The organism is Sphingobium sp. DEHP117, from assembly GCF_030867385.1.
In the GTDB taxonomy this organism is placed as follows: Bacteria; Pseudomonadota; Alphaproteobacteria; order Sphingomonadales; family Sphingomonadaceae; genus Sphingobium.
Map to the genome: position 1 here is coordinate 225001 of NZ_JAPFBJ010000002.1, position 448137 is coordinate 673137.

General features: G+C 64.1%; 454 protein-coding genes, 5 tRNA genes and 1 pseudogene (2 of these 460 cut by a window edge). 231 read left to right on the forward strand and 229 right to left on the reverse strand.

The features are described from left to right. Positions 1–1083 carry the 3' portion of an oligosaccharide flippase family protein gene (locus tag OOT33_RS08130; protein WP_307749512.1) on the forward strand. It extends 405 nt beyond the left edge of the window, so only the last 1083 of its 1488 coding nucleotides appear in the window; its start codon lies beyond the left edge, outside the window; the stop codon is at positions 1081–1083. Between the two features lie 151 nt (positions 1084–1234). Here the strand turns inward: OOT33_RS08130 and OOT33_RS08135 are convergent, their stop codons facing one another. Then, complete coding sequence (locus OOT33_RS08135; protein ID WP_307749513.1) at positions 1235–1663, reverse strand: CBS domain-containing protein; 429 nt, start codon at positions 1661–1663, stop codon at positions 1235–1237. A gap of 70 nt (positions 1664–1733) precedes the next feature. Here OOT33_RS08135 and OOT33_RS08140 point away from each other — a divergent pair, with 70 nt between their 5' ends. Then, positions 1734–2042, forward strand: coding sequence for a hypothetical protein (locus tag OOT33_RS08140; protein ID WP_307749514.1), 309 nt, complete (start codon positions 1734–1736; stop codon positions 2040–2042). Beyond that, complete coding sequence (locus tag OOT33_RS08145; RefSeq protein WP_307749515.1) at positions 2023–2400, forward strand: hotdog domain-containing protein; 378 nt, start codon at positions 2023–2025, stop codon at positions 2398–2400. The genes OOT33_RS08140 and OOT33_RS08145 overlap by 20 nt, the downstream gene beginning before the upstream one ends. A 2-nt stretch (positions 2401–2402) precedes the next feature. Here OOT33_RS08145 and OOT33_RS08150 read toward each other — a convergent pair whose 3' ends face one another. From OOT33_RS08150 to hisS, 6 genes are all read right to left on the reverse strand, one after another. Further along, positions 2403–3956, reverse strand: coding sequence for a hypothetical protein (locus OOT33_RS08150; RefSeq protein ID WP_307749516.1), 1554 nt, complete (start codon positions 3954–3956; stop codon positions 2403–2405). A gap of 10 nt (positions 3957–3966) precedes the next feature. Beyond that, a complete protein-coding gene (locus tag OOT33_RS08155) occupies positions 3967–5397 on the reverse strand; it encodes a DUF4139 domain-containing protein (protein ID WP_307749517.1) in 1431 nt (476 codons plus the stop codon). 103 nt (positions 5398–5500) lie between these two features. After that, positions 5501–6403 (reverse strand): DUF4167 domain-containing protein, encoded by a 903-nt coding sequence (locus OOT33_RS08160; protein ID WP_307749518.1) that lies wholly within the window; start codon positions 6401–6403, stop codon positions 5501–5503. Between the two features lie 279 nt (positions 6404–6682). After that, positions 6683–7567: a peptide chain release factor N(5)-glutamine methyltransferase gene (prmC, locus tag OOT33_RS08165; RefSeq protein WP_307749519.1), complete on the reverse strand. Its 885-nt coding sequence runs from the start codon at positions 7565–7567 to the stop codon at positions 6683–6685. Beyond that, positions 7564–8652, reverse strand: coding sequence for a peptide chain release factor 1 (gene prfA, locus OOT33_RS08170; RefSeq protein ID WP_307749520.1), 1089 nt, complete (start codon positions 8650–8652; stop codon positions 7564–7566). The genes prmC and prfA overlap by 4 nt, the downstream gene beginning before the upstream one ends. A gap of 191 nt (positions 8653–8843) precedes the next feature. Then, positions 8844–10145 carry a histidine--tRNA ligase gene (hisS, locus tag OOT33_RS08175; RefSeq protein WP_307749521.1) on the reverse strand — a complete coding sequence of 434 codons (1302 nt, stop codon included), beginning with the start codon at positions 10143–10145 and terminating at the stop codon, positions 8844–8846. A 102-nt stretch (positions 10146–10247) separates the two neighbouring features. Between hisS and OOT33_RS08180 the strand changes: the two genes are divergently transcribed. The 3 genes from OOT33_RS08180 to ppa all read left to right on the forward strand — a co-directional run bounded on the left by OOT33_RS08180 (position 10248) and on the right by ppa (position 13247). Continuing rightward, a complete protein-coding gene (locus OOT33_RS08180; RefSeq protein ID WP_307749522.1) occupies positions 10248–10652 on the forward strand; it encodes a GFA family protein in 405 nt (134 codons plus the stop codon). 80 nt (positions 10653–10732) lie between these two features. Further along, the gene (locus tag OOT33_RS08185; RefSeq protein WP_307749523.1) at positions 10733–12685 is read left to right on the forward strand and encodes a peptidase M61; all 1953 of its coding nucleotides are present in this window, start codon (positions 10733–10735) and stop codon (positions 12683–12685) included. Between the two features lie 28 nt (positions 12686–12713). Next, the gene (gene ppa / locus OOT33_RS08190) at positions 12714–13247 is read left to right on the forward strand and encodes an inorganic diphosphatase (RefSeq protein WP_307749525.1); all 534 of its coding nucleotides are present in this window, start codon (positions 12714–12716) and stop codon (positions 13245–13247) included. Between the two features lie 157 nt (positions 13248–13404). Here ppa and queF read toward each other — a convergent pair whose 3' ends face one another. Next, positions 13405–13851 carry a preQ(1) synthase gene (gene queF, locus OOT33_RS08195; RefSeq protein ID WP_307749526.1) on the reverse strand — a complete coding sequence of 149 codons (447 nt, stop codon included), beginning with the start codon at positions 13849–13851 and terminating at the stop codon, positions 13405–13407. Between the two features lie 106 nt (positions 13852–13957). Between queF and sseA the strand changes: the two genes are divergently transcribed. The 3 genes from sseA (at position 13958) to OOT33_RS08210 (ending at position 17057) form a co-directional block, all read left to right on the forward strand. Next, positions 13958–14800 carry a 3-mercaptopyruvate sulfurtransferase gene (gene sseA, locus OOT33_RS08200; protein ID WP_307749528.1) on the forward strand — a complete coding sequence of 281 codons (843 nt, stop codon included), beginning with the start codon at positions 13958–13960 and terminating at the stop codon, positions 14798–14800. Beyond that, positions 14797–16002, forward strand: a complete 1206-nt coding sequence (gene metC, locus OOT33_RS08205) for a cystathionine beta-lyase (protein WP_307749529.1) — start codon at positions 14797–14799, stop codon at positions 16000–16002. The genes sseA and metC overlap by 4 nt, the downstream gene beginning before the upstream one ends. A 287-nt stretch (positions 16003–16289) precedes the next feature. Next, positions 16290–17057, forward strand: coding sequence for a TorF family putative porin (locus OOT33_RS08210; protein ID WP_307749530.1), 768 nt, complete (start codon positions 16290–16292; stop codon positions 17055–17057). A gap of 243 nt (positions 17058–17300) precedes the next feature. Here the strand turns inward: OOT33_RS08210 and OOT33_RS08215 are convergent, their stop codons facing one another. The 3 genes from OOT33_RS08215 to tsaD all read right to left on the reverse strand — a co-directional run bounded on the left by OOT33_RS08215 (position 17301) and on the right by tsaD (position 20873). Then, positions 17301–18803, reverse strand: a complete 1503-nt coding sequence (locus tag OOT33_RS08215; protein WP_307749531.1) for an oligosaccharide flippase family protein — start codon at positions 18801–18803, stop codon at positions 17301–17303. 67 nt (positions 18804–18870) lie between these two features. Next, positions 18871–19842: an NAD(P)H-dependent glycerol-3-phosphate dehydrogenase gene (locus tag OOT33_RS08220; RefSeq protein ID WP_307749532.1), complete on the reverse strand. Its 972-nt coding sequence runs from the start codon at positions 19840–19842 to the stop codon at positions 18871–18873. Then, entirely contained in the window at positions 19839–20873 is a 1035-nt protein-coding gene (gene tsaD, locus OOT33_RS08225) for a tRNA (adenosine(37)-N6)-threonylcarbamoyltransferase complex transferase subunit TsaD (RefSeq protein ID WP_307749533.1), read from the reverse strand. The genes OOT33_RS08220 and tsaD overlap by 4 nt, the downstream gene beginning before the upstream one ends. A gap of 44 nt (positions 20874–20917) precedes the next feature. Here tsaD and hemC point away from each other — a divergent pair, with 44 nt between their 5' ends. From hemC to OOT33_RS08240, 3 genes are read left to right on the forward strand one after another with little or no spacing between them, the layout of a single operon-like run. Continuing rightward, a complete protein-coding gene (gene hemC / locus OOT33_RS08230; protein ID WP_307749535.1) occupies positions 20918–21856 on the forward strand; it encodes a hydroxymethylbilane synthase in 939 nt (312 codons plus the stop codon). Beyond that, entirely contained in the window at positions 21853–22554 is a 702-nt protein-coding gene (locus tag OOT33_RS08235; RefSeq protein WP_307749536.1) for a uroporphyrinogen-III synthase, read from the forward strand. The genes hemC and OOT33_RS08235 overlap by 4 nt, the downstream gene beginning before the upstream one ends. Position 22555: 1 nt before the next feature. Continuing rightward, entirely contained in the window at positions 22556–23440 is an 885-nt protein-coding gene (locus OOT33_RS08240; protein ID WP_307749537.1) for a hypothetical protein, read from the forward strand. Here OOT33_RS08240 and OOT33_RS08245 read toward each other — a convergent pair whose 3' ends face one another. Beyond that, complete coding sequence (locus tag OOT33_RS08245; RefSeq protein WP_307749538.1) at positions 23441–25504, reverse strand: prolyl oligopeptidase family serine peptidase; 2064 nt, start codon at positions 25502–25504, stop codon at positions 23441–23443. 243 nt (positions 25505–25747) lie between these two features. Here OOT33_RS08245 and OOT33_RS08250 point away from each other — a divergent pair, with 243 nt between their 5' ends. The 4 genes from OOT33_RS08250 (at position 25748) to edd (ending at position 31552) form a co-directional block, all read left to right on the forward strand. Beyond that, complete coding sequence (locus OOT33_RS08250; RefSeq protein WP_307749539.1) at positions 25748–27556, forward strand: M24 family metallopeptidase; 1809 nt, start codon at positions 25748–25750, stop codon at positions 27554–27556. Positions 27557–27649: 93 nt separating this feature from the next. Beyond that, positions 27650–29116, forward strand: a complete 1467-nt coding sequence (gene zwf, locus OOT33_RS08255; protein ID WP_307749540.1) for a glucose-6-phosphate dehydrogenase — start codon at positions 27650–27652, stop codon at positions 29114–29116. Continuing rightward, a complete protein-coding gene (locus tag OOT33_RS08260; protein ID WP_307749541.1) occupies positions 29109–29726 on the forward strand; it encodes a 6-phosphogluconolactonase in 618 nt (205 codons plus the stop codon). The genes zwf and OOT33_RS08260 overlap by 8 nt, the downstream gene beginning before the upstream one ends. After that, positions 29723–31552: a phosphogluconate dehydratase gene (gene edd, locus OOT33_RS08265; protein ID WP_307749542.1), complete on the forward strand. Its 1830-nt coding sequence runs from the start codon at positions 29723–29725 to the stop codon at positions 31550–31552. The genes OOT33_RS08260 and edd overlap by 4 nt, the downstream gene beginning before the upstream one ends. Positions 31553–31608: 56 nt before the next feature. Here edd and OOT33_RS08270 read toward each other — a convergent pair whose 3' ends face one another. Next, on the reverse strand, positions 31609–32208 hold the full coding sequence (locus OOT33_RS08270; protein ID WP_307749543.1) for a murein L,D-transpeptidase catalytic domain family protein: 600 nt from the start codon (positions 32206–32208) through the stop codon (positions 31609–31611). Positions 32209–32344: 136 nt separating this feature from the next. On the opposite strand from OOT33_RS08270, the gene OOT33_RS08275 reads away from it, so the two are divergent. Next, positions 32345–33484, forward strand: a complete 1140-nt coding sequence (locus OOT33_RS08275; protein ID WP_307749544.1) for a L,D-transpeptidase family protein — start codon at positions 32345–32347, stop codon at positions 33482–33484. Between the two features lie 170 nt (positions 33485–33654). Next, positions 33655–34716: an HWE histidine kinase domain-containing protein gene (locus OOT33_RS08280; RefSeq protein WP_307749545.1), complete on the forward strand. Its 1062-nt coding sequence runs from the start codon at positions 33655–33657 to the stop codon at positions 34714–34716. 26 nt (positions 34717–34742) lie between these two features. Here the strand turns inward: OOT33_RS08280 and OOT33_RS08285 are convergent, their stop codons facing one another. The 12 genes from OOT33_RS08285 to OOT33_RS08340 all read right to left on the reverse strand — a co-directional run bounded on the left by OOT33_RS08285 (position 34743) and on the right by OOT33_RS08340 (position 48368). Beyond that, entirely contained in the window at positions 34743–36515 is a 1773-nt protein-coding gene (locus OOT33_RS08285; RefSeq protein WP_307749546.1) for an SLC13 family permease, read from the reverse strand. Further along, positions 36512–36946, reverse strand: coding sequence for a DUF202 domain-containing protein (locus OOT33_RS08290; RefSeq protein WP_307749547.1), 435 nt, complete (start codon positions 36944–36946; stop codon positions 36512–36514). Before OOT33_RS08290 ends, OOT33_RS08285 begins: the two co-directional genes overlap by 4 nt. Positions 36947–37007: 61 nt before the next feature. Then, the gene (gene pstA, locus OOT33_RS08295; RefSeq protein WP_307749548.1) at positions 37008–37931 is read right to left on the reverse strand and encodes a phosphate ABC transporter permease PstA; all 924 of its coding nucleotides are present in this window, start codon (positions 37929–37931) and stop codon (positions 37008–37010) included. Then, positions 37924–39285 (reverse strand): phosphate ABC transporter permease subunit PstC, encoded by a 1362-nt coding sequence (pstC, locus tag OOT33_RS08300; RefSeq protein WP_373690565.1) that lies wholly within the window; start codon positions 39283–39285, stop codon positions 37924–37926. Before pstC ends, pstA begins: the two co-directional genes overlap by 8 nt. A gap of 79 nt (positions 39286–39364) precedes the next feature. Next, a complete protein-coding gene (locus OOT33_RS08305) occupies positions 39365–40933 on the reverse strand; it encodes a porin (RefSeq protein WP_307749550.1) in 1569 nt (522 codons plus the stop codon). 66 nt (positions 40934–40999) lie between these two features. Beyond that, on the reverse strand, positions 41000–42040 hold the full coding sequence (locus OOT33_RS08310; protein WP_307749551.1) for a substrate-binding domain-containing protein: 1041 nt from the start codon (positions 42038–42040) through the stop codon (positions 41000–41002). Positions 42041–42262: 222 nt separating this feature from the next. Next, positions 42263–42973, reverse strand: a complete 711-nt coding sequence (locus tag OOT33_RS08315; RefSeq protein WP_307749553.1) for an SDR family NAD(P)-dependent oxidoreductase — start codon at positions 42971–42973, stop codon at positions 42263–42265. A gap of 214 nt (positions 42974–43187) precedes the next feature. Continuing rightward, positions 43188–44501, reverse strand: coding sequence for a DUF3999 family protein (locus OOT33_RS08320; RefSeq protein WP_307749554.1), 1314 nt, complete (start codon positions 44499–44501; stop codon positions 43188–43190). Beyond that, entirely contained in the window at positions 44498–47323 is a 2826-nt protein-coding gene (locus tag OOT33_RS08325; RefSeq protein ID WP_307749555.1) for a DUF2339 domain-containing protein, read from the reverse strand. Before OOT33_RS08325 ends, OOT33_RS08320 begins: the two co-directional genes overlap by 4 nt. A gap of 163 nt (positions 47324–47486) precedes the next feature. Beyond that, the gene (locus OOT33_RS08330; protein ID WP_307750376.1) at positions 47487–47654 is read right to left on the reverse strand and encodes a hypothetical protein; all 168 of its coding nucleotides are present in this window, start codon (positions 47652–47654) and stop codon (positions 47487–47489) included. Beyond that, a complete protein-coding gene (locus tag OOT33_RS08335) occupies positions 47606–47839 on the reverse strand; it encodes a PRC-barrel domain-containing protein (protein WP_307749556.1) in 234 nt (77 codons plus the stop codon). The genes OOT33_RS08330 and OOT33_RS08335 overlap by 49 nt, the downstream gene beginning before the upstream one ends. A 76-nt stretch (positions 47840–47915) precedes the next feature. Then, entirely contained in the window at positions 47916–48368 is a 453-nt protein-coding gene (locus tag OOT33_RS08340) for a PA2169 family four-helix-bundle protein (protein WP_307749557.1), read from the reverse strand. Positions 48369–48730: 362 nt separating this feature from the next. On the opposite strand from OOT33_RS08340, the gene OOT33_RS08345 reads away from it, so the two are divergent. Continuing rightward, positions 48731–50341, forward strand: a complete 1611-nt coding sequence (locus OOT33_RS08345) for a methyl-accepting chemotaxis protein (protein WP_307749558.1) — start codon at positions 48731–48733, stop codon at positions 50339–50341. Between the two features lie 74 nt (positions 50342–50415). Here the strand turns inward: OOT33_RS08345 and OOT33_RS08350 are convergent, their stop codons facing one another. Beyond that, positions 50416–51537: a DNA topoisomerase IB gene (locus tag OOT33_RS08350; RefSeq protein ID WP_307749559.1), complete on the reverse strand. Its 1122-nt coding sequence runs from the start codon at positions 51535–51537 to the stop codon at positions 50416–50418. A 161-nt stretch (positions 51538–51698) separates the two neighbouring features. Here OOT33_RS08350 and tig point away from each other — a divergent pair, with 161 nt between their 5' ends. From tig to clpX, 4 genes are all read left to right on the forward strand, one after another. After that, a complete protein-coding gene (tig, locus tag OOT33_RS08355) occupies positions 51699–53273 on the forward strand; it encodes a trigger factor (RefSeq protein WP_307749560.1) in 1575 nt (524 codons plus the stop codon). A 21-nt stretch (positions 53274–53294) separates the two neighbouring features. Continuing rightward, complete coding sequence (locus OOT33_RS08360; protein ID WP_307749561.1) at positions 53295–54290, forward strand: glycosyltransferase; 996 nt, start codon at positions 53295–53297, stop codon at positions 54288–54290. 107 nt (positions 54291–54397) lie between these two features. Continuing rightward, complete coding sequence (gene clpP, locus OOT33_RS08365) at positions 54398–55033, forward strand: ATP-dependent Clp endopeptidase proteolytic subunit ClpP (protein ID WP_307749562.1); 636 nt, start codon at positions 54398–54400, stop codon at positions 55031–55033. Positions 55034–55172: 139 nt separating this feature from the next. Continuing rightward, positions 55173–56441 (forward strand): ATP-dependent Clp protease ATP-binding subunit ClpX, encoded by a 1269-nt coding sequence (gene clpX / locus OOT33_RS08370; protein WP_307749563.1) that lies wholly within the window; start codon positions 55173–55175, stop codon positions 56439–56441. Positions 56442–56746: 305 nt separating this feature from the next. Here the strand turns inward: clpX and OOT33_RS08375 are convergent, their stop codons facing one another. Then, positions 56747–58084, reverse strand: a complete 1338-nt coding sequence (locus OOT33_RS08375) for a methyl-accepting chemotaxis protein (RefSeq protein ID WP_307750337.1) — start codon at positions 58082–58084, stop codon at positions 56747–56749. 183 nt (positions 58085–58267) lie between these two features. Between OOT33_RS08375 and sdhC the strand changes: the two genes are divergently transcribed. The 3 genes from sdhC to sdhA are packed head-to-tail and all read left to right on the forward strand — an operon-like array spanning position 58268 to position 60883. After that, entirely contained in the window at positions 58268–58675 is a 408-nt protein-coding gene (gene sdhC / locus OOT33_RS08380) for a succinate dehydrogenase, cytochrome b556 subunit (RefSeq protein WP_307749564.1), read from the forward strand. A gap of 4 nt (positions 58676–58679) precedes the next feature. Next, positions 58680–59072 (forward strand): succinate dehydrogenase, hydrophobic membrane anchor protein, encoded by a 393-nt coding sequence (gene sdhD, locus OOT33_RS08385; protein ID WP_307749565.1) that lies wholly within the window; start codon positions 58680–58682, stop codon positions 59070–59072. Further along, on the forward strand, positions 59069–60883 hold the full coding sequence (gene sdhA / locus OOT33_RS08390) for a succinate dehydrogenase flavoprotein subunit (RefSeq protein ID WP_307749566.1): 1815 nt from the start codon (positions 59069–59071) through the stop codon (positions 60881–60883). Before sdhD ends, sdhA begins: the two co-directional genes overlap by 4 nt. An 18-nt stretch (positions 60884–60901) precedes the next feature. On the opposite strand, the gene OOT33_RS08395 is transcribed toward sdhA, so the two are convergent. Continuing rightward, on the reverse strand, positions 60902–62341 hold the full coding sequence (locus tag OOT33_RS08395; protein WP_307749567.1) for a sigma 54-interacting transcriptional regulator: 1440 nt from the start codon (positions 62339–62341) through the stop codon (positions 60902–60904). Positions 62342–62500: 159 nt separating this feature from the next. On the opposite strand from OOT33_RS08395, the gene OOT33_RS08400 reads away from it, so the two are divergent. From OOT33_RS08400 to OOT33_RS08415, 4 genes are read left to right on the forward strand one after another with little or no spacing between them, the layout of a single operon-like run. Next, positions 62501–62623, forward strand: a complete 123-nt coding sequence (locus OOT33_RS08400) for an aa3-type cytochrome c oxidase subunit IV (protein ID WP_307749568.1) — start codon at positions 62501–62503, stop codon at positions 62621–62623. A gap of 21 nt (positions 62624–62644) precedes the next feature. After that, complete coding sequence (locus OOT33_RS08405) at positions 62645–63769, forward strand: NAD(P) transhydrogenase subunit alpha (protein ID WP_307749569.1); 1125 nt, start codon at positions 62645–62647, stop codon at positions 63767–63769. Positions 63770–63816: 47 nt separating this feature from the next. Beyond that, positions 63817–64101: a proton-translocating transhydrogenase family protein gene (locus OOT33_RS08410; protein WP_307749570.1), complete on the forward strand. Its 285-nt coding sequence runs from the start codon at positions 63817–63819 to the stop codon at positions 64099–64101. Then, positions 64101–65549 carry an NAD(P)(+) transhydrogenase (Re/Si-specific) subunit beta gene (locus OOT33_RS08415; RefSeq protein ID WP_307749571.1) on the forward strand — a complete coding sequence of 483 codons (1449 nt, stop codon included), beginning with the start codon at positions 64101–64103 and terminating at the stop codon, positions 65547–65549. Before OOT33_RS08410 ends, OOT33_RS08415 begins: the two co-directional genes overlap by 1 nt. Positions 65550–65722: 173 nt before the next feature. On the opposite strand, the gene OOT33_RS08420 is transcribed toward OOT33_RS08415, so the two are convergent. Continuing rightward, positions 65723–66466, reverse strand: coding sequence for an alpha/beta fold hydrolase (locus OOT33_RS08420; protein WP_307749572.1), 744 nt, complete (start codon positions 66464–66466; stop codon positions 65723–65725). 446 nt (positions 66467–66912) lie between these two features. On the opposite strand from OOT33_RS08420, the gene OOT33_RS08425 reads away from it, so the two are divergent. Genes OOT33_RS08425 through OOT33_RS08435 form a run of 3 tightly spaced genes read left to right on the forward strand, consistent with a single transcriptional unit; the run spans position 66913 to position 71319 of the window. Beyond that, positions 66913–67977, forward strand: a complete 1065-nt coding sequence (locus tag OOT33_RS08425) for a serine hydrolase (RefSeq protein ID WP_373690566.1) — start codon at positions 66913–66915, stop codon at positions 67975–67977. Between the two features lie 44 nt (positions 67978–68021). Next, positions 68022–70844 carry a DNA polymerase I gene (gene polA / locus OOT33_RS08430; RefSeq protein ID WP_307749574.1) on the forward strand — a complete coding sequence of 941 codons (2823 nt, stop codon included), beginning with the start codon at positions 68022–68024 and terminating at the stop codon, positions 70842–70844. A 55-nt stretch (positions 70845–70899) separates the two neighbouring features. Further along, on the forward strand, positions 70900–71319 hold the full coding sequence (locus OOT33_RS08435; RefSeq protein ID WP_373690536.1) for a group II truncated hemoglobin: 420 nt from the start codon (positions 70900–70902) through the stop codon (positions 71317–71319). 3 nt (positions 71320–71322) lie between these two features. Here OOT33_RS08435 and ubiG read toward each other — a convergent pair whose 3' ends face one another. Beyond that, positions 71323–72060 carry a bifunctional 2-polyprenyl-6-hydroxyphenol methylase/3-demethylubiquinol 3-O-methyltransferase UbiG gene (gene ubiG / locus OOT33_RS08440; RefSeq protein ID WP_307749577.1) on the reverse strand — a complete coding sequence of 246 codons (738 nt, stop codon included), beginning with the start codon at positions 72058–72060 and terminating at the stop codon, positions 71323–71325. Positions 72061–72152: 92 nt separating this feature from the next. Between ubiG and OOT33_RS08445 the strand changes: the two genes are divergently transcribed. The 9 genes from OOT33_RS08445 (at position 72153) to OOT33_RS08485 (ending at position 83331) form a co-directional block, all read left to right on the forward strand. Beyond that, positions 72153–73409 (forward strand): aspartate kinase, encoded by a 1257-nt coding sequence (locus OOT33_RS08445; protein ID WP_307749578.1) that lies wholly within the window; start codon positions 72153–72155, stop codon positions 73407–73409. 20 nt (positions 73410–73429) lie between these two features. Then, complete coding sequence (locus OOT33_RS08450) at positions 73430–74425, forward strand: nitronate monooxygenase (protein ID WP_307750338.1); 996 nt, start codon at positions 73430–73432, stop codon at positions 74423–74425. Between the two features lie 74 nt (positions 74426–74499). Next, entirely contained in the window at positions 74500–74871 is a 372-nt protein-coding gene (locus tag OOT33_RS08455; protein ID WP_307749579.1) for a CZB domain-containing protein, read from the forward strand. Positions 74872–74967: 96 nt separating this feature from the next. Continuing rightward, a complete protein-coding gene (ptsP, locus tag OOT33_RS08460) occupies positions 74968–77241 on the forward strand; it encodes a phosphoenolpyruvate--protein phosphotransferase (RefSeq protein WP_307749580.1) in 2274 nt (757 codons plus the stop codon). 239 nt (positions 77242–77480) lie between these two features. Next, the gene (locus OOT33_RS08465) at positions 77481–78533 is read left to right on the forward strand and encodes a RodZ domain-containing protein (protein WP_307749581.1); all 1053 of its coding nucleotides are present in this window, start codon (positions 77481–77483) and stop codon (positions 78531–78533) included. Between the two features lie 91 nt (positions 78534–78624). After that, the gene (locus OOT33_RS08470) at positions 78625–79596 is read left to right on the forward strand and encodes a hypothetical protein (protein WP_373690537.1); all 972 of its coding nucleotides are present in this window, start codon (positions 78625–78627) and stop codon (positions 79594–79596) included. Continuing rightward, a complete protein-coding gene (gene tilS / locus OOT33_RS08475; RefSeq protein WP_307749583.1) occupies positions 79577–80539 on the forward strand; it encodes a tRNA lysidine(34) synthetase TilS in 963 nt (320 codons plus the stop codon). The genes OOT33_RS08470 and tilS overlap by 20 nt, the downstream gene beginning before the upstream one ends. A 54-nt stretch (positions 80540–80593) precedes the next feature. After that, positions 80594–82549: an ATP-dependent zinc metalloprotease FtsH gene (gene ftsH, locus OOT33_RS08480; protein ID WP_307749585.1), complete on the forward strand. Its 1956-nt coding sequence runs from the start codon at positions 80594–80596 to the stop codon at positions 82547–82549. A 92-nt stretch (positions 82550–82641) separates the two neighbouring features. Next, the gene (locus OOT33_RS08485; protein ID WP_307749586.1) at positions 82642–83331 is read left to right on the forward strand and encodes an amino acid racemase; all 690 of its coding nucleotides are present in this window, start codon (positions 82642–82644) and stop codon (positions 83329–83331) included. Here OOT33_RS08485 and OOT33_RS08490 read toward each other — a convergent pair. From OOT33_RS08490 to OOT33_RS08510, 5 genes are all read right to left on the reverse strand, one after another. Continuing rightward, positions 83328–83768: a hemerythrin domain-containing protein gene (locus OOT33_RS08490; protein WP_307749587.1), complete on the reverse strand. Its 441-nt coding sequence runs from the start codon at positions 83766–83768 to the stop codon at positions 83328–83330. The two genes, OOT33_RS08485 and OOT33_RS08490, sit on opposite strands and share 4 nt — an antisense overlap. Before the next feature lie 199 nt (positions 83769–83967). Continuing rightward, positions 83968–84474 carry a 30S ribosomal protein S9 gene (rpsI, locus tag OOT33_RS08495; protein ID WP_307749588.1) on the reverse strand — a complete coding sequence of 169 codons (507 nt, stop codon included), beginning with the start codon at positions 84472–84474 and terminating at the stop codon, positions 83968–83970. Further along, positions 84474–84953: a 50S ribosomal protein L13 gene (rplM, locus tag OOT33_RS08500; protein ID WP_307749589.1), complete on the reverse strand. Its 480-nt coding sequence runs from the start codon at positions 84951–84953 to the stop codon at positions 84474–84476. Before rplM ends, rpsI begins: the two co-directional genes overlap by 1 nt. A 131-nt stretch (positions 84954–85084) precedes the next feature. Then, a complete protein-coding gene (gene cutA, locus OOT33_RS08505) occupies positions 85085–85402 on the reverse strand; it encodes a divalent cation tolerance protein CutA (protein ID WP_307749590.1) in 318 nt (105 codons plus the stop codon). Next, a complete protein-coding gene (locus tag OOT33_RS08510) occupies positions 85399–86451 on the reverse strand; it encodes a COX15/CtaA family protein (RefSeq protein ID WP_307749591.1) in 1053 nt (350 codons plus the stop codon). Before OOT33_RS08510 ends, cutA begins: the two co-directional genes overlap by 4 nt. Before the next feature lie 111 nt (positions 86452–86562). Between OOT33_RS08510 and OOT33_RS08515 the strand changes: the two genes are divergently transcribed. Together OOT33_RS08515 and OOT33_RS08520 are read left to right on the forward strand one after the other, a co-directional pair. Continuing rightward, positions 86563–86928: a MerC family mercury resistance protein gene (locus OOT33_RS08515; protein WP_307749592.1), complete on the forward strand. Its 366-nt coding sequence runs from the start codon at positions 86563–86565 to the stop codon at positions 86926–86928. Positions 86929–86967: 39 nt separating this feature from the next. After that, entirely contained in the window at positions 86968–87723 is a 756-nt protein-coding gene (locus OOT33_RS08520; protein ID WP_307749593.1) for a sugar phosphate nucleotidyltransferase, read from the forward strand. Positions 87724–87729: 6 nt separating this feature from the next. Here the strand turns inward: OOT33_RS08520 and OOT33_RS08525 are convergent, their stop codons facing one another. The 3 genes from OOT33_RS08525 to OOT33_RS08535 are packed head-to-tail and all read right to left on the reverse strand — an operon-like array spanning position 87730 to position 90407. After that, positions 87730–88167, reverse strand: coding sequence for an HIT family protein (locus OOT33_RS08525; protein WP_307749594.1), 438 nt, complete (start codon positions 88165–88167; stop codon positions 87730–87732). Beyond that, entirely contained in the window at positions 88164–89243 is a 1080-nt protein-coding gene (locus OOT33_RS08530; RefSeq protein ID WP_307749595.1) for a CDP-alcohol phosphatidyltransferase family protein, read from the reverse strand. The genes OOT33_RS08525 and OOT33_RS08530 overlap by 4 nt, the downstream gene beginning before the upstream one ends. A gap of 45 nt (positions 89244–89288) precedes the next feature. After that, positions 89289–90407, reverse strand: coding sequence for a hypothetical protein (locus tag OOT33_RS08535; RefSeq protein WP_307749596.1), 1119 nt, complete (start codon positions 90405–90407; stop codon positions 89289–89291). 186 nt (positions 90408–90593) lie between these two features. Here OOT33_RS08535 and OOT33_RS08540 point away from each other — a divergent pair, with 186 nt between their 5' ends. Next, positions 90594–92378, forward strand: a complete 1785-nt coding sequence (locus OOT33_RS08540) for an ATP-binding cassette domain-containing protein (protein ID WP_307749597.1) — start codon at positions 90594–90596, stop codon at positions 92376–92378. A 130-nt stretch (positions 92379–92508) separates the two neighbouring features. Here the strand turns inward: OOT33_RS08540 and OOT33_RS08545 are convergent, their stop codons facing one another. The 3 genes from OOT33_RS08545 to OOT33_RS08555 are packed head-to-tail and all read right to left on the reverse strand — an operon-like array spanning position 92509 to position 94984. Further along, positions 92509–93048: a Smr/MutS family protein gene (locus tag OOT33_RS08545; protein WP_307749598.1), complete on the reverse strand. Its 540-nt coding sequence runs from the start codon at positions 93046–93048 to the stop codon at positions 92509–92511. Continuing rightward, on the reverse strand, positions 93048–94304 hold the full coding sequence (locus OOT33_RS08550) for an MltA domain-containing protein (protein WP_307749599.1): 1257 nt from the start codon (positions 94302–94304) through the stop codon (positions 93048–93050). The genes OOT33_RS08545 and OOT33_RS08550 overlap by 1 nt, the downstream gene beginning before the upstream one ends. Before the next feature lie 23 nt (positions 94305–94327). After that, entirely contained in the window at positions 94328–94984 is a 657-nt protein-coding gene (locus tag OOT33_RS08555) for a Tim44/TimA family putative adaptor protein (protein WP_307749600.1), read from the reverse strand. A gap of 205 nt (positions 94985–95189) precedes the next feature. Here OOT33_RS08555 and secB point away from each other — a divergent pair, with 205 nt between their 5' ends. From secB to OOT33_RS08585, 6 genes are all read left to right on the forward strand, one after another. Next, entirely contained in the window at positions 95190–95699 is a 510-nt protein-coding gene (gene secB, locus OOT33_RS08560) for a protein-export chaperone SecB (RefSeq protein ID WP_307749601.1), read from the forward strand. A 23-nt stretch (positions 95700–95722) separates the two neighbouring features. Then, complete coding sequence (murJ, locus tag OOT33_RS08565; protein WP_307749602.1) at positions 95723–97300, forward strand: murein biosynthesis integral membrane protein MurJ; 1578 nt, start codon at positions 95723–95725, stop codon at positions 97298–97300. 17 nt (positions 97301–97317) lie between these two features. Next, the gene (gene trpS, locus OOT33_RS08570) at positions 97318–98322 is read left to right on the forward strand and encodes a tryptophan--tRNA ligase (RefSeq protein WP_307749603.1); all 1005 of its coding nucleotides are present in this window, start codon (positions 97318–97320) and stop codon (positions 98320–98322) included. Between the two features lie 119 nt (positions 98323–98441). Then, on the forward strand, positions 98442–99077 hold the full coding sequence (locus OOT33_RS08575) for a DUF4136 domain-containing protein (protein WP_307749604.1): 636 nt from the start codon (positions 98442–98444) through the stop codon (positions 99075–99077). An 88-nt stretch (positions 99078–99165) separates the two neighbouring features. Further along, entirely contained in the window at positions 99166–100023 is an 858-nt protein-coding gene (purU, locus tag OOT33_RS08580) for a formyltetrahydrofolate deformylase (RefSeq protein WP_307749605.1), read from the forward strand. Between the two features lie 38 nt (positions 100024–100061). Then, positions 100062–100748, forward strand: coding sequence for a glutathione binding-like protein (locus OOT33_RS08585; protein ID WP_307749606.1), 687 nt, complete (start codon positions 100062–100064; stop codon positions 100746–100748). A 1-nt stretch (position 100749) separates the two neighbouring features. On the opposite strand, the gene dnaE is transcribed toward OOT33_RS08585, so the two are convergent. Beyond that, on the reverse strand, positions 100750–104355 hold the full coding sequence (gene dnaE / locus OOT33_RS08590; protein ID WP_307750339.1) for a DNA polymerase III subunit alpha: 3606 nt from the start codon (positions 104353–104355) through the stop codon (positions 100750–100752). Between the two features lie 197 nt (positions 104356–104552). On the opposite strand from dnaE, the gene OOT33_RS08595 reads away from it, so the two are divergent. Then, entirely contained in the window at positions 104553–105851 is a 1299-nt protein-coding gene (locus OOT33_RS08595) for an arylsulfotransferase family protein (protein ID WP_307749607.1), read from the forward strand. A gap of 152 nt (positions 105852–106003) precedes the next feature. Here OOT33_RS08595 and purH read toward each other — a convergent pair whose 3' ends face one another. The 3 genes from purH to rpe are packed head-to-tail and all read right to left on the reverse strand — an operon-like array spanning position 106004 to position 110016. Next, positions 106004–107593 (reverse strand): bifunctional phosphoribosylaminoimidazolecarboxamide formyltransferase/IMP cyclohydrolase, encoded by a 1590-nt coding sequence (gene purH / locus OOT33_RS08600; protein WP_307749608.1) that lies wholly within the window; start codon positions 107591–107593, stop codon positions 106004–106006. Positions 107594–107608: 15 nt separating this feature from the next. Continuing rightward, entirely contained in the window at positions 107609–109357 is a 1749-nt protein-coding gene (locus OOT33_RS08605; RefSeq protein WP_307749609.1) for a heparinase II/III family protein, read from the reverse strand. Further along, positions 109354–110016, reverse strand: coding sequence for a ribulose-phosphate 3-epimerase (gene rpe, locus OOT33_RS08610; protein ID WP_307749610.1), 663 nt, complete (start codon positions 110014–110016; stop codon positions 109354–109356). Before rpe ends, OOT33_RS08605 begins: the two co-directional genes overlap by 4 nt. A 254-nt stretch (positions 110017–110270) precedes the next feature. Between rpe and OOT33_RS08615 the strand changes: the two genes are divergently transcribed. Beyond that, a complete protein-coding gene (locus OOT33_RS08615) occupies positions 110271–111326 on the forward strand; it encodes a methyl-accepting chemotaxis protein (RefSeq protein WP_307749611.1) in 1056 nt (351 codons plus the stop codon). Positions 111327–111444: 118 nt separating this feature from the next. On the opposite strand, the gene OOT33_RS08620 is transcribed toward OOT33_RS08615, so the two are convergent. Further along, a tRNA-Thr gene (locus OOT33_RS08620) sits at positions 111445–111519 on the reverse strand. A 120-nt stretch (positions 111520–111639) separates the two neighbouring features. Here OOT33_RS08620 and OOT33_RS08625 point away from each other — a divergent pair. The 4 genes from OOT33_RS08625 (at position 111640) to OOT33_RS08640 (ending at position 112793) form a co-directional block, all read left to right on the forward strand. Next, a complete protein-coding gene (locus OOT33_RS08625; RefSeq protein ID WP_307749612.1) occupies positions 111640–111774 on the forward strand; it encodes a hypothetical protein in 135 nt (44 codons plus the stop codon). 166 nt (positions 111775–111940) lie between these two features. Continuing rightward, a complete protein-coding gene (locus OOT33_RS08630) occupies positions 111941–112213 on the forward strand; it encodes a hypothetical protein (protein WP_307749614.1) in 273 nt (90 codons plus the stop codon). 115 nt (positions 112214–112328) lie between these two features. Continuing rightward, on the forward strand, positions 112329–112535 hold the full coding sequence (locus OOT33_RS08635; RefSeq protein ID WP_307749615.1) for a cold shock domain-containing protein: 207 nt from the start codon (positions 112329–112331) through the stop codon (positions 112533–112535). Between the two features lie 66 nt (positions 112536–112601). After that, positions 112602–112793 (forward strand): hypothetical protein, encoded by a 192-nt coding sequence (locus tag OOT33_RS08640; RefSeq protein ID WP_307749616.1) that lies wholly within the window; start codon positions 112602–112604, stop codon positions 112791–112793. A 15-nt stretch (positions 112794–112808) separates the two neighbouring features. Here OOT33_RS08640 and murA read toward each other — a convergent pair whose 3' ends face one another. Further along, positions 112809–114092 carry a UDP-N-acetylglucosamine 1-carboxyvinyltransferase gene (gene murA / locus OOT33_RS08645; protein ID WP_307749617.1) on the reverse strand — a complete coding sequence of 428 codons (1284 nt, stop codon included), beginning with the start codon at positions 114090–114092 and terminating at the stop codon, positions 112809–112811. A 155-nt stretch (positions 114093–114247) separates the two neighbouring features. Here murA and OOT33_RS08650 point away from each other — a divergent pair, with 155 nt between their 5' ends. Then, positions 114248–114442, forward strand: coding sequence for a hypothetical protein (locus OOT33_RS08650; RefSeq protein ID WP_307749618.1), 195 nt, complete (start codon positions 114248–114250; stop codon positions 114440–114442). Positions 114443–114463: 21 nt separating this feature from the next. On the opposite strand, the gene OOT33_RS08655 is transcribed toward OOT33_RS08650, so the two are convergent. After that, positions 114464–115045, reverse strand: coding sequence for an HNH endonuclease (locus tag OOT33_RS08655; protein ID WP_307749619.1), 582 nt, complete (start codon positions 115043–115045; stop codon positions 114464–114466). 134 nt (positions 115046–115179) lie between these two features. Between OOT33_RS08655 and gluQRS the strand changes: the two genes are divergently transcribed. The 6 genes from gluQRS to OOT33_RS08685 all read left to right on the forward strand — a co-directional run bounded on the left by gluQRS (position 115180) and on the right by OOT33_RS08685 (position 119528). After that, on the forward strand, positions 115180–116046 hold the full coding sequence (gluQRS, locus tag OOT33_RS08660; protein WP_307750340.1) for a tRNA glutamyl-Q(34) synthetase GluQRS: 867 nt from the start codon (positions 115180–115182) through the stop codon (positions 116044–116046). 9 nt (positions 116047–116055) lie between these two features. Beyond that, positions 116056–116286, forward strand: a complete 231-nt coding sequence (locus OOT33_RS08665; RefSeq protein WP_307749620.1) for a twin transmembrane helix small protein — start codon at positions 116056–116058, stop codon at positions 116284–116286. A gap of 18 nt (positions 116287–116304) precedes the next feature. After that, positions 116305–116886, forward strand: coding sequence for a cob(I)yrinic acid a,c-diamide adenosyltransferase (locus tag OOT33_RS08670; RefSeq protein ID WP_307749621.1), 582 nt, complete (start codon positions 116305–116307; stop codon positions 116884–116886). 90 nt (positions 116887–116976) lie between these two features. Next, entirely contained in the window at positions 116977–117846 is an 870-nt protein-coding gene (locus OOT33_RS08675; RefSeq protein WP_307749622.1) for a 3-hydroxyacyl-CoA dehydrogenase NAD-binding domain-containing protein, read from the forward strand. An 86-nt stretch (positions 117847–117932) separates the two neighbouring features. After that, on the forward strand, positions 117933–118337 hold the full coding sequence (locus OOT33_RS08680; protein WP_307749623.1) for a hypothetical protein: 405 nt from the start codon (positions 117933–117935) through the stop codon (positions 118335–118337). A gap of 150 nt (positions 118338–118487) precedes the next feature. Next, the gene (locus tag OOT33_RS08685) at positions 118488–119528 is read left to right on the forward strand and encodes a rod shape-determining protein MreB (RefSeq protein WP_307749625.1); all 1041 of its coding nucleotides are present in this window, start codon (positions 118488–118490) and stop codon (positions 119526–119528) included. A gap of 17 nt (positions 119529–119545) precedes the next feature. Here OOT33_RS08685 and dinB read toward each other — a convergent pair whose 3' ends face one another. Beyond that, positions 119546–120625 (reverse strand): DNA polymerase IV, encoded by a 1080-nt coding sequence (gene dinB, locus OOT33_RS08690; RefSeq protein WP_307749626.1) that lies wholly within the window; start codon positions 120623–120625, stop codon positions 119546–119548. Positions 120626–120846: 221 nt separating this feature from the next. Between dinB and argB the strand changes: the two genes are divergently transcribed. From argB to OOT33_RS08715, 5 genes are all read left to right on the forward strand, one after another. After that, positions 120847–121752, forward strand: a complete 906-nt coding sequence (argB, locus tag OOT33_RS08695; protein ID WP_307749627.1) for an acetylglutamate kinase — start codon at positions 120847–120849, stop codon at positions 121750–121752. A gap of 193 nt (positions 121753–121945) precedes the next feature. Then, positions 121946–122236, forward strand: coding sequence for a YggT family protein (locus OOT33_RS08700; protein ID WP_307749629.1), 291 nt, complete (start codon positions 121946–121948; stop codon positions 122234–122236). Between the two features lie 4 nt (positions 122237–122240). After that, on the forward strand, positions 122241–122561 hold the full coding sequence (locus OOT33_RS08705; protein ID WP_307749630.1) for a DUF167 family protein: 321 nt from the start codon (positions 122241–122243) through the stop codon (positions 122559–122561). Further along, entirely contained in the window at positions 122558–123454 is an 897-nt protein-coding gene (gene folD, locus OOT33_RS08710; protein ID WP_307749631.1) for a bifunctional methylenetetrahydrofolate dehydrogenase/methenyltetrahydrofolate cyclohydrolase FolD, read from the forward strand. Before OOT33_RS08705 ends, folD begins: the two co-directional genes overlap by 4 nt. 68 nt (positions 123455–123522) lie before the next feature. Continuing rightward, a complete protein-coding gene (locus OOT33_RS08715; protein WP_307749632.1) occupies positions 123523–124143 on the forward strand; it encodes a MarC family protein in 621 nt (206 codons plus the stop codon). A gap of 33 nt (positions 124144–124176) precedes the next feature. On the opposite strand, the gene OOT33_RS08720 is transcribed toward OOT33_RS08715, so the two are convergent. Then, a complete protein-coding gene (locus OOT33_RS08720; protein WP_307749633.1) occupies positions 124177–124857 on the reverse strand; it encodes an OmpA family protein in 681 nt (226 codons plus the stop codon). A 146-nt stretch (positions 124858–125003) separates the two neighbouring features. Here OOT33_RS08720 and OOT33_RS08725 point away from each other — a divergent pair, with 146 nt between their 5' ends. After that, entirely contained in the window at positions 125004–126320 is a 1317-nt protein-coding gene (locus OOT33_RS08725) for a CNNM domain-containing protein (RefSeq protein WP_307749634.1), read from the forward strand. A gap of 4 nt (positions 126321–126324) precedes the next feature. On the opposite strand, the gene OOT33_RS08730 is transcribed toward OOT33_RS08725, so the two are convergent. The 3 genes from OOT33_RS08730 to purD all read right to left on the reverse strand — a co-directional run bounded on the left by OOT33_RS08730 (position 126325) and on the right by purD (position 129260). Continuing rightward, entirely contained in the window at positions 126325–126945 is a 621-nt protein-coding gene (locus OOT33_RS08730; RefSeq protein WP_307749635.1) for a ferric reductase-like transmembrane domain-containing protein, read from the reverse strand. Further along, on the reverse strand, positions 126945–127889 hold the full coding sequence (gene msrP, locus OOT33_RS08735; protein ID WP_307749636.1) for a protein-methionine-sulfoxide reductase catalytic subunit MsrP: 945 nt from the start codon (positions 127887–127889) through the stop codon (positions 126945–126947). Before msrP ends, OOT33_RS08730 begins: the two co-directional genes overlap by 1 nt. Positions 127890–127970: 81 nt before the next feature. Next, positions 127971–129260, reverse strand: a complete 1290-nt coding sequence (purD, locus tag OOT33_RS08740) for a phosphoribosylamine--glycine ligase (protein ID WP_307749637.1) — start codon at positions 129258–129260, stop codon at positions 127971–127973. A 6-nt stretch (positions 129261–129266) separates the two neighbouring features. Between purD and xseA the strand changes: the two genes are divergently transcribed. From xseA to OOT33_RS08765, 5 genes are all read left to right on the forward strand, one after another. Next, entirely contained in the window at positions 129267–130790 is a 1524-nt protein-coding gene (gene xseA, locus OOT33_RS08745) for an exodeoxyribonuclease VII large subunit (protein WP_307749639.1), read from the forward strand. Beyond that, entirely contained in the window at positions 130790–131014 is a 225-nt protein-coding gene (locus OOT33_RS08750; RefSeq protein WP_307749640.1) for a DUF2093 domain-containing protein, read from the forward strand. Before xseA ends, OOT33_RS08750 begins: the two co-directional genes overlap by 1 nt. 80 nt (positions 131015–131094) lie before the next feature. Continuing rightward, positions 131095–131910: a peptidoglycan DD-metalloendopeptidase family protein gene (locus OOT33_RS08755; protein WP_307750341.1), complete on the forward strand. Its 816-nt coding sequence runs from the start codon at positions 131095–131097 to the stop codon at positions 131908–131910. A 354-nt stretch (positions 131911–132264) separates the two neighbouring features. Continuing rightward, entirely contained in the window at positions 132265–135312 is a 3048-nt protein-coding gene (locus tag OOT33_RS08760) for a TonB-dependent receptor domain-containing protein (protein ID WP_307749641.1), read from the forward strand. Positions 135313–135480: 168 nt separating this feature from the next. After that, positions 135481–136158, forward strand: coding sequence for a TonB family protein (locus OOT33_RS08765; RefSeq protein ID WP_307749642.1), 678 nt, complete (start codon positions 135481–135483; stop codon positions 136156–136158). Between the two features lie 52 nt (positions 136159–136210). Here the strand turns inward: OOT33_RS08765 and OOT33_RS08770 are convergent, their stop codons facing one another. The 4 genes from OOT33_RS08770 to hflK all read right to left on the reverse strand — a co-directional run bounded on the left by OOT33_RS08770 (position 136211) and on the right by hflK (position 141618). Beyond that, complete coding sequence (locus OOT33_RS08770) at positions 136211–137827, reverse strand: helicase HerA-like domain-containing protein (RefSeq protein ID WP_307749643.1); 1617 nt, start codon at positions 137825–137827, stop codon at positions 136211–136213. A 99-nt stretch (positions 137828–137926) separates the two neighbouring features. Continuing rightward, positions 137927–139444, reverse strand: coding sequence for a Do family serine endopeptidase (locus OOT33_RS08775; RefSeq protein WP_307749644.1), 1518 nt, complete (start codon positions 139442–139444; stop codon positions 137927–137929). A 114-nt stretch (positions 139445–139558) separates the two neighbouring features. Next, on the reverse strand, positions 139559–140404 hold the full coding sequence (gene hflC, locus OOT33_RS08780) for an SPFH domain-containing protein (RefSeq protein ID WP_307749646.1): 846 nt from the start codon (positions 140402–140404) through the stop codon (positions 139559–139561). Then, positions 140404–141618 carry an FtsH protease activity modulator HflK gene (hflK, locus tag OOT33_RS08785; protein WP_307749647.1) on the reverse strand — a complete coding sequence of 405 codons (1215 nt, stop codon included), beginning with the start codon at positions 141616–141618 and terminating at the stop codon, positions 140404–140406. The genes hflC and hflK overlap by 1 nt, the downstream gene beginning before the upstream one ends. Positions 141619–141692: 74 nt before the next feature. Between hflK and OOT33_RS08790 the strand changes: the two genes are divergently transcribed. Next, positions 141693–142658: a P-loop NTPase gene (locus OOT33_RS08790; protein ID WP_307749648.1), complete on the forward strand. Its 966-nt coding sequence runs from the start codon at positions 141693–141695 to the stop codon at positions 142656–142658. A 4-nt stretch (positions 142659–142662) separates the two neighbouring features. Here the strand turns inward: OOT33_RS08790 and dnaA are convergent, their stop codons facing one another. Beyond that, positions 142663–144087, reverse strand: a complete 1425-nt coding sequence (gene dnaA / locus OOT33_RS08795) for a chromosomal replication initiator protein DnaA (RefSeq protein WP_373690567.1) — start codon at positions 144085–144087, stop codon at positions 142663–142665. Positions 144088–144606: 519 nt separating this feature from the next. Further along, positions 144607–144870, reverse strand: a complete 264-nt coding sequence (gene rpsT / locus OOT33_RS08800) for a 30S ribosomal protein S20 (protein WP_307749649.1) — start codon at positions 144868–144870, stop codon at positions 144607–144609. 177 nt (positions 144871–145047) lie between these two features. Between rpsT and OOT33_RS08805 the strand changes: the two genes are divergently transcribed. Beyond that, a complete protein-coding gene (locus tag OOT33_RS08805; RefSeq protein ID WP_307749650.1) occupies positions 145048–146184 on the forward strand; it encodes a glycosyltransferase in 1137 nt (378 codons plus the stop codon). Here the strand turns inward: OOT33_RS08805 and OOT33_RS08810 are convergent, their stop codons facing one another. The 13 genes from OOT33_RS08810 to OOT33_RS08870 all read right to left on the reverse strand — a co-directional run bounded on the left by OOT33_RS08810 (position 146185) and on the right by OOT33_RS08870 (position 157790). After that, positions 146185–146949: a metallophosphoesterase gene (locus tag OOT33_RS08810; RefSeq protein WP_307749651.1), complete on the reverse strand. Its 765-nt coding sequence runs from the start codon at positions 146947–146949 to the stop codon at positions 146185–146187. It abuts the gene before it with no gap. A gap of 116 nt (positions 146950–147065) precedes the next feature. Then, the gene (locus OOT33_RS08815; RefSeq protein ID WP_307749652.1) at positions 147066–147806 is read right to left on the reverse strand and encodes a Bax inhibitor-1 family protein; all 741 of its coding nucleotides are present in this window, start codon (positions 147804–147806) and stop codon (positions 147066–147068) included. A gap of 98 nt (positions 147807–147904) precedes the next feature. Continuing rightward, entirely contained in the window at positions 147905–148450 is a 546-nt protein-coding gene (locus OOT33_RS08820; protein ID WP_307749653.1) for a superoxide dismutase family protein, read from the reverse strand. A 136-nt stretch (positions 148451–148586) separates the two neighbouring features. Beyond that, positions 148587–149663, reverse strand: a complete 1077-nt coding sequence (locus OOT33_RS08825; RefSeq protein WP_307749654.1) for an OmpA family protein — start codon at positions 149661–149663, stop codon at positions 148587–148589. A 153-nt stretch (positions 149664–149816) separates the two neighbouring features. Beyond that, entirely contained in the window at positions 149817–150314 is a 498-nt protein-coding gene (locus tag OOT33_RS08830; protein WP_307749655.1) for a DUF2793 domain-containing protein, read from the reverse strand. 22 nt (positions 150315–150336) lie between these two features. Next, on the reverse strand, positions 150337–152541 hold the full coding sequence (locus OOT33_RS08835; protein WP_307749656.1) for a phage tail protein: 2205 nt from the start codon (positions 152539–152541) through the stop codon (positions 150337–150339). 3 nt (positions 152542–152544) lie between these two features. Further along, on the reverse strand, positions 152545–152955 hold the full coding sequence (locus OOT33_RS08840) for a peptidoglycan endopeptidase (RefSeq protein WP_307749657.1): 411 nt from the start codon (positions 152953–152955) through the stop codon (positions 152545–152547). Between the two features lie 75 nt (positions 152956–153030). Next, positions 153031–153858 carry a DUF2163 domain-containing protein gene (locus OOT33_RS08845; protein ID WP_307749658.1) on the reverse strand — a complete coding sequence of 276 codons (828 nt, stop codon included), beginning with the start codon at positions 153856–153858 and terminating at the stop codon, positions 153031–153033. After that, positions 153855–156173 carry a TIGR02217 family protein gene (locus OOT33_RS08850; protein ID WP_307749659.1) on the reverse strand — a complete coding sequence of 773 codons (2319 nt, stop codon included), beginning with the start codon at positions 156171–156173 and terminating at the stop codon, positions 153855–153857. The genes OOT33_RS08845 and OOT33_RS08850 overlap by 4 nt, the downstream gene beginning before the upstream one ends. 127 nt (positions 156174–156300) lie before the next feature. After that, positions 156301–156870: a tail tape measure protein gene (locus OOT33_RS08855; protein WP_307749660.1), complete on the reverse strand. Its 570-nt coding sequence runs from the start codon at positions 156868–156870 to the stop codon at positions 156301–156303. Then, entirely contained in the window at positions 156863–157069 is a 207-nt protein-coding gene (locus OOT33_RS08860) for a phage tail assembly chaperone (protein WP_307749661.1), read from the reverse strand. Before OOT33_RS08860 ends, OOT33_RS08855 begins: the two co-directional genes overlap by 8 nt. Continuing rightward, positions 157066–157386: a GTA-gp10 family protein gene (locus tag OOT33_RS08865; protein WP_307749662.1), complete on the reverse strand. Its 321-nt coding sequence runs from the start codon at positions 157384–157386 to the stop codon at positions 157066–157068. Before OOT33_RS08865 ends, OOT33_RS08860 begins: the two co-directional genes overlap by 4 nt. After that, entirely contained in the window at positions 157383–157790 is a 408-nt protein-coding gene (locus tag OOT33_RS08870; RefSeq protein ID WP_307749663.1) for a phage tail tube protein, read from the reverse strand. Before OOT33_RS08870 ends, OOT33_RS08865 begins: the two co-directional genes overlap by 4 nt. Positions 157791–157927: 137 nt before the next feature. On the opposite strand from OOT33_RS08870, the gene OOT33_RS08875 reads away from it, so the two are divergent. Beyond that, positions 157928–158233 carry a hypothetical protein gene (locus OOT33_RS08875; RefSeq protein ID WP_307749665.1) on the forward strand — a complete coding sequence of 102 codons (306 nt, stop codon included), beginning with the start codon at positions 157928–157930 and terminating at the stop codon, positions 158231–158233. 180 nt (positions 158234–158413) lie between these two features. Here the strand turns inward: OOT33_RS08875 and OOT33_RS08880 are convergent, their stop codons facing one another. From OOT33_RS08880 to OOT33_RS08945, 14 genes are all read right to left on the reverse strand, one after another. Then, on the reverse strand, positions 158414–158809 hold the full coding sequence (locus tag OOT33_RS08880) for a DUF3168 domain-containing protein (protein WP_307749666.1): 396 nt from the start codon (positions 158807–158809) through the stop codon (positions 158414–158416). Continuing rightward, positions 158806–159018 carry a hypothetical protein gene (locus tag OOT33_RS08885; RefSeq protein WP_307749667.1) on the reverse strand — a complete coding sequence of 71 codons (213 nt, stop codon included), beginning with the start codon at positions 159016–159018 and terminating at the stop codon, positions 158806–158808. The genes OOT33_RS08880 and OOT33_RS08885 overlap by 4 nt, the downstream gene beginning before the upstream one ends. Next, complete coding sequence (locus OOT33_RS08890) at positions 159015–159557, reverse strand: hypothetical protein (RefSeq protein WP_307749668.1); 543 nt, start codon at positions 159555–159557, stop codon at positions 159015–159017. The genes OOT33_RS08885 and OOT33_RS08890 overlap by 4 nt, the downstream gene beginning before the upstream one ends. 160 nt (positions 159558–159717) lie before the next feature. Next, a complete protein-coding gene (locus OOT33_RS08895; protein WP_307749670.1) occupies positions 159718–160890 on the reverse strand; it encodes a phage major capsid protein in 1173 nt (390 codons plus the stop codon). Between the two features lie 124 nt (positions 160891–161014). Then, entirely contained in the window at positions 161015–161428 is a 414-nt protein-coding gene (locus OOT33_RS08900; RefSeq protein WP_307749671.1) for an HK97 family phage prohead protease, read from the reverse strand. Beyond that, positions 161425–161736, reverse strand: a complete 312-nt coding sequence (locus OOT33_RS08905; protein ID WP_307749672.1) for a DUF6127 family protein — start codon at positions 161734–161736, stop codon at positions 161425–161427. The genes OOT33_RS08900 and OOT33_RS08905 overlap by 4 nt, the downstream gene beginning before the upstream one ends. Further along, complete coding sequence (locus OOT33_RS08910; protein ID WP_307749673.1) at positions 161733–162884, reverse strand: phage portal protein; 1152 nt, start codon at positions 162882–162884, stop codon at positions 161733–161735. Before OOT33_RS08910 ends, OOT33_RS08905 begins: the two co-directional genes overlap by 4 nt. A gap of 166 nt (positions 162885–163050) precedes the next feature. Beyond that, positions 163051–163764 (reverse strand): LuxR C-terminal-related transcriptional regulator, encoded by a 714-nt coding sequence (locus tag OOT33_RS08915; protein WP_307749675.1) that lies wholly within the window; start codon positions 163762–163764, stop codon positions 163051–163053. 90 nt (positions 163765–163854) lie between these two features. Then, on the reverse strand, positions 163855–165180 hold the full coding sequence (locus OOT33_RS08920) for a terminase large subunit domain-containing protein (RefSeq protein WP_307749676.1): 1326 nt from the start codon (positions 165178–165180) through the stop codon (positions 163855–163857). A gap of 162 nt (positions 165181–165342) precedes the next feature. Continuing rightward, positions 165343–165903: a hypothetical protein gene (locus OOT33_RS08925; protein ID WP_307749677.1), complete on the reverse strand. Its 561-nt coding sequence runs from the start codon at positions 165901–165903 to the stop codon at positions 165343–165345. 195 nt (positions 165904–166098) lie between these two features. Next, the gene (locus tag OOT33_RS08930) at positions 166099–166437 is read right to left on the reverse strand and encodes a type II toxin-antitoxin system PemK/MazF family toxin (RefSeq protein ID WP_307749678.1); all 339 of its coding nucleotides are present in this window, start codon (positions 166435–166437) and stop codon (positions 166099–166101) included. Further along, on the reverse strand, positions 166434–166667 hold the full coding sequence (locus OOT33_RS08935) for an AbrB/MazE/SpoVT family DNA-binding domain-containing protein (protein ID WP_307749679.1): 234 nt from the start codon (positions 166665–166667) through the stop codon (positions 166434–166436). Before OOT33_RS08935 ends, OOT33_RS08930 begins: the two co-directional genes overlap by 4 nt. Positions 166668–166698: 31 nt before the next feature. Continuing rightward, positions 166699–168237: a 2-polyprenylphenol 6-hydroxylase gene (gene ubiB, locus OOT33_RS08940; protein WP_307749680.1), complete on the reverse strand. Its 1539-nt coding sequence runs from the start codon at positions 168235–168237 to the stop codon at positions 166699–166701. A 52-nt stretch (positions 168238–168289) separates the two neighbouring features. Further along, entirely contained in the window at positions 168290–169021 is a 732-nt protein-coding gene (locus OOT33_RS08945) for a ubiquinone/menaquinone biosynthesis methyltransferase (RefSeq protein WP_307749681.1), read from the reverse strand. Positions 169022–169074: 53 nt separating this feature from the next. Here OOT33_RS08945 and mutM point away from each other — a divergent pair, with 53 nt between their 5' ends. Further along, a complete protein-coding gene (gene mutM / locus OOT33_RS08950) occupies positions 169075–169890 on the forward strand; it encodes a bifunctional DNA-formamidopyrimidine glycosylase/DNA-(apurinic or apyrimidinic site) lyase (protein WP_307749682.1) in 816 nt (271 codons plus the stop codon). A 99-nt stretch (positions 169891–169989) separates the two neighbouring features. Here the strand turns inward: mutM and OOT33_RS08955 are convergent, their stop codons facing one another. Both OOT33_RS08955 and uvrA read right to left on the reverse strand, forming a co-directional pair. After that, positions 169990–170340 (reverse strand): glycine zipper 2TM domain-containing protein, encoded by a 351-nt coding sequence (locus OOT33_RS08955; protein ID WP_307749683.1) that lies wholly within the window; start codon positions 170338–170340, stop codon positions 169990–169992. 75 nt (positions 170341–170415) lie between these two features. Beyond that, on the reverse strand, positions 170416–173313 hold the full coding sequence (uvrA, locus tag OOT33_RS08960; RefSeq protein WP_307749684.1) for an excinuclease ABC subunit UvrA: 2898 nt from the start codon (positions 173311–173313) through the stop codon (positions 170416–170418). A gap of 248 nt (positions 173314–173561) precedes the next feature. Here uvrA and OOT33_RS08965 point away from each other — a divergent pair, with 248 nt between their 5' ends. Then, entirely contained in the window at positions 173562–174113 is a 552-nt protein-coding gene (locus OOT33_RS08965) for a hypothetical protein (RefSeq protein WP_307750343.1), read from the forward strand. Here the strand turns inward: OOT33_RS08965 and queG are convergent. From queG to OOT33_RS08985, 4 genes are read right to left on the reverse strand one after another with little or no spacing between them, the layout of a single operon-like run. Next, positions 174094–175167 (reverse strand): tRNA epoxyqueuosine(34) reductase QueG, encoded by a 1074-nt coding sequence (gene queG, locus OOT33_RS08970; protein ID WP_307749685.1) that lies wholly within the window; start codon positions 175165–175167, stop codon positions 174094–174096. The two genes, OOT33_RS08965 and queG, sit on opposite strands and share 20 nt — an antisense overlap. A gap of 45 nt (positions 175168–175212) precedes the next feature. Then, positions 175213–177087, reverse strand: coding sequence for a hypothetical protein (locus OOT33_RS08975; protein WP_307749686.1), 1875 nt, complete (start codon positions 177085–177087; stop codon positions 175213–175215). Then, positions 177084–177485: a GtrA family protein gene (locus tag OOT33_RS08980; protein WP_307749687.1), complete on the reverse strand. Its 402-nt coding sequence runs from the start codon at positions 177483–177485 to the stop codon at positions 177084–177086. The genes OOT33_RS08975 and OOT33_RS08980 overlap by 4 nt, the downstream gene beginning before the upstream one ends. Positions 177486–177501: 16 nt before the next feature. Beyond that, positions 177502–179052 carry an FAD-dependent oxidoreductase gene (locus OOT33_RS08985; protein WP_307749688.1) on the reverse strand — a complete coding sequence of 517 codons (1551 nt, stop codon included), beginning with the start codon at positions 179050–179052 and terminating at the stop codon, positions 177502–177504. Between the two features lie 240 nt (positions 179053–179292). On the opposite strand from OOT33_RS08985, the gene OOT33_RS08990 reads away from it, so the two are divergent. The 8 genes from OOT33_RS08990 to proC all read left to right on the forward strand — a co-directional run bounded on the left by OOT33_RS08990 (position 179293) and on the right by proC (position 187035). Beyond that, positions 179293–179421 (forward strand): entericidin A/B family lipoprotein, encoded by a 129-nt coding sequence (locus OOT33_RS08990; protein ID WP_307749689.1) that lies wholly within the window; start codon positions 179293–179295, stop codon positions 179419–179421. A 194-nt stretch (positions 179422–179615) separates the two neighbouring features. Then, on the forward strand, positions 179616–181703 hold the full coding sequence (locus tag OOT33_RS08995) for an EAL domain-containing protein (protein ID WP_307749690.1): 2088 nt from the start codon (positions 179616–179618) through the stop codon (positions 181701–181703). Between the two features lie 34 nt (positions 181704–181737). Next, positions 181738–183789: a protein-disulfide reductase DsbD domain-containing protein gene (locus tag OOT33_RS09000; protein WP_307749691.1), complete on the forward strand. Its 2052-nt coding sequence runs from the start codon at positions 181738–181740 to the stop codon at positions 183787–183789. 2 nt (positions 183790–183791) lie between these two features. Further along, positions 183792–184547 carry a TlyA family rRNA (cytidine-2'-O)-methyltransferase gene (locus OOT33_RS09005; protein WP_307749692.1) on the forward strand — a complete coding sequence of 252 codons (756 nt, stop codon included), beginning with the start codon at positions 183792–183794 and terminating at the stop codon, positions 184545–184547. A gap of 153 nt (positions 184548–184700) precedes the next feature. Further along, positions 184701–185249, forward strand: a complete 549-nt coding sequence (locus OOT33_RS09010; RefSeq protein ID WP_307749693.1) for a tryptophan-rich sensory protein — start codon at positions 184701–184703, stop codon at positions 185247–185249. Positions 185250–185275: 26 nt separating this feature from the next. After that, positions 185276–185575: an accessory factor UbiK family protein gene (locus tag OOT33_RS09015; RefSeq protein WP_307749694.1), complete on the forward strand. Its 300-nt coding sequence runs from the start codon at positions 185276–185278 to the stop codon at positions 185573–185575. Positions 185576–185687: 112 nt separating this feature from the next. Beyond that, entirely contained in the window at positions 185688–186194 is a 507-nt protein-coding gene (locus tag OOT33_RS09020; RefSeq protein ID WP_307749696.1) for a YbjN domain-containing protein, read from the forward strand. Between the two features lie 10 nt (positions 186195–186204). Next, positions 186205–187035, forward strand: a complete 831-nt coding sequence (gene proC, locus OOT33_RS09025; protein ID WP_307749697.1) for a pyrroline-5-carboxylate reductase — start codon at positions 186205–186207, stop codon at positions 187033–187035. On the opposite strand, the gene OOT33_RS09030 is transcribed toward proC, so the two are convergent. Next, a complete protein-coding gene (locus OOT33_RS09030; RefSeq protein WP_307750344.1) occupies positions 187036–187524 on the reverse strand; it encodes a MarR family transcriptional regulator in 489 nt (162 codons plus the stop codon). A gap of 133 nt (positions 187525–187657) precedes the next feature. Between OOT33_RS09030 and OOT33_RS09035 the strand changes: the two genes are divergently transcribed. Further along, a tRNA-Gln gene (locus OOT33_RS09035) sits at positions 187658–187732 on the forward strand. 30 nt (positions 187733–187762) lie between these two features. Here OOT33_RS09035 and OOT33_RS09040 read toward each other — a convergent pair. From OOT33_RS09040 to OOT33_RS09070, 7 genes and pseudogenes are all read right to left on the reverse strand, one after another. Next, a complete protein-coding gene (locus OOT33_RS09040) occupies positions 187763–188626 on the reverse strand; it encodes an aldolase/citrate lyase family protein (protein WP_307750345.1) in 864 nt (287 codons plus the stop codon). Between the two features lie 2 nt (positions 188627–188628). Then, positions 188629–188817: pseudogene (locus OOT33_RS09045) on the reverse strand (MaoC family dehydratase); the annotation flags it as partial. A 13-nt stretch (positions 188818–188830) separates the two neighbouring features. Then, a complete protein-coding gene (recQ, locus tag OOT33_RS09050; protein WP_307749698.1) occupies positions 188831–190591 on the reverse strand; it encodes a DNA helicase RecQ in 1761 nt (586 codons plus the stop codon). Between the two features lie 247 nt (positions 190592–190838). Next, the gene (gene serA, locus OOT33_RS09055; RefSeq protein ID WP_307749699.1) at positions 190839–192416 is read right to left on the reverse strand and encodes a phosphoglycerate dehydrogenase; all 1578 of its coding nucleotides are present in this window, start codon (positions 192414–192416) and stop codon (positions 190839–190841) included. 109 nt (positions 192417–192525) lie between these two features. Further along, the gene (locus tag OOT33_RS09060; protein WP_307749700.1) at positions 192526–193659 is read right to left on the reverse strand and encodes a phosphoserine transaminase; all 1134 of its coding nucleotides are present in this window, start codon (positions 193657–193659) and stop codon (positions 192526–192528) included. Between the two features lie 150 nt (positions 193660–193809). Beyond that, entirely contained in the window at positions 193810–194127 is a 318-nt protein-coding gene (locus tag OOT33_RS09065; protein ID WP_307749701.1) for a PepSY domain-containing protein, read from the reverse strand. After that, positions 194124–194774: a ferric reductase-like transmembrane domain-containing protein gene (locus tag OOT33_RS09070; protein WP_307749702.1), complete on the reverse strand. Its 651-nt coding sequence runs from the start codon at positions 194772–194774 to the stop codon at positions 194124–194126. The genes OOT33_RS09065 and OOT33_RS09070 overlap by 4 nt, the downstream gene beginning before the upstream one ends. A gap of 67 nt (positions 194775–194841) precedes the next feature. On the opposite strand from OOT33_RS09070, the gene OOT33_RS09075 reads away from it, so the two are divergent. The 3 genes from OOT33_RS09075 to OOT33_RS09085 are packed head-to-tail and all read left to right on the forward strand — an operon-like array spanning position 194842 to position 197236. Continuing rightward, entirely contained in the window at positions 194842–195525 is a 684-nt protein-coding gene (locus OOT33_RS09075) for an extensin family protein (protein ID WP_307749703.1), read from the forward strand. Between the two features lie 49 nt (positions 195526–195574). Then, entirely contained in the window at positions 195575–196450 is an 876-nt protein-coding gene (locus tag OOT33_RS09080; RefSeq protein WP_307749704.1) for a TIGR00730 family Rossman fold protein, read from the forward strand. Positions 196451–196498: 48 nt separating this feature from the next. Further along, the gene (locus OOT33_RS09085) at positions 196499–197236 is read left to right on the forward strand and encodes a prephenate dehydrogenase/arogenate dehydrogenase family protein (protein WP_307749705.1); all 738 of its coding nucleotides are present in this window, start codon (positions 196499–196501) and stop codon (positions 197234–197236) included. Here the strand turns inward: OOT33_RS09085 and OOT33_RS09090 are convergent. The 10 genes from OOT33_RS09090 to OOT33_RS09135 form a co-directional block, all read right to left on the reverse strand. Beyond that, entirely contained in the window at positions 197227–197898 is a 672-nt protein-coding gene (locus OOT33_RS09090; RefSeq protein WP_307749706.1) for a cell wall hydrolase, read from the reverse strand. The genes OOT33_RS09085 and OOT33_RS09090 overlap by 10 nt on opposite strands. A 173-nt stretch (positions 197899–198071) precedes the next feature. Beyond that, positions 198072–198413: a DUF1491 family protein gene (locus tag OOT33_RS09095; RefSeq protein ID WP_307749707.1), complete on the reverse strand. Its 342-nt coding sequence runs from the start codon at positions 198411–198413 to the stop codon at positions 198072–198074. Further along, positions 198410–198946: a hotdog domain-containing protein gene (locus OOT33_RS09100; protein WP_307749708.1), complete on the reverse strand. Its 537-nt coding sequence runs from the start codon at positions 198944–198946 to the stop codon at positions 198410–198412. The genes OOT33_RS09095 and OOT33_RS09100 overlap by 4 nt, the downstream gene beginning before the upstream one ends. Then, complete coding sequence (locus tag OOT33_RS09105) at positions 198906–199373, reverse strand: PTS sugar transporter subunit IIA (RefSeq protein ID WP_307749710.1); 468 nt, start codon at positions 199371–199373, stop codon at positions 198906–198908. Before OOT33_RS09105 ends, OOT33_RS09100 begins: the two co-directional genes overlap by 41 nt. 158 nt (positions 199374–199531) lie before the next feature. Beyond that, positions 199532–200125 carry a ribosome hibernation-promoting factor, HPF/YfiA family gene (hpf, locus tag OOT33_RS09110; RefSeq protein ID WP_307749711.1) on the reverse strand — a complete coding sequence of 198 codons (594 nt, stop codon included), beginning with the start codon at positions 200123–200125 and terminating at the stop codon, positions 199532–199534. Positions 200126–200181: 56 nt separating this feature from the next. Beyond that, entirely contained in the window at positions 200182–200898 is a 717-nt protein-coding gene (gene dnaQ / locus OOT33_RS09115) for a DNA polymerase III subunit epsilon (RefSeq protein WP_307749712.1), read from the reverse strand. 28 nt (positions 200899–200926) lie between these two features. Further along, complete coding sequence (gene coaE, locus OOT33_RS09120; protein WP_307749713.1) at positions 200927–201523, reverse strand: dephospho-CoA kinase; 597 nt, start codon at positions 201521–201523, stop codon at positions 200927–200929. 3 nt (positions 201524–201526) lie between these two features. Continuing rightward, positions 201527–202354, reverse strand: coding sequence for a shikimate dehydrogenase (aroE, locus tag OOT33_RS09125; protein WP_307749714.1), 828 nt, complete (start codon positions 202352–202354; stop codon positions 201527–201529). Continuing rightward, positions 202351–202956, reverse strand: a complete 606-nt coding sequence (locus tag OOT33_RS09130) for a Maf family protein (protein ID WP_307749715.1) — start codon at positions 202954–202956, stop codon at positions 202351–202353. The genes aroE and OOT33_RS09130 overlap by 4 nt, the downstream gene beginning before the upstream one ends. Continuing rightward, entirely contained in the window at positions 202953–203810 is an 858-nt protein-coding gene (locus OOT33_RS09135) for a pyruvate, phosphate dikinase/phosphoenolpyruvate synthase regulator (RefSeq protein WP_307749716.1), read from the reverse strand. Before OOT33_RS09135 ends, OOT33_RS09130 begins: the two co-directional genes overlap by 4 nt. Positions 203811–204098: 288 nt before the next feature. On the opposite strand from OOT33_RS09135, the gene hemE reads away from it, so the two are divergent. The 12 genes from hemE to OOT33_RS09195 all read left to right on the forward strand — a co-directional run bounded on the left by hemE (position 204099) and on the right by OOT33_RS09195 (position 215800). Then, positions 204099–205148, forward strand: coding sequence for a uroporphyrinogen decarboxylase (gene hemE, locus OOT33_RS09140; protein WP_307749717.1), 1050 nt, complete (start codon positions 204099–204101; stop codon positions 205146–205148). Continuing rightward, a complete protein-coding gene (locus tag OOT33_RS09145; RefSeq protein WP_307749718.1) occupies positions 205145–205588 on the forward strand; it encodes a CopD family protein in 444 nt (147 codons plus the stop codon). Before hemE ends, OOT33_RS09145 begins: the two co-directional genes overlap by 4 nt. A 148-nt stretch (positions 205589–205736) precedes the next feature. Continuing rightward, the gene (rho, locus tag OOT33_RS09150) at positions 205737–206993 is read left to right on the forward strand and encodes a transcription termination factor Rho (protein ID WP_307749719.1); all 1257 of its coding nucleotides are present in this window, start codon (positions 205737–205739) and stop codon (positions 206991–206993) included. A gap of 23 nt (positions 206994–207016) precedes the next feature. After that, complete coding sequence (locus OOT33_RS09155; RefSeq protein ID WP_307749720.1) at positions 207017–207736, forward strand: YjbE family putative metal transport protein; 720 nt, start codon at positions 207017–207019, stop codon at positions 207734–207736. A gap of 51 nt (positions 207737–207787) precedes the next feature. Then, complete coding sequence (locus OOT33_RS09160; protein WP_307749721.1) at positions 207788–208054, forward strand: DUF6489 family protein; 267 nt, start codon at positions 207788–207790, stop codon at positions 208052–208054. A 66-nt stretch (positions 208055–208120) separates the two neighbouring features. Beyond that, positions 208121–209434: a tRNA uridine-5-carboxymethylaminomethyl(34) synthesis GTPase MnmE gene (gene mnmE, locus OOT33_RS09165; RefSeq protein ID WP_307749722.1), complete on the forward strand. Its 1314-nt coding sequence runs from the start codon at positions 208121–208123 to the stop codon at positions 209432–209434. Positions 209435–209500: 66 nt separating this feature from the next. Continuing rightward, positions 209501–211345, forward strand: coding sequence for a tRNA uridine-5-carboxymethylaminomethyl(34) synthesis enzyme MnmG (gene mnmG / locus OOT33_RS09170; RefSeq protein ID WP_307749723.1), 1845 nt, complete (start codon positions 209501–209503; stop codon positions 211343–211345). Continuing rightward, on the forward strand, positions 211342–212010 hold the full coding sequence (gene rsmG, locus OOT33_RS09175; protein WP_307749725.1) for a 16S rRNA (guanine(527)-N(7))-methyltransferase RsmG: 669 nt from the start codon (positions 211342–211344) through the stop codon (positions 212008–212010). Before mnmG ends, rsmG begins: the two co-directional genes overlap by 4 nt. After that, on the forward strand, positions 212007–212798 hold the full coding sequence (locus OOT33_RS09180) for an AAA family ATPase (RefSeq protein ID WP_307749726.1): 792 nt from the start codon (positions 212007–212009) through the stop codon (positions 212796–212798). Before rsmG ends, OOT33_RS09180 begins: the two co-directional genes overlap by 4 nt. Beyond that, a complete protein-coding gene (locus OOT33_RS09185; protein WP_373690539.1) occupies positions 212795–213784 on the forward strand; it encodes a ParB/RepB/Spo0J family partition protein in 990 nt (329 codons plus the stop codon). The genes OOT33_RS09180 and OOT33_RS09185 overlap by 4 nt, the downstream gene beginning before the upstream one ends. A 69-nt stretch (positions 213785–213853) precedes the next feature. Then, positions 213854–214435, forward strand: coding sequence for a nitroreductase family protein (locus OOT33_RS09190; RefSeq protein WP_373690540.1), 582 nt, complete (start codon positions 213854–213856; stop codon positions 214433–214435). 72 nt (positions 214436–214507) lie between these two features. Then, the gene (locus tag OOT33_RS09195; RefSeq protein ID WP_307749727.1) at positions 214508–215800 is read left to right on the forward strand and encodes a cation:dicarboxylate symporter family transporter; all 1293 of its coding nucleotides are present in this window, start codon (positions 214508–214510) and stop codon (positions 215798–215800) included. Here the strand turns inward: OOT33_RS09195 and OOT33_RS09200 are convergent, their stop codons facing one another. Both OOT33_RS09200 and OOT33_RS09205 read right to left on the reverse strand, forming a co-directional pair. Continuing rightward, positions 215801–216271: an Atu1372/SO_1960 family protein gene (locus OOT33_RS09200; RefSeq protein ID WP_307749728.1), complete on the reverse strand. Its 471-nt coding sequence runs from the start codon at positions 216269–216271 to the stop codon at positions 215801–215803. Between the two features lie 30 nt (positions 216272–216301). Continuing rightward, positions 216302–216772 (reverse strand): RNA pyrophosphohydrolase, encoded by a 471-nt coding sequence (locus OOT33_RS09205; protein ID WP_307749729.1) that lies wholly within the window; start codon positions 216770–216772, stop codon positions 216302–216304. Between the two features lie 152 nt (positions 216773–216924). On the opposite strand from OOT33_RS09205, the gene OOT33_RS09210 reads away from it, so the two are divergent. Then, positions 216925–217935, forward strand: a complete 1011-nt coding sequence (locus tag OOT33_RS09210; protein WP_307749730.1) for a 50S ribosomal protein L11 methyltransferase — start codon at positions 216925–216927, stop codon at positions 217933–217935. Positions 217936–217946: 11 nt separating this feature from the next. After that, entirely contained in the window at positions 217947–219014 is a 1068-nt protein-coding gene (gene recF, locus OOT33_RS09215; protein ID WP_307749731.1) for a DNA replication/repair protein RecF, read from the forward strand. Here the strand turns inward: recF and OOT33_RS09220 are convergent. Continuing rightward, positions 219001–219282 carry a DUF3297 family protein gene (locus tag OOT33_RS09220; RefSeq protein WP_307749732.1) on the reverse strand — a complete coding sequence of 94 codons (282 nt, stop codon included), beginning with the start codon at positions 219280–219282 and terminating at the stop codon, positions 219001–219003. The two genes, recF and OOT33_RS09220, sit on opposite strands and share 14 nt — an antisense overlap. Positions 219283–219361: 79 nt before the next feature. Between OOT33_RS09220 and OOT33_RS09225 the strand changes: the two genes are divergently transcribed. The 3 genes from OOT33_RS09225 to OOT33_RS09235 all read left to right on the forward strand — a co-directional run bounded on the left by OOT33_RS09225 (position 219362) and on the right by OOT33_RS09235 (position 223518). After that, positions 219362–220162, forward strand: coding sequence for an NTP transferase domain-containing protein (locus OOT33_RS09225; protein WP_307749733.1), 801 nt, complete (start codon positions 219362–219364; stop codon positions 220160–220162). Further along, positions 220159–221082, forward strand: coding sequence for an EamA family transporter (locus tag OOT33_RS09230; RefSeq protein WP_307749734.1), 924 nt, complete (start codon positions 220159–220161; stop codon positions 221080–221082). The genes OOT33_RS09225 and OOT33_RS09230 overlap by 4 nt, the downstream gene beginning before the upstream one ends. Before the next feature lie 84 nt (positions 221083–221166). Further along, positions 221167–223518, forward strand: coding sequence for a DNA translocase FtsK 4TM domain-containing protein (locus OOT33_RS09235; protein ID WP_307749735.1), 2352 nt, complete (start codon positions 221167–221169; stop codon positions 223516–223518). 6 nt (positions 223519–223524) lie between these two features. Here the strand turns inward: OOT33_RS09235 and OOT33_RS09240 are convergent, their stop codons facing one another. The 4 genes from OOT33_RS09240 to coaBC are packed head-to-tail and all read right to left on the reverse strand — an operon-like array spanning position 223525 to position 226356. Further along, on the reverse strand, positions 223525–223890 hold the full coding sequence (locus tag OOT33_RS09240) for a DsrE family protein (RefSeq protein ID WP_307749736.1): 366 nt from the start codon (positions 223888–223890) through the stop codon (positions 223525–223527). Next, a complete protein-coding gene (locus tag OOT33_RS09245) occupies positions 223878–224651 on the reverse strand; it encodes a molybdopterin-synthase adenylyltransferase MoeB (protein ID WP_307749737.1) in 774 nt (257 codons plus the stop codon). The genes OOT33_RS09240 and OOT33_RS09245 overlap by 13 nt, the downstream gene beginning before the upstream one ends. Further along, positions 224648–225112: a dUTP diphosphatase gene (gene dut / locus OOT33_RS09250; RefSeq protein WP_307749738.1), complete on the reverse strand. Its 465-nt coding sequence runs from the start codon at positions 225110–225112 to the stop codon at positions 224648–224650. Before dut ends, OOT33_RS09245 begins: the two co-directional genes overlap by 4 nt. Further along, positions 225109–226356, reverse strand: coding sequence for a bifunctional phosphopantothenoylcysteine decarboxylase/phosphopantothenate--cysteine ligase CoaBC (gene coaBC / locus OOT33_RS09255; protein WP_307749739.1), 1248 nt, complete (start codon positions 226354–226356; stop codon positions 225109–225111). The genes dut and coaBC overlap by 4 nt, the downstream gene beginning before the upstream one ends. Positions 226357–226466: 110 nt before the next feature. Here coaBC and OOT33_RS09260 point away from each other — a divergent pair, with 110 nt between their 5' ends. From OOT33_RS09260 to metK, 3 genes are all read left to right on the forward strand, one after another. Next, complete coding sequence (locus OOT33_RS09260; protein ID WP_307749740.1) at positions 226467–227111, forward strand: DedA family protein; 645 nt, start codon at positions 226467–226469, stop codon at positions 227109–227111. A 7-nt stretch (positions 227112–227118) separates the two neighbouring features. After that, a complete protein-coding gene (gene lnt, locus OOT33_RS09265) occupies positions 227119–228663 on the forward strand; it encodes an apolipoprotein N-acyltransferase (RefSeq protein ID WP_307749741.1) in 1545 nt (514 codons plus the stop codon). A 67-nt stretch (positions 228664–228730) separates the two neighbouring features. Further along, on the forward strand, positions 228731–229945 hold the full coding sequence (metK, locus tag OOT33_RS09270; RefSeq protein ID WP_307750348.1) for a methionine adenosyltransferase: 1215 nt from the start codon (positions 228731–228733) through the stop codon (positions 229943–229945). A 172-nt stretch (positions 229946–230117) separates the two neighbouring features. Here metK and OOT33_RS09275 read toward each other — a convergent pair whose 3' ends face one another. Then, entirely contained in the window at positions 230118–230525 is a 408-nt protein-coding gene (locus OOT33_RS09275; protein WP_307749742.1) for a DUF1761 family protein, read from the reverse strand. Positions 230526–230637: 112 nt separating this feature from the next. Here OOT33_RS09275 and OOT33_RS09280 point away from each other — a divergent pair, with 112 nt between their 5' ends. Then, on the forward strand, positions 230638–231345 hold the full coding sequence (locus tag OOT33_RS09280; RefSeq protein ID WP_307749743.1) for a tRNA (guanine(46)-N(7))-methyltransferase TrmB: 708 nt from the start codon (positions 230638–230640) through the stop codon (positions 231343–231345). A 153-nt stretch (positions 231346–231498) separates the two neighbouring features. Here the strand turns inward: OOT33_RS09280 and OOT33_RS09285 are convergent, their stop codons facing one another. Continuing rightward, on the reverse strand, positions 231499–231849 hold the full coding sequence (locus OOT33_RS09285) for a hypothetical protein (RefSeq protein WP_307749744.1): 351 nt from the start codon (positions 231847–231849) through the stop codon (positions 231499–231501). Between the two features lie 41 nt (positions 231850–231890). Continuing rightward, positions 231891–233552: an MFS transporter gene (locus tag OOT33_RS09290; protein ID WP_307749745.1), complete on the reverse strand. Its 1662-nt coding sequence runs from the start codon at positions 233550–233552 to the stop codon at positions 231891–231893. 152 nt (positions 233553–233704) lie between these two features. On the opposite strand from OOT33_RS09290, the gene OOT33_RS09295 reads away from it, so the two are divergent. Both OOT33_RS09295 and rsmD read left to right on the forward strand, forming a co-directional pair. Then, on the forward strand, positions 233705–234604 hold the full coding sequence (locus OOT33_RS09295; RefSeq protein WP_307749746.1) for a pseudouridine synthase: 900 nt from the start codon (positions 233705–233707) through the stop codon (positions 234602–234604). Beyond that, complete coding sequence (gene rsmD, locus OOT33_RS09300) at positions 234601–235140, forward strand: 16S rRNA (guanine(966)-N(2))-methyltransferase RsmD (protein ID WP_307749747.1); 540 nt, start codon at positions 234601–234603, stop codon at positions 235138–235140. Before OOT33_RS09295 ends, rsmD begins: the two co-directional genes overlap by 4 nt. 15 nt (positions 235141–235155) lie before the next feature. Here rsmD and OOT33_RS09305 read toward each other — a convergent pair whose 3' ends face one another. Then, a complete protein-coding gene (locus OOT33_RS09305; protein WP_307749748.1) occupies positions 235156–235545 on the reverse strand; it encodes a hypothetical protein in 390 nt (129 codons plus the stop codon). A gap of 160 nt (positions 235546–235705) precedes the next feature. Here OOT33_RS09305 and OOT33_RS09310 point away from each other — a divergent pair, with 160 nt between their 5' ends. The 3 genes from OOT33_RS09310 to cysK all read left to right on the forward strand — a co-directional run bounded on the left by OOT33_RS09310 (position 235706) and on the right by cysK (position 240271). After that, positions 235706–237985: a UvrD-helicase domain-containing protein gene (locus tag OOT33_RS09310; RefSeq protein WP_307749749.1), complete on the forward strand. Its 2280-nt coding sequence runs from the start codon at positions 235706–235708 to the stop codon at positions 237983–237985. Between the two features lie 67 nt (positions 237986–238052). Beyond that, entirely contained in the window at positions 238053–239357 is a 1305-nt protein-coding gene (locus tag OOT33_RS09315; protein WP_307749750.1) for an MFS transporter, read from the forward strand. Next, a complete protein-coding gene (gene cysK / locus OOT33_RS09320; RefSeq protein WP_307749751.1) occupies positions 239354–240271 on the forward strand; it encodes a cysteine synthase A in 918 nt (305 codons plus the stop codon). The genes OOT33_RS09315 and cysK overlap by 4 nt, the downstream gene beginning before the upstream one ends. A 129-nt stretch (positions 240272–240400) precedes the next feature. On the opposite strand, the gene OOT33_RS09325 is transcribed toward cysK, so the two are convergent. The 5 genes from OOT33_RS09325 to OOT33_RS09345 form a co-directional block, all read right to left on the reverse strand. Next, positions 240401–242203 carry an acyl-CoA dehydrogenase C-terminal domain-containing protein gene (locus tag OOT33_RS09325; protein WP_307749752.1) on the reverse strand — a complete coding sequence of 601 codons (1803 nt, stop codon included), beginning with the start codon at positions 242201–242203 and terminating at the stop codon, positions 240401–240403. Between the two features lie 43 nt (positions 242204–242246). After that, positions 242247–242666, reverse strand: a complete 420-nt coding sequence (locus OOT33_RS09330; protein WP_307749753.1) for a MerR family transcriptional regulator — start codon at positions 242664–242666, stop codon at positions 242247–242249. Between the two features lie 176 nt (positions 242667–242842). Then, the gene (locus tag OOT33_RS09335) at positions 242843–243376 is read right to left on the reverse strand and encodes a hypothetical protein (RefSeq protein ID WP_307749754.1); all 534 of its coding nucleotides are present in this window, start codon (positions 243374–243376) and stop codon (positions 242843–242845) included. Then, the gene (hisI, locus tag OOT33_RS09340; protein WP_307749755.1) at positions 243369–243734 is read right to left on the reverse strand and encodes a phosphoribosyl-AMP cyclohydrolase; all 366 of its coding nucleotides are present in this window, start codon (positions 243732–243734) and stop codon (positions 243369–243371) included. The genes OOT33_RS09335 and hisI overlap by 8 nt, the downstream gene beginning before the upstream one ends. 88 nt (positions 243735–243822) lie before the next feature. Beyond that, a complete protein-coding gene (locus tag OOT33_RS09345) occupies positions 243823–244248 on the reverse strand; it encodes an Rrf2 family transcriptional regulator (RefSeq protein WP_307749756.1) in 426 nt (141 codons plus the stop codon). A 94-nt stretch (positions 244249–244342) separates the two neighbouring features. On the opposite strand from OOT33_RS09345, the gene OOT33_RS09350 reads away from it, so the two are divergent. The 3 genes from OOT33_RS09350 to OOT33_RS09360 all read left to right on the forward strand — a co-directional run bounded on the left by OOT33_RS09350 (position 244343) and on the right by OOT33_RS09360 (position 245409). After that, positions 244343–244792 (forward strand): globin domain-containing protein, encoded by a 450-nt coding sequence (locus OOT33_RS09350; protein WP_307749757.1) that lies wholly within the window; start codon positions 244343–244345, stop codon positions 244790–244792. A gap of 150 nt (positions 244793–244942) precedes the next feature. After that, positions 244943–245122, forward strand: coding sequence for a hypothetical protein (locus OOT33_RS09355; protein ID WP_307749758.1), 180 nt, complete (start codon positions 244943–244945; stop codon positions 245120–245122). Further along, entirely contained in the window at positions 245119–245409 is a 291-nt protein-coding gene (locus OOT33_RS09360; protein ID WP_307749759.1) for a helix-turn-helix domain-containing protein, read from the forward strand. Before OOT33_RS09355 ends, OOT33_RS09360 begins: the two co-directional genes overlap by 4 nt. 65 nt (positions 245410–245474) lie before the next feature. On the opposite strand, the gene OOT33_RS09365 is transcribed toward OOT33_RS09360, so the two are convergent. The 7 genes from OOT33_RS09365 to OOT33_RS09395 all read right to left on the reverse strand — a co-directional run bounded on the left by OOT33_RS09365 (position 245475) and on the right by OOT33_RS09395 (position 254901). Continuing rightward, positions 245475–246677, reverse strand: a complete 1203-nt coding sequence (locus OOT33_RS09365) for a class I SAM-dependent RNA methyltransferase (protein ID WP_307749760.1) — start codon at positions 246675–246677, stop codon at positions 245475–245477. Between the two features lie 11 nt (positions 246678–246688). Next, positions 246689–248095 (reverse strand): NAD(P)H-hydrate dehydratase, encoded by a 1407-nt coding sequence (locus tag OOT33_RS09370; protein WP_307749761.1) that lies wholly within the window; start codon positions 248093–248095, stop codon positions 246689–246691. Continuing rightward, positions 248092–249960, reverse strand: a complete 1869-nt coding sequence (gene ilvD, locus OOT33_RS09375; protein ID WP_307749763.1) for a dihydroxy-acid dehydratase — start codon at positions 249958–249960, stop codon at positions 248092–248094. The genes OOT33_RS09370 and ilvD overlap by 4 nt, the downstream gene beginning before the upstream one ends. 102 nt (positions 249961–250062) lie before the next feature. Continuing rightward, a complete protein-coding gene (locus OOT33_RS09380) occupies positions 250063–250779 on the reverse strand; it encodes an N-formylglutamate amidohydrolase (protein ID WP_307749764.1) in 717 nt (238 codons plus the stop codon). Beyond that, a complete protein-coding gene (locus OOT33_RS09385; protein WP_307749765.1) occupies positions 250776–251606 on the reverse strand; it encodes a 4-(cytidine 5'-diphospho)-2-C-methyl-D-erythritol kinase in 831 nt (276 codons plus the stop codon). The genes OOT33_RS09380 and OOT33_RS09385 overlap by 4 nt, the downstream gene beginning before the upstream one ends. Continuing rightward, on the reverse strand, positions 251603–253240 hold the full coding sequence (locus tag OOT33_RS09390) for a tetratricopeptide repeat protein (RefSeq protein WP_307749766.1): 1638 nt from the start codon (positions 253238–253240) through the stop codon (positions 251603–251605). Before OOT33_RS09390 ends, OOT33_RS09385 begins: the two co-directional genes overlap by 4 nt. 8 nt (positions 253241–253248) lie before the next feature. Beyond that, positions 253249–254901 carry a 4Fe-4S dicluster domain-containing protein gene (locus OOT33_RS09395; protein ID WP_307749767.1) on the reverse strand — a complete coding sequence of 551 codons (1653 nt, stop codon included), beginning with the start codon at positions 254899–254901 and terminating at the stop codon, positions 253249–253251. An 80-nt stretch (positions 254902–254981) separates the two neighbouring features. Between OOT33_RS09395 and OOT33_RS09400 the strand changes: the two genes are divergently transcribed. The 3 genes from OOT33_RS09400 to moaB are packed head-to-tail and all read left to right on the forward strand — an operon-like array spanning position 254982 to position 258033. Beyond that, the gene (locus OOT33_RS09400; protein ID WP_307749768.1) at positions 254982–255767 is read left to right on the forward strand and encodes a uracil-DNA glycosylase family protein; all 786 of its coding nucleotides are present in this window, start codon (positions 254982–254984) and stop codon (positions 255765–255767) included. A 20-nt stretch (positions 255768–255787) separates the two neighbouring features. Next, positions 255788–257503, forward strand: a complete 1716-nt coding sequence (locus OOT33_RS09405) for a transglycosylase SLT domain-containing protein (protein ID WP_307750349.1) — start codon at positions 255788–255790, stop codon at positions 257501–257503. A gap of 2 nt (positions 257504–257505) precedes the next feature. Further along, a complete protein-coding gene (gene moaB, locus OOT33_RS09410) occupies positions 257506–258033 on the forward strand; it encodes a molybdenum cofactor biosynthesis protein B (RefSeq protein ID WP_307749770.1) in 528 nt (175 codons plus the stop codon). Between the two features lie 11 nt (positions 258034–258044). On the opposite strand, the gene flaF is transcribed toward moaB, so the two are convergent. Beyond that, positions 258045–258392, reverse strand: a complete 348-nt coding sequence (gene flaF, locus OOT33_RS09415) for a flagellar biosynthesis regulator FlaF (RefSeq protein WP_307749771.1) — start codon at positions 258390–258392, stop codon at positions 258045–258047. A gap of 186 nt (positions 258393–258578) precedes the next feature. Between flaF and motA the strand changes: the two genes are divergently transcribed. The 13 genes from motA (at position 258579) to OOT33_RS09480 (ending at position 267800) form a co-directional block, all read left to right on the forward strand. After that, positions 258579–259463, forward strand: coding sequence for a flagellar motor stator protein MotA (gene motA, locus OOT33_RS09420; RefSeq protein WP_307749772.1), 885 nt, complete (start codon positions 258579–258581; stop codon positions 259461–259463). Continuing rightward, the gene (locus OOT33_RS09425) at positions 259438–259779 is read left to right on the forward strand and encodes a hypothetical protein (RefSeq protein WP_307749773.1); all 342 of its coding nucleotides are present in this window, start codon (positions 259438–259440) and stop codon (positions 259777–259779) included. Before motA ends, OOT33_RS09425 begins: the two co-directional genes overlap by 26 nt. Then, positions 259776–260141, forward strand: coding sequence for a response regulator (locus OOT33_RS09430; RefSeq protein ID WP_307749774.1), 366 nt, complete (start codon positions 259776–259778; stop codon positions 260139–260141). The genes OOT33_RS09425 and OOT33_RS09430 overlap by 4 nt, the downstream gene beginning before the upstream one ends. Continuing rightward, complete coding sequence (locus tag OOT33_RS09435; protein ID WP_373690541.1) at positions 260132–262336, forward strand: chemotaxis protein CheA; 2205 nt, start codon at positions 260132–260134, stop codon at positions 262334–262336. The genes OOT33_RS09430 and OOT33_RS09435 overlap by 10 nt, the downstream gene beginning before the upstream one ends. Next, the gene (locus tag OOT33_RS09440; protein WP_307749776.1) at positions 262333–262848 is read left to right on the forward strand and encodes a chemotaxis protein CheW; all 516 of its coding nucleotides are present in this window, start codon (positions 262333–262335) and stop codon (positions 262846–262848) included. The genes OOT33_RS09435 and OOT33_RS09440 overlap by 4 nt, the downstream gene beginning before the upstream one ends. Next, entirely contained in the window at positions 262845–263711 is an 867-nt protein-coding gene (locus OOT33_RS09445) for a CheR family methyltransferase (RefSeq protein WP_307749777.1), read from the forward strand. The genes OOT33_RS09440 and OOT33_RS09445 overlap by 4 nt, the downstream gene beginning before the upstream one ends. Further along, complete coding sequence (locus OOT33_RS09450; RefSeq protein WP_307749778.1) at positions 263708–264766, forward strand: chemotaxis-specific protein-glutamate methyltransferase CheB; 1059 nt, start codon at positions 263708–263710, stop codon at positions 264764–264766. The genes OOT33_RS09445 and OOT33_RS09450 overlap by 4 nt, the downstream gene beginning before the upstream one ends. 1 nt (position 264767) lies before the next feature. Continuing rightward, positions 264768–265157 (forward strand): response regulator, encoded by a 390-nt coding sequence (locus OOT33_RS09455; protein ID WP_307749779.1) that lies wholly within the window; start codon positions 264768–264770, stop codon positions 265155–265157. Continuing rightward, entirely contained in the window at positions 265157–265696 is a 540-nt protein-coding gene (locus OOT33_RS09460) for a chemotaxis protein CheD (RefSeq protein WP_307749780.1), read from the forward strand. The genes OOT33_RS09455 and OOT33_RS09460 overlap by 1 nt, the downstream gene beginning before the upstream one ends. A 40-nt stretch (positions 265697–265736) precedes the next feature. Next, positions 265737–266027 (forward strand): hypothetical protein, encoded by a 291-nt coding sequence (locus tag OOT33_RS09465; protein ID WP_307749781.1) that lies wholly within the window; start codon positions 265737–265739, stop codon positions 266025–266027. A 7-nt stretch (positions 266028–266034) separates the two neighbouring features. Further along, a complete protein-coding gene (locus tag OOT33_RS09470; RefSeq protein ID WP_307749782.1) occupies positions 266035–266901 on the forward strand; it encodes a flagellar motor protein MotB in 867 nt (288 codons plus the stop codon). 3 nt (positions 266902–266904) lie between these two features. Further along, positions 266905–267339, forward strand: a complete 435-nt coding sequence (locus OOT33_RS09475; protein ID WP_307749783.1) for a hypothetical protein — start codon at positions 266905–266907, stop codon at positions 267337–267339. Positions 267340–267491: 152 nt separating this feature from the next. Next, entirely contained in the window at positions 267492–267800 is a 309-nt protein-coding gene (locus OOT33_RS09480) for a hypothetical protein (RefSeq protein WP_307749784.1), read from the forward strand. A 65-nt stretch (positions 267801–267865) separates the two neighbouring features. Here the strand turns inward: OOT33_RS09480 and fliP are convergent, their stop codons facing one another. Genes fliP through OOT33_RS09495 form a run of 3 tightly spaced genes read right to left on the reverse strand, consistent with a single transcriptional unit; the run spans position 267866 to position 269175 of the window. Next, positions 267866–268519 carry a flagellar type III secretion system pore protein FliP gene (fliP, locus tag OOT33_RS09485; protein WP_307749785.1) on the reverse strand — a complete coding sequence of 218 codons (654 nt, stop codon included), beginning with the start codon at positions 268517–268519 and terminating at the stop codon, positions 267866–267868. Further along, positions 268516–268938, reverse strand: a complete 423-nt coding sequence (locus OOT33_RS09490) for a flagellar biosynthetic protein FliO (RefSeq protein ID WP_307749786.1) — start codon at positions 268936–268938, stop codon at positions 268516–268518. The genes fliP and OOT33_RS09490 overlap by 4 nt, the downstream gene beginning before the upstream one ends. A gap of 3 nt (positions 268939–268941) precedes the next feature. Continuing rightward, the gene (locus OOT33_RS09495; protein ID WP_307749787.1) at positions 268942–269175 is read right to left on the reverse strand and encodes a FliM/FliN family flagellar motor switch protein; all 234 of its coding nucleotides are present in this window, start codon (positions 269173–269175) and stop codon (positions 268942–268944) included. 96 nt (positions 269176–269271) lie between these two features. Here OOT33_RS09495 and flgC point away from each other — a divergent pair, with 96 nt between their 5' ends. The 5 genes from flgC to flhB are packed head-to-tail and all read left to right on the forward strand — an operon-like array spanning position 269272 to position 272155. Beyond that, entirely contained in the window at positions 269272–269679 is a 408-nt protein-coding gene (gene flgC, locus OOT33_RS09500) for a flagellar basal body rod protein FlgC (RefSeq protein WP_307749788.1), read from the forward strand. 13 nt (positions 269680–269692) lie between these two features. Then, on the forward strand, positions 269693–270025 hold the full coding sequence (locus OOT33_RS09505) for a flagellar hook-basal body complex protein FliE (protein WP_307749789.1): 333 nt from the start codon (positions 269693–269695) through the stop codon (positions 270023–270025). Between the two features lie 4 nt (positions 270026–270029). Continuing rightward, a complete protein-coding gene (locus OOT33_RS09510; protein WP_307749790.1) occupies positions 270030–270293 on the forward strand; it encodes a flagellar biosynthetic protein FliQ in 264 nt (87 codons plus the stop codon). Between the two features lie 4 nt (positions 270294–270297). Next, positions 270298–271083, forward strand: coding sequence for a flagellar biosynthetic protein FliR (locus tag OOT33_RS09515; protein WP_307749792.1), 786 nt, complete (start codon positions 270298–270300; stop codon positions 271081–271083). 4 nt (positions 271084–271087) lie between these two features. Further along, positions 271088–272155, forward strand: a complete 1068-nt coding sequence (flhB, locus tag OOT33_RS09520; protein WP_307749794.1) for a flagellar biosynthesis protein FlhB — start codon at positions 271088–271090, stop codon at positions 272153–272155. Here the strand turns inward: flhB and OOT33_RS09525 are convergent. Beyond that, positions 272152–272622, reverse strand: a complete 471-nt coding sequence (locus OOT33_RS09525; protein WP_307749796.1) for a flagellar assembly protein FliX — start codon at positions 272620–272622, stop codon at positions 272152–272154. The genes flhB and OOT33_RS09525 overlap by 4 nt on opposite strands. Before the next feature lie 40 nt (positions 272623–272662). On the opposite strand from OOT33_RS09525, the gene OOT33_RS09530 reads away from it, so the two are divergent. The 3 genes from OOT33_RS09530 to OOT33_RS09540 are packed head-to-tail and all read left to right on the forward strand — an operon-like array spanning position 272663 to position 274502. Then, the gene (locus OOT33_RS09530) at positions 272663–273775 is read left to right on the forward strand and encodes a flagellar basal body P-ring protein FlgI (protein ID WP_307749797.1); all 1113 of its coding nucleotides are present in this window, start codon (positions 272663–272665) and stop codon (positions 273773–273775) included. Further along, positions 273775–274068 (forward strand): rod-binding protein, encoded by a 294-nt coding sequence (locus OOT33_RS09535; protein WP_307749798.1) that lies wholly within the window; start codon positions 273775–273777, stop codon positions 274066–274068. Before OOT33_RS09530 ends, OOT33_RS09535 begins: the two co-directional genes overlap by 1 nt. Next, positions 274065–274502 carry a flagellar protein FlgN gene (locus tag OOT33_RS09540; protein ID WP_307749799.1) on the forward strand — a complete coding sequence of 146 codons (438 nt, stop codon included), beginning with the start codon at positions 274065–274067 and terminating at the stop codon, positions 274500–274502. The genes OOT33_RS09535 and OOT33_RS09540 overlap by 4 nt, the downstream gene beginning before the upstream one ends. Here the strand turns inward: OOT33_RS09540 and OOT33_RS09545 are convergent. Then, positions 274499–275374 (reverse strand): sugar phosphate nucleotidyltransferase, encoded by an 876-nt coding sequence (locus OOT33_RS09545; RefSeq protein ID WP_307749801.1) that lies wholly within the window; start codon positions 275372–275374, stop codon positions 274499–274501. The genes OOT33_RS09540 and OOT33_RS09545 overlap by 4 nt on opposite strands. 81 nt (positions 275375–275455) lie before the next feature. After that, a complete protein-coding gene (locus OOT33_RS09550) occupies positions 275456–275617 on the reverse strand; it encodes a DUF1674 domain-containing protein (RefSeq protein ID WP_307749802.1) in 162 nt (53 codons plus the stop codon). A 108-nt stretch (positions 275618–275725) separates the two neighbouring features. Between OOT33_RS09550 and OOT33_RS09555 the strand changes: the two genes are divergently transcribed. Next, a complete protein-coding gene (locus tag OOT33_RS09555; protein WP_307749803.1) occupies positions 275726–277042 on the forward strand; it encodes a transcription antitermination factor NusB in 1317 nt (438 codons plus the stop codon). A 64-nt stretch (positions 277043–277106) separates the two neighbouring features. Here OOT33_RS09555 and OOT33_RS09560 read toward each other — a convergent pair. The 3 genes from OOT33_RS09560 to OOT33_RS09570 form a co-directional block, all read right to left on the reverse strand. Then, positions 277107–277181 (reverse strand) — tRNA-Glu (locus OOT33_RS09560). 68 nt (positions 277182–277249) lie between these two features. After that, the gene (locus OOT33_RS09565; protein ID WP_307749804.1) at positions 277250–277738 is read right to left on the reverse strand and encodes a GAF domain-containing protein; all 489 of its coding nucleotides are present in this window, start codon (positions 277736–277738) and stop codon (positions 277250–277252) included. Positions 277739–277741: 3 nt separating this feature from the next. Further along, positions 277742–279112, reverse strand: coding sequence for a class II 3-deoxy-7-phosphoheptulonate synthase (locus OOT33_RS09570; protein WP_373690568.1), 1371 nt, complete (start codon positions 279110–279112; stop codon positions 277742–277744). Between the two features lie 145 nt (positions 279113–279257). Between OOT33_RS09570 and uvrB the strand changes: the two genes are divergently transcribed. The 3 genes from uvrB to OOT33_RS09585 all read left to right on the forward strand — a co-directional run bounded on the left by uvrB (position 279258) and on the right by OOT33_RS09585 (position 282393). Beyond that, entirely contained in the window at positions 279258–281432 is a 2175-nt protein-coding gene (gene uvrB / locus OOT33_RS09575) for an excinuclease ABC subunit UvrB (protein ID WP_307750350.1), read from the forward strand. 88 nt (positions 281433–281520) lie between these two features. Beyond that, positions 281521–281778 carry a flagellar basal body rod C-terminal domain-containing protein gene (locus OOT33_RS09580; protein ID WP_307749807.1) on the forward strand — a complete coding sequence of 86 codons (258 nt, stop codon included), beginning with the start codon at positions 281521–281523 and terminating at the stop codon, positions 281776–281778. Positions 281779–281832: 54 nt separating this feature from the next. Beyond that, entirely contained in the window at positions 281833–282393 is a 561-nt protein-coding gene (locus OOT33_RS09585) for a hypothetical protein (protein ID WP_307749808.1), read from the forward strand. A 474-nt stretch (positions 282394–282867) separates the two neighbouring features. Here OOT33_RS09585 and OOT33_RS09590 read toward each other — a convergent pair whose 3' ends face one another. The 6 genes from OOT33_RS09590 to OOT33_RS09615 all read right to left on the reverse strand — a co-directional run bounded on the left by OOT33_RS09590 (position 282868) and on the right by OOT33_RS09615 (position 288281). After that, positions 282868–283068, reverse strand: coding sequence for a hypothetical protein (locus OOT33_RS09590; protein ID WP_307749809.1), 201 nt, complete (start codon positions 283066–283068; stop codon positions 282868–282870). Between the two features lie 185 nt (positions 283069–283253). Next, positions 283254–283925, reverse strand: coding sequence for a glutathione S-transferase N-terminal domain-containing protein (locus tag OOT33_RS09595; protein ID WP_307749810.1), 672 nt, complete (start codon positions 283923–283925; stop codon positions 283254–283256). Positions 283926–284009: 84 nt separating this feature from the next. Beyond that, on the reverse strand, positions 284010–284783 hold the full coding sequence (locus OOT33_RS09600; protein ID WP_373690542.1) for a TIGR02186 family protein: 774 nt from the start codon (positions 284781–284783) through the stop codon (positions 284010–284012). Continuing rightward, positions 284783–285697 carry a TSUP family transporter gene (locus OOT33_RS09605; protein ID WP_307749811.1) on the reverse strand — a complete coding sequence of 305 codons (915 nt, stop codon included), beginning with the start codon at positions 285695–285697 and terminating at the stop codon, positions 284783–284785. The genes OOT33_RS09600 and OOT33_RS09605 overlap by 1 nt, the downstream gene beginning before the upstream one ends. A 54-nt stretch (positions 285698–285751) precedes the next feature. Continuing rightward, positions 285752–286876, reverse strand: a complete 1125-nt coding sequence (locus OOT33_RS09610; protein ID WP_307749812.1) for a hypothetical protein — start codon at positions 286874–286876, stop codon at positions 285752–285754. Beyond that, complete coding sequence (locus OOT33_RS09615; RefSeq protein WP_307749813.1) at positions 286854–288281, reverse strand: glycosyl transferase family protein; 1428 nt, start codon at positions 288279–288281, stop codon at positions 286854–286856. The genes OOT33_RS09610 and OOT33_RS09615 overlap by 23 nt, the downstream gene beginning before the upstream one ends. A 127-nt stretch (positions 288282–288408) precedes the next feature. Between OOT33_RS09615 and nhaA the strand changes: the two genes are divergently transcribed. Next, positions 288409–289647 carry a Na+/H+ antiporter NhaA gene (nhaA, locus tag OOT33_RS09620; RefSeq protein WP_307749814.1) on the forward strand — a complete coding sequence of 413 codons (1239 nt, stop codon included), beginning with the start codon at positions 288409–288411 and terminating at the stop codon, positions 289645–289647. 279 nt (positions 289648–289926) lie between these two features. On the opposite strand, the gene OOT33_RS09625 is transcribed toward nhaA, so the two are convergent. The 7 genes from OOT33_RS09625 to OOT33_RS09655 all read right to left on the reverse strand — a co-directional run bounded on the left by OOT33_RS09625 (position 289927) and on the right by OOT33_RS09655 (position 297110). Beyond that, on the reverse strand, positions 289927–291204 hold the full coding sequence (locus tag OOT33_RS09625; RefSeq protein ID WP_307749815.1) for a class I SAM-dependent methyltransferase: 1278 nt from the start codon (positions 291202–291204) through the stop codon (positions 289927–289929). Between the two features lie 106 nt (positions 291205–291310). Further along, positions 291311–292255 (reverse strand): metal-dependent hydrolase, encoded by a 945-nt coding sequence (locus OOT33_RS09630; protein ID WP_307749816.1) that lies wholly within the window; start codon positions 292253–292255, stop codon positions 291311–291313. A gap of 45 nt (positions 292256–292300) precedes the next feature. Next, positions 292301–292654 carry an antibiotic biosynthesis monooxygenase gene (locus OOT33_RS09635; RefSeq protein WP_307749817.1) on the reverse strand — a complete coding sequence of 118 codons (354 nt, stop codon included), beginning with the start codon at positions 292652–292654 and terminating at the stop codon, positions 292301–292303. 1 nt (position 292655) lies between these two features. After that, positions 292656–293735, reverse strand: coding sequence for a thiamine pyrophosphate-dependent enzyme (locus OOT33_RS09640; protein ID WP_307749818.1), 1080 nt, complete (start codon positions 293733–293735; stop codon positions 292656–292658). Between the two features lie 158 nt (positions 293736–293893). Next, the gene (locus OOT33_RS09645) at positions 293894–295777 is read right to left on the reverse strand and encodes a 2-oxoacid:acceptor oxidoreductase subunit alpha (RefSeq protein WP_307749819.1); all 1884 of its coding nucleotides are present in this window, start codon (positions 295775–295777) and stop codon (positions 293894–293896) included. Between the two features lie 140 nt (positions 295778–295917). Continuing rightward, entirely contained in the window at positions 295918–296829 is a 912-nt protein-coding gene (locus tag OOT33_RS09650) for a pirin family protein (RefSeq protein ID WP_307749820.1), read from the reverse strand. Continuing rightward, positions 296826–297110, reverse strand: coding sequence for a BolA/IbaG family iron-sulfur metabolism protein (locus tag OOT33_RS09655; protein ID WP_307749821.1), 285 nt, complete (start codon positions 297108–297110; stop codon positions 296826–296828). Before OOT33_RS09655 ends, OOT33_RS09650 begins: the two co-directional genes overlap by 4 nt. Before the next feature lie 43 nt (positions 297111–297153). Between OOT33_RS09655 and OOT33_RS09660 the strand changes: the two genes are divergently transcribed. Further along, complete coding sequence (locus OOT33_RS09660; protein WP_307749822.1) at positions 297154–297777, forward strand: DnaJ domain-containing protein; 624 nt, start codon at positions 297154–297156, stop codon at positions 297775–297777. A 149-nt stretch (positions 297778–297926) separates the two neighbouring features. Continuing rightward, a complete protein-coding gene (gene cobS / locus OOT33_RS09665) occupies positions 297927–298931 on the forward strand; it encodes a cobaltochelatase subunit CobS (RefSeq protein ID WP_307749823.1) in 1005 nt (334 codons plus the stop codon). Between the two features lie 117 nt (positions 298932–299048). Here cobS and OOT33_RS09670 read toward each other — a convergent pair whose 3' ends face one another. Next, a complete protein-coding gene (locus OOT33_RS09670; RefSeq protein ID WP_307749824.1) occupies positions 299049–299696 on the reverse strand; it encodes a PEPxxWA-CTERM sorting domain-containing protein in 648 nt (215 codons plus the stop codon). A 232-nt stretch (positions 299697–299928) separates the two neighbouring features. Between OOT33_RS09670 and cobT the strand changes: the two genes are divergently transcribed. Genes cobT through cysS form a run of 3 tightly spaced genes read left to right on the forward strand, consistent with a single transcriptional unit; the run spans position 299929 to position 304006 of the window. Continuing rightward, entirely contained in the window at positions 299929–301758 is a 1830-nt protein-coding gene (gene cobT, locus OOT33_RS09675; protein WP_307750352.1) for a cobaltochelatase subunit CobT, read from the forward strand. A 17-nt stretch (positions 301759–301775) separates the two neighbouring features. Then, positions 301776–302438 (forward strand): nitroreductase family protein, encoded by a 663-nt coding sequence (locus OOT33_RS09680; RefSeq protein ID WP_307749825.1) that lies wholly within the window; start codon positions 301776–301778, stop codon positions 302436–302438. A gap of 41 nt (positions 302439–302479) precedes the next feature. After that, positions 302480–304006 carry a cysteine--tRNA ligase gene (gene cysS, locus OOT33_RS09685; RefSeq protein ID WP_307749826.1) on the forward strand — a complete coding sequence of 509 codons (1527 nt, stop codon included), beginning with the start codon at positions 302480–302482 and terminating at the stop codon, positions 304004–304006. 106 nt (positions 304007–304112) lie between these two features. Here cysS and ligA read toward each other — a convergent pair whose 3' ends face one another. The 8 genes from ligA to OOT33_RS09725 all read right to left on the reverse strand — a co-directional run bounded on the left by ligA (position 304113) and on the right by OOT33_RS09725 (position 312855). Then, positions 304113–306182: an NAD-dependent DNA ligase LigA gene (ligA, locus tag OOT33_RS09690; protein WP_307749827.1), complete on the reverse strand. Its 2070-nt coding sequence runs from the start codon at positions 306180–306182 to the stop codon at positions 304113–304115. Then, positions 306179–306586, reverse strand: a complete 408-nt coding sequence (locus OOT33_RS09695) for a DUF559 domain-containing protein (protein ID WP_307749828.1) — start codon at positions 306584–306586, stop codon at positions 306179–306181. The genes ligA and OOT33_RS09695 overlap by 4 nt, the downstream gene beginning before the upstream one ends. 73 nt (positions 306587–306659) lie before the next feature. After that, a complete protein-coding gene (locus tag OOT33_RS09700) occupies positions 306660–307115 on the reverse strand; it encodes a hypothetical protein (RefSeq protein WP_307749829.1) in 456 nt (151 codons plus the stop codon). Continuing rightward, entirely contained in the window at positions 307115–308779 is a 1665-nt protein-coding gene (gene recN, locus OOT33_RS09705) for a DNA repair protein RecN (protein WP_307749830.1), read from the reverse strand. Before recN ends, OOT33_RS09700 begins: the two co-directional genes overlap by 1 nt. A gap of 12 nt (positions 308780–308791) precedes the next feature. Next, positions 308792–309577, reverse strand: a complete 786-nt coding sequence (locus OOT33_RS09710; RefSeq protein WP_307749831.1) for an outer membrane protein assembly factor BamD — start codon at positions 309575–309577, stop codon at positions 308792–308794. A 79-nt stretch (positions 309578–309656) separates the two neighbouring features. Then, positions 309657–309992, reverse strand: a complete 336-nt coding sequence (gene clpS / locus OOT33_RS09715) for an ATP-dependent Clp protease adapter ClpS (RefSeq protein ID WP_307749832.1) — start codon at positions 309990–309992, stop codon at positions 309657–309659. Between the two features lie 202 nt (positions 309993–310194). Then, on the reverse strand, positions 310195–311010 hold the full coding sequence (locus OOT33_RS09720) for a phasin family protein (protein WP_307749833.1): 816 nt from the start codon (positions 311008–311010) through the stop codon (positions 310195–310197). A 108-nt stretch (positions 311011–311118) separates the two neighbouring features. Further along, positions 311119–312855 carry a class I poly(R)-hydroxyalkanoic acid synthase gene (locus OOT33_RS09725; RefSeq protein ID WP_307750353.1) on the reverse strand — a complete coding sequence of 579 codons (1737 nt, stop codon included), beginning with the start codon at positions 312853–312855 and terminating at the stop codon, positions 311119–311121. Between the two features lie 193 nt (positions 312856–313048). On the opposite strand from OOT33_RS09725, the gene OOT33_RS09730 reads away from it, so the two are divergent. Both OOT33_RS09730 and OOT33_RS09735 read left to right on the forward strand, forming a co-directional pair. Next, positions 313049–314263: an LL-diaminopimelate aminotransferase gene (locus OOT33_RS09730; RefSeq protein ID WP_307749834.1), complete on the forward strand. Its 1215-nt coding sequence runs from the start codon at positions 313049–313051 to the stop codon at positions 314261–314263. Between the two features lie 16 nt (positions 314264–314279). Then, the gene (locus OOT33_RS09735; RefSeq protein WP_307749835.1) at positions 314280–314750 is read left to right on the forward strand and encodes a DUF2721 domain-containing protein; all 471 of its coding nucleotides are present in this window, start codon (positions 314280–314282) and stop codon (positions 314748–314750) included. Positions 314751–315196: 446 nt separating this feature from the next. Here OOT33_RS09735 and pyk read toward each other — a convergent pair whose 3' ends face one another. Beyond that, positions 315197–316651, reverse strand: a complete 1455-nt coding sequence (pyk, locus tag OOT33_RS09740; RefSeq protein WP_307749836.1) for a pyruvate kinase — start codon at positions 316649–316651, stop codon at positions 315197–315199. Positions 316652–316756: 105 nt separating this feature from the next. Between pyk and OOT33_RS09745 the strand changes: the two genes are divergently transcribed. The 21 genes from OOT33_RS09745 (at position 316757) to gloB (ending at position 330379) form a co-directional block, all read left to right on the forward strand. After that, positions 316757–317056: a DUF1244 domain-containing protein gene (locus tag OOT33_RS09745; RefSeq protein WP_307749837.1), complete on the forward strand. Its 300-nt coding sequence runs from the start codon at positions 316757–316759 to the stop codon at positions 317054–317056. 123 nt (positions 317057–317179) lie between these two features. Continuing rightward, complete coding sequence (locus OOT33_RS09750) at positions 317180–317422, forward strand: DUF2312 domain-containing protein (RefSeq protein ID WP_307749838.1); 243 nt, start codon at positions 317180–317182, stop codon at positions 317420–317422. 77 nt (positions 317423–317499) lie between these two features. Then, positions 317500–317817: a heavy metal-binding domain-containing protein gene (locus tag OOT33_RS09755; RefSeq protein WP_307750354.1), complete on the forward strand. Its 318-nt coding sequence runs from the start codon at positions 317500–317502 to the stop codon at positions 317815–317817. A 74-nt stretch (positions 317818–317891) separates the two neighbouring features. Beyond that, positions 317892–318635: a YebC/PmpR family DNA-binding transcriptional regulator gene (locus OOT33_RS09760; RefSeq protein WP_307749839.1), complete on the forward strand. Its 744-nt coding sequence runs from the start codon at positions 317892–317894 to the stop codon at positions 318633–318635. Positions 318636–318869: 234 nt separating this feature from the next. After that, the gene (gene ruvC / locus OOT33_RS09765) at positions 318870–319358 is read left to right on the forward strand and encodes a crossover junction endodeoxyribonuclease RuvC (RefSeq protein ID WP_307749840.1); all 489 of its coding nucleotides are present in this window, start codon (positions 318870–318872) and stop codon (positions 319356–319358) included. Between the two features lie 35 nt (positions 319359–319393). Further along, entirely contained in the window at positions 319394–320020 is a 627-nt protein-coding gene (gene ruvA / locus OOT33_RS09770) for a Holliday junction branch migration protein RuvA (RefSeq protein WP_307749841.1), read from the forward strand. A gap of 55 nt (positions 320021–320075) precedes the next feature. Continuing rightward, a complete protein-coding gene (locus OOT33_RS09775) occupies positions 320076–320333 on the forward strand; it encodes a type II toxin-antitoxin system ParD family antitoxin (protein ID WP_307749842.1) in 258 nt (85 codons plus the stop codon). 1 nt (position 320334) lies between these two features. Then, positions 320335–320622, forward strand: coding sequence for a type II toxin-antitoxin system RelE/ParE family toxin (locus OOT33_RS09780; protein ID WP_307749843.1), 288 nt, complete (start codon positions 320335–320337; stop codon positions 320620–320622). After that, a complete protein-coding gene (locus OOT33_RS09785) occupies positions 320622–321173 on the forward strand; it encodes a hypothetical protein (protein ID WP_307749844.1) in 552 nt (183 codons plus the stop codon). The genes OOT33_RS09780 and OOT33_RS09785 overlap by 1 nt, the downstream gene beginning before the upstream one ends. Next, positions 321170–322192, forward strand: a complete 1023-nt coding sequence (gene ruvB, locus OOT33_RS09790) for a Holliday junction branch migration DNA helicase RuvB (protein WP_307749845.1) — start codon at positions 321170–321172, stop codon at positions 322190–322192. The genes OOT33_RS09785 and ruvB overlap by 4 nt, the downstream gene beginning before the upstream one ends. 56 nt (positions 322193–322248) lie before the next feature. Continuing rightward, complete coding sequence (gene ybgC / locus OOT33_RS09795) at positions 322249–322731, forward strand: tol-pal system-associated acyl-CoA thioesterase (protein ID WP_307749846.1); 483 nt, start codon at positions 322249–322251, stop codon at positions 322729–322731. After that, positions 322728–323426, forward strand: a complete 699-nt coding sequence (gene tolQ / locus OOT33_RS09800; RefSeq protein WP_307749848.1) for a protein TolQ — start codon at positions 322728–322730, stop codon at positions 323424–323426. Before ybgC ends, tolQ begins: the two co-directional genes overlap by 4 nt. Further along, positions 323426–323926, forward strand: a complete 501-nt coding sequence (locus tag OOT33_RS09805) for a biopolymer transporter ExbD (RefSeq protein WP_307749849.1) — start codon at positions 323426–323428, stop codon at positions 323924–323926. The genes tolQ and OOT33_RS09805 overlap by 1 nt, the downstream gene beginning before the upstream one ends. 17 nt (positions 323927–323943) lie before the next feature. Continuing rightward, positions 323944–324759 carry a TonB C-terminal domain-containing protein gene (locus tag OOT33_RS09810; protein ID WP_307749850.1) on the forward strand — a complete coding sequence of 272 codons (816 nt, stop codon included), beginning with the start codon at positions 323944–323946 and terminating at the stop codon, positions 324757–324759. Next, positions 324756–326078 carry a Tol-Pal system beta propeller repeat protein TolB gene (tolB, locus tag OOT33_RS09815; RefSeq protein ID WP_307749851.1) on the forward strand — a complete coding sequence of 441 codons (1323 nt, stop codon included), beginning with the start codon at positions 324756–324758 and terminating at the stop codon, positions 326076–326078. Before OOT33_RS09810 ends, tolB begins: the two co-directional genes overlap by 4 nt. Positions 326079–326125: 47 nt before the next feature. Further along, a complete protein-coding gene (gene pal / locus OOT33_RS09820) occupies positions 326126–326656 on the forward strand; it encodes a peptidoglycan-associated lipoprotein Pal (protein ID WP_307749852.1) in 531 nt (176 codons plus the stop codon). Between the two features lie 72 nt (positions 326657–326728). Further along, positions 326729–326956 carry an AbrB/MazE/SpoVT family DNA-binding domain-containing protein gene (locus OOT33_RS09825; protein WP_307749853.1) on the forward strand — a complete coding sequence of 76 codons (228 nt, stop codon included), beginning with the start codon at positions 326729–326731 and terminating at the stop codon, positions 326954–326956. Between the two features lie 4 nt (positions 326957–326960). Further along, positions 326961–327347 (forward strand): type II toxin-antitoxin system death-on-curing family toxin, encoded by a 387-nt coding sequence (locus OOT33_RS09830; RefSeq protein WP_307749854.1) that lies wholly within the window; start codon positions 326961–326963, stop codon positions 327345–327347. Between the two features lie 188 nt (positions 327348–327535). After that, complete coding sequence (locus tag OOT33_RS09835; RefSeq protein ID WP_307750355.1) at positions 327536–329170, forward strand: helicase HerA domain-containing protein; 1635 nt, start codon at positions 327536–327538, stop codon at positions 329168–329170. A 49-nt stretch (positions 329171–329219) separates the two neighbouring features. Continuing rightward, positions 329220–329654 carry a VOC family protein gene (locus OOT33_RS09840; protein ID WP_307749855.1) on the forward strand — a complete coding sequence of 145 codons (435 nt, stop codon included), beginning with the start codon at positions 329220–329222 and terminating at the stop codon, positions 329652–329654. Further along, entirely contained in the window at positions 329654–330379 is a 726-nt protein-coding gene (gene gloB / locus OOT33_RS09845; RefSeq protein ID WP_307749856.1) for a hydroxyacylglutathione hydrolase, read from the forward strand. Before OOT33_RS09840 ends, gloB begins: the two co-directional genes overlap by 1 nt. A gap of 168 nt (positions 330380–330547) precedes the next feature. On the opposite strand, the gene OOT33_RS09850 is transcribed toward gloB, so the two are convergent. Next, entirely contained in the window at positions 330548–332638 is a 2091-nt protein-coding gene (locus tag OOT33_RS09850; protein ID WP_307750356.1) for a RelA/SpoT family protein, read from the reverse strand. Positions 332639–332793: 155 nt separating this feature from the next. Here OOT33_RS09850 and OOT33_RS09855 point away from each other — a divergent pair, with 155 nt between their 5' ends. After that, positions 332794–333879 carry a histidine kinase gene (locus OOT33_RS09855; RefSeq protein WP_307749857.1) on the forward strand — a complete coding sequence of 362 codons (1086 nt, stop codon included), beginning with the start codon at positions 332794–332796 and terminating at the stop codon, positions 333877–333879. 4 nt (positions 333880–333883) lie between these two features. Next, the gene (locus OOT33_RS09860; RefSeq protein ID WP_307749858.1) at positions 333884–334687 is read left to right on the forward strand and encodes a LytTR family transcriptional regulator DNA-binding domain-containing protein; all 804 of its coding nucleotides are present in this window, start codon (positions 333884–333886) and stop codon (positions 334685–334687) included. A gap of 175 nt (positions 334688–334862) precedes the next feature. On the opposite strand, the gene OOT33_RS09865 is transcribed toward OOT33_RS09860, so the two are convergent. Next, the gene (locus tag OOT33_RS09865) at positions 334863–335300 is read right to left on the reverse strand and encodes a GtrA family protein (protein ID WP_307749859.1); all 438 of its coding nucleotides are present in this window, start codon (positions 335298–335300) and stop codon (positions 334863–334865) included. 64 nt (positions 335301–335364) lie between these two features. Here OOT33_RS09865 and OOT33_RS09870 point away from each other — a divergent pair, with 64 nt between their 5' ends. Further along, positions 335365–337257 carry a hypothetical protein gene (locus OOT33_RS09870; protein ID WP_307749860.1) on the forward strand — a complete coding sequence of 631 codons (1893 nt, stop codon included), beginning with the start codon at positions 335365–335367 and terminating at the stop codon, positions 337255–337257. 129 nt (positions 337258–337386) lie between these two features. Next, entirely contained in the window at positions 337387–338022 is a 636-nt protein-coding gene (locus tag OOT33_RS09875; RefSeq protein WP_307749861.1) for a glutathione S-transferase N-terminal domain-containing protein, read from the forward strand. Between the two features lie 72 nt (positions 338023–338094). Here OOT33_RS09875 and OOT33_RS09880 read toward each other — a convergent pair whose 3' ends face one another. After that, positions 338095–338553, reverse strand: coding sequence for a deaminase (locus tag OOT33_RS09880; RefSeq protein WP_307749862.1), 459 nt, complete (start codon positions 338551–338553; stop codon positions 338095–338097). A 179-nt stretch (positions 338554–338732) separates the two neighbouring features. Here OOT33_RS09880 and rpmB point away from each other — a divergent pair, with 179 nt between their 5' ends. After that, entirely contained in the window at positions 338733–339029 is a 297-nt protein-coding gene (gene rpmB, locus OOT33_RS09885) for a 50S ribosomal protein L28 (RefSeq protein WP_307749863.1), read from the forward strand. Positions 339030–339223: 194 nt separating this feature from the next. Here rpmB and OOT33_RS09890 read toward each other — a convergent pair whose 3' ends face one another. Next, positions 339224–340219 (reverse strand): esterase-like activity of phytase family protein, encoded by a 996-nt coding sequence (locus OOT33_RS09890; protein ID WP_307749864.1) that lies wholly within the window; start codon positions 340217–340219, stop codon positions 339224–339226. 154 nt (positions 340220–340373) lie between these two features. Here OOT33_RS09890 and OOT33_RS09895 point away from each other — a divergent pair, with 154 nt between their 5' ends. Further along, on the forward strand, positions 340374–340784 hold the full coding sequence (locus tag OOT33_RS09895) for a glycine zipper 2TM domain-containing protein (protein ID WP_307749865.1): 411 nt from the start codon (positions 340374–340376) through the stop codon (positions 340782–340784). A gap of 207 nt (positions 340785–340991) precedes the next feature. On the opposite strand, the gene OOT33_RS09900 is transcribed toward OOT33_RS09895, so the two are convergent. Genes OOT33_RS09900 through ftsE form a run of 4 tightly spaced genes read right to left on the reverse strand, consistent with a single transcriptional unit; the run spans position 340992 to position 343880 of the window. Continuing rightward, positions 340992–341708 (reverse strand): 1-acyl-sn-glycerol-3-phosphate acyltransferase, encoded by a 717-nt coding sequence (locus OOT33_RS09900; protein ID WP_307749866.1) that lies wholly within the window; start codon positions 341706–341708, stop codon positions 340992–340994. 5 nt (positions 341709–341713) lie between these two features. After that, the gene (locus OOT33_RS09905) at positions 341714–342244 is read right to left on the reverse strand and encodes an ElyC/SanA/YdcF family protein (RefSeq protein ID WP_307749867.1); all 531 of its coding nucleotides are present in this window, start codon (positions 342242–342244) and stop codon (positions 341714–341716) included. Then, the gene (locus tag OOT33_RS09910; protein ID WP_307749868.1) at positions 342241–343137 is read right to left on the reverse strand and encodes an FtsX-like permease family protein; all 897 of its coding nucleotides are present in this window, start codon (positions 343135–343137) and stop codon (positions 342241–342243) included. The genes OOT33_RS09905 and OOT33_RS09910 overlap by 4 nt, the downstream gene beginning before the upstream one ends. After that, positions 343134–343880, reverse strand: a complete 747-nt coding sequence (ftsE, locus tag OOT33_RS09915) for a cell division ATP-binding protein FtsE (RefSeq protein ID WP_307749869.1) — start codon at positions 343878–343880, stop codon at positions 343134–343136. Before ftsE ends, OOT33_RS09910 begins: the two co-directional genes overlap by 4 nt. A gap of 242 nt (positions 343881–344122) precedes the next feature. On the opposite strand from ftsE, the gene OOT33_RS09920 reads away from it, so the two are divergent. Both OOT33_RS09920 and OOT33_RS09925 read left to right on the forward strand, forming a co-directional pair. After that, entirely contained in the window at positions 344123–345016 is an 894-nt protein-coding gene (locus OOT33_RS09920) for an MJ0042-type zinc finger domain-containing protein (RefSeq protein ID WP_307749870.1), read from the forward strand. 121 nt (positions 345017–345137) lie between these two features. Continuing rightward, a tRNA-Leu gene (locus tag OOT33_RS09925) sits at positions 345138–345224 on the forward strand. Between the two features lie 78 nt (positions 345225–345302). Here OOT33_RS09925 and OOT33_RS09930 read toward each other — a convergent pair. Next, on the reverse strand, positions 345303–345596 hold the full coding sequence (locus tag OOT33_RS09930) for a hypothetical protein (RefSeq protein ID WP_307749871.1): 294 nt from the start codon (positions 345594–345596) through the stop codon (positions 345303–345305). A gap of 222 nt (positions 345597–345818) precedes the next feature. On the opposite strand from OOT33_RS09930, the gene OOT33_RS09935 reads away from it, so the two are divergent. Next, positions 345819–346223 (forward strand): hypothetical protein, encoded by a 405-nt coding sequence (locus tag OOT33_RS09935; RefSeq protein ID WP_307749872.1) that lies wholly within the window; start codon positions 345819–345821, stop codon positions 346221–346223. Between the two features lie 447 nt (positions 346224–346670). On the opposite strand, the gene OOT33_RS09940 is transcribed toward OOT33_RS09935, so the two are convergent. The 4 genes from OOT33_RS09940 to OOT33_RS09955 all read right to left on the reverse strand — a co-directional run bounded on the left by OOT33_RS09940 (position 346671) and on the right by OOT33_RS09955 (position 350400). After that, a complete protein-coding gene (locus OOT33_RS09940; protein WP_373690544.1) occupies positions 346671–346925 on the reverse strand; it encodes a hypothetical protein in 255 nt (84 codons plus the stop codon). Positions 346926–347000: 75 nt separating this feature from the next. After that, positions 347001–348224, reverse strand: a complete 1224-nt coding sequence (locus OOT33_RS09945) for an IS256 family transposase (protein ID WP_307749873.1) — start codon at positions 348222–348224, stop codon at positions 347001–347003. Further along, on the reverse strand, positions 348190–349275 hold the full coding sequence (locus OOT33_RS09950; protein WP_307749874.1) for a cation:proton antiporter: 1086 nt from the start codon (positions 349273–349275) through the stop codon (positions 348190–348192). The genes OOT33_RS09945 and OOT33_RS09950 overlap by 35 nt, the downstream gene beginning before the upstream one ends. A gap of 234 nt (positions 349276–349509) precedes the next feature. Further along, complete coding sequence (locus OOT33_RS09955; protein WP_307749875.1) at positions 349510–350400, reverse strand: LysR substrate-binding domain-containing protein; 891 nt, start codon at positions 350398–350400, stop codon at positions 349510–349512. A gap of 104 nt (positions 350401–350504) precedes the next feature. On the opposite strand from OOT33_RS09955, the gene OOT33_RS09960 reads away from it, so the two are divergent. Together OOT33_RS09960 and OOT33_RS09965 are read left to right on the forward strand one after the other, a co-directional pair. After that, positions 350505–351203 carry a pirin family protein gene (locus OOT33_RS09960; RefSeq protein ID WP_307749876.1) on the forward strand — a complete coding sequence of 233 codons (699 nt, stop codon included), beginning with the start codon at positions 350505–350507 and terminating at the stop codon, positions 351201–351203. Between the two features lie 72 nt (positions 351204–351275). Then, positions 351276–351836: an NAD(P)H-dependent oxidoreductase gene (locus tag OOT33_RS09965; RefSeq protein WP_307749877.1), complete on the forward strand. Its 561-nt coding sequence runs from the start codon at positions 351276–351278 to the stop codon at positions 351834–351836. A gap of 420 nt (positions 351837–352256) precedes the next feature. On the opposite strand, the gene OOT33_RS09970 is transcribed toward OOT33_RS09965, so the two are convergent. Then, positions 352257–353537 carry a hypothetical protein gene (locus tag OOT33_RS09970; protein ID WP_307749878.1) on the reverse strand — a complete coding sequence of 427 codons (1281 nt, stop codon included), beginning with the start codon at positions 353535–353537 and terminating at the stop codon, positions 352257–352259. 196 nt (positions 353538–353733) lie between these two features. Then, positions 353734–353809 (reverse strand) — tRNA-Thr (locus OOT33_RS09975). A 332-nt stretch (positions 353810–354141) separates the two neighbouring features. Here OOT33_RS09975 and OOT33_RS17885 point away from each other — a divergent pair. Beyond that, a complete protein-coding gene (locus OOT33_RS17885; RefSeq protein WP_373690545.1) occupies positions 354142–356226 on the forward strand; it encodes a hypothetical protein in 2085 nt (694 codons plus the stop codon). Positions 356227–356361: 135 nt separating this feature from the next. Next, on the forward strand, positions 356362–361026 hold the full coding sequence (locus OOT33_RS09985) for an NAD-glutamate dehydrogenase domain-containing protein (protein WP_307749879.1): 4665 nt from the start codon (positions 356362–356364) through the stop codon (positions 361024–361026). 8 nt (positions 361027–361034) lie between these two features. Here OOT33_RS09985 and OOT33_RS09990 read toward each other — a convergent pair whose 3' ends face one another. The 8 genes from OOT33_RS09990 to OOT33_RS10025 form a co-directional block, all read right to left on the reverse strand. Next, positions 361035–361718 (reverse strand): Fe2+-dependent dioxygenase, encoded by a 684-nt coding sequence (locus tag OOT33_RS09990; RefSeq protein ID WP_307749880.1) that lies wholly within the window; start codon positions 361716–361718, stop codon positions 361035–361037. A 130-nt stretch (positions 361719–361848) separates the two neighbouring features. Beyond that, positions 361849–364224 carry a TonB-dependent receptor domain-containing protein gene (locus tag OOT33_RS09995; RefSeq protein WP_307749881.1) on the reverse strand — a complete coding sequence of 792 codons (2376 nt, stop codon included), beginning with the start codon at positions 364222–364224 and terminating at the stop codon, positions 361849–361851. Between the two features lie 67 nt (positions 364225–364291). Continuing rightward, positions 364292–364573 carry a ribbon-helix-helix domain-containing protein gene (locus OOT33_RS10000; protein WP_307749882.1) on the reverse strand — a complete coding sequence of 94 codons (282 nt, stop codon included), beginning with the start codon at positions 364571–364573 and terminating at the stop codon, positions 364292–364294. A 169-nt stretch (positions 364574–364742) separates the two neighbouring features. After that, the gene (gene phbB, locus OOT33_RS10005; protein ID WP_307749883.1) at positions 364743–365465 is read right to left on the reverse strand and encodes an acetoacetyl-CoA reductase; all 723 of its coding nucleotides are present in this window, start codon (positions 365463–365465) and stop codon (positions 364743–364745) included. Positions 365466–365494: 29 nt separating this feature from the next. Further along, positions 365495–366523 carry a ferrochelatase gene (gene hemH, locus OOT33_RS10010; RefSeq protein WP_307749884.1) on the reverse strand — a complete coding sequence of 343 codons (1029 nt, stop codon included), beginning with the start codon at positions 366521–366523 and terminating at the stop codon, positions 365495–365497. Between the two features lie 3 nt (positions 366524–366526). Continuing rightward, the gene (locus OOT33_RS10015) at positions 366527–368797 is read right to left on the reverse strand and encodes a molybdopterin cofactor-binding domain-containing protein (RefSeq protein WP_307749885.1); all 2271 of its coding nucleotides are present in this window, start codon (positions 368795–368797) and stop codon (positions 366527–366529) included. Between the two features lie 49 nt (positions 368798–368846). Continuing rightward, positions 368847–369275 (reverse strand): CoA-binding protein, encoded by a 429-nt coding sequence (locus OOT33_RS10020; RefSeq protein WP_307749886.1) that lies wholly within the window; start codon positions 369273–369275, stop codon positions 368847–368849. Positions 369276–369330: 55 nt separating this feature from the next. Next, the gene (locus OOT33_RS10025) at positions 369331–370410 is read right to left on the reverse strand and encodes a branched-chain amino acid aminotransferase (RefSeq protein WP_307749887.1); all 1080 of its coding nucleotides are present in this window, start codon (positions 370408–370410) and stop codon (positions 369331–369333) included. 195 nt (positions 370411–370605) lie between these two features. Between OOT33_RS10025 and OOT33_RS10030 the strand changes: the two genes are divergently transcribed. Both OOT33_RS10030 and OOT33_RS10035 read left to right on the forward strand, forming a co-directional pair. Continuing rightward, positions 370606–371352 (forward strand): TSUP family transporter, encoded by a 747-nt coding sequence (locus OOT33_RS10030; RefSeq protein ID WP_307749888.1) that lies wholly within the window; start codon positions 370606–370608, stop codon positions 371350–371352. A gap of 89 nt (positions 371353–371441) precedes the next feature. Next, the gene (locus OOT33_RS10035) at positions 371442–372161 is read left to right on the forward strand and encodes an SIMPL domain-containing protein (protein WP_307749889.1); all 720 of its coding nucleotides are present in this window, start codon (positions 371442–371444) and stop codon (positions 372159–372161) included. A gap of 132 nt (positions 372162–372293) precedes the next feature. On the opposite strand, the gene OOT33_RS10045 is transcribed toward OOT33_RS10035, so the two are convergent. Beyond that, positions 372294–373054, reverse strand: a protein-coding gene (locus OOT33_RS10045; protein ID WP_307748392.1) for an IS5 family transposase whose coding sequence is annotated in 2 segments (ribosomal slippage) — positions 372294–372718 and positions 372718–373054 — 762 coding nt in all. Because the reading frame shifts where the segments join, the coding sequence is not laid out codon by codon here. Positions 373055–373082: 28 nt separating this feature from the next. Further along, on the reverse strand, positions 373083–373775 hold the full coding sequence (locus OOT33_RS10050; protein WP_307749890.1) for an alpha/beta fold hydrolase: 693 nt from the start codon (positions 373773–373775) through the stop codon (positions 373083–373085). A gap of 44 nt (positions 373776–373819) precedes the next feature. Between OOT33_RS10050 and thrS the strand changes: the two genes are divergently transcribed. The 3 genes from thrS to OOT33_RS10065 all read left to right on the forward strand — a co-directional run bounded on the left by thrS (position 373820) and on the right by OOT33_RS10065 (position 377113). Continuing rightward, positions 373820–375820 carry a threonine--tRNA ligase gene (thrS, locus tag OOT33_RS10055; RefSeq protein WP_307749891.1) on the forward strand — a complete coding sequence of 667 codons (2001 nt, stop codon included), beginning with the start codon at positions 373820–373822 and terminating at the stop codon, positions 375818–375820. Between the two features lie 130 nt (positions 375821–375950). After that, entirely contained in the window at positions 375951–376487 is a 537-nt protein-coding gene (infC, locus tag OOT33_RS10060) for a translation initiation factor IF-3 (RefSeq protein WP_307749892.1), read from the forward strand. Beyond that, on the forward strand, positions 376484–377113 hold the full coding sequence (locus OOT33_RS10065; RefSeq protein WP_307749893.1) for an alpha-ketoglutarate-dependent dioxygenase AlkB: 630 nt from the start codon (positions 376484–376486) through the stop codon (positions 377111–377113). The genes infC and OOT33_RS10065 overlap by 4 nt, the downstream gene beginning before the upstream one ends. On the opposite strand, the gene OOT33_RS10070 is transcribed toward OOT33_RS10065, so the two are convergent. The 3 genes from OOT33_RS10070 to pabB all read right to left on the reverse strand — a co-directional run bounded on the left by OOT33_RS10070 (position 377106) and on the right by pabB (position 380201). Beyond that, a complete protein-coding gene (locus tag OOT33_RS10070) occupies positions 377106–378308 on the reverse strand; it encodes an aminotransferase class I/II-fold pyridoxal phosphate-dependent enzyme (protein WP_307749894.1) in 1203 nt (400 codons plus the stop codon). The two genes, OOT33_RS10065 and OOT33_RS10070, sit on opposite strands and share 8 nt — an antisense overlap. Positions 378309–378400: 92 nt before the next feature. Continuing rightward, complete coding sequence (locus OOT33_RS10075) at positions 378401–379030, reverse strand: aminotransferase class IV (protein WP_307749895.1); 630 nt, start codon at positions 379028–379030, stop codon at positions 378401–378403. After that, the gene (gene pabB / locus OOT33_RS10080; RefSeq protein ID WP_307749896.1) at positions 379017–380201 is read right to left on the reverse strand and encodes an aminodeoxychorismate synthase component I; all 1185 of its coding nucleotides are present in this window, start codon (positions 380199–380201) and stop codon (positions 379017–379019) included. Before pabB ends, OOT33_RS10075 begins: the two co-directional genes overlap by 14 nt. A gap of 94 nt (positions 380202–380295) precedes the next feature. Here pabB and OOT33_RS10085 point away from each other — a divergent pair, with 94 nt between their 5' ends. Beyond that, complete coding sequence (locus tag OOT33_RS10085; RefSeq protein ID WP_307749897.1) at positions 380296–380673, forward strand: DUF983 domain-containing protein; 378 nt, start codon at positions 380296–380298, stop codon at positions 380671–380673. A 455-nt stretch (positions 380674–381128) separates the two neighbouring features. Here OOT33_RS10085 and OOT33_RS10090 read toward each other — a convergent pair whose 3' ends face one another. Beyond that, positions 381129–381347 (reverse strand): hypothetical protein, encoded by a 219-nt coding sequence (locus OOT33_RS10090; protein ID WP_307749898.1) that lies wholly within the window; start codon positions 381345–381347, stop codon positions 381129–381131. A gap of 390 nt (positions 381348–381737) precedes the next feature. Between OOT33_RS10090 and clpB the strand changes: the two genes are divergently transcribed. Beyond that, positions 381738–384317: an ATP-dependent chaperone ClpB gene (gene clpB, locus OOT33_RS10095; protein ID WP_307749899.1), complete on the forward strand. Its 2580-nt coding sequence runs from the start codon at positions 381738–381740 to the stop codon at positions 384315–384317. Positions 384318–384321: 4 nt separating this feature from the next. On the opposite strand, the gene gltX is transcribed toward clpB, so the two are convergent. From gltX to OOT33_RS10110, 3 genes are all read right to left on the reverse strand, one after another. Next, complete coding sequence (gene gltX, locus OOT33_RS10100; protein ID WP_307749900.1) at positions 384322–385650, reverse strand: glutamate--tRNA ligase; 1329 nt, start codon at positions 385648–385650, stop codon at positions 384322–384324. Between the two features lie 103 nt (positions 385651–385753). Further along, positions 385754–386491, reverse strand: coding sequence for a DUF3800 domain-containing protein (locus OOT33_RS10105; protein WP_307749901.1), 738 nt, complete (start codon positions 386489–386491; stop codon positions 385754–385756). A 2-nt stretch (positions 386492–386493) separates the two neighbouring features. Then, entirely contained in the window at positions 386494–388158 is a 1665-nt protein-coding gene (locus OOT33_RS10110; protein ID WP_307749903.1) for an NAD+ synthase, read from the reverse strand. Between the two features lie 108 nt (positions 388159–388266). On the opposite strand from OOT33_RS10110, the gene OOT33_RS10115 reads away from it, so the two are divergent. Next, a complete protein-coding gene (locus OOT33_RS10115) occupies positions 388267–389202 on the forward strand; it encodes a ribose-phosphate diphosphokinase (protein WP_307749904.1) in 936 nt (311 codons plus the stop codon). A gap of 138 nt (positions 389203–389340) precedes the next feature. Here OOT33_RS10115 and OOT33_RS10120 read toward each other — a convergent pair whose 3' ends face one another. After that, positions 389341–389577, reverse strand: coding sequence for a hypothetical protein (locus tag OOT33_RS10120; RefSeq protein ID WP_307749905.1), 237 nt, complete (start codon positions 389575–389577; stop codon positions 389341–389343). 94 nt (positions 389578–389671) lie between these two features. Between OOT33_RS10120 and hisN the strand changes: the two genes are divergently transcribed. From hisN to pheT, 8 genes are all read left to right on the forward strand, one after another. Next, a complete protein-coding gene (gene hisN / locus OOT33_RS10125; RefSeq protein ID WP_307749906.1) occupies positions 389672–390457 on the forward strand; it encodes a histidinol-phosphatase in 786 nt (261 codons plus the stop codon). Between the two features lie 18 nt (positions 390458–390475). Beyond that, entirely contained in the window at positions 390476–390907 is a 432-nt protein-coding gene (locus tag OOT33_RS10130; RefSeq protein WP_307749907.1) for an MAPEG family protein, read from the forward strand. After that, entirely contained in the window at positions 390897–391052 is a 156-nt protein-coding gene (locus tag OOT33_RS10135) for a hypothetical protein (protein ID WP_307749908.1), read from the forward strand. The genes OOT33_RS10130 and OOT33_RS10135 overlap by 11 nt, the downstream gene beginning before the upstream one ends. 157 nt (positions 391053–391209) lie before the next feature. Further along, positions 391210–391413 (forward strand): 50S ribosomal protein L35, encoded by a 204-nt coding sequence (gene rpmI / locus OOT33_RS10140; RefSeq protein WP_275486851.1) that lies wholly within the window; start codon positions 391210–391212, stop codon positions 391411–391413. 13 nt (positions 391414–391426) lie between these two features. After that, positions 391427–391789 carry a 50S ribosomal protein L20 gene (gene rplT, locus OOT33_RS10145; RefSeq protein ID WP_307749909.1) on the forward strand — a complete coding sequence of 121 codons (363 nt, stop codon included), beginning with the start codon at positions 391427–391429 and terminating at the stop codon, positions 391787–391789. A 195-nt stretch (positions 391790–391984) separates the two neighbouring features. Next, the gene (locus OOT33_RS10150; RefSeq protein WP_307749910.1) at positions 391985–392353 is read left to right on the forward strand and encodes a GIY-YIG nuclease family protein; all 369 of its coding nucleotides are present in this window, start codon (positions 391985–391987) and stop codon (positions 392351–392353) included. Beyond that, the gene (gene pheS / locus OOT33_RS10155) at positions 392350–393444 is read left to right on the forward strand and encodes a phenylalanine--tRNA ligase subunit alpha (protein ID WP_307749911.1); all 1095 of its coding nucleotides are present in this window, start codon (positions 392350–392352) and stop codon (positions 393442–393444) included. The genes OOT33_RS10150 and pheS overlap by 4 nt, the downstream gene beginning before the upstream one ends. After that, a complete protein-coding gene (gene pheT / locus OOT33_RS10160) occupies positions 393441–395825 on the forward strand; it encodes a phenylalanine--tRNA ligase subunit beta (RefSeq protein ID WP_307749912.1) in 2385 nt (794 codons plus the stop codon). The genes pheS and pheT overlap by 4 nt, the downstream gene beginning before the upstream one ends. A gap of 117 nt (positions 395826–395942) precedes the next feature. On the opposite strand, the gene OOT33_RS10165 is transcribed toward pheT, so the two are convergent. Together OOT33_RS10165 and crtI are read right to left on the reverse strand one after the other, a co-directional pair. Further along, on the reverse strand, positions 395943–396512 hold the full coding sequence (locus OOT33_RS10165; protein WP_307750357.1) for a TIGR00730 family Rossman fold protein: 570 nt from the start codon (positions 396510–396512) through the stop codon (positions 395943–395945). Positions 396513–396517: 5 nt separating this feature from the next. Beyond that, on the reverse strand, positions 396518–398026 hold the full coding sequence (gene crtI / locus OOT33_RS10170; protein ID WP_307749913.1) for a phytoene desaturase family protein: 1509 nt from the start codon (positions 398024–398026) through the stop codon (positions 396518–396520). A gap of 95 nt (positions 398027–398121) precedes the next feature. On the opposite strand from crtI, the gene dmeF reads away from it, so the two are divergent. Next, complete coding sequence (gene dmeF, locus OOT33_RS10175) at positions 398122–399051, forward strand: CDF family Co(II)/Ni(II) efflux transporter DmeF (RefSeq protein WP_373690546.1); 930 nt, start codon at positions 398122–398124, stop codon at positions 399049–399051. Between the two features lie 91 nt (positions 399052–399142). Continuing rightward, positions 399143–399583, forward strand: coding sequence for a hypothetical protein (locus OOT33_RS10180; protein ID WP_307749915.1), 441 nt, complete (start codon positions 399143–399145; stop codon positions 399581–399583). On the opposite strand, the gene OOT33_RS10185 is transcribed toward OOT33_RS10180, so the two are convergent. Beyond that, a complete protein-coding gene (locus tag OOT33_RS10185; protein ID WP_307749916.1) occupies positions 399580–400302 on the reverse strand; it encodes an SDR family NAD(P)-dependent oxidoreductase in 723 nt (240 codons plus the stop codon). The genes OOT33_RS10180 and OOT33_RS10185 overlap by 4 nt on opposite strands. 5 nt (positions 400303–400307) lie before the next feature. Further along, complete coding sequence (gene purF, locus OOT33_RS10190) at positions 400308–401777, reverse strand: amidophosphoribosyltransferase (protein WP_307749917.1); 1470 nt, start codon at positions 401775–401777, stop codon at positions 400308–400310. A 189-nt stretch (positions 401778–401966) separates the two neighbouring features. On the opposite strand from purF, the gene ccmC reads away from it, so the two are divergent. The 8 genes from ccmC (at position 401967) to OOT33_RS10230 (ending at position 408998) form a co-directional block, all read left to right on the forward strand. Next, the gene (gene ccmC, locus OOT33_RS10195; protein WP_307749918.1) at positions 401967–402710 is read left to right on the forward strand and encodes a heme ABC transporter permease CcmC; all 744 of its coding nucleotides are present in this window, start codon (positions 401967–401969) and stop codon (positions 402708–402710) included. 4 nt (positions 402711–402714) lie between these two features. Further along, complete coding sequence (ccmD, locus tag OOT33_RS10200) at positions 402715–402846, forward strand: heme exporter protein CcmD (protein ID WP_307749919.1); 132 nt, start codon at positions 402715–402717, stop codon at positions 402844–402846. Positions 402847–402853: 7 nt separating this feature from the next. Further along, entirely contained in the window at positions 402854–403306 is a 453-nt protein-coding gene (gene ccmE, locus OOT33_RS10205) for a cytochrome c maturation protein CcmE (protein WP_307750358.1), read from the forward strand. A 157-nt stretch (positions 403307–403463) separates the two neighbouring features. Continuing rightward, a complete protein-coding gene (locus tag OOT33_RS10210) occupies positions 403464–405398 on the forward strand; it encodes a heme lyase CcmF/NrfE family subunit (RefSeq protein WP_307749920.1) in 1935 nt (644 codons plus the stop codon). Further along, positions 405395–405925: a DsbE family thiol:disulfide interchange protein gene (locus OOT33_RS10215; protein ID WP_307749921.1), complete on the forward strand. Its 531-nt coding sequence runs from the start codon at positions 405395–405397 to the stop codon at positions 405923–405925. Before OOT33_RS10210 ends, OOT33_RS10215 begins: the two co-directional genes overlap by 4 nt. Next, positions 405925–406338, forward strand: a complete 414-nt coding sequence (locus tag OOT33_RS10220) for a cytochrome c-type biogenesis protein CcmH (protein WP_307749922.1) — start codon at positions 405925–405927, stop codon at positions 406336–406338. Before OOT33_RS10215 ends, OOT33_RS10220 begins: the two co-directional genes overlap by 1 nt. Then, positions 406338–406973 carry a tetratricopeptide repeat protein gene (locus OOT33_RS10225; RefSeq protein WP_307749923.1) on the forward strand — a complete coding sequence of 212 codons (636 nt, stop codon included), beginning with the start codon at positions 406338–406340 and terminating at the stop codon, positions 406971–406973. The genes OOT33_RS10220 and OOT33_RS10225 overlap by 1 nt, the downstream gene beginning before the upstream one ends. 93 nt (positions 406974–407066) lie before the next feature. Then, on the forward strand, positions 407067–408998 hold the full coding sequence (locus OOT33_RS10230; protein ID WP_307749924.1) for a KUP/HAK/KT family potassium transporter: 1932 nt from the start codon (positions 407067–407069) through the stop codon (positions 408996–408998). A 14-nt stretch (positions 408999–409012) separates the two neighbouring features. On the opposite strand, the gene OOT33_RS10235 is transcribed toward OOT33_RS10230, so the two are convergent. From OOT33_RS10235 to miaA, 9 genes are all read right to left on the reverse strand, one after another. After that, a complete protein-coding gene (locus OOT33_RS10235; RefSeq protein ID WP_307748849.1) occupies positions 409013–409954 on the reverse strand; it encodes an IS110 family transposase in 942 nt (313 codons plus the stop codon). A 460-nt stretch (positions 409955–410414) separates the two neighbouring features. Beyond that, the gene (locus tag OOT33_RS10240; RefSeq protein ID WP_307749925.1) at positions 410415–411377 is read right to left on the reverse strand and encodes a nitronate monooxygenase; all 963 of its coding nucleotides are present in this window, start codon (positions 411375–411377) and stop codon (positions 410415–410417) included. A gap of 60 nt (positions 411378–411437) precedes the next feature. Continuing rightward, entirely contained in the window at positions 411438–413111 is a 1674-nt protein-coding gene (gene leuA, locus OOT33_RS10245) for a 2-isopropylmalate synthase (protein ID WP_307750359.1), read from the reverse strand. A gap of 245 nt (positions 413112–413356) precedes the next feature. Next, positions 413357–413974: a YceI family protein gene (locus OOT33_RS10250; RefSeq protein WP_307749926.1), complete on the reverse strand. Its 618-nt coding sequence runs from the start codon at positions 413972–413974 to the stop codon at positions 413357–413359. A gap of 213 nt (positions 413975–414187) precedes the next feature. Then, positions 414188–415207 carry a ketol-acid reductoisomerase gene (gene ilvC, locus OOT33_RS10255; RefSeq protein ID WP_129404810.1) on the reverse strand — a complete coding sequence of 340 codons (1020 nt, stop codon included), beginning with the start codon at positions 415205–415207 and terminating at the stop codon, positions 414188–414190. Between the two features lie 84 nt (positions 415208–415291). Next, positions 415292–415801 carry an acetolactate synthase small subunit gene (gene ilvN, locus OOT33_RS10260; RefSeq protein WP_307749927.1) on the reverse strand — a complete coding sequence of 170 codons (510 nt, stop codon included), beginning with the start codon at positions 415799–415801 and terminating at the stop codon, positions 415292–415294. A 240-nt stretch (positions 415802–416041) separates the two neighbouring features. Next, positions 416042–416377: a hypothetical protein gene (locus OOT33_RS10265; RefSeq protein ID WP_307749928.1), complete on the reverse strand. Its 336-nt coding sequence runs from the start codon at positions 416375–416377 to the stop codon at positions 416042–416044. A 28-nt stretch (positions 416378–416405) separates the two neighbouring features. Continuing rightward, positions 416406–418151 carry an acetolactate synthase 3 large subunit gene (locus OOT33_RS10270; RefSeq protein ID WP_307749929.1) on the reverse strand — a complete coding sequence of 582 codons (1746 nt, stop codon included), beginning with the start codon at positions 418149–418151 and terminating at the stop codon, positions 416406–416408. A 129-nt stretch (positions 418152–418280) separates the two neighbouring features. Next, complete coding sequence (gene miaA / locus OOT33_RS10275; protein ID WP_307749930.1) at positions 418281–419240, reverse strand: tRNA (adenosine(37)-N6)-dimethylallyltransferase MiaA; 960 nt, start codon at positions 419238–419240, stop codon at positions 418281–418283. On the opposite strand from miaA, the gene serB reads away from it, so the two are divergent. Then, entirely contained in the window at positions 419239–420120 is an 882-nt protein-coding gene (serB, locus tag OOT33_RS10280) for a phosphoserine phosphatase SerB (protein WP_307749931.1), read from the forward strand. The two genes, miaA and serB, sit on opposite strands and share 2 nt — an antisense overlap. 24 nt (positions 420121–420144) lie before the next feature. Here serB and OOT33_RS10285 read toward each other — a convergent pair whose 3' ends face one another. Further along, positions 420145–420885: a hypothetical protein gene (locus OOT33_RS10285; RefSeq protein WP_307749932.1), complete on the reverse strand. Its 741-nt coding sequence runs from the start codon at positions 420883–420885 to the stop codon at positions 420145–420147. A 90-nt stretch (positions 420886–420975) separates the two neighbouring features. Then, positions 420976–421968, reverse strand: coding sequence for an SPOR domain-containing protein (locus tag OOT33_RS10290; RefSeq protein ID WP_307749934.1), 993 nt, complete (start codon positions 421966–421968; stop codon positions 420976–420978). 232 nt (positions 421969–422200) lie between these two features. Between OOT33_RS10290 and OOT33_RS10295 the strand changes: the two genes are divergently transcribed. Genes OOT33_RS10295 through OOT33_RS10305 form a run of 3 tightly spaced genes read left to right on the forward strand, consistent with a single transcriptional unit; the run spans position 422201 to position 424958 of the window. Beyond that, on the forward strand, positions 422201–422908 hold the full coding sequence (locus OOT33_RS10295; protein WP_307749936.1) for an AAA family ATPase: 708 nt from the start codon (positions 422201–422203) through the stop codon (positions 422906–422908). A gap of 11 nt (positions 422909–422919) precedes the next feature. After that, positions 422920–423441, forward strand: coding sequence for a hypothetical protein (locus OOT33_RS10300; RefSeq protein WP_307749937.1), 522 nt, complete (start codon positions 422920–422922; stop codon positions 423439–423441). A 17-nt stretch (positions 423442–423458) separates the two neighbouring features. Continuing rightward, entirely contained in the window at positions 423459–424958 is a 1500-nt protein-coding gene (locus OOT33_RS10305; protein ID WP_307749938.1) for a tetratricopeptide repeat protein, read from the forward strand. Between the two features lie 49 nt (positions 424959–425007). Here the strand turns inward: OOT33_RS10305 and OOT33_RS10310 are convergent, their stop codons facing one another. The 4 genes from OOT33_RS10310 to ruvX are packed head-to-tail and all read right to left on the reverse strand — an operon-like array spanning position 425008 to position 427901. Continuing rightward, positions 425008–426243, reverse strand: coding sequence for an amidohydrolase family protein (locus OOT33_RS10310; protein ID WP_307749939.1), 1236 nt, complete (start codon positions 426241–426243; stop codon positions 425008–425010). Further along, the gene (locus tag OOT33_RS10315) at positions 426237–427241 is read right to left on the reverse strand and encodes an aspartate carbamoyltransferase catalytic subunit (RefSeq protein WP_307749940.1); all 1005 of its coding nucleotides are present in this window, start codon (positions 427239–427241) and stop codon (positions 426237–426239) included. Before OOT33_RS10315 ends, OOT33_RS10310 begins: the two co-directional genes overlap by 7 nt. A gap of 60 nt (positions 427242–427301) precedes the next feature. Then, the gene (locus tag OOT33_RS10320; RefSeq protein WP_307749941.1) at positions 427302–427424 is read right to left on the reverse strand and encodes a hypothetical protein; all 123 of its coding nucleotides are present in this window, start codon (positions 427422–427424) and stop codon (positions 427302–427304) included. A 21-nt stretch (positions 427425–427445) separates the two neighbouring features. Further along, the gene (gene ruvX, locus OOT33_RS10325; RefSeq protein ID WP_373690569.1) at positions 427446–427901 is read right to left on the reverse strand and encodes a Holliday junction resolvase RuvX; all 456 of its coding nucleotides are present in this window, start codon (positions 427899–427901) and stop codon (positions 427446–427448) included. A 75-nt stretch (positions 427902–427976) separates the two neighbouring features. On the opposite strand from ruvX, the gene gatC reads away from it, so the two are divergent. The 7 genes from gatC to ppc all read left to right on the forward strand — a co-directional run bounded on the left by gatC (position 427977) and on the right by ppc (position 436519). Then, a complete protein-coding gene (gene gatC, locus OOT33_RS10330) occupies positions 427977–428279 on the forward strand; it encodes an Asp-tRNA(Asn)/Glu-tRNA(Gln) amidotransferase subunit GatC (RefSeq protein WP_129403687.1) in 303 nt (100 codons plus the stop codon). 118 nt (positions 428280–428397) lie between these two features. Further along, positions 428398–429873 carry an Asp-tRNA(Asn)/Glu-tRNA(Gln) amidotransferase subunit GatA gene (gene gatA, locus OOT33_RS10335; RefSeq protein ID WP_307749942.1) on the forward strand — a complete coding sequence of 492 codons (1476 nt, stop codon included), beginning with the start codon at positions 428398–428400 and terminating at the stop codon, positions 429871–429873. 43 nt (positions 429874–429916) lie between these two features. After that, positions 429917–430198 carry an AbrB/MazE/SpoVT family DNA-binding domain-containing protein gene (locus OOT33_RS10340; protein WP_307749943.1) on the forward strand — a complete coding sequence of 94 codons (282 nt, stop codon included), beginning with the start codon at positions 429917–429919 and terminating at the stop codon, positions 430196–430198. Next, complete coding sequence (locus OOT33_RS10345) at positions 430195–430614, forward strand: PIN domain-containing protein (protein ID WP_307749944.1); 420 nt, start codon at positions 430195–430197, stop codon at positions 430612–430614. The genes OOT33_RS10340 and OOT33_RS10345 overlap by 4 nt, the downstream gene beginning before the upstream one ends. Next, positions 430607–432109 (forward strand): Asp-tRNA(Asn)/Glu-tRNA(Gln) amidotransferase subunit GatB, encoded by a 1503-nt coding sequence (gene gatB, locus OOT33_RS10350; RefSeq protein WP_307749945.1) that lies wholly within the window; start codon positions 430607–430609, stop codon positions 432107–432109. The genes OOT33_RS10345 and gatB overlap by 8 nt, the downstream gene beginning before the upstream one ends. Before the next feature lie 543 nt (positions 432110–432652). Then, positions 432653–433720 (forward strand): trypsin-like peptidase domain-containing protein, encoded by a 1068-nt coding sequence (locus tag OOT33_RS10355; RefSeq protein ID WP_307749946.1) that lies wholly within the window; start codon positions 432653–432655, stop codon positions 433718–433720. Between the two features lie 66 nt (positions 433721–433786). Continuing rightward, positions 433787–436519, forward strand: a complete 2733-nt coding sequence (gene ppc, locus OOT33_RS10360; RefSeq protein WP_307749947.1) for a phosphoenolpyruvate carboxylase — start codon at positions 433787–433789, stop codon at positions 436517–436519. Between the two features lie 183 nt (positions 436520–436702). Here the strand turns inward: ppc and OOT33_RS10365 are convergent, their stop codons facing one another. Together OOT33_RS10365 and OOT33_RS10370 are read right to left on the reverse strand one after the other, a co-directional pair. Further along, positions 436703–437269: an opacity protein gene (locus OOT33_RS10365; protein ID WP_307749948.1), complete on the reverse strand. Its 567-nt coding sequence runs from the start codon at positions 437267–437269 to the stop codon at positions 436703–436705. Between the two features lie 265 nt (positions 437270–437534). Continuing rightward, positions 437535–437987, reverse strand: coding sequence for a peptidylprolyl isomerase (locus tag OOT33_RS10370; protein WP_307749949.1), 453 nt, complete (start codon positions 437985–437987; stop codon positions 437535–437537). Between the two features lie 146 nt (positions 437988–438133). Between OOT33_RS10370 and mgtE the strand changes: the two genes are divergently transcribed. Both mgtE and OOT33_RS10380 read left to right on the forward strand, forming a co-directional pair. Further along, a complete protein-coding gene (gene mgtE / locus OOT33_RS10375; protein ID WP_307749950.1) occupies positions 438134–439585 on the forward strand; it encodes a magnesium transporter in 1452 nt (483 codons plus the stop codon). Between the two features lie 31 nt (positions 439586–439616). Beyond that, a complete protein-coding gene (locus OOT33_RS10380) occupies positions 439617–440018 on the forward strand; it encodes a DUF1489 family protein (RefSeq protein WP_307749951.1) in 402 nt (133 codons plus the stop codon). 4 nt (positions 440019–440022) lie between these two features. Here the strand turns inward: OOT33_RS10380 and OOT33_RS10385 are convergent, their stop codons facing one another. The 6 genes from OOT33_RS10385 to OOT33_RS10410 form a co-directional block, all read right to left on the reverse strand. Continuing rightward, on the reverse strand, positions 440023–440574 hold the full coding sequence (locus OOT33_RS10385; protein WP_307749952.1) for a hypothetical protein: 552 nt from the start codon (positions 440572–440574) through the stop codon (positions 440023–440025). 4 nt (positions 440575–440578) lie between these two features. Further along, the gene (locus OOT33_RS10390) at positions 440579–441127 is read right to left on the reverse strand and encodes a demethoxyubiquinone hydroxylase family protein (protein WP_307749953.1); all 549 of its coding nucleotides are present in this window, start codon (positions 441125–441127) and stop codon (positions 440579–440581) included. Then, positions 441124–441615 (reverse strand): disulfide bond formation protein B, encoded by a 492-nt coding sequence (locus tag OOT33_RS10395; protein WP_307749954.1) that lies wholly within the window; start codon positions 441613–441615, stop codon positions 441124–441126. Before OOT33_RS10395 ends, OOT33_RS10390 begins: the two co-directional genes overlap by 4 nt. A gap of 132 nt (positions 441616–441747) precedes the next feature. Next, complete coding sequence (locus tag OOT33_RS10400; protein WP_307749955.1) at positions 441748–443097, reverse strand: S41 family peptidase; 1350 nt, start codon at positions 443095–443097, stop codon at positions 441748–441750. 93 nt (positions 443098–443190) lie between these two features. Next, positions 443191–444435 (reverse strand): peptidoglycan DD-metalloendopeptidase family protein, encoded by a 1245-nt coding sequence (locus tag OOT33_RS10405; RefSeq protein ID WP_307749956.1) that lies wholly within the window; start codon positions 444433–444435, stop codon positions 443191–443193. Between the two features lie 4 nt (positions 444436–444439). After that, positions 444440–444865, reverse strand: a complete 426-nt coding sequence (locus OOT33_RS10410; protein ID WP_307749957.1) for a 23S rRNA (pseudouridine(1915)-N(3))-methyltransferase RlmH — start codon at positions 444863–444865, stop codon at positions 444440–444442. Positions 444866–445011: 146 nt separating this feature from the next. On the opposite strand from OOT33_RS10410, the gene OOT33_RS10415 reads away from it, so the two are divergent. Then, complete coding sequence (locus tag OOT33_RS10415) at positions 445012–446214, forward strand: phytanoyl-CoA dioxygenase family protein (RefSeq protein WP_307749958.1); 1203 nt, start codon at positions 445012–445014, stop codon at positions 446212–446214. A 38-nt stretch (positions 446215–446252) separates the two neighbouring features. On the opposite strand, the gene rsfS is transcribed toward OOT33_RS10415, so the two are convergent. The 3 genes from rsfS to dxs all read right to left on the reverse strand — a co-directional run. Next, a complete protein-coding gene (rsfS, locus tag OOT33_RS10420) occupies positions 446253–446582 on the reverse strand; it encodes a ribosome silencing factor (protein WP_307750361.1) in 330 nt (109 codons plus the stop codon). Between the two features lie 100 nt (positions 446583–446682). Continuing rightward, positions 446683–447315, reverse strand: coding sequence for a nicotinate-nucleotide adenylyltransferase (locus tag OOT33_RS10425; protein ID WP_307749959.1), 633 nt, complete (start codon positions 447313–447315; stop codon positions 446683–446685). Between the two features lie 146 nt (positions 447316–447461). After that, positions 447462–448137 carry the final stretch of a 1-deoxy-D-xylulose-5-phosphate synthase gene (gene dxs, locus OOT33_RS10430; protein WP_307749960.1) on the reverse strand. The gene runs 1247 nt beyond the window's last position, so the window shows 676 of its 1923 coding nt (coding positions 1248–1923); its start codon lies beyond the right edge, outside the window; it ends in the stop codon at positions 447462–447464.

Consider the following 448137-nt stretch of genomic DNA (forward strand, 5'->3'; position numbering starts at 1 on the left):
CCGTTCATCTCGGTGCCGGAGGTGCTGATGGGCCGCAGCCTCGATTTCCGCCGCCCCGCCATCGTCAGCCTCGTCGCCTCGGCGGCGGCGGCGGCGGTCGCGCTCACCGGCGCGCTCTCCGGATGGGGTGTGTGGACCCTTGTCTGGGCGCCGATCACGCTCTTCTGGGTACGCGGCATCGGCTATGTGATCGCCACGCGCTTCCTGCCCATCCCCAGCTTCGACTTTCGGGGGACGGGCGGCCTTGTTGCATTCGGCGCGGCTATGCTGGGCAGCCAGCTGCTGTGGCTGGTCCAGACGCAGGCGGATATCGTGATCGGCGGGCGTGTGCTCCAGCCCCATGAGCTGGGCCTCTATGCCGAGGCGCTGTTTCTCACCCAGATCGTCGTCAGCAAGTTCATCCCACCGCTCAACGATGTCGCCTTCCCGGCCTATGCGCGGATGCAGGCGGACACCGGCGCTATCCGCTGGTCGTTCCTGCGCGCGCTGCGGCTGATCATGCTCGTCGCCTGCCCGCTCTATTTCGGCATGGCGGCGACGGCCGAGCCGCTGGTCCTCACCCTGTTCGGCGAGAAGTGGCGCGCGATGACGCCTTTCGTCGAACTGCTCGCGCTCGCCATGCCGTTCATGACGGTGCAGGTGATGTTCCCGCCGGTGTGCAACGCGCTGGGGCGGCCGGGTTTGTCCACGGCTATTTCCATGGTGGGAGCGATAGTGATGCCGCTGTCCTTCCTTGTTGGAATCCAACAGGGCGCGATCGGCCTCGCCTGGGCGTGGTTGCTGGCCTATCCGCTGTTCACGCTAGCGACGGTGCGAATCGCGGGAGCGCCGATCGGCCTGCGAATCATCGACCTGCTGCCCGCGATCGCCCCGGGCATGCTGTGCTCCGCCGCGATGGCGCTGATCGTGCTGGGCTGCGGGAGTTTACTGCCCGCATCCCTTGCGGCCCCGGTCCGTCTGGCAGTGCTGGTCGCGGCGGGCGGCGCGAGCTTCGTCGCGCTGCTGCTGATCTTCGCGCGCGGAACCGTCAACGACCTCGTGCGGCTGCTCGTGCGGCGGCAAGCGCCGGGGAACCAGACCTGATCCGAAACAGGCAGCTTCGCTGCGTTTCGGATATGCCGCACCAGCCCGCTCCCCCTCCCAACCTCCCGACAGGGTAAACTATGGGAGGTTGGGAGGGGGAGCGGGCTGGTGCGGAAACATGAAACTCCGCCTGCGGAGTTTCCAATAAACCCTACGCGCCCTGGATATAATCCCGCATGGCGGCAGCCTCCGCCTCGATCTTGTCGATTCGATATTTCACCAGATCGCCGATGGAGACGAATCCAACCATCTTGTCTCCGTCAATCACGGGGAGGTGCCGGATGCGCCGCCGGGTCATCAGCGAGAGTGCCGTGATGACCGGAGTCTCGGGCGGAACCGTGACGATGGGGCTGGTCATCACCGAGGCAACGCTCGCGCCCAGCACTCCCTCACCCTGTTCGCCCAGCGACCGCACCACATCGCGCTCCGACAATATGCCAACCACCTCGCCGCCGTCCACCACCGGCACGCAGCCGATTCGCTTGCCCACCAGCAGGCTCACCGCCTCCTGCACGGTGGCACTGGAAGAAAGATAGACCACATCATGGCCTTTGCCGGACAAGATGCTCGCAATCGTCATGGATGCCCTCCTACCTGTAAACGGTCTTTGTTTGCTTGATGATCCCACTTTCCTGCGCCAAAGGGAAGACATGTCGCGCAAAAATGCCCTGGACGATCCCATTATAGCGCAGACCGCCTGGGGCCGTTTTCGCAGGCTGATGCGGTGGATGGCCCTGTGGGGTGCGCTGCTCGTGGCGGCGGTGCTCGGCTATCTTTATGCTATGGATACGCCCATGCCGATCCACATGATCATCGCCACCACGGCGGGCGTGTGGTGCACTTTCATGCTCGGCACGGCACTGATGAGCCTCGCCTTTCTTTCCAGCGGCACAGGGCATGACCATCAGATCGAAGATTTCCTCAAGAAAGAAGCCGGATATGACGACGAACAGAGCTGATCCTATTTTGCGGGTGGTCCCCATGCCCGGAGACATCAATTCCAACGGCCATATCTTCGGCGGGTGGGTGTTGAGCCAGATGGACATAGCCGGCGGTATCACCGCCGCGCGCGAAGCGCAGGGACCCGTCGCCACAGTGGCGATCGACACCATGAAGTTCATCGCCCCGATCCTGCTGCAAGACATCATCTCGCTTTACGCGACCGTCGAGCGGCGCGGCCGCACCTCCCTCGCCATCCGCATCGATGTCATGGCGAGCAGGGGCCGGGATCGACGGGAAGTGCCGGTGACGAGCGGCCTGTTCACCTTCGTGGCGCTGGACGAAAATCAGAGACCACGGCCGCTGCCGGAGGTATAGGCTCAGCGCGCGCTGAAGGTGAGATCTATCCGTTTGCTGCCATGGGCAGGCAGGTTCACGCTGATGAGGCTGTCCGTCCCATCAGGCACCGGCTTTGGGTTGGCGCTGAGACGGTAGTTGCTGAAGCGGGGAACGCGCAATTCTACGCTCGCCGATGCGGGTAGCGCGTTGGTGAGCGTAATACGGATACGGCGTACATCTTCGTCGACAGAAAGCGTCTTCTGCTCGAACCGGACCTGATCGCTCCCCCCTGCATCCAGCTCCACCCGCTCGCCCACCGCCTTGTCGTCGAGGCTACTCTCGCCGATGAGCATATCCGCATCATCCTGGCTCTGCATGATCACTATGCCGCCAGAGGGGAGCGGCAGGCCAAGCCCTTCCTTCGCCTTGTTTTGCATGCGCAGCGTGACCGCGAGCCCCCCCTCGTCCTGTGCATTCCACGGCTCAATGGTGCGTGTATATAACCGCTGAAACGGCACCTTTGCTTTGCTCAGCAGCGCGACCTGCTTCTGCCCATTGGGCACGACATCGACCGGCACGGGCACGCGATAGAGCTTGAGATCGCCCAAGTCTTCCTGCTGGGCGGTGACGGCGACCGGCGCGGCCTGCAGTGACTCGGAGCGCTTCATCGCGGTGACGATGAGATCCGCGCCATCCTCATACATTGCTGGCGCCATCGGCGGAGCGGGCGGAGGTGGAGGCTGCACGCCCCATGCCGGATAGGTGCTCGTGCCGTCCATCGGCCAGCACTTAAGCGCGAGCGAAGGTGCTTCCGGCTTGGCGCCGAGAGCGCGGAAGTCGCTGGTCTGGTTGGGCTTGCCCGCCACCGCGAGCAATTGCGTGCCCTGATAGTCCGCGCCGTTGCCGTTGGCGACGGTGAGCCAGGCGGATAGGTCGAGCGTCTTGCCGTTTTCCGCCACCTTCGCGACATAGCTCGCGTTCCAGTCGAACCCGGTGGCGAGGTAAGTGAGCGTTACATCCGCTGTGGTTACGCTTGGACTATTGGTATGCACCGAAAAAGTGGGCTTGGCCGACAGACCCTCGGGCACCGAATCATAGACCAGCGACTCGGGGATACCGGAGCAGCGCAACGCCTCCACCCCCTCCGCCGTTTGCAGCACCACCGCACCTCCGGATCCGGAGCGGATGATGGCGTCAGATTCGCTTACCTTGCCTGTGGCGGGATTGGTGCGGCGGATATGGACGCGGTTGCCGAGGGTCCCGTCGAGCAGCGAGGCGGGCGAGAGCAGGCGCGCGTCGCGGTTTTTCTCTTCCACCCCGCCCGGCAGACCGGATACAACCGCGCTCACCGCGATCATGCCGTCCGCCACGCCTTCGAAGCGCACCACCGATTCGCCGGCGGGCAGGCTGACGCGCCGCTTTTCCGAGATCAGCGCATAGCCGTTTAGCCAGCCGAGGTTCATTGCCCCGTCCCCGCGCCCCATATCGCGATAGACGGTGACGGAGCTGGACACCGGCGCGCTGCTCACCACCACGCTCTGCGCAAGGGCGGGCGCACTCGTCAGCGCAAGCAATGAGGCGAGGGCCGCCCGCATCACGCGCGCCTCAATACCGCGTTTCGAAAGTCGCCGTCACCGTGGCGCTGCCATTGGCAGCGACGGGCACATGCCAGACCGTAGCGTTGGCATCCTTGCGCTCGCTCTTCATCGATTCGGCGGTGATGCGCGTATCCGCCCACCACCAGTCGAGGCCCGATTGCACCAGATCGACCGTGACGGCTTCGGGCTTGGCGTTGGTCAGCTCATAGCGCATCGTTGTGCGCCATTTGCTGTCGCCTAGCCGCTGGCGTTGCTCGACCACCGCTTTCACCTTCACGTCGAACGCCTCGCCAGTCCTCAAGGCAAGGCTGCTTCCCATCGGCGTGTGGCCGATGCCATTCTCGCCGATGAACTGCGGCGCTCCGGCAGCGTCCTTCATATAAAAGCGCACGGTCCCGGCGGGGAGCGCATCACCCAGCCCGCCCTGGCGGGAGGTGGAGAACTTGACCACGCTCGCCGCGCTGTGCGGCTCGTCATTGCCGGAAAGCCAGCCGTTCACGAACTCATAGGTCGCCTGTGCGGCCACGCCCTGCACATCGAGGAAGCTCACCTGCTTGGTCTGGTTGGTGGCGATCGTCGTGCGGCCGGAAATGGGATAGAGATAGAAGTCACCCAGGCGCTCGCGATTTGCGGATTCGGTTCCGGCGCGGACCATCGACGGGCGCGCGGGCGCATATTGGGGCCGCGCATAGGGCGGGTAGCCACCGCCATTCTGGTTGACCGCCCCCGCGACCAGCAGCATGTTGGCGTTGGTATAGGTGGTGCCGCTGTTGTTGGTGAGCGTGACCCAGCCCTGCACGTCAATCCTGCCCGCCTTGCTGTCAAACAGTGCGACATAATCGGCATTCCACCCGAGGCCGGGGGTGAGATAGCGGATCGAGGCGGGGCGCGTGCCTGCGCGGTCGCTATCGACCTTCACCGAAAGCGTCGGCTTGGCGCGCAAGTTTGGCGGCACCTTGTCGAAGATCACGCGCACGGGCAGGCCGTCGTCACGCAGCACCTCGATGCGGTTGCCGATCTGGAGCACCACGCCGCCATTGACCGCAAGCACCCGCGCCTGCTCGCGCGTTTCAGCGCCGGATGCGGGGTTGGTGCGCACGATCGTCACCACCTGCCCCACCGCCTTTTCCATCAGCTTGTCAGGGCTGAGCAGATCATAATCGAAGTTCTGCTCGATAATTGCGGCGCCCGGCGCGGCGAAGGAGAGGGTTTCCGCCCGGATCTGCGCCGAGACATCGGGAAACTCGATGCGGCTGACCCCTTGAGCGATGGCGAGCTGGCGCACATCCTGCACGAGGGCGAGATTGTTGTTGTAGATGGTGACGGAGACATCGCCCTGCGCGCTCGGCGCAACCGGGTTGGCGCTGTCCTGCGCGGCGGAGGGGACGGCGGCCAGCGCCAGAGACACGCCCGCGCCTGCCAACAGAAACTGCCTCATGCTCGCTCTCCCTCTTCTCGCGCTCACCCCCAAAACAAAAGGGCGGAGCTTTCTCGCACCGCCCTTTCATCATTGAAACGAGATTATCGCAAGATGAACGGAGTTATTCCGCTGCCTCCACCGTCACCTTGCGCGGGCGACCGCGGCGCTTGGGCGCGGGTGCTTCCTCCGCCGCAGGGGCGGGTGTCGGCTCGCTGTCATTATCTGCGCGCGAGATGGATGGCGGCAGAACTGCAAGGTCAAGCGTTGGCGCATCGCCGGTATCGGGTGCGGCGGCGGCGCGGGGCTTGCGGCCACGCGGGCTGCGGCGCGGTGCGGCCTGTTCCTCGACTGCTTCGGCCTGTTGCACCGGCGGCGCAACGCTCGGCTCGGCATCCTGCTGCGCGAGGGCTGGGCTTTCCTGCCGCTCGTCACGCTCGTTGCGGGCGGACCGATCCACACGCACGCGATTGTCGTAACCGCGTTCGCGCGGCGCGCGGGCCTCGCGCTGTTCGCCATAGTCCCGGTTGCCGCGATTATCGCGGTTATCACGAGCTTCGCGATTGTCGCGGTTGTCGCGCGGTTCCCGCTGTTCGCGGTAGCCGCGATTGTCCTGAGCCTCCGCACCGTTTCTGTCGTCGCGGTTGTCGCGTACTTCGCGCGCGTCGCGCATGTCCGCCACGGTGGGCTGCATCATGCCGAACTCGTCCTGGCCGTCCATGCCGTCGTCATCGAACGGCTCGTCGTTGCGGCGATAGCGGGCCTGCTGCTCTTCCTGGCGCGAGCGGTTGTCCGCGATCACACGGAAATAATGGTCCGCGAACTGGAGATAATATTCGGTGTTGACCCGATCACCCGCCAGCTGCGCATCGCGCGCGAGGTTGCGATATTTCTCAAGCAGCTGCGGCGCGTTGCCCCGTGCGCGACTGTCTATCCGGTTGCCGTTTTCGCCGTTGCGATTACCGCCGTTCGGGCGACCATTATTCCGGCCACGATTGCGGCGGCCGGCCTGACGGTTATTCATCAATGGTGGATCCTTGCTTTCAATGCCATCCTTAAACGCACTGCCCGGCGCATGACACAAACGCTGCGCGGGTTCGGGCCGTCCACGACCCGGACCTCCATCTCAGCACCAGATGTCCTCAAGAGAGCATCCGACTATTATGGGAGCCAGCCTTGCCCGGATCAAACGATCATCGGGCCTTGCCGCCTCGTCCTAGACGGTTCAGGTAAAGAAACCAAGAAAAAATGGCTTTGCGGCCGACAAATTCATATTCGCACCAGTTTGAGACAGCGTGGCCGTGTATCATTTTGATCCGAAACGCGTCGCTTCGCTGACGTTTCGGATGATCGGCTCCGGCCCTGTCGGCGCGCCCAAAATCAATAGACAGCGGGTATGCCCGGCGAGGTCGTTGTGGAGCGACACCTCAAGCCCCTGCGCCGTGAACAGCGCGGCGGCGCTAACCCCCTGATCATGGCCGATCTCCACCGCCGCCATGCCGCCGGGCGTGAGGTGAGCGCCCATCTGCGGCGCGAGGATGCGATAGGCATCAAGCCCATCCGGCCCGGCAAAGAGCGCGCCGGGCGGCTCGTAGTCCGCCACATCGGGGGGCAGGACGGCGCTGGTGGCGATATAGGGTGGGTTGGCAAGGATGAGGTCGAACCGTTCTTCTACCCCCGCAAACCAGTCGCCCAGCGCGAACTCCGCCCGCCCCTCCAGCCCACAGCGCAGCGCATTGCCGCGCGCCACCGCCAGCGCCGCCGGGCTGATGTCGACGCCAAGGCCGGTGGCGGACGGCCATTCGGATAAAGCCGCCAGCAACAGCGCACCGGAACCGGTGCCGAGGTCGAGGATGCGCTTTGGCCCCTCCCTCCCGGCGAAATGCGCCACCGCCACCTCGATCAAAGTCTCGCTATCCGGCCGCGGGGTGAGCACGTCGCGCGTGACGTTCAAGGTCATCGTCCAGAATTCGCGCGTGCCGACGATTTGCGAGACGGGCTCGTGCGTGAGGCGGCGGTTTATCAGCGCGGCGAAGCCCTCCGGCTCGTTCATGTCGCGCAGCCGCAGCAGCAGGGCTCCCCGCTCCAGCCCCGCAGCATGGGCCATCAACAGTTCAGCATCGAGCCGTGGCGTATCGGACACGGACGCAAGCCGGGAGGTGGCCTCGCGCAGCGCGTCGGCCGCGCTCACCCCACCCCATCCAGCTGCGCCAGCCGCGCGGCTTCGTCTTCGGCCATCAGCGCGGAGATAACCTCCTGCAATCCCGGCCCCTCCAATATCTCCGGCAGGCGGTGGAGCGTCAGGTTGATGCGGTGGTCAGTGACTCGGCCCTGCGGGAAATTATAGGTGCGGATGCGCTCCGAGCGGTCGCCGGAGCCGACCATCGCCTTGCGCGCGCCCGCCTGCTCGCTGTGTGCCCTTTCTCGTTCCAGTTCATAGAGTCGGGTGCGCAGCACCCGGAGGGCCTTTTCCTTGTTCTTGTGCTGGCTGCGCTGATCCTGCTGGATGACAACGAGGCCGGTCGGCAAGTGCGTGATCCGCACGGCGGAATCGGTGGTGTTCACATGCTGGCCGCCCGCGCCGGATGCGCGGAAGATGTCGATCTTGAGGTCCGTCGCCTCGTTAATCTGCACGTCCACGTCCTCGGCCTCGGGCAGCACGGCGACGGTGGCCGCGGAGGTGTGGATGCGCCCGCCGCTCTCCGTAACCGGCACGCGCTGGACGCGATGCACGCCGCTCTCGAACTTCAGCTTCGCGAACACGCCGACGCCGTTGACCGACGCCACCACTTCCTTGAATCCGCCCTGCTCGGACGGGCTGGCGGAGATGATCTCCATCTTCCAGCCCTGCTCGTCGGCATAGCGCTGATACATGCGCAGCAGATCGCCCGCGAAGAGCGCCGCCTCGTCGCCACCGGTACCGGCACGGATTTCGAGCATGGCGGGGCGGGCATCCGCCGCATCCTTGGGCAGGAGTTGCAGCGCGAGCGCACGCTCGGCCTGCGGAAGCTGGGCGCGCAGCTCCTGCATTTCATCGTTGGCGAGCGCGCGCATCTCGGCATCGGCCTCGCCGGAGGAAAGGAGGGATTCGAGGTCGGCGATCTCTTTCTGGCAGCCAGACAGCGCGCGGGCGGCCTTCACCACCGGCTCGAGCTCGGCATATTCCTTGGAGAGCTTGACGAACTCCGCCGCGTCAAGATCCGGCCGCGCCATCGCAGCCTCCGCCTCCTCATAGCGCCGCTCGATCTGGGAAATGGTGGCGGGGGAGATTTTCATGCTGCTCCTCTCCCCTCCCCTTCAGGGGAGGGAGCGGGGGTGGGGTATAGCCCCAGGCGCCGCCCTCCAAACAAGCGCCCCACCCCAACCCCTCCCCTGAAGGGGAGGGGCTTTTTGGAGGCTGACCCGCGAGGGCGGCGAAGCCAACCAAGTTCAGCATGACGGTGGGGAGACGTGGCGGTGACAGTCATTTAAGGATGCTCACTAGTCATTCCACCGACACCGGGACCAATAGCCAAAAGCACCTTTGTTAGGAATTCACGATCAGGGTCAGTCTTTAACTGGGTAAGTTTATATCTTGGCCCGCCGGTGGGATCGATGTTCTTCACATAAAGCGCAGCATCGGCGTTGTGCTTCCGAGCAACCTCCGCATGACGCTTAGCATTGCCACGATAAGCAATTATCGTAGCAAAGCCTTCACGACGAAGGTTGTAAGCGATATTCTGTGCATCGCCTTCCAATTCCGGCTTGTCCGGGATGACAGCAATCAGCGGCTCTGCTTTCAGATCGCCCACCAACATCGCCAGCCGCTCAATCCCCGCAGCCCAACCGACCGCAGGCGTCGCTGGCCCACCCATATTCTCGATCAGGCCGTCATAGCGCCCGCCGCCGAGCACGGTGCCCTGCGCGCCGAGGCGATCGGTGACGAACTCGAATGCGGTGTGGCGGTAATAGTCCAGGCCGCGCACCAGCCTTGCGTTGCGCTGCCAGGCCACGCCTGCGGCATCCAGCCCCGCCGTCACCTTGTCGAAGAACGCGCGTGCGTCATCGGTGAGGAACGCATCGATATCCGGCGCGGCGTCGGCGATGGGGCGGTCGCGCGGGTCTTTGCTGTCCAGGATGCGCAGCGGATTGCGGGCGAGGCGATCGACGCTGTCCTCGCTCAACTCCCCCCGGTGCGCCTCGAAATGCGCGACAAGTGCATCGCGCCATGCATCGCGGCTCTGCGCATCGCCCAGCGTGTTGAGCGTCAGCGTGACGCCCTCGTTGATGCCGAGTTCCTTCAGCAGCTGATCCGCGAAGCACAATAGCTCCACGTCCGCCAGCGGCTCGGCCGCGCCGATGATCTCGGCATCGACCTGATGAAACTGGCGATAGCGGCCCTTTTGCGGGCGCTCATAGCGGAACAAAGGCCCGTGCGTCGCCACCTTCAGCGGCGCATATTGCTGCCAGCCTTCGGTGATGTAGGCGCGCGCGATTCCGGCGGTGAACTCGGGCCGCAGCGTCACCGAATCGCCGCCGCGATCCTCGAAGGTGTACATCTCCTTCGCCACCACATCCGTGCTCTCGCCCAGTGAGCGCGCGAAAACCGCCGTCTGCTCGAACACCGGCACCTCGATGCGGCGGAAGCCATAGAGCTTGCGCACGCGCTCGAACGTCTCGACGACATGGGCAAAGCGATCCGCCAGGCTGTCCGGCGTGCCGCCGAGCATATCCTGCGTGCCGCGAATGGGGCGGGGCGTTTCGATGCGTGCTTTGTCTTTGTCTGCCATTGGCGCCCTCTAGCGGGAAATTGCGCCGATGGAAACAGGGGTGCGAGGGGCTTGCCGCGCCACAATGTTCTTGATATGTTCGCATCAAATATGGAGGTTGCGATGCAGTTGTCGGGTGGATGCCATTGCGGCGCGGTGCGCTATGAGATCAGCGGGACGCCGCAGCATGTGGCGCTGTGTCATTGCGCGGATTGTCGCAAAAGCGCGGGTGCGCCGATGGTGGGCTGGGCCGCGTTTGCCGAGGGCGAGCTTGCGGTGACGAAGGGCACGCCGAAGACCTTCAACTCCTCAGGCGCAACCTATCGCAGCTTTTGCAGCGAATGCGGCACGGGGCTGTTCTATCGCAATGGCGAGTTCCTGCCCGGCATCGTGGATGTCCAGTCCGCCACGCTGGACGATCCGGCCGCGCTGCCGCCCACGGCGCATATTCAGGTGGCCGAGCGCATCAGCTGGATGGCAACGGCGCATGGTCTGCCCACCTTTTCCCGTTTTCCCGGCATGGAGTGAGGCGACCAGTCGCGGCAGGGGTGGACGAGAGGGAAATCCCGCGTCATTCTGGGCTCCTGCACTCGAACAAGGCCTCCCCCATGCGTTCTTTGATCCCCCTGTCCCTGCTTCTATGTTCCGCTCCGATTGCCCTGGCGCAAACACCCGCCCCTTCACCCTCCGCCGCGCCGGCAACCCGCTCCGCCCCCGCTGCGCAGCCTATCATCGATACGATCCCGCCCGCGCGGGACATTGCCTACCCCGGCACGATGCGGCTGGAGGTTGATGCGAGCGACACCACCCAGCGCATCTGGCGCGTCAAGCAGACGATCCCCGTCTCCTCCTCCGGCCCGCTCACGCTGCTGTACCCTGAATGGCTGCCCGGCAAGCATGGCCCGCGTGGCGCGATCGACAAGCTTGCGGGGTTGAAGATCAGCGCGAACGGCAAGGAAATCGGCTGGCGGCGCAACCCGCTCGATGTCTATGCCTTTCACGTCAATGTGCCCGAGGGTGCGCGCGAGATCGTGGCGGAGTTCCAGTTCCTCAACCCCACCACGGATGCCGCAGGGCGCATCAGCGCCACCGACAAGATGCTGAACCTCAGCTTCGAGATGGTCTCGCTCTATCCGGCGGGCTATTATGTGCGGCAGATCCCCGTGGTGGCGAGCGTCACTTATCCGGCGGGCTGGTCTGCATACGGCGCGCTGAAGGGCAATGCGGCAGGCGCGGTGACGACCTACGAACCAACGGACTATGAGACACTGGTCGATTCGCCGATCTTCGCGGGCAAATATGCCAACTCGGTCGATCTGGGCAGCAACGTGACCCTCAACATGGTGGCCGACAGCAAGGAAGAGCTGGCCGCGACGCCGGATCAGCTCAATGCTCACAAGAAGCTGGTGGCAGAATCGCTCGCGCTGTTCGGGGCGCGTCATTTCGACCGCTACGGGTTCCTGCTCGCCATCACGGACGAGATGGGCGGCATTGGCCTCGAACATCACCGCTCGTCCGAAAACGGCGTCGACACCGGCTATTTCACCAAGTGGAACGACGGGCCGGGCGACCGCAACCTGCTGCCCCATGAGTTCACCCATAGCTGGAACGGCAAGTTCCGCCGCCCCGAACTGCTGTGGACGCCCGATTACCGCACGCCGATGCAGGACAATCTGCTGTGGGTCTATGAGGGGCAGACGCAGTTCTGGGGCTATGTGCTGGGTGCGCGCTCCGGCCTTTATACCAAGGAGCAGACGCTGGACGCGCTCGCCTCCATCGCCGCGCGGCTGGACCTTGCCAAGGGCCGCAGCTGGCGCGCGCTGGAGGATACCACGCACGACCCCATCATCTCCGCCCGGCGGCCGAAGAACTGGCTGAGCTGGCAGCGTAATGAGGACTATTACAACGAAGGCCTGCTGATGTGGCTGGAGGCGGACGGGATCATCCGGCGCGAGAGCAAGGGCGCGCGCGGGCTGGATGATTTCGCCAAGGCGTTCTTCGGCATGAACAATGGCGACTGGGGCGTTCTCACCTACACAAGGCAGGATGTGATCGACACGCTGAACAAGGTGCAGCCTTATGACTGGGCAGGATTTTTGAGCCAGCGCGTGGATCGCACGACGAGCGAAGCGCCCAAGAACGGCTTCACCCTGGGTGGCTATGCCTTGAGCTATGCCGACACGCCCAACAGCACCACCAAGGAGATCGAAAAGGCGATCAAGGGGCTGGACCAGACCTATGGCATAGGGCTGGCGATCAAGAGCGACGGCGAGGTCATCACCGCCATCTGGGACAGCCCGGCGTTCAAGGCAGGCCTCGCGCCGGGGATGAAGATCGTGGCGGTGAACGGCACGGAATATTCGGGCGACGCCTTCAGGGCCGCTCTGACCCAGGCCAAGGCCGACAAGAAGCCGATCGCCCTCATCGTCAAGCAGAACAAAAATTTCAGGGTTATCGGACTCGATTATTCGCTCGGCGTGCGCTATCCGCGCCTCACCAAAACAGGAGAGGGTGCGGGCAGCCTTGATAGGCTGCTGGAAAGTAAAACAACATCACCCTGAGTAGCAACCGAACGAAGTCAGGCCATTCATGCGTATCGACCTTATCCCGGTGGGCAGCAACCCGCCGCACAGCCTTAACGTCATCATCGAAGTACCCACGGGCGGCGAGCCGGTAAAGTACGAGTTCGACAAGGATAGCGGCGCGCTGTTCGTCGACCGCATCCTGCACACCCCGATGCGCTATCCGGCGAACTATGGCTTCGTGCCACACACTTTGTCTCCCGATGGCGACCCCTTGGACGCGCTGGTGGTGGCGCGCTCGCCGTTCGTGCCGGGCTGCGTCGTGCGGGCGCGGCCGATCGCTGTGCTGAACCTGGAAGACGAGCATGGCGGCGACGAAAAGCTCATCTGCGTGCCGGATGATGCGACCTTCCCTTATTACAAGGACGTGCAGCAGAAAGAGGACCTGCCCGACATCGTGTTCGCGCAGATCGAGCATTTCTTCACCCACTATAAGGATCTGGAAGCCGAGAAATGGGTGCGTGTCGGCCATTGGGGCGACGCCGCCGAAGCTCAGCGGATCACGCTGGAGGCGATCGAGCGCTATCAGGCGGGGAAGTAAGGGCTAACAGTCCAGCTCGTCATTCCCGCGAACGCGGGAAACGTCAGTTCGCCGAAGGCAATTCAGACGTGCTCACCTGCGACAAACTGGATCCCCGCGTTCGCGGGGATGACGTCAGATATCGAAAGCGCGTCGGAGAAATCCGGCGCGTTTCGATTCACCCCCGCCCTCGATATCCCGCCACGCCCTGATCCGGCACCCACACGTCCGCCGGGGCAGCGCCGCTTTGCCAGAACACGTCGATGGGGATGCCGCCGCGCGGGTACCAATAGCCGCCGATGCGGAGCCATAGCGGCTTCATCTCGTCGAACAGGCGCTGGCCGATACCCACCGTGCAATCCTCATGAAAGGCGGCGTGGTTGCGGAAGCTGCCCAGAAACAGCTTCAGTGACTTCGATTCGACGATCGTCTCGCCCGGCACATAATCGATCACCAGATGCGCAAAATCGGGCTGGCCGGTGACGGGGCAGAGCGAGGTAAACTCCGGCGCAACGAAGCGCACGAGGTAGCGCGTGCCGGAGCGCGGGTTGGGGACGTAATCGAGCACGGCCTCTTGCGGAGAAGCGGGCAGCGCGCTGGTCTGGCCAAGATGGATAGGGTTCATGGCCCCGGCCTATAGAACAACGCCGCGCGCGCGCAAAGGGGCTGGAAACGTGCCAGCCACTCCCCTATCGCTGTAAACGGACTGATGCGGATCTCAGGGGCGATACATGGACATTTTGGTAAGCACGGACTGGCTGGCGGAGAACATGGGGGCCAGCGACCTGCGCGTCGTTGACGCGAGCTATTTCCTGCCGGAGATGGGGCGCGACGCCGCAGCCGAGTATGAGGCGCAGCACATCCCCGGCGCGGTGTTCCTGAATCTCGCCGAACTCGTCGACACCACCAGCCCGCTGGCCAACACCGTGCCCCAGCCCGAAAAGTTCGCCAGCCGGATGCAGGCGCTGGGGCTGGGCGACGGCGGCCGCATCGTGCTGTATGACAACAGCCCGCTGCGCACCGCGGCGCGCGCCTGGTGGCTGTTCGAGATCATGGGCGCGCCCAACATCGCGATCCTCGACGGCGGGCTGGGCAAATGGCTCAGCGAAAAGCGCGAGACCGAGAGCGGCAAGCAGCAACTGCGCCACCGCCACTTCACCGTCTGGCGCGATGACAAGGCGATAGCGACCAAGACCCAGGTATTGGAGAACATCAGCACCAAGGCCGCGCAGACGGTCGACGCCCGCACCATGAGCCGCTTCACCGCCGAGGAGCCCGAGGTGCGCCCCGGCATGGCATCCGGCCATATCCCCGGCTCGGTCTGCCTGCCCTATTCGCGGCTGTTCAATGCCGACGGCACATGGAAGCGCGGGCATGAGCTGAAAGGCCTGTTCATCGAGGCGGGAGTCAATCTCGACAAGCCGCTCATCACGACCTGCGGCAGCGGGGTGACGGCGGCCTGCGTGTTGTTCGGCGCGCGCCTGCTCGGCAAGAAGGACGTGACGCTTTATGACGGGAGCTGGAGCGACTGGGGCTCCGACCCCGCCACGCCCAAGGCCACAGGCCCGGCATGAGCAAGGCGGACGACGACGGGGACGCAGTCGCCCCCGCCACGCAAGTGACGCAGGCCGGGCGCAGGGCGGAGTGGACCGGCATTCCCGGCCAGCCCGGCGGCGTCGTCAACCCGCCGGTCTGGCGTGCGTCCACCATCCTCTATGACAATGTCGCCCATCTGCGCGCGGCACGCAGCAACAGTCATGAGCGCTGGTATTATGGCCGGCGCGGCACACCAACGCACTGGGCGCTCGCCGATGCACTGACCGAGATGGAACCGGGCGCGGTGGGCACGATGCTGTTTCCCTCCGGCGTCGCGGCGATCAGCTGCGCACTGATGGCTGTGCTGAAACCCGGCGACCAGCTGTTGATGGTCGACAGCGTTTATGACCCCACTCGCGCCTTCTGCGACAAGGTGCTCAAACCCATGGGTATCGAGACGGTGTATTACGACCCGCTGATCGGCGCGGGGATCGCCACGCTGATGACCGAGCGCACCCGCGCCGTTTTCATGGAGAGCCCCGGCAGCCTTACGTTCGAGGTGCAGGATGTGCCTGCCATCGTCGCGGCCGCCAAGGCGCGCGATGTCGTGACCCTGATCGACAACACATGGGCAACGCCGCTGTTCTTCTCCGCTCACGGCCATGGAGTCGATATCTCCATCCTCGCCTGCACCAAGTATGTCACCGGGCACAGCGATGTGATGTTGGGTTCCGTCAGCGCCAATGGCGCGCTGTGGCCGCGCATCGAGCAGATGGGGCGACTGTTCGGCCAGATTTGCGGAGCGGACGATGCCTGGCTGGCGCTGAGGGGGCTACGCACATTGGGTGTCCGGTTGAAGCAGCATCAGGACAGCGCGCTCACCGTGGCCCGCTGGCTGGCAGAGCGTCCCGAGGTAGGCACCGTGCTGCACCCCGCCCTCCCCTCCTGCCCCGGCCACGCGCAATGGGTGCGGGACTTCAAGGGCAGCTCCGGCCTGTTCAGCTTTACCTTGGCGGGAGCGGAGGATGCGGCGCGCGTCCGCTTCATAGACGCGCTCCGGCATTTCGGCATTGGCTATAGCTGGGGCGGCTTCGAAAGCCTCGCGCTTCCGGTCGATCCGCAATATTGCCGCAGTGCGACAATCTGGAACACTCCCGATCCGCTGATCAGGCTTCATATCGGCCTGGAAGATCCGAACGATCTCATCGCAGATTTGGAACTGGCACTTCACCAAATCTGACGCCTATCCTTACTAGATTGTAATATAACGATAATTTTTGCATTTACTTTTCGTTAACCCTGTTTGCTCCATTCAACCCGCACCGGATCAAGCGTTGCAGAAAGGCAACATCTGTGTGTCTAATTGGATGGATGCGCACGATTTTATCTTGTGCGGCGCGAAGCTTCCGGCCATCAAAAGCGCGTTCGCGGTGACTGGCCCGCCCCTGATCAGGGCATTCTATAGAGGCAGCGGCCCGAACGCAGGTGGGACGATCAATTGATCGACTCTACGAAGGGAAAATAAATATGCGTAACATCATTCTTGGTATGTCGGCGCTCGCGCTGGCAGCTGTTTCTGCGCCTGCTTTCGCTCAGGAAGAAGCCACCCCGGCCGTGACGATTTCCGGCGGCGCGACCCTCGTGTCCGACTACCGCTTCCGCGGTATCTCGCAGACCGACAAGGGCTTCGCGGTTCAGGGTAGCATGACCCTGACGCACTCGTCTGGTCTCTATGCCAGCGTGTGGGGCAGCTCGATCGACGAATATGTCGCCGCTGCTTCGGATCAGGAAATCGATCTGATTCTCGGCTACAAGAAGAGCTTCGGCGCCACCACCGTTGATCTCGGTGTGCTTTACTACTTCTATCCGGGTTCGGGCGACGTGATCCCCGGTTACAACTCTGACTTCTTTGAGCCCTATGTCGCGGTCTCGCAGGCATTTGGCCCGGTCACCGCGAAGGTTTCGGCGGCATATGCTCCGAAGCAGAAGGCCCTGAGCATTGGCTTCGGCAAGGAAGACAACCTGTATGGCGCGCTCGATCTGTCTGGCGCTCTCGGTGACTCGGGCGTTTCGCTCTCTGCGCACCTCGGCCACAACTTCAGCGATGACAGCTTCCTCTCTGCTGGCAAGGACTACACGGACTGGTCGCTGGGCGCTTCCTATGCATGGAAGAACCTGACCTTCGGCGTTTCCTATGTCGACACAAACTTTGCCAAGGGCGCGCTCGTCAGCCCCTTCAGTGGCAAGGACATCGCCAAGGCTGGCGTTGTCGGTACGATCGGCGTTGCTTTCTGATCTCCTGATCAGAGATAAAGGCTAAAAGGAGGGTCGCGGTCCGCAGGGATCGCGGCCCTTTTCTTATAGCGCGCGGCGACAGATCGAAATCGGTCAGCGCGCTTTATCCGCATCGTTTTGGCGCAGGACCGGTTCCCCGCTCTACAGCATCGTGCCAAAAAGTGGGAACCGGTTTTTGGCAAAAACGATGCGACAATAAAAAGATAGAGCGCGCGTCATGCGTCAGATTTAACGCAGCGCGCTCTATGCCGCCTTTGCCTGCCTGCTGAACAACGCCCGGTCCTCTGGCCCAAAGCCGAAGCGCCAGATGACTGCGCAATAGACCGCCAGGATGGTCGGCACGCCGAGCGCCAGCTCCAGCCACTCCAGATCATGAGGAAGGGCGACGAAGGCGCTGCCCACGATCACCGCAATGGCGGACGCCATCACCAGCGCCGGGCGCCATGTTGCGATCGGCAGACGCAGCAGGCGCTCAAGCAGCCGGGACTTGACCACCGAGTTGAATCCAAGTGCCACCGCGAGCGCAAACGCCGGTGCCACCGCCAGCGCGATCTGCGGATAGCCGCCCTTGGTCATGATCACCAGCAGCAAAGACGTCAGCGCGATCTGGATAGCGATCATCCCCATGGAGAGCACCAGATTGCGGTGTCGCGCCATATAGACCAGCGCGCTTTCGCTGACCACCGCAGGTGCGGCCGCAACCTCTGCCAACAGCAGGAAACCAAGCGCGAGCGCGCCCACCGCAAATTCTGGCCCCACGAGCCCCATCACCGCCTCACCCGGTATGCCGAGCGCCAGCGAAATGCCGGCCTGCGCCGCCAATATCCAGAAACCGACCTGGCTCACCTGCCGCGCGATCGCCGCATAGTTATGCTCGGCCAGGTTGCGGGTGATGACCGGGCCGAGGATCGGCTCGAAGCTCGTCTTGAGCTTTTGCGGCAACGAGGCGACCTGCTGCGCAACATAATAGATCCCAACGGTTGAGGGCGACACGAACAGGCCGAGCAGCGCGAGATCGAGCCGGCGCGAGCCCCATTCCACCGCATCGGCAGCAGCCAGCGGGAGATTGATCCGCGCCATGCGCCCAATTCGCGCTGGCGAGGGCGCCCAGCCGCTCTCCCAGCGAAAATGTCGCGCAGCCGCATTTAGGGCAACCAGCATCGCCGCGATCATCGAGAGAACATAGGAAAGGATCAGGCCATCGCGCAGCGAATAGTAGGATAGCACCCACGCCGCGATGCTGATCGTCCACGGCTCGACCAGCGCACGTGCGCGCACCGTGGCCGCAATGTCAAACCGCCACGCACAGGCGGCGAGCGCCACATCCGTACAGGCGACGGCGATGATGATAAGCGGCAGCAGCCGGTCCAGGCCGTTCAGTCCGCTGTTGGGGAACATCACCTGCGGCACCAGCATCAGAATCCCCGCCGCCATCAGTGAGAACAGCAGGGTCAGCACCATCGCATCCGCCAGCACATGCGCCTCGGGCCGCTTGGTCTGCGCGAGCGCGCCTGCAAGGCCGCGCTTGAGGCCCATGGTGGCTATCTGCGCCGCGAACTCAACTATTATGATGGCGTAGGCAAAGCGGCCCAGCACATCCGCGCCATAGATGCGCCCGGCGATAAAAAGGAACGGGATGCGCGCGGCGAGGCGCAGCAGAAAGCCTGCGACATTGGTTCGCCCGCCCTTGGCCAGCGCGGCGATATCGCCCTCTTCGCGCTGTTGGCCCTCAAGGGGCGCGTTCATTGCCAAACCGATGCTCCCTGCCCCACTGTGACCGCATGATAGGCCAAGGCGAAAGCCAAGTATATCGTCATTCGCTGCGCAGCGGGCGCGAGAGAAGCGCGTCGATCATGGCTGCGAGCCCAACCCGCCCCTCGATCAGCGCGCAGACTCCCTCGACGATCGGCATTTCCACTCCTGCCCCGCGAGCAACATCGCGCAATATCGGCGCCGTATACGCGCCTTCCGCGACCGTGCGGCGGTTGCCGAGCAACTCCTGCGCTGCCCGCCCCTCGCCCAACCCCTTGCCGAGTGAAAAGTTGCGCGAATTGGCGGACGAGCAGGTAAGCACCAGATCGCCCAGCCCAGACAGCCCCGCCAGCGTCTCCGCCCGCGCACCAAGCGCCAGGCCAAAGCGTGTCATCTCGGCAAAGCCGCGGCTGATCAGGGCCGCGCGGGCATTCAGGCCCAGCCCGGCCCCTTCAGCCACGCCACAGGCGATGGCGAGCACATTCTTGACCGCGCCGCCCACTTCGGCGCCGATCACGTCGTCTGACAGATAGGGCCGGAACGTCGGGCGGGCGATGCGCGCCGCCAGCCGTTCCGCCAGCGCCGCGTCCGCGCAGGCGAGCGTCACCGCCGTCGGCAAGCCCGCCGCCACCTCATGCGCGAAGGTGGGGCCGGAGATGACGGCAAGCGGCGCATGGGGCGCGACTTCCTCGACCACCTGCGACATCAACTTGCCGCTGCCCGCCTCTATCCCTTTTGCGCAGAGGATCAGCGGGGCGTCAGCGCGCGGCAGCCGGGCAAGCGTCGCGCGCAGATGCTGTGCGGGCGTGACGATGAGCAGCGCGTCGCACGCCGCCATATCGGCAAGGTCCGTTGTCGCGCGGATGGCGGGCGAAAGCGGCACGCCGGGCAGATAAAGCGTGTTCACATGATCGGCGTTGATGCCTTCCGCGACCTCGGCCTCCAGCGCCCAGAGCACCACGTCACCGCCCTGCGCCATCACCTGCGCCAGTGCGGTGCCCCAAGCGCCCGCGCCCACCACGCCTATCTTCATGCCTTCACCCCTGCGCCGCGCACCTTTTCCGCCGCTTCGTCGAGCGGCCAGCGCGGTCTTGCGGGGACATCCATGCCATTGGTGAGGCCCAATGCAAAGCGTTCCGCGCCTGCCCAGCCGATCATCGCCGCATTGTCCGTACACAGCCAGAGCGGTGGCGCGATGAAGGGCAGGCCGTGGCTCTCCGCCAGCGCGGACAGGGCACCGCGCACGCCCTGATTGGCCGCGACGCCACCCGCCACCACCAGCGCCGTCACGCCATCGCTCGCCGCGAGCGCCCGCGCCGTGCGATCGACGAGGCAATCCACAACCGCCGTGCTGAAACTCGCGGCTATGTCTTCCGCGCGATACTGGCCGGACTGCTGCGCGCGCATCACCGCACTCTTGAGGCCAGCGAAAGAGAAATGCGGCTCGGCGCTGCCCATCAGCGGGCGCGGCAGCGGCACGGCCTTCGCGTCTCCAGCCTGCGCCGCGCGCTCCACCGCCGGGCCTCCGGGAAAGCCCAGGCCCAGCATCTTCGCCGTCTTGTCAAACGCCTCGCCCGCCGCATCGTCTATCGTCGTCGCCAAGCGCCGATAGCGCCCGACGCCCTCGACCCGCAGCAACTGGCAGTGCCCGCCGGAGACGAGCAGCAACAGATAGGGGAAGGCCAGCTCCGGCGCGGTGAGGCGCGGAGACAGCGCATGGCCCTCCAGATGATTGACCGCGATCAGCGGCTTGTTCGCGGCATGGGCGAGCGCCTTGCCCGTCACCAGCCCGACCATCACCCCGCCGATCAGCCCCGGCCCGGCGGTGGCGGCGATGGCATCCACATCCTTGAGCTTCAGCCCCGCCTCGGCAAACACCGCCTCGACCAAAGGCGTCAACACCTCCGCATGGGCGCGCGCCGCGATCTCGGGCACCACGCCGCCATAGGGTCCGTGCGCCGCCTCCTGCCCCGCCACCTTGTGCGCGAGCACGCGCCGATCATCAGTGACGAGCGCCGCCGCCGTCTCATCGCAGCTTGATTCAAGGCCGAGGATGATACTCATTTCCGCCTTCCCTCTAAAGACCGCGCGGATTAGAGCAAGCGGCTATGACACAGCCTCTTCCTTTGGGCCGCCCGTTGCGCCTTGGTTCCCGCGCATCGCCGCTGGCGATGGCGCAGGTGCATCTGGCGGCGGATGCGCTGTGCGCGGCGCATGGCTGGCACCGCGATGCCATAGAGATCGTGCCGGTGACGGCGAGCGGCGACAAGGTGCTGGACCGACCGCTGGCCGACATCGGCGGCAAGGCACTGTGGACCAAGGAGCTGGACCAGTGGCTGTTCGAGGGTCACATCGACGCCGCCGTCCACTCGATGAAGGATGTCGAGACGCTGCGTCCCGATGCGCTGGAGATCGCGGCGATGCTCCCGCGCGCCGATGTGCGCGATACGCTGGTGGGTGCGGAGTCGATCGCGGCAATCCCGCAGGGCGGGCGGCTGGGCACCAGTTCGCCGCGCCGTGCCGCGCAGGTGAAGCGGCTGCGCCCGGACATCGAGATTGTGCTGTTTCGTGGCAATGTCGCGACCCGGCTCGCGCGGCTGGAGCGGGGCGAGGCTGAGGCAACCTTGCTCGCCACTGCCGGGCTAGCGAGGCTCGGTGAGGCAGGCGTTGGCGTTGCGATCCCGGCCGAACAGATGCTGCCCGCGCCCGCGCAGGGGGCAATCGGCATCGAGACGCTGCGCGCAAATGACGCCGTGCGCGCGCTCGTCGCCGCGATCGATCATGCTCCGACTTCCGCCTGTGTGTGGACAGAACGCGCGCTGCTCAAGGGGCTGGGCGGCACATGCCACTCACCGATCGCCGCGCTTGCGGTGACGGATGGCGCGCAGATTCGCCTGCGCGCGGAGATACTCTCTGCCGATGGTGGCGAACGGGTGGCCAAGGATCGCCTCCTGCCCGGGCAGACCGCGCAGGAGATGGCCGAGGCGCTTGCGGAAGAGATGCTGGCGCAGGCGAGCGCAGGGCTGCGCGCCCTGTTCAATCCGTGACGCGCCGGGTCATTATCCTTCGCCCTCAACCGGGGGCAGACGCGACAGAGAGCGCCGCACGCGCCATGGGGCTGGAGACGCTGCTTTACCCGCTGTTCGAGATAGCACCGCTGGGCTGGCCCGCGCCGGAGCCGGACGCGTTCGACGCGCTGATGCTGACCAGTGCCAACGCAGCGCGCCATGCCGGACCGGACCTGATGCGCTATGCCGCGCTGCCGCTGTATGTGGTCGGTGAGGCAACCGCGAAGGCCGCGCACGCCGTCAGCCTCGAACCCGCGCACATCGGCGCACGCGACGCCGCAGCGCTGGTGGAAGATATGCGCCGGGCGGGCGTCAGGCGGGCGCTGCATCTGTGCGGTGCGGACGTCGTGGCGGCGGCGGTGGAGGGCGTGTCGATACGGCGAATTCCGGTTTACCACGCGCGCGAGGCGGGCGATGCAGATTCCCTCGCGGCGCAGCTTCGAGCCGATGACATCTGCCTTGTCCACTCCCCGCGCGCCGGGGCGCGCCTCGCTGCGCTGGTGCCGCCAGAGCAACGCGCGAACGTCTCGCTCATCGCGATATCGGGCAGTGCGCTGACCGCCGCCGGGACGGGCTGGGCCGATGCCCTCGCTGCGCCCGCCCCGACTGATCCCGCCATGCTGGCCTTGGCGCAGGAACTGTGCCACAAACCCGGAGACGCAGCCCGGAGGCGATGAGATGGACAGCGACATATCGACACCCGATCAGGCATCGCACTCCGTAGCGCCGCAACCCGCCGCGCCTTATTCCGCGCCGACGCCGACGCCGCGCAAATCTCGCGCGACGCTGATAATGGTGCTGTTGCTCATCGCCTTTGTGGGCGGCGCTATCGCCGCTATCTGGGGCGCGCCTATGATCAAAGCGTGGCTCGACCGGGCGAATGAGGGCGAGCAGGCCACGCTCGCTGCCGACACTGCTACGACCACTGCTCGAGACCTCAAAACAGCCACGGAGCTGGAGGCCCGGCTGGCGGCGGTTTCCGCCAAACTTGACACGATATCGCAGCAAGCCGCGAATGCCGGTGGCAATGCCGCGCGCGCCGAGGCGCTGCTGATCGCGTTTGCCGCGCGCCGGGCGCTCGATCGGGGTGCGCCGCTCGGCTATCTGGAGGGCGAGCTGCGCCTGCGCTTTGCCGATGCGCAGCCGCGCGCGGTCGCGACCATCATCAACGCTGCCGCCTCGCCGGTGACGGTGCCCGATCTCCAGATGCGCCTTGGCGAGCTGACGCCCGCCCTGGCGGGCACTGGTACGCGCGCCGACTGGTGGACGGCGGCGCGGCAGGAAATCTCGTCGCTCATCATCGTACGCAAGGCGGGTGCGCCCTCGCCCGAGCCACGCAAGGTGGTGGAGCGCGCACAGACGCTACTCGCCTCGGGCCGGGTCGATGCCGCGCTCAGTGAAATCGAGCGGATGCGCAACCACGACAAGGCGGACGCCTGGCTGCAAATGGCGCGGCAATATAACGAGGCCCGCCGCGCGCTCGACGTGATCGAGGCGGCGGCTATTCTGGAGCCCAAGCGCATTCCCCTGCCGGACGGGGACGAACCCGCGCCCGCCGGCTGATTATTCCGGCATCTGCCAAAGGATGAAGGCGAACTCCTCCGCCGTTTCGCGCAAACTCTCGAACCGGCCGGACTTGCCGCCATGCCCCGCGCCCATGTTGGTCTTGAGGATGAGCGCGTTATTATCGGTCTTCGTCGCCCGCAGCTTCGCGACCCATTTCGCCGGTTCCCAATAGGTCACACGCGGGTCGTTCAGCCCCGCCGTCACCATCAAAGGCGGATAGGCCTGGGCGCGCACATTCTGATAGGGGCAATAGGAGGCGATGAGGTCGAACGCCGATGCATCCTCGATCGGGTTGCCCCATTCGGGCCACTCGCCCGGCGTAAGCGGCAATGACGCATCGAGCATCGTGTTGAGCACATCGACGAACGGCACATGCGCGACGCACGCGCCCCAGAGATCGGGATCGGAGTTCAGCACCGCGCCCATCAGCTCTCCCCCGGCCGACCCGCCGGAAATGCTGATCCTTCCCCTGGCTGTGAAGCCGCGTTCGATCAGCCCCTTCGCCACATCGACGAAATCGGTGAACGTGTTGGTGCGCTTTTCGAGCTTGCCGTCGAGATACCATTGCTGGCCGAGGTCATCGCCGCCGCGGATATGCGCGATGGCATAGGCAAAGCCGCGATCGAGCAGGGACAGCCGCGCCGTCGAAAAGCCCGGCTCCATCGCCAGCCCATAAGCGCCATAGCCATAGAGGTGCAGGCGTCCGGAACCATCGGTCGGGAAACCCTTGGGGTAGACGATCGATACCGGGACCATCGTCCCGTCCCGCGCCGGAATCATCAGCCGCTGTGTGCCGTACTTCTCGGCTTCGTAGCCCGAGGGGATTTGCTGGACCTTCAGCAGTTCCCATTCTTCGGTGCGCAAATGATAGTCGTAGATCGTGTCCGGCGTGACCATCGATTCATAACCGATGCGGATTTTCTCGACATCATATTCCGGGTTGTCATCGAGCGAGGCGGTGTAGCTCGCCTCGGGGAACGGCAGGCGCTTTGCCTCATGGGTGGCATAGTCGCGCAGCTCGATCTGGTCGAGGCCATCCAAGCGCCCCTCGGTCACGTAGAAGCGTTTGAACAGGGTCACGTCCGTCAGGTAGAAATGATCGTCAGGCGCGATCACCTCCGCCCACTGGTCCGGCGCATCGAGCGCCGCCTTCACCAGCCGGAAATTGGGGTGGGTGTCGTTGGTGCGGATGTAGAGCGTGCCTTCATGCTCATCGACATCATATTCGCGGCCGGGCTGACGCGCCGAGACAAGGCGCGGGACTGCGAAGGGATCGTCGGCCGGGATCAGCCATGCCTCGCTCGTCACATGGTCGCCGGTGCCGATGACGATCCATTTCTCCGAGGAGGTAAGGCCGATGGAAACGCGAAAGCCCTCATCATCCTCGTGAAAAATCTCGCGGTCCTCGGCGATTGATGTGCCGACGATATGCACACGCGCATTATCCGTCCGCCAGTTCTCGTTGGCGAGGCTGTAGAGCAGCGCCTTGCTGTCTGACGTCCACACCAGCGCAGACAGCGTGCCGGGGATGACATCATCCAGCATCTCACCCGTTTCGAGATCGCGGATGCGCGCCTCGAACCGCTCGCCGCCATCGGTATCGACCGCGAAGGCGAGATAGCGGCCGCAGGGCGAGACAGACACCGCGCCGAGGCGGAAATAGTCATGCCCTTCGGCCAACGCCGGTTCGTCAAGGATGAGCTGATCCGCCCCGCCGGAAACGGGTTTGCGATACCATTTGCGATATTGCGCCCCGACCTCAAACGCGCGCCAGTAAATCCAGTCTCCGTCCTTCTGGGGAACGGAGCTGTCATCCTCCTTGATGCGGCCCTTCATCTCGGCGAACAAGGTATCGACCAACTCCTTGTGCGGGGCCATAGCCTGCTCGAACCATGCGTTCTCTGCCTCCAGATGGGCGAGCACATCCGCGTCTTTCACGTCCGGATAGCCCGGATCGCGCAGCCAGAAATAGGGATCGTCGATGATCTTGCCGTGCTGGCGGATTTCATGCGCGCGGAGCACGGCAACTGGAGGGGCGGAGAGCGGCTGGGAGGTGGTCATCAGGTTTCCGGTAGCTAGTGGGGTGGATTTGAAATTCGTTACATAATGGGGCGAGAGCAGAACGAATTTCAAATCCTTAAACCCCACTAGAAACAATAGTTGCTCGTGACCCTTTTGAATCTGAAGTCCGCTCTGCACCATCCCGATATTGTGGCGGGCTTCAGATTCGGGTCACTAGCGGGTAGCGGGATCGCACGCGCCTGCTTATGTTGGTGCGATCCGCCATGCTTCAAGGATGCCTGCTTGTCCACATCCGCCGCCAATTACGCTGACCGCCTTTCCGCCCTGCACTCCGAACTCGCGCGCCGCCAGCTCGACGGTTTCGTCGTGCCGCTGACGGACGAGCATATGAGCGAATATGTGGGCAGCTATGCGCAGCGGCTGGCGTGGCTGACCGGCTTTGGCGGCAGCGCGGGCAGCGCGGTGGTGCTGCGCGACAAGGCCGCGATCTTTGTCGACGGGCGCTACACGCTGCAGGTGCGCGATCAGGTGGATGGCGCGCTGTTTGACTATTGCGACCTGCCTGCCACGCAGCCTGCCGACTGGCTGGCGGCGGAGGCGCGCGAGGGCATGCGCATCGGCTATGATCCATGGCTCCACACACGGGAGTGGGTGGCGAAGGCGAAGGCGGCGCTTGCGTCCAACGGCGCGGAGCTGGTTGCGACGCAGGATAACCCTGTCGACGCGGTATGGCCGGACCGTCCGATACCCAGCCTGACGCCTGCCGTGCCGCATGGGTTGGAGTTTGCGGGTAAGGCGCATGAGGACAAGCTCTCCGACGTCGCAGAATGGCTGAAGGGCAGGGGCGCGGCCGCTGCCGTGCTTTCCGCGCTCGATAGCATCGCCTGGGCGCTGAACATCCGGGGAAGCGATGTGGCGCGTACGCCGGTCGCGCTGAGCTATGCCATCACCAAGGCCGACGGCACCGTCGATCTGTTCATAGCGCCCGAAAAGGTGACGGCGGAGCTACGCGCGCATCTGGGCAACCGGGTTGCGATCCGCAACCGGGCGGACTTCGCACAGACGCTTGCCTTGGATTTCGCAGGCAAGAAAGTCGCGGTTGATCCGGAGCGTGCCGTTGCCGCGATCTTTGAAGCGCTGGAGAGCGGCGGGGCGAAGATCGATGCTGTGCGCGACCCCGTCGTGCTGGCGAAGGCGATCAAGAACCCGACCGAGATAGAAGGGCATGACGCCGCGCAGTTGCGCGACAATGCCGCGCTGGTGCGGTTCCTCCACTGGATCAGTATCGCGGGGCCGGAAGCCGGCGAAACCGAGCTTTCCGCCGCCGCCAAGCTGCAATCCTTCCGCGAACGGACCGGCAAGCTTGTCGATCTCTCCTTCGATACGATCAGCGGCGCAGGCCCCAACGGCGCGATCGTCCATTACCGCGCGGAGGAGAAGACCAACCGCCCCATCGCGCCCGACATGCTCTATCTGGTCGACTCCGGCGGGCAGTATCGTGACGGCACGACCGACATCACCCGCACCATCGCCATCGGCACGCCGACCGAGGAGATGCGCACCCGCTTCACGCTGGTGCTGAAAGGCCATATCGCCCTCGCCCGCGCGCTCTTTCCGCTGGGCACGCGCGGGAGCCAGCTCGACGTGCTCGCCCGCCGCGCCTTGTGGGAGGCAGGGCTGGATTATGCGCATGGCACCGGCCATGGGGTCGGCAGCTTCCTCTCGGTGCATGAGGGACCGCAACGTATCGCGACCTTTGGCGGCGGCGATGAACCGCTCAAGCCCGGCATGATCGTCTCCAACGAACCGGGTTATTACAAGGCGGGCGAATATGGCATCCGCATCGAAAATCTCGTGCTGGTGGAGGCACGCGAAATCGCGGGGGCTGAAAAGCCGATGCTGGGGTTCCGCACCCTGTCCTATGTGCCGATAGACCGGGCGTTGGTGGTGGCGGAAATGCTGGATGCGGCCGAGCGTGCCTGGCTCGATGCCTATCACGCCGAAACGCTGCGCCGCATCGACCCCCTGGTGGAGGGCGACACGCGCGCCTGGCTCAGCCGGGCGTGCGCGCCCATTATTGAAGTGAATTAGCCTAAGCACGGCTGGCCAAGCCAGCATTTTCGGGGCAAAGCCACAACAGCACAGCACAGGCTCGCAGCGAGAAAGTGGACGAAGGGTACATCGATGATATCATCCTGCAACACGCTGATCCTCTTTGGTGCTACGGGGGATCTTGCGGCAAGAATGCTGTTCCCCTCCCTATATAACTTGCAGCAGGACGGGCTGCTGCCGGACGACTTTCTGGTGGTGGCGTCCGGGCGGTCCGAGCATGCCGACGACGAATTCCGCGCGCAGGTGGATGCCGCGCTGGCGCGCACCATCGATGCAGAGCGCTATGAGGCAGAGGCCTCCAAGCGCCTGACCGACCGCATCATCTACAGCGCGGTGGAGGCCGGGAATACCAAGCAGTTCGAGGCGCTGGCGCAGCGGCTGGCGGACCGGGACAAGGACCGCGTCGCCGTTTATTTGTCCACCCCGCCCGCACTGTTCGCGCCCACCGCACAGGGCCTGGCGGATGCAGGCCTCGTAACGCCCTCCACCCGCATCGCGATGGAAAAGCCGATCGGGCATGATCTTGCGTCCTCGCGCGCGGTAAACGACGCGATCGGGCGGCTGTTCGAGGAAGAGCGCATCTTCCGCGTCGATCATTACCTCGGCAAGGAGACGGTGCAGAACCTTATCGCGCTGCGCTTTGCCAACATGCTGTTCGAGCCATTGTGGAACGCACACGCGATCGACCATGTGCAGATCACCGTCGGGGAGACGGTGGGGCTTGAGGGGCGCGTCTCCTATTATGACGGCGTCGGCGCGCTGCGCGACATGGTGCAGAACCACATGCTGCAGATTCTCTCGATAATCGCGATGGAGCCGCCCGCACGGTTCGACTCCACCGCCGTGCGCGACGAGAAAGTGAAGGTATTGCGCTCGCTCCGCCCCTTCACGCCTGAAACCGCAAAGGCGAATAGCGTACGCGGCCAATATGCGGGAGGCGCGGTCACGGGCGAGATCGTCAAGGGCTATGACGAGGAACTGGGCAAGCCCTCCGACACCGAGACGTTCGTCGCGCTGAAGGCCTATATCGATAACTGGCGCTGGGCGGGAGTGCCATTCTACCTGCGCACCGGCAAGCGCATGCCCGCGCGCCACAGCGAAATCATCATCCGGTTCAAACCGGTGGCGCATTCGATCTTCGGCAATCGCGGCCTCGGCACCGGGCTGGAGCCGAACACGCTCGTCATCCGCCTGCAACCGCAGGAGAATATCCGCCTCAGCATCATGGCGAAGGAGCCGGGGCTGGACCGGGGTAATGTCAAGCTGCGCGAAGTGGGGTTGGACGTCTCGCTCGCCACCGCCTTTGCCGCGCAACGCCGCCGCATTGCCTACGAGCGTTTGCTGCTCGATCTGATCGAGGGCGATGCCACGCTGTTCGTGCGGCGCGACGAGGTGGAGGCGCAGTGGCAGTGGATCGACAGCATCATCTCAGGCTGGCAGCAGGCCGAGGTCAAGGTCGCCGGCTATGCGGCGGGCAACTGGGGGCCGAGCTCTGCCATAGCCCTGATAGAACGCGATGGAGCAAGCTGGCATGAGTGAGAAGGCTATCTGGGCCGAGGACGGCAGCGACGCCGCTATCATCGGCCGTCTTGCGCACCATCTGGGGAGCAACACGCCAACACGGCTGGCGCTGCCGGGCGGAACGACGCCCGCCGCCATCCTCGCCAACCCGGCCGCCCACGCGCTGGACTGGACCGGGGTGGAGGTCTGGCCGACGGACGAGCGCGATGTGCCGCCCGATCATCCCGCGAGCAACGCCGCCATGCTGGCGCGGGCGCTGACCGGAACCGGAGCGCAGGTGCATCCGTTGGTGGAGCATGAAACGCCGCCGAGCTTCGATCTGGTGTGGATCGGCGTCGGGATGGATGGACACATCGCCTCGATCTTCCCCGCCATGCCGCTCAGCGACGATGCCGCGCCGGAGGTCGTGAGCGTGATGCCCGATCCACTGCCGTTCGAAGCGCCGTTTGCCCGGCGTACGCTGACGATGCGGGCGCTTGGCGATGCGAGCGAAATCATACTGGTCATCCGCGGCGAGGCAAAGAAGGCCATGCTCGAAGCCGCACTGCGCCCCGGCTCGACCCTGCCCGTGGCGCGGTTTGTGAACATGGCGCGGTCCCCGGTTACGATTTACTGGAGCAGAAGTTGAGCCTCCACCCCGTCCTCGCCCGCGTCACGCGCCGCATAACCGAGAAGAGCGCGCCGACGCGGCGCAAATATCTCGACCTCATCCAGCGCGGACGCGAGGCAGGCACCAATCGCGGCCAGCTCTCCTGCGGTAATCTCGCCCATGCCTTTGCCGCAGCCGGCGACGACAAGCCCGTCATCCGCTCCGGCAGCGCGATGAACATCGGCATCGTCACCGCCTACAACGACATGCTCTCCGCGCATCAGCCCTATGGTCGCTATCCCGACCAGATCAAGCTGTTCGCGCGCGAGGTGGGCGCGACGGCGCAGGTCGCGGGCGGCGTCCCCGCCATGTGCGACGGCGTGACGCAAGGCCAGGCGGGCATGGACCTCTCGCTATTCTCGCGCGATGTGATCGCGATGGCGACGGCGGTGTCGCTTTCTCACGCCATGTTCGAGGGCGTGGCGCTGCTCGGCATTTGCGACAAGATCGTGCCCGGGTTGTTGATCGGCGCGTTGCGCTTTGGTCATCTACCGACGCTGCTCATCCCGGCGGGGCCGATGCCCTCGGGCCTTGCCAACAAGGAAAAGCAGCGCGTCCGCCAGCTTTATGCCGAAGGGAAGGTCGGGAAAGCGGAACTGCTGGAGGCCGAAGCCGCCAGCTATCATGATGCGGGCACCTGCACATTCTACGGCACGGCAAACTCCAACCAGATGATGATGGAGATGATGGGCCTCCATCTGCCGGGCAGCAGCTTCGTCAATCCGGGCACCAAACTGCGGCAGGAACTGACGCGCGCGGCGGTGCATCGGCTCGCGGGACTTGGCTGGGATGGGGGCAACTATCGGCCGCTCGGCCTATGCGTCGATGAGAAGGCTATCGTCAATGCGGTCATTGGCCTGCTCGCCACCGGCGGCTCGACCAACCATGCGATCCACCTGCCCGCGATCGCGCGCGCGGCGGGCATCATCATCGACTGGACCGACTTTGCCGAGCTGTCCGAAGTGGTGCCCCTGCTGGCGCGGGTGTATCCCAATGGCGCGGGCGATGTGAACGACTTCCACCACGCAGGCGGCGTGCCCTATGTGATCAGCGAGCTGCTCGACAACGGCCTGATGCATGGCGATATACTGACGGTCGCGGGCAAGGATTTGCACGATTATGCGCGCGAACCCGCGATGCAGGGCGACGCGCTCGAATGGCGCGCGGTGAAAACCAGTCGCGATCCCGCCCTCCTGCGCCCGGTATCTGATCCTTTCAGCGCGGACGGCGGCATGAAGCTGCTCTCCGGCAATCTCGGCCGCTGCGTGATGAAGACGTCCGCCGTCGATCCCGCCCGATGGACCATCGAAGCCCCCGCGCGCGTTTTCGCCGATCAGGACGATGTGCTGCGCGCGTTCAAGGACGGCGAGCTCAACCGCGATGTCGTGGTCGTGGTGCGATTCCAGGGGCCGCGCGCCAATGGCATGCCGGAACTCCACAAGCTCACGCCTGCCCTGGGCGTGCTTCAGGACAAGGGGTATAAGGTCGCGCTCGTCACCGACGGGCGCATGTCCGGCGCGTCGGGCAAGGTGCCTGCGGCTATCCATGTGTCGCCGGAGGCCAAGGGCGGTGGGCCGCTCGGCAAGCTGCGCGACGGCGATATCGTGCGGGTGTGCGCTCAGAGCGGCCAGCTTGAGGTAATCGTCGACGAGGACGAGTGGAGCTTCCGCGCGGCGGCGGACGAACCACCCCCGCCCTACGACACCGGGCGGGAGCTGTTTGCGATGTTGCGTCAAGGCTGCGACGAGGCAGAACGCGGCGCTTCCGCCATGCTTGCCGCTATGGATGCGGAAATCGCATCATAAAACAGCAACGTCGATCCCGGTGGGCTCCAACAGGAGGATAGCCGCCCTGGAGCGCGCTATACCTTGTCCACGTAGATGAGGCTGCCTTCCGGCAGCTTCGTGAGCACCATGTCGAGATCCCCCTCCGCAACCGCAAGACACCCCTGGCTGCGGCCGAGCATGCCATGGGTGCGCACCATGTCCGGGCTGACATACCATGCGCCGTGGATGACGAGCGCTCGGACTTCAGCGTTGCTGTTGCTGCTGTCCAGCCCCTTCAGGCGACGCGAGCGGCCGTGCTTGCCGTCATAGGTTGCGCCGGTGAGATATGCGCCGGATGATGACGCCTCCGATCCCGGTTCGTTCGAGAAGCGTTTGAGCCAGCCGCTATGAGCGGGGTCGGAACCCTTGCCGTGCGCAACGAAGATCGTCTGCCGTGCGCCGCTCTCCAGATCGAGGATATGAAAGCGGGCATCGCGCGACGGGCGGGAAAAATCGACGATACCGATCTTGCCCCGCGCGATCACCGAAGCACCATGCCGATCCAGCGCGGTGCGGGCACGGCTGAAAAGCGGAGCGTCAGGCTCAGCCACCGTCGCGGCCATCACGGGCTGGCGCGAAACGGAGAGACAGACCGCTGCCGCCCCGCCGATGCAGAAATTGCGTCGTGAGATCATGGACTCGATGATAGGCTATTTCGTTCCCAAAGTCCAAAATTGATCCATCGCGGATGCGATCTGTGATAGGATGAGGTTCGCTACTTCTATCGCAGATTGTCTACGAACCACTATGATCAGAGGGTTTTCCCGTTGCATGCTGTTCTGCCTGGCGCTGTGCCTCGCATGGCCCCTGCCTGCCCAGTTGGCTACGCCGCACTGGAAACCGGCGCAGGTTGAGCGCCTGATCCAGTGGCTCGAGTTCGCACGGGACGATGCACTGCGCACCGCTGAAACGCAGGTGCCGAAACTGCGCCAGGCGCAGGCGAGCGGGGACGCCGCCTATCTTGACGAGACGGCGACCGCCGCAGCGGTGAAGCTGCTCGACGACTATTACCGGGGATGTTGCGACGCCTCGCTCCGCACCGGATGGACGATAGCAGGCGATAGACCCCAGACCGACCCTCGCGCCCTCGTCGCCGACGCGCTCGGACACAATGCTCTCGACCGGCTGTTCATAGCCGCCAAGCCGCAACATCCCTTTTATCGCGCGCTCCGCCGTGCCTATGCGCAGGAGGCCGACCCCGCACGTCGCGCCACCCTTGCCGCCAACATGGACCGCTGGCGCTGGATGCCGCGCAACCTCGGTCAGCGCTATCTGCTCGTAAACGCCGCAGCTTTCGAAGCCACGCTCTGGCAGGACGGGAAGCCGGCCGGGCGCTGGGCTGTAATCGTCGGCAAGACAGGCTCGCCCACGCCCGTTTTTGCAGCACAAGTCACGGGCATAGTCCTCAACCCCTGGTGGGAGATACCACCGTCGATCGCCGCCGAAGGCATTGCCCGAATGGTACGCAACGACCCTGCGGGAGCGGCAAAGCGCGGCTATGTCTATGAAGGCGGCCGTTATCGCCAGCGGCCCGGCCCGGCCAATGCGCTAGGCCGCATGAAGCTGGTCATGCCCAATCCCCATAGCGTCTATCTGCACGACACGCCATCCCAGCGCCTGTTCGAGCGCGATGTGCGCACATTCAGCCATGGCTGCGTGCGGGTGGGCGAGGCGCTCGACATGGCCGCTGCCCTGCTCGCACCGACAGGGCAGTGGGACAGGGCACGCATCGATGCCGTGATCGCCACCGGCGAAACGCAAACTGCGGCGCTGGCGGAACCGATACCGGTCTACGTCGCCTATTTTACGGCCGAGCCAGACGATGACGGGACCATAGGCTTCTTTCCCGATATCTACAAACGGGATAGAGCCGCAGTTGCGCCAGACAGCGGGCAGCCCTGTGGCCTGTAAACGAGCCGGTCAGTGCCTTTCCGACGTTGGGACGCGTACAAATACTCCGAGTGAAGGATTATTTTGGTCCCCGATCCGATTTTGCGGTATTGAAGGGCGATCTTTCCAAGGGGTGGGGTTCATGCAGATCATGCCAAAGGCCACCATAGCGCGCACGGCATAGCGCAAACATGCCGGTTTCCATAATCGAACGCTGGATCGCACAGGGGGAGCGGGGCACGCTCGCCACCATCGTCTGGGTTATCGTCCTCGTGGGCTTGCCGATAGCTGTGCGCATGGCGATCCTGCCGTGGGTGGGATCAAGCCTATGGTTTCCGAGCTATTATCCCGCTGTGTTGGTGGCCGGCCTTCTGCTCGGCCCGGCGGGCGGGATCAGCGTGTGGCTGCTCAGCGGGCTTGCAGGCCTGTTCCTGATCGTTCTGCCGCTGTTCCGCTATGAGATGACACGGCAGGTCGTGGTCGCCATGGTGTTTTATTACCTCTGCTCCGGGCTGATCCTGGCGGTGGCGATCCTGTGCAGAACGGCGCTGCGCCGGTTGGAAGCCACGAAGATGCGGGACCAGCAAATGAAGGCGGAGCTTCATCACCGCATCAGAAACGTCATCGCGGTGGTTCAAAGCCTCTCTCACCAGAGCGCCAAGCGCGCCGACGGAGACTGGGAACGCTTTCAGGAAGACTTCGATGGCCAGATGTCGGCCTTGGGCGGCGCTCTGCGGGTGTTGGCCGCGCAGAACTGGCAGGAGGGTGGCCTGCCGGAACTCCCCCGCGTGGTGCTGCGCCCGTTCGCTTTGTCGAAACAGATATTGCTAGAAGGACCGCGTTGTAGCCTGACGGCGGATGCTATCGAGCCGCTGTCACTCATCCTGCACGAACTTGCTACCAATGCGCTGAAATATGGAGCGCTTTCGACGCCCGAAGGACGCGTTCACATTCGCTGGACGTCCATGCCGTCGGAGAGCAGCGGAGGAGCTTGCGAATTGTCGTGGCAGGAAACGGGAGGGCCGCGCGTCAAGGCGCCGTCACGACGCGGCCTCGGTTCGCAGCTGCTACGCCCGCAACGGGGAATACGTGCGGTCAGCCGGGCATTCGACCCCGAAGGCTTCAGCTGCGTCATAACGCTCGACATGGCCCGTTATGATCACCAGAAGCACGAAAATTCTCGGCTCTGGTCGCGCCTGTCATCGCTTGCGCGGTTCCGGCGAGGGGGCCAAGAGCCCTCGGATGATGTGTAACAACGTCGAGCGGCTATCCGCTATCGTTAAAGCGGCCAGACCCAGAGAATGAGCGGTGTCCCGACGACCACAACCAGCAGCGACAATGGCGCGCCCAGCCGGGCATAGTCGCCGAACCTGTAACCACCCGGCCCGAAGACAAGCGTGTTACACTGATGCCCGATCGGCGTCAGGAAATCGCAGCCCGCGCCTACTGCAGTCGCAATGAGAAACGCCTCGGGTCGATAGCCCAGCTCCCCGGCAAACACGGCGGCAATGGGCGCCATCACCAGCACCGTCGCCGCATTATTGAGAAAGGGCGTCACCGCCATGGCGACAACGAGGATCAGCGCCACCGCGCCCCACGAGGGAAGCTGCGCCGCCAGATGCGCGAGCCCGGTCGCGATCACGTCTGACGCGCCGGTGGTCTGGAGCGAGGCGCTGACCGGGATCAGCGCGGCAAGCATGATGAGGATCGGCCACTCCACCGCTTCATAGGCGTCTGCAACCGGCAACGAGCCGGTGATTATGACGAGACCGGCGGCGGCAAAAAATGCGACCGCGACCGGCACCGCCCCCGTTGCGGTGGCCAGCATGGCGGCAGCCAGAATCGCGACCGGGAGCCATCCTTTCCGCGCATTGCCCAGGCGGATCGATCGTTCCGCCAGCGGCAATGCTCCCAGTTGCCGCAGCCGCTGTGGCATAAGATCGAGGGGCCCTTGCAGGACGATGACGTCTCCCGCCTGCAAAACGATCTGGCCCGGCTTGTTGGTCAGATTCTCCCCGGCCCGCGAAACCGCTATCAGGTTGATGCCGAGGCGATCGCGCAGGAGGAGCCGCCCGGCCGTGCGGCCGATCAGCGCGGACTGGGTAGTGACTACTGCCTCGATCACGCCGATCGCCCCGCCCGAATCATCCCCTGCCTTTGGATTGTCGCTGCCCGCTAGAGCCAGCTGATCGGCTGCCATTACGCGCTCAAGCTCGTCTGGTTCGCCGCTCAGGATCAGGACGTCCCCTTCTCGCAAGGGGGCATGGTCGTCAGGAGGCTGCTGGGCTTCTGCGCGCAAAACGCTGGTGACCGCCACCAGACCGCCATGGCGTTCCAGAAACCGGGCCACGCTGTTCCCGCATGCCGGGGAGGTCGCAGAGACCGTGGCTTGCGTCGTGTAGCTCGAGATGTTGAGCGCTTCACCCATTGTTGGAGCAGCGCGTCTCTCTCGGGGGAGCAGCCTGTAGGCGAAGCGCAGAAAGACCAGCCCTACCAGCAACAAGCCCAGCCCGGTTGGCAGATAATCGAACATGCCGAATGGCTGCCCCGTCATTTCCTCTCGTACCCGGCTTACGATGATGTTCGGCGCGGTGCCGATGAGCGTCATCAACCCGCCCAGCAACGAGGCGAATGCCATCGGCATCAGGAACACAGAGGGGCTGGTGTCCTTCTTGCGCGCGATCTGTACCGCTGCCGGCATCAGCATCGCCAGCGCGCCGACATTCTTGATCAGCGCCGAGGCGAAACCGACGGAGGCCGTGAGCACCAGAAGCTGAGACCGCACGCGATGCACCCGACCCGTTACCCACGCCACCGCCGTGTCGATCAACCCCGAGCGCTGGATAGCGGCCGACATGACGAGCGCGGACCCGACGATGATCACGATATCGTCCGAAAAGCCGGTAAAGGCCTCCTCGGGCTTTACGATGCCAAGCGCCAGCGCAACCAGCAGCGCGATGATGGCGGTGACATCATAGCGGAATCTGCCCCACAGGAAGAGCGCCATCATGCCTGCGAGCGTGGCCACGGAAAGCCATTGCGGCAGCGTCATTTCAGCCACATGCCGACGAGCGCGGCAAGGCTCACGAGCAGCAGGAAACCGTTGACTAAAACAAAAGCCCATTCGGGCAAGCGTTTCGCATCCGGCCTTGGAGGCGAGACGCGCAGCATCTGTCGCCATACGCCTGCGACAAAGCAGAAGCCCGCAAATATCACCAATACGGTCCCGGTTGCCTGGGCCATCCAGTTTGGAACCATGCCCTGCAACAGCGCCGTGGCGCCGATGCCGGAGGCGAGGGCCGCAAGCCCGGTGCGTACCCAGGCGGCATAAGTGCGCTCGGCGGCGAGCACGGTGCGATCCGCAGCCAGCTCGGTGCGACGGTCCGCACTGTCCTGCTGTTGATTTGCGCTTTGCTCCAGCCGGTTGGCGCTCTTGGCTAACCTCGACTGCGCCTGTTCTGCCCGCGTCCGCTCACCTTCCATGACATCAGAACGCGGACGAGGCGTGTTTGTGCCGTCGCTAATTGCCTCGCAAGCAACGTCATCACCAGCGCTTCTCGAACCTGTTGCGTAGGTAGATGGCGGCTCCGTTCATGATCAGAAGGAACGCGAGCAGGACGATGATGGCGGCAGAGGTCTTTTCGACGAACGCGGTGTCGATCTCGTCCGACCAGAGGAATATCTGAACCGGGAGCACCGTCGCCGGCTCCGTTATGCCGGACGGCGGCGTGGGGATGAAGGCGCGCATGCCGATCATCAGCAACGGCGCAGTCTCACCCAGCGCGCGGGCCATGCCAATGATGGCGCCGGTGAGGATGCCGGGCATGGCGAGCGGCAGGACGTGGTGGAACACGACCTGAACCTTGGACGCGCCTATCCCCAGCGCCGCCTCGCGGATCGAGGGCGGTACGGCGGTGATCGCGTTGCGCCCTGCGATCACGATCACCGGCATGGTCATGAGCGCCAGCGTCATGCCGCCGACAAGCGGCGCGGAGCGCGGCAGATGCAGGAAGTTGAGAAAAATCGCGAGGCCAAGCAGGCCGAAAATGATCGACGGCACGGCGGCCAGATTGTTGATTGAGACTTCGATGATCGCGGTCCAGCGGTTTCTGGGCGCATATTCCTCCAGATAGACGGCGGTCATCACGCCGATGGGGATACTCAACGCCGCCGTAACCGCCATGGTGAGCAGCGATCCCTTGAGCGCGCCCCAGATGCCGACCTGGGCTGGGTCTGTCGCGTCCGAGGCGGTGAGGAACGTCCAGCTAAGACCATGAATACCGCCAGCCAGCATCACCCAGAGAAGCAGGCCGAGAAATCCCACAGCCAGCACCATGGCGAGCAGACCCACGCCTGAAAACAGCCGCTCAAACAGATAGCGCTTGCGGATGCGCCGGCGCATGGCCGCGGTCGACCAGTCCGTCGGCTGGCGTACTGTGTCAGCCACTATCTCGGAAATCTTATTCATATGCCTCGCGATAGCGTTTGACGATGGTCACAGCGATGACGTTGAGCAGCAGCGTGATGACGAACAGCACGAGGCCAAGGGCGAAGGCCGAAAGGGTCTTGGCACTCTCGAACTCCTGATCGCCGGTGAGCAGCTGGACGATCTGCGCCGTGACCGTGGTCACGCTGGCAAAGGGGTTGGCGGTGAGGTTGGCGGCCATGCCTGCCGCCATAACGACGATCATCGTTTCGCCGATGGCGCGGCTTACGGCGAGAAGAACACCGCCCACGATGCCCGGCAGCGCGGCAGGGACCAGCACCTTAAGGATCGTCTCCGCCTTGGTAGAACCAAGCGCCAGCGCACCATCGCGCATGGCGCTCGGCACAGCGGCGATGCTGTCGTCGGACATGGAGGAGATGAGCGGAATGATCATCACGCCCATCACTATCCCGGCGGCAAGCGCGCTTTCCGACGTTGGGCTGTCCATCCCGACGGCGACCGCAAGGTCACGCACCAGCGGCCCCAGTGTCAGCGCCGCGAAATAGCCGTAAACGACCGTGGGGATACCGGCGAGGATCTCCAGCAAGGGCTTGAGCCATGAGCGAAGCCTGGGTGCGGCATATTGGGTGAGGTAAATGGCGCACATCACGCCGATCGGCGTCGCGACGGCCATCGCGATGATCGCCCCGACGAAGATCGTGCCCCAAAAGAGCGGCACGGCGCCGAAACCGTTCGGCTCACCCGGCACGAGCGTCTCGGTGGGCGACCAGTGCGTGCCGAAGAGGAATTCCTGCACCGGTACCAGTTCAAAGAAGCGACCCGTTTCAAACAGCAGCGAGACGACGATGCCGAATGTCACCACCAGCGCCATCAACGAGGCGACGACAAGGCTGCTGACGACCACCTGCTCCACCTTGTGGCGGGCGCGAAAGTCGGGCTTGATCCGAAAATAGCCGAAAATGAACCCGGCAACCACGAGTGCGGCGGCGATCCCCAGCCCCAGAATAGTGTAGGTGTGGATGGCATCGCCAATGGGCTTTGCCAGTTGCTGCGCCATCGGGTTGAACGCGGCCTCCAGCGTGCCGTCTGCCAGACCCATCGCCTCGGAAATCAGGGCGTCGCGGTCCATAGCCGTCGTCGGCAGATTTTTCGCTGCCGGGTGGGAAAGCAGCGCGTGCATGACCAGCCGATCGGAAAAGAATGGCCAGATGAACAGGAAGAGCGCAGCAGGAGCAACGGTCCACAAAGCGAGGTAGCTGGCATGCTGCGAGGGGAGCGAATGGCCGCGCCGGTTTGCCCTTGCGAACATGGTGCGCGCGCGGTCGCGGCCCAAAATCCATGCCGCCATCCCGAGCGAAGCAATGACGAGGAACATGTTGAAGAGCGTCACAGCCGGCCTTTCGCAGGACATGAAGATGCCCGCCCGCACACGCGAACGGGCATCTTCGACACGATCAGAAGTCGAACTGGGCGCGCAGGGCCACAGCGTCAGTCGAATAGCTGCGCTTGTTCACCGGATCGGTGGAGGTTGGCTTCACAGAAGCCGCCTTGGGGCCGCCCTCCACTTCCGTGTGGATGTAGTTCAGCAGGAAGCGAACATAATCCGTCGGGATCCAGGTCAGGCCCAGCAGATAGCCGGTCTGGCTGCCGCCACGGGAAAGGCTGCTGGAGGCGGTCGCAACACCCGTGGTGAAGTTGTTGCTGAAGCCGTTTTGCAGCTTTTTGTCGTTGAGGTCGAGATAATCCACCCGGCCGATGATCTGGAACGCGCCCATGCCGCCCTTGTCGACCGGGTGGAGAACCTTGGTGCGATCCCATGTGCCGTTCTTGTAGCCGCGAGTTTCGCCGGTGAGGAAATAGCCCACCTCGAAATGGCCGCCCCAGAAGCTGGGGTTGCCACTGGCGACAAGTTGCGTGTTGGTGGCGAACTGATCGCGCGAGACCAGCCTGTCCCCCGCGTCATAGGAGCGGACCTTGACCATCTGTGCCTCGCCGCCGAGATGCAGTGACTTGAAAACGCCATAAGCCTCGATGCCGAAGATATCGTCACCCTTGGCGGCGAAGCTGCCGGTGTCGACAAACCTCTGGCTGGTCGTCTGGAGGAACGGGCGGGCACGATACTGGACTAGCTGGCCGTTGGAAGGCGAGCCGGAGCCAGACGTCAGCGCTGTCGCGCCGTTATTCTCCTGGAACTGGCGATGCTGGAAGTTCAGACCCAGATGCACGAAGCCGGGGCCGACATAGGGCGTGTAGGTGGCCCGGGCGGCCGCGATCCAGCCCTTGTTGTCGAGCGAGGCGTCGATCGAGTGCGCCGCGAACAGGCCCCCATCGATACGGAACAGATTGTCCTTGCTCTTGTATCCGACCCCGAGGCCAAGACGGCGGGTGTTGCCGAACGCATCGTTGACCTGCGCGCGCTCTATGAAGGACGACCAGCGCGAGCTGGTGATCTGCTCCATGCCGTCCAGCGACTCGAAGTTGCCAAGCGTCAGTGTGATCGGGCCCTTTTTGGGATTCCAGGTGAGCACGACATCGCCGAAACCGACAGAGGAGTTGGCGAAGTCCATTTCCGCCTTGTAACCGAACTCGCCGGGCAGCGTCCCCTCAACGCCCAATCGCACGCGGCGAACGCGGGTGTTGAAACCATAGTCACGCGGGTTCTGGAAATCCGGCGTGCCCATATACGCCGTGTCCATCATAAAGCGGCCACGCACCTTCCAGGTGAAGCCGTCGCCATCCGAAAACTGGGGGGCACCTTTCCATGCGGGAGCAGCCTTGGCCTGCGCCTTCTTCAGGTCATCAACCTGAGCCTGAAGTGCCTGGAGCTGTGCCTGTAGAAGAGACATCTGCGCCTCGGCAGCAGAGAGGTTCGCTTCAGCATCGGAAACCTTCTGCAAAGATGGATCGTCGGGCGATGGCGCATCCGCAGGCGGTTCGGCGTCCTTTGCCTGGGCAAAAGCGGTGATCGGCATCGCAAGCACAGCGGATGCCAGCAATATAGTCTTGTACAGGGACCGGTTCATGGTCTTCCCCCTTCTGATGATGTGAGGCTGCCCACGCGCCTATGGCCGGGCAGTCGATTTGTTGGATTATTTCAGCGTTGCGCCGGTCATGGGCGTCATGGACGTGGCGACACGCGCGACATGGCTGCGGGTGGCGTCCGGCGAAGCCACCAGACCAAGCGACATCAGATAGCCCTTGGGACCGTAGGTTCCTTCTTTTACATATTCGGCCACAAACTGGCGAATACCCGGAATGGCGTTGAGGTGCGCGTTCTTGACATAGATATACATCGCGCGGGCACCGGGATATTTGAAGCCGGAGATATTAGGATAGGTCGGGGCAACCCCATTGATGGAAACGCCCTCCAGCTTGCTCAGATTTTCTTCCAGATAGCTGTAACCAAACAAGCCTTGAGCATTGGGATCGCTCGCCAGCTTCTGGACGATCAGATTGTCGTTCTCGCCCGCATTGATGTAGGGCCCATCCTCGCGGACACCCATGCAGACTTTCTTATACTGGGCCTCGTTGCTCTTCTTCAGTGCCGCCATGGACGGGTTGGTGTTGCAGCCCACTTCCATGAGGAGTTCTTCAACAGAGCTGCGCGTGCCGCTGGTCGAGGGCGGCCCATAAACGCGGATTGGTACCGCCGGAAGGCTGGGATTTACTTCTTTCCATGTCTTGGCCTTGTTCGGCTTGCCGAACGGAGTGGCGGCGATCGCCATATATATGTCCTTGAGCGTCACATTGCTCAGCGCACCGCCCTTGGCCTGTGCCAATGCCAGACCATCGAGGCCAATCTGGATTTCGGTGATTTGCGTCACGCCAGCGGCCTGACACGACTTGAATTCCGACGCCTTCATACGACGCGACGCGTTCAGAATGTCGGGATGCTGCGCGCCCACACCCGCACAGAACAGCTTCGCACCAGCGCCCGTGCCCGTCGACTCAACGATCGGCGCGGGTACATTGCGATTTGCGGCTGCAAATTTCTCGGAAACTGCCTTGGTAAAGGGATATACCGTCGATGAACCGACTATGCGGATATTGCGGCGCATCTGCGCCTCGGCGGGAACAGCCGTGACTGCCACCGCCGCCAGAGTCAGCATCATGTGTGTCTTGAATTTCATATCGCACCCGATCTTGCGTGGGCGCTCCCCCAATGGAAGCGTACGCAGGCCGATAGTCAGCTATTGTTACGGGGAGGCGTCGTTTATGTGACGATAGTGTTACGGCGAGGTGATGACATCGCGATGTCCGATTTTTGCTAATGCCGAGTGCACAACTGCTGTGGCTGAATCGGCGAACTATCGAATGGGAAATTGACCGCGAGGGGGAAGCGCCCACAATGTTCAGAACGGGATTTCCTTACCCTCAAAGTCGAACAGACCACCGCTGTCGGAGGGTTTCAGTTCTTCGATGACATCGAGAAGTTGCAGGGCGGCTCGTTCGGGATCGAACAGCCGCCCAGGCTGCACGTTCCGCTGGAAAGGGCGGGACAGCGCAGTGTCCACCGTGCCGGGATGAAGCGCAACGATGATCGCCCGCGCATTGCTGCGGCTCTGCTCAATCGCCAGATTTCGCACAAGCATGTTCAACGCTGCCTTCGATGCGCGATAGCCGTGCCATCCGCCGAGGCGGTTGTCGGCGATCGAACCGACCCGTGCCGATAGCGCGGCAAAGACCGTCCTCTGGTTCTTCGGCATGATCGGCAGGAAATGCTTGGCCACAAGCGCCGGACCGATAGCGTTTACCGCATAGACTTTTGCCAGCCAGCCTGGATCAAGATCCCGCAGCGCTTTTTCAGGACCCAGGCTTCCCGCATGGAGCAAACCGGTCGCGACGATCACCAATGTCGGGGGCGGACCTTTGGCGACATGCGCTGCGGCCGCAGCGATACTGGCCTCATCCTCCAGATCGAGATGGTGCGGTCCAGTCCGCGAACGCGCGAACCCATGCACGACGTCGAACCCGCCTTCGTCGATCAGGGCCGCCTCGAAAGCTGCCCCGATGCCGCCGGATGCGCCGATAATGACAGCTGCACCGTTATCTGATCTTTTCACGGCTGCGTGTCTTCCATGAGGTTCGACCGGGCGTTCCCTGACAAGGCTTTGCCGCTGGTGGGGTGGATTTGAAATTCGTTACATAATGGAGCGAGAGCAGAATGAATTTCAAATCCTTAAACCCCACTAGAATCAATAGCTGCTAGTGACCCTTTTGAATCTGAACTCCGCTCTGCACCATCCAGATAATGTGGCGGACTTCAGATTCCGGTCACTAGCGTGTATTATTGGCGCGCATCAGCACGAATGCGGCGTAGCCCAAGAGCGCGACACCCGCCAGCAATGCCGCCCATAATGCCACGACGCGCAGTTGTGGCCCGGAGCCGGGCTCGCCATTTTCCAGCGCGACGGTGACGTTCTGTTTTGCGCCAACGACCTGCGCGGTGCCGAGCCGTTCCCTGCCGTTTGTGAGGCTTGCAAGCGGGAAGGCCGCAGGCGTTGCCGCCGCGTTGCCCACAAGCAGCCTGTAGGGCCCATCACCGTTAAAGGCGACCGCGAGCGCTACCGGTTCATAGGAAAGCACGATCTCCGGCACCCGAGAAAAGCCAGCACTGCGCCGGTCCGCCTCGATCTTGACCAAGCGAATCGGCCCGCCACCTGTTTCAAGCGTCACTCCGGCGCCCCCTTGCCTCAGACTCGCCATAGCCAGCGGCGTCCATGGCGCTTCGGCGGTATCGCGGCCAAGCATACGCACCGGCACCACACCGTCCTTGCCTGTCATCCGCAACTCGACGGCGGCGGGTTTCAGGCCGGGAGGGAAAGCGAGGGTGATCGTGTGAGGATCATTCAACTTCAGCCCCGTTACAGGAACGGAAACGCGCGGCCGTGGCGGCACGCTGGTGGTGAACAGCGTGGCACCGGTGATATCAAGCGCCTTGTCCTGCCAAGACACCTTCAGATAGCGATCATACAAGTCACCCGGCGGCAGCGCGAGCCGGTTCCCGCCCAACAGGTCCGGCCCGTCGCCTGGCCGGAACAGCAGACGCTCGGCCAGCGGCTCCCAGGTCTTCAGGTCTGGTCCGGTCGCGAGCGACACTGTGATCGGATGCTGCTTGGGCAGGGAGGCATCCAGCGCGATCGCGACGAGGGAGTCCTTGATCGCTCGGCTATCGAACACCACGCTGTGCACCGGGCCTTCTGCCTTGCTGCCGTCAGCCTCGATGCGGACGGAGTTGCTGCCCTGATCGACGCGGATCGACACAGGGGCGCGGCTGCCCTCGGCGGATTCCCCGCCGAATGGAAGGGCGGGGAGGTGGACGCGCGCCAACTGCGTCGCGTCCGGCGCGATGAAGGCCATCGACAGCGGCCTCCCTTGCGCATCCAGCACCCGGATGTCGCCCTTGTCCGCCCGCTGGATCGCAACCAGCGCCGCCGCCGGAAGATCGAGCCGCATGAGCTGTGCGCCGGGAGCCTCTAGCCGAAGCGAGAGGGCATAGTCATCCGCAGCGGGGGCGGCGCTCTCATTCTGTCGGTTGCAGCCTGCAAGCAGCAGCAGCGCAAGAGCAGCAGCAGCGGACCTGAACCTCACGCCTCAGCCTCCTTGCGCTCGGATGTGCGCGGCGGGATCGGCACGAAGTAGCCGATCAGCAGCATCAGCACGCCCACCGCGATGAAGGCGACAATCCGCGCCAGCCCCTCGATCCGCGACATATCGAGCAGCGCCAGTTTCGCCACGACGACCGCGAGCAGCACCGCACCTGCCAGCCAGGGCAGACGCTCTGTGCGTTGGCGTGCAAGGAACATCAGCCCCATCGCAATCAGCGTCCACAGGATCGAATAGCCGGACTGAACCACCTGGCTTCCGCCCAGCGCCTGCGCATCCCAGGCGATGCCGAGCAGGTGGTGCGCGGTCCGCAACCAGATGGTGTTCGCGATGATGAAGGCAAGCACCGCCAGCGCTGCAAGACCCGCCCGCCCCGCCAGCGCCCGCGCTAGATCCCCGGGGAGCTCCGCCGCTTGCAGCATGTGCCGCCATAGCGCCAGCGCCCCCAAGGCGAGCAGGGCAGACAGGTCGACCGGGTTCAGGACCGGAATATATGGCAGCGGATCGGTCACCCCCTCGGCAACCAGACAGGTGGCAAGCGCCCCGCCATAGACCAGCAGGGCGATGGCCAGCGCGCCATGCCACCAATAGGCCTTCGCATAGGAACCGAGCGGCCAGGCGAAACCGGCGCTATCGCCCGCACGCGCGGCTCTGCCGGCCCAGCGCACCAGCACAAACAGGATTGCGGTCGCACTGACGAGGTAGCTCACACCCGCCCAAGACGTATCCCACAGATCGCCGCGCTCAATGCCGAGCCAGAGCCAGTCGGCAACGATCGCCGTGGCGAGCAGCACGCCGCCGACATGCATCGCATGCGTCCAGCGTGACAGCGGCTGGCGACTAAGCAGCCAGGCGTGCAGACCGATCGCCGCAACCCAGCACGGCAGATCGGGGAGCATAACCATATGCCGCCCCTCGGCGATCGCGATGAGCAGCCCGAACGCAAGCAGGGGCAGGCTTAGCCGCCCCGGCCAGCGAGCGACGACCCAATCCCTCCGCTCGCCAAACCGGTCGGCAAAGGCCATCACAGCGAGGATGGCGATCAGAACCACATAGGTCTGAAGATGCGGTGCGAGCACAGCCGCTGGCAGGTCGCCCATTGTCGCAACGGGCGCGGCTCTTTCGGCCTCGATGCCGATGGCGACACACAGGAACGCAAACCCGGCCAAAAACCAAAGCTGGCGCAAGCCCCACTCGGCCCGCGCATAGCCTTTCGCCAACGCGGAACCACTGTGTTCGAGCGGGTTGCGCATCATCCATGCGGTGAACAGCATCGGTAGCGCTACCAGCATCGGCTGCAGGAAGCCGCCATTGGCGAGGGGGATCGCGGATATGGTGGGGCCGATCGCGCCAAAGGTCAGCAACGCAGCCAATGCCTGCAACAAAAGGCCGAAAAAGCGGGGCACCCAGCGCGCCTGGCGCGCGCCGACCCAGAAAGCCCCGGCGCCTTCCAGCGCCCAGACACTGGAGGTCCAGCGCATATCCAGCGCGAGAGGCACGGCAAGCGTAACGAACCCGATGCCGATCGCCAGCAGGCATTCGTTCAGCAGCCGCATCTCGGACTTGGCCCAGCGCGTCGTCACCGTTGTGACCGCGATATAGACCGCCCCAAATCCCAGAGCGGACCATGCCGCGCCAAACGGCTCGCCCCGCACCAGGGCGGCCTGCAACCCGAACCCGGCGAGCGCGGTGCCGAACAACAGCGTGGAGTCCGCGTAGTTGCCGAGCTTGCCGGGCGTGTTGTGAGCGTAGAGCAGAGCGGTGGCGAGATAGATTGCCATCGATACGATCAGGAAGCCTTGGCACAGCGCATAATGCCGCGCCTCATAGGCCGAGAAGCCCCAGGCGGACGCCAGCGCGAAGGTAGCGACAAACCCTAGCAGGTTGAGCGCTCGCCAGCTCTTCTTCCACGCGACGCCGAATATCGCGAGATTGAGCACGGTCATATATGCGAAGAGGCCAAGCGGCGTCTCGCTCTCGCCGCCGACCAGCACCGGCACCGCGAAGCCGCCCGCGAACGCGATGAACGCCATCGCCAGTGAATTCTGCATGACCGCGAGCGCGCAGCCCAGCGCTGCGAACAGGATCATCAGCGCAAATGCCGCGAGCGGCGGCACGATGCCATATCCGCGCGCGGCCGCGAACACCGTGAGATACAGCACTGCGATGCCGGCGCCCTGCAGCGATAACGCGAAGGGTGGACGGTCGGTCCGCTTTTTCAGCCCGATTGCCAGCAGCGCAACGCCGACGCCCGCCACCAGCGCCAGCCGCAGCTCAATGGGGAACAGGCCCGCCATCGCGGCAAAGCGCACGAGGAAAACGAGGCCCAGAAACAGGATGACGATCCCCGCACGCACAATGGTATTGCCGCCCAGCAGCCAGTCCCGCGCTCTGCCGAACAGTTTTTCGATCTGGCTCGGGGGGATGGCTTCATGTGTGGCCGCAATAGGTGCGCGAACCTGCGGCACAGACGGCGCAGCGCGTGGTCGCGTTGGCGTCTCCGCTTGCGGGGCGGGCGGAACCTCCACCGGCTCCCGGGCGGCGGGCGCAGGCTCGGTCAGTTTCACCGAGGCAGCGGCCGTCACTGTGGCTGGCGGTCGCGTGGGTTCGGTCATTGAGACGGGCTGCTGGCCCTCCGGCATTGCCGCTCGCACCGCGTCGGCGATTTCACGACGCAGTATTTTGCGCAGCCACGCTCCCATGCCGCCGCCCAACAGGCCGCCGAAGAAAAAACCGAATTCGGAGAATTCCCCCAGTATGAAACCCAGGAGCGCTCCTACGGCTGCTCCCCAGACTCTTATGCCCATCTACCAGACCTCCCCCGCTACGCAGGTAAGATTGGCACAATCAGCGAAAAATAAAAGCAATGCTTTGGTGGCCAGAGGTTGCTGGTCACTGTCGTGCACAGCTCGCGCTTGCCCCCTGCCACGTCGAATGGATATACTGAGCTTAGAGCGCCCAATCCCCCTACTACAGGCGGGTTTCCCGATCATAGTAACCGGATACGCGATCAACATATGCGTAATCGAATTCGGGAGGATTGTTAGACCAGCTTGGCCCGCCTTCCAGCACACGCCGATCGATCGTGATTACATACTCGTCCTGCGCCCGGTCATAGGTAATAAGCGGGAACGGCACCGGGTAGTAGCTTTTGTTGATGCCCAGAAAGCCGCGAGGCTGAGGATGGCGTAGACCGACTGCCCGCTTGCCTTGTCGACCACGAGCGATTTGACATGGCCCAGCGTGTCACCGTCGCGAGAACGCACGGTTAGACCGTCAATTCCCGCCACCAAAAGAGAGGCTGTCGCACTTTGACTGCCCATGATCAGCCTTCCTTACTGAGACCGGTGCTGTCATGGCGCGAGCGGACACTGTCTGGCCCCGCCCGCGCCAATCGACTCAGGCGCCCATGGAGTGCTTGAGCGCGCTCATTTCGTCGTGCCCCGCCTTCACGGACTGCCACGCCTCTTCAGCCGCACCCCGGGCGGCAGGCGAAAGATCAGTTTCGGCGAGTGCAGTTTCGAACTTGCCCTTCAGATAATCCTCGCCGCGTTCGATCTCGCCGACGATTGCCTTGTCATCCCGGCTCATGACCGTTTCCTTCAGGCTCTGAAAGACGCGATGTGCGCCACCGAGGATCGTCCCGTCGTCCTCAGGGTTGCCACCGGCGGCGGCCACCGCAGCTTGAAGCTTGGTGACGGCAGACTGCCGCTCGCGTGCCCGCGCATTGAATTTCTCGGCAAGAGCCTGATTATCAACATCGCCCGCAGATTTTTGGTAGCCATCAATGCTGTCGATCAGGGTAGCGATGAGGGTGTTGAGGACGCTTGCGTCCTTGGAGTTTGTGATCATGAGCTTTTCCTCGGAACGGAAGGGAACATAGTGAACGTTACGTCGCGGGTACCGTTCCTTCCGCGCGCGACAAACGCGACGGATTGATCGAGAGCTGGACTACACCAAAGGGAAGGGGGCGCGGAAGAATTTTTAAGAAAGTTTTCAGCAAATGCGCATATCCCAGGCACCGACCTGGGGCGAGGGCAAAACATATGAGATTCAAATCTCTAGAGTGGATCACTCTCAGCGTAAGCTTCCTTATTGTAATAGGGGTGACTGTCGCTGGGGGTGTCGGCATCTGGAATGCGAGAAATGCGGTCGGAACGGCAGAGCGTTTGCAAAACGCTACCTTGCTGATCCGGCATCATATGGAAGCCGACATGATGCACGATGCGCTGCACAGCGACGTCGCAACTGCGCTCGCGGCACGCGATCCCTCTCTGGGGGTTTCGGTAGCTGAGGCCCTGAGCTCCGCAGAAGCAAATATCCAGACGTTCAAGGAAAATGTCGCAGCCGCAAAGAAATATGCGACTGATCCTCAGACAGAGCAGGCGCTGGCCGCACTCGATGAACCGCTCAACGGCTATGTCGACGCAGTGCACCACATAGGAGCGCTGCTCAGTCAGAATCCGGATTTGGCAGCGGCAGATTATGTTCACTTCCAACAGCGCTTCGATGCGCTCAAGGTCGCGATGGAGGCGGCAACGGAAAAGGTGGAGGAGCACTACGCCTCCACCGTTGCCAACGAACGAAAAGCGGCTGATTTTGCCGTAAAAATCATGTCGGTTGTCAGCGCTTTGTCATTGGTGAGCGTGTTGCTCGCTGCATTTGGCGCGCGGAAGTTTGTCGTGCGGCCCGTAGCAGACATGGCTGGCGCGCTTCAAAAAATTACAAGCGGCGACCACAATGTCAGTGTGGCGGGGACGCACCGCCAGGATGAAATTGGCGTCCTCGCGCGCGCCGTGGATAACTTCCGCGAGATCGACCTCGCGCGCAAGCAGCTTGAGGACGAGAGCAAGCGCGAGAACATTGAGCGGGCGAAGATCATCGAAACGCTCTCAACAGCGCTGCGCGAGGTCGCGAACGGCAATGTGAGCCATCGCATCGAAAACAAGTTCAACGGCAGCTACGAAGAACTGCGCCTCAATTTCAATTCCGCGCTAGGCGCGATGGCAAGCGCGCTGCGGCTGGTTGCGAGTACGACCGAGACCATCAAGTCCGGCACGAGCGAGATTGCCCAGGCCGCTGTGGATCTGTCCCTCCGCACCGAACGCCAGGCGGCTACTCTGGAAGAGACAGCTTCATCCATGACCGAAGCGACCTGTTCCGTGCGCGAGACAGCAAACGCCGCAACAAACGCAAACAGGGCTATTCGGGAGGCGCGCGAAGCGGCGGAGTCCGGCGGCGAGATCATTCACGATGCGGTGGCGGCCATGGACAAGATCGAAAAATCCTCAAGCGAGATTTCGCAGATCATCACCCTTATCGAAAATGTCGCGTTCCAGACGAATTTGCTGGCGTTGAACGCATCCGTCGAAGCTGCACGCGCGGGGGAAGCCGGAGACGGTTTTGCGGTCGTGGCCGCGGAAGTCCGCGCGCTCGCGCAACGAACCGCCGATGCAGCCAAGAATATCAAGCTTCTGATTACGTCGAGCGCAGTCGAAGTGGGCATGGGGGTGGAGCTGGTCGGAAAGGCCGGTGCGACGCTGGCTCACATTCTTGAAAGCGTCCGTGACATCAGCAAGCAGATAAACGACATCGATCTGGGGGCGCAGCAGGAAGCCGAGGTGCTGGTGAATGTTGAGACTGCTGTCTCAAACCTCGACCGTATGACGCAACAGAACGCCGCCATGGTGGAAGAGACTACGGCCGCTGCAAACAGCCTGGCCCAGCAAACCGAAGCGCTCGCGAAACTCGTCAGCAATTTCCGGATCGACATGCCGAACAACCTCGTTTCCCTGAAAAAACGGGCCATTTCCAATGCGGCATAGCTGCAGCGGACTGCCACACTGAAACATTCCAACTGGGTTTCAGCTCGGACGGCGCTCTCAATTGCCACAGTCCCTCAGCGCGAGCGACCGGCCGACGCGTCTCTGCTCAGCCTCCGTTGCAAGAAGGCAAGGACAAGGGCTTCTTCGGGTCTGAGCCGCGCTATATCCCCCTGCAAGGCTTCCTCGACCTCGGTTCGCGCCTCCAGCACCAGCGCATCGCTGAGATAGCTGTCTATAATCTCCGGGTGGACATAGCATTTGCGGCAGACGGTGGGCGTGTTGCCGAGCTGCGAGGCGACTGCTTCGATGGCTGCACGCACATTGCGTTTGGCTGCGGCTTCGCTGTCGACCTTTTCATATTCCGAGAGCGCGAGGGCGGCCAGAACGGTGCCGTTCCATGTGCGAAAATCCTTGGCCGTGATGTCGGCTCCCGAGATGTCTTTCAGATAGGCGTTGATGTCGCTGGAGGTGACTTCACAGTGCGCGCCGTCTTCACCGATATACTGAAACAGATGCTGGCCGGGCAGATCCTGGCTTGCCTTGACGATCCTGGCGATGCGGCGGTCCTTCAGGCTCAGCTTCCACTGTTTGCCGCTCTTGCCCTTGAAATTGAAGCGTATCTCCGCACCCTCGATTGCGACATGGCGATCCTTCAGCGTGGTGAGGCCATAGCTCCTGTTCTGCCTGGCATAATCGGAATTGCCGACGCGGATCATGGTGTTCTCCAGCAGATTGACCACAGCCGCCAGCACCTTCTCGCGTGGCAGGCCCCGCCGCTTGAGGTCTGCCTCGATCCGATCCCGAATTTGCGGCAGTGCCCGGGCGAAGTCCACCATATGCTCATATTTCGTGCTGTCCCTCACCTCTCGGAATCGGGCGTGATAGCGATATTGCTTGCGGCCCTTGGCGTCGCGGCCGGTCGCCTGAATATGGCCGTTGGCCTTGGGGCAGATCCATACGTCGGTATAGGCCGGGGGAATCGCCAGGGCCTGGATGCGATCGAGCGTCTTCTGGTCGGCGACCGGCTTGCCCTTGGCATCGCGATAGCGGAATCGGGCGCCGTGCTTGTGGCGAGTGATGCCCGGACCATCATCGGTTACATAGACGAGGCCCGCATTCTCGGCGGCCTCCTGTGGGTCGACAATGCCGCTCGCCTCGCTCGCGCGCTCGTCTGCTGGGGCGTGTTTCACAGTCATGCCGGTCAAACCTGATCTCGGCTGACTGGTTCCCCGATCGGCGGAATATCGCCGGGCGGCGTGCTCACGGACGGGTCTGCCATTTCCCGCTGGCCTTCATGGCTCCTTTCGGATATGTGGCCGCCTTTCGTGAATTCCTCAAAAAGCTAGAGTCCTGGAAAATGCAGACCGTTGAGACGTTGAACGAAGGCCTGAAGCGCGCCTATACCCTAACCATTTCCGCAGGCGACATTGACGCGCGCGTGGACCGCGAAGTGGCGAATATCGCCCCGCAGATCCGCATGCCCGGCTTCCGCCCCGGCAAGGTGCCCGCGAACCTGATCCGCAAAATGCATGGCGAGCGTCTGCAGGCGGATGCGCTCAACACTTCGATCCAGGAAGGCGTGCAGAAGGTGCTCGCCGACAACAAGCTGCGCCCCGCGATGCAGCCAGCCGTCGAGCTGGACGAGGGCTTTGCGTTCGGCAAGGACGCCGAGGTGAAGATCTCGCTTGAGGTGCTGCCCGAGATCACTGCGCCCAAGGTGGAGGAGCTGGGCCTCAAGCTGGAGCGCCTCACCGTGGCAGTCGAAGATGCGGCGGTGGACGAGGCGGTGAACCGCATCGCCGAGCAGCAGAACGCCTTTGCCCCGCACAAGGACGGCGCCAAGGCCAAGACCGGCGACATCGTTGTGATGGACTTTGCCGGCAAGGTTGACGGCGTCGCGTTCGATGGCGGCACCGGCGCCGGCATGAAGATCGAGATCGGATCGGGCAACCTCATCCCCGGCTTCGAGGATCAGCTGATCGGTCTCAAGGTGGGCGACGAGAAGGCCGTCTCCGTCACCTTCCCTGAAGACTATAACGTCGACACGCTGAAGGGCAAACCCGCGACATTCGATATCACCGTCACCGCTCTGCTCGACAAGAGCAAGCCACAGGCGGACGATGACTTCGCCAAGTCGCTCGGGCTTGAGGGCATCGAACAGCTGCGCGAGCTGATGAAGGCTCAGATCGAGCAGGAGCATAACGGCCTCACTCGCACCCACATGAAGCGCAAGCTGCTCGATCAGCTTGCCTCCAGCCATGATTTCGATGTGCCCCCATCCATGGTGGAAGCAGAGTTCAGCCAGATCTGGGCGCAGCTGGAGCATGAAGCGGGCCACGAGGAAGACAAGGACGCCGCTCTTGCCGAGCTGGAGAAGGACAAGGACGAGTATCGCGGCATCGCGGTGCGGCGCGTGCGCCTCGGCCTGCTGCTGTCCGAGATCGGCCAGGCCAACGGCATCGCGGTGAACGACCGCGAGATGCAGATGCTGGTGCAGCAGGCTGCCCAGCAATATCGCCCGCAGGACCGCGAGCGCTTCGTGCAATATATTCAGAACGAGCCGATGGCCGCCGCCCAGCTGCGCGCGCCGCTGTATGAGGACAAGGTCGTCGACTTCCTGTTCGACAAGGCCGAGATCACCGAGCGTGCCGTGACCAAGGCCGAGCTCGAAGCCGCGATCGAGGCGGAGGACGGCGAGCCGAAGGGCCATGTGCACGGTCCGGATTGCGGCCACGACCATGACCACGATCACAAGCCTGCGAAAAAGGCCGCTGCCAAGAAGGCCGCGCCTGCCGAAGCCGAAGCCGATGCCGAAGCCAAGCCGGTGAAGAAGGCTGCGGCGAAGAAAGCGGAGAGCGCGGAGGGTAAGGCGGAGGCCAAGCCCGCGAAGAAGGCTGCTCCTAAAAAAGCCGCCAAGGCCGAGGCCGAATAAGCCTCGGGCCCAGGGACGCGCATGACCCCCGGCGGCGCATCGGACGGCCCGGCAAAATCGCCGGACGCCTCCCTGCCCGCCGGCCTGCGTATCGCGGTATTGTTGCCCTGCTATAATGAGGCGGGTGCCATCGGGCAGACGGTGGCACAGTTCCGTGCCGCTCTGCCCGCCGCCGCCATTTACGTCTATGACAACAACAGCACCGACGGCAGCCGCGAGCTCGCCGCTCGCTCGGGCGCGATCGTGCGGCAGGTGCGGCAGCAGGGCAAGGGCCATGTCGTGCGGCGCATGTTTGCCGATGTCGACGCCGACATTTACGTGATGGCGGATGGCGACGCTACCTATGAGGCGTCCGCGGCGCCCGGCATGATCGCGACGATGCTGGAGCATAATTTCGACATGGTGGTGGGCGCACGGCGCACGGAAGTGGAAGCCGCCTACAGGCCGGGCCATCGCCTCGGCAACGCGATGCTGACCGGCCTGCTGAAGAGCCTGTTCGGGCGCAGCTTTACCGATATTCTATCCGGTTACCGCATATTCTCGCGCCGGTTCGTCAAGAGCTTTCCGGTGCTGTCCTCCGGGTTTGAGATCGAGACCGAGATGAGCGTGCACGCACTGGAACTCGCCATGCCGGTAGCCGAGCAGGTGACGGCCTATGCGGCGCGGCCGGAAGGTTCGGTGAGCAAGCTTTCTACCTACCGCGACGGCTGGCGCATCCTGCGCACAATCATCACGCTCTACCGGGTGGAGCGACCGATCTGGTTCTACGGTTTCGTCGGCGGGCTGTTTGCGGCCGTCGCGCTCGGCCTCGCGGTGCCGCTGTTGCTCACATATTGGGAGACCGGCCTCGTGCCCCGCTTCCCCACCGCAATCCTCGTTACCGGCATGATGATCATCGCGGTGCTCAACTTCATGTGCGGCCTCATTCTCGACACCGTCGTGCGCGGGCGGCGCGAGGTGAAACGCCTTGCCTATCTCGGCCATACCGCCCCCGCAGACCTATCGACCCGGCAATAATCCCGCATTAACGGGTGCCCGTTAGGGTGGGTCGTGGGAAATCCCCTTGAACCTGCCTCGTTTTGGCACGATGTAGGCGAAGCACAACACACGTCTGAAAGAGCATCATGCACAACAGCACTTTTGACCCGATGGCCGCGCTGGTCCCCGTCGTTATTGAGCAGTCCAATCGGGGCGAACGCAGCTTCGACATTTATTCGCGCCTTTTGCGCGAGCGGATCATCTTCGTCACCGGCCAGGTCGAGGATCATATGGCCTCGGTCATCGTCGCCCAGCTTCTGTTCCTCGAGTCGGAAAATCCGAAAAAGGACATCTACATGTACATCAACTCGCCGGGCGGCGTGGTCACTGCAGGCATGGCGATTTTCGATACCATGCAATATATCCGCCCCAAGGTCGGCACCGTGTGCATCGGCCAGGCGGCGAGCATGGGCAGCTTTCTGCTGGCGGCGGGCGAGCCGGGCATGCGCATCGCGCTCGCCAACGCGCGAATCATGGTGCACCAACCCTCCGGCGGCGCGCAGGGCATGGCGTCCGACATCGAGATCCAGGCCAAGGAAATCCTGCGGATCCGCGCGCGGATGAACAGCCTCTATTCGAAGTTCACCGGCCAGCCGCTGGAGAAGATCGAGGCGGCGATGGACCGCGACACATTCCTTGAGGCCGAGGAAGCCAAGGCGTTCGGTATTGTCGACCAGGTGTTCGAGAAGCGCCCGGTGCCCGCTGAGACGGACGGGGTATAACGGCTATCATAAGGGGGCGTTAATCACGGCGCGATATTCTACCTCTTGTGATTTTTGGAAATCGCGGTCTAGGATGCCGCATTAGCCCGGCCAGAAAGGGCAACCCATTGGTGCCCCGGCCGGGTCAGGAAAGACAGGAATGACCAAGCTGACCGGTTCCGATTCGAAAAGCACGCTCTATTGCAGCTTCTGCGGCAAGTCCCAGCATGAGGTGCGCAAGCTGATCGCGGGACCAACCGTCTTCATCTGCGACGAGTGCGTGGAGCTGTGCAACGACATCATCCGCGAAGAGACCAAGAGCGGCCTCGTCGGCAAGAAGGACGGCGGCGTGCCCACACCGCAGGAAATCTGCGACGTGCTGGACGATTACGTCATCGGCCAGGCTCGGGCGAAGCGCGTACTCTCCGTGGCGGTGCACAACCACTACAAGCGGCTGAACCACGGCGCCAAGGGCGCGGACGTGGAGCTGGCGAAATCCAACATCCTGCTCGTCGGCCCGACGGGTTGCGGCAAGACCTTGCTCGCGCAGACGCTCGCCAAGACGTTCGACGTCCCCTTCACCATGGCCGATGCCACCACGCTGACCGAGGCCGGCTATGTCGGCGAGGATGTCGAGAACATCATCCTCAAGCTGTTGCAGGCGTCCGACTATAATGTCGAGAAGGCGCAGCGCGGCATCGTCTATATCGACGAGATCGACAAGATCAGCCGCAAGGCGGAGAACCCCTCGATCACCCGCGACGTGTCGGGCGAGGGGGTGCAGCAGGCGCTGCTCAAGCTGATGGAGGGCACCACCGCCTCGGTTCCGCCGCAGGGTGGGCGCAAGCATCCGCAGCAGGAGTTCCTGCAGGTGGACACCACCAATATCCTCTTCATCTGCGGCGGCGCGTTCGCGGGGCTGGAGAAGATCATCGGTGACCGGCTGGAGGCAAAGTCCATCGGCTTTGGCGCGCATGTCGCGGCGCCCGAAGAGCGCCGGACGGGCGAACTGCTGCGTCAGAGCGAGCCCGAGGATCTGCTGAAATTCGGTCTGATCCCGGAATTCGTCGGCCGTCTGCCGGTCATCGCGACGCTGGAGGATCTCGATATCTCGGCGCTGGTCAAGATCCTGACCGAGCCGAAGAACGCACTGGTGAAGCAGTATCGCAAGCTGTTCGAGATGGAGGAAGTGGAGCTCAGCTTCACCGACGACGCGCTGACCGCGATCGCGAAGAAGGCGATCGAACGCAAGACCGGCGCCCGTGGCCTGCGCTCGATCATCGAGGGTCTGTTGCTTGATACCATGTTCGACCTGCCTTCGATGCAGGGTGTGGCCGAAGTGGTGGTCGACAAGGATGTAGTCGATGGCCGCAAGGAGCCGGTGCGGGTATTCGCCGAGAAGGACAAGCAGGCCGAAGACGCGGCCTAGATTTGGTCCATGCCGGGCTGCAAAATGCACTTTTTTGTGCTTCCGGTGCTCACGACCGTTAAGGTCGCTACGCTCCGGTTCTCAAAAATAAGCATTTTCGCTCCAGCCTAGGGGCTGTGGGGATTCAGTTCAGATGGAGCCGAAAAGGGGGATTTTCGAGCATCGGAGCGCAGCGTACTCAAAGGTACGTGAGCACCGAAGCGCAGAAAATAGCACTTTGCAGGCCTATATGGGCTGAATCCCCACAGCCTCTAGACCAAATCGCCTTGCTGGTTTCAGAAGAGTGTGGCGTCATGCCCGGCTGCCTAGGCAACCTTACGGCTGAACTCGCTCGACGCCTCGCGCAGCTTGCCCAGCATCGTCTGTGCTGTCCCGAAGCCCTGTTCCAGATCGTCGATCTCGCACGCAACTATCTCGGTATCGCGGCGGATGGCGGCGATGGTACCGGACATTGAGTCGGCCGCCAACGCCGTTTCATCGACGGCGGCGGTGATCATCGTGACGGTCTGTGCCTGCTGCTCCATCGAGAGGCGGATGCGCTCGGCGTTGTCCTGTACATCGCTCACGGTTTCGCGGATGCGCTGGTTGGTATCGACCGACTGGCGTGTGGAATTCTGTATCGCGGCGATCTTGCCGGCGATATCATCGGTCGCGCGCGCGGTCTGGCTGGCGAGCGATTTGACCTCCTGTGCCACCACGGCAAAGCCGCGCCCGGCATCGCCCGCGCGGGCTGCCTCGATCGTGGCGTTAAGGGCCAGCAGATTGGTTTGCCCGGCAATGTCGCGGATCAAGCCAAGGATCGATTCGATCGCCTTGGCATGTTCCGACAAGGTGGCCGACATCGAAACCGCTTCACCCGCCTGAAGGCTTGCGCGCTGGGCGACATCGGCGGAATTTTCGACCTGCGCGCGCGTTTCATCAATGGCGCGGATGAGGCCGGCGGAAATATGCGCGGCCTCACGCATGGCGAGCGCAGATTGCTCCGCCGCGGCCGCGACTTCGGAAACCTTGTCCAGCATGCCGCGCGTCGCCTCTGAAGCATGCTTTGCCTGTTCGCGCAGCCCATCGCCAAAGCGTGACGCGTCGCCCACTTCACCCGCGATGCGCTTTTCGAAAAGCTCGCCATAGCGCTTGCGGTCGTCCATATCCTCCCGCGATTCTTCCTCGGCGATGAACGCGCACATCATCTCGGCCTCGATGAGTCCCATGCGCATCAGGCTTTGGAGCAGACGGTGACATTCCGCATGATCCTCCGCCAAGCGCGCGCGCAGGCTGTCGGCCACAGTCTCCTGCGCGGCACACAGCGCCGCGAGAATCGACCGGAAAGAGATTTTGTGCTTGCGGGCGTGGAGCACGCATTTCTGCACCGATTCAGCCCATGCGCTTTCCTCAAACGCCACGAATTTGACATGCATATAGCGTTCGGTTTCAATGCGTAGCCCCAGCAGCGCATCGGAGGAAAGGCGCGCATCCAGCCCTGAACGGCCAATGTAATGCGAATAGAACGCCTGAGCCGCAGCGACATCCTGCTCGGTAACCGCCCAGATCTGGCGAGCGTCCGCCGCAAGCCGCCCCTGCGGATCGAACTCTGCAAGCCTGTCCCGCATGTCGATATTGGCCGATTGTGCCTCGTTCACCGGCATGACGGTCCTATCCACCCTATGTTTCCAACATATCTAAGCCATTTTCAGGGACAATAATGGCCACAGGTTAATCTTTGATTATCCATAACCAACGGTTCGTCGCAGCGCTCAGAAGGTTTGCACCGCCGGTGAGTGCGCGCTAAAGGAGCCTGATTCTGGTTGTTACAGGGGAATGAGACCGGCATGGCTCAGGCACAAAAAGGCGCGAAAAATAGGCCCTTATCGCCACATCTGGGGATATGGCGCTGGGGCCCGCACATGGCGATTTCGATCCTGCACCGGATTACGGGAGATGGCATGGCGATAGTGGGCGCCATGGGCGTGGTGTGGTGGCTGGTCGCCGCCGCCAGCGGACCGGAAGCCTACGCCACCTTCATGAGCGTCGCCACCAGCCCCGTCGGCTATATCGTGATGATCGGCCTTACCTGGGCATTTTTCCAGCACATGCTTTCCGGCCTGCGCCACTTCGTGCTGGATGTGGGCGCGGGCTACGAGTTGCAGACGAACAGAACCTGGTCCGTGCTGTTGCCACTGCTCGCCATCGTCATCACGGCGGCAGTGTGGCTGATGATATTTGCGGGGAGCATCTAGAACCATGGGTAACGGCACCTCCATCGGCCGCGTACGCGGCCTCGGCTCCGCCAAATCGGGCTCGCATCACTGGATCCTCCAGCGCTTTACCGCTGTCGGCAATTTGCTGCTCGTCCTGTGGCTGATCTTCTCGATTCTTCAGATGCCCGGCCTTGATTATGAGAGCGTTGTCGGCTGGCTGGCGCAACCGCTGGTTGCGGTGCCGATGGCGCTGATGCTGGTCAGCGTGTTCTGGCACCTGAAACTCGGGCTGCAGGTGCTGATCGAGGATTATGTCCATGAGGACGGGCTGAAGTTCTTCGCGATCATGCTGCTCAATTTCTACGCAATCGGCGGGGCCGCACTGGGCATTTTCGCCATCGCCAAAATCGCATTCACGGGGGGCGCTGCGGCATGACCGAAGCCTATAAGATCATCGACCATATATACGACACCGTGGTCGTCGGCGCGGGCGGATCGGGCCTGCGCGCTACGATGGGCAGCGCCGAGGCGGGCCTCAAGACGGCGTGCATTACCAAGGTTTTCCCGACGCGTAGCCACACAGTCGCGGCGCAGGGCGGCATCGCGGCGTCGCTGTGCAACAACACGCCGGACCACTGGACCTGGCACATGTACGACACCGTCAAGGGGTCTGACTGGCTGGGGGATCAGGACGCGATCGAATATATGGTGCGCGAGGCGCCAGCGGCGGTCTATGAGCTGGAGCATGCGGGCGTGCCGTTCAGCCGCAATGCGGACGGCACCATCTATCAGCGTCCCTTCGGTGGCCATATGCAAAATATGGGCGAAGGCCCGCCGGTGCAGCGCACCTGCGCCGCCGCCGACCGCACCGGCCACGCCATGCTGCACGCGCTCTATCAGCAGAGCCTCAAATATGCGGCGGATTTCTACATCGAATATTTCGCCATCGACCTCATCATGGAAGACGGCCCGAACGGCAAGGAATGCCGCGGCGTAATCGCGCTGTGCATGGAGGACGGCAGCATCCATCGCTTCCGCAGCCAGGCGGTCGTGCTGGCGACCGGCGGCTATGGGCGCGCCTATTTCTCGGCAACCTCGGCACACACCTGCACGGGTGACGGCGGCGCGATGGTGCTGCGCGCGGGCCTGCCGCTGCAGGACCTGGAGTTCGTGCAGTTCCACCCCACCGGCATTTATGGCGCAGGCGTGCTCATCACCGAAGGCGCGCGCGGCGAAGGCGGCTATCTCACCAACTCCGAGGGCGAGCGCTTCATGGAGCGTTATGCTCCCTCCGCCAAGGATCTCGCCAGCCGCGACGTCGTCTCGCGCTCGATGGCGATGGAAATGCGCGAGGGGCGAGGCGTCGGGCCGAACAAGGATCATATCTACCTGCACCTCGACCATATCGACCCGAAGGTGCTGGCCGAGCGCCTGCCCGGCATTACGGAGAGCGGCAAGATCTTCGCGGGTGTGGACCTGACGCGCCAGCCGCTGCCCGTCTGCCCCACGGTGCACTATAATATGGGCGGCATCCCCTGCAATTATCACGGCCAGGTCGTCACCAAGATTGGCGACGATCCCGAAGTAGTCGTACCCGGCCTTTACGCCGTGGGTGAGGCGGCATGCGTCTCGGTGCATGGCGCGAACCGGCTTGGCTCCAACTCGCTGATCGACCTCGTGGTGTTCGGTCGCGCGACCGGCCTGCACCTGAAGGAAACGCTGAAGCCCAACGCCGCGCAGAAGCCGCTGCCGAAGGACAGCGCGGACCTCGCGCTCGGCAGGCTCGATCATTTCCGCAACGCTGCGGGTGGTTCCTCGACCGCCGAGGTACGCCTCGACATGCAGCGCACGATGCAGAAGCACGCCGCCGTTTTCCGCGACAGCGCGTTGCTGACCGAGGGTGTGCAGCGCATGGAGCAGGTCAACAAGCGCCTCGCCGATGTCCGCGTGTCTGATCGCAGCCTGATCTGGAACACCGACCTTGTCGAGACGATGGAGCTGGACAATCTGATGGCGCAGGCAGTCTGCACCATGGTCGGCGCAGAGGCCCGCAAGGAATCGCGCGGCGCCCATGCGCACGAGGACTTCCCAAACCGCGACGACGCCAACTGGATGAAGCACACCGTGAGCTGGTTCGAGGGCTGGGGCGGAAACGGCGGCAAGGTGACGCTCGATTACCGCCCGGTGCATGATTACACGCTCACAGACGACGTGGACTACATCAAGCCCAAGGCGCGTGTCTATTAAGCGGTTAGACGAGCGGGGCTACGCCACGTTGTCGATGCCCAGCTCGGTCAGTTTGCGATAGAGCGTTGAGCGGCCGATGCCGAGCCGCCGCGCGACCTCCGTCATCCGCCCGCGATAATGGCCGATGGCGAGGCGGATAACGTCTGCCTCGATGTCCGCGAGCTGGCGGATGTGGCCGGTCTGCTCATAGAGTGTGATTGCGCCGCCGTCATTATGATCGGCCGGGTCCGATGACGATGGCTGGCCTATCCGTTGCGTGCGCGCCTGTGCGGCGATCTGCGGAAAGTCCTGCGGCGTCAGATACTCGCCCTCGCAGAGCACCGCCGCGCGGAAAAGCACGTTCTGAAGCTGGCGGACGTTGCCTGGCCAGTCATGTTGCATCAGCAGGCCCAGCGCCTCGTTGGTGATGCTGAGGTTCTTGAGGCCATGCTGGCTGGCGAGGCGGGCGAGCAGATGCCGCGCCAATGCCGGAATATCGCTACTGCGTTCCCGCAACGGAGGCACGGTGACGTGCATGACATTGAGGCGATAGAACAGATCCTCGCGGAAGCGCCCGGCGGCGACTTCCTGCTCCAGCACCTTGTTGGTGGCGGCGATGACGCGCACATCGATGTGGCTCGGCATCCGCGCGCCGAGCGGCTGCACCTCGCCATCCTGAAGCACGCGCAACAGCTTCACCTGCGCATCGAGCGGCATTTCGCTCACTTCATCGAGGAAGATCGTGCCCATGTCGGCATCGACGAACTTGCCGACCTGACGTTCGAACGCGCCCGTGAATGCGCCGCGCTCGTGCCCGAACAGCTCCGACTCCACGAGGTTGGAAGGAATCGCGCCGCAGTTGACCGTGACCATCCGGTTGCGGTGACGCGGCGAGGCGGCGTGGATCGCCTGCGCGATCACTTCCTTGCCGACGCCGCTTTCCCCTTCGATCAACACCGGCACGCGGGCGCGCGCGGCCTTGGCTGCGATGGCGAGCGCGGCAAGGAAATGCGGCGCGCCGCCGACGATCTCGTTAAAAGCGAGAGGGGCGGAAAGCTTTTCGGTCAGCGGGCGCAGCTCGCCCGATCGTTCGTCGGCGCGGTCTAGCGTGGCATTGAGCGCGGCGAGCAGCCGATCCGGCGCGATAGGCTTGGCGAGATAGTCGCTCGCGCCCGCGCGCATCGCCTCCACCGCATCAAGCACGTCATTCTGAGATGTAAGAACAAGGATCGGCAGAGAGGGGCGCCGCTCGCGAATCTGGCGAATCGTTTCGATTGGTTTTATCACGGGATTCCAGTGATCTATCAAAACGGCATTAAGCTGCATTCCGTCGCGCGTGCCCAGCGTCGCCAGCGCGGCGTCCTGATCGCTGGCATAGATGGTGCGCCAGCCAGCACGTGCCGCCAACGCCGAAACCAGCCGCTTTTGCGCCGGTTCGTCGTCTATCAGAAGTAGTAGTGGCATGCCGCTCAGCGCCATTGAATATCCCGCATAGGTGACGCATCGGAATAGTCCCTTGAGGTAAAAACGATGTTAATCACCCGCTCACCGTGTGATCTTTCCTTGTCCGCAGCGAAGGATCACCCTAAGGGGGGTCGTTTCGGATGAAAAACGCGTCCAGAAAAACGGGGAGTTACCATGGCATCTGGCAATGACATGAAGATGGCGGAAGAGACCTATTCGGGCTTCATCGGCCTTATCAAATGGGGCACGATTCTCTCGGTCATCGTAGCGGTGATCGTTGTTCTGCTCATAGCCTGAGCATCGGCACGGGGAACAAGCGTGAAAATTGCGGTATTGAAAGAGCTCGCCGCTGGTGAGCGACGTGTTGCTGCGAGCCCTGAGACGGTGAAGAAGTTCATCGGTCTTGGTGCGAGCGTTGCGGTGGAGACGGGCGCAGGCGTTTCTGCGTCGATCTCCGATGCCGACTACGCGGCTGCAGGAGCGAGCGTGGGCGACCGCGCTGCGACTCTGAAAGATGCGGATATCATTTTGGGTGTGCAGGGCCCGGCGGTCGAGACGCTGGGCGGGCAGAAGGCTGGAGCGATGCTGGCGGCGGGTCTCAATCCGTTTGGCGAGCGCGCACGCGTTGACGGCTATGCAGCCGCAGGCATCGAGGCGCTGGCGATGGAGTTCATGCCGCGCATCACCCGCGCACAGTCGATGGACATTCTCTCGTCGCAGTCGAATCTGTCCGGCTACAAGGCGGTGCTCGATGCCGCAGCGGAATATAGCAAGGCCTTCCCGATGATGATGACCGCAGCCGGCACGGTGTCGGCCGCCAAGGTGTTCGTCATGGGTGTCGGCGTTGCAGGTCTCCAGGCGATCGCGACGGCGCGACGCCTGGGAGCACAGGTCTCCGCGACCGATGTGCGCTCGGCGACCAAGGAGCAGATCGAATCGCTGGGCGCCAAGGCGATCTTCGTCGAGGACGTCAAGGGCATCGAGGGCGAAGGCTCAGGCGGTTACGCCACCGAGATGAGTGACGAGTACAAGGCGGCGCAGGCGGCTCTGGTATCCAGCCACATCGCCAAGCAGGACATCGTCATTACCACCGCGCTGATCCCCGGACGCCCGGCCCCGCGTCTGATCTCGGACGCGCAGATCGCCAGTATGAAGCCGGGCAGCGTGATCGTCGATCTCGCAGTCGAGCAGGGCGGCAATGTCGAAGGTGCGGTCGCTGGCGAGGTAGTCGAGCGTCATGGCGTCAAGATCGTCGGCCACAAGAACGTGCCCTCACGCCTCGCAACCGATGCCTCGGCGCTGTTTGCGCGCAACCTCTTCAACTTCCTCTCCGCCTTCTGGGACAAGGAGAAGAACGCGCCCGTGCTGGACGAAGAGATCGGCAACGCCATCCGACTGACCAAGGACGGCAAGATCGTGAACGAGAGGCTGCTCGCTAACTGATAGAAGCCCCGGCCCCGTCAAGCGGGCCGATTAACGGGGGATACACAATGGATTTCATCTCCATACTTTCGATTTTCGTGATGGCCTGTTTTGTCGGCTATTACGTCGTCTGGTCGGTCACGCCGGCGCTGCACACGCCGCTGATGGCGGTGACGAACGCCATTTCGTCCGTCATCATCGTCGGCGCGCTGATCGCGTCGGCCGAGGGTGGCGAGGGGCTGGCCAAATGGCTCGGCCTCGCGGGCGTCGTCTTCGCCAGCGTCAACATCTTCGGCGGCTTTGCCGTGACGGAGCGCATGCTTGCCATGTACAAGAAGAAGGAGCGCAAGTGATGCAGCTCGGCATGATGATGGAAGCGGCGGCGGACGCCGCGCACAGCGTTTCGCCCTGGATCGCCTTTGCCTATCTGGTGGCGGGCGTGCTGTTCATTCTGGCGCTGCGCGGGCTGTCCAGCCCGGCGACCAGCCGCGCGGGCAACCGCTATGGCATGGCGGGCATGGCGATTGCGGTAGCGACCACGCTTTACACGCATGATGTCGTCGCGATTCCGGAAATTCTGGGTGCGATCGCCATCGGTGGCGTGATCGGCTTCATCATCGCGCGCAGGATCGCGATGACGGATATGCCGCAGCTTGTGGCGGCGTTTCACTCGCTCGTCGGCATGGCGGCGGTTGTGGTCGGGGCGGCGGCTTATCTCAGCCCGGCCGCGTTCGGCATCGCCGACCCGGCAACCGGCGAGATTTTCACCGCCAGCCGCATCGAGATGGGCCTTGGCGTCGCGATCGGTGCGATCACTTTCTCCGGCTCGGTCATCGCGTTCCTGAAATTGAACGGCAATATGTCGGGCAAGCCGATCCTGCTGCCGCTGCGCCATGTGATCAACCTGGGCACGCTCGCCGCGATCCTGGGCCTTGTCGGCTATTTCACGCAGGATCAGGCGCCCTGGGTGTTCTGGACCGTGACGGCGCTGAGCTTCCTTATCGGCTTCCTGCTGATCATCCCGATCGGCGGCGCAGACATGCCGGTGGTCGTCTCGATGCTCAACAGCTATTCGGGCTGGGCTGCTGCCGCGATGGGTTTCACGCTACACAACACGGCGATGATCATCACCGGCGCGCTGGTGGGCAGCTCGGGCGCGATCCTCAGCTACATCATGTGCAAGGCGATGAACCGCGGGTTCCTCTCGGTTATCGCGGGCGGCTTTGGCGCCGAAGCCGCGGTGTCGGGCGGCGAAGCGAAGGAGCAGCGCCCGTGGAAGCGCGGCTCTGCCGACGACGCCGCATTCCTGATGCAGCAGGCCGAGAGCGTCATCATCGTTCCGGGCTATGGCATGGCCGTCTCCCAGGCGCAGCACGCGCTGCGCGAGATGGGAGACCTGCTGAAGAAGGAAGGCGTCAGCGTCAAATACGCAATCCACCCGGTCGCGGGCCGCATGCCCGGCCACATGAACGTGCTGCTGGCCGAAGCCAATGTGCCCTACGATGAGGTGTTCGAGCTGGAAGACATCAACAGCGAGTTCTCCCAGGCCGACGTTGCCTTCGTCATCGGCGCGAACGACGTTACCAACCCGGCGGCCAAGACCGACAAGACCTCGCCGATCTACGGTATGCCGATCCTTGAGGTCGCGAATGCCAAATCGGTATTGTTCGTCAAGCGCAGCATGGGCGGTGTCGGCTATGCCGGCGTCGACAACGATGTGTTCTACATGGACAACACCATGATGCTGCTGGCCGACGCCAAGAAAATGGTCGAGGATATCGTGAAGGCTTTGGCGCACTGATCCAACAAAAAAAGGGGGTGCGGCCCGAAGGCACGCACCCCCATGAAGTGCCGAGGAGGAGGCGCGGGAAGACGCCTCTGACCGGGTGAAAGAGACGAGGTCTCTTCCGTGGTCGACTGTCTGGCTACTCCCTTCGCAAACCTGCTTCGTTGACCTGAATCAACAAGCGCGGATCAGACGAGAAATTTCCGCACCGCCTCCGCAAACTTTTCCGGCTGATCGAGCATGACCTGATGGCCGCTCGGCCCGATGCCCGCCACGGTCAGCTGCTTTACCCCCGCATAGGCCGCGCGATAGCGACGCAGCTGCGCGTTATCCAAGTCTGACCGGCCGGGCAGCGCGGGGACGACGGTGAGCGGGCAAGCGAGCGAGCGCAGCCGCGCCGCCAGATCCGCCTGCGCCAACTCGGTCAGCGCCTGCGCGATGACCCGGGGGTCACTATCGCGCCCACCCGGCGTCTGGCGCACCATATCGGCGAGCATCTGACGCCCCGCCTTGGTTCCGGTGAGATAACCATTGAGCTGTGTCGCGAGATAGCCGTAACCCTGCGCCGTGCCCCCAAGCATGGCAGACCCGTCGGGCAGCATGTCCACCACCATAAGCTGCGCCGCGCGGACATCCGCGCGCAAAGCCAGCATCAACCCAAGCGTGCCGCCCATGCTGTGGCCGATGATCACCGGCGCGCGCAGCCCCTCCGCCGCCACATAACGCGCAAGCTCGGCCACCAGCGGGTTGAGCAGCGGGCCGGTGGCGTTCGCCCCCGCCGGGCGCTTGGCAAAGCCGCTGACATGCACCAGATGCAATCTGTGCCCGGCAAGCCGGGTAACCAGAGACGACCAGATGGCCGGGCCGCTGGCGAGGCCCGGGATGAGAAGAATGTCGCGCCCTCGCGGCCCGCGCTCTCCACGCGTGATCACGGCCAGGCGCTCGGACGCAAATGGAACGGCTGCCTGGGCGCTGCTGGTTAATGAGGAGAGGGCGCCGCTTGCCACCACGGCGGCAGCGCCCCGAATCACACCCCGCCGCGACCATCGGAAATCTTTCGGTAAATCAGTCATCAAGTCGTCATCACACCACTGCCGCCATTTTAAACGGCGCGTTTCTCAAATTAACCGAATATTGGAGTCGTTCGTCGCATAATCCATGAATCGGGCGGGCAAAAGCGCCCTAAGCTGCTCGCAGGACACCAGCGATCGTGATATACATACGATAATCGCCGGGTCGTCGAGGGCGGAAATTCGGGTGTGCGGGTGGAATGAAAGTAAAACGAGGCGGGAAGGCCGATTATCGGTGTGGCGGCGGGCAGCGCAAGGGCGCGAGCCACTGGTCAAAGGCATTGGCGGCGATGGTGCTTGCCGGTGGCATGATGGCGGCGAGCACGTTCTCCACCAGCCAGGCGGTGCCCCCCGCCTCATTTTCATCACCGGTTCGCTATAGCGAGATATCGCCGCAGGAAAGCCGGTCCCGTGCGCCCGCAGCCCTGCGTGCGCAGATTGAGGCGCTGGGCAGCGGCTTCAACGGCACCGTGGCGATTTCTGTGCGCCCGATCGATGCCGACTGGGAGGCGGCCTATAACGCCGACAGCCTGATGCCGCAGCAGAGCGTCTCCAAGCTGTGGGTGGCGATGGCGGCGCTGGACGCGGTGGATCGTGGCAAGCTGACCTTGCTGGACCCTGTCACGCTGAAGCCCGACGACCTGACCCTGTTTCACCAGCCGCTGGCCGCAATGGTACGCACCACGGGCTATACCACCGACGTCGCGGATTTGATGACACGCGCAATGACCCAGAGCGACAATACCGCCAACGACGCGGTGCTGCGCCAGATCGGCGGGCCTGAGGCGATACGCGGCTATCTCGCCCGGCGCTTCATCCCCAACATCCGCTTCGGCCCCGGCGAGCGCCTGTTGCAGAGTGCGACGGCAGGCCTCGAATGGAACCAGCGCATGGCGTTCGGCGGCGGCTTTAACGCCGCCCGCTCCGCTTTGCCGCGCGCGGTGCGCGAGAAAGCGCTGAACGATTATCTCGCCAACCCGATGGACGGCGCGGCCGCGAGCAGCATCACGCTGGCGCTGGCCCGGCTGAAGCGCGGCGAAATGCTCTCCCCCGCGTCCACCGCCTATCTGCTTGAGGTGATGCACGAGGCCAAGACCGGCCCGCAGCGCATCAAGGGCGGCGTGCCGGCGGGCTGGAGCTATGCGCACAAAACCGGCACAGGGCAGGAGCTGTACCCCCGCGCCACCGGCTTTAACGATGTCGGCATCATGACTGCGCCTGACGGAACCAGCTATGCCGTAGCGGTGATGATCGCCAGTACGACCGTCTCTATCCCGGAGCGCTGGGCGGTGATGCAGGGTGTGGCGCGCGCTGTGGCCGCCTATCATGATGGCCCGGTAATGGACCAGAGGTTCAGCTACGCCACGAAATAAGCTTTGATTTGGCAGGGCCAGCGCGCTGGGCTATCCCCGCGCTCATGCCTGAGCAGAATCATCTCTACCTCGTCGACGGCAGCGGCTATATCTTCCGCGCCTATCACCAGCTTCCGCCGCTAACCAACCGCCATGGCGTGCCTGCGGGCGCGGTCTATGGCTATACCACGATGTTGTGGCGGCTGGCGAAAGACCTGCACGAGGCGGACGGGCCGACGCATCTGGCGGTGATCCTCGACAAGTCCAGCACCACGTTCCGCAACGAACTGTACGAGCACTACAAGGCGAACCGCCCGCCCCCGCCCGAGGATCTGGTGCCGCAATTCCCGTTGATCCGCGAGGCGACACGCGCTTTCTCGCTCCCCTGCATCGAGGAGCAGGGCTTTGAGGCGGACGACATTATCGCAAGCTATACGAGAGAGGCGCTGGCGCGCGGCTGGCACGTGACGATCGTCTCATCGGACAAGGATCTCGCCCAGCTGATCCAGCCCGGCGTCGACATGCTCGACACGATGAAGAACGAGCGCAGGGCCGACAATTATGTGATGGAAAAGTTCGGCGTCACCCCGGACAAGCTCGGCGATGTGCTGGCGCTGATGGGCGACAGTGTCGACAATGTGCCCGGCGTCCCCGGCATCGGCCCCAAGACCGCATCGAAGCTGATCAATGAATATGGCACGCTGGATGGCGTGTTCGCAGCATTACCGACGATGAAGCCGTCGAAGATGCGCGACAATCTGATCGAGCATGAGGGGATGGCGCGGCTTTCGCGCCAGCTGGTGGAACTGCATGCGCAGGTGCCGCTGCCCGATCCGCTCGACGACCTCAAGCTGGGCGAAATCCCGCCCGAGCCGCTGCGCGCCTTCCTGGAGGATCAGGGCTTCAACTCGTTGCTCGCCCGCCTGAACAATGGCAGCACGCCCAGCGGACGCGCGCCCAACATGCAGCCTGCTGCCCGGTCCGCCCCGGCCGCCGAAGGCGCCACGGCCCCTGCCCCACCCGTGCTGCCGCCAATCGACCGCACCCTATATGAAACAGTGACGGACCTTTCCGCGCTCGAGGGCTGGATCGCGCGCGCAAGGATCGAGGGTGTGGTCGCCATCGACACCGAGACAGACGCGCTCGATTCGGTCGCCGCCAATCTGGTAGGCATCAGCCTCTCCACCGGGCCGGGCAAGGCCTGCTACATCCCGCTGGCGCATGGCGGCACGGACATGTTCGCCGAGCGGCCCAATCAGCTGGAGGCAAAAGCCGCGCTCGCGGCGCTGAAGCCGCTGCTGGAGGACGAGGGCGTCCTCAAGATCGGGCACAACCTCAAATATGACATGAACGTGCTGGTGCGCGCAACCGAGGGCGCGGGGCTTGGCCTGCTGGACCTTCGCCCGTTCGACGACACGATCCTGCTCGCCTTCGACCTTGAAGCGGGCAAGGGGCTGGGCGGCGCCGGGATGGACGAGCTGGCGCGCCAGCATCTCGACCACGCCTGTATCGGCTACAAGGACGTGACCGGCACCGGCAAGAAGGCGATCAGCTTTGCCGAGGTGCCGCTCGACCGCGCGACTGAATATGCCGCCGAGGATGCCGAGGTTACCTATCGGCTGTGGCATATGCTCAAGCCCCGCCTTCAGCAGGAGCATGTCACCCGCGTCTATGAGCTGGTCGACCGGCCGCTGATCCCCGTCGTCTCGCAAATGGAGCGCGAAGGGATCAAGGTCAGCCGCGACTATCTTTCGCGCCTGTCCGGCGAGTTCGCCGAAGGGCTGGCGGCGCTGGAGGGAGAGATTCACAGCATTGCCGGACAGCCCTTCGCCATCGGCAGCACGCAGCAGCTGGGCGCGATCCTGTTTGACAAGATGGGCTACAAGGGCGGCAAGAAGGGCAAGACCGGCGCCTATTCGACCGACGTGACGGTACTGGAAAAGCTGGCGGCGGAAGGGGCGGACATCGCGCGCAAGGTGCTTGACTGGCGGCAGCTCGCGAAGCTGAAGTCCACCTATACCGACGCGCTTCAGGCGCAGATCAACCCGCGCACCGGGCGTGTGCACACCAGCTATTCGCTTACCGGCGCGCAGACCGGGCGGCTTTCCTCCACCGACCCCAACCTCCAGAACATTCCGATCCGCACCGAGGCGGGGCGGCAGATCCGCGAGGCGTTTGTGGCGGAGGAAGGCAAGCTGCTGCTCTCCGCCGACTATAGCCAGATCGAGCTGCGGCTGGCCGCGCATATGGCCAATGTGCCAGCCCTTAAGGAAGCCTTCGCGCGCGGAGAGGATATTCACGCCGCCACCGCGCAGGAGCTGTTCGGCGAGGTCAACCGCGACACGCGCGGACGGGCGAAGACCATCAACTTCTCGATCCTCTATGGCATCTCCCGCTGGGGGCTGGCCGCGCGACTCGAGATTTCGCCGGACGAGGCGCAGGACATGATCGCCCGCTATTATGACCGCTTCCCCGGCATCGCCGCCTATATCAACGAGACGCTGGAGAAGGCGCGCAATACCGGCTTCACCTGCACATTGTTCGGTCGCAAGACATGGTTCCCGCGCATAAAAGCTTCCGTGATGCACGAACGCCAGGGAGCGGAGCGCGCGGCGATCAACGCGCCGATCCAGGGCACTTCGGCCGACATCATCAAGCGCGCGATGGCGCGCATGGGGCCTGCATTGGCGCAAGCCGGGCTGCATGACGTGAAAATGCTGCTGCAGGTGCATGACGAGCTGGTGTTCGAGCTGCCCGAAGCGGATGCGGAGCGCGCCACGCCCATCATCCGCGATGTGATGGAGAATGCCGCCGCGCCGCTAGTCGATATTTCCGTGCCGCTGGTGGTGGAAGTGGGCACCGGCAAAAACTGGGGCGCGGCCCATTGACCGAAGTCAAGGATGGCTTTTCCCGGCCGGTGCATCAGGGCATGCTCGCAGGAGGATGACCTTGGACCAACCCACTACAAAGCCGGCAACGCCCTATGAAGCACTGGGCGGCAGCGACGTGATCGAGCGCATTGTGGCTCGTTTCTATGACCTGATGGACAACGACCCTGCCTATGCGGATCTGCGCGCAATCCATGCGGAGGATCTGGGGCCGGTGCAGGCGGGCCTGACCCAGTTCCTCAACGCCTGGACAGGTGGGCCGAAGGACTGGTTCGGGCAGGGCAAATGCGTAATGTCGCTGCACCGCGCCTTTCCGATTTCGGCCGAGATCGGTGACCAATGGGCCGACGCGATGGCCCGCGCCATTGCGGAACAGCGCACTATCGACCCCGATCTGGGCGAGGCGATGCAGATTCGGCTGGCGCAGATGGCGCGGGCGATGGTCAATCAGCAACAGGAAGCCGCCGCGAGCTGAGGATCAGCTATTCCTCCGTGCACAGAGGATATAGTTGAGCTGGATGTTATCGCTCAGCACAAATCCGGTGCGCGGATCAAAGGTGATGCCGCGCAGGTCGAAGCTCTCCAGCCCCGCATCGGCGAGCAATGACTCCAGCTCGGCGGGCGGCAGGAACTGATTCCAGTTGTGCGTGCCTTTGGGGATGAAGCCCAGCCCCTCACCCACCGTGATCATGGCGAGGCGCGAGAGCGTGGTGCGGTTGGGCGTTGAGAGGATCATCAGCCCGCCGGGCGCCAGCGCCTGCGTCAACCCGCGAATGAACAGCGCAGGGTCGCTCACATGCTCGATCACCTCCATGCTGGTGACGAGATCGAAAGCGCCTTCAATGCCGAGCGACTCGATCCCGGTGGCGCGATAGTCGATCGTCAGCCCCTGTTGCGCGGCATGGGCCTGCGCCGCCGCGATATTTTCCTCTGCCGCATCGATTCCGGTCACCTCGGCCCCAAGCCGTGCCAGCGGCTCGCACAGCAACCCCGCGCCACAGCCGACATCGAGCGCGCGCCTGCCGTCCAACGGTCGCAAATCCCGCCCGTTCCCGCCCCAGTGCGAATCCACTGCCGCGCGGATATAGCGCAGGCGCACGGGGTTCAGCTTGTGCAGCATCGCGCTGCTGCCCCTGGGGTTCCACCAATCCTCCGCCAGCGCGCCGAAATGCCGCGCTTCCGAAGGGTTGATCGTCGTCTCCGGGCTGCTTGCCATATCGGTCCTTGCTGACTATAGCGGCGCGGTTTTTCACAGCGGAGGGCGCTCGCCTCTCCGCCTCCTAACGGCAAATGGGTCTGGCAGCAAATATGGCGCGCATAGTCATGAAATTCGGTGGCACCTCGATGGCGGGGATGGAGCGAATTCGCAATGTGGCCGCGCGCGTCAAATATGTGGCCGACCAGGGCAACGAAGTGGCGGTAGTCGTGTCCGCCATGGCGGGCGAGACAGACCGGCTGGTCGGTTTCTGCAAGGAGGCCAGCCCACTCTATGACCCCGCCGAATATGACGTTGTGGTGGCAGCAGGCGAGCAGGTGACGAGCGGGCTGCTGGCGATGACGCTCAAGGCCATGGGCGTCGATGCGCGCAGCTGGCTAGGTTGGCAGCTGCCGATCCGCTCGGGCGAGGCACATGCCAAGGCACGGATCGAGACGATCGAGACGGACGCGCTGCTCGCCGCGATGGGCAAGGGGCAGGTCGCCGTCATCCCCGGCTTTCAGGGGATGATGGAGGATGGCCGCGTATCCACGCTGGGTCGTGGCGGGTCCGACACCTCGGCCGTGGCGGTGGCTGCGGCGGTGAAGGCGGACCGCTGCGACATTTATACCGATGTCGACGGCGTCTACACCACCGACCCGCGCATCGTCAGCCGCGCGCGCAAGCTCAAGATGGTCACCTATGAAGAGATGCTGGAGCTGGCCTCCGTCGGCTCCAAGGTGCTTCAGACCCGCTCGGTTGCCCTCGCCATGAAAGAGAATGTGCGGGTGCAGGTGCTCAGCTCGTTTGCGGACCCCGCTCAGGATGAATTGCCCGGCACGCTGATCGTCGGCGAAGAGGAAATAGAAGGAAGCGACATGGAACGTCAGCTCATCACCGGTATCGCGGTCGACAAGAATGAGGCCAAGGTCATCGTAACGCGTGTTCCGGACAGGCCTGGCGCGGTTGCGAGCATCTTTGGCCCGCTTGCTGACGCCAGCATCAACGTGGACATGATCATCCAGAATGACAGCAAGGACACCGCCGAAACGGACGTGACCTTCACTGTACCGCGCGCGGACCTCGCCCGTAGCGTCGACATATTGGAGAGCCGCAAGGCTGAAATCGGGTTCAACCGCCTGATCACCGACACGGAAATCGCAAAGGTGAGCGTAGTCGGCGTCGGCATGCGCAGCCATGCAGGCGTCGCGGCCATCATGTTCAAGACGCTGGCCGAGCGCGGCATCAACATAGAGGCGATCTCGACCAGCGAGATCAAGGTTTCTGTGTTGATCGACGAGGACGAAACCGAGCTGGCCGTGCGCGTGCTTCACACCGCATACGAGCTGGACGCGGAGCAGGCAGCTTGAGCCCTGCGCTCGGCGCGCTGATGGCGCGCGGCACCGCGCTGCTCGGATCCGAGGTCGCGATCATCTGCGGCGCGATGAGCTGGGTAAGCGAGCGGAACCTCGTCGCCGCCGTCAGCAATGCGGGCGGCTTTGGCCTCATCGCCTGCGGGGCGATGACACCGGAGCTGCTGGATACCGAGATCGCGGCAACCAAGGCGCTCACCGCCAAGCCCTTCGGCGTCAACCTCATCACCATGCACCCGCAGCTGATGGACCTTATCGCCGTGTGCGCGAAACATGGGGTGACGCATATCGTGCTGGCGGGCGGTTTGCCGCCCAAGGGCAGCATCGAGGCGATCAAGGCCAGAAATACTGGGAATGGCGGGGCGAAAGTGATCTGCTTCGCACCCGCGCTGGCGCTGGCGAAGAAGCTGGTCCGGTCCGGCGTCGATGCGCTGATCATCGAGGGCATGGAGGCCGGCGGGCATATCGGCCCGGTGGCAACGAGCGTGCTGGCGCAGGAGATTTTGCCGGAACTCGCCTCAGAGCTGCCGATCTTCGTTGCGGGCGGCATCGGGCGGGGCGAGGTGATTGCCTCCTACCTGAAGATGGGCGCGGCAGGCGTTCAACTCGGCACCCGCTTCGTCTGTGCGACCGAGAGCATTGCCCACCCCGATTTCAAGAAGGCGTTCATTCGCGCCAACGCCCGCGACGCGGTTGCCAGCGTACAGATAGACCCGCGTCTGCCGGTCATCCCCGTGCGGGCACTCAAGAACGCGGGGACCGAGGCATTCACCGCCAAGCAGCGCGAAGTGGCGCAGATGCTGGATGACGGCAAGGTCGACATGATGGCCGCGCAGCTCGAGATAGAGCATTACTGGGCCGGCGCGCTGCGCCGCGCGGTGATTGACGGCGATGTCGAGAACGGATCGCTAATGGCGGGGCAATCGGTCGGGATGGTGAGCCGGGAGGAACCGGTCGCCGCCATCCTTGCCGAGCTGATCGGGCAGGCTGAGGCCGCGCTTGCGGCAGGCTGAGCGACGTCTTCAGAAGATTTAAAGCATTTCCGGCTATGCGCCTTCCCACCGATATAGGTGAGGAAGGAAAAGACGTGGCAAACGTCGACATGGTAGAACAGATCAATAACGCCATCGGCGCCCATGGCGCGTGGAAGCTGAAGCTGCGGGTGGCGATGTCCAGCGGGGTCAGCGAAATCGACCCGGACAGGGCATGCCGGGACGACAAATGCCCCTTCGGCCGCTGGATCCACGGCGAGACCATCGACCCCGTAACCAAGCAGGGCAAGCCCTATCAGGTGGTGCGCCGCCTGCACGCGGAGTTCCACCAGAGCGCCGCCAATGTGCTGCGCCACGCCATCAGCGCCCGCACGGCCGAGGCAGAGCATCTGTTCACAGGCGAATTCGCTGAGCGATCGGACAAGCTGGTGAGGGCTCTCGCCAAATGGAAGGGTGAGCTGCTTTAGGCAAAGCGCCGTTTAGGCTGGCTTAAGTCCAAACTGGTCCGGCATGGGACCAGCAACCCCTTGGCATCTCAGTGCGCTTTCTGATAGCCATGCCCCATGCCTGACACACCCGCCGCCGCTGCCCGCCAGATACTCATCCGCCTGCATGAGGTGATGGCCGCACGCACCAACGCTCAGGTCAAGCTGAACAAGGTGGTGGAGATCATCGGCGAGGCGCTCTCCAGCGAGGTCTGCTCCGTCTATCTGCTGCGCGAAGGTGTGATGGAGCTGTTCGCCACCCGCGGGTTGAAGCAGGAGGCGGTGCACGTCACCCGCCTCGCGCCCGGCGAGGGTCTGGTCGGCACTATCGCCAAGAATGTCGAGACGCTGAACCTCGATGAAGCGGCGGCGCACCCCGATTTCGCCTATCGCCCGGAGACGGGAGAAGACCTGTTTCACAGCTTTGCCGGGGTGCCGATCGTCCGTCGGGAGAAGGCGGTCGGCGTGCTGTGCGTTCAGCATGTCGACCCGCGCCGCTATGAAGAGGTCGAGATCGAGGCTCTTCAGACTGTGGCGATGGTTCTCTCAGAGCTGATAGCCAATGCCGGGCTGGCCGATGAAGGGCCGAGTGACGTACGCATCGGAGGCACAGGGACGCAAATCGTCTCCGGCTTGCAGCTCGTCATGGGCATGGCGCGGGGACAGGCGGTGTTTCACCAGCCGCGCATCACCATCGAGCATACGGTGGCGGAAGACGTGGAGGCGGAGCGCGCTCGCGTCTATTCGGCCTTCACCAAGATGCGCGAACAGATTGACACCCTTGGAAGTACATCCGAATTTGGCGTGGATGGCGAGCATCAGGAGGTGATCGCAACCTACAAGATGTTTGCCTATGACGAGGGCTGGTCGAGGCGTATCAACGAGGCGATCGACAGCGGCCTTACCGCCGAAGCGGCAATAGAGCGCGTGCAGCAGCGCACCCGCATGCGCATGCGCCAGATCGACGACCCGCTGTTGCAGGACCGCATGCACGATCTGGAAGATCTCTCCAATCGTCTGCTGCGCATCGTCTCCGGCCAGCTCGGCACGGCGGCGCAGCTGGGCCTGCGGCAGGACGCCATCCTGATCGCCCGCAATCTCGGGCCGGCCGAGCTGCTGGAATATGACCGGCGGCGGCTCAAGGGGGTGATCCTGGAGGAGGGTTCGCTTACCGCCCACGTCATCATCGTTGCACGCGCAATGGGCGTGCCGGTGCTCGGCCGGGTGCGCGACGTGCGGCATCTCATCAACGAGGGCGACCTCATCCTGATGGATGTGACCGAGAACCGGCTGTTCATCCGCCCCTCGCCCGACATGGACGAGGCATTCGAGAGCAAGCTGCAGCTCGGCCAGAAGCGCCGCGCCAAGTTCGCCGAAATGCGCGAGCTACCCGCCGTTACCAAGGACGGCGTAAAGATCGAGCTGATGGTGAATGCCGGGCTGCGCGACGACGTCGCCGCGCTCGACGTGACAGGCGCGGACGGCATCGGCCTGTTCCGCACCGAGTTCCAGTTCCTCGTTTCCGCCACCATGCCCCAGCGCGAGCGGCAGCAGCGGCTCTATCGCGACGTGATGGATGCGGCGGGAGACCGCCCCGTGATCTTCCGCACGCTCGACATCGGCGGCGACAAGGCGCTCCCCTACCTCCATCATGACGACGACATGGTGGAGGAAAACCCCGCCATGGGCTGGCGCGCGATGCGCCTCAGCCTGGAGCGCGACGGCTTGATGAAGGCGCAGGCACGCGCGCTGCTGGAGGCAGCGGCAGGACGCACGCTGTATGTTATGTTCCCGATGATCTCCGAACCGTGGGAGTTCGAAGCCGCCCGGGCGCTGTTCGAGCATCAGCGGCAATGGCTGATTGAACGGCGCAAGATGCTGCCTGCCAGCATTAAATATGGCGCGATGCTGGAGGTGCCCGCGCTGGCCGAGGTGTTGGACATATTGTTGCCCCAGCTCGATTTTCTTTCGATAGGCACCAACGACCTGACCCAGTTCCTGTTCGCGGCGGACCGCGCGCACCCCAAGCTCGCCGAGCGCTATGACTGGCTCAGCCCTGCAATCCTGCGCTTTCTGAACCGCATCGTGCGGGCGAGCGAGGCTGCGAAGGTGCCTGTCGGCGTATGTGGCGAGATGGGCGGGCGCACGCTCGAGGCCATGGCGCTTGTCGGACTGGGCATTCGCCGCCTGTCGATCACCCCCGCGTCGGTCGGCCCGGTGAAGGCCATGATCCGCTCGCTGGAACTGGCCCCCCTTGGCGAAAAGATCCAGCAAATGCTGACCAAGGCACCCGCCAACATGCGGCAGGCACTGCTCGACTATGCCACAGAGGCACTGGTTGACCTGAACTGAGGGCGTCAAGCCGAGAAGTTAACAGGTTTGACAGCCAAAAAAGGCGCATTTTATACCCCCCTGCGCGATTAACGGCGCGACTCCGACGATGAGGCGCTTATGCTCTCGTTGACAGTTTCGCCTGCGCGTGGGAGTTTTCATGCGGTCCATCAGCGTCATGACTCTCACCGGGGTGGGGACAAGAGGGCAAGGGACATAACAAGAGGTCGCAACAGCGGCCCCTGTGTAGGGGCGAGGACGTGAATGACATTGTTCTGGACTTTGAGCGCGCAGCCGGGATGATACCGGATCGGCCAGGCGACATATTGCGCGCCGCCCGCGAAGAGCGGGGCATGACGATCGCTCAGGTCGCGGAAGTCACCCGTATCGCACAGCGGCAGCTGGAAGCCATAGAGCGCAGCGATTTCGCTTCGCTTCCCGGCACGCCCTATGCAGTCGGCTTCGCCCGCGCCTATGCACGTGCCGTCGGCGCCGATGAAGTGGACATTGCCCGCGGCGTGCGCGAGGAGCTGGGCGCCGCCGATCCGTCCGACCGCTACGAGATGTTCGAGCCGGTCGACCCGGCACGCATCCCTCCGCGCAAGCTGGCCTGGGCATCCGCTCTTCTCGCGCTGATCCTCGGCACATTCTACGCGGTGTGGCGCACACAGTTCTTCTCCGCATCCACCGATCAGGAGGTGTCGGACCTTGCCAACCGCGCAAGCGAGCAAACGACGGCGACGCAGGCACAAGGGCCGGCCGCACCCACCCCGCCTCCGCTGGCAAGCGGCCCGGTGGTGCTGACCGCCAGGCAGGACGTATGGCTGCGCATTTATGACGCGGCGGGTGTGCGCCTGCTCGAAAAGCAGATGAAGCAGGGCGAGAGCTATACGGTGCCCGCGCAGGCTAACAATCCGATGATCCTTACCGGGCGGCCCGATGCGCTGGTGGTGACTGTGGGCGGTAAGCCGGTGGCGCCGCTCGGCCCGCCGGAAAAGACGATCGCGGACGTGCCCATCAGCGCCGCCGCCTTGCTGGCCCGGCCCGCCGCGCAGACCTCCGGAGCACCAGCCACCTCAGAGCGGGCCGAACCCGCGCCCGCGCCGACAACAGGCGCCGCTCCTGCGCGCCCGGCGGCGAGAGCACCAGCCACCTCAGAGCGGGCCGAACCCGCGCCCGCGCCGACAACAGGCGCCGCTCCTGCGCGCCCGGCGGCGAGAGCACCCGTTTCCCTCAGCCCCGCGACGCAGCGCGTGCTTGACGATGCCGCGTCTGCCGCCACGCCCGCCGGGGCGCAGCCCGCAGCCCAGTAAAATCTCGCGGGGGCGAGCCGCGCCTTCCTTCCCTTTTCCCACGGGCCTGTTTATGGTGCCCGCACGTCATTTCTCCGGGGTTGGTTCTGTCATGCGTTATATCACCACTGGGTTTTCGGCCTTTTGCCTGGCGACCAGCACTCTGGCGCTGGCGAGCAACGCGGCGGCGGCCGAGCCTGTAGTGCCGATCGACAAGCGGGTCGACCGGCTGGAGAAAGAAGTGCGCGCGGTCCAGCGCAAGGTGTTCCCCAATGGCGCTCCGGTCGAGCCGGACATCACGGCCGCCGCGCCCGAGGCTGCTCCCGCCGCTCCCGCTTCCACGCCCGTCAGCGACCTTATCGCACGGGTCACGGCACTGGAAAGCCAGCTCGCCACGCTGACCGGCCAGACAGAGCAGAACAGCTATAAGCTCAAGGTGCTGGAGCAGAAGTTCGAGGAAATGAAGGCGCAGCTGATGCCGCCAGCGGTCGACGCAGCGCCCACAGCCGCTGCACCTGCAGCCGCCGCGCCGGCACTGGCGGCAGCCACTCAGGCACCGGTGCGCAGTCCAGCCCCCGCCGCCGCTCCGGCCAAACCCGCAACGCCGCCCAAAGTGACGCCCGCCAGGCCTTCCGTCGCGGACGAAGCGCGCAAGGCAGCCGTCGCCGCGATCGAACGGCCGGACACTGGCGATGCCGCGAACGACTCCTATACATATGGATTCCGCTTGTGGAGCGCCAAATTCTATCCCGAAGCGCAAGTGCAGCTGAAGACCACGGTCGAGAAATATGGCAATACGTCGGTCGGCAGCCGCGCGCAAAATCTCCTTGGCCGCGCCTATCTCGACGACGGTAAGCCTGCGCTTGCCTCGGTCGCGTTCTATGAGAATTACCGCACGCGGCCAGACGGTGACCGCACGGCACAGAGCCTTGCCTATCTGGGCGAGGCGTTGATCCAGCTGAAGAAGCCGGCGGACGCCTGCAAGGTCTATGACGAACTGACCAAAAGCTATGGCACCTCGCTGGCGTCCGACCTGCGCACGATGATGGAGAAGGGCCGCGTCCGTGCCAAGTGCGGCGCCTGAGCCGTGGGTTGAGCGTTTCCGAAGAGACTGCACCACACTGATCGGGGCCGACGCCGCCGGACGGGCGCGCTTCGGCATTGCAGTGTCGGGTGGGCCGGACAGCATGGCCCTGCTCTGGCTGGCGGCGCAGGCGTTCCCCGGCCGGACATGCGCCGCCACCGTCGACCATCGCCTGCGCGCAGAAGCCCGCGCCGAGGCCGAGATGGTGGCGCGCTGGTGCGCGGCGCACGGCATCCCCCACGCGATTCTCTCTCCGCCAACCCCCATCGGCGGCAGCATTCAGGCCTCTGCCCGCGAGGCGCGCTATGCGTTGCTGCACGCCTGGCGCGTGGAGGAGCGCGCAGACTGGCTGCTCACCGCGCATCATGCCGACGATCAGCTCGAAACGCTGCTGATGCGCCTGAACCGTTCCTCGGGCGTAGGCGGGATGGCAGGCATCCGCGCGCGCAACGGCGCGGTGCTGCGCCCGTTGCTGGGCTGGCGGCGGGCCGAGCTGATGGAGGTAGTGCACGCGCACGACCTGCCCCATGTGCATGACCCGAGCAATGACGACGCCCGGTTTGACCGCGTTGAGATGCGCCGAAATCTCGCAGGCGTGGACTGGCTCGATCCGCTCGCGGCATCCCGCACCGCAGCCGCCTGCGCCGATGCCGAGGATGCGCTGGCCTGGCTGGTGGACGATCTTGCCGCGCGGCATATCCGAGCGGATGGGGAGGGCAGCTGGGTACTGGACCGGCATGACTTCCCGCGCGAAGTGCAGCGGCGGCTGATCGTGCGGATGGTGCAGGCCGCAGAGCCTGACATACCGGCGATACGTGGAGAGACGATCGATCAAGCACTTGTTCAGCTATTGCATGGTAAGCAGGCCAGCATCGGCCGGTGGCTGGTGAGCGGCGGCGCGCTGTGGCGTCTCGTCGCGGCGCCGCGACGATCCGGTGGATGAGCCATTGTACTTTGCGCTGTCCGCCTTATCTTGGCGGGACGACATGAGGGTAAAATGAACGACGACAAGGAACCGCAGCAGGGCAACCCCTGGATCAGAAGCGCGATGATATGGGCCGGGGTCGTGTTTGCCCTGTTGCTCGTGGTGTCGGTCGTCGAAAACCGGGATGGTGCGGCGGGTGGCACGGCCATCGCCTACTCCGATTTCCGTACCAAGATTGCGGAGGGCCAGATCAAGGAAGTCTCGGTCGGCCCCGACCATATCTACGGCACCCTCAACAACGGTCAGAAATTTTCCACGGTCCCGGTCAACGACCCCGGCCTTATCGGCCTGTTGGACGACTATAACGTCAAATATAGCGGCAAGGCGGAGGAGCAGCCGAGCTTCTGGATGGTATTGCTCTATCAGTCGCTGCCATTCCTGCTGATTCTTGGCGTGGCATTCTTCGTGCTGCGGCAGATGCAGAAGGGTGGCGGCGCTGGCGGCGCGATGGGCTTCGGCAAATCCAAGGCCAAGCTGCTGACCGAGAAATCAGGCCGCGTCACCTTTGACGACGTTGCGGGTATCGACGAGGCGCGGGAAGAGCTGCAGGAAATCGTCGAGTTCCTCAAAGATCCCGGCAAGTTTGCCCGCCTCGGCGGCAAGATTCCCAAGGGCGCGCTGCTCGTCGGATCGCCCGGCACCGGCAAGACCCTGCTTGCGCGCGCGATTGCGGGCGAGGCGGGCGTGCCGTTCTTCACCATATCCGGTTCGGACTTTGTCGAGATGTTCGTCGGCGTCGGTGCGTCTCGCGTGCGCGACATGTTCGAGCAGGCGAAGAAGAACGCGCCATGCATCGTCTTCATCGACGAAATTGACGCTGTCGGCCGCCATCGCGGCGCAGGGTTGGGCAACGGCAATGACGAACGCGAGCAGACGCTCAATCAGCTGCTGGTCGAGATGGACGGCTTCGAATCGAACGAGGGTATCATCATCGTTGCGGCAACCAACCGGCCCGACGTGCTCGACCCCGCGCTGCTGCGCCCGGGCCGTTTCGACCGCCAGGTGGTGGTGCCGCGCCCGGATATCGAGGGCCGCGTCAAGATCCTGGAAGTCCACATGAAGAAGGTGCCGCTCGCGCCCGACGTCGACGCGCGCACTATCGCGCGCGGCACGCCCGGCTTCTCCGGCGCAGACCTAGCCAACCTCGTGAACGAGGCTGCGTTGATGGCCGCGCGGCGGGGCAAGCGCCTTGTCGCCAGCGCGGAGTTCGAGGCAGCCAAGGACAAGGTGATGATGGGCGCGGAGCGCAAGTCCATGGTCATGACCGAGGACGAAAAGAAGATGACCGCCTATCACGAGGCGGGCCACGCCATCGTGGCGGTACACGAGCCGGCTTCGGACCCGATTCACAAGGCGACGATCATCCCGCGCGGCCGCGCGCTGGGCATGGTGATGCGCCTGCCTGAGCGCGACAATTATTCCTACCACCGCGACAAGATGTACGCGAACCTCGCCGTCGCCATGGGTGGGCGCGTGGCCGAAGAGATCATCTTCGGCTACGACAAGGTCAGCTCTGGCGCGTCCGGCGACATTCAGTACGCCACCCGCCTCGCGCGTGATATGGTGACGCAATGGGGCATGTCCGATGAGCTCGGCCCGCTGCAATATGAGGAGCAGCAGGGCGAGACCTTCCTCGGCTATTCACAGAGCCAGCGCGTGCACATGTCCAACGAGACGGCCAAGGCGATAGACCAGGAAATTCGCCGGATCGTTGAGGCTGGCTACGACCGTGCCAAGAAGGTGCTGTCCGATTTCGAGGCCCAGCTGCACCTCCTCGCCAACGCGTTGCTCGAATATGAGACGCTCTCCGGCGACGAGATCAAGACGCTGCTCGACAAGGGCGAGATTACCCGCGACGACGGCACCAAGATCAAGCCGAGCCCGATCCCGCTCGCAGGGACCTCGATCCCCCGGTCCGGGCGGCGCGGCAAGGGCGGGCTGGGCGGCGCAGCGCCGGCGGGAGCATAGCCTGCGGCTCTTGCGCCCGCTTCACCCTGCCGTATATGCCGTGAGCCAAGGCACAGCGCCGCGCAGCTAATCATCGCCGTCTGGGGGAAGCCATGAAGAAATTCGGACTGATCGGCGGGCTGAGCTGGAGCTCGACGGCGCGTTATTACGAGATCATCAACAAGGGTGTGGCCCGGCGCCTCGGCGGTTTCCACAGCGCCCCATTGGTGATCGAGAGCCTCGATTTCGCGGAAGTGGCCCGGTGCACCACGGCAGAGGATTGGGACTGCGCGAGCGGCCCGCTGATCGCTGCGGCGAAGCGCCTGGAAGCCGCCGGGGCTGAAGGCCTGGTGATTTGTGCCAACTCCATGCACGTCATTTACGAACGCGTGGCGGAGGCCGTCTCCGTGCCGGTACTGCACATTGCCGAGACGGTTGGCGCCAAGATGCAGGCGGATGGCATCAAGTCCGCCGCGATCGTCGGCACGCGCAATGTGATGACCGAGAAATTCTATCGTCAGCGGCTAGTTTCCTGCGGCATCTCGCTGTTGCCGCCTGACATGGAGCTGGCCGAGCGGGTCGATAAAATCGTCTATGAAGAGCTGGTACTGGGCAAGGTCTCACGCGAGTCGGAACGGTTCATGAAGTCGGAATTGACCGATATCGCCAAGCAGCAGGTTCAGGCAGTGGTTCTTGCCTGTACCGAGCTGGAGCTGATCGTCGACGTGCGCGCCAATGTGCTGCCCATTTATGATTCTACCACTATTCACGCGCAGGCAGCGCTGGATTTCATTCTGAGCTAGGCGCGGGCGGCCGGGCGGAGCCTGATACGGCCCTGTTGCAAGGCAAGCGGATAGAGGATGTCATTCTCCTGCGCGATCCGTTCGCGCAGGCGGCGAATAACCCATCCCGTCGCGTGCGCGAAATTGCGCCAGTCGACGCCAATATTCTCGGGCGTCCATTCGAGCAGGTAGAGCGCCCATTCCTCCTTGAGATCCGCAAACGCGCGTTCAAACGCGACGACCTCTTCATCGAGCCGGCCCGGCGCTGCGGCAAAATGGTTGGCGTAAAGAAAGCCCTGTTCAGCGGCGAGATGCTCGTCGAGGCAGGCGGACAGGCGCCGGATGAGAGAAAACGCCTCCTCCACGCGCGGGTCTCGACACTCGACCAGCACCAGCAAATCCTGCGCCAGCTCGTCCATTGCCTTATGCTCCTGAATGAGCCGTTCGATATCGTGCATCCGCGCCTCCGCCTGATACCATTATAGGCGGTCATTCGGGGGGCACAAAAAAGGGCCGGGGAGACCGGCCCTTTTCGAAACGGGATTTAAAGCATCGTGCGCAAAAGTGGGAACCGGTTTTGCGCCATAACGATGCGGCAAACCGAAAACTTGGAGCGCGCTGACTGATCGAGATTTAACGCAGCGCGCTCTAGCCCGATTAGCGCTTCGAGAACTGGAAGCTGCGGCGTGCCTTGGCGCGGCCGTACTTCTTGCGCTCCACCGTGCGGCTGTCGCGGGTAAGGAAACCCTCGGCCTTCACCGCGCTGCGCAGCGCCGGCTCATATTTGCTCAGCGCCTGGGCGATGCCATGCTTGACCGCACCGGCCTGGCCGGAAAGACCGCCGCCCTTCACCGTGCAGACAACGTCATACTGGCCCTCGCGATCCGTGACCGAGAAAGGCTGGTTGATGACGAGGCGCAGCGTGGGGCGCGCGAAATAGATTTCCTGATCGCGGCCGTTGACTGTGATCTTGCCGGTGCCGGGCTTGACCCAGACGCGGGCAACCGCATCCTTGCGGCGGCCGGTGGCATAGGCGCGGCCCTGCTTGTCGAGTTCCTGAACGCGCAGCGGCGCGGCTTCGGATGCGACGGGCGGGGAGACGGCACTGTCCGCACCGGTGGTCAGGCCCTGAAGGTCAGAGAGCGAATTGACGGTATCGGACATTATGCACCCACCTTGTTCTTGCGGTTGCGGGAAGCGAGATCGAGCACTTCCGGGTTCTGGGCTTCGTGCGGATGTTCTGACCCTGCGAAAATGCGCAGGTTACGCATCTGCTGGCGGCCGAGCGGGCCGCGCGGGATCATGCGCTCGATCGCCTTTTCCAGAACGCGCTCCGGAAAGCGGCCTTCCAGCACCTTCTGCGGCGTGGTTTCCTTGATGCCGCCCGCATAGCCGGTGTGCTTGTAATACACCTTGTCGGTCAGCTTCTTGCCGGTGAACTTCACCTTGCCCGCATTGATGATGATGACATTGTCACCGCAATCGACGTGCGGGGTATAGCTCGGCTTATGCTTGCCGCGCAGGATGTTCGCGATGATCGAGGCGGCGCGGCCGACAACGAGGCCCTCGGCGTCGATCAGCACCCATTTCTTTTCCACCGTCGCCGGGGTGGCCGGCTTGGTCGTTTTCATCAGCGCCTTCATGGCCCGAAAACTCCTGATTGATGATAGGGCGCGCGAGGAAACCCCGCGAGCGGAAGCGGCCTATTGGCGGGGGCAGGCCCGAGAGTCAAGCAAAAGCGGCTCTCTTGGAGGAGGTAAAATAATACCTCCTGTTAGCTGGTCTGGGTTTTCACCCACTGTGCGAACGGTTCATGCGCCGTCTCGACTGGCCAGCTCAGGATCGCGGGGATGGCATAAGCGTGCAGCTCGGCGATCCGGGCGATGAGGGCGGGCGCCAGCTCGGGCGTGGTCTTGAACAGCGCGGGGACTTCTTCATTCTCCTGCACCGTGCCTTCCCATTCGTAAATGGAGAGGCAGCCGCTCAGGATATTGGCGCAAGCCGCCAGCCGCTCTTTGACAACAGCGCGCCCCGCCACGGCCGCGCTATCGGCATCGGCGAACACGGCGTAAACGAGTGCCAGCCCGCTCATGCCCGCCGCACTGATCCCACGGTATGCGCCGCCCAGACTGCCGCGCCCAGTACAAGCGCACCCACTGCCTGATGCGCCACGGCGAGCGGCAGCGATATCCCGCTGAGCACCGTGGCGATACCGAGCACGACCTGCGTTCCCACAGTCGCGCTGAGGGCTATGGACGCGCCCCGCCCACCCGCAGCCTTGGCCTGGCGCGCCAGCAGGATCAGCAACAGCGCCGCGCCCCATGCCCACCAGCGATGAAGGAAATGGACAAGGTAGGGGTCGCTGGTGATCGTGCGCCAAAGGCTGCCCCACCACACGATGCCTTCCGGTACAAAATGGTCGTTCATGAGCGGCCAGCTGCTTGCCACATAGCCCGCACGCAGCCCGGCTGTGATCGCGCCGAGGAAAATTTGCACGAACAGCGCGGCAAGCGCCACAGCCGCCGCCCGGCGCAACCGGGCCTTGCCGCGCCCCGGCCGCGTAGACTCCGCCACCATATCAAGCGCGGTCCACACAATCGCGCTCAGCAGCAGGAGCGCCATCAGCAAATGCGCAGCGAGCATGGCGGGCTGCACGTTAACCCGGTCGACCAGCCCACTTTTCACCATCAGCCAGCCGATCGCCCCCTGCGCGCCGCCCAGCACCAGCAGCAGGACGAGGCGGGGACCATAGCCCTTTGGGATCGCCCGCTTGATGGCGAACCAGATCAGCGGCAGCGCAAAGGCCAGCCCCAATACCCGCCCCATCAGCCGGTGGAAATATTCCCAGAAATAGATCTGCTTGAACGCCGAAAGCGTCATGCCCTGGTTCATCAGTACATATTGCGAACTGTTCCTGTAGCGCGCGAATTCCTCCGCCCATTGCGCCTCGTTGAGGGGCGGGATCGCGCCGGTCACGGGCTTCCATTCGGTGATGGACAGTCCCGATTCGGTGAGACGGGTGATGCCGCCCACCACCACCATCAGCACAATCAGCGCAGCAATGACGAACAGCCAGCGGGCAAGAGCGCGCGGCCGGGCGGTCAGGGAAGCGGCAGGGGTTTTCTGTACCATCACAGTCATAGCGGGCTGATGCGCCGACACCTTCCTCTTTTCAAGAGGGAACCCTCTCGCCAGAGCAATGTTATATTGTATCTTCAGATTTTGCGGCTATAAGGCCCGGCGAGGAGTAGCATGCAGCCGAGGGTTCCCCATTTCTACTGGCTTGACCGGGCCGCGATCGTTCTGTCCGGCTTTTGCGTCGTGCACTGCGTGGCAACGATCATATTGATCGGCACGCTGACTTCGCTCGGCCATCTGTTCGCCGACCCGCGCATCCATGAAATCGGCCTGGCATGTGCCACCTTGCTCGGCGCAGTGGCGCTGGGCAGCGGCCTGGTGCGACACCGGCGCACCCTTCCGATCCTCGCGGGGGTTCCAGGCCTGGCGCTGATGGCGGCGGCGCTGTTTGTGCCGCATGGCTTCAGCGAGGCGCTGCTCACCATCCTCGGCGTATCGCTGGTGGCGGGCGCGCACCTGATGAACGCACGCGCCTGCTGAGAATATTGCGCGCGGCGCTTTCCTTTTCTATCTGGGCGCATGACCAGCACCGCACCTACCCCGATCAGCCGCGCCATCATCCTGAGCGCGGGGCAAGGCTCCCGCCTTCTCCCCCTAACCGCCGATTTGCCCAAATGCCTGATCGGGCTTTCGGGAAAGACCTTGCTGGCGTGGCAGGTGGATGCGCTGCACGCCAATGGGGTGAACGAAATCCATGTCGTTACCGGCTTTCATACGGAGGACGTGGAGGCGGAGCTGGAGCGGCTGGCGCGGCCGGGGCTGGTTTTGAAGGAACATTTCAATCCCTTTTTCAAGGTAGCGGATAACCTTGGGAGTTGCTGGATCGCGCGCGAGGCGATGACGGGTAACTATTTGATTTTGAACGGAGACACGCTCGTATCCCAAGCCCTTGTAGGGCGGGTCCAACAGGGTGCGGACTGGCCCATCTGCGTGACGGTCGACGTGAAGCCAAACTATGACAGCGACGACATGAAGGTGGAGCGGGACGGCGACCGCCTCGTCCACATCGGCAAGACGCTGACCGCCGCGCAGAGCAATGCCGAATCGATCGGCTTCCTTGCCTTTCGCGGCGAAGGCGGCGCGCTGTTTCGCGAGGCGGTGGAGGCGGCGATGCGCACGCCCGCCGGAGTGGAGAACTGGTATCTGAAGGTGATCGACCAGCTCGCGTCCACCGAAAAAGTCGGCACGCTATCGATCGAAGGGATGGAATGGGGCGAGGTCGACTTCCTCAACGATGTCGATGTGGCGGAGAAGCTGACGGCTGGCTGGCGCTAGCAGCTTTCAGTTGGTCTCATCCCAGCGCCCGCGCAGCCATTGCGCCAGCTCGGCCTGCTGCGCCTCCGGTAGTACGAGAGCGGATTTGAGATCCGGCGGACCGGGCCACCCTGCATCCGCCACAGTCAGCGCCCCATGGCTACGCTCCCCCTCATAGCGGGGCAGCACATGGAAATGCACATAGGGGTCCACCATCATCAGCATCAGCCAGTTGATACGCTCATACGATACCGCCGCTTGCAGCATCGCCTCCACACGGCGCGTTACCTCTGCCAGATCAGCATGACATTCCGCCGGCAGCGCGCCAAAAGCGGTCGCGTCCGATTTCGCGGCGACCACCAGCGACCCCAATGTCACCTGCGCCGGGCGGAGCAGCACGACCCAATGCGCCGTCTCGCCGATCAAGGTTGCGGGATAGCCGAATTTGCGGATCGTCTCGTTCATCGCGGTTGCTCCAGCCAGCTTGTGATAGGCCTCCCAGCCTTGCGCGCTTGCACCAGCTGCGCGACCTGCCCCATGTGCACCAGCAGCGAGAGGATGGTCCACCACGCCACCGCGATCAGGCCGATATCGGGCCGGCCCGCGATCAGGCTGACGAACAGGATCGCCATATTGGGGTTGCGGCGCGCGGTGATGAGGCGGAACCAGCTGTCGAACCGGCGCCAGACATGCATGTCCATCCCGGCATATTTGAGGAAGACGCCTTCGCACAGCCTCTGCAGCACATAGCCCGCGACAATCGCCACCATCAGTGCCGCAAAGGTGGCGACTGGCAGGGCAAGGCCGACATGGGCCAGCCCCAGCCCCCACGCCGCCCACCAGAACGGCGGGTGGACGAGGTCGATCCCATGGTCGAACACATTGCCCCATTTGCTCGACGTGATGGTACAGCGGGCAAGCTTGCCGTCGACCGTATCGAGCACCATGAACACGAAGCCCGCCGCCATCCCCTGCCAATATTCGCCGCGATAGAACAGGATCGTCGCCAGCACGCACAGGGTGGCGCCGATGCCGGTGACCATATTGGGCGTCATCCTCAACGCGGCGGCCAGGCGGGTGAGGTGGAAAGCGAGCTCGGGCCAGAGATATTTGGTGAGCAGGTCCGTCACGCCCTTATAGGCGCCGAAATAGCTCGCCCGCTCTATCTGCGCGCGCGTCTGCGGCGAGACACGAATGGCAAACGGCCGCTCGGTCTTGCGCAGCTTTTCGTTGTAAAAGCCGGGCGATGTGCGCAGGTCGATCCGCTCGGCAGGTTCGCCATCCTCCGGCAATTGCCCGATCACCAGCGCCTCGCCATCGTGGAAGGCAACGCCCGGCCGCCGCAGGGCAAGGCGCAGCAGCAGCGGATCGAACGCATAATCCTGATTGATGTGCAGCCTGTGCCCCGGCGCGATGGCAACCCCGGCGGGCACATCGCGCACCAGCATCCGCCGCGCCCTTTCGGCCGCAGTCATGCCCCAGATGCGCTCGGTCCCCTCGCCCGAGAAAGCCACCGGTCCGATGTCGAGATCATTGGTCATGCTCTCGCGGCTAAAGCATCCCGCCGCGCTTGAGAAGAGCCTTCCTCAGCCAGCAGGCCGCAGATAGCGCAGGATCGCCTCTGCGCCGCGCCGCGCCGCGCCGGCGGGGTCGCCGCCGACAGACAATGCCAATGCCTGGGCTTGCAAGGCGCTGTAGCGGGGATGCTCGGAGCCCGCGCGCTCAATCGCGGCCATTGCCGCCGGCACCGTGTCCGCCACTTCGCCCAGCGTCCAGAACAGAAAATTGGGATCGCCTTGCCACTGCGCACCGTGCGCGTTTAGGAACACGCAGGGGCGCGGGGTGGCGAGAAACTCGTACACCTGGCTGCTGACGTCACCCAGATAGATGTCCGCCCCGCCGGTGTAGGTCATGTCCACCAGCCGGTTGGAGCCGGTATCGACGATGATCTTGCCGGGCACCGCCATCGCCTCAATCTTCGCCTTCGCCGCCTTGCTGACGCGATGAAACAGGCGGATATGCGGCGCGACGACGAGGTTGAAGCGATCCTGCGCCGCGAACGCCGCGATGATATCCCTCCCCATCGTCTCCCATGAGGACTGGTCGGGCCTGAAATGCGGCGCATAGAGCACGGTGGGGCGGTCATTATCGAACAGCGGCGGGCGATGCCGCGCCATCTTCTGCATGAAGTCGAGCTTCACATAGCCGTTGACCGCATAGCGGCCGGGCGTGATCGTCCCTGCCTCCAGCAGCCTCTTCTCGCTCTTTTCGCCAGCCACCAGCACGAAGTCGAAGAAGCGATCCCGCGGATCGAGCATGATCGCCTTGTCACCCGCGCCGTGCGGCGTGAAAATCAGGCGGGTGCGACCGGAAAGAAAATGACGGACGATCGTCGTCGTGCGCTCGGGCACCACGATCGCGTCAAACCCGCGCAGATAGCCGATATGCCGCAACAGTGTGAGCAGCCTTGGTGGGTCATCAGCCCCGTTGAGCCGCTTTTGCACCGCAGACAGTGCCGGAATTGCGAGCTTCTTCACCTTGGGTGCGAAACCGGGATAGGCGCTGCGCACCAGATCCAGCACCCAGCCGTGCGCGTCGCTCGCCACCGCAACCTCAAGCTCGACATCGGGGGCCAGCGCCTGCATCTCCGCCGCGATGGGCAGCGCGTGCAGCGCCTGATGCGCTTCACCGATGAAAAGAAACACTATTCGCACCCTGACAGCATTCCTTCCGGCTGGCTCTGCGCTTCCTCATGCCGGGTCGGCGCGCGCTTGCCAACAGGGATCATCCGATCCTGTCTTGACAGACATACACCAAATGGCGCTTTGACTGTGTAGGGGAGCATATTAAAACCAACGGGTCAGCAACGCCCCCTGGAGTGACTGTCTGTAATGTGGAAAACCCTTGTCCGCACCGTGGCGCTGCTGGCGCCCAAGGACAGAAGGCGCGGCGCGCGCCTGCTCATAATGGTCGTGTTGATGGCCATGAGCGAGACGTTCGGCATCGCGATGCTGCTGCCCTTCTTCATGGTGCTGAGCCGCCCGCAGATGATCGAGATCCAGCCTGCCATCTCGGCCATCTATCACGGCCTCGGCTTTACAAATCATCACAGCTTCCTTCTGGCGTTCGGCCTGGTCGCGTTCGTGATCGTGGTGCTGGCGGCGGTGATCCGCATCGTCACCACATTCATGATGAACCTTTTTGCCCAGAAGAGCGGGCACAGGATGGCCGAGCGCTTGCTGGAAACCTATCTGCGCCAGCCCTATGTTTTCTTCCTCCAGCGCCATAGCAGCGAGCTGACCAAGAAGATCACCACCGATTCACAGATGCTGGTAAGCTATGTCGTGCAGCCGGGCATGTATGTGATCGCCTATACGCTGGTGGTGATGACGATGACCGGCGTGATGCTGGCGCTTGATCCCTTTATCGCGCTCGCCGTGGGGGGGGTGATCGGCGGGATGTATGTGCTGATCTTCCGCGCGTCGAAAAAGATGCTCTCGCACATCGGGCAGGATCTTGAGATCGCGAACACCCAGCGGTTCTCCTCGATCGAAGTGGCGATCGGGGGGATCAAGGATATCAAGCTGATGGGGCGGGAGGATGTTTATCTCAACCAGTTCCGCCCAGCATCGCTGCGCGCCGCGCGCCACCAGGCGATCAGCCAGGCGCTGGCCGAGGCGCCGCGCTACCTCATCGAGGCGGTGGCGATCGGCGGGGCGCTGACGCTGGCGCTGCTGTTGCTCGCAACCGGGCGCGGCGGGGCGCTCGTGCTGCCGGGCCTCAGCGTCTATGCGCTGGCGGGCTACAAGCTCATCCCCTCGGCCCAGCGCGTGTTCAGCGGGCTCAGCAATTTGCAAGTGGGCGATTCGGTGCTGAATGCGATCCGCGACGATTTCGAACAGACCGAACCTCCGCAGCCTAAGCCCGCCGTGGCCCCGGCCGCCATGCACCCCAAGCGCGAGATCGTGCTGGACAATATCGGCTTTTCCTATCCCAACATGCGCAAGACGGCGATCGAAGGCATTACCCTGCGCGTCGGCGTGGGCACCTCGGTGGGCCTTGTCGGCGGAACCGGCGCAGGCAAGACGACTCTGGTGGACATCATCCTGGGGCTGTTGCGGCCCTCGCAAGGGCGCATTCTGGTCGACGGCGTGGCGATCGACGAGAGCAGCCTGCCGAGCTGGCAGCAGGCGCTGGGCTATGTTCCGCAGACGATCTTCCTCGCTGATACCACCGTGGCCGAAAACATCGCCTTGGGCGTTCCTGCCGCCGCCATCGACATGGCGAAGGTCGAGGAATGTGCACGCATGGCGCAGATCCATGATTTCATCATCAGCGACATGCCCGAGGGCTATGAAACCCGCGTGGGCGAGCGCGGCGTGCGCCTGTCAGGCGGCCAGCGCCAGCGCATCGGCATCGCCCGCGCGCTCTATCGCGATCCTTCCGTGCTGGTGCTCGATGAAGCGACGAGCGCGCTTGACACGCTGACCGAAAAGGCCGTGATGGAATCGGTGCAGGCCCTGAGCCATCAGAAGACGATCATCATGATCGCCCACCGGCTGACGACGGTGCGCCCGTGCGACCAGATTTTCATGCTGGACAGGGGCGGCCTCGCCGAACAGGGTACTTATGATGAGCTGCTGGCAACCAGCCGCAAGTTCAAAGCCATGGTATAGAATTTGCCCCATGCCGGGCTGCAAATACCACCTTTTTGCGCTTCCGGTGCTCACGACCCCATAAGGTCGCTGCGCGCCGGTTCTCAAAACGTGGCATCTTCGCTCCGGCCTGAGCCAAATCATGCCTGCGTTATCCGCGCTTTCGAAGGATGATATAGAGCGCGCCCTTGCCGCCGTGGCGCGGGTGGGCGGTGCGCACGCTGGCGATGGCATCGGCATGACCGGAGAGCGCAAGCCAATCCCCGATTTCCGCGCGAATCGCGCCGCGCGTCTTGTGCCCCAGCGGGCCGACATGCGCCGGGCGGGGGTTGCCCGTCACCACCAGCATCACCCTGTGGCCGCGCGCGATGGAATGGCCGAGTGCATGATTAAGGCGCTGATGCGCGGCATCGAGCGTGTGGCCATGCAGGTCTATCGTGACATCGGGCGCGAGCGTGCCGTTGGTGATGCGGCGTTCCCAGCTCGTATCCAGCACCGGCGTAGGTGCGCGGCGCGGCGGCTGCCGTTCTGCTGACGGCGGAAGCGCAGCAGGTCGAGCTGGCTTGCTGTCGATAGGGGTAAAAACCTCGGGTGGAGCCAAATCAACCGCCCGGCCGGGCAGCGGCGTCACGCTGCGCGCCAGCCGCGCCCAGATCTCCCGTTCCTCAGGGCTGAGGCGCCGTGGCGGCATTATCGCGCCGAAGCGTTGATCCGCGCCACAGTGCCGATGGGCAACAGTACCCATGACGTGCCGCGCGCAGACATGCCGCCGGCGATCGTGCGTGCGCGCTCACCCGCGCCCCAGAACGTGTCGAAGCGGTTCGCGCCCTTGATCGCGCCGCCGGTATCCTGCGCGATCCAGACGCCGTTCGGTTCCGCCCGATCCAGCGCGAGCAGCACCGGCGCGCCGAGCGGCACATAGCGCGGGTCCGCCGCGACCGTGGCCTCGGCCGTCACCGGCAGGCCCAGCGCGCCCAGCGGCCCGGCGCTCGTGATCTCCTTGAAGAACACGAAGCTCTTGTTCTCGTTCATGATCCTGCGCCCCTCCTCGGGGTTGGCGCGCAGATAGGCCATGATGTCCTGCATCGAACCGGCCTGGATCAGGCCGCGGTCCTTCATCAGCTTGCCGATGCCGGTATAGTCGCGGCCGTTCTGCCCATCATAGCCGATGCGCATGACGCCGCCATCGGGCAGGCGCAAGCGCCCGCTGCCCTGCACCTGAAGGAAGAAGAACTCGACGGGATCGGCCGCCCAGGCCAGCTCAAGCCCTCGGGTGGATAGCGCATTGCCATCCACAATGTCCGCCCGCGCGAAATAGGGAATGAACTTCTGCCCTTCCACCCGGCCACGAATCGACTTGCCCTTGAGGCTATCGCTGAACTGGCCGAGGTCGACGTCGATCAGATCGGGCGGGCGGCGATAGATCGGCACCTGATACGCAGCGCCGGGGACTCTCGATCCCGCAATCTCTGGCTCGTAATAGCCGGTGGCGAAAGCCGCGCCGTTGCCGACCTGGGCCGCCTCGAAATACCGTACGAAGAAATCGGCAGCAGTCTCGGCGGGCCAGCTCGCGGCGGCGGCGCAAGCTGGCGCCCAGTCCTGCCCCTGCGTCAGGCCGGACTGATCCGTACGGCGCATCAGCGAGGGACAGGAGATACGGAAGGCGGCGAGCGCGGCGACTGTGCGCTCGTTCTGGCGCACCAGCTCGCCCAGCGCCGGACCCGCAACCAGGCCGGCGGTGAGCGCGGTGTCGGTGGAGGCGGTCGGCGCGACGGGGGTGGATGGCGTCGCGGGGCGCGGGGGTACCGGCACCGGCTTCGGCGCGGGCGTGCGTGGAGCTTTTGGGGCGGGAGCGGGCGCAGGGCCACGCGACGGCGGGATGATACCGCCTGCGCAGGCAGAAAGGAGCAACGCGCCCCCTACGACGGCCACAGCGCGGCCGACCATGCTGCGCCGAGCCTTCGCCACGCTTACGCGGCCTCGTCGGTTTCGCTCAATTTCCAGTTGGGGTCGGCGTGGCCGATCTCGCGCGAGAAGGTCCAGAGATCATGCGTGGCGACGGCATCGCTCATCGAACCGGCGATGACCGCGCCCTCCTGGTTGCGGGTTACAGCCGCAATGTCCGCATCGAAACGCATAGTGACATGAGCGGTGCGCCCATGCACGGCGGCGTCAACGATCTGCGCCTTCTCGATTCGCACCAGGCGATTGTCCATCACCTCGCCCGCCTCCTCACGCGCCGCGATCGCATCCTCGAAGGACTGCGCGACATCCGAGTCGCACAGCCAGCGCAGCTCGTCGCGCTTGCCTTTCCAGAACGCCTCCAAAATCATGCCATAAGCGGAGCGCGCGCCTTCAACGAACTGCGGCACATCAAAATGACGATCCGCCGCAATGATCGCGCGGACGCCATTCTCTGCCTCAGGCGCGATCAGGCTGTTGGCAAGACGGGTGGTGTCTGCGGCGGCGCTCGCCTGCATCTCGGGCTGAAGCGGCTTGTGCGCGACACGATCATCCGGCTGAAGCGGCGCGGGCTGTTGCTCATGCCCTGTCCGGCGGCCGAGCACCGAATAGAGCCGCAGCGCGAGGAAAGCGGCGGCGAGAGCCAGTATGACGATCATGTACACGGTTTTGGCCTGTCCCGGTTGATAGGGGGATGAACAGGCAACATAGGCAAACTGATCCCGATTTTCAAACCCGCACGGCGAAAAAGCGCGAGAAAGCCGCTATCGTCTGCATTGCCCTCTCTCGCCGCTACTGCTAAGCGCGCGGGCACACGGGTGGCGGCATGCCGGTGCCCACCAGCATTTCATTGAGGGAAAGACGATCATCATGGCCGAAGACGCCGCCTCCGCCGAACCGCTCGCCAATGGCGCAGACACCGCGCCTGCCATCGGCCTGCTCACACAATATGTGAAGGATCTGTCGTTCGAAAATCCCAACTCTCCCGCCGTCTACCAGTGGCAGGAGCAGCCTGACATCGATGTGCAATTCAACATCGGATCGGATAAGCCGGGCGAAGATGTCTACGAAGTGTCGCTCAAGATCGAGGTGAAAGCAAAGGCCGCCCAAGGCACCGCGTTTGCGACCGAGCTGACCTATGCCGGCCTGTTCGGGATCCGCAATGTGCCGGAGGATCAGATCCACCCGTTCCTCTTTGCCGAGGCCCCTCGCCTGCTGTTTCCGTTCGCCCGCCGCGTGCTGGCCGATGCGATTCGCGACGGCGGATTCCAGCCGCTGATCCTCGATCCGATCGACTTCAACGGCCTCTACCTGCAACAGCTTCAGGCGCAGCAGGCCTCTCAGGGGCAGGACGGCGAGCCGGTTGTCGGTAACGCCTGACGCCAACAGAGCGCGCTGACGCCATGGGCCTGCTCCGCGCTTCGGGCACCATCGGCGCGCTCACGCTGGTCAGCCGGGTGCTCGGCATGGTGCGCGACATGCTGGTCGCGCGGTTCCTGGGCGCGGGGCTGGCATCGGACGCGTTCCTGATCGCCTGGCGCCTGCCCAATCTGTTTCGTGCGCTTTTTGCGGAAGGCGCATTCTCCGCCGCGTTCGTGCCGATGTTCAACCGGACGATGGCCGAGGCGGACGCCGAGAAGCCCGGCTCGGGCAAGGCGGCTGCGGTGCTGTTTGCCGGACAGGTGCTCTCGGTACTGTTCCCGTTCCTCGTAATTTTCACCGTCATCATGATGGTGTTTGCCGCGCAGATCGTCTGGGCGATGACCGGCGGTTTTCCCGATGGCGGGCCGGAGAAGTTCGCGCTGGCGGTGGACCTGACCCGCATCACCTTCCCCTATCTCGCGCTCATCTCCATCGTCTCGCTGCTGGGCGGCATATTGAACTCGCTCGATCGCTTCTGGGTCAATGCCGCCGCGCCGATATTGCTGAATGTGTGCATGATCGCGGCTGTGCTGTTCTTTCGCGGCGAAACGCCTGTGGAGACGAGCTATACGCAGGCGATCGCCGTTACGGTATCGGGCGCGATGCAGCTCTTGTGGCTGATGTGGGCATGCGCGCGTGAAGGCGTGGTGCTGTGGCCGCGCATGCCGCGCATCACCCCGCGCGTGAAGCAGATGCTGCTACTCATTCTGCCCGCCGCGCTGGGGCAGGGGGCTATCCAGTTCAACCTGCTGATATCGACCTCGCTGGCCGCGCGGTTTCTTCCGCAAGGCGCGGTGAGCTATCTCTATTATGCGGACCGGCTGAACCAGCTGCCGCTCGGCCTGATCGGCATCGGCGTGGGCACCGCGATCCTGCCCGCGCTGTCCCGCCAGATCGGCTCCGGCAACGAGGGCGCGGCCAGGGAAACGCAAAACCGCGCGATCGAGCTGGCGCTGTTCCTCGCTCTGCCCGCTGCTGTGGCTTTGTGCGTCGCGGCGACGCCGCTGATCCGGGGTCTGCTCCAGCATGGGGTCTTTACCGCGCAGGATACGGTGGGCGCGGCCTCTGCACTCGCGGTGTTTGCGCTGGGCGTGCCCGCCTATGTGCTGATCAAGGTGCTGACGCCCGGTTTTTATGCCCGGCAGGACACGAAGACGCCGGTGCGCGTCGCGCTGTTTTCCATGCTGTTCAACCTCGTCGGCAACCTGATCCTGATCTGGCCGCTGGGCCATGTTGGCGTGGCGGCCGCTACTGCTTTCTCGGCCTGGGTCAACGTCCTGATCCTGTATTACCTGCTGCATCGGGACGACCATCTGCAGGCGGATGCGCGGCTGCTCAGCCGGGGCATGCGCATCATCGGCGCCAGCGCGGTGATGGGCGCAGCCCTGTGGTTCGGCGCGCCACTGGCAGACCAGCATATGACCGGCGGCTTTTTCGGCCGCCTCCTCGCGCTCTCCCTGTTGTGCGGCGGGGGCGCGATGGTCTATGCGGGCGCGATCTTCGGGCTGGGCGCCTATCGCCTGTCCGAAGTGAGGGCGCTGACCACGCGCCGCAGATAGAACGAAAGACCAGAGACATGCGCGTCCTTTCCGGCATCCAGCCCACCGGCAACCTGCACCTTGGCAACTATCTTGGCGCGATCCGCAACTGGGTGAAGATGCAGGACGAGATGGACTCAACATCTCAGTGCTTCTTCTTCCTGGCCGACATGCACTCGATCACGGTGCACGAGGGGCGCGAGCAGCGCCTCGCCAATGTGCGCGAGATGGCGGCGGCGCTGGTCGCCTGCGGGATCGACCCGGATCGCTCCGTGCTGTTCAATCAGGCGCGCGTACCCGCCCATGCCGAGCTGTGCTGGTTGTTAAACGGCACCGCGCGGATCGGCTGGCTCAACCGCATGACGCAGTTCAAGGACAAGGCTGGCAAGAACCGCGAAAGCGCGTCTGTGGGTCTGTTCGCCTATCCTGTGCTCCAGGCGGCGGACGTGCTGCTCTATCAGGCGACGCATGTTCCGGTGGGCGAGGATCAGAAGCAGCATCTGGAGCTGACGCGCGACATCGCGATCAAGTTCAACACCGATTTCGAGCGCGAGGTCTTCACCCTGCCCGACCCGATCATCCCCAAGGAGACGGCGCGGATCATGAGCCTGCGCGATGGCTCGGCCAAGATGTCGAAGTCCGACCCGTCGGACCAGAGCCGCATCAACCTGACCGACGACAACGATGCGATCGCCCAGAAGGTGCGCAAGGCCAAGACCGATCCGGAACCGCTGCCATCGGAGGCGAAGGGGCTGGAGGGGCGGCCGGAAGCGCTGAACCTGATCGGCATCTACGCGGCAATGGCGGGCACAAACGCCGACGCTGTGTGCGCGCAATTCGCGGGGCAGGGCTTTGGCGCGTTCAAGCCCGCGCTCGCAGATCTGCTGGTGGGTGCGCTCGCCCCGATTCGCGACCGCTATGTGGCGCTGAAGGATGATCATTCCGCACTCGACGCCATTCTCGAAAAGGGCGCAGCGAAGGCCTCTGCCGCTGCTGAACCCACCTTGCGGGCGGCTTACGACGCCATGGGCCTCATGCGCTGAACGGGTTGGAACCTCCGGCGAAACGAGTTCGTTCAAATGCGGTTCAGTTGCGTTATACCACTATCGCATTCTGAATTTGCACGCCGCGCCGCCCCGGAGCGGCGGCGAGGAGAGAGATCATGAGAAAGAACAAGGCCCTCGGCATTGCGCTCGCCAGCGCGGCCCTGTTGCTGACCGCCGGTTGCGCCGAACGCTTCAAGGCGGATGTGGCCCGCTTCCAACAGTTGCCCGCGCCGCAGGGGCAAACCTTCACCATCGTTGCCGATGATCCGCGCCTCGCCGGTGGTCTGGAGTTCGGGCAATATGCGTCTCTGCTGGAGCACAAGCTCGGCGGTGTCGGCTATGTCCCGGCCCAGGATGCCGCGCGCGCGGACCTTGTCGTGCGGATGCGCTATGCCGTTGACAACGGGCGCGAGCGCGTGCGTTCCACCGGCTTCGCGCCTGACCCTTTCTATTACGGCTATGGACGCTATGGCTATTGGGGTCGCCCCTATCACTGGGGTTTCTATGACCCCTTCATGTTTGGCGCGGGCTATCGCGATGTCGAGAGCTATACGGTCTATACCGGCACGCTGGAGCTGCGCATAGACCGCGCCAACGGCGGCCAGCGGCTGTTCGAGGGCAAGGCGGAAGCACAGTCTCTGAGCAACAAGCTGACCTATCTGGTGCCGAACCTCATCGACGCGATGTTCGTGAACTTCCCGGGCCGCTCAGGCGAAACCGTGAAGATCACGCTGGCGCCGGAAAAGAAATAGGTCAGCACGGCCACCAAAGACCGGTGCAGTCCCTGGAAAACTTCGCTAAGGCGACGCTCGATTTGTACGAGTGCCTTGCGGAGCCTGCATGCCTGACGATCAGCTCATTCTCAGCCTTTCCTGTGCCGACCGGCCCGGGCTTGTCGCCCGCGTCGCCGGCTTTCTGGCTGAGCGCGGTTGCAACATCCTTGAGGCGCAGCAGTTCGACGACAGTCTCAACACCCGCTTTTTCATGCGGGTGGAGTTCAGCGCCCCTGCGGGCGGATTGGACGCGCTGAGGGCCGAATTCGCGCGGGTCGCGCAGGAGCTTGGGCTGGAGTGGCGGCTGCGCGCATCCGCGCATGCGCCGAAAGTGCTGATCCTCGTCTCGAAGTTCGATCATTGCTTGAGCGACCTCGTCTATCGCCACCGCATCGGCGAGCTCCGGATGGATATCGTCGGCATCGCCTCCAACCACCCGCGCAACGCGCTGATGGCCAGCATGACGGGCGGGCTACCCTTTCACCATCTGCCCGTGACCACAGACACCAAGGCACATCAGGAAGGGCAGATCCGCGATCTTATCGAGCAGACGGAAGCGGACCTCGTCGTGCTGGCGCGCTATATGCAGATATTGTCGGACGAGATGGCCGCCTTCCTCTCAGGACGCTGCATCAACATTCACCACAGCTTCCTGCCCGGCTTCAAGGGGGCCAAGCCCTATCATCAGGCGCACGCGCGCGGCGTGAAGATGATCGGCGCAACCGCGCATTATGTGACGGCGGATCTCGATGAGGGGCCGATCATCCATCAGGATGTCGAAGCGATCAGCCATGCCGACACGCCGGAGGAGCTGGTGCGCAAGGGCCGGGACATAGAGCGGCGCGTGCTTTCTGAAGCCGTGCGGCTCCATTTGGACGATCGCGTGTTTCTCAATGGCAACCGCACGGTCGTCTTCCGCGGATGACCTGCCACCCCTTTGTCTCGCGCTGAAAGGATACCGCCATGATCGAACTGCACAGCTGGCCCACGCCCAACGGCCTCAAGGTCTCCATCTTTCTTGAGGAAGCGGGGGTGGAGCACAGAGTTTTCCCCGTCAACATCTTGAAGGGCCAGCAGCTCGATCCGTATTTCCTCTCCTTCTCGCCCAACAACCGCATTCCCGCGATCCGCGATCTCGATCCGCCCGGCGGCGGCGAGCCGATTACCGTGTTCGAGAGTGGCGCGATCCTCTTCTACCTCGCGCGCAAATATGAAAAGTTCCTACCCGCAGACCCGCGCGGCACGATGGACGTGCTGCAATGGCTGTTCTGGCAGATGGGCGGGCTGGGGCCGATGGCGGGGCAGAACCATCATTTCAACATCTATGCGCCCGAAAAGATCGACTATGCCATCAACCGCTATGTCAACGAGACCGCGCGGCTCTATGGCGTGCTTGACCGGAGGTTGGCGAACCGGAACTATGTCGCGGGCGACTATTCGATTGCCGACATGGCGATTTACCCGTGGATCGTGCCGCACGAGAACCAGAAGCAGAATCTCGATGATTTCCCCAATGTAAAGCGCTGGTTCGAGACTGTGAAGGCACGCCCGGCAGTCGAGAAGGTCTATGCCGAAAAGGAGGCGCTCTATCCCAAGGGTGAGGAGCCGAGCGAGGAAGAGAAAGCGAAGCTGTTCGGCTTGAAGAAGTAGCTCAGCCCACCAGCCGCAACGGCTCGCGCGCGGGCATTTGGGCTCCGGCCACGCCGGGCAGCGCGCGCAGCCGCTCAATGGTTTCGGCGTCGATCTGGAAATCCCGGCCCAGCCGCAGGCTTGCGATCCTTCCCTGGGCATCGCGCGCCCGGATGCGCACCTCCCCGCGCCCGCCCCGGCAGCCGGACAGCATCTGCGCGATCTGCGCGACGGCGGCGGGCTCTTCCACATCGATCCACAGCTCGAGGCGCATTCCGCTCGCGGCTGACGCCAGCGACTGCGCGCCGCGCACGGTGACGCGCGGCACCTCCTCACCCGGCATGCGCTCCAGCTCGACATTCAGCAGCGCGCACTCGCCCGCTTCGGCGAGATCGGCGATCTTCTTGCAGCTCGCTTCATCGAAACAGCTTGCCTGAAACTGGCCGCTGCTGTCCGAAAAGGTGGCGGACACATAGCGGGCGCCGCGCTTGGTCTCGCGCCAGCGCACATCCTCGACCAGCGCGGCCATCATCGATGTGGCGCGGCCTTCGCTGTTGGTGGCAGGCGGCTGGGCGCAAATGGACCCGAAGCTGCGCGCGCCGCGCGCCTGCGCGATATGGGCATAGCGATCGACCGGATGCGCCGAGAAATAAAAGCCGAACGCTTCTTTCTCCTGCGCCATGCGTGTGGCGGTGGGCCAGGGTTCATGCGGCGGCACGCGCACCTCTGCATGCGGCGTGTCCTCGCCACCGAACAGGCCTCCCTGCCCGCTGACCCGCGCCTCCTGCGCGCTGGCCGCGACCGAAAGGATGGTTTCGGCGGCGGCATGGACCCCGGAGCGATCGGCATGGATGCCATCGAACGCTCCGGCAGCGGCCAGACTTTCGAGCTGGCGACGATTGAGCAGGCGCGGCTCGATCCGGTCCGCGAAATCATCGAGGCTGAGGAAGGGGCCATTGCGCTCCCGCTCCTCGACCAGCTGTTCCATCGCCTTTTCGCCGACGCCCTTGAGGCCGCCCAGCGCATAGCGCACGCCATGGGCCAGGCGCGGGTCTTCGCCTTGCGCCTCCACCGGCTCGACCGTGAAGTCCGCCTCCGCCCGGTTGATGTCCGGCGGCAGGCACGCCACTCCGGTGCGCCGCATGTCATCCACGAACACCGTCAGCTTGTCGGTAAGGTGGATATCATAGGCCATCGAGGCGGCGTAGAATTCCGCCGGATGATGCGCCTTCAGCCACGCCGTGTGATAGGCGAGCAAGGCATAGGCGGCCGCGTGGCTCTTGTTGAAGCCGTACCCTGCGAACTTGTCGATCAAGTCGAACAGCTCGTTCGCCTTGGCCTTGGGGATCTGCGACACCTCCGCGCAGCCCTTGACGAAGCGGTCGCGCTGCGCGTCCATCTCCGCCTTGATCTTCTTGCCCATCGCGCGGCGCAGCAGGTCAGCATCACCCAGCGAATAGCCGGCGAGGATCTGCGCGGCCTGCATCACCTGCTCTTGATAGACGAAGATGCCGTATGTTTCCTTGAGGATCGGCTCCAGCAGCGCATGGGGATATTCGATAGTCTCCGCGCCATTCTTCCGCCGGCCGAACATGGGGATATTGTCCATCGGGCCGGGGCGATAGAGCGAGACGAGCGCGATGATGTCCCCAAAATTGGTGGGTTTCACGGCGGCGAGCGTCTTCCTCATGCCCTCCGATTCGAGCTGGAAGACGCCGACCGTATCGCCACGCTGGAGCAGATCATAAACCGCTTCGTCATCCCAAGGCAGGGCCGCCAGATCCACCACCACCCCGCGCTTCGCCAACAGCTCCACCGCACGCTGCAGCACCGAGAGGGTCTTAAGGCCGAGAAAGTCGAACTTCACCAGGCCCGCCGCCTCGACATATTTCATGTCGAACTGCGTCACCGGCATGTCCGAGCGCGGATCGCGATAGAGCGGCACGAGCTGGCTCAGCGGCCGGTCACCGATCACCACGCCCGCCGCGTGGGTAGAGCTGTGGCGCGGCAGGCCTTCCAGCTGCATCGCGAGGTCGACGAGGCGCTTCACCTGCCGGTCCGCCTTGACCTCGGCCACGAACTCCTGGCTGCCGTTCATCGTGCGCTCGAGCGTCCACGGGTCGGTCGGGTGATTGGGCACCAGCTTGGCGAGGCGATCGACTTGGCCGTAGCTCATCTGGAGCACCCGGCCGGTGTCCTTCAGCACGGCGCGGGCCTTCAGCTTTCCGAAGGTGATGATCTGCGCCACATGATCCGCGCCATATTTCTGCTGGACGTAGCGGATCACCTCGCCGCGCCGCGTTTCGCAGAAGTCGATATCGAAGTCCGGCATCGACACCCGCTCAGGGTTGAGGAAGCGCTCAAACAGCAGGCCGAGCTCCAGCGGATCAAGATCAGTGATAGTCAGCGCCCAGGCCACCACGCTGCCTGCGCCCGAGCCGCGCCCCGGCCCCACCGGAATATTGTTCGCCTTCGCCCACTGGATGAAATCCGCGACGATCAGGAAATAGCCGGGAAAGCCCATCTGGATGATGATGGAAAGTTCGAACTCGAGGCGTTCGAAATAAGCCTGAAACTGACCTTCCAAAGCCCTCTCCCTCGAGGTAGAGGGTTGGGTGAGGGTGTCGCCGTCTCCCCTCACCCCGTCCATTTCCCCAGAGGGGAGAGGGGGAGTTGAATGGGCGAGCTTTGTCTTCAGCCGCGCCTCCAGCCCGGCCGTCGCCATCTCGCGCAGCATCTGCGCCTCGCCCTCGATATCGCCCGCAAGGCTGGGGAGGATCGGCTTGCGCTTGGGCGCCATCACGGCGCAGCGCTGCGCCACCACCAGCGTATTGGCGAGCGCCTCGGGCAGATCCTCGAACAGGCGCTGCATCTCCTGCGCGGGCTTCATCCATGCGTCGGCAGAAGACCTTCGCCGCTCTGCGCTTTCGACATAGGCACTCTGGGCGATGCACAGCATCACGTCATGCGCTTCATGGAATTCCGGGCCGGCAAAGCAGGTGGGGTTGGTGGCGACGAGCGGCAGGTTGCGCGCATAAGCGAGGTCAATGAGCTGCGCCTCCGCCCGGTCCTCCACCGCGTCTGACCGGCGGCAGATCTCGATGTACAGCTTGCCGGGGAACAGCCCCTCGAGCGCCGCGCAATACTCCTCGGCCGCTTGCGGTTGATCCTCCGCATAGAGGCGCGCCAGCGCGCCCTCGCCGCCCGCAGTGAGGCACAGCAGATCGTCGGTCAATCCCGCCAGCGCCTCGAAGCCGACATGCGCCTGCTCCTCGATCGGCCGGTCCAGATGCGCCATCGAGACGAGCGCGCAGAGATTGTCATAGCCTTTCGTGCCCTGGGCATAGAGCGCCAGCCAGTCGTACACCGGCGCGGCTCCCGGTGGGCGGCCCGGCCGCGCCACGCACAGCATCGTGCCGATGATCGGCTGTACCCCGTCACCCTTGCAGGCGTCGGAAAAGGCCATCGCGGCATAAAGCCCGTTCCGGTCGGTCAGCGCGGCGGCGGGGAAGCCGAGCTTCTTCGCCTGCTTGGCGATGATCTTCGGCTCGATCGCGCCATCGAGCATCGTATAGCTGGAAAAAACGCGCAGCGGGACGAACGGGGCGTGGGCAGGCGCAGCGGGCATGGGCGCAAAGCTAGTGGACGTACCCCGATCGGGCAAGGCTGCTGCGGCACTTATCCACAGGAGATGGTTAGTGCACTTGCCCACAACACTGAGCCGCTTTACAGCTATGAACAGGATGAGCCTGTCTCCCATCATCCCCTGTCGGCGGGGACGACCAGAAGACGGGCGCAAGACCACCATGCACGGGGGCTGTATCTATGGTCGATATTTCCCGCGCGGCGTTTTACGCCAGCGCAGTGACGGGGGCGGTCGCCCTGATTTTCGGTGCGGGGCTGTTTTCGGCGCGGAGTGACAATGCAGTCGCGCAGGCGGCCTTCGGCGTTTATGACGATGCAAAGATCCTCATTGAGGAACTACCCAATCTTACCCACAAGCGGCCCACCCATTTCCTCGTCCCCGCCCGCTATCCGGGCAAGGGCGTGACGGTGAACAAGACGCCGGGCGACGACCTCATTTTGCTGTCCGGCTTTATCGGCGACGATCAACACGCCCAGCTGATGCGGCGCGACGGGACCGTGCTGGCGCGCTGGAACCTGTTACCGCTGGAGCAGCTGCCAAGCGCCGGGCAGTGCCGCAACGTGCCGCAGACCAACTGGAACAGCGCCGCACATAATGTGCTGATAGACCCGGACGGATCGGTGCTGTTCGCTTTCGAATCCTGCGGGATGGTGAAGCTCGACCGCTGCGGCAAAAAAATCTGGGCGACGCGCGAGAACACCCACCATTCGCCCAATCTGCTGGCGGACGGGCACATCGTCATCGGCGGAAGCGACTATGTCGAAAAGCCGAAACAGTGGCCATTCACCGAACCTTATTGGGAGGATGCAATCCGCGTCTATGACGCCAATGGCAAGCTCATCAGGCAGCGCGCGATCACCGATCTGTTTGCGCGCAGCGGCATGCTTTCGGCGCTGACCTCGCACTCGGACGACAACCCCAAGACCAATGGCGAATTTCACCTGAACGAGATCGAGGAGCTGCCCGCCTCGCTGGCGCAGGCCTTCCCGATGTTCACGCCGGGCGACCTGCTCGTCTCGATCCGCAACCTCAACATGATCCTCGTGACCGACGCGAAGATGGAACGGATCAAATGGCACCGCGTCGGCCCGTGGATCCGCCAGCATGACCCCGACTGGGGCACGGATGGGCGCATTACGGTGTTCGACAATCACCCGGACGGCACGGCGGACGGCACTCGTTTCGGGGGCAGCCGCATCATCGCCATCGACCCTACAACCGGCGAAACGCAGACCATTTTCGGCGGGCGCAAGGACCAGCATTTCTTCACCAACCAGCGTGGCCTCCACCAGATGCTGGGTGATGGGGGCATGCTGATCACCGAGGCGAATGCGGGCCGCGCGTTCCAGGTGGACCGCGCCGGCCGAATTGTCTGGCAATATGTCAACCGCTATGACGACAAGGAAGCGGCCTGGCTCAACGGGGCGGAGAGCTATCCGCCCTCATACTTCAAGGTGAAAGACTGGTCCTGCAAATAGGGAACAGCCCGCCTTTGATCCGAAACAGGCTGCTTCGCAGCGTTTGGGCTATGGCGCGCCAAGCCGCTCCCCCTCCCAACCTCCCATAGCTTACCCTGTCGGGAGGTTGGGAGGGGGAGCGGGCTGGTGCCGTCATCCGCATGAGCGGAATGTCAATGCCGGAAGTGGCGCATGCCTGTGAACACCATCGCCAGTCCCGCTTCATCCGCTGCGGCGATCACCTCGTCGTCGCGCACGGAGCCGCCCGGCTGGATCACCGCAGTGGCGCCGGCCTCCGCCGCTGCCAGCAGCCCGTCGGCAAACGGGAAGAACGCGTCTGACGCGACTGCGCTGCCCACGGTGCGCGGCGAGGTCCATCCGAAGGTTTCGGCCGCTTCCTTGGCCTTGGCGGCGGCGATGCGCGAGCTGTCCCGCCGGTTCATCTGGCCCGCGCCGATGCCCGCCGTCACGCCGTCCTTCGCATAGACGATAGCGTTCGATTTCACATGCTTGGCAATGGTCCAGGCGAACAGGCAGTCGGTAATTTCCTGCTCGGTCGGGGCGCGTCTGGTCACGGTCTTCAGCATGTCGCGCGTCACACGGCCATTGTCGCGATCCTGCACCAGAATGCCGCCCGCGATCACGGTAACGCTCTGGCCTCCGCGCGCAGGATCGGGCAGGCCTTCGGTCAGCAGCAGGCGCAGATTCTTCTTCTTCGCAAACACCGCCTTGGCGGCGTCATCCGCGCCGGGCGCGACGACAACCTCGGTGAAGATGCCGCTGATCGCTTCCGCTGTCGGCCCATCGAGTGGGCGATTGACGGCGATGATGCCGCCGAACGCCGAGACACTGTCACACTCGAACGCATTTTTGTACGCCTCGGCCAGCGTGGCGCCGGTCGCGACGCCGCAGGGATTGGCGTGCTTGACGATCACCACCGTCGGCGGGCCATCACGGAATTCGGCGAGCAGTTCCAGCGCGGCATTGGCGTCGTTCAAGTTGTTGTAGCTCAGCTCCTTGCCCTGCACCTGGCTCGCCTGGCCGATGCCGGAAACATGGGGCATGCTGGAAACATAGAGCGCCGCCTCCTGATGCGGGTTCTCGCCATAACGAAGTGGCATCACGAGCTTGCGCGTCATCGTCACGCTGGGCGGGAATTTTTCGCCCTGATCGGCGGTCATGAACCACTGCGAGATCATCCCGTCATAGGCGGCGGTAGCGGCATAGGCCTTCGCCGCGCACAGGCGGCGGAAATCGTAGGTGGTGGCGCCGTTATGAGCGGCCATCTCCGCGATCAGGCGCGCATAGTCGGCGGGGTCGGTAACAATCGTCACACTCTCATGATTCTTCGCGGCGGAGCGGACCATCGAAGGGCCGCCGATATCGATATTCTCGATGATTTCCTCGCGGCTCGCGCCCTTCTCCACCGTCTGCGCAAAGGGATAGAGGTTCACCACCACGAGGTCGATCGGCTCGATCGCATGCTCGGTCATCGAGGCGACATGCTCGGCATTGCCGCGCACGGCGAGCAGCCCGCCATGCACCTTGGGGTGGAGCGTCTTCACCCGCCCGTCCATCATCTCGGGAAAGCCGGTGAGGTCGGATATGTCCGCCACGTCCAGCCCCGCCTCGCGCAGCGCCTTTGCGGTGCCGCCGGTAGACACCAGCGCCACGCCATGCGCGGCCAATGCCTTGCCCAGATCCACAAGCCCCGTCTTGTCGGACACCGACAACAGCGCCCGCCCGATCTTCACATTGGTCATGTCAGATTTTCCCCGTTAACCCACCCGCTTCAACAGCCAGCCCAGCGAGGTTCCGCCCGGCTCGGCCATTGCGTTGACGACCAGCTGTTTGCTGGCATGGGGGCGGCCCTCGCCATCCACCCACAGACTGTCCTCGATGGCGAGCTTGCCCGCGCCGCAGCGGAACTGCCACAGCGCCGCCATGTCTATGCGCAGCAGCGCGCCCTGTTCGTCTGCCGTCAACGAGGCATCCACATGCGGCGCGAGGTGGAACCGCAGCACATAGGGCACGGCCGAGGGCTTCCTGCGCCGCTGGGCGGGCAGCAGCATGTCTTCGCCGCGCACATCCTTGCCGTCATTGCTCAGCAGCAGCAGGCGGCGGTGCATATAGCCCAAGCGGCGCACATAGCCGTCATGGCTGATTTCGATACGGCTGCCGTTTTCCAGCTCCTGCCGGTGCAGCTCCACCTCGGTGACGCCGCGCCCCAGCGTGCCATCCGGAAGGATGGCGGTGGAATTGCGTTCGTCGAGAATGAGCGTGCTGTGCGCGGCCGTGGTGCGCAGTCCTTGCGCCAGTTCTTCCGGGATCAGCGCGCCTGCGAGATCCGCCCCGCCGCAGCTGACGATCAGCCGGTCCGGCCCGTCGCTCAATTCAAATGCGCCGGTCGAGGCACAGCCGACCCCTGCCATACGGGTCGCTGGTGGCGGCGCCGCATCGACCAGCAACACGGTCGCCCCGGCGGCGAGGCGCTGATAGCCCCAATCGCGCGCCTGCCGCAGCGGCCGGGTGCGCACCCCGCTCGCCTGCACCACGCGGTCGACATGCGCGGCATCGATCGCGCCTGCGCCCTGCCAGCTCGCGAGTCCGCCGTCACCATGGGTAATCCCCAGCAGCGCGGCGACAGTGCGCGCCAGCGTCTCGGTCAACCAGCTCGGCGCTTCCTCGCGCACCGCATCATAGGCGGCGTTCAGCATCGAGAGCAGCTCGACCGTGCGCAGCAGGTCGATCGGCGAGCGACTGACAATGCCGCCGTCACTGTAGAGCGCGCTTTCCAGCGCCCGCTTGAGGCCCGCCTCGGCGAAAGCGCGACGCGGCCCGCCGCCCGGCAGCAGCAACCCCGCCGCGACGATGCCGCCCCAGCCGACAAGACGCGGAAGGCCGACAGCCGCCTTGTCCGCGCTGCGATCGAGATGGCGAGCGGTGCGGGCGAACGATGTCAGCACCAGCGAACGATAGATAAGATCGTTGCTGGAGAGGATATAGGGGGCATAAGACGCCCAGAAGATCAGCCGCCAGCCCGCATTCTCAGGGGCCCAGGCGGGCTCGCTCGGCTTTTCGGCATGGGCGGAGAGCCAGCGCCGCGTGATCGCCTCGGCAATCGCCGCGCCCTGCTCGCGCGTCGCCGTGGTGCCGAGATCGCGCAGCCAGCGGAAGCCGTGAAGATATTCAGCAAGCGGCGCGGCCATCGGAGCGGCGAAATCCACATCGCCCAGCGGCATTTTCGCGCCACGAAACAGGAAATGCCCGGCGCGGATCGCCTTGCCGGCGCGCGCATCACCCGCCACCTTGTCCTGCGGCGCGGCGAGCAATTTCAGCGGATATTTGCCCTTGAGCCGCATGTTGTGCAGCGGCGTGCGCCAGGTGAGGCGGTAGAACTGGTTGGCGATCCGCTCGGCCAGCGAGCTGCCCTTGTCGTTGGACAGGCGGATGAGGCGCTTGCCGGTCTCGATGCCGTCCGCTTCCCGGTTTTCGTTCTGGAAAAAGGGGTTGGACAGGTCGTTCATGCGCCGCGCAGCCCCTTGATATTGGCGGCATAAGCATCCGGCCCGCCGCGGAAGGTTGCCGTGCCCGCCACCAGCACGTCCGCCCCGGCGGCAATGACGCGCGGCGCGGTGTTCTGGTCCACGCCGCCATCCACCTGCAGATGGATGGGCTTGCCAAGCTTTTCTATGCTCTTGCGGATCGCCTCGATCTTGCGCAGCTGGCTCTCGATGAAGCTCTGCCCGCCGAAGCCGGGGTTGACGCTCATCACCAGCACCAGATCGATCTCCTCCAGCACATAATCGAGCATCTTTGCCGGGGTGGAGGGGTTCAGCGAGACGCCGACCTTCTTGCCCAGCGCCTTGATCCGCTGGATGGTGCGGTGGAGGTGCGGTCCCGCCTCCTGATGCACGGTGATGAGGTCGCTGCCTGCCTCGGCAAAGGCATCGAGCATCGGGTCGACCGGCGTGATCATCAGGTGCACATCCATCAGCTTGGCGGTGTGGGGGCGCAGCGCCTTCACCACCATCGGGCCGATCGTGATGTTCGGCACGAAATGGCCGTCCATCACATCAACATGCACCCAGTCCGCCCCGGCGGCGTCGATGGCGCGCACTTCCTCACCCAGACGGGCAAAGTCCGCCGAGAGGATAGAGGGGGAAATGAGAATGGGCCGGTCCATGAAGGGTTCGCCTTACCCGCGCACACGCTGCGGCGCAACAGGGGTTCCCGTTCCGTGCGCCGAAATTTCAGCACGGGGAGACGAGCGTTGCCCAGCAGCCGGCAATACGCAAAAATCTCGATAACCTGATAAGCCGGGCAAGAATTCCATTGATAGTTAAGTCATAATTAGGGAAGACTTGTAAAAACTGAGATCAACAAACAGATGTGGGGACATCAGGGAGAGGGTTCACTCGTGCCGAGGTGAATCTGATCATGCAAGACGACATATTGAAACTGGCTTTCGAGGTATCCCGCATCACAGGTGAAAAGATCGCGGTGATCGACCGCATCATGATGCGCACCCGGATGCTTTCCATGAACGCGCGGCTCGAGTCGACCCGGGCGGGCGAAGCAGGACTGGGCTTTGGCGTAGTCGCGCGCGAAATGGGCGTGGTGGCGGAAGAGGTGAATGCCCTCTCTGCCCAGCTACAAAGCGAAATCGCCGCCAACACCGCCCGCATCGAAAGCGCCGGACGCCATATGATGCAGGAGTTCAAAGGCCAGCGCTTTGCCGACCTTGCCCGCAATGTGGTGGAAATCATCGACCGCAACCTTTACGAGCGCTCCTGCGACGTGCGCTGGTGGGCGACGGACAGCGCGGTCGTCGGCGTGCTGCAACAGGGGACGGACAGCGCGCGCGCCTATGCCTGCGAACGGCTGGCTACCATCCTGCGGTCCTACACCGTCTATCTCGACCTGTGGGTGGCGGATCGCTCCGGCCGCGTGATCGCAACCGGGCGCGGCGAGCGTTTCCCCAAAGCCATCAACCAGAACGTGTCCGACGCCGAATGGTTCACGAGCGGCCTCGCCACCCGAAGCGGCGACGATTTTGCGGTATGCGACATCACGCGCAACAGCGTGCTCGGCAACGCGCAGGTGGCAACCTATTCCACCGCGATCCGCAAGGGCGGTGCGACCGATGGCGAGGTGTTGGGCGTGCTCGGCATCTTCTTTGACTGGGAGCCGCAGGCGCGCGCCATCGTGCAGGGCGTAGCCCTCACCGAGGCGGAACGGGCGGATACGCGGGTCATGCTGCTCAATTCCAAGCATCAGGTCATCGCCGCGTCAGACAAGCCCTGCTCGCTGAGCGAGATTTACCCAATCAAGACCGACGCCAGACAGGGCTATTATCAGGAAAAGCAGCGTATGGTCTGCTACGCCCTGACGCCGGGGTACGAAACCTATCAAGGACTAGGCTGGTACGGCTGTATCGAAAGCAAGATGAGTGCAGCAGCGGGCAGCGAGGGCGAGTTTCAGGTCAAGCACTGAGAAAGCCTGTGCGCACAGGTTCGCCGACTATCCTGCGCGCGGACGGCGGCGGTGCCAGCCTGTTATCGGAGAGGCATCAGGCGCATCGGACGGAAGATCGCGCTGAGACGAAACCGGGTGGTGCTGCTGGAGAGGATTGAACTCTCGGCCTCTCCCTTACCAAGGGAGTGCTCTACCACTGAGCTACAGCAGCGTCCGCCACATCGGCAGGAGGCGCACGGGGCGCCAGCCGGAGCCGGGCCTATGGCCTCGCCTTGCACAAAAAGTCAAGCAAGGCTTGAGCTGCCCCGCGCTTTTTGGTTAACGCCCCTATATGGCGGAAACGGAAACAGATCGTAAAAAAAGGCTGGCGGAGCAGCTGCGCGCCAATCTTCGCCGCAGGAAGGCGCAAGAGCGGGCGACCGAGCAGCAGGCAGGCGCCGCCGATGACGGGGAGCGGGGCCGCTGACACCAGGCGCGAGATTATAAAGCGCGACAGCGCGGGCTATCTCTGCTAAAAGGGCGTCATTGCCGCGAAACTGGCCCGCAAGCATTCGCCGTAACTGAGAGACCAACGCGCTCCCGCTTGCCGTTCGGGAGTGTGGAGTGATTCTTTCTCTCATAACGCGGCAGTTATGTCGCGCCTATTTGACCTCGCGCAGGATCACCCTCGTTTGAGCCGCGCCGTCCATATCGACGCCGCGATGCAGGCGGTAATCGAATGCTGCGAAAAGCACGCCATCGGCATCTCGGTGATCGAGCCGCTGCAATCGGGCGGCACCCGCGTGGTGCTCAACAACAGCGATGGCGCTGCCAATCTGCGCATCCGCATGAAGAAAGATCTGATTCTGGGGCCGGTCACGCGATCCGGCCTGTATATAAGGCGCGCGCCGCAACCCTATCGGTAACCGCCATTCCTTTCGGATGCGCTGACCGGGTCGGGCGGCGCCTCGGTCATATTCGTTTCCCGGCCCGGCTTACGCCGCGCTCCGATGGCGCGCGGATAAACTCAAGGAACTACCTATGCCTACCGGCACAGTCAAATTTTTCAATACTGACAAGGGCTATGGCTTCATCGCGCCCGAAGATGGCGGAAACGACGCGTTCGTTCACATCTCCGCCGTGGAGCGCGCCGGCCTGCGCTCGCTCGACAAGGATCAGCGCATCTCCTACGAGCTGGAGCTGGACAAGCGCGGCAAGCAGTCCGCCGTCAATATCCAGACAGCCTGATCTCAAGGACGGGCGCTGTCCCTCGTGATAGCGCCCGCTCCCCCCGCGTGCCGGAAAGGACCGGGTATGAAATATGCCGCATTTTGCAGAACACAGGCCGATCAGGCGCGCAGCGATGCGCACGAAACCGCGCTCGGCAATGTGCGCGAACGATGCATCCGCTCCGCCACCGCTTGGGAACAGATGGCCGAGCGCGCAGAGCGCATCGAAAAAACCAAGAGCGACAGACTCGCGTTGGATGAGCCGCCGACCGACTGACGCCGCGCGGCTTGTTTAGCCGTCGCTGGCGCGCTCGATATCCGCGCCGACTGCCTGCAGCTTTTCTTCCAGCCGTTCATAGCCGCGATCGAGGTGATAGACGCGGTTGACCTGGGTTTCGCCCTCCGCCGCAAGACCTGCGAGGATGAGGCTCATCGAAGCGCGCAGGTCCGTCGCCATCACCGGTGCGCCGGTCAGCTTCTCGACGCCACGCACCACCGCCGTGCGGCCATTGACAGAAATATCCGCGCCCATGCGCGCCAGCTCGGGCACGTGCATATAGCGGTTCTCGAAGATCGTCTCTGTCAGCACGCTCGCGCCATCCGCCAGGGTCAGCATCGCCATGAACTGCGCCTGCATATCCGTCGGGAAGGCGGGGAACGGTGCGGTCGATAGCGTGAGCGGCAGCAGCCGCCCCTCCGCCGCCACACGAATGGAGTTGCGCTCAACCTCCACATGCACGCCGCAGTCGCGCAGCGCGGTCAGCACCGCCTGCATGTCGTCGGCATGGGCACCCACCAGCTCGACATCGCCGCCGGTGATCGCCGCAGCGCAGGCATAGCTGCCCGCCTCGATCCGGTCTGGCATCACGGCATAGGTCGCGCCATGCAGGCGGGGCTTGCCATGGATCACCAGCCGGTCTGTGCCCACGCCCTCGATCTCCGCACCCATGGCGATGAGCATACGGCACAGATCGGTGATTTCCGGCTCGCGCGCTGCGTTCTCCAGAATGCAGGTTCCGCTCGCCGTACTGGCCGCCATCAGCGCGTTTTCCGTCGCGCCGACCGAGACGACCGGAAAGACATATTTGCCGCCGGGCAGGCCGCCATCGGGCGCGGACGCCTTCACATAGCCCGCGGCCAGCTCGATATGCGCGCCGAAAGCCTCCAATGCCTTCAGGTGCAGGTCGATCGGTCGATTGCCGATGGCGCAGCCGCCGGGCAGCGACACTGTCGCCTCGCCGGCGCGGGCGAGCAGGGGGCCGAGCACGAGGATCGACGCGCGCATCTTGCGGACGATGTCATAGGGCGCCTCGGTAGAGGTGATGCGCCCGGCGCGCATCGTCATGACCCGGCCGAAATCCTCCGGCCGCGCGCCCTCGATCATCGTCGATGCGCCGAGCTGGTTGAGCAGATGGCCGAAGCTGTCCACATCCGCCAGGCGGGGAAGGTTGCGCAGCGTCACCGGCTCGTCCGTCAGCAACGCGCACGGCAGCAGGGCGAGGGCGGAATTTTTCGCGCCGGAGATGGGAAGGCGGCCGGAAAGACGGTTTCCGCCGCGAATGATGATGCGATCCATCTGCCGCGTAATAACGGTTAATTGGTCGCGCGCAAGGGAACAGCCGCACGGGTTCGGTCGCACGGTTCATCGCATTTCCGCACGCACGATATTGGCCGTTAACCAGTTTTGTTTATGAACGGCCGTGAGCGAAGAGAGTTCCAGGGATTTGGGCGATGATCGAATTTGCGGCACTGACATATGGGATGTTGTTGAGTTTTGTTTTTTCGAGCCTGCGCGCGAATCAGAAGCGCCAGCAGAAAACACCGGCGATCATGGTGCTGGTTGGTTATTTCCTTGTCGGCGTGACCGCCGCAATCTCTGCCGCGCTGTTCGGGCTGGCGGTACACCACTTCTTCATTGCGGGATAAGCCGCCCGGGCGCGCTGCGCGTCAGGGCTGAAGCTCCACATCCCAGTAGAGCCAGTCGTGCCAGCTTTCGTGCAGATGGTTGGGGGGGAAGGCGCGGCCATGCTCCTGCAGCTGCCACGTGGTCGGCCGGATCGGCTGCACATGCAGGTGCATATGCGCCTCGCGCGGCGTGCGCCCGCCTTTCTTGAGATTGCAGGGTGAGCAGGCGGTAGCGACATTCTCCCATGTCGTGCGTCCGCCCGCGCGCCGCGGCACGACATGGTCGAACGTCAGGTCCTTCAGACTGCCGCAATATTGGCACTGAAACTTGTCGCGCAGGAACAGGTTGAAGCGCGTAAACGCGGGATATTGGCTGGGCCGCACATATTGCTTCAGCGCGATCACCGAAGGAATTTTCATCTGCAGGCTGGGTGAGTGCACCTCCCGCTCATAGCTGGAAACGATGTCCACCCGGTCCAGAAACACCGCCTTGATCGCGGTCTGCCATGGCCACAGGCTCAGTGGATAATAGCTTAAAGGGGTGTAGTCGGCGTTCAGCACGAGCGCCGGGCATCGTTCCACATGCCAGTGGTCTTCGGGCTTAATCAGGTCGGGATGATACATAAATGCTCACAACCCCCTTGTTGCGCCCCGCTGATCGCCGATAAGCGTGACAGCGCCATGACAGCATTAACCACTATCAGCCGTCAAGAGTCAGTGTGACGAACAACGCCGACATACAGCATATAGTGCGGCCAATGGTGACGCGCTTCGCCCCCAGCCCGACGGGCCGGCTGCACATCGGCCACGGCTGGTCTGCGCTGATGGGACAAGATCTGGCGCGCGAGCTTGGCGGGGTGATGCGCCTGCGGATCGAGGACATAGACGGCGTGCGTTCCCGCCCGGAGCATGTGGCGGGGATCATGGAGGATCTACGCTGGCTGGGGGTGGAGTGGGATGGCGATGTCGTGTTCCAGTCTGCCCGGCTCGCGCTCTATGATGCCGCATTGGGCACGCTGAAGGCGCAGGGCCTGGTCTATCCCTGCTTCTGCACACGGGCGGAGATTGCGGCGGAAATCGCGGCCAGCGGCTCGGCTCCCCATGGCAGCGACGGCCCGCTTTACCCCGGCACCTGCAGATCGCTGAGCGATACGGAACGCGCGAGGCGCATCGCCGCCGGATATTCGCACTGCTGGCGGCTCGACATGGCGCAGGCCGTGGCGCCCGTCGGGCCGCTGACCTGGGTCGACATGGACCACGGCCCCATCCCCGCCCATCCCGAGCGTGCAGGCGACGTCGTGCTCGCCCGCAAGGACGCGCCAACCAGCTATCACCTCGCCGCGACGCTCGACGATGCCGAGATGGGCGTCACTCATGTGCTGCGCGGGCAGGACCTTGTTGCCGCGACAGACATCCACCGGCTGTTGCAGGCGCTGCTCGGTCTTCCCACCCCCGTCTATCGCCATCACCCGCTGCTGGGCGATGCGCAGGGCAAGCGGCTCGCCAAGCGGACGGGCGGTATTTCCCTCGCGGAACTGCGCGCAGCGGGCACGGATCCGGGGAAGCTGCGCGCCGACTTGCGCGCCGGTCGCTTTCCGGTTGGCATCCGCATCCTTACCCCCTAGAGTCGGCGCATGAACGTCTTCCTCATCATCCTGCTGATCGCCGCCATGGGCGCGACCCTGTTCATGCTCATCAAGGGCATCGTCACCTTTCTGAAGACAACCGAGGCGGATCTCAAAGCCGGGCCGGACGGCCCCAGCGCATCGGGCCTGAAACAGAACAGGGCGATGATGGGCCGCATCATGTTTCAGGCGATCGCGATCATCATCATCGCCTTGCTGCTGATGTCACGCGGCCATTAGCATCGGCGCCTCCCCCGGATGGTCAAGCTCAACAAGATTTACACGCGCACCGGCGACGATGGCACAACCGGGCTGGTCGATGGCTCACGCGTGGCCAAGCATGACGCGATCATGCAGGCTGTGGGCGATGTCGACGAGGCGAACAGCGCGATCGGCATGGCGGTCGCCGCACTGGGAGACTGCGACGAGGCCGCGCTGTTGCGGCGCATCCAGAACGACCTGTTCGATCTGGGCGCTGATCTCGCCACCCCGGTGACGGAGGGCGCGGACCCGGAATGGGCGTTGCGCATCACGCCGGGGCAGGTCGAGCGCCTTGAAGCGGAAATCGACCGGCTGAACGAGGCGCTGCCCGCGCTGGACAGCTTCATCCTGCCCGGCGGCTCGGCCGCAGCGGCGGCGGTGCATCTTGCCCGCGCGATCACGCGCAGGGCGGAGCGAAGCGTAGTGGCCGCCTCGCAGGCGCGCACCCTCAACCCGCCCGCGCGCACCTATCTCAACCGGCTGTCGGACCTGCTGTTCGTACTTGCGAGGCATGTCAACGCCACGCCGGCGCTCGGCGGGCAGGGTGACATAAAATGGGTGCCCGGCGCCTCGCGCTGAGATCATTCTATTATTTTTTGCATTGCGGAATAAACTTCGCCGACGCATAGGGCTGTCCAACCGACTTTACGCTTACGGGAAGGGAAAGACATGGGCACAATCGGAGTGATCGGCGCGGGGCTGATGGGCTCAGGCATCGCGCAGGTGAGCGCACTGGCCGGCTATCATGTGTTCCTGTCAGACCTCGACCTCGCGCGTGCGCAGGCGGGCAAGGATGGTATCGCTAAAGTTCTCGGCAAGCAGGTCGAGAAAGGCAAGATGGCGCAGGGTGATCTCGACGCGACGCTTGCCCGCATAGAACCGGTGGCCGATTATGCGCCGATGAGCGCGGCGGAAATCATCATCGAGGCCGCCACCGAGCGCGAGGAAATCAAGGCCAAGATCTTCGAGGCGGTGGGCAAGGTGCTTGCCTCCAACGCTATTCTCGCCTCCAACACCTCGTCCATTTCCATCACCCGGCTGGCGAGCTATGCCGCAGATCCGGCTCGCTTCATCGGCATCCACTTTTTCTCGCCCGTGCCGCTGATGCCGCTGGTCGAACTTATCAACGGCCTCGCCACCGCGCCCGAGACCACCCGTATCGCGCAAGGCTATGGCGACAAGCTCGGCAAGCAGATGATCGTCGCGGCGGACTACCCCGGCTTCGTCGTCAACCGCATCCTGCTCCCGCTGCTCAACGAGGCGTTTTTTGCAGTCGGCGAACGTCTGGCCTCCATCCCTGACATTGACAAGGGCATCAGGCTCGGCCTCGGGCACCCGATGGGGCCGCTGACGCTGGCGGACATGATCGGGCTGGACACGATCCTGGAAGTGCTGCGCGTGTTCCAGAAGGATTTCGGTGATCCGAAATATCGCCCGGCACCGATCCTCACCAAAATGATCGAGGCAGGCTGGTTTGGCCGCAAGAGCGGCAAGGGCTTTTACGATTATTCCGGGCCGGAGCCGGTGCCGAGCTTCTGAGGCACAGGGCCGAATCCTGAAAATCACTTGTCGACAAGCAAAAATGCGTCATGATGCGCCCCGTCTTCGAGACGAAGGGACGCATCATGAGCGAACTCGACCAGGGCACTCCTCCCCCACCGCCCCAGCCTGCGGCTCCGCCGCCCGCGACGCCTGTCGGTAGCTTCGATTTCAACCGGCCGACGATCATCGGCCTGCTCTATGCCGGATCGCTGATCACAGGCGTCAGCGGGTTGATCGGCCTTGTGCTGGCCTATGTCTGGAAGGCCGAGCCGCATGAGCCATGGGAAGCGACGCACTATACCTATCTCATCCGCACCTTCTGGATAGGGCTGGCAGCCTCCGTGCTGGGCGTGCTCACCATGCTGATCCTCATCGGCTTCCCGATCCTGCTGCTCGCCTGCGTCTGGGTGATCGTGCGCACCGTCGTGTCGCTGGTGAAGGCGCAGCAGCGCGCGCCCATGCCGGACCCGCTAACCCTGCTCTTCTGAAAGGTGAGGGTCAGCGGATAGCGCTTTGCGATGGTGCAGGGGGTTCGACCAGACCCGAAATTGATACATGTCGGCGCAGCGTCCTTTCCTCAGGCGCTATGAGGTCCGCACAGCCAAACGCAACTGATATACGTTGCTGTCTGGAACCCCATGCGATTACCAAGGCTATTTGCGTCCTCCTCCCACGATATGGCGATTGATCTGGGGACGGTGAATACCGTGGTCCATGTTCGCGAGCGCGGCATCGTCCTCAACGAACCGTCAGTGATCGCAATCGAAACGCAGGATGGCGTGCGCCGCGTCAAGGCCGTGGGCAATGAAGCCAAGCTGATGATGGGCAAGACCCCCGCCAACATTCAGGCGATGCGCCCGCTTCGTGATGGCGTGATCGCCGATATCGATGTGGCCGAACAGATGATCAAGCATTTCATCGACAAGGCACTGGGGCGCAGCAGCAGGTTCGGCCGGCGGTGCCGGATCGTGATTTGCGTCCCCTCCGGATCGACGATGGTGGAGCGCCGGGCGCTGCGCGATGCGGCCTCGGCAGCTGGCGCATACAGCGTGCAGCTGATCGAGGAACCGATGGCGGCGGCGATCGGCGCGGGCCTGCCGGTGACCGAGCCTCGCGGCGCCATGGTGGTCGACATCGGCGGAGGGACGACCGAGGTGGCGGTCTTGTCGCTGCGCGGGATCGCCTACAGCAACTCGGTGCGCGTGGGGGGAGACAAGCTGGATGACGCCATCGTTTCGCACATCCGTCGCACGCATAATCTGATGATCGGCGAAATGACCGCCGAACGCATCAAGCACAGCATAGGGTCGGCGATGGTGCCGGAGGGCAACGGCCGTGAACTGATCGTAAAAGGGCGCAATCTGGTCAACGGACGGCCCGCGGAAATAGACATTACGGAGCACGAGATTGCCGAGGCATTGACCGAGCCTGTGGGCCAGATCAGAGGCGCCGTGATGAACGCGCTTGAGCAGACCGCGCCCGAACTCTCCGCCGATATCATCGACGAGGGCATTACCCTGACCGGGGGCGGCGCGCTCTTGCATCATATGGACGAAGCGCTTGCCGTGACGACCGGGCTGCACGTGAACGTGGCGGATAACGCGCTTATCTGCGTTGCGCTGGGCGCGGGCAAAGCGCTTGAGGATCCCGCCTATGACGGTGTTCTGACACCCGCCTAACCTTCAGCCGCCCCGCGCTATCCGAACAGAGGCAGCAGGTCGGTCGCCTCCACACCTTGCCGATCGAAATTGGAGACCGTCACGCCGACGAGGCGGATGCCCTTCTCGGTCGGCAGCACCGTGCTGATCAATGCGAGGCTCGCGTCGCGCAAAGCCTCCCGCGTGCTGACCAGCATCGGCTGCGTCCGGCTGCGCGTAATGATCTGAAAATCCGCATATTTGACCTTTACCGTCACGGTTCGCCCGAAAGCCTGCGCTTTCTCGCACCAGCTCCAGACATCGTCGGCCTGGGAAAGCACACCTGCCTCGATTTCTCCATCATCGAACAGGTCCCTGTCGAACGTCGTCTCCGACCCGGATGACTTGCGCTCGCGGTCCGGATTGACCGGGCGATGGTCTATGCCGCGCGCGATGCCATGATACCACTCGGCCGAGCTGCCGAAATGCTGCTGGAGGAAGGCCAGCGACTTGGCGCGCAGGTCCGCGCCCGTTTCGATGCCGAGGCGCGCCATCTTGCGGGCAGTGACCGGGCCGACCCCATGGAAGCGCGCAACGGGCAGGCTCTCCACCCAGCTCGCCCCCATATCGGGCGTCACCGCGAACTGGCCGTTGGGCTTGCGCTGGTCCGAAGCGAGCTTTGCCAGAAACTTGTTGTATGAAATGCCTGCCGATGCGGTGAGCCCGGTCTCGTCCAAAATCCGCGCGCGTATTTCCTTCGCCGTCTTCCATGCCGTCTCGATCCCTCGGCGGTTGGCGGTAACGTCGAGATAGGCTTCATCGAGCGAGAGCGGCTGGATCAGGTCGGTATAGTCGGCGAAGATCGCGTGAATCTGTTGCGAGACGGCCTTGTAAACGTCGAAACGCGGCCGCACGAAGATCAGCTCGCGGCAGCGGCGCAATGCCGTGACCGAGGGCAGTGCCGAGCGCACCCCAAATGCGCGCGCTTCATAGCTCGCCGCCGCGACCACTCCACGGGCGGCGGCAGATCCGACGGCAACAGGCTTGCCCCGCAGCGCCGGATCATCGCGTTGCTCGACCGACGCATAGAAAGCATCCATATCGACATGAATGATCTTGCGATGCGTCGAATCCGCCATCCGGCAAGGATAGGAAAAAATGAACAAAATGGGAACAGGCGGCAGGCACGATGCGCAGATTTATCGTGGCCGGATGACACGGGCCTTCGGCCATCCCTGCTGTCACCGCCAGCGTAAACGCCATCTCCTTTAGGCCCGCCACAAAACGCGGCTTCCGTTTTCGCGATTTCCGAGTCGTGAAATGTTCCATTTCACTCGAAATCCCGTTAAGGGGCGCGGCCATGAGCAACAAATACGCCCCCGAACCCGCCCTGCTCGCCAAGGCCGAAACGCTTGTCGAGGCGCTGCCCTATATCCAGCGTTACACCGGCGAAACCTTCGTGGTGAAATATGGCGGCCATGCGATGGGCGACCCCGAGGCCGCGCGCGACTTTGCCGAGGACGTGGTGCTGATGAAGGCGGTCGGCATCAATGTCGTCGTCGTGCATGGCGGCGGGCCACAGATCGGCGCGATGCTGAAGAGGCTGGGCGTCGAATCGCAGTTCGTCGGCGGCCTGCGGGTTACGGACGCGGAGACCGCACAGATCGCCGAAATGGTGCTGGCAGGCAGCATCAACAAGGAGATCGTCGGCTGGATATCCCAGGCGGGAGGCCGCGCCGTCGGCATTTCGGGCAAGGATGGCGGCCTCGTTTTGTGCGAGAAGGTCGCCGGCAGGCGGGAGGCAGACCCCAATAGCGGCATCGAACGGCACGTGGACCTCGGCTTTGTGGGTGAGCCGGTGCAGGTCGACCGGCGGATACTGGACAGCCTGACCAAGGACGGCATCATCCCCGTCGTCGCGCCGGTGGGCATCGGCGCGGATGGCCACACCTACAACGTCAATGCCGACACGATGGCGGGCGCGATCGCGGCCGAACTGAAGGCCAAACGCTTTTTCCTGCTAACCGACGTTCCCGGCGTTCTCGACAAGCAGGGCGAGCTGATGACCGACCTTGACCCCGCGAAGATCCGGGCGCTGCAGGGCGATGGCACCATCACCGGTGGCATGATCCCGAAGCTCGACACCTGCGTGATGGCGGTGGAGGGCGGAGTCGACGCCGCCGTCATCCTCGACGGGCGCGTGCCGCATGCGATGCTGCTGGAAATCTTCACCCGGCGCGGCGCGGGCACGCTGGTGCGCAGTTAATTTGATCCGAAACAGGCAGCTGCGCTGCGCTTCGGATGGTCCGCACCAGCCCTCTCTCCCTCCCAACCTCCCATGGGATACCCTGTCGGGAGGTTGGGAGGGGGAGCGGGCTGGCACCGAACCGAATATCGACGCTTGTGCGCGCGGGATGCGGTAGGCTAAAGCAGCGCAGGCCACCCACTAAGGAGACTTCATGGTCATCGCCCTGTTCCAGATCATCATGATCCTCTTGAATGTGCTGTGGTGGATCATCATCGTTCAGGCGATCATGAGCTGGCTGATCGCATTCAACGTGATCAACACGCATAACGAGGTGGTGCGCTCGATCTGGATCGCGCTCGACCGGCTGACCGAGCCGCTCTATCGCCCGATCCGCAAGGTGATGCCGGATCTCGGCGCGCTCGATCTTTCGCCGATGGTGGTGCTGCTGATCATCATCATCCTTCAGACGATCTTGCCGGGGCTGTTCTCCTCAATGCTGTGATGCCGTGAACCGGTCGTCCTTTCTGCGCGTTGATGGCGAAGACCTGTTGCTTGCCATCCGCCTCAGCCCCAAAAGCGGGAAGGAACAGATCGGCGGCACATGGCAGGACGAGAAGGGCGCGCTGTGGCTTCAGGCCAGCGTGCGCGCGGTACCGGAAAAGGGCAAAGCCAACGCCGCCTTGATCCAGAGCATTGCAGGGCGGCTCGGCATTGCCGCAAGGGACATCGTGCTCGAGTCGGGCGACACGAGCCGGTTGAAGCGTTTGCGGCTCACAGGATACGGCAGTGACGCCGGACGAATAGGGAAAGAACTGGACAGACCATGACCATAGGCAAGCTGATAGACGGCAAGGCGTTTGCAGCGGGGCTGCGTGAGCAGGTTGCGGAAGGGGTGGCCGCGTTCGCCGCACGCACCGGCCGCGCGCCCGGCCTTGCGGTGGTGCTGGTGGGCGAAGACCCGGCGAGCGCGGTCTATGTGCGCAACAAAGGCAAGATGACGGTAGCCGCCGGTATGGAGAGCTTCGAGTTCCGCCGTCCCGCGAGCATCGGCGCCGACGAGCTGCTGGAGCTGATCGAGGAGCTGAACGGCGATCCGCGCGTGGACGGCATCCTCGTCCAGCTGCCGCTGCCCAAACATCTCGACGAGCAGGCGGTGATCGCCGCGATCGATCCGGCCAAGGACGTTGATGGCTTTCATGTCATAAACAGCGGCCGCCTCGCCGTCGGCCTGCCCGCACTGGTGCCGTGCACGCCGCTCGGCTGCCTCATGCTGCTGAAGGATGAGCTGGGTGACCTTGCCGGGCTGGAAGCCGTTGTGGTGGGCCGCTCCAATATCGTCGGCAAGCCTATGGCGCAGTTGCTGCTGGCCGAGAGCTGCACCGTCACCATCGCCCATAGCCGGACGAAAGACCTCGCCAGCGTCGTCCACCGTGCGGACATTGTCGTGGCCGCCGTCGGCCGTCCGGAGATGATCAAGGGCGAGTGGATCAAGCCGGGCGCGGTCGTCATCGACGTCGGCATCAACCGGGTGCCGGACCCTGAGGAAGAAGGCAAGAGCAAGATCGTCGGCGATGTCGCCACCGCCGAGGCGATCAGCCACGTCAGCGCGATCACACCGGTGCCCGGCGGCGTCGGGCCGATGACGATCGCGGTGCTGCTGCGCAACACTTTGGTCGCCGCCTGTGCCCGCGCTGGCGTGGAGGCGCCGGAGGGGCTATAACGGGTTCAAGGATTAGCGCATTTTAGGGCGCAAGATCTGCAAACCCCGTTACTGAAAATACCCGTGTCATGCTGTCGCTGTTCATTTCCGCCTTCATCACCCTGTTCGTGGTGATAGACCCGCCGGGCTGCGCGCCGATCTACGCCAGCCTGACGCGCGGCGTGAGCGCGCAGCATCGCCGGGCAATGGCCCTGCGCGCGGTGCTGATTGCCGCCGTGATCCTGCTGATCTTCGCATTATGGGGCCGCAACCTGCTCCATGTGCTGGGCATCGAGCTGCACAGCTTTCGTATCGCAGGCGGCATCATGCTGTTCATGATCGCGCTGGAAATGGTGTTCGAGCGGCGCACCCAGCGGCGGGAGGACCGCGCACAAAAGATCATCGATACGCCGGAGGTGGAGGATGTCTCGGTCTTTCCGATGGCGATGCCGATGATCGCCGGGCCGGGAACGATCACCACCGTGATGCTGCTGATGGGGCAGGCTGATGGCATTCAGCAACGCGCCATGGTGTTGGGCGCAATCGCGGCCAACCTGATGCTGATGATCATCGCCCTGCTGTCCGCGAGCGCGATCATGGCGGTGCTGGGGCAAAAGATCGAGGCGGTGATCACCCGGCTGCTCGGAGTATTGCTCGCGGCACTGGCCGTACAGTTCGTGATCGACGGCCTGAAAGGAAATTTCGGCTAGGGGAGAGCGCTTATGCGCCCTCCCCAGTCCGCATCAACTTGCCGAAGCGTCGCCCTGTGTTACCGGCACGATCTTGATCTCCACCCGGCGGTTCTGCGCCTTGCCGACCGGGTCGCCGTTGCTGGCGATTGGCTGGCTCTCGCCAAAGCCCTTTGCGGCCATGCGCACGGACTGGACCCCATGGCTCGCCAGATAGGATTGCACCGATGAAGCGCGCCGCTCTGACAGGCCCTGATTATAGGCATCAGACCCGTCGCTGTCGGTATGGCCGTAAATGTCGATATAGGTCTTGGGATATTCGGCGAGGACCGAGGCCACCTGGTTGAGCGTCGGCTGGAACTGGCTCTGCACCGCGTCGCTGTCTGTCGCGAAGGTGATGCCCGATGGCATGCGCAGCAACAGATCGTCGCCATTGCGCGCGACTTCGACACCGGTCCCGGCGGTGCGTTCGCGCAGCTTCTTCTCCTGCGCATCCATATAGGCGCCGATCCCCGCGCCCGCGACAGCGCCGATGCCCGCGCCGAGAATCTTCTCCGTCCGGTCGCGCTTGCCGCCGACGAGATCGCCGAGCAGATAGCCGCCTAGCGCACCGCCGACGCCGCCGATCGCCGCCTTGGAAATAGTTTTCCGCCCGGTATCCGGGTCTGTCACGCACGCCGTGGTGGCGAGAGACAAGATCAGCACGCTTGCCGCAGCCGCATTGATTTTTCGCATATCATTCTCCTTTCAACTGCCCTTCGGCATTTGCTTCCCCGGTTGGAAAACCCGGACTGCGGGCCGAGTGTTCCCGCAATGATGCTGAACAGGGGCTGATCTGCCTGTTGTGCTGTGATCAGATTCCTTGCATGGAAGGGCAGACCATGCACCAGACGGTACCCCTCACCCCCTTTCCCTGGGCGGATGTGTTCATCATTCTCGCGCTCGTGGCGCTCAACGGCCTGTTCGCCATGTCGGAGCTGGCGATCGTCTCGGCGCGGCGACCACGGCTTCAGGCGGCGGAGAAGGCGGGCAAGGGCGGCGCCACCGTCGCGCTGCGGCTGGCGGAAGACCCCGGCAAGTTTCTATCGACCGTGCAGATCGGCATCACGCTGATCGGCATCGGCGCGGGCGCCTATTCGGGCGCGAGCCTGGGCGGCCCGGTGGCGGAGCGGTTTCAGCGAGCCGGGCTGGGTGCCGAGACGGCGGAGACGATGGGCTTTGCGCTCGTCATCGGCCTCACCACCTTCGCCTCGCTGATCGTGGGTGAGCTGGTGCCCAAGCAGTTCGCCCTGCGCGCGCCCGAGCCGATTGCCATCATCATGGCGCGGCCGATGCTGTGGCTGGCCAAGGCGACCGCGCCGTTGGTCTGGCTGATGGACCGATGCTCCGCCCTCATCTTCCGCGCGCTCGGGCTCAACCGCGAATCAGAGGCGCATGTCACGGCGGAGGAGCTGCACCTGATCGTCGCCGAGGCCAGCAAGTCCGGCGTGATCGAGGAGAGCGAGCGGGCGATCATCTCTGGCGTGGTGCGCCTGGCCGACCGGCCCGTGCGCGAGGTGATGACACCGCGCACCGATGTCGACTGGGTCGATGTATCGAGCGACGCGCGCGCGCTGCGGGCCAAGCTGCTCGCCACACCCCATACGCGCCTGCCGGTCGGGCGGGGCAGCGTCGAGGAGATCATCGGCGTGGTTCAGGCGCGTGACATCATGTCGGCCCTGTTGAAGCGCGAGAAGATAGACGTCTCTGCGCTGATGCGTACCGTCGCCGTCGTGCCCGATCAGGTCGATGCGATGGACGCGCTGGAGGTGCTGCGGCGCTCGGAAGTGCCCATGGTGATGGTGCATGACGAATACGGCCATTTCGAGGGCATCGTCACCCCGTCCGACCTGCTCTCCGCCATCGCGGGCACCTTCGCGTCCGACGCGGACCTCTATGACGAGCCGGATCTGGTGGAGCGCGAGGACGGCAGCCTGCTCGTGTCAGGCCAGATGGCGATGGACCAGCTGGCCGAGCGCATCGGCCTCAGCCTGGAGGAAGAGCGCGATTATGCCACGGTGGCCGGGCATGTGCTGTGGCGCCTGAAGCACCTGCCTGAGGTGGGCGAGCATTTCGAGGATCAGGGCTGGACCTTCGAGGTCGTCGATATGGACGGGCGCAAGATCGACAAGCTGCTGGTCACGCCCAAACCCGGCTGACCGCTCAGGCGCGGCGTACCCAGGCGGTGGGCAGTGCGCGCACGAGCAGCAGCGCCCCCGCAATGCCGGCATAGATCCACGGCTCCGGCTGGAACCCCTTCACCCGCAATATGAAATGGATCGCCGCGAATATCGCGGAGAGATAGACCAGCCGGTGCAGCGCCTGCCAGCGCCGCCCGCCCAGTCTCCGGATCGACGCCCGCGTCGATGTCAGCGCCAATGGAAGCAGCAGCGTGAACGCCGCCATGCCGAGCAGGATGAAGGGGTGCTTGGCGACGCTCTCCCACAGCAGGGTGAAGGACCCCAGCTGATCCAGCAGGAAATAGACGCTGAGGTGCAAAAGCGCGCAGGCGAACGCCCACAGGCCCAGCGGCCGCCGCAGCGGCGCCAGCCAGCTCCACCGCGTCCATGTCCGCAACGGGGTGATCGCCAGCGAGAGAATGAGAAATCGGATCGCCCATAGCCCCAGATAGTTGATCGTATAGTCGATCGGCTCCGCGCTCAGGCCCACAGCGCGCGGGTCTCCCCCCGTGATCATCATCGCCCAGCGAACCGCCAGCACCAGAACGGGCAGGGCCATGACGATATGCGCCAGCCCCTGCCGATGCGCGCGCAGCCAGCCCATCAGAAATAGCGCTTGAGGTTCATGCCGCGATAAAGCTGGCTCACCTCCGCGCCATAGCCATTGTAGGGCAGGGTCGCGCGCGGCAGCCAGTCTCCAATGCGCCGCTCGCGCGCCTGGCTCCAGCGCGGATGATCGACCGTGGGGTTCACGTTGGAATAAAAGCCATATTCCTGCGGGGCGGAGATGTTCCAGCTCGTCGGCGGCTGGCGATCGACCAGCCGGATGCGCACGATCGACTTGATCGACTTGAACCCGTATTTCCACGGCACCACGAGGCGGATCGGTGCACCGTTCTGGTTAGGCAGCACCCGCCCATATAGCCCCACAGCCAACAGCGTGAGCGGGTGCATCGCCTCATCGAGCCGCAATCCCTCGACATAGGGCCATTGCAGCACAGAGCTGCGCTGGCCCGGCATCTGGCCGGGGTCCTTCAGCGTCTCGAACGCGACGAACCTCGCCTTGCCGAGCGGCTCGACCATCTTGAGCAGCGCGTTCAGCGGAAAGCCGACCCAGGGAATGACCATCGACCATCCCTCGACACAGCGCATGCGGTAGACCCGCTCCTCCAACGGCGCGAGGCGGATCAGCCGGTCGATGTCGATCGTCTGCGGCTTGGAAACCAGCCCATCCACCCGCACCGTCCACGGCCGGGTGCGCAGCTTGCCGGCCCGGCGCGCGGGGTCTTCCTTGTCGGTGCCGAACTCGTAGAAATTATTATAGTGGGTGACGCTGTCATAGCTGGTCTGGTCTTCGTCCAGCCTGCGGGTAAGGCGCGATGACAGACGCGGCAGGCCGCCGCCCTCGCCATCCGCCGCCTGCGCGAGATGCGGCATCAGCCCCGCGCCGATCATCCCTGCCAGCACGGCCCGCCGGTCCTGATAGAGCGACTCCGGCGTGGCGTCACGCTCGTGCAGATAAGACTCGGGGAGATTTCTGATCAGCATCGGTTCATCCTTCCGATCGGCAAGGCGGCTTGGCGCCGCGCCAGCTTATCGAACAGAAGAGATGAACGCCAGTTGTACGCGTTATGTGGCGCTTTGCTCGCGCTCCACTTCTCTCCATCCAATGTCACGGCGGCAAAAGCCCGACGGAAAGGAAAGCGCATCCACGGCCGCATAGGCCCGGCCCTGCGCCTGCGCGATGCTGCCCCCGAGCGCGGTGACATTGAGCACCCGCCCGCCATTCGCCACCAGCGCGCCGTCCAGCAGCGCCGTGCCCGCATGAAAGACCTTGACGCCGGTCGCCGTGCCTTCGGCCGCATCGATGCCGGAGATCGCGCCGCCCTTGTCCGGCGTGCCGGGATAGCCGTTCGCCGCCATCACCACCGTGAGCGCGCAGTCCTCCGCCATCTTCACCGCGCCGCGCTCGCCCAGCCTGCCCTGCGCCACATCCATCAGCAGCGTCGCCAGATCCTCCTCCAGCCGCATCATCAGCACCTGGCATTCCGGATCGCCGAAGCGCGCATTATATTCGACCAGCTTCGGCCCCGCGTCGGTCAGCATCAGCCCCGCATAGAGCACCCCGCTATAGGGCATGCCCTCGGCGCGCATCGTATCGACCGTCGGGCGGATGATCCGCTCCATCGCTTCGCGCTCCAGCTCCGGCGTCAGCACGCGCGCGGGCGAATAGGCGCCCATGCCGCCGGTATTGGGGCCGGTGTCGCCATCACCCACGCGCTTGTGATCCTGCGCGCTGCCGAAAGCGAGGATATCTGTGCCGTCGGTCAACGCGAAGAAGCTCGCCTCCTCGCCCGTCATGAATTCTTCCAGCACCACCTCGGCCCCGGCCGCGCCGAAGCTGCCCGAGAACATGTCGGCGAGCGCTTCGTCCGCTTGGTTATGCGTCTCCGCGATGATGACGCCCTTGCCCGCAGCCAGGCCGTCGGCCTTGATGACGACCGGCAAACCGAATTTCGGCAGCGCCGCGCGCGCCTCGTCCAGCGATGTCGTGCGCACATAAGCGGCGGTGGGGATATCCGCCCGCGCGCACAGATCCTTGGTGAAGCCCTTTGACCCCTCCAACTGCGCGGCCGCCTTGTTCGGGCCGAACACCGCGACGCCCGCCGCGCGCAGGCTATCCGCCAGCCCGTCGACCAGCGGGGCTTCCGGGCCGATTACCACCAGTTTGACCGCCTGCACCGCACAGAACGCCGCCACGGCATCATGGTCCGTCGCATCGAGCTTTACCAGCGTGGCGCACTCGGCAATGCCGGGGTTGCCCGGAGCGGCGAACAGTTTTTCGCATGTGGGCGATTGCGCCAGCTTCCACGCGAGGGCATGCTCGCGCCCGCCCGAACCCAGCAACAGGATATTCATTCGATTATGCCCCCGGAAGAAGAAATGGAGTCCGCCTTCGATGCGTCGGGCCGCCTGTTAGCGCAAGAGCGCTCGGGCGACAACGCGCCCGCGCTCTCCGTCTCCGAATTGTCGGCGTTGCTGAAGCGCACGGTGGAGGACCGCTTCGGCCATGTGCGCCTGCGCGGCGAAATTTCGGGCTACAAGCGCGCGGCCTCGGGCCATGTCTATCTGTGCCTTAAGGATGACAACGCCCTGATAGACGGGGTGATGTGGAAGGGCGCCGCCGCCCGCCTCGCCTTCGCGCCGCAGGATGGCATCGAGGTGATCGCCACCGGCAAGCTCACCACCTATCCCGGGCGCAGCAAATATCAGATCGTGATAGAGCGGATGGAGCTGGCCGGCGAAGGCGCGCTGATGCAGCTGTTCGAGCAGCTGAAGCGCCAGCTCGCCGCCGAGGGGCTGTTCGCGCCCGAGCGCAAGAAGCGCCTGCCCTATCTGCCGCGCGTGATCGGCGTCGTCACCTCGCCCACCGGCGCAGTGATCCGCGACATACTGCACCGGCTGGAGGATCGCTGCCCCACGCAGGTTCTCGTCTGGCCCGTGCTGGTGCAGGGCGAGGGCGCGGCGGCGCAGGTGGCGGCGGCAGTGCGCGGTTTCAGCGCGATGGCGCCGGGCGGGGCTGTCCCCCGGCCCGATCTCGTCATCGTCGCGCGCGGCGGCGGGTCGATCGAGGATCTGTGGGCGTTTAACGAGGAGGCAGTGGTGCGCGCGGTCGCGGACTGCACCATCCCGGTCATCTCCGCCGTGGGGCACGAAACCGACACGACCCTGTGCGACTATGCGGCGGACGTGCGCGCCCCCACCCCCACCGCCGCCGCCGAGATGGCGGTGCCGGTGCGCGCAGAGCTGATGGCGGGTCTCAACGAACTTGGCCTGCGCAGCAACCGCGCGGTGCGGCGCGGGGTGGAGCTGCGGCGCGAGCGCCTCGCCCTGACAGCGCGGTTGCTGCCAGCCCCGGAAACGCTGCTCGCCACCCAGCGCCAGCGCGCCGACGATCTGGGCGAGCGGCTGACGCGCGGGCTGCGCCAGCGGGTGACGCTCGCCTGGCGTCATCTCTCCGAGGCGGGCGGTGCGCTGCGCCCGGCGGTGCTCCACCAGCGCGTCGCGCGGGAGCGGGCGCGGTTGGATGCCGTGCGCTTGCGGCCCGATCTCGTCACGCGCGGCATTGCGCAACGGCGCGAGCGGCTGGACGCCAGCTGGCGGCTTGCGCTCTCGCTCGATCCGCGTCGGCCGCTGTCCAAAGGCTTCGCACTGGTAAGCGCGGGGGAACAGGTCCTCACGTCGGCATCCGCCGCGCGGGCCGCCGGGGCGATGCGCCTCACCTTCCATGACGGCGCGCTCGACGTGATTGCGCAGGAAGGGGTTGAGTCAGCCGCCCTCACCCGGCTATCACAGCCGCAGAAACCCGCCCGCAAAAACCCACGCACTGAGAGTGCCGCCACGACACAGCAGGATCTGTTCGGCGCGGCTCGGAAGGACGATTTTTGATGCTGATGCACGGCAAGGACCAGCCCGCAAAGCTGCACTATCTCTCCTACAGCTTCAGGGTGCTGAGCCCCGGCGATTATGTGGTCTGCGCGGTCACCGGCGCGCGCATCCAGCTAGACGATCTGCGCTATTGGTCGATCGTGCGGCAGGAGGCCTATGTCGACGCCGAGGCGTCTACGCAAGCAGAGGTGCGCTGGCGCAAGGAACAGGGGCTGCCCGCCTGAGGCGGCATCGGCCCGTGCGCGCGCTCGCCCCGCTGTTTCCCGCATTGCTGCTTGGCGCATGCGTCAGCGCGCCGTTGCCCATGCCCGCGTCCGCTCCCGCGCCAGCCAGCCCCGCACCAAAACCCGCCCGCCCCGATTTTGTGCTGGAAGGCGCGGCGCGGCAGGGCGGCGCGATCTATGGCTTCGCCCCTTCGCTCGCCAAGGCGGTCATGCTGGACAACGCCCCCGTTCCGGTGGCGGCGGACGGGCGGTTCCTGATCGCGTTTGACCGCGATGCACCGCCGAACGCGCTGCTGACGGCGGAGCTGAGCGATGGCACCCGCCTGACCCGCACAATAGCCATTGCAACCGGCAACTGGCGGATCGAGCAGGTCGATGCCTCGCTCACCGCCAATGTGCCGAGCGCCGAGTTTCAGGCGCGCAGGCCCGCCGAGCTGGCGCGCATCGCCGCCGCGCGGGGCGGCGACAGCGGCGCGAACGGCTGGCGGCAGGCATTCATCTGGCCCGCGACGGGACGCATCTCGGGCATCTTCGGATCACAGCGCGTCTATCGTGGCACGCCGGGCAGCTATCATAGCGGCGTCGATGTCGCGGTGCGCACCGGCACGCCCTTCGTCGCCCCTGCCGATGGCGTGGTGGTGCTCGCCGCCGCCGACGCGCCGTTCACGCTGGAGGGGCATCTGCTGATCATCGACCACGGCATGGGCCTCTCCAGCGCCTTCCTCCACTGCGACAGCCTGGCGGTGAAGGAAGGAGAGCAGGTGCGACAGGGTCAGACGCTTGGCACCACCGGCGCGACCGGCCGGGCGAGCGGCCCGCATCTCCACTGGGGGATGAAATGGCGCGACGCGCGCATCGATCCGGTGCTGCTCACGGGGCCCATGAAGGCCAAGTGATTCGCGCCGAAACTGCTATTCGTCCGTCACCGCGTTGCTACTAAACCCAGCCGCGACCAGAATACGCAAAAACCTTGTCACGTGGTTACGTGATTGATTTTACTCTATCTTACAAAAGAGTGACAAAGCTGCAACAGTGCCATTTAAAACGCCGGATTTCCGCAACTGCGGACTTTACGCGGAACCCTTAACGCCGGTTAATAATTCTCAAGGTCGCAAACTACAGAACCAGTCCTGAGAAATAATCACCTTGTCCTTCACCGAAGGATGGGGGGGAGTGAGCTGTACCTTTGCGCCCGTGGTAGAACCGGGGCCGGCAGTGAGCTTGCCCCTCCAGAGCAAGGGAACTGGACCATGAAAAATACTGATATTGCAGCCCGCCTGCGGTGTGGTGTCGCATCCTCCATACTGGCCATCAGCCTGGCCATACCTACGATGAGCTTGGCGCAAACAACCGACGCGGCAGACCCGGCAGCAGCCGACGACAGCACGATCATCGTAACAGGCTCCCTGCTCAGGCAGGACCCCAACAACACACCGTCCCCCGTATCGGTTGTATCCTCAGAAACCCTTGAGCAGCGCGGCATTCAGACCACGCAGGACGCGATACAGCGGCTTTCGTCCAATAACGGACCGGCGCTGACCAACTCTTTCTCCGCCAATGGCGCCTTCGCCGGCGGCGCCTCTGCGGTTTCTCTGCGTGGTCTCACGACCAACTCGACGCTGGTGCTGTTCGACGGTATGCGCGCTGCCTATTACCCTCTGTCCGACGACGGGACGCGCAATTTCGTCGATCTTAACACAATCCCCGACGACATTGTCGACCGTATCGAGGTCCTCCGCGACGGCGCTTCTTCGACTTACGGCGCAGACGCGATAGCGGGTGTCGTAAACGTCATCACGAAAAAGCAGATCACCGGCATAACCGGCCGGGCAGAGATGGGCCTCAGTGAACGCGGCGACGGGCGTAACTATCGCTTCAGCGCTACCGGCGGTTTTGGCGATCTGCGCAGTGACGGGTATAATATCTACGCCAGCGGTTTCTACTACAGGCAGAAGGCGCTCTATAACCGCGACCTGCCCTATCCCTATAATTCATCGAACCAGTCGGGTATCTGCCGCAACGGAGTGTGTGGCCCGCAGGTCGGCCTCAATGGCAACACCATCAACCCTACTTCCAATGGCTTTGAAGGGCTTCATATCGGCCCGACGGACGCCTCGCTGTTTGCGACCACCTTCTTCGTGGCTCCCTATGATGCGACAAATACCACGGCGTTGGGTCCCTATGATTTCCTCAACCGCGCCGCCGGATGTATTGCCGGAGAAACGCCGTATACCCTCACCCCAACCGAACTCGCGAATAACCCCGATGTCGCTGGCACGGTTTGCCAAGGCGACTTGATTACCCAATACGGCGTGGTCTCCCCCAATATCGAACGCATGGGAGGATCATTCCGTGCAACCAAGGCTTTTGATAACGGCATGGAGGCCTTCATTGAGGGCAATGTGCTGCAAAGCACCGTCGACTATAGCGGCAATCCAGCCAGCATCCGGCGCAACGGGCCTGCCGGAATCCGGTTCCCGCGCTTCAGCACCGCCAACAGCGGCCCGCCGAACGCACCGGGTTCCTTCTCGCTTGCCCTGCCTGTTTTTGTCTGCCCGCTCGTCAATGGATTGCCGCAGGCGGTGTGCGACGCAAGCAATGGTACGCTCAACCCCAACAACCCCTTTGCCGCGCAGGGGCAGGTTGCGCGCCTCACAGGCCGCATCCCCAATCTGTTCGAATATGATGAAACCCGCAGCCGCACCTATCGCTTCCACGCGGGCCTAACCGGCGATCTGACCGACAACTGGAAGTTCGCAGTAGACGCGATCGGTATGGAAACCCATCTGCGCCAGACGCAGCGCGGCTATGTCTATATCCAGCATCTCCTGCATGCGGTGGCCGATGGCAGCTACAACTTCGTCAATCCGCTGGCCAACAGCCAGCAGGTTCTCGATTATCTTGCTCCGGAGAACGTCACCAAGGCAAAATCGAAACTCTATGGCCTGCAGGGAAGCATCAATGGCAATCTGTTCGATCTGCCCGGCGGTCCGCTGCAGATCGGTGTCGGCGCGCAGGTGCGGTATGAGTCGATCAATGCGCCGAGCGCCAATGACGATTTCGCCGGCCCTACCGAGCGCTATTTCGTGCTCAATGCCTTCGGAACCAAAGGCAGCCGCAAGGTCTACTCCGCCTATGCTGAGCTGGACGCGCCGGTTCTCGACATGCTCACCGTCAACGCATCCGGCCGCTATGACAGATATTCGAGCGGGCAGGACGCCTTCTCGCCCAAGATCGGCTTGCGCGCGACACCAATGGAGGGGCTGGTACTGCGCGGGACATGGTCACGCGGCTTCCGCATCCCGAGCTTCGCGGAGGCGAATGCGCTGCCGACCACCGGGTTCGTCAACAACTCCGCGTCGATTTTCAATGATGCGTATCTCCTCCAATATAACTGTTCGGCGGCCACTTATACCACGGCTTGCCCGACCTATATCCGCTCTGGCTCATATGGCCAGACCCAGCTCGCCAGCCCCAACCTCAAGCCTGAGCGCTCGACGAGCTGGACTGCAGGCGTGATCCTGAAGCCGATACGGAATGTCACGCTGTCGCTGGATTACTACAACATCAAGAAAACCAAGGCGATCGTACCCGCACCATATTCCGCCGCGATCCAGGCTTACTATACGGGTCAGCCGATACCGGCGGGATACAACATAATCGCCGATGCCCCCGATCCGGCGTTTGCTACTGCGAAGCCGCGCATAGCGTTCGTGCAGGCACCATTTATCAATGCCAGCACCTATAAGTCCGAGGGCATTGACATCGGCGTATCCGGTAACTTCGATCTGGGCCCGGATGTTCGGTTCAGCTCGTCCCTCGAGGCAAGCTACATCATCAACCTGAGCCAGTCAGTCGATGGCGTTACAGAATCCTATGAAGGCACTTCTGGTAACTTCAACCTCACGGCCGGTTCGGGCACCCCTGAGTGGCACGGTGTGTGGCAGAACACAGTGGAATGGGGTCCGCTGTCGGTCACAGGAACGATCGAGTACTTTGACGGCTACAACCTGTCGGCGGCGGATCAGGGCACAATACCGGGGGATTGCGGCCTGCTGTCCACCGATCCTTCGCAGCAATTCTCGAGCTGTGACGTGGACGATTACATCACGGTGGACCTGAACACGCAATTCCGCGTGAACGACAACTTCACCTTCTATGTCAACGTGCTCAACCTGTTCGACAATCTGCCCCCGATCGATCCGGTCACTTATGGCGCGAACAACTACAACTCTGTTCAGGGCGGCACCGGCATTTTCGGACGTTCCTATCGCGTCGGGATCAAGGCCAACTTCTGACGGCCCCATAGTCTGCGCAAAGAAGGGCGGCCCTCGCGGGTCGCCCTTTTTCTTGCCTTGCTCCTGTCACGCCCAGCATCCCTCTTTCACCACGCCCCCTGATGTGATATCATCACATCCGTGGATCCTGCGCGATCCTGTGCAGGCCACAGGACAGGAGGATGCGTGATGCAGTGGATCCTGAACAATAATCGCACAATCGACACTGGCTATACCGGCAAGCGGGCTTCCCCGCTCGCCATAGGCGCGACGATCGCGGTGCATGTCGCGATCGGCGGGCTGGTTTATATGTTGCCGCCCGGCACCATCCGCGATGTGGTGCCGGATGTGATTTGGATCACCAACGTACCGGTGGAGAAGCCGAAGGAAGAGGCAAGGCAGGACAAGGGCAAGGAACAGCCGCTTCAGCGCGCGGCGCGCACCGACAAGCCGGTCGAGCCGCGAATTGAGCCGCTCGACCCTGTCGGCACCGCCAAGGATCCGCCCATCGGCGACCCGGCTGGCGGCGGGGGAGCGGGCAGCGGTGCGGGCACACAGACGGTCGAACATCAGCCCGTGCTTGTTGCCGCAATCCCGGATCCAAGGCGCCTGCCCGACTTCCAGCCCGATTATCCCGCCGCGATGATCCGCGCGCAGACCGAGGGCTATGCGACCGTGCGCGTTCACATTTCGGCAAGCGGCAGGGTGGAGACGGTCGAACTCATCGACACCAACGACAGTGCGTTCTGGAAGGCAACGCGCAAGCAGGCGCTGGAACGCTGGCGCTTCCGGCCCGCCACGCGCGATGGCGTCGCCGAGCCGAGCGAGAAGGTGATGACGGTGCGCTTCCGCCTGTCAGACCTCTGAGCCGCCGGGGATTGGGGCGGGGTGCGGGCGCTTCGCCCGCCCCCGCCTTTTCTTATTTAAACAGACCGCCGAGCACGCCGCGCACCAGCCCGCCGATCAGGCCGCCGCCCGACGACTTGCGCGACGAGCCGCCCAACACCGCCTTGCCGATCTCGTTGGCGACCTGACGGCCGAGCGACGAGCCGACCGAGCGGGTGGCGGACTGGATCGCGCGGTCGAAATTGCTGGGCTTGGCTGCCTCGCGCGCGGCGGCGGCGTCTGCGCGCGCCTGCGCCTTCAGCTCCGCCTCGCGCTGCTTTGCCTCGATTTTCGCCTGTGCGGCTGCTGCCTTGTCGGCCTCGGCCTGCGCCTTTTCCGCTTCTGCCGCGGCGGCGGCGGCCTGCCCACGCGCCGCGAGGATTTCCTCCGCACTCTCGCGGTCCACCGCCGTGTCATATTTGCCGTCGACCGGCGAAACCGAGCGGATGATCGCCCGCTCCTTGGCATCGAGCGGGCCGAGGCGCGAGCGTGGTGGCGCGATCAGCGTGCGCTGTACGATGCTGGGGCTGCCATCCTCCTGCAACAGCGAGACAAGCGCCTCGCCGACCTTCAGTTCCGTGATCGCGGTTTCGACATTGAGGTCCGGGTTGACGCGAAAAGTCTCCGCCGCCGCCTTGATCGCCTTCTGGTCGCGCGGGGTGAAGGCGCGCAGCGCGTGCTGAACCCGGTTGCCGAGCTGACCAGCCACTTCCTCGGGGATGTCGATCGGGTTCTGCGTCACGAAATAGACGCCGACGCCCTTGGATCGGATCAAACGCACCACCTGTTCGATCTTGTCGGTCAATGCCTTGGGCGCATCGTCGAACAGCAGATGCGCCTCGTCGAAGAAGAAGACGAGCTTGGGCTTTTCGGGATCGCCCACTTCTGGAAGTACTTGAAAAAGCTCGGAAAGTAGCCAGAGCAGGAAGGTGGAATAGAGCTTGGGGCTCTGCATCAGCCGGTCCGCCGCCAGCACGTTGATAGACCCGCGCCCCTTGTCGTCCACGTGGAGAAAGTCATGGATATCGAGCGCCGGCTCACCAAAAAACGCGGCGCCGCCCTGGCTGTCGAGACTGAGCAGCTGGCGCTGGATCGTGCCGACGCTGGCCTTGGTCACATTGCCATATCTGGCGGAGAGCATGTCGGCATTTTCCGCGCAGTAAGCCAGCATCGCCTGCAGATCACCGAGGTCGAGCAGCAGCAGCCCTTCCTCGTCGGCATAGCGGAAGGCGATGTTGAGCACGCCTTCCTGCGTTTCATTGAGGTCCATGAGCCGCGCGAGGAGCAGCGGCCCCATCTCGCTCACCGTGGTGCGGATCGGGTGGCCCTGTTGCCCGTAGAGATCCCAGAAGATCACCGGATTGTCGGCATAGGCATAGTCCGCCATGCCGATCTCCTTGGCGCGAGCCTCCAGCGCGGCGGCGTTCTTGAAGGTGGGCGAACCGGGCATCGCGATCCCGGCAAGGTCGCCTTTCACGTCGGCCATGAATACGGGCACGCCGAGGCGCGAGAAATTCTCTGCGATGCCCTGAAGTGTCACCGTCTTGCCGGTGCCGGTTGCGCCTGCGATCAGCCCGTGCCGGTTCGCGCGCTTCAGATTGAGCGTTTGCGGCTGCCCTGCCGCCGCGCCGATGAAAATGCCGTCGCCCATAGCTGCGCTCCCCGTGCCGATAATAGGCGGACAGGCATAGCGTCCGCCACCGCCCCTGAAAAGAGGCGGGCGGCAGGCGCCATGTAAACTCGGCGATCGTTATTTGGTCAGTTCAACCGGCACATAGCCCCGGAAGCGCGCGCTGGGCCGGGCGATAAGCAGCAACACCGCGCGCTTGCCGGCGGTTCGGGCAGCGGCGACTCCAGCCTTTACGTCCGCTGCGGTACGAACCTTGCGACCGTCGATCTCCAAGATCATGTCGCCACGCTGGACACCGACGATCGCGGCGTCGCTCTGCGGGTTGACGCCGTTGACGACAACGCCCTCGACACTGTCATCGAGGCCGAGCTGGCGGCGGATAGCCGGATTGATGTCCAGCACGGCTATGCCAATGCCGTTCTCATTGGGATTGCGTGGAGCATAATTCGGCTGCTGCGGCTGAGCGCCCTGCGGATCGTCGAGGAAGCCGCCGGACAGCTCCTGCTCGCTCGGGCGTTTGCCCAAAGTGACGTTGACCGTGCGGCGCTTGCCGTCGCGGATCAGCTCCACCGGCACCGGTCGTCCGATCTGCAGGTCCGCGACCAGCACTGACAGCGGGTTGTCGAGGTTCACTTCCTTGCCGCCCACGCTCAGGATCACGTCGCGAGGCTGGATCCCCGCGCGGGCCGCCGGGCCGTCAGGCGGCACGGCATTGACGAACACGCCATGATTCTTGTCGACACCCAGCGCCTGCGCCAGCTTGTCGTTGATCTGCGAATAGCCGATGCCGAGATAGCCGCGCTCGATCTTTTCCCCGCGCATCAGCTTCTCGACGATCGGGCGTGCGATCTCGCCCGGAATGGCAAAGCCCAGCCCGATATTGCCGCCATTGGGCGATGCTATCCAGGTGTTGATGCCGATGACGTTGCCGCTCATGTCGAACATCGGTCCGCCTGAGTTGCCCTGGTTGATCGAGGCGTCAGTCTGGATAAAGCGGTCGTACGGTGAACCGGAGCCGGTGGTGCGCGCGATATTGGAGATGATGCCCGTCGTCACCGTGCCTTCCAGCCCCAAGGGCTGACCGATCACGATCACCCAGTCGCCCACGCGCGAGTTCTTGGTGCTGCCGAAACGGACATAGGGCATTGCCTTGCCGGGCTTGATCTTGAGCACGGCCAAATCGGCCACCTCGTCGCGTCCCACCAGTTCCGCCGCATATTCGGTGTGATCGTTCATGGTGACGGTGATCGACTCGATGGTCGCGGTCGGGTCACCCGGTGCGACCACATGGTTGTTGGTGACGATATAGCCGTCAGCCGAGATCAGGAATCCCGCCCCGAGCGAAGTGCCCTCCTGGATCTGCGGCCCGTTGTTGCCGCGCCCACCGAAGATATTGCCGAACAGGTCATCGAGCGGATTGTTGCGCACCTGCACGCGCTGGCGGGTCGAGATGTTGACCACAGCCGGCTGCAGCCGCTCCACCATGTCCGCAAAACTGCTGGGCGCGCCACGCGGCGCAACGGCAGCCTGCATATTGTCGTTCTGCGCAGGCTGGGCGCCCAGCGGCTCATGCGAGCTGATGGCGAGCGCGGTGCCACCCAGGAGCAAGGCAGCAGTCAGACCATAAACGTAGCGCAAGACATTTTTCCTCTCATATCTCAAGGCGCAGGCCAATGTCCTGCAGCAAAATGTTGGCTCAGCCTTGCCAACCGACATCTGAACCGAAATTGAATAGCTCTCTAGTCGAGGGATCTACCGGCCGCGAAACTCCCGCAGGAAATCGTTATCGGGCGACAGGATGACACTCGTCTGCCCGCCGTTCTCCGGGTTGAACGTGCGCCGGTAGGCCTGCATCGCCCGATAGAAATCATAGAACCGGGGATCCTTGCCGAAGCTGGCGGCATAGACCTGCGCTGCCTGGGCGTCAGCCTCGGCGCGGATGATCTGTGCTTGGCGTTCACCCTGTGCGCGAATGGTCAGCGCCTCCTGCTGGCGCGCCGTGCGCATGCGCTGGAACGCGCTTTGCAGCGGGGTGCCGTCAGGCAAGTCGGCACGCTTGATGCGTACGTCGACCACTTCAGCGCCATATTGCCGGGCCACACGATTAAGCCCCGCGCGGATGTTGTTCATCACCTGCCCGCGCTCTGGCGACAGCAGCGCCGCGAATGGCCGCTTGCCGAGCTCGTTTCGCAACGCCGAACCAAGGATCGGACGCAGCGCCTCCTCCACCCGATCCTCGCTCCCCGCAGACACATACATGCGCAGAGGGTTGGTAATGCGATAGCGGGCATAGGCATCGACCTGAAGCCGCAGCTGGTCAGTCGAGAGCACCTGCTGGCGCTCCATCTTGACGGACTGGATGCGCTTGTCGATCCAGACCACCTGCTCGGCAAAGGGAATGCGCACCGCAAGGCCAGCACCCGTCTGGCCGAAGCGTTCATTGGGGTGGTAGCTGTTCACGATACGCTCCGGCTGGCCGAAGCGGACGATGACACCCTGCTGCGTTTCCGGCACGATAGAAACCGTACTGCCGAGCAAGACCAGCACACCGAGCACAAGAAGCGCTGCCAGCACGGGATTGCGCATGATGCGTTCCATCAGCGGCCTCCTTCCCCGGTCGCGCCGGTACCCGCCCCGTCCTTAGGCTTTCTGCGAATTTCCGGCAGCGGCAGATAGGGCATCACATTGTTGGATTCGATGATCGTCTTGTCGGTATCCGCAAGGATCGCCTCCATCGTCTCATAGTACATGCGCCGCCGCGTCACTTCGGGCGAAAGCTTGTACTGCTCATAGACCTTGTCGAAGGCCGCCGCCTCGCCCTGCGCGCGGGCGTTGAGCTGTTGGGCATAGGCCGTCGCCTGGTTGACATAGGTGGTGGCGTCCTGCTTCGCGGCGGACACCTCCTTGAACGCGTCATTGACTTCGTTGGGCGGATCGGCCTGCTTGATGGCGACACCCTGAATGCGAATGCCGGAGCGATAATTATCGAGAATTTCCTGCATCTTCTGCGCGACCTGCTGCTCTATGCCTGTGCGCCCGGCGCCCAGCGCCTCGTTGAGGGTGATCGTCGCCAACACGGCGCGCATCGCCGTCTCGGCGACCTCCTGAACCGTAGCGTCGGGGTCAGCCAGCTCGAACAGATACAGCTCCGGGTCGCGGATGTTCCAGCGCACCGAATAAGCGAGGTCGATGATGTTCTGATCGCCGGTGAGCACCAGATTCTGGCTCTCACCGGAGACGGACCCGATATCGACCGTGCGGATTTCCTCGACATCGACCGTCTCGACTGTCTCGAACGGCGCGGGCAGGGTAAGCCCGATGCCCGGCGTCATCGAGCGGCTGTAGCTGCCGAGGAACAACACCACGCCACGTTCCTGCGGGCCGATGCGGTGAAAACTGGTGAGGGTGATCCACAATATGGCAACAATACCGAGCGCAATCGGCCACAGCGTGCGGGGATCGCCGCCGCCGACAAAGCCACCGCCCCCGCCAGGCGCGCTACCTTTGCCGCCGCCAAAGTTTTCGCGCCCGCGCCGCAACATATCCTCGATCAGTGAAGGTCGGCCTGCCCCGCCGGGGCCTCCCGCGCCCTGCCCGCCACGCGGCGGCTGGGTCCAGGGATTGCGCGGGCCGCCGCCCGAAGCGCCACCACCCTGCCCGCCAGCCTGCCCCTGCCCGTCATCCGGCGCGCCCTCACTGCCATCAGGCCCGCCGCCCGGCTTGCCGCCCCAGGGGCCGGCCATGGCCAAACCGGGAAGCAACGACAGGAGGGAGCGAAGGCGGCGCAAAAGCGCAGGGGTGTTCTGGTTCATGGTCCGTCATGTATAAGGAGCCGCGCGGCGGAAAAACAGTGCCTTTGCCAAGATAATCGCATATGGGGCGCGGCATGACCGACCTGACCCCTCTTTCCGCCGAAATCGCATCACTTTCCCAAGGCCGCGCCAGTGCCATTCGGCTTAAGGAAGGCGTCCTCTCTCTGGTGCTCGATGTGAGCTCGCTCGGCGCGGACGAGCGCCGCGCCATGACCGCCGCGATCGAGGATGCGGCGCGCGCGATTCCCGCAGTCACTGCGGTGCGCATCGCGGAAACGGCAGAGAAAAAGGGCTGCACCATCATCGCCGTCGCGTCCGGAAAGGGCGGGGTGGGCAAGTCGACGGTCTCCGCCAATCTCGCCATCGCGCTGAAAGCCATGGGTGTGAAGGTGGGCTTGGTCGATGCCGACATCTATGGCCCTTCGCAACCGCGCCTGCTTGCGAGCGAGGGTCAAAAACCGCTTGCGCAAGACAGCAAGATGATCCCGATTACCGGCGTGGGCGGCGTGCCGATGCTCTCCATGGGCCATCTGGTCGAGCCGGGGCGGGCCATCGCATGGCGCGGGCCGATGGCCGGCAACGCGCTCTCGCAACTTATCGACGCACACTGGGGCGCGGTGGACGTGCTCATCGTCGATATGCCGCCTGGCACCGGCGACATTCAGCTGTCGATGGTGCAGAAGCACAAGCCGGCAGGTGCGGTGATCGTCTCGACGCCGCAGGATCTCGCGCTGATGGACGCAACCCGCGCTGTCAGCCTGTTCGAGCAGGCCGGCGTGCCGATGATCGGGCTGGTTGAAAATATGGCGGGCTATAGCTGCCCTCACTGTGGCCACCAGTCTGATCCGTTCGGGACCGGCGGGGCGGAAGCTGCAGCAAAGGCAATGAACATGCCGTTTCTGGGGCGCATTCCGCTGGCTATCGACATCCGGCAGGCGTCTGACGCCGGAACGCCACCGGCCGCGGGCGACGCACATGAGGCAGCGCCTTTCATTGCCGTCGCTGCGCGGGTGAAAGACTGGCTCACCGCCAGAGGTTAGGGCCTCACATCTCCAGCTGGCGCTGAAGCTTGCGAATGTCGGCATCGATCTCCGCGTTGCTCTGGCGCAACTCCTCGATCGTGCGCACAGCGTGGATCACCGTGCTGTGATCGCGCCCGCCGAATATCCGCCCAATTTCGGGGAGCGAGCGCGGCGTCATCTTCTTGGCGAGGTACATCGCCACCTGCCGCGGCCGCGCCACCGCCCGCGCCCGGCGTTTGGAGCGCATCTCCGCAGGGTCGATGCGATAATGCGCCGCGCAGGCCTTCTGGATATCGTCCACCGTAATGCGCCGGGCGTTCGCGCGCACCGCATCCGCCAGCATCGCCTGCGCGAAGTCCATGTCGACCGGGCGGCCGGTGAGCTGGGCGTAGGCGATCAGCTTGTTGAACGCGCCCTCCAACTCGCGCAGGTTGGAGCGGATCGAGCGGGCAAGATAATCCAGCACCGCATCGGGAATGGCCGCATCGGGCAGGGAGGCACGCTTCGCCTCCAGGATGGCACGGCGCAGATCAAGGTCGGCAGGCTGGATATCGGCCACCAAACCGCCGGCAAGCCGCGACAATATGCGCGGATCGACCGCATCAAGGTGCTGGGGCGCGCGGTCCGCGCTGATGACGATGCGTGCGCCGCTCTCGGCAAGCTCGTTGATGGTGTGGAGAAACTCTTCCTGCGTCGATCCCTTGCCGGCAATGAACTGGATATCGTCCACCAGCAACAGCTTGGCCGCGCGCAGCCGCGCCTTGAACGCCATGCTGTCGTTCGCGCGCATCGCGGTGACGAACTCCATCATGAATTTCTCGGCAGACATGTAGATGATCTGATGCGCGGGGAAATGACCGGCATAGGCGGCAGCGATCGCATGGAGCAGATGGGTCTTCCCCTGTCCGGTGCCGCCGTGGATATAGAGCGGGTTGAACAAGGGTGCGGACCGCGCGCCCATCGCCTGCGCGGCGGAGCAGGCGAGGCGATTGCTTTCTCCCACCACGAAATCGGCAAAGCTGTGGCGCAGGGCAAGCCCGTCAGGCGCGGGGCGGCGCGGTTGCGGAGTCGGCTCGGCCGGAGCGGAGCGCTCCCCGCCTGTTGCACCGGCAGCGATCCTCTCAACCGTGTTCACGGCCCCGGCGCGATGGGGGGCGCGCACCACCCTGATCTCCTCCACGCCGATCTGGGCGGCCCTTACAGCGAGACGAATGCGGTCGCCAAACTGGCTGGCGATGAAATTGGCGGTGAAATCGGACCCGGCGAGCAATTCCAGCGTGCCAGTGCTGTCGCAATAGCTGCCCAGCCGCAACGGCTTGAGCCACTGGTCATACATCCGCGCGCCCACGCCGCTGCGCAATGCTGCCGTCACCGCCTCCCAACCCGCAACGATAGCTTCGGGGCAGCCCTCTGCCGGTGCCCCCCTGTCGGCACGGCGGAGTGTCAGGGCATCATTGTCATCAGCTTCTGCAAACACGCGCGCGCCCTCCCTTATTGTGACGGAGTCCCTGTCATCGCAAACCCCCATGCATGACCCACAACTTTCCATCCGCTTCCAGCCATGGGAAACGGCGTGCCCCTTGTGGATCATGATAACCGCGACATCCGATTCGGACTGCGGGTGAGCCACAGGATTAGGCAATCGTTAACGATTGGATCAAGAGGGTGTGCCGTCAAAAAACTGAAATAAAATGTTTGACAGAGCCAAGAGCGCGGAATCACGTGATAATCAAATAAACTATTGGTTTTACATGATTATTGTCTGAATTTTCTTTTCGCAGTCACAGCGAATCAGCGCAAGTCCTGCATTTCTCCCTGATGGGTCGCCCGGGCTTGGATGGCACCGGCGAAACGGTATTTCGCGCGGCCCCCTCCCATTCACTCAAGCCCGTCTTACGCGGGCATGAAGAAACCCGCCGGATCGCTCCGGCGGGTGTCGAAACGGGCAAGCCCGGCGTTAAGCGTGTCAGGCGATGGCGCCGACGGCCTTCGTCAGGCGGCTGAACTTGCGCGAAGCGGTGTTCTTGTGCAGCACGCCGCGCGCCACGCCGCGTGCCAGTTCCGGCTGCACCACGGCGAGCGCCGAAGCGGCAGCGTCCTTGTCGCCAGCGGCAACGGCGCTTTCCACCTTCTTCACCAGCGTGCGAATGCGGCTGATGCGGTTGCCGTTGATCTCGGTGCGGCGCGCGTTGCGGCGGATGCGCTTTTTTGCCTGCGGCGTATTGGCCATAAGTTCCTCGAAAGCCTTGTCTGAATTCCGGTAAAGAGGAGCGCACGAGGCTCCCCTGAATCACGAAGGGTGGCCCATAGCGGCTTCGCCCATCTGCGTCAACATAAACGGGCGCGTGGCGCCTGCCCCGAAAATTTGGACGGGACAGAGCTTACAAAGCGCGCTAGCGATTCGTCCATGCTCGTCGCACTCTATGCATTCTCGTTGCTGGCCGGGGCGCTGTTTCTCCATCCCTACATCAGCTATCCTTTGAGCCTGCGGCTGATGCGCGCGCGGCCGGTGCGCGGCTGCAATGCAGACGCGCCGCGTCCCTCCGCAAGCCTGCTGTTTTCCGCCTATAATGAGGAGCGCGCGCTGCCCACGAAGCTCGACAATCTTGAGGCGATCAAAAAACTACACCCCGATCTCGAGATTCTTGGCTATTCCGACATGAGTACGGACGGCACGCTGGCGTTGCTTGAAAGCCGCCCCGAGCTTTTGCGGGTGATCCCGACGACGGAGCGAACGGGCAAGGCGACCGGCATGCGACACATGGTTGCGCAGGCGCGAGGCGAGATCTGTATCTTCACGGATGCCAACGTCCTGCTCGCGCCCGAATCGGTCGGGGTGCTGCTCGATTATTTCCGGGATCCCGCAATTGGCGCGGTGTCTGGCACGCTGCATTACATCAATGCCGAAGAGGGCGCGACCGCGCAGGTGGGCGGGCTGTACTGGCGGCTGGAGGAGACGATCAAGGCGCTCGAATCGCGCTGCGGCTCGATGATGGGTGCAGACGGCGCGATCTTCGCGACGCGGCGCGCGCTCTATCCTGAGGTGCCGCCGCACCTGCTGGACGACATGATCGCCTCGATGAGCGTGTTGCTGCACGGCAAGCGCCTCATCAGCGCGCGCGAGGTCATCGCCTATGAGCGCACCACCACCGACCCGGTGGACGAGTTTCGCCGCAAACGCCGGATCGCGTGCCGTTCCTACGCCTCGTATCTTCATCTCTGGCCCCAGCTGGCGAAGCAATTCTCGCTTACAGACCGCTACAAGTTCATCTCTCACAAATGGCTGCGCTGGATGGGCGCACCGCTGGCGCTCTTGGCGGCCGGATCGTTGAGCGCGGCACTGTGGCTGGATCGCAGGCCTGACCTTCTCATCGCCCTATGGGGCGCACCGGCGCTCGTCCTGCTCGGCGCGGCTCTCAAGGTTCGTCCCTGCGTGATGGTGGTCGAGATCGCGGCGGCGATCTGGGCGTCGTTCCTGGGGGTCATCGATGCATGGCGGGGCCGTACTTACCAGACCTGGGCACCCGCCAAATCGCGGGACTGATCAGCGCGCCTTTGCCTCTATCGACCAGGCGTCATCATCCTCTATCCCGATGGCGGTGAGCATCCCGGTGCGATAGGCGCCGGTGTCTATGCCGATGCGGTTGTGAAGGATTTGCGCGGTCTCGCTCTGGCTATGCCCATGCACTACGCGCCAGGGGTGCCGCGCCTTGCTGGAGAGGAAAGGCTCGCGGATCCACAGCAAATCCTCGTCAGTCTGCTCGTCCAGTCTGAAGCGTGGTCTTATGCCCGCATGGGCAAAGAGATAGTCGCCATGCCTGTGGAGCGAGGGAAGCGCGGTCATCCACTGTATGATAGGTGGGGATACTGCCGCCTGAAACGCTTCGATCAACTGCCACTGGCTGCCCTCACTGCCATAAGCACGCTCGATCAGCCCCTGGTCGACACCCCAGCTCAGCAGCGTCTCCTCGCCGCCATATTTGAGCCAGAAGCGCAGCGCCATCCGGTTGCCCTTCAGCACCTGCAGCATGGTTTCCTCATGATTGCCCTTGAGGCAGTGGAAATAGGCGGAGCCTTCCATCGCCTGCAGCAGCTCGCACACTTCGCGCGATTGGGGGCCACGATCGATGTAATCGCCAAGCAGGACGACATGCGTCTCAAGTGGCGGGCGAGCGCGCTGATCCCGCTCAATCAGTTGAAGCAGGCTAACCAGCAGGGGGAAGCAGCCATGCACATCGCCGATCGCATAGATGCGGCAATTGTCGGTGCTATATCTGGCCTTCCGGCGGAGGCGACCCAGCAGACTCACGGGCGCATGCGTAGCAAATGACCGAGCGAAACTGAAGCGTCTGCCTTGCGCCGCTGGGGCACGAAAAACCCCGGCCAGCGTCCCGGCCGGGGTGAAATTCGCCGTGCTCCAGGCGATTAGTTGCGATTGCTGCCCATGAAGCGCAGCAGCATCAGGAACAGGTTGATAAAGTCGAGGTAGAGGCTCAATGCACCCATCACCACCGACTTGCCAACCATCTCCGTGCCCGCAACATAGGAATAGCTCTCCTTGATCCTCTGCGTGTCATAGGCGGTCAAGCCAGCGAAGATCAGCACGCCGATGGCGCTGATCGCGAGACTCATTACGCTCGACTGCAGGAAGAGGTTGATAAGCGATGCGACGATGAGGCCGATCAGACCCATGATCAGGAAAGTGCCGAACGCCGACAGATCCTTCTTCGTGGTATAGCCCACAAGGCTCAGACCTGCGAAAGCCGCCGCTGTCGCGAAGAAGGTCTGCGCAATCGACGTCCCCGTGTAGACGAGGAATATCGACGAGAGCGAAAGCCCCATCACAGCGGCATACGCCCAGTAAATCGCCTGCGCAGCCGTTGTCGAAAGCCGGTTGATACCGAAGCTCAGCACCAGCACGAACGCCAGCGGCGCGAACATGATGACATATTTCAGCAGCCCCGGCCCTGCCAGGATCTGATAGGCGAGGCCGCTGCTTGCGAAAAGCATGGCGACGAGACCCGTGAGCAGGACACCGCTCGCCATATAATTGTACACCGACAGCATGTAGGACCGGAGCCCCGCGTCGTAAGACGCACGAGCGGCCGCAGGCGCACCAGCGCCGAAGCTCATCCCGCCTGTCCGGGGGTCAGACCAGTTAGCCATTGTAAGTCAACTCCTTGTCATTGGCGCTATTGCCAACGCACGCAATATCGTGTGTCCGGGTTAAAGTTTCAAGAAAAACCGGACAGGAGGCGCGGCACTCATCTCTGAGTGATAACGCCGCAGGCGATCCGGCCGCCAGAATTGCCAGATGGATCGGTTTTCATGTCATCCGGCCCGGCATGGATGACGATGGATGCACCGTCTGCATCGAGCATCGGATTTGCCCCATCGCTCAGCGTGGCGGGGATGGTGGCTGTCAGCGTGCCGGTGCCGTCGGCGCCAATCTCGATATTGGGCAAGTCGCCTTCATGCGGCCCGGCGGGATTCTGCATGCCATGCTGCTTGCCGAGCGGATTCCAGTGACCGCCTGCGCTGGTGAAAGCGGGTGCGACGCAGGACCCGACCATATGGATGTGCACGCCATGAACACCCGGCGAAATTCCGCTGGCACGCAATGTCAGCCGCAAGCCACCGTCAACCTTGGAGATCGTAAGGTCACCCTTGCTCGCTCCCTGTCCATCCGCCAAAGCCGCGCCGGCGACGACGGCCGGAGCATCCGCCATTCCGTTTGTGGTCGAGGCGCAGCCTGCCAATACCAAGGCGGCCGAAGACAGGGTCGTCAAGACAAGCATGTTCACGCGCATTTCAGGGGTTCCTTTCACAGCATGGCTTGAAAACCAATAGTACTTCCCGTTGGTTCCTCACACACTGAGATACCCGCCAACGAAAAGGGGCCGGTCATTGCTGACCAGCCCCTCCTTGTCCTAAGCCTCGCGGCTCTTACATGCCCGAACCCGGACCGTAGGTGATTTCCACACGACGGTTCTGCAGCTCGCGAACACCGTCAGCGGTCTCAACCTTGGGCTGGCCTTCACCAAATGCCTTGGTGGAGATGGCGCCATCCGAGATGCCCTTGGAGACGATGTACGCCTTCACTGCATCCGCGCGGCGCTGAGACAGCGCGACGTTGTAGGCCGGGCGACCCGCCTTGTCGGCGTGACCAGCAAGCATGACCTGCGCGCTGTTGCAGTTGGCATAGGCCGAAACCGCGCTGTCGAGGATCGTTGCCGCATCTGGCGTGATGTCCGACTTATCGAATTCAAAGAACACGATATACGGTCCAGGCTGGCACTCAACCACCGGCGGAGGCGGCGGGGGAGGCGGCGGGGGCGGAGGAGGTGGCGGCGGCGGGGGCGGAGGAGGCGGAGGAGCCTTCTCGCCGAAGTTGTACACCAGGCCAACCAACAGGCTGTGCGTGCGCACATCCGCGTCAACCGCAGTGCCGGGCGCGCCCGCACCGCCAAAGGCGTTGCTGGTGACGATATCGACGTTACGGTGGTTGAAGTAGCGATACTTCAGTTCCGCATCGAGCTTGTCGCTCAGCGGCATACGGACACCTGCCAGAGCCTGCCAGGCGAAACCGGTGTCGGAGTCATCCGTCGTCAGCGTGTAGAGATGCGTGCGCGCAATACCCGCGCCGCCGCCGACAAAACCCTGCAGACCATCATCCGGACCGAAGTCGAGCAGGCCGTTCAGCATGAAGCTGAGCGAACGCACGTTGCCGCGGGTGCTCTGAACGCCGACATAATCAACATGGTCGGTCCATGCGCGGCGGAAACCCACCTCCGATTCAAGACGGAACATGCCGAAGTCATAACCGATCACGCCGTCAACGTCGAAACCGGTGTTATAATCCGCTGTCGCATCTGCGGCGGTCGAACCTGCCACATCAATATCGATGTCTTCGACAAGCATTGCGCCGCCATGAGCGCCGATATACCAGGCATCATCACGCGCGAGAGCAGGACTTGCCATCGCCGTGGTCGCAAGAGCTGCCGCAAGAGCAAGCTTCCGCATGTCTATTCCCCTTTCCAAACTTGGTCGCATGGACTGTGGAAACTCCCTACCCCCTGGAAAGTTTCATGGCAAGACCAGTTTAATTCGGAAAAATAGTTCGCTTTGACGCTAATTATCACACTTTTCTGTGAGTCGGGCAGTAATTTCATAAAATCAGGCGATTAGCCCATGCGCGCGCAACGCGCTCAGCACCTGGCCAAGCACCGCGCGCGCCTGCGTATCGACAACGCTGCCGCCTGTCGGGTCGGCAATCGCGCCCTGCCGTGCGGCCACCACCCGGTTGACTCCGATATACAGTCCGTCGGGTCGCACCGGGTCCGCCAGCCATGAAGTGCCGTCGTGGGTGTAGCGGCGGCCGTCCGCCGCGCAGAGGACGTTCAGCCCCGCGCGCGGAGCGACAAAGCGCCAACCCCCGGCCGTCAGGCACGCCAGCTGGCCGTCATGCCCCGCCCAGGCGCCGGTTGCGCCCGCCGCTACGACCCAGCACTGCGCCGGGGCAGCACCGCCCGGCGGTGTGGTGAGCGTGATGCTCTGTACCTGCGCATGCAAGAGCATATCGATGAGGGCCAGCGCCTCGTTATGCGTCAGCTCCTTCTGCGCTTGCCCCGGCTGCAGCAGCGGCAGGGCAAAGCGGTCACTGTTTGTCGTCATGATGCGAACTCCGAAAGGCGAATTATATGCTGAGAGCGATGCTGGCGGGGCGCCCCGCCCCGAAAGTGCCGATCTGGCGGACCTGCGCCGTCACCGGGCCGCTGATCCCGAGGCCATGATCGACCGCGATCATCGCGGCATCATAGGTCCATTGCGGGGATGAGGTCGTCACGCTGCGGTAGACGCCACCGGATTTGACGAGGTCGATGCGATACTGCTCCTGCTCCTCGCCGAGCGGCGCATCCGCACCATCAACCCATTGCCAGCCGATCCGGCTGCGGCGGACCCAGCCGAGCTGCCACCCCCCGCCCACAGCCACCGCCGTCCCATGTACCGGCGAGAGCGGGAGCACGGCCTGCCCGGCCACCGCCACGCTCGCCTTTACCGGGGCCGTGTCGCCGATGCCGATCGCATCGACAAGCAGGGTCGACCCCATCACCGCATAAGCAGTCGGCACTGGCAGGAGACTCGCCTGATCCAGCAGCAGAATTGGCTCGCCCGCGCTGTGGCCCGCCATTGCCCATTCGGTGCCGCGTCGGCCGCGCAGCAGGCGGGACAAGCGCCAACTCGTCGGCCCGGTCTGGTTGGCGAGGCCAAACTGGATCACCTCGTTGCCCACCAGCGCCAGATTGGCACCGCGCAGCAATGCGGCATCGTCCGCATTTGCCAACTGCATGGCACTGTTGAGCAGCTGCACGTCGAGGGTCGAGCCAAGATCGAACAGCGCGGCACTCGCCGCTCCGCCCAGCGCGCCCGCAGTGGTGCCGATGATGGCGGGCAGCGCGGTGCCGCCGATCGAGATGAGCGCGGCGCTGGCCGCATCTTCCACGAACAGTTCGGCCGCACGCCATCCCGCCTGCGCCCCCGCTGCTGCCACCGCCACAAGCGGGGCGGTGAGCAGCGTGTCGTCGGGCATCGGCAGATCGGCGATAACAAGGCTCGTCGGGCCATGGAGCTGGTCGGCCTGCAATACCGGGGCGCCCCCGTCAGCGGGTGGTGCCGCAACACCTGCTCCGCCCACCTGCCTCAAACTGAGGCGCACGCCCATGCCTTCCCATTCGCTGCGCTCGATGCGCCAGCGCCCGTTTTCGCTGTCCACAGTGACGACCGCGCCCGGTTCAAGGCCGAGCGCCCGCCAGTCGCACCGCAGCTCGAGCGTGCGCCTGCCGGTCCACAGGCTATGCAGTCGCGCTTCGGCCAGTGCACGCGCCGAGACGGCATCGAGCGAGGCAGGCAGATCCAGCGCCTCTTCCCTGCGGCCCGGCCCGGCGCGCTCGGCCATCTGCACACCGGCCTGATGGTCACGCCCCGGATCATAATGCCGCATGGACACGCGCAACGGCGCGTCCTCGGCCCGCCCGCGCATCAGCTTCGCGCCCTTTTCACGCCGGCCATTGAAGCGCGCGCCGATCATATCGGCTGGGATGTTGGCCTCTATCGGCCCGGCCGGGATAATGCCGGTCCCCGCCGCGCCGGTCCGCAGAGCGAGCGAATACCCCTCAACGAGCGGCAACAGCGCATCGGCAATACCGGATCCACTCGCCGCATAGCCCATCACGAAAGGTCCCCCGCCACCATCCGGCGCGATCAGCCCGTCACTCAGGTCGTTGGCGATGTCCGCCACCGGCACCGCGCCGTTCTCGGCGATAACCTCGAAAGTAAGCGAGGGGATCCGGTTGCCAAAGTCGGTCAGCACCAGATCCTGAAACACCACATAGGCCATGCCGCGATGGGCGCTGGCGTTCGCCAGACCTACGGCGCCCGCTATCTGATAGTCCGCCGCCTGATCCTCGGAACCCGGGTATACGCGGAATGAGCTGATATAGGTCTTGAAATCACCGGCAGCCCCGCGCAACAGGTTGCCGTCGGCCCATATCCGGTCAATCCCCGCAATGCGCCGTGCGGAAATCGCCACGGCAAAGCTCGCGCTATAGGTGTAAGTGGTCGTCTTGGGCTTGCCCTTGCCGCCACCGCTGGTGTGGCGCTGCTCGATCAGGTCCGTCGCCCAGATGACCGTGCCCGCCACCCGCATGGAGCCGAAGATCTTTGGTATCTGATCGCCATAGCGCGACGTTTGTATGCGCAGGTCGTTGAGGCGCGGCCCCACCCGTCCCTTGGGCTTGAACAGCACATTCTGGTCGATCGCCTGCCCTATGGCCGCGCCGATCGTCGCGCCCAGCGGCCCGCCCAGCACCGAACCGACGACCGTAAGAACAACGGTTGCCATATCTCAACGTCCCCATCGAAAATGCGCGATCACCGGCCAGGGCGAAGCACCCGGCATTTCCACGACCCGCGCCAGGCTGGCGTCCGCGTGAACATGGCCCGCGTCCGTGGCTATCATCAGATGAAACTGTGCCACCCCAGCATACGCCAGCACGAGGTCGCCGGGCTTGGAGTGCCGCACCGCGCGCAGCCCGGCCGCGCGCATAATCGTGGCGAACCGCTCGGCCGTGCCGCCCCGGATGCTATAGGCGGCGGGTACGATGCGCCCATCCAGCCGCCGGTGCCCGGCGCGGCTCAGAGCCAGAACCGCCAGGCCGATACAGTCCACGCCGGTCTCGGCGCTGCGCCCATGCAGCCGGAACGGCGCACCGATCAGCGCCCGCGCCGCCGCGACGATCCTCTCTGCCCGTTTCATGATCGAACCCCAATTTCGTTAACAAAATGATTTTGCCCAGAATGAGCCGACTTTCGCAGGCCATTATCGGCAAAATCAATTTGCACCCGGATAGCGGGTGAGGAGATCCATTCCGGGCAGATAAGGCTCGCCCCGAAAGTTGACGGCGTTGCCGAAACGGGCGGAGCAGGTCGCCATCTGCTTGTCGCAACCTTCCGTTATGAGCGCGCGCGTGCCCACCGCCACCGGAAAGGCGGGAAGTTCGGACAACGTCACACTGCCCCCATCATTGCCGACAATGCCCTGCGTCAGCCCGCAATTCTCACCTTCGATCCAGCGCAGCTGGCCAAAGACATAAGCGCCTACCGAAAGCCCCCCGCCTGAAATGGTCGCCACTTCGGCGGTCATGCCACTGATGCTGACTTCGCGCCGGTGCCGGGCCAAATCGACCCAGCACGCACGGTCGCCCAATCTTGCGCGGCATCCGGGCGATGTTTCGGGCGCCACCGGCGCGGCCAGCACACCCGCAGGCCCGGTGAGCTCGGCGGAAAAGGCCTCGCCCTGCCGCTCCACCGCGCCCAGCGTACCGCGCATCAGCTCCAGCCACATGGCACCCGGCGCGGTCCATTCGGTCAGCGCCAGGCTCAGCTCCGCGGCATCCCATTTCCCGGCAGACAGGTCCGCCTCGCTGATCGCATCGCTGGATAGCGCACCCTTCAGCTCCATGCTCTCCGGGTCGAGCGCGATCCCCTTGTTGATGGCCGAAGGGATCATGCCCGGCGCGGCTGTATAGACCACACCGCCGATCGTCAGGTCGCGGTCATGGCTGGTGAGGCCGATCGTCACACCGTCGCGCCGCTCCAGCCGCCAGCAGAACGCAAAGGCGGCAAGCTCCTGCGCCAATATCGCGTCGAACGCGCTCATTCGCGGATCTCCACCAGCGGTACGGATGGCGCTTCACCCGCCGCGAAGGTCGCGCGGTTCACTTCCAGCGCATCCTCGGCAAACCGCACCGGCACATCGAAGCGGAACCCGGCGGTGAGGATCACGCCGCTCGCCGGGGCGACATTGAACGAGATCATCCCGCCGCCCAGATGCTGCCATCCGGTTGTCAGCTCCACACCATTGGCGGCAATCCGGATCGTGCCCGCCACCGGCCGGGTGATGCGCCGCTGCTGCGCCTCCGCCCCGCTGCCATAATATTTGGCAAGGGCGAACTGGCTGGTCGCGCCATCCCCGGTGCCGAGCTTCTGGTCGACCGGGCTGACCGCCTGCCCCCACGGCGCGCTCTGATTGTCGAACGGGTCGGTAAAGCGAAACCCCCGCGCCGCGCCCCTGCGCGCCCGGAAAAAGTCGATCAGCGTCACAAGATCGGCCTCGGAGCGCACGCCTGGCCCGGCATCGAACCGCAGCCGCGCGTCCGCCCAGTCGGATGAGCGCCGCTCATGGCCCGATATGCTCTCGACCGTCTGGGTCGAAAACGCCGGGGTCACGCTCGCCTCCTTGCCGATGCTCAAGGGGAAGATCACATCGTCGAACGCCTGCATAGGCTCTCCTGCCAGACAGAAATAGGTGAAGCCGTCGCGCGCCACTTGGGGCAGCGCCCAGATGAACGTGCGCGCCACCCCGCGCGCCTCGCCGACACGCGCGGCTTTCTCGATCAGCGGCCATTGCGTTGCCGCATCCGCGCCCTGCAGCACGAACCCGGAGAGATAATGCTGCTCCGCCGCCGCATAGCCCAGCCGCGTGGTCGCGGCGGCCGCGCCAGCGGCAGAGAGCGCGCCATGCCCGCCCGTCACCCAGTCATAATCCTCGAGCTGCAAGACATCGAAGGCGGGCTTGGCCCAGCCAAGCGGCATGTTGGCGCGCTTCGCCTCGGGGGCTTGGCTGTCGAGCACCGTCGGCAGATAGGTGAGCAGATGCGTCTGGCATGCGGGCGCCGCCGCCTTCACGGCCGCAACCAGCGCTGCCGTCGAACTCGCCAGCAACGCCCCCGCCTGGTCAAGCAGCGCCGTCTGCGCACCGTTGAGCGACGCGCGGATATTCGGGATCGACACCGGATTGCCGCCAAAGGCCGCCTTCGCCGCTGCGTCATAGAGGCAGATGCGCCCGTCCGGCATCACCCACCACCACGGCTCACCCACCTGAAACTTCGGCGCAAGCCCCGCCGCTTGCCCAATCCCGATAAACGCCGCGCCGACCTGATGCAGATAGCCCATCGCCCCGCTCTGCGCAGGCGAAAGCAGTGTAGAAGGCGGAGACCAGCCGGTGAGCGCGGGCGATCCATCCTCCGCCCGCTGCTTCCAGTTGCCCCAGCAATGCTGATCGAGCAGCTCGTAAGACAGTGACCAGATAATGCCAAAGCCTTGTGTTTGCGCCCGCGCCGCAAAGTCCGCATGCCACGCGGCGCAGGGGCTGCACAGCACGCCGCCGTTCAAGCTCGCATAATAAGCGCCGCTATTGAGCTCGAGCCGGAAATAATGGCTCATGCCGACATAGTGCAGAATGTCACCGCGATATCCCAGCGCCCGGATTTGCCACAGCACGCGCTCGGGCGTCTGGTTATAGGCGTCGTCATAGCCGGTAGCGATCGAAAGGCCATGTTCGGGCAGCATCGGGTCGCCGATCGACAGCACCGATCCGGAGCCGTCGCACGCGATGCCCGTCAGCTCGACCCAGCCTTCCTGCCCCAGCGGATATTGCGTGGTGCCGCCGTCATAGCCGGTCGGGACCAGCGAGATGAAGATGCGGTCGATGTCCCCCGCCCACACCGGGTCTGCCTCGGCAGGCAACAGGAAGCCACCGTTCAACGCATTGAAATCGATCGTGATATCGGCGTCGGTCGGCGAACCGCTCGCATAGTTCCACAGCCGCACATACCAGCTGCGCGGCGCGCCGCCCGCGTCCCGCCCCTCGATCGTCAGCGTCGGGCCGTTGACGGCGTCCAGTTGCCTGATCCCGCTGCTGCGCCAATGAAAGCGCAGCTGACAATTGCGGAAGTCGCGGCGCGTCTCATAGGCGAGCAGCGGATGATCCCACTGGTCCTGCGCCTCCCAGATCAGCCCCGCCAGATCGCCCGACCCATAGAATACAGTGTCAACCCGCAAGGCATCGGGCGCAGTCGTCACCACGCTCGCCATCATCGGGCGCGGGAAGTTCACGGTCCAGAACGCGGGCGAGAAACGCTTGACGAACCCGCGCTCCTGCCCGCCGTCAGCGGACGCCAGCCAATATGCCATGAAAGGAAATCCTCGGATTATCGGGCTCTCGCCCAAAGGAGATTTCGGTCAGGATGAGCCGAGAATGGCGGATTTCGAGAACTGGCGCACAGAAAGCCGTCTTTCGCAGGCCATCATGGGCGAAATCCTATTCGGAGAGAGCACTACGGACATTCCTCGCAATCTGCCGGGAACTGCGCGCCAGCGCCTCCGGCGCGCCGCCCTGCGGCGCGTTGACGTTGATCGTCACGCGCACGTCGCGCCCGCCCGCACCCGCGCCATTGGCAATGATACGCCCGCTGGAGGTAGGCACGAACAGCTCCGGCCCGTTTTCCCCAACGCGATAGGCGCGTCCCGGCGAAACCGGCCCGCCGGTCGCGCGCCCCGGCGCGCCGGCAAACACGGTGCCGATCGTGGATAGCACGCTGCCGATCAGGCCGCCGCCGCCGCCCGCCCCCGGTCCTCCCGCAGACATTGCGTTCGCCATGTCCTGCCCGATCTGGGTGAGCACCGCGAGCGCGATCCGCGCCAGATCCTCAAAGCCGAACTTCCCGGTCCGGATCGCCCGCACGAGGCTGCCCTCGATCATGCGGCCCGCCTTCTCGGCGCTCTTGGCCAGCGGCCCCTCCATGCTGTCGCGCATCCCGGCGACATCGCGGGCAAAACCCTGCGTGTCGGCGCGCACCGCGATCACCAAGCGGTCGATTTCCTCATCCATCGGGAAACATCTCCTGCAATCGTGCCATGTCGGGCGCGGAGGGCGCATCCGGAACCGCCGCCCCCTCCAGCATCGCGCTGGCTACCGCTTCCATCTCGGCGGGCGTGGCGCTCCAGAACTGCTCTGCGCCCCAGCCCAGTTGCCAGCCCGCTACCCCCGCGAGCCTGAGCGCCACCGGGGCGAAGCGCTGCTCGCTCATGCCCGGCCGGAGAGGATCTGGCCCAGCAGCAGCTTCAGCGCGGGCGTGGCCGCGGCAAGCCCCTGGGCCGCCACTGCTTCGCCCAGATCCTCGCGCGTCACTGCCTGCGGCCAGTCAAAGCGGCAATGCCAGAACAGGGCGACCAGCTCGCCAAGCTTCAGCCCGCCCGACGCCGCCCGCTCGACGAGTGCGAACAGCGGGCCAAGCTCCTCCTCGGCCGCCACCAGCGCGGAAAATGTCGGCCTGAGTATCAGCCGCTCACCGCGCACCAGCACGGATGCCTCGCCGCGCAGTGCATTTGCCGCGCGGGTCGTCACAGGCTCACCACCACGCCGGAGCTTTCGAGGCTGATCGTGTAGGTGCGCTCGCCATTATAATCGCCCGCATAGTCGAGGCGTGTGACGAGGAACTTGCCCTGCATGCGCTCTCCGCTCTCGAAGCTCAGCTCATAATCATCGATCACCCCTGCGAGCGCGCGGTTGCGGATGTTCACTTCTCCTGCCGAGCCGGTGAAGATACCGGCGGCCGAGACGCTGACCGCGCGCACCCCCGCGCCGGACAGCAGCTCGCGCCAGCCGCCCGATCCCTTGTTGGTAATGTTCACCGCCTCACCGCTCACCGACAGCTGCGTCGTGCGCAGGCCCGCAATGGTGGTATAGGTCAGCGGCATATTGCCGTTTCCGATCTTCAGTAAAAACGCACTTCCTTTTTCGACGCTCATGGCGCACTGTTCCTTTCGTCAGTTGAGGTTCGGCACCGGTGCCGCGTTCGAAATTCGCGTGCGTGCGAATTTCACTGAAAAAGGCCGCAAGGGCGTTAAGCTTTCATGCAGCCATTCTGGGGTATGGAGGGGTTGCTATGATACTGGTTGCACTGATCTTCGCCGCAGCTACGCCTGCAGATGCCGTTCCCAAGGCACGGCAGGCCTATGCATCCTGCCTCAGCCAGTTCACCAACGACGCCGTGGACCGCAAGATGCCGAAGGAAGAGTTCGTCCCCGGCCTCAACGCCAAATGTGCTGACAAGGAAGCCAAATTTCGCGCCGCCCTCGTCGCCGCCAACCGGGCAGACGGCATGAGCGAAAAGGACTCCGCCGCCGACGCCGAGGACCAGGTGAAGGGCTATATCGAACAGATGACGGACAACTTCGCCAGCGGCAATTGAGGACGGTCAGCTTTTCTCTGCCGAAGCAACAACGCAGATTTGCGTCAGGACGAGCCGAGAACGGCGGATTTCGAGACCCTTGAAACGAGGCACGTGACTCGTTTCAACGCAGCGTACTTAAGGCACGTGAGCACCGGAAGCGCAGGAAGCGGGTGTTCGCAGGCCGTCATGGCACAAATCTCACGCCGCCAGCACCCTGACCCGATAATCCATCACCGCATTCCACCGCCCCGCGCCATTACGCAACAGGCGCGAGCGGGTCATCACCAGGCTGCCCACGCGCCACGCGCCAACTGTGCCTGACAAACCCTGCACCGCCGCATCCACCAGCGGCATGATCGCGCCGATGCGGCTGTGGGTTTCGCGGTCGTCCTCGATCCCGATGCCGATGCGCAGCTCGCGCCCCGGTCTGTCCTTGGTCGCCCAGTCCGTGCCGATGCCCTCGCCCACGATCACCATCGGTGGAGTCGCCTTGTCCGGCGTGCCGTCATAGATGCGGTTGACCTGCGCACTGAGCGCGGCGTCAGCGCGCAACAGGGTGATCAGCGCCGCACGAATATCGACATCGGGGTTCATAATGCCGTTCTCCCGATAATGCGCAGCGAAGCGTCCCTGATCCAGCGGTCGAGCAGCCGCCGCCCTTCGAGGACGACATCGTCCCCTTCCACATGCGCGGAAATGCCCGGAAACGCGCCGGCCTCGTCCACGATGCCGCGCCGCCTCTGCACCGCACGCGCCTCGGCATGGCCGCGCGCCCTGTCGAGCAGAGCGTCGAGCGCGCTCATGCGATCCGCATCCTGCGCCACGGCCGCCACAGCGCGGTTACGATTGCGGGCGGCGGGTCGCTCTGTTCCCGCTCGGTGAAGAGATGCGCGGCGAGGCGCACGATGCCCTGCCGCAAGCCGTCCGGCAGGCTGGCCCAGTTGGCGGAGATGCCTGCCATCAGGTCCACCTCCAGCCGGGTTTCGGATCGGGACTGGCTGACGCGCACCCACCCGTCGCCATCGCCGCTGATGTCCACGGAATAAGCGCCCACCGCCAGCGCGCTCGCCGTGCCGTCCGCCGCGATCGCCCGCGCCGCGCTGATCGCACTTACCGGGCAAACGCGCAGCCGCGTCCATTCGCTGCTGAGCGCCAGCCGTTCCACGCCGCTGCGCGCGAACATCGCCTGCGCGCAGAAGTCTTCCGCCATGCCGATGGCAGAGCGCATCAGCGCACCGATCGCCGCGTCGTCGGTCGCGGTTTCGATCCGCAACCAGGCCTTGGCCTCGGCAATACCCGCGTCGATAATTACTTGCGCCACCGCGCTCATTGTCACTGTCATGGCCTGCGCCCCCCACATGTCCACACGCTATCCCACAACGAAAACCCCTCCCACACGGGCATGCGGGAGGGGTCAGTCAGGGAGATTGCCACGCACCATCCTGACGATATGATTTGGCAAGTGGCAGCCTTCTCAAGCCGCCATGGGCCAAATTCGCGCTTCAGGAGACGCTGAACTTCATCAATTTAATAGCCTCGCTATTGACCACAGCGCCGCCCAGCCGCTTCACCGAATAGAAGTTCACATAAGGCTTGTTGCTGTAGGGATCGCGCAGCACGCTGGTTTCGTTGCGCTCGGCGATCACATAGCCGTGGCGGAAGTTGCCGAACGCGATCGAGAGGCTGTTCGCCGCGATGTCCGGCATGTCCGCCGCTTCGATCACCGGATAGCCGAGCAGGGTGGCGGGCTGATCGGCGGCAAGCGCAGGTTGCCACATGAACGCGCCGTCCGATGTCTTGAACTTGCGGATCACGGCCAGCGTCGCCGCGTTCATCACCCAGGCCGCGCCCTGGCGGTAGGGGGCTTTCAGCGCATGAACGAGGTCGACCAGCTTGTCCTGCGGGTTGGTGGCGACAAAGCCGCCCGCCGCGCCTGCCGCGACATACTGGATCGTGCCGAACGCGCGGATGCTGTCCACCTCGTTGGTGGTGGTATAGGTCAAAAAGCCCTTGGGCTGGTTGGTGCCCGTGCCGTTGACGAACGCCGCCCCTTCCGCGCGGGCAAATTCCATCGCAATCTCGCCCGCAAGCCAGCTCTCGACATCGAACTGCGCATCGTCGAGCATCGCCTGGCTCGCCGACGGGTTGGCATAAAGGTCGCCCCATGGCGGCACGATCTCGCTGTAGGTCGGCGTGCCGGTCTCGGGCCGCGCGGCAGTTTCAGCCGCCCAGCCGGACGGCGTGCCGCCGGTCGTCACCAGCTTGCGGTAGCCTGCGGTGCCCACCTTCACCACATTCGCGACCGAGCGGATCGGCGACGTTGCTTTCAGGAACGTCTCGATCATCGCGTCCAGCTCGCGCGGCACCGCATAGCCGCCGGACGCGGGCGTGGCGCCGGTGAAGCTCTTCAGCTCCAGCCCCGCCTCCATGCCATGGCGCAGATATTTGTCGACGAACGCCGCGCGGGCGGGGTCGATATCCGCGCCCTTCACCCCATCGAGCGCGGGGCGGATAATGGCGCTTCTCTGCGCGGCAGCCACCTGGCCTTTCAGCGCGGCGACATCTGCTTCAAGCGTCGAAATCTTGTCCGCCTGGGCGAGCGCATCAAAGCTCTCCTCCAGCGCATCGGCTTTCACTTCATACATAGGCTTCTCCTGCTTTACCCGTTGACTCAAATGTCTCCGTTCGGTTCGAGCAGCATCGAGCGAAGCCGAGATGCGCCCGTCGAGAACCTTCTCGACCGCAATCTCGACAGGCTCGATCGCCGCTCGAAACGAACGGGATTTGCGAACTTCCTGTTTATTCCACCGCGTGCACCCGGGCGGCGGGCTGCATCGGAAAGGTGACGAGGCTCACCTCGATGAGGTCCAGATCCTTCAGCACACGCGGGTGACGCCCATCCGCCTTCGCCACGCGATAGCCGAACGACAGCCCGTTCACCTGCCCCTGCTTCAGCAGCACCGCCGCTTCCGCAGGCGCGTCGGCGCGCACATGGCCGATCACGCGCAGCCCGCGTTCGTCCTCGGCCATGCTCTCGATGATGCCGATCGGCTTATCGGGCCGGTGCTGCCACAAGAGCGGCACAGCCTTGCTCCGCCCGCGCCACCACGCAATCGCCCGCGCAAAGGCGCCCTTGCGGATGATATCCCCGCCCCGGTCCTGCCGGTCGAACAGCGCGGCATAGCCCGCGAACCGCACGCCCTGCGCCGTCACGGTCGCACCAGGGAAACAAGCCCGGTCTTCACCGCCATGCCCAGCAGCGTCACCGCAAGGCATGCGCGCACCATCCAGCTGATCGCCGCGTTCTTCGCCGCCGATTTCGCATCCCGCCAGGCGGAGAGCAGCTGCCGCAGTTCGCGCAGGTCGTCCTCCGCCGCGCGGTCGCTGAGGCCCAGCCGGTCGAGCGCGCGGGCAGCGCCGATCTCGCTCGCCTCCTCCACCAGCGCGCGGATCGTCACCAGATCCCCGGCGCGCCCTTCGGCCTGCGCCACCAGCCCGGCGAGCATATCGCTGTCCCTCATGTCACTTCTCCTTGCACGCTCATGCCCAGCATCGCCCGCTTTTCGTCTGCCGAGAGGAAGTCGGCGCCGCTCAGCCGCTCCCACATCGCGGTGCGCTCGTCCGCCAGCTCTGGCACCCGGTCGAGGTCCACCGCCAGCTCCAGCCCCGGCATGGCGGGGCGCAGGCCCTGCGCGATCCCGCCCAGAATCTTGGCCATCAACGGCAAGATCGTCTGCCGCCACAGCGCCTTGTTCGCCTCGCGATAATTGGCGTAGGTATTGTCGCCCGGCAGGCCGAGCAGCATCGGCGGCACCCCGAAGGCTAGCGCGATCTCTCGCGCGGCCGACGCCTTCAGCGCCACGAAATCCATCTCCGCGGGCGACATCGAGAGCGACTGCCATTTGAGGCCGCCTTCGAGCAGCATCGGCCGCCCCGCGTTTAGCGCACCCTGAAACGCCGCCTCCATCTCGGCCTTCAGCCGCGCGAACTGCTCTGCCGAAAGGACGGCGCCGTCCCTGCCGCTGTCGTAGACGAGCGCACCGCTAGGGCGCGCCATGTTGTCGAGCAACGCCTTGTTCCAGGTCGTGGCGGCATTGTGGATCGCCACTGGCCCGCTCGCCGCGCCGATGCAGCCCAGCCCCATATGATCGTCGAGCGGGTTGATGGCTTTCAGATGGATCACCGCCGTGCGCCCGCGCCCGTCCTCCGCCCAGAGCCGCGAGACCCGGTCCTGCACCCGATATTGATAGGCGACCGGCCAGCCGTTGGTGTCGACATCGACGCTCACCCGCTCGGGCCGCAGCGCGAACAGCTCAACCGGTTCGCCCTCGCCGTCCGGCGAGATCTGCACGAAACCATTGCCATGCAACAGCAGGTGCAGCGCCAGCGTCTCGACCAGCCCCTGCCCCGCCGAAGCGTGGCGGACCAGCTCAAGCGCCCTGGCGTTGTTCGCCGCGCTCGCGCCGGATGCGATTAACGATGCGCCGCCCGCCGCCTCCGACACCAGCCGCACCGCGCGCTGCGCAATGGGGTTGGCCTGCACAGCCGCGCGCACCTGCGCCTCATAGCTTGAGGGCCACTCGCCCAGCGCCGGCCCGCCGATCGCATAGGCGCGCGACAACACCGGGCGCGACCCAACGGCCGCCCCCTTCCATCCGAACAATTTCATGAGTTCACTCCGTTGGAGCCGATAATCAGTGAGAGCGGCCTGGAATTGCTCTCCATTGAGTCGAAAATGGTGGAATGCGAGAACCGGCGCGCAGCGACCTTTAAGGGTCGTGAGCACCGGAAGCGCAGCAGAACGCCATTTGCAGACCGATGGAGAGCAATTCCTTTTAGGCGGCGATGAGCCCCATGCCGACGCCGACGACCGCCGCCGACGTACGGTCAGAAACTTCGAGCTTTTCGTAAATCCGCCGCAAATAGGTGTCCACCGTTGCACCGGAAAGATCGAGTATCTCGGCGATCACGCTGTTGCTCTTGCCGCGCGCGACCCAGTCCAGAATCTCCAGTTCGCGCGCCGAGAGCGGCTTTTCCAGCGGCCCCCTGTCGGGCAGCAGCTGGCATAATCTCATGTGCGCAACCTGCGCCACCATGTGCATCTCTTCGACTGGTGCGGTGTCGAGCACATTTTCCCTCACCGTCGCGCCGACATTGACACTGCCGTTGCGCCCTGCCGGTCCATAAACCGGCAGCGTGAAGCCGTCCCCCAGCTCGGCCGCGCGCATACGGGCGAGGAACGCCATCTGCTCGTCATCCGGTTCGATCAGCGCCCAGGCACTGCTCCACCGCGTCGGAGCCCCCCGCGAGATCACGACCTGCGGCAGCGGGTCCTTCTCGCCCCAGCCTTCTGATACATAGGCCTGCTCCACCGCGCGGGAGAAGCCGCGGTGAACGATGTTGAACCCGCGACGCGGGCCGGGGCCGCTGCGGCTCGTCATGAAGTAGGCGAAACCGCGAAACCCGCGTGCGCGAAAATAGCCACGCACCACCCGCCACAGTTCAGCGGCGGACCCGGCATCGCTTATCTCCGCCACCCTGAGGTTCACGGCCCTATCCACAGTCAGTCATGCCCACGGCGGAGCTATAGCCCAAATTTTCTTCCGAAGATACATGTGTAAACCTAAACTATGCCCGTCTTAAAGAGGCCTAATACCATATTCCGCGCGCCGCCCCAGCATCAGCGCGGCAAATGCCCACACCAGCGCATCCGCCCGGTCGGGTGAGCGGCCCGGCCCTTCATAGCCGCCGCCGATCATCATGCCGCACAACTGATCCTCGAGCGCCGGAAATGCGCCGATGTGCCGTACTCGCCCTCGTTCATACAACGCCGCCACCGGCTCGGCGCGCGCGCTCTTGCTGCGGCTGGCATGAACCAGGCGCACCGGCAAGTCCGCCTCCGCCGCACGCAACACGCTTTCGACCATCGCACCGCCATTATTGGCTTCGGCCACCACCCGGTCCGCGCCATGCCGCGCCGCCGCTGCCACGACGCGCGCGGCCCAGCCATCCGGGCTCAGCCCGCCCACGGTGGCATCCTCGATCACATAGCCGATGCCGTCCACGCCCAGCCCGGCCACGATTATGCCGCAGGCGTCTCCCCCGGCCGACGCCGGTGGATCGACCGCCACCACCACGCGGGAGAACGCACTGTCGCCATCATTCCACAAGACGTCGCGCCGCACGCGGCATCGTTCGATCAGCGCGCGCGTCCACAGTGCGCCCTCGGGCTCGTCGATCAGCTCGCCGTCCAGTTCCTGCCGCCCGAGAGCGGTGCCGCCATAATCCTGCTCCATCGCCGCGAGGAAGCCGCGCGCCAGATGCATCCTGTTGTCGTGCGTGCGCCCGCGCGTCATCGCCACGCCCGACTGACCCACCAGCCGCCGGAGCAGCGGCACCGGGCGCGGCGTCGTCGTCGCCAGCACGCGCGGCTGGTCGCCGAGCCTCAAACCCAGCATCAGATTGTCCCATGCCGCCTCCGCATAGGGCCATTTCGCCAGCTCGTCCGCCCATGCATGGGTGAACTGCGGCCCGCGCAGCGACTCCGGCTCCGCCGCGCCATAGAGCATTGCCTGCGCGCCCGATTTCCAGATCAGGCGTTTCAGCGCCGGATGCCAGAGCGGCCGGTCCCAGCGCGGCGCGATGGCGAGAAGGCCGCTCTCGCCTTCCACCATGACGCTGCGCGCCTCCATCAGCGTGGCACCGACCAGCGCGATGCGCGCGCCGCCGTTCCGCTCGGCAATGGCGCGCACCCATTCGGCGCCGGAGCGGGTCTTGCCGAAGCCCCTGCCGGCCAGCATCAGCCACACGCGCCAGTCTCCCGGCGGCGGCAACTGATCCGGCCGCGCATGCACCACCCAGTCGTGGAGCAGCGTCTCCCTCCCCGCTTCCCCCAGCTGATCGAGCAGCGCGTCGAGCTTCTCCGGCGGCCAGCTGGCCAACTCCTCCCACTGCGAGCGGCTCATGCATTCGTGTTCCTTGCTGGAAATGCCTTGCAGGCGTTTGAGGGGTCTGCGCCGGCCCTCTCCCCCACCCAACCTCCCAATAGTTTACCCTGTCGGGAGGTTGGGCGGGGGAGAGGGCCGGTGCCGATCATCCGAAACGTCAGCGAAGCGACTCGTTTCGGATCACTCGGCGCCCCGCCCCCGCATCACTGCGATCTTGGCATGGATTTCAGCGCGCAGCGTTTCGCTGCCGGGTCGGTCGATCCCCTGCTCAGCGCGATAGGCATCGACAGACCCCTTGTGCGCCATCAGCAGGCGCAGCGCCATGCTGTGCGGATAGCTGTGAACCGTTTTGGTTCGCTTCTTTCCGTTTTCATTTCCGTCGTCGACCTGCTCGGTAATTTCCGAGCCGTGGATCGACTGGCGCAGCAGCAGCATCTCCAGCTCGGCATAGCCCTGCTCCAGCGCCTCGGCCCATCCCGCCGCAAAGGCCGGGTCTTTCTTGCGCTGCGTATAGACGCCCGAGACATCCATCTTCACCACGCGGCAGGCCTCGGTCACATTCGATGTAGCCCGCAGCACGTCGAGAAACTGCGCCTTTTTCCTGTCCGTCCAGCTGGTCTTGCGCGGACGATAATATTGCGCCCGGGCGGCCTCTCCCGGAGCGCGCTGCTGCACCCAGAGCTTCATGTCCTTCGTGCGCGCGCTATTGGTGCCGAGTGTCTTGCCATCCTTTCGTGCCATGCTGCCTCCGCCTCCGCGCCTGGAAACGCAAAAGGCCGGAACACTCCGTCCCGGCCCCGCCCCTCGACGCGATTCGCCATCATGCCTGTCGTCCTAGCCTGAGCGTGACGCTGTAGGACAGAACAATTTTTCCTATTTGGTTATTTTAGGTGTCGCCGCCCGATCTTATGCGTAATGGGCCAACTCGCCCTCACATCACAAGGCGAGACATTCCCTCAGGCTCTTCAACACAGCGGCTCTGTCCATATCGTGCAGCATTCCCACTGGGCGAACAGAGTCCGTCTGGATGGTATGGAGCTTCATCCGTACCTTGCACGGCTTCGTCAGCCCCGCCTCGGCCAAATGGGTGATCACAACGTCTCCGGGCCATGGACTTGCCGCTTCCCGGGTGATCATCGCGATGACTGCGGTACCGGTCTCCCGGTTGCGCTTTCCGTCGGTCAGTACCAGCGCGGGCCGCCTTCGTTCGCCCTTCCTTTCCACAAAGGGAAATTCGACGACGACGACCGTGAACCGCCCGATCGCGTCACTCACAGTTCAGCCCAATAATCGTCTTCCTCCGGGTCGAACCACTCCGGCATATTGTGCATGGCAAAAGCCTGCCACTCGGCCTGTGTCGCCTCGTCATATATGACCTTGGTCAGAACGGCCCGCCCGTCCTCCACATCGAACATCACATGGTCGCCCGCCTTGAGCCCCAATGCCTTGCGCACGTCTTTGGGTATAGTGACCTGATGCTTGATAGTGAGCTTGCCTGCTTTCATCTGAAAAAAGTAATACGTATTACTTTTGAGGTCAAGCCAACACCCTCACCAGCGCCGCACCAACGGCTGCCGCGCCGAGCGCTACCGCGCCATAGCGCAGCAGCCAACCCGGCTGCCAGACGAGCAGCCTTACCTCGGGCAGGGGCGGCGGGGGCGGCGCGCCGCCGGGGGCGGGGTAGCGGTCCTCGATCCGGCGGACGAGATCTGGCAGGCGCATCAGCGTGCGCCAGTGTTCCACCAGCGTGTCCGCCGCCTTCGCCTCAGGCCCCAGCTCGTCGCGCAGCCAGGCGGAGACATACGGCCCGCTCGTTTCCCACATGTTGATGTCGGGGTCGAGCGCGGTGGCGATGCCCTCGACCATCACCATCGTCTTTTGCAGCAACAGCAGGTGCGGCTGCGTCTCCATGTCGAAGTCGCGCGTGATCGCGAACAGCCCGTCTAGCATCTGGCCGACGCTCAGCTCGCTCGCGGGCTTGCCGCGCATCGGCTCCCCCACCGCGCGCAGGGCCGTGGCGAATTCGGCGACATCATGATGCGCGGGCACATATTGCGCCTCGAAGTGGATCTCGGCGACACGGCGGTAATTACCTGTAATCAGGCCATAAAGTATCTCCGCGAGCCACAGCCGCGCCTGCCGGTTGATCCGCCCCATGATCCCGAAGTCGATCGCCGCGATCCGCCCGTCCGGCGTCACGAACAAATTGCCCTGGTGCATATCCGCGTGGAAAAAGCCCTCGGCAATCGCCTGCCGCAGGAAGGTGTTGACCAGCCGCGCCGCGAGCGCCTTCGGGTCATGCCCGGCGGCGATGATCGCCTCCCGGTCAGAGATCTTGACGCCGTCGATCCACGCCATCGTCATGACCCTGCCGGTGGTGCGATCCCAGTCGATCGCCGGCACGAGATAACCCGGCTCGGCCGCCATCGCTTCGGCCAGCTCGGACGACGAAGCCGCCTCGCGCCGCAAGTCCAGCTCGCGCGCGGTCCAGCGTTTGAGGTTGGCGATGACGAGGCGCGGGCGCAGCCGCTTCGCCTCACCGCCCAGCTGCTCCAGATGCGCCGCCGCCCATTCGTATGTCGCGATGTCCCGCGCAAACTGGTCCGCGATGCCCGGGCGCAAAACCTTGACCGCCACGTCCCGCCCCTCGGTCGTCACCGCCCGGTGGACCTGCGCGATCGACGCGGCACCGACCGGCACTTCGTCGAACCGCGCGTAGACTGTCTCCAGCGGCTGTCCCAGCGTAGTCTCCACCGCCGCGCGGATGGCACGGAAAGGCAGCGGAGGCAGCGCATCCTGCAAGGTGAGCAGATCACGCGCCGCCGCCTCGCCCACGAGGTCGGGCCGCGTCGCGAGCGTCTGCCCCAGCTTGATCGCCGCGGGCCCGATCGCCTGAAACGCCGCAGCATAGCGTGGCTGCTTCGGCACGCGCGCGCCCAGCCGGGCGAGCCGCACAAGGCGGCGCACCGGCGCTGGCGTGTTCGCGTCGCGCTCGATCCCCATCAGCGCGCCATGCCGGGCGAGGATGCGCCCCCATTTCAGCAGGCGCCAGAGATGCGTCGCGTGGCTCGTCATGAAATTATTTTCTGGATCCCCGCCTGCGCGGGGGCATGAACCACTGCGCCGTTCATGCCTTCCAGCCCGAATGGATCGCCACCAGCCCACCCAGTATCGGCTCCACCCTTGTCTGCGTGAACCCAGCCGCGCGGATCATCTTTTCGAATTCCGGCATCGGCGGAAAGCGGCGAATCGATTCGATGAGATAGCGATAGCTGTCCTCGTCCTTCGCCAGCATCTTGCCGATCTTGGGCACGAGGCGATGGGAGTATGCGTCATACACTTCGGAAAAGCCCGGCCAGACGCAGGTCGAGAATTCGAGGCAGAAAAACCGTCCGCCATATTTGAGCACACGGTGCGCCTCGCTGAGCGCCTTGTCGATGAAGGTGACGTTGCGAATGCCGAAGGCGATCGTGTAGGCATCAAAGCTCCGATCCGCGAAGGTCAGCGCTTCGGCGTTCTGCTCTGACCAGGTCAGACCCGCAATGTCCCTCTTCTCCGCCCGCTCGCGGCCCACGGCCAGCATCTCCGGGTTGATGTCCGCCACCGTCACTGCCGCGCCGGACTTGGCGAGGCGGAACGCGATATCGCCCGTGCCGCCCGCCATGTCGAGGATCGCCTCGCCTTTGCGCGGTTTCACACGCGAGACGAACTGATCCTTCCACAGCCGGTGTGCGCCCAGCGACATCGCGTCGTTCATCAGGTCATAGCGCCGCGCGACACCGGAAAACACCTCGCGGACCATGCCCGCCTTTTCGCTGGCATCGACCTCGCGATAGCCGAAGGATACTGTTTCGCTCATGCGCCGTCTCTAGCCCCTGTTTATCCCGGTGGGAAGCGGCTAAGCAGGCGAACATGCCAGAGCTTCCCGAAGTCGAAACCACTGTCGCGGGCCTGCGGCCGGTGCTGCAGGGGCACGTGCTCACCCGTGTCGAGACCCGCCGCGCGGACCTGCGAACCCCTTTCCCGCCAGACCTGCGCCAGCGGCTCACCGGCGCGCGGGTCACCACACTTAGCCGCCGCGCCAAATATGGCCTGATCGATACCGATCGGGGCGACGTGATGATCTTTCACCTCGGCATGTCCGGACGCTGGCGCGTCGACCCGGCGGAAGTGGGAAAGCATGACCATCTGATCCTCGAGACAGACGCCGGGCGGCGGCTGGCCTTATGCGACCCGCGCCGGTTTGGCTTTGTCGATCTCGTCACGGCAGACACGCTTGGGGAATATCCGCCGTTCACGCGCATGGGGCCAGAGCCGCTGGACGCCGCTTTCACCGGCCCAGCTCTCCATGCGACGCTGGCGGGCAAGACCAGCCCGATCAAGGCGACACTGCTTGACCAGCGTGTCGTGGCCGGCCTGGGTAATATCTATGTGTGCGAGGCGCTGCACATGGCCGGAATCGCGCCGGAGCGCGCGGCGGGAGCGCTCTCTCCGGAGCAATGCTCCGCGCTTGTGGCAGCGGTAAAACAGGTTCTCACGGCGGCCATCGAGGCAGGCGGTTCAACCCTGCGCGACTATGCCCGCCCGGACGGCGAGCTCGGCTATTTCGCCAAGCAGTGGCGCGTGTATGGGCGCGAAGGAGAGGCCTGCCCCGCCTGTGCTACCCCGGTATCCCGGCGCGCGGAGGGCGGCCGCAGCACCTTCTACTGCTCCACCTGCCAGCGCTAGACCATGGTTCGCGCCTTTATTGGAAGCCAGCGCCGCTTCAATCAAAGGCGATCAGGTTCAGCCGAAGCGAGCCGCAGCCCGCCCCGTCACCCAGTCCGGTCAGCGGCAGCGGACGTTGTTGCGGTCAATCGCCCGCCCCGCAAGCGCACCGCCGGCGGCACCCAGGATCGTGCCCAGCGTCTTGCTACCACCCGGCGCGATGACATTGCCCAGCACGCCCCCCGCGATGCCACCGACGATCAACCCGGTCGTGCCATCAGGCTTCTTGCAGTAATAATTGCCATTGGCATCGCGATAGATCTGGTCATCGTCGCGCAGCACATAGCCGTCGTTATAGCCCCGGTCAGAATAGCGGGGGCGATCATCGCCATAGCCGGCGCACGCCGCGAGCGGGAGGGCCGACAGCGTGCACAGAGACAAGAGCGCACGGGATTTCAGGGTCTGGGGCATGGTTTCTCTCCTTGGGGGTAGGAACATGTCCCGGTTAAACCCACGACGAAGCGATAGGTTGCCTTGCCTTCGGTATCACCCGTTACGGAGCAATGACGCCAGATACCACCCAGTATAGCTTCGCTTCTCCTTTACCACCTGCTCCGGCGTGCCCTCGGCCACGATCTCGCCGCCTTTGACGCCGCCTTCCGGCCCCAAGTCGATGATCCAGTCCGCCGTCTTGATGACGTCGAGATTATGCTCGATGACGACGACGGAATTGCCCTGCTCCACCAGCGCGTGCAGCACTTCCAGCAATTTGCGCACATCCTCAAAGTGCAGGCCGGTCGTCGGTTCATCCAGTATATACAGCGTATTGCCGGTCGCGCGGCGGCTGAGTTCCTTGGCGAGCTTCACCCGCTGCGCCTCGCCGCCTGACAGCGTCGTCGCCTGCTGGCCTACCTTGACATAGCCCAGCCCCACCTCGGCCAGCATCGCCATCTTGTCGCGGATCGGCGGCACCGCCTTGAAGAACTCGACCGCGTCCTCCACCGTCATGTCGAGCACGTCGGCGATGCTCATCCCCTTGAACTTCACCTCCAGCGTCTCGCGGTTATAGCGTTTGCCGTGGCACTCTTCGCAGGTGACGTAGACATCGGGCAGGAAGTGCATCTCGATCTTGATCAGCCCGTCGCCCGTGCATTTTTCACAGCGCCCGCCCTTCACGTTGAAGCTGAATCGCCCCGGCTTGTATCCGCGCGCCTGGGCCTCCGGCAGGCCGGCGAACCAGTCGCGAATGTTGGTGAAGGCGCCGGTATAGGTCGCCGGGTTGGAGCGCGGCGTGCGTCCGATCGGTGACTGGTCGATGTCGATCACCTTGTCGCAATGCTCGAGGCCAGTCACCTTGTCATGCGCCCCGGCGATGATGCGCGCGCCGTTGAGGTTGCGCGCGGCGGCCGCATAAAGCGTGTCGATGGTAAAGCTCGATTTGCCGGAGCCGGATACCCCGGTGATGCAGGTGAAGGTGCCTAGCGGAATGCTCGCCGTCACCCCGCGCAGATTGTTGGCGCGGGCATTGTGCACCGTCACCTTCTTGCCGCTCCCTTTGCGCCGCTTCTTCGGCACGGCGATTTCGCGCGTGCCGTTCAGGTAATCGGCGGTGAGGCTGCCGGATGAAGCGAGAATATCCTCAAGGCTTCCTTCCGCCACCACCTCGCCGCCATGCACCCCCGCGCCCGGCCCCATATCCACGATATGGTCGGCGGCGCGGATCGCGTCTTCGTCATGCTCCACCACCAGAACGGTGTTGCCGAGATCGCGCAGGCGTTTCAGCGTGGCGAGCAGCATGTCGTTGTCGCGCTGGTGCAGGCCTATGCTGGGTTCGTCGAGCACATAGAGCACGCCCGAAAGGCCCGAGCCGATCTGGCTGGCGAGGCGGATGCGCTGGCTCTCGCCGCCCGAAAGCGTGCCGGAGGTGCGGTCGAGATTGAGATAATCGAGGCCGACATTGTTCAAAAAGCCCAGCCGCTCGATGATCTCCTTCAGTATCGCCCTGGCGATCTGGTTCTGCTGATCGGTGAGGTGATCGGGCAGCTGCTCGAAGAAGGCGAGCGCGTCGACCACGCTGCGGCGGGTGGAAACGGAAATGTCCTCGCCCGCTATCTTGACCGAAAGCGCCTCGGGCTTGAGGCGCGCGCCGTGGCAGGTCTCGCAGGGTTGCGCCGTCTGATACTTTCCCAGCTCCTCACGCATCCATGCGCTTTCGGTGGAGAGCATGCGCCGGTTGAGGTTGCCGATCACCCCCTCGAACGGCTTGTTGACGCTATATTCCTTGCGCCCGTCCTTGAAGGTGAGCTGCACGGGCTTGCCGCCGGTGCCGTGCAGGATGATGAGCCGCACCTCGCCGGGCAGCTCCGCCCAGGGTGTATCGAGCTTGAAACCATAGGCCTTGGCGAGGCTTTCCAGCACCTGCATATAGTAGGGCGAGGGCGGGTTGGATTTCGCCCACGGCACGATCGCGCCCTTCCTGAGGCTGAGCGCCTCGTTGGGCACCACGAGCTGCTCGTCGAACAGCAGTTTCTCGCCCAACCCGTCGCACGCCGGGCAGGCGCCCTGCGGCGCGTTGAAGCTGAACAACCGCGGCTCGATCTCCGCCAGCGTGAAGCCTGACACGGGACAAGCGAATTTTTCGGAAAAGACGATGCGGTTGGCGGGAATGCCCGCGCCCTTCATCGCGCCGCCGTCGGCCACCTCGGCTTCCCGACCCGGCACCACGCCATCGGCCAGATCGACATAGGCCAGCCCCTCGGCCAGCTTCAGCGCGGTCTCGAAACTGTCTGCCAGCCGGGTGGCGATGTCGTCCTTCACCGCAATGCGATCGACCACCACCTCGATGTCGTGCTTGTATTTTTTGTCGAGCGCGGGTGCTTCCTCGATGCCGTAAAACTCGCCGTCGATGCGCACGCGGGTGAAGCCCGCCTTCTGCCACTCCGCCAGCTCCCTGCGATATTCACCCTTGCGGCCGCGCACTACGGGCGCGAGCAGATAGATGCGCGTGCCCTCGGGCAACTGCATCACCCGGTCCACCATCTGGCTTATGGTCTGCGCGGAGATCGGCAGGCCGGTCGCCGGAGAATAGGGGATACCGACCCGCGCCCACAGTAGGCGCATATAATCGTAAATCTCCGTCACCGTTGCGACTGTGGAGCGCGGATTGCGGCTGGTCGTCTTCTGTTCGATCGAGATGGCGGGAGAGAGGCCGTCGATATGCTCTACATCCGGCTTTTGCATCATTTCGAGAAACTGGCGCGCATAGGCGGACAGCGACTCGACATAGCGCCGCTGCCCCTCGGCATAGATAGTGTCGAACGCAAGGCTCGATTTACCCGATCCGGACAATCCGGTAATCACGATTAGCCGGTCGCGCGGCAGGTCGATATCCACGCCCTTGAGGTTATGTTCGCGCGCGCCGCGCACTTTGATATGGGTCAGCATGCAAAGGTCCGTAAATTGATTTCAAGGCTGGATCGGCCGGGATCGGGCGCCGCAGGTGTTCCATATATGTTCTGATGAGCAGAAGCGCAATCACGGCTTGCGACGAGATTAGGTCGAAGGAGAGATATTTATGTTGCAACGCAACATGTTTGTTTCTTAACATGGGACAACGGATGCTTAAGCGTTTGCTAACCGCTTAAGGCGCATAAGGAACCGGTCCGAGTTGAAAAGGTTCGCATATGGGACAGATGGACATGAGCGGTAAGCCGACTGACGGCACGATCACCCTCGCGGAAATGCGGGAGTTTGCCAGCTTCCCGGCTGCTACCCAGCGATACATCCGCCGTTCGCTCGATGTCGCGTTCCACCGCGCCGATGCGATGGAGCTGTGGTGCCGCGACGTGGTCGAGGCGGCAAGCATTCGCGCACAGGCCCGGATTTATGAGCGCATCCAGAATCTGCGTGCCATCGTTCCTGATGACAGCGGGCTTGAGCAGATGGAACCGTTCATGGCTCCACTTATCACCATTTCCGCCTTCGATCTGGGGCAGGACAGGCTCTCCAGCTTCTCTGCCTACCGCTTCCTCTATGAACGCCTGCTTGGCGCGGGCGCGCGGCCATGGCTGCCCGGCGCGTTCTGCGCGGCGGCGAGCCTGCCAAACCTTCACCCGGACAAACGGCGTCTTCTGTTGCAGTCGATCAGCGAGGCGGCGGCGACGGCCATCGGCTGGTCCAATCGCGAGCCGAGCTTCTACCCCGAATGGGTCGAGAAGGTCGACGTCACCAAACCGGCGAATTAACGCAGCGCGCTTCAAGCCGGCCCAGCGCCCAGCGCGCGGCGTCCTGAACCACCGGGTCGTTATCCCCCAGCAGTGCCGACAGTGCGGGCACGAGCGATCCGTCCCCGCTATTCCCTGCCGCGATCGCCGCGTTGCGCACCATGCGGTTTCGCCCGATGCGCTTGATGGGGGAGCCCGAGAAAATCTCCCGAAATCCGGCATCATCGAGCCGCAAGAGATCGTCCAGCCGTGGCGCGGCCAACTCCGCGCGCGGCAGGAAAGCTTTGTGCGCCTGCGCTGCCTGCGCGAACTTGTTCCAGGGGCAGGCGGCAAGGCAGTCGTCGCAGCCATAGACATGATTGCCGATGCCAGGACGCAACTCCTCAGGAATCGGGCCTTTATGCTCGATGGTCAGGTAAGAGATGCACCGCCGCGCATCGAGGCGGTAGGGCGCGGGGAAGGCGTCGGTCGGGCAGGCGGTTTGGCAGGCTGAGCACGAGCCGCAGCGGTCCCGCGCCGGGGCATCCGGCATCAGCGCCGCATCGACATAGATCGCGCCCAGGAACAACCAGTTGCCTTGGCTGCGGCTCAATATATTGGTGTGCTTTCCCTGCCAGCCGATGCCCGCCGCCTGCGCGAGCGGCTTTTCCATCACCGGCGCGGTATCGACGAAAACCTTGAGTGCGCCCATTCCCTTCTGCTCGACCATCCAGCGGGCGAGGGCTTTGAGCGCGGATTTCACGACATCATGATAATCCCGCCCCTGCGCATAGGCGGAGATGCGCCCCCGCTCGGGCTGATTGGCCAGCGCCATCGGATCGGCGGCGGGGGCATAGCTCATGCCGAGCATGATCACCGATCGCACCTCCGGCCATAGCCCTTTGGGCGATGCCCGCTCCGCCGCCCGGGTTTCCATCCACAGCATTTCGCCGTGGCAGCCCTGCTTAAGCCACTCGCGCAGGCGTGCCCCGGCTTCCGGCGCCGCTTCGGCATCGCAAATGCCGCAGGCTGCAAAGCCCAGCTCCGCCGCCTTGGCCTTGAGGCGCTGTTCGAAAGGGATAGTCGGCGCGGTCATGGCGGCACCAGCCTTAAAGCAGGAGCGCGGCTGCGCAAACGGGGATTAAAGCGAAGCGGGCCGAGTGGAGACCGGCGCGGCAGGGCGCAGGATGCGGTAGATCCGCGTGGTGCCCTCGCCTCGCACATGCATGCGCATAAGCCAGTCGGGTACCTGCCCCTTCACCAGCCGAGCGGCCAGCCCATGGGGCGCCTTGCTGCTGTAACGTTTGATTTCGTTGCCATCCGGGAACAGCAACAGATAGTGCGCGGAGGTGCCAAGCACGATCGCCTTGTCCGTGCCCGGCGGGGCGGTGAAGGCGTGGATCACTTCGGTCATGCCGGCGATGTTGCGATGATGGGAGGTCGCAATCACGCTGTGATCGGTGCGTAGCAGTATCTCCGGCCCGACATCGAGCGAGGTGAACAGCACCGAGGGCGGCAGCGCGCGCAAAGCCTCGATCCGAGCATAAGGCGCGATCGTCTTGCCGCCCTTGCTGTCGACATCGTCCGGCACGTTCGCAAGCTTGGAGACCGCCATGCTGGAAAGCGCCGCCCCGCCAAAAGGCGTCAGCACGCACAGCGAAGCGGTGAGCAGTACGCGCGCCGCCATATGCCGCATCGCCGCGATACGGGGATAGAGGCGGGCGATGATCCACATGTTGCCGATCAGCATCAAAAGGTGGGCCACGCCCATGGCGCGCAACACCATGAGGCAGACCACAAATGCGCCCAGTGCCATGCCGAGCAGCGAGAGCCAGTCGAAGCGCTTGTCCGCGTCCTTCTCTGAAAGCGTCGCGGCGATCATGCCGGCGAGGCCCAGCAGGCCGGGGACAAGGATGATCGTGGCGGTCGAAACATCCTGCCGCCAGACCGGCTGCCCCTCGGCAATGGCGAGGTACCAATAGTCATATACCAGTGGGTCAAGCGCCTGAAATGGGCCAGCGAGGCATTGCGGAGCATAGGCTACCAATGCCGCAGCTCCAGCCGCCGCCGCGATGGCCAGCGGCGCGATGCGGCGCGCGATCGTTGCCTCACCCAGCATCTTGTGCCCGGCCCACAATAGCGTCGCCACCGCAAAGAGCGGCAGCAGATAGGGCGGAGACATGGAGTCGCAATGCGTTTCGAGGCTTGCTGCCAAGCCATGGGTGCCGAGCAGCAGCAACGCCGAAGCAAGGGCGAGCACCGTAACGAAGCCCATCAGCCGCGGCCATTCGTCTTGCGGCCGTGCGATGTAACGCAGGCCCAGCACCGCGCCGTTGATCGCGATATAGGGCAGCGCCTCACCGGAGATATGCACCCACATCGCCATGGAGGCACCGGCGATCCAGCCGCCTCGGCGCGCATCCCGCGCCAGCACACCGCCGATGACCCCGACCGACGCCACCACCTGCCAGGCATGATGGTCGATCCTTAGCGGCGACATCTGGGTGAGGATCGGAAAGGAGGTTACGAGCAGCGCCACGACCAGCACGGCACGATGCGGCCCGACGAAGCCGCGCACCGCAAAATAGACCGCGACGCACATCGCCAGCAGGGTGAGCATCGGCACCGAGACGCAGGCGATGATCTCCGCCATATGGTCCCCGAACAAAGGACGCATTGCGATGATGATGCCCGCAATCGGCAGATCGACCAGCCGCGACCAGTGCATCGGCCCGCCCACGGGTGGGTTGATGCGGTGCATGCTGACATCGAACCAGCTCTGGCCTGCGAGGAAATTGCGCACCTGCACGAGGCGCAGAGCATCATCCGGATCGCGAAATTCAAGATGGGCAAAGCTGCCCCAATGCCAGGCGAGCCAGACGATCGCGCACTCCAGCCACAACGCGCCGACCAGCCATAGGGCGTTGTGCCCGCGTTCTATCCAGGGGCGGCTGTCCTCACGCAGGCGCAAGGCTGCGGCGCCTGCAAAGTCTTCAGGAAAGAGCGGCCGGGTCACGCAAAGACCACGGACCGGCGGAGCAAGTAGGTGGCTTGAAAGCTGATCGCGACGGCGACGAGCTTGGCGAGACGCGGATCCAGCCCGAAATGGCTGCCGGTGCCTACAATGAGGCTGGTGAGCGCAAGGCCGATGAGCGTCGAGATGACGAACAATGCCTTCTGCCGTGTGCGCTGCGGACCGCGCAGCGCCTGCTCGGCGAACACGAGGCGCGACGAAACGAGCCAGTGCACCAACAGGCCGCTGCAATAGCCCGCCATCGAGGCCGGAACGGGTTGCGTCCCCATTTGCAGCAGCATCATGAACAGGCTGAGGTCAGCCGCCAGCGCCAGCGCGCTCGCCATGATGTAGCGAGCGTAGGTGATGCGCCAGACGAGGGTTGCTGCACGAGCGATCATATCGTCAGGCTACCGCTTAAGGTGTTACCGGTTCGTTAATCCGGCTCGGAACGTCGCGCACGCTCGCCAGCGCCGCCCGCTCACCAGCAGTCAGGGCACTGTTGGACACTTCGCCCTCGTCGCCGGATTCGTGATATTCGGCGTCTTCATTGACCTGCCACGTGTCGTACACGCGCGACCCCGCCTCGATGTTGCGGACGGTGAGCATCGCCGTCATCATGGCGTGGTCCTGGTTGTTATAGCGGTGCATGCCGTTGCGGCCGACGAGGTGCAGCGTTGGATATTTCGCTTCCAGCTCGTGGCGCATCGCGGCGACATTGTCGGCATAGCCATCATCGTAGACCGGATAGGCCTTTTCCTGCCGCACGACCGCGCCGCCAATCACATCCTCCGGCTTGCAAAGGCCGAGGATCGCCATTTCCTTCTTTGCCAGCTCCACCAGATCGGCGTCGGCGGATGCCCAGAGCGTGTCGCCCTCAAAGCAGAAATATTCCAGACCCACGCACGCGATGCTGGGGTCGGGCACCATTTCGGGGGACCAGCTGCGGAAGTTCTGCACCCGGCCGACCAGCACCTTGCTGTCGTGGATGTAGATCCAGTTGTCCGGGAACAGATCCTCGGAGCGGATCATCAGGGCTACGGTGAGGAAGTCGCGATAGTTGAGCTTGTTCGCCTCGACGATCGTCTGCGGCTTCGGCTCGATCCGGTCGGCCAGCTCGCGCATCGGCGCAGAGCTGATGACATGGGCGGCGTTGACGGTCACGATCGAACCGTCCGCCTGCCGTGCTTTCAGGTTCCAGCGGTTGCCGCCATCCTGGCTCAGGCTTTCGAGCGTGTGGCTCATCAGCACATGGTTGCCCTTGGCGCGCACATGATCACGCGCGGCCTCCCACATCATGCCGGGGCCAAGGCGGGGATAGCGGAAGGTCTCCAGCAGGGTCTTGGTTTCCATGCCGTCATTGGGCTTCTTGTTGAGGCCAAGGCTGCGCTTCAGGCCGTCCATCACCGCCGCGCCGAGGCTTAGGCCCTTGATGCGTTGCGCCGCCCAGTCTGCTGACATCTCGTCGCACGGCATGCCCCACACCTTTTCGGTGTAGGTCTTGAAAAAGATCGAGAACAGGCGGAAACCAAACTGGTTGACGACCCAGTCCTGAAAGCTGCGTACGTTTTTCGTCGGGAATGCCTTCGCCTTGGCATAGCTCAACATACATAAGGTGGAGCGGAAGATGCCGAGATTCCACAGCGCCTCGAATGCGCGCAACGGATAGCTGTAGAACTTGCCCTCGTAATAGATGCGACTCATGCGGGGGCGCTGGATGAAATCGTCGGGCAGGATCTCGTTCCAGAGATCGACCACCTCCTTGGACTTCGAGAAGAAGCGGTGGCCACCGATGTCGAAACGGAAGCCTTCATGCTCGACCGTGCGGCTGATGCCGCCGACATAATGGTCATCCTTTTCGATGACCGTGACCTTGTATCCGCTCTTGGACAACAGGTAGGCGGCCGTGAGACCGGCCGGCCCTGCGCCGATAATCGCTACATCCGTGCTATGGTCGCCCAGCGACATTCTCATTCCCCAATATGGCGGTTGCCCGCTTAACCGCATGCCGCAAATTGGCTAAGGAAAGCTTAATCCTATAGTGATCGTCGTGCGGCCGAACGAACGGGCGCAAGGCGGTTGGAGACATTGCAGAATATTTCTTGCATCGCAACATCAAATCAAAATCCGCTCCAGCTCACGGCGATGGCGGAACGCACCAGGCTTCTGAGCGTTATCGCCCCGTTACCTCTGCTGAAGGAGCATCTTATGAATAAACTCGCTGTTCTGGCGCTCACCACCGTCTCTCTTCTTCTGGCTGCCTGCAATACTGTGAAGGGTGCAGGTAAAGATATCGAATCCGTCGGCAACGAAGGCGAAAAGGTCATTAACCAGTAAGTCGTTTGCGCCCTTTCGGGACGTTACACTGAAAATTTACGTTCCGGGCCTATTACCTCCGGTCTGCTTCCTTTGTGAGCACCGGAGAGATGAAAACAGAAAAGCGCGCCAACGAGCTGTTCCGACCACTTATATTGTTGTCGGTAGTAGCTACGATTTTGCTCCTTGTCGGGGGGTATCATCTTGCGTTGCGGATGAATGACGCAGCGAAAGAGCGTGAACAACAGCTCGTAGCCAATGGAATTGCAAACAAGATTGTCGAAGTAGACAAGGGTGCCGTTGGTCAGGTGGTGTGGGATGACGCCTTGGCCAATCTCGAAGCGCGCAACATCGACTGGGCAACCGACAATATTGGTCAGTTCCTCTACGATACCTCCTTTTTCCAATATAGCTTCGCATTGGATCATCAGGACAGGCTGTTTTTCGCGACCGATATCGGCCAGCAGGCGCCACTGTCGATTTACACCCCTTTCGCGCGTTCCATGCATACCGCCATCAAGGCCGCGCGGCGCAAGGAAGCAGAGCGCCGCAAGAAAGGAATACAGCTGGGTTCCTTGAAAGACCCCGTCCAGTACCACAATCTGGTCAGGATCAACGGGCGCGTGTTCGTGGTGGTCGCTTCATTGGTGGAGCCGGATTTCGGCACGGTCAAGCAACGGTACGACCGCGCGCCTATTGTTATCGCCGCCACCCAGATCAACGATCAATTTCTCCAGGCTTTCGCTCAGCGATATATGTTGCCGGATCTCAAGCTGCGGCTGGATCAGCAGGAAGACAAAAGGGGCACTGCCCAGGTTGACCTCAACGACGACAAGGGCCGCTACGTCGCCACGCTGGAGTGGACACCTGGCGCACCGGGGACGGAGCTGGCCCTCAAGCTGCTTGCTCCCACCCTGGTTGTTATCCTGCTGTTCTTCGGGTTGATGGCCCTGTTCCACAGGCGGAGCTGGCGCGCCGCGCAACAGCTGATCGCCAGCGAAGCGCGCGCCTCGCACCTGGCCTATCACGACCCGCTGACCGGCCTGCCAAACCGCGTGATGTTCTTTGACCGGCTCGGCGTCGCGCTCGATCAGCTTCGGCGCAACGGCACCTCGATTGCGGTGCACTGCCTTGATCTGGACCGGTTCAAGGAGGTGAACGACACCTTTGGACACCAGATTGGCGATGAGTTGATCGTCGCGGCATCGCGCCGCATTGCCGAGGTATGCCGCCGGTCAGACACTTTCGCGCGGTTGTCGGGCGACGAGTTCGCGATCGTCCAGCTCGACGCCACACCTCATGCCGCGGCGCGACTGGCCGAGCGCATCGTGGAGTCGATATCGCTGCCGATGGAACTTTCCAGCGGGCGCGTCCATGTGTCCTGCTCGATCGGGGTAAACCTTCTCACCGAAGGCGAGGTCGCCGCCGCCGATGCGCTGCGCCATGCCGACCTCGCGCTCTATCGTTCCAAGAACAACGGCCGTGCACAATACAGCTTCTTTGAGCCGGAGATGGACGCGGCGATGCGCATGCGCCGCGAGATAGAAGGCGAGCTGCGCGAGGCGCTGAACAAAGGCGAGCTCAACATGGTCTATCAGCCACAGTCCGACAAATCGGGCAAGATCGCCGGCGTCGAGGCGCTGCTGCGCTGGAAGCACCCGGAGCGGGGCGACATCTCGCCCGCCATGTTCATCCCCATCGCAGAGGAATGCGGCCTCATCAACGAGCTGGGTATGTACACCCTGCGCGAAGCCTTTATTGCCAGCCGCCAGTGGCAGGGCTTGAAGGTCGCGGTCAACATTTCCGCAGCCCAGTTGCGGATGCGTGACTTCCCAGAGAAGGTCGGGGAGCTGGTCAGGGAATGTGCGGTCGATCCGCGCACGTTCGAGATGGAGATCACCGAAGGCCTTCTGCTTGGCGACGACCCGGTGACGCATGGTGTGCTGCGCCAGTTGCGGCAGATGGGCTTTTCGATCGCGCTCGATGATTTCGGCACCGGTTATTCCAGCCTCAGCTATCTACAGCGCTATCCCATCGACAAGATCAAGATCGACCGCAGCTTCGTCGCGAACCTCGGTATCGAAAAGGAATCCGCCGCAGTCGTGCAGGCGATCGTGAAACTTGCGCGCGCCCTCAAGCTCGAGGTCATCGCCGAGGGGGTGGAAACCACCGAGCAACGCGACCAGCTGATCGAAATCGGCTGCGAGGAGATTCAGGGATATCTTTATAGCCGCCCGGTCGAGGCCAAGCAAATCGACCGGATGTGCGATAAGCCGGAAACGCTTACTTCCCGCCGCGCTTGACCTGAAAAGCTGGCGGGCCTAGCCGAAAGGCAGGATGCGCGCCTTTCCAACATCATTGCTGTTGCTGATTGCGCTGTTGCTCGCGCCCTCGGCATGGGCGCAAGGCGCGTTCTCGGGAACAGCCAAGCCGCATATAACCCCATCGCTGGAGACGGAAACGCTGCGCCCCGAGCCGGGCGGGGTGGTGACGCTCGCGTTCGTGATGGCACCCGAGCCGGGCTGGCACGGCTATTGGCTGAACCCCGGCGACGCCGGCAAGCCGATAGAACCGCGCTGGGACTTGCCCGACGGCGCGAGCGTCGGGCCGCTTCGCTACCCGGTGCCGCAAACACTCGTCGTATCAGGACTGATGAACCATGTGTACGAAGGCCGCTACGCGGTGCTGGCAGACTTGCGCGTGCCGAAAAATGCGAAGGCCGGACACAGGCTGCCAGTCCGGGTGCATCTCGACTGGCTCGCCTGCACCGACGCGATCTGTGTGCCCGAACAGGCCGACCTCGCTATCACCCTCTCGATAGGAGCGGCAGGGGCGGCGGCCCCAGAGAACCGGGCGCGTTTTGACACCTATCGCCGTGCGCTGCCAAGGCCGCTGGGTGGAGAGGCGCGGTTCGAGGCCGATCCGGCTGGCGGCCTGCGCCTCGCCATCCCCTATCCAGCAGCCGCGCCACTCGATGCGCCGCATTTCTTCCCGGCAGATCTGGGGGCGAAAAGCTATGCTGGCACGCAACGCTTCACACGCCACGGCGACAGCCTGATCGTCACGATTGCCGGGCTCGCGCTGCCCGCTCGAGACGCTGTGCGCGGCGTGCTCAAGATCGGGCCGGACGCTGGGCTGGAGGTGGTTGCACGCCAAGGCGCTGTGCCGCAGCCAAGCGAAGGCAGCGCAGGCTGGCGCGGTGTACTGCTGGCGTTCGTGGGCGCAATTGCGGGCGGGCTTATCCTCAACATCATGCCCTGCGTATTTCCGGTGCTCAGCCTAAAGGCCATGAGCCTGCTGCGCGGCGCCTCGTCTCCCGCCGCTGCCCGCAAGGAGGCATGGGCCTACGCGGCGGGCGTCATGAGCGCGTGCATGGCTCTGGGCGGGGCGGTGATGGCGTTGCGCGCGGGCGGCGCGAGCATCGGCTGGGCGTTTCAGCTGCAAAGCCCGGCGGTGGTGCTGATGCTGCTGGTCTTGAGCCTCGCCATCGCGCTCGAACTGGCAGGTGTATGGCGGATGGCTGCGCTGTCGATCGGCGGAGGCCTCACCGCGCGGCGCGGGCTGATGGGCGATTTCTGGAGCGGGGTGCTGGTGGCGTTCGTGGCGACGCCCTGCACCGGGCCGTTCATGGCCGGCGCTTTGGGCGCGGCACTGGTTTTACCGATGGGGGCCGCGCTTGCAATCTTCGCCGGGCTGGGGCTGGGCATCGCGCTGCCGTTCCTGCTGCTCGGCCACATCCCCGCGCTGCGCCGCGCTCTCCCGCGCCCCGGCCCGTGGATGGAGCGGGTGCAGCGCTGGCTGAGTATTCCGATGGCGCTGACTGCACTGGGTCTGCTCTGGCTGCTGTGGCGGCAGGCGGGCGGTACGGGGCTGAGCATCGGGATTGCCGCAGCGATCGCGCTAACGGCACTGCTCTGGTGGCTGGGCCGGGCGCAGACGCGCGAGCGGCGCTTCGCGGGTCTGGCTGCGCTGGTGCTTGGCGCAATAATAGTGGCGGCGGGCGTGGCGACGCTTGGCCGTGTTGACCGCTCTGCGCAGGGCATACCCCCGGCAAATGGATTCAGCGAGGCGGCGCTGGAAAAGGCGTGCGCCTCGGGCAAGCCGGTGTTTCTTTATTTCACTGCCGACTGGTGCTTGAGCTGCAAGGTCAACGAGGCGGGCGCGATCGACCGGGCGGAGGTGCGGGCGGCCTTTGAAAAGGCAGGCGTGAAGGTGATCGTGGGAGACTGGACCAATGGCGACCCCGCCATCACCCGCTTCCTCGAAAGCCGCCAGCGCTCCGGTGTACCGCTCTACCTCTGGTATCCGCCAAACGGGGGTGAACCGAAAGAGCTGCCCCAGATTCTGACCCCCGCGATGCTGGTCGCGCTGGCGCAAGGCGAGGGCTGAGCATGGCCAAGGCGCGTGTCGATCAGCTGCTCGTGGAGCGCGGCCTCGCCGAGAGCCGCGCCCGGGCACAGGCGCTGATCCTGGCTGGGTTGGTGTTCAGCGCCGAGCGCAAGATCGAGAAAGCCGGGCAGGCGCTGAACGAAGACGCACCGCTGGAGGTGCGCGGGCGCGATCACCCGTGGGTTTCGCGCGGGGGCATCAAGCTTGCCCACGGTTTGGCGCATTTCGGCTGGAATGTGGGCCAAGCGGTGGCGATGGATATCGGCAGTTCGACAGGCGGCTTCACCGACGTGCTGCTCACCAACGGGGCGGCGCGTGTCTATGCGGTCGACAGTGGCACCAACCAGCTCGCATGGAAACTGCGCTCGGACCCTCGCGTCATCGTCCACGAACAAACGAGCGCGCGGATATTGGCGCCCCAACACATCCCTGAACCCATCGACATCATCGTCTGCGACGCGAGCTTCATATCGCTCGCCAAGGTGTTGGAGCGGCCGCTCTCGTTCGCGGCCCCCAAGGCGCGGTTGATGGCCCTCGTCAAGCCGCAGTTCGAAGCGGGGCGCGAGGAGGTTGGCAAAGGCGGCGTGGTGCGCGACCCCGCTGTCCACGCGCGCGTGTGCGAGGAGGTGCGCTGCTGGCTGGAAGGCCAGGGATGGGTTGTGGAAGGCATAACGCCCAGCCCCATCACCGGCCCGGAAGGGAATGTGGAGTTCCTGATCGCGGCGCTGCTGCCCGGAACCGAACCGAAAACAGCCTGATTCCCATCGCGGCGCTTGACGCAGAGCATCCGCGCAAGCATCTTGCGATGCAGCGAGACTTTCATCGGTCTTGTCGCGAGCGAGAATAATCCAGCAATGGCAAAAGTTTTGGCGCGCACTGATGGGCACACGCAGGCGGAAAGACTGAGTGGAATGAATGAAATAGCATCGCAGGGCCAGCTTCGTATGTCCTATTTGCGCTGGGCCTTGTTCACGGTTCCTACGATTGTTTTCCTCGGCTTTCTTTCCGGCCAGATCGCCAACAGCGGATATCAGAACAACTGGTTCGCCGGGCTGGTGAAGCCCGATTTCATGCCCGAAGGCTGGGTGTTCGGCGCGGCGTGGACCGTGCTTTACACGCTGATGGGTCTTGCCCTCGCGGTCATCCTGCACGCGCGGGGAGCGAAGATGCGCGGCCTCGCCATCGTGCTTTTTCTCGTCCAGCTCGTCGTCAACTATGCGTGGTCGTTCGTCTTTTTCCGCCTTCATCTGGTGCCCGAGGCGCTGTGGATGATCATTGGCATCTTCGTACTCGCGGCGCTGACGACGATATTGTTCGCGCGCATCCGCATCATCGCGGCGGTGCTGATGCTGCCCTATCTCGGCTGGCTGGTGTTCGCGGGCGTGCTGACCCTCAGCATAGACAAGCTCAATCCCAACGCCAAAAACCTTGTCGCACCGGGCCTCAGCACCCATATCTGAAGCCAACACGCTTCAACGAGGACATCATGCAGAGCGAGAACCGTTTTTTCGACGACCTGAGCCGTATTCTCAACGGCGCGGCGGGGACGCTCGCGGGCATGGGTCGCGAGGTGGAAGCCAATGCCCGCGAAAAGGCGAAGGCCTGGATGAGCAGCATGGATTTCGTTTCACGCGAAGAGTTCGAGGCGGTCAAGGAAATGGCTGCCACCGCCCGCGCCGAAGCCGAAGCGCTGAAAGCCCGGCTGGACGCGCTGGAAGGCAAGGCGGCCGCACCGAAAAAATCCGCCTCGAAGGCGCCGACGCCAAAGCCTCCCGTGGCTGACTGAATACATCCCCGATTTACCGACAGCTTATCCACAGCTTTATCCACTAAAAGCCGGTATTCTTGACTGGCGGGTGGTGCTATGCCTGCGCTGGAGAGCCAGGACATAGCATAACATGATGGAAAACGACGAATTCGAGCAGCATGGCAGCGACGCCGAGCCGCTGGACATGCTTGCCAGCTATTTCGAGGCGAACGGCTGGGCCTATGAGCATAATGGCGAGGACGAGATCGCCGCGACCACTCAGGGCAGCTGGACGCAATATGAACTGCGCGCGATCTGGCGCGAGGAAGACCAGGTTCTGCAGCTGCTTGCGTTGCCCGACATCCGCGTCACGGACGAAAAGCGCGGCGCGATCTATGAAACTATCGGCCTCATCAACGAGCAGCTCTGGCTCGGCCATTTCGAGCTCTGGTCCAACAGCGGCGTGGTGCTGTTCCGCCACGGCGCCCTGCTCTCGGGGGGCGACACGCTGACGCTCGACCAGACTCAGCTGCTGGTGGAAGCGGCGCTCGACGAATGTGAGCGTTTCTATCCTGTGTTCCAGTTCGTGCTGTGGGGCGGCAAGACCCCGGCCGAGGCGATTGCCGCCAGCATGATCGAAACCCGCGGCGAGGCGTGAAGCGCGGCTTATGACGCTGAACTCTTTCAATCGCCCTCTGGTGATGATCGGCTGCGGCAACATGGCCGGGGCGATACTGGCTCGCTGGCTCGGCGCGGGATTGAGCGCGGCAAGCGTGACGGTGGTAGATCCCGGCCGGACCGCGCCCCCTTCAGATGGCATAACCTTGTTACCTGCGCTGCCGCCCACCCTGCCAGCGCGCGCTGTGATCATGCTCGGCGTAAAGCCACAGTCGCTGCCCGATATCGCGCCTGCACTGGCGCCACTGCTGGACCAGGGGCACCTCGTCATCTCCATGCTGGCGGGTGTGACAACCGTGGGTCTGCGCAGCGCTCTGGGCAAGGCCGCCGATCTGGTACGCATCATGCCCAATACCCCTGCGGCGCTGGGAAAAGGTGTGGTGGCGCTCTATGCCGACGCGCGAACGGATGCCACCGTGGTGGATGAAGCCTCGCACATGCTTGCTCCGCTTGGGCTGGTGGAGCGTATAGCGGACGAGGCGCAGCTCAACCTCATCACGGCGCTGACCGGCTGCGGCCCCGCTTTCGTGTTTCGGTTTATCGATGCACTCGCGCAGGCCGCGACGGCACTGGGGCTGGAGCCGGATCAGTCTGCACGGCTCGCGTTGGCGACGGTCGAGGGCGCGAGCGCGCTAGCCGCCCAGGCCAATGAAGACCCCGCCATTCTTGCCGACAAGGTGGCGAGCAAGGGCGGAATGACCCGCGAGGGGCTGGATGTCATGGATGAGGAAGGCCGCCTGATTGCGTTGCTGGGCGACACGCTGCGCGCCGCGCGCGACCGTGGCGAGGCGCTGGAACGGCTGGCGGCTGCGTCCGGATAATCAGCCGCGCAGGCCGAACACCATCTTGCGGTCTTCGGGCGGGATCAGCCCCTCCAGTACCTGCCAGAACCCGCTGACGGACCCCTGCCCCGCCTGAACATAGGCCGCCGCCATCTTGCCGCGCAAAGCCTCGAACAGGCTGGCTTCGAGCTTCGCGCCTTCTGCCGTCAGGCGCAGCTGCTTCTGCCTGCGGTCGCGATCCCCGGGCTTTGTTTCCACCAGCCCGCGCTCGATCAGGTCGTTGAGCACCCGGCCCAGCGACTGCTTGGTAATCGCAAGCAGCGCCAACAGCTCGCTCACGATCAGGTCTGGCTGGCGGGCGATAAAGTATAGCGCACGATGATGCGCCCGGCCCAACCCCTGCTGGCCCAGATCGTCGTCGATCGCGCGCGTCATGCGCGTGTAGCCGAAATAGAGCAGCTCTATCCCACGGCGAATTTCATCCTCGCGCAGGAACAGGGGCGATGCGGTTGATCCGGTCGGGGCCATGCGCCTTGTGTTGGCGGCTTTGAGCGGCGTTGGCAAGGGCATGCGTGCAGGCGGTCATGCCGCCGCAAAACCCTATTCCCTTTCGCGCGCCAGCCGTTATATGCCGCTGTCTCGGCGCCGGGCATCCGGCCTTTGGGGCGTAGCCAAGCGGTAAGGCAGCGGTTTTTGGTACCGCCATGCGCAGGTTCGAATCCTGCCGCCCCAGCCAGACCTTTCTACCTGGGGTTCCACAGAGTGGTTAATCCATCTCAAGCACGCGGCGCGCCTGCTTGAGATGAGGGAAGTCGATCATCTTGCCGTCCAGCTGGAGTGCCCCTGAACCGGGATTTTCCGCAAAGGCGGCAACAACCCGGCGGGCAAAGGCCAGTTCCTCCTCGCTGGGCGCGAAGGCGGCCTCGATTATATCGACTTGGGCCGGATGGATCGCCATCATACCGGTAAAGCCATCGCGGCGGCCGCGTGCGGCATAGGCGGCCAGCGCGTCGAGATCACGGAAGTTGGGGAACACCGTCTCGATCGGCGCAACATCGGCGGCCGCCGCGCCGAAGAGCGTGAGGGCGCGGGCGATTTCATAGGGCGGGGTAAAGCTGCCGTCCGCTTCACGCGAACCCGACGCACCGATGGCGGCAGGCAGATCCTCCGCGCCCCAGGTCAGGCCGACCAGCCGGTCCGTCACGCCACCATAGCTGCCCAGCAGAAACATCGCAGCGGGGGTCTCCGTTGCGATCGGCAGGATGGCGATCTGGCCGGGGGGCAGCCCCGCCTGCGCCTCCAGCCTTGCGATGCGCTGCTCCAGCTCAGCGAGCGCGGCGCCGCCCTCCGCCTTTGGAAAGACGATGCCGTCTGGCGCGGCGGGGATCACGGTGGCGAGGTCGTCGTCGGTCAGGCCACTGTCCAGCGGGTTGACGCGCACAAACAGCTTCTTGGGTCCCCGCTTCGCCGTGCCGAGAAATTCGGCTACCATATTGCGGGCATCGACCTTGCGGGCATGGGCTACCGCATCCTCGAGATCCAGAATCAGCGCGCGGGCAGCCGTACCCATCGCCTTCGCCATGCGCTCTGGCCGGTCGCCGGGGACGAACAGCAGCGATCGTAGGTTCATCTTCATACCGCTCTCTTTCGCAGCAGGGCCATGCGCAGGCAAGAGCAGACTTCCTCGTTGCGTCGGTTGCGGGCGCGGTGAGTGACGGTGACGACGCCCGTTCCGGGCCCGGATTTTGACGGACCGATAAAGACCGGCTGGGGCATGACCAGCCGATCATACCCCAGATTCGCCATCAGCGTGTCCAGCGTCTTGTTACAGGTCTTAAAATGCGGCGATCACTTCCAGAAACGCCTGTCCATAGGCCAAGCGCTTGCGCTCGCCTATGCCCGATATGGTCGCCAGCTCGCTGAGTGAGCGCGGCCTGCGCTCCGCCATTTCGCGCAACGTGCTGTCATGGAAAATCACATAGGGGGGAACCCCGGCCTCCAAGGCAAGCTCGCGCCGCCGCGCCCGCAGCGCCTCGAACAGCGGGTCTCCAACCGGATTGGCCTTGTCCTGCCGCCGCCCGCGCTTTTGCCGCGCCGGCGGCAGGATCAGCGGCATCTCCGCCTCGCCGCGCAGGAACGGCCGCGCTTCCGGGCCGAGCATCAGCCCCCCATGGTCCGTGGTCTCGAGCGCGTTGCGCACCATCAGCGCGCGGGCGACCGGCTTCAACAGCGCCGCTTCCGCGCTGTCGGCGATGCCGAACACGGACAGCCGATCATGCCCGCGTTGCGTGATGCGATCATTATGCTGGCCGGTCAGCACCGCCTCGATATGGCCAAGGCCATAGCTCTGCCCGGTGCGATAGACGGCCGAGAGCAGCTTTTGCGCGGCCAACCGGGCATCGACCGTAGCGGGCGGGGCGAGGCAGTTGTCACAATTGCCGCAAGTGGATGGTGGGTTCTCCCCGAAATGCCGCAACAGCACAGCCCGCCTGCATCCACCCGTTTCGACCAGTGCGCCCAGAGCGGTAATGCGGGCGCGCTCGCCCTGCTGGCGCGCGGGTTCGACCTCGGCCACGCGCTGGCGGGCGCGGATGAAATCCTCCGCACCCCACAGCAACGTCGCAACCGCCGGATCGCCATCGCGTCCCGCTCGCCCGCTTTCCTGATAATAGCCCTCTATCGACTTGGGCAGACCGGCATGGACGACGAAGCGGACGTCCGGCTTGTCTATGCCCATGCCGAACGCGACGGTGGCGGCCATCACCATGTCCTCGCTGGCGATGAAGGCGGCCTGATTGGCAGCGCGGACCTCCGGGGCAAGGCCGGCATGATAGGGCAGCACCCTTCTGCCCTTGCCGCCCAGCGCGTCGGCCAGCTTTTCGGTGGCGGCGCGGGTCTGCGCATAGACGATGCCGGGGCCGGGGTTGCTCGCCAGCACATCGCCCAGCTGACCCATCAGGCCATCGCGCGGGCGGACCTCATAGCGGATGTTGGGTCGATCGAATCCGGAAACGATCAGCCCTTCTGGCGGAATCCCGAGCTGGGTCAATATGTCGGCCCGCGTATGCGCGTCTGCGGTGGCGGTGAGCGCAAGGCGGGGCACATCGGCGAACGCATCGAGCAGGGGGCGGAGCAGCCGGTAATCGGGCCGGAAATCATGGCCCCATTCGGACACGCAATGCGCCTCGTCGATAGCGAAGAGACAGATGCGCGCCCGCTCCAGCAGTGCGCGGAACCCGTCTCCACTCGCCCGCTCTGGCGCGACATAGAGCAGATCCAGCCCTCCCGCTAGCAGCCGGTCCTGCGTCTCGCGCCAGTCGGTATCGACTGACGTCAGGCTAGCGGCGCGGATGCCGAGCGCACGGGCAGCACGCAGCTGATCGTGCATCAGTGCGATGAGCGGCGATACGACAACGCAACAGCCCTCCAGCGCCACGGCCGGCAGCTGATAACAGAGCGATTTGCCTGCACCCGTCGGCATGATCGCCAGCGTGGGCACCCCGGCCAGCACGCGCGCGATTACCCGCTCCTGAACGCCGCGAAAGCTGGAAAAGCCGAAGACATCATGGAGAAGCGCACGGGCACGATCAGGCATGCCGAGGGCTATAGGGACAGCGCCGCGCGGGCGAAAGCCTTTCGAGCGCCCGCTGTCGCATCTCGCCCCCGGCTCAGGCCAGAGGTCGGGAGCGCGAGGCTCCGGGCGAAGGGATTATCTCCCCGCCCGGAGCCAGCCTAGAGCATCGTGCGCAAAAGTGGGAACCGGTTTTGCGCCAAAACGATGCGGTAAAACAAAAACTTAAAGCGCGCTGACCGATCCAGATTTAACGCAGCGCGCTCTAGCTTCAGAACTTCAGCGCCTTGGCGCGCTTCACACCGGGCAGCTTGCAGATAGTGTCCAGCACAGCCTGCGGAATGGCGTCGTCCACGGACAACAGCAGCACCGCCTCACCCCCCGCCGAGCGGCGGCCGAGGTTGAACGTGCCGATGTTGATCCCCGCCTCGCCCAGCGCCGTGCCGACGCGGCCGATGAAGCCGGGCGTATCCTCGTTGACGATGTAGAGCATGTGGCCTTCCAGCTCCGCCTCGACGCCGATGCCGAACATTTCGACCAGGCGCGCCGCGCTGTTGCCGAACAGCGTACCGGCGACTGAGCGTGCACCCTGGCTTGTGTCCACGGTGACGCGCACCAGCGTGTGATAATCGCCCTCGCGGTCATGCCGCACTTCGCGCACGTCAAGCCCGCGCTCACGCGCCAGATAGGGCGCGTTGACCATGTTCACCGTGTCGGAATAGCGACGCATGAAGCCCGAAAGCACCGCGCCGGTGATCGGCTTGATGTTGAGCTCGGCGGCAGCACCTTCCACCTCAATCGCGATATTGTCGAGGTCGTCCGCCGCGAGCTGGCCCACAAGGCTGCCCAGCTTCTCGGCCAGCGCCATATAGGGCTTGAGCTTGGGCGCTTCCTCGGCAGAGAGCGAAGGCATGTTGAGCGCATTGGTGACGCCGCCGGTCATCAGATAGTCGGACAGCTGCTCCGCCACCTGAAGCGCGACATTGACCTGCGCCTCGCTTGTGGAGGCGCCGAGATGCGGGGTCGAGATGAAATTCGGCGTGCCGAACAGCGGGCTTTCCTTGGCGGGTTCGGTCTGGAACACATCCAATGCCGCGCCCGCGACATGGCCGCTGTCCAGCGCTTCCTTCAATGCCGCCTCGTCGATCAGGCCGCCACGCGCGCAGTTGATGATCCGCACGCCCTTCTTGGTCTTGGCGAGGTTTTCCTTGCTCAGGATGTTGCGCGTCTGGTCGGTCAGCGGCGTGTGCAGCGTGATGAAGTCCGCGCGGGCGAGCAGAGTGTCAAGGTCCGCCTTTTCGACGCCCATCTCCACCGCGCGCTCGGGCGTCAGGAACGGATCGAACGCCACGACCTTCATCTTGAGGCCGAGGGCGCGGCTGGCGACGATGCTGCCGATATTGCCTGCGCCGATCAGGCCCAGCGTCTTGCCGGTGACTTCCACGCCCATAAAGTCGTTCTTCGGCCATTTGCCCGCCTGCGTCTGGGCATTGGCTTCGGGGATCTGGCGGGCAAGCGCGAACATCAGCGCGATGGCGTGCTCTGCCGTGGTGATCGAGTTGCCGAACGGCGTGTTCATCACCACCACGCCCTTGGACGACGCATAAGGGATATCGACATTGTCCACGCCGATGCCGGCGCGGCCGATGACCTTGAGGTTGGTGGCCGCGTCAAGAATTTCCGCCGTCACCTTGGTCGAGCTGCGGATGGCGAGGCCGTCATACTGGCCTATCATCGCCTTGAGTTCTTCCGGCGTCTTGCCGGTGATGACGTCCACTTCGACACCGCGGTCGCGAAAGATCTGCGCGGCCTGCGGGTCCATCTTGTCCGAAATAAGTACCTTGGGCATGGGAATAATCCTTTGCTATTCGTCACCCCGAACTTGATCCGGGGTCCCACTTTCTCTGCGGGGAATGATTACAGCTGGACCCCGGCTCGCTGGCCGGGGTGACGCCGGTTCAGGCAGCGACCTTGGTGGTCGCGTAGGCCCAGTCGAGCCAGGGGCCGAGCGCCTCGATATCGGCGGTGTCCACCGTTGCGCCGCACCAGATGCGCAGGCCTGCCGGGGCATCGCGATAGCCCGCAACGTCATAGGCCGCGCCTTCCTTCTCCAGCGCGCCCGCCATTGCCTTGATGAAGGCTTCGTCGGCGCCTTCCACCGTCAGGCAGACGGAGGTGGTGGAGCGGGTGGCGGGATCTGCGGCGAGATGGCCGAGCCAGCTGCGTTCGTCGACGATCTTGCCCAGCGCCGCCGCATTGGCGTTGCTGCGGGCTTTCAGGCCTTCGAGGCCGCCGACCGACTTCGCCCATTCGAGCGCGAAGATCACGTCTTCCACAGCCAGCATCGACGGAGTGTTGATCGTCTCGCCCTTGAACACGCCCTCGGCGAGCTTGCCCTTGGACACGAGGCGGAAAACCTTGGGGAGCGGCCAGGCAGGAGTGTAATTCTCCAGCCGCTCCACCGCACGCGGCCCAAGAATGATGACGCCATGGCCGCCCTCGCCGCCCAGCACCTTCTGCCACGAGAAGGTCGTCACATCGAGCTTGTCCCATGGCATGTCATACGCGAACACCGCCGAGGTCGCATCGCAGAAGGACAGGCCCTCGCGGTCCGCCGCAATCCAGTCGCCATTGGGCACGCGCGCGCCGGATGTGGTGCCGTTCCAGGTGAACAGCACGTCGTTCGACCAGTCGACCGCGTTCAGATCCGGCACGCTGCCATAGTCGGCGCGCAGGATTGTGGGATCAAGCTTCAGCTGCTTGGCCGCATCGGTGACCCAACCTTCACCGAAGCTTTCCCATGCGAGGGTGGTGACGGGCTTTGCGCCCAGCATCGTCCACATCGCCATCTCGAACGCGCCGGTATCGGAGCCGGGCACGATGCCGATGCGGTGCGTATCGGGCACCTGCAAGACCTCGCGCATCAGGTCGATCGCGAGGCCGAGGCGCGCCTTGCCGATCTTCGCGCGATGCGAGCGGCCCAGCGATTCGGTGGCTAGTTTGGAGGCCTCCCAGCCCGGCGGCTTCGCGCAGGGGCCAGAGGAAAAATAGGGGCGCGCGGGCTTGGTGCCCGGCTTGGTAACGTCAGTCATGTATTGCTTCTCCTTGCAGAGAGCACGCGCGGCGTTGGGACCGCGTGGCCCGTCGGCGGCTCTAGCGGCTGCAAGGTTAATGTCAAATGAAAAGAGGCACCCGTAAGAGTGCCTCTTATGCAAGATAATGATTTATAAGGGTAAATCGGCTCAGGGTGCCTTGTACAACACCTGCCCGCGCCGAAGCACCAGCCGCTTTTCCAACGTCACCGGGTGCCAGAATGACTCCACCTTGTCCCCCTCGGGTGTGATGCCATAGACTTCGTAGCAGTCCTTGTTGGGATGCGCCTTGGTGATTTTCCACCCCTCTGCCGTCATCTTGGCTTTCAGCGTATCGAGCGATTTCCAGTTCTCTTTCGGCCCGGCGTTGCAGGTGACATTGCCATGGGCAAGCGCTGTGCCGGAGGCGCATGCCAGCCCGGCGCCCATCAGAGCGGCGGCGAGACGGAGGGAGAGAGAAGCTTTCATCTGTCAGTCCTTTTTCGTGCAAACAGGGGTCGAATCACCGCCGCAGCATAGAGCGCCAACATGGGCGCGACATGAACGAGCGGCTCGCGCCAGCCATACATCAGGATTGCCCAGTGCACGAGCGTCAACGCGACCACCGGGTAGACCAGACGCTGCACCGGCTTCCACCATCCGCGCAGGAAACGCATCGCCCGGTCGTTACTGGCGGCGGCGGGCAGGGCCATGAGGGCTAGGGCAAGCCAGCCCGTCCATATGCCCGGCGCGCCGATCTCCGCCAGCATCAGGTCGAACGCTCCCATGTCCACTATATAGATGCCGAGATGCAGTGCGGCATAGGCAAATGCCACAACGCCGATATTGCGCCGCCTGCGCATCAGCCAGCGCACGGCCTCGCTCCGCCCACCGGCAAGCCGGGCGAGCGGGCCGATCGCCATCGCCGCGAACATGATCAGCGCCGCCGCTTCCCCGCTCGGCGGCAGGGCATCGGCCAGCACCCAATCCTCCTGCTGCGCGCCTTGCAGCATAAGGCCGAGGGGCAGCGCCAACAGCACCGCCAGCGCCACGTTCGCGATCCTGCGCCAGCTTCGCATCTGCCCCACTCCGTTCACCATCCGGTTTGCTCCGCTCCCCTCCTGCGCGCTGTTCATTCCGGGTTCAATAGGTGTAAGGCGAACTGGTGCACTCGAGGCAAGGGATAATCGGCATTTTCCGGCTATGATCGCGATTGGACGCTCCGTATCCGCATGCCGCATCGGGCTGGCGCTCGTTTTGGCTTTTCTGCTCTCCGCCTGCGCCGGAGATATGATACCCACCGGCAAGCGCGCGGTCGCGCGCAAGCCCTCCGCCCCGCCGCATTACGGCGTGAACAGCCCGGAGTTCCGGCAGTGCACGGCCAAGCTATCCAGCCTCGGCGCGCGCTACACACCCTTGCCCGATCGCAGCTTCGGAGGAGGCTGCACGGCCTATGGCGCCGTGCAGCTCGATCAGATCAACGTACCGGTGACAGGGCTCGGCGCTATGACCTGCCCGGTGGCGCAAAATTTCGCCGCGTGGGCGCTTTACGGCGTGGCGCCCGCCGCGCGCATCTATTTCGGGGTCGAGCTGGTGCGTATCGACACCTTTGGCACCTATAATTGCCGCGTCGTCGCCGGAAGCAGCCGCCTCTCCGAGCACGGACGTGCCAACGCAATCGACATTTCCGGCTTTCTGCTGGCAGACGGGCGGCGCATTTCCGTGCAGAACGGATGGAACGGCGACGACGCCAGCCGCGCTTTCCTGCGTGCCGTGCGCAATAGCGCATGCCGGAGATTTCGTACCGTCCTCAGCCCGGAATACAACGCCGCCCACCATGATCACCTGCACTTCGACATGGGCGGGCGCGGCGGATATTGTCGTTGAGGCCCACCCTTTTCTTCCGATCTTAACCAAAACCCGCTAGACCCGACCCATGACACAAAAGAATATTGGAGAGCGCATCTTCCGCCCGGCTCGGCAGGAGGCGCGGGACGCGGAAATCAGCGTCGATACTCCCCAGACACAAAGCGCATCCTACCGCCTCGCCTTTCAGGATACCGAATTCCTCCTGCGCGAAGATCTGCGCCCCGTGCGCTTCCAGCTGGAACTGATGAAGCCCGAGGTGCTCCTTGATGAGGCGAATATCGTCTCGACCTTCGTGTTTTACGGCTCGGCCCGCATTCCCCCTCCCGAAAAGGCACAGGCGCTGATCGATGCGGCGCGGACGGAGCGCGACCAGCGCATCGCCCACAATCTCGCCGCCAAGGCCAAATATTATGACGAGGCGCGCAAGCTCGCCCGCCTTGCCGCCGCCTGCCCGGCCGATTCGGCAGGCTGCCGCCATTTCGTGGTTTGCTCCGGCGGCGGCCCGTCGATCATGGAAGCCGCCAATCGCGGCGCGCACGATGTCGGCGCGCGCAGCATCGGCCTCAACATCGTACTGCCTCACGAGCAGGCCCCCAACGAATATGTGACGCCGGAGCTATCGTTCCAGTTTCACTATTTCGCGCTGCGCAAGATGCATTTCCTCATCCGCGCCCGCGCGCTCGCCGTCTTCCCCGGCGGCTTTGGCACCTTCGACGAGATGTTCGAGCTGCTGACTCTGGTGCAGACCGGCAAGATCAAACCGATCCCCATATTGCTGTTCGGGCGCGAATTCTGGAACCGGGTCGTCGATTTCGAGGCGCTGGTGGAAGAAGGCGTGATCGCGCCGTCCGATCTCAACCTCATCACCTGGGTCGAGACGGCCGAAGAAGCGTGGACCGCGGTCGAAGCGTTTTACGAGGATGGGGACGCGCCAGCCTGTTGAGGCTTGGCGTGCTGGACTTTCGCGCCAATTTCGTTAGGCGCTTGTCCCATGAAAACGCTCGGCATCATCGGTTTCGGCGACTTTGGCCGGCTTGCCGCCGCACATCTTGGCGCGCGGTTCATTGTCGGGGCATATGACGCACATCTCTCTGCCGCCGCGATAGCCGCGCATGGCGCGCGCGCGCTCGGCTTTGCCGAGGCTGCGCAGTGCGATGTCGTGATGATCGCGGTGCCGGTGCAGCAGATGGAGCAGGTCATCATCGCGCTGGCGCCGCTGGTGAAGCCGGGCGCGACGGTGGTCGACATCGCCTCGGTCAAGATGTTACCCAGCCGCTGGCTGGCCGAGCATATGCCGTCCAATGTGCACATCGTACCACTGCACCCGCTGTTCGGGCCTCAGAGCGTGGCGCGCGACGGGCTTGCCGGGCGGCAGCTCGTGATCTGCCCGGTGCGGGGGGAACAGCATCTGAAAGTGGCGGCGCTGGGTGAGGAGCTGGGCCTGCGCATCCAGATCACCACGGCGGAAGAGCATGACCGCGAAATGGCTTACGTTCAGGCGCTCACCCATCTCGTCGGTCGCACATTGTCATCAATGAACATCCCGGACGAGATGCTCAAGACCCAGAGCTACCAGCATCTGCTGGATCTGTGCGATCTGCTGAAGCGAGACAGCTTCGCGCTGTTCAGCGCGATCCAGACGCTCAATCCCCATGCCGAGGAAATCACGCAGACATTCGTCTCCCGCGCCAGCGAGCTGCTGGCGCAGGCACACCAGCCTCAGCGATAGAAGATGTGATTGTCGATCGCGGCCACGCGGGGGCGCGCCCATGAAGTCTTGACCCGGCGCGCGTGAAAGAACAGCGCGCCCTCGGCGGCACTGGTCCATTTGTTGTCGAGCGCGATGCGCGCGATGGCTACCGCACGTTTCCAGTGCGGATGGCTCGTGTCTGGCTGGGGGATGGTCCCGCCGCGCACAAAGCTGAACTGCCCGGGCTGGCGCACGACGCCGCACAGGCTGTCGCCAAAGCGGCTGGACTTCGCCCGATTGATGACCACACGGGCCACGGCGAGCTGGCCTTCGGCCGTTTCGCTGCGGGATTCATAGAAAACGGTGCTGGCGAGGCAGCGGGTCTCCTCGTCGAGCGGCGCGGCGACATCCGTGTCGGCGATCAGCGCGGCCAGGGAGGCGTAGGATCTCTCGGGCTGGGCCGGAGGGGCGCTCTGCTCTTCGGGAGCGGCGGGATCCGGCTGAGTCAATGTCGGAAGGCCCTCAGGCAGTACCGCATAGGCTACGGATACCGGGAGTGAGGCCGGGGCTGTGCTGGCCGTTGGCTGAGCCGCGCCCTGTGGGATGTTATCGTCTGCTCGTGAGATGCTGCCGACAAAGGCAGTGGTCATGGCGAGCATGGCAATCGACGCGCTGAAAGCGGCCTTGGCGTAAACAGACATAGAACTTCAAAATATGCGGTTGGTCGGCCGCGCGCGTCATATGCTGTTCTGTTATCAGACGCCTGGCCGCCCCCCGTCTGCGTGTTTACCGCGTTCCGTCCCCTTTTGAACGACGATCGGCAACCTGCGCGTGGAGTGCTGGACGGGGCCTATGCTTCGGTTCGTCGCACATGTCAACTCTGGGTCATTATAGCAGCGGCCAAACGTTCCGCGTTTGCGCTATCGAGTTCAATATGCCACAGATCCGGATCGGACCTGAGGCGACGCTCAACATATTGTGCCAATTCCGTTTCATTTCCCCAAGATTGTGTAGCACATGGGGAAAGGACGTAACCCTTTGAAAAATCGGCCTGGCGCTCGAACAGGCGGGTTTCCGCGCCCTTGTCGCTGCACTGCACAAGAACCGCGCCCGCGATCTCGTCCCCTTTGTGCAGAACCATGGCGAAACCGCCGTCAGCCTGCGTTGCACGGATCAGCGCCTGCACCAGCAGACGGCTGGTTGGCCGCGCCGTCATTCAGCAGGGATCGCATAGCCCGGCAGTGAGGAGAGCGCATATTGCGACCGCATGAAAGTGCCGGTGCCGCGCCCAACTTCCTCGCCGTCCGCATCGATCAATGTAGCTTCTGCTACATAAACGCGCCGCCGTCCGCTGAGCCAGCGGCCCTCCGCCCGCACCAGGCCGGAGCGCAGGGGACGGGTGAACAGCAGGTTGAAACCGGTTGTGAGGAGAAAGCGGTCGCTCACCAGGCTATTCGCGGCATAGAAGGCCGCGTCATCCAGCATTTTGAAATAGACCGTGCCATGCACCGCGCCTGCCGCGTGATAAACGCTTTCATCGACATTGAACGCGATCACGGAGCGCCCGGCTTCCGGAACGGAGAGGCGGGAGTGGAACATGCGGTTGATGGGCGCGGAGGCATAAAGCCGCTCAAGCGCGCGAAAATGATGCTGTTCGCCGCTTGAATCTCCGCCGGCGCCCGAACTTGCCGGCGGCGGGGCATCGCCCTCAGGCGGCGTCACGCGCCTCGTCTCCGACGAGCAGCGCATGCAACGCCTCACTCGACCCGGCGCCTCTGATTCGCGCAGCGTTCTGGCCGCTACGCAAATAGCGAGACACCCGGGCAAGCATTTTCAGATGCTCTGCGCCGCTGTCGGCCGGCGAAAGCAGCGAGAAAACGATATCTACCGGAACTTCGTCAACGGAATCGAACGCAATCGGCGACTCCAGGCGCAACACAAGTCCGCACACATGAGCAAGACCGGGAATCTTGGCGTGAGGGATGGCGATACCGTTGCCGAAGCCGGTAGACCCCAGCCGCTCGCGCTCGTTCAGCCGGTCGTACACCTCATCGGCGTTCAGCCCATATGCCTGAGCTGACAGATCCGCAAGCTGTTGAAACAGCTGCTTTTTGCTGCCCGCCGTTGCCCCAGACACCACTGTCTCAGGCACAACGAGATCATGGAAATCGGTCATCAACATGCTCTAACGCGCGGCAGATTTCCCCTGCCGGCGGCATCTCGCTGCCCCGAGCGAATGCCGCGCTCATTCCCAAAGCCAGCGGCCATAGGCGCACTGGTGCGCCGCGTCAACCGCGCGGCCCGACCCTTAGCATGATGCAGGTTAACATCGCGTCAAGCACGTGGTTCTACCCAGCCGATGGAGCCATCGTGCCTGCGGTAGACCATATTATAGGCGGTGGTGCCCGCGTTGATGAACAACAGCGCGTTCGTATTGCGCAGATCCAGCATCATCACCGCATCGGACACAGTGGCTTCGGGGATGTCCACCCGGGTTTCGGCGATGATCAGCGGCGCATCAACCGGCTCCTCCTCCTCAGGCGGGGCGGCAAACACCGTGTAGGCGGCGTTATCGAAGCCATCCAGGCCGTTCTCGGGGTTGCGCGCGGCTTCGGCGGCGGCGGCCTGTGCGTGCCGGTCCTTGAGGCGGCGCATATAGCGGCGCAGCTGCTTTTCGATCCTGTCCGCAGCCTGATCGAAGCACACATGGGCATCCTGCGCCTCGCCCGCGCCCTTCAGGATCAGGCCCGCCATCACATGACAGACGATATCACAATGGAACGCGCCGTGCGGCGCGCGTCGGAAGGTGACCTGCGAGGATAGTGCGCGGGAGAAATATTTGTCCGCGATCGCCGAAAGCCGGGTTTCGACGTGCTCCTGAAGCGCCTCGCCAGTATCGACCTGATGACCCGAAATCCGAATATCCATGATGCAGTCTCCTTTGCTCTTGCAGGGGCAGTCGCCCGTCCCTGATGACAACCCTTTCAGGCTGTTTTCTCTCCTTGCAGATGCCAGATCGGGTCTGTCAGCCCCGCCACGAAGGCGGCGTGACGTTCCTTCTCCTCATCCGTGGGATAGAATAGTCGCGGTGCGCGCATAACTCTTTGCGGCGCATCAAATCCGCCGGGTATCTGGGCGCTGTCGCGCGCAACGATCGGGCTGTCCTCTTCGGCCAGGCCAAGGCCGATCTGCCTGCCCCCGGTCAGCTCGATATAGACTTGCGCGAGCAGCTCAGCATCGAGCAGCGCGCCATGCTTGACGCGATGGCTGCGGTCGATGCCATAGCGGGTGCAGAGCGCATCGAGGCTGTGTTTGGCGCCGGGATGGGCGGCCCGCGCCATCGCGACAGTGTCGATCATGCGGTCGAGCGAGATGTCCCGCTTGCCGCACAGTTTCAGCTCGTGATTGAGGAAACCGAAGTCGAAGCGGGCATTGTGGGCAACCAGCATGGAATCACCAAGAAATTCCAGCAGGGCGTCAACCTCCGCGCCGAAAATCGGCTTGTCGGCCAGAAACGCGTCAGACAGCCCGTGCACCGCCTGAGCCGAGGCCGGCATCGCGCGCTTGGGATTAAAATAGCGGTGGAAAGTCGCGCCGGTGGGAACCCGGTTCACCAGTTCGATGCAGCCGATTTCCACCATCCTGTCCCCGGTAAGGGGATCGAACCCGGTCGTTTCCGTGTCGAAGATGATCTCGCGCATCAGACTCTGTGACTCTACTTCCCTGTCACTATCTGCCTGCTTGCGCGAGAAGGCAAGCCATCAAAGCACGGACCTGGCCACGGGTGCGATGATAGGTGGTGCCCGTGTGGATGACATGATCGGCGCGGCGGCGTTTGAGGGCATCGGGCATCTGCAGACGCAGGATCGCGCGAAATTTGCGCTCGCTCATGCCGGGGCGGGCGAGCACCCGCTTGCGCTGCTTCCAGGCCGGAGCCGTGACGACGATGACGCCGTCCACGCGCTTTTCCCCATGGGTTTCGAACAACAACGGAATATCGAGGATGACAAGCGGGCGAGAGACATGGTGGCGCAGGAATGTCTGTCGCGCCGCGAACACGAGCGGATGCACGATTGCCTCCAGCGCCTTGCGTTCGTGCGGATGCGCAAGGATGATAGCGGCCATCTTCGCGCGATCCAGCCCCTGCGGGCCGGTGGTGCCGGGGAAGCGCTCCTCGATGGCAGCCAGCGCTTTTCCGCCCGGCCCCTGCAGCCGGTGCACTTCGGCATCGGCATCGAACAACGGCACGCCGAGCTTGCGGATCATGCCAGCCACCGCACTCTTCCCCATGCCGATCGAGCCGGTGAGCGCATAGACGCACGCCATTGCTCAGCCCTCCGCGGTCAGCAGAGCGCGCAACTCTGCGTCATGCTCGCGCGCGGGCTGCGCATCGAAGAATATGTCGAAAGCCAGCGCCGCCTGCCCGATCAGCATCTCAAGGCCGTCAATCGCGGCAAGACCCCGCTCTCGCGCTTGTACGAGCAGCGGTGTGTCCAGCGGGGCATACACTATATCATAAACTACAGAATGCGAGGGGAGGGGCGCGAGATCGACGTCAAGCGGCGGTTGTCCCGCCATACCGAGCGGGCTGGAGTTGACCACCAGATCAGCCGCAGGCAACGGCGCGTCCAGGGAAATGACAGTTCCCGCCAGCCCAGCCCGATCCAGCAGTGCCTGCCCTTTGGCGGTATCACGCGCCATGACGGTGAGTTCTCTCACGCCAATTTGACCCAGCGCATAAAGAATTGCCCGCGCCGCGCCGCCCGCGCCGATGATACATACGCTCCGGCCCTTGAACCCACTGCTCAACAGTGGGCCAAGGAAACCGCCCGCGTCCGTATTGGTGCCGATAAGCGGCCCGCCGGTCTCGCACGCAATAGTGTTCATCGCGCCGATCAGATCGCCGACCCTGCCTGGGTCACTGACATACTCCATCACCGCTACCTTGTGCGGGATCGTGACGTTGCAGCCGAGCCAGTCCGGATCCGCCCGGCGTTTCAGGAAATAGGCCGCGAGTTCCGCCGGTTTGACATGGGTTTTCCGATATTCCGCCTCAATCCCCAGCTTGTTGAGCCAGAAATTGTGGATGAGCGGCGATTTGCTGTGGGCGATGGGATCGCCGATTACCTCGGCATAGGGCAGGGCGGTGTCGGTCATCGCGCCACAACGCCGCGAACGCGCAGAAAGTCAAGCATCGGCAAAAGGGGTAAGCCCTGGATCGCGAAATGCGTGCCCTTTATCGCGCTGAACAGCTGTGCGCCCGGTCCCTCAATACGATAGCAGCCGACGCACCAGCGGCATTGCTCCCAATCCTGGTCCAGATAGGCGGCGATGTAGGAGTCGCTTAACGGGCGCACCGTCAGGCTCGCGGTTTCGATAGCCCGCCACACCGGCACACCGTTTTCGCACACCACCGCCGCACTGTGGAGCTTGTGCGTCGTGCCGGACAGGCGGCGGAGAATGGCGGCGGCATCGTCCCTGTCCACCGCCTTGTCGAGCATGGCGCCGTCTTCCAGCTCCAGCGTCTGGTCACAGCCCAGCACCAGGGCGCCCGGCATACGGATCGAAAGCTTCAGCGCCTTGGCCTCGGCCAACGCATCGGCAAGTTGCCGTGCGCCGTGTCCTTCGGCCCGCAACGCTTCCTTCAGCGCTTCTTCATCCACAGCCGGGGAAACAGCATGATGCGGCACCTGCGCGGCAGTGAGCATCGCGCGGCGGCTCGCGCTCTGCGAGGCCAGAATCAGCTCAGGCGCGGTCATGATCGCAGTGCCTGCGCCTGTCCATGCTCCTGCTCCTGCTCCCGCGCCATCAGCCTGTCGTTGAACAGGTTGATGATCGCCGCGGCCGCTTCCTCGATCGAGCGGCGCGTCACATCAATGTGTGGCCAGTCATTGTCCGCGATCAGGCGGCGGGCAAAGGCCATCTCCTCCTGCACCTTGTCGATATCGACATAGGCGGTCTCCGGCGACTGGTTCAGCGAAAGCAGCCGGTTGCGCCGGATCTGGACCAGGCGCTCCGGGTTGATCGTCAGGCCCACCACCATCGGATGCTGCAGCTTGTATAGCGCGTCGGGCGGCGGTGACTCGGGCACCAGCGGCACGTTGGCAGTCTTGTATCCCCGGTTGGCGAGGTAGATCGAAGTCGGCGTCTTGGACGTGCGCGATACGCCCACGAGGACAATATCGGCATCCTCCCAATTCTCCGGGCCTACACCGTCGTCATGAGCGATCGTATATTGAATGGCGCCGATGCGCGCGAAATAGGCCTCGTCAAGCACATGCTTGCGGCCCGGACGAGTGCGCGTTTCCTGCCCCAAAATGTTGGACATCGCGTCGGTTGCGCTATCGAGCGGGGCGACATAGGGCAGGCCAAGCGCGCGGCACTTGTGCTCCAGCTTGCGGCGCAACTCCGGGTTGGCGAGCGTGAACAGCACCAGACCCGGATTGCTGGATATTTCACCCAATATACGTTGCAGATGTTCCTCAGACCGCACCATCGGCCAGAAATGGCGGATCGCTTCCACATCCTCGAACTGGCCGATCACCGCCTTGGCGATGCTTTCCAGCGTTTCGCCGGTGGAATCCGACAGCAGATGCAGGTGAATGCGGCTCATGCGCGCAACATTGTTGGGGAGCTGTGGATAAATCAAGGGATAGAAATGCGGATGGTTGCTAAGCCACGATTTTTCCGCCTTCTTCCTGTGCTTATCCACAGGCTGTCCAGCGGGCGAGATTTGATCCACAGGGGGTGGATAGCGGGGATCGTCAATAATTTGTTAACGATTCCAGTGCCGATTTTTCTTCCGCCTGTTGGCAAAATTGGGGATGGCGCATAAACCCCGGCTTCAACCGACCAACTCTCAACAACAATTAGAATCTATATTAATAGGATATTAGGACTCATGAACGCGGTGCCCTTGAAACCTCTGCTTGCCGTACTCAAGGGTGAACGGTGCAAGCATCCTCCGCGCTGGATGATGCGTCAGGCTGGGCGCTATTTGCCCGAGTATCGCGCGTTGCGGGCCGAAAAGGGCGGATTCCTCGAGCTGGTCTATGATAGCCCCGCTGCGGCAGAGATCACGCTTCAGCCTTTGCGACGGTTCGGAACCGGGCCGGAGGGCCTTCAGGCCGCAATTCTGTTTTCGGACATCCTGATCGTGCCCTATGCGATGGGGCAGAAGCTATGGTTCGAGGCGGGCGAGGGGCCACGGTTGGCGCCCACGCTGCACGAGAGCAGCCTTGACGCCTTGACGTCAGATTTCAGTCGCTATGAGGCGATATATGAGACGGTGCGGCTGGTGAAGGCGCAGCTCGCGCCGGAGACGACCTTTCTGGGCTTCGCAGGCAGTCCCTGGACGATCGCAACCTATATGGTGGCGGGGCAGGGCAGCAAGGATCAGGGCGCGGCGCGGCGTATGGCCTATGCCGAACCGGAACGCTTTGCCGCCATCATTGACGCTATCGTTGCTGCGACCGTTCCTTATCTCATCGGCCAGATCGACGCCGGGGTGGATGCGGTGCAACTGTTTGACAGCTGGGCCGGAAGCCTTTCGCCGCAGCAGTTCGCGCAATGGGTTATCGCGCCCAATCGCGCGATCGTGGAACAGGTGCGCGCGGCCCGCCAGGGCGTGCCGATCATCGGCTTTCCCAAGGGCGCGGGCGCCAAGCTGGTCGATTATGCGCGGGAAACCGGCGTGGACGCTCTCGGACTGGACGAGACCATTGATCCCGCTTGGGCCGATTCAGCGCTTCCGCAAGCTTTGCCGGTACAGGGCAACCTTGATCCGCTGGTGCTGATCGCTGGAGGCAAGGCGCTCGACGCGGCGATCGACGCCATACTTGCGGCTTTTCCCACCCGCCCCCATATCTTCAACCTGGGGCACGGGATCACGCCCGAGACCCCGATAGCGCATGTGGAACAGATGCTGAAGCGGCTGGGGCAAGCAGGATGACGGGATTTCTGGGCAATGCCTATCTCTGGGTGAAGGCGGGGCACATCATCTTCGTCATCTTCCTGATGGCCGGGCTGTTCATGATGCCGCGTTTCTTTGTCTATCATCAGGAATGCACGCCCGGATCTGACGAGGATCGCAAATGGATCGAGCGTGAGGACAGGCTGCGCCGCATCATCCTCAATCCTGCGATCATAATCGTATGGATTTTCGGTCTCCTGCTGATGTTCGATATCGGCGCATGGGTAAATGGCTGGTTCCAGCTCAAATTGCTGATCGTTCTGGCGCTTTCCGGCTATCACGGCTGGATCGTCGGCTATGCGAAAAAGCTGAAGCGCGGTGAGCGGCCGCTCACCGGCAAGCAGCTGCGCATGCTGAATGAAGTACCCGGCCTGGCCGCAGTGCTCGCGGTCATACTCGCTGTCGTCAAACCCTTCTGACCAGCCTATTTCGCTTGAGATCGCTTGACTTGGCCTTTGCCCGGTCCTAACCCCGCGAAAAGGCATTGTGCGGTTCGTCCCCTGCCTTCCTCCTCACGGCCGGAAAACCGGCACTTCTCATAGACATCTCCCCTGTTCGGACACACCGATGCACCTGAAAGAACTCAAGAAAACCCCACCCGCGGATCTCGTCACCATGGCCGAAGAGCTCGGGGTCGAGGGTGCCTCCACTCTGCGCAAGCAGGATCTGCTGTTCGCCATCCTCAAGGCCGAGGCAGAAAATGGCGAGCAGATCATGGGTGTCGGCACGATCGAGGTGCTGCCGGACGGGTTCGGTTTTCTGCGCAGCCCAGAGGCGAACTATCTGGCCGGGCCGGACGATATTTATGTTTCGCCCAATCAGGTGCGCAAACATGGTCTGCGTACCGGCGATACGGTGGAAGGCGAAATCCGCGCGCCCAAGGATGGCGAGCGCTATTTCGCGCTGACACGGCTGATCTCCGTCAACTTCGACGACCCTGATGTGGTGCGTCACCGGGTCAACTTCGATAACCTCACACCGCTGTACCCTACCGAGAAGCTGCGGCTCGATACGCTTGATCCGACGGTCAAGGACAAGTCAGCCCGGGTCATCGACATCATCTCGCCCCAGGGCAAGGGCCAGCGCGCACTGATCGTCGCGCCGCCGCGCACGGGTAAGACCGTGCTGCTTCAGAACATTGCCAAGGCGATCACCGACAATCACCCGGAAGTGTTCCTGATCGTACTGCTGATCGACGAGCGGCCGGAGGAAGTCACCGACATGCAGCGCAGCGTGAAGGGTGAGGTCGTTTCCTCCACCTTTGACGAACCCGCCGCGCGCCACGTACAAGTTGCTGAAATGGTTATAGAAAAGGCGAAGCGCCTCGTCGAGCACAAGAAGGATGTCGTCATCCTGCTCGACTCGATCACCCGCTTGGGCCGCGCTTACAACACGGTCGTGCCCAGCTCCGGCAAGGTGCTGACCGGCGGTGTCGATGCCAATGCGCTCCAGCGGCCAAAGCGCTTCTTCGGCGCCGCGCGCAACATCGAGGAAGGCGGTTCGCTCTCCATCATCGCCACCGCGCTGATCGACACCGGCAGCCGCATGGACGAGGTGATCTTTGAGGAGTTCAAGGGCACCGGCAACAGCGAAATCGTGCTCGACCGCAAGGTGGCCGACAAGCGCATTTTCCCGGCGCTGGATGTGGGCAAGAGCGGCACCCGCAAGGAGGAACTGCTGGTCGAGAAGGGCATCCTCAGCAAGATGTGGGTGCTGCGCCGCATCCTCATGCAGATGGGCACGATCGACGCGATGGAATTCCTGCTCGACAAGATGAAGGATTCCAAAACCAATGAAGACTTTTTCGACTCCATGAACCAGTAAGCCGGAAAGAGCGTTACCCTGACATGATCGAAATTCTCTCCGCTGCAGCTGCCGCTGCGCCGTCTCTTGGTTCGCCCGCGGAGATATGGGCGCATATCGTCAGCGACTTTTCCAATATCGGCTCACCTGCCGCGCTCGCCGCCTTTGCGCAGGTGCTGATGATCGATTTGGTGCTGGCGGGGGACAACGCGATCGTCGTCGGCGCTTTGGCGGCAGGCCTTCCGGCCGAACAGCGCAAGCGCGTGATCCTGATAGGCATTATCGCGGCGCTGGTGCTGCGCATCGGATTTGCCTTGATAGTCAGCCAGTTGTTGCAGATTGTCGGCCTCATCCTCGCTGGTGGCTTGCTGCTGCTGTGGGTAAGCTGGAAGATGTGGCGCGAGCTCCGCCACACGGGCGAAAGCGCGGGGTCGCCGGAAATGATGGGCGACGAGCATAGCGGGCTGCGGCCCGCCAAGAGCTTTGCCGGCGCCGCATGGGCGGTGGCGGTGGCGGATGTATCGATGAGTCTCGACAATGTGCTGGCGGTGGCCGGCGCGGCCAAGGATCATCCGGGCATCCTCATCATCGGCCTTATTCTGTCGGTCGCGCTGATGGGCGTGGCAGCGAATGTAATTGCGAAATATATCGAGCGCTATCGCTGGATCGCCTATCTCGGCCTCATCGTCATCCTCTATGTTGCAGTAAAGATGGTGTATGAGGGCTTTGTCGATCACAATGTCGGCCTCTTGACCTTGTTCTAGCGCGGAGCCACTTTGCGGTGGCTCTTCGCTTCTATACCAGGAACCCCGCCGATGAAGTTCACCGTCAACTGTGATTGCACCCCCGAGGAAGCACGCAGCTTTCTGGGCCTGCCGGATCTCTCGCCTGTGCACGAAAAATATGTGGAAACCATGTTGTCCGCCATGGACGGCGCGGGCAGCATCGAACAGATGGGCAAGATGCTGGGTGCCTTCGCGCCGATGGGGGACGCGAGCATGAAGCTGTTTTCCCAGATGATGGACATTGGGCTGGCAAGCGGCGGCCTTGGCAGCAGCAAGGGCGGTTCGTCCAAAGGCTGAACCTATTTCCACGGTGGTTTCCTTGGTGCGAGATCGTCTGAACGTGTCAAGGCGACCGGGGGCGGCATGACAGACACCATCTATGCGCTTTCGAGCGGGCGACCGCCTGCGGGGATAGCCGTTATCCGGCTGTCGGGGCCACATGCGCGGGATGTGACCGGCTGCTTCGTTGCCAGAGCCGATGCGCTTCGTCCGCGCACCGCGCACCTGCGCGCCCTGCATGATCCCGAAACAGGCGCGCTGCTGGATGAGGTATTGGTTATGCTGTTCCCCGCGCCGGGCAGCGTCACTGGCGAGGGCATGGCCGAGTGGCATTGCCACGGCGGGCAGGCGGTGGTGCGCGCGGTGCTGGGTGCGCTCGCGCGTCTGGCGGAGGCACAGCCCGCACTTCGCCTGCGGGAGGCCACTGTTGGAGAATTCACGCGCCGCGCATTCGAGAACGGGCGCATCGACCTCAACGAGGCGGAAGGGCTGGCCGACCTGCTCGCCGCAGAAACCGAGAGCCAGCGCCGCGCGGCACTGTTGATGGCGGACGGTCATTTCTCGCGTCGGCTCGATCAATGGCGGGCGCAATTGCTCAACTGCGCCGCGCTCGCCGAGTCGCTGCTCGATTTTTCGGACGAGGACGACGTGCCCGGCGCCGGGGCGGAAACAGTGTTGAGCGAGAGCATTGCCGCGCTGGCGGTGGAGATGGATCGTCAACTCGCCGTGGCTCCTGCGGAGCGATTGCGCGACGGCGTGCGCGTTGTTCTTGCCGGGCCGCCCAATTCCGGCAAGTCCACGCTGTTGAACGCGCTGTTGGGGCGGGAGGCGGCGATCGTGTCCGACATCGCCGGGACGACGCGCGACCGGATCGAGGCGCCAGTGGAGCTGGGTGGCATCGCGTTTGTCCTCACCGATACCGCAGGCTTGGCGGAGCAGACGGATGATGCGATCGAAGCAATAGGCATTGATCGTGCGCGACAAGCTATTGATTTGGCAGACATAGTGCTGTGGCTCGGGGAGCCATCGGATAGCCTGCGGGCAGACGCGCTCCGCCTGGCGACGCAGATGGATCGGCCCGGCTGGGCGATGCCGAGGGGGTGTGAACTGTCAGTGTCAGCACACACCGGTGAGAACATGGACCGCCTGGTTGCCACCCTCATCGATCGCGCTCGGCTATTGCTGCCTGCGGAGGGCGAGGTGGCGCTACACAGGAGGCAGCGCGAGGGCGTAGCGGATATGCGTGATGCGTTGCGCGCTTGTGAAGGTGAGGGTGATCTTCTGGTGGTTGCCGAGCATCTGCGCACAGCCCGTCTGGCAATGGATCGTCTGAGCGGCAGGGCCGGGGTGGAGGACATGCTCGATGCGCTGTTCGGCCGCTTCTGCATCGGCAAATGATGTTCCACGTGAAACAGTCATCGCGCACCCTTTGACCGCGCATCTGCGCTCGCTTATAGCCGCGCCATGGATTTCGATGTCATTATTGTAGGCGGTGGCCACGCGGGCACAGAGGCGGCTGCGGCTGCGGCGCGGCGTGGCGCGCGGACCGCTCTGATCACGTTCGATGAGACCCAAATAGGCGCAATGTCCTGCAACCCGGCCATCGGCGGGCTGGGTAAAGGCCATCTCGTGCGAGAGGTCGACGCGCTTGATGGTATAATCGCCCGCGCGTCCGATGATGCCGCGATTCACCACCGCATGCTCAACCAGAGTAAGGGAAGGGCGGTGCAGGGGCCTCGCGTCCAGGCCGATCGCGCGCTGTTTCGCGCCTCGGTGCAAAGGCAGATTGCGGCGCAGGCGGGTCTCACCGTCATTGCGTCTGAGGTCGCCGACCTGCTGGTTGAGCAGGGAAAGTTGTCTGGCGCAACTTTGGCAGACGGCAGCCTCATCCGCGCGCGCGCTGTGGTGCTGGCAACCGGGACGTTTCTCGGCGGGAAGCTGTTTCGCGGCGAAGAGAGTTTTGTCGGGGGGCGGGTCGAGGAGCGCGCGGCGACTCAGCTCGGTCTGCGGTTGCGCGCCCTGGGTCTTCCGCTGGGGCGCCTCAAGACCGGGACGCCGCCTCGGCTGGATGGCCGTACCATCGACTGGTCAGTGCTGCAGGCGCAACCGTCCGACAACGACGGGTGGACTATGAGCGCGCTGACACCCGTCCGCCGCAATCCACAACTTGCCTGTGCCATCACGCGGACCAATGCCCGAACGCATGACGTCATTCGGGCAGGTCTTGATCGCTCACCCTTGTTCAGTGGCGCAATCGAGGGGCGTGGTCCACGCTACTGCCCGTCCATCGAAGATAAGATCCATCGCTTCGGAGACCGCGACGGGCACCAGATTTTCCTGGAGCCGGAGGGTCTTTCCACCCACTTGGTCTATCCCAACGGGATCAGCACATCGCTGCCCGTGGACGTTCAGCTTGATATGGTGCGATCCATGCAGGGGCTCGAGCGGGTGGAGATGACCGTGCCGGGCTATGCGGTCGAATATGACTATGTTGATCCGCGTGCGCTCAACCGCGAGCTGGGTCTTGCTGCGCTACCCGGATTGTTCTGCGCTGGTCAGATCAACGGCACGACCGGCTATGAGGAGGCGGCAGCGCAGGGACTGGTGGCAGGCGCAAACGCGGCGGCGTTCGCATTGGGGCTGGAGCCGCTCCTGTTGGATCGGGCCGAGAGCTACATCGGTGTGATGATAGACGACCTCATCCTGCATGGGGTGACCGAGCCCTATCGGATGCTGACGGCGCGTGCGGAATATCGCTTGCGGCTGCGTGCCGACAATGCTTCTTCGCGGTTGACGGGGCACGGCGTAAAGCTGGGCCTCGTGGCAGACGCACGCCGACGTTGGTTCGAACGACGGGAAGAGACACGTGCCGCGATCTTAGCTGAAATGGAAGCCGTTCACAGCTCGGCACAGATCGGCAAAGCCGGAGGCGACGTGCGTCAGGATGGCGCGCGCCGGTCGCTCTACGAATGGGCGCGCTTCCCGGAACTGGCCGAGGTTGTTGCCTCTCTGTCGCCGTTGCTGGCCGATGCGGATGAAGAGCTGCGCGCCGAGATTCTCGAGGACGCGCGTTATGCACCCTATCTGCAACGGCAGGACGCCGACATTGCAGAGCTGCGCAAACACGAGGCGATCCGCATCCCCGAGCAGTTCGACTATGAAGGGGTAGGGGGATTGTCGCTGGAGATGCGCGAGCGCCTGGCGGCAGCTCAACCGGAAACCCTGGCTGCAGCGGGCCGTGTGGGCGGCATCACGCCGGCAGCGCTGGCGGCGATCATGGTGCATCTCAAGGCCAGGCGCGCTGCATGAGCGAGGACGAGGCGAAAGTCTGGCTCCAGACCCAGTTCGATGTTTCACGTGAAACAAAAGCCAGGCTGGAAGGCTATGTCAGCCTGCTGCTGGATGAAGGAGAGCGCCAGAACCTGATCGCAGAATCGACGCGCGCGCATGTTTGGGCGCGCCATATCGTCGATAGCGCCCAGCTTTTGCTGCATGCGCCCCAAGCGCAACCGGAAGCAAAGTGGATCGACCTCGGGTCTGGCGCAGGCCTGCCGGGCATCGTCATCGCTATCCTCTCGGGCTATCAGGTGACAATGATTGAGATGCGGCGCAAACGTGCGGAGTTTCTGGAAGCGGTGGTTGCAGCGCTCAATCTGGCGAACGCGCGCATATTCTGCGGCAAGACCGAGCGAGCGGAAACCCCTGTTCCGGCCACGGTCATCAGCGCGCGGGCCTATGCCCCGATGGAGCGGCTGATCCCGTCTGCGCTGCATCTCGCGAACTTTTCCACAACTTGGTTGCTGCCGAAGGGGCAAAACCATCAGAATGAGTTGGCCATCGCACAGAGGCTATGGCATTGTGAGGCGAGCGCAGAGCCGAGCGTTACCGCGCGGGACAGCGCGATACTCAGGCTCCGCCACGTGCAAATGCAGCGCCGTGGCGCAAAAACCGGAAAGGCAGGCGGCAGAGCATGATCCGTATCGCAATCGCCAACCAGAAGGGCGGGGTCGGCAAGACGACGACCGCAATCAATCTGGCGACCGCTCTTGCCGCCACCGGGCTGCGCACGCTGCTGATCGACCTTGATCCGCAGGGCAATGCGTCGACCGGCCTTGGTATCAGCCACTCCTCGCGCGAATATTCCAGCTATGACCTGCTCATGGGCGAGGCAAGTCTGGCCGAGGCAGTGTTGCACAGCCGCGTGCCCAAGCTGGATATCATCACGGCGACGCAGGATCTTTCCGGGGCCGAAATCGAATTGATTGACGTGGCCGAGCGCACGCATCGGCTCAAGAACGCCTTGGACTCCGCCGCAGCGCAGTGGGACATCTGCTTGATTGATTGCCCCCCCTCGCTCGGTCTGCTCACCGTGAATGCGCTGGTCGCCGCGCAATCGCTGCTGGTGCCGCTGCAGTGCGAGTTTTTCGCGCTGGAAGGCCTGTCGCAGCTGCTCACCACGGTGGAGCGTATTCGCGGCCGCTTCAACCCCGATCTCTCGATCATGGGTGTGGCGCTCACCATGTATGACCGGCGCAACCGCCTGACCGATCAGGTGGCGGACGATGTGCGTGCCTGCCTTGGCACGTTGGTGTTCGACACCGTGATCCCACGCAACGTCCGGCTTTCCGAAGCGCCGAGCCATGGGCTGCCCGCGCTGATCTATGACCATCGCTGTTCAGGGTCAGAGGCCTATATGCAGCTTGCACGAGAGTTGATCGGGCGTCTGCCGCAGCCCGAGCCCCGGCCGGAGATGGCGGCATGAGCGGAGAAGGAGGGGCGAGCCTGATGGCGGATAACGGTGCTGGCGGTGAGAAGGCGAAGGCTTTGAGCCGCCCGCGTGGGTTGGGGCGCGGACTTTCGGCCTTGCTGGGCGAGGCGCATGGGGAGGAGCCGGCAAACGCCGCGCGCGCGGAGGGCGGCGGTGCCGCTCCGGCGGGTCGTGTCGTTCATCATCTTGATATTTCAGCCATTTCTCCACACCCTGATCAGCCGCGCCGCAGTTTTGACGAAGCTGCCCTGCAGGAGTTGACGGACAGCATCGCCCAGCGCGGCGTGATCCAGCCCATCCTCGTCCGGGAAATGGAACCGGGGCGTTACCAGCTGGTGGCAGGGGAACGGCGCTGGCGCGCGGCGCAGCGGGCGCGTCTCCACCAGATCCCGGCGATCATCCGCCCGCTTTCGGATGCGGAGACGCTGGAAATAGCGCTGATCGAGAACATCCAGCGGCAGGATCTCAATCCGGTCGAGGAAGCGGAGGCATGTTCGCGGCTGATCGCGCAATTCGGGCATAGCCAGGAAGCCTTGGGCAAGCTGGTGGGCAAATCTCGCAGTCATGTCGCGAACCTGATGCGTCTGCTCGACCTTCCGGCCTCTGTGCTGGAAGCTGTGCGGGGCGGCCAGCTGGGCATGGGCCATGCCCGCGCGTTGATCGGCGTTGAGGGCGCGGCGCAGCTCGCACGCCAGATCATCGAGCGCGGGCTTTCGGTGCGGCAGGTGGAAAAGCTGGCGCAGCAAGCCAAGGGCCGGGAGGCAAAAGGCGAGGCCGCACCGAAAAAGCTTCGCGCTGGTGCGGAGAACGGTGCGCGCGATGCGGATATCGTTGCGCTGGAGCAGCATCTGGCTGACCTGATCGGCGTGAAGGTGTCGATCGATCATGCGGTGGGTGGAGGCGGCGCGCTGACGCTGCGCTATTCGACGCTCGATCAGCTCGATATGCTGTGCCAGCGTCTTTCCGGCGACGCGATTTGATACCGTGATTGCTGCCGCGATGCTCGCGCGTCGCGCCTCATGTCATCATACCCCAACCGAGGAAAGCCATTGACCCAACGCGAAGCCGCTTACCCTGTTCTTCCCATGTTTCTCGATCGCTGGTCCCCCCGGGCGTTTGCACGCAAGCCCATTGGTGAGGAAACGCTCAAGACAGTGGTAGAGGCGGCGCGCTGGGCGCCTTCGAGCATGAACTACCAGCCGTGGCGCTTCGTCTATGCCCTCAATGGCGACGCACACTGGGAGGCCTTTCTGGCCGCGCTGGTGCCCGGCAATCAGCTCTGGGCCGCGAACGCCTCCGCGTTGATTTTCGTAGTTTCCGATACAATTTTAGAGGCCTACGGAAAGCGTGGTCCCTCCCATAGTCACAGCTTTGACTCAGGCGCCGCGTGGATGGCCATGGCCTTGCAGGCACACAGCATGGGCCTCATCACCCATGGCATGACGGGGGTCGATTTCGATGCTGCGGCCAAGGCCGTCAATCTACCCGAAGATTTTCGTGTGGAAGCCGCGATCGCGCTGGGCTATCAAGGCGATGCAACGGATCTCCCGGAGCCGCTCCGCGCCCGCGAAGTGCCGAGCGACCGTCGCCCTATCAGCAAAACCTTGTTTGCGGGGGCTTTTCCGGGCTGAGTGAGATTGTTTAGCCCTCACTAAAATAATACTTCTTTATCGCACACTAGGTATTTCAGGGAGCCGGGGAAGATGGCCGACAGCGAAAACCCCGAGAGAGCCGAGAACAGGCTACAATATTGGATGTTCGCCGGTTTTGCAGGCGGTCTCGTCGCTGGCCTGGTGGCCTACAGCTTGGCGGACGGGGCGCCATGGATCAGCTGGACAGCCGCGAACATCACCGGTCCCATCGGCCAGATCTTCCTGCGGCTGCTCTTCATGCTGGTCATTCCCCTGCTGGTCTCGGCGCTGATCGTGGGCGTGGCAGAGATGCAGCAGATGCGTGCGCTGCGGTCTGTCGGCGTGCGCACGCTGGTCTACACGGTCTTCGTCTCGGCCATCTCGGTTGCGATCAGCCTTGCCGTCGTCAACCTGTTGCAACCTGGCGCGGGCGTCGACCCGCAAACCGCGCAGGCGCTCCTCGCCACATCGGGTGACAATGCCCGATCCATCGTTGAGCATGCGGGAGAAGCCAAGACCGGCGTCCAGGCGCTGGTCGAGATCGTCCCCAGCAACTTCATCCACGCGATGAGCGAGAACGATATCCTTGCCGTGATGTTCTTCGCGCTGATGTTCGGAATCGGCTTCCTCGTCACCGATCCCGAGCGCACCGCAGTGTTGAAGTCGGGCATAGAGGGCCTGTTCGAGATCGCGATGCGGCTGATCGGCATTGTGATCCGCATGGCGCCGCTCGCCATCTTCTGTTTCATGTTCAACCTCGCCGCCTTGTTCGGGTGGGATCTGATCGTGCGGCTCTCCGCCTATGTCGGCGTGGTGTTGTTGGCGCTCTCGCTACAAATGTTCGGGGTGTTTCCGGCGTTACTGGCGCTGCTCGGGCGCAAGAGTCCGCTTGCCTTCTTTCGTGAGACGCAGGAGGCAAGCGTGATGGCGTTCGCAACCGCCTCCTCCAACGCCACTTTGCCCACCTCGCTCCGGGTGGCGGACGAAAAGCTTAAACTACCCCGCCCGATCGCGCGCTTCGTGCTGACGATCGGCGCCACCGCCAATCAGAACGGCACGGCGATGTTCGAAGGCGTTACGGTCATCTTCCTCGCGCAGTTTTTCAGTGTCGATCTGACCCTCGGCCAGCAGCTGACCGTGATGCTGATCTGCATCTTGGGCGGGATCGGCACGGCAGGTGTTCCCGCAGGATCCTTGCCGGTGATCGCGCTGATCTTGGGGACGATCGGCGTGCCGCCCGAAGGCATCGGGCTGGTGCTGGGCGTGGATCGGCTGCTCGACATGTGCCGCACGACCCTGAACGTCGTGGGCGATCTCGTCGCCGCGCAGGTGATCAGCGCACGCAGTGGGGTGACCGACGGCTGATCAGGCCACTTCGAACATCGCCTCGACTTCGACCGCGCAATCGAACGGCAGCACCGCGACGCCGACGGTGGACCGCGCGTGGCGGCCGGCCTCGCCGAAGACTTCGACCATCAGGTCCGACGCGCCGTTCATGATCGCGGGCAACGGCGCATAATCGGGCGCGGCATTGATGAAGCCGCCGAGGCGCACGCAGCGCGTGACCTTGTCCAGATCACCCACAATTGCCTTGAGCTGCGCGATGACATTAAGGCCGCAGAGCCGCGCCGCCTCCTTGCCCGCTTCATCGGAAACATTGGCGCCCAGCTTGCCCTTGTGGCGGCCCGCCAGAGTCCCATCCGCGCCAAAGCAGACCTGGCCCGCGATCACGACGAGATTGCCGCTCCGCACCGCAGGCACATAATTGGCGGCGGGGGCGGGAGCGGGGGGCAGCGTGATACCCAGCTCGGTCAGACGATCGTCGATCAGGCTCATGGAGACTTTCCTTGATGATGAGGTAAAAAATCAGATCAGGTGCGCGAACTCGGCCAGAATGTCGCGGTAGAGCTTCTTCTTGAACGGCACGATCAGCTCCGGCAGATCCTCGGGCTTCACCCAGTTCCAGTCACGAAACTCCTGATGCTTGGTCGCGATGTTCACGTCACCGTCCGTACCGTGAAAGCGCATCAGAAACCAGGTCTGGCGCTGGCCGCGATATTTGCCGCCCCAGATCTGGCCGATCAGCTCGTCGGGCAGGTCGTAATAATGGTCTTCCTTGCTCTGCGCGATGATGCTGACGAGATCGGGGACGATCCCGGTCTCTTCCGCCAGCTCTCGATAGGCGGTCGCTCGGGCGTCTTCGCCTTCGTCGATACCGCCCTGCGGCATCTGCCACGCCTCGACCTTGCTATCGAGCCGCTGGCCGACGAAAACCAGACCATCCATATTGACGACCATCATCCCCACACAGGGGCGATAGGGAAGACTGTGCGGCATAAATTTCTGTAACTCTTGCTATAAAAAGGCCCGGGGCTGTCGGGGTGCGATACAGTGGAAATATAGGAGATGCCTCGGCAAGCGTCCACCCGCCTTGTCGCGATTTCCCTAGGCAAAGAGTGTCGGCGAAAGCTTGACGGGCCGGATCAGGCGTGGAATGCGCTCAAGCCATGGCAGAGAGCTGGAAATTGACCCTCCCCTGCACCCGTGCGGAGGCAGAAGCCATCACGGATGATATGGGCGCGCTCGCGCTGCTGGATCCGCCGCCTGCACTGATGACGAGCGAAGCGGAAGAGGATGATCCGCTGAGCTGGCAGCTCCACGCCTATTTCGAGGGGAAACCCTCGCGCAAGACCATCGCGCTGGTGCAGGCGATGCTGCCAAGCGCCGCCAAGGCCAAGCCGCAGCTGGAAAAATTGCCGGACGAGGATTGGGTGTCCCTGAGCCAGGAGGGAATGGAGCCGGTGGTTTCCGGCCGCTTCCACGTGCGCAATCGCGCAGAGGACACGGTGCCGGATGGCTTGACGCCGCTGCTGATCCCGGCCGGGCGCGCCTTCGGCACCGGCCAGCATCAGACGACGAGCGGCTGCCTTGCGATGCTCGACCGCTGCCGCCGGATCGGCGAACGGTTCGGCACCATCGCCGATATCGGGACGGGCACAGGGCTTCTTGCCTTCGCCGCACTGCGCCTGTGGCCGCAGGCGATCGTCACCGCGTCCGACATCGACCCGGCGGCGGTCGAAGTCAGCGCCCATAATGCGGGGCGCAACGACGTGCGCCTCGGCCAGGGTCGGGGCGCGCTCGCGCTGTGCGTCGCGGCGGGGGCGGATCATCCGCTGATACAGGCACGGGCGCCCTATCAGCTGGTGATCGCCAATATCCTCGCCGGGCCGTTGATCGAGCTCGCGCCTTCACTGAGCGCCATCCTGGCGGACGGCGGCACGTTGATTCTCGCCGGGTTACTCGATGAGCAGGCAGACTCCGTCATCCGCGCCTATCGCGCCGAGGGATTGCGGCTGGTGGACCGGCTGGAGGCAGGCGACACGCAGGGTCGGCACTGGCCGACGTTGCGGCTGCGCAAGCGCCCGGCGATCGGCTGGAAGCGCCCGCGTCGCGCAGACCCAGGCGCCCGGGGCGAGGTGCCCGGCTTCGGCAGCTGGTAGCGCGGGCGAGGGTGCTCTCCCGCCTGACCCTGCGCGATTTCCGCAATCATGAAGACGCGCTGATCGTGCCCACCGCGCCGTTCGTGCTGCTCACGGGGGATAATGGCGCGGGCAAGACCAACATATTGGAGGCGGTGTCACTGCTGGTGCCGGGGCGCGGGCTGAGGGGGGCGCCGCTGTCCCGCATGGCGCGGCAGGGCGGGCCGGGCGGCTTTGGCGTAGCGGCGCAGGTCGATGGCGTGACGCTGGGCGCGGGTACATTTCCGCAAGCGCCGGACAGGCGACAGGTGCGCATCGGCGGCGCGGTTCAGCCCGCGTCCGCCCTTGCGGAATATCTCGCGGTCGTGTGGCTCACGCCCGCGATGGACCGGCTGTTCATGGACAGCGCAGGCGAGCGCCGCCGCTTTCTCGACCGGTTGACGCTGGCGCTCGATCCCGCCCATGCCGTTCACACCACCCGCTATGAGGCGGCAATGCGCGCTCGCAACAAGCTGCTGGCCGATCGGGGGCGAGGTTGGGACGAGCGATGGCTCGGCGCGCTGGAGGCGCAGATGGCCGAGCATGGCGCGGCGATGCAGGCCGCGAGGGCCGGGCTGGTGGCGCGCCTGCAAGACGCGCTGGCTGCGCGGCCTGACGGCGTTTTCGCGCGGCCGGAACTGGCGCTGTCCGGATGGGAGGGGGATGCGCGGCCGCTCGACGCCGTGCTGCGCGAGGGCCGCCGCCGAGACGCCGCCGCCGGGCGCACGCTCGCTGGCCCGCACCGGTCAGACCTCATCGTCACCCATGCGGAGAAGCATCAGGCCGCAGGTCTATGTTCCACCGGAGAGCAGAAGGCCTTGCTGTTGTCGATCATCCTCGGCCATGCCGCGCTGGTAGGGCACGAACAGGGGAGGCCGCCGGTGCTGCTGCTCGATGAAGTGGCGGCGCATCTAGACCCTGCCCGCCGTCTCGCCTTGTTCGTTCGGCTTGCGGATACCGGCAGCCAGATCTGGATGACCGGCACCGAATCTGCGCTGTTTGACGGGATCGGCGCGGCCAGCCGCCTGCATGTGGCAGACGGGCGGGTCAGCCCTGCTTGACGTCCTCGAACCAGGCCTCGACCGGGCCGGAAAGCTTGATCGTCAGCGGATTTCCGTGCCTGTCCCGCGCTTTTCCGGCGGCGACCCTGATCCACCCCTCCGAAATGCAATATTCCTCGACATCGGTGCGCACCCGGTCCTTGAAGCGGATGCCGATGCCGCGCTTCAGCACGTCCATATTGAAATAGGGGCTGCTGGCGTTGACGGCAAGTCGGTCGGGCGGCGTGTCGCCCTGCGGCGCGGTGGCGGGAATATCGGTCTCGGTCATGAAATCAGCGCCTAATATGCGCGCGCGGCTTTATCAACTCCCTATCGCGGGCTAAGGGGTGGCGGAGGAGTTCCGCTGCGTGACAATCGACACTATTACCGCCGTCGTGCTGGCAGGCAGCAGGCCGGGCGCAGACCCGCTTGCGCAGGCGGCGGGTGTGCCGCTGAAGGCGCTGGTGCCCATTGCCGGGCGGCCGATGATCGACCATGTCGCGCGCGTGCTGACGGGCCACCCGCGCATCGGGCGCGTGGTGCTGATGGCCCAGCAGCCCGAGGCGCTGGCCGCCACGGCGCAGACGCAATGGCTGTCTCAGCATCCGGATATCGTCTTTCATGCCAGCGGCGCGGGGATCAGCCAGTCGCTGCTCGATTGGGCGGAGGCAAGCCCGCAAGCCCTGCCCGCGCTGGTGACGACGGCGGACAATGTGCTGCTCGATAACCGCATGATCGACGCCTTTCTGGCGGGCGTGGGCGAGGCGGACATCGCCGCCGCAATGGTGGAGCGGGCCGTGCTGAGGGCGGCCTATCCGCACTCGCGGCGCACCTGGCTCAAATTTCGCGGTGGCGCATGGTCGGGCGCGAACCTGTTCTGGCTCGGCGGACCCAATGCCAAACGCGCGCTACAGAAATGGCGAGAGATCGAGCAGGACCGTAAAAAGGGCTGGAAGATCGTGCGCGCGTTCGGGCCGACGTTATTGCTCGGTGCGGCGTTGCGGCTGGTGTCGGTGCATCAGGCCATCGCGCGCGCGGGCAGGGCCTTGGGTGTCAACGCGCGCATCGTGCCGATGCCGATGGCGGAGGCCTGCATCGATGCCGACAAGCCTGAAGACGTCGTGCTGATAGAGCGCATCATAGCTCACCGGCCGGGAGTAGGCGCGTGAACCCGGCAGGAACCGGGGAGGCCTCCGCCATGCGCGGTGGATCGCGCGCGATCCTGCTCTGTGCGGCTGGCGTGGCGATGTTTTCCATGATGGACGTCTTGATGAAGGGCGCCTCACTTGCGGCAGGGGCCTACACCGCGCTGTTCTGGCGCAACATGCTGGCGACCCTGATGAGCGGAGCGGCGATGGCCAGAACGCCCTACCGCTGGCCGCCAGCCTCCGTGATGCGGCTCCATATCCTCAGGGCCATGTTGATCGCGCCGATGGCATGGCTGTTTTTCTGGAGCCTCACCAAGCTTCCGCTTGCGGAAGTAATCGGCCTTTCGTTCATCGCGCCGATCATCGCGTTGGCGCTTGCGCCGGTGCTGCTGGGTGAGAAGGTCCAGCCGAACGAGATTGGCGCTGCGCTGTTGGGCGTTGCGGGTGTGGCGATCATCCTCAGCGGCCGGTTCAGCGGCGCCTATTCGATCGACGCGCTGTGGGGGGCCGCCGCAGTGCTGGTTTCAGCCGCGCTCTTCGCTCTCAACCTGCTGGTGCAGCGGCGGCAGGCCCAGGTGGCGGGCGCGATCGAGGTGGCCTTTTTCCAGAATGTCTTCGTGCTGGCGCTGCTGCTGCCGTTCGCCCCCTGGATGATGGGCAGCGTCGGTTCGTTCAGCAGCTGGCTGGCGGTCGCCAGCGCCGCAGCTCTTACCGTTGGATCGCAGATCGCACTTTCGTCCGCTTATGCCCGCGCGCCGGCGAGCCGCCTGATCCCCCTAGAATACAGTGCATTCCTGTGGGCGTGCATCTGGGGCTGGCTGGTCTTTGCCGAGGTGCCTACGCTGACCGTGCTGGCGGGGGTGGTGCTGATCGTCGCCGCCTGCCTGCTCGCCGCGCGGCAAACGCCGGGCATCGCGCGCGTCGAGGCCGAATCGGCCTGAAAGCGCGCGTCGACTCTTGACGGGGACTCCCGTGCCGGGGCATTGTCCGCGCACGGAACAAATCGGGAAAAACGGGGACTGACCATGGCAAGCCGCGCACCGACGAAGGGCAATGCGGCCAAAGGCGGTGAAGATTGGCGCATGATGCTGAAGCGCAGCATGATGCGGGCGGCATTGCTCGTCGGGTCCATCCTGCTCGCGCTGTTCGGCCTGTTCGTCGCGCTCGCGCTGCTCGGCTATCACGAGAGCGATCCCTCGATGAACACCGCCGCTGGCGCCGCGGTGGAGAATGTCATGGGCCTGCCCGGCTCCTACGTCGCCGGTTTCCTGCTGTGGCTGGGCGGGCTGGGCGTGCTGTTGCTGCTGCCGCTGATCGCGTTGTTCGCGCGCAGGCTGTGGATCGCGGACGACATGCGCGGGTGGAGCACCCAGATCGGGCGCTGCCTTGGCGGCATATTGCTTGTCGGCATCGGGCTGGAGCTGCTGTCCCCGGGCGCGCCGGTCGGCCTGCCCGCCGGCCGGGGCGGTTTGCTGGCGCAGCTGTTCGCGCGGCAGGCGATGAACCTCACGGACCTGATCCCCAACGGATGGAGCCGCGCGGCTGACTGGGCGCTGCTGCTCGCCTGCATCATGGGCGGGCTTTTCCTGTGCGTGCGCTCGTGGAAGCTCGAGCGGCCGCTGTTTTCCCTGGTAACAATGCCGCTGCCCAGGTTGGGCTTTGCGCGATCCGCCGCCGCCGCCGCTCCGCCATGGGAAGACGAGGCGGAGGCACCCCGCGCCGCCCCTGCGGCCCCGCGCGCGCAGGTCTCGGCCGAGCCGAAGCCGCCGATCCGCATCCAGTCGCCCGAGCTGCCGCCGGCGCAGCGTCCCTCGGCCGCCGCCGCTCCCCGTCAGGACGATCTCTTCGGCGGCGCATCCGCCCGCCCCGCGATCCTGCCCTCGCCGGAGCTGCTGGCCGAAGCGCCGCCCAGCACCGGCGGCAAGATCGACAAGGCCGCGCTGGAGCGCAATGCGCGGTTGCTCGAAAGCGTGCTCGATGATTTCCATGTGAAGGGCAACGTCACCGAAGTGCGCCCCGGCCCGGTCGTCACCATGTATGAGCTGGAGCCCGCGCCCGGCATCAAGGCGAGCCGGGTGATCCAGCTGGCCGATGACATTGCGCGCAACATGTCCGCGCTGTCGGCCCGCGTCGCCACCATTCCCGGGCGCACGGTGATGGGGATCGAGCTGCCCAACGCCAAGCGCGAGGGCGTTTCGTTCCGCGAGCTGATCACCAGCGAGGCGTTCGCCAATCAGGGCGCGCAGCTTCCCATCATCCTCGGCAAGAACATCAGCGGCGAGCCGGTGGTGGCCGATCTCGCGCCGATGCCGCACCTGCTCATCGCGGGCACCACCGGGTCGGGCAAGTCGGTGGGCCTCAATGCGATGATCCTGTCCTTGCTCTATCGCATGACGCCCGATGAGCTGCGCCTGATCATGATCGATCCGAAGATGCTGGAACTCAGCATCTATGACGACATTCCGCATCTGCTCTCGCCGGTCGTCACAGAGCCGTCGAAAGCGATCCGCGCGCTCAAATGGGCGGTGGAGCAGATGGAAGACCGCTATCGCATGATGGCATCCATCTCTGTGCGCAATCTCGCGAACTACAACGAGAAAGTGCGCGCCGCCCGCGCCAAGGGCAAGCCGCTGGGCCGCAAGGTGCAGACTGGCTATGATCCCGAAACCCACCAGCCGATCTATGAGGAAGAGCAGCTCGATTACCAGATCCTGCCGCAGATCGTGGTGGTGGTCGACGAGCTGGCCGACCTGATGATGACGGCGGGCAAGGAGGTGGAATTCCTGATCCAGCGCCTGGCGCAAAAGGCGCGCGCGGCGGGCATCCACCTCATCCTCGCGACGCAGCGCCCGTCGGTCGATGTCATCACCGGCGTCATCAAGGCGAACCTGCCGACGCGCATCAGCTTTTTCGTCACCAGCAAGATCGACAGCCGCACGATCCTGGGCGAGCAGGGCGCGGAGCAGCTGCTCGGCAAGGGCGACATGCTCTATATGGCGGGCGGCAAGGGCCTCACCCGCGTCCACGGCCCGTTCGTGTCGGATGACGAGGTGCGCGCCGTGGCGGATCATTGGCGTGGGCAGGGCACACCCGATTATATATCAGCCGTTACAGAAGAACCGGAAGAAGGCAGCTTCGCGCTCGACGGCGTGGATCTGGGTGACGACAGCGCCGACGCCCAGCTCTATCGCAAGGCATGCCAGCTGGTGTTCGAGAATCAGAAGGCATCGACCAGCTGGCTCCAGCGGCAATTGCGCGTCGGGTATAACAGCGCGGCGCGGCTCATCGAGCGAATGGAAGACGAAGGGATGGTTGGCCCGCCGAACCACGTCGGGCGGCGCGAGGTGCTGCGCGACGAAATGGGCAATCCTTTGTAGCGAAGGCTACACAATCATCAGCCGGTCCTCCGGGCCAATCGATTGCAGGAGCGAGACCGGCCCGCCTCCGATAACGCGCGGGTCAAGCGTGTCCGCTGCCAGCCCGGCGAGCGTCAGTCCGCTCTGGCAGGCGATGATCGCCACACCCGCGTCCAGCGCCTCCGTCACCAACGCCGCCAGCGTGGGCAGGCCGTGCGCGGCATGATCGCCATCGCGCGGCGCGGATATCGGCGGAGCGAGCAGGCGCACCGCATCGAGCTGGAGAAAAACCCGCGCCTCCCCGCCCAGCGCCATGTGCGCCATCGCCAGCGTCAGCGCGCCGCGCAGCCGCTCCGCATCATCGGTGAGAACAGCGAAACTCAGGCCGGACATGGCTCTGCGGCGGCGGCGCAGGCCGGGCAGCCGGGGTCTGCGGGCAGGGCCAGCGTGCGAAAGCGCAGCGCGAGAAGGTCGGCGATCAGCAGCTTGCCCGCGCTGTCGTCACCAAAGGGCACCAGCGCGCGGATCGTCTCCAGCGCGGCGAGGCTACCCATCACGCCCGTCAGCGCGCCGAGCACGCCCTGATCGGCGCAGCTCGCCTCCGCCCGCGCCGGGTCGCTGCCCACGAAGCAGCGATAGCAGGGCTGGCCCGCCTCCCAACCGCGAAACACGCCCAGCTGCCCCTCGAACTGCCCCACGGCGGAAGAAACCAGCGGGATGCGCAACCGCGTCGCCGCGTCGCTCACGATCAGGCGGGTGGCGAAATTGTCGCAGCCGTCGAGGATCACGTCCGAGTGGCGCAGCAGCGTCTCCGCGTTACCGGCGTCAAGCCGCTGGACGATCGGGATGAGCTTCACATGCGGATTGAGGCGCGCCACCGCCTGCATCGCGGCCTCTGCCTTGGGCGCGCCGATATCTTCGCTGCCGAACAGGGTCTGGCGCTGAAGGTTGGACAGCGCGACGACATCATCGTCGATCACGCGAATCGTGCCGACACCCGCCCCGGCAAGGTACTGGATCGCGGGGCAGCCGATGCCCCCCGCGCCGATGATGGTGACATGCGCGGACATCAGGCGCATCTGGCCGGCCCCGCCGATCTCTTTCAGCACGATATGGCGCGCGTAGCGATCCAGCAGCGGATCGTCGAGGCTCATGATGCCGCTGCCACCTTGACGCCGGTGGAGCCAAAGCCGCCCGCGCCGCGCGCGGTGTCTGAGAGGGCTTCCACTTCGGCAAAGCGGGCGAGCTGCACCGGCGCCGCCACCAGCTGCGCGATGCGGTCGCCACGCTGGATGACGAACGGCGCCTCACCCAGGTTGATCATGATGATCTTCAGCTCCCCACGATAATCGCTGTCTATCGTCCCCGGCGTGTTCGGCAGGGAGATGCCATGTTTGAGCGCAAGGCCCGATCGCGGGCGCACCTGAATTTCGTAGCCATCGGGAATGGCAAGCGCGAACCCCGTCGCCACCGCATGGCGATCGCCCGGCGCGAGCGTCAGGTCTTCAGCCGAAACGACGTCCATTCCCGCCGCGCCTTCGGTGGCATAGGCGGGCAGCGGCAGGCCCGCCCCGTTCGGCAACCGCTTGATCTCGATCGTGATGGGTATTGTCATGCTTGATCCTGCAACCTGTCGGATATCCGCGCGATCAGCCGGTCGGCGACGATCTCCTTCGCCGCCTCGTCCCAGCTCTCGACCCTATCAGCGCTTACGAGGTGGACGCGGTTCCGCTCCCCGCCCATCACGCCGCCAGACACGTCGTTCGCGACGATCATGTCGCAGCCCTTGCGCGCCAGCTTGGCCTGCGCATGCTCGACGACATGCTCGGTCTCCGCCGCAAAGCCGACGAGCAGTTTCGGCCGCTGCGCCGATATGGCGAGCGTCGCGAGAATATCGGGGTTTTCGGTGAGCGACAGCGGGGCGGGCGCGCCGGAGCCATCCTTCTTCAGCTTCTGCCCGGCCGCTTGCTCCACGCGCCAGTCGGCCACGGCGGCGACCATGATCGCGGCGTCGGCGGGCAATGCGCTTTCGACGGCGGAGAGCATCTCGCGCGCGGTTTGCACGTCGATGCGCGTAACCCCGCGCGGCGTGGGTTGGTCAACCGGCCCGGAAACGAGCGTGACGCGCGCGCCTGCCTCGGCCGCCGCGCGGGCGATGGCGAAGCCCTGCTTGCCGGACGAGCGGTTGGCGATGTAACGGACCGGGTCGATCGGCTCGTGCGTCGGCCCGGCGGTGACGAGCACATGCTTGCCCGAAAGCGGACCCGATGAGTCGGCCAACAGGCGCGCGGGCGGCATGGTGATGACATCATCCCTTGCGCTGCCGAGCAGCCGCCGGATTTCACCGGCAATCGCTTCCGGGTCGGGCAGGCGGCCCTTGCCCCACTCGCCGCAGGCCATGTCGCCCTCGTCCGGTTCCATCACGATGATGCCGTCGCTGATGAGCTGACGGATATTGCGGCGGGTGGCGGCGTGGTCCCACATGCGCACATTCATAGCAGGTACTACAAAAACCGGTTTATCGGTGGCGAGCAGGATCGTGGTGGCCAGATCGTCTGCCATGCCCGCCGCCATCTTCGCGAGGATATCCGCGCTCGCGGGGCATATGACCACAAGGTCCGCCTGCCGCGAGAGCTGTATATGGCCGATCTCGCGCTCGTCCTTGAGGTCGAACATGTCGCTGTAAACATGGTCTTCGGTCAGCGCGCCGAGCGACAGCGGCGTGACAAACTCGGCCCCTGCCTTGGTGAGCACCGCGCGCACGGCGATGCCGTCGCGCTTCAACAGGCGCACAAGCTCCAGCGATTTATAAGCGGCGATCCCGCCGGAGACGATCAGGAGTATGCGAGGGCTGGTCATGCAATTCCTCTCTAGCCGCCCGGACGGACAGTGTCGAGCGGGTCAAGCCGTCCAAAAGCCGCCGTTCCCTCTGGCGCGGGCCATCTATTTCGGATAGGTGCGGGCGCCATATGCTCTCCAGCCTCTATCAATGGATGCTCGCCAAGGCCGCGCACCGCCATGCGGACCGCTGGCTGTTCGCCATCTCCTTCATGGAATCGAGCTTCTTCCCGATCCCGCCGCATCCGCTGCTGGGCCTTATGTGCCTCGCCAAGCCGCAAAGGGCCTTGTATTTCGGCTTCGTCTGCACCCTCGCCTCGGTGCTGGGCGGCCTGTTCGGCTACGCCATCGGCTATTTCCTCTATGCCAGCGTCGGCACATGGCTGCTTAATGTCTTGGGGCTGACGGACAGCTTCCCGGTCGCCGCCTGCTATTTGCGCGAATATGGCGCGGAGATCATCCTCATCAAGGGCGCGACGCCGATTCCGTTCAAGCTGATCACCATCACCGCCGGTTTCATCGCGCTGCCCCTGTTCACCTTCCTCTGGGCCAGCACATTGTCGCGCGCGTTCCAGTTCATGGCCGTCGGGTTCCTGTTCTGGAAGTTCGGCGCGCCGATCAAGCAGTTCATAGAGAAATATCTGGCGTGGGTTTCGGCCGGTTTTCTGGTGCTGGTGGCAGCGGGCTTTCTCGCCATCGGGCTGCTCTCCGGCGACAAGCAGGCCAAGCCCGGTGACAAGTGCAGCCACGCCGCTCCGCTGACTGTGCAACGCTAAGCGGCCCATGCGCCTTACCACGCGCCATCCCATGATCGCCGCGATCCTGCTGGGCGCGCTGGCGGCCACCGGCTTCGCGCCGCTTGGCTGGTGGCCGCTGAGCCTCGTTGCGGTCGCGGGCCTGATGGCGCTGGCTGAGCGGGTGAAGCGCGCGGGCGGAGCCTTCCTGCTCGGCTGGTGCTTCGGGCTGGGGCATTTCACGGTGGGCAACAACTGGATCGCCCATGCCTTCACCTATCAGGATGCGATGCCGCACTGGCTGGGCTATGGCGCGGTCGTCGCGCTGGCGCTCTATCTCGCGGTCTATCCGGGTCTGGCGGTCTTGGGCCTTTACGCGCTGCGCAAGCGGTTCCCCCGGCTATTGGTGCCAGACATGTTCGCCGCGCTGTGGATCGTCAGCGAATATGGCCGCGCCACCATTTTCACCGGATTCGCGTGGGATCCGCTGGGGATGATCTGGCTCGACACCGGGGTGGATCAGGCGTCGCGCTGGATCGGCACTTACGGGCTGTCCGGGCTGGCGGTGCTGGCGGCGGGCGCGCTGCTGTCGATCGCGCGGGGGCGGTGGAGGCCTGTCATGCCGCTGGTGGTGATTCTCGGCGCGCTGGCGACATTCGGTCACCTCAGCCTGCGTGAACCCGAGCACCCAACCACGATCGCCGTCACCATCGTCCAGCCCAATATCAACCAGAACGAGAAATATGATCAGGGGCTTGAGGAAACGAATTTCACCAAGCTTGCGCAACTGACCGGCGCGCCGCGCCCCGGCCAGCCCCGGCTGATCTTCTGGCCGGAAGCGGCGGTGCCTGCGTGGCTCGATGTCGAGCCGGAGTGGCGCGCACGGCTGAGTGACCTGCTCGGCCCGCAAGACCTGCTGATGCTGGGTGGGGTGAAGCCCTATTTCCGCGAGGAGCGGAAGGGCGCGGTCACCGAACGCACGCTCGTCGGCGCGGCCAACAGCGCGTGGGTGCTGACGGCGGACGGTCAGATCGCCGCGCGCTACGACAAGGCGCATCTGGTGCCCTATGGCGAATATCTGCCGATGCGCGGCCTGCTGGAGCCGCTGGGCTTGTCGCGCCTCGTGCCCGGCGACGCGGATTTCTGGCCCGGCCCGGGGCCGCGCTCGCTGCCGCTCCCCGTCGGCGGGGAAAAGCGGCCCTATATGGGCGTGCAGATCTGCTACGAGATGATCTTTTCGGGACAGGTGGTGGGCGGCCCGGTGCGCCCGGCCTTCCTCTATAACCCCAGCAACGATGCGTGGTTCGGCGCATGGGGCCCGCCGCAGCATCTGGCGCAGGCGCGGATGCGCAGCATAGAGGAGGCGATGCCGGTCATCCGCTCGACTCCCACTGGTATCTCGGCCCTGATCGACGGGCGCGGGCGCCTGATCGCTTCCATCCCGCATCATCAGGCGGGCGCCATCAACGCGCTGCTTCCGCGCGGCCTGCCGCCCACACTCTTCGCCCGTTTCGGCAATATCCTGCCGATGATCGTCGCCGCCTTGCTGGCGTTAACCGCGATCCTTCTTGCCAGACCCCACCGCGCCCGCTAAAGCGCCAAGCGCACATAAAGATTTCTTTATACGCAGACACAGCAACACTATCGTGACTGGGAAAACCATGCGTTCCAACTATCTCTTCACCTCCGAAAGCGTTTCCGAAGGCCACCCCGACAAGGTGGCGGACCAGATTTCCGACTCCATCGTCGACCTTTTCCTCTCCAAGGATCCGCAAGCGCGCATCGCCTGCGAGACGCTCACGACCACGCAGCTGGTGGTGCTGGCTGGCGAAATCCGCTGCAAGGGCGTCTATGAAAACGGCGCATGGGCGCCCGGCGCGCGCGAAGAGATCGAGGCCACCGTGCGCAACACCGTGCGCGAGATCGGCTATGAGCAGGACGGCTTTCACTGGAAGACGCTGCGCTTCGAAAACAACCTCCACGGCCAGTCCGCACACATCGCGCAGGGCGTGGACGCCAGCGGCAACAAGGATGAGGGCGCGGGCGATCAGGGCATCATGTTCGGCTTTGCCTGTGACGAGACGCCGGACCTCATGCCCGCGACGCTGGATTACAGCCACAAGATCCTGGAGCGCATGGCGGCAGACCGCCATTCGGGCGCCGCGCCGTTTCTGGAGCCGGACGCCAAGAGCCAGGTGACGCTGCGCTTCGAAAACGGCAAGCCGGTCGCCGCGACCGCGATCGTCGTCTCGACCCAGCACGCGCCGGGCTATGACGCGGGCGAGAAGGAGGCGGAGCTGCACGCCTATGTGAAGAAGGTTGTGGCCGAGCTGCTCCCTGCGGAGCTGCTCTCCGACGCGACCGTCTATCACATCAACCCCACCGGCAGCTTCGAGATCGGCGGGCCGGATGGCGACGCCGGGCTGACCGGGCGCAAGATCATCGTCGATACCTATGGCGGCGCATCTCCGCACGGCGGCGGCGCGTTCTCGGGCAAGGACCCGACCAAGGTCGACCGCTCGGCCGCCTATGTGACGCGCTATATCGCCAAGAACATCGTCGCCGCCGGCCTCGCGCGCCGCTGCACCATTCAGGTCGCCTATGCCATCGGCGTTTCCGAGCCGCTTTCGCTCTATGTTGACACGCACGGCACCGGCAGCGTGGCGGACGATGCGCTGGAAGCCGCCGTCACCAAGGTGGCGAAGGATCGTCTCGGCGGCCTCACCCCGCGCGGCATCCGCGAAGGTCTGGGCCTCAACAAGCCGATCTACAAGCGCACTGCGGCTTATGGTCACTTCGGCCGAACGGCGGATGGCGACTTTTTCCCGTGGGAGCGCACCGACCTTGCCGATGCGCTGAAGGCGGCACTGGCCTGAAATAGTTTGCAGGGGGCGGGTTTCCGGCCCGTCCCCCGCGATTAAAGCATCGTGCCAAAAAGCCTGTCCTGAGCGAAGCCGAAGGGTGGGAACCGGTTTTTGGCAAAAACGATGCGACAACACAAAGATAGAGCGCGCATCATGCGTCAGACTTAACGCAGCGCGCTCTAGCCTATTTCCAGCTGGCGAGGATCGCGCCCGCCACGCTGTGGCCGACGACGAGATGGGCTATGTCGAGCAGCGTGTGCTCGATCGGGCCGACACCATAGACCCAGCCGTAGAGCAACGCCGGCACGGCCGACGCGAACGCCACCAGCAGCGCCCATTTGATCCCGTTGCCGAGGCCGCTGACCCCCGCCCATTTGAACAGGACCGCAAGGCCCAGCGCCGTCATCAGCGGCATCACCGGGCTGTATGGCAGGCGCGTCATGCCGACCGCATTCATCTGTTCCTTGGTGATACCCGCGCCCGCCATCCAGGCTTCCGGGCTTACGAGCACGCCATAGATCAGCGCCCCCACGGCATAGATCGCGACAGCCGCGATGATCACGGCCAGTACATTTACACCCGCTATTCGCATAGCATCCCTCCTGTTTATGCGCCGCCCCACTGACGGCGGCGCGAAAATATCACAGGCGGGCAGCAATTGCACATCTGGCCAAGCGGCGGGCGAGCGGCTATGCGGCCGCCCCATGACCGCGCATAAATCCGGCGACCCGACTACCATCAACCGCCTTTATGGCCGCGCCAAGGGCAAGCCGCTGCGCGCGTTCCAGCAATCGCTGGTGGAAGATCTTCTGCCGCAGATCGCGGTGCCACCCGAAGGGCCGGTGACGGCGGAGCGCCTGTTCGGAGAGCCTCGCCCGCTGCATTTCGAGATCGGCTTCGGCGGCGGCGAGCATATGGCCTACCGCGCGGACATGCTGCCCGATCATGGCTTCATCGGCTGTGAGCCGTTCCTGAACGGCGTCGCCTCTGCGCTCGGCCATGTGCATGGCGATGCGCACAAGCCCGGCATTCCCAATGTCCGCATCCATCATGGCGATGCGCTCGATGTGCTGGCGCGCGTGCCGGATGGCGCGTTGAGCTTCGTCTATCTGCTGCATCCCGATCCGTGGCCCAAGGCGCGCCATGCCAAGCGGCGGATGATGAACAGGGGGCCGGTCGATATGATCTCCGCCAAACTGAAGCCCGGCGGCGAATTCCGCTTCGGCACCGATCATCCCGTCTACCTGCGCTGGGCGCTGATGGTGATGAACGGGCGCACCGATTTCGACTGGTTGTGCGCCAGCCCGAAGGACTTCCTCACCCGCCCCGGCGGCTGGCCCGAAACCCGCTATGAAGCCAAGGCGCGGCGGCAGGGCCACGAGGTCTGGTATTTTCGCTATCGCAAGCGCTGAGGCAGTGTCCTAGGGGCCGTGGGGATTCAGTTCAGATAGAGCCGAAAAGGGGGATTTTCGAGCATCGGAGCGCAGCGTACTTAAAGGTACGTGAGCACCGAAGCGCAGAAAATTGCGCTTTGCAGGCCTATATGAACTGAATCCCCACAGCCCCTAACTTATCCCGCAGGCTGAAAGCTCGGCATCCTTGCCATCAGGCCAGCGTGCCTCGGCAAAGCTCACCGTGGGCTCCTTGCCACGCGCACTAGTGTAAAGATAGGCGTCGACGATGCAGCCGCCGGTCATGAACTGCAGCTTCCTCACCGTGCGGTCGCGGATGTCGAGCCGTGGTTCGCCCAGCCGGGCGATGAGCCGCTTGGCATCCAGCCCGATCAGCGGCTTGGGCGGGCCATAGGCGCTCGCCATCGGCGGGGTGGGGAGGGGGGCGACATCGGCCTGTTGCGGCGCACCGCAGGCGGAGAGCGCGAGCGCGCCCAGCAGGCTCAGGGAGGACAGACGGATCATGGTTTCATCCTAAAGCGGTTTTCCGCGCGCGCCAATGGCGCTCAGGTGGCGGGAGTGCGCGCCTGCCGCATCCATTCCACGACACACAGCGCCACGGCGATAAAGCCGAGCCATGTGACGAACACGAACACGGCATAATAGCCCTGCGTCTCGATCATCTGCCCCAGCGCCCCGCGCCCCAGCGTGCCGACCAGAAACGTCAGCGAGGAAAGCAGCGCATATTGCACCGCGCTATAGCCCTTTGAGGTGATGGAGCTCAAATACGCCACCAGCGCCGTACCCGCGAGCCCGCCCGCGATATTCTCGCCGCCGATCGCCAGCATCAGCTTGGCCATGCGTTCGTCGCCGCCCAGATGATCGACCGCCCAGGTAAAGCCCGTCAGCCGCGCGGACGCTGCCATCACATGCCCGCCGGTCGCGAGGTCGGCATAGAGCAGGTTGGTAAGCGCGGCGGTGAGCGCGCCCAGAGTCATCGTCGCCATGCGCCCCAGCCATGCCATGCACACCCCGCCCAGCGCCACGCCCAGCATCAGCGCCCCCACGCCGAAAAACTTGGATGCCACCGCCATCTCGCTTTTCGTATAGCCCAGCTCAGTGAGGTAGAACGGCGAGGCGAAGCTGCCCCAGATCGTGTCGGTCAGGCGGTAGGTCAGCACCAGCGCCATCACCAGCACGGCGGCCCATTCGAGGCGCCCCATGATGTCAATGAGCGGCAGGATCAGGGCGCGATAGCCATGATCGAGCGCGCGGTCGCCCATGCTGCGCGCGGGTTCCGCCTGGCGCAGGACATAGCGCCCCTTCGCCTGCCAGCGCGCCAGCACTGCGGCGATGATCGCGGGGATCACCACGGTCGCCAGCACGATCACCGGCCCCTGCACCTTGATGAAGGCGGTGCTGTCCGGGCGCTGGTCTGGGGGCAGCGCGAGCGAGGCGATCATGTAATAGAGCACCAGCCCAAGAGACACCGCCCAGAAGGTGCCGACCAGCCCCAGCGCCATAGCGCGCACCTTCGGGCTCAAATGCCCCGCCGCACGCAGCTCATGCGCATCATGCTCCGCCCGGTCGGCGGCGTGCGCGCTTTCGGGGGCAAAGATGCTCAACACCCCAAGCCCCAGCATCACGCAGCCCATCAGCGTATAGACCGGCACCCAGCCCCACGCGTCCGCCATGAACAGCGCCAGCGCCCCGCCGAGCAACACCGCCGCGCGGTATCCAAGCTGATAGACGGTCGAGAGCGTATCGACCGGTGCGTCCTCGCCCGCGACATCGACACGCCACGCGTCGATCACGATATCCTGCGTGGCGGAGGCAAAGGCGCCGATCCCTGCGCAGAGCGAGAACATCCCGATGGCATTCAGCGGGTCCATCTGCGCCATCGCCAGCAGCATCAGCCCCAGCAGAAACTGCGCGGGGACGATCCACTGTTTGCGCCGCCCCAGCCGCGCGAAGCCGGGCAGAGAGAGTCGGTCCAGCAGCGGCGACCACAGGAACTTGAACGCGTAGGCGAGGCCGATCAGCGAGATCACGCCCATCGTCTCCAGGTCCACCTTGGCGTCCGTCAGCCATGCCGTCAGCGTGCCGAGCAGCAGCGCATAGGGCAGGCCGGAGCCAAAGCCGAACAGCGTCATATAGCCGGTCTTGGGGTTGCCCAGCACCGCCCGCGCGCGTGCCAGTGCCGATGTCTTGACCGCGACCGTCGCCATCTGTGCTCACTCCCTCGCCCACTCCTTCGTCATCCCCGCGAAGGCGGGGATCCAGTCTGGAATGCCTCGATCACTGGATGCCCGCTTCCGCGGGAATGACGTCGCACTATGGATCGCCGTTGTAGCGTACCCGTCGCGCAAGGCCAGCCCTGTTGCGCGCCAAGCCATCATCGGGCATGGGCGGTGCGATGAAGCCGCCGTCCCGCCCCCCGCGCAAGCCCGCCGCCACCCCGGCCAAGGGGACCCGTCGCCCGCCCCGGCCTGCGCGCGCGGTTAAGCCCAAGGCACCGCCCGCCGCACAGCCTGTGCTGGAGAAGGAAGGCGGCGAACAGCGCATCGCAAAATTGCTGGCCCGCGCAGGCATCGCTTCTCGCCGCGAGATAGAGCGCATGATCGCGGAAGGGCGCATCGCTGTGAACGGCGAAGTGCTCACCACGCCCGCCACCCTGCTCACGTCCCTGTCCGGCGTCACCGTCGATGGCGCGCCGGTGGGCGAGGTGGAGCAGACGCGCCTGTTCCTGTTTCACAAGCCCTCGGGCTGCCTCACGGCGGAGCGGGATTTTTCCGGGCGCAAGACGATCTACGATTTCCTGCCCAAGGATCTGCCGCGCCTGATGCCGGTCGGGCGGCTCGACATGACGACCGAGGGCCTGCTGATGCTCACCAACGATGGGGGGCTGAAGCGCACGCTGGAGCTGCCTTCCACCGGCATCGAACGCACCTATCGGGCGCGCGCCTTCGGCTCCGTCAGCCAGGCCCAGCTCGAAAGCCTGATCGAGGGGGTGGAGATAGACGGTATGCGCTATGGCCGCATCGACGCCAATCTCGAGCGCAGCACCGGCCACAACAAGTGGATCGAGCTGACGCTGACCGAGGGCAAGAACCGCGAGGTGCGCCGCGTGCTGGAGCATCTGGGCCTCACCGTCAGCCGCCTCATCCGCACCCGCTATGGCCCGTTCGACCTGGCGGACAGCGCGCCGGGCGCACTGGTGGAGATAAGGAAGGGCGATCTCGACCGCTTCCTCGCCGCGCTCAAGAAGCTCAAGAAATGAGGATCATTGCAGGCGAGTGGCGCGGGCGCACTTTGGTCGCGCCCAAGGGCGATACCACCCGCCCCACCGCAGACCGCACGCGCGAAGCCTTGTTCTCCATGCTCACCAGCCGCCTCGGCAGCTTCGAAGGGCTGGCAGTGGGGGATTTTTTCGCCGGGTCCGGCGCGCTGGGGCTTGAGGCGCTCTCACGCGGGGCGGCGACATGCCTGTTCGTCGAGCAGGACAAGACCGCGCTCGATTGCCTGCGGCTCAATGCCGAAAAGCTTGGGCTAGCTCGGCCCGAAATTCGCGCCGGATCGGTGCTTGCGCTAGGCCCCGCGCCTGTGGCGCTCGACCTGATCCTGATGGACCCGCCCTATGAAAGCGGCGCGGGTGGCGTGGCGCTGGACAAGCTCAACCGGCTCGGCTGGGTCGGCCCGCAAAGCTGGATCAGCATAGAGACCAGCCGCCGTGAGGATGTGGACGTGCAGGGCTTCACCGTGGAGACGGTGCGGGATATCGGCAGAGCGCGCCTTCACCTGCTGCGCCCTGCCTGAATTCCTTGCCGCGGATCAGCGGCGCTTCATGCCCTTCTTCTTGCCATAGCCGCGCGGAGCCTCGCTCGGCTGCATGCACTGGTCGGTAATGGTCGCGCTGCACAGCGGATAGTCTTGTGTCGCAGGAGCCGGAGTGACCATGGCTGCTGTGTCTGGCGCGGCCGGAGCAGGAGGCACTGGTGTCGCGGAAGACGGAGCCGGCGCCGGTGCGGTCGTGGCGGAAGGGTCGGTGGTGGGTGCCGGCGTCTGCGGTGTCGATGGCATCGGCGCGCTCGGATTGGCCATAGGATCGGTCGGGTTGGTCATGGGATCGGATGGGGGGGTAGAACCGCCCATATCCTGCGCATGGGCGATCGCGCCGACGCTCATCAGCAGCGCGGTGCCGAGCAATAGGGTGGATTTCATAATCGTACCTTTCCGAATGGAGGAATGCTGTTCCCGAATGCGCGAGGCGATCGATACGTTCCGGAGCCGGGCACAGCTCGTCGTGCGGGGCGGGGTGCTCGTCGGCGAATCGAAAAAAATGCCGCTTGCCCCGGTCTGGCATGTTCCCTAATTGTTCGTGATGACCGCCGTTCCAACCCTGGCCCCCGATCACGAGCCACCCTATCTTTCTGGCCTCAACCCGCCCCAGCGCGAGGCGGTGTTGACGACCGAGGGGCCGGTGCTGGTGCTGGCCGGGGCCGGCACGGGCAAGACGGCGGCGCTTACCGCCCGCCTCGCACACCTGATCGCCACGCGGCGCGCCTACCCGTCAGAGATTCTCGCCGTAACCTTCACCAACAAGGCCGCGCGCGAGATGAAGGAGCGCGTCGGCCGCCTGATCGGCGCTGCGGTGGAGGGGATGCCGTGGCTCGGCACCTTCCACAGCATCGGCGCCAAGATGCTGCGCCGTCATGCCGAACTGCTGGGCCTGCAATCCAATTTCACGATTCTCGATACCGACGATCAGCTGCGTGTCATGAAGCAGCTGATTCAGGCCGAGGGGCTGGACGAGAAACGCTGGCCCGCGCGCCAGCTGGCGGGGCTTATCGATCAGTGGAAGAACAAGGGCCTCACCCCTGCCGATATCGGCGCGGACGAGAGCGAGCTCTATGCCAACGGGCGCGGGCAGAAAATGTACGCCGCCTATCAGGCGCGGCTGCTGGCGCTCAATGCCTGCGATTTTGGGGATCTGCTGCTGCTGCCACTCGTGCTGCTGCGCAAGGAGCGGGAGGTGCTTGGCCAGTATCAGACCCGCTTTCGCTACATCATGGTCGACGAGTATCAGGACACCAATAGCGCGCAATATCTTTGGCTGCGGCTGTTGGCGCAGGAGCGCAAGAACCTCTGCTGCGTGGGCGACGACGACCAGAGCATCTACAGCTGGCGCGGCGCGGAGGTGGCGAACATCCTGCGGTTCGAGCGGGATTTTCCCGGCGCGACCATCGTGCGGCTGGAACAGAATTATCGCTCCACGCCGCACATATTGGGCGCGGCATCCGGCGTCATCGCCAGCAATGCCGGGCGGCTGGGCAAGACCCTGTGGACAGAGGTGGATCAGGGCGAGAAAGTGCGCGTGCTGGGGGTGTGGGACGGCGCCGAGGAAGCCCGCACGGTCAGCGACGAGGTGGAACAGCGCAATGCCGACGGCCAGCCGCTCGATGATTTCGCGATCCTCGTGCGCGCGCAGTTTCAGACGCGCGAGTTCGAGGAACGCTTTCTCCAGATCGGCCTGCCCTATCGCATCGTCGGCGGTTTCCGTTTCTACGAGCGCGCGGAAATCCGCGATGCGCTCGCCTATCTGCGCCTCGTTGCGCAACCGGCGGATGACCTCGCGTTCGAGCGGATCGTCAACGTGCCCAAGCGCGGGCTGGGCGACAAGGCGGTGGAGAAGATTCATCGCCTCGCCCGTGCGGAAGGAACGCCGCTGCTCACCGCCGCCGCGCGCATCCTCGATTCGGATGAGCTGACCCCGCAGGCGCGCCGCGCGCTCGCCGGCTTCGTCTCCGCCCTTGCCCGCTGGCGCGACATGGCTTCGGCCATGCCGCATGCGGAGCTGACGCGCATCATGCTCGATGAAAGCGGCTATACCGCGATGCTGCAGGCGGAAAAGACCGCCGAAGCGTCCGGCCGTCTCGAAAACCTGTCAGAGCTTGCGCGCGCGATGGAGGAATATGAGACGCTCGGCGCGTTCCTGGAGCATGTCAGCCTGGTAATGGACAATGATGCGGCCGAAGACACCGCCAAGGTCACGATCATGACCATCCATGCCGCCAAGGGGCTGGAGTTCGGCCATGTGTTTCTGCCCGGCTGGGAGGAAGGCGTGTTCCCCTCGCAGCGCGCGCTCGACGAGGGCGGCGTCACGGCCTTGGAGGAGGAGCGCCGCCTCGCTTATGTCGCGATCACGCGCGCGCGCCGCCGCTGCGTCATCCTCCACGCCGCCAACCGCCGCATCTATGGCCAGTGGACCAGCTCCATCCCCTCGCGCTTCATCGCCGAGCTGCCGCCCGAGCATGTCGAGGAACAGAGCAGCGTGACCGGCGGGGTCAACCTGTGGCGCAACAACTGGATGGAGCGGCCGGACCCGTTCGCTGACGTCGCGCGTGGGGCAGGGCGCGGGCCGGGCTGGCAACGCGCGGCGCAGGCAGGCGGGGTCGGCACGCCCGATGCCTGGGCGCGCGAGCCGCGCCCGTCGTCCGGCGTCGGTGCCGATCCCCGCAAGGACCTGGCGCTCGGCATGCGCGTCTTTCACCAGAAATTCGGTTATGGCCTCATCGCCGCGCAGGACGGCAACAAGCTGGAGATCGATTTCGACACGGCCGGGCGCAAGCGCGTGATCGACAGTTTCGTTGCCATCGCTTAAATTTTTCTCGCCGCCCCTCAAGATTTAGCCGGTTGCCCAACCTGTCGATGCCGTGCACATGGGCAGCATGAGTGCCCGTGCCGAGCCGACCCATCCCCTGCATGTGCGGGATTACCGCCTGTATCTGATCGCCCGGTTCGCGACGATTATCGGGCAATATGGCCTGATGCTGGTCATCGCCTGGCAGGCCTATTCGACCGCGCGCCTCACCATGGATACGCGCGCGGCGGCGGTCCAGCTCGGGCTTATCGGTCTGGCGCAGTTCCTGCCCTTGTTCGTGCTGACGCCGGTATCAGGTTGGGTGGCCGATCATTTCGACCGGCGCAAGGTGGCCATGACGTCGATCCTGCTGCAGATGGTCTGCACGGCGATATTGGGGGTGGCGACCTATCGTCATGCCGTCTCGCTGCCGCTCATCTTCACCATCGCGGGCTTTCTTGGGGTCGCGCGCTGCTTTGCCGGCCCTGCCTTCAGTTCCATGGCGCCGCGTCTGCTGCCCATGCCGCTGGTACCTCGGGCCGTCGCGCTCGGCGCGCTGGTGTGGCAATCGGCCATGGTCGCCGGCCCTGCGCTTGGCGGCTATCTCTATGCCGTTCAGCCATGGCTGCCGCACATCACCTCTGTCGGCATGTTCATGGTCGCGATCGTGGCGACCTCGCAGTTGCCGCGCATCCCCCCGACCCAGGCGGACCAGCGCCGCCACCCGCTGCGGCAGATGCTGGATGGCCTCGTCTATGTTCGCACCAACCGGCTGGTGCTGGGCGCGATCACGCTCGATCTCATGGCGGTGCTGCTCGCCGGGTCGACCGCCCTGCTCCCTGTCTATGCGCATGATATCTTCCATGCCGGGCCGGAGGGGCTCGGGCTACTCGCCGCCGCAACGGGGATCGGCGCGGGGTTGACGGCATTGTGGTTCGGTTTTCGTCCGCCCTCGACCAATGTCGGCAACCGCATGCTGCTCGCCGTTGCTGGCTTTGGCTGCGCCACCGCCCTGTTCGGATCGACCGCCTTCATGCCTGTCGTCATCGCGATGCCCATCGCCGTCATTGCCCTCTTCTTCTGCGGCGTGACAGACATGTACTCGGTGTTCGTGCGGCAGACGCTGATTCAGGTCTATACGCCGGATGCGATGCGCGGGCGGGTCAGCAGCGTGTCGCAGCTCACCATCTCCGCCTCCAATGAGCTGGGCGAAGCGGAGTCCGGTTTCATCGCGTCGCTGATCGGCCCGGTAACAACGGTTATCGCGGGCGGGCTGGGCGCAATCGTGATCGTGGCGATCTGGTCTCGCCTGTTCCCTGAAATAGGGCTTGCGCGCCGCTTCGATGCGCACAACATTGACGATCACAATCCGCAGCAGGAGAAGCAGCCATGATCGCGGCCAATATCCTCGAAACCATCGGCAAGACGCCGCATATCCGCATGGGTCGCCTGTTTCCCAATGCGGACGTATGGATCAAGTCGGAGCGGGCGAACCCCGGCGGCTCGATCAAGGATCGTATCGCGCTGGCTATGGTCGAGGCGGCGGAGGCATCGGGTGACCTCAAGCCCGGCGGCACGATCATCGAGCCGACCTCGGGAAATACCGGTATCGGCCTCGCCATGGTGGCGGCGGTAAAGGGCTACAAGCTCGTGCTCGTCATGCCCGAGAGCATGAGCCTGGAGCGTCGGCGGCTGATGCTGGCCTATGGCGCGAGCTTTGATTTGACGCCGCGCGAAAAGGGCATGAAAGGCGCGATCGAGCGCGCGCTGGAGCTGGTGGCGCAGACGCCCGGCGCATGGATGCCACAACAGTTCGAGAACGCCGCCAATATCGATGTGCATGTGCGCACCACCGCGCAGGAGATTCTCGCCGATTTCGCGGATACCCCCTTGGACGCGCTCATCACCGGCGTCGGCACGGGCGGGCATATCACCGGCTGCGCTCAGGTGCTGAAACAGGCATGGCCCGGCCTCAAGGTATTCGCGGTGGAACCGACGCTATCCCCGGTCATCAGCGGCGGCGCGCCCGGCCCGCACCCGATTCAGGGCATCGGCGCGGGCTTTATCCCCACAAACCTGCGCACCCAGCTGCTCGATGGCGTGATCCAGGTCGATCCCGCCGTCGCCAAGGAGATGGCCCGCCGCGCCGCGCGCGAAGAGGGGATGCTCGTCGGCATATCATCGGGCGCGACACTAGCCGCCATCGCGCAGAAGCTGCCCGAACTGGGCGCGGGCGCGAAGGTGCTCGGCTTCAACTATGATACGGGCGAGCGCTATCTCTCCGTCCCGGATTTCCTGCCGGAATAACCCTCCCGCATTTGGTACATGCGGAGCCGAGAATGGTGGCGTTCGAGAACCGGCGCGGAGCGACCTTAAAGGGTCGTGAGCACCGGAAGCGCAGAACGCCGCAGTTCGCAGGCCCGCATGGAGCAAATGCTATCGGTCCGCAAACATCTCGGGCGGCAGCGCCATCAGGCTCTCCGCCCCGCCCTCCAGCTTGCGGCGCAACGCGCCCGCGTCCGGCATGATCCGCTCGGCATAGAAGCGCGCGGTGGTGAGTTTCGCTTCCAGCCACGCCGCGTCGTCCGCTCCCGTGTCCAGCCGCTCTGCCGCGGCCACCGCCATGCGCAGCCACATCAGCCCCACCGCGACGATGCCCATCATGTGCATGTAGTGGTGCGATCCCGCCCCGGCGTTGTTGGGGTTGGTCATGCCGTTCTGCATCAGCCACATCGTCGCGGCCTGAAGCTGGCCGTTCGCCTTCTCCAGCGCCTCGGCAAAGCCTGCGGTGCGCGGATTGCCCTTGGCCGCCGCGACCTCCTCGCCGATGATTTTGAAGAACGCCTGTAGCGCGCGCCCGCCATTCTGGGCCAGCTTGCGGCCGACAAGGTCCATCGCCTGCACACCGTTCGCGCCCTCATAGATCTGGGCGATGCGCGCATCGCGCACGAACTGCTCCATTCCCCATTCGACGATGTAGCCATGCCCGCCATAGACCTGCTGGCAGTTGACCGTCACTTCGAAACCCTTGTCGGTGCCATAGCCCTTGATCACCGGGGTGAGCAGCGAGATGAGGTCGTCCGCCGCCTGCCGTTCCTCCGGCGTGGCGGCGTTGTGGGTGAGGTCCACCTGCACCGCGCCCCACAGCATCAGCGCGCGCAGCCCCTCGGTCAGCGCCTTCGCCTCCATCAGCATGCGGCGCACATCGGGGTGGACGAACAAGGTGTCGGCCTTCTCGGTGGGGTCCGCCGGGCCGGTGAGCGCGCGGCCCTGCCGCCGGTCCCGCGCATATTGCACCGCGTTCTGATAGGCGACCTCCGCCTGTGCCAGCCCTTGCAGGCCCACGCCCAGCCGCGCGTCGTTCATCATGATGAACATGGCGGCGAGCCCCTTGTTCTCTTCGCCCACCAGCCAGCCGGTCGCGCCGTCATAGTTCATCACGCAGGTGGCGTTGCCGTGGATGCCCATCTTGTGCTCCAGCGAGCCGCAGGACACCGCGTTGCGATCCCCAAGCGAGCCATCGGCATTCACAAGGAACTTGGGCACCACGAACAGCGAGATGCCCTTGCTGCCTTCGGGTGCGTCCGGCGTTTTCGCCAGCACGAGGTGGATGATATTCTCCGCCAGGTCATGCTCGCCTGCCGAGATGAAGATCTTGGTGCCGGTGATGGCATAGCTGCCGTCGGCATTCGGCACTGCCCTGGTCTTGATGAGGCCGAGGTCCGTGCCGCAATGCGGTTCGGTCAGGTTCATCGTGCCGGTCCACGTGCCCTCCACCATCTTGGGCAGATAGGTCGCCTGCTGCTCTGGCGTGCCCTTGGCGATCAGGGCGTTGATCGCGCCGGTGGTGAGGCCGTGATACATCTCGAAGCTGTGATTGGCGGAGCAGAAATATTCGCCGATCGCGGTCGCCACGGCGGAGGGCAGGCCCTGCCCGCCGAACTCGGTCGGCGCGTGCAGCGTGGGCCAGCCGCCCGCGACGAACTGCTCATAGGCGGCCTTGAAGCCCTCGGGCGTCGTCACGCTGCCGTCGGCATGGCGGGTGCAGCCCTGCGCATCGCCCACCGCATTCAGCGGCGCCATAACCTCTGCGGCGAACTTGCCGCCTTCCTCCAGCACCGCCGACACCAGATCGGGCGTCGCGCCTTCGAAACCGGGCAGGTTCGCATAGGCATCCAGGCGCACCACGGCATCGAGGACGAAGCGGGTGTCTTTCACCGGCGGGGAATAGACGGGCATGGCAATCCTCCAATTGTCTTATGACGGGGGAATATGGTCTATCTTACTTATCATTCGGTTTCGCGGCCTCGATCAGCGCCACAAACCCGGCGAGCTCGCCGATCGCGCCATTGATGTCTTCGCGCTGCCGCTCGAGCAGGGCGATGCGATCCCGGCATTTCCTTAGCGTCACTTCGCGCTGGGTCGCGCGGCCGTCGCCCAGATCGTACAGGTCGATCATCTCACGGATGTCGGCCAGTGAAAAGCCCACCCGCTTGGCGCGCAATATCCAGGCGAGGCGGGCGCGGTCGCGCTTGCCATAGATTCGCGTCGAACCCTGCCGATCCGGCGCGATCAGGCCCTCATCCTCATAGAAGCGCAGCGCGCGCGAGGTGATGCCGAACTCGTTCGCAAGGTCGGAAATCGAGTAGGTCGCTTGCGCCTTCGCATCGGGCAGCTCGACCCAGCCGGGCCTGGGACTCATATTGTTCATGGCGGCTAGTGTAGTTTACGTTCACGTAAACGTCAAGCGGTGATAGGTTTGCGGCACCGGCCCTCTCCCCCTCCCAACCTCCCGACAGGGTATACTATTGGGAGGTTGGGAGGGGGAGAGGGCTGGTGCCGGTCATCCGAAACGCAGCAGAGCTGCCTGTTTCGGATCTACAAACACAGTTTCTCCCCATCCCGTCCGCGCGCATCGCGCGCCACGCCCACCTCGCGCGAGACGCGCGGAAAGCTCACTCCCTCCAGGCTGCCGCGCTTGTTGCACAGCGCCGCACATTCCACATCGAGCGCGCCGGGGATCACCACCCTGTCCCCCTCATAGCCCGCCACGACGAGGCAGGCGGAGCGGTCGAAGTTCATCACCAGCCGCTCGCCCGAGCGGCGCAGGCTGCCGCGGCCGTGGCACTCGCTCTGCTCGCCGAACGCCGCCTCCAGCGCGAACCGCATTTTGCCCGGCTCGTCGGATGGGACGATGCAGAGGCTGTCCAGCCCGGCTTCGTGGCGGCTGCGATAGAGGCCGATGGGCGAGGCGCTGGTGTCGCTCACCACGCCCGCCTCGCGCGCCGCCTGCTCCAGCGCGGAGGCGGCGGGGGAGGCTGGCGGATCGCCCTTCACCGGCGCGTCCTGCTGCCCGCCGCCGCATGCGCTGGCGAGGAGGATCAGAGCGAGCGCGGCCCCGCGCTTAGTCATGCACCCTTTCAAGCCCATCGTCTGTGAGACGCCTATAGAAACAACTCGTCTCGCCAGTATGGCAGGCCGGGCCGGCAGGCCGCGCTATCACCCAGACCGCGTCCTGATCACAGTCGATCCGCATCTCCACCACGTGCAGCACATGGCCGGAGGTCTCGCCCTTTTTCCACAGCCGCCCCCGGCTGCGTGACCAGAAATGCGCGATGCCGCTCGTTTGCGTCAGGCTCAGCGCCTCGGCGTTCATATGCGCAAGCATCAGCACCGCGCCGGTGCCCGCGTCCGTCACCACCGCGGTGATGAGGCCTTGTGGATCATATTTGGGGTTGAGGACAAGGCCCGTTTCGCGTTCGCTGCTCATAAGCGCAGACTATTAGGCGCGGCGGACTATCGCGGCAAGCGCGACATGGCTGGAGGCAGCATGGTCGGTGCAGGACGAGCCGCACGACTCAGAGGAGGGCCGACATACTCTTTGCAGGAAGTGCGCCAGTCCGCGCTGCGATATCGGCAAGGGAATAGCGCCGCAACACGTCAAGAAAGGCTGATAGCGCCTGGCCGAACAGGCCTTGCAGGCCACAGTCTCCCCCGATGCGGCAGGTTCCGCACGCTGCAATGCTAAGGTCCGATTCCATTGCGAGCACCACCTCGCCAATGTTGATGTCACCGGGTTCGCGCGCCAGCTTGATGCCGCCGTAGCGGCCACGCACGGCGGTTACAAATCCCTTTTTGCCGAGCTGATGTACCACCTTCATCAAGTGGTTGTGCGAGATTCCATAGTGGGCGGCGATCGCGCTGATCGCGCAATGCTGGTCGGCGTTCTTCGCCAGATACAGCAATACGCGCAATGCAAAATCGGTATGTCGGGTCAATTGCATCGCTCGGTTCCGATCAGGTTATACATATATATAGATTGCATCATTGGAGAATGATATATAGATGTATCTGAAATACATTGAAGATGGAGACAGTATGAGCGAGCCCCTGAACGAAACCACGATAGCTCTGGTTAAGGCGACAGCGCCTGCCATCCAGCAACATGGCCTCGCCATCACCCAAAGGATGTACGAGCGGCTCTTTGTGAACGAGGACGTGAAAGCGATGTTCGATCAGGCTGCCCAGCAAAGCGGCGAGCAGCCCAAGCGCCTCGCTGCCGCCATTCTCGCTTATGCCCAGAATATCGACAAGCTTGAGGCGTTGACGGCTCCGGTTATGCGCATGGCTGCGCGCCATGTGGAGACGGGGGTCAAGCCTGAGCATTATCCGCTGGTCGCGGAAGCCCTGTTGCCTGCCATACGCGATGTCTTGAAAGATGCCGCAACCGACGAAATCCTTGCGGCGTGGGGCAAGGCTTACTGGTTCCTGGCTGACATATTGATTGGCAAGGAAGCCGGGCTTTACGCGGAAATCGAGGCGAGGTGACACCCGGCGGGGAGGCCACCACCGCGCAGGTCTCGCTAACCCCGCCTGAAAACCCCGGCCAGCGCGCCATAGGTAGAGCGGTTATGCCGCACCACCGCGCGCAATCTATACGCCATTGACATATACGCCAGTGGCATATAGTTTGCTGCGATGCACAGCCTTCATATCGTTGTCGAGCTGGAGTTTTTTCTCAAGCGCGCCAGAGCGATCATGTCGGACGAAGAGCGCATGGGCATCGTCACCCTTCTTGCCACCAATCCGGAGGCAGGCGTGGCGTTGGGTGGTGGCCTGCGCAAGGAGCTGCTCGCAACCTATGGAGACAAGGCATGAGCGAAGCAAATGACAGCCTGATGGAGGGGCTGAACGAGGCGCTGGCTTTCGCGCGTGGCGAGAAGACCGGGGCCATCGTTCACCATGTCGCGGTGCCAACAGTCGATGTCGCCAGGATCAGGGCCGAGACCGGCTTGTCGCAAACCGCATTCGCCAAGAGCATCGGCGTGGCAAAGGGAACGCTGCTCAACTGGGAGCAAGGCCGCCGCCGCCCCACCGGCCCCGCACAGGTGCTCCTCGCCATGATCGCCCGGAAGCCCTCGCTGGTGCGAGAACTGCTGCAATAGGCGGCTCTTCATCACTGTTTGGCGAGGTACGCCGATGGTTCGGCATCACCCTTCAAAGCCCCACCCTACCCCCGCCTGAAAACCCCGGCAAGCTCCACATGCGTCGACCAGCGGAACTGCCCCACTGGCTGTACGCTCTCCAGCCTGTAGCCGCCCTCGATCAGCATCTTGGCGTCGCGCGCGAAGCTCGATGGGTTGCACGAGACATAGGCGATGGCGGGCACCGTCGCGGCGGCGAGCTGGATCGCCTGCTCGCGCCCCCCGGCGCGGGGCGGATCGAGCAGGATCGCGTCAAAGCGGTTTGCTTCTTGCGTCGTCAGCGGCCTGCGGAACAGGTCGCGATGGTCGGCGAACAGCTGCCGCTGCGCCCGGTTCGCCCCGCCTTTCAGCGCCATCACAAGGCCGCGCGCGGCTTCGGCCGCATAGACGCGCTTGCCTGCCCCCAATGACAGCGCGAAGGTGCCAAGGCCACTGAACAGATCGGCCCACACGCCCGCGCTCTCCAGCGCAGGGCGCACGGCATTCACCAGCGCCGCCTCGCCGTCCGCCGTCGCCTGCAAAAAGGCATAGGGCGGCATCGGCACCGCAACGCCGCCGAACGTCACCGTCAGCGGCTCCGGCTCATGCCGCGTCTGCACGCCATAGCCATCGTCGATCGACAGCCTCGCCAGCCTATGGTCGCGGGCAAAAGCGGAAAGCCGCTCCGCTATGCTAAGCCCTTCCGCCTCCACCCCCTCGATCAGCACATCGACACCCTGATCGGCGAGGGTCAGCTTCACATGCGCCGCGCGCCGCTCGCCCACCATATCGCCCAGCAGCGCGCGCAGCGGCTCCACCAGCGCAAACAGCGCCGGGTGCAGCACCGCGCACATGTTCAGGTCGACGATCCGGTGGCTGCCCTCGCTCGAAAAGCCGAGCGCGGTCTTCTTGCCGAAGCGCGCAACGCGCAGGGCGGCGCGGCGGCGGGTCTGCGGCGCCGAAAGGATCGCGGGCAACACGGTCACACCCTCTATCCCCTGCCCTACAAGCGCGCCCGCCACGCGCCCGCGCACATAATCGGCAAGGCTTTCCTCATCGAGGTGCTGGAGCTGGCATCCACCGCATAGCGGATAATGCACGCAAGGCGGGTTGGCGTGGTGCGGGCCAAAGTCCAGCCCGCCGTCGCCCTTCAGCCGGTCTCCCGGCGCGCTCATCGGCACATGGCGGCCATCCGCCGTCACGCCGTCGCCCTTCGCGGCGATGCGAACAATCAGGCCGGGGTCGCTCATTCCGATCGCGTTTACAGGCAGGCGGCGATGGCGGCGGGGATGTGGGGCAGCAGGTCGTCGGCGAGGAAGGCGGGGCCGGCGAGCCGCGCCGCCTCGCCATGCAGCCACACCGCCTCGCAAGCCGCGCGGAACGGGTCGCCCGTCACCGCCAGCCGCGCGGCGCACAGCCCCGCGAGCACATCGCCGGTGCCAGCGGTCGAGAGCCAGCTCGTCGCGGCATCCGCCACCATGGCGCGGCCATCGGGCGCGGCGATCACGGTCGTCGGGCCTTTCAGCACCACGACAGCGCCACAGCTTTGCGCTGCCGATTGCGCCAGCTCGATCACGGTGCCGGAGATGTCGAGCCCGCTCACATTGGCGAAAAGCTGCGCGAATTCGCCGGTATGCGGCGTCAAAATCGCGTTTTCGGGCAGGGCCGCCATCGCGCCCTCCGCCAGATGCCACAAGGCGTCGGCATCGAGCACGACCGGGTGGCTGTGCACCAGCGCCTGGCCCAGCCGCTCCGCCCCAGCCTCGCCGCGCCCCAGCCCAGGGCCGATCAGCAGCGCGCGGATGCGCGGGTCGCTCAATGCCTCCTCGTTCTTCATTGATGCGCGCACGATCGCGTGGCTGGTGCGGTTGACGGACTGCACGCCGATCAGGCGGATATAGCCCGCCCCGCCGCGCGCCGCCGCTTCGGCCGCCAGCGCGGATGCGCCGGGCATCTCGCCCGCCACCGCCGCCACCAGCCCGCGCGTATATTTGTGCGCGTCGTCGGCGGGGGGAGAGAGACGCGGGCGCTCCAGCCGGACCAATGATGTGTTGGGCGCGGGGATGCCGATGTCGCACAGGAGCTTGCGCGTCCAATGGCCGGTCGCCGGGCGCAGCACATGCGCGCGCTTCCATTGGCCCAATGCGATGCACAGGTCGAAATGCGGAACGGCGGAGAGCGGCATGCCGTCGTCTGTGGATATTCCGCTTGGAATATCAATAGCATAGCTGCGTTCGGATGCCTCGACCAGCTGCACCAGCCGCGCCGCCGCCTTGCCCTCCAGCCCCCGGGTCAACCCCGTGCCGAACAGCGCATCCACCACCTGCGCGAAATGCGTTTCCACGTGGAAAAAGCCCTCGACTGGGCCTCCCCATTCCGCCCGCGCCTGTTTCGCACTCTCCGTCACCGGATCCGCCAGCGCCGCCACCGTCACCGGCACGCCATAGTCGCGCAGCGCCTTCGCGATCACATAGCCGTCGCCGCCATTATTGCCCGGCCCGCACAGCACCAGCGTCTCGCGCCTGGCCCCCACCCGCCAGATCACCTCCGCCGCCGCCTTGCCCGCGCGGAGCATCAGGTCATATTCGGGCACCCCACCCGCGATCACCGCCGCCTCCGCCGCCCGCATCTCGGCTGCGGTGAGAATGGGCTGAGCGTGCAAGCTCATGCGCCTCCGCGCTTCCCGCGAATCTGGCTCACATCGCGCACAGCGCCGCGCGCTGCGCTGGTCGTCATCGCGGCATAGGCCTGCAGTGCAGGCGAAACCTTTCGCGGGCGCTCTTTGGCGGGCTGCCATGCCGCGTCGCCTCTGGCCTCCATCGCGGCACGACGCGCGGCCAGCTCCTCGTCGCTGATGGCGAGGCTGATCCTGCGGCCAGGAATGTCGATCTCGATCCGGTCGCCGGTCTCGACCAGCCCGATCGCGCCGCCCTCCGCCGCCTCGGGCGAAACATGGCCGATCGAGAGGCCCGACGTGCCGCCCGAAAAGCGCCCGTCGGTGATGAGCGCACAGGCCGCGCCCAGCCCCTTGGATTTCAGATAGCTGGTGGGATAGAGCATTTCCTGCATGCCCGGCCCGCCGCGCGGCCCCTCATAGCGGATCACCACCACGTCACCGGCCACGACCTGGCCGGTCAGGATCGCGGTGACGGCGGCGTCCTGGCTTTCGTAGACCTTGGCGGGGCCGGAGAAGGTGAGGATGCTCTCGTCCACGCCCGCCGTCTTCACGATGCAGCCATCCAGCGCGATGTTGCCGGATAGCACAGCGAGGCCGCCGTCCTTGCTGAACGCATGGTCGGCCGAGCGGATGACCCCGGTGGCGCGATCGAGGTCCAGCTCGTCCCAGCGGCGCGATTGGCTGAACGCCGTCTGCGTCGGCACGCCGCCCGGCGCCGCCATAAAGAACTCCTGCACCTTGGCGCTATTGGTCCGCTTGATGTCCCACTGGTTGAGCGCATCGCCCAGCGTGCGGCTGTGCACCGTGGGGAGATCAGTATGCAGAAGGCCAGCCCGATCGAGCTCGCCGAGGATCGCCATGATACCACCCGCGCGGTGGACGTCTTCCATGTGCACGTCCTGCTTGGCGGGCGCGACCTTCGAGAGGCAGGGCACCTGGCGCGAGAGCCGGTCGATGTCGGTCATGGTGAAGTCGACCCCGGCCTCATATGCCGCCGCGAGGAGGTGAAGCACCGTGTTGGTCGATCCGCCCATCGCGATGTCGAGGCTCATCGCATTCTCGAACGCGCCAAAGCTGGCAATGCTGCGCGGTAGCGCGCTCGCGTCATCCTCCACGTACCAGCGGTTACAAAGATCGACTATCAGACGCCCCGCCTCGCGGAACAGCTCGCCCCGGTCGGCGTGCGTTGCCAGCATCGAGCCATTGCCGGGCAGCGACAGACCCAGCGCCTCGGTCAGGCAGTTCATCGAGTTGGCCGTAAACATGCCGGAGCAGGAACCGCAGGTCGGGCAGGCGGAACGTTCGATCGTCTGCACCTCCTCGTCGGAATATTTGTCGTCCGCGGCTGCGACCATCGCGTCGACGAGATCGAGCGCGACCTCCTTGCCCTTGAGGATCACCTTGCCCGCTTCCATCGGCCCGCCCGAAACGAACACCACTGGGATGTTGATGCGCAGCGCCGCCATCAGCATGCCGGGCGTGATCTTGTCGCAGTTGGAGATGCACACCATCGCGTCGGCACAGTGGGCGTTGACCATATATTCGACGCTGTCGGCAATCAGATCACGGCTGGGGAGCGAATAGAGCATGCCGTCATGCCCCATCGCGATCCCGTCATCGACCGCAATCGTGTTGAACTCCTTGGCGACGCCTCCCGCCGCCTCGATTTCGCGCGCGACCATCTGGCCAAGGTCTTTCAGGTGCACATGCCCCGGCACGAACTGGGTGAAGCTGTTGACCACCGCAATGATCGGCTTGCCGAAGTCGCTGTCCTTCATGCCGGTCGCGCGCCACAGCCCGCGCGCCCCGGCCATGTTGCGGCCATGGGTGGTAGTGCGGGAACGATAGGCAGGCATGAGGCTCAACTCCGGTGTGGCATACTATATGGTGTTGCGCGGCCTAACGCAAAAGGGGGCGCAACCGAAGCGAAAAATCGGTCCGATCGGGCGCTCGCCTGCTTACGCTAATTGAACCCGGCATTGCTCCACAATCGGCGCGAGAATGTCCGCATAGCGCGCCTGCCCTGCCGCCGTAGCCGATATGTCCTGCCGCAGCTCGACACCGAGATAAGGTATGCCGTTCCCTTCGGCATGGCGGTTCATCGTGTAGTTCAGCTGGCGCCCGGAGTAGGGCAGCTGATCACCCACGATCAGCCCCGCGCTTTCCAGCAGCGGAACGGCAATGCGTGCCGCGCGGTCATCGTCGTTGTAGAGCACGCCGATTTCCCAAGGACGTTGTTGCTCCGGGTCGGCCGCCAAGCGCGGGGTGAAGCTATGGACCGAGAGAATGAACGGCCGGTCGATGGATGCTAGCAGCCGCTCGACCTCCCGATGATAAGGGCGATGGAAGCGGTTGATGCGCTGCTCGATGCTCGCGCTGCGGTTGCCGGGAATCGCATGGCCGTCGCTCGCCGTAACAAGCAGGCCTGGCGCATCCTCTTCGCGGTTGAGGTCTATGACAAGGCGGGAAATGCCACCGAGGATCGCCGTGCATCCCAAGCTCCCCGCCAGCAGCGCCGCAACTTCCCCAGCGCCAATGTCGAGCGCGATATGCTGGTCGAGCAGCTCCGGCGCGATGCCGAGATCGATGTCGTCTGGTACATGATTGCTGGCGTGATCGGAGACGATCAGCACCGGCGCTTTGCCATGCGTCAGGATGCGGTGCGCCTCGCTCATCGCAGCACACTCGCGCAGGTCCACCAGCCCGGCTGCTGTGCGGCGATTTCGTCACGCGCAGCATCCCGCATCGCAGCGCTGTCGAAAAGCGCGAAGCAGGTCGCGCCAGAGCCGGACATACGCACGAAATGCGCCGTGCCGATCTCGTCCAGCAGATAAAGCGCCAGGCCGATTTCGGGGACCAGCGCCACCGCGCCCGGCGTCAGATCGTTGCGCCAACCAGCACGGGCGATGGCGAGCGATCCGCGATCGGCACAGTCCCACCCCTGATAGACCGGACCGGTGGGGCAGGGCGTCAACGGGTTGACGAGGAGGATAGGCGTTCCCGCCACAGGCATGTCCGCAGGCGGGGGCGAGAGGACATCGCCGACGCCTGTTCCCAGCATGGCGCGGGAAGCGACGCAAGCCGCCATATCCGCGCCCAGCGGGCCGATGGCGGTGCATAGTTGATCTTCGGTGGCATCCAGCACCCACAACCGGTTGAGGCCGCGCGCCACGGCGGCAGCGTCGGCCGACCCGCCACCCAGCCCCGCCGCGATCGGCAGGCGCTTGTCGAGGCTGATACGCGCCCCCGCACGCACCCCGAAATGCGCCTGCATCGCCTTGGCTGCGCGCAGCACCAGATTGTCGTCGTCGGTCGGCAGCCCCCCGGAAAATGGCCCGCTCGTGGCGAGGGTCAGATCCTCCGCCGCTTCAATCGCGATCCCATCGCCATCCGCGCAAAAGGCGAACAACGTTTCGATCTCGTGATACCCGTCAGGCAGCCGCGCCCGCACATGGAGCGCAAGGTTGATCTTGGCGTATGCGGTTTCCGTAATCGGCGTCATGGTGCGGGTGGAGCGGCCTCCGGCCCGACATCGATCTTGCGGCTGACACGCGCGCGCACTTTGGCATCGGCGTCGTCGCTCAGACCCACGAGCGCCGCCCGCCAGGCCGCTCGCGCTTCGAAACGCCGCCCGGCCGCCCACAGTATATCGCCCAGATGCTCGTTGATCTCGGCATTGCCCGGCGCGGTGGCGACGGCATTCTCGATGAGGGGCAGCGCCCTGTCCCCCTGCCCGGCCTTGAACAGCGCCCAGCCCAGGCTGTCGATGAAAGCCGGTTCCTTGGGGGCGATGCGGTTGGCGCGTTCGAGCAGGGCGATTGCGCGGGGCAGCTCTTCGCCGCGGTCCGCCATCGCATAGCCGAGATAATTGAGCGCCGCAGCACTGTCAGGCGCGCGTTCCACGACCTTTTCCAGCAGCGGCTTCGCCTCCTGCCATTTGCCGGACTGTTCGAGTGCTGCCGCAAGTTGCAGGAGCAGGGCCGGATCGTCCTTGTCTGTCATCTGCGCACGCGCACGAGAATAGGCGTCGACCGCGCCCGCATTGTCTCCCGTCTGCACCAGAACGTCCGCCAGCAGACGTAGCGCTCGCGCATCCCCGGTGCGCGCCTGCTCACGCGCCAGCGCCACCGCCTGGGTGTCGTTGCCTTCCGCCACCATGGCGCGCAGGCGCAGTGTCTCCGCCTCGAACCGGGCCGGGGCGCACGGCTCCACGCCCGCCAGTACGGCGAGGGCGCTCTGGTGCATGTCTCCGATCATCGCAGCACGCGCGACAAGTAACCGGGCGTCGTCGTCAGCCGGATCAGCAAAGCTCGCCAGCCTGGCCAGGCTCAGAGTGGCTCGCGCATCGCCCTGACCGAGGAGATCGAGCGCGAGCCGGGCGAGCAGGCGCGCCAGCCCGGACTGCGGGGTGAAGGCCTGGGGTGTGGTGGCGCAGCGCCCCTCCGCTGGCACAGCATCGGCGCGCAGGTCCGTGGCAAGATCGGATCTCCCCAGTGCCGCAAAGCGGGCCGCCATTGCTTCGCGCTGTGCCGGGCCGAATGCGGTGCCGCGCGCCCGCGCCTGCGTATAAGTATCGGCCGCGCCGGGCGCATCGCCCAGCGCAAGCCGCTGAAGCAGCAGCTGCTCTTCGGTATAGCGCACGGCGAACACGGCATAGGGCTTGTCGACCGGCACCACCGGCGGGTCATAGGGCCCGTCCTTCATCGAGACCCAGCTCTGCATGAACGGCACGATGAAAGCAAAATTGCCCTCGCGCTCGATGCGGCTCACGAGTGCGCGTGCTTCCTTCCATTTCCCCCGCTCCATTGCCTCGGCGAGCAACAGCACGGTGCCATCGGGGGGGAGCATGCCCGCGTCATCGAGCGTCCGCGCGGCCTTCAGCGCGAGCGTCTTGTCGCCTGCCAGCACCGCCTGGCGATAGGCGCGGCTCGCAACATCGGGGCTGGCGGGATCGAGGCTCAGCGCCTGCGCATAGGCTTGCGCGGCCTGCTGCATCGCGCCATCGCCCTCGGCGACCCGCGCCTGAACATAGGCGCCCAGCCGCTGCTGCTCGAGGCTCGCGGCGGAGGCAGTGCCGATTCCGGCCGACACCGCCAAAGCCAGCGCGGTTGATATCAGCGTCTGCCTGTGCGGCACATCAATCCTCACATGTTCGGGTAATTGGGACCGCCGCCGCCCTCCGGCGTCACCCAGTTGATGTTCTGGGTCGGGTCCTTGATGTCACAGGTCTTGCAGTGGACGCAGTTCTGCGCGTTGATCTGGAAGCGCGGATTGCCCTCGTCCAGCCCCACCACTTCATAGACTCCCGCCGGGCAGTAACGCTGCGCCGGTTCATCATAGAGGGGCAGATTGTAGCTGATCGGGATCGAAGGGTCCTTGAGCTGCAAATGGCAGGGCTGCTCTTCCTCATGATTGGTGTTCGAGAGGAACACCGAGGACAGCCGATCAAAGCTGATAACGCCGTCGGGCTTGGGATAGTCGATCTTCGGGCAATGCTCCTTGCGCCACAGCTTGGTGTGGTCGGGCTTGTGCTTCATCGTGATCGGCAGGCCTATTTTCAGCGTCCGCATCCACATGTCGATGCCCGCCAGCAACGTGCCGAGAGTGCCGCCGAACTTCGAAATGGCGGGTTCGGCGTTCTTCACCAGTTGCAGCTCGTCGGCAATCCAGCTTGAGCGCAACGTGCTCTCATAAGTGCCGAGCTCGTCGCCCGCGCGATCCGCCACCACGGCATCGAACACGCTCTCGGCGGCCAGCATGCCGGACTTCATCGCCGTGTGCGTCCCCTTGATGCGCGGCACGTTGACGAAGCCCGCCGAGCAGCCGATCAGCGCACCACCGGGGAATTCGAGCTTGGGCACGGACTGCCAGCCGCCCTCGTTGATCGCGCGCGCGCCATAGGAGACGCGCTTGCCGCCTTCGAGAAATTTGCGGATTTCCGGATGCTGCTTCCACCGCTGGAATTCCTCAAACGGGTAGAGATGGGGGTTGCGATACGAAAGGCCGACGACGAAGCCCAAAGCCACCTGACCGTTCGCCTGATGATAGAGGAAGCCTCCGCCATAGGCATCGGTCAACGGCCAGCCCTGGGTGTGGATGACGAGGCCGGGCTTATGCTTGGCGGGGTCGATGTCCCACAGCTCTTTCATGCCGAGGCCATAGACCTGCGGCTCGCAATCCGCTTCGAGGTCGAACTTTGCCTTCAGCTGCTTGGTCAGGTGCCCGCGCGCGCCTTCTGCAAACAGGGTGTAACGCCCGTGCAGCTCCATGCCCGGCTGATAATCAGCCTTGTGGTGGCCCTCGCGGTCAACACCCATGTCACCTGTGGCCACACCCTTGACCGAGCCATCCTCGTTGTAAAGCACCTCGGCTGCCGGGAAGCCGGGGAAAATTTCGACACCCAGCCCTTCCGCCTGCTCCGCGAGCCAGCGGCACAGATTGCCGAGCGAGCCCGTATAGGTGCCTTCATTGTGCATGAATTTAGGGGTGAAAATGTGCGGCATGGCAAATTTGCCGCTCTTTGTGATGAACCAGTGCTGGTTATCCGTCACCGGCACATCAGCGAGCGGACAGCCAGACTCGCGCCATTCCGGCAGCAACTCGTCGAGCGCGCGCGGATCGATCACCGCGCCGGAAAGAATGTGCGCTCCGATTTCGGAGCCTTTTTCGAGGATGCAGACCGAGATTTCCTTGCCAGCATCGTTCGCCAGCTGCTTCAGCCGAATCGCCGCGGAAAGGCCCGCCGGGCCGCCGCCGACAATAACGACATCATAAGGCATGGATTCGCGTTCGCTCATTTCCGTCTCCAGTGGGCTGCGCGCTCGATCGTCTTGGGTCCGACCGGCGCACCGTTCCAACAGTTCAGCACTGAGCGGCGATGACCCTTCTTGACGCATTCGTCAAGCCATGCGCCTATGCGCTTATGCGGGTAGAACAATATATGGGTGCGCGGGCTACACCTCTCAAGGCGCAGATTGAAAGCACGCTGGCGTGGTGGGCGCTGGCGGGTGTGGAGAGCGCCATCACGGATCAGCCGGTCAACTGGTTGACGCCGAAGCAGCCATCGCCGCGCGCTGCTCAGACACGCGTATTGCCCGGCGATACGGGTTTTCCCGATAGGCTAGATGATTTTCACGCCTATCTGGCTCAAGCGCAAACCCTGCCTGAAGGCTCATGGCCCGGCCCGCGCATCATGCCGGCAGGGCCGCCTGCTCCGAGCCTGATGATCCTGGTCCACGCGCCAGACGCACTTGCGACGAAGCATGGCGCGCCGTTGGAAGGGGCAGGGATGAGCCTGTTGGCGCGCCTGCTCCGCGCCGTGGGACTCGAGCCGACTGACTGCTATTTTGCGACCCTCAGCCTGGTCACCCCGCCTGGCGGGATGATTGACGGCGCTGTAGTGGAAAGCCTTGTCGCACGCATGCGTCACCACATCGGTCTGGTCGCGCCCAAATCGCTAATGCTCATCGGCGATCAGGCGAACCGTGCTCTCCGTCCGACCGGCGGTCTTGATACAAGCGGAAATTTACTTTTTGTTAACCATTCGGGCGGCATGGTTCCCGCGGTCGCGATTGCGCATCCCCGGCTTATGCAGGGGCAGCCGATGGCAAAGGCGGAAGCGTGGCGGCTGTTGCGGGAACTGGTCAAAGGTTGGGGACAGTGAGAGCATCATTTGTGGCTTTAATGGCGGCTGCGCTGGTGGCGCAGGCCGGAGTTGCGCGTGCGGAGCCCACGCTTGTCGCGCCGGTCGGTGCTGCAGATGCCCAGAACGCGGTCGCGCCCCTTTCCCAGCAAGACACCTATCGCGCTGTGTTCGCCGCGCTGCGTGCCGGCAACTGGGCCGAAGCGAAGACGCGCATCGCCTCGCTGGACAAGGACGATCCGGTGCGCGCGGTTGCGTTGGCCGAGTTATATACCGCCAAAAATTCCCCCCGCGCCGAGTTGTTCGACCTGCTGGCCCTGATCAATACAGCCAATTGGTTGCCCGAATCGAACCAGCTTGCGCGTATGGCGAAGAAGCGCGGTGCGGATATCCTACCGGACGGGCCGCAGGTGCAGAAACTGATGTGGCTCGGCGCGGCACCCAAGCGGCAATATACGCCCACCGTCAAGCAGGACGCGGCGGCGCAGGCGCTGGTCGCCCAGATCCAGCCCTATATCAAGGCGGATACTCCCGGTGCGGGCGAAGCGCTGATCACGCCGGAGATCGAAACCACGCTGACCGTGGACGGCCTCGCCGAAGCGCGGCAGCGGCTCGCCTGGGCTTATTATATCGGCAACGACGACAGTAACGCCCTGCGCCTCGCGGCGCGGGCGCTGGAGACCGGCTCCACCGGAGACTGGGCGGTGCAGGCGCACTGGACCATTGGCCTCTCCAACTGGCGCGCCAATGATCCGCGCACGGCGGCAGCCGCTTTCGAGCGCGTCGGCGCCATGGCCAAGAATGACGATATGCGCGCGGCAGGGCATTATTGGGCTGCCCGTGCATGGATGAACGCCGGCCAGCCCGCCAAGGTGAGCGCGCTCCTAAGGCGCGCCGCCGAGCGGTCCGACACCTTCTATGGCATGCTCGCGCGCGAGACGCTGGGGCTGGAGGCGCCGCAGGCCGCCATCAACCCCATGCGCTCGACCGCGATCATGGACAAGCCCGCCGTCCGTGCCGCGCTCTCGCTGCACGAGATCGGGGAAAACGAGTTTGCGGATGCCCTGCTGCGCCATCAGGCGGCGCTCGGCACCGTACGCGATTATGATTCGCTACTCGCGCTGACGGATACGCTCGATCTGCCTGCCACCCAGATCTGGCTGGCACAGCATGGCCCGGCGGGGCACAATGGGGGCAGTTTCGGACGCTTTCCACGGCCAAGCTGGGCGCCGGAAGGCGGATGGCGCATTCACCCTGCGCTGGTGTTCGCCCACGCGCTCCAGGAATCCGGTTTCCGTACCGATGCCGTCAGCCCGGCGGGCGCGCGCGGCCTGATGCAGGTGATGCCCGGCACGGCGCGGCTGGTGGCGGGCGATGCCGTCAGCGCGGCCCGGCTTTCCAATCCTGCCGTCAACATGGAATATGGCCAGCGCTATCTTGAGCAGCTGCGCGATATGAAGGCGACGGGTGGACTGCTGCCCAAGGTGATGGCGGCGTACAATGCCGGACCGGCTCCGGTCGAGCGGTGGAACAGCCAGGTGCGCGACAATGGCGATCCGCTGTTGTTCATGGAGTCGCTGCCTTATTACGAGACCCGCGCGTACGTAAACATCGTGATGCGCAACTACTGGATGTACGACCTGCGCGAGACCGGCAAGGCAGACGCGCTCACCGCGATGGCGCAAGGGCGCTGGCCCGCTTTCCCCACCCTCAAGAACGGTAAGCCGGTCGAGCTTAGCTACCGGATCAATCGCTGATCATGCCGATCGACGAGAATGCTGTGTTCCTGCCGGTGCGTATCGCGCTGATGACGATATCCGACACGCGCGGGCTGCACGATGATCTATCAGGTGATGCGCTGGTCGAGCGCATCCACGACGCCGGGCATGAACTTGCCGCCCGCGTGATCGAAACCGACGATGTCGAGCGCATCGTCGAGCGATTGCAGGAGTGGATCGAGGACCCGCAGGTCGATTGTATCATCACCACAGGCGGAACCGGCGTCACCGGGCGGGATGTCACGCCCGAGGCGCTTGCAAAGGTGGCGGACAAGGATATTCCCGGGTTCGGCGAGCTGTTTCGCCTGATCAGTTTCCAGAAGATCGGCAGCTCGACCATCCAGTCCCGCGCGTGCGCCTGCGTCGCCAGCGGCACTTATATCTTCGCTTTGCCGGGTAGCCCCGGCGCGGTGAAGGACGGGTGGGACGGCATTCTCATTACCCAGCTCGACAGCCGGTTCAGGCCCTGCAACTTCGTGGAGCTGATGCCCCGGTTGAAGGAACGATAGGCAGGGCCGGTTCAACCCGAGGCCAGCCCCTCCATGATCAGGCGGTTGACCTCAATAAGGTCAGACAAGGCGGCGCGTCCGGCGATGATCTCGCTGCTGTGCCTGTCTACCCATAGAGACAGCGAGATGATGCTCGCGCGCAATGGTGCGGGTAGGCGGTTGCCGCCATCGGCGCAGGTCGCCCCGAAGGTAGCCCAGATCTCGCGGTTCCAGTGGATCACGTCCACGAGCGCCGCACCCTTCAAGGCGGCGCGCTCCGCCTCGATCAGCGCGCCCGTCACCTGCCCCAGCAGGCGATGCTCTGCGCTGCGCGGTGCTTCCGAAAAACTGCGCGCGCGTTGATAGGCGGATAGGCCCATATCGTCTCCTGGCGCGCCCGTGTGCGCGTTCCACCCTTATTATAGCGTGCGCTATCGACGCGCGCGAAGGGCGGGGCCAATTCCGGCAACATGGTAAACATTCTGGTGAGGTGCCGCCCGGCCCGCGCCTGCCCGTCCTATAATTCCCGATAAGCAGTGTCTTACTCGTGAGGGACGAACCTTGTCATGCTGAACGGCGTAGGCTTCATCATCATTCTTGTCTGCGTGTTCGGCAGCTTCGTGATGGCGGGCGGCAAGATGGACATCATCCTGCATGCCCTGCCACATGAAATGATGGCGATCGGGGGCGCGGCAGTCGGCGCGTTCATCGTCTCCAACGACATGCATACGGTGAAGCTGGCCGGCAAGGGTCTGGCGCGCAGCTTCAAGGGATCGCGCTGGAAGGAAAGCGATTATCTTGACCTTCTCACCCTGCTGTTCCAGCTGCTGACGCTGTTTCGCAAGGATGGCGCCACCGCGCTGGAGCCGCACCTCGACAACCCGCATGAGAGCAGCCTGTTCTCGCGCTTTCCCGGCATCGTCGCCGACCACCATCTGGTGGAGTTCATCTGCGACTATCTGCGCATGATGACGGTCAACTTTGAGGATCCAAACCAGATGGCTGAGGCGATGGAGGCGGATATTGACCGCCATCATCACGAGGAAGCTGAGCCGCAGCACGCATTGCAGACCATGGCGGACGGCCTGCCCGCGATCGGCATCGTTGCGGCGGTCCTGGGCGTCATCAAGACCATGGGGTCTATCGACCAGCCGGTGGAGATACTGGGCAGCATGATCGGCGGCGCGCTGGTGGGCACCTTCATGGGTGTGTTGCTCAGCTACTGCGTCGTTGGCCCGCTCGCCTCCAAGCTCAACCAGACCATCGAGGCGGACTCCAAGCCCTACATTTTGGCCAAGACCGCGATCGTCGGATACGCCCAGAGCCTGCCTGTACAGGTCGCCGTCGAGATCGCGCGGCGCATGACGCCGTCAGCCATGGCCCCGACATTCCAGCAACTCGAAACCGCACTAGACGAGGCGAAAAATGGACTCACCCCACAAGCTGCTTGATGGCCCAATGGATGGGCTGGAGGCTGATGGCCGCCTGCGCCTGCCGCCCAATGTGACCACGCTCATGGCGGAGGATCTGCGCGCCGGGCTTGTGCTCGCCGCCGATCATGAGGCCGCGATCCTGATCGACGCATCCGAGACCATCAGCATCGGTCAGGCCGCGCTGCAACTGCTGATCGCGGCGAAACTGGAGGCGGATCGCATGACCATCCCGTTCGAGATCGAGAACGCGCAGGAGCCGCTCGTCAAGCGGATCGAGGCATTGGGGCTGGCCGAAACGCTGGGCCTCACCGGCAAAGGGGAAGAAGTGCAATGAGCAAGCTCATTCTGACCGTGGACGACAGCGCCAGCATGCGCATGCTCCTCAAGGTGTCACTCACCGCCCAGGGCTATGCCATCGAGGGGGCCGAAGACGGGTGCAAGGGCCTGGAGCGGATGAAGGAGCTCGATCCCGATCTCCTCATCACAGATATCAACATGCCGCACATGGATGGGTTCGAGCTGATCGAGGCGGTGCGGGCACTGCCCGAATTTCGCGGCACGCCTATCCTCGTGCTCTCCACCGAGTTTTCTGACGAGAAGAAATCCCGCGCCCGCAATGCAGGGGCCACGGGCTGGATCACCAAGCCCTTTGACGCGGAGAAACTGGGAGCGGCGATCCGCCGGGTATGCCCATGAGCGAGGACAAGGAACTGGACGAGATTCAGGCGATCTTCTTCGAGGAGTGCGTCGAGGGTCTGGGCACTGCCGAGGCAGGGCTGACCGCCTTCGCCAATGGTGACATCTCGGCCGAGGTAATCGCGGGCGTGTTTCGCGCGGTCCATTCGATCAAGGGCGGAGCAGGGGCGTTTGGGCACAATGCGCTGCTCACTTTCGCCCATGCGTTCGAGAATGTGCTGGATCGGGTGCGCGCCGGAGACATCGCGGCGACGGCGGAGATCGGCCAGCAATTGCTCAGCGCGTTCGATACGCTGTCTGACCATGTATCTGCCGCAATGGGACGGGCGGATGTGCCGCAGGATGGAGTCGCGCTCGCCGGGCTGAACGCGCTGCTGGCGGGAGAGGCGCCGGTGGCCGCCCCGACGCCTTCTCCAGCAACACCGGAGCCTTCCTCGCAGCCAGCAGAGCCAGACGAAACGGGTTTCGTGCCCGTCGCCGTGGCGTTGGATTTGGAGGATTTCGATGCGCCCGAAGTCCTAGCGCCAGAGGCAAACAGCGATGATCACCCCTGGCGCATCGCCTTCGCGCCCTCGCGCGCCGCCATGGCGAACGGGGCCGAGCCGCTGCTGGTGATACGCGAGCTGGAGCGCATGGGCGCTCGTGTGACCCATGCGGACCTCGTCAAGCTGCCGCCCCTGCGAGAGCTGGAACCGGAGCAAGGCTATATTCGCTGGGAATTGCTGCTCGATGGATCGGTCGAACAGCAGGAGCTGGACGAATGCTTCGATTTTGTAGCGCCCGATAGCTTCATCGAATATCGCCGGGAGGGCGCAACCATTGCCACCGCAAACGAGCCGGAGCCGATTGTTGCATCAGAGGCAGAAGCGGTAACCGCCGCCGACCTGTCCGGGACGGACGAGGAGGATACACCGCCAGTTTCCGCACCGCCGGTGCTGTTGATCGTGCCCCCCTCGCCACCACCCGCAACACCGCCGGGCGATGCCAAGGTGCTCGATGCCGCTTCCCAGACCATCCGTATCGATGTGACCCGGCTCGACATGCTGCTCAACCTGGTGGGTGAGCTGGTGATCCGCAATTCGATTCTCAATGATCGTCTTGCGGCGGAGGATCAAGAGCGGGTCGAGCTGCCGCAACTGGCGCGCCTCACGCGCGAGATTCAGGATAATGTCATGTCGCTGCGCGCCCAGCCGATCCGGCAGGCGTTCAGCCGCGTGCCGCGCATCGTGCGTGAGCTGTGCGCCGCTACCGCCAAACAGGTGAATCTGGAGGTGCAGGGCGAGGGCACCGAAGTCGACAAGAGCGTCATCGAGAAGATCGGCGAGCCGCTGACCCATATGATCCGCAACGCCATAGACCACGGTCTCGAAAGCGCGGAGGAGCGGATTGCGGCGGGCAAGGACCCGGTCGGTACCGTGCGCCTCTCCGCCGAGCAGAAGGGCGCGCGCATTGTCATCCGCGTGGCGGACGACGGGCGCGGCATCGACCGTGAGCGGGTGCGCAACAAGGCAATCGAGAAGGGCATCGTCGCAGCCGACACGCCATTGACCGATGAAGACATCGACAATCTCATCTGCGCGCCCGGCTTTTCCACGGCGGAGACCATTTCCAACATATCCGGCCGTGGCGTCGGCATGGATGTTGTGCGCACCAACGTCGAGGCCTTGGGCGGGCGCATCGAGATCAGCTCCACGCCCGGCCAGGGCACGAGCTTCACGATGGTGCTGCCGCTTACGCTCGCGATCCTCGATGGCATGATCGTGCGTATCGATGGCCAGCGCTATGTCGTGCCGCTCGCCCATGTGGTGGAATCGATCCGCCCCGATCCGGGTCAGGTGAAGGCGCTTTCGCCCACATCGGAGGTCATCGACCTGCGCGGCAGTTATGTGCCGGTGCGGCGGGTAAGCGACATCTTCGGCCTATATGGTCACGAACGGCGCAGCCCGGAGGAGAGCCTCGTCATCATCGCGGAAAGTGACATGGCGGGCTGCATAGGCCTGATGGTGGACACGATAGACGACCGGCGCGAGCTGGTGGTGAAGAGCCTCGACCAAAACCTCTACCCGATCACCGGGCTTTCGGGCGCCACCATCCTTGGCGATGGCTCGATCGCTCTCATTCTCGACATCGATGCGCTCGTTTCGGCCGCCAATTCTTCGGGCGCGCGTTTTACCCTGAAAGGAATGGCAGCATGACCGAGTTGACCGAAGCCGAGGCGCCCGCAGCGCAGGACATGAAGATCGTCACCTTCACCCTGTGCGGCCACATGTTCGGCATCGCGATGACAGCGCTGCTCGAAATCCGCGAGTGGGAGGAACCGACACCCCTGCCCGGCGTGCCGCATTATGTGCGCGGCGTGACGAATTTGCGCGGCAATGTCGTTCCGGTGGTCGGCCTGTCCGAGCGGCTGGGCTGGCCGCCGAGCGAGACGCATGCGCGCTCGTGCATCCTCGTCGTCAATCTCGACGGCAAGCAGGCGGGCTTTCTGGTCGACGAGATGAACGACATCGTGACCGTGAACATGGCGGAAATTCAGCCACCCCCCGCTCTGGACGGCGCGGACACCAGCATGATCGCGGGCCTTGTGCGCGTGGTAGACAGGGGGAGTGACGAGAACGAAACCGGCCGATCGGGCAATAACGCCATGGTGCTGCTGATCGACGTGCCGGCCTTGAGCCTCACCCGCCATCTGGACGCCGCCGCATGAACCAGCTTACCCCTCTCGATCGTGACCTATGGGGCGGGGCGGCACTCACCGATGCCGAGTTCCGCGAGATCGCGGCGATGCTGCATCAGGAGTCGCGGATCACGCTCGCCCCGCAAAAGGCGACGCTGGTGCGCTCGCGCCTGTCGCGCCGGCTGCGCGAGCAGGGGCTGAAGAGCTTTTCCGACTACATCGCGCTCGTGCGACGTGACATCGGCGAACGGCGCCAGATGATCGAGCTACTCACCACAAATCACACACATTTCTTCCGTGAGGTTCATCATTTCAACCATCTGAGGAACGAGATGATGCCGATCTGGCGCGGCCGCAACGCGCGGGAGCCGTTGCGTATCTGGTCCGCCGCGAGTTCGTCTGGCGAAGAGGTCTATACGATCGCCATGACCCTGCTGGGGCAGGATCTGCGCGAGGCTCAGTGGGCGCGCACCGCCGGCGTCCAGCTCTTCGCCACAGACATTTCGGACGAGATGGTGAAGGCTGTGCGCAACGCGGAATATCCCAAGGGGCATCTGGAGCAGGTTCCCCAGCCCTGGCGCAAGCTGTGGACGAAGGAGACGCGCGACGGCTTCGCCATCGCGCCCGAGGCGCGCAACCTCGTCACCGCGTCTCAGCTCAACCTGTTCGAACGCTGGCCCTGGCGCCACCCGTTCGAGGCGATCTTCTGCCGCAACGTCATGATCTATTTCAACGAGGAGGCGAAGGCGGAACTCGAGATGCGCCTCGTCAACCAGCTCGTGCCAGGCGGCGCGCTCTACATCGGCCATAGCGAGCGGCTGGTGAGCAAGGCCAAGGATTTCATGATCCCCTGCGGCCACACCATGTATCGCAAGCCGGAGACCGTGCGGTGAGAGAGAATATTCCCGTTGGAGAACGCACGCGCGTGCTGATCGTGGATGATAGCGCATCCATGCGCGCTATCCTCAAGAAGATTCTTCAGTCTGACCCGCGCATCGACGTGGTCGGCGCGGCGGCGGATGCCGAGATCGCGCGACGCCTGCTGAAAGATTTGAACCCGGACGTGCTGCTGCTCGATGTCGAAATGCCGGGAATAGACGGCATCACCTTCCTTGAGAAGATCATGCGCCTGCGCCCCATGCCGGTGGTGATGTGCTCGTCGCTTACCGCCAAGGGTACAGAGACGACGATTGAGGCGATGCGGCTGGGCGCAGTCGAGTGCATCGGCAAGCCAGCGGGCGGCCCCGAGGCGCTGATGCGCGAGGCCAAGCTGTTGCGCGAAACCGTGAAGGCGGCCGCGCGCTCTACCATGCGGCCGATCAGCCATGCTGTGCCGCGCGGAGCTGTGCCGTCGGGCGGGTGCGACCCGGAGCTGGTGATCGCCATCGGTGCATCCACTGGTGGGGTGGAAGCGCTGTTCGCGCTGCTCTCCGCCCTGCCGCCCGATATTCCGCCCACTTTGGTGGTGCAGCATATGCCCGGCATGTTCACCAAGGGCTTTGCCGCCCGGCTCGATCGCTCCTGTCCGATGCGGGTGACAGAAGCGCGAGACGGGGAAAGGTTGCAGGCCGGTACCGTCTATATCGCCCCCGGCTCCGAAGCTCATATGGAGCTCTCTGGCGGGCGGCAGGGCCATCTGCGCCTGCGGCCCACAGCCCCCGTTTCTGGTCATCGCCCGAGTGCGGACGTTTTGTTCAAGAGCTGCGCACCGCTGGGGAAGAAGGCAATCGGCGTCATCATGACCGGCATGGGCAAGGATGGCGCGCAAGGCCTGCACGCCATGCGCAAGGCCGGCGCGCTGACCCTGGGCCAGGATGAGAACAGCTGCGTCATCTACGGCATGCCGCGCGCGGCGAAGCTGCTCGGCGCTGTGACCCGCGAGGTGAGCCTCGATACGCTGCCCAAGGCGCTGTTACGTGCCTGCCGTGAACCTATGGGGGTACACTGACATGCCTGCCGCATCCGCAATCAAGGTGATGGTGGTTGATGACCAGACGAGCATGCGCGCGATGATCCGCCGCACGCTTCAGGATCTCGGCTTTCGCGATGTTCGCGACAAACCGTCGGCACTGGAGGCCTTGCCTGCCGTGCAGAACGACCGGGTTCACCTCATCATCTCGGACTACAACATGCCCGATATGGACGGGCTGGAGTTTCTGAAGGCCGTGCGCGCCGATCCTGTCATCGGCAAAACCGTGTTCATCATGCTGACCGGCAGCTCGGAAAAATCGGTGGTGCAGAAGGCGGCAGAGCTCGGGGTCAACAACTATGTCGTAAAGCCCTTTGCGCCTGCCGCGCTCAAGGAGAAGATCGAGCGGGTCTTCGGGGAGCTGAGCTGATGAAGCCCCCCTCGAAGCGCATTGCGATCATCCAGGGGGAGAGCGCGGTGGTGAGCGAGCCGGACACGGTCATCGCAACGCTGCTCGGATCATGCATCGCCGTGTGCCTGCATGATCCGATTGCGCACATCGGCGGCATGAACCACTTCCTGCTCGGTGAGCCGGGGCGCGGGCAGACGGTCGCCGCGGCAGACATGGCCCGCTACGGCCTGCACGCGATGGAGCTACTGATCAACGCGATGATGCAAAAGGGCGCATCGCGGCTCCGCCTCTCGGCGCAGGTGTTCGGCGGCGGCAATATTCAGGCGGCGTTCGGGCCGATCGGCACCAGGAATGCCGAGTTTGCACTTCGCTTCCTGAAGACCGAGGGCATTCCCGTTACCCAGACGAATGTCGGCGGCACCCAGGCGCGTAAGGTGGAATTTCGCGCATGGGATGGGATCGCCTCCTGCGCCCTGGTTGCGCAGGCGCCACCTCTGCGCCCCATTGCGCCATATCGCCCGCCCTCGGCGTCCAGCGATGTCGAGCTGTTCGCCTGATCGATTGCCAGCCTTTTCCCTCCAGCCTCAACGGTGACACATGGCCTTTCACCCTTCCGTCTACCCGCTCTGCACTGCCATGGCGAACGAGTGGCGCGAAATGCGGCATCATCTCGAACAGCTGGCGGCGCGGCTGTGCGTCGACGCCTCCTTCGCCGCCCTGCATCTGGACAGCCTGCAGCTGTTCGATGCGCTCGCCCAGCAGGCGGATGAAAGCGCGGTCATGCTCGACAGGCTCTCGGAAGGCATGTGCTCGTCAGACGCGCTCGCGCTCGTGCGGCTGGATATGATGCAGCAGCGGCTACGCGATGCGCTCGGCGAGATGACCTGATCCCGCCATGGCAGCTTCAGACAAGCAGGAGGCGCCGGTCGTCATCCGCCGCGTCAAGAAGGTGGTGGGCGGCGGCCATCATGGCGGCGCATGGAAAGTGGCCTACGCCGACTTCGTGACCGCGATGATGGCGTTCTTCATGCTGCTCTGGCTGATTTCGAACCCGGACAAGGAAAAGCTGAAAGGCCTGGCCGAATATTTCACGCCTGGCCCGCCGAGCGCGCCGCAGGCGACCGGTACTACTTCCGGCCCGAGCGATACGCCAGGCACCGGTGGGCACACCCAGCGTAACCAATCCGACAGCCGAAGTCCCAGCGGCATTCCGGCGATGACCGCCGCCAGCCCCGGCGTCGCGCGCGGCGGCAGCGCCGATGTGCCGAGCGCGGCGTTGCGTGTATTGGCGCAGGAGCTGAAGGTCGCGCTTGACGCCGTGCCGCAGGACCATGCCGCGCCTACCAGCTTCATGACCGACATGGGGCGGGACGAACTGCGCGTCAGCCTCACGGATACAGACCGGCAATCGATGTTTCAGGGCAGCAGCGCCAACCTCAACGCCTATGGCCGCAATGTGCTGGCGCGGGTCGCCGCAAAAATGAAAGACGTCAAGGTGAACGTCGCGGTCGAAGGGCATACCGATGGTGCGGGCGGCAATTCGGATGCCAACTGGCAGCTTTCCGGCGCGCGGGCGCTGGCAGCGCGTAACGCGCTGATCGCCAGCGGCGTGGCGGCGGATCGTTTCACGCAGGTGGTGGCGATGGCCGCCACCCGGCCCGTTTACCCCGATCAGCCCGATCGCCCCGAAAATCGGCGCATCACCATCGTGTTGCTCGCCGACAAATCCGCGCTGCCGGGTGACAGCGGTTTCGCGTTCTGAGCGATGAAGAAGCTGCTGGCCCTCCTCGTGCTGTTGGCGCTGGGCCTTGGGCTGGGCGCGGGCGCGGCCTATGGCGTGGCACAGCTCCTGGGGCCGCCTCCGCCTAAAAGCGCGCCGCCCGAAGAAGCTTCGGTGTTCGTCTCGGTTGGTCCACTGTTGGCGCCGATTGTTGCGGGGGACGGAAAGCTGTCCGGCTATGCCACGTTTGACGTGCAGCTTGAGGTGCCGGCAGCCGATGAAGCGGAAGCGACGGAGAAGCTTCCGCTGCTCCTCCATGCTGTGAATTTGCGAACATGGTCGACGCCGATGGCCGCAGGGCCGGACCACATCCTGCCGGATCTTCGCACCTTGGCATCGGTGGTCAAAACCGCGGCGGAAGAGGCGTATGGCCAAAAAATTGTGCGCCGCGTCATTGTGACGGGGGCCAAGCCGGTTTGAAAATGCTCAGAATTTGAGAGCAATTCCTGAGGATTGCGCCTCACGCAACGGCGCTTCCATTGTTTGCATTTGCGCGAATTGGTGCGCCGCGAAATGATGATGGCGAAAACAAAACCGGATGTTTGTCTGGCATTCAAATGAGGAGACTACTTATGCGAATGCTATTCCTGGCGGCCTGTGCTGCCGCGCTTTCCGTTTCTGCGTCGGCGCAGGCCGAAACGGCCGAAGCCAAGAGCTTCACCTATGAAGGCACAACATATACATACACGGTGCTCGACAAGGGCGAGGCGCGGGTGATCAAGGGCAGGACCAGCCCTATAGCCGAGAATTTTCGCCTAACGGTGGCGGATGGCAAAGTGTCGGGCTATTTCGGCGGGAGCTCAGTTTACTTCAAGGCCGAAGACGCCAAGGGCGCCACCAATAAAGGCGGGGCGGATATCATTGCTCTCCTGACCAGATAGGCTGCCACACCCTGCCAGGCGGGCAGGAAACAGCAGATGGGAGCGGGCGACCCGTTCGCTCCCTTCTACACGCCAAAGCTTTTCACGAGCGATCCCGCGACCAGCGACCATCCATCCACCAGCACGAAAAAGATGATCTTCATCGGTAGCGCAATGCTCGTGGGTGGCAGCATCATCATGCCCATCGCCATCAGCACGGCGGAGACGGCGAGGTCGATGACGAGAAACGGCAGCAACAGCAGGAAGCCGATCTCGAACGCGCGGCGCAGCTCCGATATCATGAAGGCAGGCACGAGGGCGCCCATCGGCGTCGTTGCCCGCTCGTGCGCCGGTCTGCCCGAGAGGTCGACGAACAGCTTCAGATCCTCGGGCCGGACCTGCCTCAGCATGAACTCCCGCAGCGGAGCCGAGGCACGGTCGAGCGCAGCCTTCTCGTCCAGCTTGCCGTCGGCATAAGGCGCTATCCCCGCTGCCCACGCCTTTTCGAAGGTCGGCTGCATTACGAAGAAGCTGAGGAACAGCGCCAGACTGATGATCACAGGGTTTGGCGGCACGCCCGGTGCGCCGATCCCGGTGCGCAACAAGGACAGCGCGACGACGATGCGGGTAAAGCTCGTCACCGTCATCAAAATGCCCGGCGCAAGGCTGAGGACGGTAAGGCCGATGACGAGCTGCACCAGATGGCGGCTCATCTCGAACTGCGCGGGATCGAGGCTCATGCGGTGCGCGCAGGCTTCGGGGCGTGCACCGGGCCGCGCGGCGGGCGGCTGCGGGCCGGGTTCAGGCGCGGCCAAAGCGGCGTGACGGGAGCGGGGGCCAGCGGCGCGGCGCTGGCTAGTATGCGGCAGGCGGCAAGGTCGATCACGAGCGGGCGTTCGTCCGCCTCATCGCCCTTGCCGATCAGCTGGGTTCCCTCCGGAGCCAACAGCAGCAGATGTTCCGCCGCGCCGTGGCGCACCAGCGCAAGGCTGCGCTTCTGATCGAGCGCTATCCGCTCCGTCAGCATCAGCCGCGCCGCATGGCCTTGGCCTGCGCTTGTTGCGAGGCCAAAGCGCCGCGCCGCCCACAGGCCCGCGCCCAGCAGGGCCAGCACCGCCGCGAGTGCGGCAAGGGCGCGCACCATTTCTGCGCCATCCATCTGTCAGCGCCTCCGCTTCATTACCTGCGTGATCTCCAGCGACATGCGATCCTCATCCACCAATATGTGCCCGCGCGCGATCGCGTGGCCGTTGACGAGCACGAGGCTGGGGTCGTCCTGCGTGCAATCGAGCGGGATCATCGCGCCACGGCTCATGGCAAGGATTTCGCGCACCGGCAGGCGCGTCGCGCCCAGCACGATCGACAGCTCCACCTCGACATCGTTGAACGCGGACATGCGACGATCCCTCCTGCTTCCATGATAGGAAAAAACTGCCGCGTCGGGCCAGGGGCGGGAAAATTTTGCCTATTATGGGCGAAGGAGGACCGGCTTATGGATCTCGAAACGTCTGTTCAGGTGTCGGCCAGCGGCCTGCGTGCGCAATCGCTGCGTATGCGGGTGATCGCGGAAAACCTCGCCAATGCCGACTCGGTGGCGAACAGCCCTGGCGGCCAGCCCTATCGCCGCCGAATCCCCACCTTCCGCGCGGAAATGGACAAGGCCAGCGGCGCGCGCGAGGTGTCCGTCACCGCAATCAAGGGCGATGTCCGCGCTTTCCCGCGCGTCTATCAGCCCGGCAATCCTGCGGCGGACGCCAAGGGCTATGTGCTGATGCCCAACGTCAATGCGCTCACCGAAGCGGCAGACATGAAGGCGGCGCAGCGTGGCTATGAGGCAAACCTCAATGCCATAGAAGCCGCGCGCACGCTGACGATGCGCACTATCGACCTGCTGAAGTAGGAGCGAGGGCGCGATGGTAAACTCGATCGGAGCGCTGGATGCGCTTTCCGCCTATGGCCGGGCGCGGGGCGTGGCGGAAGGTGTCGGTGGAAAAGGCGCTCTACCGCCTGCCAGCGACACCCCCGCCTCTTCCGGATTCGGCGATCTGGTTGCGAATGCTGTGGGTCAGGTAGGGGATGCGCTGAGCAAGGCGGAAAGTGCCAGCATGCGTCAGGTTGCGGGCAAGGGCGATCTGATTGACGTCGCAACCGCCATCGGCGCGGCCGAAACCGCGCTCGATACCATGGTCGCTGTGCGTGACCGCGTGGTGAACGCCTATAACGAAATCATGCGCCTTCAAATCTAGCAATATGGATCCCGCCGACATACTCGCGCTTTCCCGCGCCGCGCTGATTTTGCTGCTCACGATAGCGGGGCCGATGCTGATCGCCTCGCTCGTGATCGGCGTGATCATCGGGCTGGTGCAGGCGCTCACCCAGATCCAGGAAATGACCCTCACCTTCGTGCCCAAGCTGATCGTCATCGGCGTGGTGCTGTTGCTCAGCCTGCCGATGATCGGCTCGGCGCTCTCGGCCTTCATGGCGGAGCTGTCAGCGCGCATCATCGGGCGTTGAGCGAGTGGACGCGCTCAGCCAGCTCGCGCCCGATCTTCCGCGCATTCTCACCCTGCACGCACTGATCTTCGCGCGTGTGGGGGCGATGTTGATGCTGCTCCCCGGCTTTTCCGACGATGCGGTGCCGGGAAGAATACGGCTGCTCGTCGCGCTGGCTCTCGCTGCCGGTATGCAGGGGGTGCTTACTGCGCATATGGGCGTGGTAATCGGGGCAGCGCTCGCGGGCAATGCCGCGCTGGCGCATCTGCTGCTGGTCGAGCTGCTCACCGGCCTGATGCTGGGCGGCATCGTACGGCTGATGTTCCTTGCCGTCACCATTGCGGGCGCAATCATCAGCCTTCAGGTCGGCCTCACGACCGGGCTGGTGCAGGATCCCTCAGCAGGCGGGCAGGTGCCACAGTTGGCCCGCTTCATCAGCATCGCCGCGTTGCTTGTGTGCATGAGCCTTGGCGTACATCATCTGTGGATCGGCGCCCTGGTGCAAAGCTATGGAGTTTTCCCGCCCGGAGCTATGGCCCCCGCTGCCGACTTCGCGCAACTCGCACTGAAGGCGGCGAGCGGTGCAATGGCGCTCGGGCTGGGCCTCTCCGCGCCGCTGGTTATCTATGGCATCGTGTTCAACGCTGCGCTGGGCCTTGCCGCCCGGCTCGCTCCGCAACTGCAGATCTTCTTCATCGCGCAGCCGCTGGCGATCGCGCTCGGCCTCGCGCTGCTGGCTGTGACGCTGGGCGCCGCGCTCTCGGGCTTTGCGCAGGCGATGGCGCAATGGGCGCTGGCGCTGGTGGGCTGAGACCATGGCCGAAGAAGAGCAGAAAACATTAGACCCAACCCCCAAGAAGCTGGAGGACGCGCGCAAACGCGGCGATGTGCCAAGCGCGCCGGAGATGCGGCATGCTGCGATGTTCGCGGCGATGGTGCTGATCGTAGTTGCGCTGGGGGCGTCGGCGATCACGCGGCTGGCGGCGCAGGCGGAGGCGCTGTGGGGGCGGGCGGGTGAGATGGCGCTCACCGGTGGTAGCACCCAGCGCCTCGCCACCACCTTGCTGGGCGGGACGTTGATCGCGGTCAGCCCGCTGCTGGCGGTGACGCTCGGAGCCGCTCTTGTGGGCGCACTACTTCAGGGGCGCGGCCTCTTCGTTTCGGGCCAGCTCAAGCTCAAATGGGACCGTCTGTCTCCCATGACCGGGGCAAAGCGCCTGTTCGGCAGGCAGGCGTGGGTCGAGTTCGCCAAAACGCTGGCGAAATTTGCCTTCGTGGCGATAGTGGCGGGCGCAATAGTCTGGCCCGCGCTCGACGGGCTGGACCGAATGACCGGCGCGAATGCCAGCGATATCGGCCGCTTTGTGGCAGGGGTGACCGGCGACATGCTGAGTGCGGTGGCGCTGCTGGTGGCGGCGCTGGCGGCGGGGGATTTCCTCTATCAACGCCGGTCGTGGCTCACCCGTTTGCGCATGAGTCATCAGGAAGTGCGCGATGAGCACAAGCAGAACGAGGGCGATCCGCAGATCAAGGCGCGCATCCGAGCCATCGGCATGGCGCGCGCACGGCGGCGGATGATGTCGGCCGTGCCGAGTGCCAGCGTCGTCATCACCAACCCCACGCACTATGCCGTGGCGCTGCGCTACGATCATGGCGCGATGCAGGCGCCGGTGGTGGTGGCGAAGGGGCGGGACAGGATCGCGCTGCGTATCCGCGAACTGGCTGGTGAGCATAAGGTGCCGGTGGTGGAAAGCCCGCCGCTCGCCCGCGCGCTTTATGCCAGTGTCGAGATCGATCAGCCCATCAAGCTGGAGCATTACGCCGCAGTGGCGGAGATCATCAGCTATGTACTGCGGCTGACGCGGGGGAAGAAATCCGGCTAAACCTCGATATTGAACTTGGCCAGCTCTACCCGGACCCGCAGTTCGATTTCGTCCATCAGGCCGGTGAAGCGCGGGTCGTCGGGCAGCTGGTCCCCGCTGTCCCTGGCCTTGCCGTCGCTCAGCCAGCCTTTCAGCCCCTCCAGCGTCCGCCGCCCTGCATGACCCTCCAGCAATTCCCTGTGCAGCCGCTCCAGCCCATCCAGCCCGCGCCGGGCATGGGCGATCTGCTCCCGCCGCCGTGCCTCCTGCGGGTTGAGCGCCGAGAGTGCCACCAGCATCTGCACGGAACCAAGCATTTGTGCCTGAGGGTGGGCGGATGCCGGAACGTCTCCACCCACTGCCGCGCCCCGGGCGGATGCGGCCTGCCCCTCGCCCAGCAGCTTCTGCGCCGCCTGCGCGATCGGCATCGCCTCGCGCACCAGCGCTAGCGCCTGTTGAGTTGCGGTCATGATCGGATTGATGGCCATGGCCGCCTTTCCGGCCCTCCTCCCATCTATAATAGGAGGGATGACACTGGCCCGGAATTTCCGCTGCGTAGCCTCCGTGCTGCTGTGGGCCGGTGCGGCGGCGGCAAGCCCAAACGCCGTCGCCGCACCGCGCATCAAGGATATCGTCGACGTCGAAAACGTCCGCCCCAACCAACTCATCGGCTATGGGCTGGTGGTCGGGCTCGCGGGCACGGGCGACAAGACGCGGAACACGCCCTTCACCGAGGAATCGATGCAGGCGATGCTGGAGCGCATGGGCGTCAACGTCCGTTCCGCTCAGATGAAGACCCAAAATGTCGCCGCCGTTTCGGTCACCGCCGCAATGCCTCCCTTCGCCCGCGCGGGCAGCCAGATCGACGTGACGGTGAGCGCATTGGGCGATGCCACCAGCCTGCAGGGCGGCACGCTGCTTGTCACTGCACTCAAGGGTATGGATGGCCAGATCTATGCCGTGGCGCAAGGTCCGGTCGCGGTGTCGGGCTTCAAGGCGCAGGGCGCGGGCGCGAATATCAGCCGGGGCGTGTCCACCTCGGCTCGCATCGCCTCGGGCGCGATCATCGAGCGCGAGGTGCCTTATGCGCTCAAATCCGCCACCGCGCTGAAGCTCGCGCTACGCAACCCGGATTTCACCACGGCACAGCGTATCGCCAACACGATAAACGCCGCCTTTTCAGGCAGCGCAGAGATGCTGGACCCCGCAACCGTGCGCCTCTCCGCCCCTGATGGCGCAGCGCTGGTAGAGCGCATTGCGCAGGTGGAGAATCTCGGCGTGGAGGTAGACAGCCCGGCTCGCGTCATCGTCAACGAGGCGGCGGGCACGGTCGTTATGACCGCAGATGTGCGTATCTCTCCCGTCGCCATCGCACAGGGAGGGCTGACGATTTCTGTGGCGGAAAATCCGGTCGCGTCCCAGCCCGGCCCCTTGTCCGGCGGGCAGACGCAGGTTTTGCCCCGCACGCAGGTTTCGGTCGATGACGGCGGCGGCGCGTCGCTGGCGATGGTGGAGGGTGAGAGCCTCAAGACATTGGTCGGCGGGCTGAACCGCCTCGGCGTCTCCCCGCGCGATCTCATCACAATCCTGCAGGCGCTGCGCAGCGCGGGTGCGCTGCAGGCAGAGATAGAGGTACAGTGATGACCGATCCCGTTCGATCAATTTCGTTTCCTCACCCTGCGACACCCGACCAGAACGCACGCGCAGCGGCGCGCGAGTTCGAGGCCGTGTTCATCGGCCAGATGACGAAGCTGATGCTGGAAAGCGCCGAGCTTCAAGGCGACTTTTCCGGCGGGCATGGCGAGGCGATGTTCCGTGGTGTGCTGGCCGAGCAGCTCGGCAGTGTGATCGCGCGCGGGGGCGGAATCGGCATTGCCGACAGCGTGCTGGCCGAGATCGTGAAACTGCAACAGGAGGGAGTCGGCACGCCATGAGCACGAGTGATACCCTCGCCACCCTGCTCGATACCATGATCGACCTCATCTGTCTGATGGAGGAGGAGAGCGAACTGCTTGCCCTCTCCGGGCCGCGCGGCAATATCGAGGCGATCGCACAGGCGAAGATCCGCCTCGCTAACAGGATGGAGGCGCAATCCGCTGCGCTGAGCCGCGCCAGTCCCGGCTGGATCGAGGCGCTGGAAGGCGACGACCGCCGCGCCCTTGCCGAAACGAGCGAAGACCTGCACCGCGCTGCCACAGTAAACAGCGCGGTGCTGGAACGACAGCTGGAGCTATCCGCCGAGATGCTGAGCGCTGTCGGCAAGGAGCTGGAGCGCGTGACCGGGCGCGGCGGCGCAACCTATTCGCGCCGGGGCGATGTCCGCCGCCGCCGGTCCAGCCCGCCGCTGTCGGTCAACGGGAAGTTTTAGAGCACCAGCTTGCGCGCGAAATCGCGAATATGATCGCCGATCTCCGGGCTTTCGAGCGCCAGCGATAGGTTGGCCTCAATATAGCCCGCCTTCGACCCGCAGTCGAACCGCTGGCCATCGAAGGTAACGCCGTGGAAAGGCTGGTTGCCGATCATCGCGGCCATTGCGTCTGTCAGCTGAATCTCGCCGCCCGCGCCTTTTTCGTGCCGCGCCAGGTGTGCCATCACTTCGGGCTGCAGGATATAGCGCCCGGCGATGATGAGGTTGGAGGGCGCGGTGCCGGCGGCTGGTTTTTCGACCAGCCCCTTAACCTCCGTCAGCGCGCCGTTCCGCGCGCCGGGGTCGAGCACGCCGTAGCTCGACGTCTGCTCCATCGGCACTTCCAGCGCGCAGATGAGATTGCCGCCGGTCTGTTCATAGGCATCGACCATCTGGCGGAGGCAGCCTTTGCCTGGCTTGCCGTGCATGAACTCATCGGGCAGCAGGATCGCGAATGGCTCGTCGCCCACGATGTCGCGTGCGCACCAGATAGCATGGCCAAGGCCCAGCGGCTCCTGCTGACGTACGAAGATTGCATTGCCGGGCGTCAGGCGGGTGCCCTTGAGGGCATCGACGCTCTTGCCGCGCGCCGCCTGCGTCGTCTCGAGCTCGAACGCCATGTCGAAATGATCCTCGATCGCGCCCTTGCCGCGCCCGTTGACGAAGATCATCGTCTCGATCCCCGCCTCGATCGCCTCGTCGACGGCATACTGGATCAGCGGGCGGTCCACCACGGGCAGCAATTCCTTGGGCACCGCCTTGGTTGCGGGCAGGAAGCGGGTGCCCATGCCCGCCACGGGGAACACGGCCTTGCGGATTTTCTTCGCGCTCATGAGTGCCTTTCGCTGCGGATGTGATTCGGTTTCTGCGCCGTTCATAGGTGTAAAAGGTTGAAAGTGTTTTGCCGCCTCGCCTCAGAAATCGATGGCGATACCCTTTTTTTCCCAGTCGCCATAGCGGGTTGGGCTGAGCTTCTCGGTCACCTCCGGCTTGGCATCCAGCGGATCGGGCTTGGGCACGGGGGGGCTTTTGGAGAGATAGGCGGGGGGCCGCACATGGTCGGGGCGCTTGCCCATGGCTTCGCATACTCCACTACAGGTTATTGCGTGGCGACATATGCGCTCGCCGGGCGGGTGACAAGGTTTGGAGGGTTTACCGCAGGCGGAAAGGCGCTAAGGCGGGCCATGGCCAAGCCCACCTCCCCGCACAAGCGCCGTCGCTCAGCCAAGGAAGCCGAAGTCCCCGGCCTCGGTGCGCGCCGCGCGGCGCTGCGTTTGCTCGATGCGGTGCTGCGCCGGGGCGAGGCGCTGGAGACGGCGCTGCATGCCGCTACGCAGGGGCTGAGCCGAGGCTCTGACAAAGGGCTGGCCCATGCCATTGCGGCAGATGTGCTGCGCTGGCTGCCCGATCTCGACGCGCTGATCGACAGTGTAACCGAACAGCCGATCCCGGCCGATGTCAAATCGCGTATGGTCCTGCGCATGGCGCTGGTGCAGATTCTGCTGCTGGAAACTCCGCCGCACGCCGTCATTTCCACCGCGCTGCCCCTTACCGAGGGCGGGCCACGCCGGCTGGTGCATGGCGTGCTCGGCAACCTGATTCGCAGCGAAGCGAAATTGCCGGAAGTGCCAACGCTCCCCACAGATGTTGCGGCGCGCTGGGGTGCGCAATGGGGCGCGGACATGGTGAGCGCCGCCGCCCGCGCGCTGGCGCACCGCGCGTCGATAGACCTGAGCTTTGCCGAGTCCGCAGAGGCGGAGCGCATTGCCGACATGATGGGCGGGACTTCGCTGATGCCGGGGCATGTAAGGCTCGATCATGACGTGTCCGTGCCAGAGCTGCCCGGCTATGCAGATGGGCATTGGTGGGTGCAGGACATCGCCGCCAGTCTTCCCGCGCGGCTGGCGGGCAGAGGCGAGGGGCGCATCGCCTATGATCTGTGCGCCGCGCCGGGCGGCAAGACGATGCAGCTTGCCGCCGCTGGCTGGCGCGTCACCGCGCTGGACAAGAGCGCAAAAAGGCTGGAGCGGCTGTCCGCAAACCTCGCGCGCAGCGGCCTTGGCGAGCGCGTGGAGGTAGCGCAGGGCGACGCCTTGGCCTGGGAGCCGGCGCCGGCAGACCTGATCCTGCTCGATGCGCCATGCTCGGCCACCGGCATCTTCCGCCGCCACCCGGACGTGCTTTACCGCGCCGGGCCGCGCCAGATAGCGGAAACGGCCGAACTTCAGGCCGCGCTGCTCGATCGCGCGGCAGGCTGGCTCAAGCCCGACGGCACGCTGATCTACGCCACCTGCTCCCTGGAGCGTGCCGAGGGGGAGGGCCAGATCGCCGCCTTCCTGGCGCGCCATCCGGAATTTGCGATCCTGCCGGTTAACGCCAACGAACTGCCCGCCGGAATCGCGCCTACGTCTGAGGGCTTTATCCGCACCCTGCCGGGCGTGTTAGCTGAGCAGGGCGGCGCCGACGGTTTCTTCGTCGCGCGGCTCGCGCGTGGGGGCTAAAACTCTCTTCGCTGTTTAGCTGGGGCAATGACGCTGAGGTGTTCGCAAGAACAGTCGCATGTCCTGGTGACCCCTACGGGAATCGAACCCGTGTTTCAGCCGTGAGAGGGCCGCGTCCTGACCGCTAGACGAAGGGGCCGCGCCAGTCGGTCGGGCAGCGCCGCCGATCAATGCGAGAGCGCGCCTTAGCGGCATGTGAAATGAGAATCAAGCACACAGGGCGGGTATTAATGCGGTGCAGAGGCTTTGCAGGCCTGTCGCGTCGTCCTCGTCAAATCGTCCCGCCACGGGGCTGTCGAGGCCCAGCACCGCAATCAGGTGGTCCCGATGCAGGATCGGCACGACGATTTCCGATGCGGATGCTGCGTCGCAGGCGATATGGCCGGGGAAGGCGTGGACATCCGCCACGCACTGCGTCGTGCGCGCCGCCGCCGCCGTGCCGCACACGCCCTTGCCGAGCGGTATGCGGATGCAGGCGGGCTTGCCCTGAAATGGGCCGAGCACCAGCTCGTCACCAACCAGCCGATAGAAGCCCGCCCAGTTTAGATCGGGCAGATATTGCCAGATCAGCGCCGCGACATTGGCCATGTTGGCGATGGCGTCCGTCTCGCCTTCCGTCACTGCCAGCGCCGCCGCGCGCAGATCCGCGTACAGGGCGGCCTTGTCGCCCGCCTGCCCCGGCGCAAAATCGAACATCGCTCAGGCGGCCGCTTTTCTGCGCTCCGCCAGCTCGTCGTTCAGCATCTCGGCGAGCAGGAACGCCAGCTCCAGCGACTGCGCTGCGTTGAGGCGCGGGTCGCAATGGGTGTGATAGCGGTCCGCCAGTCCCTCGTCGGTGATGGCGATCGCGCCACCGGTGCATTCGGTGACGTTCTGCCCCGTCATCTCTGCGTGGATCCCGCCACCGAAGCTGCCCTCCGCCCGATGTACCGCGAAGAAACCGCGTACCTCGGCCAAGATGCGCTCGAACGGGCGCGTCTTGTAGCCATTGGCTGCCTTGATGACATTGCCGTGCATCGGATCGCATGACCACAGAACCGGGTGGCCTTCCTTCATCACCGCGCGCACGAGTTTCGGCAGGCCCGCCTCGATCTTGTCATGCCCATAGCGGGTAATGAGAGTGATGCGGCCTTCCTTGCGATCCGGGTTCAGCACGTCGAGCAGGCGAATCAGCGCATCCGGCTCCAGGCTCGGCCCGCATTTCATGCCGATGGGGTTGCCGATGCCGCGCAGATATTCGACATGCGCCGAGCCTTCGAAGCGGGTGCGATCGCCGATCCACAGCATATGTGCGGAGGTGTCATACCAGCCGCCTGTGAGCGAATCCTGCCGGGTCAGCGCCTGCTCATAGGGCAGCAGCAGCGCCTCATGGCTGGTGTAGAAGCTGGTCGAGCGCAGCTGGGGCACGGTTTCCGGGTCGATTCCGCACGCCTTCATGAAATCGAGCGCCTCGCCAATCCGGTCCGCCATCTGCGCGAATTTCTTGGCCCACGGGCTGCGGCCCATGTAGTCAAGCGTCCAGCGGTGCACCTGATGCAGGTTGGCATAGCCGCCCTGCGCAAAGGCGCGCAGAAGATTCAGCGTCGCGGCAGACTGGTTGTAGGCCTGCACCATGCGCTGCGGGTCCGGCTCGCGGCTCTCAGGCGTGAAGGCGATGTCGTTGATGATGTCGCCGCGATAGCTGGGCAACTCCACGCCGCCCACGGCCTCGGTCGCTGCGGAGCGCGGCTTGGCGAACTGGCCCGCCATGCGCCCAACCTTCACGATCGGCAGCTTGGAGGCGAAGGTCAGCACCACCGCCATCTGCAGCAGCACACGGAAGGTGTCGCGAATATTGTTCGGGTGAAACTCGGCAAAGCTTTCCGCGCAGTCGCCACCTTGCAGCAGGAAGGCCTCGCCCCGCTGCGCTGCCGCGAGATCGGCCATCAGCGCGCGCGATTCGCCCGCGAATACCAGCGGGGGATAGCTCGAAAGCTGCGTCTCGGCCGCGCCCAGCGCCGCCGCATCATTATAAGTGGGCATTTGCAGCCCTTCATGGCCGCGCCAGCTATCCGGCGCCCAGTTTGCCACCGCCACGTCATTCACTCCTTAAGCGTCCCCTAGCGGACTCATAGCACGCCCTATGGGGATTTGGCAGCCCGGAGGCAAGGATAAGCTGGCGATAGACCATGTTCTGCCATTGCGTGCGCCTGCGTGCTCCACCATATTCGCGCCCATGAGCATCATGATCCGTACCAACCTTGAAGAACCCGAAACCGGCGTCACCTTCGTTCCGCACCGCCCGGCGCGGCCGGAAAAGGCGGAAGGTGGCAAGAGGTTCAGGATCGTATCGGACTATCAGCCCGCCGGTGACCAGCCCGCCGCGATCGAAGAGCTGGTGGAGGCCGCAAACGCGGGCGAGAAGGATCAGGTGCTGCTGGGCGTAACCGGTTCGGGCAAGACCTTCACCATGGCGAAGGTGATCGAGGCAGTGCAGCGGCCTGCCCTTGTCCTCGCGCCCAACAAGATCCTCGCCGCGCAGCTTTACGGCGAGTTCAAAAGCTTCTTTCCGGACAACGCGGTCGAATATTTCGTCTCCTACTACGACTATTACCAGCCCGAAGCCTATGTGCCCCGCTCCGACACCTATATCGAGAAGGAGTCGAGCGTAAACGAGGCGATCGACCGCATGCGCCACTCGGCCACGCGCGCGTTGCTGGAGCGGGACGATGTGCTGATCGTCGCCTCCGTCTCCTGCCTCTATGGCATCGGTTCGGTCGAAACCTATGCTGCGATGACCTGCTCCTTGAAGAAAGGGCAGGTTGAGGACCAGCGCGAGATCATCCGCAAGCTGGTGGCCATGCAATACAAACGCAACGATGCCGCTTTCGTGCGCGGCACCTTCCGGGTGCGCGGAGACAATCTCGAGATTTACCCCAGCCATTATGAGGACAATGCCTGGCGCGTTTCCTTCTTTGGCGACGAAATCGAGGAGATCAGCGAGTTCGATCCCCTGACCGGCAAGACCTCCGCCAAGCTCGATTATGTGACCGTCTATCCCAACAGCCACCACGTGACCCCCGGCCCGACGCTGAAGCAGGCGATGGAGGCGATCCGCCTTGAGCTGGCCGAGCGGCTGAAGGAACTGAATGCCCAGAACAAGCTGCTGGAGGCTCAGCGGCTGGAGCAGCGCACCAACTTCGATCTGGAGATGATCGCCGCCACGGGGAGTTGCGCGGGGATCGAGAATTATTCCCGCTTCCTCACCGGCCGGATGCCGGGCGAGCCGCCACCGACATTGTTCGAATATCTGCCCGAAAACGCGATCCTATTCGTCGACGAGAGCCACCAGACGATCCCACAGCTCGGCGCGATGGCGCGCGGCGACCACAAGCGCAAGGCGACGCTGGCGGAATATGGCTTTCGCCTGCCGAGCTGCATCGACAACCGCCCATTGAGATTTAACGAGTGGGACGCGATGCGCCCGCAGACCGTCTCCGTCTCGGCAACGCCCGGCAACTGGGAGCTGGAACGCACCGGTGGCGTCTTTGCCGAGCAGGTGATTCGCCCGACCGGCCTCATCGACCCGCCGGTGGAGATCCGCCCGGTCGAGGATCAGGTGCAGGACATGATCCACGAGGCGAAGCTGACGGCGGCGAAGGGCTATCGCACGCTCATCACCACGCTGACCAAGCGGATGGCCGAGGATTTGACCGAGTTCATGCACGAGGCTGGCGTGAAGGTGCGCTATATGCACTCCGATGTGGAGACGCTGGAGCGTATAGAGCTGGTCCGCGATCTGCGGCTCGGCGTCTATGACGTGCTGGTCGGCATCAACCTGCTGCGCGAGGGGCTGGACATTCCCGAATGCGGGCTGGTAGGCATATTGGATGCGGACAAGGAGGGCTTCCTACGCTCCGAAACCTCGCTGATCCAGACCATCGGCCGCGCCGCGCGCAATGTCGACGGGCGGGTCATCCTCTATGCCGACCGGATCACCGGCAGCATGGAGCGCGCGCTCGCGGAAACCGGGCGCCGTCGCGAAAAGCAGCAGGCCTATAATCTCGCCAACGGCATCACGCCCACCACCATCAAGCGCAACATCAGCGATATCGTGGGCGATGTCGCGAGCCGGGATGGCGTCGTCGTCGAGATTGACGAGGACACGCCCCACCTCGTCGGCCACAATCTGCGCAGCCATATCGAGGACCTCGAAAAGAAAATGCGCGCCGCCGCTGCCGATCTGGAATTCGAGGAAGCCGCCCGCCTGCGCGACGAGATCAAGCAGCTTGAATCCTCGGAACTCGGCCTGCCGCCCTCGCAGCAGCGCACCACCCCCCGAGGCCGCGCGACCGAAGGCAAGCCGGGCACGCGGAAGCTGAGATACGGCAAGACGCAGCGGAAGTTTTGATACTTGATCCCTCGCTAACCATTTCCTGCCACCCGTGCTTAATCCGCGCCGTGGCATGGGGTGCAATCGGCGTGGAGGATTTTTCAGCATGCAGGCGATCGGCATTTCGCTGTCGGGCATTCAGTCCAGTCTCGCACGGTTCGACGCCTCGGCGGCGCGTGTCGCCAATGCGAGCGTCAATCCGTCTGCGCCCGACCCTGCGCTATCGAATTCGCCGAGGCAGAATGTCGACATCGCCAGCGAGATGATCGAGCAGCTCACCGCCAAGCTCACCTATGATGCCAATCTTTCGGTGTTGAAGAGCGCTGACGAAATGCAGCAGAGCCTCATCCGCCGCTGGGCATGACCGGATTGCGGCGCGGGCCTTGAGCTGGCGCCGGGGCATAGCCATAAGGGCGGAATGATTTTTCGTTCACTGCTCCGCAAGGCCGCCACTGTTACCGGCGCTCTCCTCCTCGCCTCCTGTGGCGTCACGCCGATACCGAGGCCCGCGCCCCCGCCGCCTCCAGCCGCTCCGCCGCCAGCCCCGGCCCCTGTGCCGCTGGCGATCGATTGGCGCGACTGGCCTATCGCGGCGGGAGACTGGAGTTATCGCGCGGCCGATGGCGGCTCGCTGGCAAGCTTCGGTGTGGCGGGACAACCGGCCCAGCTCATGGTCCGGTGCGAGGCGGCCAGCCGCCGCATATCTCTCTCGCGCGCCACGGCAAACGGGCAGGGGCAGATCGCGGGGCAGATGATGATCCGCACCACGGCGGGTGATGTGCAGTGGCCGGTGATGCCGGGCAGCGCGCCGGGCGGAGCCGCGAGCTATGCGGTCGCAACGCGTGCGGCTGTTGACAGCGGTTTCGACCGGATGATTTTCAGCCGTGGCCGTTTCGCCGTGGAGGTGCCTGGCGCAGCGCCGATCGCCATACCCGCCTGGGCTGAGGTGGCCCGCGTCGTTGAGGATTGCCGGGGATGAAGGCTTGGCCCAGCCACGGGCGGCGGGCGAAGCGCGTAGTATGATTCGAAAAAAGATAAAAACAAGCCTTGATCGCGCCCCCGACATGACTCACATTGGTTGCGTGGCCGGTTGTTCTCGCAAGCCTCTGGTCTGAAAGAACCCCGGTTACGCAGGCTTCAACAGCGCGAAAGGAGGTGATCCGATGTCTCATGGTTCAGCAAGAGGGTCGGACAAGTCCGTTCGGGGGATGCGCAGCTAGGCGGCTTATATAGCGCCGCCGCCCGTCTCTCCTTCCTGTTCGCGCGGATGACATGAGCGCAATGTGGAAGCCGAGCGGGACAGCGCGGTCATCATTTCTCGAACCGGTCAGCTTCTCCGGCCGCTGACCATGTCATGACGGGCCGTCAGTGCTTCGATGCGCTGGCGGCCCCTCTCATTTTTGGTGGAATGTTATCCGAAACGCAACAAAGCTGCCTGTTTCGAAACTATCATTCAGCACTTGCGGCGCTCAGGCCCGACATAGTTCGTCTCTGATCCCGCCACCCGGCGATCATGCGCCAGCAGCACCTGCCCCAGCCAGCGGGTGCGGACATTCTCCGCGTCGGCCACCGCCTGCAGCGAACCCAGTTCGTCGTAAAGCCGCTTCAGTCGCGCGGCTTCTTCGTGGCTGATCGTCGGCTTCCAGAAGCTCATCCCACAACTCCGCCCGTTGGAAAACGCGCGAAAGATGCGGCATCGCGGTTAAGAAGCGGTAAACGCGCTCGCGGGGCGCGCTGCGTTAAATCCGGATCAGCAAGCGCGCTCTACGTTTTTGTTTTGTCGCATCGTGTGGCGCAAAACCGGTTCCCACTTTTGCGCACGATGCTCCAGGCCGCCTGTCAGAAGTCGGGCTTGTCGTAATAGGGTGGCGGCACGATCGCCTCCATCCGCTCGGACAGCAGCGGCCGGAACGAGGGGCGGGACTTGAAGCCCGCATACCAGCGCTTCACCGGCTCGTGCCCGGCCCAGTCGATCCCGCCCAGATAATCCGCGACCGAAATATGCGCGGCGGCGGCGATGTCGGCGAGGCTCATCGTCCCGCCCGCGAGCCAGCTGCGGTGATCGAGCAGATAGTCCATATAATCCATATGGGTATTGGCGTTGCGCATCGCCTCGCGCAGGCGGCCGGCCTCGGGCGGGGCGCGGTGGACGATCCGCTTCTTCATCCGCTCCTCCAGCAGGGGCGAGACGACATCGCGATAGAAAATCTGGTCTATCCAGGCCGTTAGCCGCCTTATTTCCGCGCGGCCCGTGGCGCTGCCGCTGATCAGCGGCATTTTCTCGACCGTCTCCTCAAAATATTCGCAGATCGCCTGGCTATCGATCAGCACGGCGGCTTTCTCGTCGTCTACCATCACCGGCGTAGTGCCCGCCGGATTGAGGTCCAGAAACGCGTCCTGCCCCTCCCATGGCAGCTCGCGCACGAGATCATAGGCCACGCCCTTTTCAGCGAGCTGAAGCCGGACCTTGCGGGAAAAGGGGCAGAGCGGGAACTGATAAAGACGCCACATGCGGCCCTATCTAGCGCATGCTTGCGCCCGCGCCAGCGGTAAATTCGGATTCGCATGAGCGCACTCGCCAAATCGCGGCCGCATTTACACCCGACGGCCGATCCACCCCGCGGCGATACCCATCAGCACTGCGATCGCGGTCGCCGCCAGACCATAAAGCAGCGACCAGTCCTCCGCCGCGCTGGCGACGAACCGCTCCAGCCCGGACTTGCGCACCTCAATGTCGCGCACGGCGGCGGCAACGACGCGGCCGTCCTGAATGAGGAAGGTTTCGGCGGTGTAATCGCCCACCACCGCGCGGGCAGAGAGTGGCAGATGCGCGCGATAAAGCACGCCGTCGGTGATCTCGACCGTTCCCGGCGCCTGCACGAACAGGCCCTTGCGCGCCTGCAGCTCTTCAAGCCCGCGCTCGAACCGGCTGATTTCCGCCGTATCCCGGAACGCCGTGGGCGATAGCTGAATGTTCTCGATGCCCAGCTCATATATGGCGGCGGTGCGTGCGTCGGTGATGGCCTTGATGGGGCGCGAGCTGGCGATAGCGTAAAAGGTTGGGGCAGACTGGAACTGCATGCTGTCCGCGTTCACCCATATGCCCGCGATCTTCTGTTTCTCGCGCATGCGGATCTGCTGCTCCGGCCCTTTCAGCAGCACGACGATGTCGGCCTTCTTGTCCGGCGGGCGGCCCCCGGGATAGACGATCGCGCCGAACAGCAACAGCTCCGCGCCCTTGAAGCTGTACCGGATGTCCACCTGCCGCTGGGAGACATCGGGAACGAGGACAGGCGCATCCGCTCCGCCCAGCGTGAGGGCGAGGGCTGGCAGCATCAAAAGGCGGGCAAGACGGGCGTGCAACCGCATCAGCCCGCCTCGATCGTGTAGATTTCATCCGGCCGCCAGCCGAGGCCCAGCGCCATGCGGATCGCCACCACCAGCACGATGAACGCCAGCGCGATGCGCAGATATTCAGGGCGCACCCTGCGCGAGATGCGCGTGCCCAGCTGCGCGCCGGTGACGCTGCCCACCAGCAGCAAAATGGCCAGCACGAGGTCGACCGCCTTGGTCGTCAGGCTGTGAACCAGCGTGCTCGCCATCGTCACGAACAAAATCTGGAACAGCGAGGTGCCCACCACCACCTGCGTCTGCATGCCGAGCAGATAGATCATGGCCGGAACCATGACGAAGCCGCCGCCCACGCCCAGCAGCATCGTCAAGATGCCGGTGGCCATGCCGAGCAGCAGCGGCGCGAAAGGCGAGATATAGAGACCGGATTTGTAGAAACGCCAGCGCATGGGCAGGGCGGTGACGATTGGGTGGTGCCTGCGCTTTACCGGCGGCGGCGGCAGTCCCCGCCTGCGCCTCACCAGCACCTGGATCGATTCCCACGCCATCAGCCCGCCGATCGAGCCGAGCAGCACCACATAGAGCAGGGCGATCACCGTGTCGGTTTGGCCGATCGCCTCCAGAGCGGAGAATATTCCCGCGCCGACCACCGCGCCGACCACACCGCCGGCCACCAGCACGGCGCCCATGCGCAGATCGACCGTGCCGCGTGAAATATGGGTGAACACGCCCGATACGCTTGCGCCCGTCACCTGTGTCGCGGCGGATGCGGCGGCGACCGTCGGCGGGATGCCGTAAAAGATCAGCAGCGGGGTGGTCAAAAAGCCTCCCCCCACACCGAACATGCCCGAAAGCAGGCCCACCACCCCGCCCAGCCCGATGATCACCAGCATGTTGACCGGCAGATTGGCTATGGGGAGGTAAAGGTCCATAGCCCATTCTTTACCGCAATTGCTGCAGCGTGAAACCCGTTTGGAACCGAGGCGTCAAAAATCGCTGGCCAGGGTGACGGAGAGGCCAGAGCCGGGGCGGGCATTCCCGGCTACCCGCTGCCGCCATTCGACGACCAGCCGGGGGTCAATCCCGCCCAGCCGCAACCGCGCCTCGACCACAGGGCCGATGTCGAGCCGGGCGACATAGGGCTGCGCGCCGCCCGAGACGCTGAATCCTGCGCGCACGCGCTGGCTCCGGTCGAGCGGAGCGGTCAGCGCTATGCGGCCATCGGCGAACGTGTCGCGGCGAGAAAGGCCCACCACGCCAGCCTGCGCATAGCCCTCCGCCGCTATCGGCCCCACGACCGGCGTAGGGTTAAGGCCGCCTGCCAGCACCAGCGCAAAGGCGTTGCGCGCGCTGTGTTCCAGCGCGATCCGCCGTTCGACCCCGATGCTCAGCGGCGTTCGCCCGGACAAGGCGCGTATCGCCACACCCACAGCAGCCTCGCTCTGATGCGGCGTGTCGAGTGCGGCCGATATCCTGCCATAGCCAAGCACAGGCAACGCTCGGGTGCCAAGCTTCAGAGTTCCGATGGCTCGGTCAGCCCGTGCGCCCGCCTGCGATGCGCCGAGCTGGCCGAAGCTGTTGAGCGTGGCGCCGCCGCCCCTTTCGCGCCAGAACAGCCAGGCGCCGGCGCTCCACCTGCGCTCACCCTTCGCCGGGGCACGCAGCGGCAACGGTGATGGCCGGGGGGCGGGATCGGACGCCGCGACCCGAGGCGATATGGAGGTGGCCGCATCGGCGTGCTCCGGCATAGGTTCCTCGTTTGACGCGTCTTTGTGTGCGATGCGGATTACAGGCGCGTGGTCGATCCGGGTCGCCCAGACGCTGCGCTGCCGTGAGACAGGAGCGCGGTCTATGCGCGCGGCCCAGACGGACTTGGGCGTCTGGTTTTGCGTGCTCTCCCCCCGCTGCGCCGCTTCGGCCGATGCTTCGCGCGCTTGGTATGGTGTCGAGGTCGGGCGCATGCCCTCGCCTTCGCTTCCCCGCCACCCTATCAGCGACCACGCTACGGCAATGCGCCCACAAGTCCACAGCAGCAATACCGCCGCCAGAAATCTGAGCGGCACGCCTCTTGATCCGTTGGAGTGGCGGTCAGGCCCGGGTGCCGTGGGCATCGAGGTCCCCCTCCAGCGGAAAGCGATGGTGCGTCTTGTGCCAGATCACCGCCCCGCCGCGCAGCTGCCGCACATAATCCGCCATTGCCCGCCGCGCGGCCAGCATCGCGATGACATTGCAGACGATGACGCGCGGGACAGCGCACAGCCCCTCCCGCCATCCATAGGCCCGCCCTGTCCAATAGGCGCGGAACGCCAGCCGCCACAGCATGAGCGCGGCGGTGATCTTGAGCGCGACCCCCAACCATCCCTCGTGGCGCGGCGGCATTGCTACGCCCGCAAGCGTCAGCAGCAGGGAAAGGCCGTAGCCTATCGTGGCGCAATAAGCGGCGAACAGCACCAGCGCGGACAGACTCGTACGCCGGTCATGCAGCCGCATCCACCGCTCGCGCCAATGTCCGCGCCAGCCGAGCCTGTCCCACCCGGCCAGCGATATGCCCGTGAGCCAGCGCGCCTTCTGCTTGACCGCAGCCTCGATCGTCTCGGGAAAATGCTCCTGCGTGCAGATCAGGTCCCCAAGCCCATCCTTCATAGTCACGAACGCCGTGCGGCCCTTGCGTTCGGCGATGCGCAGGCCGATCTCATAATCCTCGGTCAGCGATCCCGCGTCGAACGGCCGGTCGCCGCGTTCATCGGCTATCGCGCCGATCACGACGCGCGCAAAGGCGCAGCCTACACCGGCAGACGGCACCGCCGCCCCGATCGCCTCGCGCAGCACCAGATGCTTGCCATGGGCTTCGGCGAACTCATCGGCGTAATGGCCGGCGATCCAGCGAGACCGGCGCGAAAGCAGCGGCATGACGGGCAGCTGCACCATATCGAAGCGGTCTATCATCGTATCGAACAGGCGGATCTCGTCGGCGTGGACGACATCCTCTGCGTCGTGCAGCACCACCGCCTTGTAACTTCTCCCGCGCGCCACCTCGTCCGCCCGCATCGCCGCCCAGATGTGGTTGAGGCAATCCGCCTTGGTGGTGCGCCCGTCATGCGGCAATATGACGAGCCGCACCCGCGCATCCTCCTGCGCGACGGCGGCGACTGTGCCGACGGTGGCTGGATCATTGGGATAGGTGCCGACGAAAATGGCGTAATCGGCCTCGCCCCAGCGCGACAGGCAGGTTCGGAGCATCGCGCCGATCACGTCCGCCTCGTTCCAGGCGGGCACGAATATGGCGATCGGGCCCGGCCGGGCCGAAGCGGGCAGGCTCGCCGCCGTCATCCGTGCATGCCGGGAATAGATGAACGTACGACGCCACAGGGCGCGGCCCAGAAAAGCGATGTCGAAAATAAAGTCTTCCAGCCCGCCGATCAACAGACCGGCAAGTGCAAACAAGAGCAGTTCATACTGTAGTGCGGCAACGAAGGCGGCCGCGCTTTCCAACATTTCCAAGATGCCCCCCGGCATGGAATATGGTCTAACAGGTGCGCCCGCCGAATCGTTTTGTTTTTACTTATAGATGGGCCGCACATGCGCCAACTGGGTTAACCTTTGCGCGTTTGACCCTGATGGTACGGGGCGGTAGGACTGTGGCATGATCGGCACTTCGGCCCCGCGCTCCGCCCTGCGCGCCTTCCTCGCGGGCGAGGCTTCGGGTGGGCTGCTCCTCATAGGGGCGGCTGCGGTTGCACTGCTTCTCGTCAACAGCAGCGACATCGGTGCGCAGCTCTATCACGACGTTATACACTTGCCCGTGGGGCCAACGAGCCTGCTGCACCTCGTCAATGACGGCCTGATGGCGCTGTTCTTTCTCGCGGTGGGGCTGGAGATCAAGCGCGAATGGCTGGACGGGCGGCTAGCAGGCTGGAACCGCCGCCTGCTGCCCGCCATAGCAGCGGCGGGCGGAATGGCCGTACCCGCTCTCGTCTACCTCGCGGTTGCGGGTGGCGAGCCAGGGCTGGCGCGCGGTTGGGCCATACCGGCGGCGACGGACATCGCGTTTGCGCTGGGCGTGCTGGCGCTGCTGGGCAAACGCGCGCCGACGTCGCTCAAGTTGCTGCTCACCACCATCGCCATCGTCGATGACATTGGTGCGGTGATGATCATCGCCTTCTTCTATACCGGCGCGTTGCAGGCTGTCGCGCTGGCCTGTGCGGCCGCTATCTTCGCCTTCATGATGCTGCTGAGCCGCCGCGGCGTGAAGGCTCTGCCGGTCTATCTGGCGCTGAGCTTCGCACTGTGGGTGGCGGTGTTGCTGTCCGGCGTGCATGCGACGATTGCAGGCGTGCTCGCGGCGATGACCATCCCGATCCGCATGACGCCGGGCACGCCCGATGCCGCTGACAGCCCGCTGCACCGGCTGGAACATGCGCTGCACCCGTGGAGCGCCTATTTCATCGTACCCGTCTTCGGCTTTGCCAACGCCGGGGTCGATCTGCGCGGGGCTGGGCTGGAGGCGCTGATCGCTCCCTTGCCGCTGGCGATCGCCGCCGGGCTGGTCCTCGGCAAGCAGGCGGGTATTTTCGGCAGCATCTGGCTGTGCGTGCGCTCTGGCCTCACGCCAATGCCGCGCGGCGCGACATGGACGCAGATTTACGGACTATCGCTGCTCTGCGGCATCGGCTTCACCATGAGCCTGTTCATAGGCGCGCTGGCCTTCCCGGCCTCGCCTTTGCTGATCGAGCAGGCGAAGCTCGGCATCCTCTCCGGCTCGCTGGTCTCTGCGCTGGCCGGCTATGCCCTGTTGCGCCTTGCGCCCCAGCATCCCGATCACGCGGAAATCGAAGCCGCGCTGGATCGGGAGATCGCGGCGGACGGCGACGTTTCGGCGTAAACAGTCGGCGTTAGGCGCGCGGCGTTAAATCTGACGCAAGACGCGCGCTCTATCTTTTTGTTGTCGCATCGCCTTTGCCAAAAACCGGTTCCCACCCTTCGACAAGCTTAGGACAGGCCTTTTTGGCGCGATGATCTAGGGGCCGTGGGGATTCAGTTCAGATGGAGCCGAAAAGGGGGATTTTCGAGCATCGGAGCGCAGCGTACTTAAAGGTACGTGAGCACCGAAGCGCAGAAAATAGCGCTTTGCAGGCCTATATGGACTGAATCCCCACAGCTCCTAGGCGCGCGGCTTCACCAGCGTCACCTGCGCCACGTCGATCCCGCCGCCCATAAAGCCGCCCTCGCAATACATCAGATAATAGCGCCAGAGCTTGACGAACTTCTCGTCAAAGGCACGCGGCAGGCGGCCTTCGTCCACAGCCGCATCGAACCGCGCGCGCCACAGGCGCAGCGTGGTGGCATAATGCTGGCCGAAGCTGCGCTGGTCGCGCCATTCCAGCCCGGCCTCTTCTACCAGCGCGCGCAGCCGGCTCTCGGAAATCAGCATGCCGCCGGGAAAGATATAGGTCTGGATGAAGTCCGCGCTGTGGGCATAGCGGTCAAACAGCGCGTCGTCGATGCTGATATACTGCACCACCGCCCGGCCGCCGCTCTTCAGCAGTCCGTGAATTGCGGAGACATAGTCGGGCCAATAGCGCTGCCCCACCGCCTCGACCATCTCGATGCTGGCGATGGCGTCATACTGGCCGCGCATGTCGCGATAGTCGCGCAGATAGATCGCCGCGCGGTGCCGGGGCAGGCGGGTGCGCGCCCATGCTGCCTGCTCGTGCGACAGGGTGATGCCGTCATAGTCAATATCCGCGCGGTCGAGCGCCCGTTCGGCCAGCGCGCCCCAGCCGCAGCCAATCTCCAGCAGGCGCTGCCCGCCCTTGAGGCCAAGCCGGTCCAATATGGCGTCGTTCTTCGCGTTTTGCGCGGCGGCCAGTCCCTCATCCGGGTGCTCCGGGTCGTCGAACAGGGCGGAGGAATAGTTCATCGCCGCATCGAGCCAGACGCGATAGAAATCGTTGCCGAGGTCGTAATGCGCGGCGATATTGCGGCGTGCGCCGGTGCGGCTGTTGCGCCGCAGCCAGTGAACCGCGCGCATCGTCCAGCGCAGCGGCCCGTGCGATCGGGCGACGCCGCCAAGACTCCTGCCATTGGCCATAAACAGCGCAAACAGGCGCTCCGGTGCGGGGCTGGACCACTCGCCCAGCTCCCACGCGCGATACCAGCCGACCGAGCCGCCGCTCACCAGCCGCGCGAGCGCGCGCCAGTCGCGCAGGCGCACTTCGCACACCCAGCCACCCTCTCGCCCCCCGAGCACGCGGAACGTGCCATCCGGCAGCCACGCCTCAAGCCGCCCGCTTTCCAGTCGCGCGTCGATCCGGTCGAGCAGCCTGTGGCCCAGCCGCGCCAACACCGCGCCGGTCAGCGGCAGGGGAAAAGGCGGTCGAAAGCGGCGCCTTTCCGCTTTCGTCAGATGCTGTCCTCTCCTGGGGTTTATCGCGTTCATGAGTCGCAACTCTGCACCATAGCCCGGCGCAGGGCAATCAGGGTGTATAGGATAGCCTCGCCAGGATGCGCCATAGTGATACAGCGGTGAGATAGAGCGCGGACAGCTATGACGGCGGCACGGCGACCCGGAAACTGCCGCGCGCGAAATTCCCCCGAAACCGCTGATCCTCGAGAATGAGGGTACCATCCTTCTCGAAATGCGCGAGTGGCATGCGCGACCAGAAGAGAAATGCCGTGGCATCCTTGCTTCGTTGTACTTGGGCGAGCACGCGCGCTTGCCCCATTCCGGTGGTGCCCGCTATTGGCAGGTATTCTGGCACTTGGTCATCCAGCAGCGAGAAACCATAGTTTCCATATCCTCCGTTGTCAGACCGCCACAATATCTCGCGCTTCCAGAATTCGGCCGGCACGGGGTTCGCCACCACCATTTCTGGTTCCAACCCGTGATCGTGAAGATATTGGTGCCCGCGCCGCTCCGCCATGCCGGTGATCGTACCGTTGGCGAAGATATAGGCGCAGGCGGCAGTGAGGATGATCTGCCCACGCGCACGCCACCGTTCGCTGCCGCTCTTTTCGGCGCGGCGTGACCAGATGAAACCACCGATCAGCACCACCCACATCACCAGATCGATGATGAACAAGGTGTCGCCATAAAACCAGCGTGACGAGAATGGCTCGAGCAGGCGGATGCCATAACTGTTGAGCCAGTCCAGCCCGAGATGGCTGAGCATGCCGATGACGCTCAGCGCCAGCAGCCACAGCGCGTTAAGCGGTGCGCGGGCGGCAGGGCGGGTGCCGCGCCGCTGCTGCCAGCGGTCGAACAGGATCAGGCCGCCTGTCAGCGCGAGCGGCAATACCAGCAGTGCCAGCGGCCCATGCGTCAGTCCGCGCCGCAGCGCCAGCGACGGTGTGCCGAGGAGTGTACAGCTTGCGTCAATGTCGGGAATGTTGGCGCCGATAACCAGCGCCGCCATGCCGAGACCGGATGTGCGTTTCAGCCCGGTCTGGCCGAGTACCGCGCCGACCATCGAATGCGTCAGATTGTCCATGCGCCTCGTGGTGGCGGCTGGGGCGGGAAAGCGCAAGGACGCATGTTAAAGAGGCTGCGCACCCTCGCGCACGAAGTCATAGTCGCGCTCGACCTTGGCGATGCGTACGCGATAGGCGTCATACCAGCTCTGCCGCCCCTCCGCCTGCGCGGCGCTGTGATCGGCCTGCGCCTTCCACGCCTTGATCGATGCAAGGTCGCGCCAGTAGGAGACGGTGATGCCGACTGCTTCGCGTGCGCTTTCGACGCCGAGAAAGCCGTCCATGCCTTCCGCCAGCGCGATCATGCGCGCGGCGGCATCGGCATAACCGGCATCGTCCGTCTTTGAGCGGACGGAGGTGAAGATCACGGCGTAGTAAGGCGGCTCGGCGGTGACGCGATGGCCCCCGCCTGCCGACACCTTACAGCTCGTGGCCGACGTTGGCGCTGCCCGCGTCCGCTGCCTCGGTTTCCGGGCCGACGACCCAGGTCTGGCCGAGCGAGAGCAGCCTTTGCAGATCGGGCTGCTTGCCTTCCGATGCCTTGCGGTTCTGCGCGATCACGCCTTCCTCAAAGCTCGGCGCGGGGTCGTCATAGAGCACGCCCAGCGCCATCGGGAACGCACCGAACGGCATTTCCACCAGCATGTGCGCGACCGAGCGATTCTTGACGTCATGCACGATCACGCCCGCAGCCTGCCAATCGCCATCAACGACATCGATCACCTTGAGACGCAGGTTTTCGCGGTCGAGCGCGATGCCCTTGACGCCGCCGGTCTTCTCCGATCCGAACAGCATCGGCTCGCCGTCCTTCAGCCAGAGCTGCCGGTCCTCCGCGCCCTTGGGGGCGGCGAAATCCTCGAACACGTCCTTGTTATAGACGATGCAGTTCTGGAAAATCTCGACGAACGCGGCACCTTTATGGGCATAGGCGGCCTTCAGCACATCGGGCAGGTTCTTCGATACATCGAACCCGCGCGCCACGAAGCGCGCACCCGCGCCCAACGCGAAGGCGGCAGGCTTGGCTGGGTGGTCGACCGAGCCATAGGGCGTCGAGGGAGAGCGCGTGCCCTCGCGGCTGGTGGGTGAATATTGCCCCTTGGTGAGGCCATAGATCTCGTTGTTGAACAGCAGGATCTGGCAATTCAGGTTACGGCGCAGCACATGCATCGTGTGGTTTCCGCCGATGGACAGCGCATCGCCATCGCCGGTGATGATCCACACGTCCAGCTCCGGGTTGGCGAGCTTCACGCCGGTCGCCACCGCCGGCGCACGGCCGTGGATGGTGTGAAAGCCATAGCTCTCGACATAATAGGGGAAGCGCGAGGAGCAGCCGATGCCCGAAACGAACACGGTATTCTCCGGCCGCGCGCCGATCTCGGGCAGCGTGCGCTGCACCGCTTTCAGGATCGCATAGTCGCCGCAGCCGGGGCACCAGCGCACCTCCTGATCGGTCTCCCAATCCTTGGGCGTCATCTTCTGCACGGGGGTCATGTCGTTCATCGTCTTCTTCCTCTCATCCTCTCCCGCTGGCGGGAGAGGCAACGAGACTTGGCAGCGTGCTGCCTAGTCGCAGTGGTGAGGGTATGTCGCCATTTGCCCTCACCCTCCCACCGCAGCGCGGTGGGCCCCTCCCTCTCCCGCAAGCGGGAGAGGGTCATTTACCTCACCATCTCCTCAATCGCCGCCTCGATCTCGGCAATGCGGAAGGGCTGACCGCTCGTCTTGTTGAGCGGCTTGGCATCTACCAGATACTGATCGCGCAGAACGGTCTTCAGCTGTCCGGTGTTCATTTCCGGCACCAGTATCCGCTCATAGCTCTTGAGTAGGTCGCCAAGGTTGTTCGGCATCGGCCAGATGTGGCGGATGTGGATGTGGGAGACGTCCTTGCCCTTGGCGCGCGCGCGCTTCACCGCCTGATGGATCGGCCCGAATGTGCTGCCCCAGCCGACGACGGCGAGTTTGCCGCCAGCCGCACCCTGCTCGACCGCCTGATCGGGGATCGAGTTTGCGACGCCCAGCACCTTGTTGCGGCGGATATCCGTCATCGCCTGATGGTTGGCGGGCGCATAGTCGATATGGCCGGTGTTCTGCGCCTTCTCGATGCCGCCGATGCGATGCATCAGGCCGGGCGTACCCGGCTTGATCCAAGGCCGTTTCAGCTTCTCGTCCCGCGCATAGGGCATGAGGCCGCCTTCCTGCGCCTGGGCCAGAAACTCGACCGGGAAGGGCGCAAGGCTGCTGACATCCGGCACCTTCCACGGTTCCGCCGCATTGGCGATGTAGCCGTCGGACAGCAGGATCACCGGCGTCATATATTGCGTGGCGATGCGGCATGCCTCTATCGCGCACTCGAACGCATCGGCGGGCGAGCGCGCGGCGATCACGGGCAGCGGCGCGTCGCCGTTGCGGCCATAGACCGCCTGATAAAGGTCGGACTGCTCGGTCTTGGTTGGCAGGCCTGTCGATGGCCCGCCGCGCTGGACGTTGACGATAACGAGCGGCAGCTCCGTCATGATCGCGAGGCCCAGTGCCTCGCCCTTCAAGGCGATGCCCGGGCCGGAGGAGCAGGTCACGCCCAGCTGCCCGGCATAGCTCGCGCCGATGGCCGACGCGATCGCGGCGATCTCGTCTTCCGCCTGAAAGGTTGTGACGCCGAATTCCTTCAGCTTCGAGAGCGAATGCAGCACCGCCGAGGCGGGCGTGATCGGGTAGCCGCCATAGAACATCGGCAGCTGAGCAAGCTGCGCGCCCGCGACAAGCCCATAGGCGATGGAGTCAGCGCCGGTGATGGTGCGATAGAGGCCCTGCGGCTGCGGCGCGGCGGCGAGGCTGTATTGCGGCAGGGTTATGCCCTCCGCGCCGATCTCCGCCGTCTCGCCATAGGCATGGCCCGCATTCAGCGCGGCGATGTTCGCCTCCGCCAGCTCAGGCGCCTTGGCGAACTTGGCCTTCAGCCACTCGATGATCGGCTCGCGGCTGCGGTCAAACATCCAGAGCGCGAGGCCCAGCGTCCACATGTTCTTGCAGCGCAGCGCCTCCTTGTTGCCAAGGCCGAAGGGCTTCACGCTGTCCATCGTCAGCTGGGAAATATCGAACGCCAGCACCCGCCAGGCCCCGAGCGAGCCATCCTCCAGCGGGCTGGCCTCATACTTGGCCTTTTCGAGGTTGCGCTTGGTGAACTCGCCGCTGTCGGCAATGATAAGGCCGCCGGGCTTCAGATCCTTGACGTTGGTCTTCAACGCCGCCGGGTTCATGGCCACCAGCACGTCGGGCGCATCGCCCGCCGTGGTGATGTCGGACGAGCCGAAATTGATCTGGAAAGCCGACACGCCGAACAAGGTGCCCTGCGGTGCGCGGATCTCCGCCGGGAAATCCGGGAAAGTGGCGAGGTCGTTACCCGCCAGCGCGGTGGAGAGCGTGAACTGCCCGCCGGTCAGCTGCATGCCGTCGCCCGAGTCCCCCGCAAAGCGGACAACGACGGATTCCGGCGAGAGCGCGCCCTCCGCATCTTTCGGTGTCAAGATTTCCGCAGCACTTGCCATAGAGTCGCCTGTCCCAAAATATCCCTGGGGTTTGATATAGTGCGCCTACTACGCCCGGAATAGCCTCACTTCAAAGTAGAATTAGAGTCGGTGGCGGATAGCAGGCGTTTTCCTCGCCCGAAGCGCAACGAAAGCCATTTTCAGGGATAGCTGACGGTCTTGGGGCGGCCCTGCGGCAGGGGGATATGTTCCTTGTCGTCGCCGGGGATGAGTGGAAAGCGCATGGCCTCCCAGTCTTCGCGCGCCTGGCCGATGCGCTCGCCCGAGGACGAGACGAAATTCCACCACACATGGCGGGGCGTGGCAAAGGCTTCGCCTCCGCACAGCATCACCCGCGCGCCGGATTGAGAACGCAGCGTCACCGCGACGCCAGGCCGCAGCACGTGCAAAGCGCCGGGGGCCAGTGCTTCTCCGTTTACGCTTGCCTCCCCGCTCAACACATACAGCGCCCGCTCGTCTGCCAGTGCATCGATCGGGATCGCGCCGCCCGGCTCCAGCGCGATGTCCGCATAGATGGTACCCGCATAGGTGTTGACGGGCGCGGTCTCGCCCCAGAGCGTCCCCATGATGATGCGCGCCCGTGCCCCATCACCGGCAATCACCGGCAGCCGCGCCTGCGGAACATGCTCGAAGGCGGGGTCGCGTTCCTCCTGGCCGTCGGGCAGGGCAAGCCAGGTCTGGACCGCCCACAAGTCTCCGCCCGCGGCGCGCGCGTCATCGGGGGATCGCTCGGAATGCACGATGCCGCGCCCTGCGGTCATCAGGTTGACGGCGCCGGGCTCGATCAGCTGCGTGCTGCCCAGCGAATCGCGGTGCAGGAACGCGCCCTTCAGCATATAGGTGACGGTGGCGAGGCCGATATGTGGATGCGGCCGAACATCAATGCCCTTGGATGGTGCCAGCGTTGCCGGACCGGCTTCGTCATAAAACACGAACGGGCCGACCATCGTGCGCGTTCTGGCGGGCAGGGACCGGCGCACGGTGAAATCGCCCAGGTCGTGGCTCGACGGAATCAGTGTCTCAAGGACCGCGCCTGATGGCGGAGAAGTCATTCCCCCGGCGCCAGCGCGCGGATAGACAGGGCATGGATCTTGTCCACCAGCAGCTCTTGCAACGCCTCGTTCACCATCCGCTGCCGCGCTACCCGGTTCGCGCCGATGAACGCGGTCGACACCAGCTCCACCGTGAAATGGCTCTCGCCCGATGCGTCATGCCCGGCATGGCCGCGATGCTTCTCGCTGTCGTTGATGATGAGGAGATGCGACGGATTGAGCGCCAGACGCAGGCGGGACTCGATTTCGGTGGCGACCGGGCCTTTCGCTTGGCTATCCATCCACCCTATATAGGCGTTTTGCATCTGCCGGGATAGCCTCAACTTGCCTGCCGAAACCGATCCGCCCCGCCGCAGCCCGCGCTTCCATGGCCGGGTGGAGGGCGCTGCTCCCCATTGCGCCGTGGAAGGGTGCCCCTATGCCGGCGAGTTCCGCGCGCCTGCTGTGCGCGATCTTGATGCGCCCGCAGACCGCCCGCCGCAATGGCGCTGGCTCTGCCTCGATCATGTGCGGGAATTCAATGCCGGGTACAATTTTTTCTCCGGCATGAGCGCCGAGGAAATCGCGGCGGCCCAGCGCCCTTATGCCGGGTGGGAGCGCGAGACGCGCGCCTTCTCGTCCAATGCCCATGCGCCGGGGCCGAAATGGGCGGACTTCACCGATCCGCTGGACGCCATCGGTGCGGGTTACCGGCAAAAGATGGACGCGATGCGCGCCGAGATGGCCTCCCGGCAGGATGGCAAGCCGCTCTCGCCTGATGATCGCAAGGCGCTGCGCGTGATGGAGCTGGGTACGGACGCGGACCGCAAGGCGCTGCGCACCCGCTACGCCGCGCTGGTCCGCCGCTATCACCCTGATCACAATGGCGGAGACCGATCCCACGAAAAGGCGTTGCAGGATGTGATCGCCGCCTATACGCACCTGCGAAAGGCTCCCGCTTTTGCGTGAGTCCATAACATCAACTCGCCGTTCGCTTCGAGTAGCATCGAGCGCAGTCGAGATGCGGTTGTCGAGAAGCTGTCTCGACTTCGGTTCTCGACAGGCTCGAGCCCCCGCTCGACACGAACGGATATTGTGAACCAGTCAAGGCCCGATTCATGACCGACATACCCAACGCCAACCCCGACATGCGCAGCGAAACGCTGATGGAAGCGCCCGACAAGCAGGTGAGCGCGCGCGAGCTGTTCGGCGTCGATGTCGACATGATGGTGCCCGCATTCTCGGAAGCGGACGAGCGCGTGCCCGATCTTGACCCGGCCTATGTGTTCGATGCCGACACCACGCTCGCGATCCTCGCGGGCTTCGCGTTCAACCGCCGCGTCATGGTTCAGGGCTATCACGGCACCGGCAAGTCGACCCATATCGAGCAGGTTGCGGCGCGCCTTAATTGGCCCTGCATCCGTATCAACTTGGACGCGCATATTAGCCGTATCGACCTGGTCGGGCGTGACGCGATCGTGCTGAAGGACGGCCAGCAGGTGACGGAGTTCCGCGAAGGCCTGCTCCCCTGGGCGCTGCAGCGGCCGGTGGCGCTGGTGTTTGATGAGTATGACGCCGGGCGGCCTGACGTGATGTTCGTGATCCAGCGCGTGCTGGAAACGGACGGCAAAATGACCCTGCTCGATCAGAACCGCGTGATCCGCCCGAACCCGTGGTTCCGTCTGTTCGCTACCGCCAACACGGTGGGGCTCGGCGATACCTCCGGCCTTTATCACGGCACGCAGCAGATCAACCAGGGCCAGATGGACCGCTGGAACCTCGTGGTGGCGCTCAACTATCTGCCCGCCGAGGTGGAGGCGCAGGTCGTCCTCGCCAAGTCGGGCGAATATGATCATGAGGGCGGCCGCAAAGAGGTCGAGAACATGATCAAAGTCGCGGAGCTGACGCGGCAGGGCTTCATCAACGGCGATATCTCGACCGTGATGTCTCCGCGCACCGTGATCAGCTGGGCACAGAACGCGCTGATTTTCAAGGATGTCGGCTTCGCCTTCCGTCTTTCCTTCCTGAACAAGTGTGACGAGGCGGAGCGGGCGCTGGTGGCAGAATATTATCAGCGCGTGTTTGGGAAAGACCTCCCTGAAAGCATTGTGGGGAAGGCTTGAACCCCACAGCTCAGCCGTCAGCGCGCAGAATTTCTGCTGTTTGCACTGTCCCCACATAAAAAGGCGGCCACCTCACGCAGAAGCGGCCGCCAGCCATGCCTGTTGAGAAGGGAGTGCTCAGGCCATCGAGTAGCCGACGCGGACCTTTGCCTTGCCCCGGCGCACTGCGGCGCCGATGCCGCCGAAGCCCAGGATCATCAACGCCCAGGTCGCCGGCTCGGGCACGCCGCCTGCCGTTCCGGTCGAGAACAGGGTCAGGTTCGAGCTGGCCTGCCAGTTGAGGTTCAGCTTGTCGATGCCGGTCTTGCCCGCGTCGAACAGGTAGAACGCGCTGGTGTCGAGATTGGCGGCTTTACCGTTGCGCGGGTTGACAGGACCCATGCCGTAGCCGGGAGAACCCTGGCCCGCGCCATAGTGCACGCCGATCAGCGTCATGCCATAGAGCTTCGTGTTGAAGGGAGACTGGGTGAAGTCCACCGTCGTCGCGCCGTTCAAGGGTGAGAGGGTCTGAAACGAGGCGAAGTTGAAGGTCGCCGCATTATAGGTGTTGGTGCCCAGCAGGCCATTGAGAATGCCGGCCACCGTTCCCGCGTTGGACTGGTTGAGCAGGTTGCCGTCATAGAAGCCCGCGCAGCTCTGGCTGGTAAGCGCGGGTGTGGCGCTGATGTCGCCTGCGGCGCACTGGCGAATGACGGTGAGCGCCTGTGCCGAAGGGGCCATGAAGAAAGCCCCTGCAAGGGCGGTGGTGATCAAAAGCTTGCGCATATTCATACCTGTCTCTGTGGTTATGAGGCTTATCTAACAGAATATACTCAATTATTACATACCGTTAACCACGTTTGTCTAAGCCCGTGCTTTGATCCATTTCGAGACATGTCGGAGGTCATTCTGTTTCATTTTGAGACAAGTTCGGGCCGTAGCGCGAAAGCCATACATGTCCCTGTCCCGAAATGAGCCAGGGCTTGACTTGCCGCTTCGCCTCGCGCAGCCCAATCGCATGGCCGCCCAAACTCCGCTCGATGCCTTCAAGGCGATTCTTTCCGGCACCGCCCGCGCCCTTGCGCGCGACTCGGAGGTGGAGGTCGGCTTCACGGCGGATAACCCACATCTGGCGGGCAAGGCGATCAAGGTGCCCACGCCGGGCCGCGCCCTGCCGCGCGATCAGGTGGCGCTGGCGCGGGGGTTTGCGGACGCGAGCGCGCTCAAGCTGCGCCACCACAATGTCGCGCTGCATAACCGGCACGCGCCTGCGGATGCGGTTGCCCGCGCCGTCTATGACGCCGCCGAGCAGGCGCGGGTGGAGGCGTTGGGTGCCCGCGCCATGGCGGGAGTGAGGGGCAATCTCTCTCACGCGCTTGATCTGCGCCTGAAATCGGATGCGATCACGCGCGCGCGCAATGCCGATGAGGTGCCGCTTTCCACCGCCGTTGCGCTGATGATGCGCGAGCGGCTGACCGGAGATGCTCCGCCAGATGCAGCCCGCGCGGGGGTCGATCTGGTGCGGGAATGGATCGAACAGAACGCTGGAAGTGACCTCGACGCGCTGCCGCTCGCGCTCGACGACCAGCGCGCCTTCCAGCAGCTCACCTCCAGTCTGCTCGAGCATCTTGCGCTGGTCGAATCGAGCGATCCGCAGGAGCCGACCGACGAGAGCGGTGACGAAGAGCAGGATTCCGCCGAGGAGGATGACAGCGAGGAGGGGGACGAGGGCGAGGAACAGCCCGGCGACAGCGACGCCACAACGCAAGCGCGCGGAGAGCAGTCCGAGAGCGAGAGTGAGGACGGCGAAGCAGAGTATAGCGACGAAGTCGACTCGATGAGCGATGACGACGCGGACGGCATGGGCGACGAAGGCATGCTGCCCGTGCGCCCCAACCGGCCGATGTCGGACCTGCCGCCCGGCTTCGACTACAAGGCCTTTACCACCGCGCATGATGAGGTGATCGCTGCGACCGATCTGTGCGACGCGGACGAGCTGGTGCGCCTGCGCGGCTTCCTCGATCAACAGATGGCGAGCCTGCAGGGCGTCGTCACCAAGCTCGCAAACCGTCTCCAGCGCCGCCTTATGGCACAGCAATCGCGCAGCTGGGAGTTCGATCAGGAGGAAGGCATGCTCGATGCCGCCCGCCTGGCCCGTATTGTCATCGACCCGACGCGCTCACTGTCCTACAAGATCGAGCGCGACACCGAATTTCGCGACACCGTCGTCACGCTATTGATCGACAATTCAGGGTCGATGCGCGGTCGGCCGATCAGCATCGCGGCGATCAGCGCAGATATCATGGCGCGCACGCTGGAACGCTGCGGCGTCAAGACCGAGATACTGGGTTTCACCACGCGCGCCTGGAAGGGGGGGCTGAGCCGTGAGGACTGGCTCGCCGCCGGGCGCCCGCAGCTCCCGGGCCGCCTCAACGACCTGCGCCACATCGTCTATAAGAAGGCGGATGAGCCATGGCGGCGCGCGCGCACATCGCTCGGGCTGATGATGCGTGAGGGGCTCTTGAAGGAGAATATCGACGGCGAGGCGCTGCTCTGGGCGCACAGCCGCCTCGTCAACCGGCCGGAGGAGCGCCGCATATTGATGGTGATCTCGGACGGCGCGCCGGTCGATGACTCGACGCTTTCCGTCAACAGCGGCGTCTATCTGGAGCGGCACCTGCGGCAGGTGATCGAGTGGATCGAAACCCGCTCTCCGGTTCAGCTCGTCGCCATCGGCATCGGGCATGACGTGACCCGATATTACAAGCGCGCGGTGACGATCATGGATGCCGAGCAGCTCGGCGGCACGATGGTGGAGCAGCTGGCCGGGTTGTTCGACGAGGATTGAGGGGAAATATTATGTCTATGACGGTGAGTGAAGCGGTAGCGACGCGGCGTTCGGTGCGGTCGTTCCTTGATACGCCTGTGCCGCTGGATGTACTGACGCGGGTGATGGACAAGGCCCGCTTCGCGCCCTCCGGTTGCAACTTCCAGCCCTGGGAGGCGAGCATCCTCACGGGCGCGCCGCTGAAGGCCTTGCAGGAGAAGATGAAGGTCAGCCCGCCGCAAGACCCGCCGGAGTATGACTTTTCAGCGCCCAACGCTTCGCCGGACCATTACGCGCGCCTTTGTGACGTGTCGGAGCGCATGTATGGCGCGCTCGGCATCGCGCGCGAAGACAAGGCTGCGCGAAACGCCTTCATGAACAACAACATCGTCTCGTTCGGTGCGCCAGCCGTTTTGCTCTGCTATTTCCCGCGCTTCATGGGGCCGCCGCAATGGTCCGATGTCGGCATGTGGCTGCAGACGGTCATGCTGCTGCTGCGCGAGGAAGGCCTGGATAGCTGCCCGCAGGAATTTCTCTGGATGCACGCGCGGCTCATCAAGGAGCATATCGGCGTATCCGATGAAACCCACATCTTCTTTTGTGGAATCGCTATCGGCTACCGCGATGAGCAGGCGCCGATCAACGCCTTCGAGCGGTCGCGGGTGCCGCTCGATGAACAGGTGCGCTTCATCGGCTTTTGAAGGGCGTTGACCTGCGCGCCTGCCCGCCTCATTAGGCGGGCATGACCGAAACGCCCGCCGCCACGCCCCTGCGCCTGTTCAACAGCCTCACGCGCCAGCTGGAGGAGTTTCGCCCGGTCCATGCGGGCGAGGCGCGCGTCTATACCTGCGGGCCGACGGTCTATAACTACCCCCACATCGGCAACATGCGCGCCTATGTGTTTGCCGATACGCTGGGCCGGGTGCTGAGCTTCAAGGGCTATCAGCTGCGCCACGTCATCAACATCACCGATGTCGGCCACTTGACCGACGATGCCGATGCGGGCGAGGACAAGATGGAGAAGATGGCGGCCGCCAAGGCACAGTCGATCTGGGACATCGCGCAGCATTATACGCAGGCCTACTGGGCGGACGTGAAGGCCTTGAACATCCGCCAACCGGCGCACTGGTCGATCGCGACCGATTATGTGCCGCAGATGATCGCCTTTGCGCAGTCGATCGCGGGAAAACACTGCTACGAGCTGGAAAGCGGCCTCTATTTCGATACCTCGACCGTTGCGGACTACGGGCGGCTCGCCCGCGCCGCAACCGAGGAAGGGGAGGGCCGGATCGAGGCGGTGGAGGGCAAGCGCAATGCTGCCGACTTCGCGATCTGGCGCAAGACGCCACCGGGCGAAAAGCGCCAGATGGAGTGGGATTCGCCCTGGGGCAAAGGCGCGCCGGGCTGGCACCTTGAGTGCAGCGTGATGAGCCGCGAGCTGCTCGGCCTGCCTTTTGACATCCACACCGGCGGCATCGATCACCGAGAGATCCACCACCCCAATGAAATCGCGCAAAATCAGGCGATCACCGGCTGCGGGTCGCTCGACTGCGCGGAGCACAGCGGCGCGCGGGTCTGGATGCACAACAACTTCCTGATCGACCGGACGGGCAAAATGAGCAAGTCGTCGGGCGAGTTCCTGCGGCTGCAACTGCTGATCGACAAGGGCTTCCACCCGCTCGCCTACCGCATGCTGTGCCTGCAGGCGCATTACCGCAGCGAGCTTGAGTTCAGCTGGGATAACCTCGCGGCGGCGTTGACCCGGCTGAAGCGGATGGTGATGGCGGTTGCGCAAATCAAAGCCCGTCATGCTGAACTTGGTTCAGCATCCATTACGCCTTTCGATCCGCACCCATGGACCCTGAACCAAGGTCAGGGTGACATGGGGGGCAAGTTCGCGCCTCTTATCGAACGCTTCCATGCGGCTATTTCCGATGATCTCGGCACCGCCGTAGCGCTAACAATTTTCGATGAAGTACTTGCACTGAAAAAGACCGATCCGGGTGAAAAATTGAAGATGATCGAGGTTATGGACGCGGTGCTAGGCTTCGGCTTGCTGGAGCTTGATCGGGCATCTTTGCGCATCCGCCCCAAGTCCGCGACACTCACCGAAAGCGAGATCGAAGCCGAGCTGGACCGCCGCGCCGAAGCCCGCGCCGCGAAAGACTTCGCCACCTCGGACGCAATCCGCGACAGCCTCGCCTCCCGAGGCGTCGAGGTGATGGACGGCGATCCGCTGCGCTGGGAATGGAAGCTCGATCTGGGGTAAAAGAAATTCCGTCATCCCCGCGAACGCGGGGATCCAGTAATCGAGGCTCAGCATGGGCGGCTCTGGATTCCCGCTTGCGCGGGAATGACAGGTTGACGAGTCGCCTTTACCCCGCCGCTTTCACAATCTCCGCCCACTCCGCCTCGTCGATCACGCGGATGCCCAGCTCCGCCGCTTTCTTGAGCTTCGATCCCGCGCCCGGTCCGGCGACCACAAGGTTGGTTGACGCGCTGACCGACCCTGCCGCGCGCGCGCCCAGCCGCTCGGCCTGCGCCTTCGCCTCATCGCGGCTCATGGTTTCGAGCTTGCCGGTAAACACGATCGTCTGGCCGGAAACGGGGCTTTGCAGCGTCTCGACGACATAGGGCGGCGGCGCAACCTCGCTGAGCAGATCATCCCAAACGTCGCGGTTGTGCGCCTCGTGGAAAAAGTCGCCCAGCGCCTCGGCCACGGCGGGGCCGATACCTTCGATGCTGGTCAGCTCCGCGCGCGCGCCTTCGTCCTCGGCCGCCTGCTCCGCCACCTCGCGCAAACGCGGCAGCGTTTCGAAGCGCTTCATCAGGTCCCGCGCCGTCACCGCGCCGATATGGCGGATGCCGAGGCCAAAGAGCAGCCGCGCGGCATCGGGCTGGCGCTTCGCCTCGATGGCGCTGAGCAGATTGTCGACCGACTTCTCCTTCCAGCCCTCGCGCCCCAGCAACTCCACCCGGTGCGCCTTCAACCGGAATATGTCCGGCGGGCCGTGCTCCAGCCAGCCGAGGTCGAAGAACTCATGGATGCTCTTCTCGCCCAGCCCCTCGATATCGAGCGCGCCTCGACTTACGAAATGTTTCAGCCGCTCGATCCGCTGCGCGCCGCAGATCAGCCCGCCGGTGCAGCGCACATCGACCTCGCCCTCCTCCGCCACCGCCTCGGACCCGCAGACCGGGCAATGATCGGGGAAGGGGTAGTCGCCCCGCGCCTCGTCGCGCGTCAGATTCTCGACGATCTGAGGGATCACATCGCCCGCGCGCTGCACCACCACCCGGTCGCCCGGCCGCACACCAAGCCGCGCAATCTCGTCGCGGTTGTGCAGCGTCACGTTGGAGACGACGACGCCGCCCACCGTCACCGGCGTCAGGCGGCCTACGGGGGTCAGCTTGCCGGTGCGGCCCACCTGAATGTCGATGACCTCCAGCGTCGTCTGCGCCTTTTCAGCGGGGAATTTGTGCGCGATCGCCCAGCGCGGCGCCTTGGCGACGAAGCCCAGCCGCTCCTGCCAGTCCAGCCGGTCGACCTTGTAAACCACGCCGTCAATGTCATAGGGCATGTCGGCGCGCAGCCGCTCGATCGCGCGATATTGGCCGAGCAGCGCGTCCGCCCCCTCCAGCCGCACGAAATGTTCGGACAGCGGAAAGCCCCAGTCGCGGATCGCCTGCATCACCTCATGCTGCGTCTCGCCCGGCAGCGCGCTCGCTACTCCCCAGCCATGCGCAAGGAAGCGCAGCGGCCGCGCGGCGGTGACGCTTGCGTCCTTCTGCCTCAGCGACCCCGCCGCCGCGTTGCGCGGATTGGCGAAGATCTTCTCGCCCGCCGCTGCCTGCCGCTCGTTCAAGGCCGTGAAATCTGCCTTCGCCATATAGACCTCGCCGCGCACCTCGAAGATGGCGGGCGCGTCATCGGGAAGCTGCTGCGGAACGTCGGAGATGGTGCGCACATTGGCGGTCACGTCCTCGCCCACCTGCCCATCGCCCCGCGTCGCCGCGCGCACGAGGCGGCCGTCCTCATAGCGGATGGAAAGCGACAGCCCGTCGATCTTGTCTTCCGCCGTCATCGCCACCGGCGTGTCGTCGCCCAGCGCGAGATAGCGGCGAATGCGCGCGATGAACTCCGGCACGTCCTCGTCGGCAAAGGCGTTATCGAGGCTCATCATCCGCTTTTCATGCGCCACCTTGGCGAGTGGCGAGCTTTCCACCGACGCGCCGACCTGGGCATTGGGGCTGTCCGCGCGGATGAGGTGCGGGAAGGCAGCCTCCAGCGCATTGTTCTCGCGCACCAGCGCGTCATAGTCCGCGTCCGAAATCTCCGGCGCATCGTTGGCGTGATAAAGGCGATTGTGCTTCGCGATCTCCCTCGCCAGCCGCATCAGGCGGTTGGCGGCATCGGCTTCGGAGAGGGGGGAGGGGTCGGTGCTCATAAACTCCCCTCCTCTTCAGAGGAGGGGCCGGGGGTGGTGCTTCTGCTCCAGCGATCCGGCAGTTCACTCAACATGAGGCGCAATTGCTCCACCACTCCCTCAATATTCCGCATGACGTCAGCATTGGAAAAGCGCACCGTTACGAAACCTGTCTCCCGCGCAAGGCTCTCGTCTCTCTCCCGATCCCGCTCAACATCATGCGTCTCGCCATCGACTTCGATGATCAGGCCCTTCGCAGGACAGAAGAAATCCGCGATGCGGTTGCCGATAGTTGCCTGGCGTCGAAACTTGTGTTCATCAAGCTGCGATCGGGACAGCGCACGCCACAAGCGACGCTCCGCCTCCGTCGGTTCCCGCCGCATATGCGCTGCACGGTTGAGCATTGTGGCGCGGTCGGCGCTCATGCTCCACCACCCCCAACCCCTCCTCTAAAGAGGAGGGGAGCTGGTGGTCCTTCGGAGAGGGGGGAGGGGGCGGTCATTTGAGGGGACGTATATACGTGCGCTGTGAAAGGGAGTGATCTACAACCAAACAAATTGGATAATGAAGCCCCTTGATTTTGAAACGCTTTTTACGGCTGACAGCGATCTTCTCCTCCAAATAAACAACCTTACCCGGCTCTATAGAATCTATAAATATTTCCTGCTTTTCGCCAAGGATAAAAGGTCGACAGCTCGTCGCATCCTCGAGAGAGATATGCCATGGCGTAACCCATTTCCGAACAGCACTTCCAATTCCAATGAATTCAAAATTTATATTATGGTTCGATAAATTAGTTATGACGAGACAAACATGATTAGCTGGATCAGTAAATTCATTCGACTGAACAATATTGAGTATTCGTCGCTTGATGAAATGTTCATACACCTGAACCAGTGCTACCGCTGTCGCCAATATAGCTCCATATAGTCCGATAGCATCGTTTGGTGCCATCACACCCGCTCCAGCAATCTATCTGCCTGTGCCCTTGCCTCGGCGGTAATGTCCGCGCCCGAGAGCATCCGCGCGATTTCCTCGCGGCGGCCCGCTTCATCAAGCGGCTTCACACCGGTGCGCGTCACGGTGCCTTCGGATGACTTGGCGATCAGCATGTGCGTCGCCCCGCGCGCGGCGACCTGAGGGCTGTGCGTGACGACAATCACCTGTCCCCCCTCCGCAAGCCGAGCCAAGCGTTCCCCAATCGCGGACGCCACCGCGCCGCCGACGCCGCGGTCGATCTCGTCGAAGATCATCGTCTGCGCACCGCCCTGCTCGGCAAGCGCGACTTTCAGCGCGAGGATGAAGCGTGACAGCTCGCCGCCGGACGCGATCTTGGTAAGCGGCGCGAAGGGCGCGCCGGGGTTGGTCGATATCAGGAACTCGACCCGGTCGGCGCCGCCCGGCCCCCACTGGCTCTCGGGCAGCGGCTCTACACTGGTGCGAAATTTCGCGGCATCGAGCTTGAGCGGCGCGAGTTCACCCGCGACCGCCGCGTCCAGCCGCTCCGCTGCCTCGGCGCGCCGTTCGGACAGCGCCTTCGCCGCCGCCTCATAGGCCGCGCGCGTTTCCCGCTCTTCCGCCTCCAGCGCGGCCAGCCCTTCCTCGCCCGCCTCGATCCGCGCGAGCTTGCCCGCCAGCTCCTCTGCCAGCGCGGCAAGGTCATCCGCCTGAACCTGATGCTTCCGCGCCAGCGCGCGCAGGTCGAACAGCCGCGTCTCCACCGCCTCCAGCCGTGCCGGATCGGCGTTCAGCGCCTCTGCGGCCTGTGCCAACGCGTCCTCCGCCTCGCTCGCATCGATCAGCGCACGGTCGAGCAGCGTCAGCGCCTGCGCCAGCAGCGGATGCTCCGCGCCGATCCGGTCGAGCCGCCGCGCCGCCTGCCGCAATTGCGCGAGTCCGCCCTCCGATCCGCCGATCAGCGCCTCGATCGCGGAGAGGTCATCCAGCAGGCGCGCGCCCTTCTGCATCGTCGCGCGTTCCTCGGCCAGTTGCGCCTCCTCGCCCGGCTCCGGCGCGAAGCTCTGCAACTCCGCGACGACATGGGTGAGATAGTCCCGGTCCCGCGCCGCATTGGCCACCTCCTCGCGCGCGCGGCCCAGCGCATCCGCCGCCGCCCGCCACGCGGCATGGGATTGCCCCACGCCTGCGCTGTCGCACCGGCCAAAGCTGTCCAGCAGCGCGCGGTGCCCCGCAGGGTTCAACAGCCCGCGGTCATCATGCTGGCCGTGGATCTCGACCAGCATTGCCCCCACCTCGCGCAGCAGCGTGGCAGAGCAGGGCTGATCGTTGAGGAAGGCGCGGCTGCCTCCGTCGGCCTTGAGCATGCGGCGGATCAGGATTGGCTCGCCCGGCTCCACTTCCAGCCCGGTCTCCTCCGCCAGCGCCGCGATGCGTGCCCCCGCCGCGCCCGGATCGAAACTGGCGGTGACGCTGGCCTGCGCCTCGCCTGCGCGCACCAGCCCGCTGTCCGCGCGCATGCCCAAGGCTAGCCCAAGCGAATCGAGCAGGATGGATTTGCCCGCCCCCGTCTCCCCGGTCAGCACGCCGAGTCCCGGCGCAAACTCAAGGTCCAGCGCCTCGATCAGCACGACATTGCGGATAGAAAGCGCGGTCAGCATCGCCGCGCTAATTCACGCCCCGGCGCCATGTTCCCGGATGAGCTTGTAGCTGTGCTCATACCATTTGGTGCCGGGATAGTTGGCGCCCAGCACGGCGGCTGCCTTCTTCGCCTCCTCGGGGATGCCCAGCGCCAGATAGCTTTCGACCAGACGCTCCAGCGCCTCGGGCGTGTGCGTCGTCGTCTGATAGGTATCGATCACATTGCGGAAACGGAGGGTCGCCGCCAGCCACTGCCCGCGCCGCTGATAAAAGCGGCCGATCTCCATCTCCTTGCCGGCGAGGTGATCGTTGACGAGGTCGAGCTTCAGCCGCGCGTCCGCCGCATATTCGGTCTGCGGATATCGGCGGATCAGCTCACCCAGCGCGTCGCGCGCCTGCTCGGTGATCCGCTGGTCGCGGGTGACGTCGGCGATCTGCTCATAATAGCTGAGCGCGATCAGATAGAAGGCGTAGGGCGCGTCCTTGTTGCCCGGGTGAATCGCTAGGAAGCGCTGCGCGCCAGACACCGCCTCGGTATAGTCGCGGTTCATGTAATAGGAGAATGCGCTCATCAGCTGCGCACGCCGCGCCCAAGGCGAATAGGGGTGCTGGCGCTCCACCTCGTCAAACAATTGCGCCGCGAGCTTGTACTGCCCCGAATCGAGCCGATACTTCGCGCTGTTGTAAAGCGTGGAGACATCGCGCGCGACATAATGGGTGTCGCCCTTGTTCTTGCCCGTGGCGCAGGCGGAAACGAGGGTTGCGGCGGCAAGCGCGCAGCATGCAAGGCCGATCGGGCGGGGGAGTTTGAACAGCATGGCACCGCTCATAACGCAGGGCGGAAGGTTCGCCAAGCGGATCGTTACCGAGTTCCGAACTTCACGTGCTGGCTGTGGGTCAGGCCTTTTCCAGCGTGCATTGCAGCGGGTGCTGGTTTTGCCGGGCGAAGTCCATCACCTGGTTCACCTTGGTCTCCGCGACCTCATAGCTGAACACACCGCAAATGCCGACTCCGCGTTGATGCACATGCAGCATCACGCGGGTCGCTTCTTCCATGTCCATCTTGAAGAACCGCTGGAGCACATGGACGACGAACTCCATCGGCGTATAGTCGTCGTTGAGCATCAGTACCTTGTAGTGGGACGGGCGCTTGGTCCGGGTGCGCGTACGCGTGGCGACGCTCACGCCGGGGCCGGAGGGGCCGCCGTCGTCCTCGCCGCGATCGCCGGCCATTCGCACGCCCAGCATCTGACTGCTAACTCCGCACCTGTCGCTCATCCCGGCAAATATGGCGGGAGAGACCCAGTTCGGCAAGGGGTGGCGCGACTATTCGTGGCAGGATAATCATACACAGCCATTATAGCGCATCGAGTTATGAAAAAAGCCCTACCTCCGCTCGGGGAGGCAGGGCCTTTTTATTCCAGCGCCGGAAAGATCAGGCGGCGATCGAGCGAACCTTCTCGGTCACGATCGAAACGCGGGTGCTGATCGGCTGTACCACGTCGCCCGCCAGCTTCAGCATGGCTTCGCTGTTCTTGGCGGCTTCCTTGGCGAAAGCGTCGAAGCTGCTGGAGAGCAGTTCGCTCTGCAGCTGGAAGAACTCGGCCGGGCTCTTGGCGGCGGCCAGCGTCTTCATCGCGGCGGAGGCCTTTTCGAAGGTCAGGCGGCCATATTCGGCGGCATCCTGGCCCAGCGTCTCGACCGCCTTGGTCGCAATCTTGCCGGATTCGACCAGCGCCTCGACATTGCCCTTGGCGAGCTCGCTCAGCTCTTCCATCGCCTTGCTGGACTTCTCAACGCCCGCCTTTGTCTTCTCGCTCATCTCGGCGAAAGCAGCTTCAAAGCGGGTCTTGGCCTCTTCGGCGAAATTCTTGGTGGTCTCGATAACGTCTGCCATGATTTCTGTTCCTTTCTGCTCGGTGCGTTCCGCTGTCTCGGTGGGGAGGGGGGCCGCCTCTTCGGCGATCGCCTCCACCGGTGGCGCGGATGGCACCATTATCTCGGGTTGCTCGGCTGTCAGTTCTTCAGTCTTTTCTGTTATTATATCATCGACCGGGGCGAGATCCGCCGCGGTCAGCTCCGGCGCAGGTTCGGGCACGAAGGCCGGTTCGGCCAGCGCGACCGGCTCAGGCGCCGGCTTAGTCGGTTTTGCCATCGCGGCTTTGCGCGCGGCGATCTTGGGCGTCGCCTGGGCGACGGTGTCCGAGGAGATCTTCTTCGGGCGTCCCGGCTTTTTGGGTGTGCCAGTCATCACGAACTCCCTTATGCTGCATTGCAACATAATTATAGGGTCGCGGAATGTCAAGCGCTTTTTGTGCGCCGCAACATATCGCTCGTCAGTGTCGTTCTGTCGTGATTTTCAGCGGCGTTTCACATAGCTGCCAGGCGCGGGTTCCAGCGCCTTGAGCTTGCCTTTTCCGGGGATTCTTCCGCCCTTGGCTGGCACCGTCTCCGCGTCCTGAGCCTTGAGCCAATTCACCCAGTCCGGCCACCAGCTCCCCTTGGTTTCTTTCGCGGACGCGATGAATTCCTCCAAAGTGGATGCGGTTTTCGCGCAGGTCCAATATTGATATTTGTTGTCCGACGGCGGATTGACGACGCCCGCGATATGGCCAGACCCGGCGAGGAGAAACCGCATCGGGCCGGAGAAATGCCCGGTCAGCTTCCACACGCTCTTCAGGGGCGCGATATGGTCCTCCCGCCCCGCCTGCACATAGACCGGCGTCGTCACCTTGCGCAGGTCGATCGGCGTGCCCTCGATGCTGATCGCGCCGGGCGTCACCAGCTTGTTGTCGCGATAGAGCTCGGTCAGATATTGCTTGTGCCATTTCGCGGGCAGGTTGGTGGTGTCGCCGTTCCAGTAGAGCAGATCGAACGGCGGATAGTCCGACCCGAGCAGGTAATTGTTGACGACATAGTTCCAGATGAGGTCGCGCCCGCGCAGCAGGTTGAAGGTCGCGGCCATGTATCGCCCGTCGAGATAGCCGGGGGCGGAGAGCTGATCGACCAGCTTCAGCTGCTCGTCATCAATGAACAGGCTGAGGTCGCCCGCATCCTGAAAATCGACCTGCGCGGTGAAGAACGTCGCGCTCTTGACCTTGTCGGCCTCGCCCCGTGCCGCCAACCACGCCAGCGTCGCGGCCAGTGTCGTCCCCGCCACGCAATAGCCGATGGCATGCACATTCTTGACGCCCAGCAGATCGCGCACCGTGTCGATCGCGTCGACCTGACCCCGCACGATATAGTCTGCCCATTCCACGTCCTTCATGCTGGCGTCGGCGGACTTCCAGCTGACCATGAAGACACTGATGCCCTGATCCACCGCCCATTTGACGAAGCTTTTGTGCGGCGAGAGATCGAGGATGTAGAAGCGGTTGATCCACGGCGGGAAGATGACGAGCGGCGTCTCCAGCACCTTCTTCGTGGTCGGCTCGTAATGGATCAGCTGATAAAGCGGCGTTTCCTTCACCACCTTGCCCGGCGTGGCGCCGATGTTGACGCCCAGCTCGAACTTGCTGCCGTCGGTGTGGGTGAGCTGGCCCTTGCTCAAGTCCGCCAGCATATGCTGCAGCCCGCGCACAAGGTTTTCGCCCCGGCTCTCCAGCGTTTTCTCCAGCACCACCGGGTTGGTGAGCGGAAAATTGCTTGGGGCCAGCGCATCGACCATCCCCTGCGTCGCGAACTTGAGCTGTTCCTTGTGCTTGGCGTCCAGCCCGTCGACACTGTCGGACAGGCGGAGCATGTAATCCGACAGCAGCAGATAGCTCTGGCGCATGAGGTCGAAGAACGGATTCTCGCTCCATTTAGGGTCGGTGAAGCGGCGATCCTTGCGCGCGGCGGGGCTGCCTTCCGGCGGGGCGTTGTTGGCGGGATCGGCGTCAAGAAAACGCTGCCACAGCGCGATGGATTCCTTGGCGAAGTCGCTCTGCACCTTTGCCAGCCTCTCCGGCTGGAACATCAGCGGTGGTGGCGAGGTCAGCGCGGATTGCGTTGCCTTCTGCGCCGCCTCGATCGGCTTCTGGCTCGTCATCGCGCCGGCGGCATATTCCATCAGCAGCTGCTGCGCCTGCCCGATGGAGCGTGTCCAGTGCTGCATGTCGTCCAGCGTGGGCAGGGAACCGAGCGGGCCGGGTTCGCTTTTCACTCTGCCCTCGCTCACCGTCGCTCTCCCGCAATTCGCCTTAATTGCCTGGCCGGGTCTGGCTACCGGCGCAATCGCGGTATATAGCGGGGGTTGCACCGTGCGACAATAGCATGTTGCAGTGCAGCAATTGAGGAAAGTCATACCCATGTCCGAGGAATTCTACCGCATCAAGCGCCTGCCCCCCTATGTCATCGCGGAAGTGAACGCGATGCGGGCCGCCGCGCGTGCGGCCGGGGAGGACATCATCGACCTCGGCATGGGCAACCCGGATCTGCCGCCGCCGCCGCATGTGATAGAGAAGCTGTGCGAGGTGGCGCAAAAGCCGGATGCCCATGGCTATTCCCAGTCCAAGGGCATTCCGGGGTTGAGGAAGGCGCAGGCGAACTATTATGCGCGCCGCTTTGGCGTGGATGTCGATCCGGAAACGGAAGTCGTCGTCACCATGGGGTCGAAGGAGGGGCTGGCGAGCCTCGCTACCGCGATCACCGCGCCGGGCGATGTCGTGCTCGCGCCCAATCCCAGCTACCCGATCCACACCTTCGGTTTCATCATCGCCGGGGCTACGATCCGGTCCGTGCCTGCCACGCCGGACGAGAATTACTGGCGCTCGCTCGACCGCGCGATGGCGTTCACCGTGCCGCGCCCGTCAATCCTTGTCGTCAACTATCCTTCGAACCCGACAGCGGAGACGGTCGACCTCGCTTTCTACGAGCGGCTGGTGGCATGGGCGAAGGAGAACAAGGTGTGGATCTTGTCAGACCTCGCTTATTCCGAGCTCTATTTCGATGGCAACCCGACACCGTCGATCCTGCAGGTGCCGGGCGCAAAGGATGTCGCGATCGAGTTCACCTCCATGTCCAAGACCTACTCGATGGCGGGCTGGCGCATGGGCTTTGCGGTCGGCAACAAAAAGCTGATCGCCGCGATGACGCGGGTGAAGTCCTATCTCGATTATGGTGCGTTCACGCCCATTCAGGCGGCGGCGTGCGCGGCGCTCAATGGCCCGCAGGACATCGTGCAGAAGAATCGCGAGCTCTATCACAAGCGGCGCGACGTTCTGGTCGAGAGCTTCGGCCGCGCCGGGTGGGATATTCCCCCCGCGCGCGCCTCAATGTTCTGCTGGGCGCCGCTGCCCCCGGCATTGAAGGACATGGGCAGCCTCGAATTCTCAAAGCAGTTGCTCAGCCATGCCAAGGTCGCGGTTGCGCCCGGCGTCGGCTATGGCGAGGACGGCGAAGGCTTCGTGCGCATCGCCATGGTCGAGAACGAACAGCGCCTGCGCCAGGCCGCCCGCAACGTGAAGAAATATCTCCAGAGCATGGGCGTCAACACGCCATCGGGCAAATCAGCGGTCGGCTGAAGCAAAGGATAGCCGCATGGCGAGCGTTCCCCATGTGTCGCACGTCGTGCAGGCGATCCAGCTTTCGGTCGCGCCGGTGTTCCTGCTCGCGGGCATCGGCGGCTTCCTCAACGTCTGCGCGGCGCGGCTCGCCCGTGTGGTGGACCGCGCCCGCGTGGTGGAAGAGCGGCTGACGCGTTCGCGCGGCGCGGAGCATGACCGGCTGCTCCACGAAATCCGCACGCTCGATGTGCGCATCCGCATCGTCAACAACTGCATTTCGCTCTCGGTACTGAGCGCGTGCCTCGTGTGCGCCGTGGTTACGCTGCTGTTCGCCAATCAGCTGTTCGCCAACCAGCTGGATACGCCGATCGCGCTGATGTTCGTCGGCGCGATGCTGAGCATAGGCGTCGCCTTCGCGCTGTTCATCGTCGAAACGCGCAAAGGCTCGTCCGTGGTGCGGGTTCGGGCGGAGATCCTCTCCCACAAGGAAGAGGGGCAGGACTGAAAGCGCACTGTCGGGATGCGACAACAAAGCGGACGGTAGAAGATTAGAGTATCCTCCGAACTTGAACGAGCTGCCGCCGGAGAACTCTAGTGACGCCAACTGCGTTTAATACTTCGCTATTGCTCGCGTCGGTTGTCCTCTACATCGCTTTGCCTGTTTGGCTAGTATTTCGGGGTTGGGTTGCCGTGGGCGGATTAGTCCAGCTTATCGGTGCTTTCCTACCGGGTATTTGGCAAGGCGTGTTCTGGCCCGAAGAGGCTGGCAATTTCGGGTTGCTGATGATGATGTTGGTTCCAATCCCGCTATGCATCATGCTACTTGGGTTAACTGCGGGCCTCATACATGGCAGCCGATGGGCCCTTCGGAAAGGCAGAAAACTAGTTCTTGAGCAGCGTTAGCGCCTAGCGTCCGTTGTCCACCCTAACCAGACATCAACCCACCCGCCCCTATTCCTCCCGCCCTTTCAGCTCATCCCCGCGCACGTGCGCTACGTGGATCACGTTGGTCGAGCCGGGCGTGCCGAAGGGGACGCCCGCCAGCACGATGATCTTGTCCGATGCGGCTGCGAGGCGGTTGCGCAGCGCCATGCGCCGGGCCTTGCCGATCATCTCCTCGAAACTGCCGATATCCTTGGTGCGCACCGCATGCGCGCCCCAGAGCAGACCCATGCGCCGCGCCGTCTCGATCTTGGGCGTCAGCGCGAGGATCGGCGTCTGCGGCCGCTCGCGCGAGACGCGGCGCACCGTGCTGCCCGATGAGGTGAAGCAGACGATGGCCTTGGCGTCGACCGTGCGGGTGATGCTGCCCGCCGCCTCGGCCAGCGCATCGGCCGTCGTGGCGTCGGGCTTGGTTTCGGTGAAGTGCAGCCGGGCGAGATAGCCGGGGTCGCCCTCCACGCTTTTCGCGATGCTGTCCATCATCGCAACTGCCTCACGCGGCCAGTCTCCCGCCGCCGTCTCGGCCGAGAGCATGATCGCGTCGGCGCCGTCATACACCGCTGTCGCCACGTCGGAGACTTCCGCGCGCGTCGGCGTCGGCGCCTTGATCATCGATTCGAGCATCTGCGTCGCCACCACCACCGGGCGGCCCAGCCTGCGCGCACAGGCGACGATATGTTTCTGCAGCGGTGGAACGTCCTGCGGCGGCAGCTCGACGCCCAGGTCGCCGCGTGCAACCATCACGCCGTCGGCCAGCTCCAGTATCTCGTCCAGCCGCTGGATGGCGGCCGGCTTCTCGATCTTCGCCATCAGCGCGCCATAGCCGCCCATCAGCCTCCGCGCTTCGGCCAGATCCTCCGGCCGCTGCACGAAAGACAGCGCGATCCAGTCCGCGCCCTGATCGATCGCAAAAGCAAGGTCGCGCCGGTCCTTCTCTGTCATCGCCGCCATCGGCACCACCACGTCGGGCACGTTGACGCCCTTGCGGTTGGAGAGCGGCCCGCCGATCTCCACGATCGTCTCGATCCGCTCCGGCTCCACGTTCTTGACCCTCAGCACCAGCTTGCCGTCGTCGATCAGCAGGCGCGTTTCGGGCTGGAGCGCGGCGTAAATCTCCGGGTGGGGCAGGTTGACGCGGCGATTATTGCCCGGCGCCTCGTTGCGATCGAGCGTAAATGCCTGGCCGGCCTTCAGCATCACCATATTGTCGACAATGGTGCCGATGCGCAGCTTCGGCCCCTGAAGGTCGGCGAGGATCGTCGTCGGGCGTCCGAATTCTTTTTCGAGCGCCCGAATATCGGCGATATTGGCCGCATGGGCCTCGTGTGCGCCATGGCTCATGTTGAGGCGAAAGGCATCGGCGCCGGCAAGAAACAGCTCGCGGATCATCTCCGCGCTGCCGCTTGCCGGGCCCAAAGTGGCGAGAATGCGTACCTTGCGTTCGCGCGGAGAAAGCGTTTTCAAAATGTGTCCCCATATTGGTGCCATATTGGTGGAAGTGCGACTGTTCCTATTGTTATAGGCCCCCAGACCCCGTGCTACGGGCTTGATAGCGGAGAAATGTTAACCATGAGCGAACCAGTTATCAATGATCAAGCCGCCGCCGCGGCGTTTCGCCGGCTCGTGCGCCATCTGCAGCACCGGACAGACGCACAGAATGTCGATCTGATGGGCCTGGCGGGCTTCTGCCGCAACTGCCTGGCGGACTGGCTGGCTGAGGCTGACGGCGCGATGGACAAGGACACCGCGCGCGAGGCGATCTACGGCATGCCCTATGCGGAGTGGAAGGCGAAGCACCAGACCGAGGCCACGCCCGTGCAGCTCGCGCGCATGGAAGAAAGCGTGGCAAAGAACAAGGCGAGCCATTAAGGACGGCGCGGTGTTTGATTCGAAATTCCATGGGAATGTCGAGGGTCGGAACCGCACATCCGAAACGTCAGCGAAGCGACGCGTTTCGGATCAGCCATTAACTATTCACCATAAGGAGACCCCATGAGCGAGGGCAATGTTGCCGCAGACCAGCTGCGTCTGTTTATCGAACGCATCGAGCGGCTGGAGGAGGAGAAAAAGGGCATCGCGGATGACGTGAAGGATGTCTATGCCGAGGCAAAGGCAACCGGCTATGATGTGAAGACGATGCGGCAGATCGTCCGCCTGCGTAAGCTGGAGAAGCATGTGCGTCAGGAGGCCGAGGCGCTGCTCGAGACATATAAGGCTGCGCTCGGTCTCGAATAGTCGGCGCGCCTCAGGAGACAGGCATGACCCAATCCCCCTGGGGCGCAACCCCCGAAGCCAGCATCGGCGGCAGCGAGATGATCGTCACCACCACGCCCACTGTCGAAGGCCGCCCGGCGCAGCAATATTTCGGAATCGTCACGGGCGAGGTAATCGTCGGCGCGAACATCTTTCGCGATCTGTTCGCCGGCATCCGCGATATCGTCGGCGGGCGGGCGGCATCCTATGAGAATGTGCTGCAAGGCGCCCGCGAGCAGGCGCTGGGAGAGATGCGGATGCGCGCGGCGGAGCTGGGCGCCAATGCCGTGGTTGGGGTAGACCTCGATTATGAAGTGCTCGGCTCCAATGGCTCGATGCTGATGGTCTCCGCCACCGGCACGGCGATCCGTATATGATCGCGACGGTTGCGATGTGGATGCGCGCTCGCTAGAGAGCCAGCCATTCCTCATCTCTAGCCAAGGAGCAGGCCGTGGCAGGCCATAGCAAATTCAAGAACATCATGCATCGCAAGGGCGCGCAGGACAAAAAGCGCTCGGCCATGTTCTCCAAGCTCTCGCGCGAGATCACCGTCGCCGCCAAGATGGGCATGCCGGACCCGGACATGAACCCGCGCCTGCGCCTCGCGGTCAACGCTGCCAAGGCGCAGTCCATGCCCAAGGACAATATCCAGCGGGCGATCGACAAGGCATCGAAGGGCGATGGCGAGAATTACGAGGAAGTGCGCTACGAGGGCTATGGCCCCGGCGGCATAGCCATCATCGTCGAGGCGTTGACCGACAACCGCAACCGCACCGCCACCAATGTCCGTACGGCATTCTCGAAAAACGGCGGCAACCTCGGCGCATCCGGCGCGGTGAGCCACGGGTTCGACCGCATGGGCCTGATCGAATATCCCGCCTCCGTGGGGGACGAGGAAAAGGTGCTGGAAGCCGCGATCGAGGCGGGCGCGGAGGATGTGGAGTCCTCGGAAGACGGCCACAGCATCTGGACGGCGATGGACGCGCTGCACGAGGTGGCGAAGGCGCTGGAGGCCAGCCTTGGCCCGGCCGAGGGCGCCAAGCTCGCCTGGAAGCCGCAGACCAGCGTCGAAGTGGACGAAGGCACGGCGGGAACGCTGATGAAGCTCATCGACACGCTGGAGGATGACGACGATGTCCAGACCGTCTGGGGCAATTACGACATCTCTGACGACGTGATGGAGAAGCTGGGATAAGAAAAAATGGCCCCTCCCCTTCAGGGGAGGGGTTGGGGTGGGGGCCGGCCAGATGCGAGAGAAAACTGTGAAAATGGAGCTCGGCATCTGGCACAACCAAAATCCGGCCTTATCCAATTGGCAGCGCTATATCCCAGGCTTGCCCAATGTCCTGCTTTTGCGGGACTACACCACTCTAACCCTTCACAGGAGGCACCTGACTCCGTTGGACCTGAGGGCGAGGGGCTTGATTAGATGCTGATCCTCGGCCTTGATCCCGGCCTCGGCACCACCGGCTGGGGGCTGATCGCGGCCGATGGCAACCGCCTGTCTCACATTGCCAACGGCCAGATAAAGACTGACGCGAAGGACGCGCTGGCCGCCCGCCTCCTCGCGCTCGATGCCGCGCTGACCGATCTTATCGTCGCCCACAAGCCGGACGGCGCGGCGGTGGAGGAGGTGTTCGTCAACGCCAACCCGCAATCGACGCTGAAGCTCGGGCAGGCACGCGGGGTCGTCCTCTTGAACGCCGCGCGGGCGGGGATAGAGGTGGGCGAATATGCGGCGCGGCTGGTGAAGAAATCGGTCGTCGGCGTCGGCAATGCCAGCAAGGATCAGGTCCACGCGATGATCGCGCGCCTGCTCCCGGGCGCGTCGATCAGCGGGGCGGACGCGGCAGACGCTCTCGCCGTCGCCATCACCCACGCCCATCATATGGCGAGCGCCCGCCGCCTCACTTTCTGATGGAAACGAACCGGGAACATCGTTAAGGTCGCGCGATGATCGCGCATCTGAAGGGGATATTGGCGTCAACGGGGGCGGATGGCGCCGTGGTGGACGTGAACGGCGTCGGCTATGCTTTTGGCGCGTCTGCGCGCACCCTCTCGGCGCTGGGCGCGGTGGGTGATGCGGTGACGGTCCACACCGAAATGCTGGTGGGCGAGGATTTCATCCGGCTGGTCGGCTTTGCCACTGATGCCGAGCGGGACTGGTTTCGCCTGCTCACCGGGGTGCAGGGCGTCGGCGCGCGGGTGGCGCTGGCGATATTGTCTGTGCTCGATGGCGCGGAACTGCACCGCGCGATTGCCGCCCAGGACAAGGCGATGGTCGCCCGCGCGAACGGCGTGGGGCCAAAGCTTGCCGAACGGATCGTGCGCGAACTGAAGGACAAGACCGGCACGATCCTCACCAGCCCGATGGCAATCGGAGGAGCGGGCATGGCGCCGGGTGCAGGCGGTGCAGCGCCTGCGGGCGGCGCGGCGGCGGACGCGCTGAGCGCGCTCACGGGCCTCGGCTTCAAGCCCTATGAGGCGAGCGTGGCGGTGGCGGCGGCTGAAGCGGAACTGGGCGAGGGCGCAACGCTGGATGCGCTGGTGCGCCTCGCGCTCAGGAAGGCGGCAAAGTGATGCGCCATATTCTATGTTCTATAGACAAATTTATACATATCCCTATATTGTGGATATGTCCCAGCTCAATGTCTCCATCCCGCCCGCCCTCAAGACCTGGATCGACCATCGTGTCACCGAAGGGCGCTACAGCAGCGCCAGCGACTATATCCGCGATCTCGTCCGCCGCGATCAGGACTCCGCCAAGGAGGAAACCGAATGGCTGCGCGGGCTGATCGCCGAAGGGCTGGCATCGGGGGTGGTGGATGAGGAGCCGGAAGACGTCCTCAGAACCATCATGGCGGAGCGGCGAGCGAGGCGCAATCCGGCTTAGATTGGCCCGCGCCGCTCAGGCCGATCTGGCCGAGATAGATAACTACAGCGCCGAGCAGTTCGGCGACGACGCAGCCGACGACTATAATCAGGGCTTTTGGGAGCTATTCGCCTTGCTGCGCACCCATCCATTCGCCGGGCCGCTCACACCGGACCTCGGCAAGCAGGTCCGGTGCTTGACTCACAGACGCCATCGCATCTTTTATCGCGTGACGCGCGAACAGGTGCTGATTTTGCGGATCATTCACCATGCGCGGAACGCGAAGGGGATGCTGGGGGAGGCGGGGTGATGCAGGAGCCACTTCCAGATATTGAACCGGAACTTCTAAAAAGATTGGCCGGTATAGAGGTTGCTTCTGCCCTTGAAGCGCGGAAGCTAGCAAGCTCTGAGCATTCTTCGTCTTACAATTGGCTTTTGGCGTCATTGCTGACGATAAATGGAGGTGGATTAGTGGCATTATCCACTAATCAGCAATTGATTGGCTGGGAGAAAGTTTTGATCGGAGTCTGGTTTTATGTGGGACTGATGGCTGCACTTTTGTGCGCTTTTTTTGGGCAGTTAGCCAACAGAGATGGCATACAGTTGCTTGGCGAACAGACGGGTTACTGGGCATCAGTCGAGCATTATCAGGAGCGATCTGCTGGATCTGAGCAAGAACATGAAACCAGGCTCAAGAAAGTTAGGCGAAAGGCAATGAGAGCGCGTTATTCGGGATTCGTATCAGTAGCTGCTTTCTCAGTAGGCCTAGCAAGCCTGGGGTATTTGCTCTGTCAACCATCGATGTCTGAGAAGAACGTCAAAAGTTCTGTAGATGCTACCCCAAATGCTTCGTCAAAATGACCTCCTCGCCCCTCCTCTCCGCGTCACGCAAGCCTGAAGACATAGACGCCGCCTTGCGTCCCAAGACCCTCGACGAGTTCGTGGGCCAACAGCAAGCGCGCGAGAATCTGCGCATCTTCATAGAGGCTGCGCGCAATCGCGGCGAGGCGCTCGATCATGTGCTGTTCTTCGGCCCCCCCGGCCTCGGCAAGACCACGCTGGCGCAGATCGTCGCCAAGGAGATGGGCGTCGGCTTTCGCGCCACCTCCGGCCCGGTTATCGCCAAGGCGGGGGATCTTGCGGCGCTGCTCACCAATCTCGACGAGGGCGATGTGCTGTTCGTGGACGAGATTCACCGCCTCAATCCCGCGGTCGAGGAGATCCTCTACCCAGCAATGGAGGACCGCGCGCTCGATATCATGATCGGCGAGGGGCCTTCCGCGCGCTCGGTGCGGATAGACCTGCCGAAATTCACGCTGGTGGGCGCCACCACGCGGCAAGGCCTGCTCACCACGCCGCTGCGGGACCGCTTCGGCATCCCGGTGCGGCTGCAATTCTACACGGTGGAGGAGTTGGTGCAGGTGGTAAGCCGCGCCGCCCGCCTGCTCGGCCTTGCCATCACGGATGATGGCGCGGTGGAGGTGGCCCGCCGCTCGCGCGGCACCCCGCGTATCGCCGGGCGGCTGCTGAGGCGCGTGCGCGACTTCGCCGATGTCGCTGGCGCGCCGCAGGTCGATGCGCGCACGGCGGACGCGGCATTGAACCGGCTGGAGGTCGACAGCCTCGGCCTCGATGCGATGGACCGGCGCTACCTGATGATGATCGCGGACATCTACAAAGGCGGACCGGTGGGCGTCGAAACGCTGGCGGCGGGCTTGTCCGAGCCGCGCGACACGATCGAGGAAGTGATCGAACCCTACCTCATCCAGCTCGGCCTCGTCGCGCGCACCGCCCGCGGGCGCTGCCTCAATGCGGGCGGTTGGAAGCATCTCGGCCTCAATCCGCCCGCCAATACGCAGGACGGGCTGTTCGATCCCTGAGTTGAGCGCCATTTCGCCCTTTGCCATGGACTCCCGCCTCGGTTACACAGGCGCCCATGTCCGCAGCCGCCGCAACCCTGCCTCCAGCATTAGCGCCCACCTCGGGCGTTTTTGCGCAAGGCGCGCATCATTTCCCGGTGCGCGTCTATTTCGAGGATACGGACGCAGGCGGCGTCGTCTATCACGCCAACTATCTGCGCTTCATGGAACGCGCGCGGTCGGATATGCTGCGGCTATTGGGCATCAGCCAGCGCGGCGCGCTTGATGACGGCGCGGGCGTCTATGCCGTGTCTCATCTCGACATCGCCTTTCGCGCGCCCGCAAAGCTCGACGATGAGCTGGTCGTCATCAGCCGCATGACCGGCGTCGGCGGCGCGACCGTTTCCATCGCGCAACAGGTGAAGCGGGGGCAAACCCTGCTCGCCGAGGCCTCCGTCACCGTCGCCTTTCTCTCGGCCCAGGGTCGTCCACGGCGCCAGCCCAGGGAATGGGTCGCGCTTTTCACCAGCATCACTTCAGGGGAGCCAAGCCCGCAATGACCACGCCCGCACTTGCCCTCGCCGGGGAGGCTGCCACCTTGTCTCCGCTCGCGCTGTTTCTTCAGGCGGATATCGTCGTCAAGGTGGTGATGGTCGGCCTGTTGGCGGCCAGCGTATGGACATGGGGCATCATCATCGCCTTTTCGATGCGCGCGGGCGGGATCGCGCGCAAGTGCGACGCCTATGAAAAGGAGTTCTGGCGCAGCGAGGATATCGACGGCTTTTACGACAAGCGCGGCAAGGACACGATACCCAGCGCGCGCATCTTTGCGGCGGCGGTGGCGGAGTGGCGCCGCTCGACCCGCCTGCGCACCGTTGACCGGGACGGAACGCGTGACCGCCTCTCCACCGCGATGGCAAGCGCGGTGGGCGTGGAGGTTGATGCACTGGCCGATCGGCTCAATATTCTCGCGACAATCGGTGCGGTCGCCCCGTTCGTGGGCCTGTTCGGCACCGTCTGGGGCATAATGCGCAGCTTCACCGCGATCGCGGCCCAGCAGAACAGCAGCCTCGCGGTGGTTGCGCCGGGCATCGCCGAGGCGCTGTTCGCCACCGCCATCGGCCTGTTCGCAGCCATTCCGGCGGTGATCGCCTACAACCGCTTTTCCCACCGCATCAACCGGCTTGAGGCGAGTCTGGGCCGCTTTGCCGATGGCCTCTACGCCACCCTCAGCCGAGAGCTGGAGCGCGACTGATGGCGATGGGCACGGTCCCCTCCTCCCGGCGCGGACGGCGCAGGGCGCCGATGGCGGAGATCAACGTCACGCCGCTGGTCGACGTGATGCTGGTGTTGCTCATCATCTTCATGGTGACGGCGCCGCTGCTGGTCACCGGCGTTGCCGTAAAGCTGCCGGAGAACCGGGCGAAGGCGCTGGAGACCAACGACAAGCCCACGGTAATCTCGCTCACGGCGGAAGGCGCGTCGTTCATCAACGATGCGCAGGTGAACGCGGCGGAGCTTGACGAGCGCATTTCGGAGATAGCCGCCGCCCATGCCGGGCTGGAACCGCCGCAGATTTTCGTGCGCGCGGACGCCCGGCTTGATTATGGGCGGGTGATGCAGGTGATGGGCGCGCTGAACGCGGCAGGCCTCAACCGCATCGCTCTGGTCAGCACCGCCGAAGCCGGGCGCGCGGGTGATGGGGGCGCGGATATCGAGGATAATCCGGCGGCCGTCAGCATCGGTTCACAATAGCACATTAGTCTGGCGCGATGGACCGCACGGAAAAAATCGGGCTGGGCGTTGCGGGGGCGGGGCATGTGCTGCTGTTCGCCGCGCTCTCCTCGCACTGGCTGTCGGTCGATCCGCTGAAGCTCGACAACGCGCCGATCGAGATCAGCATAGCGGACGATGTGGCACTGCGCTCCGCCGCGCCGAAGATCGCCGACGCGCCGCCGCCGCCCGCCGCCTCTTCGCCCGCGCCGGCCGGTCAGGTGGAGCCTCCCGCGCCCGCGCCGACACCGCCCGCGCCCAGAGTTGCGGTCCCCGCGCCTGTCCCCACGCCCAGCCCGAAGCCGCTGCCAAAGGTTCAGCCCAGGCCGCCCGCCCCAGCGCCTGCCGCCACGCAACCCAAGGCAAAACCCAACCCCGCCGCTCCCGCAAAGCCGCGCAGCCCGGGGCTGAAGCTCGACACCAGCGACTGGATGAAGCCCTCATCCGGCGCCAACCCGCAGGCAAAGCCCAGCGATGGCGCGCCCGCCTCAACCATCGGCCCGGCGCAGCAAAGCGCGCTCGCCGCCGAAATACGCCGCCAGATCAAGCCCTTTTGGAAAGCACCCACCGGCGCGGATGCAGACCAGCTGCGCACCACCATCGCCGTCCGCCTCGCGCGGGACGGCGCGCTCATCGGTGATCCCGAGGTTGTGAGCACCACCGGCCAGACGGCCAGCAATCGCGGGCAGGTGCGCCTGCATCAGGAGCAGGCGCTCAAGGCCGTGCGCCTCGCCGCGCCTTTCCAACTCCCGCCAGACCTCTATGATGGCTGGAAGTCCTTCACCGTCAATGTCGACAGGAAGCTCTCGCAATGATTCGCCTTGCCTCGTTCGTCACCCTTCTCGCGCTGGCCATTGCCGCCCCTGCCGCCGCGCAGCTTTCCGTCGACGTGACCGACGACAGCGGCTCGAACTCACTCAAGGTGGCGGTGCCCGCGCTGCCGACCGGCCAGAGCGTCTCGACGCCTGCGGGCACGACCGACGAGCTCGGCGTCAGGATCGCGCAGGTCATCGCGGACGATCTGCGCAATTCAGGCCTCTTCGCGCCCACCGGGCCGGAGGGCACGCGCACCCTCTCCATGGCGGAGGTAACCGCGCCCAATTACGCCAGCTGGGGCGGCTATGAGGCGCTGGTTCAGGGCTTCGTGCGGTCTGCGGGCGGCGAGGGCGACATCACCGTCGGCTGCTATCTCTACGACATCGCGCTCAAGTCCGAGCTGACGCGCCAGGGCTATGTCGTCGCCCCGCGTGACTGGCGCCGCGCAGCGCACAAATGCGCCGACGCGATCTACGCGCGCCTGTCGGGCGAGAGTCCGTTCTTCGACAGCCGCATCGCCTATATCGCAGAGAGCGGGCCCAAGGAGCGCCGCGTCAAGCGCCTCGCCATCATGGATTCGGATGGGGCGAACCACCGTTTCATCACCAACGGGCAGGCGATCGCGCTCACCCCGCGCTTCTCGCCGGATTATGGCTCGCTCGTCTATGTCAGCTATGTGCAGGACCGGGTGCGCATCTTCGTTTATGACATCGGCACCGGCAAGCAGCGGCTGGTGACGGAGAGCACCAACCCCACCTTCGCGCCGCGCTGGTCGCCCGATGGGCGCAGCATCCTGTTCTCGATGGCGATTGCCGGGAATACGGATATCTATCGCGTGCCGGCCACCGGCGGCATGCCGGTGCGGCTCACCACCTCTCCGGGCATCGATGTGGGCGGCAGCTATTCGCCGGACGGCACCCGCATCGTGTTCGAGAGCGACCGTTCAGGCAGCCAGCAGGTCTATGTGATGAACGCGGATGGCTCGAACCAGCAGCGCATCAGCCATGGCGGCGGGCGTTATGCCACGCCGGAATGGTCCCCGCGCGGAGACCTGATCGCCTTCACCAAGATCGCGGGGGATTTTAACATCGCGGTGATGACGCCGGATGGCAACAACGAGCGTATATTGACGCGCGGCTGGCAGGATGAGGCACCGACATGGTCGCCCAATGGCCGGGTGCTGCAGTTCTTCCGCACCAGCCAGGGCAGCTCCGGCGTCAGCCAAGTCTGGCAGGTCGATCTCACCGGTGTCAACGAGCGCCGCATCCCCACGCCCTTGAGCGGGTCTGACCCTGCCTGGGGTCCGCTCTTGCCGTGAAACCGATAGTCGTTATGTTAGTCCTTCAGAAATAAGGAGAAAAGCCCATGTCCCGCTTTACCGCTCCCGTCGCCCGTTCCCTGATGATCGCATCCGCCGTCATCGCCCTTGCCGCCTGTTCCAAGAAGGCTCCGGAGGAGCTGCCCCCCGCGCCGGTCGAAACCCCGCGCCCGGCCGATACGGCCACAGCCCCCGCATCGCCCGCCGGTCCGGTCAAGGGCAGCCAGCAGGATTTCCTCGCCAGTGTCGCGGCGGACAAGATCTATTTCGATACCGACAAATATGACATCGATACTCAGGACCAGGACGTGTTGCGCAGCCAGGCACAATGGCTCGCCGCCAACCCGACGGTCCGGGTGACGGTCGAGGGTCATGCCGACGAGCGCGGCACGCGCGACTATAACCTCGCACTGGGTGAGCGCCGCGCCAACGCCGCCAAGAATTACCTCGCCTCGCTGGGTGTCGATTCCGCGCGCATCACGACGATCAGCTACGGCAAGGAGCGCCCTGCAGCATTAGGTTCGGACGAAGCCGCCTGGGCGCAGAACCGGCGGGCGGTGACGGTCACGGTGCAATAAGCGCCACGGCATGGGGCGGCGTCTTTCCACCGCCCCATTGCCTCCAGCGCCGCCTTCTGTTATAACATCCGTATGAACGCGCCGCTCAAGATCACCAAAGTCGGCAACAGCGCCGGTCTTATCCTGCCCAAGGAGGTGCTCGCGCATCTTAACGCCGCGGTTGGTGAGAACCTGACCGTTGTGTTTACGCCGCGCGGGATAGAGCTGAGCGCTGCCGATCCGGATTTCGATCAACAGATGGCTGCTGCGCGCGAAGTCATGGCGCGGCGCAAGCGCGCTTTGCGCGAACTCGCCAAATAATATCATGGCTCAGGAGTGGATCTGGGTCGCCGATGAGGTGGCGATGGCGGCGCATGCCGAGCAGCTTGCTGAGCATGGCGGTGGCGAGGGTGTTCGCGACCCTGGAGCGCTGGAGAGCGCCATGGCGCGCCCGCGCAATCTGGCTGTCTATGGCGAGCCGGATGCTGCGGCACTTGCGGCAGCCTACGCTTTCGGCATTGCCCGCAATCATCCGTTCGTAGACGGAAACAAGCGCACAGCTGCTGTGGTCAGCGAAACGTTTCTGATGCTGAATGGCTATGCACTCTCCGCTTCTGACCCGGAACTGGTCGTGGCATTCCTCGCCCTCGCCGCAGGAGAACTGGGCGAGGAAGAACTGGCGGACTGGTTTCGCGAGCATCTGGCGGCCTGAGCTGAACATCGGCGCGTCGAAGCGTCTGAAAAATGTCACTATTGTAGATATTTCGGCTCGCCTAAAACTCTTCTTTACCTTGATTGTCTATTGCTTTGCGGTCGCACAGAGCGGCGCTGTGGGTAATGGATTGCATCATGAATGACATGACGGGTACTTTTTCGCTGCATTCTCAACTTCGTGCGGCGATGGCGGAGGCCCCGGCCCAGCGAACGGAGAGTGCCGCGCTGGAAGAAATCGGCTTCGTCTTTCAGATCGCGGGCAGCAGCTCCCAGATACTGATCGACCTCAAGGCCATCGATGCGCTCGCCGAGCATCCAGACCCCTGTGTCGCCATGACCGGCCAGGTGGGCAGTCAGGTGAAGATGCGGCTGGGCCACATGTGGATCATCGCCAGCATCCGCTCGATGGTGCTGGACCGGCGCGATGCCAGCCGCGTGGTGGCGGACATCGATTTTCTGGGCGAGGGCAACGAGGATTTCGGCACTGGTGCCATCGTCAACTTCCGCCGCGGCGTGACGCGCTATCCCACGCCGGGCACAGAGATTTTCCCGGTTTCCAGCGTGGATATGGACCAGATCTATGCGGCGACAGAGCGGGCGCATGTGCAGATCGGCACCGTCTATCCCACCACTCATACGCGCGCCGCGCTCTATATCGATCCGCTGCTCGGCAAGCATTTCGCGCTGCTGGGCTCCACCGGTACCGGTAAATCCACTTCCGCCGCGCTCATCCTCCACAAGATCTGCGAGCAGTCCCCCAAGGGGCATATCGTGATGATCGATCCGCACGGCGAATATTCCGCCGCCTTCACCCACAATGGCGCGCTGTATGACGCCAGCAACCTCGCGCTGCCCTATTGGCTGATGAACTTCGAGGAGCATTGCGAGGTGTTTGTCACCTCCACGGGAGACGATCATGCGCGCGATTGCGAGATTCTCGCCAAATGCCTGCTCGCCGCCCGCGCCAAGAACCGCGCGGCCGAAGGCATGGCACGCCTCACCGTCGATTCGCCGATCCCCTATCTGCTGTCGGACCTCACCACGATCATTTCCAACGAGATGGGCAAGCTCGACAAGGGCACCAACTCATTGCCCTTTATGCGCCTCAAGGGCCGGATCGACGAAATCAAGTCCGATCCGCGCTACAGCTTCATGTTCTCAGGGATGCTGGTGGCGGACACGATGCAGGATTTCATCGCCAAGCTGTTCCGCATGCCGGCGGACGGCAAGCCGATCTCGATCGTCGACACCTCGGCCATGCCGTCGGAGATTACCTCGGTGGTCGTCTCGGTGCTGTCGCGCCTGATCTTCGATTACGCGATCTGGGCGCGCAACGAACCGAAACGCCCGATCCTGCTCGTCTGCGAAGAGGCGCACCGCTATATCCCAAACAGCACCACCGGTGCCGGGCAATCCGTCCGCAAGATTCTCGAACGCATCGCCAAGGAAGGGCGTAAATATGGCGTGTCGCTGGGCCTCATCACCCAGCGCCCGTCAGACCTTGCCGAGGGCGTCCTGTCGCAATGCGGCACCATCATCTCGCTGCGCCTCAACAATGATCGCGACCAGGCGTTCGTCCGCGCCGCCATGCCCGAGGGCGCGCGCGGCTTCCTCGATTCCATCCCGGCGCTCCGCAACCGCGAATGCATCATCTGCGGCGAAGGCGTCGCCATCCCGATCCGCGTCGCTCTGGATGATCTGGAGGAGCGCAAGCGCCCGGCCTCGGCCGACCCCAGCTTCTCGGATCTGTGGAAGCAGTGCGGCGGCGAGGAAGACATTCTCGGCCGCACCATCAACCGCTGGCGCAACCAGGGACGCTGACCGGCGCAAAAGCATGGCGGAGGGCAGGGCGTCTTGCTAGAAACGCCCCATGCCCAAATATCTCCACACCATGATCCGCGTGTCCGATCCGGACGCAACCATCCGGTTCTTCGAACTTATCGGCCTGCGTGAGCTGCGCCGTATCGAGAGCGCGCCGGGCCGCTTCACGCTCATCTTTCTCGCCGCGCCGGGGGACGAAGACGCGCAGGTGGAGCTGACGTACAACTGGCCGCCCGAAGGCGGCGTGGGCGAGGTCTATAGCGGCGGCCGCAATTTCGGCCATCTCGCCTACCGGGTCGAGAATGTCTACGAGACCTGCCAGCGGCTGATGGACGCCGGAGTCCCCATCAACCGCCCCCCGCGAGACGGGCACATGGCCTTCGTGCGCTCGCCAGACGGCATCTCGATCGAGCTGTTGCAGAGCGGAGAGCATCTGCCGCCGCAGGAGCCGTGGGCGTCGATGCCCAACACAGGGGGATGGTGATGACGATCGAAATCGTGGGCGTGCCCGTGCTCAATGACAATTATGTCTGGCTGATGCACGAGGAAGTGACCGGCGAGACGGTGGTGATCGACCCCGCCGTGGCCGAGCCGGTGCTTGCCGAAGCGGATGCGCGCGGCTGGCGCATCAGCCAGATCTGGAACACCCACTGGCACCCCGATCATGTCGGCGGCAATGCGCAGATCAAGGCGGCGACAGCCTGCCGGATCACAGGCCCGGCAGGCGAAACCGCGAAGATCGACACGCTCGACGCAACCGTGAAGGGTAACGACATCGCGACCATCGGCGGCCTGCGCGCCGAAGTGTGGGATGTGCCCGCGCACACCGCGGGCCACATCGCGTATTATCTGCCCAGCGCGGGGGTGATTTTTGTCGGCGACACGCTGTTCGCCATGGGCTGCGGGCGCCTGTTCGAGGGGACGGCGGATCAGATGTTCGCCAATATGCAGCGCTTCGCCACGCTCGACGGCACAACCCGCGTCTATTGCGCGCACGAATACACGCTCTCCAACGCCAAATTCGCGGCCGCGATGGAGCCGGAGAACGCAGACATCGCCACGCGGCTGGCGGAGGTGACGGCCATGCGCGAACGCGGCGAACCGACCGTGCCCACCACCATCGCGCAGGAGCGCGCCACCAACCCGTTCATGCGCGCAGGCACCGTGGAAGAACTGGCGCGACTAAGGAGCGCGAAGGATAGTTTTTGAGAGGGGGTTGGTTGGCCGGGGGCACGGCCATTATAACTTCGTCATGCTGAACTTGTTTCAGCATCCATCGTGCACCCTAACGCACAGGATGATCCGGAGAGATGGACCCTGAAACAAGTTCAGGGTGACGGTAAAGGCCAGGAGGATTGGACGTCCTACCCAGACCCCCTACACCCGATCCGCCTGCGCCACAAAGTCCAGCGCGCGGAGCGCCGAGACGATCCGCATCAGATGTTGCGCGTCGGCCACTTCGAGGTCGATGATGTCGGTGTGAAACGGCCCCTCGCGGTTGACGAGTTGCAGGTTCAGAATGTTCGCCTTGTTGACGCCGAAGATGTTGGCGACGGCCGCCAAGGCGCCCGGCTGGTTCTTGACGATCACCTGCAACCGCGCCGTGCCGCCTTTGGATCTGCTGTCCCACGCCAGGTCCACCCAGTCCGCGTCCTGCCCGGTTTCCAGCGCCAGGCAGTCGATCGTGTGCACCTCGATCGGCTCTCCGGTCTGGCGAATGCCGACGATCCGGTCGCCCGGCACCGGGTGGCAGCAGTCGCCCAGATGATAGGCGATGCCGGGCGTCAGGCCGCGGATCGAGACCGGCTTGTGCTGGCCGCTGGGGTCGACACCCTCGCTCTCCGTCGATCCGGGGATCAGCGCCTCCATCACCTCGCCGTCGGTCACGCGGTGGGTGGCGATGGCGATCATCAGCGCAGCGCGATCCTCCAGCTTCAGGCGCTTCAGCGCCGCCTTCACAGCCTTGTCGCCCACTTCCACGGGCAGGCGCTGGACGATATCCTCATACAGCTTCTCGCCCAGCGCCACCGTCTCGTCGCGCTGCTTGTGGCGGATATAGCGGCGGATGGCCGCGCGCGCCTTGGCGGTGACGGCGAAGGTCAGCCAGCCCGGCTGCGGCTCCTGCCCCTCGCTCTTTAAGATCTCCACCTGATCGCCGTTTTCGAGCACGGTGCGCAGCGGCACCACCCGCCCGTTCACCTTCGCGCCCACGGTCTGATCGCCCAGGCTGGTATGGATGGCATAGGCAAAATCGACCGGGGTCGAACCCTTGGGCAGCTGGTGCAGCTCACCCTTGGGCGTGAAGGCGAAGATGCGGTCCTGATACATGGCGAGCCGCGTATGCTCCAGCAGCTCCTCGGCATCGTGACTCTGGTCGAGGATCTCGATCAGGTCGCGCAGCCAGCCCGCCTGCCCGTCGGGGCTCGCCACGCCGCCGGTCTTGTAGGCCCAGTGCGCAGCTAGGCCGAACTCGCTCTCGCGGTGCATTTCCGCGCTGCGTATCTGAACTTCGATGCGCGCGTTCTCGCCGTGGATCACCGTGGTGTGGAGCGATCGGTATCCGTTGCGCTTGGGCGTGGAGATATAGTCCTTGAACCGGCCCGGCACCATTTTGTAGCGGCCGTGGATGATGCCGAGCGCGCGATAGCAGTCGTCGGTATTGGCGGTGATGACGCGAAACGCCATCACGTCGGTCAGCTGCTCAAAGCTGATGTGCCGCTCCTGCATCTTGCGCCAGATCGAATAAGGGTGCTTCTCGCGCCCCGACACCGTCACCTTGAGGCCCGCGCTGCCGAGCAGCAGCTGAAGGCCGGACGCGATGCGCGCCACCTTGTCGCCGCCGCCTTCCTTCAGGCTCTCCAGCCTGCGCGTGATGCTGTCATAAGCCTCCGGTTCCAGCTCGCGGAAGGAGAGCAGCTGCATCTCGTGCATGAAGTCATACATGCCGATGCGCTCGGCCAGCGGCGCATAGATTTCCATCGTCTCGCGCGCGATGCGGCGGCGCTTGTCCGGGTTGGCGATGAAATGCAGCGTGCGCATGTTGTGCAACCGGTCGGCAAGCTTCACCAGCAGCACGCGGATGTCGTCCGACATGGCGAGCAGGAACTTGCGCAGATTTTCCGCCGCGCGCTCGTTTTCCGATTGCGCCTCGATCTTGGAGAGCTTGGTCACGCCATCGACAAGGCGGCCCACCTCCTCGCCGAACAGGCTCTCGATCTCCTCATAGGTGACAAGCGTGTCCTCGATCGTGTCGTGCAACAGCGCGGTGACGATGGTCTTGTCGTCCATGTAAAAGTCGGTGAGGATGCCCGCCACCTCGATCGGGTGGCTGAAATAGGGGTCGCCGCTCGCGCGCTTCTGGCTGCCGTGCTTCTGCACCGAAAAAACATAGGCGCGGTTGATCATCGCTTCGTCCGCATCGGGGTCGTAGCGTTTTATTTTTTCGACGAGTTCGTACTGGCGCAACATGTCGGCCCAAGGATGCGGCCTCACGCCATTGCAACGCAACAAAAAAATCCTTCGTCAGGCTGATTGCGACGCTACGGCCGCCGCCTGCCCCTTAAAATTGTGCCTGCGCCGAAACGGGTTCGCATATGATATTTTCGCGGTTATGACTGCGGAACATGTCTGTGAACCCGTTTCAGCCCAAACCTTTCTTCCAGGACAAGAACCGGGCGTTCTGGAACCTTCAGCTTGCGGGGTGGGCGGGCGCGTTCGTCTTGCGCGGCATTTCCGGTCTCGCCAACGGCCAGCCGATCTCCTTTCTGGCGCCGGTGCTCATCTCCACCATTACCGGCTATTCACTCACTCTTGTGATGGCGGTGATCTTCCGCGTGCTGTTGCAACAGCGGCCGCTGGTAACGTGGACCGTGTCGATCCTCGTCGTGCTGTTTGCCGCCGCCATCGGCGCTTTCATCGATGCGTGGGTGTTCACCATGCAGAATCGCGGCGGCGGCGGGGCAAGCCTGCAGCTGCTGCTCGGCGCCTATTATCTCACCGTCACTTTGCTGTTCGCCTGGTCCGCGCTCTATTACGCCATCAACTTCTATCTCACGGTGGAGGAGCAGGCGGACCAGCTCCAGCATCTCGAAAGCCAGGCCTCCTCCGCCCAGCTCGCCATGCTGCGCTATCAGCTCAACCCGCATTTCCTGTTCAATACGCTCAACAGCATCTCCACGCTCGTGCTGCTGAAACAGACCGAACCCGCCAACGCGATGCTCTCGCGCCTGTCCTCCTTCCTGCGCTATACCCTGATCAACGAGCCGACCGCCCTGGTGCCGCTGCATCAGGAGATCGACACGCTGAAGCTCTATCTCGATATCGAGAAGATGCGGTTCGAAGACCGGCTGCGCCCCAGCTTCGACATCGATCCGCTGGTGGAAAAGGCGCACCTGCCATCGCTCCTGCTCCAGCCGCTCGTTGAAAACGCCATCAAATATGCCGTCACCCCGCGCGAGGAGGGGGCGGACATCCACATCATCGCCCAGCCTGCGGGGGAGAATGTGCGCATCACCGTATCGGACACCGGGCCGGGTTTCGGCGCGGAGTCTCCGGCCGAAGTCGTCTCGACCGGTGTGGGCCTTGCCAACATTCGCGACAGATTATCGCAGGCTTTCGGGGAACGACATCGGTTCGACGCGCGTTCTACCCCCGGCGGCGGCTTTGTCGTGACGATAGAGCTGCCGTTCCTCAAGCAACAACAAGAGTGACGCCATGACGATCCGCACCATCCTTGTAGACGACGAAAGCCTCGCGATACAGGGGCTTAAGCTGCGCCTTGAGCCGCATGAGGACGTTGAGATTGTTGAGACCTGCCAGAACGGGCGCGAGGCAATCCGCGCGATCAAGACGCACAAGCCGGACCTCGTGTTCCTCGATATTCAGATGCCGGGTTTCGATGGCTTTTCGGTGGTGCAGGGCACCATGGATGTCGAGCAGCCCCTGTTCGTGTTCGTCACTGCCTATTCGGATCATGCCTTGAAGGCGTTCGAGGCGCAGGCGGTGGACTATATCGTCAAGCCCGTGGACGAACAGCGCCTCGCCGACGCGCTCGACCGTGTGCGTCAACGCCTCGCGGACAAGCGGCAGGCGCAGGAGGCGGAGCGCCTGCGCGGTGTGCTGGCCGAGGTCGCGCCCGATGCCATGCATCATTTCGATTCCGGTGAAGACGACGCCCCGGCTGCCAACCGCTTTGAAAAACTCATCAACATCAAGGACCGGGGCCAGATCTTCCGCGTCGATGTCGACAGCATCGAGCGGATAGACGCCGCTGGCGACTATATGTGCATCTACACGGCGGACAATTCTCTCATCCTGCGCGAGACGATGAAGGATCTGGAAAAGCGGCTCGACCCGCGCAACTTCCAGCGCGTCCACCGCTCCACCATCGTGAACCTCAGCCAGGTGCGGCAGGTAAAGCCCCATACCAACGGCGAATGCTTCCTCGTACTGGAGTCCGGCGCGCAGGTGAAGGTCAGCCGCTCCTATCGGGATGTCGTCGCCCGCTTCGTGCACTAAGGCGGCCGATATTCGCAAACGGCTGCGGCATAGCTCCAAACTTTCGTCACCCCGGACTTGATCCGGGGTCCCGCTTCTCTCTAGGTTTTTCGGTGTCATGCTGTACCTGTTCCAGCATGACGATCATTTGCCAATCTCTTTAGGGATAGCTCCCAGAGAGCCACTTCGGCGCCCCCTATCTGAAGACCCATTTCTTGTTGAGCACGAACACCAGCGCGGGCGTGACGAACAGCATGGCGGGGATCGGCGTCCATGTCGGCCATCCGCGCCATGATACGCACAGCCATACCCAGAGCGCATTCAGCCCCCAGCTGACCAGCGATGCGATGACGAAGCGGCCGCCGCGTGCCACATGGGCGGCGCCCCCTTCGGGCCGGGGTGTGCCCCCGAAGGTATAGCGCCCGTGCAGCACATAGCCGCTCGCTACCGCGCAGAGATACCCCGCGAAGTTGGCGATCTGGCTGTGCACATTGGCGGCTTCGGCCAACAGCCAATAGACCAGCGCCTGCAGGCTGGTGACGCCGAAGCCGACGAGCGCATAGCGCACAAGCTGCCCTATCAGCGCGCGCCTGTGCGGCGGAAGCGCGCTCCATAACCCCGCCAGCGCCCGCATCCGTCCGCACTCCTTCACAATATCCCGTTGCGCTTTGTGCCCACGCCTCTAATCCCTGTTGGGCATGAGGGAAAGCGCGTTCAGCTTCGGGCATCAGGGCAGGCATAGGCGGCGGTTCGGGCTGGCGCTGGGCTGGGCCAATGCCAACTGGAAGTTCATCGTCCTGCTCATCTGGATGGGGGTGAGCGCCTATTACCTGAGCCTGCGCGCCGACGCGGTTCACTGGTTCGCGCTCGGCGATACCGATGACAATATGCGCTACCTTCAGGTGCGGGACTGGCTGAACGGGCAGGGCTGGTTCGACCTCCGCCAGCACCGGATGAATCCGCCCGACGGCGCCAACATCCACTGGTCGCGCATCGTCGATCTGCCGATCGCGGCGCTGATGCTGCTGTTCCGGCTGTTCATGGCCGCGCCGCTGGCGGACAAATGGGCGTGCGCGGTCGCGCCGCTGCTCCCGCTGCTGCCGCTGATGCTCGGCCTGGCCTTCATCGCGCGCCGTCTCTCGCGCCCGGGCAGCGCCGCGTGGATCATCGCCGCCTTCGGGCCATTGGGCGCGCCGATGGGGCTGGGCATGTATATGCCTTTGCGGGTCGATCATCATGGCTGGCAGCTTGCGCTCGTTGTGGCCATGCTCGCCGGGATCGTGGACCGCAAATGGCTGCGCGGTGGCCTGATCGCCGGGGCGGCGAGCGCGCTCTCGGTCGCCATCGGCATGGAGATGATGGTCTATCTCGCCGGCGCGGGCGGCCTCATCGCGCTGCGCTGGGTGTTCAAGGAAGGCGCGGCGCGGCGGATGGCGCCTTATGCGTTGGCACTGGGCAGCGGCACCGGCCTGCTCTACGCCGCGTTCGCCAGCAACGACAATCGCGGCATCGCGTGCGACGCGATCTCGTTGAACTGGGTGGCGACGCTTGGCCTTGCGGCGGGCGGCATGGTGCTGCTGAGCCTGTTGGGGCTGAAAGGCTGGCCGCGCAGGCTGGCGGCGGGCGCGGTGGTCGGCGGCGTGGTGATGGCGTTCAGCTATCATTTCTGGCCGCAATGCCTCACCAGCGCCTATCAGATCGATCCGGAGCTGGACCGGCTCTGGCTCTCGCATATCCGCGAGGCGAAGCCGATCACCAGCCAGTCGCTTTCCGCCGCCCTCTCGATGCTGGCGCTCCCGGTCGCCGGGCTCGGCGCGGCGGTGCTGGGCTGCATCGCCGCGCGTCAGGACAAGGAGCGGCTGTGGGCCTGGGCCAGCGTGATGCTGATGGTCGGCTTCGCGCTCATCCTGATGCTCTGGCAGATCCGCTCCACCCCGGCGGCTCAGCTCATCGCCGTGCCTGCGGTGGCCTGGCTCGGCTTCGGCGCGCTCGAATGGCTGGTGCGCGGATCGTGGGGAGAGCGCATTGCCGCATTGCTTGGGCTTGGCCTCGTCGCGCTCTCGTTCAACGGCGGCTGGCTCTACCCCCAGTTGCAGAATGCAGGCCTCGTCGCCAAGCCCGCGCCCGCCACCGCTGCCTCCAGGGCGCAGTCCGCGCGGTTCAAGCGCATCAATCAGGCCAATGGCCGCTGCCGCACCCAGCCCGCGCTCATCGCGCTCAATCAGCTCCCCCCAGCGACGATCATGACCCTGGTCGACCTCGGCCCGCGCATCCTCGCGGTTACGCATCACAATGTCATCGCCGGACCCTATCACCGCAACGGCAAGGCGATCCTCGATCTGCACCACGCCTATGATGGCGACGAGGCCGCCTTCCTAAACACCGCCCGGCGGCATGGCGCGCGGTATTTCCTGCTGTGCCCGGATTTCCCCGAAGGCACCGTCTACCGCGCAAGAGCCAAGGGCGGCATGTATGACCGGATCGAGAAGGGCCAGATACCGCGCTGGCTCACGCCGGTGGATTTGAAGAGCGGGTTTGCGCTGCCCTATCGGCTGTATAGGATTGAATACCCGCTTGGCCCAACTCGCTGACAAGACGGGAAAAGTTGAACGCCATCAGGGATTATTCCCTTGAATAGTCAGTTGCGCAGCAGCAGGGTATCGCCGTTGGCCGGCGCGGTGAGTATGCGCGGCAATGATGCCAGTTTTTGAGGACGAACGATGAGCGATATCACCATTTGGACCTTGGATTGGGTTCCCGCTTTCCCAAGGGGTTTCGTGAGGGACTTGCGGTTGCGCTGGGCCTGCGAAGAGGCTGGCCTGCCATACTCAGTCCGAACGGTGCCGTTTAAGGACCGCGAAATCAATCACTTGTCTCAACAGCCGTTCGGTCAGGTTCCTTTTCTGCAAGACGGCAGCGTCCAGATTTTTGAGAGCGGAGCAGGCCTGCTGCATCTTGCCCGAAAAAGCAGCGCGCTGATGCCAACGGATGCAGCCGGCGAGGCGCAGACGATCCAGTGGATTGTGGCGGCCCTCAACACGATAGAAGTGACAACAATGCCTTGGGTGTTTCTGCAGTTCAAAGGCGCAGAGCAAGCTGAGATTACGGGATGGATGAACAAACGCCTTGCACAGATGGAGCGGGTACTGAGCGAGCGTGAATGGCTGGTTGCCGATCGATTTACAGCGGCGGACCTTCTGATGGCGGATGTCTTGCGCGCAGACAAGGTTCGTGCTGTTGGTCATCGACCAGCGACTGAGGACTATGTTGTGCGTGTCACCAGCCGGCCCGCGTTTCAAAAGGCCCATGCGGATCAGTTGGCGCACTTTGCGGCTGCCGATGAAACGCGAAACTAGCAGACGCCCAGAGCGCTCCTGTGTTCCTCCCCCGCGTTATCTGCGCAAAAATAGTCCGATCGCGCACGCTGGCTAACGCCGCCCCCCAAAAAAACCCCTGAGCAACTCCGCCGCCTCTCCCTCGCCCAGCCCACCGTACACCTCAGGCCGGTGGTGACATTGCGCGTGGGCGAAGACACGCGCGCCGTGCTCCACCGCGCCGCCCTTGGGGTCGCTCGCGCCATAATAGAGCCGCTCGATCCGCGCGTGGGAGATCGCGCCCGCGCACATGGCGCAGGGTTCCAGCGTCACATAGAGGTCGCAGCCCGTCAGGCGGAAGTCATTGAGCCGAGCCGCCGCTGCGCGAATCGCGACGATCTCGGCATGGGCGCTGGGGTCGTTGTCGCGCCGGTTGCGGTTCTCGCCCTCGCCGACTATCTCTTGCCCGCGCGCCACCACCGCGCCGATCGGCACTTCGCCCGCCTGCTCAGCCGCTCGGGCAAGCGCCAGTGCGCGCTGCATGGGCAGGGGCAGGGGAAAGGGCTGAGACATGCCCACCCTATCGGCGGAAAAAGCTGCGCCTGCAAGCAGACGCCTTTGTGGTCGCACTTGCCGGGCGGAAAACCGGTCCCCACTTTTCCTGGCAAGTGCTCCGGGCTTCTTGACGGAGCGCTCCATTCCCGCTATCGGCCCCGCTTCCCGGAGATTTCCGAGCAACAGGATTTACGATTATGTCGCGCATTTGCGAACTGACCGGCAAGGGCCGGATGGTGGGTCACAATGTGTCTCACGCCAACAACAAGACCAAGCGGGTGTTCCTGCCCAACCTCCAGAACGTCACTTTGATGTCCGAGGCGCTGGGAACCAGCGTGAAGCTGCGCGTTTCAACCGCCGGCCTGCGCTCGGTCGAGCATAATGGCGGGCTGGACAACTGGCTGCTCAAGACCTCTGACGACAAGCTGTCGCTGAAGGCGCGCCGCCTGAAGCGCGACATCGTCAAGAAGCAGGGCGCTGCCGCAGCCGCCTGATTCGCGCGAATCAGCTTGAAATTGAAAGAGCGGTCCTGCGGGGCCGCTTTTTGTTTTCTATTCACGTCATCCCGGAAGCGGATTTTCTCCAAATCCTGCAGGATTTGGTCAGGAAATCCCGCTATCCGGGATCCAGTGACCGAAGCGCGCAGGTATGAAGCTGGGATGACGGGGGATTACGACCCCCGTAACCCCTACAGATCCTCATCCAGCGCGAATTTCAACAGCAGCGTACGCTGGAAAAACAGATGGTTGTCGTCAGACACCACCCATAAAATGCGCTGTTTCCCATGCCGCTCCAGCGCCAGCCCCTCGAAATTGTCGGCCAGCACCGGCGGCGCGAAGCGGGCGATCTCCGGCCCGTCGAGCGCAGCACCCTCGCGCATCTGGCGCAAGTCGATCAGCTTCAGCACGGCGGTGAAGCCGTCATAGAGCGTCGCGCGGCGGTTGAGCACGATCAGCTTGCCGTTGCCGATATAGACGGCGTCCGTCGGGTCATAACCCACGGGCGGCATATAGCTCATGCGCAGCGGCCGCCGCGTCGCGATGTTCACCGGGTCGCCCGCGAACACCAGCATGTCGCGCCCGCCCGCCGGGCCTGACCCACCCTCCGATATCGCGATGAAGCGCCCGTCCGGCAAGCGTGCGAGCGATTCCACGCTCTCGGTCTCCGGCCAGCCCGCCATATCGTGCGGGCGGCGGCAGGGGCCGATGACGGTCAGGCTTGTGTCATAGCGACAGATCAGTTGCAGCAGCTCATAGCCCACCCAGATATGCCGAAAGTCCTCATCCGCCGCCATCGATTCGCTGTCTTCAGGCCGGGGCATCCAGTGCTTTTTGGGCTTGTTGATCGGTAGCAGCCGCGCCTGGATGATCACCTTCGAGGCCCCACCTGGCTGCGGCAGCTGGAACACCACGCCACCGTCGCTCAGCGCCCAGATTTCGCCATCGGGCCGCACCGCCAGCGCGGAGAGGCCGCCGAACAGGGTTCGCCCGCTAGTGAGATTCCATCCACCGAGATAGCGCAGCCGCCCCAGCTCCAGCTGTTCCGGCTTGTCTGCGTTCAGCACCAGCGGCTCCATCGCGATGGCGACAGGGCCGGGCGTTGGCGTTACCGGCTTGGTATTGAGCGAGGATGCCGCGATCGCTCCCACACCCAAAAGGAAAAAAAGACCGAGGAACCAGCGCATGCGCGGCGGGCATAGGCGATGTGGCGCGCAAATTCACCTAAATATCGCAGGAAAAGAAGCTGAATATTGGCTGACAGCCCCATTCAGCATAGGCTCAAAACGGTTCAGCCAAAAAGGTCGCACGAGATAACTCGGCTGAAAAAGGAGCGAATCGATGGGAACGGCAATTGGCAAAAAACTGACCACGGCATTGGGGCTGGCCGCGATCTCTATCGGTGCATTCGGCGCGACGCCCGCGCTGGCGCGCCATCATCATGATTATCGCCCCGGCGATTATTATCGCGGGTACGACAGAGGCTATGATCGTGGCTATGGCTGGAACGGCTATGATCGCGGCTATCGCGACCGTGGCTATCGTCACAACAGCCGCTATTATGACCGCTATGGCTATGAGCGCTGCCGTGACGAAGGCAAGGGCGGCGCGGTGATCGGCGCGGTGGCCGGCGGTCTGCTCGGCAATCAGGTCGCCGGGCGCGGTGATCGCACCACGGGCACCGTCATCGGCGCCGCGATCGGTGCCGTTGCAGGCCACGCGATCGACAAGGGCGACGGCCGCCGCTGCTAAAGTTTTGGTCCGGACTGCGGGGTGCCGTAGTCCGGATTAAACCTCAATGCTTCAGCGCGTCTTCGATTGAAACGACGATCATCACCAGCATGAAAACTGCGGCGGCGATGATGGCACCCAGCACAGGTGCTTCGTGTAAAACGTTCATGGCAATCTCTCCGAAATGGAGAGGAGATGCTGGCGCTATCCCCGCCTGGCGTCGTTGACTCAGGTCAAACGGTCGGGCGGGTTCAGCGCATTGATCGCGGCGTGAGCCAGTGCTTCGGCCTCTCCGCGTGGCAAGCCGGCGGGGATAATCTCTCCAACCTTGTAGGTAATCACGCCGGGCCGCCGGATAAACTGCCCGCGCGGAGCCACCCGCCCGCTATCTACCGCAACCGGCACGACGGCCAGGTTCAGTAATTGATAGAGCGCGGCAAAGCCCGCTCGGATGGGCGGATGCTCACCATGCGGCACCCGCGTCCCTTCGGGAAACAGGCAGATCGGCCGGCCCGCGCTGGTTGCCTTCGCTGCTTCGGCGCGCAGATGCCGCACGGCCTTCGCGCCGGCTTCGCGATTGAGGCCGATCACCCCATGCCGCTTTGCTACCCAACCCCAGCCGGGAATGTCGGTCAGCTCCTGCTTCGCGATCACCACCGGCTCGGCAAACATGCAGAGCAGGTCTATCGTCTCGAACATCGACTCATGCTTGAACACGAACAACAGGGGCTCCTGCGGCAGGGTGCCGATGATCCTCACCTTCTGCCCCAGCACTACCCGGCACAGCACGCGGTGCGTCTGCCCCCACAGGCGCACGCACCTGCGCATCGCACGCGCCGAAAATGGTGCACATAGCGCGCATAACAGCACGAAAAATGTGGTGGTGGTGTAGAAAAGCAGCGCAAACAGCACGGAGCGCACAAAGGCTATGAGCGTCCCCGCCATGTGCCTCAAATCCCGATCAGCGCGGCGACCCGGCGCAGCACATATTTGTTATATTCCTTGAACAGCGTCGAAAAACTCGGCTGGCTCGGCACCGCGTCATACACCAGCACGATGTCGGCGGGCAGCGCCTGCCTCAGCTCGAACGCAGCACGCCGCATATGCCAGTCGCTGGTGATGAGGCGCACAGTGTCATAGCCTCGCCGCTCCAGCCATTGCGCGGTCTCCAGCCCGTTGGAGCGGGTGTCTATCGCCTCGCGGCCCAGCGTGATGCAGCATTCGAACAGTCTGTCCGGCACCGAATAGCTCACCGCCAGCTCATGCGGCTTCACCGCGCGGTCCACGCCAGAGATCAGCATGCGCCGCGCCGCGCCATCCTGCATCAGCTTGAGGCCGCGGTCGAGCCTGCCCGGCCCGCCGGTCAGCACGACTATTGCATCGGTCGTGCGCCCGTCCAGCGGCTGGGGCAGCAGCACGGCGAACCAGCCGAAGCCCAGCGCCCAGACAAGCAGGATCAGCGCGGAAAGGCGAGCGGTCACAGGCTGCGCTCCAGTGCGCGCATCACCGTGATCCGCGCGGTCACAGCGGCGACCAGCATCGCAAAGATCGGCAGGCCAAGCAGCACGGCGGCGGAGCGCCAGGGGAGGGAGATCAGCGCGGCCAGCTCAGACCCGGCGGCGGCGAGGTTGCGGTCGAGCAGCCAGAGGAGGGCAGCGGCGGCGATCGTGCCCAGCACCGCGCCGAGCAGCGCGTCGAGCGCGATGCGGCGCTGAAACAGGCGGGCGATCTGCAGGTCGGTCGCGCCCAGCATGTGCATGATGTCGATGGTGCCACGGTGCGCGTCATGCGTGCTGCGCGCGGCGAGCACGACGACCGCGCCCGTCACCAGCAGCATCAGTCCGACCAGGCCGGCCGCCGCCCACATCAGCGCGCGCATCAGCGCCTCCACCGGCGCGAGATAGCTCTGGTGTGCGTCTATGCGCGCGGAGGGTGCGCGGGCAATGATCTCGCGCGTGATTTCCTTTATTTTTGAAAGACTTGTTCCGGGTGCGAGTTTCATGTCGATCAGCGCGGGGATCGGCAGGTCGCCCGATTGCGCTTCCTCGCCCAGCCAGGGGGCCAGCTGCTCGCGCAACCGGCTTTCCAACACGACCCTGTAGGATCGCACAGACGTTTCTGCGTGGAAAAAGCCCTCTACTTGCCGCACCATCTCCGCCCGCTTCGCCGCGTTCGCCTCCACGATCTGCACGGTATATCCGCCCGCCAGATCGCCCCGCATCGTCAGCAACGCCTGCCCCAGCCCCAGCGCGCAGGCGGCGGCCAGCACCGTCAGGAACATCATGATCGCGATGATCCACGGCATCGGCCCCCGCCGCCCTTGCGGAAGCCAGCGCCGCTGCGCCGCCTTCGCGGAAAAGCGCGCGCCGCTCATTGCGCGCTGCCCAGCGGCAGGCCCGGCCGCTGCCCCTCCCGCGCGGCCGACGCCGGGGGAAAGCGCAGCGCGCCGGTGGGGTCTATCAACCTGCCCTTGTCCAGCCGCATCATCTGCGCGTGGCCGATCTGGCCGATCAGCGGCAGGTCGTGCGTCGCGATCACGATCGTCGTGCCCAGCCGGTTCAGGGCTTCGAACAAACCGATAAGCCGTTTCGCCATTTCGGGGTCGACGTTGCCGGTCGGCTCGTCCGCCACCAATATGTCCGGGCGGCCGATCACCGCGCGGGCGATGGCGATGCGCTGCTGCTCTCCCCCGGAAAGTGAGGCGGGCAGCGCGTCCTGCCTGCCGCCCAGCCCGACCCAGCCGAGCATTTCCTCCACCGGCCCGGCGATCTCCTGTTCGTCCATCCCGGCGACACGCAGAGGCAGCGCGACATTGTCGAACGCGGAGAGATGCGGCACCAGCCGGAAGTCCTGGAACACCACGCCGATGCGGCGGCGAAAGCCGGGCAGGCGGCTCCGGTGCATCATCACCACATCCTCGCCGAACAGCTTCAGCACCCCGCGCGTCGGCCGCTGCGCCAGATACAGCAGCTTCAACAGCGAGGTCTTGCCCGCGCCCGATGCCCCGGTGAGGAAATAGAAACCGCCGGTGGTGAGCGAGAAGCTGATGTCAGACAGCACCTCGTCATCAGCGCCATAGCGCAGGCCGATATTTTCGAACTGGATGATCCTGTCCATATCCAACCCGCTGCGACCCCGCCCGAACCCCGTGCACCCAGCCATCGCACATGGTCCGATGGAGGTAAAGCCCGCTGCGGATTAGCGACACGGAATTCGCCGCACCCTATTGTTTACAGGCGAATCTTCGCTGCCGGGACTATGGCGTAGGCTGGTCGATCGCTCGGAAATTGGTGGCGCCCAATGGTTAACGCCTCTTCATATGGCTTGCGCGTCGCTCCGATGCGCGCTTAATAGGGGCAATGATCCTGATCTGCCCCAATTGCGCGACGCGCTACCTCGTGCCGGACGAGGCGATTGGCGTGGAGGGGCGGCAGGTGCGCTGCGCCTCGTGCAAACATAGCTGGTATCAGGATGGCGTAGCGCCCCCGCCGCGCGCTGAAAAGTCGGCGGCTCCGGCGGCTCCGGCGCCTGCGCCCGCGCCAGCACCGATCTCTGCGCCTGCCGCCTCGGCTCCCGCCGTCGCTCCGGCGCAAGCGGCAACGGGCTCCGGAACGGTTCCGGTCGATAGCGTGGCCGACGAATTCGGGTTTGAAGCGGTTGCCGAAAGAGGGGCGGGCGCGCCGCAGGGCCAGGTGCAAGAGGTGGAGGTCGCCGGTGTCGGTCCCACCAACCCGCGCATCATCGATCAACTCGCCGGCAAGCACGCTGCCGACCTCGCCGAAGAGGGCGATTACGGAGAGGAGGACGACGCGCCTTTCCGCCCGCGTCGCAATCCTGCCAAGCTGTGGACCTGGGCGGCTGTGCTGTTCGCGCTGTCTATCGCGGGTGCGGCGGGCGCCCTCAGCTATTTCGGCCCACCGCAATGGGCAGTCCGCGCCGGCCTGCTGGCCGATACTGAGGAGCCCGTGCTGCTGTTCAGTCTTACCAAGCCTGCTGAGTGGCGCACGCTTTCCAATGGGTCGGAATATTTCGCCTTCAGCGCGCGTATCCTCAACAGTGGCCCTAAGGTCGAGCAGGTGCCGCCGGTGGAAGTGCAATTGCGCGACAGCCAGGGCCGCCTTGTTTTCAGCTGGATCACCCGTGCAGACAAGGCGGAGCTGAAGCCCGGCGAAGAAGCGAATATCAACGAAAGCCGCCTCGATATTCCCAAAACAGTGGAAAATATCACGCTCGCCTTCGTCAACGCGCATTAGCGCAAGGGCGGATCGCGTTTTGCTCCACTGGGCGCTTGCAAGCCCCACATCGCTTTGCTAATGGCCACCGCCTACCAGGGGCCGCGCCTTAATGTTGAAGGGCCGGTTTCCTATGTGATGTGCGGTCGTGGCGGAACTGGTAGACGCGCAACGTTGAGGTCGTTGTGGCCGAAAGGCCGTGGAAGTTCGAGTCTTCTCGACCGCACCAGCTTAACCATTAAGTCCTTGATAACTCAGGGATTTTCTGGGTTAGATTCTTTCGCCAGTCACCCTTTTGGTGGCCCTTTTAAATTGAATGATAAGGCTCCGGTTTGCGCGACAGACCGGCAGCGAGATACACCGCTGGACCAATCTGCTCATGCAGGTTTGAGCAAATCTCCGACAATCCCTCCGGCAACAAGACGGTCCTAGCACCCGTTTCGATGTAGCGGTCGAGGATTGCCTCATTCGCAACTTCCATCGACTGCCGATGCACCTTGGGTACATCTAGCCCTAGCTTGACTGCCCTACCTGTAAGCATTTTGAGGTTGTGACCCAAAGCCCTGCTGCGCAGCTCCTCAATAGTCACTCCGTTCAGCAACAGGTACGCCTTGAGGTACAACTCAATCGCATGACTGAATAGGAACCGGATAGGTGCATCTGAGTGTATAGTACCAATATCTGCTCTGGCTAGCGCGGTTGCACTAGTAGCATACGCATGCGCGTAGTGAAACATTCCTACTGGAGTGGTTCGAGTTTCCACTTTTCTATCCACAGTACGACGCGTTCTTAAAAATCTACAAACGTGTTTCAATATCATCATATGAAACTCGAACAGCAAGTATGCTCATTGAAACTAGCAAAGCGCCTTAAAGAGCTGGGAGTGAAGCAACATAGCTTGTTTTGGTGGGACGACCATACTGAGATAAGTTTTGTAGAGATTGTCTCTTTCATGGAACCAGATAATCCCGTTTGCTCCGCCTTCACTGTCGCAGAGTTGGGGGAGATTTTGAACAACGCATGCTCAGTGAAATTCGACGATAGCGTCATGCAGTCCCTGAGCGCTATCAACGGTTTTATGGTTTGGCTCGCCGACATCAATAGCGATGCGTACCCGACAATTGACAGTTGGATGGAGCAGTTTCACGAACTAACCGAGGCTGATGCCCGCGCCAAAATGCTTATCTACCTCATCGAGAACGACCTAATCCAGTCACCCTTTCAGTGACCCTTTTCCTCCGCGCTACCTTGACGCTGCATGACGCGTCATGAGGAAGAAACTAAGTTTGCTCAACGACTTGGCGGTCGCTATGTCACTGTATGAGAAGGGTTTTTATGCTTCTCGACCGCACCAGACAGTCTTCATGAAATCAGTATTTTCGCCTTCGGGCGGGTCGTGTGGCGCAAGTGGCGTAATTCTGCGGGGTTTTACGTATTCGTATTGCTGCATCCAGAGTCCGGTTGATGTCCGGAACAACCGCCGGCACCGCCTTGCCACTGGGCTGACTGATCCAGACTCAACGCAGCGCGCTCTAAGAGGCCGGGTCCCTCGCGGCCGGATTTCCGTGGCCTGCGGGTGCCGAACGAACGGCAGCTTCCACTGGCTCCAATTCTCCCGCCTACGTCCGCATTGTCGGAACGCCGTCAAGCGCAAGAAAGGGCGAAAAACCGCTGATCAACTGCGCGAAGCCGGTGCCTGCGCATCGGAAGGCTGATGCGCGTCATCGGCGTCCGGATCTCGTCCCTGGCGCCTGTCCAACTGCCGCATGACCGGTGTTACGGTGAGGCCGTGAAGCAGGATCGAGAACAGCGCGACGAGGCCAACAATTGCCCACAGGCGCTCGCCGGCTGACATTGGCATATGGTTGAGACCATAAGCGAGATAATAGAACGAGCCAACACCCCGGATACCGAAGAATGCGAGGGTCATCTTCTCGGACAGGTCGGCCTTGAACCCGGCCAGCGGGGACTGTCAGGATTTCCGTGTGCGGCGGGCGGTTGAACATTACGCCGCCATGGCTTTGATAAAGCGTTCGCCGAAGATTACGGCGAACTGGGCCTTGGCCATGGTCCACTCACGTGGGGGCATTTTCCACTCTTTTTCGGATCGGTTCAAGATCAGATAGAGCAGCTTGGTTGCGGCATCATCGCTGGGGAAGTGCCCCCTGGCCCTGACGGCCCGCCGAAGCTTGGAGTTCAGCGCCTCGATCGCGTTCGTCGTATAAATGATCCGGCGCACTTCGTCTGGGAAGGCGAAGAATGGGATCACCTCGCCCCAGGCCCGTCGCCAGCTCTGGCCGATGGCCGGGTAGCGCTGGCCCCAGGGGCCGGCCTCAAAGTCCGTCAGCGCCTGTTCGGCCGCATCGGCATCGACGGCACGATAGATTTCCTTGAGCGCTCCCACCAGCCCTTTGCGGTCCTTCCAGGACACAAAGTCCATGGAGTTGCGCAGCAGGTGAACGATGCAAGTCTGGACGATCGTCTCCGGGAACACGGCGGTGATCGCGTCGGGAAAGCCTTTGAGGCCATCGACGACGGCCAGCAGGATATCATCGACTCCCCGGTTTTTGAGTTCGTTCATCACCCGCAGCCAGAATTTGGCGCCTTCATTCTGCTCGAGCCACAGACCGAGGACCTCCTTCGCGCCATCGGCGCGGACGCCCAGCGCGATATGGATCGCCTTGTTGCGGACCATCCCTTCATCCCGGATCTTGACCCGGATCGCATCGAAAAAGACGAGCGGGTAAATCGGATCGAGCGGCCGTTGCTGCCAGGTGGCCACTTCGTCGAGCACGGCATCCGTCACCGTGCTGATCAGATCCGGCGACACATCAATGCCATACAGCTCATGCAGGTGCCCGGTGATCTCCCGGGTGCTCATGCCGCGCGCATACATCGACACGATCTTGTCGTCAAAGCCGGGGAAGCGACGCTGATATTTGGCGATCAACAGCGGATCGAAGCTCGACTGGCGGTCGCGCGGCACGTCGATCGCCAGCTTGCCGGTATCGGTCATCACGGTCTTCCGGCCATAGCCGTTGCGCGTGTTGCCATTGCTTTCGTCGCCAGCAAGATGGTGATCCATCTCCGCGTTCAGCGCTCGCTCGGTCAGCGCCTTCTTCAGTGAATCCAGCAGGCCGCCCTGCTCGAATGCCGCACTGGCAGCGCCTCCTGCCAGCAACTGATCGAGAAGCTCATTCGGTATCGCAGGTTCTTTGCGTCGGGACATAGTGGGACTCCTTCTTACCCATTATGCCCGCCCACACACGGAAATCCTGACAGTCCCGGCCAGGCGCAATCATTCCGCCAATCGGCCGGATGACCAGCAGGATGATCGCGGCTGCCACCACTTCTGTCGCTCCCAGCGGACGCAACAGCCCGCTGACCAGCGCGCCGCCGAACAGCAGCAACAGGACCATCATCGCTAGGCGCTCGACCTGCTCGGTTATGTCGTGCATCTGCCGGTTGAACGCATGATCGCGATGCGATCGGCGCAGCGTCAGTGCGGTAACGAAAACCGCAAGGAAGCCATAGCAGTGTATCAACTCGGTCACTCCGTATGACACAAAGGTCGCGGAGATCGCGATGAGGCCGTCTCCCGTCTTGGAGAGCTTGGTGTCGGCCGGGACATGGAACGTCAACCAGCCGAACAGTCGACCAATAAGCCAGCCACCTATGATGCCGGCCCCAATCTCCCACACGACATTGTGAAGCACCCACTGGCTGGCCCAAGGCTCCCCGGTCGTCGCCGCCAAGCCGAGGGCGATCGCGAGGTGCACGAACGGGAACGCCAGGCCGTCGTTGAGGCCTGCCTCCGATGTGAGGCCGAAGCGAACCTCGTCCTCTTCGCCGGTCTTGGGAGGTCCGACCTGAATGTCGGATGCCAGTACCGGGTCGGTCGGCGCCAGGCTCGCTGCCAGCAGAAGCGCCGCCGCCCACGGCAACCCAAGCATGCTGGCGCCCAACAGGGTCATCGCAGCAATCCCTAGCGGCATGGTCACAGCCAGCAGTCGCCAGGTGACGCCCCATTTTCGCCAGCTGAACGGACGATCCAGCTTCAGGCCCGCGCCAATCAGCGCAATGATGACGACGAACTCCGTAAACCGTTCCGTGATGTCGGGGTAATCGAGCGGTAGTGGCTTCAGCCTGACAACCGGCAGCGAGAATATCGCGGCGCCTATCCCCATACAGACGATAGGTAGAGACAAGGGCAGCCGCTTGAGGGCGAGCGGGAGCCATGCGACGAGCGCTATCAGCAGACCGGCTCCCGTCAGTATCATAATATAGGGGTCAGGGCTGTAGGAGGTAGGCTGCACCTGCCTTCAACGCGGCAACGCCGCGAACGGCTCATAACGGACGCCTGCCGGTACAAAAGATTCGCGGTACCACGCCAGAGTGCCACCTACCGGTGCCAGGGCGACGCTGGCTGGGCATGGACCTCGTCGATGAACGACAGGGCGGCTTTCATGCAACGGGCGCGTCACTCCGAACGACTGTTCTGCGCAGGAGGCGCCTCAACACCGTTCGATGAGCGCATCGAGTATCCATGTGGTGGCAGGGCCGGGGGTGCGGTCCTTCCGCCAGAGGGCATGCAGCCGGTAGTCAAGCGGCGGCGCATCAGGCAGGCGCAGCTCGATCAGGCGTCCGGCGGCCAGATCATCCGCGACGGCATGGCGTGGCATATTGCCCCAGCCAATAGCCTCAAGAAGCAGGGCGTGCTTTGCGCCAAGATCCGCCAGCCGCCACGTTCGGGGGCTCATGACCGAAAAATCCCGGCCTTCGGTCAGCGGTGACCGATCCGTCAGGACCAGTTGCAGATGTTTGCGAGCCTCACCCGGAGCAATGGACCTATGCTTGGCCAGCGGGTGCTCCGGCGCAGCGACAGGGACCATTGAAACGCTGCCGACGGAGAGCCGATCGAGCGCCGGCAGATCGACGATATCGGGGCCCGCCACCCCAAGATCGGCCTTTCCATCCCATACCAGGGCGGCGATCGCGCCAAGAGCCTCGACATGGAGCCGCAGATCGACCGTGGGGAAGGCACTCTGGAAATCGCGTAAAATACTGGCGACCGTTGCGCTGGGCAGCATGACGTCGACCGCGAGCGCAACCTGCGTTTCCAGACCTTGCCGGATACTGCGCGCCCGGGCGACCAGGCTGTCGGTCTCGTCGGCCACTGTGCGGGCATCGGCCAGCAGCGCGGCTCCGGCCGCCGTCAATGCCGGACGGCGCGAACCCTCGCGATCGAACAACCTGACGCCCAACTGGTTTTCGAGCGACGAGACCCCGTAGCTGATCACCGAAAGAGCCCGGCCAAGCTTGCTCGCGGCCTTGTTGAAACTTCCTTCGTCCGCAACCGCAAGGAAGATGCGGAGTTGATCAAGCGTGGGCTGGCCTACATCCATTTATTCAACTCATACGAACATTTTATATCGATTTATTCGGGTTTTCTGATCGGTTTGCAAGTGCCAAATGACGGTCATCGACAGTCACACAAGGGAGCATATCCATGATCGAGCTTCGGCCATTTTCCACCCTCGGTGCAGCCAACCACGGCTGGCTGGATGCGCATCATCACTTCTCATTTGCGGACTATCACGATCCGGCCCGGGTCAACTGGGGTCAGCTTCGCGTCTGGAACGACGACAGGATTGCGCCCAAGACCGGTTTCCCGCCCCACCCGCATCGTGACATGGAGATCATTACCTATGTCCGCCAAGGCGCGATTTCGCATCAGGACAGTCTGGGCAATGCCGGACGCACAGAGGCAGGGGACGTTCAGGTCATGTCCGCAGGCGAAGGCATCCGGCATTCCGAATATAATCTGGAGGACGAGGAAACGCAGATTTTTCAGATCTGGATCATCCCCGATCATCGCGGCGGGGCCCCCAGTTGGGGCACACAGCCTTTTCCGAAAGAAGCCAGGAGCGACCGTTTCGTGACGCTCGCATCCGGAATGCCGGGCGATGAAGACAGCCTCTCCATCCGCGCCAACGCCCGGGTGCTGGGTGCGACCGTTAAGGCGGGCGAGAGCCTGACCTACGAGAGCGCGCCGGACCGCCATCTCTATCTCGTTCCCGCAGCCGGCAGGGTTCGCATCGGCACCATTGAGGCCAATGCGCGCGACGGGCTGGCCATCACGGGAGAGAAGATGATCGAGGTGACGGCGCTGGAGGACAGCGAAATCGTTCTCGTCGACGCCGCCTGAAATACCGGAGCGACCGGACCGAAAATCCGGCCGCCTCCAAACCACCCTGTTCAAGAACCGGAAGGAAGCATCATGTCACAACAGATCACTATCGCCGTCATCGTCGGCAGCCTGCGCAAGGACTCCGTCAATCGCAAGGCGGCTCTCGCTCTGGCCCGTATGGCCCCCGCGCATGTCAACTTGAATATCACCGAAATCGGTGACCTGCCGCTTTACGACGAAGATGTCGAAGCCGCAGGGACGCCTGCCTCCTGGACCCGCTTCCGAGACGAGCTGCGCGCGAGCGATGCCGTCCTGTTCGTAACGCCCGAATATAACCGGTCGGTTCCGGGCGCACTCAAAAATGCCATCGATGTCGGTTCGCGCCCCTATGGCAACAGCGCATGGGCCGGAAAACCGGCCGCGATAATGAGCCTGTCTCCCGGGGCGCTAGGCGCATTTGGCGCCAATCATCATCTGCGGCAGTCGCTTGTCTTTCTCGACATGCCGATATTGCAACAACCCGAGGCCTATATCGGCAACGCATATTCTTTGTTCGATGAAGCCGGGACCATTATGAATGAAGGCAGTGCCAAATTCTTCCAGACCTTCCTTGACACCTTCATCGGCTGGATCGAGCGAACCTCCGGGTGACTTGGCCGCAAGGCAATCCGCCCCGGGCATCGCGTCGAGTCCGGGGCCATTGAGGTCCACCAGAACCAGCTCCATCGGTTTTGCCCTTGCAATGAAGCTGCCCTTGGCACACTCTCACCTGGCGGCTTATTTCCGTTCGCACGGCGGCGGGCCTTGGCCCCGGCTCGATGGAGACATTCGTCGGGCATAGCCTGCTCCAATACACATTTGCAAGGCACCGAACCGCCCTGCCGATTCGCTTGCCGATTGAGCGAGTTCACGGCGCCATTAATTCTCTACCAAAGTTCTGACGCCCCGCCCCGCTCTCACGAGGCACGGCGGTTTTGGCTTGTAATCGAAGGGTTCGCACTAGCCCTTCATATAAGATGGAAGAAATTGCGCAGAGGACGCTTAGTGGGATGACGCCAGTAAATAGTATGTTTATTTTGAACTGCGCTTTGTCTTCTGACCTTGTTGGAGGATTCTCATACGCTGATTGATCAGCACCTTTTGCTCGCGCAGTCCATTTTCACTGCTCGGAAGATCCACAATCGCGAGCCAATGTTTGTGAGAGGCGACCTTGGGCGCGTGGAACAGGAGATGGTTGACGTGCCGAGATAGGAGAAGTCGAAGATGCTGGGACATCACGTGAAGGTCGTCATCGTGATCGCCTGCGTGTACATACTCATTCCTGAGCTGTGAGATGTGCCTCATAATCCAATGGCTCAGTAGCTTATCATCATCCGCGAAGGTCGCCCGCTTGATAATCCGCTCATAGCTTTTTTCGCGTGAATTGGATTCGCTGTAGAGCCTTTCGAGCGCCGACCAGTATCGCAAGAGAGTGTAGCTTTGATCGCGCGAAGCCATACCGTTTTGCATGAGTTTTAAGACGTCGATCAGTACGTCCTTGAAAGGATGCTTTGCCAGCTTTGTCAGAGCTTTTCGAACGGTCGGTAGGGTCTTCGTTACCTCAGCCATCGTCAGCGGGGATGAGTCCCATTTGCTTTCGCTAAATTCGGGCTCGTACCAAATTTCCTTATCGTTTAGCGACTCCTTCCCCTTGAATAGAAATTGATACGGTCCATTGAATAAAGGCGCTTCGGCTTGTGGAGACGAGGTCCAAGTGCGTCGGCCAAAAAGTCGATACATATTGAAAACGGCCATGAATAGATCGATCGCATCAAGCATTTGGCGCGCTGCATTCTCTGGCTGCCTCGCTTTGCAACGCGCGATAAGATGGCCGTAAAAAACCGGCTTATGGGGATAGACATTGCCATGACCGTTTAGAAAGAACTCCTTTAAAGCCATGTGGCGCGGAAGGTGATGCGCGCTTTCCAGCCTCACGCCGCCCCAGCGAATTTTGAATGTCTCGGCGTCACTCATGTTGCGAGCACGAAACTTCGTCCAAAGTGCATAGGATTTTGGCGGTTCGCTCAATTGCTCCGTTGCAAGGCGCTGTGCTTCCGATGTGACGCCATCGAGCGTCAGAGTCCCTTTCTTACGTGAATTCCATAGTGCTTGGCGCAACAGGTAACGCACTTGACGGTTGGTGAACGACTTGTCGACATCGAATGCATCGGGAAGGATGCGTTCAAGTCCATCATGATCGAAGTAATGAAATTGGAGCTGCCCTTCCTCATTGATTGAGGTGCCTTTCTCAAAGACCTTGAGTAATTCAGATAGTTCATTGTCAAATTTGATTTTTCGTCGAACTGCGGGCATGTCATTCTCCATGTCGGAGCCATCTCATTCTATGAAAGATCGTTCGCTAGGATCAATCTCTTACATCCATATTTATTGGGTATAGCTTAGGTCGCGCCCCATTTCCCTACCCAAAGCGCCCCACGCCAGACCCAGTGGCAGTCCTTACGGAAGGCCATTTCGTAGTGAAAAATGCTGACATTGAGGGGAAGGAGGATGGTGCCGCTTAGGTGACTCGAACACCTGACATCCACATTACGAATGTGGCGCTCTACCAACTGAGCTAAAGCGGCTTAACCCTTATTCCGTTCACTTACCCTACGTATCGCCCATAAAACAGTGTTGGAATCTGGGCGATGACCCCAACATTACGAATGCGATGCTCTACCAACTGAGCTAAAGCGGCGTGCGGCCGGCCGGGTGACACCGCCGGTTGCTGGCGCGCGCATAACAGTCGTGGGGCGGGCTGGCAAGGTGGAACCGTGTGTAGCGGTTGTCCGTTGAGCGCGTTGCGAGGGCCTGCGCTCCTCGCCGACCCCTGCCGTTTTAGCCTTTGTTAACCATAGGCATGCCAATGTCCCACCCTGAGCCAGACTATAAGTCAGCGGCAAGACGGGGTATGCCAATGGACAGTTTACGCGGTCAGACCGACATCGAGGGTGAGGATATCGACGATTCCGGCGCGATCGAAGCGCCGCCGATGTTCCAGTCTCAGGAGCGGCGCATGCATGTGCGCGCTTATAATTACTGGGTCTCGCTGCTCGGCAACCGCTCGCTGCCCTCGATAGAGGATCTGAACCCCGAGGATACGCAGGATTTCAGCGCCAACAGCGTGCTGCTCGATTTTTCGATGGGGCTGGAGAATCCGGCTATCCTGTATCTTGGCTCTGCACTGCGCGAGGAATGCGGCATCGACGGCACGATCGAGCGGGTGGACGAGGTGCCGCCGCGTTCGCTGCTGACGCGCCTCACTGATCATTACCTCCAGATCATTGCCAATGCCGCACCCGTGGGCTTCGAGGCGGAATTCATCAACCAGCGTGACGTGTCGATCCGGTATCGCGGCATTTTGATGCCTTTCTCTTCGGACGACGAGACGATCGACTTCATCTATGGCGTCATCAACTGGAAGGAAGCCGTCAGCGACAGCGTGATGGAGCAGCTCGACGCAGAGGTGCAGGCCGCGCTCGCTGCGCCCGCCGCCCATTCGAATACCCCGATCTGGGCGGAGGGCCCCTCGGCCACCTATGATTTCGTCGACCGCGAGGACGACGGCCCAAACGCGCGCGAGCAGGAGTTTCTCGACGATCTCGTCGATCTGCCAGAGCATGATCTGCTCGATGTTGGCGATGACCTGTCCGAAAGTGCGGCCGCCCCGGAAGACGACGGCGATTTCGGTTTCGACGAGGTCGGTGTAGCCGCCGCCGTGGAGGAAGACCCGGTTGCCGCCGCTCTGGCCGATCTGGAGGAGCTGACGGTCGGAGGTGCCGAGGAAGCGCTAGCCGATACGACGGAGCCGCTCGATCTCGCGAGCTTCGCAGCACCAGCTCCAGAAGCTGGAGCCGATCCGCTCGATGAACTCGGCTCGCTCGATGATCTGCTCTCGATGCCGGGCGAGGAACCGGTGCTCGCTGCCCCTTTGGAGGAACGCGCGCTTGACGAGCTGGACCTCGCCGCGTTCCTGATGCCGGAACCTACCACAGCCGTGGCTGCCCCCGCCCCGGAGTCTGTAGGCGACGCGCTCGATTTCGATGTTGACGATCTGCTGGGCGATCTGGGGATAGAGACGCCAAGTGCAGAGAATGCTTCACCCCCCGCAGCGCAGGAGGAAGTGCTCGAAGAACTGCCGGATGTGGACGACATTCTTGCGGGGATGGACTTTGACGCGACCGAGGAAACGCCGACTGAACCCGAAACGGTCGCACCCGAGGCCGCGCCGCAGCCCGTCGAACGCAATGACACGATCGACCTCGACGACCTGCTGGGCGATATCGGGCTCGACGAGCTGGACAACGATATCCCGGCAAAGGCGCCTGAGCCGGAACCCGCGTTCTCGTCTCTTTCTGCCGAGATGATCTCGGTCGGCGGTGACCTGGCCGATCTGCTGGCTGAGGCCCGCAACATCGCCGCCGAAGTGCGCGAGTGCGACGCGCGCAGCCGCGCCGCACTCTACCGCGCGATCGGCCGTGCCCACGATTTCGCGCTGAGCGCGCAAGCGGCCCCCGCAGACTATGCCGAGATGCTGGAGGACGCCGCCATCACCGTGCAGGAGCGCAGCCCGATGACTGCCGTCATCAAGCTCGTGTTCGGCGCGGAATATGACAAGACGCGCATCGCCGAATATGCGCTCGCGCTCGATCATGCCAACGAGACAGGCATGGCGCGTGGTGAGCTTGGCGAAGCATTGGCCGCATATCAGGGCGGATTGAAGGGGCTGGTGCGCGACATGCGCGCCGCTCGCAATGGCGCCGCGTCCGCTGACGCCGCCGCCCGGCCCGTGCGCAGGCTGGAGCGCGCAGTGCGCAAGCTCCAGAAGGCGAAAATCGCAGACGACTCCGCGTTGCCCTTCGGCGAGCTGGGGCTGGCCGTCGTCATTGCCCGCCGCGAGGCGGACGGCAGCATCGCACTGCTTGGAGGGGTCGGCCTTGAGGACAAGGCCGCGCAGAAGGTGATGATCGCCGCCAGCAAGGGCGTGCGTGCAAAGCGCTGAAGGATAGCGCGATTCCCGAATTACGAAGGATTAAACGAACAAAAGTCACGCCTCGTTCATTTTCAGCATCCATAGTTCGACTGAGTGCCCCATAATAGACAAGGGCCGCCCGTGGCCCGCACAGAGGAGAGGGACATGGCCAAGCTCGATCATATCGGTGCCGACGAGGTTCGTCGGCGGGTGCAATCGGCGCTGGCGCACGGTGCCCTGCCGGGTGAGCGCGAGGGGTTCGACGAAGCCGCCTCCCAGGCTGCGGCAGACTTTATGGTTCAGGCGCTGGCGAACAGGCAGCCCGGCTCCCCTGTCATTCTGATCGAGCGCGTCGCTCCAGCCCCGAGCAAGGCGCGCGCGCGTTCGCTGCGGATCGCGCTCGTCAATGACGACATGCCGTTTCTTGTGGACAGTATCGCCAACTGCCTCGCGGCCGAGGGTGTCACCATCCGGCGATTGATGCACCCGGTGCTCGGCGTGGAGCGCGATGGAAAGGGCGCGCTGGTGCGCATCCTGCCCAAGGACAGCCCCGGCGCACGGCGCGAGTCCGCCATCTTCATCGAAGTGGATCAGGTGACATCCCGCCAGACCGAGCGCCTGGAAGCGGCGCTTGGCGAAACGCTCACCCATGTGCGCGCGGCGGTGACGGACTGGGCGAAGATGCAGGATGCGCTGGCGGCAGATGCGGACCGGGTGACCGACGACGAAGGCGCATCGCTGCTGCGCTGGCTCCTCGACCGCAATTTCACCCAGCTCGGGCATCAGCTCTGCCGCCGTGATGGCAGCTGCGAGGCGGCGCTCGGCATTTCCGCGCTCGATGGTGCGGAGCCGCTGCTTGCGCCGGCCAGCATAGAGGCGGCCTTCGGCTGGTTCGAGGAAGGCGGGCGCACCCCGCTCGTGATCAAGAGCAACCAGTCGTCCAAGGTGCATCGCGCCAGCCTCATTGACCTGTTCATCGTGCCGGTGCGCGAGGGCAAGTCGATCCGCTCTCTCTCTATCCATGCCGGCATGTGGACCAGCGCCGCGCTTGCCACGCCGCCAGACCGGGTGCCGATCCTGCGCTCGGCCTTGAATGCCCTGATGGAAAAGCATCATTTCGATGCGCCGAGCCATGCGGGCAAGGCGCTGTTCCACGCACTCACCACGCTTCCACACGATATCATCATCGGGTTTGACCGCGCGACGCTTGAGCGCCTGGCCCTTACCTTCATGTCACTGGCCGACCGGCCGCGCCCCAAGCTGGTGCTCGCCACCGCGCCGCTCGCGCGCCATCTCTATGCGTTCGTCTGGTTGCCGCGCGATGAAGTCTCGACCGGCCGCCGCGTCGCCATTCAGGATATGCTGAAAGGTGCCGCCAACGCGCCGCTCCTGAGCTGGTCGATCGCGCTCGAGGAGGGCGGCCTCGCGCTGCTGCGCATCACGCTCGATCTGCGGGTGGGCGGAAAGACGCCGGACGAGGAACTGCTGGACAAGCAATTGAAGCACATGGTGCGCGGCTGGGCACCCGCCGTCGAGGCATCGCTGGCAGATCAGATGGAGGGCGCCTCTGCGGCGCGTCTGGCCGAGACTTATGCCAATGGCTTCCCGCAGGGTTATCGTCTGGGTGCCGGGCCAGAAGAGGCGGCGACAGACATTGCCGAGCTGGTTCAGCTGACGCCCGAGGCGGACAAACGCGTCCGCGTTTATCGCAACGAGGGTGACAAGACCGATCAGCTGCGCCTCAAGCTCTACAGCAGCGCGCCGATCGCGCTGTCCGATGCCGTGCCGGCTTTCGAGAATTTCGGCTTCAAGGCGATTGAGGAGGTCACGACCCCGGTAGGCCAGGGCAAGCTCGGCCATATCCATCGCTTCCTGCTCGCCCGGCATGATGGCGGCGACGCCGCTGCGCTGATGGAGCGCGCACCGCTGCTGCAACAGACGCTGGCGCAGGTGATCGCGGGGAAGAGTGAGGATGATGGCTTCAACGGCCTCATCGTCTCAGCCGGGCTGGAGCCGGAGGCGGTGGTGCTGCTCCGCGCCTTGTTCCGTTATTTGAAGCAGGCGGGCATGCCCTACGCCCTCTCCACGGTGGTCGAGGCGCTACGCAACCAGCAGCATATCACCCGCGCGCTGATTCACCTGTTCGAGGCGCTGCACGATCCCGGCTTTGCAGCCGAAAGGGGAGAGGCGGTGCGTGCTGCGGACGATGGGATAGTGCTCGCCCTGGCGCAGGTCAGCTCGATCGACGAAGACCGCATCATCCGGCTGTTTCACGCGGTCATCCACGCCTGTCTGCGCACGAACTTCTTTCTGGAGAGCGGACAGCTCGCACTTGCCTTCAAGCTGGACAGCGCCAAGGTGCCCGGCCTGCCCAAGCCGCTGCCATGGCGCGAAATCTGGGTCTATTCGCGGCGGGTAGAGGGCATTCACCTGCGCTCCGGCCCGGTGGCGCGCGGTGGCCTGCGCTGGTCAGACCGGCGTGACGATTTCCGCACCGAGATTTTGGGCCTGATGAAGGCGCAGCGCGTGAAGAATGCCGTCATCGTGCCTGCGGGCGCGAAGGGCGGTTTCTATCCCAAGCAGTTGCCGAGCGCCGCCGTCAACCGCGACGCCTGGCTGGCCGAGGGGACGGAGAGCTACCGCATCTTCATCCGCTCGCTGCTGTCGGTCACGGACAATATCGTCGGCGGCGCGGTGGTGCACCCTGAAGGCATGATCGTGCGCGATGGCGAGGATCCCTATTTCGTCGTCGCGGCCGACAAGGGCACGGCCACATTCTCAGATGTCGCCAACGCGATTTCGCTCGAACGCGGTTTCTGGCTGGGCGACGCCTTCGCCAGCGGCGGCTCCAACGGCTATGACCACAAGGCGATGGGCATCACCGCGCGCGGCGCGTGGATTTCGGTCCAGCGGCATTTCGCCGAAATGGGCGTGGATGTGCAGAGCCAGAGCGTGCGCGTCGTCGGCGTCGGCGATATGTCCGGCGATGTGTTCGGCAACGGCATGCTGCTTTCCAAGGCGATCAAGCTCGTTGCCGCGTTCGACCACCGCCATATCTTCATCGATCCCGATCCCGATCCGGCAACCAGCTGGGCCGAGCGCGATCGTCTGTTCAAGCTGCCGCGTTCCAGCTGGGACGATTATGACAAGGCGCTCATCAGCCAGGGTGGCGGTGTCTTCCCGCGCAGCCTCAAGAGCATCCCGCTCAGCCCCCAAATGAAGACGTTGCTCGATGTGGCTGAGGATGCGCTCGACCCCGCTTCGCTGATGACCGCGATCCTGCGTGCACAGGCGGATCTGCTGTGGTTCGGCGGCATCGGCACCTATGTGAAGGCCGCGAGCCAGAGCAATGCCGAGGCGGGCGACACGGCGAACGACGCTATCCGCGTCAATGCCGAGGATCTGCGCGTCAAGGTGGTGGGCGAGGGCGCGAACCTTGGCGTGACCCAGGCGGCGCGCATTGCCTTCTCCCTCAACGGCGGGCGTATCAACACCGACTTTATCGACAACAGCGCCGGCGTCGATTGCTCGGATAACGAGGTCAACATCAAGATCGCGCTCAACCAGGAGATGACCGACGGGCGTCTCTCGCTGCAGGACCGCAACAGCCTTTTGGTCGAGATGACCGATGCCGTTGCCGATCTTGTGCTGGAGGATAACCGCTTGCAGGCGCTTGGCCTGTCCATCGCGGAGCAAGGCGGGGTAAAGGCACTTCCGGGCTATGTGCGCCTCATCGAAACCTTCGAGGAGAGCGGCACGCTCGACCGCAAGGTGGAGGGACTGGCCGCCAACGATCAGCTGCTGCGCCGCGCGCAGGATGGCAAGGGCCTCACCCGGCCTGAACTGGCCGTGCTGCTTTCGACCGCGAAGCTGACATTGCAGGATGCGATCGAACAGGGCGCATTGGTGAACGACCCCGGCATGGGCACAGACCTTGCCGCCGCCTTCCCGCCGCAGATGCAAAGCCGTGAGGCAGACGCCATAGCCCGGCATCAGCTGCGCAAGGAAATCATCGCTACCAAGCTTGCCAACCGCATCATCAACCGGCTCGGGCTTGTGCATCCCTATGAGCTGGCGGAGGAGGAAGGCTGCACGCTGGCGGACATGGCCTCGGCCTTCGTGGTGGCGGATCGGTTGCTCGATGTCAGCGCGCTTTGGGACGAGATCGACATAACGGAAATGCCCGAGGCGGGCAGGCTCGCGCTGTTGGGCCTCATCGCCGGGGCAATGCGTTTGCACATGGCCTCGGTCATCCGCGAAATGCCGACCGGCTTTTTACCCGCCGAGGGCATGGAGCGGCTGCGGCCGGGCGTGGAGCAGATGGGCGGGCAGGTGGACGCCGTCCTTACCGAGAGCCTGTTGTTGAACGCGGCAACGATGGAAGACGAGCTGGAGGTGCTGGGCGTGCCCGGTCCGCTCGCCCAGCGTACGTCGCACCTTCATGAAATGGAGGGGATCATCGGCATTGCCAGCCTTACCGCGCGCCTGGGCGGAAATGTGGTGGATATCACCACCGCAGTTGTGCGTCTGGGCGAGGCGACCGGTATTCACTGGCTGCAAAGCGCCGCCGCGCGGCTGGAACCGGCCGACCCTTGGGAGCGGCAGCTTCTGTCCGGCATCGTGCATGATATGCAGAGCGTGCGCCTGGCGCTGATCGCGCGGCTCGGCGTCGAGGATATCGGCAGCAGCGTGAACGCCTGGCTTGCCCAGCAGGCTCCGCGCATCGCCCAGCTGCATCACCAACTCGCCCGTGCGCAAAACGCACCCACGCCCAGTGTCGCGATGCTGGCGGAGCTGGCAGGGCAGGTACGGATGCTGATGAGCCGGTAAGGCCCGGCTCAGCAGATAGCCCAGCTGCGCATCATGTTGTGATAGACATTGGTGAGGCGCAACACTTCGTCGTCGGTGCTGCCGTGCCGCACCGTAAGCGCCTGGATCGATTGGTCCAGCTCAAACAGCATCGCGCGCTGCTCGGCGCTCGCCACCAGCGACTGCATCCAGAAGAAACAGCTCACGCGTTCCCCCCGCGTCACTGGCGTCACCCTGTGCAGGCTGGAACTGGGATAGAGCACCATGTGCCCGGCGGGCAGCTTGTATGAAACGGAGCCGAACGGCCCGTCGATCGTCAGTTCGCCGCCGTCATAATCCTCCGGGTCGGTAAGGAACAATGTGGCCGAAAGGTCTGTGCGGATGCGCGTGCCGCTTGAGCCATGCACGCGCACCGCGTTGTCCACATGGGTGCCGAAGCGCTCGCCATCGCCATAGCGGTTGAACAGCGGCGGAAAGATCGTGTGCGGCAGCGCGGCCGAGAGGAACAGCGCATTGTCGGCGAGCGCGCGCGCCACCACCGCCTGCGCTGCCTGCGCGGCGGGGCTGTCTTCCGGCAGCTGGCGGTTATATTTCTTGAGCGCCGAGCCGGGGCCGCTGGTCTCATTGCCATCCACCCACTCGGCGTCGAGAATCTGCGCGCGCAAGGCGAGCGCGTCCCGGCGGCTCAGCATGTCGGGTATCTGGATCAGCATCGCTCGCCCCCTTTATGCTAACCCGGCCTGCCTGCCAACTCCGGCTCTCAATTTGGGGGCGAGGGCAGGAGCGACAGGCAGGCCGGGAGCGGCGCCAAAAGGTCGGCGGCACCGCGTCTCCATAATTCGATCAGAATGTCATCTTCGCCGTCAGCGTGGCGGAGCGGCCCGGCGCGATGTACGAGAAGGGTGAGCCAGACCGGTAGATCGCGTCATAATAGCGCTTGTCCGTGAGGTTCAGCACATTGAGGCGCAGCTCCAGCCGGTCGGTCGGGTGAAATTCCGCCACCGCATCAAAGCGCACATAGCCGGGGATATAGGGCGTCTTGAGCAGGGTGGTCGTGCCCTCGCCGGTGATCTTGCTCTGGGCGAAGACCTGCCCACCGATCTTGATGCGATCGTTGACCAGCAGGTTGGCGAGCAACTGCGCCGTGTGCCTGGGGATGTTTGCAAATCGGCGGCCGAGATTGGCGGCATTCTGCGGGCTGGTCCTGGTGATCTTGGCGTCGAGGAAAGTATAGCCGCCGAACAGCTCGATCCTGTCCGCCAGCGTACCGGTGATCGAGGCCTCGGCGCCGCGTGAGCGCAGGCGGCCGACCGTCTGGAACACATTGCCGCCGATATTCTCGCGCGCATTGTCCTTCGTGATCTGGAACACCGCCGCACTCGCCAGCAGCTTGCCGCCGAACATTTCGTATTTCGCGCCGGCCTCCCAGGCTTCGTTGCGCTCCGGCTCCAGATTGATGGTCGCGCTGGCCGCGCCGCCATAGGTGGTGCCGCTGCCGTCAACCTGCTCGCCCGAGGGGTTGGAGGACGTCGCCCACGAGGCATAGAGGCTCATCGCCTCCACCGGCTTGTAGAGCAGACTCACCTGCCAGTTCAGGAAGTCGCTCCGGTTGGAAAGCTGGCGCTCCGCAGGGTTGGTCGCGGTTGGGTTGCGGAAATCCATGTCATAGGTGTCATAGCGGCCGCCCAGCGTCAGGCTCCATTGCGGCGAGAACTTGATCGTGTCGATCAGATAGGCGCCAAAGGACCGCACCTTGGTGGTGGCGGGCGCAAGGCTGCGGTTCGGGCCGACGGGGATTTTGAAACCGAGCACGGGGTTGGGGTTGAGGAGGTTGCGCACGAATGCGGTCGGCACGGGCAGCGGATTGCCCGCACTGTCCTCCGCGAAGGCCGCGATGTTGAGCTGCCGCGCGATCACCTTTTCATAGGCATAGTCGCCGCCGAGCACGAGCGTGTGGCCTATGCCGCCGGTGTCGAACTCCGCCGTCGCGCTGGTGCTGTTGGCCCAATATTCGTTGCCGGCCCAGCGGCGCTGGCTGCCCGCATTGAGGGTGTATTCGCTCTCTGCAACAGGGATGAGGCCTTGGTTCGGCGGCGTTGGAACACTTGTCCCGTTTTGGGGGCAGGTGCCGGTCAGCGGATTGTTGCCGACCATGCCGCTACGCTGAACCCGACACACCGCTCCAGGCGCAGCCACCAGATAATGATTATAGGTCTTTCCATAGCGTGTGATGGAATTGAAGCTGAGGTAGGATGTCGGCTCGAACTCGATCCGCACACTCGCCACATCGGCGCCGTTCTTGAGAAAATCCCGCCCGATCACGCCATAGAAATTGTCGCGGTCGACCTTGTAGGGCCTGGACGTGGTGACATCGAACGGGTGGCCGAAGTCCGGTATCCCCTCAAGCCGCATGTAATAATAATCCGCGCCCACGCTAAGCGTATCGGTGAGGTGCGCCGTGAGCGCGACCGTGCCGCCCCAGCGTTCGGTCTCGACATGGTCGCGGCCGGGCGTGTCGGCGGTGTGGTAAAGGCCGTTCACGCGCACGGCGACGCTGTCAGACAGGCGATAGTTCGCGTCGATCGTGCCGCGCCAGTAGTTCTCGGTGCCCACGCCGCCTTCGGCGACCAGATAGTCATCAAGGAAATCAGGGCGCTTGGATTGCAGACTCACCAGGCCACCGGTGGTACCGCGCCCGCCGAAGCTGCCGGAGGGGCCTTTGACGATCTCGATCTGCTCCACCGCAAAGATCTCGCGGCTGGTGACGCCGGGGTCGCGCAGCCCGTCGATATAGACGTCGTTGCGCGCCTCGAAGCCCCGGATGAAGATGCGGTCGCCAAAGGCGTTGCCGCCCTCGCCGGTGCCGAGCGTCACGCCCGGAGTGGAGCGCACGACCTCGCGAAAGCTGGTCGCGCCCATATCCTCGATCACTTCCTTGGGGATGGCGGTGATGGTCCGGGGCGTGTCGCGCAGCGGTTCGGTGAATTTGCCATTGGCCGACTTCTCCACCTTGTAGGGCGCCTGCGGGTTGGCGTTGGGGTTGGAGGCAGGCTCGCGGTGGCCGGTCACAACAATGGTGCTGCGTTGCTCGGCATCTGCTGCCTCGTCTGCGTGGGCAGCGGGCGCCAGGGCGATAAAGGGCATCGCAGCGATCGCCAGTGCGGCAAGGCTATGGTTGGATGCAATCCTTGGGGAAAGGGGAACGCGAACAGATGACATCAATAACAACCTCCTGTTGGGGAGGCTGTTATTGATAATCATTTGCAAAGTCAATCGCTGTTGCGAACTATTTGCAATACTTCTCCCAGAGCCAGATGCGGATCGCACTGGCAAGATTGGAGGGATGGGGCGGTGCGTGCGTGGATGAGCGGGAAAGAGCGGCGATCCGCGCCTCGTCGATTGTGGCGACAAGCGCGTTCAGCGGCACGCGTTCCTGCTCCGCCGCGCGGCCTAGAGCTTCCCAGAAGACGGGCTCCAGGCTGATCGAGGTGCGATGCCCGCGAATCGTAACGCTGTGCTTGATCGGCCCGGCAAAGGCCGCTGACGGTGCATTTCCCCTCAGAGTCATTGCTTTCGGTGCCCCATTTTCGGTGCGAGGGGTTGGGACGATCTAGTTCAGACGGAACCGAGGAGCGTGGCTTTCGAGAACCGGAGCGCAGCGTACTCAAGGCACGTGAGCACCGGAAGCACAGAAAGCCGCACTTCGCAGGCCCCTATGGGCTAAATCGGAGCGACCCCTAATACATGTGCTGTCCGCCGTTGATCGACATCGTCGACCCGGTGACAAAGCCGCCATCCTCGCTGACGAGAAACGCAACGCCCCGTGCAATCTCTTCGGCATGGCCGAGCCGCCCGACCGGGATCTTCGCGACGATCTTTTCGAGAACCGAGGCGGGAACGGCGGCCACCATGTCCGTGTCGATATATCCGGGCGCGATGGCGTTCACCGTCACGCCATATTTCGCGCCTTCCTGCGCCAGCGCCTTCGTAAAGCCGTGGATGCCGGATTTCGCGGCGGCATAATTCACCTGGCCATACTGCCCGGCCTGCCCGTTGATCGAGCCGATGTTGACGATCCGACCCCAGCCGCGCTCGCGCATGCCGGCAAATGTTGCCTTGGCCATGTTGAAGCAGCCGCCGAGGTTGATGCGTATCACCTCGTTCCAGTCATCGAAGCTCATCTTCTGCAACACCCCGTCGCGGGTGATGCCGGCATTGTTGACGACGACGTCGATCGGGCCGACTTCGGCCGCAACCTGCGCACAGCCATCGAGGCAGGCCTGATGATCGCCCACATCCCACTTGTAGGACTTGATGCCGGTGCGGTCGGTGAATTCCTTCGCCTTCTGCTCATTGCCCGCATAGTTGGCGACGACCGTCATCCCCATGTCTTTCAATGCAATACTGATTGCCTCGCCGATGCCACGAGTGCCGCCGGTAACGATCGCTATTCTGGCCATTCATCCATTCCTTTTTGAACAATGCGGGGTCAAATCCAGCCTGCGAGTTCTTGTGTTATGAGGGTTTCATATAGCGCGATCGCTTCCCTGTCAGCATTGATGCAGGGCAAATAATGCAATTCTTCGCCTCCATGCGCGCGGAACGTTTCCGCCCCCCGCAGCGCTATCTCTTCCAGGGTTTCAAGGCAGTCTGCGGAAAAGCCCGGCGCCATCACGGCAAGCCGCTTTATGCCCCGCCGCGCCAGCTCCGCCAGCTTGGCCTCGGTCGATGGTTCCAGCCATTTGGCGCGGCCGAAGCGCGACTGAAAGCTCAGTTCGATCGTGCCGGAAAAATCTGGCTGCAGCGCCTCCGAGAGCAGCCGGGCTGTCTTAACGCAGTGGCAATGATAGGGATCGCCCAAATGCAACGTCCGCTCCGGCATGCCGTGAAAAGTCAACAGCAGGGCGTCAGGTCGGGTATCCAGTTCCGAAAGACGTCGCCGCGCGCTTGAGGCCAGCGCGTCGATATAGGCCGGGTGGTCATGATAGGGTGGCAGCGTACGGATCGCAGGTTGCCAGCGCATCACGGACAGCGCCTTTCCGAGCGCATCGACCGCCGTCGCCGTGGTCGCGCCGCTATATTGCGGATAGAGCGGCGCGAGCAGGATGCGCTCGCATCCCGCGGCCTTCATAGCTGTTAACCGCTCGCCGATCGAGCGCGTGCCATAGCGCATCGCCCAGTCGACCAGCACATCTCTCTCCGCCAGCATTGTTGCCATCTTTTCTGCTGTAGCCCTTGTATGAACAGCAAGCGGGGAGCCTTGTTCCGTCCAGACTTGCGCATAGGCATGGGCGGATTTTTTTGGGCGTAGGTTGAGAATGATGCCGCGCAAAATAGGTTGCCACAGTACAGGCGGAATCTCCACCACTCGCCGGTCAGACAGGAACTCGCGCAGATAGCGTTTCACCGCCCCCGGTTCCGGTGCGTCGGGCGTGCCGAGGTTGACGATCAGCACGCCGACCTTCGGCTGAGGGAGCGAAGGGTGCGTCGCGGGGCGGGAGGGGATCGAACCAGTCATGACCTATTCCGGATTGAGCAACGGCAGGGCGCGGTGGCGCCGACCAGTGATTGTGAACAGCGCCCCCGCCAGCGCCGGGGCCACGGCGGGTACGCCGATTTGCCCCGCGCCCGCCGGTGCGCTCTCGCTCGGTATCAGCTCCACCGTCACCTCGCCAATGTCTCCGAGGCGGGGCAGGCCGAAGCGGCCCATGTTGGCGCGGACCGGCATTCCCTCCTTATAGCGCGCCGCTCCGCCCATCGCCGCCGCAAGGCCGAATATCAGCCCGCCCTCCACCTGTTGGCGGGCGATGTCCGGGTGCGGCTGGTCGCCGAGGTCCGCCACCGCGACGATCCGGCTGATATGCAGCTTGCCGCTCGTCATCGCCGCCTCTACCAAAACGGCGATAAAGCCGCCGTCCATCGCATGGATGGCCACGCCCTGTCCGCTACCCATCACGCCGCCCTGCCAGCCGCCCAGCGCCGTCGCGGTGGTGAGGCAGCGGGCGAGCCGCGTCTGGCCGGAGAGGTGCTGGAGGCGAAACGACATAGGCTCCACTCCGGCGCGGTGCGCCAATTCATCCATGAAGCATTCGGTGAAAAAGCAGCTATAGCTGTCCGCATTGCTGCGCCATCGGCCTACGGGCAGGCCAACGTCCGCCGGGTAATGATCGACCGTGACGTGCGGGATGGCATAGGGCGGGGGCAAGCCGGAGACCGCGGCGCCGTCGGCCTTGCGTGGATGATCCCGCGCGGCCTCCATCGGGGCTTTGCCATGGGCCACACGGCTCCACAGTTCGCGATTGGCGGCAGGCGCGGCGACCTTGATCTGCATCGCCTCGATCCGCCCACCCGCAATCATCTTGGCCCACAGGCGTGCATGCGCAGGCGCGCGCGGGCGGTCGCTCGCCACATCCTCGAGCCGCGAATAACTGAGCTGCACCGGCGTGCCTGCCTCGCGCGCGATCAGCGCCGCCTGCACCGCTGCATCATGCTCGAACCGCCGCCCGAATGATCCGCCCGCGCCGACCGGATAGAGCACCACGTCCGTCTCGGCCATGCTAAGCGCTTCCGCGACGGCGGCACGGCAAAAAGCAGGCGCCTGGCTCGCCACCCAGACCTCGGCCTTGCCATCTGCCACACGGGCGGTCGCGGTCGGCGGCTCCATCGCCAGATGCAGTGCGGGCGCCACGGAAAAGTCGGCCCGGATAAGCTGCGCGCCGGTAAAGCGCGCCGCCACGTCGCCCTGCGCGAAGATGCGACCGCCATGGTCACTCTCGAAGGCGGCATCAAGTGCCCTGTCGATCGCCGCACTCGCCAGCGCTGGGCTTTCGACATCGAACACAGGATCGAGCAGATCGAGCGCCTTGTTCGCCGCCCACCAGTTGGTGGCGAGCGCGGCGACCCATGCGTCCTGCTTTACGATGCGCTTGAAGCCCTGAACCTTGCGGGCGGCGGATTCCTTGGTTGACTTGAGGGCTACGGTGCCAACCGGCCCCTGCCGGATAGAAGCAAAGAGCATGCCGGGCAGGCGGATGTCGCACGCGAAATTGTAGGAGCCGTCAACCTTGGGCGGCGTATCGAGCCTCGGCACATCACGCCCGCTGAGGCGTTCGTCCGCCCCGTCGTCCGCGCGCAGCGGCAGCTCCTCGGGCAGGGTATACTCCGCTGCCTCGGCCGCCAGCTCGCCGATCTTGAGGCGGCGCTGGCCGTCGGTGACGATGCCCTTGGCAATGCTGCACCTTTCCCACTCCACGCCCCAGCGCGCCGCCGCCGCCTTGCACAGCAGCACCCGCGCCGCCGCACCGGCTTCGCGATAGCTTTGCGCGAACATACGGAGCGAAGTCGCGCCGCCGGTCAGCATCATCGCGTTGCGGATGGCATATTCCCGGATCGCCCAGTCGCCCGCACCGCCCGCGATGCGCGTCCAGTCTCCTTCGATAAATTCTTGTGATAACAATGTGTTGGCATAAAGTGGGCTGATCGGTGCGCCTTGCACCGCGATCATCCGCCAGTCCGCCCCCAGCTCGTCCGCCAGTATCTGCGGCAACACGGTCGACACGCCCTGTCCCATCTCCAGTTGCGGCACAATTACAATGATCTGACCCGCATTATCTACCTTGAGAAAGCCATTGATTAGCGTCTCGGTGTCCGCCACCGCGAGATTGGGGCGGTAGGTGCGTGGCCACACACCCCATGCAATCGCCAACCCCGCCGCCGCCCCGCCGCCGATCAGCAGGCTGCGTCGGCTGAGTCCGTTTCCTCTCGCTCTGGGATGATCACTCGCGCGCCGCATCGTCCGCCCCTGATAAGCGGCGCGGCGGCAAAGGCAAAGCTGGAATTGGTCAGCCCACCGGCGCGAGGCCGAGCCGGGGGATCTCTATCGCCGGGCAATGGTTCATCACCACCTTAAGACCGGCAGCCTCCGCGCGCGCGGCTGCGCCCTCGTTGATGACGCCGAGCTGCATCCAGACCGCGCGCGCACCCGCCGCAATGGCCTCGTCCACCGTCTCGCCCGCCGCCTCGCTGTTGCGGAAGATGTCGACCATGTCGATCGGCTCGGCAATATCCGCCAGCCTAGCGACGACCTTTTGCCCGTGGATTTCCTGTCCCGCGAGGCCGGGGTTGACCGGGATGACCTGATAGCCATGATCGAGCAGCACGCGCATCACGCGCCAGCTGGGCCGGTCCGCTTTGGGCGAGGCACCGACCAGCCCGATAGTGCGAACATCCTTGAGCAGTGCGGCAATCTCAGCATCGGTGGTCAGCGGCATGGGCGATCTCCTTCATGAGGGAGATGGGCGAGCGCTTGCCGATTGCAACCCCGCCTTACAGGGCGACAGTGTGGACCCATCCCTCCGGCCCCGGCGCCTGCCCCCGCTGGATCGCGGTGAGGCGAGTGCGCAGTGCCTCTGTACGCAGGCCGGTTCCGCCATTGCCGATCACGAAATCGCCCTGGCTCGATTTGACCTGACCCACAGCGGCCAGCACCGCCGCCGTGCCGCAGGCGAACACCTCCGACAGCTTGCCGCTCGCCGCGTCGGCGCGCCATTCGTCTATCGAATAGGGCCGCTCCTCCACCACCACGCCATCCGTGCGCAGCAGATGCAGGATTGACGCGCGGGTAATGCCGGGCAGGATCGTGCCGCCCAGCGGCGGCGTCACCACGCTGCCGTCCGCAAACAGGAAGAACAGGTTCATGCCGCCCAGCTCCTCAACCCATTTATGTTCGGACGAGTCGAGAAACACGACCTGATCGCAGCCATGCTGGATGGCCTCTGCCTGCGCGACGAGGCTGGCCGCATAATTACCGCCGCATTTGGCAGCGCCCGTGCCACCCGGCCCCGCGCGGTTATAATGGTCCGATACCCAGATGCTGACCGGCTTGGCTCCGCCCTTGAAATAGGCGCCAACGGTGCAGGCGATCACACAGAAAATGAATTCGGAGGCGGGCTTCACGCCCAGAAACGCCTCGCTCGCGAACATGAATGGCCGCAGATAGAGGCTACCCTCGCCGCCGGGCACCCATTTTTCGTCAACCCGAATCAACTCTTCGCAGGCCTGAACGAACACGTCGTCCGGCAGTTCGGGCATCGCCATGCGCCGGGCGGACTCGTTGAACCGGCGAGCATTCTGCTCCGGCCGAAACATGGTCACGCCGCCATCGGTCGCGCGATAGGCCTTTAGACCCTCAAAGATTTCCTGCGCATAATGCAGCACCGCCGATGCGGGATCGAGCTGGAAAGCTTCGCGAGGGCGCACCCGCGCCTCCTGCCAACCGCCATCCACTGTCCAGCGGATCGTCACCATATGATCGGTGAACACGCGCCCAAAGCCAGGGTCCGCCATTAGGTCCGTGCGTGCTTCATCGCTTAGGGCGGCGGGGTTGCGGGTGGTCTCGAACCGCATGACATCCTCTTGTTAACAGCAGAATCGACCTTGGCGCTATGCCGCATCAGAGGCAAAGGATCAAGCAAAAAAGGGAAATAATATTGACCTTTTTATGGAATATTAGTTCGCAGCCTATTTGACTATTGAAATATTAGTTCATGGGTTATCGAGGCCTGGGTTGACAATGGCCTCAAGCTTGCTCCAACAGACCGGATGGATTTGCTCACGGTCCACGATCTGCTGCTTGCTCTTTTGGTCGGGCTCGGTGCTGCCTTATATTCCAGCGTCGGCCATGCTGGTGCGTCGGCATATATTGCGTTGATGGCATTGTTTGGCGTGCCTGCCACGACCATGCGGCCCACGGCGCTGACTCTGAATATCATCGTAGCCACGCTTGCTTCGGGCCGATATCTGCGGGCGGGCCTATTCCGCTGGCGTGTGCTGTGGCCATTCCTTATCACAGCCGTGCCGATGGCGTTCTTAGGCGGCGGCATCGTCCTTCCTTCGGAAATTTATAGACCACTGGTTGGCGCGGTTTTGTGGATCTCGGCGTTGCGCCTGTTCTGGCCTACGCGCCTGCGGGCAGAGACGGAACCACGGGATCCGCCTATAGTGATGGCGATGCTTGCCGGTGCGTTTATCGGCCTGCTTTCGGGCCTCACCGGCACGGGCGGCGGTATTTTTCTCTCGCCGATCCTGCTGTTCATGCGGTGGTCGCCAGTCAAGCGCGCATCGGGGGTCGCGGCAATATTCATTCTCGCCAATTCGATCGCCGGGCTGGCCGGTAATATGAGCGCGGTGCAAAATCTGCCGCCGCAGCTGCCACTTTTCGCGGCGGCCGCGCTGGTCGGCGGAGTGGTGGGCACCACGCTCGGCATCCGCCTCAATGCCGCTGTACTCACCAAATGTCTGGGCGTGGTGCTGGTGATCGCCGGTGCAAAGATGATCGGGGTTTACTAGCCTTCGTTGGCAAAGGGCTTGCAATCTGGCCACGGTTCATGCGCAATACAGCAAGGATTGAGCAAATTTCGTCTGAAGGTGAAGGGCTGATGCGCTTATCAGAGAATCGCAACACAGTCTTGCTCGTGGCCGCGGCGTTGCTCGCCACCGGCATGATCGCTGGAGGCTATCTGCTTGGCGATGGCCTTACCCGGGCGCAGGCGGCGAGCCGGGCCGTGACGGTCAAAGGCCTGGCGGAGCGGGATGTGACTGCGGATCTCGCCACTTGGACGATCGCCTATTCCGCCACCGGCTTTGACCTGCCTAGCGTGCGCGCAGAGGTAGACGCCAGCAGCAATGCGCTCAGCGAATATTTCCGCTCGCTCGGTTTCCGCGCTGACGAACTCAAGCCCGTTGGTGCGGGGGTGAACCAGTTCATCAACAACGGCGTCAATACTATCACTATCACGCAAAGGATGCAGCTGCGCACAACGGATATCGCGCGGGCGCAGCGCGCAGTCGCCGGTCAGTTTGATCTGGTGCGCAGGGGTGTGACCATGCAGGAAGGCTCCAACATGGTTTACAGCTTCACGAAGCTGAATGCTCTGAAGCCGCAGATGGTAGCGGAAGCGACGAAGGATGCGCGCAAGGCGGCCGAGCAGTTCGCGAAGGATAGCGGCACCGGCGTCGGCGGTATCAAGAGCGCGAGCCAAGGCTATTTTTCGATCGAACCGCGCGATGGCGATCAGGCGCAAGGTGGCTATGGCGCGAGTGACTCTCCCTACAAGAAGGTGCGCGTGGTTACGACCGTGGAATTCTATCTCGACTGACCTGCCGTAGCTAGCAACCCGTCAATCAGGCCGAGCAGAAGCGCGATGTCGGCCTCGCGCGACAGGCGGTGATCGCCATCCTTGACCAGCAGCAGCTGCACGTCCTGAGAACTTAGGGTCAGGACTCATTGATCAGAGCCAGAAGATGACGGTAGCAGCGAGGGCGATGGCCGAGAGAAAGACGGTTGGGCATCTGTCATAGCGTGTTGCGATACGCCGCCAGTCCTTGAGGCGACCGAACATGATCTCGATGCGGTTGCGGCGTTTGTATCTGCGCTTGTCGTACTTGACGGCTTTGTTCCGGGATTTACGGCCCGGAATGCAGGGTTTGATGCCCTTTTCCCGCAAGGCATCACGGAACCAGTCCGCATCATAACCCCGATCAGCCAGCAGCCACTGTGCCTTGGGGAGGGTGTCGAGCAGGGCGGCGGCCCCTGTATAATCGCTGACCTGACCTGCGGTTATGAAGAGGCTGATTGGGCGACCGTTTGCATCGGTGACGGCATGCAGCTTGGTATTCATGCCACCCTTCGTGCGCCCGATCAGGCGTCCAGCTTCCCCCTTTTTACCGCCAGGCTGGACGCCGTGCGGTGGGCTTTGAGATAAGTTGCATCGATCATGACCGTCTTGCGTTCGGGAGCCTGCGGTGCGGCTAGGCCTTCCATCATCCGGACGAAGACACCCTTGTCTCCCCAGCGCTTCCAGCGGTTATAAAGCGTCTTCGCCGGGCCATATTCCCTTGGCGCATCGCACCACCGTAATCCATTGCGATTGACGAAGATTATCCCGCTTAACACCCGTCGATCATCAACCCGCTGGCGACCATGGCTTTTCGGAAAATAGGGCTGAAGCCGAGCCATCTGCTCGTCCGTCAGCCAAAACAAATCACGCATCTCTCAGGCTCCTTACTGCGCGCCTGAATCACATTGCAGCCCGATAATCAATGGGTCCTGACCCTAAGTGCTCGGCCGCCCGGGTGGCAATCCGCCATGGCACCACGTCATCCGCCTGCCCGTGCAGAAAGCGCACGGGGCACTCGAGCGGAATTTCCTTCTCAAGCAGTAGGTTCGCCTCGCCAGACTGCCAGAAGGCCAGCGTCGTCACCATACCGCCCTCGTCATAGTCGGACGGCTCGATGATTCGGCCATAGGTCTGCAAGGCTGCCTTCTGCTTGTCCGTGAAGCCCCAGGCGGTAAAATCGGGTGCTGCGGCGATGCCGATTAGCGCCGCCACCCGCTCCGGCATTTTCAGCGCCACCAACAGCGCCAGCCAGCCACCCATCGAGGAGCCGATGGGAACGATTTTCCCCTGCGGCCAGACATGATGGATGAGCGTCACCGCATCATCGCGCCAGCTGTCGAGCGTACCGTGCTCAAACCGCCCTTCGCTTGATCCGCATCCCGAATAATCGAGCAACAGGCACGCCTGCCCCTGCGCGCGCGCATGAGCGAACACCGCCTGCGCCTTGCCGCCTTCCATGTCAGAGCCGTAGCCGGGCAAAAACACGAGCAGCGGCCCCGCGCCCTCTGCAAACCGATAGGCTAGCCGCACGCCATCGGCTCGGGCGAGGAATGAGGGGGGTGGGAGAGGCGCGATTATCGGGGCGTCAGACATGGCCGCAGCTTGACAGCGGCTTCCGCACTTTCCAAGGGATAATCATGACCGCGCTTATCACGATTACCCTGCCCGATGGCTCCTCCCGCCAGGTCGAGCCGGGCACCACACCGGCGGATATTGCCGCAAGCATCGGCCCCGGCCTCGCCAAGGCGGCGTTGGCGGCGCGCGTGGATGGCACGCTGGTGGATATTACTTTGCCGCTAGAGCGTGATGCTAGCCTCGCGCTTGTCACTGCACGAGACGAGGCGGATGCGCTGGAGCTGGCGCGGCACGACTATGCGCATGTCCTGGCGGAGGCTGTGCAGGCGCTGTGGCCCGATACGCAGATCACCTTCGGCCCCTCGACCGAGGACGGCTTTTATTATGACTTTGCGCCATCGGCGGCGCGCGGGCCGTTCACCGAGGATGATCTTCCCGTCATCGAAGACAAAATGCGAAGCATCATCGCGGCAGACAAGCCGCTGCGCCGCGAAGTCGTGGCGCGCGACGATCTTGTCGCCAAATGGCGCGCCGCGGGCGAGACGTTCAAGGCCGAGTGGGCGGCTGAGCTGCCGGACGGTGAGGAGCTGACGATCTATTGGTCCGGCGACAACTGGTCCGACATGTGCCGCGGCCCGCACCTTGCCTCCACCGGCAAGCTTGACGCGCAAGCGTTCAAGCTGATGCGTGTATCGGGCGCCTATTGGCGCGGCGACCAGAAGAATGCGCAACTCTCGCGTATCTACGGCACCGGCTGGCTCAACAAGAAGCAGCTCGACGCGCATCTCACCCGGCTGGAGGAAGCCGCCAAGCGTGATCACCGCAAGCTGGGCGCGGAGATGAACCTGTTTCACCTTCAGGCCGAGGCGCACGGCAGCGTGTTCTGGCACCCCAAGGGCTATATCATCTATCGCGAGCTTGAGGCCTATATGCGCCGGGCGATTGACGGGGCGGGCTACAGGGAGGTCAAGACCCCGCAGGTGATGGATGCGCGCCAGTGGGAGCAGTCCGGCCACTGGGGCAAATATCGCGAAAACATGTTCGTGATCCCGGACGAGGCCCCGAATACCGAGGATGAAGGACCGATCATCTCTGGTGACGCGGACTGGATGGCCTTGAAACCGATGAATTGCCCGGCGCACGTGCTGATCTTCCGGCAAGGCATCAAGAGCTATCGCGATCTCCCCTTGCGCCTCTACGAGAATGGCTGCTGCCACCGCAACGAGCCGCATGGCGCGCTGCACGGACTGATGCGCGTGCGCCAATTCACGCAGGATGATGCGCATATCTTCTGCCGCGAGGACCAGATCGTCGAGGAAGTCCGCGCCTTCTGTGCACTGGCAGACCGGATCTATCAGGATTTCGGCTTCACCTATTCGATCAAGCTCGCGCTGCGCCCCGAAAAAAGGTTCGGTACCGAGGAGATGTGGGACAAGGCCGAGGCGGAGCTACGCGCCGCCGTTGCAGCCGCTGGTTTGAACTCGGCGGAGCACGGCTGGGAGGAACTGCCTGGCGAGGGTGCCTTCTATGCGCCCAAGCTGGAATGGCACCTTACCGATGCGATTGGGCGCACCTGGCAGGTAGGCACCATCCAGTCGGACCGCGTGCTGCCCGACCGTCTCGACGCCGCCTATGTCGCGGAGGATGGCGACAAGCATCGCCCGGTAATGCTCCATCGCGCCATTTTCGGCAGCTACGAGCGGTTCATTGGCATATTGATCGAGCATTATGCGGGCAAGCTGCCGCTGTGGCTCGCGCCGGTGCAGGCCGTGGTCGCGACGATCGTGTCCGACGCGGACGACTATGCGCAAGTTGTGGTTGAACGCCTGAAGGCGGCGGGTATCCGCACAGAAATCGATCCACGCAACGAAAAGATCAACTACAAGGTGCGCGAGCATAGCCTGGCCAAGGTGCCCAACCTGCTTGTGGTGGGCAAGCGCGAGGCCGAGGAAGGCAAGGTCGCGCTGCGCATTCTTGGCGCGGACCAGCCGCAGCAGATCATGACTCTGGACGAGGCAGTCGCTGCCCTTGCGCAACAGGCGCTGCCGCCCGATATGCGCTGAGGCGATGATGCGCCAAGGCCACAGGGCCGGCTTTCCGCTGGGCACTGGCGGATGCCCCCTTTCCGTGGGCACGGAAAACCGCTAAAAGCCCGCCACGCAAACCACAGGAGACACTGCTATACCACCCCCAATGATGCGCCGCCCGCTGGCGCCGCCCCCGCCCAAATCCGGCCCCAGATATAATGAGTTCATCACCGTGCCCAAAGTGCGCGTGATCGACGAGAACGGCGAAAATCTGGGCGTTCTCTACACCCGTGAGGCGATTGAACAGGCTGCGGAAGTAGGCCTTGATCTTGTCGAGGTCTCCCCCAACGCGGACCCGCCGGTGTGCAAGTTTCTCGATATCGGCAAATATAAATACGAGGCGCAGAAGAAGGCGAATCTCGCCCGCAAGACCCAGAAGACGCAGGAGATCAAGGAGATCAAGATGCGTCCCAACATCGACGATCACGATTATGACGTAAAAATGCGGTCGATCGCGAAGTTTCTGGGCGAGGGTGACAAGGTCAAGGTCACGCTGCGGTTCCGGGGGCGCGAAATGTCGCACCAGCAGCTGGGCATGCAGCTGCTTCAGCGCGTTGCCGAGGAGACAGCCGAAGTCGCCAAGGTCGAGGCTTATCCGCGCATGGAAGGCCGCCAGATGCTGATGGTGATTTCGCCCAAGTGAGCCCTGCAACGGGCGGTTCCGCATTGCCGGAGGCCGCCCGCCAGCTTCCCTCTGATGACTTCCTGCTGTTCCGGCGTGCAGACTGCGGCGCGCTGCCGGGTGATGTCGTTGCGCGCCTGACGGCCGAGATTTCCTGGCGGCAGGAACGCATCATGCTGTTCGGCAAGACGCATATGCAGCCGCGCCTCATCTGCTGGATGGGCGATCCGGAGTGCACCTATCGCTATTCCGGCACGCAGCATGTTCCCCAGCCCTGGTATCCGCTGGTAAGCGGTCTGCGCGCGAGTGTTGAGGCGCTGGCTGGCGCGAAGTTCAACAGCGTGCTGCTCAATCTCTATCGCGACGGGCAGGACAGCATGGGATTCCACGCCGACGATGAGCCGGAGCTGGGCGCGCATCCAGTAATAGCGTCGTTGAGCTTCGGCGCGGCGCGCGCGATGCACTTTCGCCACCGACGGGACCGCGCGCTGCCCACCCAGAAGCTCGTCCTCGAAGATGGCGACCTGCTCGTCATGCGGGGCAACAGCCAGCAGGACTGGAAGCACGCCATCCCGAAAACGCGCACGGCCTCGGGACCGCGAATCAACCTGACGTTCCGGCTGATTCGTTCTCCGTCGCCTATTTGAGCGCGGAGCAGGCTTCCTGAATACGAGTGCACGCTTTTTTGAGCACCTCTTCCGAAGTCGCATAGCTGATGCGGAAAGCGGGCGAGAGGCCGAAGGCGCCGCCATGCACTGCCGCGACCCGCGCCTCGTCGAGGAAATAGCCGATCAGTTCCTCGTCGGTGGTGATCTTCTGACCCTTGGGCGTCGTCTTGCCCATGAGGCCGCTGGCATCGGGATAGACGTAGAACGCGCCCTCGGGCACCGGGCAATCAAGGCCGGGCGCATCGTTGAGCATCGCCACCACCATGTCGCGGCGCTTTTTGAAAGCGGCGTTGCGTTCCTCGAGGAAATCCTGATCGCCCGTCAGCGCCGCGACCGCCGCCGCCTGACTGATCGAGCAGGGATTGGAGGTGGACTGCGACTGGAGCTTGCTCATCGCCTTGATGATCCATTCCGGCCCACCGGCGAAGCCGATGCGCCAGCCGGTCATCGCGAAGGCCTTCGAACAGCCGTTGACGGTCAGCGTGCGCTCATAGAGATCGGGACACACTTGCGCGATGGTCGCGAACGGCGTGGGCGCGTACCAGACATGCTCGTACATGTCGTCGGTCATCACCAGCACATGCGGGTGGCGCAACAGCACCTCGCCCAGCGCCTTGAGCTCCTCGGCGCTATAGGCCGCGCCGGAGGGGTTGGAGGGCGAGTTCAGCAGCACCCATTTGGTGCGCGGGGTGATCGCCGCCTCAAGCTGCGCCGGGGTGATCTTGTAGCCCTGAGATGCGGGGCCTTCGATGAACACTGGCGTGCCGCCCGCAAAGTTGACGATGTCGGGATAGCTCACCCAATAGGGCGCAGGGATGATGACTTCGTCGCCGGCATCGACGCTCGCCACCAGCGCGTTGAACAGGGTGTGCTTGCCGCCGGAGTTCACGCTGATCTGGTTGCGGGCGTAGACGAGGCCGTTGTCGCGCTTGAACTTGTGGGCGACCGCGTCCTTGGCCTCGGCGGTGCCATCGACATCGGTGTACTTCGTCTGGCCAGCGCGGATCGCGGCGATCGCGGCGTCCTTCACAAAGTCGGGCGTGTCGAAATCCGGCTCGCCTGCCGACAGGCCGATCACGTCCACGCCTTCGCGCTTCAGCTGGCTGACCCGCGCGCTCATCGCGAGCGTGGCGGAGGGCTGGATGCGGCCGAGGGCGGCTGAGGTCCGGGTCATAATCGAGGGCTTTCTCCACGTGGAAAGGCTGTTGCGATGCGCGCCCTTTAGCGCCGGTTTCGTCAGGGAGCAACCATGCTGCACCTGCGAAATTAGCGGCGCAGCAGTTGCGCCGCCACCATGCCGCGCGCGGCGTTGCCGATGAAGAAGCCGCGCTCCAGGTCATAGGGGCGCAGATCCCCCTCCACCGCCTCGCCCATTTCCAACAGGCTGGCGCGCAGCACGCCGGGCAGGAGGCCGCGGGCGAGCGGCGGTGTCACCAGCCGGTCGCCGCGCTCTACGAAGATGTTGGTGAAGCTGCCCTCGGTCAAAAAGCCGTTGTCGTCGACCATCACCACCTCATAGGTGCCGCCTTGGGCCAGCGCCTCGCGATAGAGGTCACGCTCCGTAGTCTTGTGCCGCAGACGCCAGTCGTCCGCCGCGACGATCCGCTTCACCAGCGCCACCTGCATGATGGGTTGCGGCCAGGTGATGTGGTGGCGCACCTCTGTCGCGAGCGCGCCGCCGCGCGAAGCGAGCAGGCGCACCCGGCTGCGTTCGCGCAGGCGGAAGGTCGCCGCCTGAAGCTCGTTGCGCGCACTATGCCGGTCAAACGCGAAACCCAGCTCATCCGCGCTGTGCTTGATGCGTGCGAGGTGATATTCCAGCAGCGGCATGCCCTCGGCGGGATCGAAGGCAATGGTCTCGACAAGATCGAACGGCGCGATGTCACCCCCGCTCATGCATGCCCCCGGCAAGAAACCGCGACTTGTCCAGACATTCTCGCCACTCGCTTTGTGCCTCTGAGTCGGCCACCAGGCCCGACCCAAGCCCGATCACCCCCTGCGCCTCCCCCATTTTGACGCAAATGGTGCGAATGGCAACATTGAAGCGGGCATCCCCGCTGGCGCCTATCGCGCCGATCGTGCCGGTGTAGGGGCCGCGCGCCTGGCGCTCTACCGCGTGCAGGATTTCCATGGCGCGGATCTTGGGCGCGCCGGTGATGGAGCCGCAGGGAAACAGCGCGGTGAGCGCATCCACCGCGTCCAGCCCGTCGCGCAGCCGCGCGGTCACCGCAGAGGTCATCTGGTGGACGGTAGGATAGCTTTCGACCGTGAACAGCTCCGGCACCTGCACGCTGCCCGGCCGCGCGATGCGGGAGAGATCGTTGCGCAGCAGGTCCACGATCATCAGGTTTTCGGCGCGTTGCTTGGGGTCCGCCTTCAGCGCGGCGGCATTGGCGGCATCGTGTGCGGGGTCGGCATCGCGCAGCGCGGTGCCCTTCATCGGGCGGGTTGTGAGGCGATCTCCCTCCAGCGCGAAAAACTGTTCCGGCGAAAAGCTGAGCAACCAGTGCTCGCCGGTGAACACCAGCGCACCATGCCCCGCCGCCGCGCGGGGGCGGATAGCGCCATAAAGCGCTACAGGGTCTGTCCCGGTCTCAACGGTGCACGAAAAGGTCAGATTGGCCTGATAAATGTCTCCCGCTATGATCTTGTCGCTTATGACTTCAAACGCCGCGACATAGTCCTCTCGGGACAGCAGGGGCGTGGTGGCGGGTATGTTTGGCGCGCTGGGAGGGAAGAGGGTGGGCACATCCTCAGGCGCGATTTCCTGCACCTCTTCGCACAGGCCAAACCACAATAGCGGAGGGTCGTCTGGCCGTCGCCGCGCGTCCAGGCCTGCAAGGCGCGGTTCGAGCGCGTAGCCCGCTTCATAGCCTATAAAACCGGCCGCATGCAGCCCGGCTTTGCTGGCGGCGCGCAACCGCTCCAGCGCAGGGCGGACCTCATCCAGCTCCCTCGCGTGCACCACCTCAACAGGATTGGAATGGAGGCGCGCCAGCCGCGCCGCGCCGCCGGGGCGGGCATCGTCGAGCAGGACAAAGGGGCCGGTGGGCAGGGTCGCGCGCATGGCCCCGCCCTATCGCAGGCAGACCGCTCTCATTCCACACTTATTTCCGTGCCGCACCTTGCCTCGTCGTGCAGGCCAGCCTATCTCCCGCGCCATGGCCGACAGCACCCCCGTTCGCCCCTCGTGGCCCGCGATCAAGCGCGGGCTGGCCGGGCGCTGCCCCGCGTGTGGAGAGGGGCGGCTGTTCGCCCGTTTCCTCAAACCGGCCGCATCCTGCCCGCATTGTGGCGAGGCGCTGGACGGGCACCAGGCCGATGATTTTCCCGCCTATATCGTCATCATCGTGCTGGGCCATCTGCTCGTGCCGACGATGATCGAGGTGAATTACTGGTTCGATATCCCGCTCGGCTGGCAGGCTGCGATCTGGCCGACGCTTACCGCAGTACTGGCCATTGCGATGATCCAGCCCGTGAAGGGTGGGGTCATCGGCTATCAATGGGCGCGGCGGATGCACGGGTTTGCAGTCCGGTAACAAAGAATATTCTAGACCATTTTCAAGATGATCGTAGACGGTCTTAGACTCAGAAAATGAAATAAAAAATAGAGCGTTCTTTGTTCTTGTAAAAATGCTCTAGACTTGGGGATGGATAGAATATTCAGTCGTGGGAGAATTCATCCCAAATACGAAAAACGCTATCCAATACGATCCCGCTCAACAACCAAGCGATCCGTTGATCACCAAAGCCGTTGTGAATCAAATATGACAATTTCGGACCGTGGAATATCAGTTCCGACGCTACTAGAACGGCAAAAGTATAGCAAGAGACCGACAAAATGAATACGCTTGCACAGCGCTGACGCGAAATCTTGCCATTTCTGCCAAGATGAAATCCTCCGCGGATTAATATCGTCAAGACGCAAACTGCAGCAACAATAGCTGTGACGGACGAGGCAGCCCATCCCCAAATGCCAACCAGCATTGCTGAGTTAGCTCATTTTTACGGCAGCAACGACACCTGAGACTAGGGTTCCGCCCAACGCGGCAACAGCAACATTCTCATACTGAGAGAAAAAGTCCATGGCCGTGGAGACAACAAACGAGCCTGCGATGAACCAAAGGCCAAAAGTCATCACTGCGTGCATCCGGCGGCGATGGTCACCGCTCATCACGTCACGATATGTGTCCAAAGCAAACTTCATCGCCATACCCCCAACTTGCCTCGCAAAGGTGAAGGAATTCTGAACGTCCCACTCCCCATCGCTGCGGCGAGTGGTATATGCGCCTGTTTCCAACTTTACAACCCGCAGACACGGGGCATTGTTCCGCCGATACGAACCTAGGGGCTGTGGGGATTCAATTCATATAGGCCTGCAAAGCGCAATTTTCTGCGCTTCGGTGCTCACGTAGCTTTAAGTACGCTGCGTTGAAACGAGTCACGTGCCTCGTTTCAAGATGCTCGAAAATCCCCCTTCTCGGCTCCATCTGAACTGAATCCCCACAGCCCCTAGGGTGCTCCTCACAATAATTTTGACCTCGGTCCTTGTGTGGCAAAATTGCCACATTACCTCTGATTGCAAGAGATTGGAGGAACGCACATGAACCTCGAAAAATTTACGGACCGGGCCAAGGGCTTTTTGCAGAGCGCACAGACAGTCGCGATCCGCATGAGCCATCAGCGTATTGCGCCGGAGCATCTGCTGAAAGCGCTGCTGGAAGACAGCGAGGGCATGGCCGCCGGGCTGATCAAGGCGGCTGGCGGTGACGCGAGCGTGGCTGTGCGCGAGACGGACGCGGCGCTGGCCAGGGTTCCGGCTGTGTCGGGTTCGGGCGCGCAGGCCTCGCCCGGCCTCGATAATGACGCGGTGCGCGTGCTCGACAGTGCCGAGCAGATCGCGCAGAAGGCGGGGGACAGCTTCGTCACCGTGGAGCGGCTGCTGCTCGCGCTTGTGCTGGCCTCCACCACTGCGGCGGGCAAGGCGCTCTCTGCCGCAGGCGTGAAGGCGGAAGCCTTGAACGGTGCTATCAACCAGCTGCGCGGCGGGCGCACGGCGGATACCGCCACCGCCGAAGACCGCTATGACGCGCTCAAGAAATTCGCGCGGGACCTCACCGAGGCCGCCCGCGCAGGCAAGCTCGACCCCGTGATCGGCCGCGACGAGGAGATTCGCCGTACGATCCAGATTCTCGCCCGCCGCACCAAGAATAACCCGGTGCTGATCGGCGAACCTGGCGTAGGCAAGACCGCGATCGCCGAAGGCCTCGCGCTGCGCATCGCCAATGGCGATGTGCCCGATACGCTGAAGGACCGCGCGCTGATGGCGCTCGATATGGGCAGCCTGATCGCGGGGGCCAAATATCGTGGCGAGTTCGAGGAGCGGCTGAAAGGCGTGCTCGAGGAGGTGAAGGGCGCGGAAGGCCACATCATCCTCTTCATCGACGAGATGCACACGCTGATCGGCGCAGGCAAATCGGAAGGGGCGATGGACGCGGGCAATCTGCTCAAGCCCGCCCTCGCGCGTGGCGAGCTGCATTGCATCGGCGCGACCACGCTCGATGAATATCAGAAATATGTCGAGAAGGACGCCGCGTTGCAGCGCCGCTTCCAGCCGGTGTTCGTGGGCGAACCGACTGTGGAGGACACGATCTCGATCCTGCGCGGGTTGAAGGAGAAATATGAGCTGCACCATGGCGTGCGCATCACCGACGGCGCACTGGTGTCTGCCGCGACGCTTTCCAACCGCTATATCTCCGACCGTTTCCTGCCCGACAAGGCGATCGACCTGATGGACGAGGCCGCGAGCCGCCTGCGCATGGAGGTGGAAAGCAAGCCCGAGGAAATCGAAAATCTCGACCGCCGCATCATCCAGATGAAGATCGAGCGTGAGGCGCTGAAGAAAGAGAGCGATCAGGCGTCGAAGGATCGCCTCGCCGCGCTGGAGGAAGACCTCGCCAATCTGGAGCAGCAATCGGCGGAACTCACAGCGCGCTGGCAGGGTGAGAAGGACAAGATCGCCGGAGAACAGCGCCTCAAGGAGGAGCTGGACGCCGCGCGGCTGGAGGTGGAGCAGGCGCAGCGCGGGGGCGATTATGCACGTGCGGGAGAGCTGCAATATGGCCGCATCCCCGATCTGGAGCGCCAGCTGGCCGAGGCACAGGCTGCGTCTGCGGGCGCGATGCTGCGCGAGGAGGTGACGGCGGAAGACATTGCGGGCGTCGTCAGCCGCTGGACCGGCATTCCCGTCGACAAGATGATGGAGGGCGAGCGGGAAAAGCTGCTCGCCATGGAAGCAGAGATCGGCAAGCGCGTGATCGGGCAGGCGGATGCGGTGAAGGCCGTCTCCACCGCCGTGCGCCGCAGCCGCGCAGGTCTACAGGACCCCAACCGGCCGCTGGGCAGCTTCCTGTTCCTCGGCCCCACGGGTGTGGGCAAGACCGAGCTGACCAAGGCGCTCGCCGGCTTTTTGTTCGACGACGACAGCGCGATGGTGCGCATCGACATGAGCGAGTTCATGGAGAAGCACAGTGTCGCTAGGCTGATCGGCGCGCCTCCGGGCTATGTCGGCTATGAGGAGGGCGGCGTGCTCACCGAGGCGGTGCGGCGGCGGCCCTATCAGGTCGTGCTGTTCGATGAGGTGGAAAAGGCGCACGGCGATGTGTTCAACGTGCTGCTCCAGGTGCTCGACGACGGGCGCCTTACCGACGGGCAGGGACGCACGGTTGATTTTACCAACACGATCATCGTGCTCACCTCCAACCTCGGCAGCCAGTTTATCGCCAATCTGGGCGAGGGCGAGGATGTCGAGAAGGTCGAGCCGCAGGTTATGGACGTGGTGCGCGCGCATTTCCGGCCTGAGTTCCTGAACCGGCTCGATGAGATCATCCTGTTCCACCGGCTGGGCGCGGAGCATATGGCGCCGATCGTCGACATCCAGGTGAGCCGGGTGGCGAAGCTGCTGAAAGACCGCAAGGTGACGCTGGACCTCAGCGAAGGCGCACGCGGCTGGCTGGGCCGGGTCGGCTATGATCCGGTCTATGGCGCGCGGCCCTTGAAGCGGGCGGTACAGAAATATCTGCAGGACCCGCTCGCCGAGCTCATCCTCTCCGGCCAGGTGCCGGATGGATCGACCGTGCATGTCGGCGAGGGCGACGGGCAGCTGTTGCTGAGCGTGGGGTAGATATTCAGGCCGACAGGCGTTTCAATGCCTCATCCCGCCCGATGAGCGGCAACAGCGCCGCCATATCCGGTCCGTGGTCGAGACCGGTGAGCGCGCGGCGCAGGGGCAGGAACAACGCCTTGCCCTTGCGCCCGGTCTCGGCCTTCAGTTGCTCGGTGAGGGCTGGCCACACGCCTGCGTCGAACGGCAGGCTGGCGAGCGCATCGGCGGCGGCGGCGAGATAGGGGACGTCGTCAGCCTCGGGCGCGGGGGCATTAATCGGCCCGGTGACGATCCGCCACCAGTCGCTAATGTCCGCTACAATTTCGAGATTGGGGCGCAGCGCAAGCCAACCCGCCTCGCTCACGCCTGTGGGCAGGCGGCCCTTCACCGCGTCATAATCCAACAGATGCACGATCTTCTGGTTGAGCAGTTTCAGCTCGCCCTCATCGAAACGGGCGGGCGCGCGGCCGAAATGGGCAAAGTCGAACGCGGCGACGAGCGGCGCCGGGTCCGCCACCGGGATTACCGGGTCCGAGGTGCCGATGCGCGCCAGCAGCGCGATCAGCGCCATGGGCTCCAGCCCCTGCTCGCGAAATGTGCCCACGCCCAGCGAGCCGAGCCGCTTCGAGAGCTTGCCTTCGCTCCCCACCAGCAGCGCCTCGTGCGCGAAGGCGGGGGGCGTTGCACCCAGCGCGGCGAACATCTGGATCTGCGCGGCGGTGTTGGTGACATGATCCTCGCCGCGCACGACATGGGTGATGCCCATATCAACATCGTCGATCACCGACGGGAGCATATAGAGCCAGCTGCCGTCCGCGCGGCGGATGACAGGATCGGACAGCAGCTTCGGGTCGAAATGCTGCGGCCCGCGCACCATATCGTCCCACGCGATCGGCGCGTCATGATCGAGCCGGAAACGCCAGTGGGGCGTGCGCCCTTCCGCCTCATAGGCCGCAATCTGGTCGGGCGTGAGGGAAAGCGCCGCGCGGTCATAAACCGGGGGCAGGCCGCGCCCCAGTTGCACCTTGCGCTTGAGGTCCAGCTCCTGCGCGGTTTCGTAGCAGGGATAGACCCTTCCTGCCGCGTGCAGCTCTGTAAAGCGCGCTTCATAAAGGGCGAAACGGTCTGACTGCTTCACCTCGTCGTCAGGCGTAAGGCCGAGCCAGGCGAGATCGGCGCGGATGCCATCGGCATATTCGGGCCGGGACCGCTCAACGTCCGTATCGTCGAGCCGCAGCAGGAAGCGGCCATTGTGACGGCGCGCCCACATCCAGTTGTGGATCGCCGTGCGCAGATTGCCGACATGGAGATGCCCGGTGGGCGAGGGCGCGAAACGGGTGATGACGGTCATGGCAACTCTTGACAATTCGATGGGAAAAGCATATATTTCTGGCATTGGACAGGGGGTTGTTCCCAGTCGGCAAATGGTCTCGCTTCGCGGGGCCATTTGTTTTTCAGGGGAAGCATTTTAGTCCGAACCCGCGAAATTCACCTGTCGTGTTACAGCAAAATTTCTTCTCGATAATTGAATAAGCACGATTGGTTTGTCGGGGCCTCAACTGATGAAGGCCGATGGGACGGGCCACTAAATCCGCTAACTGAAGCCCCCCAGAATTGATTTTTTTGTGGGCAAATACAATTTCGAGGTCCTGGAAAGTCTGCGCGGCGTAGTTCTTTCCATCCTTGATTCGGCGGAACTCAAGTTCAAGAGCGTTATCTTCCTCATGACCGCGCCGTTCGAATATGATGTGCGAGGTGCCCTTAGCATCATTAGTAACAAGATATTTCTGAAGGCGCTCCATACAGAACTTGAGTGAAAGATGATACGGGTCTTCCGGGCGTGCGTAGCGTTTTTTCAATGCCAGCTTGTCGATCACCGCTGCAATAACGGTGAAGGGCGCATTGATAACCAGATCATCCAGATCCGCCATGAACGCTTCACGCTTAGCGACTGATTTCAGAAAGGCGAATGGCGGGGTCTGTTGTCTTATCTCGCGTTCATGCAGAATGACCGCATCATGCCCGAAATATTTGAACTTGAAGCGCTGGATGGATGGCGAGACGAAATCGACATAGTGTGCTTTGTTGAAGATGCAGAACGCCAAGACAAACATGGGGAAATTGGGGTCGGGATTGCTCAGGTTGGCATCGCCGCTTTCATCCACATAAACGATGAAATTGCTGTTGAGCACCGTCAGCTCGTCCGGAACGCATTGGTGATGGGATAGCGGCGGTCGCGGCCGAAGTTGCGGCTGCCGAGCTTGACGCCCGGGGGTGCCTGCCGCCTTTTGTACTCCGCGATATAGAGCAGCCGCTCAATCCGGGCGACGGTTTCCCGGTCGAAGCCGCGCGCGACGACCTGTTCCACCGAAAGCTCGCTCTCCACCAGCCCGTGCAGGATCGGATCGAGCACCTCATAGGGCGGCAGGCTGTCTTCGTCCTTCTGGTTCTCGCGCAGCTCTGCCGTCGGCGGTTTGGTGATGACGCGCTCAGGCATTACCGGGCCTTCAGCGCCGAGGCCGATGGCTGGCTTATGCGCGTTCCTCCAGCGCGAGAGATCGAACACCGTGGTCTTGTAGGCGTCCTTCAGCACCGAATAGCCGCCCGCCATGTCGCCATAGATGGTGGCGTAACCCACCGACATCTCGCTCTTGTTGCCGGTGGTGAGCAGCATGTGGCCGAACTTGTTGGAGAGCGCCATCAGCGTGACGCCGCGGATGCGGGACTGGATGTTTTCTTCCGTCAGGTCTTTGCCGCGCCCTTCGAAAACGCCCGAAAGCATAGTGTCGAAGGATTTCATAGCGTCCGCTATTGAAATACTGTCAAGCCGGACGCCGAGCATCCGGGCGCATTCGGCGGCGTCGTCGAGGCTTTCCTGGCTCGTGAACGGCGACGGCATCATCACGCACCACACCCGCTCCGGCCCCAGCGCATCGACGGCGACGGCGGCGCTCAAGGCGCTGTCGATCCCGCCCGAAAGGCCGAGCACCACGCCGGGGAAGCGGTTGCGCTCCACATAATCGCGCAGGCCCACGATCATCGCGCAATAGACGTCTTCCGGGTAGGGCGCGAGCGGGGCAATCTCGCCCGGTGTGCAAGCCCAGCGGCCATCTGCTTGCGCTTCCCAGCGGGTGAGACGCAGCTCCTCGCGCCAGTCCGTCATTTGATGCGCAAGGCTGCCGTCGCCGTTGAGCACGAACGACGCACCATCGAACGCCAGCTCGTCCTGCCCGCCGACGCGGTTCAGATAGGCGATGGGGAGGCCCGTTTCCCGCACCCGCGCCGCGCATACCTGCGCCACGCGGCGCTCGTCCTTGTCGATCTCATAGGGGCTGCCATTGGGTGAAATGAGCAGCTGCGCGCCCTGCGCCTTCAGGTGCGCGCACACGAACGGGAACCACAGGTCCTCGCAGACCGGTACGCCGATCTTGACACCCCGAAATTCCATCGGCTCGGGCAGGGGGCCGGGCGCGAACAGGCGCTTTTCGTCGAACGTGCCGTAATTGGGCAGTTCGCGCTTTTGCCGCACTGCCTTGATCTCGCCGCCATCGAGCAGCGCGACGCAGTTGAACAGCGCGCCCTGATTGGCGATCACGGTGCCGACCAGCATTGCCGGGCCGCCATCCGCGCTCGCCCGCATCAGGCGCAGCAGCTCGTCGCCCGCGCGCTCCACCAGAGCGGGTTTCAGCACCAGATCCTCGGGGGGATAGCCGATCAACTGCAGCTCGGGGAAAACCACCAGATCCGCGCCCTGTGCCGCAGCTTTCGCGCGCCATTCCAGCATGGCATCGGCGTTTCCGGCAAGATCACCCACAGACTGCGTAGTCTGCGCAAGGGCTATCAGTAAAGAATGCGTCATCTGCTGGCCCCTAGAGTATTTTCGCTCGCGGCAAAAGCCTTGCCCTTTGCGTGTTGCCCGCTAAAGGCGGCGTATCAACCGTCACAGGATTGCAACGAGGGGCGCTCCATGAAATTGATGACCGGCAACAGCAACCGGCCGCTTGCCCAGGCAATAGCCGACTATCTCGAAATGCCGCTCACCAATGCCTCCGTAAGGCGTTTCGCCGACGAGGAAGTGTTCGTCGAGGTACATGAGAACGTCCGCGGCGAGGATGTGTTCCTGATCCAGTCGACCAGCTTTCCCACCAATGACAACCTCATGGAGCTGTTGATCTGCATCGACGCTCTGCGCCGTGCGTCGGCCAAGCGGATCACGGCGGTGCTGCCCTATTTCGGCTATGCCCGGCAGGACCGCAAGCCCGGCCCGCGCACGCCGATCTCTGCCAAGCTGGTGGCGAACCTCATCACCGTGGCCGGCGCAGACCGCGTGCTGTGCGTCGATCTGCATGCCGGGCAGATCCAGGGCTTCTTCGATATCCCGACCGATAATCTGTTTGCCGCGCCGGTGATGTCCGCCGATATTCAGGCGCGCTTTGGTGACAAGAATATCATGGTCGTCTCACCGGACGTGGGCGGCGTGGTGCGTGCGCGCGCGCTGGCGAAGCGGCTCGACAACGCGCCGCTTGCCATTGTGGACAAGCGCCGCGAGCGCGCGGGCGAATCGGAGGTCATGAACATCATCGGCGACGTATCGGGTCGCTTCTGCGTGCTGATCGACGATATCGTCGATTCGGCGGGTACGCTCTGCAACGCGGCGGCGGCGCTCAAGGCTGCGGGTGCTGAGGATGTGGTCGCCTATGTCAGCCACGGCGTGCTCTCGGGCGGCGCGGTCGCGCGGGTCGAGGCGTCGCAGCTGCTGGAGCTGGTGATCACCGACTCGATCCTCGGCAACGAAGCGGTGCTGGCGAGCAACAAGGTGCGCCAGATGCCGATCGCGCCGCTACTCGGCGAGGCGATCAAGCGCATTTCGGACGAAAGCTCGGTTAGCTCTCTGTTTGATTGATCCGCTCACGCGGATAATCAGTACCAGCCCTCTCCCCCGCCCAACCTCCCGATATTTTACCGTGTCGGGAGGTTGGGCGGGGGAGAGGGCTGGCGCCGCAAATCCGAAACGCAGCGCAGCTGCCTGTTTCGGATAATATCACGCAGGTCCAACCAGCACCAGCGGCAGCGCCAGCATCAGCGCGATGCAGGCGGCGGCTCGTTGCTTGCCGTTGAGGAAGTCGGAAAGCGGATAAAGCTTCCACAGGGCCGGGCAGGAAAAGAAGCTCGCCACGAAGAGTCCTGTCGAAATCGTCTCGCCCAGATGGCGCGGCAAGTCCATCTGCGCGGCGAGGCCGCCCAAGAAGCTTCCGATACAGATGATCCATCCGAGCATGGTTTTGCCAGTCTCCGTCCACGCATAAGAACGGACGGACGCGGCCCGGCTTTACCCTCTTGCGCCTGAGCGCACCGTCGCCCAAGGAAAGCGTATGAGCCTTTCCGACGATCTTGCCCTCGCCCACGCCCTTGCCGATGCGGCGGGCGCCGCAATCCGCCCCTTTTTCCGCGCCGCTTACGAGACCGACTATAAGGCGGACGACAGCCCGGTTACGCAGGCGGACCGCGCCGCCGAGGCCGCCATCCGCGCGATTCTGGAGCGCGAGCGGCCCGATGACGGCATCATCGGCGAGGAATATGACGCAGTCCGCGAGGATGCGGAGCGCGTATGGATCCTCGACCCCATCGACGGCACGAGGAGCTTTATCGCCGGGCGGCCCATCTTCGGCTCGCTGATCGCGCTCAGTCAGGCAGGATGGCCGGTGCTCGGCATCATCGACCAGCCGATCACGCACGAACGCTGGGCGGGGGCGGCGGGTCAAGCCAGCACGCATAACGGCCGCGTGGTGCGAACCCGCGCCTGCCGTGAGTTGGGCCAAGCCATCCTCGCCAGCACCGGCCCGCAATATTTCCCGCACCCCACCGGCGAGGCCTTCTCGCATCTGGCGCGGGACTGCCGCGACACGGTGTGGGGCGGGGACTGCTATAATTACGCGCTGCTTGCCTCCGGCCATATCGACATCGTGGTGGAAGCCGGGCTGAAGCTGCATGACATCGCGGCGCTGGTGCCGGTGGTGGAGGGCGCGGGCGGGCGCATGTGCGACTGGGCGGGCGATCCGCTGACCGACAGCAGCGACGGGCGGGTGATCGCGCTCGGCGACCCCGCGCGGCTCGACGATGTGCTGGAGGCGCTGCACGGGGGGCACGAGGGGCATTAGCAAGGGGAGAAAATTGTCATGCACATCGAAATTCTGAAACCGGTCGTCGCGCTGGCGATCTGGACCATGGTGATGTGGGTATGGATGTACGCCACCCGCATCCCGGCGGTGAACCGCCTCAAGGTGACGCCGGATTCACTGGTACAGGACAACCCCCCGACGCTCGACCAGCTTTTGCCCGCCAGGGTGCAGTGGAAGGCCCATAATTACAATCATCTCCACGAAGCGCCGACGGTATTTTACGCGATTGCATTGACATTGGCCCTGATCGGCGCAGGGAGCGGCTTTCCGGCCCTGCTGGCGTGGATGTATGTAGCGCTGCGCGTAGTCCACAGTCTGGTGCAGGCGACGATCAACCGGTTGATGCTGCGCTTCATGATCTTCGCGCTGTCCAGCATTGTGCTGATGCTGCTGGTCGCATGTGCGGCGGTGGAGGTTTTTGCCCGTTAAGGGCGGCGGAAGTGGGGGGTTCCTGGACAAGATTATCGTCGACCACGCCAGCAAGGTGCCGCAGGTAACGGCGCTGTTCTGGCTGACCAAGATAATCGCCGGGGGCGCATTGGCAGTTAAAAGGCGCGTGAGCAAGGCAGGCTGATCAGCGACGCTGCCCCTTGCTTTTCTACCCCTTCCTGCCTATAGGCGCGCCTTCGTCCGGCTTGCCGGATGATTCTTGATGGGACGAGCAGGCTGATAGGGCTGCCTTGTTTGTCCGCAAACGTCAAAGGCTTATGGCCTCAACGAAGGAGACGAAAATGCCCAAGCTCAAGACCAAGAGCGGTGTGAAGAAGCGCTTCAAGTTCACCGCGACCGGCAAGGTGAAGCATGGCGTCGCTGGCAAGCGGCACCGCCTCATCAGCCACAACGCCAAATATATCCGCCAGAACCGTGGCACTTCCGTGCTGTCCGATGCCGACGTGGCTCACGTCCGCCTCTGGGCACCCTACGGCCTCAAGTAAGGAGTAGCGAGAGATGGCACGCGTCAAACGGGGCACCACCACCCGCGCCAAGCACAAGAACATCCTGGAGCAGGCAAAAGGCTATTATGGCCGCCGCAAGAATACGATTCGCATTGCCCGCCAGGCTGTCGAGAAGGCCGGGCAATATGCCTATCGCGACCGCAAGGTTAAGAAGCGGAACTTCCGCGCGCTGTGGATCCAGCGCATCAACGCCGCCGTGCGCATGGAGGGCCTGACCTACGGCCAGTTCATGCACGGCCTCAAGCTCGCCGGAGTGGAGCTGGACCGGAAGGTTCTGGCCGACATCGCGATGCACGAGGGCGAGGCGTTTAAGGGCATCGTGGCGCAGGCCAAGAGCGCCCTTCCGGCAGCTTAAGTCAGACGGCGCCAGCCCGCTCCCCCTCCCGCAGCCGAGTCACGTGCCTCGGCAGCGCTCCCATAAGATACCCTGTCGGGTGGTTGGGAGGGGGAGCGGGCCGGAACCGCCTCCAAATAAAAAGGGCGCTGGGGGTAACTCCGGCGCCCTTGTTGTATTGCTCCTTCGTCATTCCCGCAAAAGCGGGAATCCAGTATGGCAGCCCTCATGAAAGATTCCGGTCAGCCCGCAGTCTATATTATGGCGAGCAAACGGAACGGTACGCTGTACATAGGAGTGACCTCCGACCTCGTGCAAAGGGTGGCGCAGCATCGTTCCGGCTTGATAAAGGGCTTCACTAGCGACTACGGGGTGAACCGACTTGTCTGTTACCAAATCGGCGCTTCCATGGAAGAGGCGATTATGCGGGAAAAGCGGTTGAAGAAATGGAATCGAAAGTGGAAGCTGGAGTTGATTGAGAGCTCCAATTCCGACTGGCGCGATCTCGCGGTCGATATCGGCTTTGAGCCGCTGCACGAACAAAGACTGGATTCCCGCTTTCGCGGGAATGACGGGGAATTATGAGCGAAATAACTGCATTGAAGGCGGGCCTGCTGGCCGACATCGAACGCGCCGACACGCTGGCGCAAGTCGAGGAGTTGCGCGTCGGCGCGCTCGGCAAGTCCGGCGTGGTGACGGCGCTGCTCAAGACGTTGGGCGGCATGTCTCCCGAGGAGCGGCTGGAGAAAGGCCCGCCGATCCAGGATTTGCGCGAGGGTGTGACCGCCGCCATCGCAGCGCGCAAGGCCGCGCTGGAGGAAGAGGCGCTCAACGCCCGCCTCGCTTCCGAACGGCTGGACATGACGCTGCCTGCCGAGGCCGCGCCGCAGGGCAGCGTGCATCCCGTCAGCCAGGTGATGGACGAGCTGGCGGAAATCTTCGCGGACCTGGGCTTCGCCGTCGCCACCGGGCCGGAGATCGAGGACGACTGGCGCAACTTCACCGCGCTCAATATCCCCGAGACGCACCCTGCCCGCGCGATGCACGACACCTTCTATTTCCCGGACAAGGATGCGGAAGGCCGCTCCATGCTGCTGCGCACGCATACCTCGCCGGTGCAGATCCGCACGATGACGACGAACCCGCCGCCGATCCGCATCATCGCGCCCGGCCGCGTCTATCGCTCGGACTCGGACGCCACGCACACGCCGATGTTTCACCAGATCGAGGGGCTGGTGATCGACAAGGGCATCCATCTCGGTCACCTTAAATGGACGCTGGAGACGTTTCTGAAGGCGTTCTTCGAGCGCGATGACATCACGCTGCGTCTGCGCCCCAGCTATTTCCCGTTCACCGAGCCTTCGGTGGAGGTGGATGTGGGCTATACCATCGAGAAGGGCCAGCGCGTGATCGGCGGCAGCGGCGACGCGCCCGGCGGCGGGTGGATGGAGGTGCTTGGCTCCGGCATGGTCCATCGCAAGGTGATCGAGAATTGCGGGCTGGACCCGGACGAGTGGCAGGGCTTCGCCTTCGGCACCGGGGTCGATCGGCTCGCTATGCTGAAATATGGCATGAACGACCTGCGCGCCTTCTTTGACGGCGATTTGAGGTGGCTGCGCCATTATGGGTTCAGCGCCTTGGATGTGCCGACACTTTCGGGGGGAGTGGGCGCATGAAGTTCTCCCTCTCCTGGCTCAAAGAGTATCTCGATACGCAGGCCGATCTCGAGACGATCCTCAAGACGCTCAATGACATTGGCCTCGAGGTCGAAGGCGTCGAGAATCCGGCAGAGAAGCTCAGCGGCTTCAAGGTCGCGAAGGTGCTCACCGCCGTGCCGCACAGCCAAGCCGACAAGCTTCAGGTGCTGACCGTCGATCACGGCGATGGAAACCCGCTGCAAGTCGTCTGCGGCGCGCCCAATGCGCGGGCGGGCCTCGTTGGCGTGTTCGGCGTGGAGGGCGCCGTCGTCCCCGCAAATGGCATGGTGCTGCGCAAGGCTGCCATCCGAGGGGTCGAGTCGAACGGCATGATGTGCTCCACGCGCGAGCTGGAGCTGGGCGATGATCATGACGGGATCATCGAGCTGCCCGCTGACGCGCCGGTGGGCGCGGCGTTCGCGGACTATGCGAAGCTTGACGACCCGGTGATAGACATTTCGGTCACGCCCAACCGGCAGGATTGCATGGGTGTGATGGGCATCGCGCGGGATCTGGCAGCGGCGGGCCTTGGGGTCTTCAAGCCGGTCGAAGTGCCTGCCATTACGGGCGAATACCCCTGCCCGGTCGAAATTCGCACCGACGATCCGGCGGGCTGCCCGGCCTTCTATGGCCGCGTCATCCGGGGCGTGAAGAACGGCCCGTCGCCCGAATGGATGCAGGCGCGGCTGAAGGCGATCGGCCAGCGGCCCATCTCCGCGCTGGTCGATTGCACCAACTATCTGATGTTCGCCTGCGGACGGCCCGCGCACGCCTATGATCTGGCGAAGCTTTCCGGCCCGGTCGTCGCGCGCCGTGCCCATGAGGGCGAGCGCATGACCGCGCTCAACGGCAAGGAATATCTCCTTTCGCCGGACATGACGGTGATTGCCGATGATGCCGGCGTGCATGACATCGCCGGGATTATGGGCGGCGAGCATTCGGGCTGCGCGGACGACACCACCGACGTGCTGCTGGAGATCGCCTATTTCACGCCGGAGAACATCGCCCGCACGGGGCAGGCGTTACAGCTCACGTCTGATGCGCGCAGCCGTTTCGAGCGGGGAGTGGACCCTGCGTTCCTCGACGATGCGCTCAGCCTGCTGACGGACCTGATCCAGCAAACCTGCGGCGGCAGCGCGAGCGAGGTGGTGCGCGCAGGCGAACCGCCAGTTGCGCGGCGCAACTTTTCCTATGATCCGGCGCAGACCCTGAAGATAGCGGGCGTTGACCTCGCGGCGGATGCGCAACGCGCGATCCTTGAAAAGCTGGGCTTTGAGGTGGCGGACGATTGGACGATCACCGTGCCGACCTGGCGGCGCGATATCGATGGCGCGGCGGATATCGTGGAGGAGGTGGTGCGCATCCACGGCCTCGGCAATGTGCCCTCGACCCCATTGCCGCGTGCGCCCGGCGTAGCGAAGCCTACGGCAACGCCCGAGCAGCTGACAGAGCGCCGCGCCCGCCGTGCCGCTGCCGCGCGGGGTTTGAGCGAAGCGATCAACTGGAGCTTCATTTCCGAGAAGGAGGCGGCTTCCGTCGGCGGGGGCGACTGGATGCTCGCCAACCCGATCAGCGAAGACCTCAAGGTCATGCGTCCGTCCTTGCTCCCCGGCCTGCTATCGGCCGCGCGGCGCAACATCGACCGGGGCGCGGCGTCCGTGCGTTTGTTCGAGATCGGGCGGCGTTATTTTCGCGCGGAGGACGGCAGCAGCATCGAGAAGCTGACGCTGGGCATAGTGATGGCGGGGGAGAAAAGCCCGCGCGGATGGCAGGCAGGCAAGGCGCGCGGCTTCGACGCGTTCGATGCCAAGGCCGAGGCATTGGCGTTGCTCGGCGCGGCGGGAGCGCCCGTGGCGAACCTGCAAATGTTTGGCGAGGCGGGCGGCAGCTATCATCCCGGCCAGTCCGGCACCTTGCGACTGGGGCCAAAGACGGTGCTGGCGGAATATGGCGTGCTGCACCCCGCGCTCGCCAAGGCGTTCGACCTTGGCGGCACAGTCGTTGCGGCGCAGCTTTTCCTCGATGCGATACCGGCGAAGCGAAAGGCAGGGTTCATGCGCGCGCCCTATGCGCCGCCTGCATTGCAGGCGGTGACGCGCGACTTCGCTTTCCTCGTGCCCGAGGCGCTGGAGGCTGATGCGCTGGCGCGCGCCGTGAAAGGCGCCGACAAGAAGAGCATCGTCGATGCGCGACTGTTCGACCTGTTCACCGGCGCGGGCGTGGAAGCGGGGATGAAATCGCTGGCGGTCGAGGTAATGCTGCAACCCGGTGAGAAAAGCTTCACCGAGGAGGAGCTGGTCGCGATCAGCGCTGCGGTGGTGAAGGCGGCGGAGAAGCTGGGCGGGGTTTTGCGGAGTTGATTGCCGCTCCGGCCCTCTCCCCCTCCCAACCTCCCATAGGATACCCTGTCGGGAGGTTGGGAGGGGGAGAGGGCTGGCGCCGTCTATCCGAAACGCCGCAACGCGGCCTGTTTCGGATCATATTTTCCCCACCAGCGGCTCGTGCGGCTCATAGCGTTCCATCGCATCGAGAAGCGCGGGCAGGTTGTCCCGTGCTATCAATATACCCGCATGTTGTGGGCGGATGAAGCCGTTCGCCGCCATCTGGCCGTTAAAGGCGATGAGCGCGTCATAATATCCCCCCGCATTGAGCAGACCGACAGGCTTGTCATGATAGCCGAGCTGCGCCCAGCTTATCGCTTCCCACAGTTCGTCCATGGTGCCCACCCCGCCGGGGAGCGTCAGGAAACCGTCGGCCAGCGTGGTGAACAGCGCCTTGCGGCTGTGCATATCGGGCACGACATGCAATGCGCTCAAGCCCTGATGCGCCAGCTCGGCGTGGACCAGCGCCTCCGGGATCACGCCCGTAACTTCGCCGCCCGCGCCCAGCGCACCATCGGCCAGTGCTCCCATCATGCCGACATTGCCGCCGCCATAGACGATGGCGACGCCCCAGCGGGCGAGCTGCTCGCCCACATCACGCGCGCATTCCAGAAACGCCGGGCTGTTGCCTGCGGATGACCCGCAATAGACCGCCAGGCTCTTCAGTTTCCTCATGCACCGTCCTCCAACATCGCCTGCGCTGCCAGCCGCGCGCCAGCCAGAACCGGCGGCACGCCCGCGCCGGGATGCGCGCCCGCACCCACCAGAAACAGGTTCTGCACCACGGCATCGCGCGCCTGGGGGCGCAGCATCAGGCTCTGGCTGCTAACGGGCGCGAGCGAGAAGGCGCTGCCCAGATGCGCGCGCATATCTGCCGCGTGTTCGCTCGGGCTGACATGAAATTGCGTGACGATGCGCGCGTGAATATCGGGGATGAGCCGCCGTCCGATTTCGTCGAGGATGCGGGTGGTCAGAGTCGGCGCCATCTCCTGCCAGTTGATCGGCAGCTTGCCCTGATGCGGAACCGGGACAAGCGCGCTGAAAACCGAGCAGCCCTCGGGCGCAAGGCCGGGATCGGTCACGCTGGGATGCATGAGGAAGATTGGCTGGTCGGCGGGCAGCACGCCGTGCTGGAATATATCGGTCAACCACTCCCCATAGCGCGGGCCGAACAGCACGCTCCGGTGCGGGATGCCCGGCCATGTGCCGCGAATACCGAAATGCACGGCGAAGAGCGCAGGGGACCATATCTTGCGCGTCAGCTTCCCGGCCTGCCTTGGCCCCAGCGGATGCTGGCCCAGCAAATCGCGATAGCTGTGCATCAGGTCCGCATTGCTGGCGATCATGTCAGCGTCGTCGCGCCAGCCGCCCTGCGTCACGACACCTGTGGCGCGGTCGCCCATCATCTCTATGCGCGCGACAGGATCGCCGAGGCGGATCGTGCCGCCAATCCGCTCGAACAGCGCCACCATGCCCATGATCAGCCGGTTCATGCCGCCGCTTGGGTGCCATAGTCCGGTGTCGCGCTCCAGCCGGTGACGCCAGCCATGCAGCGCGCTCACCGCCATCGGATTGCCGCCGGAGAACAGCGTTGCGAAGGAAAAGGCCTGCCGCAGCCGCTCATGGCCGACCATGCTGGCCGCCAGCCCATAAGCGGAACGCCAGCCCTGATGCTGGAGGATCGCGGGCAGTACCCGTGCCATCGCGCGGGCGTCGGGAAAACGCGACCCGCCCAGTTTTGTCAGCCCCTCGCGCACCGCTTCCGCGCCATAATCGAGCAATCGCTGGCCGCCAGCAATGTCGCGGCTGTCGATGCGCGCGATCTCCTGCCGGAGGGCCGCGTCATCCGCGCCAAGATCCATCGATGCGCCATCGGGCCAGCTTAATCGCCAGAACGGCGCAACCGGCTCCAGCGTCACATCGGCCGCCATATCCTGCCCGGAAAGCCGCCACAGCTCGGCGAAGCTGTCCGGGTCGGTGATCGCCACCGGCCCGCGGTCGAACGTGAAGCCAAGATGCGTGTGCCAGCTCGCGCAGCCGCCAGGCCGCTCGCGCGCCTCCAGGATCGTGGTGGAAACGCCGGCCGATTGCAGGCGGATGCCGAGCGCCAGTCCGCCCAGCCCCGTGCCGACAATGAGCGCGCGCTTACCCTCCGGGCGCGGTTCGAGAGGCGCTGTCATGCGCGGGCCGGTCTCACCACAGCTTGCATGGCCGCCCTTATGCGCATAGCCGCGCGGGGAGACAAGCCTGTGCGACAGATTGACGTCAATACGGCATGAGGCGTAGGCAGTGCCCCATGAGCGCCGCGCCCCCCGAAGAGCATCGTCATTACTACGATCATATCTATTTGCCGCAGATGCATGATCGCAACGCGCGGCGCACGCACTGGGTGATCGCGCTCACGCTGGTGACGATGATGGTGGAGATAGCGGCGGGCTGGCTGACCGGATCGATGGCGCTGCTGGCGGACGGATTTCACATGGCGACGCATGCGGGCGCGCTGGCGATCGCGGGGCTTGCCTATGCCTTCGCCCGGCGCCACGCGCGCAACGCCCGCTTCACCTTCGGCACCGGGAAGGTGGGGGATCTGGCGGGTTTCGCCTCGGCGATCCTGCTGGCAGTGGCGGCGCTGGGCATCGCGGTGGAATCGGCGCTGCGGCTGTTCAACATGCGCGCGATCCACTTCAACGACGCGCTGCTGGTAGCCGCCATCGGCCTTGCGGTGAATCTGGTGAGCGCCTGGATGCTGATGGAGCGGCATCACCACGACCATAATCATCACCACGCACATGCCGATACCAACCTGCGCGCGGCCTATCTCCATGTGCTGGCCGATGCGCTGACCTCCGTGGCGGCGATCGCGGCGCTGCTGGCCGGGCGATATCTTGGCTGGCTCTGGCTCGATCCGCTGATCGGCATTGCGGGCGCGCTCATCATCCTGCGCTGGGCCTGGGGGCTGATGCGCGATGCCTCGATGATCCTGCTCGATACGGCCGAGCCGGAGCATGCCGCCGCGATCCGGCGGATCGTAGCGGAAGCGGGCGGCGTCATCGCAGACCTGCACGCCTGGCGCCTCGGCCCGCATGCGCACGCCGCCATAGTCAGCCTGGCGGGCGAGGCGGGCGACGCGCAGGCGATCCGCGCCGCGATCCACGCGCTGCCGCGTTTCGTGCATGTGACGGTGGAGCGGCAGCACGCGGATTGAAGGGCTTCCGAGCCGCTAACCCTGTTTCGCAGCGAAATGGTAACGATATCGGCGCAGCATCACCTGCATCATGCGCCCCACGGCACTCTGGATGGCCGCGCCGCCGCTGCTGGCGCTGACCGGGGGTTTCGCTCCCGCGCTCGCACGGCCCGTGGCAGACGGACCGGATCTGCGCCCCACCCACGTGCCGAAGCTGCCGGACTCGATAGGCGGCTTGCCCCAACGACCGTCCGCCGCCTTCCCGATAGCGGGCGTGGTGAAGCGCAACGGCGCTTATTATCTCGACCTCGATCTGCGTCCGCTCGAGCGCGAAGGATTTGATACCTATGCCACAGTGGGCGGCGGCAAGGCGGGCTTCGCGCGGCTCGAAGTGGGAGTCGTGACCTCCGCCTCGCTGAGCGGACCCGTGTTGGACGGCTGGTCGCTGTTCGGGATGACCGGCTATGGCCATCGCGCGGACCCATCGGCGCTGCGCAATCTCGAAACCGGCAACCAGTGGGTGGGCGGCGTCGGCCTCGGCTATCGCTTTTAGGCTTCGACGCGAATTCGCTCGCCGTTGGGTGCGTTGCGCGTCACGAGGGCCAAAATCCCTTCCGCAACGACTTCCGGCGCTTTCACCGTCTGCGGGTCTTCACCGGGGAAGGCCTTGGCGCGCATGGCGGTGCGCGTCGCGCCCGGGTCGACGATGTGGGTGCGGATAGCGGAGATGTTCTTCACTTCCTCGCCATAGGCCAGCACCAGCGCCTCCAGCGCCGCCTTGGTCGCCGCATAGGCGCCCCAATAGGGGCGGGCAGTGCGCGCTACGCTGCTGGTGATCGCCAGCACGCGCGCATCGGGCGACTGGCGCAGCAACGGGTCGAACGCGGCGATCAGCGCCTGGTTTGCGCTGATGTTGAGGGTCATTATCTTCGCGAATTCCTTGGTGTCGATCGCGGGGACCGAGGCGAGGCTGCCCAGTTGCGCAGCGTTCAGCACAAGAATGTCGAGCGCGTTCCAGCGCCCGGCAATCGCGGTCGCCAGCCGGCCGATGCTTTCGCCGTCGATCAGGTCCAGCGGCGCGATGGTGGCGGAGCCGCCCGCATCATGGATGCGCGCCTCGACCTCCTCCAGCCCGGCGGCCGTGCGCGCGACGAGGATTACATGCGCGCCGGCCCGGCCCAGTGCCACGGCAGCTTCCGCGCCGATCCCCCGGCTCGCGCCGGTGACGAGGGCCAGGCTGCCGGCAAGCGGCTTAACGTTCGCGTCGGCCATATGTGTCAGACCACCCGCTCGGAAAGCAGCTCAAGCTGGTCGCGCACCTCGGCCTCGTCCTGATCGGTGAGCGAGGTGGGATAATCGCCGGTGAAGCAGGCATCGCAATATTGCGGGCGGATATCGGCGCGTTTTGCCTCGCCCAGCGCCTTGTACAGGCCGTCGATCGAGAGGAAGGAGAGGCTGTCCGCGTGGATGAAGTCGCGCATCCCGCCGATGTCGAGCTTATGGGCGAGCAGCTTGGTGCGTTCCGGCGTATCGACGCCGTAGAAGCAGCTATGCCGCGTTGGTGGGCTGGCGATGCGCATATGCACTTCCTTCGCGCCCGCCTCGCGCATCATCTGCACGATCTTGAGCGAGGTCGTGCCGCGCACGATGCTGTCGTCGATCAGGACGATGCGCTTGCCGTCAATCAGCGCGCGGTTGGCATTGTGCTTCAGCTTGACGCCAAGGTGGCGGACCTGATCGCCCGGCTGGATGAAGGTGCGGCCGATATAGTGAGAGCGGATGATCCCCAGCTCGAACGGGATGCCCGATTGCTGGGCATAGCCAATCGCGGCGGGCACGCCCGAATCGGGTACCGGGATCACATAATCGGCCTCGACCGGGTTTTCCTGCGCCAGCTGCGCGCCGATCGCCTTGCGCACCGAATAGACGCTGCTGCCGTCCACGATCGAATCGGGGCGCGAGAAATAGACATGCTCGAAGATGCATGGGCGGGGGTGAACCTCGCCAAAGGGGCGGTGGCTGCGGATCTGCTCCGCGCTGGAGCCGTGCGGCACCACGATCAGCTCCCCCGGTTCTACCTGGCGGATATATTCCGCGCCGACGACATCGAACGCCACGGTTTCCGACGCGAAAATCACCGCGTCGCCCAGCCGGCCCATCACCAGCGGGCGGATGCCGAGCGGATCGCGGCAGGCGATCATGCCCTCCGCCGTCATGCAGATGAGCGAATAGGCGCCCTCCACCTGCTTCAGCGCATCGATGAACCGGTCGAGCAGGGTGCGATAGCTGGACGTAGCGACGAGGTGGATGATGACTTCGGTGTCGGAAGTCGACTGAAAGATCGAGCCACGGCGAATCAGCTCACGCCGCAGCTTCATCGCGTTGGAGATATTGCCGTTGTGCGCCACCGCGAAGCCGCCGGTCGACAGCTCGGCATAGAGCGGCTGGACGTTGCGCAGCGAGGTCTCGCCCGTGGTGGAATAACGCACATGGCCGCACGCCACATTGCCGGGCAGGGCGCGAATCGCCTCGTCATTGTCAAAATTGCCGGCGACATGGCCCATCGCGCGCTTGGTGTGGAACTCGTGCCCATCCCAGCTGGTGATGCCTGCCGCTTCCTGCCCGCGATGCTGGAGCGCATGGAGGCCGAGTGCGACCATGGCCGAAGCGGTTGTGGCGCCGGAGACACCGAAAATGCCACACTCCTCGCGCAGCTTGTCATCGTCGAAAGGATGCGTTGTCAGCATAGGTCCGCGCGGTTCCGTGCAATTGCCTGTTTGAGCTGTGTGAGCGACTGTCTGCGGGCATATAGGAGCATCCATCCCCTTTGTCGCCCCCCTGATTGTCTTGACGGTGTCACATTTTGGGTTGCGCGGGGGCATATGGGTCGAAGGGAGCCTAGTCAGGGGCGATCCGGCCCGCTAAAGAGGCGCGCAATGCACGCATTCGCGAATCCTGCGAAGTTTCTCTCCCTCGCCAAGGTGCTGACGCCGTGGCTGTTTTGGGGCGGTCTTGCTCTTATTCTGGTCGGTGCCGGATGCGGCCTGTTCGTCACACCAGCGGACTATCTACAGGGCGAATCGGTGCGCATTCTTTACATCCATGTGCCTGCCGCCTGGCTCGGCATGGGCGGCTGGACCGGCCTCGCGATTGCCGCGCTGATGCAGATCGTGTGGCGGCACCCGCTCGCCGGAGTCGCCGGGCGCGCCATCGCGGTGCCGGGCGCGCTGTTCACCGCCATCTGCCTCGCCACCGGATCGATCTGGGGCAGGCCCACCTGGGGCACCTGGTGGGAGTGGGACGGGCGGATGACGAGCATGCTGGTGCTGCTGTTCCTCTATTTCGGCTATATCGCGCTTGCCCGCGCCAGCGCCGAGCAGCCAGGCGGCATCGGCGAGAATGGTGGCGTTTCGCGCGTGACGGCGATCTTCGCGCTGGTCGGCGCGGTCAACCTGCCGATCATCAATCGCAGCGTGGTGTGGTGGAACAGCCTGCATCAGGGGCCGAGCATCACCATGCGGGGGTCCAGCATAGACAGCGCGATCCTGTGGCCGCTGGGCTTGACGGTGATCGGCTTCTCGCTGTGGTTCGGCGCGATCGTGCTGATGCGGATGCGCAGCATATTGGCGCAGAACAAGGTCGAGGCGCGGATGGCGCGCTTGGCGCGGGAGGCGGCATGACGTCATGAACCACTGGCCGTTCATCATCGCTGCCTATCTGATCACGGCGCTGGGCGTGCTTGGCCTCAGCTGGGGCAGCTGGCGTGCGATGCGTGCGGCCGAGGCGCGCGCGGACGCGATGCGGCGGGATCGCTGAAATGGCGTTGAAGTCCAAGCATCAGCGGCTGATCCTCGTGCTCATTGCGCTGGTGGCGATCATCGGCGCGGGCTTGCTCGCTGCCTCTGCCTTGAAAGACGAGGCCGCCTATTTCTATGTGCCCGCAGATGTGAAGGCAAAAGGGTTCACGCCGGGCAAGGCCGTGCGGCTGGGCGGCATGGTGGTGGCGGGCAGCCTCGCCCACGCGCCCGACGGCGTGACGAAAACCTTCACTGTGTCGGATGGCAAGGCGACCGTGCCGGTCCGCTTCACCGGCATCGCGCCCGATCTGTTTCGCGAGGGGTCCGGCGTGGTCGCGGAAGGCAAGTTCGACGCGCAGGGCACCTTCATCGCCGACAACCTGCTCGCCAAGCATGACGAACGCTATATGCCGCGCGAGATGGAAGGCATGAGCTACGATCCCAAGACCCACAAGGTGACCGGGGCGGCCAAGCCGTGATCGGTGGTGCCATCATCCCCTATCGTCACCCTGAACTGGTTTGGCTTCGCCGCTCTTACGGGTCAGGGTCCATGTCTATTCTTGGAGCATGGCTGCCTGAGGCGCGATGGATGCTGAAACGAGTTCAGCATGACGGTTTCATAAAAGAGAAAGCGCGGTGATCGCCGAACTGGGCCTTGCGGCGCTGTGGCTGGCGGCGGGGCTGGCGCTGTTGCAGCTCGTGCTCGCCGCGCTGGGGCTGGGGCGGGCGCGGGCCGAGCTGCTCAGCGGAGTGCGCCCGGTCGCGGTGGCGCAGGCGGCGTTGTGCGCCCTGTCCTTTGCCGCCCTGATTGCACTGTTCCTGCGCTCTGACATGTCCGTGCTGCTGGTCGCGATGAACAGCCACAGCGCCAAGCCGTGGCTTTACAAGTTCGCGGGGACATGGGGCAATCACGAAGGCTCTATGCTGCTGTGGGTGACGGTGATGGGGCTGGCTGGCGCGCTGGTTGCGCTGCTGGAACGGACATTGAAGCGCGCAACGCATATGGCGACCTTGGGCGCGCAGGCAGCGATTTCGCTGGGTTTTTACGCGTTCCTGCTGTTCGCGTCCAACCCGTTCGCGCGGCTCGACCCTGCCGCGCCGGACGGGCAGGGGCTGAACCCGTTGTTGCAAGACCCCGGCCTCGCCTTTCATCCGCCGACGCTCTATCTCGGCTATGTCGGCCTCTCGGTGGCGTTCTCGTTCGCGGTCGGCGCGCTGTTGACGCGCACGGTCGACGCCGCCTTCGCCCGCGCGATGCGCCCTTGGGTGCTGGGCGCATGGGTGCTGCTCACCATCGGCATCACGGCGGGCAGCTATTGGGCCTATTATGAGCTGGGCTGGGGCGGCTGGTGGTTCTGGGACCCGGTGGAGAACGCATCGCTGATGCCATGGCTCGCCGCCACCGCGCTGCTGCACTCGGTAACGGTACTGGCGACGCGCGACGCCTTGCGGGCGTGGACGGTGATGCTCGCCGTCGTCGCCTTCTCGATGTCTATGGTCGGCACCTTCCTCGTGCGTTCGGGCATCCTCACCAGCGTGCACGCCTTCGCGGTGGACCCGGAGCGGGGCAGCTTCATCCTCGTGCTGCTGCTGCTCTATATCGGCGGCGCGCTGGCGCTGTTCGGCCTGCGCGTCGGCACGGTGCGCGAAGGGCGCCAGTTCGAGGCGGTGAGCCGCGAGGCGCTGCTCGTCGTCAACAACCTGTTGCTCACGGTCATTCTCGGCGTAGTGCTGGTCGGCACGCTCTATCCGCTGATGGCCGAAGCCTTCGGCCACAAGATTTCGGTCGGCCCGCCCTATTTCAACGCGGTGGCGGGGCCGCTCGCGCTCGCGCTGATGCTGGCTATGGCGGTGGGGCCGCTGGTGCGCTGGCGGCGCGATGAGCCGGGCGTGGTCGCGGGAAGGCTGCTGTGGCCGGCCGGGGTGATGATCGGAATGGCAGCCGCGCTCGGCGTGGCGGCGTGGGGCAGGATCGGCGTTTTGCCCTATCTCGGCCTGGTCGTGGCGGCGGGCGTGGCGCTTGCCAGCCTGATCCCGCTCACCAAGCGCAATCTGCGGCGCACGCCCCTGTTCACTTACGGCATGGTGCTGGCGCACCTCGGCTGCGCGGTCTCGTTGGGAGGCATGGCGGCGGAGAGCGCCTTCACCACCGAGAGACTGGTGGCGATGAAGCCGGGCGAGAGCGTGGAGGCGGCGGGCTGGCGCATCCGGTTCGACCGTGCCATGCCCCTGGCCGGGCCGAACTGGGTAGCGATGCAGGCCGATATGGCCGCGAGCCGGGGCGGAGAGGACATCATGCTCCATCCGCAGAGCCGCTTTTTCTCCAGCCCGCCCACCACGACCAGTGAATCGGCTATTCTTACCCGCTGGGATGGGCAGCTGTACGTCGTGCTGGGCGAGGCGCTGGACGATGGGCGCTGGCAGATGCGCATCTGGTGGAAGCCGTTCGTCACCCTGATCTGGCTCGGCGGGCTGATGATCGCGGCCGGGGGTGCGCTGACGCTGATCGGGCGCGAGCGGCGCGGCTGGATGTTGAAACTGCGCCGTCGCAACGCGGAGCAACCGGCATGAAGGGCCGCTGGCTGACATGGGCGCCCTTGGTGGTTTTCATGGCACTGGCGCTGCTGTTCGCAGGGCGCCTGCTATGGCCGGAGGAGCATGTCATCCCCTCGCGCATGGTCGGCAAGCCGCTGCCCGCTTTCTCCCTTCCCGCCGCCGCATCGGATCGCCCGGCGCTCGACAGCCGCCAGTTTGCAACCGGCAAGCCGCGACTGCTCAACATCTTCGCGAGCTGGTGCGTGCCCTGTGCCGCCGAAGCGCCGCAACTCATGGCACTTCGCCAAGCGGGTGTGCCGATTGACGGCATCGCCATTCGTGATGCGCGTGCGGATGTGGACCGTTTCCTCGCGCGCCATGGCAATCCGTTTGCACATATCGGGCTTGATGCGCGTTCCTCGGTGCAGCTGGCGCTGGGAAGCTCCGGCGTGCCGGAAACCTTCGTCATCGGTGGCGACGGGCGCATCTTGCACCAGCATATCGGCGACATCCGGGCCGACGATGTGGAGACGATATTGCGCATTTGGCAGGAGGCGCGCTGATGCGGCGGCTGGTTTTCCTGCTGGCGCTGGCTTTCGCCGCTCCGCTGACGGCGCAGACTGCGCTGCCGCCTGCCCCCTATGCCAACCAGCAACTCGCTGACCCGGCGCAGGAGCGCAAGGCGCATGAGCTGATGCTCACCATCCGCTGCGTCACCTGCCAGAGCCAGTCGATCGCGGACAGCGACGCGAGCATGGCGGCGGACCTCCGCTCCGAAATCCGCGTGCGTATTGCCGCGGGCGAGCAGCCGGAGCAGATTCGCGCCTGGCTGATCGAGCGTTATGGCGACTGGATCAGCTATCGCCCCACCGCCGAGCCGATCACCTGGCCTTTATGGGCGGCGCCGATCCTGCTGCTGGCGGGCGGCGGAGTTTTGGTGCTCGGGCGCATCCGGCGCAGGCGGAGGAACGCGTGATGGGCTGGGCGCTATTCGTATTGCTGGCCGCGAGTGTGGCGATCGGCCTCGTGCTCGCCCGCATGCCGCGCGTGGTGTGGGAGCTGGTCGGCTCGGCGCTGTTGCTGGCTGCGGCAGGATATGCATGGCAGGGCAGCCCCTCGCTTAACGGCGATCCGCGCGCGCCGGGGCAAACCGTGCCGCGCTATGACGAAGACCTGGCCAAGCTGCGCAACGCGTTTTCCGGCACGGATAACAAGGCCGGGCTGTGGATCACCATGTCTGACGGCCTTGCCCGCCAGGGCAATTATGAAGATGCCGCGAACGCGCTGGTCGCCGGCCTCAAGGCGAACCCGGACAACGCCAATCTCTGGGTCGCGCTCGGCAACATGCTGATCTACAAGGCGGATGGCGCCTTCCCCCCCGCCGCGCAGTTCAGCTATGCCCAGGCAGAGCGCCTCGCGCCCGGCAATTCCGCTGCGCCTTATTTCCATGGGCTCGCGCTGGCGCAGGCGGGGCAGTATGACGCCGCGCGCCAGATCTGGGCCGCATTGCAGGCGCGTGTGCCTGCGCAGTCGCCTCTCCATGCCATGCTCGCTGCGAATATTGCCCGGCTCGACAGCCTGATGGCCGCGGAGGGCGGACAACAGCCGTGATCCCGGCGTTAGCATTACGTTTATTGCACCGCACTATATGCTGTGCTAACGCCCCGCGATCGGTCGCCCGGAGACCTGCAAAGGCATTTGCATATGGCTGAAGACAGCAGCACGGCGAGCGAACAGTCCGCGGCCGCGCTATCCCATTCCACCGCGCATTCCCACGGCAGTGACGGCATCGTCAAACTTGCCGTCGGCGCCATCGGCATTGTCTTCGGAGACATCGGCACCAGCCCGCTCTACGCCTTCCGTGAAACATTCGCGGGACATCACCCTCTCGCACTCGATGCGGACCATATCTACGGCGTGATCAGCCTGATGTTCTGGTCGATGATGATGGTCGTGACGCTGAAATATGTCAGCATCATCATGCGGGCGGACAACAAGGGCGAGGGCGGCAGCCTCGCCTTGCTCGCGCTCATCAATCGCAACAGCGAGGGCAGGCGCTGGACCACCGGCATCGTCCTGCTCGGCGTGTTTGCCACTGCGCTGTTCTATGGCGATTCGATGATTACGCCTGCGGTGTCGGTGCTTTCTGCCGTGGAAGGTCTGGCGGTATATAACCCCGGCCTCGCGCCGTTGATCCTCCCTGCCGCCGTCACGATCCTCGTAGGCCTGTTCGCCATCCAGAGCGGGGGCACGAGCAGGGTGGCGGCATTGTTCGGGCCGATCATGCTGGTCTATTTCCTGACCATCGCTACGCTTGGGGTGATCAGCATCATGGCGACCCCGCACATCATCATGGCCCTGAACCCCTATTGGGCGGTAATGTTTTTTCTAACGGACCCTCTGCCCGCGTTTCTGGCGCTTGGCTCCGTCGTACTGGCGGTGACGGGCGCGGAGGCGCTCTACGCCGACATGGGGCATTTCGGCCGTAACCCGATCCGCGTTTCGTGGCTGGTGTTCGTGCTGCCTGCCTTGATGCTCAACTATATGGGCCAGGGTGCGCTGCTGACGCGCGAGGGCTATGCCGCGCTTGAAAGTCCGTTCTACAATCTGGCGCCCGTCTATTTCCAGCTGCCGCTGATCGGCATCGCGACGCTGGCCGCAATCATCGCCTCTCAGGCGGTGATATCGGGTGCATTCTCCGTCACCCAGCAGGCGATCCAGCTCGGTTTCATGCCGCGCCTGCGCATCGCGCATACCAGCGCGTCGACAGCCGGGCAGATCTATATCCCGCTCATCAACTGGGGCCTGATGACCATGGTCATCATCCTGGTGCTTTCGTTCCGCACATCGTCCAACCTCACCGCCGCCTATGGCATTGCCGTCACCGGCGCGATGTTTATCGACAACGTGTTGCTGACCGTGGTGCTGTTCCGCCTGTGGAAATGGCACTGGAGCGGCGCGGCGGCGTTGCTCTCGGTGTTCTATATCGTCGATGGCGCCTACCTCGCCGCCAATCTTACCAAAATTCCGGATGGCGGCTGGTTCCCGCTGCTCATCGGCCTGATCGTCTTCACCCTGCTCACCACATGGTCGCGCGGGCGCAAGCTGATGATCGAGCGGATGCGCGAATCGGCCATGCCGATCCCGGTGTTCGTGGCGTCTGCCGCCAACAGCGCGGTGCGCGTGCCGGGGACGGCGGTGTTCATGACCTCAACGGCAGACGGCGTACCGCACGCGCTGCTCCACAACCTCAAGCACAACAAGGTTCTGCACGAGCGTGTGATTCTCCTCACCGTGAAGATCGCCGACGTGCCGGTGGTGCAGGACGATACCCGCTGCCAGCTGGAGGACCTTGGGCGCGGGTTCTTCCGCCTCGTGCTGCATTACGGCTTCATGCAGGAGCCGGACGTCCCCGCCGCACTGAAACGGGTCGAGGGTTGCGGCCAGAGCTTCAAGATGATGGACACCAGCTTCTTCCTCGCGCGCCAGACGCTGCTGCCCTCCGCCCGGCCCGGCATGGCGCTGTGGCGCGAAAAGGTGTTTGCCTGGATGCTGCGCAACGCAGAAAGCGCGATGGAGTTTTTCCGCCTGCCGACGAACCGCGTGGTGGAGCTGGGCAGTCAGGTCGAGATTTAGAGTATCCGTGATGGTCAAGGGAGGGATTTGACCCATACGCGGTCTGCCTTGATGAGAGCGTTAGCGGTGACGATGAGTTTTCGCATGACGGTTGTGATGGCGACCTTTGCGGGTTTTCCGGCGGCGATGAGCTGTTTGTATTTGGCGCTGAGGTCTGGGTTGAAGCGGGCGGCGACGAGGGCCGGCATGTAGAGCGCCTGTCGGACGTTAGCGCGCCCTCCGCGGATGAAGCACTTGCCTTTCCATTGCCCTGACTGCCTTGCGACGGGGGCGAGGCCGGCGAGCGATGCGGCCTGCTTGTTTTCGAGGCTACCGAGCTCGGGCATGGTTGCGATGAGCTGCGCTGCAGTGAGGATACCGACGCCGCTGATGCTGGCGATGATTTCCTGCTTGCGGACGAGTTCCGGATCGGCCTGGATGATTTTCTGAGCCATGGCATCGATTGCATCGATATGGCGGGCAATCTGTTCGAGCCTTTGCTTGGCTTGACGCTTCAACAAGGGGAGGGTGAGGTTCTTTTCGCGGTTCTTGAGCGCGGTACGATCGCGCACCAAGCCATCACGGGCGTTCACAAGTTCGGCCAACTGGTTGAGGTTTTGTGCTCGTTCTGGGCGGGGAGCGGGCTTGAGTGCCTCGGCCATCAGCGCGAGCATGGCGGCGTCGATCGTGTCGGTCTTGGCAAGCGTACCTGTTGCCTGAGCAAATCGCCGCGCGCGTTCGGGGTTGATCCGCACGAGCGGACAGCCCACCAGAGCCTGTTCGAAGGCACGGTGGTAGACGCCGGTTGCCTCGTAAGCGATGCGTTCGACGTGCCACTGTGCGATCCATTTGATCAGTGCAGCATAGCCCTTCTTCGTATTGGCGAACTGCCGGCCAATTCCAGCCGGGCGGGCATGGCAATCAAGGCTCGCTTTGGAGATGTCGATGCCGATGTTTTGTGGTAGAACTGAGTTCATCTTTTCCGCTCCCATGCTTGTCATCCGGGCCGAAAGCCCCGGTATCCGTTCGGGCCTGATGGAAAAGAAAGGGGCGATCCAACTCTAACCCGGTCCTGCTGACCGGCATCGATGCGCGATCCGTCCCCTTCCGCCCGATCCGGGGTGGCCACCCCGGATCGGGCAAATCATTCTGGCCCAAACGGACCACAATGTCATAAGACAAGCGCGCTGCGTTAAATCTGGATCGGTCAGCGCGCTCTAAGTTTTGTTTTACCAAATCGTTTTGGCGCAAAACTGGTTCCCACCCTTCGACACGCTCTGGACAGGCTTTTGCGCACGATACTCCAATCACTCCGAACCCATTTTGGACGTCATGCTGAACTTGTTTCAGCATCCATTTCGCCCAGGCGAACTGATGGTGATGAGGAAGAATGGACCCTGAAACGAGGTCAGGGTGACGGAATGGTGTAATATCTATTCAGCCGCAGAGCGTGGCCCTTGCCGCCTCATATTCCCGCTTCAAACGCGCCACCACCTCCGCGACGCTTACCACCTTGTCGACAGCGCCGATGCCCTGGCCCGATCCCCAGATATCGCGCCATGCCTTGGCATCTGACGATCCGCCGGAGCCAAAGTCCATCTTCGTCGGGTCACCTTCGGGCAGATTGTCGGGGTCCATGCCCGCCGCGATGATCGAGCCGCGCAGATAATTGCCGTGCACGCCGGTAAACAGGCTGGAATAGATGATGTCGTTTGCCCGTCCCTCGACAATGCCCTGCTTGTAGGCGGGCGAGGCGCGGCACTCCTCCGTCGCGATGAACACGCTGCCCGCATAGCCGAGGTCCGCCCCCATCGCGCGTGCGGCAAGCACCGACCGGCCATTGGCAATTGCGCCTGAAAGCGCCAATATGCCGTCGAACCACTGGCGAATTTCCTGGATGAGCGCCAACGGGGAGAGGGTGCCCGCGTGGCCACCGGCGCCTGCCGCCACCGCGATAAGCCCATCTGCGCCTTTCTCTACCGCCTTGCGCGCGAAACTGTCAGTGATGACGTCGTGCAGTGTGATACCGCCCCAGGCGCGGACCGCAGCGTACACATCCTCGCGCGCACCAAGCGAGGTGATAACCAGCGGCACCTTCCACTTGGCGCAGGTGGCAAGATCGTCTTCCAGGCGGTTGTTGGACTTGTGGACGATCTGGTTGACCGCGAACGGAGCGGCAGGCGTATCGGGATGATCGCGGTCCCAAGCGCCAAGTTCCTCGGTGATCTGGTGCAACCACTCGTCGAGCTGGCTCTGCGGCCGCGCATTCAGCGCCGGAAAGGCACCGACAATGCCCGCCTTGCATTGCGCGATCACCAGCTCCGGCCCGGAGATGATGAACATGGGCGAGCCGATCAGCGGCAGGCTGAGGCGGGATTGCAGGCTGGCGGTGGTGAGCATGGGGTCCCCTTATATTCGGATGCCCGGACCTAAACCGGCGGACCAGCCATGCTCAAGCCTTTATTGCCGCGCGGCCAGCACCGCATTGGCGGCAGAGACCACTGCCTGCACCGATGCCGTAGCGACATCCGCATCCGTGCCGACGCCAAAAATATTTTTGCCGTCGGCCGTCTTGCACTCGACATAGGCGGCGGCGTTCACATCCGTGCCCGCGCCGATGGCGTGCTCGCTATAGTCGACGACCTCCAGATCGACGCCCAGCTCCTCGCGCAACGCCGCGAGGATGGACGAGATGAGGCCGTTGCCGCGCCCGGAGATGCTGCGCTCCTCGCCGTTCATCATCACCTTGCCGACGAAAATGCGGTCGCCCGCCGGGCCGGTCTCCTGATAATCGATCAACCGCACTGGCTGGCCCTCGGTCAGGCGATAATGGCTCTGGAACGCGTCCCAGATGTCCGCGGCATTGAGTTCGCGGCTGGTCTGGTCTGCCATGTCCTGCACCACGCGGCTGAAATCTGCCTGCATCCGCTTGGGCAGCTTCAAACCCTTGTCTTGCTGCAGCACCCAGGCGACGCCGCCCTTGCCTGACTGCGAGTTGACGCGGATGACCGCCTCATAGTTGCGGCCAAGGTCCGCCGGATCGATCGGCAGATAGGGCACGTCCCACAATTGGTCGTTGCGCGCTTCCTGCGCGGCGAAACCCTTCTTGATCGCGTCCTGATGGCTGCCCGAAAAGGCGGTGAACACCAGCTCGCCCGCATAAGGGTGGCGCGGATGAACAGGCAACTGGTTGCAATATTCGACCGTCTGGATCACCTCGTCGATGTCCGAGAAATCGAGGCCGGGGTGGATGCCCTGCGTGTAGAGATTGAGGCCGACCGTCACGATGTCGCAGTTGCCGGTGCGCTCGCCATTGCCGAACAGGCAGCCCTCGATCCGGTCCGCGCCCGCCATCAGCCCCAGCTCTGCCGCCGCAACGCCGGTGCCCCGGTCGTTATGCGGGTGGAGCGAGATTATGACTGAATCCCGGCGCGAGATACTGCGGCACATCCACTCGATCTGGTCGGCGTAGATGTTGGGTGTCGCCGCCTCGACTGTCGCGGGCAGGTTCAGTATCAGCGGTTTTTCGGGCGTGGGCTGGAGGATGTCCATCACCGCCTCGCAGCACTCCAGGCTGAAATCCAGCTCGGCGGTGGAGAAGGTTTCCGGGGAATATTCAAAGCGCCAGTCAGTATCGGGCTGGGCGGCAGCATGATCACGCAGCAGCTTCGCCGCGTTGATGGCAATATCCCGCACCTCGCTGCGCTCCATGCCGAAGACGATGCGCCGCCATGCGGGCGACACGGCGTTGTAGACATGGACGATCGCCGTCTTCGCGCCGCGCAGGGATTCGAATGTGGTGGCGATCAGGTCCGCGCGGGCCTGCGTCAACACCTGGACGGTCACGTCGTCTGGGATCAGGCCGTTTTTCACCAAGCCGGAGATGAAATCGAACTCGGTCGCGCCCGCCGAAGGGAAGCCGACCTCGATCTCCTTCACGCCTACCTTGCAGAGCAGCTCGAAAAAGCGCTGCTTCTTCTCGGCGTTCATCGGGTCGATCAGCGACTGGTTGCCGTCGCGCATGTCGGTGGAGAGCCAGATCGGCGGCTGCGTGATCGTACGGCCGGGCCATTGGCGATCAGGCAGGTCAACCTGCGGGAAAGGGCGATATTTGACCGAAGGGTCTGCGAGCATGGTCATGATATATTCCTGCAATCTGCGGCGCTCTTTACGCGCCCTGATACGACTGTCGAGAGGTTTTGATGGCCCTTAGGCAGTGGCGCGGCCCTGATGGCCAGCGCAAAAGACACGCCTAAGGGCGTGTAAGTCGTAGAAGCAGCAGGGGCAGGGTCCGTGCCATGCCTCCGCCATAGAGGCGGAGGGTCAAGAAAGTCCAGTATTATTTGCCGGAGCATTGTCGAGGCCGGCGGGTTGGTCCGCTATTTCTCGAACGCGGCCGTGATCTGGAGGGACACATCGTCGCCCACCATCGGCACGCCATAGCCCAGCCCGAAGTCGCTGCGCTTGATCTGCGCCTCGGCATCGAAGCCGATGGTATCTTTCTTCATCATCGTGTTCATCCCCGCGCCGACGAAGCGGGCGTTGAGCGTCACATCCTTGGTGATGCCCTTGATCGTCAGCTTGCCGGTGATCTGGGCGGTCTGCCCGGAAACCTTGACCGCGGTGGACTGGAAAGTCGCTGTCGGATATTTCCCCGCATCGAAGAAATCAGCCTTCATCAGATGCTCGTCGAGCTTGGGGACGCTGGTGCGCAACTCTGCCACGGCGAAAGTCACGGTCGCCTGCGCCTTCTCCGGCGCCTTGGGATCAAGCGTAAGGCTGCCGCCCGACGCCGGGATCAGCCCGAAATTGTTGGAAAAGCCCATGTGATTGTAACGAAAGGCAACCTGCGTATGGCCGGGATCGACCGCGTAGGTGCCGCCCGTCACCCGCGCGGGGTCGGGCTTTCCGGGGGCTTCCGTCGGCATCTGGGCATAGACGGCGACTCCTGCCGACGTTGCCGCAACAAAACTGACCGCCAAGACAAATGCGCGCATAAAACTCTCCATCGGCAGGAAAAAGGGCGCCGCCAGAATAGGCAGCGCCCCTCGAATGTATAGTGTGTTGCGATCAGTGGTGGATACTGTTGAGATTTAGGCCATATGGAGCCGAGAGGTTTGATTTTCGAGCACTGGAGCGCAGCGTACTTCAGGGTACGTGAGCACCGGAGCGGAGAAAATCAGGGCTCGCAGGCCCCTATGGGCTGAATCTCAGTTCTTGTCCTTGTCCACCAGCTTGTTCGCGCCGATCCATGGCATCATCGCGCGCAGTTCGGCGCCGGTCTTCTCGATCGGGTGCTGGGCCTGCAGCTTGCGCTTTGCTTTCATCTCCGGATAGCCGGTCTTGATGTCGGTCATGAAGCGCTGGACGAACTTGCCCTCCTGAATGTCCTTCAGCACGCGCTTCATCTCGGCCTTGGTCTCGTCGGTAATGACGCGCGGGCCGGTGTGATAATCACCATATTCGGCGGTGTTCGAGATCGAATAGCGCATGTTGGCGATGCCGCCCTCATACATCAGGTCGACGATCAGCTTGGTCTCGTGGAGGCACTCGAAATAGGCCATCTCGGGCGCGTAGCCGGCCTCGACCAGCGTCTCGAAGCCCGCCATGATGAGATGGGAGAGGCCGCCGCACAGCACTGCCTGCTCGCCGAACAGGTCGGTCTCGCACTCTTCCTTGAAGTTGGTCTCGATGATGCCGGAGCGGCCGCCGCCGACACCCGAAGCATAAGCGAGCGCGATTTCGTGCGCATTGCCGGTCGCGTCCTGATGGATCGCGATGAGGCAGGGCACGCCGCCGCCGCGCTGATATTCGGAGCGGACGGTGTGGCCCGGCCCCTTGGGCGCGATCATGATGACGTCTACGTCCGCGCGCGGCTCGATCAGGCCGAAATGCACGTTGAGGCCGTGCGCGAAGGCCAAAGCCGCGCCAGGGCGGATGTTCGCATGAATATCTGCGTTATAGATGTCCATCTGAAACTCGTCGGGCGCGAGAATCATCAGGATGTCGGCCCATGCGGCGGCCTCTGCATTGGGGAGCACCTTGAAGCCCGCGCCTTCCGCCTTCTTGGCGCTGGCAGAGCCGGGGCGCAGCGCGATGGCAACTTCGGCAACGCCGCTGTCGCGCAGGTTCTGCGCATGGGCATGGCCCTGGCTGCCATAGCCGAGCACGGCGATCTTCTTGTTCTTGATGATGCCGAGATCGGCATCGCGATCATAATAAACCTTCATGATGACACTTTCCTTCGGATTATATGCTGAAATTGCGCCCGGCTGCGAAAAACGCCCGGCCTATGGGTCGAAAAACCCGGAGGGTCAATCCCTGCCGCGCACCATGCCGACGATGCCGGTGCGGCCGACCTCTACCAGACCCAGCTCGCGCATCAGGCCGACGAAGGTGTTGATCTTGTCCGTCGGGCCGGTGATCTCGAAGATGAAGCTGGTCGTGGTCGTGTCCACCACCTTGGCGCGGAAGATGTCTGCGATGCGCAGCGCCTCGATGCGGTGCTCGCCTGTCCCGGCCACCTTCACCAGCGCCAGCTCGCGCTCCACGAACGGGCCGTTGGCGGTCAGATCCGCCACATTGTGGACGGGCACCAGCCTGTCGAGCTGGGCGATGATCTGGTCGATCACGCGCGGCGGGCCGTTGGTCACGATGGTGATGCGGCTGACCTGATGATTGTCCGATATGTCGGCCACCGTCAGGCTCTCGATATTATAGCCGCGCGCGGTGAACAGCCCGGCGATCTTCGCCAGGATGCCCGCCTCGTTGGTGACGGTGATCGAGAGGACATGCCGCTCGCTGAGTTCTTCGGTGATATGCATTTGGCGTTGCCCCTAAACCTCTATATCTCTTCTTCCTTCTCGCGCCGGACAGAGAGCATCCCCGCCATCGCATCAAGAGTGATTTCGAGTGAAATGGCACATTTCACGGCTCGGAAATCACGGTAAACAATCAGACCTCTTCTTCCTTCTCGCGCCGGACAGAGAGCATCCCCGCCATCGCATCAAGAGTGATTTCGAGTGAAATGGCACATTTCACGGCTCGGAAATCACGGTAAACAATCAGACCTCTTCTTCCTTCTCGCGCCGGACAGAGAGCATCCCCGCCATCGCATAATGCCATTCGCCGTTTATCCGGTGGGCGATGCGCACCGGAAAGCCTACGATCGCATCCAGCACCTTGGACAGATGCTCTCCCACATAGCGGGCGCTGACGAGGATGCGCGTGTGCACCACGGCATGCAGCTCATAGCCCGCGTCCAGCTCGATCTCCCACTCCTCCAGCTCGTCTATCTCCTGGTCATAGGTCCAGCCGGTCAACTCCTCCCGTCCCTCGTTCTGGCGTGCGAAATCCCATGGCTCGGTGATGTGCACGCGCAGTTTCAGAAGTTCGGGCATCGGCGGTTCTCCGGTTCGGGGCGGGCCCCTATACCAGAGCCTTGGCCTCATCCGCCAGTGTGCCGGAAATCTGGCTGGGATCGAGCAGCATTTCGGTATGCGCCGCGCCGGACGGGATCATCGGGAAGCAGTTGGTCAGCTTCGCCACCCGGCAATCGACCATCACCGGTCCGGGCGTCTCGATCATTTGGGCAATGCCCGCCTCCAGCTCCTGCGGCCCCTCGATGCGGATGCCTGTCCAGCCATACGCCTCGGCAAGCTTCACGAAATCGGGCAGGCTGTCGGAATAGCTTTCCGAATAGCGGCTCTCATAGGTCAGCTCCTGCCACTGGCGGACCATGCCCATATACTCGTTGTTGAGGATGAAGATCTTGACCGGCAGGCGATATTGCGTGGCGGTGCCCAGCTCCTGGATGTTCATCTGGATGCTGGCATCGCCTGCAACACAAACGACGAGGCTGTCCGGGTTGCCCATCTGCGCGCCAATGGCGGCGGGGAAGCCGTAGCCCATGGTGCCGAGTCCACCGGAAGTCAGCCACTTGTTCGGCGCATCGAAATGATAATGCTGCGCCGCCCACATCTGGTGCTGCCCCACTTCGGTCGTGATGATGCAGTCCCGCCCCTTGGTGGCGTTGAACAGGCTGGCGATCGCCTGCTGCGGCATAATCTCCGCCCCGCCGTTGGGGTAAGCAAGGCTCTTGCGCGCGCGCCAGCCGGCGATGCGCGCCCACCATTCATCGAGATCGGCTGCCTTGTGCCCGGCCTTCTTCCACGCGGCGATCAGGTCCGCCATCGCGCTGGCCGCATCGGCGACGATGCCGACGTCGGTCATCACGATCTTGTTGATCGAGCTGCGATCGACATCGATGTGGATCTTCTTCGATCCCGGCGAGAACGCATCCAGGCGGCCGGTCACGCGGTCGTCGAACCGCGCGCCGATATTGACGATGAGGTCGGCCTTGTTCATCGCCATATTCGCTTCATAGGTGCCGTGCATGCCCAGCATGCCGAGCCACTGGTCCGAAGACGCCGGAAACGCGCCGAGGCCCATCAGGGTAGACGTGACGGGCGCGCCGGTGAGCGCAGCCAGCTCACGCAGCAGCGTGGACCCTTCCGGCCCCGCGTTGATGACGCCGCCGCCGGTGTAAAGGATCGGCCGCTCCGCCGCCGCGATCATCGCCACTGCCTGTTCGATCAACGCCGGATCGGCCTTCACCTGCGGGCGATAGCTGACATGGCTGGAAAGATCCGGCCGCTCATAGGGCGCGGTCGCGACTTGAACATTCTTCGGAATGTCGATGACGACCGGGCCGGGGCGGCCAGAGGTGGCGATGTGAAACGCCTCGTGGACGATATGCGCGAGCCTCTCCGGCGACTTCACCAGATAGTTGTGCTTGGTGCAGTGGCGCGTGAGGCCAACGGTATCCGCTTCCTGGAACGCATCCGAGCCGATCAGGTGCGTGGCGACCTGCCCGCTGATGACAACCATCGGGATCGAATCCATCAGTGCGTCGGTGATGCCGGTGATCGCGTTGGTCGCGCCGGGGCCGGAGGTGACGAGCACCACGCCCGGCTTGCCGGTGGAACGGGCATAGCCCTCCGCCATGTGTGTCGCGCCCTGTTCGTGACGGACAAGCACATGCTTGATGGTCGGGTGGTTATAGAGCGCGTCGTAAATGGGCAGCACCGCCCCGCCGGGATAGCCGAACACGACCTCGACTCCGAGGTCGACCAGGCATTGCAGCAATATGTCAGCGCCGCTTAATTCCGACACGTGTAATCTCCTTGAAACCGGGACTAGCCGCTCTGAAAGCGGCGTAGTTCCATGGCCTTGAGCGCATGCGCGAGTTTGGCGCGAATCACAACCCCAGGCCGGTCGAGCCGCACTAGGAGACATAAAATATTATGTCAATGACGAAGAGAATAATTTTATTACGTATGAAGAGGGAAAATTGTTATCAATTGCGTCATTGCTCCGGGGCCATGTCGGTGGGGGCTGGCGGGAAAACCAGGTATATTGCCGCTTGGCATATTGCCGGGTCGCTGCCTGAGCCTGCGCAATCATCGCCTCTCGCGTCAGCTCGCCCCTCAGCCAGCCCGCGATTTCGGGCACGCCGATCGCGCGCATCACGGGTAGGTCGGGTGAGAGGTTGCGCGCGAGCAGCGCCTCCACCTCCTCAACCGCGCCTTGCTTCAACATCGCTTCGAACCGGGCATCGCAACGGGCGCGGAGCCAGTCGCGCGGGGGCAGCAGGATCAGCGGGTGCAGATCGACGGCGTCACCTATCCCGCCCGTCTTATCTTCCCGCCAGTCCAAAATGCTCCGGGCGGTAGAGCGGATCACCTCAAGTGCCCGCATGATCCGTGCACTATCGGCAGGCGCGAGCCGCGCGGCGGCGGGCGCATCTTCGCGTGTCAACGCGGCATAGGCCTCCGCCACCGGCATCGCGCGCACTGTGGCGCGCACGGCAGGGTCGATCTCAGGCACCGGTGCGATGCCATCCAGCAATGTGCGGATATAAAGGCCTGTGCCGCCGACGAGGATCGGCAGCTGGCCCGCTGCATGCGCTGCCGCGATCTCGGCTTTTGCATCCGCTGCCCAGTCCGCAGCGGAGCACGGTTTCGCGCCATCGCGCGTGCCAAACAGCCTGTGCGGGGCACGCGCCATTTCCTGTGCCGATGGCCGGGCCGAAAGCACGGCAAGGTCGGCATAAACCTGGCTGGCGTCGGCATTGATGATAATGCCGTTCGCGCGCTCCGCCAGCGCCAGCGCGAGTGCGCTCTTGCCGCTCGCCGTCGGCCCGGCAATAAGCACGAGCCGGGGCCGGGGGGATTCGGTCGAAATTTCGGAAGGCTTGCTCATGTTCGTCGCCACCTTAGTCGCTCAAGGCTCGTTGGGGCAGGGGGATATTGCCGAAGCGGCAGACCGGGTGGCAGCGACCGGCGCGCGCGTGGCCGAGCGCATCGAGGTCGACCCAGGTACGGCGGCGGATATACTGTTCGAGGGCGATGCGAAGGCGGTGCGCGCCGCGCTGCAGGCGCTGCCGGGCACGATCGACGTAATCGTGCAAGAGCATACCACGCGGGAAAAGAAGCTGCTGGTGGCGGACATGGACTCGACGATGATCACCATCGAGTGCATCGACGAGCTGGCCGATTATGCCGGGATCAAGCCTCAGATCGCGGAGGTGACGGAGCGGGCGATGCGCGGCGAGCTGGACTTCGCCGAAGCGCTGAAGGCACGCGTCGCGCTGCTCGCCGGTCTCGATGAGGCGATGATCGAGCGCTGCCGTGCGGAGCGTGTGAAGCTGATGCCCGGTGCGAAGGCGCTGATCCAGACACTCCGCGCGCGAGGATGCCATACTATATTGGTCTCCGGCGGCTTCACCCGCTTTGCCGAACCAGTGGCGGCCGAGATTGGCTTTCACAAGGTGGTGGCGAATGTGCTCGACATCGCGGGCGGCGCGCTCAGTGGCACGGTGCAATTCCCGATCGTCGATTCCGCGCGCAAGCAGGCGGAGCTGGAGGGCGCGCTCAGGGAGCTGAGCATCGACCCCGCGCGCAGCATCGCGATTGGCGACGGCGCCAACGACATCCCGATGATAGAGGCGGCGGGGCTGGGCGTAGCCTATCACGCCAAGGAAAAGACCCGCGCCGCCGCTGACGCGGAGATTCGCCATGGCGACCTCTCCGCGTTGCTCTATGCGGCAGGCATTGCGCGCAAGGATTGGGTGGCGGGCTGAGGCGGCAATCCTGCCGCCACCGCCTCAGAAGTGGAATTCATACTCCAGCACAAGGCGGAGCTGGCCGTTCGTCTCATCGCGTGATTTGCCAAGCGCGAACAGATAGCCTGCCTCGATTTCCAGCTCGCCGTCTCCGGGCAGGTGCTCCAGCTCCGTGCGGACCATCGGGCCTGCGAAATGCTCGTCACGTGGGAGGAAATCCTTGGTGGTGCCGAGATTGCCGAACGCCTCCGCGCCAAACCGGAATTCGCCGAACGCTGCCCAGTCCGCCGACACCGCATAGCCCAGCTCGACCGGCTCGCCCTTTTCCAGTTCCTTGCCGAACTTGAGGTTCAGGCGCGCGTCGAACGGACCTTTGGTATGTTGCAGCAGCAGCTTGGCCTCGATCTCGTCCGCGCCATGGCGCACCGCTTCATATTCGCCATAGAGCGCGATATCGAGGCCGAGCGAATCGACGCGGCCGATATGGCCGATGGTTTCGATCGAATAGGCTTCCACCTTGCGGCTCTCATGCGGCTCGCGCTCGGTTTCGACGAGAACTCCGGCGAGGAAATTGTCGGTAAAGCCGTGCGATAGCTCCAGCACCGCCGCGTCCTCGCCGTCCGCCGCATCGCCGGACAGGCGCCCATAGCGCATCTCTACTTCGGTGACGCCTTTTTCAATGCGCGCGCCGTAAACCTTTCCGCCCAGCCCCGGCGCGGCGGCCGCAGGCGTCGCCAAGGCCGCGCACAGCGCAACCGCGCTCAAAAACGCATATTTTTTCATTGAGTCCCCCTTTGCGGGGACGCTCACTAATGAAAAACATTCGCATTAGCAAGCGCAATTAGGAATAAGTCGCAATAGCGTTATTGCGGATCAGCGCGGCTTGACGATACAGTCGGCTCCGGCTGCTTTTACCTTGCCACACAGCGCATCCGCCTCCGCGCGGGTCGTCAACGACCCCGCCAACAGGCGCGTCATTGCCCCGGCCGGTTCGAGGCGATGCGGCGCGGCGGCGAGTGCGGGTATTTTGGCCGTAAGCGTCTTCCATTGCGCCTGCGCGCGCGCGGTCTCGCCGAATGCGCCGAGCTGGACCTGCCATCCGCCGGAGACAGGCGCGGGCTTTGCCGCGGGTGCTGGCGCAGATGCTGGCGCTTGTGACGGTGCTGAAACCGGCGACGGTGCGGGCTGGGAGGGCGGCAGGGTCGCGCTGCGAATGGGCTTGGTGCTCGGCGCCGGCCGCAAGATAGGCTGCGGAGCAGAGGGTGACGATGCAGCGACAGCCGCACCCGCCGCCCGCGCCTTGCGCGCCTCCATCGCGGCTGCCAGCGCGAGGCCATCGCGGCGCTGATGTTCGGGAATATAGCGGTCCATCTGCGCCAGCGCCGCCGACGCCTGTTCCACGCCCGATGCCGAGGCGCGGGTCATCAGCGCATAGGCGCGCATCCAGTCCCTCGGCAGCAGGTCACCGTTGAACAAGGCGATGCCCACCAGATATTGCGCGCGCGCCTCACCCCGATCGGCAGAGCGCAGCAAGCTGGGCATGGCCTCCGCCCGGCGGTTCTGCTGATAGAGCAGCAATCCATAGGCGTCTTCGGCTTGGCTATGGCCTTGCGCGGCGGCCTTGCGATACCATTCGAGTGCGGTGTTCGGATCCTGCGGCACGCCCCGACCCATCTTGTAGGCCTGGCCGAGGTTGAACTGCGCATCGGCATCGCCCGCCTCGGCTAGCGGCAGCCAGACTTTCATCGCGCGCGCATAATCTCCCTGCGCCCAGGCATCGACGCCTGCCTTCGTGTCTGCCTGGGCCGAAGGCGCGGCAGCCAACAGCGCTATTCCCGCCAGCGCCCCGCAAATCCTGTGTCTCATAGTCCGTTCCCACTCGCGCGGCATTTCCGGCCTGCGCGCTCCGGGCGCTATCATGCCCGCAAAATGGTGGAAACTGCGTTAATCGTAAACTCTTGCTCAGGGGGAGTGGGAGGTCAGCAAAATTCCGCACTTTCGTGGATTTTGAGAGGGACTCCCCAGCCGTCGAATTAACAGAATGTTAGGACGTCGCCAGTTACCCTCCCGCACGACTACATCCATCCGGGGGAATTGCGTGCGCGTATTGGCTTTGGCTTCGCAAAAGGGCGGTTCGGGCAAGACGACCTTGTCCGGCCATCTCGCCGTGCAGGCGGAACTTGCAGGCGCCGGGCCGGTCGTGCTGATAGACATCGACCCGCAGGGCTCGCTCGCCGACTGGTGGAACGAGCGCGAGGCCGGCGCGCCCGCCTTTGCCGAGACCACGGTTGCGCGGCTGGCGCATGACCTCGAAACGCTGCGCGCGCAGGGTTTCAAGCTCGCCATCATCGACACGCCGCCCGCCATCACGATGGCGATCCAGAGCGTGATCTCCGTCGCCGAGCTCATCGTCATCCCCACGCGCCCCAGCCCGCATGATCTGCGCGCCGTCGGCGCCACGGTCGATCTGTGCGAGCGCGCGGGCAAGCCGCTGATCTTTGTCGTCAACGCGGGAACGCCCAAGGCGCGCATCACGCAAGAGGCCGCCATCGCCCTTTCCCAGCACGGCACCGTCGCGCCGGTGGTGGTGCACCAGCGCACGGATTTCGCCGCCAGCATGATCGACGGGCGCACGGTGATGGAGGTCAATCCCGGCAGCCGCTCCGCGCAGGAGATCGAGCAGCTTTGGGGCTATATCTCCGACCGGCTGGAGAAAAATTTCCGCCGCACCGTCTTCTCGGTGCCCGGCCCCGCTGCGATGGCGCGCCCCGCCGCCGGCTTCGGCCGCCGCACGGTCAGCCAGTAAGGAGCGAAGGCATGATCGAACCCAAGCCTTTCGCTTCGCTCACCTCCGGCCTGCTCGCCCGCAAGGGCGCGGCCCGCCCGGCGATGCGCCGCTATATTCCCGGTGGAGACAAGCCCAGCCTGCCGCTGTCTGTACAGGAGGATCTGGGCTGGAACGACATGGGCGAGGAAGCCGCTGCGCCCGCCCCACTGACGATGATCCGCGAAGATTTGCCTCAACCCGAAGCGAAGACCGTCACGCCCGAAATCGTGAAGCAGCAGGAGCTGCTGGTAGAGCAGATGGCCGAACCCGAAGCGCGCGAGCCATGGGTGCCGATGGCGACAGTGCGCCCGCGTGGCGCCAAGGCGGCGTTCACGCTGCGGCTCGACCCGGAGCGTCATCTGCGCCTGCGCCTTGCCTGTGCCGTCAACAACCGCAGCGCGCAACAGATCGTCACACAGGCGCTTGACGCCTTTCTCAACAGCCAGCCCGAGCTTGAGGCGCTGGCGCAACAGGTGCCGGGGACCGACGGCACCAATCCCGTTAGAAAGTAATGGATGTGGGGACCACCATGAAACGCGACCATAAACGCAAGGCTCTTTCCAATATCGCGGCATCGTCGTTGATCGTCGCCGCCTCGATGGTGGGCTGCACCGGCCAGGCGCTGCATACCCAGGCAGGGGCAGGCGCGGGCAAGCTCAACGCCATGGCGGACGCGCAGGCGCGCGACGCCGAGAAGGCGCTCGCCGCCAAGGACGCCGCCAAGGCGATCCAGATTGCGGAGGCTGCGGTCGCCGCGTCGCCCAACAAGGCCGACTATCGCACGCTGCTGGGCCGCGCCTATCTGCTCGACGGGCGCTTTGCCTCGGCGCGCACCGCGTTTGAAGACGCGCTGACTCTCGGGGCAACCGATGGGCGCACCGTCGTCAACCTCGCGCTAATCCATGTCGCGCAGGGGGACAAGACAGCCGCCCAGCGTCTGCTCAACGAACGTGTCGATCAACTCACGGCCGCCGATTACGGGCTGGCGATGGCGATGGCAGGCAACCCCGACGAAGCGATCCGCGTGCTCTCGCAGGCGATCCATGCTCCCACCGCTGGCGCAAAAGAGCGGCAGAACCTCGCTTATGCCTATGCTCTGGCCGGGCAATGGACCGAAGCGCGGCAGGTCGCCGCACTCGATCTCGCGCCAGCCGATGCCGCCAGGCGCGTGCTGGGCTGGGCGCAGGCCGCACAACCCGGTGCGGACAGCCAGCGCGTCATCGCCATGATGGGCGTCGCTCCGCGCGCGGACGATGCCGGGCTGCCGGTGCACCTCGCGCTGGGCCAAAACCAGCCCGCGCCCGCTCAACTGGCGGAAGCTGCGCCGCCCACCCCCGCCACCGACTTCATCCCGGCGCCGATCGCCGACGAACCCCAGGCTGACAACGCGCCCGTGGCTGCCCCTGCCCCGGCATCAGCTCCAGCCCCTGCACAAGCGCCTGTCACGACCCCGGCTCCCGCTCCCGCGCCTGCCCTTGCTGCTGCGAGCGAGGAAGAGGCCAAGGTCAGCGTGCCGGAGTTCATTCCCGCGCCGCGCACTCCCCTGCGCGTTGCCGTGGCCGCGCCAAAGGCACTGGCGGCCCCTGCTCAGCCAGCCGTCACCCCGACACCGCTCTCCCCCCTGCTGCGCGCGCCTGCGCCCAGCCCGCTGTTGAAAAACCCCGTCCCCGGCGCACGGCCTGTCGCGCTGTGGCAGCCGGTTGATTCGGCGAAAGGCTCTGCATGGGTGGTTCAGCTCGGTGCGTTTTCCTCGCCTCAGGCCGCCAAAGCGGGGTGGAATCGGGCCGTGCGCGGCAATGAGCGCCTGGGCCTTTTCCCGCAGCTCATCACGCAGGCGAATGTCAACGGCCGTAATTATCATCGCGTGGCTATCGCCGGATTTGGCAATAAGGGCGGCGCTGACAAGCTCTGTGGTTCCATCCGCGCGGCCGGCGGCAGCTGCTTCGTCCGCCTCGGTGGGCCGGAGGCCGCGCCGGTCCATTGGGCGAAATTGAAGGTCAAGGCCCCCGCGCGCCTCGCCATGCGCTAGGCGATACTGTTCCCTCCCAAATGGGGGAGCCTTCATGGCTCCCCCTTTTTTATCCGTAAAAGACGCCGCCCTTCATCACCCGCCTGACGCGGCCCTGAACCGGCAGCTTGTCAAACGGGGTGTTGCCCGCTGCCGCCGCCATGCGGTTGCTGTCGACGATCCACGGCGCGTCGGGATCGACGAGGATGACGTCTGCCGGGCTTCCCGCTGCAAAGCTGCCTGCGTTCACCCCCAATATTCGCGCGGGATTGGCGGAGAGCAGCCGCATCAGCGCATTGATGCCGATCACCCCGTCACGCACCAGATTGAGCGAGAGCGCGAGCAGCGTCTCCGCGCCCGCAACGCCCGGCGCGGCATCGGCAAAGGGCAGGCGCTTGTCCTCCGGCCCGCGCGGATCGTGGCTGGAGGTGATGACGTCTATCGTGCCATCCGCCACGGCTGCCAGTGCGGCCTTGCGATCATCTTCGGAGCGCAGTGGCGGAGAGAGGCGGGCGAAGGTGCGATAGTCGGACACCGCATTGTCTGAGAGAAACAGATGCGCGGGCGATATGCCGCAGGTGACTCGCAGGCCCTCGTTCTTTGCCGCGCGGATGAGGTCAAACCCCGCCCTGGTGGTGACGAGGCGGAAATGGATCGCCGCCCCGGTCTCGCGCACCAGCGCGATATCGCGCGCGATCGCCATCGCCTCTGCGCAGGCCGGCGCCGCCGGCAGCCCCAGCCGCGTGGCCGTCTCGCCATTGGTCGCCACGGCCCGGCCCGCCAGCCCGGCGTCCTCGGCATGCGAGATCACCGTGAGGCCGAGGCCACTGGCATAGCTGAGCACCCGGTGCATCACGCCCGAGTCCGCAATCCAGCTGCGCCCGGTGCCGACCGCCTTGGCGCCTGCCCTCTGCATCAGCCCGATCTCGGCCATCTCGGCCCCGGCAAGGCCTCGCGTCGCCGCCGCGATCGGGTGAACCCAGAAATCGGGCTTGCCGTTGCGGGTCGCCTCGCGAATGAGGCCCACATCATCGAGTAGCGAAGACTGATCGGGCATCAGCGCTGCACGCGTAATTCCACCGAAATGAAAGGCGGGCTTATCGGTCCTGAACACGCCGAGGTCGACCAGGCCCGGCGCGACGACGAGGTCGCTTGCGTCAACCACATCGGCATCTGACGGCACATCGATTGCACCGCTTGCGAGGATGGTATCGCCCGCGATCAGCAGCGTGCCCTGGGTCGGCGCATCCTGCGCAGGGTCGGCCAGCAGCCCGCCGGTGATGGCGATCTTGGTGCCGCTCACCATCCTTCTACTCCCCTCGCGCTGCGCGTCAGCACATCCAGGCACGCCATGCGCACCGCGACGCCCATCTCCACCTGCTCGGTAATGGCGGAGCGATTGGGGTCATCCGCCACGCCGCTGGTAATCTCCACACCCCGGTTCATCGGGCCGGGGTGCATCACCAGCGCGTCGGGCTTGGCCTTGGCGAGGCGCTCGGGCGTGAGGCCATAGAGCGCGTGATATTCGCGCGGGCTGGGGATGAACGCGCCATCCATCCGCTCGTTCTGAAGACGCAGCATCATCACCACGTCCGCCTCGTGGAGCGCCGCATCGAAATCGGTGTAAGCGGTGGCGCCCATGCATTCGACCGCCGCGGGCATCAGTGTCGGCGGGGCAACGACGCGCACCTGCGCGCCCAAAGCGGCGAGGCAGAGCATGTTGGACCGCGCCACCCGGCTGTGCAGCACATCGCCGCAGATGGTGACGATCTGTCCCTCGATATAGCCGCGCCTGCGCCGGATCGTGAGCGCGTCCAGCAGCGCCTGCGTCGGGTGCTCGTGCCAGCCATCGCCCGCGTTCAGCACCGGGCAGTCGACCTTGTCGGCGATCAACTGCACCGCGCCGGAGCTGCCGTGGCGGATGACGATCACGTCCGCGCGCATCGCGTTCAAAGTCACCGCCGTGTCGATCAGGGTCTCGCCCTTTTTTACGCTGGAGGTCGCGGCGTGCATGTTGACCACATCCGCGCCCAGGCGCTTGCCTGCGATTTCGAAGCTGAGGAGCGTGCGCGTGCTGTTCTCGAAAAAGGCGTTGATCTGCGTGAGGCCCGCCAGCCGGTCGTCATGCTTCTGCGCCGCGCCGCGGTTGACGCCGACCCAATGCTCTGCCTCATCGAGCAGGAAGCGGATTTCCCACGGTTTCAGATGCGCGATGCTGAGGAGATGGCGATGCGGGAAAGCGTCTTTGCCCCCGGAGTTTGCGGGGCGGCTCTGGCCGGCTTGCGCGTCTGCATCGCTTGGCATGAGCCGGTGCCTTAGGGCAGGTGGGGCAGCAGGGCAAGAGCGAAGCATGATCTGTCTTGGCTATTCACACCGCGTCATTCCAGCTGCATGCGCAACGCCGGATAGCGTGATCCCGGATAGCGGGATTTTGCTGGCCAAATCCTGACGGATTTGGAGAAAATCCGCTTCCGGGATGACGATCATGCGAAGGGATCCTTCCGATCCTCAATGCATCAACGCGTCTATGGCACCCTGCAGGATATAGCTGGCGGCGAGCTTGTCGACCAGTTCGCTGCGCCGGGCGCGGCTGGTGTCAGCCTCGATCATCATGCGTGTTACGGCCTGCGTCGACCAGCGCTCGTCCCACAGCAGGATGGGCAGGCCGAGGTCCGCCATATTCTGTGCAAACGCCCTGCTTGCCTGGCTGCGCGGGCTTGCCGACCCGTCGAGATTGAGCGGCAGGCCGATGACGATGCCCTTTGCCTGTTGCTCTGCCATGAAGAGGGCGAGCGTGGCCTTGTCTTTGCTGAACTTCCCGCGTGATATCGTGTGCGCGGCGGAAGCGATGCTCCAGCCCGCATCGCACAGCGCGAGGCCGATGGTCTTCGTCCCCACATCCATGCCGATCAGCCGCCCGCCATGGGGTAGCGCCGCGCGAAACTCGGCCGCATGGGTGGTGATAAGGGCGCTTGTCCCGATGATGCTTGTCCTTTTGCAGTTGCGCAGGCTCTACCAGCCGGGCTATCGGCCAATCCCATGTCGATCAATAGCAGCACCGTCAAGAAAGTCGCCAGCCTTGCGCGCATCGCCGTCTCTGACGACGAGGCCGAGCGGTTGGTTCCCGAACTCAACAACATCCTCGGCTGGGTCGAGCAACTGGGGCAGGTGGATGTCTCCGGCGTGGAGCCGATGACCGCAGTGATCCCCAACGCCTTGCGCCTGCGCGACGATGTGGTGAACGCCGATCCGCTGACCGGCGGCAATGTGCGGGACAAGGTATTGGCCAATGCGCCTCAGGCCGAGCATGGCTTTTTCGCCGTGCCGAAGGTGATCGAATGAAAGCCGAAGGATTTCATTCGATCATCGCGGACAGCGGCGTAGCCGCGACCGATCCGGGATCCAGAAACACAGACTCTATTTGGATGCCGGATCAAGTCCGGCATGACGGGCTAAATCTATGACCGAGCTGACCAACCTGACAGTCGCGGAAATTCGCGACGGCGTTGCGGCGGGAACCTTCTCCGCACGCGAGGTAGCGAGCGCGTTCAACGCCGCCGTGGAGGCAGGGCGAGCGCTTAACGCCTATATCGTCGAGACACCGGAGCTGGCGCTGGCAGCCGCCGACGCGGCGGATGCGGCGCGGGCTAGCGGAGACCTGAAACCGCTGTCGGGCGTGCCCATCGGCATGAAAGACCTGTTCTGCACGGCGGGCGTGCAGACGACAGCCGCATCACACATCCTCGAAGGCTTCACGCCGCCCTATGAGTCGACCGTCTCAGGCAAGCTTTGGGCAGCAGGCGCGGGGATGCTGGGCAAGCTCAACCTCGATCAGTTCGCGATGGGCAGCTCCAACGAGACGAGCGCGTTCGGCAAGGTGATCTCCCCTTGGCGCGATGCGAGCGGAAAAGACCTCGCGCCGGGCGGCAGCTCGGGCGGAAGCTCCTCCGCTATCTCCGCGCGCCTCTGCCCGGCCGCCACCGGCACGGACACCGGCGGCTCGATCCGCCAGCCCGCAGCGTTCACCGGCATTTCGGGTATCAAGCCGACCTACGGCCGCTGCTCGCGCTGGGGCATCGTCGCGTTCGCGTCTTCGCTCGATCAGGCGGGTGCAATGGCGCGCACGGTAAAGGACAATGCGATCCTGTTGGAAACCATGGCGGGGTTCGATGCGAAGGATTCGACTTCGCTGGACCTGCCCGTGCCGCAGTGGGAGGCGAACCTGTCGTCGGACCTGCGCGGCAAAAAAATCGGCATCCCGAAGGAATATCGCCCGGATGGCCTCAATGCGGAGATTGCCGCGCTGTGGGATCAGGGCATAGCCTGGTTGAAAGATGCAGGCGCGGAGGTAGTGGAAGTCTCGCTGCCCCACACGCAATACGCGCTGCCGACCTACTACATCATCGCCCCCGCCGAGGCGTCGTCCAACCTCGCCCGCTATGATGGCGTGCGCTATGGCCAGCGCGTGCTGCCCGATGGCGCGGGCCTGCAGGACATGTATGCCGCCACCCGCGCCGCAGGCTTCGGTGACGAGGTGAAGCGCCGCATCATGATCGGCACCTATGTGCTTTCAGCCGGTTATTACGACGCCTATTACACCCAGGCCTGCAAGGTGCGCACGCTCATCAGCCGCGATTTCGAGGCGGCATGGGAAACCTGCGACCTGCTGCTCACCCCCACCGCGCCGTCCGCCGCCTTCCCGCTGGGCGAAAAGCAGGAAGATCCGCTGGCGATGTATCTGAACGATGTGTTCACCGTGCCCGCCTCGCTCGCTGGCCTGCCCGCGATGGCGGTGCCGGGTGCGCTCAACAGCGCGGGCCTGCCGCTCGGCCTCCAGATCATCGGCAAGGCACTCGACGAGCAGGGCGTGCTGAACGCCGCGCTGGCGCTGGAAGAACGCGCGGGCTTCACGGCCCGGCCGGAGAAATGGTGGTAATAGCGGATACAAAGTGTTACTAAGGTAACACCGGAGAAAGTCTATGAATCATCACGCCACGAAAACGGGCACCATGACCAGCAAGGGTCAGGTCTTGATCCCCAAAGCCCTCCGCGATGCCGCGGGCCTTGCCCCAGGCCAGCCTTACAAGGTGGAACTGGATGAAAACGGCCATGTTCTCGTCGCGCCTCTGGATGTGACCCTCGATGTCGAGCAGCGGCTGGCGGCGCAGGCCATGGCTTTGGAGAGTATCGAAGGTCGTTATGTTTTCGGGGCATCGACCGATCGTGTCATGCGTGATCTGCGGGGCGACTATCAACCGTGATTCTGGTGGATTCCAATATCCTGATCGACCTGTTTAGCCACGATGCCCAATGGTATGATTGGTCAAGGGAACAAATCGGAAGAGCGGCACACGGAGCCTATCTTTTTGTGAATCCCATAGTGGTTGGCGAACTGAGTTGGAAATTCGAGAGCTTTGAACGGTTCACTCAGATACTCACCGCCTTGCTGATCGGCATTGAACCATTTGACGGCAAAGCGGGTCACTGCGCGGGTGACGCTTACCACCGATATCGTTTGCGGAGAGGAGAGGATAGTCCCAAGCTCCCTCTGCCGGATTTCCTTATCGGTGGACACGCGCAGTCGTTGGGCGCAACGATCCTGACGCGCGATGCCCGTTTCTACCGCGTCTATTTTCCTCAAGTTCCCCTCATTTTGCCAGAGACCATCAATGACTGAATCAACCTATCGCATACAGGGCGCAACCGGCGAGTGGGAGGTCGTGATCGGCCTTGAGGTCCATGCGCAGATCACCACGCAGGCGAAGCTGTTCTCCGGCGCGGCCACCGCTTTCGGCGCGGAGCCGAACACGCAGGTCAGCCTTGTCGATGCCGCCATGCCCGGCATGCTGCCCGTGCCGAACCGCGAATGCATCCGTCAGGCGGTGCGCACCGGCATGGCGATCAACGCGCAGATCAACAAATATTCGCGCTTTGACCGCAAGAACTACTTCTACGCCGATCTGCCGCAGGGCTATCAGATCAGCCAGCTTTATCACCCGATCGTGGGCGAGGGGCAGATCGAGATCAGCCTCGACGACAAGAACCCGGAGGCCGACGTCAAGACCATCGGCATCGAGCGTATCCATGTGGAGCAGGACGCGGGCAAGCTAATGCACGATCAGCATCCGACGCGCAGCTATGTCGACCTCAACCGGTCCGGCGTCGCGCTGATGGAGATCGTTTCGCGGCCGGACATGCGCTCGCCTGCCGAAGCGGGCGCCTATCTCTCCAAGCTGCGCACGATCCTGCGCTATGTCGGCAGCTGCGACGGCAATATGGACCAGGGGTCGATGCGCGCGGACGTGAATGTGAGCGTCCGCAAGCCGGGCGAAGAGTTCGGCACGCGCACGGAAACGAAGAACGTCAACTCGGTGCGCTTCGTCATGCAGGCGATCGAGCATGAGGCAAACCGCCAGATCGACGTGCTGGAGTCAGGTGGCAAGATAGTTCAGGAAACCCGTCTGTTCGATCCTGACAGCGGCACGACGCGCTCGATGCGCTCCAAGGAAGACGCGCACGACTATCGCTATTTTCCCGACCCGGACCTGTTGCCGCTGGAGCTGGACGACGCGTTCCTCGCGGAATGCCGCGCGTCGCTGCCCGAGTTGCCGGACGCCAAGCGCCACCGCTATGAGAAAGAGCTTGGCCTCTCACCCTATAATGCGGGCGTGCTGACGGCGGATGCGGACACGGCGCGCTGGTTCGAGACGCTGATCGCGGCGTCTGCCGCCAAACAGGGCAAGGCGGAAGGCGATGTGGCCAAGGCCGCCGCCAACTGGCTGCTCTCTGAACTGTTCGGCGCGCTGAACAAGCTCGGCAAGGAGCTGGGCGACAGCCCCGTCTCGCCGGAGGCGGCTGCGGAGCTGCTCGCGCTGGTGGGTGATGGCACCATCTCCGGTTCGATCGCCAAACAGGTGCTCGAAAAGATGCTGGAGACGGGCGACGGCGCGGCCGCCATCGTCGAGCGCGAGGGCCTCAAGCAGACCTCGGACACCGGGGCGATCGAGGCGGCAGTGGCAAAAATCCTCGCCGACAATGCCGACAAGGTCGAGCAGTACAAGGCGGGCAAGGAGGCGCTGTTCGGCTTCTTTGTCGGCCAGACGATGAAGGCCATGCAGGGCAAGGCCAACCCGCAGATGGTCAATGAACTTCTGAAGAAGATGCTGTCCTGAAATAAGTATCTAGGGCTTGGTGCTTGTAATCGGCACCGCTTGCGTCAAGCAAAAACCGCTGTTACGCTCGCTCCCATTGCATTCATTGGGGGTGTTCCGTGAATAGATGTTTGGCGACAGGACTTGCCTGCGTACCGATGCTATGCGCTTCGATGTCACCAGAGGCAAAATCGATCCTGTTCTACTGTTTTGGTTCGCCTGCCAGTATAACGTCAACCCTGCTAATCATGCAGTAACCATTTGAGAAAGAGGTTTTCTTCCGCGTCGCCCTGGATGCACCTGGTCCGTTTGCCGCGCAGGCTCCCAAGCTCGGGCTGCTTTTCGCTACAGGCAGAGTGGAGAACCTTCCGGGGGTCTGCGATTGGCTTGCTTGCCCTCCTTGCCAGCAACGAGGTTTGCGCTTCCGCTATTTCCCTTCCTCGATCGCCAGCTGTATCACCGCTGCCCGGCACCCTGGAAACCCGCCCGGTTCAGCTCTCGCGGCTGAGGCTTAAGCAGCCACGCGGGACCAGGATCGGAAAGGTAAAACTCGGGCTGCTGTGCATGGGCGGCTACCCCCTGACGTGGCGAGGCCGCGGTGGCGAATTGTCCACCGAAGAGTTCGACGATGCCTTTCGAGATGAGCTCAAAGCTCTCGGTTACGATGTCGTTAGTACGTCGAGCAATCTGTTTGACGAGGACGGCGACTCTCGTGCTGAATATCTCATAGGTGGGACGATTACGATGATGACCGTCGATGCCTGCTATCCCAATTCCGGGCTGGGAGATAGCCACTCCGCCAAGGGAACGGCCCTGATGGAAGTTGAGTGGCAGATGTACGACCGGATCGAGCGCAGCGTTGTTGCGAAGGTAATCACGCGCCAAGGGTATAAGCAGGGCAAGACCGATGCCGCCGGGGTCTCGGGCTTGATCGTGGCAGCATTCGGAGAAAATGTGAGGGCGCTGGCCGCTAACGAGGCGATGCGAAAATATCTGGTCGGCGCGCGGCGCGACGCGTCGATAACGCGTGTTCCAAGCGGCGGACAACCGCCCATTGTGATGAGCTTGCCAAATCAATCTGCAAAAAACCTGTCGACAGCGGTGGGCAGCACCGTGCTGGTCCAGTCTGGCTCCGGCCACGGCAGTGGCTTTCTCATTTCGCGGGACGGCTACTTTCTAACAAATAACCATGTGGTGGCCGGTGCGAAATATGTGAAGCTGCGTTGGTCTGACGGCCTTGAGGAATTGGGTGAGGTCATCCGCGTGGATAAGGGGCGCGACGTGGCGCTGGTCAAGGGAGCCGCGCGGGACAGGACGCCGCTCAGGATAAGCGAGCAGGCGATCGCGGTCGGCAGTGACATCTATGCTATCGGTGCCCCGCTTGACCCGGCATTTCAAAACAGCGTTACAAAGGGCATATTGTCTGCCCGGAGGATCGAGGACGGCTACAGCTATCTGCAGAGCGATGTTGCGGTCAACCCGGGCAACAGCGGCGGGCCGCTGGTAACCGCGCAGGGCGATGTCATCGGCATTACAGTCAAGGGCGTCCGGATCGGCGAAGCCTCTCAAAGTATCAATTTCTTCATCCCTGCCCACGAAGCGTTGGAATTTCTGTCCATCAGGGGGAAATAGGCAGGCTACAGGGCAACCGTCTCTCTCCGCTTGACCCCGCTCATGCCGCAGTGCAACAATCGCGCTATGGCTGACCGATCCGTTCCTTCCGCTGCACCGGAGGCGACGATCACGCAAAATCCTGACATCCGCTATCTCGGGCGGCTGCTGGGTGACGTGATTCGCGCCTATGGTGGTGACAAGCTTTACCGGCAAACCGAATATATCCGGTCCGTCTCGGTCGACCGCGCGCGTGGCGTGGAGGGCGCGGACGTGGCGGATACTGGCCTCGGCGCGCTGAGTCTTGACGACACGCTCGATTTCGTGCGCGGGTTCATGCTGTTTTCGATGCTGTCCAACCTGGCGGAAGACCGGCAGGGCGCAGGTGCGGATATGGGCGCTTCCTTTGCAGAGGCGGTGGCCGGGCTGGAGCAGCATGGCATCGGGCGCGCGCAGGTCGCGCAGATGTTGGGCAACGCGCTGATCGCGCCGGTGCTCACCGCGCACCCGACCGAGGTGCGCCGCAAGTCGATGATCGACCACAAGAACCGCATCGCCGAGCTGATGCGGCTGCGCGATGCGGGGCGTGGCGAGACGGATGAGGGCGAGCCGCTCGACGAAGCGATCATGCGCCAGATCGCGCTGCTGTGGCAAACGCGCCCGCTGCGGCGCGAGCGGCTATATGTGCAGGACGAGATCGACAATGTGCTCGCCTATTTCCGCGACGTGTTTCTCGCCGCCCTGCCTGCGCTCTATGCCCGGTGGGAGCGGGAACTGGGTCACCGCCCGCCCAGCTTCCTGCGCGTTGGTAACTGGATCGGCGGCGACCGCGACGGCAACCCCTATGTTCAGGCAGAGCAGCTGCGCTCCGTGCTGGGGCGCGGATGCGAGGCGGCGCTGCAGCATTATCTCGATGCCATCCATGCCTTGGGCGCGGAACTGTCGATTTCTACCGAACTGGCAACGGTGCCCGAGGCGGTGCTGGCGCTGGCGAAGGCAAGTGGAGACAACAGCCCCAGCCGCGCGGACGAGCCCTATCGTCGTGCGATTTCCGGTATCTACGCCCGCCTGGCCGCCACGCATGAGGCGCTGATCCGCCGGGCTCCGCCGCGCCCGTCCGCGCTCAAAGGCGTGCCTTATACCGGCCCGGCGGAGCTGCGCGCCGATCTCGTCACCATTGCTCAGGGTCTGGCGAGCGGCGGCGAGGGTATGCTCTCCACCGGCGGCAAGCTCGGGCGGTTGATCCGTGCGGTGGAGACATTCGGTTTCCATCTTGCCACGCTCGACATGCGCCAGAACAGCGCGGTGCATGAGCGCGTCGTGGCGGAGCTGCTTGGACATGCCGGGGTCGAACCGGATTATCCCGCGCTCGATGAGGCTGCGCGGGTGGCGCTGCTCCGGCGCGAACTTGCGACCAACCGCCCGCTCGGCTCGCGCTTCACCCTCTATAGCGAGGAAACGGCGAGCGAGCTGGCGATCCTCGAGGCCGCAGCCCAGGCGCATGCGGTCTACGGCCCGGTGGCGATCCAGCAATATATCGTCAGCAAGGCCGAAAGCGTGTCGGACTTGCTGGAAGTGGCCGTGCTGCTCAAGGAAGTCGGTCTGTGGCGCGTGGCAGAAGGTGCGCAGGGGCCAGATTCTGCCGTGGCGCTGACGGTGAACTGCGCGATCATGCCGGTGCCGCTGTTCGAGACGATCGCGGATCTTGAGGCGGCGCCGGAGGTGATGCGCGCATGGTTCGCCCTGCCCGAGATCGGCGCGCTCACGCGCGCGCGCGGCCATCAGGAAGTGATGATCGGCTATTCGGACAGCAACAAGGATGGCGGCTATCTCACCTCGAACTGGAGCCTCTATCAGGCGAGCGAAGCGCTGGCCCCGGTGTTCGCCGAGGCGGGCGTCGCCATGCAGCTGTTCCACGGGCGCGGCGGGGCGGTAGGGCGCGGCGGCGGCTCGGCCTTCGCGGCGATCCGTGCACAGCCCGCAGTGTCGGTGCAGGGGCGCATCCGCATCACCGAGCAGGGGGAAGTGATCGCCGCCAAGTTCGGCACGCCGGATGTCGCCGCCGCCAATCTGGAGGCGATGACCGCTGCGACGTTGCTCGCCACGCTGGAGCCGCAGCAGCTCAGCCAGCGGGACACCGCGCGTTTCGCGGCCGCCATGGAGCAGCTTTCTGCGCGCGCGTTCGCCGCCTATCGCGGGCTTGTCTACGAGACAGACGGGTTCAAGACCTTCTTCCGTCAGCTGACGCCGATCCAGGAGATTGCTGGGCTCAAGATCGGCTCCCGCCCGGCGAGCCGCACCAAGAGCGACGCGATCGAGGATCTGCGGGCAATTCCGTGGGTGTTCGGCTGGTCTCAGGCGCGGGTGATGCTGCCCGGCTGGTATGGTGTCGGCGCCGCTCTCAGCGAGTTTGCGGACAAGGCGCTGATCAAGGACATGGCGCAGGCATGGCCGTTCCTGCAAGCGACGCTGGCGAACATGGAGATGGTGCTGGCAAAGTCTGACCTGGACATCGCGGCGCGCTATCTGCCGCTGGTGGAGGATCAGATGGCGGCAAACGCCATTTTCGGGCGCATTCGCGACGGTTGGCATGGGGCGCATGATGGGTTGCTCGCTGCCACCGGCCAGAACCGGCTGCTGGAGCAGAACCCGGCGCTCGATCGCTCGATCCGGTTGCGGCTACCCTATATCGAGCCGTTGAATCTCTTGCAGGTCGAATTGCTGAAGCGCCATCGTGGTGGGGAGGACGATGCGCGTATCAAGGAAGGCATCGAGCTGACGATCAACGCTATCGCAACGGCACTGCGCAACAGCGGATAGGCGCTCCCGCTGCCCGGACGGGAAGCGAGAGCGCCGGTCACTTAACTTACTTTAGAGCGCGCTGCGTTAAATCTGGATCGGTCAGCGCGCTCTAAGTTTTTGTTTTACCGCATCGTTTTGGCGCAAAACCGGTTCCCACCCTTCGACAAGCTCAGGACAGGCTTTTGCGCACGATGCCCTAGTTTAGAACTTCGCGACGAGACCAGCCATCGGGCGGATCGAGCGGAAGTTGCCCATGGTGTCGACCTGCATACGAAGGCGGATGTTGCTGTTGTCGCCTTCCTGCATGCCGAAGTCCACAGGAGACAGTTCAAGGCCCGCGCCATAGGTCATACCGTCATGATCGCGGCCGTTGACTCCCTGGCTGTCAAGATTGACCCAGCGGTAGCCGACCTTGCCGAAGATCATGCTGTCCTTGCCCGCGCGGATACCCACTCGGCCAGCAGCGCCATATTCCCAATCGATGTCCCCGGTGAAGCCCTTGGCAACGCTACCCTCGCCGCCGACCGTAAGCGGGCCGAGGTCGATGTTGGCGCCCACGACGCCTTCAACGATGCCGCCTTCGGTGCTGCCGGGAATGCCGAGATTGTTGCGCTCGCTGTCGAAATCTTCGTAACCGCCCATCACGCCCGCATAGAGCTGAAAGCGCGAATTGGAGGGTACGCCGTCGTCACCGCCATCATTCTGGGCATATGCGGCGGCAGGGATGAGCGACGCAGCGCCGAGCGCCGCCAGAAGCAGTGTTTTCATCATTCTGAACCTTTTGCTGTTGCTGTTGTTCCGGTTTGGACCCGGCGGCCAGCAGATGCGCCGTTGATGGTGGCGCGCTGACAGGGGGTTGAATGCTTCGGCTAGGCGGCGGTTGCACAACTCGTCGCAACAAACTCACTCTGCGAAGTAAAAGTGGCCAAAATGTCACTCTTTATGAACACAGGATAACCAAACTGGTCTCGCCAACGAAAAAGGCGGGGATATCGCCCCGCCTCATCCAAAAATAATCGCGCAGTAGTGGCGTTCAGGCGACCGTTGCCTTCACGATCTTGCCGGGCTTGGCTGGCGGCTCGCCCTTGGGCAGTGCGTCGACATGCTCCATGCCGCTCTCCACCACGCCCCACACGGTATATTGCCTATCGAGGAAGGTGGCGTCATCGAAGCAGATGAAGAACTGGCTGTTGGCGCTGTTCGGGTTCTGCGCCCGCGCCATCGAGCACACGCCGCGCACATGCGGCTCGGCGTTGAACTCGGCCTTGAGGTCCGGCAGCTCCGATCCGCCCATGCCGGTTCCGGTCGGGTCGCCGCCCTGCGCCATGAAGCCGGGGATTACGCGGTGGAACACCACGCCGTCATAAAAGCCCTGTTTCGCCAGCGTGCTGATGCGCTCGACATGGCCGGGCGCGAGATCGGGGCGCAGTTTGATGACGACGTCGCCGCCGCTGTCGAGGGAGAGGGTAAGGGTGTCGTCGGCCATGGCAGTCGCTCCGTTTCGGACAAGGTAAGATGTCGGCTCATATAGCGGCTCACGCGCGCAGGAAAAGGCAAATCGCCTTGCAATTCGCTGAGGCATAAGCGAAAGCGAGCCGATGATCAGCCAGCCGGAAACCGAGGGAGACGTTGATGAACGAGACCGACGCATCTCCCGCGCGCGAAGCTGTCGCCGCTGACGATCCCGCACTCGCCGCCGATGCGGTTGCGCCCGAATCCCGCCATGACGAGGATGATCGGCTGAAGCCCGAATATGTTTCCGCCGTGCTCGATGCGGTGGAGGCGGGTGACAGCGAGCGCGCGCGCGAACTTGTGGCCCCTTTGCACCCGGCTGACGTTGCCGACCTGATCGAGCTGACCCCGGCCGACGAGCGCGCCGACGTTATCGCCGCGCTGGGTGATCTGGTGAGCGGCGAGGTGTTCTCTGAGCTCAACGATTATGTCCGTGACGATGTGATCGAGGAGATGGAGCCCGCCCAGGTGGCGGAGCTGGCCGCCGAGCTCGATACCGACGACGCCGTTGCCTTGATCGAGGACCTGGAGGAAGAAGACCAGCAGGCGGTGCTCGACGCAATGGAGCCGGAAGACCGCGCCGCCATCGAAAGCGCGCTGTCCTACCCGGAGGAATCCGCCGGTCGCCTGATGCAGCGCGATCTTGTCGCCGTGCCGCAGCACTGGTCGGTCGGGCAGGTGATCGACTATCTGCGCGAGGCGAGCGCGCTGACCACCGACTTCTGGGAAATCTTCGTGGTGGACGAGCGCCATCACCCGATCGGCAGCTGCCAGTTGAGCTGGGTGCTCACCTGCCCGCGCTCCGTTTCGGTCAGCGATGTGATGAAGCGCGAGCAGACGCTGATCCCGGTCGATATGGATCAGGAAGAGGTGGCGCTGCGCTTCCAGAAATATGCGCTCATCTCCGCCGCCGTGGTCGATCCCACCGGGCGGCTGGTGGGCATGATCACGGTCGACGATATTCTGCACATCGTGCAGGAGGAAGCGGGCGAAGACATCCTGCGCCTCTCCGGTGCGGGCGATGGCGACATCAACGAGCCGGTGATGGACAGCTACAAGGCGCGGGTGCGCTGGCTGCTCTCCAACCTGCTCACCGCGCTGCTCGCTTCCTCGGTCATCCGCCTGTTCGAGGGCACGATCGAGCAGATGGTGGCATTGGCCACGCTGATGCCGATCGTCGCGGGCGTCGGCGGCAATGCAGGCAGCCAGACCATGGCGGTTACGGTGCGCGCGCTCGCCACCAACCAGATCACGGCGTCGAACACCTGGCGCACGATCTTCCGCGAGATGCGGGTGGCGCTGCTCAACGGCGCAACGGTGGCGGTGGTCATCGGCATCGGTGTCACCCTGGTGTTCAGCAATCCGGCGCTGGGCGGCGTGATTGCGGCGGCGATGCTGACCAACATCGTCACCGCCGGGCTGGCGGGCGCGGCGATCCCGCTTATCTTTGACCGTTTCGATGCTGACCCGGCGGTGGCTTCGTCCATCTTCGTGACCATGATCACCGACTCGATGGGCTTTTTCGCGTTCCTCGGGCTGGCGACGCTGGCGGGCCTCACCGGCGGCGCTTGAAAACGCTCCGCGCCAAAGCCATCTCCCGCCCATGCCGCTTCATCTCACGAAAATCGCCTTCGGGTGCGAGAGCGCCGAGGATCTGGCCTCCCGGTTGGCCCGCCGCACGGCCGAGGGCGAAGTGCGCCTCACCACGCGCTATGCCCCAAAGCGCATGGATGAGCTGGCCGGGGGCTCGCTCTACTGGATCCACGGCCATATGCTCGTGGGGCGCAGCCCGCTGATCGGGTTTGAGGACAATGGCGAGGGCCGCTGGTGGCTCAAGATCGAGCCGCGCCTGATCCCCGTTCTCCCGGCGCCCAAGCGCGCCCATCAGGGTTGGCGCTATCTGGCGGACAAAGACGCCCCGCGTGATCTCAACGAGGGAGAGACTTCGGGCGACGTCCTCCCCGCCGGGATGGCAATGGAGCTGGGGCGGCTCGGGCTGGTTTGACCCGTTATTTGGCTTCGGTGCCTTCCGCCGCTTTCGCCGCGGCCTCTGCCTTGGCCTTCTCCTCCGCCTTCACCCGCGCTTCGATTTCCTCCGAGTCGGCGTCGATAGTCCCAAGGCGCTTGGCGCGTTCCGCCGCAACCAGATCGGCCCAGCTCTTGTCACCCATCGCCGATCGCTCTGCCTTGGCCTGCTTTGCAAGTTTAGAGAAGCAGCCGGTAAAGCTGTTGGCGCCGCCCACCGGCGAACAGCTCTGGATGCCGCCCACGCCGACATATTCGATCGAGCGGACACGGCTGGTCCATGCCTCGTTCTTGGTCGAGCCGATTTCCTCGCCCCTCAGTTCCTTGGGAATGCGATAGCGGTCTTTCTCGTCCTGCCGCGCACAGACAAGGATTTCGTCACTCGCGCTGACGGGGCAGGGGTCATCGCCATAAACAATCACCTGCTTGATGCGCGCTTCCTCAGGCCCTGCGGCGGCAGGCGTCTGCGCCAATGCGGGAGAGGCTATGGCAAGGGCCGTCATCGCAAGGGCGAGCAGGGCAGGGGTTTTCAGCATCGTCTCAAATCCTTTTTGAAAGCGCGATCGCCGCGCGGCAGCCCAGACGGATTGCACCGAACAACAGTGGATAGGCGGGTGCATTTTCGGCGCCTTGTGCCAGCGCCGCGTCGCGATGTTCTATTTCCTCCGCCTGAAAATCGCGGATGGCGTGGGAGAGTTCCGGATCATTCTCGCCCAGCTCCGCAAGCTGCTCGGAATAATGGGCGTCGATCTCGGTTTCGATCGCGGCGGTGCACGCCATCGCTGCCTCCGGCCCCAGCGCTGCCGTCGCCGCTCCCAGCGCGAAGCCCGCGACATCCCACAAAGGCTGGAGTAGTGTGGGGCGCACGCCGCGCCGCGCCATCATCGCGTCGAAGTGGACGCGGTGCCGCTCTTCCTGTGCCGCCATAGCGGCGATCGAGCGCGCCATTGGGTGCCGGTTGCCCATGACCGCTATCTGCCCGGCATAGATCCGGGTTGCGCCATACTCGCCTGCCTGATCGACGCGGAGCATGGCGGCGCGGTCGGCCTTGCGCGGCTGCACCGGGCGGGGAAAGTCCTTCATCATCATCCTCTCCGGCAGCGCAGGAGCAAAGCAGCAATTAGTGCCGCAGCACCGAGCGAGAACAGCGCGTTAAACCCAGCGAGAGAGATGCCGAGCAGCGTCCAGGGCGCCACATCGCAGCGAATCAGCGGCGCATTCATGATGCTGTTCAGCATATCCTGCGCCGTTTCGCCGGTGGTCGAGGCGGTGCAGGTGGTCAGCCCCTCCCACCAGCCATATTCCACGCCGGCATGAAACACGCCGATGGCGCCGCTCACGGCGATTGCCAGCGCCGCCAGCGCTGTGAACAGAAACGCGATCTGCGGCCGCGCGCGCAGTACATAGGCATCCAGTGCAAAGAAGATTGCAAGCAGATGGGGCCAGCGTTGCCACATGCACATCTCGCAGGGGAACAGCCCACCCACATATTGCGACAGTAGCGCTCCGCCCAGCAGCAGCACGGGCGTCAACAGCGCGATCAGGCGGGCACGGGCAAGGGCAGCGGCGGGCGTCATAAGTCTTCTATAGGCTTATCCGGTATCGAGGTCACCACGCCATTGTGCTGGATCAAAATGGAACCGATGATGAATGATGTTTCCCAAATTCGCCTCGGTGGCGAATTCGGGTTTCGACACCGGCCCGCCCTCCTATTTTCCCGCAGCCTTCTTCAGCGCGTCCGTGGCCTTCGCGCCCTTCACCGGCGCCTTGCCGAGCCGTCCGAGTGTCTTGACGGCATAATTGAGCTGGAAATCGGTGACGCCCTGCGCTTTGAGCTGCTCCGCAGTCATGGCGAAGCGCGGATCGGCCTTGATGTCTTCCTCCAGCGTCGGGTCGGTGGCCTTGGCCTCGTTGAGGAGGTGGCGGCGCAGATCCGATTCGCGCACCGGCTGGCGCAGCTTGTAATCGGGGTCTGACAGCTGCGGCACGCGCACGTCGGGCTTGATGCCGCCTTCCTGGATCGAGCGGCCGGACGGCGTGTAATAGCGCGAGGTCGTGAGCTTGATGCCGGTTTGCTCGCTGATCGGGATCACGGTCTGCACGCTGCCCTTGCCGAAGCTGCGCTCGCCCATGATCAGCGCGCGGTGATGATCCTGCAACGCGCCGGCGACGATCTCGGATGCCGAGGCCGAGCCGCCGTCGATCAGCACGATCACCGGCGCGCCGCCGGTATCGTCGAGCTTGTCGGCATAATAGCGGCGAATGTCCGCCTTGTTGCGTCCGCGGTCGGATACGACCTCGCCGCCGTCAAGGAACACGCCCGAAACGCCGACCGCCTCGCCCAATATACCGCCGGGGTTGGAGCGCAGATCGAGCACATAGCCGGTGGGCTTGCGGCCCAGCGCCTTGTTGATGCCGCGCACAGCCTCCTTCACATCCGCGCCCGTGTTGGCCGAAAACTCGTTGATGTTGATGATGCCGATGCCGTCCTTCACCTCCCATTTCACGGGCTTGAGGTCGATCTTCTCGCGCACCAGATCGACGTCAAAGGGCTTGTCACGCCCCGGCCGCACGATCGTGAGCTTGATCGGCGTTCCCGCCGGGCCGCGCATCTTCGCCACCGCCTCGTCGAGCGTGACGTCATAGATCAACTCGCCGTTGATGTAGGTGATGTAGTCGCCGGACTTGAGGCCCGCGCGATAGCCCGGCGTATCCTCGATCGGCGCGATGATCTTCACCGCGCCATCCTCCATCGTCACGGAAAGGCCGAGGCCGCCATAAGAGCCTTCCAGCTTGATCGCCAGGTTCTGGAAGTCGCTCTCGTCGAGATAATTGGAGTGCGGATCGAGGCTGGAAAGCATGCCCGCGATCGCGCCGCGGATCAGCTTTTCGTCGTCCACCTTGTCGACATAGTCAGAGCGCACCTTCTGGAACACGTCCATGAACTCGCCGATGACGGCGTAATTGGTGGCGTCCGCCTCGGCCAGCGCGGCGGTGGTGGCGGGGACGAGCGCCAGCGCCGAAAGAGCACATGCATTCCGGAGAAAATTCGATTTCATGAAAAGCGTTCCATAGAGTTCCCGGGCGGTTATAGGGAGAAGCCCAAGCCGCGCAAAGCGTTGTTTTGGAGCGATGGCGTAAAGGAACGGTTTTCAGGAACCCCCGCCGGTCATTGCCAGGATGTCCACAGGGCGCCCCTGCCGCCGCAGTTCCACCGTGATCGTGGGGTCGGCTGACGTGCCAGCCACGCCGAGCGGCGCGCCCTGGCGCACGCCTTCGCCTACCCGCGCGGTGATGCGCGCCAGGTCGGTGACGAGGCTGACCCAGCCGCCGCCATGATCGACGATGATGATCTGGCCAAAGCCGCGATATGGCCCGGCAAAGACGATGCGGCCGTCCGCAGGCGCAACAATCTGCGCCCCCGGCTGCGCGGCAATGGTAAGCCCGCGCGAGCGCACGCCGCTTTGCGACAGCTCGCCCATACCGGTGACGATCACCCCAACGACAGGGAGCCGGTAGGCCGGAGGACCGCCTGTTCCGGAGCGTGCGTCCTCGCCCGGCTCCGGCAGTGCATCCGCTTGCCCGGGAAAGCGCGGGCGCAGTTCCGGCCCCGGCAGGCTCGCGAGGCGGGTGCGCACATCGCCTGCCGCCTCCAGCTCCTGCATCAGTGCGCCGATATCGCGCGCTTCCTCGCCCAGCGCGGTGGCGCGTTCGGCCTCGATGCTCGCGCCGGAGGCCAGGCCCCGCGCGGCGATGCGCTTCGCAGTCTCAAGTCGGCTGAGCTCTGTGCGTTGCTGCGCCAGCGTGGCGCGCCCGCGCGTCAGGCTCGCCGCCGCCTGCACCGCCATGGCCCGCAGCTGGCGCGAACGGGCCAACTCGGCGCGCAACGCTGCCGTGCGCTGCTGGATGACGGGCAGCACCTGCGCGAACGCCGCGCGCATGTGCACCGCGTCCGTGAGACTGCCGGGTTGCACCAGTGCCAGCACCGGCGGTCTGCGCGCCATGCTCTGGAGCGCGGCGACGAGGCGCACAAGCGGCCCCTGCCGGGCGGCGAGCCGCGCCTGCTGGATGGTGATCATGCGGCTGATGAGCGCAACGCGCACCACGCCCGCGCGCAGTTCCGCCTCGCTCTGCTGAATGCGGGCGGCAAGCACGGCGGACCGGGCGTTGAGCTGGTCCGCCTCGGCCGTGGCGCTGCGCGCGCGCTGCTCCATCTGTCGGGAGACCGCGCGTGCCCGCGCCGCCTGCGCGTTCGCCTGCGCCAGCGCCCGTCGCTGCTCGGCAAAGCTCGTTGCGCGGCCGGAGATGACCTGTTGCTGCGCGGGGAGGGATGCAGAAGCGGAGAGCATGGCCACGCACGCTACAAATCCGCCCATTCTGATCCACCCCGCCCGCATCCCGCTATCCTTCGCGATGATAGGGGTGGTTGGCAAGGATCGATGTCGCGCGCCAGAGCTGTTCGGCCAGCATCGCGCGCGCCATCATGTGCGGCCAGGTCATGCGACCGAAGGCGATGAGGAGGTCAGCGCCCGCGCGCTCCGCCTCGCCAAATCCGTCCGCCGCGCCGATCATCAGCCTGCACTCGCGCATGCCATTGTCGCGCCAGCGGCCCAAAATCTCGGCAAATTCCAAGGAGGAAAGCTGCTTGCCCTTTTCGTCGAGCAACACCGTGACAGACGGCGTCCCGGCTAGTGCGGGCGGCTTCCCGCCGGTATCCGGCATCTCGGAAACGCGCGTCGGCCATGTGATGCGCTTCAGATACCGCTCGACCAGTTCGGCCTCAGCCGACCGTCCGATCTTCCCCCGCGCGATGATGTGAAGCAGCATGAGCCCGCGATAGGCGATTACGCCGCGCCGATAAAGCTCAGTGCGCGCTAACTAAGCCGGCAGGGACAGCGCGTCTGACAGTCAGTGTTGCTTGCGGCTGATCAACAAAAGGATTAGACGGTGCGCGCATTTCTTCGGAGCAATGGATGTTGAAACGGCTTTTCAATCGGCGGCAGGCTGGATTAGACATCATCTCCGCAGAAAATCCCGATGAATTTGCAGGAATTGCGCGCATAAGGCTGCGGCTCGACCGGCCTTCTTCTATCTATGTTCGTTCTACAGAAGCGAATACGCCGGAAACGGATCTCGGATCATTCGATGCGGGTGAAGTCGTCGTAAACGTTCATACCCATCTTCTTCCCGTCGGTAAGAACAGCATTGCGATCAGGCAGGTCGGCCAGGATGGCCGCACCAGCAGCCAGATGGTGAGCATGACTGTGGCTGGCGGCGGCGAGCTGTATCAGCAGGTTGCCAGCGCAATGCGCGATCATGGCACGCCCTTGTTCTTCGTGGGGCACTGCGACTCGCGTTTCTATCCCTATCAGGCCTATACCGCCTGGTTCGACAGACCCGATGCGCTCGATCATATCGAGCGAATGCTGCAGGCCGGGCAGGTCGACCGTGCCGAAGCCGACAATCTCAGGCAGTTTGTCGAGCAGGGATATCTGATACTCGAAGACTTGATCGACGCCGCGCTCATCGGGAAGGTGAATGCGGAAATCGATGCTGCGGTCGCCTCGGGCTATCAGGGCTATGAATATGGATCGAGCCAGCGCATTGAGCATCTTCACAAACATAATGCCGCCATCCGCAAGCTGTGGCTGGATCAACGCCACCGCCGCTATGTCGACCTGATTTTCGGAGAGCGCGCGCGGCCTTGCCAAACATTGACCTACGTGTTCGGCAGCCAGCAGGGCATGCATCAGGATACCATCCATCTGACGCCTTTTCCTGCGGGCTTTATGTGCGGAACATGGATCGCCCTTCAGGATGTTCAGCCGGATAGCGGTGAACTGCTGGTCTATCCCGGCAGCCACCGTCATAAGCGCGTGCGCATGGCAGATCATGGCCTGCCAAAGATCATCGACGGCGATTGGCAAGGCTTTGTCGACGTCGTCGGGGCGGAGTGGGAGCGGATGGCGGACTGCCACGAACCCGTAGTTTATCGCCCCCGGCAGGGGACGGTGCTGATATGGCACGAAAACCTGCTCCATGCCGGGTCCGAACGAAAAGACCCGACGGTTCCGCGCCGTTCAATCGTTATCCATTCCTTCGCCGATGGCGCGGTCGGATATTATGACAGCACCGGCCTCAACGCGTCAGCTGCTCCTATTGAGGCCTGTCAGTAGGCGCATCGATGGCCTGAGAGCGCCGAAGGAGCGCAAGGTCAGTGCGCGGTCGCCTGTGCCGGGGCCGCGGGGGCGTCGGTGAAGCCCCACATGCGCTCCAGGTTGTAGAAGCTGCGCACTTCGGGGCGGAACAGGTGGACGATCACGTCGCCCGCGTCGATCAGCACCCAGTCCGCCGCGGGCAGGCCCTCGATGCGCGCGATCTGCCCCGTCTCCTTCTTGATCCGCTCGGCCAGCTTCTGCGCCATCGCCGCGACATGGCGCGACGAGCGCCCTGACGCGATCACCATGTGGTCCGCGATGCTGCTCTTGCCGGCAAGGGGGATGGAGATGGTTTCCTGCGCCTGATCGTCGTCGAGCGACTGCATCACCAGGGCATGGAGGTCTTCGGGCGAGGAACCGGCGCTTGTGCTGGCCGGTGCGCTGGCGCTGTGTGTGGCGGTCAAGGGTGCTCCTTCATGGGTGGGATCATACCGGGATCATGCGACGGGTGAGGGGATCGCGCTGTCGCGCGCCCTCATGTTCGCGGTGCCAGAGAGGGATAGCCTGCCTGAGCAGGGTTGCCGACCGTGGATCAGGGCGAAAGCGCAAATGCACGAGCGCCGGTGGTCTCCAGTGCGTCCAGTTGCTGGCGTGGTCTGCGGGCCGGACGGTGCGCCGCAGCCAGTTCGCCGCCGGAGAGCCGCGAACGGCTGCATTATAGCCCGGTCGCGCAATAACGGCAATGGGCATGATGCGCGCAATGCCGCGCCAGTTCTTCCACTTGCCGAATTGGAGCAGATTGTCTCCACCCATCAGCCAGATGAAGCGGTGGCGCGGGAAGCGGCGAGTGAGGGCGCGGAGCGTATCGACGGTGAAGCGTGTGCCCAGCTGCGCCTCGATGGTCGTGGGGCGGATCGGCGCGCGTCTGACCTGCGTGCGGGCGCTCCGCAACCGGGCGGAAAGGGGCGCCATCCCCGATGCGGGTTTGAGCGGATTGCCCGGCGACACCAGCCACCACACTTCATCCAGCCCCAGCGCGGTTCGCGCGGCGAGGCTGATCGCGCGATGCCCGCCATGCGCCGGGTTGAACGATCCGCCGAGCAGGCCGATGCGCCTCATTCGGCCTCCATGCCGTGAGTTCTCGACACGTCGTCATGCTGAACTCGTTTCAGCATCCATCCATCCTCTTGGAGCTGCATTTGATGGGACGATGGACGCCGAATCATGTTCGGGATCACGGGGAAAAGGCGAAGACTAGGCGCCAATCAGGCGATCGCCTCGTTCACGCCCGCGCTGTTGTGGCGCAGCGCGGCAAGGACGGTGTTGACGATGCCATCCGCGTCCAGCCCGGCGTCGGCATATTGCTTTTCGGGCTTGTCCTGATCCTGAAACACATCCGGCAGGCGCAGGGTGCGCAGCTTCAGCCCGGCGTCGATCAACCCATCGTCGCTCGCAAGGGTGAGCACATGCGCGCCCAGCCCGCCGATGCTGCCTTCCTCCACCGTGACGCAGACCTCATGCGTCGCGAGCAGCTTGCGGATCAGCGCTTCGTCCAGCGGCTTGGCAAAGCGCAGGTCCGCTACCGTCGTGGGCAAACCGCGCGCATCCAGCGCGTCGGCGGCCTTCAGCGCCTCCTCCAGCCGGGTGCCGAGCGAGAGGATGGCAACCTTCTTGCCCTCGCGTACCACGCGGCCCTTGCCGATCTCCAGCCGCTGCGGCGTTTCGGGCAGCGGCACGCCCACGCCGTTGCCGCGCGGATAACGCACCGCGATCGGGCCGCTGTCGTGGCAGGCGCAGGTGTGGACCATGTGCACCAGCTCCGCCTCGTCGGCGGCGGCCATCACCACCATGTTGGGCAGCGTGGCAAGGTAGGTGATGTCAAAGCTGCCCGCGTGAGTGCTGCCATCGGCGCCGACCAGCCCGGCCCGGTCCATTGCAAAG

Bases quoted from the DNA above. Each gene is read 5' to 3' on its own strand.
- crtI (WP_307749913.1), bottom strand. From the start codon at position 398,026: ATGACAGCGCCTCTCGAACCGCGCCCGGAGGGTAAGCGCGCGCTCATT.
- ftsE (WP_307749869.1), bottom strand. From the start codon at position 343,880: ATGGACAGGATCATCCAGTTCGAAAATATCGGCCTGCGCTATGGCGCT.
- OOT33_RS09995 (WP_307749881.1), bottom strand. From the start codon at position 364,224: ATGTCATCTGTTCGCGTTCCCCTTTCCCCAAGGATTGCATCCAACCAT.
- folD (WP_307749631.1), top strand. From the start codon at position 122,558: ATGACCATAGGCAAGCTGATAGACGGCAAGGCGTTTGCAGCGGGGCTG.
- secB (WP_307749601.1), top strand. From the start codon at position 95,190: ATGGCCGAAGACGCCGCCTCCGCCGAACCGCTCGCCAATGGCGCAGAC.
- OOT33_RS09085 (WP_307749705.1), top strand. From the start codon at position 196,499: ATGAAAACGCTCGGCATCATCGGTTTCGGCGACTTTGGCCGGCTTGCC.
- OOT33_RS08920 (WP_307749676.1), bottom strand. From the start codon at position 165,180: ATGAGCCGCTCGCAGTGGGAGGAGTTGGCCAGCTGGCCGCCGGAGAAG.
- ftsH (WP_307749585.1), top strand. From the start codon at position 80,594: ATGAACGACGACAAGGAACCGCAGCAGGGCAACCCCTGGATCAGAAGC.
- OOT33_RS08470 (WP_373690537.1), top strand. From the start codon at position 78,625: ATGCGTTATATCACCACTGGGTTTTCGGCCTTTTGCCTGGCGACCAGC.
- flhB (WP_307749794.1), top strand. From the start codon at position 271,088: ATGGCCGAAGAAGAGCAGAAAACATTAGACCCAACCCCCAAGAAGCTG.
- gatC (WP_129403687.1), top strand. From the start codon at position 427,977: ATGTCGATCAATAGCAGCACCGTCAAGAAAGTCGCCAGCCTTGCGCGC.
- tolQ (WP_307749848.1), top strand. From the start codon at position 322,728: ATGACCACGCCCGCACTTGCCCTCGCCGGGGAGGCTGCCACCTTGTCT.
- OOT33_RS09360 (WP_307749759.1), top strand. From the start codon at position 245,119: ATGAGCGAAGCAAATGACAGCCTGATGGAGGGGCTGAACGAGGCGCTG.
- OOT33_RS09970 (WP_307749878.1), bottom strand. From the start codon at position 353,537: ATGCCCGCAGTTCGACGAAAAATCAAATTTGACAATGAACTATCTGAA.
- OOT33_RS09940 (WP_373690544.1), bottom strand. From the start codon at position 346,925: ATGACCCTCGCATTCTTCGGTATCCGGGGTGTTGGCTCGTTCTATTAT.
- OOT33_RS09100 (WP_307749708.1), bottom strand. From the start codon at position 198,946: ATGCGCTGCTCGTCGGAGACGAGGCGCGTGACGCCGCCTGAGGGCGAT.
- OOT33_RS08980 (WP_307749687.1), bottom strand. From the start codon at position 177,485: ATGATCGCTCGTGCAGCAACCCTCGTCTGGCGCATCACCTACGCTCGC.
- pstA (WP_307749548.1), bottom strand. From the start codon at position 37,931: ATGAATAAGATTTCCGAGATAGTGGCTGACACAGTACGCCAGCCGACG.
- OOT33_RS08605 (WP_307749609.1), bottom strand. From the start codon at position 109,357: ATGAACGACCTGTCCAACCCCTTTTTCCAGAACGAAAACCGGGAAGCG.
- rho (WP_307749719.1), top strand. From the start codon at position 205,737: ATGCACCTGAAAGAACTCAAGAAAACCCCACCCGCGGATCTCGTCACC.
- OOT33_RS10395 (WP_307749954.1), bottom strand. From the start codon at position 441,615: ATGACGCCCGCCGCTGCCCTTGCCCGTGCCCGCCTGATCGCGCTGTTG.
- OOT33_RS08415 (WP_307749571.1), top strand. From the start codon at position 64,101: ATGCAGCTCGGCATGATGATGGAAGCGGCGGCGGACGCCGCGCACAGC.
- trpS (WP_307749603.1), top strand. From the start codon at position 97,318: ATGCGCGTCCTTTCCGGCATCCAGCCCACCGGCAACCTGCACCTTGGC.
- OOT33_RS08510 (WP_307749591.1), bottom strand. From the start codon at position 86,451: ATGACTGTGATGGTACAGAAAACCCCTGCCGCTTCCCTGACCGCCCGG.
- OOT33_RS08730 (WP_307749635.1), bottom strand. From the start codon at position 126,945: ATGGGCTGGCTGCGCGCGCATCGGCAGGGGCTGGCGCATATCGTCATG.
- OOT33_RS10300 (WP_307749937.1), top strand. From the start codon at position 422,920: ATGATCGAACCCAAGCCTTTCGCTTCGCTCACCTCCGGCCTGCTCGCC.
- rsfS (WP_307750361.1), bottom strand. From the start codon at position 446,582: ATGCAGTCGCTCGACGACGATCAGGCGCAGGAAACCATCTCCATCCCC.
- OOT33_RS09605 (WP_307749811.1), bottom strand. From the start codon at position 285,697: ATGGACCTTTACCTCCCCATAGCCAATCTGCCGGTCAACATGCTGGTG.
- tolB (WP_307749851.1), top strand. From the start codon at position 324,756: ATGATTCGCCTTGCCTCGTTCGTCACCCTTCTCGCGCTGGCCATTGCC.
- OOT33_RS10115 (WP_307749904.1), top strand. From the start codon at position 388,267: ATGAAATTGATGACCGGCAACAGCAACCGGCCGCTTGCCCAGGCAATA.
- uvrA (WP_307749684.1), bottom strand. From the start codon at position 173,313: ATGCTGACCCATATCAAAGTGCGCGGCGCGCGCGAACATAACCTCAAG.
- flaF (WP_307749771.1), bottom strand. From the start codon at position 258,392: ATGGGCCTATCCGCCTATCAACGCGCGCGCAGTTTTTCGGAAGCACCG.
- OOT33_RS09370 (WP_307749761.1), bottom strand. From the start codon at position 248,095: ATGAGCTTGCACGCTCAGCCCATTCTCACCGCAGCCGAGATGCGGGCG.
- OOT33_RS09985 (WP_307749879.1), top strand. From the start codon at position 356,362: ATGGCCAAGCTCGATCATATCGGTGCCGACGAGGTTCGTCGGCGGGTG.
- OOT33_RS10340 (WP_307749943.1), top strand. From the start codon at position 429,917: ATGAATCATCACGCCACGAAAACGGGCACCATGACCAGCAAGGGTCAG.
- OOT33_RS08675 (WP_307749622.1), top strand. From the start codon at position 116,977: ATGGGCACAATCGGAGTGATCGGCGCGGGGCTGATGGGCTCAGGCATC.
- clpS (WP_307749832.1), bottom strand. From the start codon at position 309,992: ATGGCCGGCGATCGCGGCGAGGACGACGGCGGCCCCTCCGGCCCCGGC.
- ruvC (WP_307749840.1), top strand. From the start codon at position 318,870: ATGCTGATCCTCGGCCTTGATCCCGGCCTCGGCACCACCGGCTGGGGG.
- gluQRS (WP_307750340.1), top strand. From the start codon at position 115,180: ATGGTGACGCGCTTCGCCCCCAGCCCGACGGGCCGGCTGCACATCGGC.
- OOT33_RS08435 (WP_373690536.1), top strand. From the start codon at position 70,900: ATGACCTTGGACCAACCCACTACAAAGCCGGCAACGCCCTATGAAGCA.
- OOT33_RS09180 (WP_307749726.1), top strand. From the start codon at position 212,007: ATGATCCGTATCGCAATCGCCAACCAGAAGGGCGGGGTCGGCAAGACG.
- serB (WP_307749931.1), top strand. From the start codon at position 419,239: ATGTTCGTCGCCACCTTAGTCGCTCAAGGCTCGTTGGGGCAGGGGGAT.
- recN (WP_307749830.1), bottom strand. From the start codon at position 308,779: ATGCTGACCGCGCTTTCTATCCGCAATGTCGTGCTGATCGAGGCGCTG.
- pheT (WP_307749912.1), top strand. From the start codon at position 393,441: ATGAAGTTCTCCCTCTCCTGGCTCAAAGAGTATCTCGATACGCAGGCC.
- OOT33_RS10400 (WP_307749955.1), bottom strand. From the start codon at position 443,097: ATGAAATCGAATTTTCTCCGGAATGCATGTGCTCTTTCGGCGCTGGCG.
- OOT33_RS09060 (WP_307749700.1), bottom strand. From the start codon at position 193,659: ATGACTGACGTTACCAAGCCGGGCACCAAGCCCGCGCGCCCCTATTTT.
- OOT33_RS10320 (WP_307749941.1), bottom strand. From the start codon at position 427,424: ATGATCGTCATCCCGGAAGCGGATTTTCTCCAAATCCGTCAGGATTTG.
- OOT33_RS08210 (WP_307749530.1), top strand. From the start codon at position 16,290: ATGCGTAACATCATTCTTGGTATGTCGGCGCTCGCGCTGGCAGCTGTT.
- OOT33_RS09745 (WP_307749837.1), top strand. From the start codon at position 316,757: ATGAGCGAACCAGTTATCAATGATCAAGCCGCCGCCGCGGCGTTTCGC.
- xseA (WP_307749639.1), top strand. From the start codon at position 129,267: ATGCCCCCGGAAGAAGAAATGGAGTCCGCCTTCGATGCGTCGGGCCGC.
- OOT33_RS08275 (WP_307749544.1), top strand. From the start codon at position 32,345: ATGCTGTTCTGCCTGGCGCTGTGCCTCGCATGGCCCCTGCCTGCCCAG.
- OOT33_RS09990 (WP_307749880.1), bottom strand. From the start codon at position 361,718: ATGCTGATCCAGATACCCGACATGCTGAGCCGCCGGGACGCGCTCGCC.
- OOT33_RS09655 (WP_307749821.1), bottom strand. From the start codon at position 297,110: ATGGATAGCCAAGCGAAAGGCCCGGTCGCCACCGAAATCGAGTCCCGC.
- OOT33_RS08825 (WP_307749654.1), bottom strand. From the start codon at position 149,663: ATGCGGAAGCTTGCTCTTGCGGCAGCTCTTGCGACCACGGCGATGGCA.
- OOT33_RS09365 (WP_307749760.1), bottom strand. From the start codon at position 246,677: ATGAGCGACCCCGGCCTGATTGTTCGCATCGCCGCGAAGGGCGACGGC.
- OOT33_RS09205 (WP_307749729.1), bottom strand. From the start codon at position 216,772: ATGCCGCACAGTCTTCCCTATCGCCCCTGTGTGGGGATGATGGTCGTC.
- OOT33_RS09825 (WP_307749853.1), top strand. From the start codon at position 326,729: ATGAACGCGCCGCTCAAGATCACCAAAGTCGGCAACAGCGCCGGTCTT.
- OOT33_RS08515 (WP_307749592.1), top strand. From the start codon at position 86,563: ATGCAGCCGAGGGTTCCCCATTTCTACTGGCTTGACCGGGCCGCGATC.
- OOT33_RS09850 (WP_307750356.1), bottom strand. From the start codon at position 332,638: ATGTTGCGCCAGTACGAACTCGTCGAAAAAATAAAACGCTACGACCCC.
- OOT33_RS08685 (WP_307749625.1), top strand. From the start codon at position 118,488: ATGCGATTACCAAGGCTATTTGCGTCCTCCTCCCACGATATGGCGATT.
- ubiB (WP_307749680.1), bottom strand. From the start codon at position 168,237: ATGACGAGCCACGCGACGCATCTCTGGCGCCTGCTGAAATGGGGGCGC.
- clpB (WP_307749899.1), top strand. From the start codon at position 381,738: ATGAACCTCGAAAAATTTACGGACCGGGCCAAGGGCTTTTTGCAGAGC.
- OOT33_RS10035 (WP_307749889.1), top strand. From the start codon at position 371,442: ATGCGCTTATCAGAGAATCGCAACACAGTCTTGCTCGTGGCCGCGGCG.
- ilvN (WP_307749927.1), bottom strand. From the start codon at position 415,801: ATGCATATCACCGAAGAACTCAGCGAGCGGCATGTCCTCTCGATCACC.
- OOT33_RS10365 (WP_307749948.1), bottom strand. From the start codon at position 437,269: ATGAAAACACTGCTTCTGGCGGCGCTCGGCGCTGCGTCGCTCATCCCT.
- OOT33_RS09195 (WP_307749727.1), top strand. From the start codon at position 214,508: ATGGCCGACAGCGAAAACCCCGAGAGAGCCGAGAACAGGCTACAATAT.
- OOT33_RS09380 (WP_307749764.1), bottom strand. From the start codon at position 250,779: ATGAGCGAGGCGCACCGCATCCTGACGCATGGCAAAGCGCCGGTGCTG.
- queG (WP_307749685.1), bottom strand. From the start codon at position 175,167: ATGACCGCGCCGACTATCCCTTTCGAACAGCGCCTCAAGGCCAAGGCG.
- OOT33_RS08830 (WP_307749655.1), bottom strand. From the start codon at position 150,314: ATGACGACAAACAGTGACCGCTTTGCCCTGCCGCTGCTGCAGCCGGGG.
- OOT33_RS08765 (WP_307749642.1), top strand. From the start codon at position 135,481: ATGCAGTGGATCCTGAACAATAATCGCACAATCGACACTGGCTATACC.
- OOT33_RS08985 (WP_307749688.1), bottom strand. From the start codon at position 179,052: ATGTCGCTGGGCGACCATAGCACGGATGTAGCGATTATCGGCGCAGGG.
- OOT33_RS09965 (WP_307749877.1), top strand. From the start codon at position 351,276: ATGTCACAACAGATCACTATCGCCGTCATCGTCGGCAGCCTGCGCAAG.
- gltX (WP_307749900.1), bottom strand. From the start codon at position 385,650: ATGACCGTCATCACCCGTTTCGCGCCCTCGCCCACCGGGCATCTCCAT.
- ligA (WP_307749827.1), bottom strand. From the start codon at position 306,182: ATGAGCACCGACCCCTCCCCCCTCTCCGAAGCCGATGCCGCCAACCGC.
- nhaA (WP_307749814.1), top strand. From the start codon at position 288,409: ATGATCGGCACTTCGGCCCCGCGCTCCGCCCTGCGCGCCTTCCTCGCG.
- OOT33_RS08615 (WP_307749611.1), top strand. From the start codon at position 110,271: ATGCAAGACGACATATTGAAACTGGCTTTCGAGGTATCCCGCATCACA.
- OOT33_RS09680 (WP_307749825.1), top strand. From the start codon at position 301,776: ATGACGGTGAGTGAAGCGGTAGCGACGCGGCGTTCGGTGCGGTCGTTC.
- rplM (WP_307749589.1), bottom strand. From the start codon at position 84,953: ATGAAGGCGCTGATGAAAACGACCAAGCCGGCCACCCCGGCGACGGTG.
- infC (WP_307749892.1), top strand. From the start codon at position 375,951: ATGATGCGCCGCCCGCTGGCGCCGCCCCCGCCCAAATCCGGCCCCAGA.
- OOT33_RS08485 (WP_307749586.1), top strand. From the start codon at position 82,642: ATGAAGAAATTCGGACTGATCGGCGGGCTGAGCTGGAGCTCGACGGCG.
- OOT33_RS08820 (WP_307749653.1), bottom strand. From the start codon at position 148,450: ATGCGCGTGAACATGCTTGTCTTGACGACCCTGTCTTCGGCCGCCTTG.
- OOT33_RS09105 (WP_307749710.1), bottom strand. From the start codon at position 199,373: ATGACCGATTTCCATGATCTCGTTGTGCCTGAGACAGTGGTGTCTGGG.
- hemE (WP_307749717.1), top strand. From the start codon at position 204,099: ATGAACGCGGTGCCCTTGAAACCTCTGCTTGCCGTACTCAAGGGTGAA.
- OOT33_RS09565 (WP_307749804.1), bottom strand. From the start codon at position 277,738: ATGTTCGATTTTGCGCCGGGGCAGGCGGGCGACAAGGCCGCCCTGTAC.
- OOT33_RS08635 (WP_307749615.1), top strand. From the start codon at position 112,329: ATGCCTACCGGCACAGTCAAATTTTTCAATACTGACAAGGGCTATGGC.
- OOT33_RS09855 (WP_307749857.1), top strand. From the start codon at position 332,794: ATGTCTGTGAACCCGTTTCAGCCCAAACCTTTCTTCCAGGACAAGAAC.
- OOT33_RS09405 (WP_307750349.1), top strand. From the start codon at position 255,788: ATGGCGGCTGCGCTGGTGGCGCAGGCCGGAGTTGCGCGTGCGGAGCCC.
- OOT33_RS09310 (WP_307749749.1), top strand. From the start codon at position 235,706: ATGACCGCCGTTCCAACCCTGGCCCCCGATCACGAGCCACCCTATCTT.
- OOT33_RS09260 (WP_307749740.1), top strand. From the start codon at position 226,467: ATGCTCTCCAGCCTCTATCAATGGATGCTCGCCAAGGCCGCGCACCGC.
- OOT33_RS09040 (WP_307750345.1), bottom strand. From the start codon at position 188,626: ATGAACCTACGATCGCTGCTGTTCGTCCCCGGCGACCGGCCAGAGCGC.
- OOT33_RS10415 (WP_307749958.1), top strand. From the start codon at position 445,012: ATGTTGAAACGGCTTTTCAATCGGCGGCAGGCTGGATTAGACATCATC.
- OOT33_RS08545 (WP_307749598.1), bottom strand. From the start codon at position 93,048: ATGCCGCCACGGCGCCTCAGCCCTGAGGAACGGGAGATCTGGGCGCGG.
- OOT33_RS08410 (WP_307749570.1), top strand. From the start codon at position 63,817: ATGGATTTCATCTCCATACTTTCGATTTTCGTGATGGCCTGTTTTGTC.
- OOT33_RS09065 (WP_307749701.1), bottom strand. From the start codon at position 194,127: ATGAAAGCTTCTCTCTCCCTCCGTCTCGCCGCCGCTCTGATGGGCGCC.
- zwf (WP_307749540.1), top strand. From the start codon at position 27,650: ATGATATCATCCTGCAACACGCTGATCCTCTTTGGTGCTACGGGGGAT.
- purU (WP_307749605.1), top strand. From the start codon at position 99,166: ATGCCTGACGATCAGCTCATTCTCAGCCTTTCCTGTGCCGACCGGCCC.
- OOT33_RS09640 (WP_307749818.1), bottom strand. From the start codon at position 293,735: ATGAACGACATGACCCCCGTGCAGAAGATGACGCCCAAGGATTGGGAG.
- OOT33_RS10180 (WP_307749915.1), top strand. From the start codon at position 399,143: ATGGCCGCGCCGCCGCTGCTGGCGCTGACCGGGGGTTTCGCTCCCGCG.
- OOT33_RS08750 (WP_307749640.1), top strand. From the start codon at position 130,790: ATGCTGATGCACGGCAAGGACCAGCCCGCAAAGCTGCACTATCTCTCC.
- OOT33_RS09475 (WP_307749783.1), top strand. From the start codon at position 266,905: ATGAAGAAGCTGCTGGCCCTCCTCGTGCTGTTGGCGCTGGGCCTTGGG.
- ccmC (WP_307749918.1), top strand. From the start codon at position 401,967: ATGCACGCATTCGCGAATCCTGCGAAGTTTCTCTCCCTCGCCAAGGTG.
- OOT33_RS09755 (WP_307750354.1), top strand. From the start codon at position 317,500: ATGATCGTCACCACCACGCCCACTGTCGAAGGCCGCCCGGCGCAGCAA.
- OOT33_RS08335 (WP_307749556.1), bottom strand. From the start codon at position 47,839: ATGGGCAGTCAAAGTGCGACAGCCTCTCTTTTGGTGGCGGGAATTGAC.
- clpP (WP_307749562.1), top strand. From the start codon at position 54,398: ATGCACAACAGCACTTTTGACCCGATGGCCGCGCTGGTCCCCGTCGTT.
- OOT33_RS10250 (WP_307749926.1), bottom strand. From the start codon at position 413,974: ATGCGCGCATTTGTCTTGGCGGTCAGTTTTGTTGCGGCAACGTCGGCA.
- OOT33_RS08860 (WP_307749661.1), bottom strand. From the start codon at position 157,069: ATGAGCGAGCAGCGCTTCGCCCCGGTGGCGCTCAGGCTCGCGGGGGTA.
- hflC (WP_307749646.1), bottom strand. From the start codon at position 140,404: ATGGAACGCATCATGCGCAATCCCGTGCTGGCAGCGCTTCTTGTGCTC.
- miaA (WP_307749930.1), bottom strand. From the start codon at position 419,240: ATGAGCAAGCCTTCCGAAATTTCGACCGAATCCCCCCGGCCCCGGCTC.
- OOT33_RS08925 (WP_307749677.1), bottom strand. From the start codon at position 165,903: ATGGCACGAAAGGATGGCAAGACACTCGGCACCAATAGCGCGCGCACG.
- OOT33_RS09945 (WP_307749873.1), bottom strand. From the start codon at position 348,224: ATGTCCCGACGCAAAGAACCTGCGATACCGAATGAGCTTCTCGATCAG.
- OOT33_RS09870 (WP_307749860.1), top strand. From the start codon at position 335,365: ATGAGGGAAAGCGCGTTCAGCTTCGGGCATCAGGGCAGGCATAGGCGG.
- OOT33_RS09185 (WP_373690539.1), top strand. From the start codon at position 212,795: ATGAGCGGAGAAGGAGGGGCGAGCCTGATGGCGGATAACGGTGCTGGC.
- OOT33_RS08520 (WP_307749593.1), top strand. From the start codon at position 86,968: ATGACCAGCACCGCACCTACCCCGATCAGCCGCGCCATCATCCTGAGC.
- OOT33_RS08260 (WP_307749541.1), top strand. From the start codon at position 29,109: ATGAGTGAGAAGGCTATCTGGGCCGAGGACGGCAGCGACGCCGCTATC.
- motA (WP_307749772.1), top strand. From the start codon at position 258,579: ATGCTGAACGGCGTAGGCTTCATCATCATTCTTGTCTGCGTGTTCGGC.
- OOT33_RS08870 (WP_307749663.1), bottom strand. From the start codon at position 157,790: ATGAGCGTCGAAAAAGGAAGTGCGTTTTTACTGAAGATCGGAAACGGC.
- OOT33_RS09610 (WP_307749812.1), bottom strand. From the start codon at position 286,876: ATGCCCACGGCACCCGGGCCTGACCGCCACTCCAACGGATCAAGAGGC.
- OOT33_RS08550 (WP_307749599.1), bottom strand. From the start codon at position 94,304: ATGGTCGGCCGCGCTGTGGCCGTCGTAGGGGGCGCGTTGCTCCTTTCT.
- OOT33_RS10050 (WP_307749890.1), bottom strand. From the start codon at position 373,775: ATGTCTGACGCCCCGATAATCGCGCCTCTCCCACCCCCCTCATTCCTC.
- OOT33_RS08310 (WP_307749551.1), bottom strand. From the start codon at position 42,040: ATGAAATTCAAGACACACATGATGCTGACTCTGGCGGCGGTGGCAGTC.
- OOT33_RS09470 (WP_307749782.1), top strand. From the start codon at position 266,035: ATGGCAGCTTCAGACAAGCAGGAGGCGCCGGTCGTCATCCGCCGCGTC.
- cobS (WP_307749823.1), top strand. From the start codon at position 297,927: ATGACCGACATACCCAACGCCAACCCCGACATGCGCAGCGAAACGCTG.
- OOT33_RS09030 (WP_307750344.1), bottom strand. From the start codon at position 187,524: ATGGCCCCGACCGGATCAACCGCATCGCCCCTGTTCCTGCGCGAGGAT.
- cysS (WP_307749826.1), top strand. From the start codon at position 302,480: ATGACCGAAACGCCCGCCGCCACGCCCCTGCGCCTGTTCAACAGCCTC.
- OOT33_RS09645 (WP_307749819.1), bottom strand. From the start codon at position 295,777: ATGGCAAGTGCTGCGGAAATCTTGACACCGAAAGATGCGGAGGGCGCG.
- OOT33_RS08245 (WP_307749538.1), bottom strand. From the start codon at position 25,504: ATGACCACCTCCCAGCCGCTCTCCGCCCCTCCAGTTGCCGTGCTCCGC.
- OOT33_RS09015 (WP_307749694.1), top strand. From the start codon at position 185,276: ATGCAGAGCGAGAACCGTTTTTTCGACGACCTGAGCCGTATTCTCAAC.
- OOT33_RS08760 (WP_307749641.1), top strand. From the start codon at position 132,265: ATGAAAAATACTGATATTGCAGCCCGCCTGCGGTGTGGTGTCGCATCC.
- OOT33_RS09865 (WP_307749859.1), bottom strand. From the start codon at position 335,300: ATGCGGGCGCTGGCGGGGTTATGGAGCGCGCTTCCGCCGCACAGGCGC.
- OOT33_RS08220 (WP_307749532.1), bottom strand. From the start codon at position 19,842: ATGAAGATAGGCGTGGTGGGCGCGGGCGCTTGGGGCACCGCACTGGCG.
- OOT33_RS09950 (WP_307749874.1), bottom strand. From the start codon at position 349,275: ATGATACTGACGGGAGCCGGTCTGCTGATAGCGCTCGTCGCATGGCTC.
- OOT33_RS08595 (WP_307749607.1), top strand. From the start codon at position 104,553: ATGGTCGATATTTCCCGCGCGGCGTTTTACGCCAGCGCAGTGACGGGG.
- OOT33_RS10310 (WP_307749939.1), bottom strand. From the start codon at position 426,243: ATGGTGAGCGGCACCAAGATCGCCATCACCGGCGGGCTGCTGGCCGAC.
- OOT33_RS09280 (WP_307749743.1), top strand. From the start codon at position 230,638: ATGACCGCGCATAAATCCGGCGACCCGACTACCATCAACCGCCTTTAT.
- OOT33_RS09700 (WP_307749829.1), bottom strand. From the start codon at position 307,115: ATGGCACCAAACGATGCTATCGGACTATATGGAGCTATATTGGCGACA.
- OOT33_RS10225 (WP_307749923.1), top strand. From the start codon at position 406,338: ATGGGCTGGGCGCTATTCGTATTGCTGGCCGCGAGTGTGGCGATCGGC.
- ybgC (WP_307749846.1), top strand. From the start codon at position 322,249: ATGTCCGCAGCCGCCGCAACCCTGCCTCCAGCATTAGCGCCCACCTCG.
- OOT33_RS09330 (WP_307749753.1), bottom strand. From the start codon at position 242,666: ATGAGTCCCAGGCCCGGCTGGGTCGAGCTGCCCGATGCGAAGGCGCAA.
- tig (WP_307749560.1), top strand. From the start codon at position 51,699: ATGCAGACCGTTGAGACGTTGAACGAAGGCCTGAAGCGCGCCTATACC.
- OOT33_RS09590 (WP_307749809.1), bottom strand. From the start codon at position 283,068: ATGAGCTTCTGGAAGCCGACGATCAGCCACGAAGAAGCCGCGCGACTG.
- OOT33_RS09095 (WP_307749707.1), bottom strand. From the start codon at position 198,413: ATGACGGCGCGGCCAACCAGCCGTCTGCTGGTGCAGGCGCTGATCCGT.
- OOT33_RS10110 (WP_307749903.1), bottom strand. From the start codon at position 388,158: ATGACGCATTCTTTACTGATAGCCCTTGCGCAGACTACGCAGTCTGTG.
- OOT33_RS08720 (WP_307749633.1), bottom strand. From the start codon at position 124,857: ATGCGAAAAATCAATGCGGCTGCGGCAAGCGTGCTGATCTTGTCTCTC.
- OOT33_RS09525 (WP_307749796.1), bottom strand. From the start codon at position 272,622: ATGGCCATCAATCCGATCATGACCGCAACTCAACAGGCGCTAGCGCTG.
- dinB (WP_307749626.1), bottom strand. From the start codon at position 120,625: ATGGCGGATTCGACGCATCGCAAGATCATTCATGTCGATATGGATGCT.
- OOT33_RS09350 (WP_307749757.1), top strand. From the start codon at position 244,343: ATGAGCGAGCCCCTGAACGAAACCACGATAGCTCTGGTTAAGGCGACA.
- OOT33_RS09600 (WP_373690542.1), bottom strand. From the start codon at position 284,783: ATGCGGTTGCACGCCCGTCTTGCCCGCCTTTTGATGCTGCCAGCCCTC.
- OOT33_RS09395 (WP_307749767.1), bottom strand. From the start codon at position 254,901: ATGAGCGAACGCGAATCCATGCCTTATGATGTCGTTATTGTCGGCGGC.
- OOT33_RS08280 (WP_307749545.1), top strand. From the start codon at position 33,655: ATGCCGGTTTCCATAATCGAACGCTGGATCGCACAGGGGGAGCGGGGC.
- sseA (WP_307749528.1), top strand. From the start codon at position 13,958: ATGGACATTTTGGTAAGCACGGACTGGCTGGCGGAGAACATGGGGGCC.
- OOT33_RS10355 (WP_307749946.1), top strand. From the start codon at position 432,653: ATGGGCGGCTACCCCCTGACGTGGCGAGGCCGCGGTGGCGAATTGTCC.
- OOT33_RS09535 (WP_307749798.1), top strand. From the start codon at position 273,775: ATGACCGATCCCGTTCGATCAATTTCGTTTCCTCACCCTGCGACACCC.
- OOT33_RS08540 (WP_307749597.1), top strand. From the start codon at position 90,594: ATGTGGAAAACCCTTGTCCGCACCGTGGCGCTGCTGGCGCCCAAGGAC.
- OOT33_RS10410 (WP_307749957.1), bottom strand. From the start codon at position 444,865: ATGCTGCTTCACATCATCGCGCGGGGGAAGATCGGACGGTCGGCTGAG.
- pheS (WP_307749911.1), top strand. From the start codon at position 392,350: ATGAGCGAAATAACTGCATTGAAGGCGGGCCTGCTGGCCGACATCGAA.
- OOT33_RS08885 (WP_307749667.1), bottom strand. From the start codon at position 159,018: ATGAGCGCGCTCGACGCTCTGCTCGACAGGGCGCGCGGCCATGCCGAG.
- cutA (WP_307749590.1), bottom strand. From the start codon at position 85,402: ATGAGCGGGCTGGCACTCGTTTACGCCGTGTTCGCCGATGCCGATAGC.
- OOT33_RS09075 (WP_307749703.1), top strand. From the start codon at position 194,842: ATGATCGCGATTGGACGCTCCGTATCCGCATGCCGCATCGGGCTGGCG.
- ppc (WP_307749947.1), top strand. From the start codon at position 433,787: ATGGCTGACCGATCCGTTCCTTCCGCTGCACCGGAGGCGACGATCACG.
- OOT33_RS08715 (WP_307749632.1), top strand. From the start codon at position 123,523: ATGCTGTCGCTGTTCATTTCCGCCTTCATCACCCTGTTCGTGGTGATA.
- OOT33_RS08680 (WP_307749623.1), top strand. From the start codon at position 117,933: ATGAGCGAACTCGACCAGGGCACTCCTCCCCCACCGCCCCAGCCTGCG.
- OOT33_RS09145 (WP_307749718.1), top strand. From the start codon at position 205,145: ATGACGGGATTTCTGGGCAATGCCTATCTCTGGGTGAAGGCGGGGCAC.
- OOT33_RS10120 (WP_307749905.1), bottom strand. From the start codon at position 389,577: ATGCTCGGATGGATCATCTGTATCGGAAGCTTCTTGGGCGGCCTCGCC.
- OOT33_RS08450 (WP_307750338.1), top strand. From the start codon at position 73,430: ATGGCGCGCGGCACCGCGCTGCTCGGATCCGAGGTCGCGATCATCTGC.
- OOT33_RS10230 (WP_307749924.1), top strand. From the start codon at position 407,067: ATGGCTGAAGACAGCAGCACGGCGAGCGAACAGTCCGCGGCCGCGCTA.
- hisN (WP_307749906.1), top strand. From the start codon at position 389,672: ATGAGCCTTTCCGACGATCTTGCCCTCGCCCACGCCCTTGCCGATGCG.
- ruvA (WP_307749841.1), top strand. From the start codon at position 319,394: ATGATCGCGCATCTGAAGGGGATATTGGCGTCAACGGGGGCGGATGGC.
- hisS (WP_307749521.1), bottom strand. From the start codon at position 10,145: ATGGCAGACAAAGACAAAGCACGCATCGAAACGCCCCGCCCCATTCGC.
- OOT33_RS09495 (WP_307749787.1), bottom strand. From the start codon at position 269,175: ATGTCCGCGTTCAACGATGTCGAGGTGGAGCTGTCGATCGTGCTGGGC.
- ilvC (WP_129404810.1), bottom strand. From the start codon at position 415,207: ATGAAGGTTTATTATGATCGCGATGCCGATCTCGGCATCATCAAGAAC.
- OOT33_RS10075 (WP_307749895.1), bottom strand. From the start codon at position 379,030: ATGAGCGGGGGTGACATCGCGCCGTTCGATCTTGTCGAGACCATTGCC.
- OOT33_RS08955 (WP_307749683.1), bottom strand. From the start codon at position 170,340: ATGCCCCAGACCCTGAAATCCCGTGCGCTCTTGTCTCTGTGCACGCTG.
- OOT33_RS08665 (WP_307749620.1), top strand. From the start codon at position 116,056: ATGAACGTCTTCCTCATCATCCTGCTGATCGCCGCCATGGGCGCGACC.
- OOT33_RS08325 (WP_307749555.1), bottom strand. From the start codon at position 47,323: ATGGGCATAAGAGTCTGGGGAGCAGCCGTAGGAGCGCTCCTGGGTTTC.
- rpmI (WP_275486851.1), top strand. From the start codon at position 391,210: ATGCCCAAGCTCAAGACCAAGAGCGGTGTGAAGAAGCGCTTCAAGTTC.
- OOT33_RS08790 (WP_307749648.1), top strand. From the start codon at position 141,693: ATGACCGACCTGACCCCTCTTTCCGCCGAAATCGCATCACTTTCCCAA.
- dnaQ (WP_307749712.1), bottom strand. From the start codon at position 200,898: ATGCGCGAGATCATCTTCGACACGGAAACGACCGGGTTCGATCCCCTT.
- hemC (WP_307749535.1), top strand. From the start codon at position 20,918: ATGACACAGCCTCTTCCTTTGGGCCGCCCGTTGCGCCTTGGTTCCCGC.
- OOT33_RS09830 (WP_307749854.1), top strand. From the start codon at position 326,961: ATGGCTCAGGAGTGGATCTGGGTCGCCGATGAGGTGGCGATGGCGGCG.
- OOT33_RS09540 (WP_307749799.1), top strand. From the start codon at position 274,065: ATGAGCACGAGTGATACCCTCGCCACCCTGCTCGATACCATGATCGAC.
- OOT33_RS09020 (WP_307749696.1), top strand. From the start codon at position 185,688: ATGATGGAAAACGACGAATTCGAGCAGCATGGCAGCGACGCCGAGCCG.
- OOT33_RS09835 (WP_307750355.1), top strand. From the start codon at position 327,536: ATGGCGGAGGCCCCGGCCCAGCGAACGGAGAGTGCCGCGCTGGAAGAA.
- OOT33_RS09810 (WP_307749850.1), top strand. From the start codon at position 323,944: ATGGACCGCACGGAAAAAATCGGGCTGGGCGTTGCGGGGGCGGGGCAT.
- pstC (WP_373690565.1), bottom strand. From the start codon at position 39,285: ATGTTCCTCGTCATTGCTTCGCTCGGGATGGCGGCATGGATTTTGGGC.
- rplT (WP_307749909.1), top strand. From the start codon at position 391,427: ATGGCACGCGTCAAACGGGGCACCACCACCCGCGCCAAGCACAAGAAC.
- OOT33_RS10240 (WP_307749925.1), bottom strand. From the start codon at position 411,377: ATGCTCACCACCGCCAGCCTGCAATCCCGCCTCAGCCTGCCGCTGATC.
- OOT33_RS09695 (WP_307749828.1), bottom strand. From the start codon at position 306,586: ATGAGCGCCGACCGCGCCACAATGCTCAACCGTGCAGCGCATATGCGG.
- purF (WP_307749917.1), bottom strand. From the start codon at position 401,777: ATGCTGACAACGCATCCTTTCGACGATGACAAGCTGCGCGAGGAGTGT.
- ptsP (WP_307749580.1), top strand. From the start codon at position 74,968: ATGCCTGACACACCCGCCGCCGCTGCCCGCCAGATACTCATCCGCCTG.
- OOT33_RS08875 (WP_307749665.1), top strand. From the start codon at position 157,928: ATGATACTGGTTGCACTGATCTTCGCCGCAGCTACGCCTGCAGATGCC.
- OOT33_RS08855 (WP_307749660.1), bottom strand. From the start codon at position 156,870: ATGGATGAGGAAATCGACCGCTTGGTGATCGCGGTGCGCGCCGACACG.
- OOT33_RS08845 (WP_307749658.1), bottom strand. From the start codon at position 153,858: ATGAGCGCGTTCGACGCGATATTGGCGCAGGAGCTTGCCGCCTTTGCG.
- mgtE (WP_307749950.1), top strand. From the start codon at position 438,134: ATGAACGAGACCGACGCATCTCCCGCGCGCGAAGCTGTCGCCGCTGAC.
- OOT33_RS09455 (WP_307749779.1), top strand. From the start codon at position 264,768: ATGCCTGCCGCATCCGCAATCAAGGTGATGGTGGTTGATGACCAGACG.
- mutM (WP_307749682.1), top strand. From the start codon at position 169,075: ATGCCAGAGCTTCCCGAAGTCGAAACCACTGTCGCGGGCCTGCGGCCG.
- OOT33_RS09135 (WP_307749716.1), bottom strand. From the start codon at position 203,810: ATGAGCCGCATTCACCTGCATCTGCTGTCGGATTCCACCGGCGAAACG.
- purH (WP_307749608.1), bottom strand. From the start codon at position 107,593: ATGACCAATGTGAAGATCGGGCGGGCGCTGTTGTCGGTGTCCGACAAG.
- OOT33_RS08425 (WP_373690566.1), top strand. From the start codon at position 66,913: ATGATGGCGGCGAGCACGTTCTCCACCAGCCAGGCGGTGCCCCCCGCC.
- coaE (WP_307749713.1), bottom strand. From the start codon at position 201,523: ATGGCGTGCGTCTATGCGCTCACCGGCTCGATCGGCATGGGGAAGAGT.
- sdhC (WP_307749564.1), top strand. From the start codon at position 58,268: ATGGCTCAGGCACAAAAAGGCGCGAAAAATAGGCCCTTATCGCCACAT.
- sdhA (WP_307749566.1), top strand. From the start codon at position 59,069: ATGACCGAAGCCTATAAGATCATCGACCATATATACGACACCGTGGTC.
- OOT33_RS09305 (WP_307749748.1), bottom strand. From the start codon at position 235,545: ATGAAATCCACCCTATTGCTCGGCACCGCGCTGCTGATGAGCGTCGGC.
- OOT33_RS08770 (WP_307749643.1), bottom strand. From the start codon at position 137,827: ATGGGCGACGGCATTTTCATCGGCGCGGCGGCAGGGCAGCCGCAAACG.
- OOT33_RS08630 (WP_307749614.1), top strand. From the start codon at position 111,941: ATGTCGCGCCTATTTGACCTCGCGCAGGATCACCCTCGTTTGAGCCGC.
- OOT33_RS09805 (WP_307749849.1), top strand. From the start codon at position 323,426: ATGGCGATGGGCACGGTCCCCTCCTCCCGGCGCGGACGGCGCAGGGCG.
- aroE (WP_307749714.1), bottom strand. From the start codon at position 202,354: ATGACCGACACCGCCCTGCCCTATGCCGAGGTAATCGGCGATCCCATC.
- OOT33_RS10385 (WP_307749952.1), bottom strand. From the start codon at position 440,574: ATGCTGAAAACCCCTGCCCTGCTCGCCCTTGCGATGACGGCCCTTGCC.
- OOT33_RS08185 (WP_307749523.1), top strand. From the start codon at position 10,733: ATGCGTTCTTTGATCCCCCTGTCCCTGCTTCTATGTTCCGCTCCGATT.
- ccmD (WP_307749919.1), top strand. From the start codon at position 402,715: ATGAACCACTGGCCGTTCATCATCGCTGCCTATCTGATCACGGCGCTG.
- OOT33_RS10030 (WP_307749888.1), top strand. From the start codon at position 370,606: ATGGATTTGCTCACGGTCCACGATCTGCTGCTTGCTCTTTTGGTCGGG.
- OOT33_RS10220 (WP_307749922.1), top strand. From the start codon at position 405,925: ATGCGGCGGCTGGTTTTCCTGCTGGCGCTGGCTTTCGCCGCTCCGCTG.
- gatB (WP_307749945.1), top strand. From the start codon at position 430,607: ATGACTGAATCAACCTATCGCATACAGGGCGCAACCGGCGAGTGGGAG.
- OOT33_RS10380 (WP_307749951.1), top strand. From the start codon at position 439,617: ATGCCGCTTCATCTCACGAAAATCGCCTTCGGGTGCGAGAGCGCCGAG.
- hflK (WP_307749647.1), bottom strand. From the start codon at position 141,618: ATGAACCAGAACACCCCTGCGCTTTTGCGCCGCCTTCGCTCCCTCCTG.
- cobT (WP_307750352.1), top strand. From the start codon at position 299,929: ATGGCCGCCCAAACTCCGCTCGATGCCTTCAAGGCGATTCTTTCCGGC.
- murA (WP_307749617.1), bottom strand. From the start codon at position 114,092: ATGGATCGCATCATCATTCGCGGCGGAAACCGTCTTTCCGGCCGCCTT.
- OOT33_RS08945 (WP_307749681.1), bottom strand. From the start codon at position 169,021: ATGAGCGAAACAGTATCCTTCGGCTATCGCGAGGTCGATGCCAGCGAA.
- OOT33_RS09785 (WP_307749844.1), top strand. From the start codon at position 320,622: ATGCAGGAGCCACTTCCAGATATTGAACCGGAACTTCTAAAAAGATTG.
- OOT33_RS08180 (WP_307749522.1), top strand. From the start codon at position 10,248: ATGCAGTTGTCGGGTGGATGCCATTGCGGCGCGGTGCGCTATGAGATC.
- OOT33_RS08490 (WP_307749587.1), bottom strand. From the start codon at position 83,768: ATGCACGATATCGAACGGCTCATTCAGGAGCATAAGGCAATGGACGAG.
- rpe (WP_307749610.1), bottom strand. From the start codon at position 110,016: ATGGACCGGCCCATTCTCATTTCCCCCTCTATCCTCTCGGCGGACTTT.
- ubiG (WP_307749577.1), bottom strand. From the start codon at position 72,060: ATGGCAAGCAGCCCGGAGACGACGATCAACCCTTCGGAAGCGCGGCAT.
- dmeF (WP_373690546.1), top strand. From the start codon at position 398,122: ATGAGGCGTAGGCAGTGCCCCATGAGCGCCGCGCCCCCCGAAGAGCAT.
- OOT33_RS08990 (WP_307749689.1), top strand. From the start codon at position 179,293: ATGAATAAACTCGCTGTTCTGGCGCTCACCACCGTCTCTCTTCTTCTG.
- OOT33_RS10285 (WP_307749932.1), bottom strand. From the start codon at position 420,885: ATGAAAAAATATGCGTTTTTGAGCGCGGTTGCGCTGTGCGCGGCCTTG.
- OOT33_RS09615 (WP_307749813.1), bottom strand. From the start codon at position 288,281: ATGCCGGGGGGCATCTTGGAAATGTTGGAAAGCGCGGCCGCCTTCGTT.
- OOT33_RS08835 (WP_307749656.1), bottom strand. From the start codon at position 152,541: ATGGCAACCGTTGTTCTTACGGTCGTCGGTTCGGTGCTGGGCGGGCCG.
- OOT33_RS08350 (WP_307749559.1), bottom strand. From the start codon at position 51,537: ATGACTGTGAAACACGCCCCAGCAGACGAGCGCGCGAGCGAGGCGAGC.
- OOT33_RS09235 (WP_307749735.1), top strand. From the start codon at position 221,167: ATGGCAAGCCGCGCACCGACGAAGGGCAATGCGGCCAAAGGCGGTGAA.
- OOT33_RS10025 (WP_307749887.1), bottom strand. From the start codon at position 370,410: ATGCGGTTCGAGACCACCCGCAACCCCGCCGCCCTAAGCGATGAAGCA.
- cysK (WP_307749751.1), top strand. From the start codon at position 239,354: ATGATCGCGGCCAATATCCTCGAAACCATCGGCAAGACGCCGCATATC.
- OOT33_RS08395 (WP_307749567.1), bottom strand. From the start codon at position 62,341: ATGGCGCTGAGCGGCATGCCACTACTACTTCTGATAGACGACGAACCG.
- OOT33_RS09290 (WP_307749745.1), bottom strand. From the start codon at position 233,552: ATGGCGACGGTCGCGGTCAAGACATCGGCACTGGCACGCGCGCGGGCG.
- OOT33_RS08140 (WP_307749514.1), top strand. From the start codon at position 1,734: ATGTCGCGCAAAAATGCCCTGGACGATCCCATTATAGCGCAGACCGCC.
- OOT33_RS09010 (WP_307749693.1), top strand. From the start codon at position 184,701: ATGAATGAAATAGCATCGCAGGGCCAGCTTCGTATGTCCTATTTGCGC.
- OOT33_RS08530 (WP_307749595.1), bottom strand. From the start codon at position 89,243: ATGACCAATGATCTCGACATCGGACCGGTGGCTTTCTCGGGCGAGGGG.
- OOT33_RS08270 (WP_307749543.1), bottom strand. From the start codon at position 32,208: ATGATCTCACGACGCAATTTCTGCATCGGCGGGGCGGCAGCGGTCTGT.
- OOT33_RS08815 (WP_307749652.1), bottom strand. From the start codon at position 147,806: ATGGCTAACTGGTCTGACCCCCGGACAGGCGGGATGAGCTTCGGCGCT.
- OOT33_RS09730 (WP_307749834.1), top strand. From the start codon at position 313,049: ATGTCCGAGGAATTCTACCGCATCAAGCGCCTGCCCCCCTATGTCATC.
- OOT33_RS09840 (WP_307749855.1), top strand. From the start codon at position 329,220: ATGCCCAAATATCTCCACACCATGATCCGCGTGTCCGATCCGGACGCA.
- OOT33_RS08965 (WP_307750343.1), top strand. From the start codon at position 173,562: ATGGACATGAGCGGTAAGCCGACTGACGGCACGATCACCCTCGCGGAA.
- OOT33_RS10020 (WP_307749886.1), bottom strand. From the start codon at position 369,275: ATGCCGCTGACCACCGATGCTGAGATTGCCGCACTGCTCAAGGATGTT.
- OOT33_RS08240 (WP_307749537.1), top strand. From the start codon at position 22,556: ATGGACAGCGACATATCGACACCCGATCAGGCATCGCACTCCGTAGCG.
- OOT33_RS09585 (WP_307749808.1), top strand. From the start codon at position 281,833: ATGATTTTTCGTTCACTGCTCCGCAAGGCCGCCACTGTTACCGGCGCT.
- OOT33_RS09440 (WP_307749776.1), top strand. From the start codon at position 262,333: ATGACCGAGTTGACCGAAGCCGAGGCGCCCGCAGCGCAGGACATGAAG.
- rsmG (WP_307749725.1), top strand. From the start codon at position 211,342: ATGAGCGAGGACGAGGCGAAAGTCTGGCTCCAGACCCAGTTCGATGTT.
- OOT33_RS09920 (WP_307749870.1), top strand. From the start codon at position 344,123: ATGATCCTGATCTGCCCCAATTGCGCGACGCGCTACCTCGTGCCGGAC.
- OOT33_RS08700 (WP_307749629.1), top strand. From the start codon at position 121,946: ATGGTCATCGCCCTGTTCCAGATCATCATGATCCTCTTGAATGTGCTG.
- uvrB (WP_307750350.1), top strand. From the start codon at position 279,258: ATGAGCATCATGATCCGTACCAACCTTGAAGAACCCGAAACCGGCGTC.
- OOT33_RS08145 (WP_307749515.1), top strand. From the start codon at position 2,023: ATGACGACGAACAGAGCTGATCCTATTTTGCGGGTGGTCCCCATGCCC.
- gatA (WP_307749942.1), top strand. From the start codon at position 428,398: ATGACCGAGCTGACCAACCTGACAGTCGCGGAAATTCGCGACGGCGTT.
- mnmG (WP_307749723.1), top strand. From the start codon at position 209,501: ATGGATTTCGATGTCATTATTGTAGGCGGTGGCCACGCGGGCACAGAG.
- pabB (WP_307749896.1), bottom strand. From the start codon at position 380,201: ATGCGCGCGACCCTGCCCACCGGCCCCTTTGTCCTGCTCGACGATGCC.
- OOT33_RS08670 (WP_307749621.1), top strand. From the start codon at position 116,305: ATGGTCAAGCTCAACAAGATTTACACGCGCACCGGCGACGATGGCACA.
- OOT33_RS09900 (WP_307749866.1), bottom strand. From the start codon at position 341,708: ATGGCGGGGACGCTCATAGCCTTTGTGCGCTCCGTGCTGTTTGCGCTG.
- OOT33_RS10090 (WP_307749898.1), bottom strand. From the start codon at position 381,347: ATGGCGATGAAGTTTGCTTTGGACACATATCGTGACGTGATGAGCGGT.
- tsaD (WP_307749533.1), bottom strand. From the start codon at position 20,873: ATGAGTATCATCCTCGGCCTTGAATCAAGCTGCGATGAGACGGCGGCG.
- OOT33_RS09530 (WP_307749797.1), top strand. From the start codon at position 272,663: ATGACACTGGCCCGGAATTTCCGCTGCGTAGCCTCCGTGCTGCTGTGG.
- ruvB (WP_307749845.1), top strand. From the start codon at position 321,170: ATGACCTCCTCGCCCCTCCTCTCCGCGTCACGCAAGCCTGAAGACATA.
- OOT33_RS09595 (WP_307749810.1), bottom strand. From the start codon at position 283,925: ATGTGGCGTCTTTATCAGTTCCCGCTCTGCCCCTTTTCCCGCAAGGTC.
- OOT33_RS08655 (WP_307749619.1), bottom strand. From the start codon at position 115,045: ATGTATCATCCCGACCTGATTAAGCCCGAAGACCACTGGCATGTGGAA.
- OOT33_RS10235 (WP_307748849.1), bottom strand. From the start codon at position 409,954: ATGAACTCAGTTCTACCACAAAACATCGGCATCGACATCTCCAAAGCG.
- moaB (WP_307749770.1), top strand. From the start codon at position 257,506: ATGCCGATCGACGAGAATGCTGTGTTCCTGCCGGTGCGTATCGCGCTG.
- OOT33_RS10315 (WP_307749940.1), bottom strand. From the start codon at position 427,241: ATGCCAAGCGATGCAGACGCGCAAGCCGGCCAGAGCCGCCCCGCAAAC.
- recQ (WP_307749698.1), bottom strand. From the start codon at position 190,591: ATGCCTGATCGTGCCCGTGCGCTTCTCCATGATGTCTTCGGCTTTTCC.
- coaBC (WP_307749739.1), bottom strand. From the start codon at position 226,356: ATGACCAGCCCTCGCATACTCCTGATCGTCTCCGGCGGGATCGCCGCT.
- OOT33_RS09890 (WP_307749864.1), bottom strand. From the start codon at position 340,219: ATGCGCTGGTTCCTCGGTCTTTTTTTCCTTTTGGGTGTGGGAGCGATC.
- ppa (WP_307749525.1), top strand. From the start codon at position 12,714: ATGCGTATCGACCTTATCCCGGTGGGCAGCAACCCGCCGCACAGCCTT.
- OOT33_RS09880 (WP_307749862.1), bottom strand. From the start codon at position 338,553: ATGTCTCAGCCCTTTCCCCTGCCCCTGCCCATGCAGCGCGCACTGGCG.
- OOT33_RS08445 (WP_307749578.1), top strand. From the start codon at position 72,153: ATGGCGCGCATAGTCATGAAATTCGGTGGCACCTCGATGGCGGGGATG.
- OOT33_RS08805 (WP_307749650.1), top strand. From the start codon at position 145,048: ATGCTCGTCGCACTCTATGCATTCTCGTTGCTGGCCGGGGCGCTGTTT.
- OOT33_RS09070 (WP_307749702.1), bottom strand. From the start codon at position 194,774: ATGAACAGCGCGCAGGAGGGGAGCGGAGCAAACCGGATGGTGAACGGA.
- flgC (WP_307749788.1), top strand. From the start codon at position 269,272: ATGGATCTCGAAACGTCTGTTCAGGTGTCGGCCAGCGGCCTGCGTGCG.
- OOT33_RS10085 (WP_307749897.1), top strand. From the start codon at position 380,296: ATGGCCGACAGCACCCCCGTTCGCCCCTCGTGGCCCGCGATCAAGCGC.
- OOT33_RS09400 (WP_307749768.1), top strand. From the start codon at position 254,982: ATGACCCTTCTTGACGCATTCGTCAAGCCATGCGCCTATGCGCTTATG.
- OOT33_RS08345 (WP_307749558.1), top strand. From the start codon at position 48,731: ATGATGCACGATGCGCTGCACAGCGACGTCGCAACTGCGCTCGCGGCA.
- clpX (WP_307749563.1), top strand. From the start codon at position 55,173: ATGACCAAGCTGACCGGTTCCGATTCGAAAAGCACGCTCTATTGCAGC.
- OOT33_RS08150 (WP_307749516.1), bottom strand. From the start codon at position 3,956: ATGCGGGCGGCCCTCGCCTCATTGCTTGCGCTGACGAGTGCGCCCGCC.
- thrS (WP_307749891.1), top strand. From the start codon at position 373,820: ATGACCGCGCTTATCACGATTACCCTGCCCGATGGCTCCTCCCGCCAG.
- OOT33_RS09505 (WP_307749789.1), top strand. From the start codon at position 269,693: ATGGTAAACTCGATCGGAGCGCTGGATGCGCTTTCCGCCTATGGCCGG.
- OOT33_RS08305 (WP_307749550.1), bottom strand. From the start codon at position 40,933: ATGAACCGGTCCCTGTACAAGACTATATTGCTGGCATCCGCTGTGCTT.
- OOT33_RS10015 (WP_307749885.1), bottom strand. From the start codon at position 368,797: ATGCGGCGCGCGAGTGATCATCCCAGAGCGAGAGGAAACGGACTCAGC.
- phbB (WP_307749883.1), bottom strand. From the start codon at position 365,465: ATGGCCAGAATAGCGATCGTTACCGGCGGCACTCGTGGCATCGGCGAG.
- OOT33_RS08625 (WP_307749612.1), top strand. From the start codon at position 111,640: ATGGCGGAAACGGAAACAGATCGTAAAAAAAGGCTGGCGGAGCAGCTG.
- OOT33_RS08135 (WP_307749513.1), bottom strand. From the start codon at position 1,663: ATGACGATTGCGAGCATCTTGTCCGGCAAAGGCCATGATGTGGTCTAT.
- OOT33_RS09005 (WP_307749692.1), top strand. From the start codon at position 183,792: ATGGCCAAGGCGCGTGTCGATCAGCTGCTCGTGGAGCGCGGCCTCGCC.
- OOT33_RS09935 (WP_307749872.1), top strand. From the start codon at position 345,819: ATGAAACTCGAACAGCAAGTATGCTCATTGAAACTAGCAAAGCGCCTT.
- OOT33_RS09670 (WP_307749824.1), bottom strand. From the start codon at position 299,696: ATGCGCAAGCTTTTGATCACCACCGCCCTTGCAGGGGCTTTCTTCATG.
- OOT33_RS09460 (WP_307749780.1), top strand. From the start codon at position 265,157: ATGAAGCCCCCCTCGAAGCGCATTGCGATCATCCAGGGGGAGAGCGCG.
- OOT33_RS09285 (WP_307749744.1), bottom strand. From the start codon at position 231,849: ATGATCCGTCTGTCCTCCCTGAGCCTGCTGGGCGCGCTCGCGCTCTCC.
- rpsI (WP_307749588.1), bottom strand. From the start codon at position 84,474: ATGTCCGATACCGTCAATTCGCTCTCTGACCTTCAGGGCCTGACCACC.
- msrP (WP_307749636.1), bottom strand. From the start codon at position 127,889: ATGCTGATCAGAAATCTCCCCGAGTCTTATCTGCACGAGCGTGACGCC.
- OOT33_RS09430 (WP_307749774.1), top strand. From the start codon at position 259,776: ATGAGCAAGCTCATTCTGACCGTGGACGACAGCGCCAGCATGCGCATG.
- murJ (WP_307749602.1), top strand. From the start codon at position 95,723: ATGGGCCTGCTCCGCGCTTCGGGCACCATCGGCGCGCTCACGCTGGTC.
- mnmE (WP_307749722.1), top strand. From the start codon at position 208,121: ATGACAGACACCATCTATGCGCTTTCGAGCGGGCGACCGCCTGCGGGG.
- OOT33_RS08905 (WP_307749672.1), bottom strand. From the start codon at position 161,736: ATGAGGGACAGCGATATGCTCGCCGGGCTGGTGGCGCAGGCCGAAGGG.
- serA (WP_307749699.1), bottom strand. From the start codon at position 192,416: ATGCCCAAGGTACTTATTTCGGACAAGATGGACCCGCAGGCCGCGCAG.
- OOT33_RS09200 (WP_307749728.1), bottom strand. From the start codon at position 216,271: ATGAGCCTGATCGACGATCGTCTGACCGAGCTGGGTATCACGCTGCCC.
- OOT33_RS09490 (WP_307749786.1), bottom strand. From the start codon at position 268,938: ATGGATGGCGCAGAAATGGTGCGCGCCCTTGCCGCACTCGCGGCGGTG.
- gloB (WP_307749856.1), top strand. From the start codon at position 329,654: ATGACGATCGAAATCGTGGGCGTGCCCGTGCTCAATGACAATTATGTC.
- OOT33_RS17885 (WP_373690545.1), top strand. From the start codon at position 354,142: ATGGACAGTTTACGCGGTCAGACCGACATCGAGGGTGAGGATATCGAC.
- OOT33_RS09510 (WP_307749790.1), top strand. From the start codon at position 270,030: ATGGATCCCGCCGACATACTCGCGCTTTCCCGCGCCGCGCTGATTTTG.
- OOT33_RS08575 (WP_307749604.1), top strand. From the start codon at position 98,442: ATGAGAAAGAACAAGGCCCTCGGCATTGCGCTCGCCAGCGCGGCCCTG.
- OOT33_RS10305 (WP_307749938.1), top strand. From the start codon at position 423,459: ATGAAACGCGACCATAAACGCAAGGCTCTTTCCAATATCGCGGCATCG.
- OOT33_RS09240 (WP_307749736.1), bottom strand. From the start codon at position 223,890: ATGTCCGGCCTGAGTTTCGCTGTTCTCACCGATGATGCGGAGCGGCTG.
- OOT33_RS08850 (WP_307749659.1), bottom strand. From the start codon at position 156,173: ATGGCATATTGGCTGGCGTCCGCTGACGGCGGGCAGGAGCGCGGGTTC.
- OOT33_RS08935 (WP_307749679.1), bottom strand. From the start codon at position 166,667: ATGAAAGCAGGCAAGCTCACTATCAAGCATCAGGTCACTATACCCAAA.
- OOT33_RS08375 (WP_307750337.1), bottom strand. From the start codon at position 58,084: ATGCCGGTGAACGAGGCACAATCGGCCAATATCGACATGCGGGACAGG.
- OOT33_RS09480 (WP_307749784.1), top strand. From the start codon at position 267,492: ATGCGAATGCTATTCCTGGCGGCCTGTGCTGCCGCGCTTTCCGTTTCT.
- OOT33_RS09275 (WP_307749742.1), bottom strand. From the start codon at position 230,525: ATGCGAATAGCGGGTGTAAATGTACTGGCCGTGATCATCGCGGCTGTC.
- OOT33_RS10405 (WP_307749956.1), bottom strand. From the start codon at position 444,435: ATGCGGGCGGGGTGGATCAGAATGGGCGGATTTGTAGCGTGCGTGGCC.
- OOT33_RS09895 (WP_307749865.1), top strand. From the start codon at position 340,374: ATGGGAACGGCAATTGGCAAAAAACTGACCACGGCATTGGGGCTGGCC.
- rsmD (WP_307749747.1), top strand. From the start codon at position 234,601: ATGAGGATCATTGCAGGCGAGTGGCGCGGGCGCACTTTGGTCGCGCCC.
- OOT33_RS09960 (WP_307749876.1), top strand. From the start codon at position 350,505: ATGATCGAGCTTCGGCCATTTTCCACCCTCGGTGCAGCCAACCACGGC.
- OOT33_RS08340 (WP_307749557.1), bottom strand. From the start codon at position 48,368: ATGATCACAAACTCCAAGGACGCAAGCGTCCTCAACACCCTCATCGCT.
- proC (WP_307749697.1), top strand. From the start codon at position 186,205: ATGACGCTGAACTCTTTCAATCGCCCTCTGGTGATGATCGGCTGCGGC.
- OOT33_RS09220 (WP_307749732.1), bottom strand. From the start codon at position 219,282: ATGACCGAGACCGATATTCCCGCCACCGCGCCGCAGGGCGACACGCCG.
- OOT33_RS10070 (WP_307749894.1), bottom strand. From the start codon at position 378,308: ATGACCCGGACCTCAGCCGCCCTCGGCCGCATCCAGCCCTCCGCCACG.
- OOT33_RS09625 (WP_307749815.1), bottom strand. From the start codon at position 291,204: ATGAACGCGATAAACCCCAGGAGAGGACAGCATCTGACGAAAGCGGAA.
- OOT33_RS10130 (WP_307749907.1), top strand. From the start codon at position 390,476: ATGCACATCGAAATTCTGAAACCGGTCGTCGCGCTGGCGATCTGGACC.
- OOT33_RS08840 (WP_307749657.1), bottom strand. From the start codon at position 152,955: ATGAAACGGGCAGAGAGGATCGTCGCGGCGGCGCGGGCGCTGATCGGT.
- rpsT (WP_307749649.1), bottom strand. From the start codon at position 144,870: ATGGCCAATACGCCGCAGGCAAAAAAGCGCATCCGCCGCAACGCGCGC.
- purD (WP_307749637.1), bottom strand. From the start codon at position 129,260: ATGAATATCCTGTTGCTGGGTTCGGGCGGGCGCGAGCATGCCCTCGCG.
- OOT33_RS09155 (WP_307749720.1), top strand. From the start codon at position 207,017: ATGATCGAAATTCTCTCCGCTGCAGCTGCCGCTGCGCCGTCTCTTGGT.
- OOT33_RS10150 (WP_307749910.1), top strand. From the start codon at position 391,985: ATGGCAGCCCTCATGAAAGATTCCGGTCAGCCCGCAGTCTATATTATG.
- OOT33_RS10290 (WP_307749934.1), bottom strand. From the start codon at position 421,968: ATGAGACACAGGATTTGCGGGGCGCTGGCGGGAATAGCGCTGTTGGCT.
- OOT33_RS10425 (WP_307749959.1), bottom strand. From the start codon at position 447,315: ATGAGGCGCATCGGCCTGCTCGGCGGATCGTTCAACCCGGCGCATGGC.
- OOT33_RS08995 (WP_307749690.1), top strand. From the start codon at position 179,616: ATGAATGACGCAGCGAAAGAGCGTGAACAACAGCTCGTAGCCAATGGA.
- OOT33_RS09000 (WP_307749691.1), top strand. From the start codon at position 181,738: ATGCGCGCCTTTCCAACATCATTGCTGTTGCTGATTGCGCTGTTGCTC.
- OOT33_RS08215 (WP_307749531.1), bottom strand. From the start codon at position 18,803: ATGAACGCGCCCCTTGAGGGCCAACAGCGCGAAGAGGGCGATATCGCC.
- OOT33_RS08880 (WP_307749666.1), bottom strand. From the start codon at position 158,809: ATGAACCCCGATGTCGATATTCGTGCGGCGCTGATCACCCTGTTGCGC.
- OOT33_RS09315 (WP_307749750.1), top strand. From the start codon at position 238,053: ATGAGTGCCCGTGCCGAGCCGACCCATCCCCTGCATGTGCGGGATTAC.
- OOT33_RS09555 (WP_307749803.1), top strand. From the start codon at position 275,726: ATGGCCAAGCCCACCTCCCCGCACAAGCGCCGTCGCTCAGCCAAGGAA.
- OOT33_RS09910 (WP_307749868.1), bottom strand. From the start codon at position 343,137: ATGAGCGGCGCGCGCTTTTCCGCGAAGGCGGCGCAGCGGCGCTGGCTT.
- argB (WP_307749627.1), top strand. From the start codon at position 120,847: ATGAGCAACAAATACGCCCCCGAACCCGCCCTGCTCGCCAAGGCCGAA.
- sdhD (WP_307749565.1), top strand. From the start codon at position 58,680: ATGGGTAACGGCACCTCCATCGGCCGCGTACGCGGCCTCGGCTCCGCC.
- OOT33_RS09435 (WP_373690541.1), top strand. From the start codon at position 260,132: ATGCCCATGAGCGAGGACAAGGAACTGGACGAGATTCAGGCGATCTTC.
- OOT33_RS09425 (WP_307749773.1), top strand. From the start codon at position 259,438: ATGGACTCACCCCACAAGCTGCTTGATGGCCCAATGGATGGGCTGGAG.
- pal (WP_307749852.1), top strand. From the start codon at position 326,126: ATGTCCCGCTTTACCGCTCCCGTCGCCCGTTCCCTGATGATCGCATCC.
- OOT33_RS09130 (WP_307749715.1), bottom strand. From the start codon at position 202,956: ATGACCGCGCCTGAGCTGATTCTGGCCTCGCAGAGCGCGAGCCGCCGC.
- OOT33_RS08910 (WP_307749673.1), bottom strand. From the start codon at position 162,884: ATGAAATTGTTCGGATGGAAGGGGGCGGCCGTTGGGTCGCGCCCGGTG.
- OOT33_RS09750 (WP_307749838.1), top strand. From the start codon at position 317,180: ATGAGCGAGGGCAATGTTGCCGCAGACCAGCTGCGTCTGTTTATCGAA.
- OOT33_RS08400 (WP_307749568.1), top strand. From the start codon at position 62,501: ATGGCATCTGGCAATGACATGAAGATGGCGGAAGAGACCTATTCGGGC.
- fliP (WP_307749785.1), bottom strand. From the start codon at position 268,519: ATGAGCCTCGATCCCGCGCAGTTCGAGATGAGCCGCCATCTGGTGCAG.
- OOT33_RS09650 (WP_307749820.1), bottom strand. From the start codon at position 296,829: ATGACTTCTCCGCCATCAGGCGCGGTCCTTGAGACACTGATTCCGTCG.
- OOT33_RS10215 (WP_307749921.1), top strand. From the start codon at position 405,395: ATGAAGGGCCGCTGGCTGACATGGGCGCCCTTGGTGGTTTTCATGGCA.
- rpmB (WP_307749863.1), top strand. From the start codon at position 338,733: ATGTCGCGCATTTGCGAACTGACCGGCAAGGGCCGGATGGTGGGTCAC.
- OOT33_RS09875 (WP_307749861.1), top strand. From the start codon at position 337,387: ATGAGCGATATCACCATTTGGACCTTGGATTGGGTTCCCGCTTTCCCA.
- OOT33_RS09630 (WP_307749816.1), bottom strand. From the start codon at position 292,255: ATGGACAATCTGACGCATTCGATGGTCGGCGCGGTACTCGGCCAGACC.
- polA (WP_307749574.1), top strand. From the start codon at position 68,022: ATGCCTGAGCAGAATCATCTCTACCTCGTCGACGGCAGCGGCTATATC.
- OOT33_RS09345 (WP_307749756.1), bottom strand. From the start codon at position 244,248: ATGCAATTGACCCGACATACCGATTTTGCATTGCGCGTATTGCTGTAT.
- OOT33_RS09335 (WP_307749754.1), bottom strand. From the start codon at position 243,376: ATGACTAAGCGCGGGGCCGCGCTCGCTCTGATCCTCCTCGCCAGCGCA.
- OOT33_RS08290 (WP_307749547.1), bottom strand. From the start codon at position 36,946: ATGGAAGGTGAGCGGACGCGGGCAGAACAGGCGCAGTCGAGGTTAGCC.
- OOT33_RS08285 (WP_307749546.1), bottom strand. From the start codon at position 36,515: ATGACGCTGCCGCAATGGCTTTCCGTGGCCACGCTCGCAGGCATGATG.
- prfA (WP_307749520.1), bottom strand. From the start codon at position 8,652: ATGAAAATCTCCCCCGCCACCATTTCCCAGATCGAGCGGCGCTATGAG.
- OOT33_RS09355 (WP_307749758.1), top strand. From the start codon at position 244,943: ATGCACAGCCTTCATATCGTTGTCGAGCTGGAGTTTTTTCTCAAGCGC.
- OOT33_RS09860 (WP_307749858.1), top strand. From the start codon at position 333,884: ATGACGATCCGCACCATCCTTGTAGACGACGAAAGCCTCGCGATACAG.
- ilvD (WP_307749763.1), bottom strand. From the start codon at position 249,960: ATGCCTGCCTATCGTTCCCGCACTACCACCCATGGCCGCAACATGGCC.
- OOT33_RS08890 (WP_307749668.1), bottom strand. From the start codon at position 159,557: ATGACAGTGACAATGAGCGCGGTGGCGCAAGTAATTATCGACGCGGGT.
- OOT33_RS10370 (WP_307749949.1), bottom strand. From the start codon at position 437,987: ATGGCCGACGACACCCTTACCCTCTCCCTCGACAGCGGCGGCGACGTC.
- OOT33_RS09245 (WP_307749737.1), bottom strand. From the start codon at position 224,651: ATGAGCCTCGACGATCCGCTGCTGGATCGCTACGCGCGCCATATCGTG.
- OOT33_RS09325 (WP_307749752.1), bottom strand. From the start codon at position 242,203: ATGCCCGTCTATTCCCCGCCGGTGAAAGACACCCGCTTCGTCCTCGAT.
- OOT33_RS09955 (WP_307749875.1), bottom strand. From the start codon at position 350,400: ATGGATGTAGGCCAGCCCACGCTTGATCAACTCCGCATCTTCCTTGCG.
- OOT33_RS08725 (WP_307749634.1), top strand. From the start codon at position 125,004: ATGCACCAGACGGTACCCCTCACCCCCTTTCCCTGGGCGGATGTGTTC.
- OOT33_RS09090 (WP_307749706.1), bottom strand. From the start codon at position 197,898: ATGTCTGTTTACGCCAAGGCCGCTTTCAGCGCGTCGATTGCCATGCTC.
- hemH (WP_307749884.1), bottom strand. From the start codon at position 366,523: ATGACTGGTTCGATCCCCTCCCGCCCCGCGACGCACCCTTCGCTCCCT.
- OOT33_RS08640 (WP_307749616.1), top strand. From the start codon at position 112,602: ATGAAATATGCCGCATTTTGCAGAACACAGGCCGATCAGGCGCGCAGC.
- OOT33_RS08755 (WP_307750341.1), top strand. From the start codon at position 131,095: ATGCCCGCGTCCGCTCCCGCGCCAGCCAGCCCCGCACCAAAACCCGCC.
- OOT33_RS09580 (WP_307749807.1), top strand. From the start codon at position 281,521: ATGCAGGCGATCGGCATTTCGCTGTCGGGCATTCAGTCCAGTCTCGCA.
- OOT33_RS09385 (WP_307749765.1), bottom strand. From the start codon at position 251,606: ATGACGCCGATTACGGAAACCGCATACGCCAAGATCAACCTTGCGCTC.
- OOT33_RS08525 (WP_307749594.1), bottom strand. From the start codon at position 88,167: ATGAACGAGACGATCCGCAAATTCGGCTATCCCGCAACCTTGATCGGC.
- hpf (WP_307749711.1), bottom strand. From the start codon at position 200,125: ATGGATATTCGGATTTCGGGTCATCAGGTCGATACTGGCGAGGCGCTT.
- OOT33_RS10265 (WP_307749928.1), bottom strand. From the start codon at position 416,377: ATGCCCGAACTTCTGAAACTGCGCGTGCACATCACCGAGCCATGGGAT.
- OOT33_RS08650 (WP_307749618.1), top strand. From the start codon at position 114,248: ATGATCGAATTTGCGGCACTGACATATGGGATGTTGTTGAGTTTTGTT.
- dnaE (WP_307750339.1), bottom strand. From the start codon at position 104,355: ATGCCCGCTGCGCCTGCCCACGCCCCGTTCGTCCCGCTGCGCGTTTTT.
- OOT33_RS08360 (WP_307749561.1), top strand. From the start codon at position 53,295: ATGACCCCCGGCGGCGCATCGGACGGCCCGGCAAAATCGCCGGACGCC.
- OOT33_RS09080 (WP_307749704.1), top strand. From the start codon at position 195,575: ATGACACAAAAGAATATTGGAGAGCGCATCTTCCGCCCGGCTCGGCAG.
- OOT33_RS09710 (WP_307749831.1), bottom strand. From the start codon at position 309,577: ATGCTGTTCAAACTCCCCCGCCCGATCGGCCTTGCATGCTGCGCGCTT.
- OOT33_RS09465 (WP_307749781.1), top strand. From the start codon at position 265,737: ATGGCCTTTCACCCTTCCGTCTACCCGCTCTGCACTGCCATGGCGAAC.
- leuA (WP_307750359.1), bottom strand. From the start codon at position 413,111: ATGCTCGCAGACCCTTCGGTCAAATATCGCCCTTTCCCGCAGGTTGAC.
- OOT33_RS09720 (WP_307749833.1), bottom strand. From the start codon at position 311,010: ATGACTGGCACACCCAAAAAGCCGGGACGCCCGAAGAAGATCTCCTCG.
- OOT33_RS09735 (WP_307749835.1), top strand. From the start codon at position 314,280: ATGGCGAGCGTTCCCCATGTGTCGCACGTCGTGCAGGCGATCCAGCTT.
- OOT33_RS10185 (WP_307749916.1), bottom strand. From the start codon at position 400,302: ATGGCCGACGCGAACGTTAAGCCGCTTGCCGGCAGCCTGGCCCTCGTC.
- hisI (WP_307749755.1), bottom strand. From the start codon at position 243,734: ATGAGCAGCGAACGCGAAACGGGCCTTGTCCTCAACCCCAAATATGAT.
- OOT33_RS09775 (WP_307749842.1), top strand. From the start codon at position 320,076: ATGTCCCAGCTCAATGTCTCCATCCCGCCCGCCCTCAAGACCTGGATC.
- OOT33_RS09445 (WP_307749777.1), top strand. From the start codon at position 262,845: ATGAACCAGCTTACCCCTCTCGATCGTGACCTATGGGGCGGGGCGGCA.
- queF (WP_307749526.1), bottom strand. From the start codon at position 13,851: ATGAACCCTATCCATCTTGGCCAGACCAGCGCGCTGCCCGCTTCTCCG.
- OOT33_RS10000 (WP_307749882.1), bottom strand. From the start codon at position 364,573: ATGACTCTGAGGGGAAATGCACCGTCAGCGGCCTTTGCCGGGCCGATC.
- dut (WP_307749738.1), bottom strand. From the start codon at position 225,112: ATGACAATACCCATCACGATCGAGATCAAGCGGTTGCCGAACGGGGCG.
- metK (WP_307750348.1), top strand. From the start codon at position 228,731: ATGCGTTCCAACTATCTCTTCACCTCCGAAAGCGTTTCCGAAGGCCAC.
- OOT33_RS09725 (WP_307750353.1), bottom strand. From the start codon at position 312,855: ATGCAGCACTGGACACGCTCCATCGGGCAGGCGCAGCAGCTGCTGATG.
- OOT33_RS08585 (WP_307749606.1), top strand. From the start codon at position 100,062: ATGATCGAACTGCACAGCTGGCCCACGCCCAACGGCCTCAAGGTCTCC.
- OOT33_RS08155 (WP_307749517.1), bottom strand. From the start codon at position 5,397: ATGAGGCAGTTTCTGTTGGCAGGCGCGGGCGTGTCTCTGGCGCTGGCC.
- OOT33_RS10390 (WP_307749953.1), bottom strand. From the start codon at position 441,127: ATGATGATGAAGGACTTTCCCCGCCCGGTGCAGCCGCGCAAGGCCGAC.
- OOT33_RS09550 (WP_307749802.1), bottom strand. From the start codon at position 275,617: ATGGGCAAGCGCCCCGACCATGTGCGGCCCCCCGCCTATCTCTCCAAA.
- lnt (WP_307749741.1), top strand. From the start codon at position 227,119: ATGCGCCTTACCACGCGCCATCCCATGATCGCCGCGATCCTGCTGGGC.
- metC (WP_307749529.1), top strand. From the start codon at position 14,797: ATGAGCAAGGCGGACGACGACGGGGACGCAGTCGCCCCCGCCACGCAA.
- OOT33_RS09160 (WP_307749721.1), top strand. From the start codon at position 207,788: ATGAAGTTCACCGTCAACTGTGATTGCACCCCCGAGGAAGCACGCAGC.
- OOT33_RS09545 (WP_307749801.1), bottom strand. From the start codon at position 275,374: ATGAGCGCGAAGAAAATCCGCAAGGCCGTGTTCCCCGTGGCGGGCATG.